We start from the raw sequence: 461,373 nt of genomic DNA on the forward strand, positions 1-461,373 counted from the left end.
TTTCGGCAGAATTTGTTCTAGAGTAGGTTAATAAATCCTGAATTAAATTCTGCATTTTTTTGGCAGAAACTTCGATTCGAGCTAAATAAGTTTTTGCAATTGCCGAAATATTCTGTTCATCTAAATCGGCTAATCGGCTAGCAAAAGTCTGAATTTTTCTAAGCGGTTCCTGAAGATCATGACTAGAAATATAGGCAAAAGACTGTAGTTCAATATTCATATTTACTAAATCTCTATTTTTGATTTCCAATTGTGTGGTACGTTCCAGAATCTGTTCTTCAAGACGATTCGTGAAGTTTTTTTGATCTTCGATATCAGTGCTCGTTCCAACCCACATTTGTATTTTTCCAAATTCATCTATTTGAGCAATGGCGCGGCTCAACTGCCATCTATATTCGCCATCTGAACGCTTAAAACGATGAATAAATAGAAAGTCTTTTCCTGATTTTACAGATTCCATCCAGAGTTTTACATTTTCTTCGCGATCATCTGGATGTACAATTTGCAGCCAACCATTTTTTTCAATTTCATCTTTGGTTATTCCAGAATAATTATAAAACGTTTCATTAAAATAATTTAAATTTCCTAACGTATCACTTGTCCATATAAGATGCGGCATAGAGTCGGCAAGGAGTCTGAATTTTTTTTCGCTTTTAAATAATATTTGCTGAATATCTCTTTCGTCAGTAAAATCCATAACGGTGCCTAACATTTTGGTAGGTTCATTATTTTCGTCAAAAAATACTTTTCCGTGCACTTTTATCCAGCCAATCGTGTTATCTAATTTTAAAATTCGAGCTTCATATTTGTAAATGCTGTTTTTAAGAGCTTCTGTAAGCGCAGCTACAACAATGTGTTCATCTTCAGGAAGAATTCTATCTCGAATATCCTGATGCACGATTTTTTTATTCTTTTGAAAACCAAAAATATCCAGAATATTATCGCTGTAGATTAATTTTCTGGTTCTAAGATCTAAATCCCAAGTTGCGATTTCTCCAATTTCTATGGCTAACCTTGCCCTTTCTTCTGCCGTTTCTACTTTTTTTCTAGCTTTTACTTTCGAAGTTACATCGTAAACTGTGCACATAATGCCAGATGCTTTTCCGTTTTTTTCGTAAAGCGTTGTGTACTCGTAATCGAGATAGAATTTTTTTAGTTTTCCTTTAATATCGACATAAGCGACAGATTCGTTTTCGCGAATTGTTTTTCCATTCGAAAGCACTTCGTTTAGCAATTCCGGATATTTTTGATCTACTAATTCTGGAAAAACTTCTAATAGAGGTTTACCAATACAATCCTTTTCTTCTCGTTGCCAGATGTCGTGCATCATTGTTAAATTGGCCATTTCGATGATATATTCTTTTCCTCTAAAAATAGCCATTGCAATAGGAGATTCCATTACAATATTTCTAAAAGCTTTTTCGCTTTCAGACAAAAGATGTCTAGCTTTAACTTCCTCAGTTACTTCATAAGAAATTACAATAACTCCTGTAATTTCTGCATTTTCTTCTTTTAGAGGATAAAAAACAAGATTAAAATACCCTAATTCTTTCTTGTTGTATCTATTTAATGTTACGGCTAATTCATCTGTATAATAAGGAACTCCTGTTTCAAAAACATTTTTTAATAGTGAATATGTGGTTTCTTTTGCTTCAGGAACCGATTCAAAAATAGGTTTGTTTAAAATGTCTTTTTCTTCTTTGTCGATAATATGCAGATAGGTAGAATTAGCCATTTCTACAATTAAATCTGCACCTTTCAAAATGCAAATTCCCAGCGGTAATTGTTTTACTGTATTTCTGAATCTTTTCTCGCTTTCTTCAAGGTTTTTACGAGTAATGACTTGTTTTGTAGTTTCATTGCAAATTACTAAAACGCCAGCAGTTTTTCCGTTTTCATCATTTACTGGACTATAGCTAAAAGTCCAATATACATCTTCCATTTTGCCATTTCTATAAATAGGCAGCAATTGGTCTTCGTGCCAAGTTGCTTCTCCTTTATTTAGAACTTGATCGATTAAAGGTTTTATGAAATCCCATATTTCGGGCCAGTAATCAGCGCCTTTTTCTCCAAGAATTGCCGGATGTTTTCCGTCATTTCCAAGACTCGGACGATAAGCGTCATTATAAAAACAAATATGATCTGGCCCCCAAAATAAAAACATGGGAAATTTAGAATTTAAGAGAATGCCTATAGTGGTTCTAAGACTTTGTGGCCAAGATTCTACAGCACCAACCGCTGTTTGGCTCCAGTCTTTGGCTCGAGTAAGTTTACCCATTTCTCCTCCATTTGCCAGAAAAGCATAATTATTATTACTCATTAAATTTTTGATTTATATTCTCAGAAACAGCCAAATTTATTTCTATTCTAAAGGTAATAATTCCTGCTTAAAATTTGACTTGTTTAAAATTAATAAAAAATAAATATTCGCTCAAAATTGATTTTTGAATGAGCTAAGATTAAAATCGTTAGAGTTAATTTTATCTGTTTTCAATACGGAAATTTGAATAAAAGATTAAAAACAGAAGCCATGAAAAGAGAAGATTCTAAACACGAAATCGACAATATAAAAAGATATCAGGAAGAAGGATATGAGGTAAGTTATTTGTTTGAAAACAATCATTTAATAAATGCCGAAACCAAAAAAGCATATAAACCAGAAGATGTTTTTATTGTGGCGCATCATCGTTACGAAGGAATGAGCGATCCTGATGATATGTCAATCTTATATGTTATCGAAACAAAAGACGGAGCAAAAGGAACACATTTATTAGGATATGGCCCAACGGCAGATTTAGAAGAAGCCGAATTTTTTAAAGATATTCCAAAAGCCAATTATTCTAAAAATGCAGACATAAACGAATTGACATAAAAGGAATAAAAATAGATTGATATTTTTATTTTGCTGATGAGCAGTTGTTTCAAATTTATTTGGAGCAGCTGCTTTTTTTTGTGGGAGGCACAAAGGAGCAAAGGCACAAAGTCACAAAGGTTTTTGAAAGCGAATACTATTTTTTTTTGTGTTTTTTATGGGTTTGCGGTAAATAAGATTATATAAAAATATGTTTTTACGAATATGGAAAACCTTTGTCCCTTTGTTCCTCTGAACCTTTGAACCTGAACAAAATAATAATTATGAAAATTCTCTCCGAAATTGTATAAAGGTTTGAGAGACAATATAAACGAAATTTGAATTATAGAAATGAAGAGAAAAACCGAAGTTAGTTTTTGTACGTAAATAATTACTAACTGATTTACTAAAACCAAACCAAAATAATGAAAAAACTTTACATAAATACAGGAGGATTTGATGCTGTTTTTAATAATCTTAAAGATAGTTTTGGAGGCGATTTGCAAATTACTGCCAACGAATATATATTAAAAATAAAATCAAAATGGGCGAGCGGAAGCATTTCTGGAGTTCGTTTTGAAAAAGAAATGACTTATCTAAACTTTGATTTGACTTTTAATCAAGATGTTAGTTTAAGTATCGAATCTCATCCAATGGCGCCAGTATTTTTTGCATATTGCGAAAAAGGAAATGTACTTCATAGTTTTGGTGCCAATGGAGAAATCAAATCCCTGAAAAAAGATCAATCCGGTATTATGAGCAATTCGTCAGCCATTAATAGTGTGCTGTATTTTGAAAGTCATAAACAAATTCAGTTTTCATTAATCGGAATGCCAACAAATAGCGACAACAGTAAATCTGATTTTGCAGATCAGGTGCGTACTATTTTTGTGCCTAATTCTGGAAATTATATTTATATCGGAGCTGAAAATCAGAAAATTGGAAATAAATTTAAAGAACTTAAAGCTATTCCGCAGCAAGGAACAGTTCGTTATTTGCTGATGAAAAGTATTTTACGCGAAGTTTTAGAGTTAGAGATAGCGCAACATAGTTATAATTATTTAACGCCATTTGTGCCTATTTTGAATTTTGCAGCAAAGCAGTTATCAGAAATTAAAAAACTTTCCTCTTTAAATTTAAGTGCGATTGCAGCACCTGTAGTTTTTCTGAAAAGAAATTTGCAATCCAAAACTTTGGCTTTAAAACCTTATAATCAAAAATTAGCTAGCTAGTAAGCATCTTATATCTTCACTTTCAAAAAAACAGCTTTGGTCAAGCTGTTTTTTTCATTTAAAGAGTTTTCATTCTTTTTCGTAATGCAGAATAAAATAAACCATAATGAGATTTAAAACCAAAGAAACGCTGTTGGTAATAATTATCGGAAGATCGTTTTTTAGAATGCCATAAACAATCCAAATTGCAATTCCGAAAGTGAGAATTCCAAACATTTTTAGAGAAATCTCTTTTACTTTTTTGGTTTTCCAAACTTTTAAAATCTGCGGAACTGTCGAAATGGTGATGCAAGCTCCTGCAAAAAGACCAAGAATATCTATATAATTCATTTTTTCTAAGGTTCTAAGGTTCTGAGGGACTAAGAGGCTGAGGTTTTATGTTTTAAATCTCGCAAAGGCGCTAAGTCCCAAAGTTTTATTTTTTATGAATCTGCTTGAAGCTAACCTTTGCGACTCTGCGACTTTGCGAGATTTAAAAAAAAACTTTTTGCGAACTTTGCGTTTAAAAAATCAACCAACCAATTCGCCACCATTTATATGAATAAACTGTCCAGTAATATAACTGCTGTCTTCGCAAGCCAAAAACACATATGCAGGCGCCACTTCAGAAGGCTGTCCTGCTCTTTCCATCGGATTATCTTTTCCGAAATCCGATAATTTGTCAAAGCTTGCCACAATAAGCGGTGTCCAAATTGGCCCAGGCGCAACACCGTTTACACGAATTTGTTTTTTCGCTAACATCGTAGAAAGCGATCTCGTAAAACTAACAATCGCGCCTTTTGTACTGGCGTAATCTGCAAGATGTTCGCTTCCGCGAAAAGCCGTCACAGAAGTTGTATTAATAATCGTATCTCCTTTTTCTAAATACGGAAGTGCAGCTTTTGTGATATAGAAATAGGGATAGATATTGGTTTGAAAAGTTTTTTGGAGTTGCGATGACGTTATTTTTTCTAAATCCGTTTGCGGAAATTGTACAGCTGCATTATTCACAATAACATTAATATTCTTAAATGTCGTGTAGCATTTTTTTATTGCAGATTTGCAAAACTTTTCATCTTTCAAGTCGCCGCTAATCAAAAGGCATTGCTGTCCTTCTTTTTCAATCATCGCTTTTGTGTCTAAAGCATCTTTATTTTCTTTTAAATAGATAATGGCAATATTGGCGCCTTCTCTTGCAAAATGCACGGCGACACTTCTGCCGATGCCACTGTCGCCGCCAGTTATAAAAGCAGTTTTTCCTTTTAATTTGCCACTTCCGATATAGTTTTCTCTAATAATTTCTGGTTCAGGATTCATTTTATGTTCATTGCCAGGAAGATTTTGTTTTTGCTCAGGAAAGGTTATTTTCTTTTTCATAATTTTCTCTTTTTAAGCTCTTTCATGCTTTTAAAATTACATGAAAATTGAAATTTTACTTGTCTTAATAGGAATTTTGTTTGCCTCAAAAGATTTAAATCTAGTTTAATTGTACGGAAATACATTCAATTTTGTAAAATGTTAAAATAACAGGAATTTTCTAATAAGTTCATACTCACTCTCGCTTTCAAAATAACCATCTAAAAAGTGGGAATTCTGTAACTATTTTCGATTTAGATAAAAAACCGAGTAGTTATTTTTTTATACATTTGAGATTTTCCATATCATTTTTAATGGTCTAATTTGAGATTAATTAAAAAAATAAGAAAAATTTTACATTCATTTTAAAATTATCATTTTGATTTACAACCGATTTAGTTTCCAGACATGGTATTAATTGTAGACGATATAAGGGCCAATATTATTGCCTTAAAGAAAACATTAGAGCTGCATAATATCGATGTCGATAGTGCCGAATCTGGTGAAGAAGCGCTGAAAAAGATTTTAAAAACTGATTATTGCTTGATAATCATGGACGTTCAAATGCCAGGACTTGATGGATTTGAAGTTGTAAAAATCCTTTCTGGAAATCAGCGTACAAAAGATATTCCTGTTATATTTCTTTCGGCTTTAAATACCGAGAAAAAATACATTTTTAAAGGTTACGAAACGGGTGCTGTAGAATATATTACAAAACCGGTTGATTCTGATTTATTGATTTTAAAAGTCAAAACTTTTATTAAAATCTACGAACAGCAAAACGAATTAAAAGTGATGAAAGATCTTCTTTCTAAGGAAATAAAAATTAGAAAAGAAGCACAGGATAATCTTGAAATTAAAATTGCAGAAAGAACCAAAGAATTGGTTCAAAAAAATGAAGAATTAGAACTTAGAAATCACGAATTACAGCAATTTTCTTGGGTTGTTTCGCACGATTTAAATGAACCTATTCGGAAGATTCAGATTTTTATTAAAATAATAAAAGATCTATACCTAAAAACAGATGACAAAGCGATAGATTATGTAGATCGTACAATAAAATCTGCAGAAAGAATGCAGACTTTAATTACCGATCTTTTGGCTTATTCTAGACTTTCGGCTCAAGTTAAACCTGAAAAAACAGACTTAAATGAGGTTTTGCAAGAAGTTCTTTCTGATTTTGATTATTTAATTGAAAGCAAAAATGCGACAATAAAAACCAATGAACTTCCAACCGTAGACAGTATTCCAAGTCAATTGCGTCAAGTTTTTCAGAATCTAATTGGAAATGCGCTTAAGTTTTCGGGAACTGAAAATAAACCCGAAATAGAAATCACTTCAGAAATAATTGCAGACAAATCTATCGATAGTCCGACATCGCCAGAAGGGCAATTCTGCCGAATTACAGTAAAAGATAACGGAATTGGTTTTGACGAAAAATATCTAGACCGAATTTTTATTATCTTTCAGAGCTTAAATGATCGCCAAACCTACGAAGGAACAGGAATCGGACTTGCAATTGCAAAAAAAATAATAGATAAACATAATGGTTTAATTACCGCTAAAAGTGAAGTAGGAAAGGGCGCAAGCTTTATTATCATACTTCCGTTAAAATACAAATCAAAATAATTTAGACTTATAATTTATGAATGGTAATTTTAAAAGAAATTTACTAATTAGTTCTCTGGTTTCACTATTTGTACTGACCATTAGTTCTGTTGCTTCCTTTATTAGCATCAAAAGTTTATTAAGCAGTAATTATTGGGTAAATCATACTCAAGATGTTATTTACAATCTTAATGAAGGTTCGGCAATTATTACGGAAGCGCAAACAAGTATGCGAGGTTATCTACTTACTGGAGATGAACAATTTGTAGACCGTTTTAATGATTCTGAAACAAAATCAAATAATTATTTTGATAAATTGGATGAACTTACATCCGATAATCCTTCTCAACAAAAAATGCTAGACGAACTAAGATCTAAGCGATCTGGTTTCTTTAAATACCTCAATAATCAAATCGTAAAAAAGCGTTTAAGCAAAGAAACGCTGATTTTTGATTTGAATGAAGGTCGAAACATGATGAATGAAATAAAAACAATCATCAAAAAAGTAGAAAGTACAGAACAAAAACTTCTTGAAGAACGTAACGCCAATTCGGAACGTTATGGAACTTATAGTTTGATTCTTATTGTTGTTGCCTTTTTCATTGCTTTTATTATATCGATTGTTTTCATGATCAGAATTCTGAAAGATTATAATGAAAGAGCATTATTACAGAGTGAACTTGAGAAAAAAGACAAAGATATTGCCGAAAGACTTGAGGTAATTAGTGGTATTGCAACTCAGATTTCTAAAGGAAACTACGACGTTCAGATCGATGATAGAAAAGCAGATACTTTAGGAGCATTAGGAGGTTCTATTCATGAAATGAAAGATTCTCTAAAAACTTCTTTCGACTTATTGTCTCAAAAAGAATGGCTTCAATCTGGTGTTGCTACTTTAAATGATAAAATGTTGGGAGAGAAAACAATTCAGAAATTATCTAAAGATGTAATCGAATTTTTATGCCAATACACAAACAGTAGCGCTGGTGTTTTATATGTTGTTGATGGAGAAGAAATAACTGTTTCTGGCGGATACAGCTATATTCCGAGTAAAAGCCGTGAAAGAATCAGAAAAGGCGAAGGCTTAATTGGGCAAGCAATTGTATCTGGAAAAATGCTGGAGTTAAAAAAACTTTCGCCAGATGATATCCAAATTAATTATGCTTTGGGCGAAATAAAACCAACTCATATTGTGGCACTTCCGTTAATGGATTATAAAATAGAAGGAGCTGTAGAATTAGCGAGTATTTACGGATTTTCTGTTTTGCAGTTGGAGTTTTTAAATATGGTTGCCAATAATATCGGAATCGCTTTAAAAGCAACTCAAAACCGTAAAAAAGTGATGGAGCTTTTAGAAGAAACCAAATCGCAATCTGAAGAACTTCAAGTTCAACACAGCGAATTGGAAGCTATAAATGCAGAATTAGAAGCTCAGACAGAAAAACTTCAAGCTTCGGAAGAAGAACTTCGCGTTCAGCAAGAAGAATTGGAACAAACCAACGAAGAACTTTCAGAAAGAAGTGTTTTATTGGAAGAAAAAAATACTGAAATTCAGAAAAAATCTGAAGCGTTAGAATTAAGCACGCGTTACAAATCGGAATTCTTGGCAAATATGTCACATGAATTAAGAACGCCTTTAAATTCAATCTTATTATTGAGCCGTTTATTGTCTGAAAACAATAACGAAACAATGAACAACGAAGAAATTGAATTTGCAAAAGTGATTCAGAGTTCAGGAAACAGTTTATTAGGATTAATTGATGAAATTTTGGATTTATCTAAAATTGAGGCTGGTAAAATGGAGCTGGAATTTTTAGATGTTTCGACCAAAGAAATTACTGATAATCTTTATAATTTATTCCACATCGTAGCAAAAGAGAAAGGAATAAACTTTGAAATTATTACCAAAGATGCACCAATTGTCATTAAAACAGATAAAATGCGTTTAGAGCAGATCTTGAAAAATCTGATTTCAAATGCTATAAAATTCACAGAAAAAGGAACGGTAAGTCTTGAAATTAAGACAGATCCGAACAATGATAAAATAATTTGCTTTGTTGTAAAAGATACAGGAATCGGAATTCCGTTAGAAAAACAACCTCTAATTTTCGAAGCTTTCCAACAAGCCGACGGTTCTACAAAACGTAAATACGGAGGAACAGGTTTAGGATTATCAATAAGCCGAGAATTGGCTAAATTACTTAGAGGAGAAATTACGCTTTACAGTAAAGTAAATGAAGGAAGTTCGTTTACATTATGCATTCCGGTTTTAGGATTGGCGATAAATAAAATTCTCGTAAACAAAATACAGCCAAAAGAAGTTGTTGAGGACGAAGAAACGCAAACGGAGGCAAGACCTAAATATATCAGCGAAGTTATTCCAAAAGAAATTGAAGACGACAGAGATTCAATTGAAGAAGGCGATAAAGTAATTCTGATTGTCGAAGATGATATTAATTTTGCTAAGTCATTGCTGGCTTTTACTCAGAAAAAAGGTTATAAAGGAGTTGTCGCGGTTAGAGGAGATTACGCTTTAAACTTTGCCTTGATTTATAAACCAATCGGAATTTTATTAGATATTGAATTACCAATAAAAAGCGGTTGGGAAGTTTTGGAAGAACTGAAAAATAATTCTAATACCAAACATATTTCGGTTCACATTATGTCTTCGCATAAATTGAAACAAGAAAGTTTGTTAAAAGGTGCGGTAGATTTCTTAGACAAACCTGTTGCTTTTGATAAGATTCCGGACGTTTTTATGCGTATTGAACACATCATTAATAAAGAATCTCAAAAGGTTTTAATTATTGAAGACAACCCAAAACACGCTAAAGCATTGGCTTATTTCTTAGAAACTTACAATATCAATTCTGAGATAAAAAGTGAAGTTTCAGAAGGATTATCTGTTTTAAGCAACAAAGATGTTGACTGTGTTATTTTAGACATGGGAATTCCAGACAAACAAGCTTACGAAATTTTAGATGGCGTAAAGAAAAGTCCAGGTTTAGAAAATCTTCCAGTAATTGTCTTTACAGGAAAAAGTCTTTCTATTAAAGAAGAATTGAAGATTAGAAAATATGCCGATTCTATTATCGTAAAAACAGCTCATTCGTACCAAAGAATGTTAGATGAAGTTTCACTTTTCCTTCATTTAGTAGAAGAGAAAAAAGAGGGTAAAACGAAGGAAATTCATAAAAAACTGAATTCATTAAATAATATTCTATTTGAGAAAAAAGTATTAATTGTTGATGATGACGTTCGAAATATTTATTCGCTTTCTAAAGCTTTAGAAGCCTTTAAAATGAATGTAATTACAGCATTTGACGGAAAAGAAGCTATTAAAATTTTGGATGAAAATCCAGATACAGATGTGGTATTGTTAGATATGATGATGCCAAATATGGATGGTTATGAAACGGCTGAAAAAATAAGAAGCAATCCTAAATTTCTTAACTTAGCAGTAATCGCCGTAACGGCAAAAGCAATGACGGGAGACCGCGAAAAATGTATAAAAGCGGGAGCTTCAGATTACATCACAAAACCTGTCGATGTAGATCAGCTTTTATCGTTATTACGAGTTTGGTTATATGATAAAATTTAACCTATAAAAAGCTGTAAATGAGAAAAAAAAGAGTGCTGATTGTAGATGATGATACAAGGAATATTTTTGCTTTAGTGAATACTTTAAAAGCGAAATCTTTTGACTGTTTGTCTTGTTTAAGTGCCGAAGAAGCGCTTAGAATATTAAAAGAAGACAACACAATTGATGCAGTTTTGATGGATATGATGATGCCAGAAATGGACGGATACGAAGCAATTCCGCTTATAAAAGCAATTCCATCGCAAGAATCTACCTTTGTAGTGGCTGTAACTGCACAAGCAATGACAGGAGATAAAGAAAAATGTTTAGAGGCTGGGGCAGATGCATACATCTCAAAACCAGTTGATGTTGATAAATTACTTCAGATTTTGGGGGAAATTTAAGTGAATTATGATTGAAGATATTGAGTTAGAAGCCCTAATTAATGATGTTTACGAATATTATGGTTTTGATTTTGGAAGTTATTCCAGAGCTTCACTAAAAAGACGTGTTAGCCGAGTTTATTATTTAGATGGATTTAAGCATTTTCATGAATTTCTTTCAAAGGTTCGCACAGATCCAGATTATTGCAAAAGAATGATTGACGAAATTACGGTCAATGTTACAGAAATGTTTCGCGATCCGTCTTTTTATACCGTACTTCGAAATGACATTCTTCCCTTATTAGGAACAAAACCTTTTATCAGAATTTGGCATGCAGGCTGTTCTACAGGCGAAGAAGTGTATTCGATGGCCATTATGCTTAAAGAATTAGGACTTCTGCATAAATCTATTTTGTATGCAACAGATATTAATGCGGCAGTTCTAGAAACGGCAAAAAGTGGTATTTTTCCACTTCGAATGATAAAAGATTACGCAGATAATTATCGTGATTCTGGCGGAAAACAAGATTTTTCAGATTATTATATTGCCAATTATGGTTTTGCAAAATTTAGCGAAGAGCTTTCAGAAAAGATGGTTTTTTCGCAGCACAATTTAGTTTCGGACAATTCTTTTAATGAGTTCGATTTGATTTTGTGTCGAAATGTTTTAATCTATTTTGATAATAATCTGCAAAAAAGAGTTGTTAATTTATTTGATGACAGTCTTTCTGTTCTAGGATTTCTAGCACTTGGAACAAAAGAAACTATAAAATATTCTATATCTCAAACTAAATACAAACAGTTTGAAAGAGAAAAAATATGGAGGAAAGTAAGAGAGTAATAAAAGATTGTAAAGTAGTCATAATTGGAGGTTCTGCGGGAAGTTTGCAAGCATTATTGCAAATTTTGCCTTTTATAGAAGATCCAATTTCTTTTGCTATTGTGATTGTTGTTCATAGAAAAAATTCTGACGAACAGACTTTGGAGGCTTTACTAGCTTTAAAAGCGAATGTTAAAGTAAAAGAAGTAGAAGACAAAGTTGCTGTAAAAGCAGGTTTTATTTATATCGCGCCATCTAATTATCATTTATTGTTTGAAAAAAACGAAACACTTTCATTGGATACTTCTGAAAAGATAAATTACAGCAGACCAAGTATTGATGTTTCGTTTGAATCTGCGGCAGAAATTTATGGCAGTAATCTAATCGGAATTTTACTTTCTGGTTCTAACTCAGACGGAACAGTCGGAATGAAAGCAATTCAAGCTGCTGGAGGAATCACGGTCGTTCAAAATCCGCTTTCTGCAGAAATGTCTTTTATGCCTAATAATGCGATTTTGCACACAAAACCAGATTATGTTTTAAGTACAGAAGAAATTTTAGATTTTATAAAGGGAATTAATAAGGAGATAGCTTAACAATATTTAAGGTTTAGAGGTTTGCATAACCTTCAACATGATATATGTCGCCCCTCTGGGACTTTACTTATAATTATGTAATTATGCTATAAATATTTAGCTTCTCCGAAGCTTTTTATATTTTGAGTGTAAAATAATTTAATATTAATGTTCTCCGAAACTTTTCCATTGGATGATTAATGATTATGTTTAAGTCCCAGAGGGACGAAATATTTATAGCAAATAATTATTAAAACCCATCAAAAGCTCCACCGGAGCGAAATATTATTATAAATGCTTTTTAATAATATCACAAAAAAAAAATTAATTTTTCTCATCTTCAGGTAAAATAACCTTATTCATTTCAGCATCTTTTTCGGCTCTTCTTTGTGCAGCTTTTCCTTTTCCAATAGGAATTCCGGCTGTTAGATATAAAGATCTGTTATATACATTTGGACCGTCTCCTTTCATTACAGGAACCAATCCGTAGTAATATTGAATGGTAATATTCAATCCGTTGCCCACATTCATGTGATAACCAGTACCTAATGCGATTCCAGCATCAATTACACGAATCTCATCTCTGATTTTTTTCTTGTAAGTAACATCGTTTTTATTAACCTCATTTGTAAATTCATCAAAAGCCGATGCAAGAAGTCCGAGTTGTGGTCCAGCTTTAACGTAAATCCTATTTTTAAATTGATATTTAATCAAAATAGGAACATTAAAATAACGAATTTCACGATTAACAGTTCCGCCTTCAAATGTATTGTCTAAGTTAACATCGTCTAAAGAATAAACAGGAATATGTCTGGCTCCCATTGGCGATTTAACTATTACGCCAGTATTAATCATCCAAGCGGGATTTTTTTTAGATCGAACATCAAAATAAAAACCAAGATTAAAACCAGGATTCATTCCAGAACTTTCAAGGTTCGAAATATCAGAAAGATTGATACCGCCTTCTAGTCCAAATTCCAGAAAAGGCGAATTAAGTTTATCTCCAAAAATTAGCGATATTAAAACCTGCGATTTCGCCTCATTTATAGAAAAGAAAACGAGGAGTATCAATAAACTCTTTTTCATAATCAGAAATTAAAGTCCAAAACGATATTGAATTCCTCCTAAAGCTTGTGTACGACTTCCTAGAAAACCTGCTTCAACTCTAAACATAAGATGTTTATTTAATTGATATTGAGAGCCTACAATAAAATTCCACATATCTTTAGGTCTTTTTTGAAGAGAATATTGCACAGACGATGAACCAGCAGTGCTAAGAGCGCCATCTAAAGTTGCTAGAATATTTCCAGCACTTTCTAATGCTCTGTTTGCTGTATTATGTTTGGCAACATTTACCGGATTTTTTTGTTCTACAGGAGTTAAACTATCCCACCAATTATCTACTTTAGTCTGGTTTTCTGTCACTTTTGCCAAGCCATCATCAACTTTTTGCTGAGCGTTGCTTAAATCAAGAAAATCAGACAAAGGAAGATTTCCATTGGTATCTCCCGAAATGTGAACTCTAAAACCTCCAACCCAAACTGCAATATTTTGTTCTGGTTTACGGAATTTGAATGTTTTTCCTAAACGTGGACCAAAAACATACGAAAAGGCTGGTTTATCAAGCGAACTGATATCCGTCCAAGCCATGTTCATATCCAAAGCCAACCATCCGCCGCCAATTCCAATTGTTGGCGTCATTCCAAGTCCGAATGTTGTAGCGTTAAAATTTGCTTTTGTACTGAAATGTGCAACTTGCGACCAATTATTGTCGGCATCTGGAACATAAATTCCGGCGTTAATTTTAGTTGAAGTATTGGCTTTACCTAAAATTCCATAAATATTTAAAAAGGGCAGAAGCCAAATGTCTGGGCGAATAGTTAATGCGCCAGCTTCTACATGAGATTTATCAAAACGTACAATTTCGTCTAGATTGTATTGCGGTCCATTATTAAAACCTACATTAAGATCATTAATGACAATTTCAGAATCTTGCCAAAAATAATTAATAGAAAGTCCTGCTGAATAAGGAAGTTTGTAACCTTTCTGAGCGACTTTTTGTCCCCAAATTGGCAAAGCGTAAGGATAATCGGCGACTTTGAGGCTGTCTTTAACCTCTTGATTTTTTTCTCCAACAACTTTATCTGTATAAACTTGTCCGAAGATTGAAATACTGCATAATAATAAAAGGGCTGATATTAGTTTTTTACATTTCATTTGTTTGTAGTGTTTTAAATTAATTAAACTGCTTAAATAAATGTGTACTAATGTATTCTGTGGAGGAATCTCGGCTTATCTTTCTTTTACTGGATTATAAAAAATGGGTATGAATTAATTTTTATGTGGTTAATTGTGTTAAAGTTAATTAAAAATTTTTAACATTTTACGTTTTTTTTGATAAACTAATATGCTAAGTTTTTGTAATTCAGTGTTTTTGTAATGTTTAAGTTAGTCTTAAGATGTCAGAAGTTTAAATTAAATTTATAATTCGTAAAAGAATAAATCCTATTTTTGTGATATGAAATGGATAGCAATTATACTGTCAGTTTATTTGATGGCACTTTCAAATATGCCTTGTGCAGATATGGAAGTGAATAGTGCTATGCATAAAACAGCCCAATTTTCTTCAGAAGAGAATCATTCACATGACAAAGAAAATGATTTGTGTTCGCCTTTCTGTGCTTGTAATTGCTGTGGTGTTCAAATTTTAAGTTATCAAACTCCGATAACTTTTGAATTTCCAAAAGCTTGCAATCCAATTTCAATTCAATTACCAAGTTATAATTCTGTTCTAGCTTCTAATTTCTACGGAAGCATTTGGCAACCGCCTCAGTTAGTATAATGAAATCCTTTCCGATAAGTCGGAATTTGGATTAGAGAAGTGTGGATTTTCCACAAAATAAAGATAGACAAGAGATTGTCTCATTTCTCATTTCATTATAATTTAAAATGTTAGATAAAATCATACAATTTAGTATAAAGAATAAGTTCATTATACTACTATTTACTTTGGTATTAATTGCCGTAGGAAGTTATTCCTTAAAAAAACTGCCATTAGATGCACTTCCTGATATTACCAATAATCAGGTGCAGATTATTACAACAGCTCCCACACTTGCCAGTCAAGAAGTGGAGCAGTTAATTACTTATCCTTTAGAACAAGCCGTAAAAACAGTTCCAGATGTGATAGAACTTCGAAGTATTTCTCGTTTCGGATTATCGGTTGTAACCGTTGTTTTTGAAGACGATGTTGATATTTATTGGGCGCGAGAACAAATTTTTCAACGGTTAAAACAAGCAGAAGAAAATATTCCCGAATACGTTGGATCTCCAGAATTAGCTCCGATCAGTACAGGTTTGGGAGAAATTTATCAATATGATGTTTACGCCAAAAAAGGTTATGAAAATAAATACAGCGCTGTCGATTTAAGAACCATTCAAGATTGGATCATTATTCCGCAATTGCAAGGAATTAAAGGCGTTGCCGATGTTAGTTCTTGGGGAGGAAAACTAAAGCAATACGAAATCGCCGTTAATCCAAACACGCTGAATAGTTTAGGAGTTACCATTACCGAAATCTTTGATGCTTTAGAAAAAAATAACCAAAATACGGGAGGAGCTTACATTGAAAAAGATCAATATGCGTATTTCATTCGTGGAGTCGGAATGGCAAAAGGAACGAAAGATTTAGGAAATGTTGTCGTTAAAAACAGAAATGGTTCACCAGTTTTAGTGCGCGATGTGGCTGAGGTTCGCGAAGGTGTTGCGTTACGTTACGGCGCTTCTACCAAAGACGGAAAAGGCGAAATTGTTTCTGGTTTGGTTTTAATGTTAAAAGGAGAAAATTCTAAAGCTGTTGTAGATCGAATTCACGAAAAAATGATTCAGATTAACAAAAGTCTTCCAGAAGGAGTTGTTGCAGAAGCTTTTATTGACCGAGGAAAATTGGTTGATAATGCCATCGGAACCGTGACTAAAAACTTATTAGAAGGAGCTTTAATTGTCATTTTTGTACTGATTCTGTTTTTAGGAAACCTTCGTGCAGGATTGATTGTAGCTTCGGTTATTCCGCTTGCAATGCTTTTTGCCATTATTTTAATGAATCTTTTTGGCGTAAGCGGAAACTTAATGAGTTTAGGCGCAATTGACTTCGGAATTATCGTAGACGGCGCTGTAATTATTGTAGAAGCAACAATGCATCATTTACAGAAATTCAAAGCAAAAAAAGAACTATCGCAAGAAGAAATGGATTTTGAAGTTTACAATTCGGCTTCAAAAATTAGAAATAGTGCGGCTTTTGGTGAAATTATAATCTTGATAGTGTATTTGCCGATTTTAGCCTTGATTGGAACCGAAGGAAAAATGTTTAAACCAATGGCAATGACAGTTGGTTTTGCCATTATTGGCGCTTTTATTTTGTCATTAACCTATGTTCCGATGATGAGTGCTTTGTTTTTATCTAAGAAAACAGAACACAAAGAAAACTTTAGCGACCGTATGATTTTATGGCTCGAAAACCTGTATATGCCTTTGCTGAAAAAAGCTTTAGAATTTAAAAAAGTTGTGCTTGCAATCGCCATCGGATTATTCGCCTTGAGCGTTATTGTTTTTCAAAATATGGGTGGCGAATTTATTCCAACAATCGAAGAAGGTGATTTAGCAATGAATGCCACAATTATGACTGGAAGTTCGCTGACGCAGACTATTGAAACCACGACTAAATACGAACAGATTTTAAAAGCAAAATTTCCCGAAATCAAAACGATTGTGAGCAAAATTGGAAGCGGTGAAATTCCGACAGATCCGATGCCAATTGAAAGCGGCGATTTGATTATTGTTTTGAAAGATAAAAAAGAATGGTCTGGAAAGTATCGCAATTGGGAAGATTTGGCAAATGCGATGAAAGAAGAAATGGAAGTAATTCCAGGAGCAAACATTGAGATTTCGCAACCGATTCAGATGCGTTTTAACGAATTAATGACAGGAAGCCGCTCAGATATTGCCATAAAAATATTTGGCGATGATTTAGAAATTCTAGACGCAAAAGCGACAGAGTTGATTTCTAAAATAAAAAGTATTGAAGGCGTTGGCGATTTAAAAGCCGATAAAGTCACAGGATTGCCTCAGATAACCATTAAATACGATTACAACAAAATCGCCTTATACGGATTGAATATTTCTGATATCAATCAGATTATTCGTTCTTCATTTGCAGGAGAAAGTGCCGGAAAAATTTATGAAGAAAGCAAACGATTTGATGTTGTAGTAAGAATGAACGAAGATAATCGTGCCGATATTACAGATGTTAGCAATTTGTTTATTCCGCTTCCAAACGGTCAGCAAGTGCCGCTTTCTCAAGTCGCTTCGGTGGAATATGAGCAAGGCCCTGTGCAGGTCATTCGCGAAGACGGAAAAAGAAGAATTACGGTTGGATTGAACGTTCGCGGGCGAGATATTCAAAGTGTTGTAGAGGAAATTCAACAGCGTTTAGATAAAAATTACAAACTTCCTTCTGGTTATTTTATCACTTACGGAGGACAATTTGAAAATTTAATCGAAGCGTCACAAAGACTTCTTGTGGCTTTGCCAGTTGCTTTAGGATTAATTTTAGTGCTTCTTTATTTTACTTTTAATAGTATAAAACAAGCAGTTCTAATTTTTACTGCGATTCCGCTTTCTGCAATGGGCGGAGTTTTAGCTTTAGTATTGAGAGGAATGCCATTTAGTATTTCGGCAGGAATTGGATTTATCGCGCTTTTCGGAATTGCCGTTTTAAACGGAATTGTTTTGATTTCCTATTTCAACCAACTAAAAACAGAAGGGATTACAGATCCGTTGCAGCGTGTTTATATCGGAACTAAAACCAGATTAAGACCCGTTTTAATGACTGCTGCCGTAGCTTCTTTAGGATTTTTGCCAATGGCTTTGTCTACAAGCGGCGGAGCAGAAGTGCAGAAACCCTTGGCAACTGTTGTTATTGGAGGTTTATTCTCGGCAACATTATTAACGCTAATCGTTTTGCCGATTTTGTATTTATTGCTGGAACGTGGATTTAAACGCAAAGAGCGCTAAGATTTACCAAAGCACACAAAGAAAAATTTAAAAGAAATCACAATGAATTTAATATATAAAATCAAAGCAATTTCCTTTGCGAACTTTGCGAAAAATCTTTCGCGAACTTTGCGTTTAATTGCGTTCCTTTTGATCACAATTGCTTCACAGGCCCAACAAAAAATATCTTTAGAAAAAGCAATAGAACTCGCCAAATCAAACAATATCGATTTAAAAATTGCTGACAAAGAAATAGAAAAACAAACTGTTCTTAAAAAAGCAGCTTTTCAGCCAGATCCGCTTCAGGTGCAATATCAGGGCGGACAGTTTAATAGCGTCGATTTTGATCATAATGTTTCGGTTCAGCAGTTTTTCCCGTTAGGAAATATTACAAAAGCGAATAGACAATTGCAGGAAGAATTGGCAAAATTGGCAGAAAAACGAAAAGCTTTATCTTCTTATGAAATTGAAAAAGCAGTGACTTTGGCGTATTATCAATATTTGTACGGAATTTCGATTCAGAAATTAAACTCAGAATTAAATGATATTTATACCAAATTTCTAAAGAATGCTGAACTCCGTTTTAAAACTGGAGAAAGCGGAAATATTGAAGTGATTAGCGCCAAAGCGAAAGTCAAAGAAATTGAAACACAAAAACAACAATTACAATACGATTTGGCTATTTACCAGAAACAGTTGCAGTTTTTTATTCAAACCAATGAAAATATTGTTCCTGATCAAAATACAGCATTGCAGTACACTTTTGTTGAGAATCAGCAAAACACAAAAGCAGAAAGTTTATTGACCGATTTTTACCAACAGCAAATTTCAGTTTATCAAAAAGAAGCCGGAACTTTTAAAGCTTTAAGAACGCCAAAAGTTGGTTTAGGTTATTTCGCGCAGACTATAAATACCGAATCTTTATTTCAAGGTTTTACGGCTGGATTACAAATTCCGTTGTTTGGAGGAGTCAATACAACGAAAGCAAGAGCGGCAGAAATTAGCATTTCGCAATCGCAATTGGCTTTAGATAAAAACAAAATGATTTTGAATCTGCAGAAAGAAGAATTGCGAAATAACTTCGAAAAACAGCAAAAAAACTTAGCGTATTTTCAAAATGAAGGTTCGCAATATGCCAATCAGATTATTGAGACTGCACAAAAAAGTTATGCCAGCGGCGATATGAGTTATTGGTCGTATATCAGTTTTTTAAATCAGGCAATTGATATTAAAAAACAATTTGCTGAGGCAACGCACAGTTATAATCAAAGTGCAATTGAACTTCAATTCCCAACTATAAAAAACAATTAATCATGAAAAATATATCTGAAAATAATTTAACCGCAAAGAACGCTAAGGCCACGCAAAGAGCGCAAAGTTCAATTTCCTTGCGTTCCTTGTGCTTTGTCTTTGCGTTCCTTGTGGTTACATTCACAAGCTGCAGTGAAAAGAAAACAGAAGAACCAAAAGAAGAAGAAAAATCGACAACAGAAGTTTCTTTAACTGAAACTCAATATAAAACAGTTGGTATTGAAACTGGATTTGTAGAAAACAGAAACCTTAATAAAATCATTAAAGCAAACGGATATACAACAGTTCCTCCGCAAAATTCTGCCGAAGTTTCTACCTTAATTGGCGGAACCGTAAAAGATATTTATGTTTTAGAAGGCACATTTGTAAACAAAGGAAAAGTTTTAGCAACGATTCAGAATCTGGAAGTAATTGAAATGCAGGAAGAATATCAGTCCGCAACGGCAAATGTGGAATATTTACAGTTAGAATACAATCGCCAGAAAACTTTGAGCGATGAAAATGTGAATCCGAGGAAAACATTTCAGGAGGTAAAAGCCAAATTAGCAGCTGAACGCGCACGTGCTCAAGCAGCAAAAAATAAATTGGATGCTTTGCATGTTTCTACTAAAGGAAGCTCGTCTTTGGTTCCCATTGTTGCGCCGATAAATGGTTATATTGGCAAAATTAATATTGCTAAAGGCGCTTTTGCAAATACGGGAGTTTCATTGTTTGAAGTAGTAGATAATAGTCAGATGCATTTGGATTTAAATGTTTATGAGAAAGATTTAGGTTCGATTTCCATAGGTCAGGTAATAGATTTTGTATTAACAAATCAGTCGAATAAATCGATTAAAGGAAAGATTTTCGGAATCAATAAATCTTTTTCTAATGAAAGTAAAACGGTTGCTGTTCATGCTAAAATTGAACCTGGAGATGCAAAAGATTTAATTCCAGGAATGTATGTTTCGGCTAATATCAACATAACAAATGCAACTGTTCCTGCACTGCCAAAGGACGCAGTTGTTAGAAATGCCGATAAGTATTTTGTGTTTGTGCAAGAAGACGAAAAAGTCGAACAAAAACACGATCATAAAGAAGGTGAAAAAGAAGAAATTCACGAACAGGAAGTCCATTTTAAAGCTGTAGAAGTAATTCCGGGAACAACAGATTTAGGCTTTACAGAAGTTAAGTTTGTAAATCAAATTTCGGCAAATGCTAAAATTGTGACAAAAGGCGCATTTTATCTGCTTTCGGCAATGAAAGGTGGAGGAGAGCATGAGCATTGATTTTTTGAAGGTTCTGAGGAGCTGAGTTCTAAGGGACTGAGATTTTTTCTTAAAGATATAAAGCACTATTTGTCATTTCGACGAAGGAGAAATCTCCGCGAGAAACTCCACAAAGATTGGATTTTAGGAAAGGAGCTACTTGTGAAGATTTCTCCTTCGTCGAAATGACATAAAATGAGAAAAAACTTTGCGACTTAGTGCTTTGCAATAATAGACTTTACCACAAAATGCTTAAATTTAGAGCATTATTTAAACAATAACTTCAGGTATTTGAAACTTTAAAACCTGAAACCTGAAACAAATAATAATGATACATCAAGATAAAGAAGTAAAGAATACAAAAAATAAAGCAAAACCTTCCTGCTGTTGTTCGCACGACGAACCTGTACATTCAGAAAATGACGGGCATGATCACGGACACGAAGGTCACGATCACGAACATAACGTTGAAGGGAATTTGTTTAAAATGTTTCTTCCATCCATAATTTCCTTTATTTTATTAATTATCGGAATTGGTTTTGACAACTATTTTCCGCAAGATTGGTTTACTGGATTTATTAGAATTGCTTGGTATGTAATTGCTTATCTTCCAGTTGGAATTCCTGTTTTAAGAGAAGCTTATGAAAGCATTGTAAAAGGCGATGTTTTCTCCGAATTTTTTCTGATGTGTATTGCTACAATCGGCGCATTTGCAATTGGCGAATATCCAGAAGGAGTTGCTGTTATGCTGTTTTATACGATTGGAGAAACTTTTCAAGGAATGGCAGTTAGCAAAGCAAAATCGAGTATTAAAAGCCTTTTAGATCAGCGTCCAGATGAAGTGAATATTCTTGAAAATAATGTTGCTACAAAAGTAAAAGCCAAGGATGTTCAGATTGGTGCCATTATTCAGCTAAAAGCGGGAGAAAAACTAGGTTTAGATGGCGAATTATTGTCAGATTCGGCTTCATTTAATACTGCAGCTTTAACGGGAGAAAGTAAACCAGATACTAAAAAGAAAGGAGAAACCGTTCTGGCAGGAATGATAAACGGAAATACTATTGCAGAAGTAAAAGTCACAACTGCTTACAATGACAGTAAATTGTCTAAGATTCTAGAATTAGTTCAAAACGCGACAACTAAAAAAGCTCCAGCAGAATTATTCATTAGAAAGTTTGCTAAAATCTACACGCCGATTGTGGTGTATTTAGCAATAGCCATTTGTTTGCTTCCGATGCTTTTTGTAGACAATTATGTTTTTTCAGATTGGTTGTACAGAGCTTTGGTTTTCTTGGTTATATCGTGTCCGTGCGCTTTGGTTATCAGTATTCCGTTGGGGTATTTTGGCGGAATTGGTGCAGCGAGCAAAAACGGAATTCTTTTTAAAGGAAGTAATTTCTTAGACAGTATTTCTACCATTCAGAATGTTGTGGTAGACAAAACGGGAACGATGACCGAAGGCGTTTTTAAAGTTCAAGAAGTCATTATAAAACCAGAATTCGATAAAGAAGAAATCTTGAAATTGGTAAATGTTTTAGAAAGTCGAAGCACACATCCTGTTGCAACGGCGATTCATAATTTTGTTGGAAAAATTGATTCTTCAATTGAATTGAAAGAGATTGAAGAAATTTCTGGACACGGATTAAAAGCTTTTTTTAACGGAAAAGAATTATTTGTGGGGAATTTCAAATTGCTTGATAAGTTTAATATTTCGTATGATATCGATCCTTCTTCAATCGTTTACACCACAATTGCAATTGCTTACGAAGGCAAATTTGCGGGTTATTTAACAATTGCCGATGAAATAAAAGAAGATGCCAAAGAAACCGTTTCGAAATTAAAATCTCTTGGAGTAAAATTAACGATGTTGAGCGGCGATAAAACGAATGTTGTTCAATTTGTTGCAGATAAACTCGGAATTGCAAATGCTTTTGGAGATTTGCTTCCAGAGGATAAAGTGAATAAAGTAAACGAAATTAAAGCTAAAAACGAAACCATCGCTTTTGTTGGAGATGGCGTAAATGACGCGCCCGTAATTGCTTTAAGTACAGTTGGAATTGCGATGGGAGGTTTAGGAAGCGACGCCGCAATTGAAACCGCCGATGTTGTCATTCAAGATGATAAACCGAGTAAAATTGCAATGGCAATTAATATCGGAAAACAAACAAAAAAAATTGTCTGGCAGAATATTACACTAGCTTTTGTCGTAAAAGCTTTTGTCTTGATTCTTGGCGCTGGCGGACTTGCTACCATGTGGGAAGCAGTTTTTGCTGATGTTGGTGTAGCGTTGTTGGCGATTTTAAATGCGGTTAGAATTCAGAAGATGCAGTTTTAATTCGCAGAAAATAATAAACCCCAATTCAAATAAATGGATTGGGGTTTTAATTTATTTAAAACTGCAAATCAGTAAATATTCCATTGTTTTCTAATCGAACTTCGGTTTTGTTTTTTTCAGAAGGTGTTTGCGTCGGATACCAATTTCGATTTGGTTTTACAATAATCAATAAACCTTCATCGTTGCCAATTGCGGCAAAAGCTTCCGTATTTGTGTTCTTAGAAAAGAAGTTTAAGCCGTATTTTTCTATTAGTTTATTTCCTAATTCTAATGGATTTTCATTTACAATGCCGATTTCGCTGATGTTTAAAATAGATTTAGAATTGAATTCTGTTGTTTGTGAATTATTAATATCGTGTCTGGCGATAAATTCTAATAAATTTCCGTTGTTATCATAAAAATAAACAGCTTGGGCATTCCAGTTCTCAAAATTGGTAATAACATTTTGATCTTCGATAAGAATCAAATCTACTTTGTTTTTACACCATTTAATTGCTTCGTCTAGTTTATTTTCTGGAATATTAAAAGCAAAATGATAAATAGATTTGAAACTCGAATTTTCAACGAATTTTAAAATGGAGTTTCCTGCTTGAATACTAACTGAATTTTCGTTTTTTCTTATAATTGAAAGTTCTAAAACATCTTGATAATAAGCAGTTGTTTTTAAAATATTATTTGTTTGGATTTGGATGTGTTCTAACTTCATGATATTAATTTTGTTAGAGAAATATTATTTTACAAATTTAAATAATCATTGCTTTTTGCGGTTTGGAGAATGATTCTATACTTCAATGAAAGGATAGTTAATTGCTATTAAATATATATTTAATTTACCTTATTTTGATAGATATTCAACTTTTATAGACACTAAGATGTTCTTAATTACCATAGTTTTGTAATTAAATTTATTGAATATATTGTGTATATAAATTTAAGAGATAAATGATATTAAGAAAGCAAATAGAACCTCAATTTGATATTGCTGAAAAACATTATCCAGAAGTATTAAAACTAATTTTGGATTATACGGCGTTTTGTGATGAAAACGGGGATGAAGAATTTTTTGAATACAAAAAGCTTGAAGAAAAACTTCATGTTTTAACTGAAAAAGATATTGTTAAATTTAATCTTATAGAATGGTGGGAAGAAGATGGAGTCGAAAATCTTGCATTTGATATTTCTTTACCTGAACCGGAAAAAGTGGATAATTTGACTAGAGAAGAATTGTACGAAATTGTTCAACGTATCAAAACTTTTGATGAAATTAATTATGATAATGTAGATTTTATTTCAACCTTTTATATAAATGTAATTTCTGCAAATGGTTATTTTATAAAATTCTTGGAAAAAAACTTTAAACAATATAATTATAAATTGTTTCAAAGAAATAAAGATAAAAAAGGCAATTATTTTGAATATTCTATTGAGGAAATTGTACAGATTCTTTGGAATAATGGTAATATTTAATAATCAAATAAAAAGCCCTCTTCAAAACGAAAAGGACTTTTAAGATTTGCAAATACTTGGGGCAAAATACAAATCATTTAACTAAATTATTTAGGCATTTCTGGAATTATAATTCTTCTTGTCGGAGTGCTTAAAGTCTCAATAAATGCCAATAAATCGCTGATTTCTTCTTTATTTAAATCTAATTTTCTCAGCATTGGATCTGATTTTGGTATCAAAGAATCTCTTGGTGTTCCTAAGTATTTCTTTTGAACAGGAGAAGGATTTCCTAAATTGTATAATTCGACAACATCCAATAAACTCAGAAAATGTCCGTGATGCATCCAAGGTTTTGTATTTACGACTTCGCGAAGTGTCGGAGTTCTGAACTTTCCAATATCTTTTACATCTTTAGTCACATTATAACGTCCGAAATCTTCGTTTTTTGTTCCGAATAAAGTCTGTCCGTCGTTATGAAACTGATTGTCGCTAAAATAAGGTGTATTATGGCAATTAATGCATTGTGCTTTCGTTCTAAACAAATGCATTCCTTTCACTTGCTGATCGGTATAAATATCTGATTTTCCGCTTATAAACTGGTCAAATTTACTTTTCGGACTATTTATTGATCTTTCGAAAGTCGCAATTGCATATTGAATGCGTTCTAAAGTCACTTTTTTATCTCCAAATGCAGCGGTAAAGAGCGAATTATAACCTTTTATTTTAGCAATTTTATTAACGGCAATCGTCAGCTTTTCATTCATTTCTAAAGGATCAGAAACTGGAAATTGTGCTTGATCTTCTAAACTTGAAGCGCGTCCGTCCCAAAATAGCGAAGTGGCATACGCCGAATTTAAAATCGTCATCGAATTTCGTTTTCCAGTCTGGCGGTCATGTCCAAAAGAACGCGTTAAATTATCTGTCCAACCCAGTTCTGGATTGTGACAAGAAGCACAAGCAATTTGTCCGCTTCGTGATAATCTCGGATCGAAAAACAAAATCTTTCCCAAACTTTCTTTTTCCTTAGAATACGGATTATAAGCAGGATAAGGAACAGCAGGAAGCACACCAATATCCTGAAATTTAGTTTTATCGACATTTTCATGTAATTCAGCAGCAGGCCATTTCGAAGAATCTCCGCTAGAATACAGTTTTCGCAATTCCTGAATATCAATATAATCAGGATTTTCCACGCTTTTATAAGCCGTCAAGCAAAGCAGGAAAAGGAGAGGGAAGATTAGTTTTTTCAATTCTTTGTGTTTTTTTTGATTTGTTTTTTTTGTTTCAAGTTTCAGGTTTCAAGTTGCTGCAAAACGTTAAACCTGAAACTTGAAACTTGAAACCTTTTTTTCACGCCAAAAGCTTTGTCAAAGTTTTAAACTTTGACAAAGCTGAAGACGTTAACCATTAATAATTAACAATTAACAATTATAAAGTGACTTCTTTTGGACACGGAATACTTAAAGCTGCTGGCTTAGTGTAAACTCTATTATTGTACATTCTATATTGCGTCGAAACTGTTCCTCCAAACAGTTTGTCGTTTGTTAATTTTAATTCAAATGAAATTTCATATAAACCATTGCTGATTTCTTTATAAGTTCCTTCCCCAGAAATTGCAATAACATGCGTATTTGTCACGCTAGATCCAATTGTAATATCTTGCGGAATTACGAGAACAGTTCCTTGTGTTTTGCTATTTCCGTTTGCTGGGAAAAATTCTAAAGCTGAGGTAATATTAAATCCTGGAGAAATTGCAGCAGAATTACTTTCGTTAGAAAACCATCTTTTTAAACCAAAAGAATTGACAGTATTTGTTCCGCTGGCAACATTAAACCCGATTTTGAAAGCATCGTGATACACATCATCATTTGGATTTGCAGTTCCTTTATCGCTGTACAAAATAGCATTTTCGTTATCTTTTGTCACTACAACCGGAAAGGTCAAAGCGTTGAAAGTTTGCCAAGAACAAGTTCCATTGTTGTTAAACCAATGTTCTCCGTACGTCAAATAAAAAGCATTTGTTGGATCTGTGAATTTTGATGCTGGATTGGCTTGAATATCTCTTGGCGATTTTATTGGTTTTACAACAGTCAAACTAATACTTCCGGTAGCGTTATAATTTGGCGTATTTACCAATGTTATTTTAGATTCGTAACGAGCATCATCATTCTGAATATCTTCCAGCAATGTTAAATGATAAGTTATTGAATTTCTATTATCTCCAAAATCGTCGTGCGTTAAAGAATATTCAAAACCATTTTGAAATTTAAAAATAGACGCATTTTCTATTTCCGAAGGAAAAAATCCGTTAGGAAAATTTACTTTAAAATCAACAGTTTCGCCAACTTCTCCTTTTATAACAAATTGATTTACTGGAAAAGTGTAATTGGTTGTAATTGCTGCCAAATCAATTTTGAAAGTATCATTAGGATATTCAGTATTTAGATTTCCGATATGAATTTCGGGATCAGAAACCGTTTCTAGTTTTAAAGTAATACTTTGGTTAGCAGTCCATCTTTTGTCAAAAGAAACCGCTATAGTATCCGTTAGTTTATTTCCCTGAAAAGTTAATTGATTCACAGGATTTACTGTAAAACTCTCATTATCATTTGTTGATGAAACCGCACTAAAATTGGCTGTTACACTATTTTTTAAATTTCGGGCAGTTAAAGCAACAGGCACTTTCAGCGTTTTTACAGAAGTATTTACGTAATTTGACTGAGGCACTAAACTTCCGTTTACAATTGGATATTCTACAGGTGTATTATCACTTTTTACCAAGAAATTAAATCTTATAAAAGGATCAATTTCAGAACCTAATTTATAGTCATCTTTTGAACATGAAGTAAATAATATGGCTATAAACAATATGCTAAATATCTTAATACGAGTCATTTTGTTGTAAGTTAGGGTTAAGATTAGTGTTATAGGTTGGTATCGGAAGAACAAATTTTAGAGAAGGATAAGTCAAACTGCAATTTGTTGAAATACAGCCATCATTTCTAGAAATATTTTTATGATTGCGTACAAGATCAAAAAACAAATGACCTTCAAAACAAAGTTCTTTTCTTCTTTCTAAAAGAATATTTTCTTTCAGATTCGTGGTATTTGTTAGTAAAGTAGCATTTGCACGAGCACGAATGATATTTATGTCTGCCATTGCAGCGTCAGATCTGTTGGTTTCTAAAGCAGCTTCGGCACGAATTAAATACATTTCACTTAATCTAAAAGCCACATAACCAGCATTATCTTGATATTTTTTAGTGAAATTATAATTTACATTTGTAAGAACGCCATTTACTAAAGTCTGTAAAGGTTGTGTAAGAAATAATTGTTTTCTTAAGTCGTTGGCTTCGTACAAATTAACCAAGTCATTTGAGGCAACATAACGCTGATAACTTGTAGAGGTTGTATAACCAAATACTTGTGACATAGAAGACATTACTATATCTTCAGAATCTCTTCTGGTAGCAAATTCTAGTAAAATTTCAGATACAGGAAGATCCGGTTGCGTCCATTGCGCAACATAATCTGCAGAAGCTGATAAAGTTACTCCAGAAGTTGTAATTACATCATTTGCTATTGTATACGCATTATTCCAGTCGCCTTTTTGCAAATACACACGCGCTAATAATGCTTTTGTATTATTTGCATTAAATAAAGAATAAGTTTGTCCTGGAAGCAGTGATTGAGACGAATAACTGTCAATTGCTGTCACTAAATCATTTATAATAATCGAATAAGTTTCGGCTACTGTTTTTCTTGCAGGATATTGTATTCCGGCTTTAATAGATTCAGTATTGCAAACAATTCCTAAATGAGAAGCATCTGCAGTATATTTGTAATCTTGGCTATATACAAGAGAAAGCAAAAAATGCGCATAAGCCCTAATTGTTAAAGCCTCTGCCTTTATTTGATTTTTCTCTGCTTGAGTTGCATCGGTAAGGGCAGGAGTATATTCTAAAATTAAGTTCGCCTGATTTATAATATCATAACTTGTATCATAAAATGTTTTAAAATTACTTGTCAGCGCTTGATCATCAAATGAATACGCTTGTTCGATATTTATTGGCGGAGAAATCTGACCTCTGCTGTTTCCAGAAGAAACAGGTGAAAATTTGATGTTTCCTCCTTGAAGATCTGCGTAAACGGCATAACGTTCTCCTCGCATATTAGCTTCTAGTTCATAGTAAAGTCCAGTTAATGCTTGCAAAACTCCTTTTTTGTTTTGCAAAAGCTCGTCTATAGAAGTTTGTGTTCCAGGTTCCTGTTCTAAAAAGTCACTACAGCTTTGCAGTGAGAAAATCAGGAAAAATATAGATAGGTATTTTGAATATTTCATGGTCTTAAAATTTAGCATTAACTCCTAGCGAGATGGTTCTTGCCTGAGGATAAGTAAAACTGTATTCTCTTACTCCGTTCATTCCTTTTGGACTTTTCTCCTTGTACCAATAAGCAACATTTGTCGCATCTGCAAAAACAGAAAGAGTATCTAAGAAGGTATTTTTTAACGGCACATTATAACTTAAATTAACATTGCTGATTCTGATATAAGTTGCATTGTACATGTATTTACTTAAATTAGAAAGCTGCGGAGAAGAAGTTACAGCAGATTGCGAAACAATATCTCCAGGATTTCTCCAATGATCGTATGCATTTACAGAAAGGTTTCTGTTAAAAGTATTCGAGTATTTATCTACCAGTACGTCAGACACTAAGAAGTCACCTCCAATTTGGTAATCTCCTCTAACAGATAAAGTTAAGTTGTTGAAAAAAGTAAAACTATTGTAAAAACCTCCGTAAGCATCTGCTTGTCTGTCTCCAATTGGTTCCCAATCTGCAATGGTGTATAATTCGCCATAGGTTTTGGAATCGTATATTTTACCATTTTTTTCAATAAGATCACGGCCAGTTGCAGGATCAACGCCAGCCCATTTAATTCCCCAAATAGTACTCGTGCTGTAACCAATTTTTTGCGCTAAAGCTATATTTGCTAAAGAATAGTCGCTTCCTAAACCTTTTAAATCGGTTACTTTACTGTCAATTGTAGAAATGTTAAATGCCGTTGTCCATTTAAAAGCATTAGATTTTATCCATTTAATTCTGGTAGTAACTTCAAAACCTTTATTGTACATACTTGCGGCATTTAATTGTACAGAAGAATAACCTGTTTCAGTCGGGACATCTCTTGTTGCAATCAAATTAGTTTTGTTGTCATAATAATATTCTACAGATAATTCAACTCTGTTGAAAATATTAAAATCAAAACCAGCGTTAAATTTGGCGTTTTTTTCCCAAGTTAAATTACCGTTTGGAGCGTCGCCAGTAGTTGCTCCGATTCCGCCATTGTAAGCATTTTGACCAATATTATACAAACCTTTAGAGCGGTAAGAACCAATTCTAGAGTTTCCAGTTGTACCGTAACTTGCTTTTAATTTTAAGAAATCAATCCAAGAAGCAGAATTAAGAAAGTTTTCATTGCTAATAATCCATCCAGCACCGATACCGCCATTATTTGCCACATTCGTATCATCTCCAAAAACAGAGCTTTCATCACGACGATAATTGGCTAATAAAAAGTAACGTTTTTTATAATTATAGTTTAATTGTGAGAATAAAGAAACTCTCGAATTATAACTGATTTCACCTCTGTAAGACTGTCCAGCTTTAGATTCATCCACATTTGGTGTAGCAGGATTATCGTCTCTTATTGCATCTGTAATCTTATTTAGTACGCCTGGATTTACGTATCCAACTCCAGATGAATAATGAAAATCGGTTTTATCTTCACTAAGCTCAAAACCAAGAACACCATCAATACTGTGATTTTCTGTAATATCTTTATTAAATAAAGCTTGTCCTTGCCAATTCCATTTTGTAGAATTTCTTTCGTTTAATAATCTACGTCCCCAAGCTGGATATAAAATTCCTCCAAGTGTAAAAGAACCATTAAACTGACCGCTTTCATTTGCTCCAGAAAAATAGCGATCTTGATCTTTATCACTATAATCCATACCAAAAAGAGTCGCAAATCTGATATTATTATTCAATTTATAAGACAAATTAATGCTTCCTAAAATACCAAATGTTTGCGTTTCATTTTTGTTTTGTTGAATTGCCGCCAACGGATTTCCAGCTGTAGCGCCGCTTACGCCTAAATTTGAAAAAGTTCCGTCTGCATTATATGGAGAAAGAGTTGGAAGATAAGCAAATCCGTAAAAAATATTTGGAGCGTCTTTCTGTACAAAACTCGGATTCAGCATTAAATTAATGTCCCATTTTCCAGAGCTGTAACCTAAATTGATTCCCGCGTTTAACTGTTTTGTATCGTTACCCATCTGAGGCTCATCAATTTTAGTATAGCTAACATTTGTTCGATATGAAAATTTTGAATTAGCACCAGAAACATTAAAATTGTATTTATTGTAAACACCAGCTTGGTTTAATAAACCAAACCAATCGGTATTAATTCCATTGTAAGCAAATGGAACATAGTTCGTTGTCGTATTTTTTAAGTATTGGTTTCTTATTTCAGTATACTGCTCTCCATTTAAGTATTTAATTTGATTAATAGCCGAAGAAACCCCAAGCTGATTAGAAAAACCAAACTGAGTTTTCCCTTTTTTTCCTTTTTTAGTGGTAATCAAAATAACGCCATTTGCACCATCAGCACCGTAAATACCTACTGCCGCAGCATCTTTTAAAACCGAAATAGTTTCTATATTTTCTGGAGCAATTTTCATTAACGGATTAGTCAGATTTTCAGCAAAAGTTCCAGATCCGTCAAAATCTCCACCATCGATAGCATATTCTTCACTCATCACAACGCCATCAACAATAATTAAAGGTTGCGAAGAAGTTCCAGTAATTGCATTGGTTAAAGACGATAATGTTCCTTTACCACGTATATTAATTTTAACAGGACCGCCAACACCAGAAGTATTTTCTACCATAACTCCAGCAATTTGTCCAGTAATCATTTTGTCGAAACTTTCTGAAGCTTGTTCTACCGCAATATCTTTTGCGTTTAATATAGAAATACTCCCAACAATTTCTTCTTTTAATTTTGTTGTTCCATAAGAAGACGTAATAATAACCGGATTTAACTCGTCTGCTGATTCTTGCAAGTAAAAAACAAAATTCTTTTTATCGTCTGCTTTTTGAGATTGAGATTCCATTCCTAAAAAACCTACTTCAAGAACAAGATTCGGAATATCATTTCCTTTTAACTGATAAACAAATTTTCCGTTAAAATCTGTAATAGCGCCCATTCCAGTTCCTTTTACACGAATTGTAGCGCCAGGAAGCGGCTGTTTGTCTTTTGCATTATAAACAGTTCCTGTAATAAAACGCTCTGTTTCTTGATTCGCGCCAGAATCATTAGAAGTGTTTGAGTTGGTCAATAAAACTTGCTTTTTCTGAATGTAAAACGAGATATTTTTTCCGTTAAATAATGTCGTCAAAGTCTTTTCTAAAGAAGCATTATCAACATTAATATCTGCTAATTGTTCGGTATCAATTTTTCGAGCGTTATAAATAATTCTAAAATCTGTTTGCTCTTCAATAGATTTGATAATTAGACTTATAGGTTTATTTTTTACGTGTAATGTAATAGTTTTATTTTGAGAAAAAGCCGAAAAACAGGATAAAAGAAAGCCTAAGAAAAATAGAATTTTTCTTGAATTGGGATGTATCGTAAATGTCATGTTTTATTTAGTTATGGAAAATTGGTGTAATAGTAATTGTGTTTTGTTTAATAGAATAATTAAATGGCGTGTCGCGTTTTAGAAGCTCTAAAATGTTTTCGACACTAGATTCACTAATTTTTATTGAACCTGTAAAACTCTGTTTGGCCAAAACAGCATTTTCGTTGATAATTTCGACGTCGTAGGTACGTTCAATAATCTTAATAATTGTTGAAAATGGGGTATTTTGAAATGCAAGTTCACCTTGAGTCCAAGCTTCATAAAATGAGGTGTCCACTGTTTTGGTGATCATTTTTTTGGACTCGCTTTGCCAAACTGCCATTTGGGTTGGCTTAAGCAAAACGGCATTTAAAGGATTGTCTTTTTCAGACATTTGAATGCTTCCTTCGACCAAAACACTGCTCACGGTTTTGTCTTCAGGATAAGCACTTACATTAAATCTTGTTCCGAGAACTTCTATATCAACTTCTTCAGAATGAACAATAAACGGATGCTGCTTGTCTTTGGCAACTTCAAAAAATGCTTCACCGGATAAATAAACATTCCTTTTTCCGTTAATTCCAAATTGTTCCGGATAACGTAAAGTCGTTCCAGAATTTAAACTCACAAGGGTACCATCTGAAAGTTTAAGTTTGAAAGTTTTTCCGTAAGGAACTGTAAGCGTGTGATATAAAACTTCTGTATCGAGAACTTTTCCGAAATACATAATCTGATCAGGAAATTTTCTGGCAACCAATTCGCCTTTGTCATTAACCAAAGCGTTTAGATTTTTTTCAGAAAAGTATTCTAATCTTCCATCGCCTAATTCGAGAACAATTTCTTTAGAAGTTGTTGTTCTTTCATTAAAATAAAAAGCAAGCCTAGCCAAACCAATACAAACAACAAGAACGGCCGCGTATTTAAAATACTTTCTAATGTTGTTTTTTGGTTTTAAAGTAACAACAGGAACTTCACGTGAAATAGTTCCAGTAAGCGCTGTTAAAGCCCAAGTCTTTTTTAAAGTTATAAATTCCTTCTTGTTTTCTTCTGATGCATCAATCCACTCAAAAAGTTGTGCAACTTCTTGTTCAGATGCTTCATTAGACAAGTATTTATAAATTATTTCCAATGTCATAAATGCGTTTTTAAACTTCTCGCTATAGTTAGTACACTTCAGAAATAAAAAACCCTACCTTTTATTTTTACTTATTACAAATAAGGATAAAAATTAGGAACAAATAATCGGATAATTTGGTTTTTAAAATCTTCAAAGCCTTTGTCATATGGGCTTCTACGGCTTTTAAAGTCACTTCCATTTCTTCTGCGATTTCTGCATTTTTTTTATTCTCAAAACGTTTTTTTATAAAAACTTCGCGAGTTTTGGGTGGTAAATCGTTAATTGATTCCTGAATTATTCGTTCTAATTCGGTTAATTCTAAAGTGTCAAATTGAACTGAATTTAAAACTTCAATATTCAATTCTTTTTCTTTTTGGTTAAGAAGGTCGTTTTTGAATTTATCTTTCACTTTGTTGTGACGAATTAAATTCAAACATTTTGATTTGGCGTAAGTATATAAGAAAGCCTGAATTCCATTAATAGATTCTACGCTTTCTCTATTTTGCCATAAGTGTAGTAGGGCTTCTTGAGCAAGATTTTCAGCTTCATCATGATCATAAATAAACTGAATACTGAAAGATTGAATTCTCCTAAAATATTTGTCGTAGAAAAACTTAAAGGCAGTTTCGTTTCCATCCTTAAAGGAATGGAAAAGTTCTAATTCGAAACTGGTATTGTTATTCATCAAACGAAATTTACTTTGGATAAGCAATATTAAGTAAATTTTAAAAAAAACTCGATTTTGCTTAGAAAGCGGCAAATATAAAAGTTTATTTATATTAATTCTAAATAAAATAAAATTATTGAATATTTGGAGAAATTTTATTCAGAATTGGTTGATTTTAACACAAAGAGTGCTAAGGTTTACGCAAAGTTCGCAAGGTTTTTTGATATGCTGGATTTAATAAAAACGCAAAAGTTCGCAAAGCTTTGAGTAAAAACTTTGCGAACTTATTTTTTTGCCACAGATTAAAGGATTAAAATTTTTAAAATCTTTTTAATCTGTGAAATCTGTGGCTAAATATTGCGTTCCAATGGTTGAAACCATTGGCTATATTTCCCATTTTGGAATCTTTGTGAACTTTTATGGTAAAAAACTACCCGCAAAGCTTAAAAAAACTTAGCGAACTTTGCATAAATCTCAGCGCTCTTTGCGTTAAAATAAAACAGTTAAAAAACTGCTCTAGTATTAAAATTCCTCCATCCTAAACCTATCAAAAATAAAATGAAAAGCAATAAAGGCAAAAATGCTTTTGTAAAACTATTTTTAGATGCATCTTTAAAAGTTTCTACTTTAAATTTATCCCATTTTTCATTATTTACAGCCGCTTCAGAGAATATTTTCGGATAAAAATACAATCTCATTTTTTCATGAAATTTACTGGTTTCTTTCAAAAACAAAAGTTGGTTTTCTAAATCGGAATGCGCGATTTCATTCAATTGTAATTGTGTATGAAGCGTCGGAATAAATTGTGCGATTTTTTGACTAGCAAGGTTTCGCTGTTGAAGTTTAGCTTCCAATTCGCTTGACAAAACTGCCGATTCATCGTCGCCCATTTGTTGCATGGCATAATACCAAAGCCAGCTAAATTCTTTGTCTTTTGGAATTTTATACGATCTAAACTGCGGATAATGTTTGTAAAATTTCTCCATCGTTTCATTTTTATCCGTGTCCCATTTTTCATGATAGGCATTTCGCTGTTTTAAAGTCAATTCTAAAGCTTCGGGAACTTTGTACTGATTTACGATATAAGCATTGATTCCGGCTGGAACAATGATGATTAAAAACAGCCAAATCGTCAATAAAATAACTGCATTAAAATTAGAATGCTTTTGAAGAGAAACAATAAAAAAGCAAACTGCAAACCAAAATAAAATATACAAAACTGCAATTCCGTAGAAAATGAAAAAAGATTGATCTAAAGGAATTTTTAAAAATAAAACAGCAATAAAAAGTAAAATACTCAATAACGCTATTAAACTTAAAATTTTGATATAGAATAGTTTTAAGATATACAGAAATGTGTTTTGACTTTGTGTGGCTACAATTTTCCAAGTTCCGCTTTCTTTTTCTTCAGAAATAATATTGTATGAAAATGATATAATTAAAAGCGGGAAAAGATAAATCAGAACAAAACTAAAATCAATATTTCCTGCTAAAAGATTGTTCGCATTGTTAAGTTCGGCATCGTATTTCTGACCTTCTAAACCACGAATTGTCACACTTTGAATGGACGGATTTACATCGCGCTGTCCGATTGCTAAACTGTTGATTGGTAAGGTTTCATTAACTAAAGAAAACTTTATATAATACAATAAAAGTCCGATTTCGTCTTTATGAAATTCCGCATTTCTGGCAATATGTTCTTTTTGATAAATGGAAGCTTCCTGAATATTATTTTGCTGTTTGCTTTGAAATTGTTTTCCAATTAACAGACTTATAAAACCAATGCACAGCAAGAAAAGCAAACCAATTTTGGTTCCTTTTGACCGAATGAAATTTTTGAATAGTAATGATAACATATTAAATGGCTTTAAGTTTTTGAGCTGCGATTCTAACTAAAATGAAAAGCAACGTAATCCAGAGAACAATCGAAATAATCGAAATGATTTCGTTTCTTAAAACGGTTTCGATTGGTTTGGGTTCATAATGAAAATCTTCCATATCGGCCCAATGTTCTTTGCCAATTGTCAAAGGTTTATCATTTGGTCCAGGTTTTTTATTGCTGATGTATTTAATCTGCAAAGCATTCATTTTTTGAGCCATTTTATAACGATAATCTTCGGCCTGTTTCTGAAAGTCGATATACGATTCGTAATCTGTGTTTGATAATCCCATCGAAAGATTTTTCATCGCGATATACGGATTCAGGAAAGAAACTGTTTTAGAAAAACTATTTTGTTTTTTATAAATCTGAAGTAATTCAGCCAAATGCTCATTATAAATTCTTGAACTTATTTTTTCGCCTTCAGTCATAATAAATCCAGAATAATTGAATGGAAGTTTCTGAACGGAATCGACTTTGTAAGCGTGTAAAAGCGAATCTTTTATCGCTTTATAATGCGGATCATTTGGATTATGACTGTCGCCTTGTTTTAAAATATCTTTCTCAATATCGCTGTTAAATTGGATTTTTGAAGGTGCTTCATAAATATACGCTCCAATTGCCTGAGTCGTTCTTGGTAAAATAATGGTGAAAAGCAACCAAATTCCGATAAGCGTAATTAATGCTTTTTTAGAAGTTTTACTAATCGCCGAAATCAAAACCGCAATAACACAGAAGAATAGGAGATAAGCAAAATGAAAAAGTATAAACAAAATCATTTTGATTGTTTCGTCTGCCGCAATGTTAAAATCTTGAAGAAACAGCCAAACTAAAACCAAAACAATAATGGTTGGAACAAAAAGCATCATAATAACGCTGGCAACACCCAAAATCTTTCCAGTTAAAAGCTGTTTCCAATTGATTTCTTGCGTTAGAAGTATTTTTAAAGTACCATTTTCTCGTTCGTAAGCAATCGAATTAAATCCAAGAAAAAAGATCAATAAAGGCAGTAAAACTTGCAAAACCATTGCAATACTGATTTCTCCAAATCGAAGCATGCTATTTGAAAATCCCGCTTCAGAAAAATTGGCTGTATTTTGTTTGTGAGCTTCAAGGAAAATGGCATTTCCAAAAAATGGTTCCATTCCGAATTCAAAAACGCTCAAAGAAGTACTTTTTCTAAAAGCAAAATTTCCGTAATGCGCCATTCTATGCGGATTCTTGTCTGGATTTTTTAACCAATCTTCTCTTGATTCGTGCTGGTATTTTTCGCTGGTTTCGTTCTGGGTTTTATAATTTTCCCAACCGGAAAATGTAGCGTATAAAAGTAAAATACCAATAAAAATTGTGATAATAAAGACCGCCGAATTTTTAAAAACAGATTGCCTTAAATGTTTGGCAATTAAAAGTTCTGAATGTAATATTTTCATATAAACTAAAATTTATAAGTTACAGTTAAGCTTGCGTTTCTAGGACTTCCAGGAAATAATCTCAAATAATTTTGAGCACCTAACCAATACGTTTTATTTAGAAGATTTCCGGCATTTGCAGCGATTTGTATATTGCTGTTATTAGGTTTGTAATAAAGCGCTGCATCAAAAATGGTAAAATCAGGAAGCGTAAAATCTCTTGTAAACCAAGGCACTTTGCTGCTTTGATATTGCATTCCAAAACCAATTCCGAAATCGTCTAAAGCAGAATCTGAAGCAAAGTTGTAGCGTGTCCACAAATTGGCGCTGTTTTTAGGCGTATTTTGCTTTCTCTGACCAATTAAAGAAGCGTTGGCATCATTTGTAATTTCGGCATCGATATAACTATACGAAGCGTTTATTTGCCAATCTGGCGTAATATATCCAGCTAAATCGCATTCAAAACCACGACTTCTTTCGCCGCCTCTTGTCACCAAAAGATCTGGATTTGCAGGATCATTCGCGTTCATCAAAATATTACGCTGATTGATTTCGTAAACCGCGGCATTAAAACTTACATTATTATTGAAGAAAACGGCTTTCATTCCAAACTCTTTCAAATCACTTTCCAACGGTTTAAAAAGACTTCCGGCAGGTAAACTTCCAGTTTGAGGCATTAAAGTTGTCGTGTTCGATTGCGGCTGATAACCTTCTAAATAAGTGGTATAAACATTTATCGCGCTATTTATGGCATACGTAACACCAATTCTTGGTAATAAAGCGGTTTTCTTAACGGTTAATTCTTTATTAGATTTATAATTGGTAATATCTTCAAACCATTCGTTTCTCAACCCCAATAAAAAAGTAAATTTTTCCCATTGAATTTGATCTTGAATATAAACTGCATTAGTCGTCGTAAGAGCAGAAGGAAGCGCTGTACGCACGTTTATTACGTAATCTTCCGTATTTCTTAAAGCGTAAGAAGGATTATTCAAATCAAAGAAATTGACATTTGGTTTTGGTAAAACAACACCGTTTACCGTTACTGTTTGATAGTTTGAAGCATTTGCGGGAACAAAAGAATTGGCAACACTTCCGTCTTTCAGTAAATAACCTCTCGCCGCATTTTGTCCGCCTCCAATGTTTTTATTCCAACTGCTTAAATCATAGCCCGTCAATAGTTTATGATTTAATTTTCCTGTTTTAAAATCAAAATTAAAATAAGCGCTCAAATTGTCAACATCCCAATATTGCTGGCGTAGTACAAATTGCATCATTGCCAGACTCGTAACAGGCTGATTGTTCATATCGACAGCAAAAGCATTTGTAGTGCGATGTTCTTGAAGGTTTTCTGTCCAAGTTTGTTTCATATACGAAGCATTAAAACCAATTTTTGAAGTGAATTTATGAGCTAAATTCGTCATCAAAATCATTTCTTTAGATTTAAAATAATCTCCTGAAGCGCCTAAATTCAAGCTAATTGGAGTTTGGTTTAAATTAGTCGAACCTGCAACAGCACCAAAAATCGGTTGTCCGCGATCTAAAACTCCTGTCATGTCGCTGAGAATCAATTCGGTATTAATAGCCGTTTTTTCGTTCGGAACATAACTGAAAGAAGGAGAAATCAAATAAGACTTATTATTAACTAAATCACGAAATGATTTTGCTTCTTGATACGCTCCGTTTACACGATATAAAAGTGTTTTTGAATCGTTTAAAGGTCCTGTAAAATCCAAAGTTCCTCGAATTGTACTGAAACTTCCAACAGTAAAGCTCACTTCTTTTCGGTCAATTGCCAAAGGTTTTTTCGTTACCATATTAATACTTCCGCCAGGATCTACAGAAGAAAACGTTGCGCTAGAAGGACCTTTAATAACTTCAACTCGCTCAATATTAGTTGTTAATGGTTGTAGAAAATAATATTGTCTAGTTCGCATTCCATTGATAATCTGACCTTCTTCGTTCTGACTGATGCCTCGAATAGTGTATTGATTGTAATAACTTGCTGGAATAACTCCGCTTGCCATTTTTACAACATCGGCGAGATAAATGGCGCCTTTATCGGCAATTAATTCTTTTGTAATACTCGAAATAGACTGTGGAATATCTTTGTTTAAAGTGGCCGTTTTAGTAGCCGAAAAAGAATAATCGCTATTGTACTTTCGCGTTGAGCGACCAATAATTTCGACAGTTTGCAATTCGTTGCGTTTGCTTTCTAATTCCAGAGAATCTTTAGTAATGCTGTCTTTAACTTTTTTGTTAGTTTGCGCATTTAAAATAGAAAAAGTGCTTACTAAGAATAGTAAGCAAAATAGATGTTTCATTTTTATAGTGATGGAAATCGAGTTTCCTTTTAAACCGTTTGTAAATACAAATTTTCTAATTCGTTGGCAGAAATTTTCTCTGCTTCAATTACTGTAACTAAGTTTCCTTGTTTCATAATTCCGATGTGAGTAGCCACTTCGCGCGCTCTAAAAATATCGTGAGTTGCCATTAAAATTGCTGTTCCGTCTGCCGAAAGTTCTTTTAAAATCTGAGAAAACTCATTAGATGCTTTCGGGTCTAAACCGCTGGTTGGTTCGTCTAGCAAAAGCACTTTCGCTTTTTTAGCAATGGCAATCGCAATTCCCACTTTCTGACGCATTCCTTTAGAATATCCTCCAAGATTTTGATCGTGCGCTTTAGTTTGTAATCCCGCTTTATTTAAAAAGTAAACCAATTCTCCTTTTGAGTATTTAAAACCTGCCAATGAAGAGAAAAATTTCAGGTTTTCTAATCCAGTTAAATTCGGATAAAGCATTACTGTTTCTGGAATGTACGCCACAAATTCTTTTGTCGTTTTAGCATTTAAAACAACAGGTATATCGTTGATGGTTAAAGTTCCTTCAGTTGGTTCGATAAAACCTAAAAACAAGTTTATTGTTGTGGTTTTTCCGGCACCGTTTTGGCCTAAAAGCGCAAATATTTCGCCTTCTTTAATATTTAAATTCAGATCGTTTAAAGCAATATTATCGCCATATTTCTTAGTCAGATTTTCAGCTGTAAGCATAATTATTTATGATTTGGATTTTAATTTTGAGAATTGTAAATAATGTTTCAGGCGAGCTTTAATAAGCCTGCCTAAATAATTTCGATAAAATGAATGATAAAAGTTTACTGCGATTTATTCGCGAAAGCATCACTAAAACAGACAAAGAAATGTCTGAATTAATGTATAATAGATCAAATAGATTTCTTCGCTCAAAAGCGAATTAAAAAGGGGGTAAACTAAAATAAAGCAGGAGGAGCTCTTAAGGAAAACAAACTTCCTTTGAAGAATGTAGAAACTGATTTTGTATAAGCAAATACAGAATTGCTTTCAAATTGTACTTTCTTAAAAATTACAATTTGATGTGAATTTGGAATGAAAGTGCTGAATGTAAAATGACAAACATGACATTTTGAATCGACTTCATGACTATGGGTTATTTCCTTTTGATTGGCACTTGAGTGGTGTACGCAAGGTTTCTCTGAAAGCTGTTTGAAAAAATGCTCGTAAGAATGCACCGTCTGAAACAGCATGGCAAACAATACTGCAAAAGAGGCTAAGAAATTTACTAATACGATTCTTTTTTTCATTCAATTTTTTTCTGTGCAATTTTTAAATATCTAATATTGAAATATATAATCGCAACAGAGTTGCAAATATAGGCATCTTATTTATAAATATTATATCTGCAATGTTTTTTTATCTTTAATTTTGAGTTCAAATCCTTTAATTACAGGCGTTTCACAGGTTGCTGTAAAATAATTTCAAAGTATGGATGCAGGAAAAATCGTCAAAATATTCATCCAAAGCTTCCTCAAAAATTGTTTTTAGTCTTTGGAATACGGTCAAAAAATAATTTAGATTTCAGTTTTTCGATGTCTAGATTTCTAAAAATTGAACTTGCTTTTTCTTAGATTATTAATTTTTTTAAGTGCTTTTTTTTTAGCATCATGAAGTATTAAAGTAAAAAATATTTATAAAATTATTATAAAAAACAAACTAGTTCCTTTGTGATTATAAGTTAGATCATCAATTTCTGATTTCTAATTAACAGAAAAAGTAGTATTAATAAGTAAGTTTTTTGTTATAAAATGCAATTTTAACTCGGATTTCTGTTATAATTTTCCTAGTTTTACTCAAGCAGCAGTTTTAAATCTGTTGAATTAAATTAAAATTTAGATTGATATTTATCACTTTACAATATCAATTTTCTAACGGGCATTCCGCTCATTAAAAATACAAATGCTTATGAAAATAGGATTAATCGGATTCGGGAAGACTGGAAAATCAGTAGCTTCAATATTATTAGAAAATAAAAAATTCTGCTTAGAATGGGTTTTAAGACAAAGTACAGTTTTGGAACATAGATCTGTACCAGAATTTTTTGGAGTGCAGTCAGACGAACCCGGCTTAATCTATTCAAGTTCAAAAACTTCAATTGAAGAATTGCTAGAAAAACATCCGGTAGATGTAATTATTGACTTTTCTTCTCATCAAGGAATTTATACTTATGGTGAAGCTGCTGCGAAAAAGAAAGTCAAAATCATTTCTGCGATTTCACATTATAAAGAAAAAGAGTTGCAATTTTTAAAGAAATTAGGACAGAAAACAACCGTTTTTTGGTCGCCAAATATAACTTTGGGAGTTAACTATTTATTGTTTGCCGCAAAGTTCTTAAAGAAAATAGCACCTTGGGTTGATATTGAAGTAAATGAAGAGCATTTTAAAGCCAAAGAAGGAACTTCTGGAACAGCAATAAAAATTGCTGAAGCGCTAGATGTAGATACTGAGAATATCAATTCTGTTCGGGCGGGCGGAATTGTTGGAAAACATGAAGTTATTTTCGGATTTCCTTTTCAAACGGTACGAATTATTCACGAATCTATTTCTAGAGAAGCCTTTGGAAATGGAGTTATTTTCGTTGCCGAAAACATTAAAGAAAAAGAAGACGGTCTTTACAATTTTGAAGATATATTGACACCGTATTTTACTGTGTAGAATAGTTTAATCTCGCAAAGACGCGAAGTCGCAAAGTTTCTTTTTAGGCCTTTAAAATTTAACGACTTTGCGTCTTTGCGAGAAATTCTCTGTAGTATTTTAAATTACTTTACTTCCTAAAAGCCAAAGCTTTCATATATTCTAAATTCATTTTGGCAATAGAAAGTACTGAGATTCCTTGCGGACATTCGATTTCGCAGGCACGTGTGTCAGAACAAGCTCCAAAACCTTCTTCATCCATTTTTTTTACCATTGTTAGAGCACGTTTAGAAGCTTCTACTTTTCCTTGTGGCAACAACGCTAAATGCGTTATTTTGGCTCCGACAAATAAAGCTGCGCTGGCATTTTTGCAAGAAGCAACACAAGCTCCACATCCAATACAAGCGGCGGCATCAAAAGCTTCTTCTGCAATTTCATAAGAAATCGGAATACTGTTTGCCTCAGGCGCTTGACCAGTTGAAGCACCAATAAAACCTCCAGAAGCAATAATGGAATCAAAAGCTTTTCGGTCAATTTTTAAATCTCGTAAAACAGGAAAAGCTTTGGCGCGAAAAGGTTCAATATAAATAGTATCTCCGTCTTTAAAACTTCTCATATGAAGTTGGCAAGTTGTAGTATTTTTTAAAGGACCATGCGCTCTTCCGTTAATCATTACGCCACATTGACCGCATATTCCTTCTCGGCAATCATGATCAAATTCTATAACGCGTTCGCCTTGCTGAATTAGATTTTCGTTTAAAAGATCCAACATTTCAAGAAAAGACATATGTTCTGAAACTCCATCAATTTCATAATCTGTCATTTCTCCTTTTGTAGAAGAATTAAATTGCCTCCAAATTTTAAGATAAAGCTTCATAGCATATTAATTAATAATTGATAATTATGAATTGATAATTGTTAATTATCAATTATTTATAGCTTCTAACAGCCAATTCTACAGCTTCAAAGACAAGAGGTTCTTTGTGCAGTTTAGGTTCTTCATTATTTCCTTTCCATTGCCAAGCCGAAACGTAGCAGAAATCCTCGTCATTTCGAACGGCTTCACCATCAGGAGTTTGATATTCTTCCCTAAAATGTGCTCCGCATGATTCTTCGCGTTGTAAGGCATCATAACACATTAATTCGGCTAATTCGATATAATCTGCAATTCGTCCAGCTTTTTCCAATTCGCTGTTGAGTGTATTGTCGCCTGTAATTCTGAGATCTTTTTCGAATGAAGCTTTCAATTCTCGAATTTCAATTAAAGCCTCTTCTAAATTTTTTCTGTTTCTAGAAAGACCACATTTTTCATATAATAATCGTCCAATTTTTTTATGAAAATAATCAGCAGAAAGAGTTCCGTTAGTATGTAAAAAACAATCTAATTGTCTTCTTACCGCTTTTTCAGCTTCCTCAAAAGCAGGATGAGAAACATCATATTTTGTTGCATTTAATTCGCCTGATAAATAATTAGGAATGGTATATGGAGCAATAAAATAACCATCGACACAAGCCTGAAGTAGTGAATTTGCTCCCAAACGATTAGCGCCATGATCGGCAAAATTAGCTTCGCCTAAAGCAAATAACCCTGGAATTGTTGTCATTAGTTCATAATCTACCCAAAGTCCGCCCATTGTAAAGTGCGCAGAAGGAGAAATAAGCATAGGTTCTTTATAAGCATTTATTCCTGTAATTTTTTCATACATGGTAAAAAGATTGCTGTATTTTACCTCAATTGCATCTTTTCCCTGCGCTTTTATAGCATCTGAAAAATCTAAATAAATAGCGTTTTTCATTGGACCAACGCCATGTCCGGCATCAATTCTTTCCTTTGCAGCGCGCGACGAAATATCTCTCGGAGCCAAATTTCCAAACGAAGGATAGCGACGTTCTAAATAATAATCTCTTTCTTCCTCGGGAATTAAATTTGCCTTTCTGTCATCATTTGCGGTTTTGGGAACCCAGATTCGTCCATCATTTCGAAGCGATTCAGACATTAAAGTCAACTTAGATTGATTTTCGCCATGTTGTGGAAGTGAAGTAGGATGAAACTGAATCCAACTCACGCCAGCCATAAAAGCACCTTTTTTGTGCGCTCTCCAAACGGCAGAACTATTACACCCCATTGCTAAAGTCGACAAATAATATACTTTTCCGTAACCTCCAGAAGCCAAAACAACAGCATCTGCAGCATAACGTTCGATAGTTCCAGTTTCTAGATTTCTTGCAATTATGCCTTTGGCTTTGCCATCAATAACAACCAATTCGAGCATTTCATGACGTGTGTATAATGCTATCTTTCCTAGAGCGACTTGTCTTTCTAAAGCTTGATAAGCACCCAATAAAAGCTGCTGTCCTGTCTGTCCTCGGGCATAAAAAGTTCTAGAAACCTGAACGCCGCCAAATGATCGATTGTTTAGATATCCAGCGTATTCTCTAGCGAAAGGAACACCTTGAGCCACAGCATGATCGATAAGATGTGCAGAACATTCTGCTAAACGATACACATTGGCTTCTCGAGATCTAAAATCACCACCTTTAATAGTATCGTAAAACATTCTGAAAGTGCTGTCTCCATCATTTTTGTAGTTTTTGGCTGCATTTACTCCGCCTTGAGCGGCAACAGAATGTGCACGTCTAGCAGAATCCTGAAAACAAAAGGATTGAATATTATAGCCTTGTTCTGCGAGTGAAGCTGCACAGGAAGCGCCCGCAAGACCGGTGCCTACAACTATAATATTTAGTTTTTTTCGGTTTGCTGGATTAACTAACTTCGCTTTAGACTTGTAAAGATTCCATTTATCAGCAAGAGGACCTTCGGGTATTTTTGACTCCATATTTTTAGTGGTTTAAAATAAAGTGCAACAAAATTTTAAAAAGAAACTAAATTGTAAGGAAGTCCTAATTTACTATAAATTATTGATTTACAGTTTAAGAAAGTAAGTATTTTATATAGTTTTTTATGATTTTAAATCGAAATGCAATTATTCATTTCGATTTCCGATAATCTCTTTTCGATGTAAAGTTCCCCATTCATTTAACGCACTTATGACGTTATACAAAGTGTGGCTGTGTTCTGTTCTAGCATATTCAACAGTTGGAGGAAATGTATCATAGACAGTTCTGATAACTAATTTATTTACCTCAAGATCTTTAAGTTCTTTGGAAAGCATTTTATCTGTGATGCCATTTATATCTTTAGAAATTTCCTTAAATCGTTTTGGTCTGTTTGACAAAGCTATCAAAATTGGAAGTTTCCATCTTCCGCTTAAAACTTCGAGAGCATCTCTTACCGGTAATAATGAAGCAAGACATTCTTCTGGCTGACAGTCCATTTCTTTCGTTAATTCACTTTTTGTTTTCATGTATATACTGTTACTATCCTCAAGTATAGTGCTATCCTCAAGGATAGTACTATAAAAGAGATAGTAAATGTAAATAAGTTTGTATTGTAAAACAAATGATATACAATTATGAGCCAAAGAATTCTACAAATACTAACAAGTACTAATGGAGAAAATTCATTTAGTAACCAATTATCTAATGCTGTTATCGAAAAACTAAAAGCAGCAAATCCGAGCAGTACAGTACAAACACTTGATCTTTCTAAAACGCCTTTGCCATATTTAACAGGTTCACATATTAGTGCCGTTTATGCGCCTGCTGAAACACATTCGGAAGAACAAAAATTGGCACTCAAATATTCAGATGATGCAATCGAAAATTTATTGGAATCTGATGTTATAGTGATTGGAGTTCCTTTATATAATTTCGGAATTCCTGCAGTTTTGAAAGGATGGATTGATCAGATTGCTAGAGCAGGCAAGACTTTCAGTTATGCTGACGGATCGCCAAAAGGATTGGTAAATAATAAAAAAGTGTATTTATCAATTGCATCAGGTGCAATATTTTCTGAGGGACCGTACAAAAGTTATGATTTCTCTGAATCGTATTTACGAACGGTTTTCGCCTTTTTAGGAATGACCGATGTAACAACATTTCGCGTAGAAGGAACTGCAATTCCTGATTTTGCAGCCAATGCATTGCCTAAAGCTTTATCTTCTGTTGAGGAATTTGCTTTTTAAATTTAAGATAAATTCTTTTTTTATTACCTATAATGAAACCCGACAGATTTTTAAAACCTGTCGGGTTTAGCAGATTTATAAAATCAAATGAATGTTGTTGAAAAAATGTAAAAAATTATTTTTCAATAATCATAGTTACTCCTTGTCCGCCTGCGGCACAAATAGAAATTAATCCTTTTCCAGAACCTTTTTCGTTTAGCAATTTTGCCATTACGCCAATAATTCTTCCGCCAGTTGCTGCAAATGGGTGAGCAGCTGCTAAACTGCTTCCTTTTACATTTAATTTGTTACGATCTATTGCGCCAAGTGTTTTCTTTAAACCAATTTCAGCGCTCAATTCAGGACTTTCCCAAATCTTTAAAGTTGCTAAAGTTTGAGCCGCAAAAGCTTCGTGAATTTCATAATAATCAAAATCTTGTAAATTTAATTCGGCTTTTTCCAGCATTCTTGACGCAGCAAATAATGGCGCTAACAATAAATTCTGCTGGTTTTTTACATATTCGATTGCTGCAATTTCAGCAAAAGTAATATAAGCTAAAATAGGAAGTCCTTGCTCTTTTGCCCATTCTTCGCTAGCCAAAAGAATACAAGATGCTCCATCAGTTAAAGGAGTTGAATTTCCTGCTGTCAAAGTTCCATTTACTTTGTCGAAAGCGGGATTTAATTTGGCCAATTTTTCAATTGTAGAATCTCTTCTTAGATTATTATCTTTTTCTAATCCGTTAAAAGACGTAATCATATCATCAAAAAAACCTTCGTCGTAAGCTTTTGCCATATTCAAATGACTTTTTAAAGCAAATTGATCTTGTTCTTCGCGAGATATTTTATAATATTTAGCCGTAATTTCAGTATGTCCCCCCATTGAAAGTCCTGTTTGAGATTCTTCATTTCTAGGCACAAGCGGACTTAAATCTTTTGGACGAAGTTTTAAAAAGGTCTTAATTTTTGCTCCTAATGATTTTGCATATCGAGCTTCTAACAATATTTTTCGAAGTTTTTCGCTCACTGCAATTGGCATGTCGCTGATAGAATCTACGCCGCCAGCAATCCCAGAATCAATTTGTCCTAGTGCAATTTTATTGGCAATATAAATAGCACTTTCAATTCCAGTGTCACAGGCTTGCTGTAAATCGCAAGCAGGAGTTTCTGGGGCTAGGCTTGTTTTCATAACACATTCGCGAATCAGATTATTGTCGTAAGTATGCTTAATAACAGCACCTCCGGCAACTTCACCTAATAATTTTCCTTTCAAACTGTATTTATCAATTAAACCATCGAGTGCGGCAATCATCATTTCTTTATTGCCAACATTAGAATAGGCTGTATTTGCTCTTGCAAAAGGAATTCTGTTGTAACCTACAATAGCCACTTTTCTTATTGTATTTGATTTCATATCAGGATATTATTAAATGAAAATTTTAAAATTTTTTGATTTATAAAGATAAAAATACAATTCGGGATTATACTTAATGTAGATTAATTTCTAAGGAAATACTTCATAACTAATTTTCAGCTGTGATTCTTACTAATTCATTACAAATTGTTAGATTTATTTAGAATGAATAAAAATAATTTGGAAAAGTTAAGATTTGAAATTACTTTTGTGCCATAAAATTTAAAACCAAACCAAAATGAAAATAATTTTTGATGCAAAAGTTTACTTTTTCGTGTTGTTTTTGAGTTCAATAACTATGATTGGGCAGCAACTTGGAACAATTAATGGAAAAGTTTCTTTAAGTGGAAATAAACCTGCAGGAGATGTTTCTGTAACTTTAAAAGGAACAAAGTATTCAGATGTTACAAGTGTTTCAGGACATTATGAAATTAAAAATATTAAACCGGGTACGTATACTATTCTTTTAAGAGGAGTTGGTATTCAGCCAGTTGAAGAAAGTATTGTGGTAAGTTCAAAACAGGCTACAATTAAAAACTTTGTGCTTTCAGAAAGTCAAGAAGATCTTGAAGAAGTTGTTATTAAAAAGAACAAATACAAGCAAGACAAGCCATCATTGTCATTACGTCTTCAGACTCCAGTTTTAGAAATTCCTCAAAACGTTCAAATTGTAAGTGCGCAAACCTTAAAAGATCAGCAGATTACAAGTATGAGTGATGGAGTTATTCGTAACGTGAGTGGTGCTGTTCGTTTAGAGCACTGGGGAGATTTGTATACTAATATTACGATGAGAGGTTCTCAAATTCAGGCTTTTAGAAACGGATTTAACGTGGTTTCTTCTTTTTGGGGGCCGCTAACAGAAGATATGAGTTTTGTAGATCATATTGAATTCGTAAAAGGACCAGCTGGATTTATGCTTTCAAGCGGTGATCCAAGTGGTTTATATAATGTTGTAACTAAAAAACCAACAGGAGTTACAAAAGCTGAAGTTACGGCAACCGCAGGAAGCTACGATTTTTATAGAGTAAGTCTTGATCTTGATGGAAAATTAGATAAAAAAGGAAAATTATTATACAGATTCAACGGGTCTGCACAAAATAAAGGTTCTCACCGTCAATTCGAGAGAAACAATCGTTATGTAATTGCTCCGGTGCTTTCTTATCAGATTGATGATAAAACAAAAATTACGGCAGAATACAATTTTCAATATGCTAATATGACTGAAGTTGGTTCTTACTATGTTTTCGGACCACAGGCGGGCGGATATGCAACTTTGCCAGTTGGTTTTACAATGACACAGCCAGGGCTTCCTGATACAAATATTCAAGATCACAGTGGATATTTAATGTTCGAACATAAATTTGACGAAAACTGGAAACTTAGCGCTCAAACTTCTTATTTTAAATACATTCAGCAAGGATACAGTTCTTGGCCAGGCGTTGTTGGTCCAGGTCCAGCAGATAGAGATTTTGACGGTGTTCCTGAAGGAAATCTTGCTTACGGAGACATTATTAGAAACGTAGGTATTTGGGATGCAGAAAGTAACATGTATTTAGGGCAAGTATTCGTAAACGGAAAATTCAATACTGGAAATGTTACACATAAAATATTAGCAGGTGTAGATTTAGGAAGCAAAGATTATATGGCAGATTGGGGACAATCTCACGATTTGGATACGCCAGCAAATCCGTTTAATGTATACAATCCTAATTATGGTACGCCATCTAATGGTTTTCCGCAATTTGATCATACAACACCACTTTCTGTAAGAGCAAAAGCAATTGGTGGTTTAATGAGTACAGAATATGCAGCAGGATATATTCAGGATGAATTAGGATTTTTTGAAAATAAAGTAAGATTAACCCTTGCGGGAAGATATACTTGGATTAGTCAGGCAAGTTGGGGAGGAGCTCCAATTTCTGACAGCCACATTACGCCACGTGCAGGTTTAAGTGTTTCTATTGACGAAAATACTTCTGTTTACGGATTGTACGACCAAGCTTTTATTCCACAATCTGGTGTGATTAGAAATGGTGACAAAGTGAAACCGCTTACAGGAAACAATCTTGAGTTTGGTATTAAAAGAGATTGGTTTGATGGTTCATGGAGTACTACATTATCTGCTTATAGCATCTTGAAGAAAAACGAACTTACAGGAGATCCTGCAAATACTCCAGGACAGCAATTTAGTGTTGTATTAGGAGAGAAAAGAGCGCAAGGTGTTGAATTTGATGTAAGAGGAAAAATCTTTGATGGGTTAAATTTAATTGCGAATTATGCTTTCACAGAATCTATTGTAAACGAAGTTGATCCTGCGGTTTCTGCAGCAACAGGAATTAAAAAAGGTGATATCGTACCAGGTTATGCAAAACATACAGCAAATGCATGGTTAAATTATACGCTTCAAAATGGTAAATTGAAAGGATTTGGCGCCTCTATTGGAGGAACTTTCCTTGACGGACGTCAAACAGATACTTGGAGTGTCGGATTAGAAAGATTACCTTCTTACTTTAAATTAGATGGAGGTTTATCTTATGAAACTGGTAAGTTTAAAGTTACTGCAAACGTATTCAATATCTTAGATGAATATATTTATAGTGGTTCATACTACAGCTGGTTAAATGCTTATTACTGGCAGACTGAAGCACCAAGAAACTTTAGAGTTGGTGTTACTTATAAATTGTAGTTTTTTTTTGAGGTTCAAAGGCTCAGAGGTTCAAAGGTACTGAGGTTTTTTGATAAACTGTTTTTTTTGAATTGCCTCCAGTTTTAACTGGAGGTAACAAATTAAGATTAAAAAAGGCTTTAGCCAAACTGTACTAGTTTGGCTAAAGCCTTTTGAATTTCGCTTATATGTACATACAGCTAAAGCTGGACGTTATTCAAAAATCAAAAATCAAGATAAAAAGATAAAAAATCCTTTTTAATCCTTTTAATCTGTGGCATAAAAAAATTATCCCTTTCTAATCAGCGGAATCAATTTTGTTCCAATTAATTCTATTGAATTCATTAATTGTTTGTGGGTTAATCCTGCATTATCCATTTGGAAAGTAAATCGGTCAACACCTCCGAGTGCTTCACTGTGACGAAGAATTTTTTCTGCGGCACGTTCTGGACTTCCTACAATTAGAACTCCTAAATCATCAATTAAGCCATCAAATTTGCCTTTTGTTACAGGAGGCCAGCCTCTTTCATAACCTAATTTGGTCCATAATTCGGCATAACCTGGATAATAATCTTCAATCGCACTTTCCGTAGTTGCACCAATATAACCTGGCGAATGCAATCCGACTTTTAATTCTTCTGGTTTGTAGCCCGCTGCTTTTCCCGCTTGACGGTATAAATCGACCAAAGGTTTAAAACGATGTGTTTGCCCGCCAATGACAGCCACCATTAAAGGAAGTCCTAGTGAACCTGCTCGAATAAAAGATTCTGGTGTTCCGCCAACTCCAAGCCAAATGGGCATTTTTTCCTGTAAAGCTCTGGGATAAACGGGCAAATTGTTAATTTCGGGACGAAATTTTCCTTGCCAAGTCACAAACTCATTATCGCGAATCTTTAGAAGCAATTCTAATTTTTCGCTGAAAAGCGCATCATAATCATTCAAATTATAACCAAAAAGGGGATAAGCTTCAATAGAAGATCCGCGACCGACTACAATTTCTGCTCTTCCTTTCGAAATCAAATCTAAAGTCGCAAAACTTTGATAGACTCTAACAGGATCTGCGGCACTTAAAACAGAAACCGCACTCGCTAATCTTATATTTTTTGTTCTTGCCGCCGCTGCACTCAAAATAACAGCCGTTGCAGAATCTAAAAATTCTTTTTTATGATGTTCTCCAATTCCGAAAACATCAAGACCGACTTGATCTGCAAATTCAATTCTTTGCAGTAATTGTTCCATAGCATCAACATTGCTCAAAGTGTTGTTATCACCATACATTGCCGAAGCAAAACTGTCTATTCCTATTTCCATATTTTTTATTTTTTGCTTTAGGCATTAAGCCGTAAGCTTTAAGCTTTTTTGCAAGCCTATAGCCTAAAGCTTATAGCTTACAGCCAAGTTAATGTGAGAAACCGAATGAAATACTTATAATAATAATCAGAATTACGATCAGCGTAATGCCAACATAGAGATAATCTTTTTCCAGTAAAAACGAAAAAAGCGATAATAAAACACGCAGAACTGGAGTTAAAAATAGGAAAATGATTCCCGTAAAAATTAATGATGCTCCATCTCCCTGAATTGCTCCTTTATAAATGGCAGCGATTACTTCAAATATATTACGGTCATTTTCTTTAAAAACAGAATAATCTTCAATTTGGCTTCCGTGATTTATTAAATAAACGATTCCGCCAATAAAAGCAACTGATAACGAAATCCAAACGCCATAACGAAGTAAGTTTCCGATAATGGTTTGAAAATCTTTTTCTCCAAATTTTTCTTCTTGTACCATATTAGATTTTTCCATTTAGTCCGTTATAAATCATATTTACTGCCAAAACAAAAATCAGGCAGGCAAAAAAGATTCTCAATTTCTTCGGATTTGTTCGCACTAAGATTTTCGCTCCCGCCATTGCTCCAAAAAGAACTCCAATTACAACAGGCATACATATTCCAGGTTCAATATATCCTTTCTGAATATAAATTACAGAACTCGCCATTGCTGTAACGCCCATCATGAAATTACTTGTAGTAGTCGAAACTTTAAACGGAACTCTCATAATGTTGTCCATTGCAATTACTTTAAAAGCGCCAGAACCAATTCCTAGTAAGCCAGACATCATTCCAGCAATTCCCATCATACTGAAACCGCCAATTACGTTTTTAGTTCCATATTTTACTACTTCGCCATCGTGCGTTGGATAAGTTCCTTCTAATTTTAATTTTTTAGCTAATGGACTAGATTCTAATACAATATGTTCTTCTTTCTTTCGAAGTGAATTAATAGCAGAAAAAATCAACGTTAAACCGAATAGAACGGCTATAAAAGAAGTAGGAGCAACGGTAGAAAGTAAGGCACCGCAAACGGCTCCGATAGTAGTGGCGATTTCAAGAAAAATTCCCATTCTCATGTTTGTAATTCCTTCTTTTACATAAGCTGCTGCAGAGCCTGAAGAGGTTGCGATAACGGAGACTAAAGCGGCTCCAATAGCATAATGAATGTCGACACCGAGAATAATCGTAAGAAGCGGAATGATGATAATTCCACCTCCTAAGCCTGATAATGAACCGATAAAGCCAGCTAAAAAAGCGCCCAGAATCATAATCAGCGTAAAGGTAAGTATTGTCATTTAAGATATGTTTTTGTATTTGCTAATTTACGAATACAAATTTGTTCATGAACTTAAATATACCTTAAAAAATAGTTTTTGGTTTTTAGTTGATGGTTGATGGTTTCTTATTGGTAGATTTATTTTTTAGTTTTTAACTAATGTGTTTGATGCGAATAACTTTGTCAAAGTTTTAAACTTTGACAAAGTTTTTGGATGTCGAACAACCATCAACTAACAACCAAAAACTATATGCGATTGTCTACAGCAAAAGAGGATTTACCAATATTAGCCAGCAATAATGCCGCCGCTGCGCTTGTCCATACCGAATAATCTAAAGGTGCTTTTACAGAAACGGAAACTGCCATTGCAAATCCAAAAAAGAACAATAAAAAAGCAGTTCCTAAAGCAGCAAGTCTTGTTTTAAATCCGAATAAGAGCAATAAACTCAGTAAAACTTCTAAAAAAGTAGCGATTGCGCCCAGAATTTCTGCGGTAGATTTATTTGCATAAGGATTTAAAGTATTGGTATAAATAACGAAGTTTTCCCAATTTCCCCAAGCAACGCCGTTTGAGCCAGGCGCTCCCCAAATTCCAAATCGATCAGCTACTGCCGAAAGCATTGTGATTGCTAAAACTATTCTTAAAATTAAACCTGCTTCTAGTATGGTTATGTTTTTCATTCTAAATATTAATTTTTATTTCGATTTATTAAACGAATTCTTTTTGGAAAATAAAGAAAAATCGTCCGGTCATTTTGTAATAACGACAGAATGAACTTCAAATTGTTTAAAATTATCGATAAAATGCTTAAAAAGCCGACAAAAATTATTTAATCTGTTTTTTGAATGCCTTCAAATTATATTTTTATGATTCGTTATTTCGGACTTATTTGAAGATGATCCAGTTTTTTTCCGACCAGAGTTTTTCCTCCTACAACATTAAATCCGAGTTTTAAATAAAGGTTTTTTGCCAACGGATTATCTTCTTCAACCAATAAACCTAAAGTTTCGTTTTTTTGATATACAAAATCATCAATTAAAAATAGAAGTAATTTTGATCCAATTCCTTTTCCTTGATGATTTTGATTTACGCCTAAAGAATCGATATAAAATTCCCCTTCTTTTGTCTCAAATTCAGGATCGAATTCAGGATTATAATTTTCCCTCACAAATTCAATTATTGGATTTCGTAATCTTTCGATATCAGAACCTTTATAGATATTTACAGCCCCAATGATTTCATTATTTTCTTCAGCAACATAACAATTTTGATAAGAATATTGATTGTTTTCTCTTCCGATGAAATGTTCCAGAAACTCTTTCGCGGAAGCGTAATCTTTCTTAGCAATAAATTTATAAATGATTTCTTCCATTGCTAATAATAATATAGGAGCAATATATTTTGAGTCGGATATCGTAGCTTTTCTGATATTCATTTTGAGGTGTTTTTAGCAAATTTAAAGTTTTATTTAAACACATAGAAACATAGTTTTTCTTTACGATGAAAGGCGTTTCACTTATTTGAATGCACATAGTTGTCGGGATTTCTAACACGATAGTTTTGTCATCCTGACGAAGGAAGGATCTTCGTAAGTAGCTCCGCATAGCGAATTGTCAATCTTTGTAGAGTTTCTTGTGGAGATCCTTCCTTCGTCAGGATGACAAACAATGAGGGCTATGTGAGAGAAACTAGTTTCTTTCTATTCTTATTCAAAATAAAAAATCTATGTTTCTATGTGTTTAAAAAAAATGTAGAATTTGTACAAATATAGACTCAATATATACCAATTCTAACATTTAAACAGCTTGTATCTTTGTTAGTATATTTTAAACCCAAAATTTAAAAACATGAAAGCAATAGGATTTAAAACCTCATTACCTATAGAAAACCCAGAAAGTTTTATCGAATTTGAAGCCGTAAAACCAATACCTGGACCTCACGATTTATTAGTAAAAATTGACGCGATTTCGGTAAATCCAGTCGATTTTAAAATTCGTCAGAATAGCGTAAAAGATACCGTTTTAGAAACTCCAAAAATCATTGGTTGGGATGCTGTTGGAATTGTACAAGCGGTCGGAGAAAATGTTACTTTATTTGAAGTTGGAGATCCAGTTTATTATGCTGGAGATATTACCAAACAAGGAAGCAATGCCGAATATCAGATTATTGATGAAAGAATTGTCGGAAGAAAATCTAAATCATTAACTATTGAAGAAGCGGCGGTTATTCCGTTGACAGCTTTAACAGCTTGGGAAATTTTATTTGACAGAATCAGAATTAGTGCTGAAAAAGACAAAGGAAAATCTATTTTAATAATTGGCGGAGCAGGCGGAGTAGGCTCTATTGCAATTCAATTGGCTAAGAAAATAGCCGGCTTAACTGTTATTGCAACAGCGTCGCGTTTAGAAACCAAAGAATGGTGCAAACAGCAAGGCGCTGATTTTATTGTGGATCACAAAGATCTGGTTTCTTCAGTTCACGAAGCTGGTTTTGAGTATGTTGACTTTATTTTAGATTTTGTAGATACCAATGCGTATTGGGATACAATGGTAGAATTGATTAAACCGCAAGGACATATTGCTTCAATTACAGGAAGTAGCGATCCTGTTGCGTTAACAAAACTTAAAAGTAAAAGTGTTTCTTTTTCTTGGGAATTAATGTACACACGTTCTATGTACCAGACAGAAGATATGGTCGAACAGCACAACATTTTAAATATTGTTGCTGATTTGCTTGATGATGGAATTTTGAAAACGACTTTAAACACAACATTAGATGGATTTACAGCCGAAAATCTAAAAAAAGCACACGAACTTTTAGAATCTGGAAGAACAATTGGAAAAATTGCAATAAAATTTTAAGCTGATAAATGCCGATATGATAGCTTAGAAAAGGTTATTTAGAACAATTTTAAATAATATTGTTTTGGGAAAACAAATTTTTGTATTTTAGTCGCCTTACAAGCCAAATTTGTATTTAAATTTTAACCTAAACAAAACATTTATTTATGATTTCAAAAAACACAGACCTCGGATTATTGCTTTTGCGCATCAGTACTGGTGGATTAATGCTTTTTCATGGAGTTTCTAAACTGATTCAAGGAATTTCGTTCCTTGTAGAAAATATGGGCGCATTTGGATATGCCGTTTACATTGGAGAAGTTTTAGCGCCAATCGCCATTCTAATCGGATTTAGAACTAGAATTGCCGCAATTCTTCTTGCTATAACTTGTGTCGTGGCAGTTGCTACAGCTCACGCTCAAGAAATTTTCACAATCAGCGAACACGGAGGTTATGCTTTAGAATTATTAGCACTTTACCTTTTTGGTGCTCTTGCTTTGTTCTTTACTGGAGCTGGTAAATATGCAGTTTCTAATAAAAATCAGTGGGATTAATTTAAGGTGCTATACAAATAACAAAAGCTCTAAGTTTAGATTTAGAGCTTTTTTGTTTGAAGATATTTATCTGTTTCAAGTTTTAAGTTTCAGGTTTCAGGTTTCAAGTTTATTCAAAGTATAATTCTTTGAGAACTTAAAAATAAAATGTAAAGCTTAGAAAAAACTTTAATTCTTTGCGAAAAACCTTCGCGATCTTTGCGTTACAAAAAAAGCTTTATCGGATAAAATCACATTTTCACCGAACAGATTGTTTGTTCTACCGACAACAATTTTAATTTATATACACTCGATATACTTTTGATTCAAATTAAAACTTTAAAAATCAAAAATATGTCATTATTTACGCCACTTCTTTGGATCTTATTAATTGCTCCTTTCATCATTATTGCTCATTTTAAAACTGAAAAAACAAACTTTAAATATTTAGCCTTTTTTATTCTTTATTTTCTTGTCGATGTGTTTTTTCAAGCTTCAGGAAAACAAATTATTAATCTCGATTTTTTAGATTTAAAGTTCAATTGGGCTGGAAAATTTTTAAGTTTAATTCTAGGATTAAGCATTATTTTTTCAGTTTCAAAAGAAGAAAGAATCAAAATTGGATTTACTGCTAAAACCAATTCAAGAAAACAATTAAAATTCGGTTTGCTTGTTTTCTGCGGATTTACTTTGTTTGATATTATTTTCAAATTAATCTTATTTCCAAAAGGCGGAACATTCGATTTAGAAACCTTTCTTTTTCAGGCAACAATGCCAGGTTTAACAGAAGAAATTCTTTTTAGAGGAATCTGTTTATGGCTTTTAGATAAAGCTTTTGCGCCAAAATGGAACTATCGCGGTGTTCAATTTGGTTGGTCTTTTGTAATCGTTACCATTTTATTTGGAGTTTCTCACGGAGCGATTTTAGATCAGGATTTTCATTTAAAATTTGACATTCTAACAATGATTTATTTGACCTTAATATCGTCATTGAGTGTTGGTGTTTTGAGACAGTTTTCGGGAAATCTTATTTATTCTATTCTAGGCCATAACACGATTAATTTGATAAATGCAATTATTAGAATTTTATAAAACCTGCCAAATTAAAGTTATATTTGAAACTGTTTTCACCTTTATTTTACATGCCAAATACCACATCAACTTCGGGATATTTTTTAGATAAAATTGCTTCGCTCAATTTTGATCACTTCTTTACCAAAAGAAATCGAATTTTACTGCATATTTTGATGTGGTCTGGATTTTCAATACTACTTTTCTTAAGTTATGTAATTGGGTATCATTTAATTTATTTTGATGCAGTTTTATTGACCATTCGAATGGCAATGGTAAATATTATTGTCTTTTACATGATTTTTTATCTGTTGCTTCCCAAGATTTTTTCAGGAAATAAAACCAAAAATATCATTCTATTAGTGCTTCTTTTTCCGTTTTCTATTTTTGTTTGGATGGCGGTTACTTATTTTATTTCATTGTTTTATAATGTTTTAGGATTCGAAATTACATTTGGAGAATTAAAAGGCGTAATCAAAATGAGTGCAGAACAAAGCTTTCTTGAAGCAGTTTCGCTAAAAAGAATGCTTTCGCAGAGTATTATAATTATCTCACTTCTTTCACCTTTTTGTTTCGCTAAAATTCTGGTTGAAATTGCAAAACTTTACCATAAAAAATTTCAGATTGAAAAAGAGAAAACGGCTTTAGAAATTCAAAATATTCAGATCGAAAAAGACTTTCTAAAAGCACAATTAAATCCGCATTTTTTATTTAATACCTTGAATAATCTTTACGGATTGACAGTTCGAAAAGACAATTTGGCTCCAGAAATAATCCTGAACCTTTCGGATATTATGAGTTACACGCTTTACGAATCGAATACAGAAATTGTTCGTTTAGAAAAAGAATTAGATTTCATTAAAAATTATATCGCTTTAGAAAGAATGCGTTATGATGAAAAAACAGATATTCAAGTTCATATTGAAGGACAAACAGCCGGACATTTTGTTGCGCCATTACTGACTTTTACTTTCATTGAAAATGCTTTTAAATATGGTTTAAAAAGCAAAAATTCCTTTATAAAACTAAATATTAAAATTGAAAATAATACTTTTTGGTTTAGTTTAGAAAATGATTTGGAAGAAAAAATAAATGAGTCTAGTTTTGGTGGAATAGGAATCGAAAACGCACGTAAACGTTTAGAATTGTTGTATCCAAATCAGTACGAATTAGAAATTAAAAGACTTGAAAACACATTTAAAGTCGATTTAAAAATCGTTTTAAGAAAATAATGGAAAAGTTTAAATGCTTAATCGTTGATGACGAACCAATTGCAAGAGATATTATTGAATCTTTTATTGCCGAAGTTCCGTTTTTAGAATTAAAAGCTTCTTTTGGAGAATCTGCAAAAGCTTTAGTTTATTTGGAAGAAAATGAAATCGATATTGTTTTCAGTGATATCGAAATGCCAAAGTTTACTGGTTTAGAATTGGCTCAATCGCTTACAAAACAGCCTGTTATTATATTTATTACAGCGCATAGAAATTTTGCTTTAGAAGGTTTTGAAACAGGCGCGGCAGATTATCTCTTAAAACCTGTTCGTTTTGACCGTTTTTTAAAAGCTGTTAATCGCGCCAAAGAATATCTTTCGTTAAAGAAAACAACTTCGGTTCATCAAATCAATTCGGATCGTATTTTTATTAAATCAGAAGGAAAACTGATTAAGATTTTATTGAATGAAATTCTTTATGTAGAAGCGCAAGGAGATTATTTGAAATTTGTAATTAATGGCGCTTCGTATACCACTTTAGGAACTTTAAAATCTATGGAAGAAGTGCTGAAATTGCCAATGTTCTTTCGCGTTCAGCGTTCTTTTATCCTAAATCTTGAAGCCGTGAGAAGTTTGAACGGAAATATGATTGAATTGATTGACGGGAAAACTATTTCTGCAGCTCTCAATAAAAAAGATGAATTGTATCAGTTGCTGGGAATTAGATAATTAGGAAATGTGTCAATTAGGAAATTAGATAATTTGTCAACTGTTTACATTATCTAATTTCCTAATTGGCACATTAACACATTACCTGTTTGCCTGAATATATTCCGATGGCGACATATTAAAATGTTTTTGGAAATTTCGCCCAAAGCTGGTTTGCGATTTATAACCAACCATTTCTGCGATTTCGTACATTTTATAGTTTTCGTTTAATAATAATTCGGCAGCTCTTTTAAGTCTCACTATATTAATTAATTCGTTCGGACTCAAATTCGTAATATCTTTAATTTTTCTGTATAAAGTCGAACGGCTCATGTTCATGATTTCTGCCAAAGATTCTACGCTTAAATCTTGATCTGTAATGTTTTTAAGGATTTCATCGTCTAATTTTTTCAAGAATTTTTCGTCAGTTTTATTATGTGCGATGCTTTTAATGTGCGAAAGCGGAGAACTCGCATAATAATTCATGATTTGTCTTCGATTTTCAATCAAATTATTGGCTTGCACTTTCAGATAATCCATAGAAAAAGGTTTTGCTACGTAAGCGTCAGCACCAACTTCAAGTCCGTCAATTTGTGATTTTAAAGAGTTTTTAGCCGTCAATAAAATTACAGGAATATGACTGGTTTCGAGATTCGTTTTAATCTTTTTACACATCGTAATTCCGTCCATAACAGGCATTGTAACATCAGAAATTACGAGTTGAACATTTTCATTATGAATGATTTTTAATGCTTCTTCACCATTTTCTGCTTTTAAAATGGCGTAAGTTGTTGCCAATTCGGTCGTAATAAAACTCAAAAGATCTTCATTGTCTTCAACAACCAAAATCTGAGGTTTTTCATTTTTAATTTCAACAGGTTCTTTTGGCGTTTCGTTTTCCGTTTGTTCTTTTTCAGAATCGGCATAAAACATAAATTCTTCTTCCTGATGAAGCGGAACTACCAATTCAAAAATATTATAAGTAGAATCGGCAACTAATTCTAAACTTCCGTTGTGTAATTGCGCCAAAGAATGCGCAAGTGAAAGCCCAATTCCGGTTCCAGAAGCGGTGCTATTTTCATCAACTCTAAAAAATGGTTCGAAAATTTTATTTTTTAAATGATTAGGAATAATTTTTCCGTCATTTTTTACAATTAAAGTCAGTTTCTTTTCATCTCTAAATAAAGAAATCGAAACTTTTTTGTTCGAATATTTAATGGCATTATTAATCAAATTGCTCAAAATCTTCTTAAAAGCTTCTTTGTCTACAAAAGCGTGAATGTCTTTTTCTCCCAATTCTAAATTAAATTCCAATTCGCGTTCTTCAATTAACTGGCTGAATCTCAAATGGAAATTCCGAACCATAGAAGAAATATTCGCTTCGACGAAAGTCAATTTTAGTCCGCCAATTTCAGATTTTCTAAAATCCAATAATTCATTCACCAATTTCAATAAACGAGAGGTATTTTTTTTCATAATAGAAAGATGTTGTGGCACTTCTTCCAATTCATGATTCAAACCTAAAAGTTTTTCAAGCGGACCTTTAATCAAAGTCAAAGGCGTTCTAATTTCGTGTGCTACATTCGTAAAAAAGTCAATTTTGGCTTGGTAAATTTCCTTCTCTTTTTCGTCATTTAAATGCTTTATTTTACGGTTATTCTTGATCTGAGTAAGATTTTGAGAATAACGAATGATGTAATAAAAACCTGCGCAGATTAACACAAAATAAAGTAAATACGCATAAGTACTGGCATAAAACGGAGGAAGAATTCTAATTTTAAGTTTAACTTCTTTACTCCAAACGCCAAAACTGTTTAGCGATTTTACTTTAAAAACATAATCTCCAGGCGCAAGTTCGGTAAAAAACACTTTGTTGTTTCTGCCCAAATAAACCCAGTCATTATTGACATTTTCTAACTGATACCAATATTCGGTCAATTCTGGAGCGGTAAAGTTTAAAGATGCAAATTCGAGATTAAAAGACGATTGACTGTTATTTAATTCCAGTTCGTCAAGAAAAGAAATAGATTGTTCAATAGGCGAGTCGGGACTATTTACTTCGATATCTTTATTGTTAATCTGAAGATTAGTAATATAAATAAAAGGCGTGTATTTGTTTTTGCTGAAATGTTTCGGATTAAAACTGATCATTCCGTTCAGATTTCCAAAATACATATCTCCATTTGTATCTTCAAAAGCCGAATTGTAATTAAACTGATCGCTCAACAATCCATTTGCCGTTGTAAAAATTTTAATCGTTTTATGATCTGGACCAAATTTTACTAAACCTTTAGAAGTTGTTAGCCAAAGATTTTTAGCATCGTCTTCTAAAATAGAATAGAAAACATTACTTGGCATTCCGTCGTTGGTTGTGATTTTTTTGAAAGCGTGTGTTTTGCGATCTACGAGATTTAAACCATTTTCTGTCGCAATCCACAAATTATTAGAACTATCTTCAAAAATGGTATTAATTGTATTGTTGCTAATGCTTTTCGGATTTTTATAATCATAAATAAAAACCTCTTTTTTCTTTGTTTTCGGATTGTAAAATAAAAGTCCGTCGCGATAACTTCCTGCCCAGAGATTTCCGTCGCTATCTTCTTTAAAATTGGTATAATGATAGGTTTCTGGAAAGAATTTCAGAATCTCAAAATTATCAGCTTGTTCATTATAACGATACAATCCTCTTGTGGTAACGACAATTAGATCTTTATTTTTCATTTCATAAAAAGAAAAAATAAAATTACTCTGAAGTCCGCTTTTTTGGTCATTCGCGCTGTAATGTTTCACAACTGCGCCAGAATTTCTGTCTAAAACATCCAAACCATGTTCAAAAGTTCCAACCCAGATTTTGTCTTTTCTAGGAAGCAAAGCATGAATATTATAGTAAGAAACACCGCTTTTACTTCCGTTTGGCAAATAAGAAGTAAATTTTTTTGTTTTCGGATTAAAACGGTTTACGCCCGCATCTTCAGTTCCGATCCATAAATCGCCTTGTTCGTCTTTATGAATTTCTCTGACAGCGCTTCCGCTAATGGAGTTTTGACCTTTCTGCGGAAAATATTTCTTAAACTGAGTATATTGTTTTTGATGATAATTGATTCCACCAAAATAAGTTCCAATCCAAATTCCGTCTTCTTTATCAATTGTAATAGAATAAGAGGCATTATCTGAAATGGCGTACGGATCATTGTAATTTTTGGTAAGATTAACTGCCGTTTTGGTTTTCAAATTATAAACATAAACGCCAGATTCGCTTGCAATCCAGAGTTCGTCATTTCCTCTCTTCTTAAACTGACGCACAAAAACGGGTTCTCTAACGTCAAATTTTAATTCGCTAGTCACTTTAGTTTTTCGATTATAAACCAGAATTCCGTGATCTTGCGTTCCAATTGCAATATTTTCACTATCGATAACAAAAATGATGGTGATTCTAAAATTAGCTTTATTAGCTGGCGGATTTAAAGGAAAATTCTCGAAAGAAAGGTTTTCTTCAGAATAATGATAGATTTTATTGTATGAAGATGCCCAAATTTCGCCTTTTGGATCGCGTGCTATAGATGTTGTCGGAAAGTATTTATTGGTATTAAACGTAGTTGTTTCTTTCTTTTTTGGTGCATACTTATACAAAATGTTGCCAGAAAGAAACCAAATGTTGCCTTTTTGGTCGTGATTGATGTCATTTATACGATCATTTATGGCTTCGTTTAAAACTGTAAAACGATCTTGTTTTTTATCATAATGATACAAACCTTTATCTGTTCCTACCCAAATCGTATCATCATACTCATGCATAGACTGAATATAATTGCTGCCCAAACTATGTATCGGGTCTCCATTGCTTCTATAAGTTTTAAAGCGATAACCATCAAAACGGTTTAAACCATCTTTAGTTCCAAACCACATAAAGCCGTCATTATCTTGTATTGAGGTTAAAACTGTATTGTTAGAAAGTCCTTCTTCAACCTGAAAATGTTTGAAATAATAATCTTGAGCATTCGAAAAATTTATCGAAAAAATGCTAAGAAATAAAAAAAGAAAGAATTTACGCATAGTTGTCTTTTTTATGATAAAATTATGATTTCTCTAAATCGTGTCAATATTCTACAAAATGTTGCAAGTCTCGCATTTATTGATTGTTTTTATGCAATTTGAATCATTTGAAAGAGATATTGACACAAATGAAGCATTTTATTTTGAATAAAAAGCGTCTACTTTGAATTTTCAAATAAATGATATTGATAAAATTTTAAGGTTAAAAATATACTATCAATAAAATAAAGTTTGAAAAACCAAACCATTAATAATTTTGAAACAAAATGAACAATTTATTATTAGAAGAGAATATTAATTCTTTTTTTGTTCGCATTCCGGATGATTAAAAAATGAATATTCGTAAACCAAACCACAAAAGAAATAAAACTATCTAAAATGCAAATTTCAATGAAAACAAAGCTCACTCACTTTTTAACGAAGAGATATTACCTCTTAGTTTTCTTTAGTTTATTACTGCAGCCGGCTTTTGCCCAACAAATAACCATAACGGGAAAAGTTACAGGCGCAACAGGAGAATCGATTCCTTTTGCCAACGTTTTAATAAAAGGAACACAAAATGGTACCGCTACAGATTTTGACGGAAGTTTTAAAATCGCCGCAGCAGGAAATCAGACATTAGTTTTTAGTTCGCAAGGCTACAAAACGACAGAAATTGCCATAAATAACCAAACCTCTATCAATGTTACTTTGCAGGAAGATGCAATGAAACTAGACGAGATAGTTGTTGTAGGTTATGGTACACAACAGAAAAAAGACCTTACGGGAGCTGTTTCTTTGGTAAAAGCAGACGAAATTCAGAAACGTCAGGTTACTACAGTTGCAGACGGATTACAAGGGTTAGTTACTGGAGTTAAAGTTCGCGGTGGCGGACGTCCAGGGCAAGAAGCAAGCGTGGAAATTCGTGGTCTTAAAAATCTGCAAAACACTAATCCATTATATGTAATTGATGGTTTGGTAACTTCAGCAAACAGAGATTTTAATCCAAATGACATCGAATCTATTCAGGTTTTAAAAGATGCTTCTGCAGCAGCAATCTACGGATCTAGAGCAGCAAATGGTGTAATCATCATTACTACTAAAAAAGGTAAAAAAGGACCGCTTCAGGTTGAAGTTTCAGCAAAAAGCAGTTTTACAGTAATGCCACGTTACGATTTAATGGGAACTGAAGAGTTTGCCAAATTAAACAACATGGCGTATGATAATGCTGGATTTCAAAGACAAAATCTAAACATGGCTGTTAATACAGATTGGCAAGATGCTGTTTTTAGAACTGGAATGATTCAGGATTATAACGCAAGTTTTTCTGGAGGAAATGAAAATTCTACATTCTTTATGTCTGCGAATTATTTCGGAAATGAAGGAACTGTGATCGGAACTGATTTTGACAGAATTTCATTCCGTGTAAACTCAAGCGGAACAAAGGGAATTTTCAGTATCGGAGAAAACTTAGCGATAAGTAATTCGAAAACAGACGAAATGGCTGGAAACCCAATTATTGATGTATATAGAATGACGCCAACAATTCCGCTTTACGATCCTTCAAATCCAGGAGGATACGGATATGGTAAACAAGGTGTTGCAGATACTTTTGGTACAAATCCGCTAGCAATTTCTGATTTTGCAAATACTACAAATCAAAATTTTAGAATTAGAGGAAATATCTGGTCAGAATTAAAATTTGCACCATGGTTGAAATACCGTTTCAATTTTGGATACGAAACTAGTTTTGATTCTTATAAATTCTTAAGAAAAGTTGGAAACTGGACTTTAAATCAGCCAATTGATCCTTCTTTCACAGATCAAAATAAAGGAAGATCGGAAACGACTTTGTTTGAAAATACTTTGACTTTCAAAAAAGAATTTGGAAAACATGATATAACAGTTTTAGTTGGTCAGACTTTTCAAAAAGACAGATACGACCAAATTTACGGACAAAAGAGAAATCTTCCGATAAACTCTGGAACAGGGCAATATTATGATGTTTTAAATCAAGGAAATTCGCCTGTAGTTGGAGGCTTCATCAATGAAGCTGCACTTGCGTCTTATTTAGGAAGAATTGAATACAATTACGATAACCGTTATTTATTGAATGCAGTTTTAAGACGTGACGGCTCTTCAAGATTTAGTGATGCAAACAAATGGGGGAATTTCCCTTCTGTTTCTGCAGGATGGAGAGTAAGTAACGAGCCTTTCTTTAAATCTGAATTTATTAAAGACTTGAAATTGAGAGCAAGTTACGGAGAATTAGGTTCTGGAAACATTGGAAACTACGAATACAAAAGCTTCGTGAATAATTTCGGACAGATTGTTTTAGGTAAAGATCAAACGCTATATCCTTCTGCAACTCAAGTAAAATTATCAAATGAGCAATTACGTTGGGAGAAATTGAAACAAACCAACTTTGGAGTAGATTTTGGTGTTTTGAATAACGATTTACGTCTTACAGCAGATTACTTTATTGCTCGTACAGAAGATGTATTGTTTGGTTTTCCAATTTTATTAACCACAGGAAATGATGGAGGAAATCCAATTTCTAATGCTGCAACTGTAGAAAATAAAGGTTTTGAATTGGAATTGGCTTACAGCAAAAAAATCAACGAATTCTCATTTAATGCTTCTGTCAACTTTACAAAAGTAAACAACAAACTGGTTTCGTTAGGTAACGGTCAAAATGAAAACATTTCTGGAAATACAATCACAAGAGCTGGTTTGCCGGTAGGTATGTGGTATGTTTTACAAACTGATGGATTGTTTCAAAATCAGCAAGAAATTGACAATTACAAAAGCGCTGATGGGAAAGTTATTATGCCAGGTGCAGTTCCGGGAGATATTCGTTTTAAAGATGTTAATGGAGACGGACAAATTTCAAGTACAGACAAAACGATTGTTGGAAGCCCATGGCCAGAATTTGAAATGGGTTTAAATGCTGGAGCAGATTATAAAGGTTTTGATTTTTCTATGAACTGGATTGCTTCTCATGGTGCTACAGTGTACAACGGATTTAGAAGTGTTGTGGATCGTTTTGATGATAACAGTAACTATAGAGCTGGTATTCAGCCTTGGACACCAGAAAATCCAAATACTGATTTTCCTAGAATCACAAAAGGTTCTACTTTAAATTCTAGAGGAGATAGTGACCGTTTCTTAGAAAATGGAGATTTTATCAGACTTAAATACATTGGATTTGGCTACAGTTTACCGCAAAGTATCTTGAAAAATTCAGGAATTTCTAGAGCGAGATTAACGTTATCGGCACAAAACATTATCACAATTACTAAATATAAAGGTTTAGATCCTGAATTTACAAACGGTAATATTTTTGAGAGAGGTGTTGATAATGGTGCTTTCCCGAATCTTAAAACATATTCTTTTGGTGTTGAATTTGGCTTTTAATTTTAAAAAAATAGCGTAATGAAAAAAATAATAATAATAACCGCAGCTTTTTTAGGTCTTGTTTTTACAGCTTGTGAAAACGAATTAGACTTAAATAGCCCAAATGATATAACGACCGACCAGTATTGGAAAACGGAAAGTGATGCGCAAGCAGGTGTTAACTCAATTTATGCCATGTTTTACAAAGATGGTCTTTGGGCAAGATGGATGTATTTCCGTTTAGATTTAACTTCTGATGAAGGTTATAGTGTGAGTCCGTGGACAGAATTAGCAGATTGGACAAGATTCAACTATATCAATTATAACTTTTGGGAAGGAAATTCAGTTACATGGAGAGATACTTACAAAGCCATTTTTAGATGTAATCAGGTTTTAGCAAATGTTCCGAATATCACATTCCAAAACGAAGATGATAAAAAGAAAATTATAGCTCAGGCTAAGTTTTTCAGAGCATTAAATTACTATTATGCTGCTGTAATCTGGGAAGATATTCCGTTGGTTTTAGATCCATCTACACCAGCAGATTTACCAAAACAAGTAAAAGTAGCCGAAATATGGGCTCAAGTTGAAAAAGATTTAAATGAGGCTTATGCCGATTTGCCGCCTAGCTGGTCACAAGACCAATTGGGAAGACCAGACAAAGGTGCAGCACAAGCTTTTTTAGCCAAAACCTATATGCAGCAGCACAAATGGGCAGAAGCAAAAACGGCTTTAGAATATTTAATTTCTGGAGCAGGAGCGAAGTATAGCCTTGTGTCTAACTACAGAGACAATTTTACAGATGTAAATGAAAACAACAGCGAATCTGTTTTTGAAATCCAGTTTGGAGATCAAAGAAAAGGAGGAACTGGAGAAGATCAAAATGCGGCAGTTTCTAGTAACCGTTGTCAGTTTTTTGCACCAAGAGGAATTGGATGGTCTGATGGACAGGCACGTTTTTGGTTAGTTAATGCTTTCAAGCAAGAAAAAAACAAAGACGGAAATCTTGATATTCGTTTGAGATGGACTTTGTATTACCCACAATTATTAGCTGATTTCGGTGATAAAACATACAACAGAAATTGGGAATGGAATAATGATGAGGCTTGGTTTAGAAAAGGAAGTCGTGATTATTACAGAGATAATGAAGATTATTACAGCCAAGTTAACTACAGATTAGTTCGTTACGGAGATATTTTATTGCGTTATGCTGAAGTTTTAAACGAATTAGGAAATACTGCTCAGGCTTATCAATATGTAGATATGGTAAGAGCTCGTGTAAACATGAACACATTGGCTGTTGCGCATCCTGAAATAGGAAACAATCATGATTTATTCTTAGAGCGTTTAAAAACAGAAAGAGTTTTAGAATTGTGCGGCGAAAGTGTTCGTTGGGAAGATTTAAAACGTTGGGGAGACTTAGATTCTCAGGCTTCTGTTGATAAAATTTCGCTTCGTGATCCTGATTTCAAAAACTTTAAAGTTGGTAAAAACCATAGAATGCCAATTCCACAAGTGGATGTAGATAATAACCCAAATCTAGAGCAAAATTCTGGATACTAAAAACTGAATTTTTTGAGGGAATCAGATGTGCTAGTCTGATTCCCTTATCATAAAGAACGATTGTTCATAATAACAAAATTGAAATGAAGAAAGTAAAATTGTGTCTGACATTTATGTTGGCAGGACTAGTATTGCTTAGCTGCAACAACAAAAAAAGTAATCCTGAAGAAAATAAAGCCGAAACGGCTTCAGTTGAAAAAAGAGAAATCTGGACCAAAGAACAGGCTAATGATTGGTACGCAAAACAACCATGGTTAGTTGGAGCAAATTATTCTCCTAGCACAGCTATAAATCAGTTAGAGATGTGGCAGGAAGATACTTTTGATCCAAAAAGAATTGATCAGGAATTGGGTTGGGCAGAAGGTCTTGGTATGAATGTAATGCGTGTATATCTGCACGATTTATTGCATGAGCAAGATCCAGAAGGACTTTACAAACGCATGGATACTTTCTTAGGAATTGCAGATAAACATCATATTAAAACGCTTTTTGTTTTGTTTGATTCTTGTTGGGATCCGTTTCCGGCTTTAGGAAAACAACGTGCTCCAAAACCGCATACACACAATTCTGGATGGGTTCAGAGTCCAGGCCAAAAAGTGCTTCAAGATAAAACACAATATCCTCGTTTAGAGAAATATGTAAAAGAAACAGTAGCAAAATTCAAAGACGATAACCGTATTTTAGGTTGGGATGTTTGGAACGAACCAGATAATATGACTGGACCATCTTACGAAAAAGTAGAAATCAAAAATAAAGTAGATTTGATTTTACCGCTTTTAAAAGACGTTTTTGTATGGGCTAGAGAAAGCAATCCTTCACAGCCATTAACTTCTGGAGTTTGGGTTGGAGATTGGAGCGATGAAGCTAAAATGAAGCCAATGCATAAAATGCAAATTGAACAATCTGATATTGTTTCTTTCCACAATTATGACAAACCGCAAGATTTTGAAAGAGTTGTAAAACAATTACAACGTTATGGAAAACCATTAATCTGTACAGAATATATGGCAAGACCAAACGGAAGTACTTTTGAAGGATTTTTACCTCTTGCAAGAAAATACAATGTTGGTATGATCAACTGGGGATTTGTAGATGGAAAAACTCAAACAAAATATGCTTGGGACAGCTGGACTAAAACCTACACTGCAGAACCGAAATTATGGTTTCACGATGTATTGCACACAGATGGAACTCCTTACATAAAAGCCGAAACAGATTTAATCAAAAAAATGACTTCTGAGGCGAATAAGAAGAATTAGATATGAGAAAATGTGGTAATTAGAAAATAAGATTATTTTTTTTGCCACAGATTAAAAGGACTGAAAAGGATTTTTTTCTAGTTGCAACATTAAAAAATAGCCCAAGGTTTCAACCTTGGGTACGCAATGAATTTCTGCACGCCGTGTTCCCAAGGTTGAAACCTTGAGCTATGTTTGAAAAAAAATCATTTTAATCTGTAAAATCAGTGGCAAAGAAAAATTAGCGAAAATTAGTGGAATTTGAGGCGAAAAAACTTTTAGCAACATGAAAAAAAACACAATAAAAAAACTTCTTTTAATAACGGCAATTGTGATAGGTTTTCCTGCGAAAGCGCAACAGCCAGATCCGCCTGGGCAAGTTTCAGGAAATGAAAAACCGAAAAACGAAGCCTACCTTTTTGCGCACATGACGCACAACGATTATGGCAGATTGTACTATTCTGTAAGTTTAGACGGTCTTCATTGGGAAAATTTATACGGCGGGAAACGAGTTTTTGAAGAATATAAAGGACATCCTGATATCTGCAAAGGTCCAGACGGTAAATATTACATCGCAGGAAATACTGGAGACGATGCAAAAGCAATCAATATTTGGGTTTCGGATGATTTGATTACTTGGAAAAAACATTCGGATTATACGCCAGATTTAAAAAGTACGCCAGATTATTCAAACGCTTTACAGCGAATTGGCGCTCCAAAATTATATTACGACAAGGATTCTCAAAAGTTCATTATGACTTGGCATACGCCACATTTAGAAGGAATTAAAGGAGATGGAGAACGTTATTGGAGAAGTCAGAGAACGCTTTATGTTTTGTCTAAAGATTTAAAAACTTTTGAAGGACCGCCAAATCGCTTATTTGATTGGGATATGGGAACAATCGATGTTTTTATTCGTAAAGTTGGAGATTCTTATTACGCCATTATTAAAGACGAAACTTATCCAACTTTGTATTGGACAACAGGAAAAACAATCCGAATTGCCAAATCAAAATCCCTTTTAGGACCTTATTCTTTGCCCCAGCAATCTATCAGTCCAAACTTCAGAGAAGCTCCAATGTTGATTCCTTCTCCAGATGATAAAATATGGTATATGTATTACGAACAATATCCAGGAGTTTCATACGGATTATCGATTGCAGATAATTTAAACGGACCTTGGTTTCAAGCTTCAGGCTACACTTTTTTCTCCGATTGGGATAAATACAGTCTTCCAGAAAAAGTACGTCACGGCTGCATGATTACAATCTCTAAAAAAGAATACGACAGTTTAGTGAAGAAATTCGGTAAATAATTGTGAATTGTAAATGGTTAATTATTAATGATGGTTTTTGAGGAGAAGCTTATCATAATTAACAATTTACCATTAACAATTCACAATTAAAAATATGGTTAGTTAAGTTAGTTTAGTTTAAGTAGTTACCAGGCTTATGTGGATATGAGCCTGGTAATTCAATTTTGATTTAGAAAAACATCATGGCATTGATTTTAAAAAGAAATGCCTAATAAATATAAAATATGAAAAGAAAAAGTATCCTTTTTTTAGCCTTGTTTTCAATGTTGGCAGTAAATGCACAATGGAAACCGCAAGGAGATAAAATCAAGACAAAATGGGCCGAACAAGTAGATTCTAAGAAACCGCTTCCAGAATATCCTCGTCCGATTATGGAACGCGGACAATGGAAAAATCTAAATGGTTTATGGAATTATAAAATTCAGGAATTCGGAAAAGCGGCGCCTTCAAAATACGATGGACAGATTTTAGTTCCGTTTGCGGTAGAATCAAGTCTTTCTGGAGTTATGAAAGAAGTTGGTTCAAAGAATGAGCTTTGGTACGAAACCAATTTTTCAATTGAATCGGGCTGGAACGGAAAAAACATCTTGCTTCATTTTGGAGCGGTTGATTGGAAAACGGAAATTTTTATTAATGATATAAAAGTAGGTTCGCATACTGGCGGATATACACCTTTTTCATTTGATATTACGCCTTTCATTAAAAAAGGAAACACTCAAAAATTGGTTGTAAAAGTTTGGGATCCTTCAAACGACGGGCCTCAACCAAGAGGGAAACAAGTTAAAAATCCAGAAGGGATTTGGTATACGCCCGTTACTGGAATCTGGCAAACGGTTTGGATTGAGCCTGTAAATGCCAAAAATATTACAGATTTAAGAACAACTCCAAACATCGATCAAAACACAATTAGTATTAAAGCTGATGTAAAAGGAGCAGATACTGGAGATTTAGTTGAAATTTCAGTTTTAGATAACGGAAATGAAATTGCAAAAGAAAAAGCAGTTGTAGGCGAAAGTGCTGATATTGTTTTGAATTCGCCAAAATTATGGTCGCCAGAAAGTCCGTTTTTATATCAGACTAAAATTCGCTTAATCAGCAAAAATAAAGTGGTTGACGAAGTGAAAAGCTATTTTGCTATGCGTAAGATTTCATCAAAAAGAGATGAAAATGGCGTTATGAGAATGCAATTAAATAACAAAGATTATTTCCAATTCGGACCTTTAGATCAAGGTTGGTGGCCAGAAGGACTTTACACAGCGCCAACTGACGAAGCTTTAAAATATGATATTGTTAAAACTAAAGAATTAGGTTTTAATATGATTCGTAAACACGTAAAAGTAGAACCAGAACGTTGGTACACACATTGCGATCAATTAGGAATTTTAGTTTGGCAAGATATGCCAAGTGGTGACGATCAGCCGATTTGGCAAGATAAAAAGTATTTTGAAGGAACAGAATTACAGCGTACTCCAAAATCTCAAGAAATCTACAAAAAAGAATGGAAAGAAATTATGGATCACTTGTATTCTTATCCAAGTATCGTAGTTTGGGTTCCTTTTAATGAAGCTTGGGGACAGTTTAAAACTGTTGAAATTACAGAATGGACTAAAAATTACGATCCGAGCCGTTTGATTAATTCTTCAAGTGGAGGAAATCACTTTCAAACAGGAGATATTTTAGATTTACACAAATATCCAGCGCCAGAATTGTATTTATATGATGCCAGAAGGGTAACTGTTTTAGGCGAATACGGCGGAATCGGTCTTCCTCTTGAAGGTCATTTATGGAGAGCAAATGACAACTGGGGGTATGTGAAATTTAAAAATCAAGCAGAAGTTACTGCTGAATATGTAAAATACGCTGAAATCCTTAAAAACTTAGTAAAAACAGGATTTTCAGCAGCAGTTTACACGCAAACAACCGATGTTGAAGGAGAAGTAAACGGTTTCATGACTTACGACAGAAAAGTAGACAAAATGGATTTTAAAGCGGTAAATAAAATTAACACAGAAGTTATTAATGCTTTGAATCAGAAATAAGATTTTTTAAACACATGGGATCATAGTTTTTTGCTTGAAAAAGGAAGTAAAAGAAACTAGTTCCCATACATAGTTGCCACAATCTTGTCATTCCGAGGAACGAGGAATCTTCACGAGTAACTCCATATAGTGAATCGCCAATCTTTGTAGAGTTTCTTGCAGAGATTCCTCGTTCCTCGGAATGACAAAAAAATGGCGATTTACTTTGCGCTCTTCAGCTGATTGAATTGACAAAGCTGAGAAAAGACCTTAGCGAACTTTGCGAAAAACCTTTGGGTCTTTGCGTTAAAAAAAACAGCCCAACAAAAAAAAAACAAAAATGAAAAAATACATCATCCTTTTGCTGCTCACAACAATAGGTTTTGCACAGCAAAAAACCTTCAAAAATCCAATACTGCCATCTGGCGCAGATCCATACAGCACGTATTACAAAGGGTATTATTATTATACCAATACACTCGGAAATAAATTGGTTTTATGGAAAACAAAAGACCTATCTGATATCAAAAATGCAGAAAGCAAAGTCATTTGGACACCGCCTAAAAACACGAATTATTCGGCAGAAATCTGGGCTCCAGAATTTCATATCATAAACGGAAAATGGTATTGTTATTTCGCCGCCGATAATGGCGACAACAACAATCACAGAATGTATGTTTTAGAAAACAAATCATCAGATCCGTTTAAGGGAAATTTTGAGTTTAAAGGAAAAATCGCTGCTAAAACAGATAAATGGGCAATTGACGGAAATGTATTTGAACATAAAAAACAGCTTTATATGATTTGGGCTGGTTGGGAAGGCGACACCAACGGTCAGCAAAATATTTACATTGCTAAAATGAAAAATCCATTAGAAATTGATGGTGATCGCGTATTGCTTTCTTCACCAACAAACGATTGGGAAACGCACGGAGCTTTGCACGATGATGTAAATCCGCCACAAGTAAATGTAAATGAAGGGCCTCAATTTTTAGAAAGAAACGGTAAAATTTTCATTGTGTTTTCAGCAAGTGGTTGTTGGACAGATTTCTATTCTTTAGGGCTATTATCGTTTAATGGCGATGATAATTTATTAGATCCAAAAGCATGGAAAAAATCTCCTGAACCAATCTTTAAGCAATCAGATAAAAACAAAGTTTACGCACCAGGACATAATTCATTTTTTAAATCTCCAGACGGAAAAGAAGATTGGATTTTATACCACGCCAATTCAAACCCTGGCGAAGGTTGCGGAAATAAAAGATCGCCAAGAATGCAGAAAATTAATTGGGATGCAAACGGATTTCCAGTTTTAGGAGAACCAGTAAGTGAAGACACGCCACTAGCAATTCCATCAAAATAATATAAACATTTTAAAATTTATTAAATGAAAAATATTCAAATCGCTGCCGTTGTGATGCTTGCACTTTTTCAGTTTAGCTGCAAAGACGGTAAAAAAGAAGAAACAGTTTCAAAAGAAAATACAGAAATCAAAACAGATTCTGTAAAAACAGTTTTAGAAACTAAAGATTTTGACACTATTATTGATGGTAAAAAAGTGGCTTTATATTGGATTGAAAACAAAGGAATAAAAGCTGCTTTTACTAATTATGGAGGAAGATTAGTTGGACTTTGGGTTGCTGATAAAAATGGAAAACAAACCGATGTTGTAGTTGGAATGAACAGTGCAAAAGGTTTTAAAAATTCAACAGAACCGTATTTTGGAGCTACCATTGGAAGAGTTGGAAACAGAATTGGTAAAGGAAAATTTACTTTAGAAGGAAAGCAATATCAAGTTCCATTAAATAATGGAAAAAACGCTTTGCATGGAGGAGTAAAAGGTTTTCAGGATGTTGTTTGGAATGCTGAAAAAACAGACGAAAAAACTTTGGTTTTAACGTATACATCTCCAGATGGCGAACAAGGTTTTCCTGGAAATTTGTCAGTAAAAGTAACGTATACGCTTACAGATGATAATTCGATAAAAATGGAATATGAGGCAACTACAGACAAAACAACTGTGGTTAACTTAACAAATCATGCGTTTTTTAATTTGAATGGAGAAGGAAGCGGAACCATTTTAAATCACGAATTACAGATTTTTGCAAACGAATTTACCCCAGTTGATGAAGGTTTGATTCCGAGTGGAGAATTAAAAGCTGTAAAGAATACACCTTTCGATTTTACTTCAAAGCATACAATCGGAGAAAGAATCGAAGCAAAAGACGAACAATTGAAATTTGGTAAAGGTTACGACCATAATTATGTCTTAAACGGAACTAAAAAAGATGGCTTTATTCATGCCGCAACCATAAAAGGAGATGCTTCAGGAATTACTTTAGATGTTTACACAGAAGAACCTGGTCTTCAATTTTATAGTGGAAATTTTATGCAGAGTAAAAACACCTTTAAATCAGGAGCAAAAGACGATTTTAGAACTGCTTTTGCTTTAGAAACGCAACATTTTCCAGATGCTCCAAATCAGCCAAAATTTGCTTCTATAACTTTGAAGAAAGGAGAGAGGTATCACACAGTTTCTTTATATAAATTTTCAGTTCAGAAGTAATTCATTTTAAAGTATTTCAATCTAAAATTTTAAACGAAAAGGGAAATTATAATTCAATTTCTAAAAGAAGAAAAGCACCGATTTAATACCTTTTTTTGGTGTTTTTCTTCTATAAGTTTTATCTATAATGAATATTTAAATTGTTGATTTTTAGTTTTAAATGACAAATTAATTAAATTAAAAGATTAATATTAAAATGAAGCGCTATTTCAATCTGTTTCTGCTTGTTTTTATTCTTAATTGGTGTGATTCTAAAGCTCAAAACTTAAAAGAAACCACTTTTCAGAATCCAGTTTACAAAAGTGATTTTGCAGACCCAACTGTCATTAAAACAGCCGATGGATTTTTTTATGCGTACGGAACAAATACGAATGTATCTGGAAAAGAAATTCACATTCAAATAATAAAATCTCAAAACCTTGTCGATTGGATTTTTGTTGGAGACGCACTTCCAGTAAAACCAAAATGGGCAGACAAAGATTTTTGGGCTCCGCATGTTTTATATGATGCAAAACTGAAAATGTACTTTTTGTATTATTCAGGCGAATCAGATTCTAAAGAAGGAAAATGTTTAGGCGTAGCGGTTTCTAAATCTCCGACCGGGCCTTTTGTTGACAAAGGTCAACCTTTACTTTGTGGAAGTGGTTTTATCAACATAGATCCGATGGCATTTGATGATCCGAAAACAGGCAAAAAATTATTGTATTGGGGTTCTGGTTTTGAAGCTTTAAAAGTGCAGGAACTTTCAGAAGATCGTTTGAGTTTTAAAGCAGGAACTTCAATGAAAATATTGGTTAATCCAATCACGAATAATGATCCAGCGAATTACCAAAATTTAGTAGAAGGAAGCTGGGTTACTTATCATGATGGTTTTTATTATCTGTATTATTCTGGAGATAATTGTTGTGGAGATAAAGCGCATTATGCAGTAATGATTGCAAGATCAAAGAACGCTGAAGGTCCTTTTGAGGCTTTAGCGGAAGCAGAAAAAAAAGAAAATAGTGTCATTCTAAGTAAAAATGAAAAATGGATTGCGCCGGGACACAACTCTGTCGTAACCGATAATAAAGGTCAAGAATGGATTGTTTATCATGCAATTGATGCAGATAATCCAAAAGGAGGTAGAATTGTCTTAATTGATAAAATAATGTATAAAAACGGATGGCCAGTTATAAATTCAGGTTCGCCTTCTGTAGTAAAAATTTCAAAACCCATTGTAAAATGAAAAAAATAGTATGTATAGCGGCTTTGTTTTGCGTTTTTGCAGCATGTTCGCAAGAAAAGAGTACAGATAAACCAAAAGAATCGAAATCGAAAGCTATTTTACTGGCAGATCCGACGATTTTTTATAACAATGGACAATATTATTTGTACGGAACAACTACTGGAGATTTTCCAAACGGAGAAGGTTTTCAAGTTTATACTTCGTCTGATTTAAAAGCATGGAAAGGTCCTTCTGGTGCTCAAAACGGCTTGGCTCTAAAAAAAGGAGATACTTTTGGAGATAAAGGTTTTTGGGCGCCTCAGGTTCTTTCATACAATAATAAATTTTATATGATTTATACGGCAAATGAAAATATTGCAGTTGCGGTGAGTGATAGTCCGCTCGGACCATTTAAAAGTGAATCTAAAGAGCCTATTATCAAAACGGGAAATCAGATTGATCCTTTTATTTTTATTGATGAAGATGGTAAAAAATACCTTTATCATGTTCGTCTAACAAATGGAAACCGAATTTTTGTTGCCGAAATAAATGATGATCTGCAAAGTATTAAACCAGAAACTTTAACGGAATGCATTTCTGGAGTTTTACCTTGGGAAAATACACAAAATGTGAGTTGGCCAGTTACGGAAGGTCCGACGGTTTTAAAACACAATGGTTTGTATTACATGATTTATTCTGCAAACGATTTTAGAAATCCAGATTATGCGGTAGGTTATGCAACGGCTAAAAGTCCGCTTGGTCCTTGGGAAAAAGCTGCTGATAGCCCAATTATAAGTCGTAAAGATGTGGGAATTAATGGAGTTGGGCATGGCGACGTTTTTTATGACAAAAATGGAAAAATGAAATACGTATTGCATGCACATTACAGCAATAATGGGGTTTCACCAAGAAAATCGGCAATTATTGATATTGATTTTGAAGGAAATAAAATCAAAGCAAATGCGAAAAGTTTCTACTTATTGCAGGAGTAAAAATGATTTTAGAGTTAATAACGGGAAAAGAGATGTTTGGACATCTCTTTTTTTTTGCAGTTTTTGAAAAAGCAAATTAACACAGACATAATTTAAAATATTGTCTATGTGAAATCAGATTCGTAAATTGTTGCAAATTATATGCAATGAATCAAAAAATAGAAGATTTAATTCCGCACAGAGCTCCATTTTTATTTGTTGACGAAATTATATCTTACACTACAGAAACAATTATCGGATTGAAAACTTTTACGCAAGAAGACGCTTGGCTTCAGGGAAGTTTTCCTGATTTTAATTTCGTGCCTGGAACAATTTTAATAGAAGCAATGGCGCAATGCGGCGGAGCAGGAGTAAAGCTGTTGGGACTTGCCGATGGTGTTTTCGGTTTGGTAAGTTTAGATAATATTGAATTTTTTGCGGGTGTCGAATTTGGAAAACTAATAAAATTTGTAGTAAAAAATATCCGCGTAAGCGAAAAATTAATCAAACAATCTGGAGAAGCTTTTTCTGATGATAAATTGATTGTAAAAGGCGAATGGTTGTGTGTTAAACTTCAATAATTTAAAACATTATAACTTGAGTACAACAGAATTCTTAACGCGTCTTGTAGTTGCTGCAATTGCCGGACTAATAATTGGCTTTGAAAGACAATGGCATCATAAAGAAACGGGACTAAAAACCAATACGCTCGTTGCAATCGGCGCAGCGGCTTTTGTTTTGCTTTCTATAAAAGTAGGAGAAACTGAGCCGAATATAGACGTTACACGTATTACCGCTCAAGTCGTTATGGGAGTTGGATTTCTAGGCGCGGGCGTTATTTTTAGAGAAGGAGATAATGTACACGGATTAAATTCTGCTGCTACAATTTGGTGCAGCGCAGCGATTGGAAGTATCGCTGCTTCTGGCTATTTTATTGAAGCCATGATTTGCACATTTTTAGTTATTGGAATAAATACAGCTATTGAACCTATAGAAAATTGGTTAAAGAACAGAAAAGGCTAGTTATTTCGTTCGATTAAAGATAGCAACTAGTTTCTCCAAAGCATCTTTAGAATGCAATTGTTCTCCATTTGCCAAAGTATCTTTTGTAGCTTCTGAAGCTCTTTCTAACATTCGTTTTTCAAAGTAAGCAATTGCCGATTTTATATCCTCGAATTTATTCTCTGTTAAAGATTCAGAAAGTTCCAAAGCATCCCACATGGCGAGATTGGCGCCTTTTCCTGCAAACGGAGGCATTCTATGTGCTGCATCGCCAATCATCGTGAGATTTTCTTGTGTTTCCCAAGTTTGATTTAATGGAAAATAATATTGCGGACGCGGAATAAAATACAATTCGTTACTCAATAAAAGTTCGTCCCATTTTGGACTCCATTCTTTGTAAACATCTTTAAACCATTTAAAAACTTCTTGATTATTTTTAAAATCTAAATTACTTTCTGAAATCCAATTTTCTGGAATTTTACTGCTTAAAAGAAACATGAGTGAGCCGTCTCCTTTTGTGCCGTACATAATAGTTTGTTCGTTTCCAAAAGCCATCACTTTTCCTCCTTTAGAAAATTCAAAAAGATTGGGCGCGTTTTCTTTTGCATTATAAATGGTTCCTTCTAACATTGTAATTCCAGAGTAAATCGGTTTTTCGGCATTTAAGTACGAACGAACTTTAGAATTTGCACCATCGGCTGCAATTACTAAATCGGCATAAAAATTAGTTTCATTTCTAAAATGCAATCGCCAGCCACTATTTTCTTTTTCCATAGAAATAAATTGGCTGTCCCAAATAATAGTTTTTGGTAAAAGAGAATGCAATAAAATACTTCGAAGTGCAGAACGATCAATTTCTGGACGAGGTTTTGAAATATCTTGAAGGGTATCTTTATTTGAATTTGATTCCGAATGGCTTTTTTGAATAGAATGTTCATCAAATTTCAATTCAAAATCTTTATTGACAATTCGCGCTTTACTGGCATTTATGCGAACATTAGCGTAAAATTCGTTTAATAAATTGGCTTTTTTAATGGCTTTTAAACCAGAATCATCGTGTAAATCTAAAGGAGAACCTTGAATTCTAACTTCTTCATTTTGATCTCTTTCGTAAACTTTTACATTTACGTTCTGCATTTGCAAAAGGCGAGCAAGAGTTAAACCGCCCATTCCGCCGCCGATAATGGCGATTTGTTTATTTTCTAAAAGCATAGTTTTATTTTTTAAATCTATGCGACAAAATTATTTTGAAGAAAGCGCCGATAATAGTATAAATCGGTCGTTTTTGTTTTTAAATAATTCTTTCGGAAGAGAACCCGAAATTTTTTTGATTTCTTTAATAAAATGCGTTTGATCTGTAAAGTTTTCTTCTGGAAACAATTTTCCTTTTGCAATATGTTCTAATGAAGCGCGAAAACGAAGAATAGAACAGTATTCTTTTAATGAAAGCCCGAAATATTGCTGAAAATAACGATTTATTTGTCGGCTGCTCCAATTTGATTTTTCTGAAAATTCTTTTACTGTTAGCGCTCCGTTTGTTTCGTAAATGAGTTTGAAAAGTTTTTGTTTTCGAGTATGAATTTCTTTTACCAATAAAGATTTAATTTTTAATAAAGCTTTTTCGCAGAACAATTCAAAATTTTCTAAATCGGTTTTATTGAAATTCCAAAAATCATTTTCTAATATTTTTCCTGAGTTTAAAATATCGGCAATACTTTCATGAAAAACATATTCTGCAGCGGGAAGTTTGAAGCTGATAACAAAAGTTAGACTGTTAGTGGGAATTATTCCTTTTTCATATTGTTTTGTGCCTAAACCTAAAAGTCTTATTTCAAAAGGGTTTTCAGGAGTTTGAATTAATGATAAATCGATTCTTCCGTCAGGCAAACCAATTGTTTCTAAATTTTCATTCGATTTATTTTTCATGTACCAAAAACTATCCACAAAATCAGAAAGATCTTGATTTGGTTGGATTGATTTGTATTCTAAGTTTTCGTACATGTTAATAAAAAGAAATTTTGAAACACTTTTCAACGAATTTAAGCCGAAATTTTAAGAGTTGAATCATTTTAAAATAAATTTCGAATGCTTTATAGTAGCTTTAAAAGCTGTCTTTATTTATAAAAAATTACGAAGTAAAAACTTAACATTGGGTAATGTGTTGTTTTTTAGTGTTTTATAAATGATTTTTTGTTGAGATGAAAAACTTAACATTGGCGAATAGGTTTTTCAGTCTATCTTTGTTTATTATTTTTTGATGTTAATTTAATGATTTAATAACATTAAAAATTTGTAATTACTAAAATTAATTTAATCAATTTCTTAAAATTAACACAATAATGGCAGAAGAAGTGCTTACTAATGAAATCGATCAGGAGGTAAATGCAAATCCAGTTATCTCTACTGATGAAAATGAGCAAAATACGGCTCAAAACCAAGAAACGGAATCAGTTGCAACTCCGGAATCTAAACCAAAAACGAGACGGACTCCTAAAAAAACAGTTGAAAAAGAAGCTGTTGTTGTAGAAGAAGTTAAAGAGGAGGAAAAAACTGAAGAAGTTTCTGAGGAAACAGTTTCATCAGAAGAAGTTACTGAGGAAGGAAAAGAAGATAAATCTAAAAACGATAAGAAAAAGAAAAAGATGAAAGAAAAAGTGAAAAAACAGCTAGCTGAGAAAAAAGAAAAATTGAAAAAGAAAAAAGCTGTAGCTAAAAGAAAAGAGAAAGCGAAAGACGCTAAGAAAGAAAAAGCTAAAAAAGCAAAACTAAAAGCTAAAGCAAAAAAGAAAGCTAAAGCGAAAAAAGCGAAAGACAAAGCAAAAGCAAAGAAAATCGCTAAAAAGAAAGCTAAAAGAACTAAAGCAAAAAAGAATAAAAAGAAATAATTATTTAATTGATAATTGATAATTGATAATTGATAATTGATAATTGTTTTTTAATTATATTTAGTTTGTTATATAAAAAGCGCCTCAATCTGAGGCGCTTTTTGTTTTTTTCTGTAATGCGAGTCTGTCTATTTTTTGAAGAAATTCGGGATCAAATTCTGAATAAGCTCTTAGTCGATATTTCTCGTCTCTAATTTTCATAACTAAACGTATTTTTTGCACCATCAACCAAATTGGTTCGTAACGTTTATGTCCTAAAAGATATTGGATTTTGAGAATTGACATTTTTCTATGAGTTAATGTCATTAATTCAATACAAATCATCCAATATCGTATTGGTAAGTTCGAGTTTTCCATTACGGTTCCAGATCGTAAGCTGATTCTGCTTCCGCATTTTCTGCATTGAAACTTTAAATCATTTTGTCTAAAAGAATGCTGATCGTGTCCACATTTTCGGCAAGTGATGCCGTTTTCTAATCGCTTGTTTTTAAGTTCTTCAATACAAGTGGCTTCATTAGGATATTTTTCAAAATAGGCACGTAGTTCCATTTAAACACTCTTTTTTTACTTTCTAAATATATAAATTTTATATAAGTTTGAAACTCTTGTAAAAAATAAAGAGAAACATTCAAGATAGAATATTTCTCTTCACGGGGCAAAAAAATACAGGTATTACAATTTCGTTGCGATTTCTTTCTTGTATTTATTCAAAATCGATTTTGTCATACCTAAATTAGCTCTAGTCGAATCTACTGCTAAATAAATAAAATACTGCTGATTGTCAGATACATCGATGATGTGCATTTGAGAACTTAGCGTAATCATGATGTTGTCTACAACTTGTCCGTGTAGATTTAAAGCCTTAATAGCATTCATTTTTGCTTTAACCACTTCAAGATTATAAGCCGATGCTAATTCAGGATCAAAATCTGCAACAACTGATTGTGAGTAATATGACATTCCGCTAGCGATTTCAGCTACAGATACAGCGATAAAACCTGGGACGTTTTTCTTTAGGTCTTCACCAAATTGAGTTAAAAAATCTGACATAATGTAGGATTTTAATGTGTTGTAATTAAGATTGAATTGTTTTGGATCGCACAAAATTAGTTATAACATATTATATAATTATCCGCTATTAGTACCTATTTTTAGCAAAACTGTTAAAAAATTAATCTTCAATTTTAATCGTTTTTTCTGATTTTATAGAATTGAAATTTATTAGGGTTTAAAAATGAAATATTTAAAACAAAAAAGCTTCTGAAGCCACATTATTTGCGATTTCAAAAGCTTTTTAACAAAGCAAAAAAATATTTTTCTTACTTTATTTCTGTGATAAACTCTTCTTGCGGAGTTCTTACTTTTTTCAAGTTTACTAACCAGTCATTTGCTTCGTCTCTGTAACCAAGGGGTAAAACTAAAACACTTTTTAAACCTAGTTCGTTTAAACCTAATAATTTATCTACTTCTGCAGGAATAAAACCTTCCATTGGAGTTGTGTCAACTTGCTGTTCTGCCGCAGCCGCAATTGCTAAACCAAACGAAATGTAAGCTTGTTTTGCGGCGTGGTTGGCGTGCCATTCTTGTCCAAGAGGTTCGTACATTCCCCAAAGTCTTGCTTTGTATTCGTCCATTGCGCTTGCAGGAATTCCTCTTTCATTTGTAGTTCTTTCAAATACCGAAGAGATTTGTTCAATGCTATATCCGTCCCAAGCTGCCCAAATTAAAACGTGAGAAGCATCTGTAACTTGACTTTGATCAAAACTTACTGCTCTAATTTTTTCTTTTAAATCTTGGTTGGTAACAACAAAAACTTTGTAAGGTTGTAATCCAGATGAAGAAGGCGCAAGTTTAGCAGCTTCAAGAATATAATCTACTTTTTCTTGCGGAACAGCTTGTCCGTTCATTTTTTTTGTAGCGTAACGCCACTTTAGTGCATCTATTAAGGCCATTTTTATTTAATTGATTAAAATTGTATTCAAATGTAAACACTTTAAGTGTATTTTTGTCATCTGATTACCAAAAGTAACTGTAACATCGAGGTAACTAGCTAAAAAATCATGATAAAAGAGCCTAAACACGATCCTAAAAAATGCACGCAACATATTATGGCAGTGCATGATGCTATGTATATTTTAAACGGAAGATGGAAAATCAGCATCATCGCTTCTTTATGTTTCAATACTTTAAGATTTACAGATTTGCTTCGAGAAGTAGAAGGGATTTCTGGAAAAATGCTAAGTAGAGAATTAAAAAATCTCGAAGAAAATCAGTTGGTAACGCGAACTGTTCTGAATACACAGCCTATAACTGTCGAATATCAATTAACAGAATATGGACATACTTTAAAAGAAGTCATTGATTCTTTAGCAAAATGGGGATATAATCACCGAAAAAAGATTACAGGCAAAGAATAGACTCAGTTTTTGATTTCTGAAATTCTTTGTAAAAATCCTTGCGATGCTATTTTTTGTTCGGCTTCTTCTATAGCTTTCAAAAGATTGTTTTGATTGTCTGTGATTTCGTTTAAAGCCTTTTTCATTACATGCCAAACGGGCTGCATTTTTTCGACCAATTCTTTTCCTTTTTGGGTTAAGATGATTAGTCTTTTTCGTTCATCTTGTTTGTCTTTTTTAGAACTGATGAGTTTTTGTTTTTCTAATTCTTTCAGCAAACTTATGGTTGATGGATGGCTATAACCAATTTCATTAGCAATTTCGACCACACTCAGTATTTCTTTTACATGCAAAGTGTAAATTACGGGAAACCATTTCGGTTCAAAATCTATATCAAAAGATTTGTAAATCAAGGCGCCGTCTTTGCGCAATTGTTCGCTAAGACGCTGTAATCTAGTGGATATAGCTAAAATGCCAATTTCATCAATTATATTCATGTCTTTTAGTTTAGCTTTAAATGGCAAAACACATTATCAGGTTTCATTAACGGAAAATCTTCTGGAAGTGCTTCTTTTGCAATTGTAACAAAATTGTTCTTTTCGTAGAAACGTAAAGCAGCTTGCAGAATAGTAACCGTTCCTAAATATAAGTTTTTAATTCCGTTTTCTTTGCTGTATGCGATTAATTGCTCTAATAATTGTTGGGCAATCTGAAACTCTTTTCCTCTATATTCTTTCTTCACAAACATTTTTCTGATGGCTGCGGCTTCATCATTAAATTTTACCAAAGCAATTGTTCCGACTAATTTTCCTTCTATAAAAGCTCCCAGAAAAGTGCCGCCAGGTTTGAAATAAAAGTTCTCAATATCTAATAAATCGGGCTGATCTTCTAAAGTAACAGGAACGTTAAATTCTTTTTGCTGAATGTTTAAAATCAAATCTACAATTTCATTTTCGTATTCGTTTTGTATCGGCTGAATGTTCATTTTAATTTCAAAATTTAATATAGGTACAAAACTACGTAGTTAACTACATATATACAAGAAAAAAACTGCTGAAGTCAGCAGTTTTATGTGTTTTTTATGATTTCAAACGATTTTTCTGTATAGAAATTATTCTTTAACTAATACAATTACAGCTTTATAACCTGTACCAACATTCCATTCGCTGGCAGAAATTACGGCGCCTTTGTCATCAATAACTTTAAATTCGGCTGTATTTGGAGAAGCAAAACCTTCGTTTAAAGCTTCAATATCAATTTTGTTGATTCCTTTTACCAAATTAATCTTAACGCTTTTAAATTCACCATCCAAAGAAACTTCAGGCTCAATAACTTTGTCGTTTAAATATACTTTTACTTTATCTCCGTCTACAAAAGCTGCATCACGATACATAACCGTAGAAGTAACTGCATTGGTATTGAAGTTTCCTAAAAATTGATTTCTTCTGTAGTAGATTCCTTCAACATTAGATTCTTGTTTGTAAAGATTAGTGTCTTTAAAAAGTTCATCTGGATTAACCTGTAATGGCGCAGATTTTTCTACAAGTGCAGGCGGATTTTCTTTTGGCGCTTCTTCTTTCGGCGGAATAACTTCTTTTTTATTCGCATTTTTTGCTGGGATACTTTTGAATTTACTGTTCAATTCTTGTGAAAATCCCTGTAGTGAAAAAGTAGCAACGGCGATTATCAAAAATATTTTTTTCATGTTCTATAATATTAATCTTGAGGGGTATGATTTTTATAAGATTAGATGCATCATAATCTTTTATATATAAACATTTTATAAAACGAATTATTGCATTGTTATGAATTAATTGTCGAAAAATTAACTTCTGTTTTTATAAAAATTGAATGTTTTATTGTGAATGTGGTTTATCTTTATAGATTATTGAAATTATACGAATAAGTTTTTTTTCTAATTATTTATTCGAAAAAAAATAACCAATTATGGAATGGAAAAATGTTCTAACAGATTTATTTAAAGTTGATTATCCGATAATACAAGCGCCGATGTTAGGTGTTACAACTCCAGAAATGACTGCGGCTGCTTCTAACGCTGGCGCTTTAGGATCACTTGCGCTTGGAGATCTTCCGGCAGAAAAATGTATCGAATTAATTAAGCAAACTAAAAAACTTACCAACAAGCCTTTTGCAGTAAATATTTTTGTCAATAAAATTGATTCAATTACGCCAGAACTAGAAAAAAAATATAATCAAACCAAAAAGCATTTAATAGAAATTGCAGAGAAGAACGAAATTATAGCTGATTTTCCGGATATAAATGAAATTCAACTAACAGATTATCATGATCAGATTGAGGCGATTATTCTCGAAAATTGTAGAATTTTAAGCTTTACTTTTGGAAATTTAGATGAAAAAAGTATTGCATTTTTAAAAGAAAACAATGTAATTCTTATTGGAACCTGCACCTCTGTTGAAGAAGCTATAGTTTTGGAGAAGAGCGGCATTGATGTTATTTGCGTTCAAGGAATTGAAGCAGGAGGACATCGTGGAAGTTTTTTAGAAGAAACGATTCCGCAAATTGGAGGATTATCATTGCTTTCGCAAGTAGCAGACAATATAAATGTACCGATTATTTATGCGGGAGGAATTTATAATGCTAAAACTTTGCTGGCATCTAAAACTTTGGGAGCAAATGGTTTTCAAATTGGAAGTTTATTTCTAGGAACGCCCGAAAGTGCTTTAATAGATTTTGAAAAACAACGCCTTAGAAAATTAAAAGAAAATGAAATCGTTTTAACCAAAAGTTTTTCAGGCAGATACGCGCGCGGAATAAAAAATGCTTTTATAGAAGAAATTGAAAATTCTGAATATATTCTTCCTTATCCTTATCAAAATAAATTAACTGCTGATTTGAGAAAAAGTTCTAAATCGCAGAAAAATTCTGATTTTGTAAGTATTTGGGCTGGACAATCTATTAACGGTTATCCAGCAGTTTCAACTGAAATTGTTATTCGAAATTTAATTGAAGAAATTACGCAGAATAAATATCAGCGATGAATAAATGATTTTTAGATAAATGATAAATCATGATTAATTGAATATTTTATTAGCAAAAGCCCCAGCGGGGTAAAATATTTATAGAATTACATGCGGATAAAATAAAAAAAAGCTCCAGAGGAGCGACATATTTTTTTTCAATTTAATATATGTCGCTCCGCTGGAGCTTTAGATTGTATATGTTTATTCTATAAATATTTCGCTTCTCCGAAGCTTACAAAAATAGTTATTATAGCTCTTTTCAGTTTAAATTGTTGTTGGCAAAAGCCTCGCAATACTCTTTTATTAATTGTCTTACGCTTCTAAATTGTTCCATTATTTCAGAATCTGTTCCTGTAGCTTTTGCGGGATCGGGAAAATTGTAATGAAATTTTTTAGCTTTTGTAGGGAAGAAAGGGCATCTTTCTTTCGCGTTATCACAAACAGTAATCACAAAATCAAAATCGATATTTTGGTATCCCTCTATATTATTTGAGGTGTGATTTGAAATGTCAATTCCGTCTTCTTTCATTATCAAAATTGCTTTCGGATTTACGCCATGCGTTTCTACACCAGCGCTGTAAACTTCGGCTTTATTGCCTGAAAAATAACGCATATAACCTTCTGCAATCTGACTTCTGCAACTATTTCCTGTACAAAGTATTAATATTTTCTTTTTCATAGTTTAAACAAATAACCAAATCAGATTTATGATACAGAATTTAGGTTCAAAACCAAAAATAAACTGTAGCACAATTACAGATGTGGTGATAATAATTGGTTTTTTATATTTTATAATTTTAGCTTTCATCAACTTAACAGCATCCTGAATTTGGCGAACAAGAAGAGGTTTTATCTGTAGATTCTCTTAAAATTATTTTTTGTTTTTCAGCTGGAATTCCGCAAGCATCTTGTGCTAAACAGGCTGTTGTTTTGTTTTTAAGAACGAAGTTTTTACCATTAAAAGCTAAATCATATTTTCCGATGGTTTCGTTTTGATATTCAACTTCAATTTCTAAGTCTTGAATATTTAGTTTTTCTTCAGAAAGTGTAATAATGTTTAATAGTTTATTTGGTTTTAAACGATGTTCAAAATCATTTGCATTCCAAAGCTGAAAGTTTGCAACTTCTTCATTTCTAATGACTCCGCCGCAGTCTATAAAGTTCTTTTTGATTATTCCAACTTCTGTAACATGGAAATGTTCGGGAACAAAAGTTCCGTTTTCTAATTGAAATTCAACATTTTCTAATGTTGGTAAAATCTGTTTTACTTCTGATAATTTCATCTCTTTTTATTTTAATTTGTTTATTGCAATATTACGATATAACGAATCAAAAAAAATGTTTTAGCAACATTTTGATTTTGAAAGGTTTTGAGTAATGTTTAGGAAATAATTATTTAAAATTTCAATAGCTTTTTCGTCAATACAGTAACAAATAGAGTTTCCTGAAATATTTCCTTTAATAATTCCTGCATTTTTCAATTCTTTTAAATGCTGAGAAACTGTTGGCTGTGCAAGCGGAAGTTCATTTACAATATCGCCGCAAATGCATTCATTTACTTTTAATAAATATTCTAGAATTGCAATTCTCGCAGGATGCCCCAAAGCTTTTGCTATTTTTGCAATCTGATTTTGTGCGTCTGTAAAATGTTCAGTTTTAGTAGCTCCCATTTTTTATTATTTAATATTGCAATATTACGATATAAAATTAAACCAACAAAATTATCCAATAATTATATGTTTTTTAGTTTGAAAATAATTAAGAATATTCTTGTAAATGAGAAGAAAGTTGCTATTTTTGATCACTCTTTAAACTGTTGAACATAAATACTTTGAAGTTTTAATTTACTAACTAAACCAACCAAAAACCGTATGTCTAATCTCAAAAGTTTTCTTTTATTATTTCTGATTTCAGCTACTTTATTTTCGCAACAAATCACCGTAAAATATGTTGGAAATAGCGAAGGTATCATTAATCTAACTTCAGAATCAAGAGCAAATATTTATGATCGAGCGGTTCTAAGTACAAAGAATAGAGAATTAATAGTCGATAATGATTGTTCAATTTTTTGCAATGATATTTATAGAGGTACTTTTATTTACGCAGCACCAAACGAAACTTTAGAATTTGATATTGATGCAAAAGGGTTGATACATTATTATTGTGCTTCAAATCCGATTCGTAAATCTGAATCTGATTTTTTAAATGAATCTTTTGAAAAATATGGATTAATTAAGAATCTTCCAAATTATAATCAATTGAAGATTATTATGGCATCGCAAAAGATGAATGCTTACTTTGATAAAGATTATATAAAAGAAAAGGAATTATTAGAAACGTATTTTAAAGAGAATAAGCTCTCAAAAGAATTCTACGATTATTTTTCTGCTACTTATTGGAGTTTAACTTTATATAATGAATTAGAAGAAAAAAATATAAATCCAAACACATTTAAGGCGATTGAAGAAAGTTTTGATCAAGCTGATGCATTGCTCGAAGTAGATAAATACCGCGAACTTCTTCAAAATTATGTTCAGAAACGAATGAAGGTTTTGGGTTTGAAAAAAAGCTTTTCTGGCGAAATGGAGTTTATTTCTAAAATCTTCTATAATCAGAATATTGTAGATTATTTATTGTATTCGACTATTTATTATCCGATAAGTATTAGAGATCAGAAAGTTCCTTTTGATCCAAAAGCATTAGAAATATTTAGAAAATACTGCAAAAATCAGACTTTTGTAGCTAATGTTGAAAATGAATTGAAACCTGCTCAAACCCCTTTAGTTTTAAAAGAAATAATTAAAAAACACGAAGGAAAATTGGTTTTGATTGACTTTTGGGCTTCATGGTGTATGCCGTGCCGAGAAGAATTTCCAGACGAAAAAAAATTAATGGATAAATATAAAGACGTTGCTTTTGTATTTATTTCTATTGATAAAAGCGCAAACTCTTGGAAAAAAGCAATGGCTGTTTACAAAGATATTTTGAACAAAGAAAATAGTGTTTTAATCGCTAAATCTGAAAAAGACGAGTTATTAAAACAAATTAATGTAAGTACAATTCCGCGTTATGTTTTAATTGGAAAAGATGGAAAAATTATTCATAAAGACGCGCCAAGGCCTTCTACGCCTGAAATTCAAACTTTGATTGAGAAATATTTGTAGCGCTTTGATCGTCGTTTATTCATCACACTAAATCTTTTATTTTGTAAAAAAGTTCTTTCGAGCTTGCAGAGCCATAATAAGCGTTCTATATTTGCGGCTGATTTTGGTCTGTTTTTTCATCAGAAAAAATAGTTAAAAGGGAATCAGGTGCAAATCCTGAACAGACCCGCTACTGTAAGTTCTACACAAAATCTTTAAACATTACTAATGCCATTGTCCCGCTTTGCAGGGTGAGAAGGCCGTTTAAAGATGGAACAAGTCAGGAGACCTGCCACGATCACATAGTTTAAAACTTTCGTGGTATGAAGTTGATGACAAAGATAATGACCAGCTGTTTTTACAGCGGGGTCAATTCTACGTTTATGTAATTACTACATCACTGAAAGTTTATTTAATTCAATCGTGATGTGTAATTTAAAGAAAACTTTCTTTTCTGCTTTTTTAATAATTGTTCCATTTCTGCTTTATTCACAAGTAGTTACTGATAGTTCTCGGGTTTTAAAAGAAGTAATTTTAAAAGGAAAACCGTATCAGGAAGTTATTCCTGTACAAAGTCTTTCGGGTGTTCTGCTCGAAAAATTGGCAAGCCATAATGTTGCCGATGCACTTCGTTATTTTGCCGGAACTCAAATCAAAGATTATGGTGGTGTTGGCGGTTTAAAAACCGTTGATGTTCGTAATATGGGAACGCATCATGTTGGTGTTTTCTATGACGGAGTTCAACTCGGAAATGCCCAAAACGGCGTTACAGATCTCGGAAAATATTCGCTTGACGATATGGAATCTTTGACGATGTATAATGGACAAAAAAGTGAAATTTTTCAATCGGCTAAAGATTTTGCTTCAGCTTCAGCAATCTATTTACGAACAAAACGTCCTGTTTTTGTGGGTTCAAAAAAGACAAATCTTCTCGTTCGTTACAAAACAATGTCTATCAATTATCATGATCCTTCTTTTAGATGGGAACAAAAATTGAGCGATAAAGTTAGTATGAGCGTCAGTTCAGAGTACATTAAATCGAACGGACAATACAAGTTTAGATACAAAAGAAAAAATCAAGACGGAAGTGTGGCTTACGATACCACCGCAACGCGATGGAACAGCGATATTGAAGCTTTACGATTTGAATCTGGTGTTTACGGAAAAATAAATAAAGGTACTTGGGACGCCAAAGTTTACTATTATGATTCTGAAAGAGGCGCACCAGGTGCAATCGTAGAGAATAAATTTAGAGACGGATTCAGACAATTTGACAAGAATTTTTTCGGACAGGCTTTTTTAACGAAAGATGTTTCTGAGAAGTACAAATTTCAAATTAAAGGAAAATTCGCTTACGATTACACGCATTACATTGCCAGAGATACGACGAACGTGTTAGGAGAAACCGTAACCGAAGGTGCGCAATCTGATGATAGTTATTTTCAGCAAGAAGCCTATTTTTCTGCCGTAAATATGTACAGCATTTTACGCACTTGGGATGTTTCGCTGTCAACCGATTTTCAATACAATAAATTAAATGCAACGAGGAGAGGAATCGAAACGCAATTTTCTTTTCCGCAGCGTTATTCTGCTTTAGTTTCTCTTGCCACTTCTTATCGATATGAAGGTTTTAAAGTTTTAGGAAATGTGCTTGCAACCCGCGTTATCGAAGAAGTGAAATACAATGCCAAAGCGCCCAATAAAACCGAAATGACGCCTGCTTTATTTCTTGGTTATACGCCTTTCAAAAAATACGATTTCAATTTAAGAGCTTTCGCAAAACGAATTTTCAGAATGCCAACTTTCAATGATTTGTATTATACAATGGTTGGTTCTAGTACTTTACGACCAGAATATATGAACCAGTATGATGTTGGTTTTACGTTTAATTTCCCCGTAAGGGAAAGCTTTTTTGACAAATTTTCGATTCAAGCAGATGGTTATTATACCAATACAAAAGACAAAATTGTAGCCGCGCCGACAGCAAATTTATTCCGATGGATGATGACGAATATCGGACAAGTAAAAGGAAAAGGAATTGAAACGGTTGTAAATATGGCAACGCATTTTGATAAAGTATATCTAACAGCAAATCTAACCTATACGTATTCTAAAAGTCAGGATTTCACCAAAATTTCAGGTTTAGAAATGTCTTCTTATGGCGATCAGATTCCTTACACGCCTTGGCACAGCGGTTCTGGAATTTTAAATGCAGGTTATCAATCTTGGAACTTCAACTACAGTTTTATTTATGTTGGAAAACGCTATAACGGAAACGTCAATAATATCAAAGTAAATGAAGTACAACCTTGGTACACGCACGATTTGGCAGTTCAGAAAGCATTCACTTTTAATACTTATAAATTGAATGCAACTGTTGAAGTCAATAATGCATTCAATCAGCAATATGAAGTGATTTACAATTATCCGATGCCCGGAAGAACATTCAAATTTATAATTGGTTTTGAGTTATGAAAAGGAACATTATAAAAATAGTATTTAGCTTATTTATTATCTCTTCTCTAGTTTCTTGCAGAGAAGATGAAACCGTTTTTCTTTCTTCAGATGTGAGTGTCGCCGCACCGAGAAGTGATGGAAATATTGAAGGTTTTTATCTTCTCAACGAAGGGAATATGGGAATGAACCGAGCGAGTATTGACGTTTTTAATTACAGAACAGGAAATTATACAACCGATGTTTATTCTGAAAGAAATCCAAATGTTGTAAAAGATTTGGGCGATGTTGGAAACGATATTCAGATTTATGGAAATAAAGTCTATGCCGTAATTAATGTTTCGAACAAAGTAGAAGTTTTAGATAAATGGACAGCAAAACGAATCACGAAAATTGATATTCCGAATTGCCGTTATGTGACTTTTTATAAAGACAAAGCATATGTGAGTTCGTATTCTGGACCAGTTGCGATTAATCCGAATGCTGAAATTGGTTTTGTTGCCGAAATTGATACGACTTCTTTAGAAATAAAAAGAAAAGTGAATGTTGGTTATCAGCCTGAACAAATGGTCGTTCATAACGGAAAATTATATGTTGCGAATTCTGGCGGTTATCGTGTGCCAAATTATGATAGAACTGTTTCGGTAATTGATTTAGAAACATTCACAGAAATAAAAAAAATAGACGTCGGCATCAATTTGTATAGTATGGAAATTGACAGTCGCGGTGATATTTATGTGAGTTCAAGAGGAGATTATTATAACACGCCATCGAATCTTTTTGTAATTGATACCAAAACAGACGAGAAGAAAATGCAACTCGATATTCCTGCTTTAGGAATGTGTTTGGTTGATGATCTGCTTTATTATTACAGCGTTTCGTGGAGTTATCTAACGAACAGCAATAAGATTACGTACGGAATTTTTGATACCAAAACCAAGAAAATAATCAGCGATAAAATTATTACCGACGGAACCGACAAAAAAATCATGATTCCGTACGGACTTCAGGTAAATCCAGAAACCAAAGAAATCTATATTACCGATGCTCAAAATTATGTCGTAACGGGATATATCTATTGTTTTACGCCCGATGGAAAATTAAAATGGAAAACTACAGCAGGAAATATTCCCGCGCATATTGCTTTTAAAACCAAAAAATAAAAATATGAATCAAAGATTTTTTAAATACTGTCGATTATTAGCATTTGCTTTTTTGACGATAATCCTTGTGAATTGTTCAGGCGGGAATGACGGAAGTGAATCGGGTGGAGAAGAACCGCAAACTAGCGAGTATAAAACAAATCGCTTTTCGATTGTTATTTTGAATGCAAAAACAAATGCCAGTGCAAATGCGGTTTACAATTGGACAATTGAAAGTGTTTCTTCAGAAAATTATTCTTTGGTTAATACAACTTCAAAAGAAGCTTTGTTTGCGGCGTCGGCAGAAGGAACTTACATATTCAATATCGCAATTACAGATAAAGGAACTACGAAGAATCAGAAAGTTACAGTTGTAGTCACTACAGAAACTTCAGAGTTAAAAAGTTATATCTCACAAGTATTCGAATTTAAACCAGCGCCAGGACAATTTGTAAATGATCTTCCCGTGGCAAATGACGGCGATTCGGCTGATCGAATTTTGACGAGAGCGAATTCGTATTTGGCAAAGAAAAACGGTGATCTTATTTCGCTTGGTGCATTTGGTGGTTATGTAGTTTTTGGTTTTGATCATAGCATTGTAAACTTAAAAGGCAGACGTGATTTTAGAGTTTTAGGAAATGCTTTTTGGGCAGATGCCAATCCGAATCCAAATTCGGGATTGAGAGGCGGAAGCAGCGAAGCAGGCGTAATTATGGTTTCGTACGATAAAAACAAAAACGGACTTCCAGATGATGAATGGTACGAAATTGAAGGCGGAGGACATAAAATGGAAAAGACGATTCGCAATTATGAGATTACGTATCATAGACCAGATCCGAATAAAAAACCCGTTCCAGGTGGCGGAACCGGAACTGTACTTTTTACCGATTTAGAATATATCTATTGGAAAGACAATCAAGGAAAAGAAGGTTATCTGGCGCAAAATAATGCGTACAATCATTCGCTTGAATATTGGCCAAAATGGCAAAAAGACCAAGCAACAATTACTTTTAAAGGAACAAGATTACCAGATAATGCTGTGGACGAAAGCGGAAACGGAAGTTATTTTGTTCAATATGCCTTTTTATACGGTTATGCCGATAATGCTCCAAACAACGACGATGAATCTGCAATTGATATTGATTGGGCAATTGACAGTAGTGGGAAAAAAGTACAGCTTCCTGCAATAGATTTTGTAAAAGTTTACAATGGCTTAAATCAGCAAGCGGGATGGCTTGGCGAAACTTCAACCGAAATTATGGGCGCAACCGATCTGCATCTTTTAGGAGAAAATATTCCAACCAGATAAAATTCACAAGTATCAAATCAATTTATTATAATCAGTTTATGAAAAAAAAAGTTACCCAATTTTTATTGCTCGCATTTGCATTTGCCTTTATCGGATGCAGCAGTGATGACAAAGATGAAAATGCGAATGCAATTAACATTACGCTTCAGGAAAAGTATGAAACGCCAACATTTACGGTTTTAGATATTACAGCTTCAGATGCTGGTGCAACGGCAAAATACGAATGGATTATGACTAAAAATCCAGTAAATCAAGTAACAGATTCTGTTGTTGGAAATACGAAAGATTTACGATTTACAGCGATTTATGCGGGTTCTTATGAATTTACATTGAATGTTACAGCCGACAATAAAAAAGGAACAAAAAGTACGATTATTAATGTAAAGAATGAAGTTACCAATTACAGTCCGTATATCACGCGCATTTTTGATTTTGATCCTGCACCAGGAATGTTTGCCAATGATATTTACAAAGACGGAAACACGAAAGAAGATGTAGTAAAAACGGCATTAGGAAGAATTAATGAAACTAATGTTGGCTATTTATTGGATTTAGGTGGTTTTGGAGGTTCTATTGTAGTAGGTTTCGATCATACTGTGGTAAATGTTCCAGGTATAAGTGATTTTAGAGTTTATGGAGGAGATGTTTCAAATCCAACGGGAACAAAGGCAAATCCACCCGCACCAGGATTAATTTTTGTGGCTTACGATAAAAACAAAAACGGAAAACCAGATGCAGATGAATGGTATGAAATTATCGGAAGTCAGCATGCTAAATCTACAACTGTAAAGGATTTTAAAATTACTTATAAGAAAAAAGCAGTAGGAGAACCTTTAGTAACTTCAAGTGCTCTTTGGACAGATTACGAACATGTTTATTGCGAAAATAGTAAAGGAGAGAAATATTATCTGCCAAGACCAAGAGGTAAAAAAGAATTTTATCCTTTATGGGCATCACAAACTTCGGTGAGTTATGAAGGATTAAAACTAGATGTAGATTTTAAAACAGCTCGAGCGGGACAGACAACACTTTGGTATTCAACGCCTCCAGAATGGGGTTATGTAAATGCTATAAATCCAGATATTGATATTGACTGGGCGGTAGATAAAAACGGAAATAAAGCTAATCTTCCAGGAATCGATTTTATAAAGGTAGTCAATTGTGTGAGCGAGCCAATGGGACTTTGCCAGCAACAATCTTCAATGGCAACTGTATTTGCAGGCGCAGGAGATCTTCATATAGTAAAAAAATACAATTTAAAAACACGCAAATAAATAAGACCATGAAAAAGTTTTTAAAATATAGTTTAATCTTAACCACTCTTGCGTCTTTTTATTCTTGCAGTAATGACGATTCAAAACCAGAAGAAATTGTAGAGGTTAAAGATCCTGTAATTGCAATAAAACTAGCTTCGGACTTTGCAGTACAAAAATATAATGTGGCAGAAATAGCACCAGAAGTTACAATCGAAAATGGTGAAGGAAAAACAACAGCATATCAATGGTCAGTTAAAGTTACGGGCAAAGATGGAGTTGCAAAAGATTCGATCATTGGCGACAGCAAAACATTATTATTTATAACACCAAAAGCTGCCGATTATGTTTTGGATTTTAAAGTTACCGTAGATAAAATTGTGAAACAAGCTTCTACAAAAGTTACAGTTTCAGAAACTGGAAAAACTTATACAGCAAAAGCGTTAAAACTTATCGAATTTATACCTGCTCCAAGCTTTCTTATGGATAGTTATACTACAAAAGAGGAAGCTTTACAACAAGCGCAAATTAGTATAAATGAAGGAGGTTCTATCAATTTAGGAACTTTTGGAGGATATATTGTCACAGCTTTTGATCATACCGTCGTAAACACATTCGGTAAACGTGATTTTGTTGTTCAAATGGCAGCAAGTACTGCAACCGTTAAATATTCTCCAGTAAGTATAGCTGTTGCTTATGATGCTAATAAAAATGGTATTGCCGATGAAAATGAATGGTATGAAATTGCCGGAAGTGAACACTATAAATCGACCACGGTTAAAAATTATGAGATAACATACAAAAAGCCTAACACGACCGCGAGTCCGGTAACAGGTACAGCTTCTTGGCAGTACGATACAGCATATCTTCCTTGGACAGATAACAAAAATGGTTCTGGAACAATCACAAGAACAAATAACCGCAGAAGAAATAATTATTATCCTTCGTGGGCAGGAGATTCTTATACTTTAAAAGGAACAAAATTATTTATACCAACAAAAGATGTTAGTGATGGCGCAGGAACGGCGTACAACGTTGGAACTTTTGATTGGGGTTACGGCGGTATAAAAGATTCTTCAATAGATATTTCTTGGGCTGTAGATAAAGACGGTAAAAAAGTGCATTTACCAGGAGTTGATTTTGTAAAAGTTTATGTGCCAACTTTTACAGCATTAGGAGCCAATGATTTACTAACGAGCATTTTTCAGGAGGTTTCAGATTTGAATTTTCCAAAACAGTAAAAAGATTATTAACCCTAAATTTTATAAATAATGAAAAAAGTAGTTTATTTTTTGACCTTAGGTCTAATGCTTGGATTTTCATCCTGTAGTAATGATGATGATGTTTTAAATAATGAAAGCGCTAATTCAGCACTTAAAACAACATCTAAAACTGCAAAAACAGCTGTTACAGATCCTTCAATTGGAAGTACGACAACACTTAATTTAACGAGCGCATTATTGAGCAGCGGCATAACCACAACAGGAGGAAAGTACTGGGAAAATACTTATGTTGCCAATACTAATTTAAATGTAGATATTTTTACTTTTTCGCATACAGGAACGTCGTCAGGTTATAATTATTGGGACGGATTTATTGTTTCTAATGTAAATGATATTACAGATTATGGTTCTGGTACAGGTCCAGGCGGATCAGACGGATGGGTGCCTCATCAATGGGGAAATATGGCAGGAAGCGGTTTCGGATCTTCTTCTACCACTTCAGCAGGAACACCAGGAACGCCTGGAGATCCATATATTGTGGCTTATTGGTCTAGTTACTTAGATCCTGTTTCTCCACAAGGAAGTACTTTTTCTGAGTCAGGATTTTCTAATTGGATTAAAATTGGAAATACTGGAGTGTACAAAGTTGAAGGTTTAAAAATCAACATGCATCCTTGGCCTTATTACGGCTGTTTATATGGAGACGGATTTGCTCAGCCTTTTACTTCAGGAGATCATTTCGAATTATTGATTTATGGTGTTGATGAAAACGGAACAATTACAAACCCTGTAACGCAGACTTTGGCAGATTACACAGGTTCGTCTTTGGTTATGCCAACGGGTTGGGTAAGTGTTGCAGCAAATAAACTTCAAGCTTTAGGAAACGTTCAATATCTTGTTTTTCAAATGGCTTCAACAGATTCAGATCCGATTTATGGGATGAATACGGCGGCTTATTTCTGTTTAGATAAACTTTCGGTTAAACGAATGTATTAATTTAAAATTGCCATAACATATTTAAAAAATCCCTTTTTGCTATTTTAGTAAAAAGGGATTTTTCAATTAAAAAGATTATTATATTTACTCTTAAAAGCGGTAAATATGAAAGCAATGATCATTGGAGCAACTGGCGCAACAGGAAAAGAATTAGTCAATTTATTATTAGAAAATAATGACTATTCTGAAGTCTGCATTTTTGTTAGACGTTCTACAGGTAAATCACATCCAAAATTGACAGAGCATGTTATTGATTTTTCTAAACTCGATTCTTATAAAAATTTGATTAATGGAGATATTCTTTTTTCCTGCTTAGGAACAACTTTAAAAGACGCTGGTTCAAAAGACAATCAATGGAAAATCGATTTTGACATTCCAGCGCAATTTGCTGCTATTGCCAGAGAAAATCATGTAAATTCTTTAGTTTTAGTTTCATCTTACGGAGCTTCATCAAAAAGCAATGTTTTTTATTCTATGATGAAAGGAAAACTGGAAGAAAATATAGAGAGTCTTCATTTTCCGCAATATATTATTTTCAGACCAGGTCCGCTTATTCGTGAAGGTTCAGATCGTTGGGCAGAAAAAGTTTCGATAAAACTCATAAAAATGCTGAATACAATTGGTCTTTTTAAGAATCTGAAACCCATTTCAACCGCATTTTTGGCATCCAAATTAGCAAAAGCACCGAAAGAATTTTCAACAGGAAAAATAATTCTTGAACTTAATAAAATTCTAAAGCTTTAAATTAAAAATCAGTTTTTAACTTATTATAAATCAGCCTCTTTACAAATATGTGAAGAGTTTTTTTTGTATATTTGAATTGTTATTTTGTTGATTATTAATAGTTTAATGATGATTTGTGATGAAAATGAAAACTACTTTTCCAACAGATTCAGCCGAATTGTTTTTAACAGATGGCGGACTCGAAACTACTTTGGTTTTTCTACAAGGTTTTGATCTTCCTTTTTTTGCTGCTTTCGATATTTTGAAACATGAAAAAGGCTACAACGCTATTAAAGATTACTACAGACGATATTTGGAAATTGCCAAGAAATACAAAACCAATTTTATTTTAGAAAGCCCAACTTGGCGTGCAAATCCAGATTGGATAGAAAGAATTGGATATTTTCGGCATCAATTACAAGAGTTAAATGAAAAAACTGTAGTTCTTTTACAAGGTTTAAAAACAGAATTTAAAAATGATATTGAAACCATTTTAATAAGCGGTTGCATTGGTCCGCGTGGCGATGGTTATGTTCCAGAAAATTGTATGACAATTGAAGAATCAGAAAATTATCATGCTGAACAAATAAAAGTTTTAAGTCAAATTTCTGTAGATTTAGTTTCGGCTATAACCATGAATTATGTAGAAGAAGTTATCGGAATTGTAAAAGCCGCTGAAACCTTCAATTTGCCTGTTGTTATTTCGTTTACAGTAGAAACAGACGGAAAACTTCCAACAGGAATGAGCCTAAAAGAAGCTATTGAAACAGTCGATAAAAGCGTAAATATTCCTCCACTGTATTACATGATAAATTGTGCGCATCCAACACATTTTCAAAAAGAGTTAAACGAAAACGAAGATTGGGTTAAACGAATAAAAGGTTTGAGAGCAAATGCTTCGTGTAAAAGTCATGCGGAATTAGACGAATCGACTGTTTTAGATCGCGGCGAACCCGCAGAATTAGGAAAAGAATACAAGAACTTAAAAGGTTTATTTCCTCATTTGAATGTTTTCGGAGGCTGTTGCGGAACCGATGAAGAACATATTTTAGAAATTGTCGGTCAGTTAAAAAGTTAGTTTCATTTTATAAAAACAAAAAATGCTTTTTGATTTGGTGAAAAAATAATACTATTCTGATAATCAAACAGGTTTTAAGCAAAATAAGAGATTTTTGCTGATTTTGCCTTATCTTTGCGCACTTACCTACTTAAGAAATGAGAGATTACCCCATTCCAGAAAATGAGCTGCAGCGTTTAGCAGCTTTAAAACGTTACAATATCCTTGATACACTTCCCGATAATGCTTTTGACGATGCCACAAAACTGGTTTCTTATATCTGTGGCGTGCCAATTGCACATATTTCTTTTATAGACGAGACAAGACAATGGTTTAAATCTGAAATTGGAGTAGGAGTTTCTGAAGTTCCGCGTGAAATCTCATTTTGCAACTACACGATTTTGGATACGAAAATGGTCGAAATTAATGATACTCATTTAAACGACACTTTCAAGGACGATCCTAATGTAACGGGCGGCTTTAATGTTCGTTTCTACGCAGGAGTGCCGCTTACGACTCCAGACGGATACAATATCGGAACTTTGTGCGCAGTAGATCATGTAGTAAAAGAACTAGATGATAATCAGCGAAATGCACTTTCTATTGTGGCAAAACACGTTATGGCGCAATTAGAATTGGGTACAAAAAATTATGAATTATATACGCAAAGACAAATTGCGGAACGTGCAGTTTTGGCAAAAGATAATTTCTTAGCCAATATGAGCCACGAAATCAGAACGCCATTAAATGCTATTATTGGTTTTACAGATCTTTTGGCTCAAACAGATTTAGATGATGTTCAACAAGATTATATTGACAGTGTACAAGTTGCTGGAGAAAATCTGCTTATTATTATCAATGATATTCTGGATCTTTCAAAAATAGAATCTGGAAATCTAACTATAGAATCGGAACCTTTTAATCTGAAAAGAACACTTAAGCATGTCTATAATTTATTGAAAGTTAAAGTTCATAAAGATGTTGAGTTTAATCTTTATTTAGATGCCGATATGCCAGATAATGTTATTGGCGATCAAGGAAGATTGAACCAAATATTGGTTAATTTAGTTGGTAACTCTCTTAAATTTACTCAAGAAGGCGAAGTAACTGTTTCTGTGAAGAAAGTAGAGGAAAGTGATGATAAGTACAAACTTAGATTTTCTGTAAAAGATACTGGAATCGGAATACCAAAAAATAAACTTAAAACTATTTTTGAACGTTTTACGCAAGGTGAAGAAAGTACAACCAGAACGTTTGGAGGCACAGGACTTGGACTAAATATTGTAAAACAATTGGTAGAATTGCATAAAGGAGAAATTCACGTAAAAAGCGAACTCAATCGCGGCTCAGAATTTTTCTTTTTCCTAACTTATAAAAAAGCTGCCACTCCAAAAACAACAGTAAAATCGATATCTAAGAACGATCTTGGAAGTTTAAAAATTTTGCTTTGTGAAGATAATGCTCTAAATCAGAAATTAGTAAAAAGTGTTATTGAAAATTTTGGTTTTGAATTAGATACGGCTTCAAATGGAGATGAAGGCATAGAACTTTTATCTCAAAACAAATATGATTTAGTTTTAATGGATCTTCAAATGCCAGTAAAAGATGGCTACCAAACTACAGATTATATTAGAAATCAGATGAATTCTTCGGTACCGATTATTGCCATGACGGCACATTCTTTGGTTGGAGAACAAGAACGCTGTTATAAAGAAGGAATGAATGGTTACGTGCCAAAACCTTTTAAACAATCTGTACTCTTAAAAGCAATAAAAGCGGCAATGACAGAAGATTTTACAATTGAAAAGAAAAGAAGAATAGATTTTTCTTTTTTAGATGAAATGGCTTGTGGAGACGAACAATTTAAAAAGGAAATGATTCATCTTTTCTTAGAAAAAATTCCGAATCAAGTAGCAGAATTAGAAGAAGCTTTTAAAAACAACAATCACGATAGTGTAAAAAAACTGGCTCACAATATGAAGTCAAGTTTAGATATTTTTATGTTGGAAGATTTAAGCAAATGTGCTTCAATAATTGAAGAAGAAGCTTCAATGAATCAATTTTCTACAGAAATTCTAGATAAGATAAATTATTTAAGCTGTGGAATTGCTGAGGTCGTTAAAATTTTAAAAGAACTATGATAAAAGAGAAATAAGCAATAGCTTTACAATTCTGACGTTATAATTAAATTTTTGCCCCAAGTTTAAAATTTTAAAAAATGAGAATAATTTTAGCCGAAGATAATGACATCCTACGCAAATCATTATCTTTTTTCTTAGAATCTAAAGGATTTAGTGTTGACCAGTTTTCGGATGGCAAAGATGCACTCGAAGCCATTGAAAACAATACCTACAATCTAATTCTTACCGATATTAATATGCCTGGCATTAGCGGAATGGAAATTACGCAATATGTTAGAGAAACACTCAAATCGGATATTCCAGTTATTATATTGACTTCTTCTGGTGTAGAACAAACTGAGCTTGACTCTTTTGATATTGGCGCCAATGAGTTTATTGCTAAACCAGTAAGTCCGGCTGTTCTTTTAGTGAGAATCAATAAATTACTAAATACACGCGCGTAATGAAATCCATATATTATTTTATCTGCCTTTTATTTATTTCTTCCGTTGCCATTGGTCAGGAAATCAATGTTGATGAAACTTTAACTGCCGTAAAACGAGAAGTTGAAAAAGAAAACTACGACAAAGCTTTATCTCTCATAGAACCTTTACGTGCCAAATATCCTCAAGATGAAGATATTCAAACCTATACAGCAAGAATTTATAGCTGGAAAAAAGATTATAAAACGGCAATCAAAATTTTGTTGCCATTGACAGATCGAGTTAATCCGAATCCAGAAGCGCTTCAAGCGATAATCAATGTTTATTTTTGGTCTGAGAATTATGAGAAATGTAATTTATATTGCGATAAATATCTAGCAATAGATCCGAAATCTGTCGAAATCTTAAAAATTAAAGCAACTTGTCTAGAAAAACTAAATCGCGATCAAGAAGCTTTAGAATTGATAGAAAAAGCCTCTTTTGCAGACAACAGCACGCAAGCATTTAAAGGAATTAGAACCTTAATTGGACGTAAAGCAAAAAATGCCGTTTCTGTTTCTTATTTGAATATCTCGACTTCAGATCCTGGTCAATCTCCATTTCATTACGGTTATGCTGAGTATTCGCATAAATTCAGCAAATCTGCTATTGTAGGAAGGGCAAACATCGGAAATGTAAGCAATGAAACGCAAATGCTATTTGAAACCGATTTCTATCAAACCTTTTCGAATAAAAGTTATCTATATGCAAATGCAGGAGTTTCTACAGGAGAAACGATTTTCCCAGTAGCAAAAGCGGGGTTAGAATATTATTTTAAACCCTATAAAAAATTTGAATATTCACTCGGAGCAAGATTTATGCATTTTGATACCGACGATATTACTTTGGTAACGGGTCAGCTTTCTTATAATCCAGGAATTTACTCTTTTGCTTACAGACCATATTACGATACTTCAAACGAATTATTTTCTCATGTTTTAAGTATTCAAAGAACAAATGAAGAAAAAGAACGAATCATTAGATTAGAACTTCAATACGGAAATGTACCTTATTTGTATCTGTATAATAATTTTACGCAGCCTTTAAAAGCGTATCGAATCGGAGTTCAATACCAACATCGAATAGGCGAGTCTTTTTTTGTTCGTCCCATTTTTCTTTATGAAGACGAAGAATATATTCCCGGACAATATAGAAATAGATTTAATGTACAGTTAATTGTAACGAAACGTTTTTAATATGGAAAACCTTTGGGAACTATATAAAAGCGGAGAGTGGGAAATACCTTTTCTCACATTTTCAATATATTTGTTTGTATCGGCTTCATTTATCTTTTACCTTATAATTGTTGCAAGTAGAAATCGAAACATTAAAAGAGAAAAACTCAGACTCGAATACAATGTTTTGATTGAAAAAGTATTGTCTTCTATAATTTTTGAAGATGTACTTTATGCTGAAATCAAAAATGATAAAAATTTCATGGTGCTTTTTGACACCAGTTTTTTCAGAGAAGTTTTAACAGAAACGCTTATCAATCTTCATAAAAATTACGAAGGCGTTTATGCGCAAAAACTAGAACAATTTTATAAAGATTCAGGTTTAATAAAGGATTCATTTAAAAAACTGAAAAGCTTTAATTGGGAAATTAAATGCAAAGGAATTACAGAATTGGCAGAGTTTAATATCAATGAAGCTTTTGATCAGATTATTGCTTGCGCTAAAGCTCGAAACAAAACTTTAAAAATTACTGCTATAAACGCTGGAATTAAATTAGAAGGAACTAAAGGAATTACGCATTTAACAGAACATACCGATATTATTGACGAATGGACGCAGGTAAATATTATAAGCGCCTTTAAAAAACACGATATCGGCGATACAAAAGGTGTTGAACTTTTATTAGAATCACAAAATACAACAGTGGTTTCTCTTGGATTGAAACTTATAAAAGAATTGAAACTGACACAAAAAGTTCCTTTTGTTGCAGAATTAAGTACAAAGGCTCCAAATACAAGTATAAAATATGAAGCGCAAAGTGTTTTACAAGCGTTAACAATATAAATAGTAAAGAATGACTTTTTTTAATACAGACATAACATGGTTTTTAGATGTGTATATTCTTTTCATATTGGGATATGCTATTCTAATTATGTCTTCGTACTTAATATTGGCTTACCTTTCGCAAAAAGAATTAAGAAGTTATCTAAAGAAAAATAGCTTTGTAGATTATGAAGTGCTTCTGACAAGCGAATTTGCTCCAAAACTTTCCCTGATTGCGCCCGCATATAATGAAGGTTTTACGATTGAAGAAAATGTAAAATCTTTACTTTCATTAAATTATAATAATTATCAAGTTATTGTAGTTAATGACGGAAGCAAAGATAATTCGATGGAAATCTTAATTAAAACATACGATCTTGTTTTGACAGATTTAGATATTCATCCTAAAATTGAAACCAAGAAGATAAAAGGAATTTATACTTCAAGAAATGCTGCTTTTAAAAAATTAATTGTGGTAGACAAAGAAAATGGAGGTAAAGCCGACGCTTTAAATGTTGGATTAAACATCGCACAAAATCCTTATGTAGTTTGTATTGATGTGGATTGTATTCTCGATAAAGATTCGCTTTTAAAATTGGCAAAACCGTTTTTAGAATCTCAAGGAAAAAGAATTATTGCAACTGGAGGCGTTGTTAGAATTGCCAATCAATGTGTGATTAAAAATGGTCGTTTGGTTGAGGTAAATATTCCAGATGTAATGTTGCCAAGAATTCAGGTTTTAGAATATTTAAGAGCTTTTCTTTTAGGAAGAATGGCGTGGGGGAGATTAGACGGACTTTTATTAATTAGTGGCGCTTTTGGTGCTTTCGATAAAGAAATTGCCATTTTATCGGGCGGTTACAGCACAAAAACAGTCGGCGAAGATATGGAATTGATTGTGAGAATGCGTCGTTATATGCTTGAAAATAAGTTGCCTTATGCTGTAAGTTATATTCCAGATCCTTTGTGTTGGACAGAAGCTCCAGAAGATTTCAAGATATTCAAAAAACAAAGAAGCCGTTGGATGAGAGGAACAATCGAAACACTTAGTTTTCACAAAAAAATGTTCCTTAATCCAAAATATAAACTTTTAGGAATGTTGAGTGTTCCGTATTGGACATTGTTTGAATTTCTAGCGCCAGGTATCGAATTTATTGGACTTGTAATAACCGTAATTTTTATAATTTTCGGATTATTAAATTGGCATTTCTTTTTTCTTATGTTGCTATTTGTTTATTCTTTTGCCGTTTTCTTTTCTGTTATTGCATTATTTAGCGAAGAAAGAACGTATCATAAATACCCAAAACAAACCGATTTTTTCAAGCTTTTAATGGCCGCGTTTATAGAGCCAATTTATTTTCATCCGCTTACGGTATATTCGGCTTTAATTGGTTATAAAGAAAAAATTATGGGAACTAAAGGCTGGGGCGAAATGACTAGAAAAGGTTTTACTAAGAAGTAAAATTAAAACTTAAATTCTTTTAGGAGAAAGCGCCAATAATAACATACCAAGTCCCATTCCAACAATTAATCCTCTAGATAAATCAGATATATTTACAAAGTGTGGAATAATTAATGAAGCTGCGATAATGAAAATTCCAACGGATAGCAGCATCAGCGATTTTTTGGATGTTATTTTTTCCATTTTTAATAATTTAAGGTGGATAGTTTTGAGCTTTATTTTATAAATATATTAAAAAAAAATGAAAAAAGCCAAATCAATTTTGATTTAGCTTTTTTTTAAGTATTTGATTATCTATTTTTTAATCTAAATCTGTTCTCAATATCGCGCCTGTACTGGCATTTGTTACCAATGCTCTATATTGCAAAAGCCATTTAGAATTTAACGTTTTTTTCAATGGTTTGAAAGCTGCTTTTCGTTTGGTTATTTCTTCATCGGTTAAATTTACAGACAAAATATATTGATCAACGTCAATATGAATTTCGTCTCCATCTTGAACCAAACCAATCATTCCGCCTTCTGCCGCTTCTGGAGAAACATGCCCGATTGAAGCGCCTCTAGTTGCACCGCTGAATCGTCCGTCGGTAATTAAAGCGACAGAACTTCCTAATCCCATTCCCATAATTAAACTGGTTGGAGAAAGCATTTCCTGCATTCCTGGTCCGCCTTTTGGACCTTCATAACGGATTACGACTACATTACCTGCTTTTACTTTCCCCATCATAATTCCGGCAATAGCTTCGGCTTGACCGTCAAAACAAACCGCGCTTCCTGTAAAAACACGATCTCCAGTTAAACCTGCCGTTTTAATTACAGCGCCTTGTTCGGCAAGATTTCCATACAAAATTGCCAAACCGCCAACTTTACTGTACGGATTATCAATAGTATGAATGATGGTTGTGTCTTTGATTTCTGCATTGGCAATTTTCTCCAATAAAGTTTCTCCGCCAATAGTCAGATTATCAATTAAAACGCCAGAACCTCTTTTGTTTATTTCTTTCATTACAGCATTTACACCGCCAGCTCTATTAATATCTTCCATATGAACGGTGCTTAAACTTGGCGAAATTTTAGCAATATGCGCAACATTTCCAGAAATAGTATTAATGTCTTGCAGTTTAAAAGCAACATTTGCTTCATTTGCAATCGCAAGCATGTGTAAAACAGTGTTTGTACTTCCGCCCATTGCCATATCAACTGCAAAAGCATTACGAACTGCATTTTCATTCAAAATATTTTTCAGTTTGAATTTTTCTATCGCTTGCTGATCTTTTGCAATATCGCAGATTCTTTTCGCTGCCTGACGATACAATTGTTCACGTTCTGGAGTTTGAGCCAGAATAGTTCCGTTTCCGGGAAGAGCAATTCCCATTGCTTCCATTAAAGTATTCATAGAATTTGCGGTAAACATTCCAGAACAGCTTCCGCCGCTTGGACAGGCGTTGCATTCAATATCGTATAATTCTTCGTCGGTTATTTTTCCTGCTTCGTGTTTTCCAACTGCCTCAAACGCAGAAGCTAAATCAATTGCAGTTCCGTTTTTGGTGTATCCTTTAGACATTGGTCCGCCGCTTACAAAAATAGTCGGAACATCAACACGTAAAGCACCCATAATCATTCCTGGAACAATTTTATCGCAGTTCGGAATGGCAATCATCGCATCTAGTTTATGAGCATTCATAACACTTTCGATAGAATTAGCTATAATTTCTCGGCTAGGAAGCGAATACAGCATTCCGTCGTGTCCCATTGCAATTCCGTCGTCGATTCCGATGGTATTAAATTCAAACGGAACGCAACCATTGGCACGAATTTCTTCTTTAATTATTTCTGAAACTTTGTTTAGGAAAAAATGTCCCGGAATAATTTCAATAAAAGAATTGGCAACACCAATAAAAGGTTTGCTGAAATCTTCGTTTTTTAAGCCAGTTGCACGCAATAGCGATCTGTGAGGCGTTCTCTGAACGCCTTTTTTTACTTCATCACTTCTCATGATAAAAATGTTTTTTTAAATGTTGTGTTTTTGTTTTTGCAGTATGTTAGATCTGCGATTTTATTCTGCTTAATGTTTCGGGAGAAATATTAAGATAGGAAGCAAGATTGGCATTAGATAATCTCTGAATGAGTTCGGGATTGTTTTTTAAAAGACTTCGATAACGTTCGGCGGCGTTTTGTGTTAGTAAACTGTTGAGTTTAGAAGTGATAACTGTTAAACCGTATTCTAAAATATAAATATACATTTTGTCCCATTGCGGAATAGTTTTTCGAAGTCTAAAAAAATCTTCATAAGAAATAGCCAAAAGTTCGGACGTTTCAACGGCTTCAATATATTCAACACTCGGTTCTCTCGAAATAAAACTGACAATTGAAGTTAGAAATGTTCCCTCAAACGCCATAAAACGAGTTGCAATAGCATGATCTTCTGTGCTGTAATAAAGTCTTAAACAGCCTTTATTTATAAAAAATATTTTGTCTGCAACTGCACCGCTTTTAAGTAATTGTTCATTTTTCTTTGCTTGCACTAATTTAAAGCAGGAAAGAATAGAGTTCAAATCCTCATTTTTCAATTGTAATTTGCTCTGAATTAAAGCTTCAAGTTCACTCATCATCTCTCAAAAATTAATCATTATCAAAATTAAAGTTAATCGATGAAAAAAACATTGACGAATGTCAAAATCGTTTTAAGAATCAATATAAATAACTTTGCGTCTTAGCATCTTTGTGAGATTCTATTTTTAAGATTTTCTAATTCTTACTTTAAAAAATTGCTCGCAAAGTCGTTTAAATAGATTTTTATCCATAATGCTAAAAGCGAAAAAACAACTTTTGAAATTTGTTTGATAGATGAGTATTAAAAATGTTTAAAAAGGGATTTTAAATGCTCAGATTTTTTTTTAAATTTGTGAATAAGGAGTTGATAATTGACTCTTATAAATAAAGAAAAAATCAATAATGAGTACAAATTCAACTTCTTCAATAGCTTCTAATTTTCTTACTGATTTAAAGACACAAACTTCTGATTCTCATAAGAAATTAGAAGAACTTCCAGTTTCAATGTCAATAATGTCACCCGACATGAAAATCGAAGATTATACCTATTATTTAAGTTTAATGCACGATGTTCACAACGATACAGAAGGCTTAATTTTTCCTTTTTTCTCTAATTTAATTGATGATTTAGAGCAAAGAAGAAAGAAACATCTGATAGAGAATGATCTTTTGTATTTAAATTCGAATAAAACCAATTCAGAAAAAGTTTTTCAAACCGAAGGAATTTCAACTCCTTTTGCATTGGGAATTTTATATGTTGTTGAAGGTTCAACACTTGGCGGAAGATTTATTTTGAAAAACGTTTCTAAACTGCCTGAACTTTCAGGAGAAAAAGGTGTTTCATACTTTAACGGTTATGGAGATAAAACAGGAAGTTTTTGGAAATCTTTTCTGAATTTTCTAGCCGAATACGAACAAGAGCATAATTGCGGAGAGGAAATTATAGAAGGAGCAATATTTGCTTTTGATAACATTTATAAGCATTTTGACCGAAAGTAATAAAATGAAGATCAAAGATATAGTTAATCGCGATCTTGTTAACTTAACCAATTGCGAACATGAACCCATACATATTCCAGGTAAAATACAGCCGCATGGCTTTTTGCTTGGTATTACACTAAAATGGAAAATAGATTTCTGTTCAGAAAATGTTGCTTCTTATTTTGGGATTTCTCACACTGAGATGTTAGGCAAAGATTTTTCTGCAGTTTTTGGCATTACAGCCGAAGAAGAAATTTTAGCTTATACCAACGGAGATGAGTTTAGAGATGCTTTTCCTCTGGAAATTGAATTATTGGGGAAATTTTTTCAAATCAACATTCATAAAAGTGACGGAATTTACGTTCTAGAAGCAGAATTGCTTTTTGTTGATAGAGAAAAATTGGCTGATGCTTACAAACAAACGATTCAGTTTGTAAGTCAGATGAATAAAACTACTTCGCTTAAAGATTTGTGCGCACTTGTAGCACAGGGAACGCGAGAAATTACGGGTTATGACCGTGTAATGATTTATCGTTTTGATGAACAATACAACGGAGAAGTTTTTGCCGAAGATTGCCGAGAAGATTTAGAACCTTTTTTAGGCCTACATTATCCGCATACCGATATTCCTGCACAAGCTAGAGAATTATATATCAAAAATCTGTTGAGATTGATTGTTGATATTGATTATGTGCCAGTTCCCATTTATACTGTTGATGATAGAGAAGGAAAAAATCTTGATTTAAGTCTTTCTATTTTAAGAAGCACGTCGCCGATTCACGTAGAATACCTAAAAAATATTGGAGTTGGCGCAACATTGACAATTTCTCTTATTCACCATGGAAAATTATGGGGATTAATTGCTTGCCATCATTATTCAGAGAAAAATATATCTCCTGAAATTAGATTGGCGGCAAAACTTCAGGGACAGTTTATTACTTCTCAAATAGATATCAGACAATCTAATGATGAATATATTAGCGCTCAGAAAACGAATTTGGCATTAGAACAATTGACAAGTCTGGAACTTCCTGTTTTAAAAGAATCTATAGAAAAAATTGTAGAGGCTCGACAATTGTTAGAAATTGCAAATGCTTCTGGCGTATGTATTATTACCAGAGATAAAATTTATAAAAATGGTTTAACGCCATCTGATGAGCAAATTATTAGTTTAATCAGACAACTTAAAACTAAGGATATCGTTGATTTTTTTTCAACCAATAAAATTAGTGACCTTTTTCCGGAATTTGATGAAAACTCCAATTTTGCTGGAATTATTTACCATCCATTAGGAAACAATGGACATGTAGTATGGTTTAGGCCAGAAACAATTTCAGAAATTAAGTGGGGCGGCGATCCAGAAAAGAGAATTTTAAAAGACAGCACCGGACTTCATCCAGGAAACTCATTTAATATCTATAAACAAATTGTAAAAAACCAAAGTAGCAACTGGAAACAGTATGAAATTAATGCTACAATTCAATATACGCATACTTTGCATAATCAGCTTATTTTGATTATGTTAAGCGAGGAAGAAGAGAAATATCGTAACCAAAGCGAAATCTTAAAAGAAACCAATTCTGAACTTGAAAATATCAACTGGATTAGTACGCACGATTTGCAGGAACCTTTGCGTAAAATTCAATTGATAACTTCTAAAATGTTATCAGAAATTGATGTTATTTCTACAGAATCCATTTCAAATTCATTAGAAAGAGTTTCGAAATCTGCCAATAGAATGAGCGGTTTATTGGAAGACATTCTAAAATACACCAGAATAAAAAATACCAGAGAAACTTTGGTAGAAGTAAATCTGAATGAAATTCTAGAATCGACAATCAGAGAAATGAATGAAGTAATTCTAGAAAGTAATGCCGTAATTGAATCTGAAAAGTTACCAGAAGTTCACGCTATTGGATTTTTAATGAGACAGTTATTTGTAAATATTATTCAGAATTCGCTAAAATATTCCTCTCAAGAAAGATCGCCAAAAATTATAATTACGGCTTCTCAAGAACCTGTAATTGTACGTGATTTGTTTAAAGTATATTGCCATTGGGTTCGTTTCTCGGATAATGGAATTGGTTTTGAACCGCATTATGCTGAATCTATTTTTAAAATTTTTACCAGACTTCATACACAAGAACATTATACAGGATCGGGTATAGGTTTGGCATTATGTAAAAAAATTATGCAAGCCGTTGGCGGTGATATTAGGGCAGAAGGAAAACCAGGTAAAGGAACTGATATTATAATATATTTCCCTTGCGATCCTGAGGATACGCTTTTGCCTTTATAAATATTTTTTTCAACACATAGAACATAGATTTTTCTTTTACAAAGAGTTAATCGAAAGAAACTAGTTTCTAAAACATAGTCAACAATGTTTGTTTAAACAAGTGAAGCGCCTTTATTTATAATAGTGAGCTATGTTTCTATGTATTGAATAAATTTTTCGCTTATTGATTTAATCATATTTAATCTTTTTAAATCTGCGAGAAACACTAATATCTAATTTTTATCTGCGACAACTTTTATTTTAGATTTTTTAAAATTGACTTCAGAAATAATTGTGGCTGAAAAGATTAAAGTTCCTCCCAAAAGCAAACGCCACGTAAGATTTTCTCCTAAAATAAAAAAAGCACCGATTGCGCCAAAAACAGGCTCAAACAAATAAATTACAGCAACGCGCTCGGCAGATAAATAACGCTGTGAAATATTAGAAACCGTATACATAAAAGCGGTAGAAAATAAAGCACAATAAATAACACCAAGCCAGAAAGTATCACTTTTTGGAAACCATTCTGCATGCTGATCTGTAAATGCCAAACAAAAAGTAAACAAAGCACAAAACGAAAACATTGGCACAATCGAATACAAAAGATTCTTTGATAATGAATGTTTTTCAACCGAAATTAAATAAACAGCAAAAGCAAATGCGCCAGCAATAGTAAGCAAATCGCCGAAGTTTATAGTAAATTTTTCTTGTACGGCAATTATAAACAAACCAGTTAAAGCGGTCAAAGCCGCAATCCAAATTTTTAATGGCGTATTGGTTTTATAAAAAGCCAATTTCATCAACGGAATAATAATCACGGTTAATCCTGCAATAAAAGAACATTGTGAAGCACTTGTATATTTAAGTGCAACGGTTTGTAATTGAATACCTAAAAACATTGGTACAGCAAGAATAAAACCAGTTTTGATAGCTTCTAGATTCATGTTTTTAACGTATTTCCAAAAGACAATACTCAGAACAATTACAGCTAGAAAAAAGCGATAAAATAAAAAAGTGTTGGGCGAATAATCGCCAATTGCCATTTTGGTAATCGAATAGGAGATTCCCCAAAACGCAGTTCCGAGGATTAGTAAAAGCAGTAAAAGTTGTCTTTTTTTCATTTGTTGAAGCAATTATTGCTTTTTATAATTTGTGAAAAATATTAAAACACATAGAAACATAGGTTTTTCTTTTAAAAAGAGGCAATTGAAAGAAACTAGTTTCTAACACATAGCAAACTATGTTTTTTTAAACAAGTGAAACGCCTTTATTGAATATGTAAAATCTATGTTTCTATGTGTTAAATGATTGTATTTGATTAATTTATAAAACTTTTTTCATCATTAAATCCGTTTGTTCATCATCGCCTAATCTAAAAATATGTGTGTCAAATTGCATAAAACCATTTTTGGTATAAAAACTAATGGCTCTAAAATTCTTTTCCCAAACGCCAAGCCACATATAAGAAGCTTTTACTTCTTTGGCAGTTTGTTCCGCTTGAGTATAAAGTGCTTGCGCGACTTTTTTTCCGTGAAATTCTTTGGCTACATAAATACGTTCAATTTCTAGAGCATTCACATTTTCTTTTTCAGTTTGTGCATCGCCAGTATTTAATTTCAGATAACCAACTACTTTTTCATCTAAAACTGCCAAATAAAAATAAGAATTCGGATTGTTTAGCTCTGAAGTTAATTTATCAGTTGCAAAACTTTCATTTAAATATTTATTCATATTTTCTTCGCTATTCACTTCTGCAAATGTTTCAGAAAAAGTTTGTCTGCCAATTAATTGTAGCGTATTTAAATCTTTTACTGTTGCTTTTTTTATTTCTAATGAATTCATTTTTTTATTCTTTAATGCATTAAAAGCTGTTTTTTGTTTTTAATAAATGCGTAAATTGCATCAATGGATTTACAGCAAATTAAATATTTTTTAGCGTTATCACGCGAACTTCATTTCTGGAATACAGCCGGAAAAATGAATATTACCCAATCTGCATTGAGCCGTCAAATTCAATCTTTAGAAAATCAGCTTGGTATTCAATTGTTTGAAAGAAACAAACGTAATGTCAAACTTACCGCTGCGGGTCAATTTCTAAAAGAAAAATGGGAAGTTGAATTGAACAAACTCGAATTTATTCATCAATCTGCCCGCCAAATTCAGTTGGGCGAAAGCGGTACAATTACCATTTCTCATCCTGATTCTATTTCGGCTTCTATTATGCCTGAGATTTTATCTCGCATTTCTGATGCTTATCCGAAACTTAAAATCAAATTGGTTCAAGTTCTTTATGAGAATCAGCAAGATTTTCTTCGCAATTATAAAATCGATTTAGCGATTACGAGAGATATCAATAACGCAAAAGATATTGAATCTCAAAAAATCCATACCGATCATTTAGCGATTGTTGTTCCCGAAGATCATCCATATCAAACTCCCGAGGATTTGACTAAGGAAACACTTGCTTCTCAAAAGTTTATTTTGCCAACTAATGATGAAGGAAGCAGTTATAGCGATCTAATCAGACGATTATTTAATTCTTTGGAAAACGCTCCAGAAGTATATCTTCATTCTGAATTTGGTTCGGCAATTATTGCTTTGGTTCGAAAAGGACTAGGAATTGCGATTTTGCCCGATTCTTATCTTTTTCATGAAATTCCTGGAATTCGATTTATCAAATTGCCGTTAGAAACCGATTTGTATATCAATTGGCGAACAGAAGATCATAATCCTGTTTTAGCCAATGTTTTAAAATTGATTATTCCTTAAATTTTAGGCACGAAGCATTCCAATATGTGGAATTCCATCTTCATCATAAACTTCACCTTGTTCTGCAAATCCTAAAGATTGATAGAATTTGGATAAATGATATTGCGCACTGATTCGAATTGGCGCTTTTCCAAACTTTTCTTCACAACCTGCAATCGAAGCTTCCATTAATTTTACTCCCAAACCTAATCCGCGATGTGCTCTTGAAATTACAACTCTTCCTATTGAAATTTCGTCATAAGATACTCCGCTAGGAAGTAAACGTGTTACTCCAGCTAGTTCGTTATCCACATGAAATAAAACATGAAAACCTTTTTGGTCTTTATTGTCCAAATCTAAATACGGACAGTTTTGTTCGACTACAAAAACGTCACTTCTTAAACGAAGCATATTGTATAATTCGTGATTGGTTAATTCGTCAAAAGATTTAATGGAATGGCTAAATGTCATTTTTATTTTTGCTTTAATTTTCAACAAAGATAAAAGAGAGAATAATGTTTTAAAATGCTATTTTTTTATCATGTGATGCTAAAAATGCATTAATGTCTTTTGAAACAAAAAAAATTTGACAAAAGTTCAGCTTACAGTTTGTCATTCTGAGGAACGAAGAATCTTCGCAAGAAACTCCCCAAAGTGGATTGCAAATCTGTGTCGAGCTACTTGCGAAGATTCTTCGTTCCTCAGAATGACAAGATTGTGGTTACTAACGAGAAGATTTTGAACAGCAATGCTCTTAAAAACAAAAAAAACTTTGGCAAAGTTCTGAACTTTGCCAAAGTTGTATGTAATCGTAAAATATATTTTTAGTGTGAAACCGCTTTTAAACCCACAATAGAACCAACTAAAGTTGTCAAAAAGAACAATCTCCAGAAAGCGGCAGGTTCTTTAAAAACAAAAATACCGACTAAAACTGTTCCAACGGCACCAATTCCTGTCCAAACTGCGTAAGCCGTTCCTAACGGAAGTGTTTCTGTGGCTTTCATTAATAAAAGCATACTTACGGTTAGCGAAATAAAGAATCCAATATACCAATAATACATTTCAGTTCCAGTTGTTGCTTTTGCTTTTCCAAGACATGATGCAAAGGCTACTTCAAATAGGCCAGCGATGATTAAAATAATCCAGTTCATATAGTTAAAATTTTGTGTTGCAAAGTTCTTTTATCGAATTCGGAAAAAATTTAACAAATGATAAAAAATGAAGTTATTTTAGCTCCGCACGAATTCTGCTTAAACTGACTTGTGTAATTCCTAAATAAGATGCAATATGACCTAATTGAACTCTTTTTATGATTTCAGGATGATCTTTCATCAATTCTAGATAACGTTCTGAAGCATTTTTGAATTGTCTGGAAATCAAACGTTCTTCAGTTTTAATCAATTCTTTTTCTGCAAATTTTCTTCCCCAATTGGCAATATGGACATCTTCGCTGAAAAGCTTTCTTAGGTTTTCTGTTTTAAGTTCGTATAATTCGCAATCTTCTAGAAGTTCTATATTTTCATATCCAGGCTGGTCTTCAACATAGCTTTTCATCGAAATAATGGTTTCGCCTTCTTTTCCAAACCAAAAAGTCACTTCATTGTCTCTTTCTACAAAAGCTCTAACCAATCCTTTCTTTATAAAATAAATATTCGATTCTATTTTGTTGGATTTTAATAAAATATGCCCTTTCGAGAAAGCAATTTCCGAAACATTATTTTGCAATTCCAATCTGGATTGCTCTGGAAGTAAATGTATTTGGTCTAGAATATTCGAAATATCCATTTGTAATTTTTCAATAAAGATAGTTTTTGTTAAGACGAACAGAAAATTTCATTCAAAAAAAATCCCATTTCTATTGAAATGGGATTTAAAATTACCTCTGCGATGAGCTATAAAACAGAGGCAATTTTGACCAATATATAAAAACTAATTAACTCCTCCGCCTAAAGCTTTGTACAACAATACTTGTGAATTGGCATTTCGCAACTGGATATCTACAAAATCTAGTTCTGCCTGCAGTTTATTTTGCTGTGCGCTAATGATTTCCAAATAATTGGCATAACCGCTTAAGTACAAATCATTCGAAACATTTACAGCAATTTCAAGATGATCAATTTCTTTCAGTTTGTATTTCAAAACATCTTCGTAAGCTTCATTTCTGTGCAATAATGCGCTCAATTCGTTAAAAGCCGTTGTTACACTATTTTGATATTGAAGAAAAGAAATTTCTTGTCTTCTATTCGAAACATAAAATTCCTGTTTAATCTGACCTTTGTTGAAAACAGGAGCAGTTAATCCGCCCAAAATCTGCCAAGCGAAAGAACCTGCGTCAAATAAAGTGTTGAATGAAAACGAATTAAAACCTGCATAACCTCCCAAATTTACAGTCGGAAAAAAGGCCGCACGAGCCGATTTCGCATCAGCATTGCTTGCCAATAATTCAAAATAAGCTTCAGAAACATCGGGTCTTTTATGAATGATAGAATCCACACTTATTTTTTGGTTTAAAACCTCTAAATGACCAGCTAAGAAATCGCTGCTTCGGTCTATTTTTCCGCCATATTCTCCCAAAAGCGTCAATAAAGCTTTTTCAGTTTGATCAATGCTTAACTTCAATTCTGAAGCTTCAGCATGAATATTATTGTTTTGTGCATTAAACTGTTGTACAGCTAGTTCTGTAGCTTTTCCCACAGATCTTTGTGCCGAAACAATATCAAGTGCTCTTTCTTGCGTTTTTAAGTTGTCATCATAAATTGTAGCTTGTTTGTCTAAAGCGATAAGTTTGAAATACAAATCGGCAACATCGCCCAAAAGACGCGTTTGCAATAAACGCATTCCTTGTTGTGAAGCAAAAAATCGCTGTTGCGCTGCTTTTTTACGATTGCTTAATTTTCCCCAAATATCAGCTTCCCAAGAAACTTTTCCGCCCAAAAATAGGTTAGGAGTAACATCTTCATTGATTCTTTGTTTTTCGGTAATATTCTGCGAAAAGTTAGTATCGTAATTTCCAACTCCATCCATTGTATACTTTCCGTAATGAGTTCCAGAAGCATCAGCCACAAGATCTAAAGAGGGAAGAAGTGCCAGTTTTGCGACTTTTAAATGCGAATTGGCAATCAGGATTCTTTCCTGCATAATTAAATAATCAGGATTTTTAGCAATCGCCTTTTTAAGTAATTGTTCTAATTTCGGATCTTTAAAAAACGTTTCTGTTTTTAAGGGAATAAAGTCATTAGTTACAGCTTCTTTTCTTTGTGCATCAAAATTTTCTGGAAGTTTTGCAGCGTCTAATTTTGTACTGACTTTTGGTGCAGAACAAGCTGTCAAAAGTGAAATTGCGATTATTACTAAGGCACTTTTGGTTGTCCTTAGAAACTGTACATCAGCATTTTTATATTGATTTAATATCTCTTTCATTGTTTTAGTTTATTTTGTTCAATCTATCGTTTAGTTTTTTTAACACATAGTCCCGATAGCTATCGGGATTCTTTCTCAAAAAAAGGGAATTGAAAGAAACTAGTTTCTAACACATAGCCATACTTATAACTTTTCATTCGCCTAAAGTTTCAACTTTGGTTTTTGAAGATTACCGTTCAGCTATGTTTATTTAAATTAAGTGAAACGCCTTTCGACGCCTTCAAAATCCTATGATTCTATGTGTTTAAAAAACATTAAGATTTACTCACTCGTTTTTCCAATTTTGCAAACAGTATATAAAGTCCAGGAATAATCAAGAGACCAAATACAGTTCCAATCAACATTCCTCCAGCCGCTGCTGTTCCGATTGAACGGTTACCAATTGCACCCGCGCCAGAGGCAATACATAGCGGAATCAATCCTGAAATAAAAGCAAACGAAGTCATCAAAATTGGACGGAAACGAAGTCTGGCACCTTCAATTGCGGCTTCGACAATATCACGTCCGAGTTTGTTTTGCGCCATGGCAAATTCTACAATCAGAATGGCATTTTTGGCGAGCAGACCAATCAGCATGACGAGCGCCACTTGAGCATAAATATTATTGTCTAATCCGACCATTACAAGCGCGATGTAAGAACCGAAAACTCCAACAGGAAGACTTAATAAAACAGGGAAGGGAAGCAGCAAACTTTCGTATTGTGCCGCAAGCAATAAGTATACGAATAGTATACAAAGTGCAAAAATATAGATGGTTTGGTTTCCTGATAAGATCTCTTCACGTGTCATACCAGACCATTCCAATTCAAAACGGCTTGGCAGTTTTTCGGCAGCAATTTTTTCAACAGCGGCAATGGCATCTCCAGAACTATAACCTTCAGCAGGTTCACCGTTAATCATTGCTGACATGTACATATTGTAACGTGTTAAAACCTCTGGACCGTAAACTCTTTCTAATTTGATAAATGTTGAAAAAGGAATCATTTCTCCTTTATCATTTTTCAAATACATATCCAAAATGCTTTCTGGATTTTGACGAAATTGCGGACTAGCTTGAACCATTACTTTATACATTTGAGAAAAACGAATAAAATTAGTCGCGTAAAAAGAACCTAACATAGTCTGTAAAGTACTCATGGCATTGTCTACCGAAATTCCTTTTTTAGCCGCAAGATCATAATCTATGTGAATTAAATACTGAGGAAAAGTGGCATCAAAACTCGAAAATGAATTCTGAATTTCTGGCGAAGCATTCAATTCTTTGATGAATTCTTTAGTTACTTTATCGGTGTTGGTAATACTTCCTCCAGATTTATCTAATAAACGAAGCTCAAAACCACTCGTGTTACCAAAACCTGGAACAGTTGGCGGAGCAAAAATCTCGATTTGAGCATCAGAAATTCCTTTTGTTTTTTCGGTAAGTTCTGCCATAAATTCCGTTACAGAAATATCACGTTCGCTCCAATCTTTTAAGTTGATCATTCCCATTCCGTACGAAGCTCCAGCAATTTCAGTAACAATACTGTATCCAGCAAGGGTAGTAACGTTATCAACACCTTTAATTCCTTTTGCGATTCTTGTTACTTCATCTAAAGCTTTTTCAGTACGTTCTACCGTTGCGCCTTGTGGCGTTGTAACGCTTACATAAACCATTCCTTGATCTTCTGTCGGAATAAATCCAGATGCTAAGAATTTTGTAGTTCCCCAAGTTAAAACACAAAACAGAACCAATAAACCAACTGTAACAGTATTACGATCGGCAAATTTTACTAATACTTTGATGTATTTTGAAGTGATATTATCGAACCAATTATTGAATCTATGGAAGAATCTATCCAATAATGATTTTTTCTCTTTATTAGGATCGTGCGCTTTTAGCATTATAGCACAAAGAGCAGGAGTAAGGGTAAGCGCATTAATACCTGAAATCACAATACTAATTGCCATTGTCAATGAGAACTGCCTGTAGAAAACTCCAACTGGACCACTCAAAAATGCAACTGGAATAAATACGGCTGCCATAACAATCGTAATAGCGATTACAGCTCCCGTAATTTCTTTCATCGCACTAATTGTAGCTTCCATTGGCGACATATGTTCTTCGGAGATTTTTACGTGAACGGCTTCGACGACGACAATGGCGTTATCGACCACAATTCCGATAGAAAGTACTAAAGCGAAGAGCGTCAATAAGTTGATCGAGAATCCCATCATCGACATAAAAGTAAACGAACCGATAAGCGCGACAGGAACTGCTAAAACCGGAATTAAAGTCGATCTCCAATCTTGAAGGAAAAGGAAAACCACAAACGCCACTAAAATAAACGCTTCAACCAAAGTTCTTAATACTTCATGAATCGAAGCATCAAGAAAACGAGAAACGTCATAAGCAATGTTAAATTCCATTCCGGGAGGAAATGAAGAACCTTTCAATTCTGCCATTTTTTCTTTTACACTTGCAATTACTTCTGATGCATTTGAGCCTGGACGCTGTTTTAGCATGATCGATGCAGAAGGTTTCCCGTCGGTTTTAGAAACCATTCCGTAACTCATCGCACCAAATTCGATTTTAGAAATATCTTTTAATCTTAAAATCGTTCCGTCAGCGTTGGCTCTTAAAGGAATTTCTTCGTATTGTTTAGGTTCGAAAAATTTCCCGCCGTATTTAATTACGTATTGTAGCTGATTGTTCATTTGTCCTGAACCTTCACCAACTTTTCCTGGAGCGGCCGAAATGTTCTGCTTTTGAAGCGAATTAATGACTTCATTTGCTGAAATATTATACGAAAGCATTTTCTGCGGATCTAACCAAACACGCATCGAATATTCTTTTTGTCCCATAATTTCGGCACGACCGACACCGTCAATACGCTTTAATTCCTGAAGAATATTAATATCGGTAAAGTTGAAGATAAACTGCTCATCTTGAGTTTTATCGGTACTTGTAATGTTCAAATACATCAACATACTATTTACCTCTTTTTCAGTTGTAACTCCGGCACGAATAACTTCTTCAGGAAGTTCATCCAAAATTGTTGTTACACGATTTTGAACGTTTACGGCAGCCAGATCGGGATCGGTTCCTACTTCAAAGAAAACCTGAATTAAAGTCAAACCATCATTAGAGGTAACGGTAGACATATAAGTCATTCCGGGAACTCCATTTATGGCTCTTTCGAGCGGAAGGGCGACGGCATTGGCAGAAACCTCTGCGTTGGCTCCTGTATATTTTGCTGTAACGGTTACAGACGGTGGTACAATATCGGGGAATTGGGTTATGGGAAGCTGAAACAACGCCAGCATTCCCAAAAGGACTATCATTACCGAGATAATTAACGACAATATTTTCCTTCTGATAAATAACTCTATCATTTTAAATTTTTTAGATCAATAATTAAATAACTGTTTTACAGGTCGATAAACTACATTTGTTTCATGTTGATTTTATCGCCATCTCTCAACGATTGTGTGCCTTCTTCTACAATCAGGTCGTCTCTTTTTAGACCTTCATTTAGAATGTAAACATCATCAAGTGTGCTTTCGATTGTAACATTCGTCATTTTAACTACTCCATCTTTTTTTACCAGAAATACATATTGTTTGTCCTGAATAGAAAAAACTGCTTTTTGCGGAATTAATATTGCATTGGTTTTAGGCTCTGAAATAATTAATTTTCCAGAAGTTCCGTGTTTGATAAAACCCTGCGGATTGTGAAATTTTGCTTTGTATTGAATAGAACCAGTTTCTCTGTCGATTTCTCCGTCGGCGGTTCTTAATTCTCCTTTTTGGTCATAAACTAGTCCGTTTGGTAATATTAATTTGATATCACCATGGGTGTTTAAGGTTTTGTCTTCCATCATCTGGAAATACGTATTCTCAGGAATGGAGAAATACGCATAAACGTCATCTAACTGAGAAACAGTAGTTAACAATGAACCGTTTTCAATTAAACTTCCTTCTTTAAACGGAATTCTATCAACTGTTCCGTCAAATGGCGCGCGGATTGTGGTAAAACTAATTTGTTGGTTTATTGCTTTTTTTTCTGCAACGGCGTGCGCAACTTTCGCGGAAGCGGCTTCGTATTTTGCTTTAGATAATTCTAATTCTTTGTCTGCAATTACTTTTTTATTGAATAATGTTTGCGCTTGTTCCAATTCTACGGTTGCAATTCTTAAATCGGCTTTGGCACTTTTGTAAACGGCCTCGGCTTTTAACAGTTGAATCTGAAGTTCAACATCACTTATTTTAAAAAGGATTTGTCCTTTTTTTACTTTTTGTCCTTCGCTCACGTAAACTTTATCCAGTAAACCTGGAATACGAACGTGAATTTCTACATTGTTTTTTGCATGTACATCGGCAACAAATTTGCTCGAAACTATAGTGTCTTTTAAGGTAACTTTATAAACAGGAACTGTTTTTACGTTGTCGGAATTCTTTTTAGATTTATCTCCGCACGAGACTAAAACAAATAAAGCCAAAGTGCATAAAAGGAATTTATTTTTATAAATGCTCATCATTAGGTTTTTAATTTTTTTGAATAAATAGATCTTCTTCCTGATAAATAATAAAAGGAAGTGAATTTGGATTTTAGATATAAGATGGTTTGCGGATACTTCATGTTCAGAAGTTCCGTTTTTGGGAATATTTTTATATAAATGATTTTCTCAAAATACGAGGTGAGCGTAAATGAGAAGTCATTTCAGAAAACTTCTGAAATTAAATATAAAAACAACAAAATTTTGAGGTCTAGAAAAGTTGGTACAAATGCAGATAAGTATGCCTTTGAACCTGGTATATTTTGGCTATACCATATATTAAGCTTTTTTTGTAAAGCTTGAAGTTGATTAAATTACTGAAATAAGGAGCTTTTATCGTACTTTGTTCTAAAGTCGTCGCTCTTCCTTTTATCTTCTTTTTTGCAACACAATGAAGATCAATTGTTTTAGAAGTTGAAAAATCCGAAGAAAAACTTAATACATCGTCTGTTGCAACGCTGTCGAGAGTAATACAACTGTTGGCATGATGAATCGGCTGATACGTCTCTGTTCCTCTAAAAAAAGAAAGCAGAGAAAGTAAAACGATATATATGAACTTTATAGGTTTCATTTACAGCACAGCAGATTAATTTTGTTCCTTAGAAATAGGCTTATAATTGTTTATAGAGCGCCAAATATAACAAATTGAAAAGCAAGGATTCTTAAAATTTTTGTAAATCCAGTGAGATTTTAAGATTTAATAATAATCGAAGTTGATTTTTAAGGTTTTAATTTTTATTTGGTTTTATATTAAAAAGTTATAATTTGTATCTTACTTTTATGAAACTAATTAAAAATAACATAACATGTCAAATCAATTCGAACACGTAATAGAAAAAGCTTACAATGCTTTTAACGAAAGAAATATCGACAATTGTCTATCAACCATGCAGGAAGATGTACAATGGTCAAAAGCTTGGGAAGGCGGTTATATAAGCGGTCACGATGAAATCCGTCAATATTGGACAAGACAATGGACTGAAATTAATCCGAAAGTAAAGCCTGTTGGTTTTGATGAAAGAGAAAATGGAAGCTTGGAAGTAAAAGTGCATCAAAACGTAAAAGATCTGCAAGGCAATTTGATGTTTGATGGATTCGTAAAACACGTTTATACTTTTGAAAATGGGTTGATTAAAACCATGGATATTGAGTTGATGGAGAATTAAGATTTGAGAATTAAGTAGTAAGAATAATTTCGTAACTCGTGATTTTAGTCTAAACCCTTGAAGTTTTTTATCTTTGCGGTTTAAAAATTAATAGAGAAAACACTTTTGTTTTCTTTTATAAAAGAATACCACGTGAATTACTTAAAGCTTTTAAGCATAAAATTATTGCTGTTACTGCCCTTTATTGGTTTTAGTCAAAATCTAGAAAAAATAGTAAAAGAAAACATCGGAAAAAGAACAGATACTTTAGTTCAATTTAAAATAGATTCGCCTTATAACTATATGCCCGTAACTATTATTTCGGGAAAAGAAAAAGGACCAGTTTTTACCATAATTGCAGGAATTCACGGTTTTGAATATCCACCAATAACAGCTGTTCAGGAATTAATTAAGGAAATTGATCCTAAAAAGTTAAAAGGAACTTTGGTTGTGGTTCCAATTGCGAATGTTGCTTCGTTTTATAAAAGAACACTGTTTGTAAATCCGCTTGACGGAAAAAATCTTAATAATGCTTTTCCAGGTTCAGCATCTGGAACTATTACTGAGCAGATTGCTAATTATATAACTAAGGAAATAATTCCGCTTTCAGATGTTTTTCTGGATATTCATGCGGGAGATGCTAATGAAGATTTGTTGCCTTTTATTTGCTATTACAATAATACTTTAGAAGAAAAGAAAACACTTTTAAGCAGTAAACTTTCTGAGATTTCAGGAATTAATCACATTGTTTCTTATCCGTATACGATTACTAAAACTGAGCCTGCAAAATATGCTTTTAAACAAGCTTCGCAAAACGGAAAAACTGCTTTGAGCATTGAAGCAGGAAAGTTAGGAAATGTGCAGACAGAATCTGTTCATTTAATTAAAAAAGCGGTCTATAATATGTTGAATTATATGGAAATGTACAATAAAGGTGCAGCTCCTGTGAAAAATCCATCAGCCGTTTATTTGAATAATCAAGAATATGTAAAAGCAGACTTTAATGGAATTTTTCACAGTACTTTGAAAAGTGGAGATTACATTCAAAAAGGAGATAAAATCGGATTTATTTCTAATGAATTTGGAAAGGTTTTGAGTGAAATAAAATTTCCGGCAAACGGAGTTATTTTGTATAAAATCGGGACACCACCAGTAAATAAGAATGAAACTGTTTTTTGTATTGGGTATTCAAATTGAGATTTTAATGTGTATTAATAAGACTTTCATCTTATGAAGAGTAAAAATTAAAGTAAATTGGATATATGATTAATTTAAAAAGAATAGAAGATTATATTCTCAATTATAAAAATGAAAATCCTTTTATTTTTTATTTAAAGATAATTTTTTTAAATCTACAACACTTAAAACAATTAACAGTAACAGATTTTTTATTAGAAAATGAGAAGTTTAGTGTTGAATTTGAGTTAGAAGAGGTCTTTTTAAAACTAGAATTAGACAATTTTTTTATAAATATTCAGATTAATGGAATTGAGCAGTATTATATTTTAGAAAATAATTTTCAAATTGAAGAATTGATAAATGATTTTTTTAAAGGAAACTATATTATAAAGCGATTTGTCAATAAAAATGGGAAAGTAAGATTCTTAAAACTAATTTGGATTAATAAAAATTTAAAAAAATATAATATCAAATTCAAAATTGGTTGGTTAAACTGCAAAAATAATATTAAAAATATATACGTAGAAAAAGGTGTAATTTTATTAAAGGTTTAAAATGATATAATTAAAAAAGGTTTATACTTTTCAGCATAAACCTTTAATTCTATAATCATAAAAACAATTTCTTAATTCTGTCCAGCAGCAACTTTATCTACCAAAAACAGCAATTCTCCAGAAACGGGTTTAATCAATTGCATTGGATAAAGTGTTGGATTAAACTCTCCAGTTGTAACTTCTTTCAAAGCATGAACTTTCTTTTCGCCAAAAGCCACAACCACAATTTTTTCTGCTTTATTGATTAATGGGGCAGTCAGCGTAATTCTGTACATTTTCTGCGGAGCTAAATAATAGGCGTCAACCCATTTGGTTTGTTCTTCTAAAACAGCTTCACCAGGGAAAAGAGAAGCCGTGTGTCCGTCGTCTCCCATACCTAATAAAATCAAGTCAAATTTACCTTCTTCTCCTAAAATCTTTTTAATGATTTCTTCGTAAGTAACGGCATATTCTTCAGGTGTAACGCCGTCTTTGTACATTTCAAAAATGTTTTCTTGCGGAATCGGAACGTGGCTTAATAATGTCGAGTAAGACATTTTAGCATTACTCAAATCATCGTTTAATGGAACCCATCTTTCATCTCCCCAAAAAATATAAACTTTACTCCAGTCTATTTTATTTTTATAAGCATCAGAAGCTAATAATTTATAGATTCCTGCTGGAGAAGAACCTCCAGTAAGCACGGCAGTAAATTTGCCATTTGCAGCAATTGCTTTCTGAGCCGATTCTACGAATAAATCTGCCGCAACTGTATTGATTTCTTCGGTGTTATTGTAAATCTGTATCATTTAAAACTTCTTCTTCTTTTTTTGTTTGTGTATTCGGAATCCATTTGTGTCCTTGGCGAGCCAACAATTCGTCAGCTTCTTCAGGTCCCCAGCTTCCTGCTTTGTAATTTGGGAAATTCTTTGGAGCAGTTGTTTTCCAAACTTGCTGAATGGTATCAATTGCGTCCCAAGCTTCTTCCACCTGATCCCAACGCATAAATAGAGTAGGATCGCCTAATAATGCATCTGCAATTAATGTTTCGTATGCTTCTGGTGACATTGTTGAACAGGCAAAATAATCAAAAACCATTTCTGCAGGTCTTAAAGACATTGACAAGCCTGGTTTTTTGGTCATAAACTGCAGTTTAATGTCCATTGAAGGTTGAATGTTGATAATCAATCTATTTGGTGTCATTCCTTCTTTTCCATAAGAAAATGAAGAATGCGGAACTGGTTTAAACTGAATAATGATAGAAGATTGTTTTTCTTCCATTCTTTTTCCAGAACGCAAGTAAAACGGAATTCCCTGCCATCTCCAGTTGTCCAAATAAATCTTCATTGCTACGTAAGTTTCTGTATTAGAATCTGGTGCAATGCCTTTATCTTGACGATATCCTGGAACAGGAACGCCTTTTATTTCTCCAGCATCGTATTGACCTCTAACAATATAATGATCTACTTCATCTGGTTTTATACGACGGATTGATTTTAAAACATCTGCTTTTCGGTTACGGATATCATCTGCATTTAAAGATGCAGGCGCTTCCATAGCTGTCATACATAAAATTTGAAGCAAATGGTTCTGAATCATATCTTTTAATGCTCCAACACCTTCGTAAAATCCGCCTCGTTCTTCAACGCCGACTTCTTCTGCAACGGTAATTTGTACAAAATCAATGAAATTACGACTCCATAAAGGTTCAAACATTGAATTTCCAAAACGGAAAGCCAAAATATTCTGAACTGTCTCTTTACCTAAATAATGGTCGATTCTATAAATCTGCTCTTCTTTGAAAGTCTGCGAAAGCATTTCATTCAATTCAATTGCAGATGTTTTATCGTATCCAAAAGGTTTTTCAATAATAATACGATCTTGTTTCGGGTTTGCCGCAAGTCCGATTTTTTTGATGTTGCTTGAAATCGTTGAAATAAAAGAAGGCGTAATAGAAAGATAGAAAAGACGATTGGCACGTTCGCCAAAAGCCAGATCGAAATTGTTGATTTTTTCATTCAATCCGATATACGATTCTTCTTTGTCAATATCAAGACTATGGTAGGTTATGTGCGAAAGAAATTTTTCAGTTTCTGGATCATCAATTCCTTTTCTTCTTGAAAAAAGATTTAGGTTTTCTGCGACATAACTGCGAAAATCCTCATTGGTTTTTTCTGCTCTTCCAAGAGCAATTATCTGAAACTTTTCAGACATACGTCCGTCAAGGTACAGATTTTGAAATGCGGGAAAGAGCTTTCTCTTTGCCAAATCTCCGGTTCCTCCAAAAATAACAATGATTGTTGGATTCTTTAGTTTATTTTTAGTCATTGTGGTTGTAGTTGTGTTGCTTTAATTGTTATTCAGCCCATTGTGTATGGAAAACGCCTTCTTTGTCGATACGTTCGTAAGTATGCGCTCCAAAATAATCACGTTGTGCCTGAATTAGGTTTGTTGGCAAGTTTGCAGAACGGTAAGCATCAAAATACGCTAACGAATTCATCAATCCAGAAACAGGCAATCCTTGTTGAACGGCGAACTGGATTACAGCTCTCATTCCTGATTGGTTTTCTGTTAATTTTGAAGCAATTCCACCATCTAAAAGTAAGTTTGGCAAATCTGATTTTGCAACGTATGCTTTTCTGAAATCTTCTAAAATTGTAGCACGAATGATACATCCGCCACGCCAGATTTTAGCAACTGTTTCTAGATTTAATCCATAATTGTATTCTTTAGAAGCGGTGTGAAGTTGCGCTAATCCTTGTGCATAAGTTACAACGATAGAGAAAAACAAAGACGATTTTAAAGCTGCAATTGCTTCGCTTTGAGAAACATTAGAATCAGTTGCATTCCAAACTAATTTTTTAGCAGCTTCAATTCTTTCTGGTTTTGTTTTAGACATATCGCGCATGTTAACTGCAGCGTCAATAGTAGGAACTGGCACTTGTAAATCCATCGCATTTTGCGAAGTCCATTTTCCTGTACCTTTAGATCTTGCCCAATCTGAGATTTTGTTGATTAATTGAGTTCCATCTTCATCTTTTTGTCTTAAGATGTTTCCAGTAATTTCAATTAAATATGATCTTAAATCATCCGTTTGATTCCATTCTGCAAAAGTTTTCTGAATCGTTTCATCATCCAATTTATAACCTCTTTTCATTAGGTCATAAATTTCAGAAATCAACTGCATAATTCCGTACTCGATTCCGTTGTGAACCATTTTTACGTAGTTTCCAGCAGAACCGTTTCCTAAATATTCTACACAAGGTTCTCCGTCAACTTTTGCAGCAATTGCTTCAAAAATAGGGCGAAGTCTTTCGTAAGCTTTTTGATCTCCACCTGGCATCATAGCAGGACCGAAGCGTGCGCCTTTTTCACCGCCAGAAATTCCCATTCCGAAGAAATGAATTCCTTTTTCAGATAATTCTAAAAATCTTCTGTCGGTATCAGTGAAATAAGTATTTCCACCGTCGATAATAATATCTCCTTTATCTAAATGAGGAAGTAAGCTTGCAATAGCGCTATCAACAGGTTTTCCTGCAGGAACCAATAACATTATCGCTCTTGGCTGTTGAATAAGTTCTACAAAATGCTTCACATCTGTAGTTGCTTCAATAGTATGATCTGCATCAGCTTCCTGCTGAAGAGAATTGACTTTTTCTGTATCTAAATCTAAACCTGCTGCCGCGAAGTTATGGCTAGCAATATTTAAAAGTAAGTTACGGCCCATTACACCGAGTCCTACAATTCCAAAATCAAATTTGTTCATAGTTTTCAATTAACTAAATTATTAGAAGAATGTTTTTTCTAGCAAAAAGTAAGAGAAAGTTTGGTAATTCTTTTTCAATCAATGTTTTGCAGAAAAACAAAGTTTATTTTAATCTTACATTTAAAAATGTAGAGCGCTAAGTTAGAGAAAAATGATGAAAAATGAGGAGTAAAATAGTTCACTTTTGGCCTTTATTGTGATACTTTTATAGGTGTTAAAAATACACTTATAATGCTGTTTTTGAACTATATCGTTGTAATTGGTAAAGTCGTATTAAACTTTGTCAAAGTTCGAAACTTTGACAAAGTTGACTTCATATACGCAAAGCTATGTGTGAGAAACTAGTTTCTTTTAGTATTCTTTTTTCAAGAAATTAAAATCTATGTTTCTATGTGTTTAAAAAAAATCAAGGGTAAATCATCAAAAACATAAAAGCAAATAAATTAACCAAAAGCACCACGCCATAAACAATATTCGATTTTCCTTTGCTTAAAGAAAGCATAACTGTAAAAACAGATAGTGCTAAAAGTACAATCGATTTAATATCGAGTCCGAGAACAATTGGCATTCCCATTATAATACAAACGGCCGCAACACTCGGAATTGTCAATCCGATACTGGCAAGAGCAGAACCTAAAGCCAAGTTTAAGCTTGTTTGCAATCTGTTTTTTCGCAATTATCGCTGCAATTGCTTCGGGTAATAAAATAATTATAGCGATAATAACTCCAACTAAAGATTTCGGAAGATTGTAGCCTATAATAATAGTCTCAATAGTAGGAGAAAGGGTTTTGGCAAGTAAAACTACAATTCCTAAACTCACCAAAAGAAAAATAAGACTGGTATAAAATGTTTTATTATTGATTTCTATCGGATGAGTTTTAGCATCTTCATCGGTTCCGTTTGTTAGAAAATATTGGCGATAACCCTTTGTTTGTGCAAATAAAAATGAGCCATAAATAACCAAACAGGCAATAGAAGCAAAGATAAGTTGTGGAGTTGAATAATAGGAACCATGAACACTTTCCGTAAAAGTTGGAAAAACTAATGTAAAGACAATAATCGAAATCAGTGAAACTAAACCAATGGTTACAGAAGAAGTAGAGAAATTCTGTTCGTAATGTTTGATGCTTCCAATGAGAAGACACAATCCGATAATACCATTTAAGATCAGCATTGTCGCGGCGTAAACGGTGTCGCGGGCAAGAGAAGCTGCTTCAGAACCTTCAGAAAGCATTAAAGACACGATAATAGAAACTTCAATTACAGTGATTGAAATAGCCAAAATTATGGTTCCATAAGGTTCTCCAACACGTTCTGCAATAATTTCAGAATGATGAACAGCCGACATTACACTAAGAATAAGTAAAATACTAGCAACAATTTGAAAAATACTGCTGTTGTCGACTAATCCGCTAAATAAAAGAACCCAAGATAGAATTGGAATAATGATGGTCCACTGTAATAATTGTTTCATTTGGTAGTTTTTAAAATTAGCTATAATGCCGATAAGACGAACAGAATCGTTTTTTTCTCTTTTCTGTAAGATAGGATTTTTATAGTTAAAAATGATATAGAAACTACATTTTTAAGCACTTTTTAAGCTCAAATTAGATGTTCGAGCTTAAAAAATGATTTATTTATGAAGAATTAAATCTGAAATTTAAGCCTAAATAATACTTAAAATAGTTTTCGGAATTTCGGCGAAAGCTTCAAAAGAATAAGGCTTAATCAAATAAGCTTTAACGCCCATATCATCGCATTTTTCTTTGTAAGATGGGTTAATGCTTGTTGAATAAACAAAACACGGAATATCTTTTAATTCTTTAGTATTTAGAATTTCTTGCAACGCTTCAATACCATCAATAATTGGCATGTTGATATCGGTAAGAATAACGTCGGGATTTTGGTTGGATTCGTTTTTTAAGTAATTCAGCAGTTCTTCGCCATTAGCAACAATGCTTACTTTGCTAAAACTAGGGTTATTATTAAAAGTTTCTGACATAACATCTGCATCATCGATGTCGTCTTCGGCAATTAGAATATGTAAATTATATTTTTCTGGCATTTTATAAAATTGGGAAGTAAAGGTTAAATACTGTTCCTTCGTTCAATGTACTTTCGACTGTAATATTTCCAGAATGGTTTTCCATAATTTTTTTACAAATGGCAAGACCAATACCGTTTCCTGAATATTCGTTTCGGGCGTGCAGTCGCTGAAAGATGACAAAGATTTTAAGCAAATGAGATTCTTCCATTCCAATGCCGTTATCTTTAATCTGAACTTTTACAAATTTAGCATTTTGGTTTGGTATTTCAGCATCTAAATTTTCTTCTTGATAAATTTCTATTACAGGAGAAATGTTAGTTTTACTGTATTTAATCGCGTTCGAAATAAGATTAGAGAAAAGCTGTCGCATTTGTACTCTTGAAGCTTTAATTCTAGGCAGTTTTCCTGTTTTAATACTTGCATTTTTATCAGAAATTATAATTTCAAAATCCTCAAGAACTTCTGAAATTACAGTTTTTAAATCTATTTCGGTTCGTTCTTCTTGTGCCGTGTGCGAGGAATATTGAACTAAATCATCTACAAGCGAATTTAATCGAAGAGCAGATAACTTCATGACATTTATTGCTTTAACGTCCGATTCTTTGAAATAACTTTGGTCAATTCTGCTGGTATTCATGACAATTTTTCGCAGTGGTTCTTTTAAATCGTGCGATATTACATGAATAAATTCCTCCAGATTACGATTTGTTTTATTGAGTTCGTTTATTTTTTCTTCTAATTCTTTTTGGTGTTTAATTAGAGCTTCCTCGTGTTTTTTCTTTTCTGTCAAATCGGTAATTACAATTCCGATGGCTTCTACAGCAGGTTCAAGATCAGTTAAGGCAATATAGGCAGGGAAAATCTTTTTTTCATTTTCCGATTTTAAAAGAATTTCATGAGTTGTAATACCGTAGCGCAACGCTTCTATTATAGATACAAATTGTGTGGGACTAACAAAATACTCGCTTAAGTAATTTCCAATTATTTTCTCTGACGGAATTCCGACTAATTTCGAAAAATATTCATTGCAATAAAGAATGAGCCCTTTTCTAGAAATACTCAGAGCGCCCTGTCCAAATTTTTCAATAAGAAGGCGATAAGTATAATCGGCAGTTTCTAAAGAGTAAAGTTCGGGAACACCATTGCTGCTTACTACAAGTGCATCTACATCTCCTTGTTTTATGGCATTGACAATACTGTTTGACTCATAAAGTTCTTCCTTTAATGATTCAATTTCTGCTAATAATGCGGCTATATTTTTTTTGTTATCCTCCAAGCTTTTCGTTTATATTCAGTATATACAATACTTTTTCTTTATCTGATAAATCACCCAGAATAATTCTTTTTGGTTCTGGGTGAGTCTTTATTAATGTCGGAATCGCTACAATTTGATGAATAACAGCTTGTTCTTTATCTCGACTGATATCGACAATTTCTAATTCATAATTGTTTGTGAGGTAAGTGTCGCAGATTTTGCGTAAATTTTCTATTGCATGTCCTGATTTAACAGACATACCTGAAACAAAAAGCATAAACTTATGTTTGGTTGTACTTGTGCCATCAGATGAATCTTCCATGTCTAAGAGTTTATAGGTTTAATGTTAAGACCTACAAGCACTCTTTCTTCATTAGAAAGATCACCTATAATTTTACGGATAGGTTCAGGAAATTTTCGCACCAAAGTTGGTACAGCCAAAATTTGATCGCCTTCTGCCAATTGCGGGTTTTTCAGTAAATCGATGATCTCGATGCTGTATTTCCCCTTTAAATATTCTTCTGCATACTTTTTTATATTCTCAAGCGCCTTGATTGATTTTGGCGTTTGTCCTGCTATATAAAGTAATAATTGCCATTCGGCTACTTCTTTTTTCATCTGATTTATTTTTTCTTAGAAGATAGTTTTTCCTGCAATTCTTCTGTTGCTTTAAGGATACTTAATTCTTCTTCTGCCGACTCAAATTCGTTTCTTAATGCTTCAATATTGGCTTCGAGTACTTTACGTTTACGCTCAATTTCTCTGTCTTTTCTGCTAATCTCGTTTTGAAGCTTAATATCAGACATGGTTTTCTTGAATTGATAAGATTGTCTTGCTGCGCCTGTTAAAATTCCTTGCGGACCTAATTCTACATCCAATAATTCGATTCCGTTACTTGTTATAACAAATTCTCTTACTTGATTAGAATGCCCCATTCCGCGTGCTTTGATGATAAAAATACCGCGATTTCTTTCGCCAATTCCCTCCATATCGCGAACTGTAATCCAAGTATCTACTAATGAAGAAACTGATTCTTCTGCCAAATCAGGTCTGAAATTATCTGTTTGTTTGTTTAAAGAAGTAAACATTGCCGTAATATTATTGGCTTTCAGCATATCAATTAATCGAACTAGCATCGAACGAACTTCGTGTTCACTTCCTACCGAAATAAGATTACTGATAGGATCAATAATAATTGTCGTTGGAGCAAACTCTTTGATTAATTTTCTGAGCGTGAGCAAATGCAGTTCAAGACCATTTAAAGATGGGCGAGAGGAATGAATTTGCAAAATACCTTTTTTAATGTGTTTTTCAAGATCAATTCCAATAGATCTCATGTTGCGAACCAATTGATGCGGAGATTCTTCAAAAGCAAAATAAATTGTTCTTTCGTTCTTTTCGCATTGTTGGTTGGCAAAATAACAGGCAACAGTAGTTTTTGCCGTTCCAGCTGTTCCAGAAACCAAAATATTACTTCCACGATAAAAACCGCCTCCGTTAAACATTTCGTTTAGTCCGGGAACACCTGTAGAAATAATATCAGACGAAACTTCATTGTCTAATTTTAAAGACGTAATCGGAAGTACCGAAATTCCGTCTTCATCAATTAAAAATGGATATTCGTTTGTTCCATGTGTTGAACCTCTGTATTTTACAATTCGAAGTCTTCTAGTCGAAACCTGTTCAATTACGCGATGATCGAGAACGATAACACAGTCCGAAACATATTCTTCAAGACCTTGACGAGTTAAAGTTGCTTCGCCACGTTCTCCAGTAATAACGGCTGTTACGCCTTTGGTTTTAAGCCAGTGAAATAATCTTCGTAATTCTGCTCTCAATATTGCTTGATTGTCAAGACCAGCAAATAACGATTCTATTGTATCTAGTACAACGCGAGTTGCTTTTATAGAATCGATGGCGTGACCTAAACGAATAAATAAACCGTCCAAATCGTATTCTCCAGCTTCTTCAATTTCTGATCTTTCTACACGAACGTGATCTACTACGAGCTTTTTATCTTTTTTAAGTTGTTCTAAATCAAAACCTAACGATTTAACATTTAGGGTAAGATCATCCGAAGGTTCTTCAAAAGACATGAAAACTCCAGGTTCGTTATATTCTGTAATTCCTTTAATTAGGAATTGCATTGATAATAATGTTTTTCCGCATCCAGCGCCACCGCAGATTAAAGTTGGTCTTCCTTGTGGAAATCCTCCTTCCGTAATCTCGTCTAGCCCGTCAACTCCAGTAGGAGTTTTTGGAAATATAAAACTATGTGATGTTGTTTTTTCTTGCACGATAATAAATTTCTGTATTGACTCAAATATACGTTTTCTTGCAAGATTTTCAATTAATTCTTGTTAAGTTTTAACAGCTGTTTAATGAAGTTTTAAAAATAAATTAAGAAAAATCACTTAAATATAGTAATAAATGAATAAAATTTAACTGAAAAAATGAAAAATAATAAGTGAATATTTAACATATAAAATTGAAATTTAAACAAAATAGATTTTTTGATATGATTTTGATGTTAAAATGCGCATCAGCTCTGGCATAAAAAACAAAAAGCGATCGGTTAGGGGATCGCTTTTTTAATTTCAAGTTTAGTTTACTTTGAAAAAAACATCATTTGGGAATGATAAACACAATATGCTCCAAAAACTACTCCATTTGCATTTACGGCATTCCTTTAATCCGTTTTGTATATGTACGATAAATTGACTATTCTGGATTTATTATATGTGAAAAAGACGATAATTATTTTGATTCTAAATAATTTAGTTTCTTATAAGTCACAACCTTTTCAAAACGCCCATGATTAGAAATAGAGACATCTTTAAAAGTTGCTGATGAAATTTTTAAATAAGGAATACCGAATTCGTCTTTTACAATTCCGTTTCTTTCGATTTCCACCACATTGTTGAGATTTTTTAAGTTATCTACAGCGATAGAATGAATATTTTCTGTAGAAATGACACTTTGGGTATAATAGGTGTTTTTAAGATAAGAAACAGTTCCAAGAGCCTGAAAATCGCTTAGAGAATTCAAGTCGCAAACTAGTTTTTTTGGACTGAATTCTCTTATTTTAGTTTGTCTATTGTAGATTTTATAGGCCGCTTCTTTCATGCTCCAAAGCAGCCAAACCATAATTTCGGGATCATGATAATTTTTTATAAGCTGTTGTTCTTGTGAAGTAAAAAGCTTTTCAATTAAACCTTTACGCGACCATCTGCTTTCGAGCCGAGATTGCGCAAGATCTACAATATCATTGCCTATCATTTTGCTGCAAGTTTGGTTTCGATAATTTCAATAGCGGTTTTTACATCGAGCATACGTTCCATGTCGGCGTTGTCAATTACGACATCAAATTTTTCTTCAATATCCAATACAATGTCAACAAGATTAGCCGAATTGATATTCAAATCTTTGATGAAATCGGTCTCTTCAGTTAGATTTTCGTGTGCCTCTGTATTAGCTGCATACGGTTTTATAATCTCTTTTAGTTTTTCGGTAAGTTCTTTTCTGTTCATCTTAATTTTCGAATTTTTTAAATAATATACAGGCATTTACATCGCCAAAACCAAAACTAGCTTTTGCAATTATTTTCGGTTTATAATCTATTGTTTTTTGGAGAACTTTTTCAGCATCAATAAACGCCGTAATTTCAGGATGAATATCGGAACAATTAAGATTTCCAAACAAAAATCCTTCGTGAAGCTGTAAAACGGAAGCCACACTTTCAATACTTCCTGATGCGCTTAAACAATGTCCAGTTAAGCTTTTTAAAGAATTAATGTACGGAAAATCAAAACCATAACGGTCTAAAGCTTCTGTCCAATTTTCAATCTCCAGACTGTCTTTTGTGGTTGCGGTAAGATGTCCGTTTATGGCATCAATTTCGTTTGGATTTATATTGGCATTCAAAATAGCATCTTTAATACATTTTTGCACGGCAATACTATTTGGAGCTGTCATGCTTCCGCCGTCGCGTTGTCCGCCAGAATTGACGTTTCCGCCTAAAATTTCTGCATAGATTGTAGCATTACGTTCTAAAGCACTTTCCAAATCTTCAATAACCAAAGCGCCTGCGCCACTTCCTGGAACAAAACCGCAAGCTGTTGCGCTCATAGGTCTTGAACCTTCTTCTGGATTTTCATTGTATTTAGAAGAACAAACGCGAAGCGCATCAAAACCAGCCCAAATATACGGACCGCTATCTGAAGTGCTTCCTGTTAAAATTCGTTTTGCTTGTCCAGATTGTATGCGATCGTAAGCCATTAAAATAGCTTCAGTTCCCGTTGTGCAAGCCGATGAATTTGTAGTAACCTGATTTCCAAGTCCAATTTTTCCGCCTAAATACGCGCTTACACCGCTGTTCATGGTTTGCGCAACAACAGTGCTTCCTAATCTTCGGGTTTGTAAATCATCAATTTTATAAATGCTTTCGCGAAATTTCTCGATCCCAGAAGTTCCAGATCCGAAAATGGTTCCGCTGTCCCAATCTGGAGTTTCGTTTATGGGTAAACCTGCATTTTTCCAAGCTTCTAATCCTGCAATTACGCCGTATAGAATTCCTGTGCTGTTAAATCCGCGGAGTTCGAGTTCGGTAAAATAGTGCGATTTAAGTTCGTCAGAAATCTGTGGCTGACCCGCAATCTGGCAAGAGAACTGCAATTCGGCTAACTGCGCATCATGACGAATTCCCGAAATGCCATTTTTAATAGCATTTGTAAATTCGGGAATACCGACGCCGTTTGGTGCAGCAATGCCTAAACCTGTTATTACTACTCGTTTTTTCATAATCTTTTCGTTATCATTCCTGCCAAAATTCCTCTGCAAACTTCTTGTCCTGCTTCATTCTTCATTACCGCACTGCATTTGAGTTTCCCAAAACGGAAAAATAGTTTCTCTGAAGTTACGGTTACTTTTTCATTCGGATAAACAGGTTTTAAAAATTCCATATCGGCTGATGTAAAAGCAATTACGGTATCGATTTTCAAGTCATTATTCAATAAGAAAATCCCCAAACAAACCATTCCGATTTGCGCCATTGTTTCTGTTAAAATAACGCCGGGTGTAACTGGATTATTTTTAAAATGACCTTTATAAAAATCAAGATTTTCGTTAAAAGTATACGTTCCTATAACGCCGTTTTCATCTGCAGACAATAATTCATCCACAAATAAAAAAGGTTCGCCGTACGGAAGCTGTTTTATAATATCGTTTAATTCCATAATTCAAAAATTACCATTGTAATAAAACACGTTGTGCAGAAAATCCAGGTCCAAAACTCAGCATTAAACCTTTTTCTCCTTTTTGAGGTTTTCGATCCATAATTCGCTCTAAAACATATAACACGGTTGCACTCGACATATTTCCATATTGTTTCAGAATTTCTTTAGTATCGTCTATATTTTTATTCAAACCTGAAAAAAGTTCTTCGACCGTATTTACAATTTTTTTTCCTCCCGGATGAAAAATCATGTGGTCAACATCTTTAATTTCAAGATTATTCTGTTTTAAAAAGGGATGAATAATATCGCCAAAATGAGATGCAATCGTATCTGGAACTTCAATATCCAAAACCATTTGAAGTCCGCCATTCGTGAGTTTAAAACCCATCATATGTTCGGCATCATAAAAATGGTACATTTGTTCGTCTAGAATTTCTGGACCTTCGTCTTTTTCATCAGAGGATAATAAACAACAGGCCGCGCCGTCTCCAAAAATGGCTGCGCTGACAATATTCGGCATCGAAAAGTCATTTAACTGAAAAGTAGCCGTTGGTGATTCGACTGCAATGACTGCCGCGCGTTTTCCAGGATTTGATTTCAGGAAGTTTTTCGCATAAATAATTCCAGAGATACCTGCTGCGCAACCCATTTCGGTAACGGGAAGGCGCACAATATCTTGGCGTAATTTCATTTTATTGATGAGATACGCATCTAAAGACGGAATCATAATTCCGGTACAGCTTACTGTGATAATATAATCTAAACTCTGTGGATCCCAATTGGCTTTTTCAAGTGCTTTTTCTAGAACCTGATGTCCTAAAACGATCATTTCTCTGCTGTAAATGTCATTTTTTTCTTCAAAAGAAGTGGCGGTAAAAACTTCCGAAGGTTCCATAATGGAATATCTTTTGTCTACCGATGCACCTTCAAAAATCTTCTTTACTTTTTTGATAAAACGTTCTTCTTGTCCTTCCAGCCAAACATCTACAAGTGGAAGAATATCTTCGGTTGAACGGGAATATTGCGGAAGCTGTTTCGCAGCTGTAATTATCTTTACACTCATATTTTAGAAATTATCCACTGGTAACGAAAAGCCCATTTCCAGTTAATGGAATAGTTATTTAAATTTAATTTTTTAGAAAAATGCACTAATTCGTTCTTTTTGAATCCTCTTAAAATAGAAACCAAACCGTCATTTTTTGACATTTTATTGAGATTGAAAACAAAACAAATTCCTTCAAAAAGTCGGTACGCCAATTTACTGCGATGAAGATCGTTTACTACAATTCCAACTCTTGCATTTTGATGAAGCAGATCTAAAATATTTTCAATTTCTTGGTTTGAAAAATGATGTAAGGTTAAGGTACACAAAGCGATATCGTATTTTACATCACGGAATTCTTCACTAAAAATATCCAAACATAAATATTCGATATTTTTAAATTCTTTAGAAAGTTTCTGAGCGTAATTTACTGTAAAAGCATTTGCATCAATACCGATTAATTTAAAATTGATGTTTTGTTTTTTTCCGTATTCTGCAAGCATTCTTAGCATATCTCCATTTCCGCAACCAACATCAGCAATTGTAGCAGGTTTAGAAACATCAATTTTTTCTAAAAGCTGTTTGATGCCGTGCAAAGTGAGTTTGTTTCCACCCAATAATCGGTTAATCGCCGCAATTTTATCAAGCGCATGAATAAGTTCTTCGCCTTCAAGCGAAAAATCGTCCATTATTTCGGGTTCTTCGGTTCTATATTTCGTATTTATTGCCATTTAGTTTGTGGTAACAGGATTTCCGTGCGTTTGTTTGATTATGGTTGAAAGAAGAGATGGAAAAGATGCCGCGATAATAGTTATGAAAGAAGTCAGTTTTTTGTGCGTTAAAGCTTTAGCTAAAATTCTTCCGAAAAAAAGACGTTTATGAAATTGCTTTTTCCATTCTCTAGCATATTTTTTTTCTAATGCATCACGCGAAACAATGTTGCCATTATAAAAATCAGTGATTAATTCTGATGCTATTTTTGCACTATGAATCGCCATTGCCATTCCGTTGCCGCACATCGGGTGATTAAGTCCAGCAGTATCTCCAATCATTAAAATGTGGTTTTCTACAGGCAGTTTTTTATCAAAAGAAATTTGGCTAATAGTTAAAGGTTTATCAAAAAGGGGAGTGCTGTTTTCAAAAACTGCTTTTAGATTTTTATTCTTATAAAGAACTTCTTTTTGATAGTCTTCTATATTTTTATAATTTTTAAAAGTTTCATAATCTGCCAAATAACAGATATTTATGATATTATTTTCGATAGTAGAAACACCACAATAACCGCCATCAAAATTATGAATCGCGACCAAATTAGGATTAAAATCTCCATAATAATGACCTTTTACAGCCAACCAAGGCGATTTTTTACCAATAAATTCTCGAGCCAATTGCTGATCGATATTAGAGCGTTTTCCGTAAGCTCCCAAAACTATTTTAGCAGAAAAACTTTGTTCTGAAGTTTCTACCGTAAAAGCATCATTTTCAAAAGAAACATCTGTCACATTTTCATTAATAATAATGCATCCATTTTTTATGGCATTTTCAAATAAAAAATGATCTAAAGCGTAACGGCTAATTCCAAATCCGCCTAAAGGAAGTTTAGTTTCGGCGCTTTTGCCATTTTGAGCTGTAAATTCGAAATTGGTAATTTTAGACGGATCGAGAACAGAAACATCTGCGCCAAGCCAGTTTAGATAAGGTAAAATTTCGTTTGAGATATATTCGCCGCAAACTTTATGTTTTGGGTAATTGTTTTTTTCTAAAAGAGTGACTTTCAATCCAGCTCTAGACAAATGAATAGCGCTTGCTAAACCAGCAAGACCGCCGCCAATAATAAGTACATCTGGATTTTTTTCCATACCACCAATTTAGTCATAAAATATGGAATATTGTTTATATAATTTGGCTAAAATTATAGGAGAAAGATTGAAATTATGCAACTTCTTTATGAATATTAAAATGTAATTTTCTTTGTCGAATCACGTTCAATTAGACTCGCTTTTATGATTTTAGTTTCAAATTCTGGTTGGTTTTGCTCTTCATTTTCAATTCGTTCAATTACTTTTTGGACAGCAATCTGGCCCATAAAAACGCCATGCTGACTAATACAAGATATTGATGGTTTGCAATATTTAAACATTTCACTGTTCGTAAAACCAATTATAGAAATATCTTCAGGAATTTTATAACCTCTATTTTGGGCAATCGTCATCGATTCGACTGTAGAATATTCTTCAAGACCGATAATTCCATCTACTTTTTGATAATCTAACATGGTTTTTATTTCGGTTTCAAAATCATATTCTTTTTTAATGAGCGAAATCAGTTTTTTATTTACAGGAATATTATAATCTTCATGTGCTTTCAGATAGCCGTCGATTCTCAGTTTTACAATTCCTAAGTAATCTAAAACTGTTACTATGGCGATGTTTTTACAGCCTGTTTTTATGAGATGTTCTGTTGCTTTGTACGAACAGTTAAAATCGTCTACAATAATTTTGTCTGTTTCTAAAGAATCAAAAACGCGATCGAACATTACAACTGGACCTGCATTTTTTATAAAATTCTCAATATGAGCAATATGCTGTTTAGATTGCGCTTCTTCGCATAAAGAAATTAGCAAACCGTCGATAATTCCATTTTCTAAAAGATTGATGGAGGTGATTTCTTTTTCGAGTTTTCCATTCGAAATAATCGTAATCAAATTATAGCCTTTTTCATTTGCAGCTTGTTCCATTCCGTTAAAAATCTGAACAAAAAAATGATTCAGAATAGTCGGCATAATTACGCCAATTGTTTTGGTTTTTTTATTAAGTAAACTTAATGCAATGCTGTTGGGTTTGTAATTATGAAGTTGTGCGTAATTCTTAATTTTATTTTTTGTAGCTGTGCTTATGTCATGGCTGTCGTTCAGGGCTTTAGATACCGTTGCAATCGAAGTGTTAAACTCTTTTGCGATCTGTTTCAAAGTAATTTTCTTATTCATTTTTGGGACTCTTTGATAATAGAAATCAACAGTATTTTGGGTTTTAGTTTAACGAATATACAATATAAATTATCTTGTTTTATGAATAGTGTTTTGCTTTTCATAAATTTTTTTTCATTGCATAAAATTGTAGTTAATTTCTTTGTTTTTTAATTTTTTGATAAAAATTTACTTAAACCTTTAAGTAAAATTTTGGCAAAATTCCCAACCACTTTAAACGCCTTGTATTTCCTGCTTTTTTTCAATTATAGAATCGATTTTTTAAGAATTGATATTTTTTCGATTTAGAACTTCTTCAAGTTAAAAATTGAATTATTCCTATTTCACGTCTATATATTTGAACTATTAACAAAAAAAAGACCAAAAAAATCCAAAATTAAAAACCAGCATTTATGAAAAATTATTTATTTAAGATGGTATTTTCCGTTTTTCTATTGATTACGGCGAATGCATTTTCTCAAAATGTCTCAGGAATTGTAACCTCCAATACAGGTCCTTTGCCGGGAGTAGATTTAAAAGTTAAAAGCAGTAACATCGGAACCACTACAGATTTTGATGGGAAGTTTTCGATTGCTTTAACTTCAGAAACAGGAACTTTAGTCGTGAATTATTTAGGATACGAAACACAAGAAGTTGTAGTTAAAAGGAATCAGTCGGTTACGATTACTATGATCGAAAGCATGAATACTTTAGATCAGGTTGTAGTTGTAGGGTACGGACAAACTCAAAACAAAAAAGCAGTTTCTACGGCAGTTGGCGTTGTAAATGCCGCGCAGATTACAGAATTAGCTGTGAGTCGTCCAGAAGCGGCTTTGCAGGGAACATCGCCTGGAGTTACTGTAGTGCAGACTTCGGGATCGCCGGGAGCGCCTTTAACAGTTCGATTGAGAGGGGCAGCTTCGGTTGGAGCTTCAGCGCCTTTGTATTTGGTTGACGGACAGCAGGTTCCTAATTTGAACTTTGTAAATCCTGATGATATTAAAAGCATGAATATCTTGAAAGATGCGGCTTCTGCCGCAATTTATGGTGCGCGCGGAGGAAACGGAGTTATTTTAGTAGAAACCAAAACAGGAAGACGCGGTTCTGCAAAACCAAACATTACAATTGATACTTATACTGGTTTTCAGTCTCTTGGAAACAAGCCTGATTTGATGGATAAAAACGCTTACGTTTCTTATTTGAATGATTTTAGAACCAAAAATCCAGGAAATGGAAACGTTTTGACACCTGCCGAAATTGCAAAATTACCAAACACAGATTGGTATGGAGAATTGTTTGAAACCACTCCAGTTTCTAGTTTAAGCAGTTCTATTTCAGGCGGTGGCGAAAATTACTCATACAATATTTCAGGCGGACTTTTTGACCAAAAAGGAATGGTTGGCGGCAACGAAGGAAAATCGCAATACACTAGAAAAAATGTAAAACTGAATTTTGAAACTGATATTACTTCGAAGTTTAATATCAATGTAGGTTTAAATTTGGTGGATGTAGAAAGAGATTATCTTTTTGAAAATCAATCAGGAACAGGGATTTCTATTATGAATTTCGTGAATTCTATTCCAGCGATTTATCCCGCTTTTGCTTCAGATGACAGATCTGTTCCTTTCGGAATGGGAAATCAGCAGGGAGTTGTAGTAAACGGCGTTTCTCTGCCAACGGTTGGAGCGGTTGCGAATCCTTTTTTGGCTTTGATTATTACTAATAATAAATCGGTTTCAGATATTACAACGGCAAATATCAAAGGAACTTGGAAAGTTACCAACGATTTTAAAATTACTGGAACTTATTTTCATTACAAAGACAACACATTCGATAAACAATTTACACCAACTTTTGATTTTTCCGATCAAGGATATGTCAATACGAATGCAACTTTGAGAGAAACGCTTTATTCTAACAAAATGACGCAGTTTGATGGAAACGGCTCATATAAATTCTCCAATTTAGGCAATCATAATTTAGATGTTTTGGCTGGAATGTCGGTTTATCAAACCACTTTCGAAACCAGTTCAAGAAATGGAGTTGGCTTTTTTACGAATGATTTCAAATCAACCAATTTTGCAACAATCCGAAATCCGTCGGGAATAACTTCTGCTGTTCCTTACGCTTTTGATACGGCTTTAGTTGGATATTACGGAAAAGTAAATTACGATTATGCTCATAAATATTTGCTTTCTGGAACGCTGAGAGCCGATTCTTCATCAAACTTTGGATCTAATAATAGAACGGGAATTTTTCCTTCTGTTTCTGGAGGTTGGGTAATTTCTGAAGAAAGTTTTTTAAACAATTCAAAATTCATTAATCTATTAAAACTTCGTGCAAGTTGGGGTATAAATGGAAGCGATAATATCAATCCGTTCCAATATTCTTCGGTGCTGAATTCAGGTTCAGGAACCAATTTTGGCGGAGAAAACGTTTCTGGTTTAACGCCTGCATTTTTACCAAATCCTGACGTAAAATGGGAAGAAGTTGCCCAAACCAACTTTGGTGTAGACATCAACGCTTTCAATAATTCATTCGGATTGACATTTGATTATTACATTAAAAAAACAAGCGATATGCTGATTCCGATTGGAGTTCCTTTATTCTCTGGTTATCCAGCGCCTGCGACCAATATTGCTGATATGGAAAACAAAGGTTTTGAATTGTTGCTTTCGTACAGAAAAAAATATGAAAACGGGTTTTCTTGGGATATTGCAGCAAACCTTGCGCAAAACAAAAACAAAGTAACTAGTTTAGGAAACAACGGACAGCCATTAACAGGCGGAACAGGAACTTTTGTTTTCAACGATCCAATTACTTTGACTACAGAAGGACATTCTATTGCAGGATTTTATGGTTACCAAGTAGAATCTATTGATGCTGCGGGGAATTTAGTTTATAAAGACAACGATGGCGTTCCAGGTATTACAACCGCTGACAAAACGTATATAGGAAGCGCTCTGCCTGATTTTACTTATGGAGTTAATTTGGGAGCAGCTTATAAAAACTTCGATTTCAATGCCTTTTTATACGGATCTGAAGGAAATGATATTTACGATGCCACGATTAGAACCGATGCAGGTTATTCGAACAGAAAAGATTCTTATTCTACAAATGGCTTAAAAAATAGTTTAGGTTTTGGTTTGACCGATTCTCAGGTTTCAGATTTCTATGTAAAAGATGGTTCTTTTTTAAAACTAAAAACGGTGACTTTGGGTTACAGCCTTCCGTCAAGTTTAGTGGATAAGCTTAAAATCGACAAATTCAGAATTTATGTAACGGGCCAGAATTTGTGGGTAAGTACGAAATACGACGGAACAGATCCAGAAATTGGAGAATCTGGTGCAAGCAATTCTTTGGATATGGGAATCGATAGAGGATTTTATCCGCAAGCCCGTACGATTTTAATGGGCGTACAAGCTAAGTTTTAATTCTAAAATAAAAATTTCGTTATGAAAATTAAATATATAAAAGATAGCATTTTAGCATTTTCGATGTTATTGATGCTCAACAGCTGTTCTGAAGATTTCTTGACCATAGAACCAACAACTCAGTTAACAGCAGACGCCATTCAAACCGATTCAGATTTCGAAGCTTTGGTAAATGCAGCTTACGATCCGTTGCGTTGGCAAGTAGACGGTGCCGCAACAAGACATATGTATCCGGTTATGTTTCAGGATATGAGGGCAGATAATGTAGTTTCGCAATGGGCTACATTTTGGGTTGCAGGACAGGCATTTGATAAAAATCCGATTGCGCCAAATAATTCGAGTGTGGAAGGAATGTGGAAAAAATGGTACACCATGATTTCAAGAGCTAATACGGCAATTGGAATAATTACAGAAACTGAAAAAATAAAAGATGAAGCTTTTAAAAATCAGCTTATTGCGCAAGCCAAATTTTTACGTGGATTTGCTTATTTCGAATTGGTGAAACATTTTGGAGGCGTTCCTTTAATTACAGAATATATAAAAGATGCTTCTTATAATTTTAAAAAGCCAAAAGCTACAGCCGCAGAAGTTTATGTGCAGATTGAAAAAGATTTATTAGATGCAGCGCAGACTTTACCAACGGTTGCGGCAAAAAAAGGAAGAGCAACAAAAGGCGCGGCTTATGCTTTTTTAGCGAAAGCCAATTTATATCAGAAAGATTATAATGAAACCGTTAAATATTGCGAAGAAGTAATGAAATTGGGTTATTCGCTAGAAGAAAAATTCGAAGACAATTGGGATTTAAATAACGAATACGGAAAAGAATCGATTTTTGAAATTGGTTACATCAGCGGTTCTTTATACAATAATTTTGAAGGTGGACAGAGTTACTCGAATCAAGGTTCGTCAACACATCAAATGTTCGGATTTTTGTTTAATAGTTCGGTTGGAAACAGTGCTTTCGGAAATAGTGTTCCAAGACAAGAATTGATTGATTTTTATGATAATTCGGACCGAAGAAAAGAATACACTTTTATAACACCGCAAACTATTGTAAGAGGCGGAAGAGGCGCTATTTCTTGTAATTGCAGTACCAATCCAGACGGCTCAATCAATTTTGCTACAGAAGGACAATGGGTTTTCGGGACTGATACTTACAATTATTTCTGGCCAACCGGAACGGCAGCTTTTAAATCTAAAGCAAGTATGTACAAATATTGGATTCCGCCTGCAGTTCAGGACGGTTTGCAAAATTATGCGGATTCTCCATTAAATGAAAAAATCATTCGTTATGCAGACGTGCTTTTAATGCATGCTGAAGCAACTTTAATGGGTGGAACAGGCGTTTTAAGCGGAGCAAGTTCTTATAAATTAGTAACTGAAAGAGCTTACGGAGCAGGAAATCCCAAAATTCCAGCGTACACATTGCAAGGTGTTAAAGATGAAAGAAGAAGAGAATTGGCAACAGAAGGTTGGGACAGATATACTGATTTAGTACGTTGGGGCGATGCAAAAGCTGCGCTAGAAGCGGTTGGAAAAGTTTTTGTTGTAGGAAGAGACGAATTATTGCCAATTCCAGCATCTGAAATTCAACAAGTTGGAGCGACAATTTTAATTCAAAATCCAGGATATTAGGAGGTTTGAGAGCAATTCAGTTTTAACACATAGTCCCGAAGCTTCGGGATAGAATTTGAATCTTTATAAAAGGCGTTTCACTTGTTTAAATAAACATAGTCTCCGCAATCTTGTCATTCCGAGGAACGAGGAATCTTCGTTAGAAACTCTAAAAAGATTGGAAATTCTCTATGCGGAGCTACTTGCGAAGATTCCTCGTTCCTCGGAATGACAAACTATATGAACTATGTGTTAAAACTGAATTGCTCTCAAACAATAAGTAAGTTTAGTTTATAGTTAATTTCATGTTAGTCTGAGTTGGGCTGTTTGATAAAAACAGCTCAACTTTTTAAAAATTTAACTAAATTTCAAACGATTTAGTTCTCATAAGAACAAAATTATGAAATAGTAACAACCATAATTTTAAATGAAAAAATCAATATTTGCCGCTTTTGTAGTTTCTTTAGGAGGATTTTTGTTTGGTTTTGATGCCGGAATTATTTCTGGAGTCATGTCTTACGTTGGTCCCGAATTTAATCTGAACGATTTTCAAACAGGCTGGGTGGTAAGTTCGCCTTCTTTTACGGCAATGTTTGCCATGCTGATTTCAGGACGTTTAAGCGATATAATCGGAAGAAAAAAATTACTGATTCTTGCGTCTTTTTTATATGCTTTATCCATCGTTTTATCTGCTTATAGTTTTTCTTATGAAATGCTTTACATCGCCCGTATGATTGGCGGAATAGCATTTGGAATCGCTTTGGTAATTGCACCAACTTATATTGCCGAAGTTTCTTTGGCAGAAAACAGAGGAAAATTAGTTTCCATTCAGCAACTCAATATTGTATTAGGATTTTTTGCTGCTTTTTTGAGCAATTATTACATCAATTATCTGCATACTTCTGGGCAAACGAGTTTTCTAACAGAAGCAAATGTTTGGCGTTGGATGCTCGGAATTGTGATTGTTCCGTCTATTATCTATTATATTTTCTTGTTTTTTGTGCCTGAAAGTCCGCGTTGGTTATTTACCCAAAAAAGAGATGATGAAGCTAGAAAAGTTTTGGTTTCCATGCATGGAATAGAAAAAGCCAAATTAGAAACTGAAACTATTTTAGAAAGTTTAAAAGTAGACAATCAAAATACGGAAAAACTAAAAATAAAAGACCTTTTTAAACCCGCATTAAAGTTCGTTTTTACGGTCGGATTGGTCATTGGAATTTTACAGCAAATTACCGGAATCAATGCGATTTATTTTTACGCAACATCTATTTTTAAACAAACCGGAATTGGCAATGATGCATCTTTTTCTTCGGGAGTTTTATTGAGTTTTATAACGGTAGCTTTTACGATTGTAGCCATGTTTTTAATTGATAAAATGGGGCGTCGTCCTTTGTTATTAGTTGGTATTGCTGGAATTGCAATTAGTATGGCTTTGTGCGCGTACGGATTTAAAGAAGCAAAATACCAATTGACTTTAGATAAAATAACGCTTTTAGAAGATTCAATTTCAGTAAAATTAAAACCCATTGCAGGCAAAGTTTACGAGAATGATATTGCTTTTAAAAACGAAATGAAAACGCTTTTAGGAGATCAGATTTATGCTAAAAATGAAGGGACAATTTTAGAAATGGCAACTCAAATGAATGCCGTTTTGGTTTTAGTCGGCGTGATGGGTTTTATTGCTTGTTTTGCTTTTTCGCTTGGTCCAGTAATGTGGGTTTTATTATCCGAATTATATCCAAATCGTTACCGCGGTTTGGCAATTGGCGTAATCGGTTTTGTAAACGGATTTGTTAGCTGGATTGTGCAGCAGGTTTTTCCTTGGGAATTATCCAATTTAGGCAACGCATTTACGTTTTCTATTTTTGGCGCAATTGCATTAATCGGTTTCTTCATATTGTATAAAATCTTGCCCGAAACCAAAGGAAAATCATTAGAACAAATAGAAATTGATTTCGTAAAATAAGATATATGATTCAGAACCCAATTTTAAAAGGTTTCAATCCAGATCCTTCAATTTGTAGAGTAGGAGATGACTATTACATCGCAACATCCACATTTGAATGGTTTCCGGGTGTGCAGATTCATCATTCAAAAGATTTAAAAAATTGGAAAGTAGTTGCGCATCCGCTCAATCGAATTTCGCAATTGGATATGAAAGGAGTTCCTGATTCCTGCGGGGTTTGGGCGCCTTGTTTGTCTTATAAAAATGGTGTTTTTTATTTGGTTTACACTAATGTAAAATCGTTTGACGGCGTCTGGAAAGACACACCCAATTATGTTGTAACTACAAATGATATTTTAGGAAATTGGAGCGAACCAGTTTACTTGACATCAGCAGGTTTTGACGGTTCTTTTTTTCATGATAATGATGGAAAAACTTGGTACATTAATATGTTGGTCGATCATCGAAATGGAAAGTTTTTTGGCGGAATCGAACTTCAGGAATATGATACAGAAGTACAAAAATTAGTTGGAGAAATTTTCTATTTAACTTCTGGAACCGATTTAGGTTTTACCGAAGGTCCGCATTTGTATAAACGAAACGACTATTATTACTTAATTCTTGCCGAAGGCGGAACAGAATATGGTCATGCAGAAACCGTTATGCGTTCTAGAAACATTTCAGGACCTTATGAAAATCATCCAGAAAATCCGATTTTAACAGCGAGAAATTCGCCAGAATATGAATTGCAAAAAGCAGGACATGCTTCATTTGTAGAAACTCAAAATGGCGATTGGTATGTTACATTTTTAGTAAGTCGACCGTTAACTGTTCAGGGAAGATGTATTTTAGGAAGAGAAACCGCAATTGAAGAAATCGTTTGGAAAAATGATTGGCCGTATTTGAATTCAGGTTCCAATTTGCCTCGTTTAGAAATTCCTTCTCCAAACTTAAAAGAAGTTGTCTTTGACGAAAGTCCCAAAAGAGAAAATTTTGATGCCGATACATTGCCGATAGATTTTCAAACCTTAAGAATTCCACAATCAGAAGAATGGATTTCTTTAACTGAGCGCCCAGGATTTTTACGTTTAAAAGGAAAAGAATCGCTTACGTCTACACATACGCAAGCTTTGGTAGCGAGAAGATTACAACATTTTAAAGCGGAAATTACGACTTCTATACGTTTTGAACCGACAAAGTTTCAGCATTTAGCGGGATTAGTTTTGTATTATAATACGGGACATTATCATTATTTGCATGTAACAAAAAGTGGAAATCAAAAGATTCTTTCAATTGTAAGTTGTTGTAATTATAAAATAATTGAACAAAAAGAAATTATTATCGTAACGGGAATTCAAGAAATACTTCTGAAAGCAACCATTAACCATGATAAATTGCAATTTCTATTTAGTAAAGATGGAAGCCATTTTGAAAAAATCGGAGAAAAACTAGATATGAGCATTTTGTCAGACGATTATGTACGTGACGAAAGCGAACGTTACCGTCCAGCTTTTACGGGATGTTTGGTCGGATTATGTTGTCAGGATTTGGCAACGAATTCTGTTCATGCCGATTTTGATTGGTTTGAGTACACAATTTTAGATTGTTGATTTTAGATTTCTTTAGATTGAAAAATAGATACAAGAAGCAAAATGTAAGATTTGAAAGAAAACATAATAGACTTAAAAATTGAATTATGAAATTACGATATATAATGATTATTGGTCTTTGTTTTTTCCTAGTGAATTGTAAGCAGCAATCTTCTAATGAAAAAGCAAAAATACTTGAAAAAAAAGAACAAAAACGTGCCAAATTTGAGCCAAAAGATGGCGAAGTGATTCTGTTTATTGGTCAAGAAAATGATGCTTTGGGCGGAACGGAAAAAGATAAAAACGGTTATTTTGACCATTTTCCCGCTCCGGGCGGATTTACAATGTATACCGATATTATGCCAGGCGTAACTGAAGAATTTGATGGACATTCTTTTACGTACTCAGGCTTAAACGGAATTTACGAAACCGCAGATTGGGGAGACGGGCCAGAGAATATGTCTTTACAATTAAATGATGCTGATTTTAAAAACTCCGCTTTGGCAATTGGTTTAGCAATAATAGATACCGAAGTAAAAATTGCAAGCGGCGAATTGGATTCTTACATCAAAAAAATGGGAGAATTTTTTAAGAGTTTAGGAAAAAGACCTGTTTTTCTTAGAATTGGCTTTGAATTTGACGGTCCGTGGAATCGTTATGAAAGAGTGGCTTACATCAATGCTTTTCGACATATTAAAGACAAATTAGACGAACAAGGCGTTAAGAATGTCGCTTACGTTTGGCAGTCAAAAGGGTTTGAAAGCACTTTAGAAGATCTTGAAAAATGGTATCCGGGAGATAATTATGTCGATTGGTGCGGATTTTCATTTTTTAATAATTACAAACAGGAAAATATGATTGCTTTCGCTAAAGCCAAAAACAAACCTGTTTTTATCTGTGAAGCAGCGCCAACATCAACCGATTGGAAAAATGATCCGAAAGGAAATACAGGTTTAACAAAAGAAATGAAACTTTCTAATCCGGAACAAGCAAAAATGGCTTGGGAAGAATGGTTTGTTCCGTTTTTTAAAACCATAAACGATAATCCGAAAACGGTAAAAGCTATAAGTTACATCAATGCCAATTGGAAAGACAAACCAAGATGGAAAGTAAATCCAACTTTTAAAGGAATTGATTCCAGATTGCAATTGAGCGATTTCATTACCAAAAAATGGAATGAAGAAGTTGGCAAAGACAAATATTTAAAAGCTTCGCCAGAACTTTTTGATCAATTATACAATTAAACCATTTTTACTTTTTATTAAAAACATGACAAAAAAAATGCTAAACATTACGTTTGGCATTTTTCTTTTGTTTTAAACTCTAAAATGGATTTTTGCAATCATTTTAACGTTATTGCAATTTTTAAAGTAGTTTTATTAATCACAGTTATAAAATAAGATAAAAATGTCTTTTATTAAATAAAAAATTTACATTTCGTTAAAATAAATACAAAATAGTGTGTACTTTTGTTGCCGAAACATAATTCAAGCAATTGAAAAGATTATTTATCATAGTACTTTCCATTTTAATCTTGTCGCCATCTTTTGGCAGCTTGTTCATTTATGCTTCCTTCAAAATAAATCAAAAAGAAATTGCGCAGACTATTTGTGTGCAGCGTAAATCTGTTTTTAATTCTTGTAACGGTCGATGCGAACTTCAAAAAAGCATTAAAAAATATGCTGATAACGAGAAAAAACAAGACAGTTTAAAAGAAAAACTAGAATTGGTTTATGTTCAAAATTCTCCTGAAGTTAAATTTTCGATTATTTCTTTAGTAGAATCAAAAGAAAACACTTCAATTTTATTCGAAAAGAAACCTATCAAGGCTTCTAATCTTACTTTTCATCCTCCGCTCTGTTTGGTATAGATCAGAGTTTCCAGTTTAATTTGTATCCTATTTGAAATCATTGCAATTAATGCAATGATAAATAATGTAATATAAATGTAATGTGTTTTCGCTTCAAGAATTCGCAACGTTTATTACGGCATTAGTTTTATTTACATTTTTCCTTTACAGTCGAAACTGTTGATCTTATTCTTGTAAGTTCACGGCATTTGTCATGTTTTGATTTTCAAAATTTCATGGCATTCTGCTACAATTTAAACAGTTTTAAAACATTCATTACAAAATGAAATCTTTTAATTTTCTAGTAATTGCATTACTTTTTGCAATCACTTCTTGTACCATTGACAAAACAGATTACGAAGCAGAAACAGGCTCTCAAGTTCCAGAATCTTACGAATTTAAAGAAGCAGTTTCATTTACTAGCGGTAATTACAAAATTACTATCGACGCTTTAAACGGAACATTCTATAAAGGTTATAATGAGCTTCATATCAAAGTTTTAAATGCGCAAACAAATCAAATTTTAAATACTTCTGATGTAACTTTTTTACCAATAATTACGAATGCAGACGGAAGCAAAAGTTCTTGCCCGCATGAATATAAAACAACTTACGATTCTACAAATAAATATTACGCTGGATATTCTGTTTTTACTGGTGAAAGTACCACTACTGCAAGTTGGAAATTGTACATAAGTTTTACTGCTGATAATCAGAAATATGAAATTAATAAAGATATTACGGTTGAAAAACAAAACAATAAAAACCTGAATATGACCGCATTTACAGGAAATGACGGCGAACAATATTTTATTGCATTGGTTTCTCCGCAAAAACCAACGGTTTCAGAAAACAAATTGGTTGCGGGTATTTACAAATACAATAAACCGACCACTACGGCGGGTACTTTTCCAGATCCGACTCAATTTTCATATTCGGAAGTAACGGGTTTTACTTTAAAATTAGATCCAAGAATGCCCGAACCTTCTATGGGAAATCACTCTTCGCCAAACAATAAAGATTTGGTACAGGAAAATGACGGTTTGTATCACGGCGTTGTCAATTATACGATGACTGGAAATTGGACACTGAATTTAATTATGATGAATCAAAATGGATTGATTTTGAAAGGAACCGTTGTGCCAACCGATTTTACGCCTGGAATTGAAGGAGTTAAAAGTGAACTTTATATTGATACTTTATTCTAAAAACATGAAATATATTATAATGCTGCTTTTTTTGGGAATGTCTGTAAACGCTCAAAATTCGCACGCACATCACGACAGCATCAAAAATTTAGAAGAAGTAACTGTAAAAAATGCCACTAAAAAGAAGATCGAAACAGAAATGAAAATGGCAGTTTCGGTTGATGAATTTTTATCTTCTTCAGATAATATAAGTTTCATAAAACGTGGAGCTTACGCTTGGGAACCTTTGCTAAATAATATGAGCACAGAACGCTCAACCGTTACAATTGACGGAATGCATGTTTTTGGCGCTTGTACCGATAAAATGGATCCGATTACGTCTTATGTAGAAAGTAATAATCTTTCGGCAATTGATATCAAATCTGGACAGGAGGGAAGTCTTCACGGTGCAACTGTTGCGGGAAGTATCGATTTAAAAAGAAAAAGCACGCCATTTAGTGCTCAAAGAAAATGGAATGGCGCGTACCAAAGCGGATTTGAATTCAACAATAAACAGTTTTTTAATCTTGGAAATGTCTCGTATTCAAGCAATAAATTTGTTTTCGACGGAAGCATTTCTTACCGAAAAGCAGACAATTATTTTGACGGAAATGATGACGAAGTAAAACATTCTCAATATAAAAAGTTCAATACTTCAATTGGATTGGCTTATAAAACAAGCGAATTGTCTGCCGTAAGAGTCGATGCAATTTTTGATATGGCTAAAGATGTTGGTTTTCCAGCGCTTCCAATGGATTTATCGCTTTCTAGAGCTTTGATCACTTCGGCTGCTTACAAACAATTATTTGAAAATGGCTTGGTAAAAGTGATAGATACAAAAATCTATTTTAATGCAATAGAACATTATATGGATGACACGACGCGTCCTGAAAATTTGGTTCACATGGATATGCCAGGCTGGAGCACGACTTATGGTTTGGTTTCTAAAGCCAATTTGAAAAAGGATAATTATGCTGCTGAAATTCAATTGAATGCATACGATAATTTGTCTATTGCAGAAATGCGAATGTATCCGCAAGATCGAAGCAAAAGAACGATGTTTGCGTACAGCTGGCCGTGGGTAACAACACGTTACGCGGGACTTTCAATGAATAATTCTTGGGATCTTTCAGAGAAAAGCCAAGTGAATTTGGGCGGTTCTTTGGGCGTGAATTACAATTACTCAAAATATGTAGAATTCAACTGGATTTTTCATCCCGGAGCGCCTCAGGAAAAAACGAGATTTTTGCCTAATTTTCATGCGGCTTATCAGCTAAATATTGACCAATTTGATTTTTCTGTCGGAGCTGGCTATGGTCATAGAGCGCCTTCTGTTTCTGAAGGTTACGGCTATTATATTTATAATAGTTTTGACCGTTACGATTATATCGGAGATCCGAATTTGAAAAATGAAATTTCGTATGAAGGAAATGCAAGTGCTGGTTTTAAAAATGAAAAATTCAGCCTTCAAGGAAAAATTAACTATTTCTACATTCAGAATTATATTATAGGTAGAATTTTGAGTATGGGAAGTCCGATGAATTACCAATCGGTTGGTGTAAAAGGATATACGTCATTAGATTATGCCACACTTTTGAATTTTTCTGTAAATGCAGGTTACGATATTTTGGAGCATTTACATTGGAAAGGAACTTTAATGTATGCACGCGGAATGGACAATTTAGGCGGAAATCTTCCTTTTATTCGTCCGTTGAGTTATCAGACTTCGCTTCATTTTATGCATAAGAATTTCGGAATCCAAACTTCTGTAAATGGTGATTTCGAACAAATTAATTACAGTCCAGAATATGGAGAAGATCTGACTTCGGCGTATACAATTTGGAATCTTTCTGCTGATTATTCTTTTAAAATCAATAAAGTAAAAACGACGGTTCAAGTTGGTGCAGAGAATTTATTAAATGAATATTACAGCACTTATGCCGACTGGGGAAATATTCCGAGAATGGGACGTAACATTTTTACTTCTTTAAAATTCACTTTATAAAATGAAAAAAGTTTTTAGTATCACAATGACGATTTTGTTCTTGTTGGTTTCGTTCCAACAGGCGCTTATTGTTGTGCACTTTAAACTGAATCAGCAAGATATAGAAAGTCAATTCTGCGAAAATAGAGCCAAACCAGAATTGCAATGTCACGGAAAATGTCATTTAAAGAAAGAATTAGAAAAGTCTGAAAAAAACGATTTGGAGTTAAATAGTATTTTCAAAAAAATAGACATTCTTCAGAATCAGAATTTTGAGTTTCCAGTTCGCATTCTAAAAATGATAAGTAATAAAGTATTGATTTATAAAGAATTTAATCATTTTGAACCTTGTTTAGAAATTTTTGTACCGCCGCCTATTTGCTGATTAATTTCCCTCAATTAATAAAATAGAAATACAAAAAATTAAATATCACAAAATGCAAAATTTAAAAAAATACCTATTATTATCAGTTGCCGCATTGACTTTCGTATCATGTTCAAGTGATGACGATAATCCAGTTGCGAACAATTTAACGCTAGAATTCACGAATACATTAAAAAACAATACTATTGTTTTAGGAAATGCAACTTCAACTTCGGCAACTTCAAATACTTCGGCATCAGGACAAATTCATCATTTTTCAGAATTGAAGTATGTGATTAGTAATATACGTTTGGTTAAAGACAACGGAACTGAAGTTCCTTATAATGTAAATGATTTAGACAAAGGCGCAACTGTAATTGACCAATCTAAAACGGCTTCTTTGAGCTATGTTTTAAGCAATGTTCCGTCGGCAACTTACAAGCAGATTAAATTCGGTTTGGGAATTAAGCCAGAACAAAACACTTTAGATCAAGTACGTTTTCCAAATTTCTACGCAGCTGCGGGGGCAAACGACACGCAAATGATGTGGGAATGGGGAAGTGGTTACCGTTTTACAAAAGTGGAAGGTTTTTATGATACGGATAATAAAGCGATGTCAATTCATACTGGAAGTACAGTTGAAGGAACTGCTCCAAATTACACACAAGGTGTAAATGCCTATAGAGATATTACGTTGAACTTAACAACAAACGCAATTGTGGGAAGTAAAGCGCCAAAAATTAAAATTAAAGCTGATTTTGATAAATTATTGAGCGGAAAAATCAACACGATTACTCTATCAACAGGAACTGGAATGAATGATAATGCAACTCCAAACGTTCACACTGCTGCGCAGATGGTGAAGTTTGTGGATAATTTAGGAGGAAATGGTTCAAGCGATATTAGCGGAATGTTTTCTGTTAGTAGTGTAGAAAACTAAAAATATTTCAGAGCCGTCTGAGACTAAAAATCAGACGGCTTTTTAAAATTCATTTAAAATGAAAAAAATATTTGTTTTTATAGCAATGCTTTCATTATTAACATCTTGTAATAATGATGATGCCGATATGATTGCTATTGATAATCCTGAAATTGTTTTAAATATTCCAAAAGGTTTTCCAGAGATAAATAGTTTTGCGAGTTTGAACAAACCAACAAAATACGGTGCAGAATTGGGAGAAAAGCTTTTTTCGGATAAAAGATTCAGTGCAGATAATACGATTTCATGCGCAAGTTGTCATATTCAGGCAAATGCGTTTGCAGATCATAATGCGCAAGCAATTGGAATTCAGGATAGAGTGGGACTTCGTAATGCGCCGTCGCTTCAGAATTTATTGTTTCTAAAATTTTACAATTGGGATGGAAGCAAACTGCAATTGGAAACACAGCCGTTAGTTCCTATTATTACTCACGAAGAAATGGATTCTTCTATTTTGGAAGTTATTGGTAAAATTAAAGATGATGCTGATTATAAAGTTTTGTTTAGAAAAGCTTTTGGCGATTCAGAAATTAATCCAGACAGAATCTATAAAAGCATTGCACAATTTGAATATACCTTGATTTCTTCGAATAGTAAATATGATAAAGTAAAACGAAATGAAGGCGAAACTTTTACGGAAAGCGAATTAGAAGGCTATAAAACCTTTCAGCAGAAATGTGCAAGCTGTCATTCGGGCGAATTGTTTACCGATCAGAGTTTTAGAAATATTGGTTTTCCTTTAAATAAAGATACAAATGAAGCGGGACGTGGTCGCGTTACAGGAATTGCTTCTGATTTTATGAGTTTTCGTGTTCCAAGTTTGCGAAATATAGAATATACAGCTCCTTATGGCAGTTTTGGACAGTTTGCTGACTTAAAATCTGTTTTGGATTATTTTGATAAAGGAGTTTTAGATTCAGATAATTTAGATCCGATTTTTAAGAATAATGGTAAGAGAATTCCGCTATCAGAGACGGAAAAAACGAATCTAATTGCCTTTATGAAAACGCTGAGTGATAAACAGTTTGTTGGAAAGTAATTTGCGAAGCCCTTATTTTAGAGCATTTTTAGCTCTTTTTAATAAGAATAAAATGTTTATAAGGTGTTGATAAATAGTGGGTTGTGACCTGTGTTAAAAAAAAGTTTTGATTGATTAATTGTTTTAAATTTATAATTAAATGATAGTTAATTAATTAAAAGAATTTGCATATGGGAAGAGCTATAAAACTACAGGTTCGTAAAGAATTAGATGGCAAACAGCAATTTAATTTAATTAAGTTGAAAGGAAGTTTGATTACTAAAGGGTATACTGAAATTATACACATCAGTGATAAAGATGAAGAATTTCACATCAACTCTTTCGAAACCGAAGCAAAAAATGAAGTAAGAGAATTTATTCTCGATTTTATTGTCAAAGAAAATTTGAGTAATACCATAAGCGTTCTTGTGTAATAGACTTTCGAATAGAATATTACACAGAATTCGCTTGTATTAAAATTTATACAGCTGTAGAAATAGTTGTATTTTCGTCTAGATAATTGTTCTGTTCTTGGAATGTATTACTAGGTTTTTCATCCCAATCTCCCCAATCTCCTACGTAAGTTTTACGAAATATCAATTCGTTATTATCTCCTGCACAAACGCTTAAACGATTGTTGCACACAACTTTATTTTCGCTTTTATTTATTTGTAGATTTTTCATGGCGTTTGTATTTAAAGATTGTTCAAATTTACAAATAGTTGAAATTTAAACTGTTACATCTCAAACCTGTTTTGTTATCAAATTCACATCTTTAAAATAAAAATCTCCCAGTTTCTAAGCATTGAAACTGGGAGATAGTGAAAAAAAATAAACACAAACTTTTTTAGAATGAATATCTAACTCCAAGCTGTCCTTGAAATCTAGACGCTAACTGATCGACAGTGTAAGGCGTTGAAGTTGGGGCTTTGAATGTATAAGTTGGGTCTCCTGTAGCAACTCCGCCAAGGTTTCCTGATTTTGTTAAACCAATATTTGCTGTTGAATTGTACGTGTTTGGAACGAAATAACTTCTTCCCCAATCTTTATTGATTAAGTTTCCAACGTTTGCCACGCTAAATGAAATTTGGAAAGTTCCTACTTTTGTTACTTGAATTTCATCCATCAATTTCAAATCAGTTTGAATGTTCCAAGGTGTTGTATCGCCATTTCTTTGAGTGAAAGTTCCTCTTCTGCTTTTTAGATAATCATTTCCATTAATAAAAGCTTCGTAATCTGCTACTTGCTGTGCAGCCGTTGCAGATGGAACTCCTGCTGAATTTACTCCGATATATTTTGCAGCTTCAGCAGCATCTTTAAAGATGTAAGCCAATCCAGCTGCTTGTCCAGTTCCTGCGATTGTTGAATTTACAAATCCCCAAGAAAATGGATTTCCTGATTGTGCATTAAAATAAACATTAGCAGATAAAGTATTGTTTGATGCTAATTTTACTCCGTAACCAACATTAGAAACAATTCTGTGTTTGATGTTAAAGTTAGAAGTTGCCAATTGCGGATTATTTGGTGTCAATGACTGATTCATTTGGAAGTTACTTTCCATAGAATTACGAATTCCGTTTGTAATATCGCGAGAATTACCATAAGTATATGCCACCATAAAGTTGAAACCGAAATCGTATGTTTTAGAAATCATTTCTGTAATACTATAACGGTATCCTTTATCTGTGTTTGATAATAAGTAAGCATTTGAGAAAGCAGAGTTTATGTTAGCAGCATAAATTGGCATTTCGTGCTTTGTATCATAAGAAAAATAAGTTGGATTATCAGTTTTGTTTACTTGTTGAAATTCTAAATCGCGAATTACTTTTGTGTAAATACCTTCAACAGTAAATTTATACCCATCTACAGTTTTATCAAAAGCCAATGAATTTCTTAAAACGGCTGGCATTTTAAATTTATTGTCTACTAAATCGGCTTGTACTTTTGGAGTTGCATCATGATAGCCATTAAGTCCGCCAGTTGCCAAAGGATCTCCCACAGCCGCAACTTGAGCAGCTGTTAAGTTGTTTTTGTCGTAACTTCCGTAACCAACACCATCATTATAATATGCATAACCTAACCAAGCAAAAGGAATTCTTCCTGTAAATACTCCAGAACCACCGCGAATTACAAATGTTTTATCTTCATCAACATTATAAGTAAAACCAATTCTTGGAGAAACTAGCGCCGTACTGAAGAAATTATTTTTAATTTGACTTAAAGGCGTGTACGTATAAGTAGTTCCGTAATTTGGATCTGCTGGAGAATTTTGAACTTGCGGACTTAATTTTGGTTTGTTTGGAATGTCTGTATAATCTACACGAACACCAGGCGTTACTTTTAATCTGCTTCCAACTCTAATTTCGTCTTGAGCATAAACACTGTATAGATTTACTTTGAATTTTGCATAAGGATTATCAAAGATTTCATCTCTTGTTGAACCGTCAAACGGATAAGTTCCACGAACACGAGTAGGAAGTTTGTTGTAGAAATCTGTAAGAGATTTGTATGAAACTCTTCCGTTTAAAGCATTTACAAAACCGTAATTAATGTCGTAAAATTCGTTGTGCGTACCAAATAATAAAGTATGATTTCCTGTTTTGTAAGTAAGATTATCTGTAAGTTCAGCCGTATTTTGTTTCATGTTGAAAACAGTTGCTTCACGATCATTTCCTAAGAAAATTGTTCCTCCGTTATAACCAATTTCTGTTTGAGGAAACATAATATTATTTGATTTAGGATCACGATAATCTTTAATAGCAGAATAACTAGCAATAAAAGAGTTCGACCATTGGCTGTTAAAATGACTTTTAAGCTCTAAAACCGTACTGATAGATTGGTTTTTCTGAGTAAAATCCATTCCTGAAAATCGGAAGTTTGCTGCATCGCGCTCTAAGTTTGTTGCTTGAGAAACTACCGTATTGTTTCGTAAAGAGATCGAATGTTTATCGTTGATTTTCCAATCTAATTTATTGAAGAATTTCTGGCTTTTTGCAAAATTGTTGTACGAACCGTAAGTTCCTGGATCAAATCCGTAGTTTGTTTTTACAAAGTTCGAAATTTGTTCAGCAGTTGCATTATCAACCAAAGAAGTCAATTTTCCGTTTGCATCTGTTTGTCCTGCATTGTAGAAAATTGGATCTGTTCTTTCAGCATATTCCATATTCGTAAAAAAGAACAATTTATCTTTTACAATTGGCAAACCTAATCTAAATCCGATTTGGTAATCTCCAAACGCTTTTGGCATTTTAGAACCGTCTCCAGCATTGTTTGGACCTGTAAGTGCGGCACTTCTTCCGTAAGAATAAATAGATCCGCTTACATTATTTGTTCCGCTTCTTGTAACAGCATTAACGCTTCCTCCTAAAAAGTTTCCTAATTTAATATCATAAGGAGCAATATAAACTTGAATATCTTGAATGGCATCTAAACTGATTGAGTTAGAACGCGTACTGCTTCCTGGCATTCCAGAAGTTCCCGATTGACCTCCTAAAGACGGACTAAAACCAATCGCATCGTTATTAATAGAACCGTCAATAGTGACGTTGTTGTATCTAAAGTTAGTTCCAGCAAAAGAGTTGTTCGAACTCTGCGGAACCAATTTAGTAACATCTTGAATTCCGCGGTTTATTAATGGAAGTCCGTTTACTTGTTTTTCGTTGATGTTTGTTCCATTATTTTTAGAAGAAGGTTTAGAACTTGTAATGACAACTTCTTCCAAAACATTATTATCTGCTTTTCCAACTACAATTGTTGGTAAATCATTGTCGCCAAGCGCTAAGTGAATTTGAGCATTAGAGTAATCTTTGGTGTCTTTACTTTTAATTTCTAATTCGTAAGGACCGCCGGCATTTAAATTTTCGAAACTGAATCGGCCTTGTTTGTCTGTAGTTGCTCTGTAAACAGCATTTGTAGGCAAATGAGTTAAGGTTACTTCGGCATCGATAACTGCAGTTGTACCATCGTTGACTTTAGCAGACAAAGAAGAAGTAGTAATCTGAGCAAAAATACTTCCCGCAGTAAGAAGCATTAAAGCCGTGAATAAGAGTTTTAGTTTTGTCATGTTATTTTAGTTATTATTTTCGACAAAGAAACTCTCTTTACTTGTTTTCGATTTAAGGCTTTTGTTAACGAAAAATCAAAAAAAATGACAATGTTAATTTATGATAATGAATAGGTTATTTTATAAATAAAGTCTGTAAGTCTTTAAAATCAAGACTTTGCTAAAAATCCCAGAAATAAAGGGATTAGAGGTAGATTTAAACCAGATTAGAGATAGATTAGAGTGTTATGAGAATGTTACCAACTAGAGAAATCGGCATTTTTGAAATTCAAATCAACGCTATTTTATTTTACTTTTTCTAAGGAAATAAAAGCGAAAAACTAGTTCCTTTTTCAAGTTCAGAATCTACGTTTAAAGTAATATGATGGCGTTTTAAAATTTCCATAGTTATAAAAAGTCCTAAACCTTGACCTTTGATATGACGCGTGCGATCACTTCTAAAAAAGAGATCAAAAATAGATTCTTTGTCTTTTTCTGCAATTCCAGAACCTTGATCGATAATTTTTATTAAAAGCTTTTCTTCTTTTTCTAAAGCAAAAATACTTACAGGCGCAGGAAAAGAAAATTTTATAGCATTGTCTACAATATTATACAGCGCCGTAAAAAGCATATGTTTATTGGCTTGAACAGAAAGCAATTCTTCATTTTGAATGGCTTCCAAATTAAGCGATACTTTAGATTCTGGATATTCAATCGCCTTTTTTTCAAGAACATTCCATAAAATTTCATCAATTCTTATGCTTTCCATTTGTTCAGGTTCGCCAACTTGCAATCCAGATAAAACTAAAAGTCCGTCTAAAATAGATTTTAAATGAAAAGTATCTTTTCGAAGCGATTTTAAAACTTCTTCGTATTGCTCGTTAGTTCTGGGTTGTTGCAACGAAACATCAATATCTCCAATAATAATTGTCAACGGCGTTTTTAGTTCGTGTGAGGCATTTTTTAAAAAGTTATTCTGAATAGTAATGCCGCTTTCTAATCTTTCTAAAAGATAATTAAAAGTCGTAATAAGTTCTCGAACTTCATCTTTTCCGCTTGTTGGCATTTCGAGTCTAGAATGCAGATTTTCTGTCGTAATCGTATTTACTTTTGCAATAACATCTTCAAAAGGTCTAAAAGTTTGTTTTGCTAAATATCTTCCAATAAAGAAATTAAGCGGAATTACAAATAAATACGAAAGAATAAAAATTAAACCCAGAACATCTAATTGTTGGTCGCCAACGGTATCAATTCCAGAAACGACAATAATAAAATCGCCCTGATTATCTTTATAAAATAAACCTGTAAACTGTCTATCTTCTTTTGTAAAATGTAAAATTCTATTTTTAGAAATGGTTTTTAATTCCTGATCGCTTAATTTGATATTTATATCGTCACGCAAATACAATTCTTTCGTTTTAGCATTGTAAATTCTGATAGATTGGTTGGTGATTTTTTTATATTCAATTTCTATCGTTTGGTAGCGCGAACTGTCATTTTTTGTGATTTCATCTTTTTCAAAATAAAAAAAAGCCGTTATTAAAGCACTGTCTTCGAGTCTTTCATAATAAAGTTCCTGTCTATGTTTTTTAAAAAGCAAAAAAGAACCAGCCAGTACAAGACCAACTATAAAAGCAAAAAGCAATGTCGAATTGACGGATAATTTGGTTTTAAGATTCATTGATCTTGTTTTTGAGCATATATCCAGTTCCTTTTATGGTATGAATAAGCGGAGTAGGGAAGTTCTTGTCTATTTTATTTCGTAGATAATTAATATAAACATCAACGGTATTGGTATTCATATCAAGATCAAGATTCCAAACGGCTTCTGCAATTGCAATTCTCGAAAGTGCTTTTTCGCGGTTTTTCATGAAAAAAATCAGCAATTTTAATTCTCTCGAAGAAAGATTAAGTTCTTTTCCGTCTCTCGTGGCGCTTTGTTCTTTCATATTAATTTCAATTCCGGCGTAAGATTGAAAATCTATAATTCCGCTGCTAAATTCAGAACGACGAAGCTGCGCATTTATTCTGGCTAAAAGTTCTTCAAACATAAATGGTTTTGCCAAATAATCATCGGCTCCAGCCTGAAGGCCTTTTACTTTTTCGTGAGGCGTATCTAAAGCGCTAAGTATAAGTATAGGAACAATTATTTTTCTGCCTCGCAAGATTTCGCACACTTCAAAACCAGTTAAATCAGGAAGCATAATATCGAGTATAATAATATCATACTCATTTTCCATTACTTCATTAATAGCGTCAAAACCTTTGTTGACATTTTTAACCTGATAAAGCTGTTCTTCGAGCCCTCTAATAATAAAAGAAGCGACTCTCGGATCGTCTTCAACTAATAATACTTTATTCATAGCAGTAATTGCAAATAGATGGACTAAAAGTAATTCTCTAAATTCAAATCAGAATACTTTTTTGTCATTTTTTGAAATAAAAGGAAAATTACAATTTAGAAAGATCGTCAATAGTATAAAATTTCAACCCTTTTTCTTTGGTGTATTTGCAAAGTTCTTCTAAAGCATAAAGAGGCGTTTCGATTTTTTCGTCTGCATTTTCAACCGTTTTATGACCGTAAAAAATCACGATTTTATCATGCGCTTTGGCATAATCCAATAAAGTTTTATAATACGGAATATTGAATTGTTTGTAATCATCATCAATTCCTAATCCGTAAACTAAGCGATTTCCTTCGTAATAACAATATTGTTGTGGAGCAGGAATTTCATCATAAGTTGTGCCTCTTATTATATCAAAATGTTTCAATAATTCTTTGTCTAATTCGGCATCGCGTGCGCCATCAGGATACGCAAAAGAATGAATGTTGAAACCATCTTTTTTCATTGCCGCTTTCAAAGGAATTATATCATCTTCAATATATTTCTGTATTCCAAACTCTTTTGAATATTTCAATGCATTTAAATGATTATAGCCATGTCCAGCAATATCATGTCCCATATCTTGCAAATAATGCAATTTGTCTTTTTGATCTCTGGTTAAACTTCCGTACCAGCAAACAAAAAAGGTTGCTTTCCAACCAAGCGGACGCAATAATTTTTCGGCATTGTACCAATCATCGATATAATCGTCGTCAAAAGTAAAAACAACTCCCGGCGGATAAGTTTTTTTTATTGGTTTTAAAGGAGTTTTTTCTTCAGAATACATTTTAAAAACCACAATCAATGCAATAACAGCTACAAGTAAAATTGCTGCTATTTTTTTAGAAAATAAATTCTTCATAAAGAAAATTAGGTTAGTTCTTAACTATAAATTAGATACAATTTTATCTTTTTCATTTTCCGTTTTCGCACGTATAAAGATATTTCTTTTTAAATGAATTTTAGATGAATGTTCTAAAAATGAATCAGTTTTTCTTCTTCAAGATCCAAATAATACATCTGTTTTCTAATGATAGATTCGTCAATATGCTGATCATCTTTATTTCGATTAATAAGCCACTGTCTTTGCTGATTTAGCAAGTCGAGATAAATTGCTTTTAGTTCATTTCCAATTGATTCGTCCTCGATTCCTTTGCTATGCTGTTCCCATTTTAGAATTAATTGTTGTAAAGAAGCATTACTTTCTAACTGATCATTATAAGTAGTTTTTAAATAATGTAAAGCATGAGCTGCCAAATCTCTTTTTAAAATTACAGAAGCTTCTTCAGGAGAAACGGGATCGTAAATATTATCTAATTTGATTTTTCTAATGAAATACGGAAGTGTCAATCCTTGAATTAGTAAAGTCAAAAGAATCACAATAAAAGTGATAAATAAAATAAGATTTCGTTGCGGAAAACCGTTTCCGTTATCCAAATAAACAGGAATTGATAATGCTGCAGCCAGCGACACAACGCCTCGCATTCCTGTCCAACCCAAAATAAATGGCGTTTTATAACCAGGATGTCTTCGGTCTGCAACGGTAATAAAATTACGGGCAATTAGCGTTACAATTACGGCACCGTAAGCAGACAATATTCTGCTAACTATTAAAACAAATGTAATTAAAACGCCGTATCCGATTGCTGTAGACAGACTAACGCCTTCAAGTCCAGAAGTAATTTGAGGAAGATCTAAACCAATTAGCATAAAAACCAATCCGTTTAAAATGAAAGAAAGACTTTCCCAGACATTTACGCCTTGTATTCTCGATTTACTGCTCAAAAAACGATGTCTATTATTAGACAAAAGCAATCCGCCACTTACTACTGCTAAAACACCAGAACTATGAACTTCTTCGGCTATAAGATACATTATATATGGAGCAAGAAGCGTTAACACGATATCGACATTTGCATTTGTTGGCAGATATTTATGTGCCTTCATAAAAATCCATCCTATTAATAAACCAATTCCAACGCCTCCAAATATCATCCAGCTGAAACTAATTGCCGCTTTATAAAATATAAATTGCTCGGTCGCCACAGCAATCATTGCAAATCTGAAAATGATTAAAGAAGATGCATCATTCAGCAAGCTTTCTCCTTCTAAAATAGACGACATAGTTTTTGGAACTTTAACAAATTTTAAAATCGCGCCCGCACTTACAGCATCTGGAGGAGAGACAATTCCGCCCAATAAAAAGCCCAAAGCAAGAGAAAAACCTGGAATAAAATAATTGGCTACTAAAGCAACAGAAAGCGCCGAAAGAAAAACAACTATAAAAGCAAAACTGGTAATAATACGTCGCCAGCGCCATAATTCTTTCCAAGAAACCGCCCAAGCAGCTTCGTACAATAATGGAGGAAGAAATATAAAAAAGATAAGATCGGGCTCGATTTGTATTACGGGAACTTTCGGAATAAAACTAATCGCCAATCCAGCCAAAACCAATAATACAGGATAAGCTACTTTTATCTTATCAGCTAACATAATCAGCAATAAAATGACTAAAATAATAGCTAAATAGAAAGGAAAGTTTTCGAGCATTCTTTATTTTTTTAATTTAAAAGTCAACAATATTTTAACCTTATAAAGGTATTTCTTTGTTCAAATTTATCAATTTCAGTTGAATATGCTCAAAAAAAATGCTAACCTATTTAGATTAGCATTATCGGGATTAATTTTTTACAATTTATAAGGCTTCGTACCAACTTAAAATATAGTCTGCAACACCTTCCCATCCTGGTTCTCCACAAATAAAATGACTTTTGCCATCGAATATTTTTAGATCTACACGACCAGCATTGTCTCTATATTTTCGAGCAATTGTTTGAGTTAGGTTAGGAGGAAAGATATGATCGTTACCGCCACCGACAAAAAGAATGGGCTGATGTGGTTTTTTGAAATTGATATTAGAAAAAGAATTTAAAACCAATTCTCTACTGACTTTATAACTTTCTGGGACTGCATATTTTTCAAAAGCAATTTTTCTCTGCGTTTCTGGAATAGTATTAAAAAAAGCATAATCGTACCATTCGCGGCTTCCCATAAAAAACTTTTTTATAGAGAAAAAACCAAAAGCAGGCAACACTGTTTTTAAAGTTTGAAACGGCGGGAAAACGTTTTTTGGCGGAGCACCGTCTATACTTACGCCAGCAGCTGCTTTTCCCAATTCGACTAACTTTAAAGCAGCCATGCCAGCCATAGAATGTCCAATAACTAAAGGTTTTTCAGGTAATGAATCTATTAATTTACTAATATTATTTACCACATCTATAAAACCTGTTTTAGCCAAATCTGGATGTACTTTTGCTCTCAATTCGGCAGGATTTCCTTTGTGTCCGGGGTTTGCAGGCGTGTAAACCGTGTAGCCCTTTTTTTCATAATGCTGTTTCCATTCTGCCCAAGTATTGTCGTTTACGAAGTTTCCATGAATAAGCACAATATTTTTTGATTTTGACATGATTTTTTATTTGATTAAAGTTAGAATTTCTTTAAAAATTTCTCGTCTGGAGTCTCTAACAAGTTCATAAAGACACATTTCAATAGTTGTTAATCCAGCTCCTTTATTTTGAAGTTTTTGCAAAGCAATTTGAATACTTTCTTTTGCTCTTGAAGAAACACAATCTGTTACAATTTCTACTTCAAAATTATGTTCTAAAAATCCTATAGCAGTTTGATATACACAAATATGTGCTTCTATGCCACATATTAGCCATTGCGTTTTACCAGAATCTAAAACCGTTTTCTGAAAAGTTTCATTATCCAAAGCATTGAAACTATATTTTTCAATTGGTTTTTGAAGAGCTAATAATTTCTCTAATTGCGGAATCGTTGCCCCGAGTCCTTTCGGATTTTGTTCTGCCCAGATTATCGGAATTGAAAGAAGTTGACAACCACGAATTAATTTTTCTAGATTTAAGGCTAATTTTTCACTTTCGTTTACAGTGCGAGCCAGTTTTCCTTGAACGTCAATTAAAATCAATCCGGTGTTTTCTTGCTTTAGCATAATTTCAATTATTTGAAATTAAATTTACGGATTTATTTTGTAAAGTATTTATTTTTAGTTGGTTATGAGTTTTTTGCACAATAATTTACTTCAAATACTTTTTAAGTTCTGCAGCAGCCTGAAGAAACAAAGCTTTGGTTTGCGGAATTTCGGCAAGACCATTTAACAAACCAAAATCGTGAATTACGTCATTGTAACGGACAGTTGTAACCACAACTCCCGCATCGCTTAATTTGCGTCCGTAAGCTTCACCTTCGTCTCTTAAAATATCATTTTCAGCGACTTGAATTAAAGTTGGAGGCAAACCTTTCAATTGAGCTAAACTCGCTTGTAAAGGCGAAGCATAAATTTCTTTTCTTTTTGAAGGATCAACATATTGATTCCACATCCATTGCATTAAAGTATCGGTTAGAAAACGCTGTTTGCCATATTTTTTATAAGATTCTGTTTCAAAATTGGCATCGGTTACTGGCCAGAAAAGAATTTGAACTTTGTATAAAGGAGTTCCTTTTTCTTTCGCCATCAGAGCGCTTGCTGTGGCAAGATTTCCGCCAGCGCTATTTCCGACGATTCCTAATTTACTTCCATCAACATTAATTTCATTTCCGTGCGCTGCAATCCATTTTGCTGCCGCGTAAACTTCATTTACAGGCTGCGGATATTTGGTTTCTGGTGCTAGAGAATAATTAACAAAAACACCAACATAACCTGTTAAAACGGTTAAATCACGAACCATTCTTTTATGCGTTGGATAATCTCCTAAAACCCAGCCACCACCGTGAATAAACATAAAAACTGGAAGTTTGCCTTTTGCGCCCACAGGACGTACAATATTGAGTTTGATTTTGTAACCGTCTGCTGTAATTTCTTTTTCCGATTCTTCTATTCCAGATAAATCTACTTTAAAAGCGTTTTGCGCGCCAACCAAAACATTACGCGCATCTGGAACTGGAAGTGATTCTAACGGTGCGCCTCCAGCATTTAAAGGTTTTAAAAAAGCTTTTACAGCTGGTGTTAAATGCGGATCTGAAGCATAATCTGTTTGGGCATAACTTTTCATAGTCATATTGGTTAAAATTATATATGGAATTACAATCATTTTTAAAAAGCTTGATATTTTCATAATGTTTAAAACTTAGATTAATTTTTATTTTACAGAATAAGGCAATGAAAGATTACCGCTAGCAACCGTATACACTTTGTAAACGCCGAGCATTGGTTTAGTGCCATCAGAATCGTGAGAACCGCCAGCGCCTGTACTAACTTCCATATAACAGCTTAAAGCATCAAATTTGAAATTGGTTTTATTGTTGATTCTAAAATCTGGTACAATTACTTTTATCGAATTTCCTTTGGCAACGATATTAAAACCCGGACTGTCCATATACATTGCCATTCCAGGATTTGTTGGCGGTAAAACTACATTTGGATCTCCTTTTTTAAATTCTTTCACTGAAAGTCCGCCTGCAACGCGTTTGTCTTCAACAAGTAAAACCCAATGCGCATGCCAGATTAGACCGTCATTAAGATAATTTCCGTCTAGATTTTCATCCCAAAGAGGTGTATCTTCAAAATCAGGATGTGACGTAAGAGCAAGTGCTACAATTCCTTCGGCTTGACCGAAACCAATATCAGAAGATTTTAAAGTAGTCGGAAAAACATAAGCCAAAACCGGCGCACCGTTTAATTGTCCGACTGGTTTAGGCATTGTTTTTCCTGCGGTTCCTTCGACTTTGATATCCCAAACGGTAAGACCTAAATCTGCTTTGTGGGTAATTGTAGCCGATTTAATTTTAAAATCTTCATTGTTATAAGTACTGCATTTATCACAAGCTTTTGCAGTACTATAATTAACAAATAGAATGATTAATAGTAATATTGACTTTTTCATAATAATTGGTTTTGAATGTTAATTCACCTGAGAAACCAATTTATATGCCATGCCAATAAAATGCCTATTAATAGCTATTTAGCGCTTTTTTTGAAGAATAAAAGCGCTATATTTCGCTAAACGGATTTAGATTAGTGAGATTTCGCTATAAAAGAAAAGCAAAATCATTAGCTAATTATTTTCTTTTTTCGATAATTGGAAATTCTTTAGAAAACTCAATTTTTATAATAGTTCCGTTATTATTTTCCATAGAAAAATGCGCATCCAAATCGTCGCTCAAACCTTTAATTAAACTTAATCCGAAAGAATTGATTTTTTTAGAATTGATATCAGTATCAAAACCAACTCCGTTATCTGCAATTGTCAAGAGATATTTATCTTCTGAAGTCGCTTCGATCGTTACGTAAATCATTCCTGTGCGATCTTCTGGAAAAGCGTATTTAATTGAATTTGTGATTGATTCATTCAAAATTAATCCAATCGGAACCGCCTGTGCCACATCTAATTCTAACGGATCTATTTTTATTTCAAAACGAATTCTTTGCCCAAGCGAAAAAGATTCACGTAAATATTCGACCAATTCTTTGATATAAATTGGCATATTGATCGTCGAAATATTTTCAGAATTGTATAATTTCTGATGAATTAATGACATAGAATGTATACGATGTTGACTATTTTTAATGGCCGATAATGCCATATCATTTTCTAAATAAGCAGATTGCGAGTTTAAAAGACTTATTACGGTTTGAAGATTATTTTTTACACGATGATGAATTTCTTTCAAAAGCCATTCTTTTTCATCAAGTAAATGCCTTAAATTGATGTTTTTCTGATTGATTTCTTTTTCTTTCAGTTCTAATTCGGCATTATTTTTTTGTTTCAGTCGATATCTGTTATACAATAAAGCAATCGTAATAAGTAATAAAACCAAGCTCCAAATAGAAAGCGTATTTAATAATTTTGATTTTTTGAGAGCATTTTCTTGAAGAGATGTTTCTTGACTTAAAAGCTTTATTTTTTGTTCTTTATTTACGGTTTCATATTGAATTTTAAGTTCTTCAATTTGTTTGTTTTTTGCATAATCCATAAGCGAATCACTAAATTTTTTGTAGATTTTGTGATTCACTAAAGCAGATTTAAAATCTCCATTTGCAGAATCCAATTTATAAATTGACATATAAAGAGCTTCTGAACCGTAGTTTTTATTATATTTTTTTGATAATTGGTCTATTTTATCAACATAATATTTAGTGTTCTTATAATCAGCGCGATTAGCGTAAAACAGTGCGATAGTAGAATAGCTGTTACAAACGTCTCTGTGAGTTTGAGGAGATTCTAAAGCATCTGCAGCCGCAGCAGTTTTTTCGAAATATTTTTCGGCTGTGCCATAATTTTTAATTCTTGCATAACAATTAGCGTAAGCAAAATTAACCAGCATTTTGTCAAAGTTATTTGGAGGCGAAAATTTACTGGTAACCGTATTCATATATTCAATTGCTTCTTTATTTTTTCCTTTCATAGAAAGAGAAGCTGCCGCCGTAACAAAACTTTTGTACCAACTACCGCTGTTGTAGACATTTTGCCCGTATTGAATACTTTTTTCAGCCATTTTTGAGGCTTCATCATAATGTCCCATGTTTAAATAAATCAATCCTAATCTCATGTAGAAAATATCGGCAAAAGTGTAATCTTTGGTGTTTTCCATAGTTTCTACACTCTTCAAAGCATAATAAAACGCACTTTTTATATTAAACTGAACACCTTCTATATACGAAATTGTTGTTTCTCCAAATTGCTGCTGTCTAAAACCGATTTTTCGCATCGCTGCAATATTTTGATACAGAATTTTTTTAGCGTCATTAATTTTTCCGTGCCAGAAATAAATAGTGCAAATCTTCATTTTTGCTTCAATAACTTTTTCAGGAATGCCTAATTCGTCGTATAAAGTTTGAGCTTCTTTTAAAATTTTTTCTTTTTCTGGATCTAAATCATGTTGATAACTTGCTTGATTTAGTAAAGCATAAGCCAGAGCAGCTTTGTCTCCTTGTTTTCTGCATTGCGCAACAACTTGCGAAAAGTATTTTTTGCTTTCGGGATAATTATTAATTTGGAAATAAAATTTGCCTAAAAGCATTTCGCTTTCGTCTTGCCACTTTTTGATTTTTAATTGCTTGCTTATTTTGACAGCTTCAGAAATGTAAAAATTGGCATTTTTTAAATCATCAGGTTTGGCAAAGGATTGAAACAAGTAGAAGTTTCCTAATTGAAAAGCTAGTTTTAATTTGTTTTCACCTTTAGATTTGGCAAAAAGCTGTTTTGCGGCTTCGATATTTCCTTTTTCTATTAAATCACTTCCGATAAGAAATTTTCCATCATTGTAACCTTCATCATAAGCCAATAACAAAGGAAGTTTATATGCTTTGCATGTTAAAACTACCGAACTATCGGCATCAATTGATCCTTGATTAGAATTGTATAAATAAGTGGAGCAAGTTTGAATTAGCAAACGTTTCTTCTTCAAATCATAATTTGCTGTTGCAGGATGATTTTGTGCTTCAGAATTAATTAGAAAAAAGAATATTAAACAAAAGGAGTAAAATATCTTCATAGTATATTGAATTATATTTTTAGTAAGTTTTTAATTAACAAATATATACACAAATAACTTTTGTTGGATTGTAAATTAATATGAAAATTAATATTAAATGTGATTTTAATTTATCTATTTTTGGAATTCATTTAATTTAATTGTGATAATTAACTATTTTTGTTTCAATTAATTAAGTGCAAGATAATATAAAATTTACTCACTTATGAAAAACTCAGCCGATAACGGAAATGAAGTTGTTTCTTCAGTTTTGAAAAAAAGAATTTTAATTGTAGAAGATCAATTTATTGAAGCGCACGATTTACAGTTAATTCTCGAAAAAGCAAACTACGAAGTAACAGGAATTGCACGTTCGGTTGAGCAGGCTTTGGAGCAGATTGAAATAGAAAAACCAGATCTTGTTTTCTTAGATATTATGCTGAAAGGAACTAGAAATGGTATCGAATTAGCACACTTTTTAAAAGAAAAAAATATTGGTTTTATATTTATTTCTGCTAATTCGAGCAAGAGTATTTTAGATCAGGCAAAAACTACGCATCCTTACGGTTTTATTGTAAAACCTTTTCGCGATCAAGATGTTCTAACAACTTTAGAAATAGCATTTTACCGTCAGCAATATAGTTTAGAATCTCAGTTGATGCAACAATTTCAGTTGCAGAAAGGAATTAGTGAAATCGTGCATTCTAACATTAAAAAAGAAGAAGCTCTTTTGGCTTTAGCAAAAGTTATTCAAACCTATATTCCGTTTGATTATTTAGAAGCTGGTTTTGTAACTTCAACGCATTACGATCAGCTGGGAATTATCCGTAAAAATTTAGATTTATATCAGATCATTGATTTGAAAAAGCTTTCTCAAATTTCGGAAGTTTCTGAAAAAGAGATAAATGAAACCTACAGAAAATCGAAAATTGATAAAGAACCAATAATATATAGCGAAGAGTCTTTAATAAAAAACTTTCAGGAAGCGCCAATAAAAGCATTAATTTCTCATAATTTCGGAATCAAATCTTATTTGGTTTTTCCAGTTTCTATTGCTACTATTCAGAGCTATCATATTACTTTTTATAGCCGAAATTTTAATATTTATACTCAAGAAAATTTAAAACTTTTAAGTTCAATCGAGCCTATTTTTTCTCAGTTTATCAATAAAATTTATTCCAATAAAGATCTTGGTTTGGTAAAGGAAAAAGCAGAGATTAAAAACAATAAGCCAACAAATGTTTCTGAAGGTTTTGAAGGAATTATTGGCAATAGTTCTCAAATGATTTCTGTTTTTAATTATATTCGAAAAGTCGCGCCTTCAGATACTTCTGTTTTGGTTTTAGGCGAAAGCGGAACTGGAAAAGAAAAAATTGCGCAAAGTATTCATGCATTATCTCCAAGAAAAGAGAAACCGTTGGTTATTATTAACTGCGGCGCAATTCCAGAAAATCTGGCAGAATCGTTGCTTTTTGGTCATGAAAAAGGTGCTTTTACTGGCGCAATGGATAGAAGAATCGGTAAATTTGAATTGGCAGATGGCGGAACTATTTTTTTAGACGAAATAGGAGAAATGTCTTTAGAACTTCAAGTGAAATTGCTGCGCGTTTTGCAAGAAAGAGAAATTGAACGTGTTGGCGGAATGTCTTCTATAAAAATTGATGTTCGAATTATTGCCGCAACCAACAAAAATCTCGAAGAAGAAGTTGCCGCTGGAAGATTTAGAATGGACTTATATTATCGTTTGCACGTTTTTCCGATTTTGGTTCCTTCTTTGAAAAAACGAAAAGAAGATATTCCGGATTTGGCGAATCATTTTATAAAAGTCTACAGCGAAAAAATGGGAAGAAAAGCACCAACTCTTTCTGATTTTGTAATGCAGCAAATTATGAATTACAATTGGCCTGGAAACATTAGAGAACTAGAACACGTTATGCAGCGCGCTATTTTGCTAACAGATGGAAATACGATTAAAGAAATTGAACTTTCGATGTCTTCCAAAATGCATCCGGAACAAACGGGAGAACCATTTTCTATCAAAACGATTTTAGAAAACGAAAGAGATTATATTTTGTACATTCTAAAAAAATGCAACGGAAAAATTTCTGGCGCAGGCGGTGCAGCAGAAATTTTAGATATTCATCCTTCGACATTAAATTCTAAGATTAAAAAACTGGAAATAAAAAGAGAAATCAGTTAAGAAAGTTTTTCTAAACAGTTTGCGATAAATTCGGCGATGCATTCCCAATTTTGCTGTTTTAAAACCAAATGATTATTGTCTTTAAATTCTTTGTAACATGTTATAGAGTGAATGTTTTTGTATTTTTTAAAGTTTGAATATTGAATAGAAGCTGTAACAAAATGATCTTCTGAACCTGATAAAAATAAAATTGGAGCGTGTTTTTTCTTAAAATTGATCTTAGCTGAATTGGAAAAAATATCGCAGAAAACGAGTTTTGATTCTGGAATTACCAGTTTTTCATAAGTTGTTTTTTGTTCCTCAAAACACATTTGATTGGTGAAGAAATTTTGCCATTTTTTAAAAGGCAATAAATAGTTTTTTTTTCTTGAATGAAAGAAATTAAAATTGCTCCAGATCTTTCGATAAAAAGAAAAATTGAAACAAATTAAATTACTCGGCGGAATAGAATGCAAACAAATTCCAGCCGAACCCAAATCTTTTTGAAGCAGTAATTGTGTTAAAAGACCTCCGTAAGAATGCCCAATAAGAATTGGTTTTTCAGGAAGTTTTTCGATAATTTCTGTGTAATAATCCAATAAATCGTTTAGCCGAATTGTGGCAATTTTAGAAGAATTAGTTTGTCTTAGTTTTTCTGCATTTTCATTTTTATAAGGCCATGGCGGCGCGACGGTTTTATAACCTTTATTTTCAAAAAAAACAATCCATTCTTCCCAGCAAGAATGACTGATAAATGCCCCCGTAATAAACATAATCGTCTTTTTATTAGATAAATACATACTATTTGATCTTTAAGATTATTTTTCAGAAAAGCGGAAGTGGTTTGCATGTTAAAAACAAAACGAATGCCTTTTTTGTAAAGTATTGATTATAAAAGCATTCTTGCGATTTACGATTTTACAGTTATTAAATATCGTTAAAAACTGGTTTTAATTATTGAAATATCATAATTAGAAATAGTGTAATTGAATGTAAAAGCCTTGTTTTCAGCTGTTTTTTGTTTTGGTTTAATCTTTGCCAATTTCATTGAAAGAATTATTGACTCCAACCTTTAAATTATAATTATGAAAAAAATTTATGATGCAGAGACACGTTTTGCCGATGCAGGCGATCGTAAAATTGCTTATCGTTCTTACGGGAAAGGAAAAGCAGTATTTTTTGTGAACCGTTTTAGAGGAACTCTAGACACTTGGGATCCTTTGTTTATAGCATTGATGGCAAAAAAGTTCAATGTTATCATATTTGATTATTCTGGAATTGGTTCATCTACAGGAAGTTTAACGCCAGATTTAACAGTTGTTGCTAAAGATATTAAAGATCTTGCCGATGTTTTGAAAATAGATTCGATTGTAGTTTTAGGCTGGTCTTACGGCGGATTAGTAGCGCAGGCGGCAACTTTATTATATCCTAATTTGGTAACACATGCAGTTTTAATTGGCACGAATCCTCCTGGTCAAAATGAAATTCCGATTGAGCAAGCTTTTTTTGATGCAGCTTTAAAACCGCTGAATGATTTTGAAGATGAAATTGTTTTGTTTTTTGAACCAAAATCAGAATCTAGTAAATTGGCTGCAAAAGCTTCACACGATAGAATTCATAAAAAAATAGATGTTTCAAAAATTCCTTCAACAATGGATGTTTTTCAATTGTATTTTGGTGGAGGTGATGGTTTTAGAGAAGATGTTTTAAATTTTAGAGAACAAATTAAAAAGACCAAAACACCGATTTTGATTATTTCTGGAGATCACGATATTAGTTTTGCTGTCGAAAATTGGTATTCTTTTTTCAATCAGATGACAAATGCACAAATGGTGGTTTATTCGGGAACTGGACACGCACCGCAGCATCAATTTCCTGAATTAACGGCAAAACATATTATCAATTTTGTAAAGTACACATAATAGCATTTAGAATTTTATTGCGCATAGTAATTTTCTAAAAGAAATATTATGTGTTAAAAGGAATAGTGTCAGCAGCTATTCCTTTTTTTATGATTTTTATTTATATGAATTTCTCTTTTAGTTTTAAGCATAATGATATTTCGCTAAAAGACTTTTTTTAGCGAAATATAACAATGAAAATCATTTAATTATATGTCTATTGTAGTATTTATTTTTGGCAAATAAAGTTCAAGATTTGCATTTTTGAATGCATTTAAAGCTTTTTGATGATCCATTACAATGAAGCCAAAAGTATCGTAATGAACGCCTAAAATTTTATGAACGCCAACCAATTTTGAAGCTTCGATTGCTTCTTCAATTCCCATTGTAAGTCCGTCGCCAATTGGGAAAACAGCAAAATCAAGTTTGATAAATTTTAGAATAATCTGCATGTCTAAAGTTAGCGCTGTATCTCCGCTGTAATAGAAATTTCCTTCAGGAGTTGTAAGCACAAAACCGCAGGCAATTCCGCCATAAGAACCGTCCATAAAACTGCTCGAATGTTGTGCAATGACACATTTTACAGTTCCAAAATCGAAATCAAATTTTCCGCCTGGATTTATTGGATGCGCATTTTCAATACCTTGTTTTAATAGCCAATTGTAGATTTCAAAATTTCCAAGCACTTTAGCGCCAGTATTTTTTGCAATTCTTCCTACATCCAAAATGTGATCGTAATGTGCGTGAGAAATTAAAATATAATCTGCTTTTATGGCATCAATATCAACCTCTTTTGCTAATTCATTTGGACTGATAAAAGGATCAAAAAGAATATGTTTTCCATTGGTAAAAACCGAAAAACAAGAATGTCCGTAATAAGTAACTTTCATGATTATAAGTTTTAATTAGTTAATAATTAGTATTATTTTTCAAGAAATATGCCACTAGATTTACGTTCTTAATTCGAGAACATAAATTACTTAAAATCTTTTTTCTTCAAGCATCGACCTCTCGGTTCATTTGCTTCGTGAAGTACAATTTCAGAATGCAGAAATTCTGCCGCTTTTGCTGAATCTTTTACTTTTACTGCGCTTCGTTTTAGCATTTCGGTTTCAAATTCATTTAAAACACTTTCTCTAATTCCAGCTTTTTTCCAATGTGCTGGTGATTTACAACCTTTAAAAATTTTACGCGCCAAAGAAAGCGCATCTAATAAAGCCTGATTCGCGCCTTGTCCTTTAAAAGGACTCATTGGGTGCGCTGCATCGCCAATTAAAGTAATTTGTTTTCCTTTCGAAAGTAATTCTGCACTCAATAATTCTCTATCATAAACGGGATAACCAGAGATTTTATTTTCTTCGGTTGCCATTAAAATTTGCGGAATTGGATCGTGCCATTGTGTTCTGCGAATTGCCTCTTCTTTTAAAGCTTTTGGTCCTTTAGAACTTAATTCTTTTGCCTCTTCTTCTAACATCGGAAAACTAAGCTGCCACATTACAGAATCTGCATCGTAAGGCATAATGTAAATTCTTTCATGTCCGTTTGCAGTTTGAAAAACGGTTGCAGAATCTAATAAAGAACTATTTAGATTTTCTAAAGAATGCAACGGACAAATTCCTAATGTCACGATGCAATCTAAATATCGCAACGGAGTATTTTCGTCACCAATTAATAATCTTCTAACCGAACTTCGAATTCCATCTGCACCAACTAAAAGATCAGCTTTTGCTGTTTTTATTTCTCCATTTACTTGAAAAGTTAAATCAATACTTTCATTTTCATCTTCTTTAAAATCAATTAATTGATGGTTCCATTTTATAATATTATGATCGCCTAATTGCTCTAATAAAGCTAAACGCAAGTCTTGACGTGCAATATGTATGTTAGTTCGTTTGGTTGCTTTTTTTTCTTCAGATTCCAGCCATTTTCTAATTCCCCATTCTCCAATTACTTTACCTTCAATAGTATGAACCAAATGTCTTGTAGAAACGACACCATTTAAAGAGAAAATTCCCAATCCTTGAATTGCTTTACTTGCTTGTTGTAGCGTTAATCCGTAGCCTTGAGAACGCGATTCGAAGTTTTCATCACGTTCGTAAATTGTAAACGGAATTCCACGATGAAGACAAGCAACGGCCAATGCAACGCCGCCTATTCCAGCACCAATAATAGCAACACGAGGATAAGTTTCTTTGTTTGGAACAGTTGGATGTTCAGAACTAATTAAACCAGATCCAGAACATTTTAAACAGACAATTTTATGCGCTTTCGGACGAATAGGAGCTGGGCCTTCGTTTTTGTTTTTTTCAAATTGTTCTAATGCCGATTGGTATTGAAGCCTTACTTTTTTAGTGAGTCTTTGGCTTTTCTTACCTTGTCCTTGACATTCTGGGCAAATAGTCCACATATTTTCTGGTGTAATTTTTTAGTGATACAAAATTAGAATTATTTTTTAGAAGAAATTTTAAGAGACGTAAGAACTTATATTTCAGTAATATTTTATAATTTTTTGAAATGATTGTATAAGTCAAAAGGCTAGGATTTGAAGTAATTTTATAAAACATTTTAAAACGTAAAGTTATGAAAACGAATAGCCCGATTCCGAACAGCAATAATAAAAACGATTCTAACAATCGAAGTGATACAAGAAAACATCAATACAAAGATCACGATGAAGTTTTGACAAACGATGAAAATTATGATGCAGACAGCAAAAAGTTTAAAGGCGAAGAACCTGACTTTGATGATAAGCTGAACAACGAAGAAAAAAAATAGAATATGAAAACGCCTCCGTCTTTTGAGAGGCGTTTTTCTTTTTATATAAATGTTAAAATTGGCTTTTTTTGATAAAAATGATGAACTGAAAAAAAATATAATTTGATTTTTATAGATTTGTAGAATCTCCCAAAAACAAGTTGGGACACAAAAATAAATTTACAAAGACAATGAAATTCGTTACCTCAATATTTTTTCTGTTCCTATTTGTTTGTTCAAATTCCTATTCGCAATTAAGTTCAGATAAAATATTTGAAAGCTTCAAACAAGGAGAACGCACCAATTGTTCTTCAATTGCTTTTATTAAAGCGGCTTTAAATGTTTACGGATTGGATAATCTTTTTGTAAGCGAAAAATTAAACGACAATTCATACAAAATCACATTAAAAAATAATTCATCCTTTAATTTGAAAAGTGATGAGTTGAATAAAGCCAAAATATCTGCTGATTTTGTTTTCATTAAAGATACCGAAGAAAGCGCAAAAATTGTAGAGTATGCTATTTTGACTTATGCTGTAATGGCTAAATACAAACAAATTATTGATAAACAATCGACTTTTGAAAGTGCATTGGAAGATTTAGAAGATGGCTCAGTTTATACACCAACAATTTATAAATATTTAGGATTCAAAATAGGCAAGCAAGTTGAAAAACTTAAAAGAGAATCTGGAAGCGAATTTTGCGGTGTTGTTGCTTGGTCGACTGCACATGCCGTTTTTGTCTGCGAAGATTTTATGGACTATTATGGAAACAGAAAAAGTATCTACATAAAATATCCAGGACGCTTTAGAATTATAAAATAATATAACAAATATTCCTCTCTTTTGTTATAGAACGACTTAACAGCAATTTAAACTAAAAAAATAAAATAATAAACTTGTATTTTAAGTTAAATTATATACTTTTGCTGTGATCCAATAACCAAATCTACTTAAGACAATGAAAAGTAAAATTTTTTTACTAAGTTTTCTTTGCTTTTTAACGACTGTGGCTGTTTCAGCACAAGCAAAGAATGCACCTAAAAGTATTATCAGTACAACAGCCATAATCCGTAAATACCACGATCAGAAAGAATTAGCTGGTATGCAAAAAGGAGAACTTTTAGAATTGTACATCGAGCGTATCAAGGTTTTAGTAAAAACGTTGCCTTATATTGCTCTGGTTACTAAACCAGGTGTTACAATGGCAGACTTAGGTATTCCAGACGACAATGACCATAAAAAAGTATTAGACGGACAAGCAGTTGGTACAACAACTTTCTTAGAAACAACTGTAGAGTTTCAGAGAAAAATGATGCCTTACTCTGATAAAGGAAATTTAATTGCTGCAATTTTGTTTTACGAAAGCACATTAAAATCTTTACACGAGTTTAATGAATTGAACGAAATGTAATATTCTATAAAAACAAAAAAAACTCCAAAGTAATTTGGAGTTTTTTTTTGTCTACAATTTTCAGAACTAAGACTTCAATAAAATGATGCTTTTTAACTGTTTTTATTTTCAGGATTGTTTTGAAGATAGGTAATAAACGTTAGAGGTGAAACTCCAGTTACTTTTTTAAATGTAATAGTAAATCTGCTATGTGAAGCAAAACCAGCTTGATCGGCAAGATAACTGATTTTATATTTTAAATACGAATCATCATTTTTTAAGCGATCAATAATATAATTTATTCTCAACTCATTGATATAGCTGGCAAAATCTTTTGATTTATGTTTATTAATAACATAAGACAAATAACGATGATTGACATTCAATTCTGCCGCAACAGAGTTTAAAGACAGCGATTTATTTAAGAAAGACAATGATTTTTCGAACTCTTTTATACTTTGCAAAATACTGTTTTCAGTTGCTTCAGACATGTATTCTTTGGCAATTTCTTTCTTTTGCTCAATATCAGTTTCTATGTTTTGAGATGGTTTAGCGTTATGAATAAAATCTCGGATTTTTTTATAATCCTGTTTTCTTTTAAAAATATAAATGGCTAAAGTGCAAATAATAGCGAGAAGACAAATACCAATAATTACAAATTTGGTTTTTTCATATTCAGACTGACTGTCTAAATGCTTTTTTTGAAGCGTTTTTATTAAGTCATCTGCAATAACTTTTTTGTTGACATTTTCAGCCTTTGTTAATTCCAGATTTTTTTCATTGTAAATAATGTATTTTTTAGTATCAGTACCTTTATAAAATTCCATTAAAGAATTGTAAACCTCTTGTTTTAGTGCAGAATAGTCTGATTTCTCAGCAATTTCTTCTGCTTTTTTGTAATTAAGCTTTGCTTTTTTATAATCTTTTAATGAGGTGTAAACATTAGCAATTCCATTATAAATAAAACCTCTCAACGGACTATCATAAGATAGTGATGTTTGAAGTTCTTTTTCTGCCTTTTCATAGTGAAACAAAGCAGAATCGGTTCTTTTTAATTCTAGATAATTTCTAGCAATGAGCTCGTCGTTGATCGCAATTTGGTAGTTTTTGTCGCTTGTGCTTTCTGCTTTTTCAAACAGCTGAATTCCTTTTTTAAGATGTTTAATTGCTTTTGCATAATTAGAATCCAGCAATTCATAACAGGCCAATTCCTGAGATAAATTTCCTTGAAATCGATACATTTCGCTTTTATCTTTTATTTTTCGGCTAATTAAAACTGCTTTGTTGAGATATGTTTTTCCGACATGAAATATTTCGCTTTCACGGTAGAGCGAAGCCATAAAGCCATATATTTTAGATTGAACGACATAATCTTTATCTATTAAGGCAAATTCTTCAGCTTCTTTTAAAGCAGCAATAGCTTCATTATTAAGTCCGTATTGATATAAAATATGAGCTTTAAGCATTCGGGTTTTTATTTTATCAGAATTAATTTTTGCAATTCTGTACAAATAATCGGTATTACTAAGCGCTTTTTTAGGATTTGAACTTAATAAAACTTGATAAGTTTCAGTATAAATTTCATTGAATGATTTCTGCGAATAACCCAAGTAATTGGAAAGAAAAAATAGAATAAAGAGAAAAGTAGTTTTTAAGTGCATGTATTATAGATTATAAAATTGAAGAATCTTCTATAATATAGAAATTCAATTTTTGATGGAATAAGTTTATTTTGGAAAGGTAATGTAGTTAATATTTTTTAAAATAATGCTAACTCTTTTTTTCTTAACAACATTAAATTTTAATGTGTTATATAAAAATCTTTAAAACTAAAAGTAAAGACTATATTTTCTTTTTTTTTCCAGAAAGTGCTCATCAAAACCTGAAATACAACAAATTGATGAAGATTGAGATTTTTCAGTATTTAATTATTGCATTTTTTTTAAAGTATTGTTTAGTAGTGTTTTATGTTTTTTTATTGTTTCGAATATTTTATCTATTACGTAATTTATAAAGAAACGACTCAATTTTAGCTTCTTCTTATTATTAGTTTCGCAATCAAATTTTTTTATTGAAGCAAGAGATTTAATCTTTCGTTTAGTAATTTTTTTTTTGTTGGACTGCTGGTTTCGTAAAAGATGCAAAGTTTACTCAAATAGTTTTGCTGTACTGCCAATCGCTTTAGAGGGGTCCGAAGTTATTTGGTTTGACGAGCATTATATTTTGATAAATAATGTGTCTGAAAGCAGCAGTTTTCAATTAATATATCGAGAATGAAGAGAAAATACACTAAATCAGCATTATTGTTAATTGATATTCAGAACGAATATTTCTATAAAGGAAAAATGGAATTTAAAGGAAGTTATGAAGTAGCTTCTATTGCTAAAAAATTGCTTAACGATTTTAGAAAAAAAAGAAAAACTGTAATTCATGTACAACATATTGCATTATATAAAAATGCCTCTTTTTTTATTTCTGGAAGTTATGGTTCTCAAATATATGAAGAAGTTGCTCCGATAGAAGGGGAAATGATTATTGTAAAAAACGCTGCAAATAGCTTTTCAGGAACTGATTTATTCGATTATTTAAATACAAAACAAATTGAACATTTAACCATTATCGGAATGATGAGTGACATGTCTAATGATCTAACAGTTCGTACAGCGAAAGATTTGGGTTTTAAAGTGGAAGCAATTGGTAATGAATATGTTTTGAAAAAAAATATTTTAAAGAATGAATATATCTCATAATTATTTATACTTTTTTTAGTTTGTGAGTTGGAAACTTTTGTAAATGAAGTTTTCTGAAAAAGACCAGATCAATGTCATATTTGTGATAATGATCTGGTCTTTTTTTTATTTCTAAAAAAGTTTAAGAGTTTAAAAAAAACACTTTTTGATGTTTTTAATAAAATACTTACATGATTTTTGTTTTAAGTGAATGATTTAACTATCATGTTTTTAATGCTTTGCATTTAAGAAAACGTTTTTGTTAACATTTTTTTTGCAAAAAGACTGCAAAAAATTTTCACATTAAAATTTTTAATTTACCTTTGTTCTATCAAATTAGTAGAATTTAAAATAATGAGCACTTTAAGATTACCTATTATCGATTTCACTTCTCATAAAACAACTTTCGGCATGTCTTGCCGAATGCGCCGCTGCTAATATTCCCCACTTAATAATCAAAAATCTATTTTCTCATAGGATGAATCCTTTTACGGAGGTGAAATCGTGTATAAAAGCCAGTTTAAAAAGTATTAACCAAATAAGAAGTAAAAATGAAAAAACGAATGTGTAGATAAAAAAAGAAAACCATTTCTGCTGGAACAGAAATGGCGAAGCTTAAAGAAATTGTACATCTCTAGAAGAAAGCAAAAGTGTAGTAAAACTGTCCTTTTGCACTTCATTTATTAAACTAAAACAAAGTAATGAAAAAAAAATTAGAAAGATATACATGGTTATGTATTTTGTTGATTTCCATAGGAGTTAACGCGCAAGAAACGAAGCCATTGATTCAGTCAAAATTAGAAGGAATCGTAATTGATGCTGTTACAAAGGAGCCCGTTATTGGAGCTTCAATTAACATAAAAGGAACTACACACGGAGTTCAGACAGATTTTGATGGAAAATTTTATTTCCAAACCGGTCAAAAGTTTCCTTATACTTTAATAGTTAGCTTTTTAGGCTACAAAAGAACAGAAGTTGTAGTCGATAAAAATGCTGTAGTTATTGAACTTACAGAAGAACAAAATCAGTTGTCGGAAGTTGTGGTTACGGCTTTAGGTATTTCTAAAGAAAAAAAATCTTTAGGATATACAACTCAAGCACTTAAAAACAGAGATATTGCCGAGACAAAAGAAACGAATTTCTTAAACAGTCTTAGCGGAAAATTAGCTGGTGTTCGTATCACAAATTCTCAAGGAGATATGGGATCTTCTCGTATTATTATTCGTGGAGAAACTTCGATTGCTGGAAATAATCAGCCATTATTTGTGGTAGACGGTGTTCCTGTAGATAACTCGCAGTTAGGAAGTGTTGGTGGAGCAACGCGTGACTTTAAAAATGCAATTGCAGATTTAAACCCGAATGATATTGAAACTTTAACTGTATTGAAAGGACCAAACGCGGCGGCGCTTTACGGATCTCGTGCGGCGCATGGAGTTGTTTTAATTACTACAAAATCAGGAAAAAGCCAGAAAGGTTTAGGAATTACTTTAAATTCTGGTATTACAATTTCTCAGGTTGCTACTTTGCCAAGTTTCCAAAATTCATACGGACAAGGTTCAAACGGAAGATTTAGTTTTGTTGATGGAAAAGGTGGCGGAATAAATGATGGAGTTGACGAAAGCTGGGGACCAAGATTAGACGGAAGACTTATTCCACAATTTTACTCAAATGGAGTAGCAGTTCCTTTTGTTGCACATCCAAACAATGTAAAAGACTTTTTCAATACAGGAGTTACTTACGACAATAGTATTTCTGTTGCTAGATCAGATGAAAAATCAGATTTTCGTTTAGGAGTAAATAATCAAAAACAATTGGGAACGGTTCCAAACAGTGAAGTAAATAAAACAAACTTTACGATTAACACCAATTACCAGATTTCTAAAAATATTAAAGTAGGAGTTACAGGAAATTATATTACAACTAATGCTCCAGCTTTACCAGGTGGACCTTCTGGAAACCGTGCTGCGGGTGTAATGCTTCAGTTTCTTTGGTTTGGTCGCCAGGTTGATATTAATCAGCTTCAAAGCAACCGTGATGTTAACTGGAACAACAGTTACTACAGCAACCCTTATTGGAATGCTTATTATAATACTACAAGTCAGCAGCGTAACCGTTTTATTGGTGATGTGCACTTGGACGCGAAATTGGCTGAAGGTCTTAATTTCAGATTCCGTACAGGAGTTGATTATTATAATGATAGAAGAAAATATACTATTAAATACGGTACAAACGGAACGCCATTCGGATCGTATGCTGAAGATGCTTACACGGTAAACGAACAAAATACAGAAGGTATTTTTACTTATACCAAAAAACTAACGGATGATTTTAGTTTAGACGCTCTTGCCGGATTTAATATTCGTAATCACAGCGATGCAAACAATTATCAAAAAGCACCACGTTTGGCGGTACCAGATTTATACACTTTGACAAACTCTAGAGACCCGTTGACATCTTCGAATGTATTATCGAGATTGAGAGTTTATAGTGCTTATGCATCTGCTCAATTAGGATATAAAAATTATGCTTATTTGAACTTAACAGCGCGTAACGACTGGTCTTCAACATTGCCAAGCAGTAATCGTTCTTATTTTTATCCTTCGGTTAACGGAAGTTTGGTTTTAACGGAAGCATTAAAAATTAAAAGTAATACACTTGATTTCTTGAAATTACGCGGAGGATGGTCTGAAGTAGGAAATGATGCAGATCCGTACCAATTATCGACGATTTATAATTTCCAAACAGCATTTGACGGAAATCCAATTCAAACTTCTTCACAAAAGAAATTGAATGAGAATTTGAAACCAGAAACAACACGTTCTACTGAAGTTGGTTTAGAAGCTACTTTCTGGAAAAACAGATTGCATTTTGATGTTGCTTATTACAACACAAACAGTTTCGATCAGATTTTAGAAATCAAAACAACGGCTTCAAGTGGTTATAATTCACAGTTAATCAATGCAGGAAAAATAAATAATAATGGTATTGAAATTCAGTTAGATGGAAGCCCGATTCAGACAGAAAACTTCAAATGGAATATTGGAGCAAATTATTCTAGAAATAGAAGTAAAGTGGAGATTTTGGATTATGCAAAACAGATTCAGAACTATACAATAGGTTCTTCAGGAGGAGTTGATGTTTTGGCATCTGTTGGACAAGCTTATGGAGCACTTTACGGAACTGCTTATTTACGCGATGCCAGCGGAAATATCGTAGTAGGAGCAAACGGATTGCCAAAAGCAGATCCGACGAAGAGAGTTTTAGGACACTATACCCCAGATTATCTTGCTGGTGTTACGAATACTTTGACTTATAAAAACTTAGAATTATCATTTCTTGTTGACGCAAGTGTTGGTGGAGAAATTTTCTCAGGAACAAATAGAACTGGTACTTATACAGGAGTATTAGCTAATACATTGCCAGGACGTGGAGCCGAAAATGGTGGTTTAAATTATTACTTAAACGGTACAACAAAAACGTTAGTTAATGGATCTGCGCCAGCTGGAGCAACAGTATATGATGATGGTATGATTTTTAATGGAGTGTACGAAAACGGAAGTCCGAACACAACAGTACTTAGCGCTCAGGAATATTATAAAGCTTCATACAACATTAGTGAAGCTTATATATACAGTTCAACTTTTGTAAAAATGAGAGAAATAAAATTGTCATACAATTTCACAAAAACATTTGCTAAAAAACTGGGATTAGAAGGAGCAAGTATTACTGCAGTTGGACGTAACTTATTTTTCATCTATAAAGATGCGCCAAATATCGATCCTGAAACTGCTTTCAATACAGGAAATGCACAAGGTTTGGAAAGTTTGGCTTTACCAACAACGAGAAATTTCAGTCTTAACGTTAATCTTAAATTCTAAAAACACGAAATCATGCTAAAAAAGCTATCATATATAATCTTATTCGGATTGACACTGACGTCATGCAGTGATACTTTGGATGATATTAATAAAAATCCGAACGCTACCGAAACTCCATTAGCGCCTTATTTGCTAACTGGAACATTAAAACAAGGAGCCGATTTATATTGGGGTTCAGACAACAATTTTAACTCGTCTTTGCTATTTGTTCAGCATTGGGCTAAAATTCAATACACAGAACCAGATAGATACGATGTTTCTAATACGTCTTTCACTTCTTTGTGGAATACAGGTTATGCAACCTTAATTACAGATTTAAATACAATAATTAATTTTCCAGATGCACAAGCAAATTCAAACTACAAAGGAATTGCTTTAACGCTTCGTTCTTGGACATTTCTTTTGCTGACAGATGCTTACGGAAGTATTCCTTACAAAGAAGCTGGATTGAAAGTAACGCCTGCTTATAATACTCAAAAAGAAGTTTATACAGGTTTGCTAGAAGATTTAAAACAAGCGCAATCTTTATTAAGCACTTCAAACGGTACTGTAACGGGTGATTTAGTTTATAAAGGAGATATTGCAAAATGGAAAAGATATGTAAATTCACTTCGTTTGAGAATTGCGTTGAGAATTTCTGATAAAGAACCTGCTTTGGCTAAACAAGCTGCAATTGATGCAACTAGTGATGCAGCAGGAGTATTAAGCAGCAATGCTGATACTTTCAAATTTACTTATATCAGTTCACCTCAGCAAAATCCTGCTTCTGCTTGGTTCGAAACTCGTGATGATTTCCGTATTTCCAAAACTATGGTTGATAAGTTAAAAGAATTTTCAGATCCGCGTTTGCCAGTTTATGCACAATTGCCATCAGATGCAAGTGTTGGTACTTACGTTGGAGGAGCAAACGGATTATCTAACAGCGATGCGAATAATCAAGGTTTTGCTAAAACATCGAAACCGGGAACTTATTTCTTGACTTCAACTTCGCCAGCTGTAATTTATTCTTATTCTGAAGTTTTATTTAATCTTGCAGAAGCGGCGGCTCGCGGATATATTTCTGGAGATGCCGAAACACTTTATAAAAATGCGATTACAGCATCATTTAATCAATTTGGTATTACTGATGCAACAGCGATTTCTAATTATCTAAATCAGGCTAGTGTAAAGTACGATGCTTCAAATTATGCTAAATCAATTGGAACTCAAAAATGGATTGCATTTTATGGACAAGGTCTAGATGCTTTTACAGAATGGAGAAGATTAGATTATCCTGTATTAACTGCTGGTCCAGCTACAGTTTTGGACGGAAAAATACCTTCTCGTTTCTTTTATCCTGGAACTGAGCAATCATTAAATGGAAATAGCTATCAAGCGGCAATCGCTGTTCAAGGAAAAGATTTGCTAACAACAAAATTATGGTTTGACGCTAAATAAATTTTAGATAATAATCTCAAAATAGATAGTCCTGCATCAGTAATTGGTGCAGGATTTTTTGTTTGCTAGAATGTTAAAGTCGGCTTTTTAAAGGAAATTTTAACAGTTAAGTATCGCATTTTCAAATATTTATTATATCTTTAACACTTGAATATGGGAATTGTATAAACTTTCCGTATAATTTTGCAGCATTAAAGTATGAATAGACACCCAAATCTTTTTTTAACTTAAACTATTGCCTTCTATATGAGAATATTTTTTATGGCACTGCTTTTTTCTTTAACTTCCTTTACAACCTACAACGTAACGGAGAAGAAAGATATATTAGATGATATTGCATTCGCAAGACTTAACGAGCATGTAAACGAAATTAAAGAGTTTACTAAATCGAACCACAAGTACAATAGCAAAATTGCTTTTCTTGTGGATATGAAAATCAAATCGGGAAAAAATCGCTTTTTTGTTTACGATTTAGAGAACAACCAAATTCTAGATCAAGGATTAGTTGCGCACGGATCTGGTTCAGAAACTGGAATTAAAGGTGATATCCTTCAATTTAGCAATGCTCCAAATTCAAACTGCACTTCTTTAGGAAGATATTCTGTAGAAAAAGCTTATAACGGCGTATTTGGAAAAGCTTTTAGACTTGCTGGTATGGATGAGACCAACAACAACGCCATGAAAAGAGCTATTGTGTTGCACAAATACAGAGAAGTTCCTACAGACGAACAAGGATACTACATTATCAACAGTCACGGCTGTCCAATGGTAAGCGAAGTGTTTTTCAAAAGACTTGAAAAAATTATCGACAGTTCAAATTCAAAAATTTTACTTTCCGTTTATTATTAAAATGCCGAAAGACAAAAAATAAAAAAAGAGCACCCATAAAGTGCTCTTTTTTCATTTCAAAATTCAACTAGAAAAGTTTATCCCAAGGATTATCAGTTCGGAAAGGAACAGCTGGTAATCCTTCTTTATTTATAAAATTAGATTGTGCGGCTTCATTCCACCCGAAACGAGCTGAGACTGGATGAGAAATTTCTGGTGCAGAAAGAATTATTTTATCTCCTTTTATTTCTGCTTGCGCTTTTACAAATTTCCCATCACTTCCTGCAATCGTAAACCAACTAAGAGGTTTTTCGTCGCGACTTGCTAAACCGCTTCCTATTTCAGAAAAAGTAATTTCTATAGTATTATCAATAACTTTCATTTTTTCGTAAACAGGACCAGACCAAACGATATTTTTTTGTCCATAAGTTTTATTTGCAGCAAGAAGACTTAAACGTCTGCCAATTTCCCATTTATATCCAGGATGAAGATCTGCAATGCTATCAACCAAATCGGTAATTGCAATTGTGTTGGTATTCTTTAAATGAAGTGCCAGTTTTTGCGATTCCCAAAATTCCGGAAGCTGTTCAGCACTATGCGGGCGCTCGTCTTTGGTAGTCGAATAGGCGTAAGGGGCAAGCTGTACAAAATAAAAAGGTAAATTTTCATCATTCCAATCATTTCTCCAGCTTTCTATTAACGTTTTAAACTTGTAAGCATAACGAATATTTTCATTCAGAAAGCAATTCGATTCGCCTTGATACCAGAGAAATCCTTTTAATGTGTAAGGAATTAAAGGTTGAATCATGGTATCATAAAACTTTCCAGAATCGCCGCCATCTGCGCTAAGTTTTTCTAATGTTTTGCCATTTTTCAATTTAGGAGTTATTTCCATTTTAGAAGCCTGAATCCAAGGCTCAATTCTGCTTCCTGGAACTGCGGCAGAAATCATTCCGATAGGAACGTGTAATTTGGCATACAAATCTTTAGCAAAATAATATCCTACGGCAGAAAAATCTACTAAAGGTTTTCCCATTGCAGCATCCCAACCTAAATGTTCAGGACTTGGTTCCATATATTTTCTGCGATCTAAAAAAATACGGATATACGTATTGTCTGCTTTATTCAAATCGTCTTCTGGCGGTTTGTATCCTTTCGTGGCTGTTTCAAATTTGCTATATTTTCTCATAGCATATTCCATATTTGACTGTCCAGAACAAAGCCAGACTTCGCCAATTAAAATATTTTTTAGAATAATAGTATTTGTTCCTTTTATCGTCATTTCGCGTGGCGTAAAAGAGGCTTTCATAGGTTTTAGTTTCAGCGACCATTTGCCCGAAGTATCAGCAATCGTTGTTTTGTTTTGTCCAGCAAAATCTACCGATACTTTTTCGCCCGCGCTTGCAGTTCCCCAAATTGATACTTCTTTGTTTTGCTGCAAAACCATATTGTGTCCTAAAATTTTTGGAAGTGTAATTTGGCTGAAAACATTGAAGTTTAAGACAAGAAAAATACTTAAAAACGATAAAGTCAATTTGTTGGAATTCATTTTTTCTTTTTTGAATAGTTTCAAAAATAGCTAAATATAGTTTGGCATGTGTCCTGTTGCATCCTGAAGCTTTTTAATATCAAAGTTTTAATATCTGGACTACTTAATAATATAAAAACTGTATCAGTTTGATATTCCAATGTGATCCTATTTTTGTCTCGCAATAGTGCAAAAACTAAAAAGATAATTATTATGGAAACGAATGAAAAAAAATTCTCATCAAAAGATTTTCATCAGACTTTTGCTAGACCAAGTTTTACAATGCCTGATAAATTAATTCATCGAAATGTTGAAAATGCAGGCGAACACAATCAGTTTTCTACAGAACGAAAACATCCAGTATTTTTTGTAGATCTGCCAAGTAAAAATGTAAGTATGACAATTGGTGGATTATTGCCGGGACAATTGACTAACAGACACAGACATACTTACGAAACGCTTTTGTATGTTATTGAAGGTTCAGGTTTTACTGAAATAGAAGATCAGAAAGTAGAATGGAAAGCTGGCGACGCTGTTTATATTCCAGCATGGACATGGCACAGGCATCAAAATTTAAGCGAAACAGAAAACGCAAAATATATCGCTACTGAAAATGCGCCTCAACTACAGAATTTGGGAGTAGCATTGAGAGAAGAAGAAGGAAGAGATTTATAAAGAAAAAGACATACATGAACGATACAAAATTTAAAGGCATTATTGCTTATCCGATCACACCATTTGATGAAAATGAAAAAGTAGATATTACTTTATACAAAAATCTCTTAGAACGTTTAATAATTTCAGGTTCTCATGTTGTTGCGCCATTAGGAAGTACAGGAGTTATGCCTTATCTAAATGACGAAGAAAAACTAGCTATAACAACAGCCACAGTTGAACAGGTAAAAGGAAGAGTTCCGATTTTAGCTGGCGTATCAAATCTTACTACCGAAAGAACCATTTTTCATGCAAAAGAAGCAGAAAAGGCTGGAGTAGATGCCGTAATGATTATTCCCATGAGTTACTGGAAACTGAGTGATGATGAAATTATAAAACATTATGATGCTGTAGCTAGAGAAATTTCTATTCCTATAATGGCTTACAATAATCCAGCAACAGCTGGAATTGACATGTCTCCGAAATTATTAAAACGCCTTTTGGAAATTCCGAATATTACGATGATTAAAGAAAGTACGGGAGATGTTCAGCGAATGCATTATTTAAAGAAAGAATTAGGAGATGATGTAGCTTTTTTTAATGGATCAAATCCATTGGCGTTGTCTGCTTTTGCAGCGGGAGCTACCGGTTGGTGTACAGCTGCGCCAAATTTAATTCCAGAGTTGAATTTAGCCTTATATGAAGCTGTACAAAAAAATGATTTTAATAAAGCTCAAAAATTATTTTATAAACAAATTAATCTTTTAAAGTTTATTGTTGAGAAGGGATTGCCTAGAGCAATAAAAGCTGGGTTAAATCTTCAAGGTATTGATGGAGGACATTTAAGAAAACCTCTTCAATCATTGGAGAAAGAGGAAATTAATCAGCTAGAAACTATTCTGAATTCTTTTAAATAATGAGAATATAAGCCTGCAAAATAAAACTTTGCAGGCTTTTTATTTAATGAAATTCTATTTAAATCCCTTTCCAGATTTTGCAATCGCAATTCTAGAACTTTCTACAAATTCAACAAGTTCAAATTTTTTAAGTTCTTTTATCAGATTAATACTTTGTATTTCTTGAACCGTAAATTCAAATATGGTATAAGTGCTGGCAACAGAAAGATGTTTCGCATTATATTTTCTAAGAATATCATTCAATTTTTCATTTATAATAATTTGATTGGTAGGAATTTTAAACAAAACCACTTGTGTCCAAACAATCTCTTGATTGGTATGATAAGTACATTTAAAAACTTCTATAATTTTTTCTATTTGAAGCGCAATATTTCTAACTGTATCAGGAGTTTCAGTTATTAAAATCGTGTATTTATAAATATCATCAATTTCACAAAGCGAAATATTGAGACTTTCGATTTTAATATTTCTTCGCGTAAAAACGAGTGAAATTTTATTGATTAAATCAAATCGGTCTTCTGTGTAAATCGTTAAGTTGTGTTGTTCTTTCATTTGTTTTTTTTCAAATCCGTTTAGGTTAATTTTAATTTTGAAGTAAAAAAAAACCTTTCTCGTTTTGACTGAGAAAGGTTGATTATAGACAATATAATTCCGACTCGTCAAAAGAGACAGGTAATAATAATTGCGCTAATAATAATTGAAGTTAAATTTTTCATGTTTTATCAAATAAAAAAACCTCCCGTTTGAGGGAGGTTTTTTATGTATAGTTCGTAAACTTAATTAAAAAAGACACTCCTCACGATTATCGCCGATAATTGTGTTAATGCTAATAATAATTGTAATTAAGTTTTTCATTTCTTTTTTTATTGAATGGCAAATGTAACTATTTTTATTAAACAGAAAACTTTATTTCGAAATTGAGTTCTTATTTTTTTAAACGAAATAAAAAGGTATTAATTGATTTCTTAAATTTGTTATAAGGACAAAAAACTTTTCATCATGCCAATAATTGAACAGTCAGAATATAATTTTCCTTCTTTAATGCATCGAAACAGGCATATTTCTACTATTTATGCGGCTTTGATCAAAAAGTTTGATGTTCCAGAATACACAAGAACAAAACACGAACTAGAAGACGGTGATTTTATTAATATCGATTTTATAATTAATGATTCTAAAAAGGCCGTTATTTTATGTCATGGTTTAGAAGGCGATTCTAGAAGAACTTACAACAATAGCTGTGCAACTTATTTTCAACATAAAGGCTTTTCTGTTTTTGCCTGGAATAACAGGACTTGCGGCGGAGAAATGAATCGTCTTCCTAGACTTTATCATCATGGTGCGGTAGATGATTTGGATGAAGTGGTGCAATTTGTTTTAAATCAAGGTTTTGAAGATGTTTATTTAATCGGTTATTCGATGGGAGGAGTGCAGCTTTTGAATTATTTGGGCTGGACAAAAATCGATCAACGCATAAAAGCTGCCGTTTCGATTTCCGTTCCGACGCATATTGCAACAAGTGCACAAGTTCTTAAACAAGGTTTTAACAAAGTTTATTTAAAGAATTTTACAATAGACATCAAAAAGAAATTAAAATACAAAGCGGCACAGTTTCCAGATTTTATTAATAGCGATCAGATTGATAAAATTACTTCTTTTGATGAAGTAGATCAGTATTTTACGGCGCCGCTTCATGGTTTTGCAAGCCGCGATGATTACTATCAGCGTGTTTCTCCAGAATTTTCTCTAGTTAATATTACTACGCCAGTTTTGATTATAAATTCGCTAGACGATCCTTTTTTAGGAGAAAGATGTTATCCGAGAGCAATTGCTAAAGAAAGCGCTTATGTTTATCTCGAAACTCCAAAATACGGTGGACATTGTGCTTTTCCTTTAAGAGATTCTACTTATTCATATGCAGAAAAAAGAGCTTTTAATTTTTTTGAATCCTGTAAATCTGCTTAGAATTCTACTATTTTCCAGTTTTATTATGCTTTAATTCAACTTTAAATTTGCCATAATAAGGATTTTCAGCCATTAATGAATGTCCAATTACTAAAATAGTTTTTCCTTTTTGATTGAGTTGTGTTTTTAAGTCCATTCCAAAAGGTCCGTCTGAAGTTTTATCAGGAAAAATAATTTGATTGAAACGAATATTAGCTTTTTCAGTATTTGGAATAATTGTCGCATTTAGTTCGCCCAAATCTTCATTATCAAATTTTATGTAAATTTTAGAATGCAGAGAATCTAAAACTCCTTCCGCAGCAAATGTTTCTTTTTCATTTTTAAAATTCATAAAAATAGTATCGCCAATCTGTTTGTTTTCTTCTTTTTTCTGCTCTTTAATTTCTTTTGTAGCAGTAGAATCTGTAGAAGAAACAACAGTGTTTTTATTCTCTTTTTGCTGACAAGAGAAAAAGAAAATAACGATTAGAATTGGCAGAAGATTTTTCATGATAATAATTTTAAAAAACACTCAAATCTACTTTTTATTAAAGCAAAACTGTTATACAATCTTTGTTGTATTTTATATTTTACATCTTCTTAATAATGAGATTGAAAAATGTAGTTTTTTCTTATAGTTATTGAAAATTTAGGTTTTAAAAGTAATATTAGTTTAAATCGTATTTAAAAGACAAATCACCGCTATTGAATAAATTTGACCGAAATGTAAATTGACATTTTGCATTTACAGTATTTCGCCCCAAATATTTTTTAAAATGAAAACAATACAATTTAGAACCGACGATCTCACACAATATACCGTTAACATTTCTCAGATTACCTGTATGTTTACAGCAGAAGAATCTCTTGGAACTTGGATTTATTTAAGCTGCGGAACTCGTTTAAAAACTTTGCTCACGCTTGATCTTGTTTGGGAATTGATTAATAAAAGTTAATGACTTTTAGTTTTTAAAAAGTAATTGCGCTTTAAAATCTGCTTTAGAATACCTATTTTTACCATTATCTAATGGCTCATTTTGTATCAAAAATGACCAAAATCAATTAATTTGGTATGAAGACTAGGAAAAGATTTTTGTCTCATTTGACAATGTTGCTGCTATTATTTTTTGGAACTCTAAATGCACAACAGAAATTTACAATTGTTGCTGCGGCAAATCTTAAAATAGCTTTAGACTCTATAAATACGGTTTTTAAGATTCAAAATCCTGGTATAAATCCGCAGATTACTTACGGAGCTTCAGGAAAGTTTTATGAGCAGATTTCTAGTGGCGCGCCATTTGATTTGTTTTTTTCTGCCGATATGGATTATCCCAATCAATTGGAAAAAAATAAATTTACAGCTTCAAAAGTAAAAATGTATGCCGTTGGAAAATTGGTTATTTGGAGTAAAAAAACAGATCCAAACACTAAAAAGATTAATAGTCTTTTAGAAACTTCTGTTCGTAAAATAGCAATCGGAAATCCTTCAACTGCGCCTTATGGCGAAAAAGCTGTAGAAAGCTTGAAATTTTACAAAATCTATGATAAAGTAAAAAGCAAGTTAGTTTTTGGAGACAATATCACGCAAGCGACTCAGTTTGTAACAACCGGAAATGCAGATATTGGCATCACGGCTTTATCTCTCGTTCTTACGCCAAATATGAAAAAAGAAGCGGGACGATATTATATTATTCCAGAAAAAAGCCATTCTCCTTTAGAACAAGGATGCGTTGTATTGAAACACGGGAAAGACAATGCAAATGCTTTAAAATTTTATAACTTTATATCTTCAAAAAAGGCAACTTCGATTTTAAAATATTACGGATACGACACCAAAACGAAATGAATATATTAAAAGGAAATATATCTGAAATCCAATCTTATGAAGGCATTTCATTAGTAAAAGTCAAATTTCATGATTTTATTTTTTCTTCTATAGTTTTAGATACTCCAGATTCAGCCGAGTATTTAAAAGAAAGTCAAGCGGTTAAAATTATTTTTAAAGAAACAGAAGTAATTATTTCTAAAGATTTAAATCCGCAAACTAGTGTTCAAAATCAAATTCCGTGTATCGTTAAATCTGTAAAAAAAGGAATATTGCTTAGTCAGATTAATTTAATTGCAGATCAGCAAAATATACAATCCATTATTACCAGTAACGCTTGCGAACAACTGAATTTAAAAGAAAATGACAGCGTGATTGCCTTAATAAAAACTAACGAAGTAAGTTTATCTGCCGATGATTAATTTAGATCCTTTATGGCTCACAGCAAAATTGGCTTTATTCACAACAATTATTCTGTTAGTGGTTTCGATTCCGCTTTGTTATTGGTTGTGTTACAGTCGGTTTAAATTAAAAGCTGTGATTGAAGCTCTTATAAGTCTTCCTTTAGTTTTGCCACCATCTGTTTTAGGTTTCTACCTTTTAATTGCTTTTAGTCCAGAAAATGCTTTTGGAAAATTTTTATCTGATTATTTTGATGTAAGATTGGTTTTTACTTTTGAAGGATTAATTCTGGCTTCGGTATTGTACAGTTTGCCTTTTATGGTAAATCCGATTTTATCGGGATTAAAAAATCTGCCGCCTGCTTTACAGGAAGCCTCTTTTACTTTAGGAAAATCTCGATTAACGACCATAACAAAAATATTACTTCCTAATATTCGTGCCTCATTATTTACGGGTATAATTATGACATTTGCCCACACATTAGGAGAATTTGGAGTAGTTTTAATGGTTGGAGGAAGCATTCCAGAGGAAACAAAAGTAGTTTCGATTGCAATTTATGAAGAAGTTGAATCGATGAATTACGATAATGCCAATATTTATGCAGGAATATTATTCGCGTTTTCTTTTTCTATTCTTTTGGCTGTTCATTTAATTCATAATAAATCCCGAAAAACTTCTCTTTATTAATGATACAGATTGATGCCTATAAAATGCTCGAAACAGCAAATGGAAAATTGCCACTGGATATTTCTTTGACTATCGAAAAAGGACAATTTGTTTCTATTTATGGAAATTCGGGAGCAGGAAAAACAACAATACTTCGCATTTTATCAGGTCTGACCAAAGCAGAAAAAGTTACTATAAAAGTGGAAGAATCAATTTGGGACGATTCTAATAAAAAGTTTCATCTTCCTATTCAAAAACGTTCTGTTGGATTTGTATTTCAAGATTTTGCCTTATTTCCAAATTTAACTGTAAAAGAAAATTTGGAGTTTGCTTTATCTAAAAATGATTCAAAAGAGATTGTTTGCGAATTAATAGAATTAATGGAATTGCAATCACTTCAAAACAGCAAACCTCAAAATTTATCTGGCGGACAAAAACAACGTGTCGCTTTGGCGAGAGCAATTGTTCGTAAACCCGAAATTCTTTTGCTCGATGAACCGCTATCAGCTTTAGATGATGAAATGAGATTTAAACTTCAGGATTATATTTTACAAATTCATCAAAAATACAATTTAACTATTTTAATGGTAAGTCATTCCATTTCAGAAATTTTCAAACTTTCGGATAAAGTTATTATTCTTGATCATGGTAAAATTATAAAAGAAGGAACGCCTCAAAATGTCTTTTCAGAACAAAGAATAAGCAGTAAATTTCAAATTACTGGAGAAATAATAAGTATTGCTAAAAGTGATATTATATACGTTGTCCAAGTTTCTTCTGGAAATAATATTATAAAAGTTATTGCGACCGAAGATGAAGCACAAGAATATAAAATCGGACAAAAAGTGTTAGTGGCTTCCAAAGCATTTAATCCTATAATTCAGTTGCTGACATAAAAATCAAAAAAAAATCGAATTACTTATTTATTTTTAAGTATAAATACTTATTTTTACAGAATTGAAACTACGTAACAAACCAAAATAGATTTTTTTTAACCATCAGTATTCATTTTAAAACATACTGAAAATACCATTAATCATGAAACTAAAATTTGCAGTATTTATGCTTCTTCCGCTGATTGGATTTTCGCAACAAAACAAGAAAACCGACACGGATTCTCTAAAAACATCAAATATTTTTATTCTAGGCGAAGTAGTAATAACTCAAAATCAAAACAGAGACACTTTGAATAGAATTACATCAAAAAAAATGGAATCTCAAAACAAAATGGAGGTTTCAAAAGCATTAAATCTGCTTCCTGGCGTAACTTTAACAGCGTCGGGACCAAGAAACGAGTCGATGGTTTCTGTAAGAGGTTTTGATTTAAGGCAAGTGCCAGTTTATATGGATGGAATTCCGGTTTACGTTCCTTATGATGGTTATGTTGATTTAGCCAGATTTACAACTTTTGATTTGGCGGCGGTAGATGTTTCAAAAGGATTTTCGTCTGTGCTTTACGGTCCAAATTCTTTAGGCGGAGCCATTAATCTTATCTCTAGAAAACCTTTAAAGAAGTTAGAATATGATGGTGCTTTGGGGGCAATTAACGATAATGGTTATCGCGGAAACATCAATATTGGATCTAATCTCGGAAAGTTTTATTTGCAAGGAGGTTATTCTTATTTAGATAGAAATTCGACAAGAATGTCTTCTGATTTTGTTCCGATGAAAAATGAAGATGGCGGACAAAGAGATAATTCCTATCGAAAAGATCAGAAAATAACTTTCAAAATAGGATGGACTCCGAATAAAAAAAGCGAATATGCATTGGGTTATATCAATCAGCAAGGAGAAAAAGGAAATCCTGTTTATGCGGGAAGCGATACCAAAAATTCACTTTTAGTAAATCCGCGTTTTTGGCAATGGCCAGTTTGGAATAAAGAAAGCTATTATTTTATTTCGAATTCAAATCTTGACGATAAAAATAGTTTAAAGACTAGAATTTACTATGATAAATTCAAAAACACGTTGAATAGCTATGATGATAAAACATATTCAACAATGACTAAAGGATATGCTTTTCAGAGTCTTTACGACGATTATACTTATGGAGGAAATGTAGAATACAATACGCAAATTATACCAAAAAATGAATTTAAAGCTGCAGTACATTTTAAAGAAGATGTTCACAGAGAACATAATTTGGGAGAACCAGTGCGTCATTTTATTGACAATACCATTTTATTCGGAATTGAAGATGTATTTAAGATTTCAAATAAATTTACTGTAATTCCAGGCGCTAGTTATAATATCAGAAAAAATATTCAGGCTCAAGATTACAATAGTACAACCAAAGTAATTTCAGATTATCCAGCGGCCGCTGCGAGCGATGCTTACAATTTGCAGATCGGACTTTTTTATCAGTTGAACGAAGCTAATAAACTTGGAGCAACAGTTTCGCAGAAAACAAGATTTGCAACCATAAAAGATCGTTATTCTTATAGAATGGGAACCGCTATTCCGAATCCAGTTTTAAAACCAGAAGAAGCATTAAATTATGAAGTTAATTATAGTGCGACTTTCTTAGAAAAAATCACTTTTCAAACAGCATTATTTTATAGTTCTATTACCGATGCAATTTTAAGCGTAAGCAATGTGCAGCCTGGAAAATCGCAAATGCAGAATTTTGGAGAAGCAGAATATCGTGGAGTTGAAGCACAGATTAATTATTCGATTTTGAAGAACTTGTCTTTTAACGCCAATTACACTTATATAGAAAGAAAAAATATTACTAATCCAACGATTCATTTTACAGATGTTCCGAATACAAAAGTTATGGGAACTTTAGAATATGAACCTCTTAAAGTTTTGCGTTTAATTGCCAATGCAGAATTTAATTCGGCTCGATTTAGTACAAGTTACGGTACACGAGTTCCAGATTATACGCTTTTAAATTTTTATGCTTCGGGAAAAATATTGAAAAATTTCAGCCTTGATGCCGGAATAAGCAATATATTCGATAGAAATTACAGTTTGGTTGAAGGATTTCCAGAAGAAGGAAGAAATTTCTTTGTAACGCTTCGTTTCTTTAATCAATAAAAAAATAAAGAGTTAATAGTGAATATAGAATCACATTATAGAAAAATCATTTTATTATTTGTGTTAGTGGCAGCCGGAATTTTTATGGCTGCCATTGATATAAAACCTCTATATGTTGATCCTTATAAATTAGAATATCCAGATTATTTTGGAAATAGAATTAGTATTCCAGAAGATAATCCAACGACTAAACAAGGCGTTTATTTAGGAAGAATGTTGTTTTATGAAACAAAATTATCTTCGAGCAAAACAATTTCTTGCGCAAGCTGTCACCAGCAAAAACTTGCTTTTACAGACGGAAAAGCATTTAGTTCTGGTATTGATAATATGCCAACAAAACGCAGTTCTATGTCATTAGCAAATCTTCTTTGGGTTCGAAATTTTTTTTGGGACGGAAGGGCGAAGGGTTTAGAAGAACAAGCAAAGTTTCCGCTTAATGATCCTCACGAAATGGGAAATTATGTAAACAAAGCGGTAAAAGAACTTCAGAAAACAAAAGAATATCCAATTCTTTTCAGAGAGGCATTTGGTTCTGCGGAAATAACAGGAGACAAGATAACTAAGGCAATTGCGCAATTTGAACGTACTTTAATATCTGCCGATTCTCGTTATGATAAATATTTAAGAAATGAATATAAGCCTTCTGAACAAGAACTAAAAGGCATGGAATTGTTTATGAATTCGCCAATTCCAGAAAAGAATATTAGAGGTGCAAACTGTGCGCAATGCCACGGAACGCCCAAAATGTATATGGAATTATTTCATAACAATGGTCTTGATGAAGAACCAAAAGACATTGGTCGTGAGGAATTTACTGGAGCAGCAAATGACAAAGGAAGATTTCGAGTTGCAACGCTTCGAAACATAGCGCTCACTGCGCCATATATGCATGACGGAAGATTTAAAACTTTAGAAGAAGTATTAGATCATTACAATGAACACATTATTGCCAGTAAAACTTTAAGTATATCTTTAAGGAATAATTCTAACAATATAAATGGAAAAAATCTAGGATTGACAACTGACGAAAAATCAAATATTATAAGTTTTCTTAAAATGCTAACGGATTCAACATTTATTAGTAATCCAAAATTTTCTGATCCGCATTTAAAGCACGCAATCAACAATTAAAAATAGCGAAAATGAAAAACGAACTTTTATCCTTTGTTTTAATAACAACATTATTTTTTTCAAGTTTTCACAACAATGTAGTAGCACAAAATTCTTCTAAAGAAGCGGTTTTAAAAGTAGAAGGAGAGGTTTTAAAACCACTTTCTATTAGCGCTTCAGATTTTGCTAAGATTCCGCATGTACAAGCTAGTATGAAAAATCGTGAAGGAAAACTGCAAGAATATTCAGGAGTTCCAATTATTGAAATATTGAAACAGGCTGGAGTAACGTTAGGAAAAGAACTTAAAGGAGAAAACTTAACTAAATACATGCTTGTAAGAGGAAGCGATGGTTATGAAGTTGTTTTTTCATTAGTAGAACTAGATCCAGCGTTTACAAACAGAATTATCATTTTGGCTGATATGAAAGACGGAAAACCATTAGAAAATGGAGTAGGTCCGTTCCGTTTGGTCGTGCCAGAAGAAAATAGACCTGCGCGCTCGGTTTTAGAGGTATCGCATCTTATCATAAGGTTTGCTAAAGATTAATTAATGTTTCTTTATTATTTTAAAAAGTTTTTGATATTTTTTCTGGTTAAAGAATTAACTCAAATATTTAATTAAATTAGCGAAAGATTTTACAAAAGATAATCTCAAAGCTTATATTTGTTGGCATAGATTAAATTTGTAAAAAATAATATTATCTGCCATACATCCAAAAAACTAATTAATGAAAGAAAAAATTAAAAATTACTCTGTTGCATTTGTTAAAGAAATTATACCAGTAATTGCAGGAATTCTAATCGCATTATTTATTGATAATTGGAATTCTGAACAAAAAGATAAAGCTTATATTAATCAAGTATTTCTAACTATTGACAAAGAATTAAAAGAATCTAAAGAAGATATTGCAGAAATTATTCCGAAGCAGAAATCTTTAATTGATGCATTAGAAATGAATTCTGATAACAAAAGCATTACGGTTTTAGATATTATCAAGAAATCTAAAGGAATTTATATTCCGCAAATTAAAATTAATGGTTGGAAATCTGTTGCAAGCACTAAAATTGATTTAATTGATTATAAAAAAGTAACGTCACTTTCTAATATTGAAGAACTTAAAGGAACATTACATAATAAAAGCGAATTTTTAACGAGCTTTATCTACTCAAACATAAACGCTACGGATAAAAATGTAAAACAGACTTTAAAAATGATTCTTTTGGATATTGTTCAAACCGAAAAAGCGCTTCAGCAAAATATAGAACAACTCGAAAAATAATAAGTAATGTTGTTTCAGATTGTAACATGAAACAATTTTCTTAATTCTCATTTATATGAAAAGCTGAAAATGATATTAAATTTTGCTTTTCTTCTCATATTATTTTTAAATGAACTCCCAAGCACGTATTGAGTTTCTTCATTTCAAGCTTCATTTCCTCTTTTGATTCTCAAATGACCAATATAAAAAAGGTTGCATCTTATAAAATGCAACCTTTTTGCTATGTTTGAGAGTGATTGTTCAAATAAAAAAAATCTAATTTTATAAGTGTCAGTAATCTACGTTTTTATTTAGCTAAAATTATATTCTTTATTGAAATTGAATAAGGTCATCAACTTTTTAAATAATTATTTATGCCACTGCCAGATGAATTATACAATATAAAGTTTGCCGGATATTTCGAATCAATAAGAGAAATGTACGTGGCAGATAAAAAATTTAAAATGATATGCGATGACTATTGTGTAAGCATATCTAAGACTAAAAATTACGATAAAAGAATCGAAAGAAATCTTCAGCATAAATTAGAGTCTGAAAATCTATCTAGAGAATTGGAAGAGGAGATACTTTTCTATATAGTTAGAAATAGGTAATTTGAGATTCTCATTATAATTTTTACTTCTAGAAATTTTCCTCGTTTTTAGAACAGTATTAGAAAAAATAAAAACTTTATTTATACTTTTATTTATAATTATCTAATACTCCAAAACCATGAATTCTCAAAACCAAAAAACCGAAATAAATCGACGTAAGTTTTTGCAAAATAGTGCAAAATTTGTTGCAGCCGGAATGTACTTAGGTATGTTCGGTATGCCCAAATTATTCGCAAATGAGACAACAGATAATGTTGTAGCAAATATTCCTATTCCAGATGTTAAACTGAACAATGGCTTAAAAATGCCAATACTCGGTTTTGGAACATACGGACTCAGCGGAGAAGTATGCCAGCGATCTGTTGTAGAAGCTATATCAGCGGGTTACCGTCTTATCGATACCGCAAAAGTGTATGGAAATGAAGAAGCAATTGGCAAAGCAATAAAGCAAAGCGGGATTGACAGAAAACAGCTTTTTGTAACTTCGAAACTATGGGTTGATGATGCTGGTTACGAAAATGCTAAAAAAGGTTTTGAAGAAACTCTAAGAAAATTACAGCTTGATTATCTTGATTTATATCTGATACATCGTCCGAGAGGCGATGTAAAAGGATCTTGGAAAGCAATGGAAGAATTGTATAAAGCTGGAAAAATTAAAGCAATTGGTATAAGTAATTTCAATCCAGCTCAATTGGCAGATCTTTTGTCTTATGCCAAAGTAAAACCAGTTTTGAATCAGATTGAAACTCATGCTTATTTTCAGCAAAATAATGATTATAATGTCCTTAAAAAACATGATATTCATGTTGAAGCGTGGGCTCCTTTTGCAGAAGGAAGAAATGGTCTTTTTACAAATGAAGTCTTAACTCAGATTGCTAAAAAATACGGTAAAACGACTGCGCAAGTAAGTTTAAGATGGCATTATCAACGTGGTATTATTGCTATTCCGAGATCTTCGCAAAAACTACATATTATAGAAAATCTTAACATTTTTGATTTTAAACTCGATGAAGCTGATATAAAAGCAATTGAAAAACTTGATTTAAATAAAACCCAGTTCCCAGAGTGGAGCTAAACTATAAATCGAAAAGCCCATTTCTTAGGAAATGGGCTTTTTTTTTGCTTTAATAAAACATTATTAGAATCTTTTTCTTAATCAAAAATAAATCAGCTTTACTGGAAATTCTATAACATCTTGTTGAAATTTAATACTTTATAGTTTTTTTGTCATTTGTACCTTTAGTTGAGTATTAAAACTATTATTAAATCAAAAAAAAAAGTTATGGCTGAAATAAAAATTGAAAGAAAGAAAAGAGTATGGCCTTGGGTCGTACTATTATTGATAATAGCTGCAATTGTATACTACATTTACTTTGTAGATCATCAGAGTAATAGTGAAAGCACTATAGAAGTTGAAAACGTTAATTAAAAAAGAAATTATGGAAACTAAACATAGAAATTTATACAAACTAGACGAGTTATCTGATTATAAAGTTGCATCTAATTATTCTGACGTAAGAGGATGGAAAATTGTAGATGCCGACAACCGCACTATTGGTAAAATTGATAATCTTTGGGTAAATAAAGATATGGAACGCGTTGTTTATCTTGATGTTAAAGTAGATAAAGCACTTATAGAAGACAGCCGAAATGAAGTTCACGATGTTATAACCAACGAAAATAATAGAGAGATTGTCTATAAAGACGGAGACAGCCATATTATTATACCAATTGGATCTGTGAGTATAAATAAAGACACAAAGATTGTTATGGCTACCAATATTGGCTACAATACCTTTAGAAACACAAACAGGTATAACAGCGTCGACAATTTTGACAGGGAATATGAAAGAAGAGTAATGAAATCTTATTATCCTGAAAATGATCCAGACTCTGTATATTATAGTGATGATGACGGTTTTTACAACCGCAGAGAATTTGATAACAGATAGCTCTTTTTGTCAGACTTTACATACACTTGTTTATTAATAAATGATGATTGATTATGGAAAAGCAAATTATTGAACTAGAAAAAAAATATTGGAATGGAATGGAAAATCATGAGTATGAAACGGTTAAAAACCTAACGCTCTTTCCTTGTATAATTGCCAGTAAAAACGGTGTACAAAGTGTAGACGAATCTACGTTTAAAAAGATGTTTGAATCTGGTGATGGTGACAAAATCAAAGTAATGAGTATTTCTAATGTTGAAACGAAATTAATTGCCGAAAATACGGCGATTATAGGATATATAATAGAATTAGGAATTAAAGATGATAAGCAAAAACCTCCCATGAAATGTGCCTGCACTTCTACATGGATTAAACAAAACAGTAATTGGTTTTGTGCATTGCATACAGAGGCAGAATTGTCAAAGCAATAGATTCAAAAATATAAAAGATAAAAAAACTCTAAATTGTTGATTTAGAGTTTTTTTTGTGACATTCATGATTTTTCTATGACAAAGAAAGCAGAAGTTTTCAAAAGTTAATGGCAATAAATATTATTCAACTAACGGCTATTTCCATAATTTTGTAAAGCAAAAAATAAATAGCTTTTTTTATAATTATGAACAATACATTTTCTGAAAGCAACCAAATTGGAATTGTATCGACTTTTTCTGATCTTGTAAATACCGATTTCAAGGGAGAAATGAATGCGCTATGCTTGCACAGAAATTTGGATGGCGATTTTAATGAGATTGTAACTAAATTATCTTTAAAAGAAAATATAACAGAAGTTTTTCCAGAAGATTTAATCGCGCTTCCACTCTCAGAAAAGGGAAATAGAGCAAGAGAAATAATCTTAAATGATTTGCAATTATTAACTGATTTTGGAGCTTCGCCATCACTGAATTTATTAAAGTGTTATGAACGTGATGATGAATTTGACTTTATATCTACAGACGTATATTCTTTTCATGTTGATCGTTCGTCAATTGCAACCGATACTTTTTTATGCACCTATCACGGAGCGGCGAGTGATATTGTTTCTAATTCACAGGCAGAGCAAAAAATCCTAATTCCAGAAATTCGCGCGAAGCTAAAAGAACTGCATGATGGGGCAGAGGATGAATTCGGAAACTTTCTAAAGGAGAATTATTTTGATTTGCATTATCAGCTAAATCCTGATGCAAAACCTATTAATTTAGGATTAATGAATCTTTGGCGACTGGCTGTAGATCATCCAAAACAAAAAGTGTTGCCTTGTATTCATAGAGCGCCGTTAGAAAATGAAGGCGAATATCGTTTATTGCTTATTTGTTAAATGAAACTTTTTGCATAATGTATTTAGCGGTGTTTCATATTTTATCTATTGGCAAAAAACTTTGTTTCAAATTATAATTTGAAACCTAAATTTAGAGGTTCAGAATAATTTTAAATTGATTGCGGTATAACTTTGATAACGTTTTGAAGTTTAACTAATTAAATCAATTTATATGAAAAGATTAATTTATATCTCTTTCTTGTTGTTGGTCTTGGCGGGTTGTAAAAAAGAAGCCGAAAATACTTCAACTAGTACTAATTCTTCGGAATCTGTTTCAGATTATGAATTTGTCGGCGGTTATCCAACAGAAGCTACAATCAAAAAATCCTACGATGACGCAGATCTTACCCGCGCTATACAAGCGTATAAATTTTTCTATCCTACTGTTTCTGGTGAAGCATTGGTTAAAGGAAATGACAGTGTTAAAATTATTCCAAACAAATCATTTGGAACTTTAGATACAAAACCAGGACAACTAGGATTTACACTTAATTCAGATACACCTTATGGACCTATCCCAATAGATTTATCAAAAGGGCCAGTGATTATAGATATTCCTAAAGGTCCGCTAATTGTGGTAGCAATGGATGTTAATCAGCGCTGGGTAGCCGATATGGGAATTCCAGGACCTGATGCTGGCAATGGAGGAAAACATCTTCTTTTACCTCCCGATTATAAAGGCGTCGTACCTGCTTCAGGTTACCATGTCTGGAAATCCTCTTCGAATAATCTTACTGTTGGTATAAGATCGCTTCCTGTTGGAGGAGATGTAAAAGCGGCTATGGATAGAATTAAAACAGTAAAAGTGTATCCGCTAAATAAACCTGCTGACTGGAAAGAACCAGATTGGCTTGAACTCACAGACAAACCTCAAAATACAACTCCTGTGTCATGGGAGAATAATATAAAATACTGGGAAAACCTAAACGATGTAATACAGCGAGAACCTGTTTATGAAGGTTACCGCAATTATTATGGAGAACTGGCTATTTTAGGAATTAAAAAAGGACAACCTTTTAAACCAGATGAAAGATTGAAAGCAATTCTCGAAAAAGCTGCTAAAATAGCTAATGCACAAATGAGAGTACAGTCGTTTGCTGATCGTCGTCCAGATCGCATTGTATGGAAAGACCGACAATGGGAATGGGTAGCACTACGATTTGAAGATGGAGATTTTAACACTACAGATTACGTAGATCTTGATGGACGAGAAACTTGGTTTTATCAAGCCATTGGAGCATCTCCTTCTATGTTTAGAAGAAAAGAGGGAGGAGGTTCACTGTATTGGCTGGGACTTAAAGATGCTAAAGGAAAATATGTCGATGGCGGAAAAACTTACAAGCTCACAATTCCGACTCCAGTTCCAGCAAAATTATTCTGGTCGATAACCATTTATGATGCTATTACAAGAAGTCAGGTTGTAACCGATCAAAATAAAGCGGCACTTCGCTCTTTGTTTGAACTTAAAGATAAAATAAGTGGAAATAGCATTGATTTATACTTCGGTCCAAAAGCTCCCGCGGGAAAAGAAGGTCAATGGATAAAAACAATTCCAAACAAAGGATGGTTTGCCTATATCCGCATTTATGGACCTGAAAAAGGCGCTTTTAATAATACATGGAAACCTGGAGATTTTGAAGAAGTAAAATAATTGAGTTATTAAAACAATAAAATATGAAAGCAAAAGATTTTTTTAGTAAAGTTTACTCTATTTCTGAAAGGGTAATGAAAAAAAACTGCATAAATTCATTTTTCTTTATCATTCTAATTTCAAATTTTAGTTTTGGTCAGGAAAATAATAAGCCTGGAACTCCAAAATCATTACCTCAGCCTGATTTTCATTTTCCGGGATATGTAGGAAGAACATATCAGGATTCTGATCCACCGCAATTTCCACAACCGATAAAAGCTCCAAAAGGTGCTCCAAATGTAGTGTTGATTTTGTTAGACGATTCAGGATTTGGACAGTTTAGTACATTTGGAGGAGGCGTTCCTTCTCCAACAATGGACAAATTAGCAGCAGAGGGAATCCGTTATAATAAATTTCATACTACAGCACTGTGTTCACCAACTCGAGCAGCACTTATAACTGGACGTAATCATCACTCTGCTACTTTTGGAGTTATTTCGGAAACAGCAACAGGTTACGATGGTTATACTTGTGTGCTTCCTAGAAGCTGCGGGACAATTGGCGAGGTGCTGAAACAAAACGGCTATATGACCGCATGGATTGGTAAAAATCATAATACACCGCCTTGGGAAACTAGCGATGCAGGACCTTTTGACAGATGGGCAAACGGACTTGGATTTGAATATTTCTACGGATTTAATGCTGGAGATATGAATCACTGGAATCCTGTACTTTATGAAAACAGAAATCTTGTTCCTGCTTCAAAAGATCCAAATTATCATATGACGGTTGATCTTGCAGACCATGCTATTTCTTGGGTTAGAAAAGTAAAATCAATCGCGCCAGATAAACCGTATTTTCTATATTTAGCACCTGGAGCAGCTCATTCGCCACACCATGCGCCTAAAGAATGGATTGATAAATTTAAAGGGAAATTTGATATGGGCTGGGATGCGTATAGAGAACAGGCTTTTGAAAGACAAAAAAAACTGGGCGTGATTCCAGCAGATGCTAAATTGACTGCAAGACCAGAAAGTTTGCCAGCATGGAATTCGCTTAACGCAGATCAGAAACGACTTTATGCTAGAATGATGGAAGTTTTTGCAGGCTACGGAGCACATTGCGACTATGAAATGGGTAGAGTTGTAGATGCCGTAAAACAGCTTCCAGATGCTGATAATACAATAATTATTTATATAGCAGGAGATAACGGAGCGAGTGCAGAAGGAGGTATTGAAGGATCTGTAAATGAAAATCTATTTTTTAACGGAGTATCAGAAAAATGGCAAGACAACATAAAATTTATCGATGAGCTTGGTGGTCCAAAACACTTTAACCATTTTACGGCAGAATGGGCTTGGGCAATGTGTACTCCATTTCAATGGACAAAACAAGTAGCTTCTCATTTTGGAGGAACAAGAAATCCGATGATTATTTCTTGGCCTGCTAAAATTAAAGACAGAGGAGGTTTGCGAAGCCAATTTACGCATACTATAGATATTGTGCCAACATTATACGAACTTATCGGTATCACTGCTCCTGAAACCATAAATGGTATCACGCAAAGTCCTATTGAAGGAGTTAGTTTTGCTTATACTTTTAATGATGCTAAAGCCAAAGAAAAACATACAACTCAATATTTTGAATTGGGAGTAAATCGAGGTATTTATCACAATGGCTGGATGGCATCGGCATTATCTTTTGCTCCTTGGAATCCAAATAGAGGTAATTTTGATCCAGATAAACAAAAATGGGAGCTATATAAAGTAGATGAAGATTTTACTCAATCTAATGATATAGCGTCAAATAACCCGACAAAACTGCGAGAAATGCAAGATTTATGGTGGGTTGAAGCTTCTAAATATAATGTGCTTCCTTTAGATTGGAGAGCTGTAGAAAGACTTAACGGAGAACTTATGGGAAGGCCAACTCTGGCAGGAGATGCCACTACTTTTACTTATTATCCAGGTCAAGTAGGATTGCCAAATGAAGCTTCGCCTCGTATTTTAAATAAATCTTGGTCCATTACTGCCGATGTGGATATTCCTGAAAGCGGCGCAGAAGGTATGATTGTAACTCATGGCGGTCTAGTTGGCGGTTACGGTTTATATGTGCAAAACGGAAAACCAAGTTTTGTTTACAATAATCTGGCTTTAGAACGTCCGACAATTACAGGAAAAGATGTTTTGCCTAAAGGAAAAGTAAAATTGGTAGTTGATTTTAAATATGAAGGAAAAGAAAAAGAATTAGGAAAAGCTGCTACAGTAACAATGCTGGTAAATGGCAAAAAAGTAGCAGAGGAACACCTAGAAAGAACAATTCCTATTCAAATATCTTTAAATGAAGGTTTAGATATTGGAATGGATGCCGGTTCGCCTGTTGATTTCAATTACAAACTTCCTTTTGAGTTTACAGGAAAAATCGAAAAAGTGACTTATAATTTGGGTAATTCAAAAGAGTCAAAATCTTCAAAAAATTCTAAAACGAAGTAGATATTTAAATGGTTAAAAATATTAATTCAAAGAAAATCCCTTTAAGTATTTATTGGGATTTTTTTGAATTATAAACTAATAAAAAGCCGAAATGATGCGTATATTTGAGATAGAAAATAATAATAAAGTTAGGTATGAAAAAAATAGGATTTTTATCTTTTGGACATTGGTCTGATCATCCGTCCTATAAAGCTCGTACAGCAGCAGATACTTTGCTTCAATCTATCGATTTGGCAGTTGCAGCCGAAGAAATTGGAATAGATGGCGCTTATTTTAGAGTGCATCATTTTGCACGACAGCTAGCATCACCTTTTCCTTTACTTTCGGCTATTGGAGCCAAAACCAGTAAAATAGAAATTGGAACAGGAGTTATAGATATGCGCTACGAAAATCCTCTATATATGGTAGAAGATGCCAGCGCTGCGGACTTGATTTCAGGAGGACGTTTACAATTAGGTATCAGTCGAGGATCACCAGAACAAGTTATAGATGGTTGGCGCTCTTTTGGTTATGAGCCTGAGGCAGGAGAAACAGATGCAGACATGGGACGAAAGAAAGCATTAGAGTTTTTAGATAAACTTAGCGTAGAAGGATTTGCTGAACCAAATCCATATCCAATGTTTCCAAATCCTCCTGGTTTACTGCGTCTTGAACCATATTCTGAAGGATTACGCGAGCGAATCTGGTGGGGAGCTGCCTCTAATGCAACAGCAGTTTGGGCTGCAGAAAATGGAATGTATCTTCAAAGTTCTACCTTGAAGTTTGATGAAAATGGAAAGCCTTTTCATATTCAACAAGCGGAACAAATCAGATTATATAAAGAAGCATGGAAAAAAGCGGGACACAATCGTGAACCAAGAGTTTCGGTAAGCCGTTCAATTTTTGCTTTGGTCAACGAACAAGACAAATATTATTTTGGAAATCAAGGTAAAGGAGCGGACAGTTTTGGTTATATCGAAAGTGACAAACGGGCAATTTTTGGAAAAAGTTATGCTGCCGAACCAGATAAGCTAATAGCTGAACTAGCACAGGACGAAGCAATTCAAGAAGCAGATACGCTATTACTCACAATACCAAATACTTTAGGAGTCGATTATAATGTGCATATTTTGTCGGCTATACTAAAATATGTTGCTCCAGAATTAGGCTGGAGATAAAAACTTTAGCTTACACAAATTGTATCTAAAACAATTAATTGCATATATTTGATGCATGAATAAACAAAAGCAATTTTCGGTATGTGGAGAGTCATTATCGGCTCCAATGCACATTTGCGGTTTTTTCGATTCCAGGGAACAGCAATATGAGGTAATCATTCCTTATATTTTGGAAGGTCTAAATGCAAATGATAAAGTTATTAATATACTAGAAGGAAATCGTCATGGAGAACATTGTCGCTGTTTAGCAGAAAATGGTATATCCATTGCAGAAAAACTGTCTAGTGGTCAATTGGAAGTTCTTGCTTCTGAAGACACCTATATAAAAGATGGTGAGTTTGCCGCTGAAAAAATGTACAATATGCTCGAAAAAAATTTGTTATCAGCAGCAAGAGGTGGTTATGATAGCGTTAGAGCTTGTGGAGATATGGTATGGGCTTTAAAAAATCTGCCCGGTACCGACGAGCTTTTAGAATATGAGGCAAGTCTGAATTTTCTAACTCCAAAACATTCTTGTTCACTGATTTGTATGTACGATGTTAGTAGTTTTAGTCAAAGTGCTCTTAGAGATATTTTACTTACTCATCCGTACGTTATTAAGAACGGAAAAATTACAAAAAATCTGAATTATATGGAACCATTGGATTTTATTTCAAGTGTTTCAGATTTTCGATCGAGCTCACTCAAATCCTAAAGTATTCTTTTACTTTTCATGATAGTTCAGATGTGCTATTTTAGTTCAGATTGCTCAATATTAAATCAAAGCCTTTACAAATTTGTAAAGGCTTTTTTTTGTAATAAGATAAAGACTTGATCGCCCAAATAGAATACTAAATAGAGTTTAAAATTTTAGAAAACTTTGTTTCAAATTATAATCTGCAACATCATTAAAAGATTTTGTAATACGCATGTTTGTAATTTAGTGCTTATCACAAAATCTTAGAAATATGAAGCCTTTTACTAGTCCAAAACTGCTCTTAATTTTAGCTGTATTTCTTTTCAGCTGCAATCAATCTCAAAAAACGGATTCTGTAACAGAAAAAACAGATTCTGGAGAATTAGACAGAACTACACTTCCAATTCCTGAACCTCCTTTTGGCGGTAAAATCGGAGAAACTTACAAAGATTCAAAAGAAGAATGGCCAAAATTGGTTACACCTCCGCAGGGAGCACCAAATGTAATTATTATTCTTTTAGATGATGTTGGTTTCGGACAAGTAAGCACTTTCGGAGGCCCTGTTCCTACACCAGAATTGGATAAATTGGCGGCAAATGGTTTAAAATACAACCGCTTTCACACAACTGCAATCTGCGGACCTTCACGTGCTGCTTTGCTGACAGGAAGAAATCATCATAATGCAGGTTCAGGTTTCTTAGCCGAATGGGCAACAGGATATCCGAGTTACAATTGTATGATTCCTAAAACAACTGCAACCTCAGGAAGAATTTTAAAAGGAAATGGATACAGCACAAGTTGGTTCGGGAAAAATCATAATACGCCAGACTGGGAAAGTAGTATCACAGGGCCTTTTGACCGTTGGCCAACAGGTTTAGGTTTCGATTATTTCTACGGATTTATTGGTGGAGAAACACACCAATATTATCCAGTTCTTTTTGAGAATACCAAAGCCGTAGAACCAGATAAAACTCCAGAACAAGGTTATCACTTTATGACGGATATGACGGACAGAGCAATCAATTGGCTGGAATACAGTAAATCTGTTGCACCTCAAAAACCGGTTATGATGTATTTTGCTCCGGGAGCAGCACACGCGCCACATCATGCACCAAAAGAATGGCGCGATAAATTTAAAGGACAGTTTGATAAAGGCTGGGATGTTGTGAGACAAGAAACGTATGAACGTCAGTTAAAAATGGGAATCATACCTAAAGGAACAAAGCTAACTCCAAGACCAGACTGGGTTACACCTTGGGACAAACTTTCGGCAGATCAGAAAAAGCTTTTTGCAAAATTAATGGAAAATTATGCAGGCTATCTTTCGTTTGCTGATCATGAAACGGGAAGACTTTTAGAAGCCATTAGCAAGCTTCCAGACGCTGATAACACTTTGGTATTTTATATAGTTGGTGATAACGGCGCAAGTTCTGAAGGAGGAATGGACGGAACAATTAATGAAGTAAAAGCATTAAGTGGAATCGCTACTCCTTTGGCAGATAACATGAAACATATTGATCAAATTGGAGATCCAGATACAGAACCTCATTATCCCGTAGGCTGGGCGTGGGCAGGAAATGCTCCTTTTCAATGGGTAAAACAAGTGGCGTCTCACTTTGGCGGAAGCCGAAATCCAATGGTAGTAAGTTGGCCAAAAGTGATAAAAGATAAAGGCGGAATGCGCAGCCAATTTGTTCATTTAATTGATGTGCTTCCTACGGTTTTAGATGCTTCTCATTTGCCAGCACCAAAAACGGTTGATGGCGTAGAACAGAAACCTATGGATGGAGTTTCGTTCTTATCAACTTTTAAAGATAAAAATGCGAAACCAGTTAGAACCCGACAATATTTTGAGGTATTTAGTAATCGTGCAATTTATGATAATGGTTGGGTAGCGGCAACACAACATACTTTTCCTTGGAGACAGGATTATGCGCCTGGAAATTGGGATAAAGACAAATGGGAACTTTATAATATTGATGAAGATTACAGCGAATCGGTTGATTTGGCTAAAAAATATCCTGAAAAAGTTAAAGAATTGAAAGCCATTTTTGATGAAGAAGCAAAAAAATACAATGTTTATCCATTAGATGATAGAGGAACTGGTCGATTAATTTCGCCAAAACCAACGCCTTCAGATCCTAAACGAAAACATTTTACTTTTTACGCAGGAGCAACAAGATTGGCTGAAACAGCATCACCAAATACCAAAAATAAATCACATACTATTACAGCTAAAGTTGAACTAAAATCGAAATCAGATAGCGGAATTATTGTTGCTTCTGGCGGAAGTTCTGCGGGATTTGCTTTGTATGTACAAAACGGAAAACTGGTTTATCATTATAATTATTTTGATGATGCACGATATGTCATTACATCAAAAGAATCGCTTCCGATTGGAAAAAGTACCGTACGATTTGATTTTACTTATGATGGTGGCGGAATGGGAAAAGGAGGAACAGGTAAAATATATATCAACGATAAATTAGTTGGCGAAGGACGAATCGATAAAACAGTTGCAGCCCGTTTCGGAATTGATACTTTCGGAATTGGTGAAGATTCAGGATCTCCTGTTGCAAAATCGTATAAACCTCCATTCAAGTTTACGGGAATAATTGATAAAGTGAATATTGACTTGAAATAATTGTGAATGGTGAATTGTGGATTTTAGTTTATGATAATGCATCATGAATTGTGAAAAAATAGAGATTCAAAATAATATACTTTGTATTATGGAAACCAAAAAATATGTAAGGCTGTTTTTCTTTTTTAGTATAAATATTTTGTTCGTGTTTTACGCAAATGCGCAGGATGTTTTACCATTTCCTCCGGCACAGTCTGCTTCTCAAGCGGGAGTTACAATCGAAACTTCTACTTACAAAAAAAGAACAGAACCGAAACATCTTCCGGCAGACGCACCTAATATTTTAATTATATTAATGGATGATGCTGGACCAGGCGCGCCTTCGACATATGGAGGAGAAATAAATACGCCAACATTGTCCAAAGTCGCCAATACAGGAATTTCATATAATCGTTTTCATTCAACAGCTATGTGTTCGCCAACGCGTGCTTCTTTGCTTACAGGACGTAATCATACTCGTGTGGGCAACGGTCAAATCGCCGCTATTGCAAATGATTTTGATGGTTTTAGCGGAACAATTCCAAAGAGTTCCGCAACGATAGCTGAGATATTAAAAGATTACGGTTATAATACCGCAGCATTTGGAAAATGGCACAATACACCCGAAGAACAAATTACTTCAAAAGGACCATTCGATTATTGGCCAACAGGTTACGGATTCGAATATTTTTATGGTTTCCTTGCCGGAGAAGCTTCGCAGTATGAACCAACTTTGGTAAGAAATACAACTTACATAGAACATCCAAAAACTTCAGGCGGGCATGATTATTACCATTTATCAGAAGATTTGGCTGATGATGCAATACTTTGGTTAAACGAACAAAAAGCATACGCACCAGAAAAGCCTTTTTTCGTGTATTGGGCACCTGGAGCAGCTCATGGACCGCACCATGTCATGAAAGAATGGGCAGACAAATATAAAGGCAAATTTAATGACGGATGGGACGCTTACCGCGAAAGAGTATTCAAACGCCAAAAAGAATTGGGATGGATTCCGCAGAATACGTTGCTTACGCCAAGAGCCGAATCGATGACATCGTGGGCAAATATTCCAGAAGCAGAGAAACCTTTTCAGCGCCGTCTTATGGAAATATGGGCAGGTTTTGCAGAACATGCCGATTTTAATGCGGGACGGGTAATTGACGAAATCGAAAAACTGGGAGAACTTGACAATACAATTATCATTTATATCTGGGGCGATAATGGTTCATCTTCAGAAGGCTTAAATGGAACAATCAGCGAGCAATTGGCACAGAATGCAATTCCCACAAAAATTGAACAACATATTGCCGCTTTAAATGAATTAGGAGGTTTAGATGTTCTAGGTGGACCAAAAACTGATAATATGTTCAACGCCGGTTGGGCATGGGCAACCAGTACTCCATATCAAGGAACAAAATTGCAGGGTGCTTATTTTGGAGGAACACGTCAGCCAATGGCAATTTCATGGAAAAAAGGAATTAAACATGATAAAACGCCAAGACCGCAGTTTCATCACGTTATCGATATTGCAGCGACGATATATGAAATCGACAAAATTCCTGTTCCCAAAGTAGTAAATGGTTTTGCTCAAGACGAATTAGACGGAGTGAGTATGGTTTACACCTTTACTGATCCAAAAGCAAAAGGAACACGTCATACACAGTTTTTTGATATTATGGCAAGTCGTGGTATTTATCAGGACGGATGGTTTGCAAGTGCACGTGGACCAAGAGAGCCTTGGGTAGGAGGAATCCCGAAAGGCATTAAACAATGGTCACCATTAACAGATACTTGGCAGTTATATAACTTAGATCAGGATTGGTCGCAGGCAGTTGATTTGGCAGCGAAAGAACCTAAAAAACTAGAAGAGATGAAAGCTTTATTTTTAACAGAATCTGCTAAAAATAAAAACCTGCCAATTGGCGGCGGATTATGGTCAACCGCATTATATCATCCAGAAGATGCGCCTTCTTCTCCTTTAACCGAATGGACTTTTGATTCGCCAATAAAAGGAATGCCAGAATCAGCGGCTCCAAAATTAGGAAAAGTAAGCAGTGTCGTAACGATGGATTTAGAAGTTCCAGATAATGCAAATGGTGTTTTGTATGCACTTGCAGGATTTTCAGGAGGCGTTACTTGTTATGTAAAAGATGGTTATTTAAACTATGAGTTTAATTTGTTTGAAGTACAGCGAACTAAAATTAAATCAAAAGATAAACTGCCAAAAGGCAAAGTAAAAATTGAAGTCGAATCGAAACTCGTTGATAAAATTGGTGGTTCGATGAATGTAACATTAAAAGTAAATGGTGCGGCAGTCGGGCAGGGAACCGTTCCAACAGCAATGTCTCTGCATTTTACTTCAAACGCCACTTTTGATATTGGTACCGATTTAGATTCTCCTGTTTCATTAGACTATTTCGATCAGGCTCCATTTTCATTCAATGGAAAAATAGGAAAGACAAAAATTGTATATACCAAGAAAAGTTGATAAACACTAAGTTTAGAAAATTGTATCAAAACCTTTAAGATCTGGAAATCATGAAAGAATATTATAATTTAAAACAAAACATTAATTTAAGATTTAACTGTTCTTTCCAAAAAAATAGTATCAGTATATTTTTAATGTTTATTTTGATTTTAAGCAATACTATTAAAGTTCATGCACAAGATGTTCTGCCTTTTCCGCCAGTTCCTAGTGCCAGTGTTGCCAACGAAACATTAGCCGAAAGTACACACAAACGAAGAGCTCAGCCAGATCATTTGCCAAAAGATGCGCCAAATATCATTATTATTTTAATGGATGATTTAGGATTTGGAACGCCATCAACTTTTGGAGGCGGAGTCAATACACCGACTTTAACCAAAGTATTCAAAGAAGGAATTGCTTATAATGAATTTCATACCACTTCAATTTGTTCGCCAAGCCGTGCCGCTTTATTAACAGGCAGAAACCATACGCATGTTGGAAACGGAACTATTGCAGAAAGAGCCGTTGACTGGGATGGTTATACCGGAATTATTCCGAAAGAAGCTGCTACGGTTGCTGAGGTTTTAAAGAATTATGGCTACAGCACTTCTGCTTTTGGAAAATGGCACAATACGCCTGCCAACCAAACTACTGTTGCAGGACCATTTGATTACTGGCCAGTCAATTACGGATTTCAGCATTTTTACGGATTTCTGGCTGGAGAAACTTCACAATATGAACCAAGATTAATAAATGATTTCACCCCAGTTGAACCTCCAAAAGACGAAAAATACCATCTTACAACCGATTTGGCAGATCACGCAATTGAATGGATGAATCAGCACAAATCGTATGCTGCAGACAAACCTTTTCTATTGTATTTTGCTCCAGGTGCTGGTCATGCGCCGCATCATATTTTTAAAGAATGGGCAGACAAATACAAAGGAAAATTTGATGACGGCTGGGATGCTTATCGCGAAAAAGTATTCAAACGTCAGAAAGAATTAGGCTGGATTCCTAAAAGCGCCATGCTGACGGCTAGAGATAAAACAATGGCTTCTTGGGAAAGTATTCCGAAATCTGAAAGAGCGTTTCAAATTCGTATGATGGAAGTATTTGCAGGATATGTTGAACATGCCGATCATGAAGTTGGACGTGTTTTGGATGCGCTTGAAGCGAATGGACAAAAAGACAATACAATCGTATTTTTTATCTGGGGAGATAACGGTTCTAGTGCTGAAGGACAAAATGGTTCAATAAGCGAATTATTGGCGCAGAACGGCGTTTCAAATACCATTCAACAGCAATTAGAAGCTTTAGATAAACTTGGCGGACTTGACGCAATTGGTGGACCTCTTTTAGAGAATAATTATCATGCAGCTTGGGCTTGGGCTGGAAATACGCCTTTTAAACATACTAAATTAGTAGCTTCACATTTTGGAGGAACACAGAATGCAATGGTCATTCGCTGGCCGAAAAAAATAAAACCAGATAGCACGCCGCGAAGTCAATTTCATCATATAAACGATGTTGTGCCGACTATTTATGATATTTTGAATATTAAAGCACCAAAAGAGGTCAATGGTTTTGATCAAATGCCTCTGGACGGAGTAAGTTTTAAATATACTTTTAATGATGCCAAAGCAAAAGAAGTATCCAAAGTTCAGTTTTTTGATAATAACGGAAGTCGTGGAGTCTATAAAGACGGTTGGTACGCTTGTACTTTTGGACCATTATATCCGTGGATTCCTGCCCAGAAAGGTTTAGCCGAATGGGATTCTACCAAAGATGTTTGGGAATTGTACAACATAAAAGAAGATTATACGCAGTATTACGATTTAGCATCTAAAAATCCGCAGAAATTAAAAGAACTTCAGGAAGTATTTAACGAAGAAGCCAAAAAGAATAAAGATTACCCGATTGGTGCAGGAATCTGGCTTCGCATTCATCCTGAAGATGTTATCAAAGCGCCTTACACTTCATGGACTTTTGATGAAACAACAAAACGAATGCCTGAATTCAGCGCGCCTGGTTTAGGCAAAAAAAGCAATAAAGTAATTGCCGATGTTGAGGTTAAAGAAAATGCTTCGGGAGTTTTGTATGCGCTTGGAGGTTCTGGTGGAGGTGTGACTTTATTTATGGATAAAGGCAAATTGGTGTACGAATATAATATGCTGATTATAGAACGCTATAACGTTGAATCATCAGCAAAAATTCCGGCAGGAAAACATAAAATTGAAGTTTTAACTACTATTGCAAAACCGGGCGCTCCTGCTGAAATTGTTATTTTGGTTGATGGGAAAGAATATGCCAAAGGCGAAGTAAAACGTACTGTTCCTGTTGCTTTTACTGCCAGCGAAACTTTTGATGTTGGCGAAGATTTAGGCGGTCCAGTTTCCATTCGTTATTATAAAAAAGCACCTTTTAAGTTTGAAGGAAAAATAAATAACGTGAAAGTAGATTTACTTTAAGTAGATTTTTGTGAAGTATAACTATGTTTAAATCATTCTATAAATACCGCTGAAGGGGGCTTTGTACGATTACTTTTTTAACTTATCTTCGCTGTTTATACATTTGTGAGTACATTCTACTCATTTAAAAATCTAATTTGTGAAACAAAAAATACAGGAAGATCAAGAAAACAATCAGCTTAAACGCGGGCTGACTAATCGACACATTCAGTTAATTGCTTTAGGCGGATCTATAGGAACTGGTCTTTTCCTCGGAATTGGTCCAGCAGCCGTATTAGCAGGGCCATCTGTTATTTTAGGATATGCTATTGCCGGAATTATTGCCTTTTTTATTATGAGGCAACTCGGCGAAATGGTTGTTGAAGAACCAGTATCTGGAAGTTTTAGTTACTTTGCTTATAAGTATTGTGGTTCTTTTGCAGGTTTTGCCTCAGGTTGGAATTATTGGATTTTGTATATTCTGGTAAGTATGGCTGAACTTACAGCTATTGGGGTTTATGTGCAGTTTTGGTGGTCTGAAATTCCGTTGTGGGCCTCCAGTTTATTTTTCTTTCTGGTTATTAATGCTTTAAATTTTGCCTCCGTAAAAGTGTACGGAGAAACTGAATTTTGGTTTTCAATTATAAAAGTTGCAGCAATTATTGCAATGATTCTTTTTGGTGCTTATTTACTAATAAGCGGAACAGGAGGAGAACACGCTACAATTCATAATTTGTACAACGATGGAGGTTTTTTTCCAAAAGGAGTTTTTGAGAAAACTGGAACTGGCGATTTTCAAGGTTTATTGTCAGCGATGGCTTTAATTATGTTCTCTTTTGGTGGTTTAGAATTAATTGGAATTACCGCTGCTGAAGCAGAAAATCCAGAGAAAAATATTCCAAAAGCAACCAATCAGGTTATTTATCGAATTCTTATATTTTATGTAGGAGCATTGATTATTTTATTTGCTTTGTCGCCTTGGAGACAAATTACTACAGACAGCAGTCCGTTTGTAATGGTTTTTCAAAATCTAAACGGGATGGAATTTGAGCTTTTTGGCTATAAAATATTTTTTACAAAGCTAATCGCCAATGTTCTTAATTTAATTGTATTAACCGCAGCTTTATCGGTATATAACAGTAGTGTGTATAGCAACTCCAGAATGTTATTTGGTTTAGCAGATCAGGGTAGTGCTCCTAAATTTTTAAAGAAGTTAAACAAACAATCGGTACCGGTTAATGCTATTTTAATTTCTTCATGCTTCGCCGCTATTTGTATTTTAATCAATAAAGTAATTCCAGAAGAAGCTTTTGGTATTTTAATGTCTTTAGTAGTGTCTTGTTTAGTTATCAATTGGGTTATGATTTCGTATACGCATTTACAATTTAGACGTACAAAAGACAAAGAAAACACAAAAACCAAATTTGCTTCCATATTTTATCCAATAAGCAATTACATCTGTTTCGTATTTTTATTGGGTATTTTATCCATCATGTGGATGACGAATATGAAGATATCTGTAGAATTAATTCCTATTTGGCTGGCTATTCTTTTTGTATTTTATAAAGTTTTTAAAAATAAAAAATAGATAGTTTTAAAAATAAATCCCATTTCATTTAGAAATGGGATTTATTTTTATGACGTTTGCGATACAGGTTCAAACTCATTTTATGGAAGACAAGGATTTATCTTAAGACGCTCCTCTATTAAAACCAATAGTATCTCTGTAAAGCTGTGGAGAAATATCTGTTTTTCCTTTAAAAACACGACTAAAATAATATTCGTCGTCATAACCCAGCTCGTAAGCAATTTCCTTTACTGTTTTGTTGGTGAGATATAATTCTCTTTTGGCTTCTACAATAATGCGTTCAGTAATTAAATCTGAAAGTGTCATATTAAAATGATTTTTTGCAGCTCGCGCAAGAACAACTGGTGTTACCATGAAGCATATCAGCATATTCACTTGCAGAATGTTTAATTCTGAAATTATCTTCGATAGCATTTCTTAAGTTCTGAATAATAAGCAATTGTTTGTCGTTGCTATTTTCATTTTTAATAGATTGCTGTTCTAATTTTATTCTCGTAGCAAATACCAAAAATATTTTCAAATAAGAAACCAAAACTTCATCTTTTCTCAAAGCATCCATTTTCAGTTCATTGACAATTTCCCTGACGATATTCATCAAAGTTTGTTTATTATTTTCATCTAAAAGAATAAATGGCTGCTGATAAACATTATTAAATAAAATTCCATTTGCAGCAATCTCTTTATGATGTCTGTAAATACAGAAAAAATCATGATGAAACTGAATAGAAATTCCAGTAAGCGGTCCTTCAGAAGCTAGCATAAAAGGCTGATACGGGTAGAAAGCAAATAAGGTATTTTCTTTAAAAGAATATTCACAAAGATCAACTTTGGCTAATCCTTCTCCTGAAGTAATTATTATTATGGTAAAATAATTATTTCGCTGAATATGATCAAAATAACTGCTGTTATCAAACTCAAAAACTTTGAATGATAAATTGCCATTTTGCTGGTTAACAAGCGTATATACAGATTGAGATAACATACTTATTTAGATTTGCTTAATAATTCTAAAAATTGAGAATTGAGCACATTGCATTCTTCTACACAAACATCGCCAGTTATCTTTGGTTTATTTTCCCATTTTGGAACATCTTCTGTTTCTAGAATATTAAATTGTGAAGTAAAACCGCCTACATAAGGAACAGCTGTACCGTAAATAATTTCAGTTATTTTATGATGGCGAATCATATACGAACACATAATGCAAGGTTCATGTGTGGTGTACATTTGTGACAGATTAAGTTTATCTGAATATCCGTTTTTTATAGCATCTCGAATAGACAATATTTCGGCATGATTTGTAATGTCTCCCGTAGATTTTCCTGATTCAATGCCTTTACCAACTACTTTTCCGTCAAATACAATAAGCGCACCCACAGGCGGATTTCCTGCTTTTAGAGCACTTTTGGCAAGATCTAAACATTTATTCATGTAATATTGAACATCTTCCTGCATAATTTTAAAACTTAAATATTGATTGTAGAGTATCCAGCTATGCTAAATTACTCAAAAAATAAAGGTTTGATCACATTAAATATTTGTAAATAATAAAACTGCCCTTAAAGTGAAAAAGGGCAGTTAAGAGCTGATTTAGAAAATCAAAATATCGTAACCTTCTTTTCTAAGGTTAACAAAACTTGGTAAACCTGGAGTTCCTGGAACTTCGTTGTCATTTAATAATTCATAACCAGAAACTTCGGTGCCAAATACAGCGACACATCCTTTAGAAAGACCGTGAACATGATCTTTTACTTCTTTATAAAGAGCATTAACAGGATGCTCTGGTTTTTCTAGTTGTTCAGGCCATCTTATACCTGCTCCTTGAAAAATAATTTTTACATCTTCGCCTTCGTGTTTGAATTCATATGCCGATGCTAAAGCATTGAATACACGTCCTAATGCTTCTTCTGAACCCGCTTTTGGATCAGATAGAATAATAATTGCTGTTTTTTTCATTTGAATAAATTTTATTAACAAGGCAAAGATCTGACGACAATGCCGGCTAAAGAATGGAGAAAATTTACTTTATAATGGAGAATTTTTTCTCGGATAAAATATCAGAATATTAGGTTCAAAACGTCCATTATAAAGTAAAAATCATCCATTTTTCACGAATGATTATCTCCACAACTTTGCATTCAATAATAATTCACATAAGTAGAACTTTAAAAAAATAAAAATATGTCTGTTTCTGATTTATTTAAACCGCTTACGTTGCTGCACGGTCCAGCAATGAGAAACCGTTTCATGCTCGCACCCTTAACCAGCCAGCAAAGTGAATTTGATGGCACTGCATCTGAATACGATCAATATTGGATGGAGCAACTTTCTCAAGGCGGTTATGGATTAATTCAAACCAGCGCTTCTACCGTAGAAGCAGGAGGAATCGCGTTTGAAAGACAATTAGGAATTCATAGTGATGACCATTTGCCAGGATTGACAAAAATGGCATCGGCGATTCGTGATGGCGGTGCGTTGTCAGCCGTACAATTGCATCACGCAGGACATCGAGCTCAACCTTCAATTGGCGGTATTCCAGCTCCTGCGTCGAGTAAAACTTTAGAAGGAATTAAAGCAATTACTACAGAAGAAGTAGAACGAATTCGAGACAGTTTTATCGCTGCGGCAAAAAGAGCGCAATTGGCAGGATTTGACGGAATTTCTGTTCACGGTGCTTTCGGGTGGATTCTTTCAGAATTCATGTCGCCAAATTTAAATGATCGTACCGATAAATATGGAGGAAGTCTGGAAAATCGTGCACGCTTTACGATTGAAGTTATTGAAGGAATTCGTAAAGCTTGCGGTCCCAATTTTCAAATTGGATGGCGTTTGTCTATTGAAAGATATGGATTGCTTCTAGAGGAATTGCGTGAAGTTACAGCCGAAATTTTCAATCGTGAATTAATTGACTATTTAGACTTAGCACTTTGGGATTCGGCACAAATTGTTCGCGAAGGAACTTTTAAAGGAAAAACCATGTTGAGCGTTTTTACCGAACTTCCGCGTAAAGGAGTTCGTCTTGGAGCAGCAGGGAAAATTATGAGCGCACAACGTGCAGGAGAACTTCTAGACGAGGGTTGTGATTTTGTGCTTATCGCGCGTGCAGCAATTTTACAGCGAGATTTTCCTCTTCAGGTAAAAGCAAACCCAATGTATGATAGTCCACAATTGCCTGTTATGGCAGACTATCTAAGACAAAGAGGATTAAGCGAACGTTTTATTGAAACGATGCGCGGATGGCAGACTTTTGTAAAGGCTGGTTCGTTATAAAAGTTTTGAAATATCTAAAAAGTAAACCGCCAAATTGAGCGGTTTGCTTATTTTAATTTTATGATCTAGAGGAATTAACCCGTCCGTTTGAAGTATTATTTGATTATATGAAGGCAGATTATCAACCTTTTTTTTTCTCACTACGGAAATGACATTTGAGCCATCACAAGAATGGATAGAGAGAAGCATACCATATATCTTGATTTTCTGGAACGATTTAATAGTAAAAGTGATGATGTAAATGTGGCTTAGTTTAAAGCTGAAGAATTTAATAGTATTATAAAGGCAAAAAAAAACTCTAAATCATTGATTTAGAGTTTTTTTTGTGACCCCGACGGGACAAATTTCAACATTTTTTTTGGATGATTTGAAGAAATTGGCTTACTACATGTAATGTTTGTCTTTCATTGGCTTTAGAGTTTTGGTTTAGATGTACTGTTGGGGATTGAAGCAAAAATATATTTAGTTTTATGTATTATTTTACCAAAAATAAAAAGAGACAGCCTTAATCTTTTGCAAAAAAAAGATATCAATTCCTTATATTTAAAGTTTTGAGCTGGCAATAAAATGGTAATCAAAATCTCTAATACAATTGACTATTACTATTTTGTCGCATAGTAATTATATAAAAAGCCCTGAAATTTCAGGGCTTAATTGTAATTTATTTTCAGCAAACTACATTTTTGGAAGCAGTACTGCGTCCACTACATGTATGACACCATTAGATTGATTTACATCTGAAATTGTAACTTTAGCTTTATTGCCACTTTCGTCACTAATGTACAAATCTTTTCCATCCATCCAGGCAGTTAGAGTTCCGCCGCTAACTGTTTTTAAAGAAGCTTTTCCTTTACCAGCTTTTATTGCTTTTGCAATATCAGAACTATTCATTTTACCGGCCACTACATGATATGTCAATATAGTTTGTAATGATTTAATATTCTCAGGTTTCAATAATGTTTCAACAGTTCCAGCCGGCAATTTACTAAATGCTTCATTTGTTGGTGCAAAAACAGTAAATGGGCCTTTACCTTGTAAAGTTTCAACTAATCCTGCTGCTTTTACTGCTGCTACCAAGGTGGTATGATCCTTTGAGTTTACCGCATTTTCTATAATATTTTTATTAGGATACATAGCTGCTCCACCAACCATTACTGTTTTTTGTGCAAATGATGTCAATCCAAATCCTAATGCCAGGATTGCTGCTGCTAAAAATTTTCTAGTTTTCATAATTACTTTTTTTAAGTTATAAAGTCATTTACGCTTTAATATTCTTTTTGGTTTTAAAAGAGGTAAAAAAATAAATTAAAATGAATACAAGAGGCGAATTGATATATTAATAATGAAAGCTCCAATATTCCCTATTGTTATTTTAGCATTATTCAGCCCACTCATTAATCCAGTTGCTAACAGTCTGGCACCACTTCTGGTCGTCATTCAAACAGGGAATAGCCAGGAAATTTTCCCCTCCATTTTTCTCAAAATCTTCTTTGGCGCGCATGGCGATTTCTTCGAGCGTTTCTAAACAATCCGAAACGAAAGCAGGTGTTACAACAGCCAGATTTTTAATTCCTTTTGCCGGCATTTTGTCAATTTCAATATCAGTATAAGGCTCTAACCATTTATCTCCCGCCAAACGCGATTGAAATGTCAGACTGTATTTATCTTCGGGAAGCCCTAATAATTTTACAACTTGCCTTGTTGTTTCGTAACATTGGTGACGATAACAGAAATCGTGTGCCGGAGATGGCGCACTGCAACAAGAACCGTCAATTTTACAATGTGATTTTGTAACGTCGGTTTTGCGAATGTGACGCTCTGGAATTCCGTGATAAGAAAACAACAAATGATCATATTCAAAACCAACTAAATGTTTTTGAATTGAATCTGCCAAATTCTTGATGTAATCCGGTTTGTTATAAAATGCCGGAACATCAGTAAATGTAATGTGCGGGAATTTCTTCTTGCGGATTTCTTCGGCCTTTACCAAAATAGTCAAAGTCGAAGCCATTGCATATTGCGGATACAGCGGAAAAAGCAGTACTTCAGTAACGCCTTTATCATGCAATTGCTGGAGTCCTTTCTCGATTGTCATGCTTCCGTAACGCATTGCAAGTTCAACCGGTACATTTACTAAAGTCTGTACTTTTTTCTGCATTCTTTCTGAAAGAACAACTAATGGAGAACCTTCTTCCCACCAGATTTTCGCATAAGCGTGCGCAGATTCTTCTGGCCTTTTTCTTAAAATAATGCCGCGAACCAATAAAACTCTCAATAAATACGGAACATCGATCACGTATTTATCCATTAAAAATTCATCTAAATACGGTTTAACATCTTTTGGTGCGGGACTTTCGGGAGATCCCAAATTTACTAATAATACGCCTTTCATTATCGTTTTTATTTTAATTTTCCTCAAACTCATTACTTGTTGCTTCTTAAAATTAATCAAATATATTTTTATTTATGCCTTAATCTATAAAAGCGAAACTGTTTTTATGATTGGTATTAATGGACATTATATATCTTTTTGGGGTTGTGGAAAATTTTTTCTTGAATCCCGCAATAAAGTGGCTTCCGGTGCTGTATCCTATTTTCAGCCCGACTTCATTTACATTGTAAGAACCGCTGTCCAATAGTTTTAAGGCGAAATCCATTTTGTAGTCAAACAGAAAACCGTATACCGTATCACCATAAATTTGTTTGAAGCCTGTTTTTAATTTTTTCATATTCAGCCCAATTTCATCTGCCAGCTGCTGCAGTCCTGGCGGTTCGGCCATATTGGCGATAAGTATTTCTCTGGCTTTTTTGATTTTCAGCACGTTATCTTCATCAGTCAAAAATGGACATTGCACTGCGTTTGGATCTTCCATTTTATTGAAATACAGACTCAATAATTCATATGCTTTTCCTTTATAATAAAGGTTCTTTAGGGAAGGATGAAGGCTGTAATGAAACAGCTGGCTCAAAACAACAGCCATAGCAGGACTGATGTACCCTTCGGTATAATACTTTTTTTTCTTCTTATCGGGGCTTAAAATAGAAATATAATCTGCTTGAAGGGAAAATAACGAGTGAAATTTATTAATCGAAACAATAACAGAAATCATCCATGAATTTGGAGAAAGTTCTAACTTAAGCAATGACTGATGCTGCAGATTGCACAAAATCAGTGATTTTTCCTCTTTCAATTCTAATGTGCAATGATCCTGACTGGACAAAAAAAATGCATTACCTTTTAGTGCGAAATGAAACTGTATCAGGCCGGCACCTATTTCGTGCTGTGCAGAAAAAGATTCTGAGCTGTCGTTCTGGAAACGGATAAGGGTAAGGCCGTCCTCAATTTGTATTTCTTCCTCCATTTTTTTGATATAAAAAATTATTGACTTTTCGAGATAGTTTCCAGCTGGTTATTGTCTATTGGCTTCTAAAACTGCGGCAAACTGGATATTTATTTTATTGGAAAGCTTGCTTTTAACCAAATTTGGGATTTCAATATTAAAATCACTGGCATTTACGCTGAAATTACATGAAATGCTGACCCCTGATGGTGATCTGCTTATCTTTGCAGCAGTATTTATATCCCTGGATTTACCGTGGAGTTGTAATTTGCCTTTAATGATAAAATCCTTAGCATCTGCGCTTAGGCTTTGAAGATCAAATCCTTCTATCTTTCCTTTAAATACGGCTTTTGGATATTGGTCACTTTCAATATAATTTTCATTGAAGTGTTCTTCCATTAAGGCAGCCTTAAACTGGAAACCTTTCATCAGGGCTAAACTTGCAATCTCTCCTGTTGCTGGATTCAAAACAAAAGTAACATTCCGATTTACTGCCTTAACTTCTTCAAAAGAAGGAACGGAAGCTTCAAAAATGACTTTTGCCGATTTACTGACCATTTTTTCTTGTGATACGCCAATAGCGTAAACACTCAGCATTGCAATAAGTATTGTTTTTTTCATTTATTTCGCCTTTATTTTTTTTAGATCATTATCTATTTTGTGCAGCTCTTATTTTAAAACTGCAATAATTTGAATTTTGACTTTATTATCCAGTTTATATTTAATAAGCGCTGGAATCGGAATGTTAAAATCACTTGCATTTACTTCAAAATCAGATATAAAGGTGACTCTGGAACCCGATCTTGTAATTTTTGCATCGGCACTTATATCCTTGGATTTTCCATGCATTTCTAATTTTCCTTTTATCGTGTAATCTTTATAATCTTCAGTTAGATTTTTAATGTCGAATCCTTCTATTTGCCCTCTAAAAATAGCTTTTGGATATTTATCGGTTTCCATGTAATTTTCATTAAAATGTTCTTCCATTAATGCCATTTCAAACTGGAATCCTTTCATTAAAGCCAGACTTGCCACTTCTCCAGTTGCGGGATTCAAAACAAAAGTTACCTTGCTGTTAGTTCCTGCAACCGGCTGAAAAGAAGGTACTGAAGCTTCCAGAGTTATTGTTGCAGATTTAGTTACTATTTTTTCCTGTGAAAAAACAATAAAAGAAGCCAATAGCATTGGCATTATTATGATTTTCTTCATGTTGCTGTTATAGATTATTTTTCTAATAATCCATCCTGATTCCATTTTTTTATAATGTCGATAGTAGCTTGAGGCAATCTTGGTCCACCTTGCGGCATTAAGGAACTATCTCCATTTTCTAAAGAAATTCGTGTAAGGAGTCCTCGGTTTAAAACTGCATTTTTCACCTGTTCATAAGTAACTAAAGACATTGGCGCGCCATTTTTAGGAACTGCTGCATGGCATACAACACAGTTATTATCAATAATAGATTTTACATTTTGGTTGTATGTTGCCAAACCATTAATTGGTGCAGTGTCGCTTAGGGTGCTTGGGTCGTCATTGGCACAGCTTACAAAAATTGAAGCTAATGATGAGATGGCCAGAAGGGTTTTTAGATTCATAAGATTGGTTTTTAGTTATAAATAAATGCATGACTTTAAGAATTACCAGGCATTTCAAAATCATATACGATGAAATGAATAATCCAGATTTCGAAGGAGGCATATTTAATGATTTAAATCCAATAGGTATTTTTTAACGTAGATAATTTGAAATACTAAAAACCAGTTATGAGAAAAAAAATACTAATTACAATTTTCCTTTTTATAATAATCGGAATTTCAGCGTACCTCTACATCTACAAAGGGCATAGAAATATAGAATCAGAAACTGCCGATTATGTTGTAACCGTTAATGAACTAGAAAGAGAGTTTACTTCAAACGACAGTCTGGCTTACATCAAATATCAGGACAAAACAATTGAACTATCTGCACGGGTAACAAGTATTGATAAAGCCGGCAATGGAATTGTTATGAGCGAAAAAGTATTTGTGACATTCAAAAACCGTTTGCCGCAAAATATTATATCCGGGAAAACCCTAAAAATTAAAGGGCGTTTTTTAGGATATGACGAACTGCTCCAGGAATTTAAAATAGACCAATCTTCAGTTGTACACTAATACAAATAACAATTTAAAACTAACCTCATGAAAAACTTTATCCTATTATTTTTTTTATTTCCGCTGTTAACCTTCTCCCAAACCGATTTATTGTCCGGGGTAGAAACTCCTTCTGCAAAAGAAAAAGTGACATCTGCATTCAAAGCCTTAAAAATCGTTAATCTCGAATCTACAAAATTGGCAGCAAAAGGCGATTTGTATTTTGTTGTTGCACACCGATTCGGCTCTATTAAAGATGGCTTTGAAGGTTTCTATGGACTGGATAATGCCAATACGCAGATTAAATTTATTTACGGTCTAACAAATGGACTCAACGTAAGTGCCGCCAGAAGTGAATTTGCTTATGACTTTGCAACAAAATATATGCTGTTTCCTCAAATAAAAGACGGCTTTCCTGTTACTATTGCCGGTTTTAATAGTTTATCTATTAATAACACATTAAAAGAAAGTCTGTATCCGAAACTTCAATTTAAAGACAGGCTGACTTATGTTGCGCAGCTGCTGATTTCAAGAAAATTTTCTGAAAAGCTGTCTTTAGAAATTGTGCCGTCATTCTTTCATCAAAATTTTGTTGAAGATGTAGATCAAAGCAATTCCCAATATGCCATAGGATTTGGAGGGAGGTATAAATTCGCTAAGCGCTGGTCCTTAAATATGGATTATGCGGCGCATTTAAACAGAGCGCCAAATTCACTTTATAAAAATCCGCTGTCTATTGGTTTTGATCTGGAAACGGGCGGACATGTTTTCCAGATGCATTTTACCAGTTCACAGGCAATTGATGAGGCTGGATATCTAGGAAGAACCACTGGCGACTGGACAAAAGGAGATATATTTTTTGGATTTAATCTTGCCAGGGTTTTCTAGTATCTACTTTATAATTAAATTATTAGGTAATTTCTGTATTTAAAATGATTCTAAATTAATCGATTTTCTATTATTTCTAAAACCGCAGCTCTAAAGTACACGTAGATAATTTTAAAACCATAAAAAAATTATGAAGACTAATAAAATAATCAAAAAAGGACTTTTAATTCTGAGCGGCATATTTGTACTGTTTGCCGCGATTTTGCTTTTTCACATTATAACGGCCAAACCGCCCGTTTATGACACCCCAAATCTCCAAGTAAGCAGAATCGATTTTAAATCAGATATTGATTCTCTGCAGGCCAGAAAAATTTGTGCCGACCTTAGAAGCATAAAAGGCCTGACATCAGACTCTATCATCGTTAAAAGAAATGTTGTGGTGTATTTCCACAATAATAAAATTACAAACTCGGAGAAAGTTTTCAACGAGTTGATGGCTAAAGGACGTTACGATGCGCAGCGCTATATTTTACCGGCAAATTTAGCAGACAAAGAAGTCTGCCCAATGAATCAAAATAGTTTGAGCTATAAACTGTCTCAAAAGATAAATCGTTTTTTTAATTAACCCTTTAATACTTTAAATTTATGAAAGTTTATTCAAAACTTACACTTAGTGTACTAATTGCTGCATCGGCAGCTATGATTTCCTGCAGCAGTAATGACGACGAAACCCCAGCACCGGTTAAGGCTTCTATCTACGAGCGTTTAGGCGGAACTAAAATGGTTTCTGATCCTGATAATTCCGGCCAGATGATCGAGCAGGGGCGTTTGAGTTTCCGCAAAGTGGTAAATTCAACTATCGGATTGATTGTTGCTGATATCCAATCGAACGCGTCGGGTAATCTGCAGGCACATTTTGCCCCTTTATTAGCAGAAACTGGAACTACCCAGTCTACCAATATTGCTAAATTATCAGATAACCTTACTGATTTCTTTTCGTTTAATACCGGAGGTACCAATGCTGTAAATACATATTCTGGTTTGAGTATGTCGGCTGCGCATGATCCCGCAAAAAATCCTCGTATGGGAACAAAATCAAGCAATGCAGATTATACGAAATTTGAAGGATATGTTGGAGCTGCGGCCAATGCGAATGGCGTTGCTTCGAATACAGAACTTTATACTGATATTGTTGCTGTTTTAGAATCATTGAGAACTCCTATAGTTCAAAAATAAATTTCTTCTCAAAACGCTGCCTGAAAAAGGCAGCGTTTTATATTTCAATACTATTTGAAGTATATAAATATTTTTCAAAACCTGTTAGTTAGCTTTATAATTCCTGGAAATTATCTAAAACCGCAGTTTAGGTCCATTTATTCCATAGTGATCTAAAAAGCATTTCCGGCGCTGTTATATAAATCTGCAGGCAATAATTTTTGAACCTTTTAAGGAAACCATAAATATGGAAAATTTTAATATGTCCAGATCCTCCACTTTTTATGTATTGGGGTTAAGCTACAAGAAAGCAGATGCAGTTATCAGAGGAAAATTTAGTCTAGATGCTAAATCACAATCTGATTTATTGCTGCAGGCCAAGGCAGAAGGGATAGAATCATTGGTAGTTACTTCTACCTGCAATAGAACTGAAATTTATGGTTTTGCCCATCATCCTTATCAACTCATCAAACTGCTTTGCGAGAACAGCAATGGCTCTGTAGAAGAATTTCGGCAGGCTGCTTATATATATAAGAATGAAGAAGCTGTCAGCCATATGTTCCGGGTAGGAACAGGTTTAGACAGTCAGATTCTGGGTGATTTTGAAATCATCAGCCAGATTAAAACCGCCTTTAACAATAGTAAACGGGAAGGTTTGGTCAATACATTTCTGGACCGGCTGGTAAATACAGTTATTCAGGCGAGCAAAAAAGTTAAAACGGAGACGAAAATTTCTTCTGGTGCAACATCGGTTTCTTTTGCATCAGTGCAGTATATTATCCGAAATGTGGCGGATATTGGAAACAAAAATATTTTGCTGTTCGGAACGGGGAAAATAGGAAGAAATACGTGCGAAAACTTAGTAAAACATACTAAAAACAGCCATATTGCCCTTATAAACAGAACAAAAAACAAAGCCGAATTACTGGCTGGCAAGCTGAATGTTATTGTAAAAGATTATGCTGATTTAAAACAGGAACTGCAGCAGGCCGATGTGCTGGTTGTAGCTACAGGAGCACAAAATCCCACTATTGACAAAACATCGCTTGCTTTACAGAAACCCTTATTGATTCTGGATTTATCCATCCCGCGCAATGTAGATGCCAATGTAGAAGAAATCCCCGGTGTAACTTTAATACATCTGGATGATCTGTCTCAAATTACGGATGACACGCTGGAAAAGAGAAAACAGCATATTCCTGCTGCAGAAGCCATTATTGATGATCTGAAATTAGAACTGAATACCTGGGTGAACGGCCGAAAATGTGCTCCGACTATTCATGCCTTAAAATCCAAGCTAAATGATATTGTATCAGCAGAATTTGCTTTTCAAAAAAGGAAAACAACCCATTTTGATGATGCACAGATGGATTTAATCAGTTCAAGAATTATTCAAAAATTAACAAACCATTTTGCCAGCCATTTAAAAAATGAAAACACTTCAGTGGATCAAAGCATTGAATTTATTGAAAAAGTATTTCAGATAGGGCATCTTGCACTGGATAAGGCTTCTTCACCAATAGAAGAAAAATACAAAATCAATCTGTCATAAATGCTTAATCAGCTGCAGTTTCAAAGCTTACCAGAGTACTGAAACAAGACATGCAAAAATAGAACCCGTCAGCTGCGCTGCACGCTGCGACGGGCTTGTCCATAAACATAATCTTCCAAAAAATGTTTACTTAATTCTGCATGGGAGTAATCAATTCCTCATTTTGTAAAGTTAGACTAATTGATTTGGTGATAATTACATAATTATTAATTAATTTTATAATTAGCTTTTCTACTATAAATTACTTCACATCATTGATTCATGTTATAAAAGAGGCGGGCCGTCGCACCAAACGCTTCAGGAGAAAACTAATTTTTTGTCTCAGCTGAGCAATAATTGATAATCGGAGAGTGAGAGCGGAAAATTCAATAAATTATAAATAGTTAACCATTTATAATGGATTTTCATTATTTCAATTAAATAGAAATCTAAATAAAAGGAGTATGGGGCTATTCCATTTTTGGTGTTCGAATCCTGTTGGCTTTTAACTTAGCCTGCGCTTCAGTTTATCTTATTTTTAAAGTGAATTTGGAAGATGATTTTAGCTTTTTTACTATGGCTAAGGGGGTTGTGTAAAGTTCCGCCAGAGTGCAGTATTGAATCCCAAAAAGCGCATATTGAACAGGATCAATATGCGCTTTTTATTTAGGTCTTTTTATGGAATTAGACTTTTCCTAAAGTATAAAGCTGTTCCATTGTAGGTGTGAGGCTTCCCCCTGCAGGTTCCAGCGTGATGCCAAAAGCTTCAGCTGAATCGGTTTGGCTTACAGCGAAGATTTTTTGAGAGTTTTCTTCAAAATTATCCAGCAGACCAATACTTGTCGGGGTAAGCACCGGACTTAGTTTTAAAGACCAAACCTGGTAAACCATTCCTTTTGGAGGGTTTGGCAGACCTGCCGCGTCGATATAAGTCGTTTTTGTTTCTCTGTTCCAATACACTTTTGCAAATGATGCCGGAGATACTGATTGTCCGCCCAGAGTAACGCTTGTATTTTTAATGTCTCTCACAATGCTCAGATTTTTCTCAGTCTGTTTATTCTGCTGGTCTAAAATAGCATATTCTCTTTCAATTTTATTTTTTTCCCCTCCAGCCTCAGAGACTGCCTGTTTGGATTTTGCCAGTTCTAAAGTCTGATATCCAAAACCTAACAATAATAATACTGCAGCCGCCCAGCCCAGGTACTGCGGACGTTTTGATGCTGGTTTTATATCGACAACTTTAGTATGTTTAAGCTCTAAACGCGCTTTTGTTTTCTCGAAATTGGCAGCCGAATGGAAAGGTGAGAAGCTTGATGATAAGGCTGAAACAGCTTTTTCTATAGAAATGATTTCACTTTCAATCTCAGGGTTTTCTCTGGCCAGTTCGGCAATTTCCAGGTTCTCTTTTTCTGTCAGCAGGCCGTAAACGTAAAGTTCTAAAATGCCTGATTCAATATATTGCTTATCTTCCATTATATCTTTAAATAATTTCTTAAATCGTTGATACAGTTTCTGTTTTGTGTCTTTACAGTTCCCAAAGGTATAGCTAATTCTTCTGAAGCTTCCTGCTGGGTATATCCCTTAAAGAATAGCAGATCAATAATCTCGATACATTTTGGTTTCAGTTTTTTAACGAACTCCTGAATGCCAATTGCATCTAGTTTATTAGCTAATTTATTACTGTCATCTAACAGATTTACGAAATTATCCGAAGAAAGGTTTTTTTGGGTGTTGTTGAAATTTTTGGATCGCAGCTTGTCAATAGATGTATTCCTTGCAATATTAAGGATCCAAGTGTAGAACCGGCCCTTGCTTTCGCTGTAGCTATCGATGTTTTTCCAGATTTTTACAAAGACTTCCTGCAGGACATCTTCGGCTTCTTCGCGGTTTTTTACCAGAACATTTATGACCGAAAACAAGCTTTTTGAATACATATCATAGAGATGGGTGAAAGCCCTTTCATCTTTTTTGCGGATTAATACCAATAATTCTTCTTGGCTCATAGGATTGGATTTAAAGCTTAAATAAATTTTGATTTCTTAGAAAGTGGTAATGCCGGATAAAGGTAATTTATTTTTTACGTAACTGGCCCAAAAGCAGAAATAAAGGATATCACTTTCAAAATGCCAATTTTCGTGGGGTTATACTGAAGAATTTTTAGGAGCTCTTCCCGCTATACGTTCCAATCTTTTGCGCCGAACCCCGCCGAAAAAGGATTTCCACTGCTATCGGGGCTAAAAAGTTAAAAAGACAATTCGGAAACAAACCAATTTTTTGCTTTAGTGAAGCAACAGTTATATTTGAAAAAACGAGAGCGGGAAATTCAGTGGCTTTACAAATTTGGTTTAGTTATCCTGTTAAGGATTGATGTAAAATGAAAAAAACAACCTATTTATTGGGTAAGATTGTCGTGACATTGCCACGACAATTGATCTTCAATTATGTCTTGACGGTCGCATTATTATGGTTATGCAATTGTTCTTTATTAGATTAACTTTTTAATGTTAACACCTTGAATTATGTTAAAAAAAACAGGTATGAGAGAACCGTTTTAATCCCAAGTATTATAAATAGACAAAGTGGTGTTTTTGGTAAAGAAAACAAGAACTTTATTTAAGATAAAAACAAAAAAGAGTACTTTTGCGCTCCATAAACAAAACAATAACTTTGAAAAAGTATCTAATCGTATTGCTTGGCTGCATTATTTTAGTGCCATCATTTGGCAGTGTTTTTGTTTATGTATCTTTTAAACTAGAGCAGCAAGAAATTGTAAAAACAATCTGCGTACAGCGAAAAATGGTTTTTAATACCTGTAACGGACGCTGTGAACTTCAAAAAAGTCTAAAGAAATACGACGACAACGAAAAGAAAATGCAGAACAACCTTAAAGAAAAAACAGAGTTGGTTTACATTTTAAACACTTCAAATAAGACTTTCAAATTATTAGAACCTATTGAAATCAAAGCTGGCTTTTCGGCTAGATTCGACAATAAGCCTGTTTCTGTTTTAACAGAGACTTTCCGTCCCCCTTCTCTTTTTATATAAATTATAATTTCCATTGCAATTCCTATTGGAATAATTTTTCATTGTTGTATAACAATGAAAGATTGCTTGCACTTTAATAAAATTAAAATTATATAAAAATTACAAAATGAAAAAAGTACTATTTTTTGCGGCAGCTTTGACGGCTTCACTACAAATCTATGCGCAAAAAAAAGACAGCATATCGGGCAAATATACCTTAATGGACGAGGTGATTATTGAAGGAGTCAGAAAGTCCAAAGATGTTTCCAGTGAACTGGCTTCTAAATTGCCACTCAAGAACCTGGAAAATCCTCAGGTGACCGCTTCGGTCTCACCGCAGCTTATTAAAAACAGAAATTTTTTCACTCAAGGCGAAATGCTCAAAAATGCCACAGGTGTTGCGCCCAGCTGGGCAGGAATTTCACCTTATTATTCCATCCGGGGATTTCGTACCCGATCGAGCTTCAGAAATGGCGTAAACGGTTATGTGGCCTCTGATATGGATCCGGCAAACATCGCCCAGTTAGAAGTAATTAAAGGACCAAGCGCTGTAATTTTTGGCGGAGGCGGCGCAACTATGATTACTTTTGGAGGACTAATTAATCGGGTTACCCTAAAACCACAACAGACCACTTTTGCTGACATTACTGTAATGGGCGGATCTTACAATCTGCAACGTGCAACTCTTGATATCAATACACCTCTTGACAAAGATGGAAAGGTTCTTGCCCGTTTAACCGGCGCTTATAACTACAATGATACTTTTCAGGACCAGGGTTTTTCAAAAACATTTTTTTTAGCTCCAAGTATTTCTTATAAAATCAGCGATGATTTAAATATTCAGCTTGATGCCGAAATTTTAAACAAAACCGCTACCAACAATCCGCTTTACCAGGTGGCTTTGGGGACTGCTAAATCAGCAGATGAACTCCATTTGGATTATTACCGTTCTTTCAATGACAACTCACTTACACTCAATAATAAGGCAGTAAATATTTACGGAAAAGTCATTTACAGGCTTTCAGAGAATTGGAAATCGGAAACCAATTTAATTTCAGTCAATAATAAAACTCCGGGCGATTACATCCGATTAAGATTAGATGATAACAGCCAGAATGTGACGCGAAGAGTGTACAGAATGTATCCGGAAAACATTACCAGCCAGCAGATCCAGCAGGATTTTGTGGGGAATTTCAAAATTGGCAGTGTGAAAAACCGGCTGATTGCGGGGGTTGAATACTATCATTATCTCTATGGGATTGCCAGTAAATCTATGAATTTTACTAAAGTTTCAGCTGCTGGGACAGATCCTGAGAATGCTAATTTTAATAATGAATACATTTCCGGTCAATTGGCCTTAAAACCCTATGGAGAGAATTATAAGGCAATTCAGGATCATTATTCCCTATATATTTCAGACGTTATCAACCCTTTGGAGAATTTAAGTGTAATGCTTAGTGCCCGAATCAATTACATCAATAACAAAGGGACTGAGGATTTATTAACAGCGACAACTACCGGGGATTACACACAAACGGCTGTTTCTCCGAAATTGGGAATCAATTACCAGATTATCCCTGAAAGAATAGCATTATTTGCTAATTATATGAATGGTTTTCAGCCGCAGGCACCGCAGTCGGTAAACGGGCAGATGACCAATTTCCAGCCCGTTTATGGAAACCAGTGGGAATCGGGAGTTAAAGTTTCCCTGAAAAAGAACCTGTTGGATGCCGTTTTGAGCTATTATAATATTGATCTAACCAATGCGGTAAGACAAAATCCAAATGATACGGCTTCCTATCTGCAGGATGGCGAGCAGCGCAGTAAAGGTTTTGAAGCAGATTTAGAATCAAATCCGATGAAAGGACTGTTTTTGCATGCTGGTTTTGCTTATAATGACAGTAAACTTATTGTTTCCGATGCACTTACTCAAGGGCTAAGGCCTGTAGATGCCGGTCCCAAACTTTCCGGAACCTGGTACGTGAATTACGCTCCGCAGTCAAAAGCTTTAAATGGCTTTTCATTAGGTATAGGCGGCAGTCATTATGGTAAAGATCTGATGATCAATAATATCAATGGCTCTTTTTATACGAATCCTTATACGGTAATCAACTCGGTGCTGAGTTTTGAGAAAACCCGTTATGTATTTTCACTTTCTGCCAATAACCTGCTCAACGAACATTATTGGTATGGCGGCCGTGGTATGGTTACTCCGGGAACCCTTCGCCAGGTGATTTTATCTTTGAAATTAAAATTGTAATGCTGTAATTCAGAACTTCCATTGAAAAAAATTACAAAGACCTCATTTAAACTGCACAGCTGCCTCGGATTGTTTTTCGGGGTACTGTATCTGTTTTTTGGAATTTCGGGCGCTTTATTGGTTTTTAAAAAAGAGATTGAGTATTTCAATAATCCGCCAATGCATTGCTGTGTAAAGGGCAGTAAAACCATTTCATTAAACCAGATGTATCATAAAGTCTCTGAGAGGTATCCCCAGGCGCGGCAGATCATGCTGCAGACTTTTCCCAGAAATAGCTGCGACACCTATGAATTTATGATTTTTAATTATCAGGATAATGTCAGCGATAATTATCTCTATTGCTGTATGGTAGACCCTTATTCTGGAAAAATTGTAGCAGAAGGCAGTTTTAGCTCTTTACAATCGCCTTTTTTCCGCTGGCTGTATGCTGCGCATTATTCCCTTTTAATTGATAAACCAGGCAGGCTTATAACGGCCATTGCGGCCATTGCATTAATTTTAAACTTAATTACAGGTGTGATCATTTATCGCAAAAAGATATTTGCTGTACTTGTTTTTAAAGAGAAGTTAAATCGTAAATCTTCCAGAACCCTTTATTCTTCGCTGCACAGGATTATTGGTGTCTGGACCCTGTTGCTTAATTTTATTCTTTTTTTTACAGGTTTCTGGATGAATAAAAGTCTTTTTTTACCTTCTGAATGGGAATTAATTTCTAAGAAAGAACAGAATTATCGGACAAGGGCAAATATTGACCAGGTGATAAAACAGGCACGGGAGATTCCGAATTTTAATCCAATTGCCGTAAAAATAGCTGCTGATAAAAAAACGGATATTATAGTAAGCGGTGAGTTTTCTGATACCCAAAACCCGCTGTATTTTGGGAAAGGCAGTGACGTTTATTATGACAGTAATAATGGAAATTGGATTAAAACAATACGGATTGAAGAAAAATCATTTTCCGACCGGTTTTATTGGATGATGAAACAGCTCCACAGGGGGGATTATGATAGTGTTTGGATAAAAATTCTGTATGTAATTGCCGGATTCAGTCCTGCAGTACTTTCTATTACTGGATTTATTCTTTGGAGAAGAAAAGGCAGAAAAGAAATATCTAAAAAATACAAATAATAAGATATCTGTTTTGTGATTTTAAAACTCGTTCAAATCTATGTCCTGCTCTGGGGCTAAGAAGTTTTTTTGTAACTCATTAAAATGAGTTTAAAATGGGGGACCCTTACTGAACAATTTACAAACCATTTTATGAATGATTTAAAGAAATTAGCCTATTTTCAAGTGAATTTGTAAGATAATTATTTTAATTTTTTGATTTGAAAAGGTTTGTATGTATCGTAAGGGTTAAATGTTAAAAAAGCTAAATATTGTCATGTATTTTTATTTTTTCTAAAATATTTTTTTGGTGGAACATCGTTGCATAAAAACATAAATTGGAGTGATTAAAACTAAAATAATATTTTTAGAAAATTCACATCAAAATTTGTTGTTGATATAATTCTAAACATCAAAAATCATAAACAAAGAGATTTTATTCTTTTGAAATATATTAATTTTTATAATGCTTTAAATTGACAGCATTAAAAGAATATGAAATCATTAAATAACTCCAAATAGCAAGTTTATTTTCATCTTGTATTTTTGGCAGATATTCCATAGCGTTTGTTGATTTATAAAAAGAAAAGGCATAATTAATTTCTAGTTCTTTGACAGGTATGTATTTCAAAGAAAGATCAGATTCATATCCAAGAAACTTTGTCATTCTGGTCCAAATTATTTAGAAGAGGATATTGAGTATAAAAAAGGTGAAAATCAGAACGAAGCGATAGTTTACTATTTAAAGGAATTACAGTAAATAGATAGGGATTTACTAAACCTTTGCCGTTAACGTCGGTTGGAAAACGGGTGAAGACATTCATATTTCCATTGAACTTCCATGTCACGCCATATAAAACATCAAAATCGCCGGAACTGCCATCTGATATATGAGGACTACTGCCACTTATTATTTCAGCGCCTAAACGCCAAGTAGATTTTAGTAAAGACAACTTAACCTCAGGTTGGAAATAGTAAGCGAATAATTTCTGGCCTTTTGCATTACGTCCAAACTGCAAGTATGAATTTAAGGTATAATACCATTGTTTGGTTTTATATTCTATTCTTCCGCCTGCTGTTGCACGGCTGTATAATTTCCCAGAATTTGCATTTTCTAAAAAATCAACAGTATTCAATGAGGAAAATAAAAATCCATGATTGTCATTGTAGGTGAGGTTATTTAACAACAGATATTTATATTTATTCGATGCAACAGGTGAGTAGGTCGGTTCAAACTCAGTTCCATACTTTCGAGTAAATAAAAAGAAAAAGTCATTAGAGAAATATTTTGAGGATTTTATTATCCTAATTCCTTCATGAGCTCTCCCTTGCTGTGCCCAGGGAGCATCGGAGAATAATCTGCCATTGTCCAATAAAACACTCTGCCTTCCCAATCGTATATTTAGGGATTTAAACTTAGTCTCAAAATACAACTGATAAAAATTAATGCTTCCAACTTTGGAAGCTTTGTTGTTTTCATCCCAAAAATGAATTTCTTGTAAATCCGATTTTACAAGCCATTTTTCTCTAGCATATTGCATTGAAATTCTGTTTCTCTGGGTGATGTAAAAGTAAGGATCAATTGAGTCGTTAGGAGGAAGGATATAATTTGAAGTGTATTCGGCTCTTGGCCTGATTTCAATATTCATTAGGAACTGTTGGGATAAGCTGTCTTTTTGCTGTGCACATAATTGAAATACAGATAAAATAATAAAAGGCAATAAGATTCCTTTATTCGCAGGTGTTTTGATTATCATGCTTCTTATATCCTATAGAATTAGTGTATAAAAGTAACAATAGTATGCCTATTTGCAATACTATAATTAAGTTTGATAATTCTTATTTATAATTTTTTTGTTAAATAATTGATATAAAAAATAAGACAACTCAAAAAGTTGTCTTATAATTAATTGATAATTGCAAAAAAAAATTACTTTTTGCAATCTTTCGGAGCACAAGTTGCCGAATCGTCTTTGCAGCAATGGGTTGAACATTTTTCAGTGCAATTTTTCTCCGCATCAGTTTTTGACAAGTTTGCATAAGCGAAGATACTTCCAGCTGACAATACCAATGCTGCAAGAGTAAGGTACATTTTGTTTTTCATAATTTTAATTTTTAATGATTAATACTACTTAAGACGTACTAATCTAAAAATGATGCAGACTTTGCTGATTTTTTTTCTAACAGCCTGAATTTTTATATATGAACCTTCCGTAAATGATCCGGTGATATCAGCATTTTCCTCCGCTGCATGATTTTTTAGAGGTAACATTCATAACATTTCCACGGCGGTCTAATTCAATACTGCAGCAATCCAGAAGCATTTCCTTTAATTTGGATCTGCCTCTTTGCACGCGAGACCGTATGGAAGGATAGGCAAGGCTGTATTTTTCTGTTAAGTCTTTCTGTTTGATTCCATGTATTTCGCTGTCCATGATAATATCCCGATAGTCTTCCGGCAGGCGCTCAATGAATTTTATTAAACAGCAGTCCAGACTTTCCGAAGTATCAAAATCTGTTTCATGCATTACTTTTTGCATCATACATTCGGTCAGCTCCGATTTTTTATGATTTGAATTTTTTCGGTAATAGTCAATAATGGAATTTCTTGTGATTGTGAAAATCCAGCTTTTTAGTTTGCCTTCGTCGGTCAGTGATCCTAAATTCTCGTTTATCTTTATAAAAACTTCCTGCAAAACATCAGATGCATCGTGGGTATCATTTATGCGCGCCTTAATATACTTGCCTAAAATGATATAAAACTGATTGTGAATAGTATTTATTTCCAAACTCATAGTTTTTATGTTCTGCTTATGCAGAAAGCGGGATTAGCAACAATTGATTTTACCTCTGAAATTATTCCAGATAAGGGCTGTTTTTGGCATGCATAAGAAAACATGAAGAAGTGCCATTAGGATAGCTCCCGGCAGTAGATTTACAATTAACAGATTAAAGAATCCCGGAGATTGATTGATATTGGAAATCATTATTTCCCCATTTTGAAAAGTAAACCTGATGGAGAGATAAACCGCAATTGACGCAAAATGAAACCCATTTACGAATAAATGGACAATATATTCCCAGCGCGGAAGCCCTCCCATAAACTGCCTGCTGTCTTTCTCTATAAAAGCGTCATACCCGAGCACCATTATATCCAAAAGAACTATGGTTAAGCCTATTACAAAACTAGTATGATTATCCTGTTTCAAGAACAAAAAATAAAGGATTGCCGGAAAGAAAACAGCTCTCAATGTATGGGTAATGTGCTCGGTTTTACTTTCTTCCCGATTGTGAAGCTGGTATTTGAAAATATGCAGATAAAAGCCATCATACAAGGCCAAGACCGCAAAAAGGACAAGAAAGAAGGATGAAATGATAATTGCTGTTTCCATTTTATTTTTGATTGATTATAAAAGCAAAACTATGGGGAAGCATAATTAAAACGAAGGACAAATGTCCTCTATTTTTGTGCTATCTCATTTCTTATCCTGCTGAGTGTCCTGCGTGTTATTCCAAGATAACTTGCAATATCATTTACTGAAGCCTTGTTTACAACTGCAGGCTGTTCCTTAAGCATGCGCATGTATTTTTCCTTTGCGGTTTCATTGCACAAAACACTGGCATACTGCTCCATAACCATATACTGCCGCTCGGCAATTGTCCTTCCTATATTCTGCCATAGCGGACTCTTCTGATAGAGAATCTGCAGGTCATTGTAACTGATTGTTATAAGCTGGGTATCTTCCACTGCCTGAATGGAAAGTTCCGAAGGCTGCTGCGAAATAAAGCTCTTATATGAAGCCGTGAGATTATTTTCAGCGCAGAAGCAGGAAGTCACTTCTTCGGATTTTTCATTTATGTAATAGGTCCTGAGCAGTCCTTTCTTTATGAAAGCGGCCTCATGAGATGTTTTGCCAATTTCTGCAAAATAACTCCCTCTGCTTATAGTGCGTGTTTTGAAATATTGACCGTAATTTTCAAATTCCTGGTCGCTGACTGCAGCAATACTCCGCAAAAATAATTTAAAGCCTTCCATTCTTATGAATTTTTAAAAACTTACAAACTGTCAGTACGATTTGAATAGAACTTTTTTCTAAACCAGAAAGCAAGATTTACCAAGGCTATAAGAGCAGGCACTTCTACCAGAGGACCTATAACACCTGCGAAGGCTTGTCCGCTGTTTATTCCAAATACTCCGATTGCCACGGCAATGGCAAGTTCAAAATTATTCCCTGTTGCTGTAAATGCAATAGATGTGGCTTTTGAATAGTCTGCCCCAAAATATTTGCCGATAAAGAAACTGATGATAAACATCAAAGTAAAGTAAATCACAAGCGGTATTGCAATGCGCACAACATCCATAGGGATCTGAACAATAAGTTCCCCTTTCAGGCTGAACATTACAATGATTGTAAAGAGCAATGAAATAAGAGTAATAGGTGAGATGAATGGCACGTACTTATTCTCAAACCATTCAGAACCTTTTAAAGCTATCAAAGCATAACGGCTTATAATTCCAAGAGCAAAAGGAATACCTAAATAGATACCGACGCTCTCGGCAATCTGAGCAATGCTGATGTTCACCTCAAAACCGTCATATCCAAAATAGGGAGGGAGGATGGTTATAAAGATGTATGCATATACGCTATAAAGCAGCACCTGAAAAATGCTGTTCAGGGCAATAAGCCCTGCAGCATATTCGCGGTTTCCGTCTGCCAGATCGTTCCATACCACAACCATTGCGATACAGCGAGCCAAACCGATCAGGATCACTCCAATCATGTATTCAGGATATCCGTTCAAAAACAGCAATGCTAATAAAAACATCAAGACAGGGCCTACAATCCAATTTAGGAATAAAGAGGCACCCAAGACTTTTGTGTTTTTGAAAACCTGTCCCATCTGCTCATATTTTACTTTTGCCAGAGGCGGATACATCATCAGGATAAGCCCTATTGCCAATGGAATGTTTGTTGTTCCGCTGGAGAAAGAATTGATGAAATCTCCGCTGGAAGGAATAAAATATCCTATTGCCACTCCTATTGCCATGGCAAGAAAAATCCAAAGGGTCAAGAAGCGGTCAAGGAAGCCTAGTTTTTTGCGTTTGACGGCTGGCGCACAGTTATTTGCTGACATTTTATTTTTTTATTTGCGAGAATACGTAAAACATTTCAGTTCCTATCTGCAGGCTGCGCTCCAGATAAGTTTCCTTCTGCTGAGGCGTTCCGTCAGAAATTTTTGGATCTTCAAAAGTGATCGGAATTCTTTTCTCTGCTCCTGCTATAAAAGGGCATCCGCCGTCAGCCTGTGAGCAGGTCATTATTGCGGCGAATCCGCTTTCAGGATTGAAATCATCATCATAGGTTTTGGAAAAACCAATGACAGGAAGTTCGTCAGCTGAATATTTTATGGAATAAAAAGGGTTCGATCCCTCTGAAAGAGTTTTGATGTTGAATCCTGAATACTTCAAAGTCTCCGCAGCCATCGGGAAAAGAGCAGTGGCCTCAGTTCCTCCTGAATAGCATGAGACATTTTTTACATCATAAAAGGCAGCCGCTGTCTGCGCCCATACCTGCGAGAGATGGCTTCTTCTTGAATTATGAGTACAGATTAAATTTAACCTGGTTTCCAGATTATTGTCAACTTTAGTCTGAATGAAGTCGATTAATGGCTGCAGGACTGCTTTGCGATCTTCGGAGATTTGCTTAAAATCAAATGATTTAACGGTATTCTCAATTTGCGGATATAACATAGTTTTGTGGGCTGTAAAAGGTTTATTAATTATCTCTTTAATGATTAGCAGCATCCTCCGCCTGGAGTGCATGAATTAGCATTGTCCGCATTTAGCTGAGATAATTTTACTTTAGGTTTGTCAGATGGAATACCGCACTGTTCCTGAGCAAGACAGGCTGTCTGTTTATTGAGTAGAGTGAAGTTTTTACCGTTAAAGTCCAAATCGTATTTCCCGATGGTTGTGTTCTGGTATTCTACCTCAATTTCATAATCTTCAATTCCCAATACTTTTTCTGAAAGCTCAATGATATGAATCAGTTTCTGAGGTTTAAGCCTGTGCTCGTAGTCGTTGGCATCCCAAAGCTGGAAATTTACGACAGTCTCTTTTCTTACTGTTCCTCCGCAGTCGATGAAGTTTTTGGTAACCAGACCTACTTCGGTTACATGAAAATATTCTGGTACAAATGTGCCGTCTGGCAGTTCAAAATTTACAGCCTCAACTGTTTTAAGCACTTCTTTAATTTCTGAAAGTTTCATAATTTTTTATATTTAGTTAAACTATATTTTTTATTAATTAATAAGACTGCTTCTTCTTTCAAGAAGCGCAGTATCTCTCCAGATACCATTTTGTTTTCCGATTTTCTCCCTTGTTCCAAGTATCCTGAAGCCTGCTTTTTCATGAATGCGGAGACTTGCCGTGTTCTCAGGAAAGATCCCTGCCTGAAGCGTCCAGATTCCTTCTGTTTCACTCTGTTTTACAAGTTCCTTTAAAAGGGCAAGACCAATTCCTTTTCCTGAATTTGCAGGATCCACGTATACGCTCACTTCTGCAACTCCAGCGTAAACGCAGCGGGAAGAAACAGGGGTAAGGGCAGCCCATCCAATTACTTTGTTATTTTCTTCCATCACAATTCGGCAAGATGCAAGATGAGACTGATCCCAGTCTTCCCACGAAGGGGCGCTGGTCTGGAACGTGGCGTTGCCGGTATCAATTCCTTTTTGATAGATTGATTTTACTTGATTCCAGTCTTCAACTAATAGTTTTCTGATTTCCATATCTCTTAGATTAACAGCATTCGTTTTTCTTTTTTGCTAAATGATCAGATATGTGCTCAAAAAAGCCTTTTATCTTTTCCAGCCCAGGCTCATTGATGCAGTAACAGATAGAATTTCCTTCGATGCTTCCTTTAATCAGTCCTGCATTTTTCAATTCTTTCAGATGCTGTGAAACTGTCGGCTGTGAAAGGGGAAGTTCGTTTACAATATCTCCGCAGATGCAGGCATCCACTTTTAATAAATATTCCATAATAGCAATACGCGCAGGATGGCCCAGCGCCTTGGCTAAAACAGCCAGCTCATTCTGGCTTTCTGTAAAGTGATCTGTTTTTGTTGCTCCCATCGTTTTATATTTATATTGCAATATTACGATATAAAATTGAATAAGCAATGATTTATGTTGTTATTTTTAATTTGTTTAATTGCTTTGAGAGTGATTTAATTTGAAAAATCTCTTAAAATATTGTTAAGGTGCTATTCTGGTCTTTGTGTTTACTAGGTATTTGAGTGGTTTGAATCCTGAATGGTTAACTTGACAGGATTTATAAATAATCTATTTTTTGAAGTAAAAGCTCGTTAAATGGTTTGTAAAAGGCATAAAAAAAACGCTAAATCGAAAGATTTAACGTTTTTTTAAGAGTGACCCTTACTGAACAATTTACAAACCATTTTATGAATGATTTAAAGAAATTAGCCTATTTTCAAGTGAATTTGTGAGATTATTATCTTGTTCTTTCATTTCTGAGCGGTTTGTATGTATCGTAGGGGTAAAACAATTGTTCAATTAATTTTTAATGTGATAAAAGTTTCCTTTATAAATTTTGATTATTTCCTTTAAATAATACGCATAGTTAGAAGCAAATTCAAATTTCCAAAATATCTCTATCATAATTTACCCATGATAAATTTTAAAATGGAGTTGTTGAAAAAAATCAATTTAGGCTTCTATACTCCTTAGGTGTCTTTCCTGTCTTAGTTTTAAATAGTTTGCTAAAATACTGCGGGTATTCAAAACCGAGAGAATAGGCAATTTCTGCAACAGAAGAATCGGTATTCATTAAAATGCTTTTGGCTTCTTCCATGAGAAAATAATGAATATGATCTTGGGCATTCATTCCAGTTTCTTTTTTTAGCAAATCTGTTAAGTAATTTGGAGATAAATGAAGTGCATCTGCAAGATCTTTTACTGTTGGAAGTCCGTTCTTTTTTAAATCACTTTTGTTAAAGTATTCCTTAATAATGTTTTCTGCTTTAGCAACAATATCGCGGTTTGCATTCTTTCTGGTTATAAACTGTCGGCCGTAATAGCGTGAACAGTAATTTAGCAGGAGTTCAATATTAGAAACGATTAAAGTCTGGCTGTGATTGTCGATATTTTCCTGAAGTTCGTTTTGAATCTTTACAACACAGTCATGCAATATCTGTTTTTCTTTTTCAGAAAGGTGTAAGGCTTCGGATGTTTCATAGGAGAAAAACGTGTATTCTTTCATTTTTAATCCCAGAGAAGTATTGCGGATAAGGTCTGGATGAAAAAAAAGTCCCCATCCCATCATGTCGTCTCTTTTTTCAATTTCATTATCCATCGTCATTGTCTGTTTGGGAGCGATGCAGATTAGGCTTCCTTCTTGAAAATCATATGTCTGCTTGCCGTATCGGAGTCCGTTTGCACAATAATTTTTAAACATTATCGAATAAAAATCACAGCAGATGCGCGTGCCTTCTTCGACATATTCGTCTACTTTGCTAAAATCGATAACAGCCACCAGCGGATGATTGATATTGCCCTGCTGCACAAACTTATTTATGTCGGAAATGCTTTTTAGATTGATTATCGGTTTCATATTCTCTTGATCAAAAACAAATTATTAATTTACTTTAACTCTTTAGTTTAAAATTTTTGCATTGCTTAATTCTGCTACTATCATTTCGTAATATGCATTGGCTCTCTCCTGCGAAAAATAATCAACCATTAATCCGGCTAAGGCAAAAAAGGCAAGTCCAAGGCCTAATCCATGAAGAGCTGGATTTTTAGAGAACCAAAAGAGCAGCAGTGAAATAGGAAAAAAAACAACAGCCACAATTTTTGATATTGTATATCCGATTTGAAAATCTTCAACACGTTTTTTTTCGGCTTTTACAAAAGCATGATGGTCTTTTTCAAAATCCTGTTTATAGGATGTTAATCGGTTATTGTTTGAAACAATCATAGAGAAACCAATTGCTGTGTAAACTATTCCCACTACAATTAAAGGAATAACTAATGCTTTGGCATTCAAGGTAGAACCAAATTTTCCAAATAAAATGCCTCCAATGATCGTGATAATACCAAAGTTAGTGATAAAATAGGCTTCAAATAATTCGCCTGTGATCCAATTTAGAGTATGATTGTAAAAATTCATCATTTATATCTATGCCAAGTTACTGTTTTTCCTAATAAGGATATTCCTAAATAGCCTCTTAAATTGAGTTTGCCATCTTCAATCCATGCTTTGCAGGTATAGGTATCGCCGCTTGGAGGATCGTAAATTTTCCCGTTAGTGTACTCTTTACCGTTCCATTCTAATCCTGTTAAGCTGGTTATGCCAAGAATGTTTCTGCTTCTCAATCTTACATCTGGGTTTTTGCTGTCTTTTTTAGAAGTTATGCCATCTTTTTCAACCACAAGATTTCCCCATAAAAGTTTGGCCGAATAATTAGCGCCATCTTTAAAAAACTCCATTCGGACATCCTTTTTATCAGATTCCCACACGCCGACTATCGATTTCTCATTAACTTGAGCCTGCATTTTAGAGGCCACGGCCAATAAAATCAAAAACAAAATTTTAGCTGTCTTCATCGTTTTTATTTTTATGCATAGGTTTTACATTTGGCTCATTACAATTTTATCAAACAGCTTATCTCCCAGATAGGTTCTCATCCAGACCATAGGTTTTGCAAATTTTCCAACCCTGTAACGTGTTTTTGGATTATTGCTGTTCACAATTTTAAGGATAGTGTCAGAAATAACGGATGGATTGGAAGAGCCATTTCCTTCTGCAGACTTTTTGGTTCCTTCAACTATTTTTTCCATCAGATTGGTGTAAGCACTTCTTTTGGAGATTTTTGAGAAGTTGTCCAGCAAAACAGAACCAAATTCAGTTGCAATAAAACCTGGTTCCAAAACCACAACCTTAATGTTGAATGCTTTCAATTCCAATCGCAGACAGTCGCTTAGCCCTTCAACTGCGTGTTTGGAAGCGTGATACCATGCGCCCATTGGAAAGTACATTTTTCCTCCCATTGAAGAGGTATTGATGATTGTCCCTGAATTTGCTTTACGCATATAAGGCACCACTTTTTGGGTTACTGCCGCAATTCCAAAAACATTTACTTCAAATTGTCTTCTGGCTTCATCTAAAGAGACATCTTCTACTGATCCATACAAACCGAAACCGGCGTTATTCCATAAGACATCAATTTTTCCCTCTTTTTGAATAATTGTATTTACGGCAGTTTCTATTTCAGATTCATTTGTAACATCCATTTGAATTGGATATCCTCCCGATGCTTTTAAATCCTGCATCTGATTAATTCGTCTTGCGGCTGTGTAAACTGTATGGCCTTGTCTGATAAGTGCTTTCGCAGTTTCTTTGCCCATACCTGAACTCGCGCCTGTAATTAAGATTATTTTTTTCATTTCTTTCTTCGTTTAAAATTATATGGCAAAATTAGAATGATAATAGAGGTAAGAATTAATACGAATCCATTATAGTTGTATACTTTTCTAATATAAAAGCTTAAGAAGATCCAAGATTTGCATTTTATATTTCTATACTTTGATTTTGGCCTGCAAAATTGTTTTGGGAGGACTGCTGATAAAAGATATAGAATTAATGAAATTGTGATAAGGACGCTATAATTATTTTGGGAATTACTATATTAGTATTAACAAAATTAAGACAAGCTTAAAGAGAAAAAATCCTATATCCTTAGCGGGATTTCGAACCATCGTTCAGCTTCGATTAAATCTCTGATAGCGCCACTTTAAGACTGTTTATTTCAAACAGACTAAGAATTTCTTGTGAAAAAATCGAACCGCAAATATTAGGCTGTTAAGGCTTGAAATATCTACACATTAGGGTATAAAAAAAGAGACAACTATTTACTAGTTGTCTCCTTAAGTGACCTCAAAGATACAATTTACAAACCATTTTATGAATGATTTAAAGAAATTGGCTTACTTTCAAGTAAATTTGTAAGATAATTATTTTAAATTTTTGTTAGGAAGCGGTTTGTATGTATCGTAGAGGTTAAATGTTAAAAAGGCTATTTTTAAAATATAATTGAATCTCTAAAGAATATTTATTAGATTAAAATCTATAAGATTATTTGATTTATTATTGCAAGAATTTGATTCAAATAATATTTAAAATAATATAAAACTTTTTAGAAAATATATAGCAAAATTTGTTTAGGATAGGAATGTACTTGATGCTGGCGTTTTTTAACTTTGACTATTTATATTTTATATTAATGGAGATAATATCAGAAGTCATATTAGTGGTTCTGGTATAATGACCATAGCGTATTTCTAGAGTGTTCCAGTGTTTTAAACCAAATATACCGTTTGGAGGAGTAAATTTCATTCCCATTCCAAAGAAACTGCTGTCAAACTTTGATAAATCATAGTTGCTGGTATAGAATTCATCGGCTGCAGTATGTTCGCCGTAAGGTTTGAAATACTTGGTTCCACTTTGGGTATAATACCTATAAAAAGGGCTCAATGAAAATGCCTGAGTTAATTTTACAGGAATCTCCAGATCAGCAGTATGTGCTTTCAGGCTCCAGTCGTCTGTATAATATCTATAATAAGCGCGGATAATCACATTATCACTAAAGAAATAACTAGCTCTTATTCCCAGTGGAATTTTAAGTCTTGTATCAGGCATTTTCTCCTGATGAACAGAACCGTCAGTAAAATAAACCCTATGAAAAGGAAGGCTTAAATACCCGTTTTGGCTGATAACATCACCTACGATCATCAACTGCAGATTTTTGTTTACCACCTGTGAGTAACTTAAAGTTCCGGCAAAAGTGTTTCTGTTGGCACTATCATACCCTTCGTTTCCTGGTGTACGGAGTTCAATGGGTTCAATTAATTTAAGCTGATCAATATAAGTTTGGAATTTAGCGGTAAATTCCCCGTTTTTGTCTTTTGTTTTTTGCGAGAAAGCAATATTTCCTCCAAAAGACTGATAATCAAACTCGGTTGATGATGAAATCCCAAAGACATAGGTTCTTCCTTTTTCTTCATTTTCTCTTAAATAAGTCAATGAAGGATAAAATCTGTTATCAGATGAAGAAGCAGATGAATTCGCACTCAAATCAATCATATCTGACGACGCGGAGGTATAATGATCAATTCCGGCTTCTATATCAAAAGTATGTTTGATTCCGGTTTCGCCGTACTTTACCAGTTTAACATCGATCGTGTTTGCAATATCGGTTAAATGTTCAGAACCAATTCCGCCCGTAACGGCTGAATTATCTCCATCTTGTTTATAATAGCTCGAAACTAGATTAACTTCTTCCAATTTTAATTTTTTGCTTTTATAACTGGTAGAATCGGTGGGAACATTTTGCGCCCTTGTCTGAAATAATGCCAATAAAGCAAATCCTGTTATGAATATTCTTTTCATTTTTTATAGTATGAAAATTAGTTACAACCGCAGCCACCACCACTTTTTCCTGAATTTGCTCCGGAAGCTCCTTCACGGTAGGATTGAAAACTGAGTTCTGTCTTTTCAATTTTTCTGTTAGAAAGCACCATTTCAGAATCGTTGAGTTTCCCCTTTTGGTATTCCTTAACCGAAGTGCAGGAGGTAAGCAGCAGGCCGGCAAGAGCAGTACTGCATAACAATACGAGAATTTTTTGCTTTGGCTTTTTCATTTTAGACGGATGTTTTTGGATGTGTAAATTTTATTATTGTCATCAATTATTATGCAGTATAAATCAGGAATCTGATCTATTAAAAACAAGCCTGCTTTAATTCCCATAACCGCAATTGGAGTTGCCATTGCATCTGCAAATTCTGCATTTGAGGAGATAATGGTGACGCTTTTTATTCCTGTTATCGGGAGTCCTGTTTTTGGATCAATGGTATGCGAATATTTTTTTCCGTTAATGGTCACGAATTTTTCATAGTTGCCTGATGTTGCCACTGCTTTATTGGATATTTCCATAAACGAAAATGCCGCATTTGGCGCATCAGGATTAGCCACACCTATTGTCCATTTTTTACCGTTCGGTTGCAGTCCCCATGCGCAAAGATCTCCGCTGGCATTAATAATACCGCTTTGTACATTATGTTTTATAAGAATCTGCTTTGCCATTTCTGCGGCATATCCTTTTCCGATACCTCCAAAACCAATACGCATTCCTTTTTCTTTTAAAAAGACGGTTGTGTTTTCTCTATCAAGGATAATATTTCGATAATCAATGAGATATACCATTTTTAATGCTGTTTCGGCATCTGGTAATTTAGTCATGGATTTGTCAAAATTCCATAAATTTTTGTCAATGCTTCCATACGAAATGTCAAATGCTCCCTGTGTAATTTTCGAAATTCCCATAGATCTTTCGATAAGATTAAAAACTTCCAAATCTACTTTGACAGGCTTGATTCCTGCATTTTCGTTAATCAGATTGGTTTGGCTGTCCTCTTTATAGGTAGTTAAAAGTTTTTCAATCCGTCTGATTTCTTCAATAGCCAGATTGATATATTCATTTGCAGCTTTTTCATTTTCAGCAACAACTGTTATAGTAAAGTTGTTCCCCATGAGTTTCAGGGATTGCGAATATTTTTGTTTCTGCAGTATGTTATTTTCGGCTGTCACAGATCGCTTTTATTTCGGCAGTCCATTGTTCAGGAGTAGTTTCTGGTTTTCCATGCCAGGTTTTGATTACTTTGCCATCAGCATCCAAAAGAAGTGTTAAAGGAAAACTTCCGTCTTTATTATAAATTTCTGCTAAATCCTCGTTTCGTTTAACCTGCTCAGGAGTTCCAATGTTTTTCTTTTTTCTTGGAAAATCAGCATTAACCAGCACTAGATTTTCATTGGCCATGGCAGTAAAAACTTCACTTTCAAAATAGTTTCTACGTGTTACTATACATGGACCGCACCAGTCTGAGCCTGAGAAGTTCAATAGAATCAATTCGTGTTTTTCCTTTGCAATTTTTTTAGCATTATTAAAATCAGGTTCCCAGTTTATGGTAATTGCTGTTGTTAATAAAAGGAACAGGCTAATGAGCTTCATTTCAGAGTTTAGTTTTTAGATATTTACGAAATAACGGATTGTTAGTGGTCTTATTTTCTTTTATTGCTTAAGATTGAATTAATTTTTTAATTAGTTAAAAAGCACATTCTATCTTATGAGGTCTGAACACCAAAGATATAACCTACCAATGCTGACATCACCATTGCAAAAGTTCCCCAGATACAAATACGAAGAACTGCGGTAAATATTTTTGAACCTCCTGCCTGTGCAGCTAAAAAGCCGGAAAATGCAAGGAATACAATTGAAAACCCATATTGATAAAAGACCATTTGCTTTATAGGAGCGAAAATGGCTACCAAGAGCGGTAATAATCCTCCGATGGTAAAAGATATTGCTGATGCAAAAGCAGCCATAAGCGGATTGGCCTGCGTTATTTCATTAATGCCGAGTTCATCTCTTGAATGGGTTCCAAGTGCATCATGAGCTGTTAATTCGACGGCAACCTGTCGGGCTAATTCTTTATTTAATCCTCTTTGGATATAAATATCCGTTAGTTCTTTCAGTTCTTCTTCCGGCTGGGTTTCAAGCGCCAGTTTTTCTCTTTTTAAATCTGCTGTCTCAATATCAGATTGAGAACTTACCGATACGTATTCACCAGCAGCCATTGAAAGTGCACCAGCAACCAGCCCTGCGACTGATGCCAGCAAAATTGGTTCTCTGGAAACACTGGCGGCAGCCACGCCGATTGCTAAACTGGTAGTGGATAAAATCCCGTCATTAGCTCCAAGGACCGCTGCCCTTAACCAGCCGCTTCTGTTGATGAAATGGTTTTCTACGTGCATTTTTATTTGAATAACAGTTTAACCCAGTCACGCTTTTCAGCGATTTTTTCGGTACCTCCAAAATTTGTTTTCAGCAATTCCCTAATTTGAAATTTTGTTTTATTCTTGGTGCTTTTTTTCCAATCATTGAAATCATAAATATGAATTTCTACTGCATTTGGATTTGTTATAAAAGAAATCCGTGATATTAAGTCTTTATATTTTATTACTTCATTCAAAATACTGCGGCTGGGAACCACTATCAGTATATTTTCCCAATTCAGATAGTCCTTGCTAATATCATTTCTCTTGTCTAATGCCAGAGATTCAAAAAAAGCTGTTATTTTTTGATTGTTTAGCCGGTCAATTTTTTTATCAATGTTTTTAAATGTGCCTTCTAAGAGCTCTTTATCAATGACATTCATTTCAATCTTTTTTCCAAGTAAATTTAACTCAAAATGCCTTCCGTTTTAGAGCAATTGCATTAGAATGATTCTAAATTTTTATTTTCTATTTTTTGTTTAGCATTCAATTACAGCATGTTGCTTATTAGTATTTTGATCTCTTTGATTATTTTTTAGGTGAATTTCTGCTTTTATAATTCGTTGTGCTAAGATTTTGACTAAAATTTAGAATTTCCAAAAAATTAAAGAACCGTGTTAACTTTTTGTGGTAAAAAAAAAGTAACAATTCCAATAATGATTTAGGTCATTTTTGAGATTGATGTACATCATTTTTTTCCCCGTATTCTTTAATCAATTTTGTTTTATCACAAACAGGAGGTTTGCTGTAGAGGTTTGATCTGCAGCACTGAATTAATTTTTTAAACTAAAAAGCGCCATGAAAAAGAATAATGACATTTTAAGAAAAGAAGTAAAAGAAGCCCTAAAATGGGAGCCTATTTTACATAGTACTGAAATTGATGTGCATGTCAACGAAGGTGCAGTTGATCTGGGAGGGACTGTAGATACCTATGCTCAGAAAAAGGAAGCGGAACATGTTGTTAAAAAAATTCCAGGGGTTAGGGATGTGTTTAATAATGTAAAAGTTGATTTGTTTACATCAGATATTAGAAGTGACAAGGAGATAACAGATTTAGTCATTAAAACCCTAAAGGAAAACTGGGCAGTCCCAAACCATAGATTAACAATTACAGTAAAAGACGGCTGGGTTACTCTTAAAGGAATCCTACACTGGAATTTCCAGAGAAAAACAACTGATGAGGCAATTCGCTATTAATGGAGTGAGGGGCTTATTGATGAGATCAAAATAGAAGCTGAGATCAAAAATGAAATTGAGAAAGAAATTGTTGAAAAGGCACTTCGCCACAGCTGGGTGTCAGATAGCAAAAAAACAGTCAGAAAAAATGAGATCAATTCAATGTTTTGGGCAGTTTTGATTTACCTGCCAAATATCAACAGTCTTAAGGCCAGTTTTATATAAAGGCACTATTTTTTGCGGATGGAATAATGGATATTTTTTGTTTTTCGTCCTGCATACTGATAAAAAATAAAAAAACCAGAGGCAAAGCAGCAAACCTCTGGCTTTTTAAATTATTAGATCCAAGAATATATTCCCTATACTTATCTTCAATAAACAGCTGCTTAATTAAAATTTCTAGTGGCAAATTTACAATTAAATTATGAAATAGAAATTTGATTTAAATCAAGTAAATCTGATCTTTTTGATTTAGACGCATATTTTTGATGTTTTTATAAAAATGGCTATATCTAAAGTTTTGTGTCTCTAAGGATATATTCTTAGTCATATTAATGTTAAAATGGGCATTTGATTTTGATATGCAAACTTTAGAATAGATTTTTTAGCGGGTAATTCTGATGTATTATTTGTGCTCTTACCATTAGGGCCCACCTGAAAAATCAGGGGCATCTTCCCAACGGAAAATATGCCAGTATTTTTTTTTTTTTCAAACTGGCAGACGGCACGTCTGACCTGATGAAGCAGCTTGTTATAATTATCTATTAAAATTATATTTTCTGTCCCTGCTTTTTTTTTTGATTTAAATCAAATTTTAGAAAGATATTAATCAGTTAAATATATTGGGACTCTCCATACTTTTGCTACTTGTTAAATTATTCCATTTAACAGGGAAAATTAAGCCAACTGCAGCAAATGCAAAAGTATTTATAAAATGATTTTTGAACAACTCAAGCAAAATAAATCTATTGATGATAACGAGTTTAACCAAGTGTACCCTATTAGGATAAAGAAGCTGGCGGCCCGTCATTGGACCCCCGTAAAAATAGCCAGAAAAGCTTTTTTGGTGGACAAACCCAATAAAAGGGTATTGGATATAGGCTCGGGGGCTGGGAAATTCTGCCTTGTGGGGGCCGCTTTAACAAGTGGAATTTTTTATGGGGTGGAGCAAAGGGAATCGCTTATAAAATTATCGCGAAAAATTGCCAAAAAATATAAGATTGATAATGCAGAATTCATACACTCAAATATTATGGAGATATCTTTGTTGGATTATGACGCTTTCTATTTTTTCAATTCATTTCAGGAAAATATAGATTTGACGGCCCGTATTGACAAATCAATTGATCCAAGTGAGGAACTATATAATCTATATACAGCTTATCTTAAAGACCAGCTGGAGAAAACTCCCATTGGCACAAAACTGGTTACCTACTGGAGCAATTGCAGAGAGGTTCCAAAAAGTTTCAGCCTAGAATCCGTTTCGCACGGCGGGATATTAAGCTTCTGGAGAAAAACGGCTTAAATTGGAGCATTAAATCTATAAACGCTGCCAAATAAAATCAATTAAAATAGGGACGGTGAAGGATATATGGATTTAGAATATGTTCTGAGAAGTCTTTAAACTTTATTTCCAAATAAAATAAAATAAAATGAAATTAGAGGAATTATTAAAAAAGAGAAGTGGAAATGTATGTGAATTAAGCGGTATCGGTGAAAATCTAGTTGCTTATGAAGTTCCGCCTGCTCAAAATAAAGGTGTGGACAGTTGGATTTTAATCAATGAGAAATGCCTTCGCCAAATTGAAAAGAAAGAGGAATTGGATGATGTTTTCTGGAAAAATTTTCTATCGACATCTATGTGGAGTGAAGTGCCGGCCGTACAGGTGGTTTCTTGGCGTCTGCTTAACCGTTTTCGTAATGAAAGCTGGGCTGCTGATGCGCTGGATATGATGTATTTGGAGGATGAAAATCTGGAATGGGCAAAAGCAACCGGAGACCATACTGGTGACGGATCTATTAATTTCCATAAAGACAGCAATGGTAATATCCTGCAAAACGGCGACACGGTAACGCTTATCAAAGATTTGGATGTAAAAGGCTCGTCTTTAAATGCAAAAGTTGGTACAGCGGTGCGAAATATTCGTTTAGTTCATGACAATCATGAGCAAATTGAAGGAAAAATAGACGGGCAGGCAATTGTAATTCTAACTAAATTTGTGAAGAAATAATATTACTATATGTTTATAGGTTTGCTATAACATAAATGATTATAAACCCTTGTATATTAAAATTGTTCTAGATCAGCCCTTTTTCATAAGATGATATTAGAATTAATATATAGAAATGGAAAAGGTTTAAGATTTGATTAAAGAATTCATCCCTGTATTGATTAGGAATATTTATTATATAGGGATGAATTTATTTTGGAAGTTTTTATCTTTTTTCGTCTGCAATAATCAATGTTGACGGAATATCAGATAACCAGGAACTTTTTGTATTAACCAAATGTCTCCAGCCTTCTGCGCCTATCAGCATAAGGCTTTGCTGAACCAAAAAATCTTTCTCAATTGTTTGTTTCTTCTTAAATGTAAATTGATTTGGAGTACTCTGTTCAATCGAATGTATTTTTTCCATGGCTGGTAAATCTGCCATTATTTGTCCTTCCACATCTAGAACTATTATTACTGCAGGGCTATTATAAATAAACTTCTGAATATAAATTACAATCTGATCCCAGTCTTTGGTATCAAATAGTGGAATAAAAATCCGTGAAGTATCTGTAAAATTTTTATCGATAAAAATACCTACCGGTATTTGCGATTTGGATACTATTTGTCTTGTGCCTTCATCAAAACGTGAGCTGTCAATTATATTTTCTTTTCCTGTAACGGTATTGATCAGTTTTTCAGGATTGATCATTCGGGTTGTAAATCCTAGTACTTTACCCAATAAACTGCCCTCGTATATAGATTGGCCTAAACCAATCAGAAGTAAATCATAATTACTTTTATTAGCTACATTTACAATTTCATTATCAATGTCTGAAGAGGCTTTAAACATAGTAGTGATATGCCTTTTTAGAATTCTTGACTGTTCAATAACATCCTTAAAACTTTCTGTTTCATAAACTTCAGTATCGTAATGATGCAGTTCATCAACAGGCAGCAGGTGCATGGCCGTAATTTCAGAATTATCTTGTCGTTTATGAGTAAGGCTGTCTGCTAATTTTAATAATGCTTTTGCAGATTCTGGTTTATTAAATGATAATAAAATTCTATATTTATGGGTCAGCTGCGCATCATTTTTGACCTTGACCTGATCGGATTTAAAAATCCAGTTTATCAAATCTAAGGCTGGTCCTGTCATAAATGTAGTTGCCAGAGCCATTATTACCATCATAGAAAATAATTCAGGACTCAATACCCCTAAATCGTACCCAATATTTAACGCAACCAATTCGGTCAATCCCCTTGTGTTCATTAATGCTCCTATAGATAAGCTGTCTTTCCAGTTCTGTCCTACAAATTTTGCAGCCAAAGCACTGCTGACAAATTTGCCTGCCACGGCAACCAGAAAAATAAGTCCGGCAATTTTCCATAAATAAGGCTCGTTTAATAAACCTATTTGTGTTCGAAGTCCCGTAAACACAAAAAATAAAGGAAGCAGGAGAACCAAGGCTACATCTTCTACTTTCTCTATAAAAAGATTTCTAAATTTGATGTTCTCAGGCATGATTACCCCAGCTATAAAAGCTCCAAATAAAGCATGAATCCCTATTATTTCTGTTAAGTAAGAGGAAAGGACAAGAGTCAGAAAAAATATAGCAACAATTGGTTTGCCTAATTTTTCTTGGTTTGTATATAGATCACCTATTCGTTTTAAAAATGGGCGAACGACCTTTATCATTAATACAACATATACCAATGCCAAAATAATAGTATAGACAGCACTTGTAAAGGAACCGGCCTTTACGACAGCAATAACCACTGCCAATATACACCAGGCAGTAATATCATCAGCCGCCGCACAAGTAATAACGATAGTACCCAATCTGGTCTTGTGTATACCTCGTTCCTGCACAATTCTTGCCAGGACCGGAAAAGCGGTTATACTCATGGCAATACCGGTAAATAATCCAAAAGAAATAAACTGAACATTCACAGGGGCAAACTCATTATATAAAAAATAAGCAAGTCCCATTCCTAAAACAAACGGAATGATGATACTGGCATGACTAATCACTACGGCATCATGGGCTTTATTTCTTAATATTTTCATGTCAATTTCCATCCCTACAATATACATGAAGAGAATTAATCCAATTTGACTCAAGAATTGAAGATTTCCTAAGGATTCCAAAGGGAATAAAATTGTGGAAAACCCCGGGAAATACATCCCTATCAGGGAAGGCCCCATTACAATCCCTGCAATCATTTCTCCTATTACTGCGGGCTGTTTTATTTTTATACAGATCCAGCCGAAAATACGGGCAGCAAAAATGATGGTAACAATTTGTGCCAGCAGCAGCGCCAAAGGATGCTGCAGGTTGTCCAGAAGTGAACTCATAAATTCGCTCCAATGACTTTTCTCTGACTTCGGAATAGTGATATTTCTTCCTGTTTCAAGTTTTACACCCAATAAAATAATCCAATACATTAAAATAGAAAATACACCAATAATGCCAATGTAAAAGATACTGTTTCTAAATTTTTTCATTTAACTTTTTTGTCTAATCGTCATTTGGCTAAGCTTTAATTTTTAATCTGATTCATAAAATTAAATTAGATAATTGCATTACACTTTGCAAAACTTAGCGTATTTTTTTTAAATTAATCAATACTTTTAGAGTTGGCAGGCTTTAAAAATGATTGGCCTTTCTACTAATTTAGAGCAATTTTTAATTGATTTTATATAACTTAAAGTTCTTTATTTTTTAAATATGATTGCTGCAATATGCCCCCCAAATCCAAATGTATTATTGAGCCCATATTTAATTTTTTTACTGATTGATTTTCCTATGACAATATTTAAGTCATCAGAGATTAAAGGATCCAGATTTTGAACATTTATGGTGCCGGGAACAATATCATTTTTAACAGCTAAAATAGTAATGATACTTTCGATTGCACCTGCGGCACCCAGTAAATGTCCTGTCATTGATTTTGTGGCACTTATCGATACCGGTAAATCGCCAAAAATAGTGTGTATGGCCTTAAGTTCACTAAGATCTCCCTGAGGTGTAGAAGTAGCATGGGCATTAATATAGTCGATATCCGATGTGTCAATATTGGCTTCTGTCAGTGCATTGTTAATTCCTATTGATGCTCCATAGCCATCAGGGTGAGTACCGGTAAGATGGTATGCATCAGCTGCCATTCCGCCTGCAACCATTTCACCGTATATTTTTGCACCACGGTTCACAGCATGATCGTAGTCCTCTAAAATTAGGGCTCCGGCTCCTTCTGCTGCTACAAAACCATCTCTGTCCTTATCAAATGGTCTTGAAGCCTGTTCTGGATTAGCATTATTTTTTGAAAGGGCATGAGAAGCGTTGAACCCGCCAATAGAAGAAGGTGATATTGCGGCTTCGGAACCTCCTGTGATAATGATTTTTGCTTTCCCCAGACGAATAGTGTCAAAAGCACAGATTATTGCAGTGCTTGATGAAGCACATGCTGAAACTGTTGCATAATTTGGCCCATGAAGCTTATGTTTTATGGATATAACGCCAGCAGCAATGTTTACTATGATTTTAGGAATAAAATAAGGATTAAAGTGTGGTGTTCCATCCCCGGAATTAAACTCCGTTAATTCTTTTTCAAAAGTAGTTATTCCACCATATCCCGATGCCCAGATAACACCAATTTCTGAGCGGGTTTCTTCATCCATGACTGAAAAATTCAAGTTTGCATCCGTTATAGCCTGCTCGCTGGCAGCGATGGCATATTGGGTAAACAAATCAAACTTTTTAATTTCTTTTTTATCCATGTAAAGCTCAGGATTGAAATCTTTTACCTCACAAGCGAAGTTTGTCTTAAATTTTGATGCATCAAATTTAGTAATTGGCGCGCTGCCGCTTTCTCCCTGAACTATTTTCCTCCAGAATTCTGCCACTGTATTTCCTAGAGGACTGATAACCCCCATGCCAGTTATGGCTACTCTTTTCATATTTGCAATTTTTAATAATTTATTTAAAAGGTTATTTCTCTTAAAGTCATACAGTAGTTAAATTAGCCAAGAAAACAGTATTTCTTATCATAAATATGTTTTGCTCAGCTAACATGATTGTTTTCTTGAATAGCTGGTTTTTCTATTTATAATCACGCCTTGGGAAGCTAAATACTCTCAAGTATAATTGTTTTGGATTATCTTTAGTAATTAGATTTTTTAAAATAATTGCAGAGGCTCCACCATCTGCGTTTTAGATTTTCTATAACAATTACTGAAGCATCACCATCTGCGCTGCAGATTGCAGCTACTCCATATTTGCCGTCTTCTTGTGTCAAAACAGAAATTAATGTTGTAATGATTCCTGCTCCTGAAGTACAAATAGAATGACCAGCAGCGATACTTCCTCCATAAGCGTTAATTTTTTCAGGATTTAATCCTAATCTTTTTTGTCTGGCAAGTACTCCCGCTGCATAGGGTTCATTGATTTCAAAATAATCAATTTTCCCCAAAGTGAGACCTGCCTGCTGCAGTACTTTATGAATAACAATATCGGGGGTAGTGGTGAGCCATTCTGAAGCCTTCGAGGTATCAGCATAACTAAGTATCTTTGCAATTGGGACTAAATTATGCAGCTCTAAAGCTTTCTTTGATACTAAAATTAAAGCGGCCGCCCCATCATTTAAATTACTTATATCAGGAGCCCTGACGATATTATTTTGCTCAAAAACAGATTGAAATCTATCTATTTTTTCAGGAATTATTTGATTACTATTTTCATCATCTGAAATGGTAACAAATCCTGTTTTTTGTTTAATTTTAATTGGAATAATTTCTTTATTGAATTTGCCAGCCTGAGAAGCAGCCCTTGCTTTTGCGTAACAAGAGTGTACAAATTTGTTCTGATCCTCTAAGGTTAAATTATATTTCCTGGTATATAATTCAGTCAGCTGTCCCATATCGGGATCATTGCAGGTATTAATATGCTGGTCATTGAGCAGCTTGTCAGTAAGATTAGTGTGTTCTGACTTATTTTTATTTCTCTTCAAAGAGGAAGGGGATATATTACTCATGCTTTCTGTACTGCCTGTAATCACGATGTTTTCTATTCCTGATTGAATCTGTTCAATGCCCAGCATTACAGCTTTCATTCCTGAAGTACAGACTTTGTCAATTTTTATGCAGTTTAATTTACTTGAAATCCCTGAGGATTCGGATGTTTGTCCTACAGAGGACTCATCAAGATTGACAGAAAATAAATTCCCCATATAGACAGAGTCAATATCTCTTGATGTTAAACTTGTTTCGTTTAGAGCGCCATTAATAGCAATTTGCCCTAGCTGAAAAGCTGAAAAATCGGACAGATTCCCAAGAAACCCTCCGATAGGGGTTCTTTTAGCAGCTACTATAAATACTTCTTCCATAAATTAAACTGCAGCTTGGATATATTTAAAATAAATCAACTGTTAACTGAAAGAAAAGGCACCATTACACATTGTTAATACATTAGGTTTTTTTAACTCAAAAAAAAAGAAACCACAGGTACAGATTTAACCAATGAGAGAAACATTATGATTTAATAATGCCTTTTTCTTATTATAAATCGGTTACTTTGAGGTCTAAAAATTCCAATAAAGGATATCTGTTTTTTATGTAAATCCTTCGTTTGTCAATTTCAATAATTCCGTCTTCTTTAAATTGTTTAAGGCTTCTTCCCAGACTTTCCTGTGATGTGCCGATAATATTTGCCAAATCATCACGAGTTAAATCAATCCCCTTGGGTTTTTCAGAATTTTGATTGAATCTGTTTTCCAGAAGAAGTAAAAATATTGCTAATCTGGTATTTTGATTTTTTTGTGCCAGTACAGCAATTGTATTGGCAAGAACCCCAAACTCGTGACCAATGTTTTTTATAAAAGTTTGCTGCAGAGAAGGAATATCTTTTAATAATTTTAAAAAATCATCCTTAGCAATGAAGTTCACTTCTAAATCTTCTAATGCCTCACAAGAGTCCTGATATCGCTCTTCACCCAGCAATGCATGGTATCCCAGTACATCACCATCAGTATAGATGTAAAAAATCTGCTCATCTCCGCTAAAGCCGCGTTTGAATTTTTTGGCTTTACCCTTTTTTATTTGGAAAATACCGGTAGGGATTCCCTGTTCGTAAAAAAGCGTATTCCCTTTTTTGATGGTAAGGGGTTCCATAACACTGCATACTGATTTGTTTTCCTCAGGGGTTAATCCTTGGAAAAGCAGGTTGCTCTGAAAATCAAATTGGGTAAAAAAATCTTTCATACGGCAAATGTAACAAATAAGCATAACATATAGTAGTATTATTTATAACAAATGTTATATATTTGTTGAAAATATAAAAAGGCTGATTTTATTGAAATTATGATAGAATTGTTTTTTTTTACTAGAAGAAAAACTAAAAACGGAAATAGATTAAAAAAGTAACTATATAAGTAAATAAAATTATGACAGAAAATAAGATCAGTATTCAAAATGGAAAATTATATGTTCCCTCTTACCCTATAATTCCTTTCATTGAAGGAGACGGCATAGGAGCGGACATTTGGAAAGCCTCAAAATTAGTTTTTGATGCAGCCGTAGAGAAGGCTTATGGCGGCGACAGAAGGATTCAATGGAAAGAAATATATGCAGGGGAAAAAGCTTTTGAAAAAACAGGAAATTGGCTGCCAGATGAAACAATTGAGGATATCAAAGAATATTTAGTAGCTATCAAAGGACCGCTTACAACACCAGTTGGGGGAGGAATGAGATCCCTTAATGTTGCTTTGAGACAAAAACTTGATTTATATGCCTGTGTCAGACCTGTAAGATGGTATCAGGGAGTTCCGTCTCCGGTAAAAGAACCAGAAAAAGTAGATATGATTATTTTCAGGGAAAACACTGAAGATATCTATGCTGGTATAGAATGGATGGCTGGCACACCAGAATTAGAGAAGGTTAAGAATTTTTTAATCAATGAGATGGAGGTTAAAGATATTCGATTCCCTGATACTACTTCAATAGGAATAAAACCAGTTTCAAAAGAAGGTACAGAACGCCTTGTTAGAGAAGCCCTTAAATATGCTGTAGAGAACAAGAAAAACTCTGTAACTATAGTACATAAAGGGAACATCATGAAATTCACTGAAGGTAAATTTAAGGAGTGGGGGTATCAATTGGCCAAAGATGAATTTGGAGCTAAAGATTACGAGGGCGGACCTTGGCAGGTTATTGATAAATATGGGCATCAAGTAATTGTAAAAGATGTAATAGCCGATGCTTTTCTGCAGCAAATTATTTTAAGGCCCGAGCAGTATGATGTAATAGCTACACTAAATCTTAACGGGGACTATATCTCTGATGCTTTGGCTGCTATAGTTGGGGGAATAGGGATCGCTCCGGGAGCGAACATTAATTACACAACCGGGGTTTCCATATTTGAAGCTACACACGGAACTGCTCCTAAATATAAAGATCAGGATAAGGTGAATCCTTCTTCGGAAATTCTTTCAGGAGTTATGATGCTGGAATATCTTGGCTGGCAGGATGCTGCTGATTTAATTGTAAAAGGAATTAATGGTGCAATTAATAAAAAGACGGTAACTTATGATTTTGAACGTTTGATGGATGGGGCTACTTTACTTAAATGCTCTGAATTTGGTCAGGCCATTATAAATAATATGTAATGAATTCAAGAATAGAGTTATATTATATATTTAAACTTAAATGTCCCAGATGTCATAACGGGAATTTATTTACTAATCCGGGACTGTTTGTCATGAGAGGATTTCTTAAAATGCCAGAAAGATGCAAAAAATGTAATCAAGATTTTAGGATAGAACCTGAGTTTTATTCAACTGCCTTATGGATTGGTTTCCCAATAGTACTGATTGTTTTTGTACCTCTGCTATTTTTCGGGTTATATTTAAATGAGAATTATGAAATTTCTTTAAAGGTAATACTGCCGATTTTCCTGATTTTATGTTTTTTATTGCAAATCCCAATAATGCGAATATCTAGGGCAATTTTGCTTCATTTAACTTTTAAATATTTTGGAGGGCACAAAAAAGGGTAATTTTACTCAAAAATTGTAAACTATTATATATTACGGGAAAGAATTCAAAAAGATTATTCAGAAATAAAAGCATCTTTTTGATTAAGAGAGCCTATTAAAAAGGATAGGCAGGCAGAGTTAGTGACGCTCAAAAATAATAGAACAGTTATGTCAGGTAAATATTGGTCAGTTAAACTAAAACGGAGGATTTTATGGTTCTGCTTAAAGTTCCTTCGTCTTTTAAATAGATAAGCCTTGCAGGTTTTTTTAGTATATACATAAGTTTTAAAATTAAACCACAGCTCATGGACCTGAGCTTAAAATCGATTATCATTAGATGAAAAAAGGATCTAAATTAAATAGTATCGTAACAGGGAGCTGCCCTAAATGCCAGAATGAGAATATGTATTTGGATAAAAATCTACTGCATTTAGGTTCCGTTTTAAAAATGCACGAGAAATGCAGCCATTGCGGACTAAGATATCAAATAGAGCCTTCTTTCTTTTTTGGCGCAATGTATGTAAGTTATGGATTGAATGTTGGTGTAGGAATTGCAACTTTCATCATTTCATATCTTATTTTTGAGTCCAGTATAAAAACATCGTTTATTGCAATTATTGTAGTACTGATTATTTTATTTCCAGTATTGCTGAGATTATCCAGAAATATTTACATTAATATGTTTATCTCCTATGATCCAAAAGCAGCTATAAAAGAGAATTAGTTAAAAAAAAAACACCTAACTTAGAAAAGGGAGAGTCTTTAATTACTCTTCCCTTTTAAAAATTAGTCATCAGAACATTGGGGATATTCTTTAGTTTTTCGAATTTATGATAGTGTACTATTGATATTACTCATTGGCAAGTTCTATAACTATAGCACTTGCACCTCCTCCTCCATTGCAGATACTTGCTACACCATATTTGGCATTGTTCTGTTTAAGTACATTTATGAGTGTAACTACTATACGTGCACCTGAGCAGCCTAATGGATGTCCTAAAGAAACGGCGCCTCCATTTACATTTACTTTTTTAGGATCCAATTTTAGTTTTTGAGTGTTCACTAATCCAACTGTGGAAAAAGCTTCGTTTAATTCAAAATAATCAATATCCTCTATTTTGAGTCCTGCTTTATGCAGGGCCTTAGTTATGGCCAAGGCGGGAGACGTAGTGAACCATTCCGGTGCCTGTTCGGCGTCGGCATAAGCGCGGATAATTGCAATTGGTTTAATATTCAATTGTACAGCTTTTTCTTTACTGATCAATAAAAGCGCCGCAGCGCCATCGTTCATTGTAGAGGAATTAACTGCGGTGGCGGTTCCTGTTTGTGAAAATGCAGGTTTTAGATCTGCTATTTTATCAAATTTAACATTTTTATATTCTTGGTCTTCCTTAAAAATAATTGAGCCGCCTTTATGCTGTGGTATTTCTACTGGTACGATCTCATCGTCGAATTTTCCATTTTCCCATGCTATTTGAGATCGTTTGTAAGATTCAATGGCAAAGGCATCCTGTTCTTCTCTTGAAATATTGTATTCTTTGGCACATAAATCGGAAGCATTACCCATAGGGTAATTGTGATAAACATCGGTTAAGCCATCTTTGGCAATACCATCGGTCATAACGACATTTCCATATTTATTTCCCCAGCGGGTATCCGTGGAATAAAAAGGGACTTGGCTCATGTTCTCCATACCGCCGGCAACCACCACATCGGCATCACCACAGAGGATAGTTTGTGTGGCTATTGAAATTGCTTTCATTCCAGAGGCACATACTTTGTTAATCGTTGTACATCGTACTGTATTGGACAAGCCAGCGAAAATTGCTGCCTGACGCGCTGGGGCCTGCCCTAAGTTGGCTTGCAGAACAGATCCCATATACACCTCCTGTATTTCAGTTGCATCTATACCAGCCCTTGAAACAACTTCCTTTATTGCTATTGCCCCTAATTTAGTGGAATGGACGTCTTTTAATGCTCCGCCAAAACTGCCTATGGGAGTACGGGCGGAGGCAGCTATATATATATCTTTCATTTTAATCTCTATTTTTTAATGAATTTGTTCTATTTTGAGTAGTGCTAAAATGACAGGTTATAAAATAAACCAGTTAATTTTCCACTGCCATCCACTCCTGTGTTGGGATACAGGAACAAATCAAATTCCTGTCCCCGTAAGCATTATCTATTTTGCTTACACATGGCCAGAATTTATTATCCTCAACCCATTTTAAAGGAAATGCCGCTTTTTCTCTGCCGTATGGTTTGTTCCACTGATCACTTAAAAGTATTTTGGAAGTGTGTGGGGCATTTTTAATTACATTGTCAGCTTTATCATATTTCCCTGCAGCAATCTCATTTATTTCTTCTCTGATGGCAATCATGGCTTCACAGAAACGATCCATCTCGGCTTTACTCTCGCTTTCGGTTGGTTCCACCATTAGTGTATCGTGCACAGGGAATGCAATGGTCGGGGCATGAAATCCATAATCCATTAATCGTTTGCCAATATCACCTACTTCTACATTTGTTTCTTTTTTAAAGGAAGCACAATCTAAAATCATTTCATGGGCGCAGTATCCATTTTTGCCCGTGTATAAAATTGGATAATGGCCTTCAAGTTTGGTTTTAATATAATTAGCATTTAAGATGGCTGTCTTAGTAGCTTCCGTGAGGCCCCTGGCTCCGAGCATTTTTATATAACCATAAGAGATCAAAAGAATCAACGCGCTTCCATAAGGTGCTGCTGATACTGCTGTTATAGCTTTTTTGTTCTTGATTTTTATTTGGGAATGAGAAGGCAGGTAGGCAGCAAGGTGTTTAGCAACCCCTATTGGTCCTACGCCGGGTCCTCCGCCCCCGTGCGGTATAGCAAATGTTTTATGCAGGTTTAAGTGGCAGACATCAGCTCCGATTTTCCCCGGACTGGTCAGGCCTACCTGTGCATTCATGTTTGCACCATCCATATAGACCTGGCCGCCATTATCATGAATAATTTTAGTAAGGTTTTTTATTCCTTCCTCGTAAACACCGTGAGTTGAAGGATAGGTAACCATAAGACAGGCTAAATTTTGAGCGTGTTCTTCTGCTTTTAACTGCAGGTCGGCGGCGTCTATATTTCCATTTTGATCGCATTTGACAATCACAATTTTCATGCCTGCCATAGCTGCAGATGCGGGGTTAGTCCCGTGGGCAGAAGAAGGGATCAGTACTACATTTCTGTGTTTGTTTCCCATTGCAGCATGATATGCGCGGATAACCATTAGTCCTGCATATTCTCCCGATGCGCCTGAATTTGGCTGAAAAGAAATAGCAGAAAATCCTGTTATTTCACAAAGGTCTTTCTCTAATTGGTCAATTATTTCTGTGTACCCCACAACCTGATCCAATGGAACAAACGGATGAATAGCTGCAAATTCAGGCCAGGTAATTGGCAATAATTCTGATACTGCATTGAGTTTCATTGTGCACGAACCTAGTGAAATCATACTGTGGGTCAGTGAAAGGTCTTTATTTTCAAGACGCTTGATGTAGCGCATCATTTCAGTCTCGCTGTGATACTCATTGAAAACCCGATGGGTTAAGTATGTCGAGGTTCTATCAAAGACTGAGCTAGAAATCAATTTGGAGTCAATTCGATGTATTTTGGTTGTCTGTTTGTCAAATACGAATGTGAAAACATTCAGTATATTGGAAATATCTTTCTCACTAGAGGTTTCATCTAATGAAATGGCTATTTGTTTATCACTTATGTATCTAAAATTCAGCTCATTTTTTTCGGCTATTTTTCGGATAAATTTTGCATCTTCAACCCCGACAACGATGGTATCAAAAAATACATTTGTTTTAATTTTAAAACCTGCTTTTTTTAATTCCTGAGCAAGAGAATAGGTAAGATCATGTATTTGCTGGGCAATTGCTTTTAATCTTTGCGGTCCGTGATAAACGGCATACATACTGGCCATAATTGCAAGCAGGGCCTGTGCGGTGCAAATATTTGAGGTCGCTTTTTCTCTCTTGATATGCTGCTCCCGGGTCTGCAGTGCCATTCGTAATGCTTTGTTTCCTGCTGCATCGAGAGAAACACCAATAATACGCCCGGGAAGTACCCTTTTATATTCCTCCCTGCAGGCAAAGAATGCAGCATGGGGGCCTCCGTAACCCACCGGGACCCCAAAGCGTTGAGAATTCCCAACAACGCAATCCGCACCCCATTCCCCGGGAGGAATTAAAAGGGTTAGTGCCATAAGATCACTTGCTGCACAGACCTGTACTTTATAAGATTTAGCGGCAGCCATGAAAGAGGAATAATCATTTATTTCTCCATTGGCATCAGGGTATTGAATAAGGGCGCCAAAATAACTCTCGTCAAAATTTATTTTGTTGTGACTGCCAATGATTAGTTCAATATTAAAGGGTTCAGCACGTGTTTTCAAAACATCAATAGTTTGAGCAAAGCAGTGCTCTGAAACAAAAAATTTCATTGCCCCATTGGCTTGTTTCTCTTTACTTCTGCTGCCAAAGAACATTAACATCGCTTCAGCTGCTGCAGTTGCTTCATCCAAAAGCGAGGCGTTGGCCAGCGGCATTGCGGTTAAGTCTATTACCATGGTCTGAAAATTAAGCAGGGCTTCCAGACGCCCTTGCGAAATTTCAGCCTGGTAGGGCGTATAGGCAGTATACCATCCTGGATTCTCTAAAATGTTTCGCTGAATTACAGGGGGCAGAATTGTATTGTAATAACCTAATCCAATATAGGACTGAAATAATTTATTTTTGCCAGCAGTACTTCTTAAATGCTTTTGGTATTCGTATTCAGATAGTCCGTCTGCAATGTTCAATGGTCTTGCTAAACGAATGTCAGATGGAACTATTTTATCAATTAATACTTCGAGTGAAGAAACGCCTATAATATCCAGCATTTCTTTTGAGTCTTTTTTGTTAACACCGCTGTGGCGCGTTATAAATTGATTTGTTTTCATATTTTAAGATTTAAACTGTCGCCCCTTCTTGTTCCTCCTCTTTTTTGTATTGTCCTGAATTCAGATTAGACCTGATTTCTTTAAATACAGTTATGGTCCTTTGAACATCCTCTAAGGTGTGCACCGCAGTGGGGATCAATCGTAGAATAATCATCCCTTTTGGCACAACAGGATATACTACTACTGAACAGAAAATATGGTGGTTTTCCCGCAGGTCACTCACCAAAGCGGTTGCTTCACCCAAGGTACCATTGAGGTAAACAGGGGTAACTGGAGAATCGGTATTGCCGATATCAAAACCTGCATCGGTAAGGCCATTTTGCAGGCTGTGGGTAATTTCCCAAAGCTTTTCCCTGAGTTCGGGTCTGGTGCGAATTAATTCCAATCGTTTTAAAGCCCCAAAAACCATTGGCATTGGCAATGCTTTAGCAAAGATTTGTGAGCGCATATTATATTTTAGAAATAATATTGCCTTTTTCGTACTGGCAACAAAAGCGCCGATTCCAGCAAAAGATTTTGCGAATGTTCCAAAATAAAAATCAATACCCTCCTGAATACCTTGTTCTTCACCGGTTCCCGCGCCGGTTTTGCCCATACAGCCAATCCCGTGAGCATCATCAACCAGGAGTGAAAAATTATATTTCTCTTTAAGGGCTACAATTTCTTTTAATTTACCCTGATCACCTCGCATACCAAAAACACCTTCTGTTATGACTAATATTGCGCCTTTAGTTTCTTCCACTATCTTTTTAGCACGCTGCAGCTGTTTTTCACAATCTTCAATATCATTGTGCTTGAAAACAAAACGTTTGCCAAGATGCAATCGCATTCCATCAAGGATGCAGGCATGCGATTCCGCATCATAAACGATAACATCTTTTCGATCTACCAGGCTGTCAATGATTGATACCATTCCCTGATAGCCGTAGTTTAATAAAAAGGCATCTTCTTTTTGAACATAGTCTGCAATTTTCTGTTCAAATTCTTCGTGCAGTTTGGTATTTCCGCTCATCATGCGTGCCCCCATTGGGTAAGCAAGACCATATTGTCTTGTACCTTCATTATCGGCTTGTCTGACTTCAGGATGATTGGCCAATCCTAAATAGTTATTCAGGCTCCATACCAATTTTTTCTCACCATTAAAAAGCATTGTATTGCTAATCTCCCCTTCCAATCTCGGGTAGGCATAATATCCATGTGCATAATGAGCATGATCACCCAATGGACCTAGACGCGTGCTTATTTTATCCAGTATAGTCATATATTTTTTAGATTGAATTGTTATTTTTTAAGATTTAGTTATCTTTCAACTTCTTATCCTTAGTAGTTTATAGTACAATAGCTTTGTTATTAAATAAAATATTTTCTTAAAGGGTTTAGATTTAGAAATCAATATTGCCTTGCTTTTTTAATGTCAGCAAGTTTATGTCGTTATTAGTTAAGATGTCTTCAGCCAAAAAATCAATACACCTCCACAGGCAGCATATTCCAGTTCAAAACTATCTGGGATTTCTTCCCAATTACTCCAATAGGTAACTAACCGCGTGCCGATAGGTGTTTTTTCAAGTTGTTCTTTTACATATTTAGAATAGGAATAAAATAATTCTCTCTCCGGAGCTATTGTTTTATCAATTGAGCACGAAGAATCAATATTTTCATAAAAAGAATTATAAAAATAGAAGGCCTCATAGTCAGAGAAATTAATTTTATTGATGTTGGAATGAATAAATTCTACATTAGTTACATCGTACTTCTCAGCAATTTTTTTTGATAATTTAATAAGCGATGCTCTTTGTTCCACACCATAAAACCTGCCTGTTGTAGAAGCTGCTCCTACCAGGCAGAATTTTCCTGCCCCGGAACCAATATCCAATACTTTTTTATAAGGCCTATCAACCAAATACTCAGCTGCAAATTTGGCTACTGCAACCGGGGTCCAATGACGGGCTGCGAGTCTTTTTATTCTACTGGGATACAGTTCATTGAAGGTGGTATCCTCAACAGCTATATTTAATTTGAGGAATTTAAATATCATTATATAAGTTCTATATATTCTTCATTGGTTAATAATCCATAATTACCCACAACAGTAGAAACTCTTAATAGCCAATGATTGTAAGGATCTCGATTGATACTTGAAGGGTTGGTATCTAAAATGACGTTCGTGGCCATAACCTTGCAATCAATAGGGGCAAGAAGGGAAAAAGTTTGATTAAGCCCATAGATCTTCCCCCATAGTATTTCCTTTTTCATGTGCTCGCCGGTTAGTTCGAATTCAATTAAACTGATTTCGCCTATTTCTTTCTGTGCAAAATCAGTGATACCAATAAAATAATCGTATAATCCAATCTGTCTTAACCACAAGTGATTTTTGGTATAATATAGTCCTTTGGGAATAAACATACTTCTAGAAATTTAAATTTGAATAAAAGGGAGTCTGAACAATAATTGCCTTAACTGGTTTGTTTCTGATATTGATAAAAATCTCACTGCCAACATTTGATTTTTCAGAAGCAACATACCCCATTCCTATGCTTTTTTTTAAAGTAGGCGACATGGTACCCGAGGTCACGGTGCCTATAATTTGATTTTTTTCATCCCAGATTTCATAATCATGACGGGGAATGCCTTTGCCAATCATTTCAAATCCGACTAATTTTTTTGTTAGCCCATTCTCCTTTTGAATTTTGAGAGAATCACTCTGAATAAATTCTTTAGTAAATTTTGTAATCCATTCCAGTCCGGCTTCTAATGGAGAAGTCGTGTCATTGATATCATTGCCATACAAACAGTATCCCATTTCCAATCGCAGTGTATCTCTGGCCGCGAGTCCAATAGGCTCAATGTTATACTCTTTTCCCGCCTCGAAAATGGCATTCCATAATAGTTCTGCATACTTATTCTGTACATATATTTCAAACCCGCCAGCCCCGGTATATCCTGTGGCAGATACTATAGCGTTTGGAATACCTGCAAATTCGCCTATTTCAAACGTATAATATTTCATCTCAGCCAAATTGATACTGGTCAATTTTTGCAGGGATTTTGCAGCCAAAGGACCCTGAACAGCCAGTAGGGAAATTATATCGGAAAGGTTTGTTATGGTAAGATCTAAATAATCAAGGGCTATATTATTGATCCAATCCAAGTCTTTTTGGATATTAGAAGCATTTACAACCAATAAATAATCCTTCTCACTCATCATATATATCAGCAGATCATCTATAATGCCGCCAGTTTTATTTGGCATACAGCTGTATTGCACTTTTCCTGGGAAAAGTTTTGAAGCATCGTTTGAACTTATTTTCTGAATTAATGCCAGGGCATCTTTTCCCTGTATAAGAATCTCCCCCATGTGGGAAACATCAAAAACACCTACAGCATCTCTAACGGTTTGATGTTCAATATTTACACCAGCATATTGGACCGGCATTTCGTAGCCGGCAAAAGGGGTCATTTTTGCTCCAAGGGCGTGATGAATTGCATTAAGTACTGTTTTTTTGATGTTTACGCTTTGATTTTCCATATCATCGACCTATTAATAATGCATAAGCATCGGATTTTAACAGTGCTTCTATCTCAGCATTATTTTCAATTTTTACTTTAATCATCCATCCCTCACCATAAGGATCAGTATTAACCAATTCAGGATTTGTTTCTAGTTTGGGGTTTAATTCAAGGATTTCTCCTGTCAGCGGAAGGAAAAGATCAGATACTGTTTTTACGGCTTCAACTGTACCGAATACCTCATGCTGGTTTAATTTCTCTCCAAGGGTTTCAATTTCAACATAGACAATATCACCTAATTCGTGCTGTGCAAAATCAGTAATTCCGATATAGGCTGTATCATTTTCAATTTTTACCCATTCGTGGTCTTGTGTGTATAAAAGGTTTTTAGGCATTTCCATTTTTTATTGTTTTTTAAGTTTGTTTTGTTTTTCTGGACAAGGCATATTCCCGTAAGCACAATAGATGCAGCATTGATCTGGCTCGGTTATTTCAAAAACAGCACTGCAGAACACGCATCTGCTGCTTAATATTTTACCTTTGAGCGGTATCCTCTCTGTATATTTAGAGCAGCACTCCGGGCACTGCATTATGGCTTTAGTGATGATGATACTATCCAATTTCAGCTTGGTTATAATTTATATTGAAGAACAGGTGCTCCGCCGCAGATTTCTTCATTGGCAAAATCTTCAAAAGCTTTAAAATTCGCTGCAAACTGATCTGCAAGATTCTGCGCCATTGTATCATAGGCTGTTTTATCATGCCAGGTATTTTTCGGGTTTAAAATCTCAGAAGGAACATCGGGGCAGGAAACCGGCATTTGCAGTCCGAATACAGGGTGCTCTGTAAAATCTATGTTCTCTAGCTTATTTTCTAATACTGCGGTAATCATTGCCCTGGTGTAAGAAAGTTTTATACGCTCCCCAACTCCATACGATCCGCCGGACCAGCCAGTGTTGATCAGCCAGACATTTACATTATTTTCTTTTAGTTTGCTTCCCAGTATTTCTGCATATTTTGCCGGATGCAGTGGTAAAAAGGGTTTGCCAAAGCATGCTGAAAAAGTAGTTTGGGGTTCGGTTATCCCTGTTTCGGTACCGGCCACTTTGGCTGTATATCCTGAAATAAAATGATACATCGCTTGGCCGACTGTAAGTTTGGAAATAGGAGGCAAGACCCCAAAAGCATCACAGGTGAGGAAGAAAATATTTTTTGGAATACCTCCAATGGAAGGATTTACAGCGTTATCAATAAAATCAATCGGATAAGCAGCTCTGGTGTTTTCGGTTACTGATACATTATCATAGTCAACAATATCAGTTCCTTCTAAGAATCGTACGTTTTCAAGAAGGGTTCCGAATCGTACTGCAGAAAAGATCTGAGGCTCTTTTTCCTGACTAAGATTCACGCATTTAGCATAACATCCGCCTTCAAAATTAAATACATTTTCATTATCCCAGCCATGTTCATCATCACCAATTAATCCACGGGACGGATCAGCCGAAAGTGTAGTTTTTCCCGTTCCTGACAAACCAAAAAATACCGCAGTGTCTCCTTGCTTGCCAACATTGGCTGAGCAGTGCATGGAAAGCACCTTTTTTTCGTGAGGGAGTATATAATTCAGGACAGTAAAAATCCCCTTTTTTATTTCACCTGTATAGGCGCTGCCGCCGATAAGGATTACTTTTTTGCTAAAATTAATTATTGTAAAATTATGCTGGCGTGTTTTATCAATTATGGGATCAGCTTTAAATTCAGGTGCAGCAAGTATTAACCATTCATGCTCAAAACTTTCCAGTTCTTTTTCGGATGGTCTTAAAAAAAGATTATGGGCAAATAAGCTCTGCCATGGGTTTTGAGTAATTACCCTGGCTTTTAATTGATATTCTTTCTTAGCACAGGCATATACATCCTTTACATACAGTTCTTCATTTGAAAGAAAATCTGTGACACGATTATATAGATTATCAAAATCCTCGGGAGCGAAAGGATGATTTATATCTCCCCACCAAATAGAGTCTGCTGTTTTTTCATCTTTTACAATATATTTATCTTTAGGTGAACGGCCTGTAAATTCCCCTGTGTCACAGGCTAATGCACCTGAACTGGTTATAACTCCCTGCTGCCTGTTTACGGTTTGTGTTACTAATATAAGTTCAGATAAATTCCAATGGATTGTTTTAGAGGCATTAATACCAATACTTTTGAGTTGTTCAATATGTTTCATGATTCTCATTGAGATAAAATTTTATTTTAAATTGTACAAAAGTAGACAGATTTGAAATCGATTTAGTTGATTAAAATAGTACATAAAACTTGATTTAAATCAAGTTTTAAAAAGACATGGGAAAAATATCGTAACTTTGAAATTAGCTATGATTTCAAAATTTATCTTCAATAATCAGTATATTTTAAACGAGTTGCCTCAGTGTGACAAGGATCTGCTTGAAAAGGTGATGCAAAGCAGAAAATATGTTAAAAATCAGACAGTATTTACTGAGGGAACATTGCCAACTGGTATTTTTTATATCCAGACAGGCAAGATCAAAAAGCACAAGGTTGATAATGATGGAAGGGAACAGATTATTTACATCTACAATTCAGGAGAGTTTTTCGGTTATTCAGCTATACTAAGTGAGCAGGCATATGGAGATACTGCCGTGGTTATTGAAAATTCCGTTATTTCATTTATTCCTAAAGACGACTTTTTTAATGTCCTTAATAATTCTGTAGTATTTTCGCGATTGCTTTTAAAATGTCTCAGCCGTGAGTTTAGTGTGATGGCAAATTTGATGGCTGTCTTATCACAGCGTACTGTAAGAGAGCGTGTGGCCCTTAGTTTATTGATTCTGCATGATAAATATAAAATAGGTGATGACCAAAAAGATGTTTTTATTACACTTTCGAGAGGAGATTTGGCAAATATGGTAGGTACTGTAAATGAAACTCTGGCAAGGGTACTGCATGATTTTAAGAATGAAAATCTTATTTGGATGGAGGGACGAAAAATTCAATTGATGAATTTTCAGCAATTGATCCATATAGCCAATTTTTATTGATTATATAGTTTTGATAATTAAAGGACTATACAAACTTAAAAAAGATTGTTAAAATGTTCAAGCACAAGGGAAAAAAAAGAAACTTAAAACATAATTTAAAAATTGCTTCTCTTCTATCGTTTGTTGCAGGAATGGTAAATGTTGCAGGTTTTTTTTCAGTTAAAACCCTTACAACAAATGTTACGGGACATTTTGCATTTTTTGTAGATGAAATTTTTAAACTTGATTTTTTTACAGCATTTATCTACTTTGGTTATATATTTTCCTTTTTTATGGGGTCTTTCACTTCTAGTCTTCTGATGGAGCTAGTAGTCCGCAGAAGAGAAAATATTGTGCATCTCATTCCTGCTTCTATTGAAATTGTAATTTTATTTTTTATTGCCATTTTTGGCGACGATTTAATTGTCAGTTTTCCCAATTTAATCTCTTTTACATTGCTTTATGCAATGGGAATGCAAAATTCATTTGTTACAAGGATCTCAAATTCTATTGTTCGGACCACTCATTTAACAGGTCTGTTTACTGATTTAGGTATTGAACTATCTCAACTTTTCTTTTACAGGGAACAAAATATGAAAGCCGAACTTTTTTCTTCAATTAAGTTACGAATTACAATTATCAGCTATTTTTTTATCGGAGGTATTGTAGGAGCTGTTTTTTATTCAAACATGGGACTACAGGTCTTATTTCTTGCAGGTTTTGTATTACTAGGGGGGCTAATTTATGATAATATAAAACTAAATTTAATCTTATTGAAACGGAAATTAAAAAATAGAAAGTAGAGATTACGACTATCAACTCAAAAAACAGATTGTAATTCTTCCGAGAAGTATTTTAGAGGAATAAATCACTTATTTGCCTCCGTAAAACAGCAAATTAATGAGTGGTTTAGTAAGAAAAGCAATCCATCTATCCTTAAAAAAAATACATGTTTTATGATTTACATGAGGGACGCTATTATAATACATTAACCAATCTTATGCCAATGATTGAAAGTGTAGATAAAAGTTATTTATTCGATAATTCAAGTGAAGAATATAAATTAATTGCCAAGATCGCTGAAAATAAACTGTCATTAGAAATAGACCCTTCTGAACTTCCTAACTGGTTTATTGATTATGTACTTAAGTATTATATGTAATTATTTTGCATATTATAGAAAACTTGATACGCTAAACAAAAGACAGAGAACTTTGTATACAGTTTCGAACCTAAGCTACTTAGAGCCTTATTTTATTGAGTTTGTATTTTTCAAAAATACAATGTGCCACGATTTTGCCACAAAATTTAGACTAGTGAAATATCTTTAAAACAGTCTTAAATTTTTGTGGCAAGATAATATCTACCCAGTTTCAAGCTCCGCGTAATGGGGCAAGTTTTGTGAAGAATAGCTAGAAACCTAGGTACCCAAAAGTAATATACTACTAACTTCTACTTATCTTTTGAAACCTGCGTTCCGATTCTGAAGAATAAACCTTTTTTTGTCTCAGCAGCACATTAAATTGGATGGCAATATTCTGGAGTTCCGTTCAATTTAATAATGCAAATAAAAAAATAAAGGAAAAATAAAAGTTGTAGGAATTTTGTTTACTTTTATGTAATTGTTTGATATGTAGCGTTATAAGTTGTGCATTCAAAGAATTCATATAGCTTAGTATTTTAATTGCCACATCAGATGCATTTTTTTTAAATGGCAATATAAATTATTTAAAAGTTGTCTTTTTTCTTATGAAGGCTGAACATCTAAAGAAGGAGATTTATAACTACTAAAATTTGATATATCATGAAAAAAAATCTCTTTGTTTTTTTATTCATGCTGCTATTGACGGCATGCAACCAAACGCCAGCAACATATTCCGGTGAGAAAGCCGATATTGAGGGTGCTGTTTCGGCAGAATTCAAACCTGCCAACATCAAGGAACAGATTGTTTACCAACGCGCAATCGAAGCTTTAGTATGGGGGATACCTGCCGTTAATTATGATCTTATGCTTCAGGCGATGCTGAGCAGCACCAAAGGAAAACAAAATGAGATCATATTTTGGTCAAAACCCGTAGACTGGCATAATCAAACACTAACGCCAAATCCCGACGCGATTTACTTTATGTTTTTTTTCAACACAAAGGATGCAGGGCCAATAGTTATAGATGTTCCTGCGGCAAAAAATGGCTCCTTTGCCGCCAATATTGACAATATATGGCAGATGCCCCTTGAAGATGCAGGACCTTACGGAGCCGATAAAGGCGCTGGCGGCAAATATCTGATACTGCCGCCTGACTATAAGGAAAATATTCCTAAAGGATACATTATACTGAAAGTCGATACCTATGAGGGGTATGGATTGTTCCGCTCCAACCTGCCCAGCCACAGTGATGCCGATATAGTGAATGCCGTCAATTACGGCAAACAGCTAAAGCTATATCCGCTTGCCAAAGCCAAAAATCCCGGCGAAACAAAATATACAGACGTGAAGGATGTGCTTTACAATTCCGTCATCCCCTACAACAGCCGGTTTTTCATCTCACTTAACCGCATTGTGCAAAGCCAGCCTATGCTGGAGCGCGACAAGGCAATGATTGATAAACTAAAAAGCATAGGCATTGAAAAGGGGAAACCCTATAACCCTGATGCACGAACCACCGAGATTCTGAATGCGGCGGCAAAAAGTGCGCATGACTATTTGGAAGCAATGCTTGAAAAAGGCTTCCCGCCGATAAATCCTGATGCAAAATGGGCTGTTCCCGCAATGCCGGAACTCGTTAAGGCGGGATCTTCGGGATATGCGGAATCTGATATTTATCCTACAGATGCCCGTGCATTAACCTATTCAATCGGTTATGTAGGCATAAAACGCCTGGGTACAGCGCAAATATATCTTATTGCAGGAAAAGACAAGGAAGGCCGCGCGCTTGACGGCGATAAAACCTATATTCTCCACGTACCTGCAAATGTGCCAACCAAGCAATACTGGTCGGCAACAGTCTACGACCGCACAACACATTGCCTTATCAAAAATCTGCCGCGTGCAAGCAGAGCATCGAATGCGACAGAGATCCAAAAGAACACAGATGGCTCGGTCGATATTTTCTTCGGCCCAAAATCCCCTGCAGGCAAGGAATCAAATTGGATCCCAACGGACCCTAAAGGAAAATTTGAAGTATTATTCAGGCTTTATGGCCCGGAAAAGCCCTTTTTTGACAGGGTATGGAAACTTGGAGATATAGAAGAGGTTAAATAATCAATTGCTAAACTTATGGAAAAGAAACTCATCTGCGTGATTTTGATTGCAGCCTTGACGGCATGCAACCAAAATAAAAACAGTGATGCGGAAGCATCAAATTCTAAAGGGATTGACAGCCTAGCGCCAGCCCAGGCAGCACGCGAGCTGCCAACGGGTCCCGACACCAATGTAAAAATCACCAGGGAATATGCCTCTCTGGCGGCTAAAGAGGCCTATTTTTGGGCATGGCCGTTAGTAAATATGTACAACCGCCGAATGGCTTTCAAGGATGTAAAAGAGCTGGCCTTGTCCGGGCCTCTGCTTATGGCTCCGCTCAATCAGTTTACCATGCTTACCGATTATGTGATACCTACGGAACGTGCCATAGCCTGCCCGAACCAGGATGTGGTTTACGGTATTGGATGCCTTGCTTTGGACCAATCGCCCGTTGTGGTGCAAGTGCCTGATTTTGGCAAACGTTTCTGGGTCTACCAGATAGTTGATCTGCGCACCGAAAGTTTCGCAAAATTGGGAAAAATGTACGACAATAAGCCGGGATTTTATTTATTGGCCGGACCGGACTGGAAAGGAGAGGTGCCTAAGGGAATAATAAAAGTTTTCCGCTCGTCAACCAATACTGGACTTGTGGGGCCACGTGTTTTTCTGGATGACACAAAAGAAGACCGAAAAGCAATTCAGGAGGTACTCAAATCAGTGGTTATGTATCCCTTGTCTGATTATGACGGCAAAATGAAAACCATCGATTGGGCCAATATCAAGAAACTTCCCGGAGGCGAAGGAGGAAAAGAAGAAGCGGTATGGGTGAACCCCCAGACATTCTTTGACGAGCTGCCTGTTGTGCTGGCAGATGCAAAGCCATTGCCAGGCGAGGAGGCGAAATACAAGCAGATACTTGCTGTAGTGGAAGCCTCCAAGAAAGACCCAAAACTGAAACAGGCGATGATCGATGCAGCCGTTGAGACAGAGCGTCAGGTAATAAAACCTTTAATGGAATTCCGCAGCTGGGGGATCCAATTGCCTTTTCACTGGTCAGGGGTAACGAACGGCGCATCGTGGGGCACGGATTATTTTACGCGCACTGCGGTAGCCAAATCCAATATCCTGGTCAATGCCCCTAATGAAACACGTTATTTTTATCAGGATCTGGATTCAGAAGGTGCCCGATTGAACAGCTCGAACAAATATAAAATTACTTTTGCCAAAGGGCAGCTGCCTCCTGTTAATGGATTTTGGTCACTTACATTATATAACGAGCATCACTTTTTTGAAATCAACAAGCTCAACAGATATTCATTGGGCACAAAGAACAAGACAATGGCATATAATCCGGACGGTTCGCTGACCATTTATATTCAATCAGTTCCGACTGATGCGAAAACCCAAAACAATTGGCTTCCGGCCGTTGAAAAGGGGGATTTTTCGCTTTATCTTCGCACTTACTGGCCAAAAGAGGAAGTAGTAAATGGAAAATGGACTCCGCCGGCAGTAATAAAAGTTGAATGATGCTTTGAGATTGTAGCTTTACAAGCAGTTTGGGTTTGATATTATATTTATGACTTAAACTTGCCCAGGCTCTTTTTTCTACGTTTTTGTTTTAAGAACAGCATACGCCAATTACTTGCCGCAAATTTAAAAAAGATGAAAAATCTGCTGTATGGGTCTTGCAAGGTTTTCACTTTTCGGACTCCCATTTTTTTGACGCATCAGCAGATCTGCCTACAATCAAAATCACTAAATTTGAATAGAATATGACATAAAAACCAACAGATCTTTCACAATGGAAAAAGCGATACAACTACAGGTGAGAAAAGATTTGGATGCCCGCCAGCAGCATACGATCCTTAGACTCAAAGGCAGCCTGATTTCAAAAGGATATACCGAGATCATCCATATCCTGGACCAGGACGAGGAGTTCCATATCAATACCTTTGAAACGGCCACCGATAAACGAAATGAAGTCCAGCAGTATATTGCGGCTTTCATAGATCAGGAAAACCTGGTGGATACCATCAGCATCAAATAATAATGGCATCTTTAAAATACAGAGCCCGCCGGCAGTCAGGCCGGCGGGCTTTTGAGCATTGTTTTGCTGCATAAAAAAAGCCGATATTTATCGGCTTTGGTCTTTAAGGGACTATTTTCTTCTTCTTTTGCAGGCACTCCTTAATCCTGTAAAGGTTTTGGGAAAGCAGGCTCAGAATCTGTTTGTGGTGTTTGGACGGCTTGTTCTTGAATCCCCTGCACTGCAGGATTTCCATACGGCTGAGAGAGATTTCTACGGTTTCCACGGACTGCTCTGCAACCTTAGCCGATAAGATAAGCGAATCTTTTTTCTCGTAGTATTCGTTCGTGAAGACACAATGTCCCAGATCGTCGCCCTCCTGCATGAAATCCCGAACGTTTTCAATGACCGAGATACACAATTCATCTTTTTGAAAAACGAGCCCGAAAAAGCGCTTTTTATCGCTTGCGTACCTTTTCTGCGCTTTTTCGATTTCAAGGCGCAGGTCATGGAGTTTTTTCTTTCTTATAAGCTCCCTTTTTTTCTGCACCAGATGGTCGTGCGCTTCAATAAGGTTTTCGGGACATACATGCAAAGAACAGGAAAGGTCTTTATTGAAATAACGCAAAAGTTCGAGATAATCTTCCCAAATCTGGACATCAGTTATTTTGTAGCTGTTTCGGATTACCGTTTTGACAGCAGTCCAATTGCGTTTTACCTGCTGTCGGGATGCGCCGAGATAATACTGCAATAAGTTTAACTGTTTTGCCTTTAGCAGGGTTTCTGCTGTGGGATCGGTCAACAGGGATGAAAAGAGCAGGTGGGGTGCAATATCATAGACTGAACTTTTAAAGCCGTTCCTTTTCAAAATTGGGAGCACTTTCATCTTTGGATATACCTTGTAGGGATTGATGTAATATTTGGCATTGCGAAAAAAATCCTTTGCTTTTATTTCAAGGGGGGAATAGAATTTCCAAGCATCTATCGTATTTGAAAATACATTAGTGCTTATTGAAAGACTGCGGACTTCCCCTTTTTGGCTTATCCAATGCTGTATCACTTCTTTACAAAAGTAAGTGGGCGCAAAATTTTTCTTCATGTGTTTGTATGCGATTACTATCCTAACCACCTGATATCCTGCACAAGTTTCTAAAACTGCAAAATATTCTATTTCCCTGAAATGCACCTGATTACAGGACTGCATCTTGAGCTTTCCTTTACAGGCGGTGCAGTTGGTAAATTTAGAGCATGCACTGACATTGTCGGGTTTCCACGAGTGCGCACACTGCAGACAGTAGAATTTTCCTCTTGATAAAACAGCCCAGTTCAGAAAAATACTTTTCTCAGCCCAAGATTCAACTTCGGGCGTTATAGGTGCAAGTGAACTGCTTAACGCCGTGAGCTGTTTTTCGATGTTAGTTTTGGGTATCATAGGTCAAAAAGTGTTAAGGCGGTCTGCACGGGTTTAACTTCCTGTTTTACTTGAGGTATGGTTTCGTTTTTGCTTGACAACGTGGGTATTTCAGGCTGAGAGAACAGGTCTGTTTTGGCAGTAGACTGCACTACAGCCCTGCACGCTACAGGGGCAGGAATACCGATGGAATCATCGGTATAGTACTTAATTGCCATGTCAAAAATTTCCTGATTGTCAAAGGCGCACAATCCTGTTTTTTTGACCTCGCCAAAAATGTAACTGAAACAGCTCTCGATGTTTTTGGTTTCTTTGGCAAGGCTTCGGGCAAAAACAGTATCGCCCTGCGCAGTTGTATTTAGATAATTCTCTATAGCGGTTTTAAAGTCGTCTGATGGTTTCATGATGGAAAAAGTTTGATTAACAGCTATTGTTCAAAGACATCTCTGTAAATGCCGTAGCAGTACTCCTCAAAGCAGAGCCAGCATAAAAAAGTGTAGTGGGGCAGTTTGTAGCGGTTTGCTACAGGCTCTCCGAATGCTTCTTCCAAATCCTCTTTGATGCCTTCCAAATCTTCAAGGTGTTTGATATAAAAAGCTCTGCAGTCGTTGTGATAGATAAATTCCCCTATCATACCGCTGATACAGCCCCCTTTCTGAAGGTCTTCGAGGAAAGACTTCAACTGCTGTTTTTTCTTTCCGTTATAGCCGTCCAAATGGCTTAAAATGATTTCGTTGAATACATGGCTTACATCATAATCCGAGTACTGGTTTTTGTCTAAGGCTTTCATAATGTGATTTTTTGGCGTTTATAAATACAATCCGAGCCCTCCCTTAGAAAGGCAGGTCATCGGGATCGTCGGACTGGTTTTGTTTTTTAGGCGTGATTACAGCGCCCGCAGACCCATCCTCTTTTTTGGCAAAAGCCAAAATCTTAAGGCTGTTGATGTGAAAGGTCAAAGACCCCATAGCCGAACCGTCTTGACCGATGTAGGTACTAATGCCCACACGCCCGAAGAGCTGAACAAGCGCGCCTTTTTTAAGCCACTGGGCAAGTTTTGCATTGAGCCAATAGGAGCAGTCGACAAAGGTTGTAATGTGTTTGTACTCGGTGCTTCCTTTTGGTTTGTAACTGTCATTGATGGCAATGGAGAAGTTAACGACCTGTTTTTCATTTCCCACTTTGCGGGCTAGTGCATCTTTTGTAATACGTCCTGTGATTTCCATGATTTTAAATTTTAGCGTTACTGTTATTTAAAATTTCTTTCTCCCTGCACTCCCAAAAATTGTTTTCAAAAGAAAAAACGGGAAAAAAGAAAGCAAGAACCAAGTGACCGGTTATGAGGATGCGGAGTGCTATAAGTCCCGAAGGGTGGCAAGCGAAAGCGGCGCCATTATGCGCATGCAGCATACGGCGGGCACTATCTTGGCTGCCTTTTTATGCCGTTTCGAATTGGAAATTTTAAGGACCTAATATTTTTTTGTAAAATAAATCTTAGATTGCTGATTGAATTTTTTGTAAAGTTTATACACAGCAAAATGTGTCCTAGTTTAAGTGAATGATAGAGTTAGCAATTGTTAACAGAGAAAAAGAAAATTCTAATATCTATCGCATGAGTGAATAAATATCCTTAATTACGGAAATCCGTAATTTCTTACCAATATAAATTTTATATATTTAGCATTAAAGATTAGTAAACATATTCTAGTTATGTATATAGAAAAACTTACAATTAAAAAATTCAGATCCATTGAGTATCTAGCAGTAGAATTCAATAAAGGGGTAAATATTATTGTCGGAGAAAACAATGTAGGCAAAACTACAATAATTGATGCCATTAGAATTTGTTTAAGCTTAGGTAAGCAATGGAGAGATATTGGAGTAAAAAATCCTGAAGATTTTTATATTGACGGTTCAGTTATTTCAGATATACTTGAGCCAATTGAGTTTACTATAGAATTTAAAATAGAAGAACCTGAAGATAGAAATCTTTTTCACTCTTTACTATGGCAGGATCCAGCAGGTATATTAGAACCGAACCTGAAATTGAACTTTTATTATGATATTGAAAAAGATGTAAGAGGAAATGAGAAGTTAAAATGGAAGGTATGGGGAGGGCATGATACAACAGTAGAGATGCCAGAGTTACAGCAGATTTATTACTCTTATCTTGAGCCATTAAGAAATGCTGAGCAGGAATTAAGGCCTTATGCCATCAATAACAAAGTTACATCGTTATTCAGGGACATGACCTCATATGAAAAAGCTGATCCAGCGGGAGCAGAAACGATCAGTCTTACGCATGAAAAGAAACATGAACTTTCTCAGGCTATTGAAAAAGTGCTACAAAATGATGACTGGACTGGCCTTATAAGTACTGGACAAAGTTTTATAAACGAGCATTTAGAAAAATCAGATATTAAGAAAAAGAGCTCTAAAGTTCATTTAAAACTTCTGGAGTATAAATATGATAATATTGTTAAGGGACTTCTAACAAGGAAGCCAGTCTATTCAGAATCAGTCTTGGGCATGGACCTGCATCTGCAGAAGTACTTTGATATCAGTCAGAATGGGTTAGGAGATAATAATATAATATTGGCATCAACCGTATTAGGCGATTTAAAAAGTAGAAGGGATCAGAAAATTGAGCACTATTATGCTTTATTGATAGAGGAGCCGGAGGCCCATCTTCACCCTCAACGCCAGAATACATTTTTCAACTATCTTAATACCTTACAGGATTTAGGGGTGCAGATATTCATTTCCTCACATTCTCCAACAATTACCGCAAAGTCAAATTTGGATAATCTGCTAATTCTGCAGCGTGATGAGGCGCAAAAAACATCATTTTTTACTACAAGAAAATCTGTGCTTACAGATCGAAATAAAGACTACTTGAGAAAGTTTCTTGACGTGACCAAATCACAACTCTTTTTTGCAAGCGGATGTATATTGGTGGAGGGAATATCAGAAGCTCTGCTGCTTCCAATATTTGCGAAAATAACAGGAAAGGATTATGACTTGGATAAAAATGGTATCGAAATCGTAAATATTAATGGAGTTGCCTTTGAGCCTTTTGCTAATCTCTTTAATGCAACTGATAAAGAAAAGCGACTGGCTACCTATTGTTCGATAATCACTGATGATGATAAAAGTATAATTAAGTCCGGAAATTTCATCAACAAATTGGAGGGGATTAATAAAATTCAGGCAGGTGAAGTTTTTAAAGAACTTAAAATTTTGAAAATAATCGACCAGAGCAATCGTATTGTTGATTTTGATGCAGCAAAGCCACTCAAAATTACAGGCTTTGAAACCAAAGAAGTATTTATTAAATCTATTCTATCTGCCAAGTTCAATAAATTATCTGACCGTGCCTCAAATGCAAAGAAACTTGAAAATAAGAATTTAAGAGTTGAATTGGCAAATCATACATTCGAGTATGAACTGATAACGGCAGATGATTATAATGCCAGACTGATTGCCCGGATTTATAATGATATGCATTCGAAAAAATACGTTGATGTTTTTGCAGATAAGCATGTATTGGCAATGGACATTTTAAAGAAACTGAAATCTAATAAGGATAAATCGGTTCTAGCTGAAAATATTGCATATGTGCTTGAAAAGAAGCCAGGAATGTGGAAGCATTTTATAGTTCCTTCCTATCTTCAAAATTCAATCCGTTGGGTAATTGACAAAAAGGTATAATCATTTAAAGATGAATTATGTATAGTAAGTTATCAGATGGTCAAAGGAAAATTTTAGATTATAACCAAGGTAATGTTGTTGTAAAGGCATGCCCAGGAAGCGGGAAGACTTATTCATTGGCAGCTAGGATATCCCGTCTTCTTAGAGAGCCAGATCTGGGAAAGAAAGGACTTGCTGTAATTTCGTTTACCAATATTGCCTGCCAGGAAATAGAAGACAGGCTTTCGAGCGATTTTTCTACTCCTGTTCCTTTAAGACATCCCCATTTTTTGGGAACTATAGACAGTTTTATCAACACATTTATTTTTCTTCCATTTGGGCACCTGATTATGGGATGTCCTTCCAGACCTGAATTGGTTGGAGAGCCGCATGGTCCATGGAGTGTCAAGAAATTTGATAAGGATTATGACCAATACTTTGATAAGACTACCTTTAATTCCGAAGACATTTTAATTCGTATAGCCCCTTATCAGGCATTTCATTTTAAGTGGAACTATATCACTATAGGCGGTACCGTTAATGGCCATATTACTAATATTATCAATTCCAAATGGGCATTATTTAAGAAAGGGTATGCCAATCAGTCTGATGCCAACTATATTTCTCTTAAGGTGCTTGAAAAATATCCTCTGATAGCAGAAAACGTAGCTAAAAAATTTGTTAACTTTTTAATTGATGAATGTCAAGATACCAATGACATACATATGAAAATTATTGACATATTAAATAATAGGGGCAATAGCAATATTATGCTGATTGGCGATCGCGACCAGTCGATCTTTGAATGGAATGAAGCACGTCCAGAGTTATTTGATGCAAAATATAATATATGGGATAAAATACTTTTATATGAAAATAGGAGAAGTTCACAGCATATTTGTAATTTCATTAGAAATTTGTCTTCATTCTCAGAAATAAAGGCTGTAAATGAACGAGTAAAGGATTCGGTTTTAATTCCTTCGATTTTAGGTTATAAAATGACAAAGAAAGCCAGTAAAAAAGACCCTACCGTGATAACAGCTGAAGAAAGTCATGAAGCTTTTCGTAAAATTCTAGACGATTTTATTAAGGAGTGCGAAAGTAATGGGATAATTATTAATAAAGAAAACGTGGCAGTTTTGTACAGGGGTACTGCGAGTTCGAAGTACTTAGGGCTTAGTTCTGATGTCCATAATTTTGAAACCATTCCATGGCTGAGAAACCATTATCATGTGAAAGGCATGATAAAAGGTAAGCATATGTATGAACACGGAGGATTGAATAAAGGTTATAAATTATTGGAAAAATCATATTTTGAAGCACTTCTGCGTCCAGCGGATCCAAATTTTTACTGTAGTGGACAATTTATAAGTAACAAAATAGAGGCTCTGGGTATCAAGGAGTATAGAAGAGAAATTTTTAAGTTTATCGATGCTTTGCCATTTACAAAAGATAAAACTCTGAATACTTGGATAAAGGAGGCAAATAAATCTTTGTTGGATTTGGGAATTAATATTATTTTAAATATAGAGAGTAGCTTCGGTGATGTAATGATTGATGATTATTTTGGAGAAGACTTAAATAGTGAACGCCTGCATCCATTTTATTTCGGGACGGTTCATTCAGTAAAAGGCAAAACCTTTCAAGCTGTGCTGTTGTTATTAGGAAAAAAATCGGTTCTTAAGAATTATGAAACCATTTTAAAAGCTGACCCAAAATTTTTAAAATCAAGCGATTTGGAAGAGCTCCGGATTGTTTACGTTGCGTTATCAAGACCTGAGTTATTTTTAAAGATGGCAGTTCCTGATTCTGATGTAAAATTATGGACTGATAAATTGCTTCAAAATAGTGAAGAATATACCTAATGATGTGACAAGTTATTTTAAAGATTAATGGGCTTTCGTGTTTTTTAATCAGTTTTTATGATTTTAATATTTTGTAACTATCAGTTAATGAGTGTTTTAATTTTTAAATTCATTCTTGTTTAAAAAATGAACGGTGCGCTTAAAAGGTAAAAAATAAAATTTATAAGGGCAGTGTGACAAATGGAAAAACAACAACAGACAGTACAGGAAAAATATAATACATTTTTAAGCGGACTGCTTGAGCAGAAATTGTTTGAATCTGCTATGGAACTAAATGCAACTTTGGTAAAAACTTTTAATGTTACTCCGCAGTATGCAAGAAAAATTCTTGAAAGGGCCGTGGCGCAAAATGCAATCAAGTCTTCTGCTCCTTACACTTTTGGAAAGGGCCAGTATGTGTATATTTATAATGAACATGATTTTGGCAAAGACGGTATAAAAAGGATAGCAGAAAAATCCCGTCCTCCAATATATAGATTATTGGAACTGATGGATCAGAACAGGGGTATTATATCATATTATGAGGCACTTAAAATTACAGCTGCACCATTAGAAAAGAGCTCAACTAAGGTAAATTCATTAGATGATATACTTACTCTTTTGATGAAGCTTGATATTGTTCATAAAATAAAGGATCGAAATGATCTTGTTTATATCGTTTATAAAATTTACAAAGATAAAGAGGCTACTTTGGAAATAATGATGGCAGATCATTTTGCTGGCATGGTAGCAGACTGTAGCGTTCTTCCAGATGTGCTGCGCTGGCTAAGTAATGCCAACATTATTGATATTGGCAATGTAATATATAGAAATAAGAAGACACCACATATTGGAGCTAAACACAATAACCTAGTCTGGGATGCTTTTGCATATTCAAGGACAACAGGTATTAACCCGATTTTGGGAGCTAAAGCGGATACCGTAGATAAAAAAACTCTAGTCGCACTTGATGTTGCCCTTACTACGGAATACTCAGCAATACATCTTGATGCATTTATTGGCAGAATTCAAATCAACCGAAAATCTGTAAATCAGGAGGATAGAAAAATACTTCCCATTATTATTTACAGATTGTGTTCCACTCATACAATTAATAAAATCAGAAAGAATGGAATTATAGCTTTTGATATAAGCGCTATTTTCGGAACAAAAATTTACGAAGTATTAAATCGTTTCCAGGAACTCTCTGTGCTTCTGAAAGAAAGTGACGGGATAGAACAAACAATAGAAGGTATATTAAAGACAATCAACAATGCAGGTCAGGATGAAGCGTTGAAAGAACTTAGAGGAACTTTGTTTGAGTTTTTGATGTATCCCTTATTAAAAACATTGTATCCGAATGCTTCAATAGAAAGAGGGAAAATATTAACTATAGGAAATAAGGAAGAAAAAGAAAGCTATGAGTATGATTATATTATAGAATCGAGTAATCCTCCAGAAATAATTTTTGTTGAACTAAAGGGATATAATTCTAGTGCGACAATAAATTTGGGTGATACAAACAAAAAAGCAACACTCCGGTGGTTTTTTAGAAAAACGTTGCCTTTCGCAGAAAAGTATTACAAGGAAACAATTGAAAAAGGAAAAAAAGCAAAAGCTGTATTTATCACGTCAGCTAATTTTTTTGATGACGGGAAAGAATTTATCGGGAAGATGAATGCAAGTAAATACAAGTCTAAGCTTTTGGAAACTGGTTATGAAAGACAATCTCTGCTTTTGCTGCTCAAAGAATATGGATTTGAAGCTGAGATAAGAATTATTGATAAATTTTATTCTGGTCCCGTGTATGAGGATGAGGATGATAATGAAGTACGAAATATACTTTCTGATCTCGAAGCAGACCTATTGTAGGTAAATAATCTGTTAAACATCTAACTTTTTATGAATTTCCACATAAGTATGTCACTGTTTTCAATTTACGGCGTCATTTTTTGTCTGGGCAGATTAATCTCATGCTCTTGCGGATAAGGTTTACGATGTGTCATACTTACATCCTCTCGAATCTGTTCATGAACTTTATATTGTCTATCATTGGCATTTGAATATCTAGGATCTGCAATAAAAGGCATTTTGGCCATTTTGGTTACAGTAATAGTTGGGAAGTGATAATCGACCTCAACATTTCCTAATAATAAATAACAGCCTCCTCCCTGAAATGGATATTTCGCAAGACTGTCTGTAAAATGTGCAGTATCGAAAAATTCCCCGTCAGCATCAATCCAGGTTCCGAAATACATAGCACCCATCTTTGTAGGGACGTGCTTGCGTGAGATGAGATACGCCAGCATGCGGACAGTTTTCCTATGATACATCAATAAATCTTTTGCCATTACATCACCTCTGAATTTTGTCTGCAATAAATCAAAAGGGGAGCAGGATACAGGGAAACTTAAGAGTTCTATTTCATCGAAGGCATCTTCAAATTCAGAACGTTCCAGTTGTGGAAGCTCGTATTCCTTGACAGGTTCTTGAATGAGCATCAGGTTTCGGTTTTCGGGTTTAAAGTTGACTAAAATAAGCCGAGCAATTACAAGCAGCTGATTTTTTGATTTACCTGTGAAACGGAATGCACCGATGAAAATAAGGATCTGTATTCCTTCGATGCCAATAGGAATGCGGTTGATAAAATCTTCAAGTGATTTGTATAATCCGTTTTTTTCACGTTCCTGCTGTATGAGAAGAGCGATTCTGGATTCGAGGCTCTGAAGGTGCATGAAGCCCAGATAGACATCTGTGCCGTAAAGTGTGGTTTCAAGTTCACTTTTGTTTACACACGGATTATGAATTGCAGCTCCCGACATTTTTGCTTCATGGACATATACTTCTGTGCGATAGAATCCTCCCTGATTGTTGATAACAGCCACCATAAACTCTACAGGATAATAAACTTTGAGATAAAGGCTCTGATAACTCTCTACCGCATAAGATGCCGAATGCGCCTTGCAGAAAGAATAACCAGCAAAAGACTCGATCTGGCGGTATATTTCCTCACTGAGTTTTAGCGGATGGCCTTGCTGTAGACAAGAAAGAAAGAAATTATCCTTCACTTTCTGCAGTGCTGTTTTTGAACGTCCTTTCCCTGACATGGCACGGCGCAGGATATCTCCATCAGCTGCTGGAAGCCCGCCATAATGCAGTGCAATTTTGATAACGTCTTCCTGATATACCATAATACCGTAAGTTTCGCCCAACTGCTCCTGAAAGACAGGGTGGAAATACTCAAACTTGTCTGGATGGTTATGGCGGAAGATATACTCTTTCATCATTCCTGACTGCGCCACACCGGGACGTATGATAGAGGAGGCTGCTACTAAAGTTTTGTAATTATCACAATTCAAACGGCGAAGCAGTCCACGCATGGCAGGGCTCTCAATGTAAAAACAGCCTATAGTCTTTCCTATTCCGAGAAACTCATTGCACTTAGCCTCATTTTTTGAAATTGTAGTATCACGTATGTTAAGACGAATGCCACGGTTTTTTTCAATAAGCTTTACACTATCATCAATATGCCCGATCCCACGCTGGCTAAGGATATCAAATTTTTCAAGCCCAATATCTTCAGCTATATGCATATCAAAAAGAACAATTGGAAAGCCTTTTGGAGGCATTTCCAGCGGTGTATAATTGGTGATAGGCTCTTCGGAAATGAGTATTCCGCAAGAGTGCATACTACGTTGATTAGGGTATTTTTCTAAGAGCATTCCATACTGCTGTACTTGTCGAACTACTTTATTGGAAGCATGCAGTTCCATAGGATTTTTGGCAAGGGCATCAAGTTCTTCTTTTGGAAGCCCGAAAACTTTGCCAACTTCACGAAAAATAGAACGGTATTTAAATTCAACATTTGTACCGCAGAATGCTACGTGATCATAGCCGTAACGAGAAAATATATATTCAAGAATCGTATCACGTTCCTTCCAGCTCCAATCAATGTCAAAATCGGGCGGACTTTTACGATTCAGGTTTAAAAACCGCTCAAAGTACAGATCAAGTTCCAAGGGACAGATGTCGGTTATGCCCAGACAATAAGCAATGATGCTGTTGGCACCGCTTCCGCGACCGATATGAAGAAATCCCTGAGAATTACTGAATCTTATGATATCCCATGTAATCAAGAAATAACCGCTGAACTCCAGCTGGTCAATCACTTTAAGTTCTTTGAACATACGCGATTTAGCCTCCGCATTATTTTTGCCATAGCGCCACTCCAATCCCTGCTGAGCCAGAGTTGTCAGCAGCAGAATATCATCTTTTTTACTGTTGGTGTAAAATTTCTTGTTTTTAGGAGTTTTAAAATCAAATTCAAAATTACATTCAGCAATAATTTTTTCGGTATTTGAAATAATCTGAGGATACTCGGCATAAAAGGAAATCAAGTATTCCAGAGGCTGCATTACTTCAGTTTCCAGACAGTAATCTTCAGTAGTCAGTTTGGATAATATCAAGTTCATATCAATGGCACGCAGTATCCTGTGCAGGTTGTATTCGGTTCTTGTACGGAAGGTAACAGGCTGGAGGATTACCATTTTTTCCTGCCTCTTTTTCCAATCAGTCAGAACCAGTTTCTGGAGCTGTTCCGGACGAATGCCGATGTATTCATTTTCCTTTAAAAGAAGAGGAGCGTTCTCTAGAGGATAAATAACAAATACATTGTCAAATTCTGGAGCAGATTCAGGCAGAACAGTATTGTCAAAATTATGTTTGGTCAAGAAACGGTTCATTTCTGCAAGACCTGATGCGCTTTTTGCCAGTCCTATAAAACGCAGTTTATGTTCCGAGCGGAATTCTATTCCGACAATAGGCTTAATTCCAATAGCTTTACATCCTTTTATAAAATCATAAATGCCTGTTACGGTATTAATATCAGTCAGAGCCATTGCATTAACACCGCAAACCGTGGCCTGCGAGATCAACTCTTCGAGCGGAATAGTTCCGTGGCGAAGAGAATGAAAAGAATGACAGTTGAGATACATTTAATCTGATTTACGTTTTAAAATTTCATTTTTAGTATTGGGTTTGAAAGATGCCCCAGCGCATCGCATTACTGCATCAAAGCCGTAACGGCTTTTCATTCGATCCATGGCCTGATAAAGTGCCAGCATTTCCTCAGTATCCTGAAAAAGGTCTATTTGGTAAGTTCCCCGCACGAGTCCACTGAATCTTACTCCAATTAGGCGAAGTCGCATACGACGTTGGTATAGTTTTTCAAATAAATCTGTAACAGTTTTCGAAAGGATATGATCAGCTGAGGTATATTGAACCCGGCACTGTTTGGTTTCAGTATCAAAATTTGCATAACGTATTTTGATGGTTACTGTCGAGGTCAGCCATTCTTCCGAGCGCAATTGAAAAGCCAGTTTTTCTACCATACCTAAAATAATCCTTTTGAGTTTTGGAATATCGATGGTATCTTGGGTAAAAGTATGTTCGGTAGATATTGACTTTCTTTCGGTATATGGCTCAACGGGATTGTTATCTATTCCATTGGCTTTCTTCCACAGCTCAGAACCATTCTTTCCTATCATCTGCTGAAGTACTTCGCAGGGCATCTTAGAAAGGGTTTCAATTGTACGAATCCCTATACGTGAGAGAAGCTGAAAAGTTTTATCTCCGACCATGGGTATTTTCTGAACAGACAAGGGATTCAGAAAAGACTGAACTAAATGTTGAGGTATCTCCAGATTCTGTTTTTGTTTGCCTTCGCCTGTACCAATTTTAGAAACTGTCTTGTTGATGGATAGGGCAAATGTCAGGGGTAGGCCAGTTTCTTTTATAATGGTCTGAGCAAGCTCATTTGTCCACTTATAACTGCCATGAAACTTATCCATACCTGTAATGTCCAGATAAAATTCATCAATGCTTGCTTTTTCTACAACAGGCGCTTTTTCTTGAATTATTTCTGTGATCTCATGGGAAAGCCTGGAGTATAATTCCATATCACCTTTCATAATTTTAGCCTGCGGGCATAATTTCATTGCCATATGAATCGGCATTGCTGAACGCACTCCAAAACGGCGTGCTTCGTAAGAACATGATGCTACAACACCTCTATCACCACCTCCAATGATGAGAGGAATCCCGTTAAGTTCAGAATTGGTAAGTCTCTCGCAGGAAACGAAAAACGTATTCATGTCAATATGTACAATGGCCCGGCTCATAATCTATATCATTTTACACAGGTCAAAATTAGTACAGATAATAACATTATTTAAATATTATTATGTTACAAATAGCAACAAAATTTAAAAATCCTTATTTTACAATACTTTATGAAATGCAAAAAAAATCAGAATTTGGGTTTGTTCAGAATTTACGTCGTAATCAATAAAAAGATTTTATTTATGAATAGACCTAATGAAATGTTTTGCCGGTATAAATATTAAGATCAATTAATTTAGTGTAAGAGAAACATAAATATGCTGATCCTTTTTCCAAAAAAGCAAAATCAGCTGTCCTAAATTTAAATTTTAATACACATTTTTTCTTTATCTAAACGATCAAGATTGTGAAAACGTTTTTAATTTTTCTTTTTTTTCACTATCAGATGTTTGCGGTTCACGTCACCTGCAATAATATCAATTTCAGATTCAGAAAGATCCTGAATATCTTTTTTAATCTGCGCGTAATTTCTATTTACAATTCCATTTTCCAAACTGCGAACTGTGGGAAAATCTATATTATTTTCAGTTTCTTTCTGAAGTGCTTTATGATCGTTTAAAATTTCTGAATGGAAACTTTTAAGATCAATCCTGCAATCAGGATTATCTGCCGTCATACCAACAAATTCCCCAGAACTCAGCGATGCAATTTTAGAGGCAGGAACGGCAGATTCAAGCTGGCGGGACCTGCTTATGGACGTATCTGAACTGTTAATGGAAAGGCTTTCACGTTCCTGCATGATCTTTCCAAAACGCTCAGAAAGCTGTTTAGCAGTATCCCCTGTAACTTGTCCTGAGATTATATTTCCCGTTATGTTCATAATCACATCGGCCTGCTCACGGCCATAATCTTTTTTGAGCTGGCTAAAGTCCTGTATTCCCAAACAGGTACTGACTTTATTGCTTCTTGCTGTTGCAATCAAACTATCTATATTGTTTAGATATACGGTTGGAAATTCGTCAAATATCAGACTGCTTTTAAATTTATCCTTCTGGTTTACCTGCTTGACAAGGCGGTTGATATACAAAGAAAGTACGGCTCCATAAGTCTGTATTTTCTGCGGATTATTTCCCATGCATACGATTTTAGGATCTCGTGGATTATTAATATCAAGCGTAAAATCATTGCCGCAAAGCACGTAATAAAGCTGAGGAGAGGAGAGCCTTGACATGGCAATTTTAGCTGAAGCAATTTGTCCCTCAAGCTGCTCTGACGCCTCATTTAAATACGCGCTGACAAAGGGATTAATAAGCACTTCAATTTCTTTTTCAGATCTAAGAAGCGTAAATAGATTATTATATTCCAGCTGCATGAGTTCAATCACATGAGGAAGAGTGCAGAATTCACCATTGTTGTATTTTTTCAAATACCATATGACAGCGGTTAAAAAATTGATCGGGGATTCAACAAAAAAATCGCCTTGTTTTTTGATCCACTCGCGGTTGAGTCCCAAAAGGATAGTACGCGCAGATTCTGCTGCGTCGGTTATGTCTGTCATGGAAGAAGGCTCAAGGGGATTGCATCTGTGGGAGCGGGTGAGATCGTCAAAATTAATGACAAAAAACTTAGGCTCGATTAAATACAAATGTCTGTATTTCAAATAAGCATTATAAGTGATTTTGGTCAGGTCATCGAACTTAAAATCATACACAAACATCGTGAAACCCTTTGCGATATGCTGGGTGATGATATGTCGGATAACAAAATAGGATTTACCTGATCCTGGCGAGCCGCATACCAGAAGACCTCGAAAAGGATTGATGATATTGATCCAGCTTTTTCTCACTTTATCCTTAAGATAATACTTTGCAGGGAGATTAATGGAAAATTCATTTTCCAGAAGCCTTTCTTCCTGCGGAAAGGTTTCATTTTCCCTATTGAAGATGTCACGTCCGTTTAAAGTCCTGCTGATCATTCTGCTGATCAGTGTTCCTCCGGTAATCACCAGAAGGAAACCAAGGCAGGTCAAGCAGATATAGACACCAAAGGCAGATAAATTAGTAAATCTAAGCAACAAAATAAGCTGACTTCCAAAATATAAAAAAAGCCCTGAAGCAATAAAATATACAGCCGTCTTAAGTCTTAATTTTTCATTCTTACGGCCCTTAGCACCCATTAGGGAAATAAATACCAACAGCAGTGCTATAAACTTGGATTTAAGGAAGCTGCTGAAGAGCCCAGTCCTGTAAATATTCTCCAAAATCCGGTTGCTGAATTTCGATGTCAGTCCTAAGTCAGCAAAAAAGCTGTAACCGTAATAATAAAAATGGACCCCCAAAATAATAATGCTAATCAGCCGGGTCATATCCAAAATTTTTCTCAGTGCCTGTTCATTTTCTCCTGTCTGCATAACTGTAATTTTTAGAATTTATTAATTATTTGAAAGACCCTTTCTTTTTCTTCTTTTCTTTTTTTTCTTCAATGCCGCAGGAAGATAAATGCCGGGATATTCCTTTTGAAAGAGACTGCTGATAAATTCCTGCAATGGCTGTGGGGATAGGTTCTTTGACACCAGAATGTCCTGTATTTCCAAAAGGATTTTGACCGCTGGATTTTTTAGAAATTCAGATGTAAAAGCAGTATTTAAAAAATTTGCTTTCGTGTTTCTGCACCCCTGCAGTACAGCCGCTGCAGAGAATTCTTTTCCCAGCTCGCTTCCGTTGCAAACCTGTTTAGAAACATGGTCTATATACGTTAGGCCATACAATGAACCATTTTGGGCAAGCCTTTTAACCAATGTAATTCCGTGGGATTCCAGAGCCAGTGCCAGTTCCTGCAGAGACGGTGTTTCTGATTGAAATAGAGAACGTACCTCATTTTTTATTCTAAGACCGGGTCTGGAATTCTTAATCCTGTTTTCTTCAAATTTTCCCTCAAGGAACCTAAGGGTTGGCTTGTTATAAAAATCACTGGCTTTAATAGGAACACCGATCTGTTTGCCATCTTTATCCACAATGCGGTAAACCAATCCTCCGCCTTTAAAAACACGTGAACTTTCAGAGCCGCGGTCTGCCATTACATTGTAAAGGTTCAGGACAGCATTAAGCTGCGGAAGGCTTTTATACTGATAGGTATTCAGTACAAAATCCAGTACTTTGGCAACTGCTTTTTTGGACTGAATTTTTCCATAACTTACTATTGAGGGGTTTATAGGCTCTAAGCTGTAATCGACCTGCTTTTCCCGGCCCTGCGCTTTTATGAGATTGAAGTCCTTTTCAATTTTTATACGGGCATTCTCAGACTGGTTGCGGCCAATATTCTGCATATCAATTCTTCTGCCGTCTGGTTTTACTTTTATTGAAATTATATGAATGTGCGGATGTGCTGCATCAAAGTGCTGATAAACCAGAAAGGGCTGGTTGCTGAATCCGATTTCAGTCATATAGGTATAGGCGATCTCCATCAATCTATCCGGGTTCAGATCTTTCTCCAAGGGATGAAAATTAAGGGATATATGAACACTTCCACGCTTAACATTTTCATTAAGTTCCAATTGATTGAGGAGTAAATTTATTTTTAGTGAGCTGCTCAGATGGTTGTGATCTGCAGGATAATTTCTCTCACCAATACACAAGGCATCACCAAGAGAAACTTTGTTTTCGTTGTAATGAAATATCCTTCTTACCGACTGTCCTGTTTTAATTACTGCAACCATTTTTCAGCGAGTTTTAATACACAGTTTTTTATTTTTTCAATGGAATTAAAAAGTATTTCTTTCTGCTCCAGAGATGCATAAATCCAATCCCTGAATTCAGGAATCTGCTGCAGGGTATGGAGCTTTTTCACCATCTGGTTATAATTGTTTCCGACCGCATTAAGGTCTGCTCTGAGCCTGCTGATTTCTAGTATAAAATCATCCACAGACTGGTTTCTGTATTTTAGAATTACTGGTTTTCCCAGCATATTTTTTCTGGCAAAATCGCTGAGTTTAGGACATAGGGATTTTTCAAATCTTCTTTGAAGAAGGTTCATTTCTTCTGTCGTAAGCCGAAGGTGGACCCACTTGATACGGTTAGTGTTTTTCTCTTTCATCTTGTTTCATTTTCATTTCTAAAACCATATTTTTCTTAAAATTTCTCTGCCAGCGAGTTTCGAGCCATTGGGCAGCCAGAGAGCGGTTGTGATACAACCGGACATCTGGCCGACTGCAGGAACGATGCAGTCTTTCAGATTCTTTAAAGAATTGCATAGAGAATTATAAGTTATAGGATTTATTATAAATCTACAGAGTGGCTCTTCCTTTATAAATCAATGTACGAATGTAGGAAAGCCACAAATGCCGGGCAATCATCACTAGATTTTGATGTGAATAAACTCAAGGGAGCTTCTTATTTTTACATCAAATAGTATTAATCTAAAAACGTTGAAATTATGATTACAAAAAATGAAGTTTCCAAGGTATATGATACTGTGCTGAGTACACCTGGAATGAGCGAGCTGGTGAAGATTGATTTGAAAATTTCGCGAAAAAATGTATTGCTGCTGAGCCATGTCATCAGTAAAGGGCTGGATCCAAAAACCGAAGATTCAGGACTGCTGGCCGGAATCTCGGAGCAAGGAATCTCGGACCTCAAAAATCTTTCCGAAGATTGCCTGCAGAAAGCAGGACTTGTGGAACTGAATCAAAAGCTGATAACACTCAGCGGAAGTCTCTAAGAAAGAAAGGAGCATTCTAAAAATGATGAGCGCTTAACAAATAAAAACTATTTGTCAAGCGCTTTTCTCGTATCAGTATTTCTGTACGAAATTGGCACGTTTTTTAAAACTTTTGGCACGTTTTTGATAACCTCAGTTCAAAAAAACACCTCTACATTTGCTAATGATCTTTTTTGCTGTTACCGGCATTCTCGAAATAGGAATATTATAAACTTTTTGATTATGAAACTACGATTCAATTTTAAAAGTGTTTTTATAGAAGTAGTAAGCCTATTGTTTATACTATTATTTGTCTATGCCGCTATCACTAAGCTTCTCGATTTTGAAAATTTTCAGGTCCAATTGGGACAGTCCCCGCTACTAAGTGCATACGCTTCGTGGGTATCGTGGCTGGTACCGATAATTGAATTGGTCATTGCAACGGCCTTGATTATTCCAAAGTGTCGTACAGCAGCTCTTATAGCATCTCTGGGTATGATGACTATGTTCTCGGTATATATCATAATCATATTGAATTATAGTTCTTTTGTTCCCTGCTCCTGTGGAGGAATCCTAGAGAAAATGAACTGGAAGGAGCATCTAGTATTTAATTTGTTTTTTGTACTACTTGCTGTAATAACTATTATGATCATGCCTGTAAAAAAAGAATTTAATGCCGAAAACAGGATTTTTAATTTTGAAAAAAAACACAAGTATATTTCATTACTTTCTTCAATTTTTCTAGCTGTAGGAATTATGTTTTTACTCTTTATAAAGTCTGAAAGCACCATGAAATTTGATAATTCTTTTATAAGGAGGTTCGCAGGAGGGACTGAAAAGATTTATGAAAAAAACCTGTATTATAACTCCTTTTATTTTGCAGGTGCAGTTGAAGGGAAGATCTATTTGGGAAATCGAAGCGCACCGCTAATTGCCACAGAATTGGATACCGCTCTTGTTATTGTGAAGTATCACACAATAAAAGTAAATGATACTGCAATTTCAAAAAGTGCACAATTGAGGATTAATCAATCGGGCTTTTATCTTATTGATGGCAGCATATCATCGGTTTTCAGGGGAAAAATGCTTGATTGGAAGGCAAAAATTATTAGGAGAGAAAAACTGAGATTCACACAGCCGCAAGTTGTAGATTCTCTCAATATATCTTTCAGGACTATTGATCAAAGTACTGATCAGAGCGAGCTTGGAAGTCTGTTTTTGGGGTATCATGCAAGAGTTAGTATTCAATCTGATTTGCTGCAGAAACAAGTAGATGGAATGTTTGATGTTGACGGAAAATTATATTATGACTATTACAGCAAGCGGCATGTCTATATTTACACGTACCGAAATGAATTTATAGTATCGGACAGCAAATTAAATTTGATTTATCGAAGCAATACGATTGACACAGTTAGAATGGCCAAAATTAAGGTAGCCTTCATAAAAAGCCGTGGGGTAAAGAAATTGGCGGCTCCACCTTTGGTTGTCAATAAATATGGAGCTGTTTGCCACAATTTATTGTTTATAAATTCTAATATAACCGGAAGATATGAGGATCGGAAAATGTGGAATCAGGCGGCTGTTATAGATGTCTATAATCTTAAAAACAAGTCCTATATTTCAAGCTTTTATGTCTATAATATCAAAGATGAAAAACTGAAAAGCTTTTATGTAAAAAATGATATTTTCTATGCACTGATTGGTACGCATTTGACTGCCTACAGACTTGGGAAAATAATTAAAAACCAATATAATAATTAGCTAATTGAAAACTGCGCAGTGTCAGGGGGAAGATTGAAAACCTGTAAAAGAGTAGATCGTTAACTATATAAACTTTTATTATGAAATCAATTAATTTAAAACAGGCTGTGCCTGTTATGGTTTTTGCCCTTGCAATTGCGGGTGCATTTACAACTAGTGCGATGGAGAGAAGCAGTAGAGCTGCTATCAATGTGGATGCTTATAAAAGACTTAATCCTGCCGGATTGTGTGATGAGGAAAAATTCACATGTTCAACAAACAACTTGAATGATATTTGTCGAGTTGATTACACCAATCCTTCATCCCAGCAACTGTGGGCAAAAAACTCCAACGGATCTTGTGCCGTTCAAGTTTATAGAGAAGAATAATAATTGTAAATGCAGTTCCAAAGAACTGCATTTATTTTTTTTAAATATTATGGTTTAATATGCACAATGGAAGAGTTACTTTGCAAATATTTATCAAACCATTCCATAATTTGCTTACTCAGATGTAATTGCTGGTCTTTGTTTGTAAGAGTGTGACCCTGTTCAGGATAAAGAAGCATCACATGTTTCTTGCCAAGTCTTCTCAAAGCAAGGTAAAACTCTATGGTCTGGTAGTGGTGCACTTGCTTATCTTCAGATCCTGCCCAAGACAGCAGAGGAGTATTTACTTTATCAGCGTAATAAATAGGTGAGTTGGAAAGATAACCCATAAAATTTTTAAAAATAGATTCCCCCATACGAAGCTGTGAGGATTCATATTGAAAGAAATTAGGTCGGGAATAATTTACTGAGAAGTGGAAATAACTGCTTACCATGTCGGTAATCGCGGCGCCAGCCACCGCAGCTGAAAACAGATCGGTTTGGGTGATAATGAAATCTGCTTCATACGCTCCGAAGGAATGACCAATTAGCCCTACAGCTTTAGGATCTATTGGGAAGGATTCTAAAGCCTTTTTTGTACCCGATACAACACAGTCCACAGCAGATTTTCCAGGATTTCCGGATTCATATATGATGTCGGGGAGCAGGACGAAATAGCCATTATTTGTGTAGTTGCTTATATTAAAACCGGTACTGCTGTACAAGGAAGGATTAACATATTCCAATGCTTTTTCAGATTGACGACTGTAAATGTACACTATCATCGGATAATTTTTAGAAGGTGTGTAGTCTGATGGAAAAAAAATGGCAGCGTGGATAATCTGTCCTTTGGAATTACGGTAATTGATTACTTCTGAGCGACCTTGATTAAAATTCTTGCTATGCGGATTACTTTGATATATCAGCGATGAAGTATTATGATTTTTTTGCCAGCGCATCATCTGCGGTGACAAGTCAAAATTTTCCTCCCGGTACACAATAGTCTTTCCATCTTGAGATATTAAGGGTGCTGAAATTTTATTTTTGCCACTGATAACAGCTATCACTGTATTTTTTGGCGTAAGCCAGTATAAACCGTTTACATTTTTATTTTTTGCTTGCAGCAGTAAGTCCTTGTTTTTATAAATAATTAAGGATGTGGTTCCATCAAAATTAGCTACTTGCCTTTTTTTATCCAGCGAGTGAATTATCCTGTATTGAGTATTTATCTCACGACCGAACGTTATTCTTTTGGTCTTTAAATCATGCGGTGAAATTTCCCAGATATCAAATTTATCATACAGTAAGACGGATTGATCATCAGGAGTCCATCCCGGATGACCATAGGGTGTTGCTTCTCCAGGGTAGTCATTCTCTTCGTTTGAGAATGAGTGTTTTAAATTTAATGTAAGATTGCTGTGAAAATGTTCTTCAATATTGTAAAGCCACCAATCCCCATTTTTAAAATAAGTTATATATTTTCCCGCAGGAGATAATGAAATCTTGTCAACACCATAACTAAAATCCCTTAAAAAAATGACTTCTTCTCCCGTTGCCAAGTCAACACTTTTATAGTCTCTTAATGCATATAAATTAGGCTGGGGCTCATTAAGGGAAGGATTCCATAACACCGCATATTTTTGTCCATAACTAAGCATTAATTCAGAATACAAGGTGTCGGTTAGGATTTTGAACAGTTGCTTTTCAGGATACCACACAGCCGTTTTCGGGCGCTGGATAGAACTTCTTGTGCCATTGCTGACTGGAGGCAGATATTTGTCTGCAGCATTCCATACCTGAACGATACTTTTTTTGTTAAGATCAAAATCTATTTCCTGATTCTTGAGTTTAAAAAATATACTCTGGCCATCTTGTGATAGTACTAATTCAGAAATTGCCGGCGCAGGTGTAGGAGATAAATTTGAACCAGTAGATTGTTCAGGCTGGAATGTGTAGAGTTTTTTGATGTTTGGCTTATAGCATATAATTTTTTGGCTTTGGGGCAAGTTTTCCGTTATTGAACTTGCTTTAGAAAGGAAAATGGACGATGCGCCATTTTGCTGCCAGATAAAGTTGTAAAAATTTTCATCTGAACTTTCACAAACCGGGTCAGTATTGTATTTGTCTGTGTTTAAAATAAAAACACGGCAGTTTCCTTCAGAAATAGTGCTATAAATCAGTTGGCTTCCCACTGCATTATATGCATACTCTAAAACATTTTGAATTTTATACGATTCTGTCTTTTCCAATGTCTTAACAAGAAGGGTTTTATTATTACTGTCCGTTTTTAAAACTACAATCACCAGTTTGTTATCAGCTGCAATTTCGTATTGTAAAACATTACTAATAACTTCTTTTTTTCCTGAATCCAAATTGACAATTGATAATTGATCTGTATTGTTTAAACTACAGAACCATTTTTCACCTATAAAGCTACTTTTTCGGTTTTGAGGGTAAAAGTAGAGAATGGGTCTGTGAAGGTCTTTAACAAAAAGCGTATCAGCTCCATCCTCATAGTGCACTTTATAAGAGTACCACTGACCGGAATCAGAAAGTCCTATAGAAACGGTCTGACTCCAGAGTTTATAGTCCGAAGTCACTGCATTTCTCTTTTTCGTTAAATTCTGAGATCTTAAATTAAAGGATATAAATAATACAGTTATTAAGAGCATTATTTTTCCAAGTAATAATCTTGCTGTTTTACAATAATTTTCCATAATTATTAATAACCTGGATTTTGAGGTTGTAAATTTGGATTCAAGATAAGCTCAGATTCAGGAATCGGGAGCAGTCGGTCTGTTGAATTCCAGCCAAATTTTACTCCCGTTAATACGGCATCTAGGTCTCCATTTCTTTTCAAATCAAAAAAGCGATGGCCGGATTCAGTAAACATCTCGTAGCGACGTTCCGTTTTTACAGCTGCAATTATTTCCTGTTGTGAAAGCGCATTTGTATCATTCAAACCTGCATTACGTCTAATTTTATTGAGATCTTCCTTTGCGCCAATTAAATCTCCCTGATAGGCTCTTGCTTCTGCCCTAATCAGGTATTGCTCTGCTAATCTGAATTGAATTGAATACTCAACTGATGCCGAGGTCATGAGCTTCGTCTTATATTTATATGCAAAGGACCAGCTAAGGGAACCTTTGGAGACAGACCCTATCCATTTTTGTTTTCTCAGGTCGCCTGTTTCAAAAGAGTCCACAAACATGGGATTTAATGCAACATCGGAGGGAGGGCCAGCAAGCAAGATCATCGCACCACCTTCAGCGGTATTTTGCCCTTCAAGCGCTGGCTTGTACTGCCAAATAGTAGTGGTACTTCCTTTTAGAAATATCTTGTTGAGATCACTTTCCCACTTATATATATCATTTTTATTTATGATATAAGAAGCCGCATTACTCGCTTCTGCCCAATGTTGCGAGTATAGGTATACTCGCGCGAGAAGGGCCATTGCAACAGCTTTATTAGGACGGGTTCGCTCCGTTGTTAAATATTTTTCCTGCAGCAGGGAATACGAAACAAGCAGATCCTCTATTATTTTTGAATATAAGAACTCTGCAGGACGTCTGACTGCCCTATTGTTTGAAACATAATCTGTACTTGTAATGTAGGGAACATCACCATAGAGGTTCATCAGATAGAAATGTATCAAAGACCTGATAAATAATGATTCGCCTGTAAATTGATCTTTATCTGCTTGGGATAGTTGTTTAGAGTTGGAAATTCCCTCGATTAAAGAGTTTGTGGCATAAATTTGACTATAGGCCGCTTTCCACCAATTATTCACCTGTGGATTTGAGGGAAGTAACGTATTGTTATAAAAATTCAACGTTGTGTTTGAACTTGTCCCGTAAAAATTCAATTCATCTGCATATGCGCCCATTTTTGTTGTTATCGATATATTGCTTCCAGATAAAATGCCCGTATCGCGCATCGAAGAATATACCGCTGTTACTGCTGCTTCGGCAGTTGCCCTGTCTTGAAAGACAGTCTCAGTGGTGAGCTGTCCAGATGGCTGGCTGACCTCCACAAAAGAATCACATCCAGTATTAAAAAGAAGGAGTGCCAAAAAGATTGCAATCTTTTGGCAAGTATTATTTTTTCCGATTGTATATAGGATTGCTGTCATAGTGTTGAAACTTTAAAATGTGAGATTAAGACCGGTTGTGAAAACTGTCAAAGGGGGCAAATACCCTGTAAATTTAAATTCGGGATCCATTCCTTTGTAAGGAGTGAAAGTCAGCAGGTTCTGACCTTCAAATGATATACGGCACTGCACTTTTTTAATCCATTCTTTAGGCAGTGCAAATGATAATGAAACATTTTTCAGACGTACATAAGAAGCGTCAGTTATAACCGCATCACTGCTAAAATATTTTGAAGCCGCATCGAGTGTTTTACCATCTGCACCTGTACTGTACTTTTGTAACTCCGAAGCATCACCAATTTTCTGCCACCTGTTTGTGATCCGGGTTGTCTGATTGTTCATTGTTCCGGGCATTCCCAGTGTATATTCTTCGCTGTAATTTTTCTGCTTGGAAAACTGAAAAAGAAAGTCGAGTCTCCAGTTCTTCCACGTGATCTGGTTCTGAAGTCCGCCGAAAAATTTTGGATTGAGATCTGAAACGAAAATTTTATCTTCTGGTGATGTAATCTTACCGTCATTATTAACATCTTCAAACTGATAATTTCCACTTGACGGATCAACTGCTTTATAGTGATACGTTTTTACAATATTCAGAGGTTCTCCAATAATAAATTTGTTTTCGTAAGTCGATCCTTTAAGCTGGGGAAAGGAAAGCAGTTTATTTTTGGCGATCGATATGTTGAAATTAGTTGTCCAGCTGAAATGTTTTTTTTGAAAGTTTACAGTCCTCAAAGTGATTTCAAGGCCCGTATTTTGAACAGTCGCATTTAGATTGGATTGAATAGAAGCAAAGCCTGTAGTGGCGGCGAGAGGTATTCCCACCAACTGGCTTGATGACCTGTTTAAATACCAAGCCGCAGTTAAAAAGATTCGGTCCTCAAAGAAGCCCGTTTCCAGTGCAGCTTCTAGTTTGTTGTTAATTTCCCATTTAAAATTTGGGTTAAACAGCCGTGTCGGTAAAATTCCTATAACCCCACCGTACTTTACACCAGTCGACGTGTAGGTGTTAATGAATTGGTAATCACCAATCTGATCACTTCCGGTTGTTCCGTAACTGGCTCTTATTTTTCCGTAATTAATAATACTTAAGTTGTTGTTTTTTTCTCTTATAAATATCCATGCCGCGCCAACTGCACCGAAATTAGCAAATTGATTTCCGGGACCAAATCGGCTTGATCCGTCCCGTCTGCCGGTAAGATTGATAATATACTTATCGTCAAAAACAAAGTTCAAACGGCCAAAAAAAGCCTGATACTTATAAATTGATTCGGTGTCTGATACAGCGTTTAGTACCTTTGCAGAAGCCAAATTATAAATCAGAGCGTTGCTTGTATAACCAGTGGCCTCCTGAAGTAATTGGCCTCCTGTAAGTTTTTGAAAGGTACTACCAAAAAGTACCTGTGTTTTGAGTTTTCCATATGTTTCGCTCCATTCAAGCTGAGGTTCAATTATCCATGACTGCCTTTCTGTTGAATTTGCGGTAATTGCGGAGTATTCACTGCCTAACTGATAAACAGGATCAAACATAGTGGAGGGTTGCGTGCGGGTCTCATAATGATTTGTGCTGGTAAATCCCAGACTCGTCTTTATCGTCAGCTGTGGAATTATCGCATAAGACAGCATAGTGCTTGCAGTGAGATCATTTGTGTTAGTCCTGTATTTCCCTTCCAGTGCCGCGAGGGGATTTTCCCATGTACTGTTCTCCCAGTTTAGATTGCCGCTTTCATCGTAAAGAGACGGCGCATTGGGAGCCAGAACTGTTACATATCTAGTCAGGTCGATGGATGGCTGGCTGTTTTTCTGCACTGTGTATCCCGCTGTTGTATTAATTTTAAATTTGCCGTTTTCCGATTCATGGTTAACTGCAATGCGAAAATTTGCTTTGTTATAACCAAAATCTCCGGGAAAAACTGTTGTTTCCCTGTGAAGTGAGGAGCTTGAAAGGAATTGAGTTTGTGCAGAACCGCCTGATAAAGTGCCCTGTAAATCGGTATAGCTGGCCATACCGCCTATAAATTCTTTCTGCCAGTCTGTGTACCGGTTTTGAGCCCAAGTTCCGTTTACATCGTAGTCCGAGGGACCAAATGGAATACCGTCATTTTTAAAAGCTTCAGTACGCATCTGTAAATACTGTTCTGTATGCATCAGATCCATAAATCTGGTGACCATACCAATTCCCTGCCGGTAATCCAGAACAAATCGTGTAACACCTTCTTTACCTTTTTTTGTGGTAATAAGCACAACACCATTTGCCCCCCTAGACCCGTAAATAGCTGTTGCATCTGCATCTTTTAGTACCTCGATACTTTCAATGTCGGAAGGATTTATCGAATTTAAAGGGTCTGATGTAGCAGGAAGAACTACAGTACTGCGGTTGTTTCCTATTGTTTCAGATGAATAGGGAACCCCATCAATGATATACAATGGAGCATTCCCATCCGTACGTATACTATTTCTTCCTCTAATTTGTATGTCAAATCCGCCTCCTGCCACACCAGTTGTCTGGGTAATGTTTACTCCGGCCATACGCCCCTGCATTGCGGCAAGGACATTGGAGACTGGCTGATTTTCGATGTCCTTAGAGGTTATACGTGCAATACTTCCTGTTCTTTCGCTTTCCTTGACAGAATAATATCCAGCATTGACATGTACTTCCTGAAGCGTAGTCGTATCATACTCAAGAACTATATCCATTCTAGTACGGCTCTGAATTGGATAAAATGCCTTCTTAAATCCAATGAAGGAAACAACTAAAGTGTCTCCCGGTGACGCAGATATACTGTAATGACCATTATAATCAGAAATAGCGGCAACATGACTTTTGTTTTTAATGGAGATTGTAACACCTGGCAAGGGATTACTACCGTCGGTAACTGTACCCTGAATCTGCTGCTGCAGGATTGAAGAAAGATTCCGTCTAGGATCTTTGGCTTGAAGTGATGAAAAAGACAATATAAAGCCAAGAAAAATTAGGCAATAAAGAGCTCTTCCATCCTTGTAAAATGAAAAATTATTCATAATATTGGATTGGTTAGTTTAAACGTTAGTTTGATTGGCTACAACCCTCTATACTAGTTTTGTCGCTGTGGTAGGGGGTTGTTTTTTTATTCTTCAAAGAAATCTTTGAATTATCATAAGAGGATTTTTTTTATTTCACATTGATACTGATTAAAGATTCGACATTTAAGAAAATGCGAAGTCTCAAATAACTATTTTGAAATATTTACTTTGAATTTGTCTGAGGTATAAAAAAAGGCGCAGAACTCAGCTTATCGTTTCAGAGGCATTGGCATACCTAACCACAAATAAGTGAGCCCACGCCCATAAGGTCGTGAGCATCTTACTTATCATCTCGTGGTTATAAAAACGCCAATTTTCTGAAACGAGATTCAAAGCGAATGCTTCAATATTGTCTTGAAGAGTCGCAAAGATATTAATTCATTTTTAATTGAATTGTTACAAATATATGTAAAATAATATTTATGGTGATATATCACCATAAATATTTTTAATAAAAGTCAAATATTGTTCTTTTAAATAAAACATTATGGCTAAGGAGGAAATATTAAAAGCATATAAAAAGGCTTTTGGCGAAAATCTAAAAAAGATTAGGGCAGAAAAAATAAAAACTCTTAGTGGAGTAGACAGTACAACTAAGTTTGATTCGAGTAATTACCATAAATATGAGATTGGTACTGGAAATCCAACTCTTGAAACAATAATTAGTATTGCAACAGGGCTTGGGATTCATCCAAAGGAATTACTTGATTTTGATTTCGATTTAAAAAAATTAGATATTCACAGATAAGATGCTTTGAGCATCTTTTTTTATGATCATAAATTTTAAAAACAGGTATAAATACTGTAATGATTTTTATTATAAAGAATTATTTTGCCTGTTTTAAACCGTCAAATAAAATTTATGTCATTTTTCCCTCCATTATCAGTTGCCGATGCAATTGAAAAGATAGATTATAATCAATATTTATTGCCTGCTATTCAAAGAGATTTTGTTTGGTCAAGTTCAAAAATTGAAATGCTTTTTGATTCATTGATGCAAGGTTATCCAATTGGCTCAATGCTTTTATGGCGCGTAAATGGTAAGAATACCGAAAATCAAAGATTTTACGGAATTTTGAAAAAATATCGTGAACGTTATTTAATAAGGTCAGAGGAAGTTTCTACCAAAAACATACCGAGTTTTGAAGTAGTCTTAGATGGGCAACAAAGGTTAACAGCTTTATATTTAGGTTTAAAAGGATCATATGCTTTTAAAGGCTATAACTTGGCATGGAAAGATACTGAGTATTCAATACCAACTAGATATCTATATTTAAATTTAAGATATAAAAAGAATAAACGAAATGACTTAAATGACAGTGATGATGACAGAAGGTATGAATTTACGTTTTTAAAGCCTGAAGAAATATTAAATATTGATGAAGACAACAAATGGTTTAAAGTAGGTGATATTCTTGGAATAAAAGGTACATCTCAATTGAATACATATTTTAAAAATAATAATATAATTTGTGATGAAGCTCAGGAAATATTAAGCAGACTTCATGATATTGTACATTTAGAAAAATTAATTCACTATTATCTTGAGGAAAGTTCTGATTTCACTAGAGCTTTAAATATTTTTATTAGAGTTAATTCAGGAGGCATTTCACTCAGTTACTCTGATTTAGTTATGTCTACGACTATTATGGGATGGCAGAATCTTGATGCAAAAAAAGAAATAAATGGATTAGTGGACGAATTGATAAAGGAATATGGTTATGCTGTAAATAAAGATTTTGTTCTACGCACTTATTTAGTACTTTACAGTGATGATATTAAATTTAGGGTTAAAAACTTTTCTATAAAAAATGCAAAAGAATTTGAAGAATATTGGAAAGAAATAAAAACTACAATTAGAGAAGTTTTTCAACTTGTAACTGACTTTGGTTATGCACCAAGTACTTTGACATCTTTAAATGCGCTGCTACCAATTGTGTACTATTTGTACAAAACAGATAGGGTACAAGGCTTTTGCCAGAAAGTTAAATATAAAAAAGATAGAGAATTAATAAAGAGATGGTTGCATGTCGCTCTATTACATCAAATATTTGGTGGACAAGCAGAAGGCGTCTTAAAGGCAATTAGAGATACCGTGAAAAAAGACATTGAAAAAGGAGCCGAAATTTTCCCTGCACAGTCAATAGCAAGCCGATTGTCCAAAACTAATAAGTCAATTACAGTTGATGAAGAATTTATAGACGGACTTTTATTTACAAGTAAAGATAGTAGGTATGCGTTTCCCATCTTAGCTCTACTATTTCCTCACTTAGATTACAAAAACAGAGATTTCCATTTAGATCATTGTCACCCTATTTCGCATTTTAATGAAAAAAAACTAAAATCAAAAGGTATTTTACTAACTGATAAAAATAAAGAATATTATACTGAAGCGGACTATTTTAACTCTATACTTAATTTGCAAATGCTCGATGGAAATGAGAACAAATCTAAAAATTCGAAAGATTTGAAAATATGGATTGATGAAAATAATATTTCTTTAAAAGCTTACCACTTACCTAAAGAAGTTGATCTGGGTGACTTTCCAATTTTTTTAGAAAAAAGAAGTGAATTATTACGCAAAGTTTTGACTGAAGAATTGACATTTTAAATTTTTATATAAAGTTATAGTTTAAAAAAAAAAATTAAATGAATTCATCAGAAATAATTGAACAAATTAAAATTGGATTAACTAAAGGATATAATCAAAACTTACTTTTATTAAGTTCATCCAGTTATTTTATCGAACAGGTTCGAGAATATTTACTGACAGTTAATGTTGCTCAGCAACTTTTAGAATGGAATAAATATCATAATTATAAAATCCAATTAGAATATCCCATTTTGCAATTTTATAATAATGCGTTTCTTTCTCATGACTTAGACGTTACTGACATATTTAATATGGTGTTACTTCAGCGCCAAACTGGACATTCACCGACTAATAAATTAAATCAAAAAATTGATATTGCGATCACTCGAGAAGAAACAGATTTTCAAGCATTTTCACAGGACCGTACTATTTGTGGAATAGAATTAAAAGCTATTAATAAAACTGACAATGAAATCATAAATGATGCAAAGAGGATGGGTAGTGCAATGACACTTACAGACAATATTTCTTCAAACAGTATTCAATATTGTTTTTGTGGTTTTCTTCGAAGGTTTGATAAGTGTGAGGAATTAGTGACAGACATTTTTATCAAAACTAAAATAATTCAAGAACAAAATCGCTGGGATAGTATCTGTACAAATTTGTCAATAGAATTTTCAACACTTAATTTTTCTGTAGAAAAATTTGATGTAGTTAATACTTCTCTGGAATTAATAGCTGATATTCATAATAAAATGGGTAGCGACTTTTCTGAAGTAGCAAATGCAACAGGAATTATAGTAGGTTATATTTTATCTATCAACCGAAAATAAAAAAGGGGAGGGTAAATTATCTAATACTCTCATCTACAATCTGTAGCTTAATTGATTTAATATAGAAATTGATAATATTTAAAACTTTAATAAAACTATATTTTATAAATCGGAAACAAGTTTCTTTTTTTCGTTATTTTGTATAATTAGAATAAATTCATATTAAATTTAAAATGATTGAAGAAAAACAAACTATAAAATTCACTTTTTCAGGACATGACACATTTCATTGTCGTCATTTGTGGTTAAAGAAAGGATATGATTTTGTTAAGAAAGGGAATAAATTTTCTCAATTAAACGCTGTTTTAGAATTGGGAGTGGGTAAAAATATGGTTTCTGCTATCAGTTTTTGGATGAAAGCATTTGGGTTATTAGACAATGACGGGCATCTAACAGAGTTTGCGAACTATATTTTTGACGATGAAATGGGAAAAGACCCTTACATTGAGGATGAAGGTACTTTATGGCTTTTACATTATATATTAGTAAAGAATGACAATGCATCCATTTATAATTTAATATATAATGATTTTAGACGTGAAAAAATTGAATTTTCAAAGGAACATTTTATTGCATATGTTTCAAGAAAGATTGATGAGAATAACTTAACTCAAATTAGTAAAAATACAATTGCTAGTGATTTTGAAGTATTTGTAAAAATGTATACAATACCGGAAAATATTAAAGATAAGGAGGAGAACCTAACAGGACTATTGGCAGAACTTAATTTGTTGCACAAAGAAAAACTAACCTTTAGTGTAATCAACGATGAAAAAAATAATATTCCTGATGAAATATTACTCTTTTCTATTCTTGATAATGATGATTTTAGTAATTCGATCAATTTATACTCATTAGAGCATGAAAAAAATCAAGTCGGTAGTGTCTTTGCAATTAATAGGGCAGGAATTGTAAATAAAATTGAAGGAATTGCATCGGATACTAATTTTAAAAAGTATGGCATTACTTATAACGATCATGCAGGAATTAAAGAATTGCAATTTAGAGATAAACCAAACAAATACGAAGTATTAAACATATATTATGCTAAATAAATTTACAACATCTGTAAATATTATACGAGATGAGGAGAAGGAAATAAATTATATCCCAACTCATAATGCTATACGTTTAGCATCACAAATCGTAAGTGATTTTAAAAAAGGAATTCGTTCCTTCAATATTATTGGTTCTTACGGGACAGGTAAAAGTTCATTTTTGCTTGCTTTTCAAGAAAGCTTATCAAATAGAAAAAAATATTTTAATGTAGCTTTTTTACCAAATCAGGAATATGGTAAAATCAACATTATTGGAGAATACAGGTCTTTAATAGATGTTTTCATCGACTTATTTGACTTAGAGTCAAAAAATACTACTGCTGAAACTATATTTTCAGAAGTTTTTAATAGATATTATGCTTTAGGGCAAAATCCGTTGTTAATCATAACAATTGATGAGTTTGGTAAGTTTTTAGAATATGCTTCAAAAAACAACCCCGAAAAAGAATTATTTTTCTTGCAGCAGTTTTCAGAATTTGTAAATGATACTTCTCATAATATAGTTTTACTAACATCTGTACATCAAAATTTTGATGCTTATGCTTTTTCATTAGATTACACTCAAAAACAAGAATGGACAAAAGTTAAAGGCCGTTTTAAAGAAATTACTTTTAATGAGCCCATCGAACAATTATTGTTTTTAGCTGCAGAACATCTAAACAAACTGCCATCTTCAGACAGAGAAAATACACAGATTAAGGAAGCTAACAAGCTTTTGTATGATTCAAAAGCATTTAACTTTAATGAAGATTATATTAGCGAAATAGCAGAAAAATTGTATCCATTAGATGCAATTTCTGCGTATGTTATCACTCAATCTCTACAAAAATATGGACAAAATGAGAGGTCTCTTTTTACATTTTTAGAGTCTACCGATTTTGCGGGTTTATTTCAGTTCAAGCAATTAAAAAAAGGTTTTTATTCATTGCCAGAGATTTATGATTATTTAACTTTTAATTTTTACTCTTTTCTTAATTCGAAGTATAATCCAGATTTTAATTCTTGGAAGTCTATAAAGAATGCATTAGAAGTTGTCGAAGCTTCATTCGAGACAAATTTAAGTGAATATTCAAAACTAATTAAAAGTATAGGAGTTTTAAATATTAATACCGGTGCCAGTGCGGTTTTAGACAGCGGTTTTTGGGAAAAATACTCGGAGAAAGTTTTATCAGTTAATAACTCAAAAGAGCTATTAAAGAATCTAGTTGATAAAAAAATAATAGTTTACAGAAATTATTTGAAGAGATTTATTCTTCATGAAGGTACAGATTTAGATATTGAGCTGGCATTGTTGGAGGCAGAAAATAAGGTTGATAATATCACTGATGTTGTTACTATGCTAAACAAGTATTATAACTTGCATCCTGTTTTAGCAAAGAAGGTAATGTTTGAAGTTGGAACTCCAAGATTATTTGAATATAAAATATCACATTTTCCTATTGATGAGATACCTCAAAATGAAATTGACGGATTTATTAATTTAGTTTTTAATGATAAAGATATTTTAGATGAAGTAAAAATAAAATCTGCCGAGAGCCAAGAAGCTATTTTATATTGTTACTATAAAAATGCTAAACAGATAAAAGAGCTTTTGTTTGAAATTGAGAAAACGAGAAAAGTGATTGCAGAAAATGAAAATGATAAAGTTGCAACTAGAGAATTAAATAATATCGTTCAGCATCAAATTAATCTTTTAAATCATAAAATTCTAAATAACTTTTATGGAACAAATTCTGAGGTTGTTTGGTTTTATAAAGGAAGCCAATTAGAAATTAAAAGTAAAAAAGATTTAAACAGTAAGCTCTCTGAAATATCGGATTCAGTTTATTGTAACTCACCAATTTTTAAAAATGAGTTGGTAAATAAACATAAGATTTCGACATCAATACATGTTGCAAAAAAAAATTACTTAAAAGCATTAGTTACTAATTGGAATAAATTACAATTAGGATTTCCAGAAGACAAATTTCCTGCAGAAAAAACAATTTATTTATCTCTGCTTGAAAATAATGATATATATCTATATTCTGATAAAATTAGTGATATAATAAAGCCTAACGAAAGAAATAGGTTCAATTTTTTATGGGACGAATCCCTTAATTTTCTTGAAAGTGCTAAAATCGGAAGAAGAAAAGTAAGTGAATTTGCTGATGTTTTAAGTAAAAGACCTTACAAACTTAAACAAGGTCTTATTGATTTATGGATTCCCACTTTTTTGTTTATTAAGCGTGACGATTTTGCGTTATTTAGCAATAACGGATATATTGCGAATCTTAGTGATGAAGTACTTGAGTTGTTAATAAAAAAACCAGAAGATTTTGAGATAAAAACATTTGCGATTGAAGGCGTTAAATTAGATATTTTTAATAGATACAGAATTTTTTTAGATCAGACAACAAAAGAGAAAATATCAAATGACAGTTTTATAGAAACTATAAAACCGTTTTTAACTTTCTATAGAGATTTACCTGATTATACAAAAAATACTAATCGTTTATCTAAAGAAGCTCTCGGAATTCGTAGCGCAATTTTTTTGGCAAAAGATCCTGAACATACATTTTTTGAATCATTTCCTAATGCACTAAATTTTAAAATTCAACAGATTCAATCCTCTGCAGAGAAGTTACAATCCTTTTCGATCAAGCTACAAGATTCAATTAAAGAAATAAGAAATTGTTACGATGAATTAATTAATAGAGTAGAAGATTTTATAAAAAGTGATGTTGTAGGAGAAGATTTTGATTTTGAAGATTATAAAAACAATTTACAAACTAGATATAAAAAATTGAGACGACACTTATTATTGCCCAGTCAAAAAATATTTGTTCAACGATTGGATTCTCAAATTGATGATAAAAAAGCATGGCTTAATTCATTAGTTCAAGCACTCATTGGTAAGACGTTAGACAAAACTACAGATGAAGATGAGCTTTTAATATATGATAAGTTTAAGTCTATGATTATGGAATTAGATAGTTTAACTTCACTTTCTAAATCTGATTTTAATGAAGAAAAGGAAGATGTTTATGATTTACAAATTAATACCTTTTTTAAAGGTCTAAGTAAAAAAATTATTCGTTTACCAAAAGAAAAGAAAGAAGAAGTTTTTAAAATACAAAAAGAGTTAGAAAATGTTTTGTCTAGAGATAGTTCTTTAAATATTGCAGCATTGACTAATCTTTTAAAAGAAATGCTTAAAAATGAGTAAGGTAAGACATGTGTTAGGAATATCCGGAGGGAAAGATAGTGCTGCTTTGGCAATATATATGAAAAAAAAATATCCTGATTTGGATATAGAATATTATACTTCAGATACAGGGAAAGAATTGCAGGAAACTTATGATTTAATCTCAAATTTGGAGACCTTTCTTGGGAAAAAAATAACTGTTTTAAAAGCAGTAAATGACAGTTCTGAAGATAATCCATTCGATCATTTCATAAAATTATTTAAAGGATATTTACCATCATCAAATGCGAGATGGTGTACCAAAAAATTAAAGTTAGATCCGTTTGAAAATTTTGTTGGTGATGATCCCGTTATTTCGTATGTTGGAATTAGAGGTGATGAGGATAGGGAAGGCTATATTTCAAAGAAAAACAATATTCAATCGATCTTTCCTTTTAGAAAAAGTATATGGAGTGAGGATGTAATTTCAAAAGTTCTTTCTAATAAGAATATATCATTAACAAGTAAAATACTTTCTTCACAGCCAAAAAATGACAAAACCGAAAGAATATTAGAGCTTATAAATACTGAAATTTCGACAAGTTTTTCTCAAAGTCAAAAACTTAATGCATTGTTAGATTTAGGAATTAAAGAATTTAATGCAATTGTTTTTCAATTTTTGAAAACTACTGAATATCCTTTATCAACTGAAGAATTGTTTCCATTAATTGAAAATGAAGATATTCTAGTTCGAGATGATATATTTAAATTACTTGAAGATTCTGGAGTAGGTGTTCCAGCTTATTATAAACAAGTAGAATTTGAAATCAATGGAGAAAAGTCCTCATATGCAAGAAGTCGCTCAGGTTGTTTCTTCTGTTTCTATCAACAAAAGATTGAATGGATATGGTTATATGAACAACACCCGGATTTATTTTATAAAGCATTAGAATATGAGAAAGATGGATATACTTGGATGCAAGACGAAAGTTTAGAGGAAATTATAAAACCAGAGCGTGTAGCTAAAATTAAAGAAGATCACTTAAAAAGAACCAATAAAAAAGCACAAAATAAAAAATCCCCCTATCTTCTAGATTTATTAGATGATGCCGAAGGAGAAGGATGCGCTTCTTGTTTTATATAGATATGAAATACACAATTACTAAATGGACAGTCGAAAAATTACTGTTAATGCAATCGCAAGGGGACATAATTTTAAGTCCACCTTATCAAAGAAATTTTATATGGTCTATTAAAGATCAACAATACTTAATAGATTCTATTATCAAGGGAAGTCCTATACCTAATTTTTTTCTTCTTGAAAAGGCTGATGGAAAATTAGAAATGGTAGATGGACAGCAAAGATCTCGGACGATTTTGAGTTTTATCTCCGGTCAATTTACTGACTTGGAAGGTAAAACTTATTCTGCGCAAGATCATCCTACCTTTTTAAATTATGAGTTTCCGGTAACAATAATAACAGATACAGAAGGTGAACAAATAGAGAAGTTTTATGCATTAGTAAATAAAACAGGAGTACATTTAAATAAACCTGAGGTACGTAAGGCAGATTATTATGACACGAATTTCTTAAATCTTATAAATGAAATATCGACATCAAAAAAAGTAGAAATTTTGAACTTATTTTCTGAGGGGTCACTTAAAAGAATGAATGATACTGATTTTATTTCAGAATTAATCGTTCTTATAAAGATCGGGCATGTTGATAAAAAAAATCATATTGATGAGTATTTTAAGAGTGATATTAGAACCGATGAAGCATCAGAAATTAAAATAACATTCAATAGTATTTTGGATAAGATTAATCTTTTGAATAAAACTTTTGAAGTTAGTAAAACAAGATATAAGCAACGGAATGATTTTTACACTTTATTTAATTTTATTCTGGATAATTCTACAATTGACTTAGATGTGCTAAAATATTTTTATAAAATTTTAGTATTAATTTCAAAAGATATAAAACCCACACAAGATAACTGCGAACCTTTAAAAGAATATGCTAGAAACTGTGTAACCCAATCTAATTCAAAATTAGCAAGAGAAAATAGATTAAACTTTTTTAATGAGCTATTATTAAATAAAAATTTAAAAGCAAATAAAACACAAAAGTTAATTTTAAAATTTTACAATTTAGATGCTAAAAATATAGTTAAAGTTGGAGCATACACAGTTATTGACATCGAAGAATTAAATAAAATTAAAAACATAACCTTTAAAAGATGAAATTTGTAGATGGCAACATAAAACTATCAGATAATCAAGATGAAAATTATATTGAAATTGATAATGAAGATTTCTTTCTTTCTTACTTGAATGCGGATTTTAAATCTAATAAAGGGGCAAGTTCTAATCTATTTATTTTGCATGATCCGAATGGAGATACGGAGGACAGGGTAATTAAAATCTGTAAAACCCCATTAAATCCGGCTGCCAGGACTCAAGATAAACGTATAACTAGATTTAAAAGAGAGATTAAGGCATTTACTCTCGTTAAAAAGTATAATTTATCAGGCGTTGTAATATTTTTCGGAAATGGAGAAGTTGAAATTGCGGACCAAACTTTTTTATTCATAATTTTAGAAAAAGCAGATAATGATTTAGCTAATTATCTAGAAAAAAATAATTTTAAATTTTCATTAAACCAAAAGCTTTCATTTTGTGTTAGTATATTGAATGGTATTAAGCAGCTTCATGATAAAGGAATTTATCATAGAGATATTAAACATGACAATATTTTAATAGTTAACAATGAATTCAAAATCGCAGATTTAGGACTTGTGCAATTTCGAGAAAAGGATTCAGATATAGACTCTGCGAATGAAAAAATTGGACCTATAGGTTGGTTATCTCCGGAAGCAACAAATAAGATGCTCACAAAAAATAAAAAAATTGGAAATATCTATGATTGCGATATTAATTACAAATCAGATATATTTCAGTTAGGTAAATTATTTTGGTATATTTTTCAAGGAAATTTACCCTTGGGGCAATTAATTTTGAATGATAAAAAATCTGGCGAATCTGACATTTTTGAAATTATATTTTTAATGTTGCAATATGATAAGCAAAGACGACCTGAAATAGATCAAATCAATTTACTGTTTGATCCAATAAAAATTAGATTAGCAGTTTAGTTTAAAGTAATTAATCAATTTTTTTATTCTTCTAAAGCTCCCATCAATTGTTCCATTCCAAAGTTCAATAAAAAATCGCTATAATAACTATCGAATACATCCATTATATATTCATCTATAGTTATGTCTACATCAACACCATCCTTTACTCTGGTCATAGTATAGTTTCTTCTTTTTGTTATCATGTATAGAAACAGTGTGTGAAAATAAACGGAAGAAATATATTTTCGCTGTGCTGTGACAATTTGTTCTTCATTCTTCAATTTTGATCGATGACTTAAGAATACATGACTGTCTAGATTTATGAAGATTTCCTCTAATTTATCACCTTCTGAAGAAGGATACATGACAGTTTTTCGATCCATAGTGATTCCCCTTTCTTCTAATACAGCCCAGTCTTTTTCGTATATTTTTTGAAGTTTAGGCAGTCCGATTTGATCAAGATCTTCTTCTTGTTCTAGAACTGGTTCTTTTATAGATTCTTTATCAGTGATTTTAACTAAGACAATTTCCTCAAAAATTTTACCTGGGGAAGTTAAAGAGGCCTTAATTTCAATTTCGTCGCCTATTTGAATATTGTTAGTTGGTTCAAGTGTAACTTTAATTGTTCCTTTATTAGGACTGCTTTTAGTCACATTAAGTAATCCGGATACCTCGGTACTTACTCCTGCTTGGTCACCTCCATCTTTTTTATCTCGTTTAATTTTTAAAAAAGATAATTGTAGCTCTCCAGGTTCATCAGTCCTGTCAAAGTAGTCGTTATCTATATCTGAATCAAATTTAATAATTTTCTCACCATTCTTTGGCAGGCTAATAATATTAATTCCTTCTTTTTTATGGAATAAATCAAATTTTGTTGGAAATCTTTGAGGTAAAAAAGGTCTTTGTTCTAACTTCGGTTTGGACGTACTGGGTGCGTTTTTTTTGAGTTCTTCTTTTTTTTCGTCTAATTTTAAAGTATTCTGAAGTAATTTAAAAAGCTCGCTGTCCTTAGGTAAATTTTTAGCAAAAGATTTAATTAGTTCAGAAGTGTCTTCGCTTTCTAAACCAATAGTTTCTTTTCTTCTTCTGTTAATTTCATCTAGCTGACTTTTTCGTAATTTTTTACCTAAATAATCTCGTAAAGCATTTGCTTCATCACCATGTTTTAGTCTATCACGAGATGCCATAAATAATTCTTCTCTAAAATCCGGATTCATAGACGTACAATCGACATGAATTAATAGATAATCTTTTAACAGATTAAATTTTAGTGTTCTTGTGATAAATTCTGAGGAATAATTTCCATGAACTTGTCCGTTAATAGAAAACATGACAGACATATTATTTTTAAAAAATCTACTCCTAATAATATCTTTACTTTTTTTTAGGTCATGTTTATCTGTTTTAGGTTTAAAAACATAACAGGTAACTTTAGCCTTTCCAAATAACTCATCATCGTAATCTTCTGAAAAATAAGTATCTATGTAGTCACTTTGTGAATCTTCAAGTCTTCTCTTCAACCCAAATAAATCAAGTTCCAAAACTTTATTATTTGGATACCGATCTTTATTGTCAACGGTTAGGATAGGCAATACCGGTTCGAAAAGAAATTCATTTAAACTTTGGTTTAAATCTTGAGCAAATCCTGAATAGCCAACGGGAAATTGGTAAGAATACATTTTAATTATTGTACCGGTCTTAAATTTTCTTCCATTTAACTTTAAATCTAATTCAGTGATTGGAAAATTTGGAATTTCATTTTCGATTTTTAAAAATTCAAAATGACTTGAACGTCTATTTTCACCAGATTCACTGATTCTTCTCTGCCTAATTAGTGTAAATCCAAAATTACCTGAATTATCAAATCGTTTTGATCCTATAAGTTGGTATCTTCTTTTCCCGCAGAAAACTAAAGCACCGCTTCCGCCCATATTGTATTTACCTTGTACAAATTGAATATTAATTTTATTTCCCCTTACCAAAGAAAGAAAGGTATTTTCAAATTGATTCGGATGCTGGCCTTCTCCATTATCATAAATTATAACTGAGGTGTTTTTTGGCGGTCCATCGGCAATAATTTGAATGTCTTCTGATTGTTTTCGTCTATTTTGTTTTAGATCCCAATTTTTATAGTCAGGATAAAACATTTTTATGGCTTGCTCCATTGATTGTGGAGCATCATTTGAAACTGGGGAAATATTTTTTTCTAAGCACTTTTTTGTTAAAATTGCATCAATCGAATTAGTTACCTTCTCAACTAAAGCTGCGATAGGGCTAGATTGTTGGTTTCTAACAATTCCAAACATATTTTCGTTACCACCAAGCGGAGCCCAATTTTTATCAGCAAATTTATCAGGATATTTATGTAATAATTCTTCAACCTTATCTTCAGTAGAACATTGATACAGTTCTTGAAACAATTTCTCTTTACTAATTTCTCCCATAAATTAATTTGCTAATTGGATTAAAGTTTCTTTAATGTTACTAATAACAGTCAATATTTCTTGCTCAGTGTTTTTATTGCTCAGGCTAAATCTGATAGCAGAGAATGCATCTGTATCATTTAGGCCCATTGCTAATAAAACATGTGATGGTTCAAATAATGCAGAGGTACATGCTGAACCGTTACTAACTGCTATTGTTTGATATCTATCTATAAACATGTTGGCATCAAAATTTGGAAAGCAGGCATTAATAGTATTATACAGACGATGCTCTTTACTGCCATTAATAAAGACACCTCTGATGTTAAGTAATTCTGCTTCCAGAATATCTCTCAGCGATTTAATATAAGTGGTATTCTCTTTCATTTCCAAAGATGCAATTTCACATGCTTTAGCAAAACCAACAATTGCTGGAACGTTCAGAGTACCACTCCTAAGCCCGCGCTCATGTCCTCCGCCATGTTGTGTAGGAGATATCTGCCTTGTTGAAACTGTTTCTTGATTAATATATAATGCTCCTATTCCCTTTGGGCCATAAAATTTGTGTGCAGAAAAACATAATAAGTCTATATAATTAAATTCAGTAATGTTAATTGGTAATTTACCAACTGCCTGAGTAGCATCAGTCATTAACAGTACTTTCTTAGAATTAGTAATTGTACTAATTTCCTTAATTGGTTGTATAACACCGGTTTCATTATTTACCCACATGATACAAACTACTAGAGTATCTTGCCTAATTGAAAGAATAAGATTCTCTAAATCTAATAATCCATTAGGATTGACGGGAAGATACTCAATTTCAAACCCAACGGTTTCTAAAAATTTGCAAGTATCTAAAACGGCCTTATGTTCAGTTTGCAAGGTTATTATATGTCTTTTCGAATTATTTGGATTTAACGCGATTCCTTTTAATGCAATATTTATACTTTCTGTGGCACCTGAAGTAAAAATAATTTCTTTCGGATCGCAATTGATCAAAGATGAAACTATTTCTCTAGAATTTTCTACAATTTTTTTTGTTGCAAGTCCAAAATGGTGTGTACTCGATGCATTTCCATAATTATTTTTAAAATAGGGGTACATTGCCTCAATTACACGATCATCAATAGCTGTTGTTGAATTATTATCAAGATATATTAATTCGTTATTCATTTTAAGTGTATAAATTTTGTTTCTAAATTAACTAAATAATTTAGAAAATTCCGAAGTGATTTTATATTTTCTAAAAAAAATATTAGTTTTTTATTTACAATATCTTAGTTTATTTGATAGGCAAATAAAATTCGGAATAATTTTCAATTCATTTTGTTCATTTTGACAAAAATTAGCAACTATTAAAACTCTATACAAAAAATATGAAAAGAGTGATAATGGCTTAATTTTTAGTAAAATGAAATTTTGAGTTTAAACTTATCCCTTTTTTTTAATCTGTTCTATAAAAAAAAATGTAGGCATTCCAGTTTTACTTTTAAAAGCCTTAACAAATCTTTGTGTACTGCTAAAGCCGACTTCGGCGGCTAAAGCTTTATTTGTATAGTTACGTACAAGTTTATCATTATAAAGTAATGACATAATATAATCTATTTTGAGATCATTAATATATTCGGTAAATCCTTTTTCTTTGTAATGACGAATAATTGATGAAAGATAAGTTGGATTGGATTTAAATGCAGCAGACAATTTTGAAAGGCTCCAGTCATTTTCTAAAAATTTCTTATCTATTTCAAATTTTTCCAGCTGATTAAGTATAGTTGAGACAGTTTCAGGATTTATATCTGATAAAACTGGTTTTTCAATTTTTTGCCTGTATTTAGTTTTATTCTCTGAAGCAGAAATCTGTAACATCTGCTCATCAAACTTTTGACGATATATTTTTCGGTTCTTATAATATCTATATGTTAAGACAACAAAAGACAAGAAAAGGAGGGAAGTGAAACCGGTTAAAACTGAATACTTAAAATTTTTACTTACCAGCTCATTTTTCAAACTTTGCTTCTCAAACATTAATTCTTGGGTATTGTATTCCTTGTTGATTTTTCCAACCAAATATTTGAAAGTCTCATTAAGTACTTTATCAGCCTTAAGCAATTGATCAATGTAATATAATTGCAAATCCTGATTTTCTTGATTTTTGTAATATTTAATAAGAATCTCGTACATTTCCCTTTGGTCAGTCCGTAGATACCCTCTCGTATTAAACAGCTGATCAACCTTTTCAAAGTAAGGAAGTGCTTTTTCATATTGTCGGACCTCCCAATAACTTTTACCAATGTAGAAATAACCAACTGATTCATTACCAAAATCTTTCTTTTCTTTTAATTCTTCAATTGAAGATTCTATGCTTTTAATTGCAGATGAATAATTTTTCTGAAAGAAGTCGTTAATACCCTCAGAGTGGATAAAATAAACTTCCATTTCTTTAATATCCAATTTCTGGCACTCAACAAGTCCCAATGCATTTGTATTGGAGCATAATCCATAATTACCGATTCTGTTATAGCACAATCCCAAAGAATGAAGTGAATTTAAGTAGGCTCTGGAATTTTCATTTTTAAAATAGTCGGTACATTCTCTAAGTAATGAAATTGCTTCATCGTAATAACCAAGATAGTATTTAACCAAAGCAATATGATACTTCAGTTTGTAGATAAGGTATTTGTCAGCTGTCTGTGAAATATAACTGTCTGCAGTTATGAAGTTGTCAAGTGCGTTATTTTGCTTTTTAAGTAGATAATACACAATTCCTTTTGATAAGTAAGCTGATCCTATTAAAGCTTTATCATTTGTTTTTTTTGCAGTATATATCATACTGTCGGCATAAATTAACCGCATACTGTGTGGAGATTCATGAAGAAGATTCTGATATCCATTAATAATTTCCTTGTAATTTTTTTCAACTTTAGCCTTGCGAAGATATTCAAACATATATACAGAAGATCGGGCACTATCATTTCGAAGTTCATATATTTTCTCATCAAGATATTCATAACTCTTTCTTTTTAGAGAGTCAGGATATTTTTGAAAATGTTTCTGTGCTTCACACCATGAAAAAACACATATTAGTACTAAGATGAAATGTTTTTTGCTCATATTTAAGGTAGTTTGGGAACTCAATTTCTCAATAAAGTTACCGCAAACTGTCCATCGGTGCTTTACCAATAAATTTACATGAAATTAACTCAAAAATAATATAAACATTTGGATTTTAGTGAGTTGTTTGTGAAAAAAGGAGTGTGGATTTATTGAAAATCCATACCATATTTACGGTAAATCCATACCCATATGGTTGTAGGAAACTTTTCAACGAGATAGTTTTGTTTCGAATTCAAAAGCGAAAATGTTTGGCATGGTGCCGAATTAAAGTTCCGCTTATCCGGATGAAATGAACTGAGAAGAAATTCTCATTCACTCTCATACACCCTTTACGATGAAAAATCTAATATTATGCAGCGTTTTAGTATGTTTCTTTTCTTCATGTTCAACCGATTCAGAAATTAATCAATCTGAACCCTTTTCAAATGCAGACGCCAAATCTATTAACGGTTTAGCGCTACCAATGAATAGTTCTAATCCTTTTGATTACAAAGGAAAAATTTATTATGATGAACTAAGTAGTTATTATCAGGATCATCAAATACCAAATTCGACCTTTGAACTTAATAATCAAATTAAATTTATCTCAATGAAAATGGGCTACGGTAGATTTTCCCATAAAAATATAATTTCATTTAACGATTCGATTGTAGATTTTATAATGTCTGATCCTGATAACATGATGATTACGATTGTACAGAATAGTTTACTCGCTTCAGCATCAAAATCTAGTCTAGCAAACTTCTTACAAGGTCTTCTCTTGAAACGTGAATTAGAATTTGGGGTTAAATATGACTATGTCGTTTCTTACGAGGATAGTATTATTGAAAATAGCAATATCGGCGAAGATGATAAGGATACTATTCTAACTGTAACTTCCATTTCGAGATACTCACTTTACTCAGCATCTGAACGAAAAGATAGGGACTGGGAATCATCTGCTGGCAATAAAAAAGCTAACCCCATTTTTTCTCCTGATGAAATCGCCTTCACTTCCATCATTGTATTACTTAAAAACATTCTGTGACATTGATTCTGATTAATCTTGATCTCTTTAAAATGAAACCTCGAACTATCCTTTATTTATTACTGGTCATTTTTAATCTTGTAAGCCTTTATTTCATCATATCCTTATTCAGCTATGATGAAATAGTTGGCTACATCGTTACAGGGGGAAGAAAAAGCAGTGACCCTAGAAAATTGGCGTATCTACTATTTATAACTTGTCTCCTGAACCTTTATTTTTTGTCATTCATAATGATCGAAAATTCTTTTAAGGATAAGATCTAATTAACATGCAAGATCTATTATTCTTTTCCATAATTAACTTAACTATGATATTATGATGAAGGATTTAATAAATATTGAAATGAAGAATCTGCCTATGTCTGGACTTGATGTACACATTATTAAAAAGTACATAGTCAAAACTGCAGCAGATGATTCCTTTCAAGTGAGCAATTATTCAATTATACTGATAAAGTCTGGACAATTCAAAATACGGCTAAGTGATTTAACACAGGAATTACTTCCGCACGATCTGCTCGTAATTCCTAAAAATTCATTTTGTACTATTATGGAAGTTAAAGGTAGACTGCAGTTGCTGCTCCTTTCTTTTACATCAGATTTCGCTTTTGAAAATTGCCTAAAGAAAGAATTGGTTGATTCATTCAATTTTCTGCTTGGTGAACCGTCATCAAAAATAACACTTAGTGAGAAGGATTTTTTGGTCTTGTCATTAATTTACAAACTAATCTGTTTTGTCAATAAAGATGCAGCAGGAAATGAGCAGGATGTGGAACTGCAACGCATAAGTTTCAACCTTTTATTATATGAGCTTAAATTTATTTTTAATAGATCAGATTTACAAACTCAGAACAGTTTTACCCGGCAGGAGCGGCTTACTATTAAGTTTCTGACTATTTTGACCATTCACTGCAAAAAGCAGCACAGCGCCAAGTTCTATGCAGGTGTGTTATTTGTTACAAGAGGTTATTTAAATCGAACTGTCAAACAGATAACAGGAAAGACCGTTAAAAGCCTCATTGATGTGGCAATCATAAATGAAATAAAGAATCTTCTTGAAAATTCACAATCCTCCATTGCTTTTATTGGACAAGATTTTGAATTTAGTAGTCTGGCGAACTTTAGTGCCTTTTTTAGGAAACACACTTCGCTTTCTCCTTCTGAATATCGTCAAAAGACTGTTGGGAGATTTAAAACGTCAGATTTTCGTTGACTAATTTAAATTAAAACTACTGTCATGATTACTATATATCCTTTAGAATGGATAGATTCATTGATATTGCTTACCCTAAATCCTAATAAATCAAATATCGGTAATCTATCACAGAGTGATTTGGTTTTTATAACTGAGAATCTTTCTAGAGAATCTCATAAAATTCAAATCCAGTTAAAGAACGAAATTTTTGCTCTACAAAAAAAGAGGCAAATTCGACTTTTGGTAAGAAAGTATCATTCAACGTTGGTTTATCTCCTTGATAATATTATTGAAAATCAAAATAATGAAATTCTTAAAGACGGTATTTTTTTGCGCATAACTGAATCGATAATAGACACATTGGATGATTTATTGTATTTTGTTGAAAATCGTTATCCCAATTATTTGAATCTTGATGAGCGTGTTCCTTTACCATATTTATTAGTTTCGAGAAAGGAAATACTTTTAAAGATAGGAAGACTTTCAAAAAAAAAGACAACTATAAGTGATGTCAATCAAGTTATTCAGATCATTGTTGATGCTTTAACTGTATCAAATCAAATTAATGCAGGAAACAAAATTACATACAGAGAAGTACTATATCAAAAAGAACTATTAAAGAAAGTGGAGATGCAACTGGCAATGGAAAGTAAATCAAACTTTTATTCTGTATTAGACGAGTTATTGATAGAAGTAAATTTTAATGACAGTTTTTATATAAGCCATGTTATCGAGAAGGTAGATAATCATCTTAAATCCCAGAAAACATTGGCTGGTAAAATTGGCGAGTTGTTATTCTGTTATAAAGAGTTCAGTCAATTATCCTCTAGTGAAAGAATAGCTTTTGATCCTTCAAAGCAGAATATAAGTTTTATGCTGGAAAATTGGTTTAAACATGAAATAAAATATCTTGAGAGAAAAAAGGAACTTTCTGTAGATTTAGATGAAAACAATGCAGCAACTGAATCCATGCAAATGGGAGAAGATAAAGTTGAATGCACACTTTCAACCGATCAAATGGCACTGATACTAAGAGCTGGTGATGAATCAAGAGTTTTGAAAGCTAGATCAATGAGTTTAGTCTTTAAAACTATTGTGCCATTTCTTTCCACTCCTTTTAAAAAGAATCTTTCTTATCAATCAGTAAGAAGTAAATCGTATAATGCTGAAGACAGGGATAAAGAAATTGCTATTCAAACCTTAAAAAAAATTATAGAAAAGATCAAGTCGTACTAATAGTCATTACGGTTATAGTATTGAACTTGAAAAGAAAATAACTGTGTTTTCGTAACGAAAACACTGAAGAGGTGTCTATTAATGAACAATCACTTAATCAAAATCATCATCAAATATTATAATTATGATAATAATTGCAATATTACTCCCGTGGCTCTCTTTTATATTAAGAGGGAAAATATTTACCGCTGTTATTTGCCTCATTTTGCAGATAACGCTAATTGGCTGGCTGCCAGCAGCAATTTGGGCCGTAGTATCCCTTCAAAATGCTAGAACTGAGAGGCGAACTAATAAACTTATAAAAGCTATGAGGAGATAATTTTCCCCGCGGCACCACATTTTTGAGTGAATCCATGTTAGAAGAATTTAGCCTTCTAGCATGGATTTTTGTTTTAATTCATTTGTAAAACCTAGGGGTACAACGGGGTACAAAAAAGTTGTACTTGTAGAGGCAGTATTGTAGTTGTTCCTTTGGCCTATAAAATAAATCATGTCAAACAATTTGATACTGATTTGCATAGAAGGAGATGAATGTTGAATAATAAATGATGATGCTATGTTTACAAATATTTCATGGAGCAGTTTCTTAACTGTTTTAGGTTTGGTGGTACTGATCTGGTATTTTATATTACTATTAAAGTTTTACTATAAAGATCTGTTGAAGATATTCTCAGGAGAAAAGAAACTCAAGTTTACTTCGTTCAAAAATATGAATGAAAATAAAGTACAAGATTCGGGAGAATATAAATCTTTGTCTTCATCTTTTTCAGAATCGTTCGACACTTTGGAAGATGCTGAAGAACTTTCTGCCCGAATACTTCAGGCAGTGAAAGAGAGTAATGAAAAGAACTTTTCAAAAGAACATTTTCAAAACTATCTAAGAATGGTTCTCGATGAATATCCTTATGTGAAGATTTCCTCACTTAGAGAAAACATCAATAAACTAATGGTAACTGAATCTTCAAAATATCCAAACCTGCTTTTGACTTTAAGTGAGGCTGACAGTCTGTGGGAAGGAAGTGTTTTCTAAAATTCAGCGGAGGAATAATCCCTGTTCTCTCTGGTGCGGTATGGCTTTATGTGACAAGAAAAAAGAGTTGCAACAGTGATATTCCTCTGCTTTTTAAATAAGTGTATTGAAAACTTTAAAAATGATGATTATGAAAAAATGTGGATGGAAATTAAAGCAATTAGATGAGGAAAAAGTATTGTCTTACTGCATACTTGCGTTGCTGCTGGTATATGAAACAAAAATTTATGCCCAAGATGGTGTAGCCGGCATTAATGAAGCGAATCAAAAAGTAAGAAGCTATTTTGATGCAGGTACTGAGTTAATGTACGCTGTAGGCGCAATACTGGGCTTGATAGGAGCAGTAAAAGTTTATCAGAAATGGAATGCTGGTGATCCTGATACCGGCAAGGTTGCGGCGGCTTGGTTTGGAAGTTGTGTCTTTCTGGTTGTAGTGGCTACAGTAATTAAATCCTTCTTCGGGGTTTAAACACAGATCCTTATGAGTAACAGTGTTTACCAGATCAACAAAGGAATTAATCAAAGTATAGAATTTAAAGGCTTAAAAGCTCAGTATATATGGTATTTGGGAGGAGGCGTTGTATCACTTACGATCGTTTTTGCAATCCTTTATATCATTGGGCTTCCTTCGCTATTATGCGTTGGACTCGTTGGGACTGCTGGTGCCTTTTTAGTTTTTAAAATATACAAAATGAGTAATCAATACGGAGAATTCGGCATGATGAAGGCACTAGCCAAGAAGCAGATTCCAAAATGTATTAATGTTTATAGTAGAGGTATTTTTTTTAAAGATATAGCTATAGAACGTTAATAGTAAAAATGAAGAGGAGATGGAGAAGAGGATGGAAGATTTACTGCCCATTATGGCAGTCGAACATGATTGTATTTTGTCAAAGCATGGTGATGTTACGGTAGCATTCAGAGTAGAACTGCCTGAGATTTTTACATTATCGGATCAGGAATATGAGGCTTTTCATCAGTCATGGATCAAGGCACTAAAGGTATTACCTAAGTTCTGTGTTTTTCACAAGCAGGATTGGTTTATAGAAAAGAAATATAAAGCTGATTTCACAAGTGATGACAGTAGTTTTTTGACAAGAAGCAGTGAACGATTTTTTAATGAAAGACCTTTTCTGGAGCATTCCTGTTATATTATGCTTACCAAGAAACCGCAGGGAAGGAAGAATTCAAGTTCTTTATTTTCAAGTCTTATAAGAAATAAAATGGTGCCTGAAGAGACACTCAATATACAGCTGTTGCAGGACTTTATTGACTGCACCGGACAGTTTAAGAGAATATTGGAAGACAGCGGTTTTGTTAAACTTATCCGATTGAAAAACAATTCACTCAGAAGTGAAAGCAGAAAAATTGGTCTTATTGAGCAGTACTGTTTCTTATCTGAACGGGAAGATTCTTTTGTCTATACGGACATTAAATTTGATGAAGGTCTTTCAGTAGGTGATAAACACTGCCAGCTTTTTACTCTTGGTGACGCTGCTGACCTTCCAGGCCTTTGTGGATCTAGAATTAATTTTGACCGCTATTCTACCGATAAAACTAAATTCAGTGTCGGATTTGCATCAACTTTAGGGCAGCTTTTGTCGTGCAACCATATTTACAATCAGTACATTTTTATTGAAGATGCACAGAAAACTATACAAAAACTCGAGAGTAAAAGATTAAGACTTCAATCACTGTCGGCTTACAGCAGGGAGAATATGATGGCCAGAGACGCCACTAATGATTTCCTGAATGAAGCTGTGTCTCAGCAAAGACTTCCCGTTAAGGCACATTTTAATGTTCTTGCTTGGAGTACTGATAAAGAAGAAATGAAAGATATCAAAAACAAGGTATCGTCAGCACTTGCTCAGATGGATTCAGCAGCTAAACAGGAAACGGTAGGAGCTCCACAGATTTATTGGGCTGGAATACCAGGAAATGAAGCAGATTTTCCAATGAATGATACTTTTGACACTTTTACAGAGCAGGCAGTATGTTTTCTAAACATGGAAACAGGTTACAAGTCTTCTTTAAGTCCAACTGGTATCAGACTGGGAGACCGATTAACTGGCAAACCAGTTCATGTGGATATTAGCGATGAACCTGTAAAAATGGGAATATGTACTAACAGGAATAAGTTTATACTCGGACCTTCAGGAAGCGGTAAATCTTTTTTTACTAATCATATGGTAAGAAGTTATTATGAGCAGGGTACACATATAGTTCTTGTAGATGTTGGACACAGCTATAAAGGACTCTGTGATATGGTCGGCGGCTATTATTTTACTTATGATGAAAAGAACCCGATCCGTTTTAATCCTTTCTATATTTCTGAAGGTGATAATTTGGATACTGAGAAAAAGGAAAGTATTAAAACGCTGCTTTTGGCTCTGTGGAAAAAAGATGATGAAACCTTTAACCGAAGTGAGTATGTGGCCCTTTCAAATGCTCTTCAGCTATATTATGAAAAGCTGGATAATGACTCTAGTATTTTTCCCTGTTTTGATAGCTTTTATGATTTTTTGAAAAATGATTTTGTAAAGATACTGGAAGATGATAGAGTCAAAGAAAAGGATTTTGATGTAAATAATTTTCTCTATGTACTCCGCCCATATTATAAAGGCGGTGAGTTTGACTATCTGCTTAATGCCACTGAGAATCTGGAACTTTTGAAAGAGCGTTTTATTGTATTCGAATTGGACAATATCAAAGATCATCCTATTTTATTTCCAGTTGTGACTATCATTATTATGGAAGTATTTATTAGTAAAATGCGCAAACTAAAAGGTGTCCGCAAGATGATTTTGATCGAGGAAGCATGGAAAGCCATTGCCAAAGAAGGAATGTCCGAATATATTAAGTACTTATTTAAAACTGTTAGGAAGTTCTTTGGGGAAGCCATTGTAGTCACGCAGGAGATAGAAGATATCATTTCTTCACCAGTAGTAAAACAAGCCATTATAAATAACAGCGACTGCAAAATCCTATTGGACCAGAGCAAATATCAAAACAAGTTTGATCAGATACAGGAGCTTCTGGGGCTTACAGATAAGGAAAAAGCTCTTGTACTTTCAGTTAATAAAGCCAATGATCCCGATAAAAAGTACAAAGAAGTATTTATTTCTCTGGGCGGAAGGCTTTCGAAGGTCTATAGGACAGAAGTTTCTTTGGAGGAATATCTGGCTTACACGACTGAGGAAAGCGAGAAGGTAAAAATGAACGCCTATGCTAAAAAGTTTGACGGTGACATAAAAAAAGGTATAGCTGCAATGGCGCAAGATATAAGAGATGGAATTTAAATGAAAGAGAAAATGAAAGCAAAATTAATTACCTGCATGATATGTCTGCTACTCATCAGCAATCCTGCAAGATCGGCAAATAATACAGCAGTGTTGCCAATACTGGAGATCGTGAAAGCAGTTACCAAGAAAGTTATTAAAGCAATTGACCTAAGAATTCAAAAACTGCAAAATAAGACAATCTGGCTTCAGAATGCCCAGAAAAAAGTTGAAAATATACTTTCTAAATTAAAGCTGGATGAAATTTCGGATTGGACGAAGAAACAGAAAGACTTATATCAAGGCTATTATGAAGAACTGGCAAAAGTAAAATCTATTATTGCTTACTATCAGAGGATAAAGGATATTACAAAGAAGCAGACAAAACTGGTTGAGGAATATGAAAGAGCATGGAATCTGTTTAAGCAGGATTCTCACTTTAAAGAAAGCGAAATTCAGTATATGGAACGCGTTTATTCCGGGATTCTGGAGGAGAGTGTCAAGAATATTGACCAGATCTTTTTAATTCTAGATTCTTTCTCAACGCAGATGAGTGATTTAAAAAGATTGGAGATTATTAATAAAGCTGCTGATCAAATCGATTCCAATTATGATGACTTGAAACTTTTTAATCAACAGAATGTAATGCTAAGTCTTCAAAGAGCAAAAACTGAAACAGAAATAAATCAGGTCAAACAATTTTACGGAATTCCGTAATAAAGGAAAATATTATGAAAAAAGTAATCGTATTACTCTTTGCTGGGTTTGTTTTAAATCAAGGAATTCACGCACAGGCCAAGCAGAGAAAGGAACTGCTGTTGCAGATCGCTGCACTTCAGGTTTACATGGATTATGCTAAAAAAGGATATTCAGCTGTTTCCAAAGGTCTGAATTTCATTGGTGATGTGAAGAAAGGAGAAGTCAATCTTCATGGTGATTATTTCGCTTCACTTTTGAAAATTAATCCCAAAATAAAGAACTATTATAAAACAGTAGAGATTATCTCCTTGCAGTTTAAGATAGTGAAAATGTATAAAAGCACTTATACTAAACTCAAGACTGATGATTTATTTCAGGGAAATGAGCTCGATTATATTGAGCGTTCTTTTGAAAGACTACTAGAAAGCTGCAATGAAACTTTAGACCAGCTTCTGGTTCTTACTACTGATTCAGAACTGGAACTTAAAGATGACCAAAGGATAGAACGTATAGATGAGCTATACAAAACGATGGTTAGTAATTACGATTTCTGTTTGTCTTTTAGTAATGAAGCAAAGTTATTGTCATTGTCAAAATCTCATGAAAAAAGAAGTGCTGAATCCACACAAATTATTTACGGACTTAAAAATTAACGCCATGAAAAGGATATTGATTTTAGTATTTCTGGTCTTTTTTGGATTTATCCCAAGCAGTATGAATGCACAGTCGGCAGAAATCCAGCAGTTGATCTTAAACATTGAAAAACTCTCGCAGTTCAAAAAGATTCTCAGCGATATGAAAAAGGGGTATGAACTGCTTTCGGGAGGTTACAAAACAGTTAAAGATATGTCCGAAGGCAACTTTAGTCTTCATAAAACATTTTTAGATGCCCTTATGCAGGTAAGCCCAACGGTCAAGAATTACAAAAGGGTAGGAGATATTGTAAACTATCAAATACTGTTGGTAAAAGAAAGTAAAAAAGGATTGAGCAGGTTTTTGAAAAGTGAAAGTTTTAGCCAGCAGGAGATCAATTATTTTGAGAAAGTTTATGCAAACCTTTTGAACCAAAGTTTAAGAAACCTTGATGAACTTACTATGGTAATTACAGCTGATAAGTTGAGAATGTCTGACGATGAAAGGCTTCAAGCAATTGATACTATTTATATGGAGATGCAGGATAAACTTTTGTTTTTGAGAGACTTTAATAAATCATCAAGCATACTGGTACTGCAGAGAGCAAAGGAAAAGAAAGATGTATATGCTTCCAAAGAACTTCTTGATTTAAAAAATTAAAACGATGAACATATATAAATTTTTTAAAACAGTGCTTTTATTAACTGGTGCAATGATAGTACCCTTTGCTGCAAGTGCACAGGGACTCGGCGATAATATGCAGAGTATGCACTCGGTTTTAGATCAGCTTTATGATGAGATGATGCCCTTGTGCAGTAATCTTTTGGCTGTAGGGCAGGGGATAGCTGGTTTTGGGACAATTTGGTATATAGCTTCCAGAGTCTGGCGTCATATTGCAAATGCAGAACCTATTGACTTTTATCCGCTTTTCAGGCCTTTTGTTATTGGATTCTGTATTATGATTTTTCCATCTGTACTGGCACTTATTAATGGGGTAATGAAACCAACTGTTACAGCCACTGCTGCGATGGTGACAGGATCTAATAATGCTGTTGCAGTTCTTTTAAAGGAAAAAGAAAAGGCTATAAAAGAAACCGATCCATGGAAAATGTATGTTGGTTCCACAGGAACAGGAGATCGAGATAAATGGTATAAATATACTCATGATGAGGATCCTTCCGATGAGAGCATGCTTGCAGGTATAGGAAACGACGTAAAGTTTGCCATGGAAAAGGCCTCTTATAATTTCAGAAATTCTGTAAAAGAATGGATGAGTGAAGTACTGAGAGTATTGTTTGAAGCTGCCGCTCTGTGTATTGACACACTTAGGACTTTTCAATTGGTAGTACTCTCCATACTTGGCCCCCTTGTATTTGGCATAGCAGTCTTTGATGGATTTCAGCATACTCTCACCGTTTGGCTGGCAAGATATATTAATATTTATTTATGGCTGCCTGTTGCAAATATCTTTGGAAGCATCATCGGTAAAATTCAGGAGCTAATGCTGAAGCTGGATTTATCACAGGTAGAGTCGACGGGAGATACTTTCTTCAGCAGGACTGATATGTCATATCTCATTTTTATGATTATTGGTATCATCGGATATTTTACTGTCCCATCAGTCGCTAATTACATCGTTCATGCAGGTGGAGGCGGAGCCTTAGGGCAGAAAGTTACTGGCATTCTTAGCAGTACCACTAATTCAGTTATTACAAAAACCTCGCAAGGCGCTGGTATGGTAATGGACTCTATGGGAAATGCTGCAGGTCAAATGTCACAAAGCATGTCCTCATCAGCTGGTAATACTCCGTATTTTAAAGAGAAAGGAAATTACATGAATGATAAGCTTAAAGGAAATTCAGAGTAACCTAAAAAGATAAAATATGTTTACTAAAATGAAAAATATAGATACTGCATTCAGATATGTGAGAGGATTTACAATGCTGGTAATTGCAGGATGTATTATTATCTGCTGTTACACGCTTTATAAGAGCTTTGAGTCTGTAGCTCTGATGCAGGATAAGGTTTATATTCTTGCCAATGGGAAAGCTATGGAAGCATATGCATCAGATAGAAGAGATAATGTACCTGTGGAAGCAAGAGATCATGTAAAGACATTTCATAAATTTTTCTTTACCCTTGATCCTGATGATAAAGTAATTAAAACCAATGTTACAAAAGCTCTTTATCTGGCTGATGACAGTGCAAAGCGAATTTATGATGATCTAAAAGAGAATGGTTTCTACTCTGGAATCATTTCAGGAAATATAAGCCAGACAATCCAGATTGACAGTATAACTATAGATATCAAAGAATACCCGTACCGCTTTCAATGCTACGCCAAACAAAGCATAATAAGAACTACCAGTATCTTGAAAAGAAGCCTTATAACCCAAGGAAGCCTTCGTAATGTATCTAGGAGCGACAACAATCCACATGGTTTTTTAATCGAACGATGGAATACCATCGAAAACAAAGATTTAACTGTTGAAAATAGAAAATAGACAGTTATGAAACCATTAATTAAAAAGCGAGAAGAGCCATTTATTTACAATAAGTATTACTTATATGCACAAGATAAGTGGGTGCAAAAAATGGAAACTTTAACGGGCAGACTTTCTAAAAGAGCCATTATTTATCTGCTGGTTCTGTTTACTGTTTTGGAGGGAGGTTATTTTCTCTATAACATTTACGCAGAATTCTCAAAGAAAAATTCTGAAACAAATAAAAACCCGGCAGCTATTCCAAAAATTAAAACAATCAATTTTAAAAAGTAATGTCATGAAGCAAAAAATAATATCACTCAAAGAATCTAAAAGAAGAAAAATGCTTTTAGTTCTGCCTCTTATAACACTTCCTTTTATAACCATATTATTCTACATTTTAGGTGGTGGAAGAATGGAAGTAGGAACGGCCAAAAGAGAAATCAAAAAGGGATTTAACTTTAATCTTCCCATTCCTAAATTTAAAGAAGATGCATCACTCGATAAAATGAGTTACTACGACCAGGCGGCAGTAGATTCGATCAAATTGCTGGAACAAATAAAAAAAGACCCTAATTACTCAAATCAAAAAATAGTAGAAGGATCAATAAATGATTTTACGGATAATAATTTAGTAAGAGCACATAGTGCATTTAATACATCCTCTTATCAAGATGCAAACGAACAGAAAGTTTATCAAAAACTTAAAGCACTTCAAAAAGTAATCAGCCAGCCTGCTGTCCCTGATAATTATGGTCAGGATATGAGGGAGTTTGAAAACTATGGGTCATCAAAAGGTGAATCAGATGAGATAAAAAACTTAGAGCAAATGATGTCACAAATGGGCACTTCGCAAGAACCTGATCCAGAACTAAAACAACTCGGCGGTATGCTTGAAAACATTCTGGATATTCAGCATCCATCACGTGTACAGGAAAAGTTAAAGCAAGCTTCAGAAATAAACAAAGGTAAAGTTTTCACTGTCAGCCATAAAAAAGAAGTAGTTAATATTACTTCTCTACAGCAAAATACAGTACCTCCAGATCTCTTAAAATCTAACTCATTTTATTCAGTTGATGAAAACTTAGATTCGGAACAGCAGCAGAATTCAATTGAAGCAATAATACACGAGACACAAACTATTGTAAACGGGTCAATTATAAAATTAAGATTAAAAACTGACGTATTTCTCCAGGGGATACTTATTCCTAAGAACACTTTTTTGTATGGAATCGCATCTTTGAAAGGAGAAAGACTGGAGGTTAAAATTAATAATATCCAGTATCGAAATTCAATTTTTCCTGTTGAACTCTCAGTTTACGACTTGGATGGAATTGACGGAATCTATATTCCGGGAGCAATAAGCAGGGACGTAGCTAAAACTTCTGCAGACCGCTCTCTTCAAACTTTAGGATTAAATGGAGTTACCGACTCATGGGGTGCGCAGGCTGCAGAGATGGGAATTGAAGCAGCAAAAAGCCTTATGAGCAAAAAGGTAAAACTTATAAAAGTTGTGATAAAGGCTGGATATCAAGTTTTACTCTACGATGAAAAACAAAAGAATTTGAAATAATTAAAATCTTGAAAAAATGAAAAATAATAATTGGATGAATTTGGTCTGCCTGCTTTTAAGTATACTGTCGGGCAATGCACAATTGATAAATAGAGCTGTTGATTTCAATCAGGATCAGTTTAAAAATGTGCAGATTGCTTATTCTAAAACAACAAGCATAGTGTTTCCTTATGCGATAAAAAGCATAGATAAGGGAAGTTCGGATATTTTAATGCAAAAGGCAAAAGGAGTAGAAAATATTTTACTACTGAAAGCTGCAAAGCAGAATTTTATACAGACCAATATTACTGTAGTTACAGCCGACAGCAGGTTGTATGTTTTTGTTTTGAATTTTGATGAGGTATGCCCGGATTTAAACATTAAGGCTGACAATAGTGCAATTGTAAACAATGATATTTTGTTTTCACTCGATAATGAAAATCAAAAGAAAATTGAGCAGTATTCAAAGCTTGCTTTGTTGAAAAAGAAAAAAATAGGCGGCTTAAAGAGGTCAAGATTTGATATTAATCTTAGTGTGAACGGCATATTTATTCATCAGGATGTTCTTTACTTCAGACTTGTTTTAGGTAATACTTCAAAGATAAATTACGACATAGACCAGCTTCGTTTTTTTATTCGGGATCAGAGAAAATCTAAGCGCACTGCTTCACAGGAAATAGAAATAGTTCCGCTTTTTTCAACTTCCAGCTCCATGCTGATTCCAGATAAATCGGAAGTGAATTTAGTCTATGCTTTATCAAAGTTTACTATCCCTGAGAAAAAATACCTCACGATTCAACTTATTGAAAAGGATGGTGGCAGACAATTAGAAATAGACATCAAGAATAATGATCTAATTGATCTTGATGTTCTTAACAGCTTTTAAAAGAATAATAACTTTAAAATAATTTATCATGAATCAGAAAAATTTAGAATTCCTAAAAGATCAGTTAAAATATACTGGATTTGGAGAAACTTTCGATCAGGATCTGAAAGAAAAGATGCTAAAAGGAGAGACAGAGTTTAAGATTATAAAAGAAGGTGTTTATGGAAAAGATGCAATGACTGCCGAATTGAATTTTAAAAAATCCGACCAAAGTGATCTTTACTTTTTTAATTCTTATCATGTAAATCTTAAAAAAGAAGAATCGAAAGAAGGATTAGAACAGACTTTTTATATTAATAACAACAGCAGTAATATTACCCTTAAAGAAGCCTATAATTTAATGGAAGGACGTTCTGTAAATAAAGATCTTAAAACTAAGGAAGGTGAAGTGTATAATTCCTGGCTCAAAATTGACTTTAAGGAATCCGAGAGCAATGGAAACTTTAAAATAAATCATTACCATCAAAATTATGGGTACGATTTGGAAGCAAGTTTAGCAAAACATTCTATAAAGGAACTTGAAACACCTAAATACAAAGAAGATCTTTTAAATTCACTTAAAAAAGGTAATCTTCAGTCCGTAACTTTTGTTGTTAGTGGAGTAGAAAGCAAACAGTATGTAGAGGCAAATCCACAATTTAAAACTGTAAATGTTTACGACGATAATTTACAAAGGATTAATCATCGCGAGAGCAAGGATCAAAAGCAGGCGGAATCGAAAGAAAAGTCAGCTTCGAAAGAACAATCCCAGAAGCAGGATAGTGATGATGATCCTGATCAGAGGGAAAAGAAAACTGCTGCCCATAAAAGAAAGGCAGGTAAATCTGTATAGAAATTCTTAACCTCTAAAGTTTAAAATTATGAATAATGAGTTTCTTACAAATAGACTGGAGTCAGAGATTGCTGGGTGGAATTCAAAAGAAGACCGACTGAAGAAACTTTTTAAATCAAGTTCATCGTTAGAAAATTCTCTATTAAAAGAGAAATTAAGGTTCTATGAAAGTATTTTATTGAAGTATAAGAATACAAATCAATTAGATGAACGTACTGCATTGCAGATTATAAGAAACGAACGAAACGCTTTAATTAAGAAAATTTATCCGGACAGGTTTCGGCAGTATTTTTATAAACTAATGAGCAAAATTGTTGTAGAAAGAATCAATGCTCAAAAAGAAAGCAGAGAGGAGCTAAAAAGCAATCAGTTGCTTACATATAATCTGGAACGCACTGGCTTTAAAGATGCATACAATAAAGTTGATAGGTATATGAGGTTGGGGCAGGATAAATTTACTGTTCCGATATCTTATTATCTTAATGAGCACGAACAGATGAATCATTCCCTTCATTTTATAAGAAATGAGCAGGGACATTATGATTTTAAAGGTTTTAATTCTAGTCTCCATCATCAGAATGGTAATAATGAGACTAGGCAATATTATTTTGATGTTGATGAGGTAAAAGCTTTTAATTCAGAACAGGCTTACGAATTACTATCAGGTAGAGCAGTTTTAACAGCAGGGACTTGGAAACAATTAGACTTTAATCAAAAAGGAGTTGATAATAATTATCAATTAAAAGAATTTCATGAATCATATGGCTTCAACATTGAGAAAAGTGTATCTGAATTATTCCTGAAGACTTGGGATCAATCGGAAATCAATTCTTTAATAGATTCACTTAAAGATGGCAGAAGAGAAGCAGTGACTTTAACCAAAGAAGGAACGGAATCTAAGGTCTATATCGAAGCTAATCCTCAAAATAAGTGTCTGAATATTTACAATGAAAATTTAAGGAAGGTGACAATTGAAAGTTTGTTTAGAGTTAAAAGGGACATCCCTTTGAAAGTACAATCAAGTTTAAAACTTGAAGATAACAAAGTCAAAAGTAAATGCAGAAAAATATAAAATAAAGGCTATGGAAAATCTGAAAAGCTTACTAGACTTCTTTTCTGCAATTGAAAATGATTTTAGAATAAGTTCCACCCATATTGCAATTTATGCCGCACTTCTAAAGTATAGAGTTGAGAAAGGTTTCGTAAATCCTATACAGGTCTATAGACATGAGATAACTCCTTTGGCAAAAATTTCGTCAGCGTACACTTATCATAAGTGTATTCAGGAATTGAGTACTTATGGTTATATAAAGTACGAGCGGTCGTTTAAGAAAACACAAGGGAGTAAGATTTATTTTTTTGAGTAATGTATTAATAAAATATTAAAGCCCTCACAAGGGCTTTTTTTATATAAAGTATTTTTAGAGATGGAAGATGAAGAGGAAAACACAAGAGGAAAAATAACCCCAGAGAAAGCTATGAATATGTTAAACTCTGAGGGTATGAATGTTACAATCGAAGAAGCAACTGAAATTTTGCTATTTTTACGAAAAATGGCTCATGTAGCCGTATCTAAATTTTTGGAGTCATGAGTATTATAGCAGATTTATACATACGTGTAAGCACGGACGAACAAGCAGAGAAAGGTTATTCGCAAAGAAATCAGGAAGAAGTTTTAAGGAAATATTGCTCAATAAATTATATTGAAGTGCGTAACGTTATTTATGAGGACCATTCCGCTAAAACATTTAATAGACCACAATGGAATAAACTTTTACTGAATCTGAAAAGACAGAAAAACACAACTGATCTGGTCTTATTTACCAAATGGGATCGTTTCAGCAGAAACGCAGGTGATGCCTATCAGATGATAAGCATATTAAGAAAGTTAGGTGTAGAACCGCAAGCGATTGAGCAACCTCTTGATTTGGCAATTCCAGAAAATAAGATGATGCTGGCTTTTTACCTAGCGGCTCCTGAAGTTGAAAACGATCGAAGAGCTTTAAATACCTTTCATGGAATGAGGAGGGCGAAAAAAGAAGGTAGATATATGGGTATTGCACCGTTTGGATATGCTAATAAATCCAAAGAAGACGGAAGTAAATATATTGCACTTGTAGAACCTGCCGCTTCTGTTATGCGCTGGATATTTGAAGAATTGGCTAAAGGAATATTCAATACAGAGCAAATATATCATATGGCTTGCAGAAGAGGATTTAAAAGAACTAAAAATAACATGTGGGGCCTAATAAGAAATCCTGTTTATTGTGGTAAAATATTTATACCGAAATATAAAGATGAAGAAAGCAGATTTGTTACAGGGCAACATGAGCCACTTATTTCTGAGGGCCTTTTTTATAATGTACAGGATATCTTAGATGGAAAATCACGCCTTTACAGACCTAAAATTAAAACTGTCGTTGATTTCCCATTAAGAGGCTTTTTTATCTGTCCAAAGTGCCAAAAGAAGCTGCAAGGAAGTAAATGTAAAGGAAGACACAAATACTATCATTATTACCACTGTGAAGCGCAATGTAAGTTTAGAATTAACTCAGAAATCGCCAATGAACTTTTTATTAAAGATCTTAATAAGTATCAACCTATAGCTGAAGTTAAGAAATTATACAGCTCGATTTTATATGAAACGCATCGTGATCTCGCAAATAATGCCGGCGAACAGAAAAGAAGACTTGTAGAACAGATAAAAGATTATGAACTCAGATTAAGCAATGCAAGAGATCTTCTTCTAACATCAAAGATTGAAGCTGATGATTATAAGCTGATGAAAGATGACTATGGTGCACGAATTGCAAACCTTGAACGTGAGCTATCAACAGTCACTAAAGATAAGCATAGTATTGAAGAGCTACTGATAAAGGGGGTTGACAACCTTATCAAGCTTAGTGATTCATATTTGAAAAGGGATTTATCAGATGCAAGAAGCCTAATTGGTTTAGTTTACCCCGAAAATTTCACAATTCACGAAAATAAAGTACAAACCGCTAGAGTGAACAAAATAGTGGAGTCTATTTATCTGATTAACAAACAGTTAAAGGCAAAAAAAAACGGGACAAAAGATGATTTTTATCTTTTGTCCCGAGAAGTGACCGTTACTTAACAATTTACAAACCATTTTATGAATGATTTAAAGAAATTGGCTTTCTATATGTAGTGTGTGTCTTTTATTGGCTAAGTAAATTTGGTTTAGATAAAAGTATTAGTCCATACTTATTGATTGTTGTTCGACCGGAGCTGAAAATTGGTTTATTTCTTTTTCCGCACAGCTGTTTTGCAGGCTTTTGAGAATGGGAATAAAACCTAGTTTTTGCCTCAGTTGAGCGGCAATAAATAATCAGAGTCATGAGGCTGGAAAATTTAAGTGGTGATCAGATTATCGGCTGTTTACAGACCAATATCAAACGGATAGTTTATCTTTTGCATAGAAACGTATTCTTTGAATAAAAGCCTGTTTAGTTGTATTAATAAAAAAATGGCGCTGATAGAGCTGGTAAAGATGGAAAGTATTTTTTAACGGCATCTGAAAATGGGCAAGAGCTGATAAAATCATAATAGTTGCAGAGGGAGATTGTGGACAGACTCTATCGCTTGGATGGCTTATGCTAAGGAATTATACAGCTGGATTAGATTTAGATTTGATCCTAGACTAAGCGGTAAGCAGAAAAGGAGGCCTGTTATTTAACAGGTCTCCTTTTCAAAAATAAAAATGAAAACTATTAATTCCAGCCGCCTCCGAGTGCTCTGTAAACATTTACAAAGGCGTTCATCTGCTGTTTTTTGGTTTCAATAAGTTCAAACTTAGATTCTAAAGCGTCTTTCTGGGTCAATAAAACTTCCATATAATCTGCCCTGGCAGAACTAAATAGGTTGTTTGATATTTGAATAGACTCATTTAAAGCCTGCACCTGCTTTGACTTTAAGTCATAGCTTTTTGCCGTATTCTGGATTTTAGACAATTGGTTGGCCACTTCAACATAAGCGTTTATCAATGTTCTCTCATAATTGTAAACAGCCTGAATCTGTTTAGCGCCAGCAGTAAAGTATTCTGCTTTAATTGCATTTCTGTTAATCAAAGGAGCTACTAAATCGCCAGCTATAGAATATAATAGAGATTCTGGAGAAGTCAGCAAATATTTAGTGTTAAAAGCCTCGTATCCGATTCCAGCAGAAATGCCCAGCGAAGGATAAAATTTAGCTTTAGCGGCTTTAATATCCAGTTTTGCAGCGATTAGTTCCATTTCGGCTTTTTTAATATCGGGACGATTTTCTAAAAGCTGAGAAGGCACTCCGGCATGAACATCTGCTGGAGTTATAGTGCTGAAAGTATTGCTGCTTCTGGTAATTTTCTGGGGAAAACGTCCCAACAGGAAATTGATTTTATTTTCCGTTTCGGTTATCTGCTGCTGAATATCAAACTGAAGGCTCTGAGTGCTTAAAATCTGCGCTTCAAATCTTCGTACAGCCAGTTCGTTTACTCGGGCAGCCTCCTTCTGTATTTTTACAACTCTTAAAGCATTGGTCTGGATATCAATATTTTGTTTGATAATTTCCAACTGATTATCCAAAGCTAGAAGCTCGTAGTACGAATCGGCTATTTCTGCAATTAAATTGGTAATTACAAAATTCTTTCCTTCGATGGAACCTAAATATCGGTTTAAAGCGGCTTTTTTTGCATTATGCAGTTTGTTCCAAATATCTATTTCCCAGCTTGAAGTAAGGGCAAAACGATAATTGGGAAGCGGATCGGGCGTTTCTCTGCCAGGCATAATCTCGGTTGTTGCCTCGCCTGAACCTGTGCTTGTATACCTTCCGGACTTGGTTAGATCAGCACCAGCGCTAAAGCCAACAAATGGCAGGTATTCACCTTTTCTGGCTTTTACTTCGCTTTTTGCAATTTCGATTTCTTGAAGCGTAATATTCAATTCCTGATTGTTTTTCAGTGCAATATCAATCAGGTTTTCTAGATTTTCATCCGTAAAATAGCTTCTCCACTTTACTTTTCCAGTGTTAAGCGTATCTAAACCATTATCGGCATAGTTTTCGGGTACTGTCCTGTTTTCTGTTTTCTCTGCAATAGAAGCCGTCTTACAGCCCGCTATAGAGAGCATTACGCAGGCAAGACCTGCGTATTTTATATTTCTGTTATTCTTCATTTTCCTGAGTTTGATTGTTTGTTGAAAAATCATCTACATGATGCATGAAATCATCAGACAATGAACTTTCTTCTTCTCCTTTAATTAGTTTTCGGCCCTCGGCCAATGAGCCAAAAATGTAATATAGTCCAGGAACTATGATTACTCCGAAAATGGTTCCGAAAAGCATTCCTCCAAGTGCAGATCCACCGATGGTCCTGTTTCCGATTGCACCGGCTCCAGAAGCAAAGATTAACGGAATCAAACCGGCAATAAAGGCAAAAGATGTCATTAAGATCGGTCTGAAACGAACTTTGGCGCCTTCAATAGCCGCTTCCAGTATTGTGGCGCCCTGCTGGTGCTTGAGGACAGCAAATTCAACTATCAGTACGGCATTTTTACCCAGCAGTCCAACCAGCATGATCAATCCGACCTGGGCATAAATATCGTTTTGCAGGCCCATAATCTGCAGAATGACAAAAGAGCCTAAAATTCCAACAGGAATAGATAAAATTACAGACAATGGAATAATAAAGCTTTCATATTGCGCCGCTAGTACAAAGTAAACGAAAGCCAATACCACTAAAAAGATATAGATCGATTCGTTTCCTCTGCCGGCTTCATCGTAAGAAAGCCCTTCCCATGCAATATCATAACCTTTCGGAAGCGTTTTTGCAGCTGTTTCCTGCACCGCCTTAATCGCGTCTGCTGTGGTATAGCCGCTTGCAGGCTGCCCCTGAATAGCGGCAGAATTGTACATGTTGTAACGCGTGATCTCATTAGGCCCCTGCGTTTTTTTAAGCGTCATAAAGGCAGAATAAGGCACCATTTCTCCATGATCATTTTTCACAAAAAGATTCAACACATCTGATGGCAGCCTTCTGAATTTTGGATCCGATTGCACGTATAGTTTAAAAAATCTTCCAAATTTGATGAATCCCTGTTCGTAGGTGCTTCCGATTAAGATATTCAGGTTTTCCATTGCCTTGCCGATAGAAACGCCTTTCTGCATAGCCAGATCGTTATTGATCTCCAACTCATACTGCGGATAATTGGCGGCGAAGAAAGTAAACAAGCCAGAAAGCTCTTTACGTTTTCTCAGCTCGGCCATAAACTGCTTGTTGATTTTATCAAATTCCTGATAATTGGTACTCGTCGTTTTGTCTAATAGACGCATAGAGAAACCTCCTGAAGAACCAAATCCTGGAATTGCGGGCGGTTCAAAAAACTCCACAACAGCCCCCAGATCTTTTGATTTCTTCTCCAGTTCTTCCATGATTTGGGTTACAGAATGTTTCCTGTCAGACCATGATTTTAAGTTAATCAGACAGGTTCCGGCATTAGAGCCGCGACCTTCGGTCATGATTTCGTAACCCGCCAAAGAAGAAACCGATTCAACTCCTTCAACACTTTCGCAGATTTTCTGCAGTTTCTGAGCGACCTGATTGGTTCTTTCCAAAGTTGCGCCGGGAGGCGTCTGGATGATTCCGTAAATGGTTCCCTGATCTTCGCTCGGAATAAACCCGGATGGAAGCACTTTGTTCTCTATAAAAATGAAAGCGCAGAATGCAATCAGGATTCCAAAAGTCAATACTCTTCGGCTTACGATTGTTTTTAAAACAGCAACATAACGGCCTGTAAGCCTTTCAAACCATCTGTTGAAAGCATCAAGCGATTTTGTCAGGATATTTCCTTTTTTCTCTTTTCCATGGTTGTTTTTCAAAAGAATGGCACAGAGAACAGGGGTAAGGGTCAAAGCTACAATAGCAGAAATGATAATCGAGCTGGACATGGTAACCGAAAACTGTCTGTAGAAGGTTCCCACCGGTCCCGACATAAAGGAAACGGGAATAAAAACGGAAACCATAACAGCTGTAATGGCAATAATGGCGCCTCCAATTTCGCCCAATACTAATTTAACGGCATGATACGGCGTAATATGCGGAAATTCTTCAAACTTGGCATGGACCGCCTCGACGACGACAATCGCATTGTCGACCACAATTCCGATTGCCAATACCAAAGAAAACAGCGTTACCAGGTTGATTGACATTCCAAACATTTGGATTACAAAGAAAGCTCCAACTAAAGATACGGGAACGGCAATAATCGGGATTAAAGTCGAACGCCAGTCTCCTAAAAATATAAATACAACCAAAGCAACCAAAATGAAGGCATCTCTTAGCGTATGGACAACCTGATCAATAGAAGCATCTAAGAACTGCGAAACGTCGTAGCTGATTTTATAATCCATTCCTGGAGGAAAACCCGCTTTCATTTCTTCCAGTTTTGCTTTCACGTCGCGAATTACATCACTCGCGTTACTTCCATAGTTTTGTTTCAGTACAATAGCGGCAGAAGGATGACCGTCCAGGTTCGAATAAATATCAAAGAATTCGCTTCCTAATTCGACTTTTGCAATATCTTTCAGGCGAATGCTTTCTCCTTCTGAATTGGCGCGTACAATTACATTTTCATATTCTTTAGGTTCGTCGTACCTGCCTTTATAAGTCAGTACATATTCTAAAGATTGTGCGGCAATACCGGAACTCTGCCCTAATCGGCCTGGACGGCCGATGATGCTTTGTTCCTGAAGCGCCTGCATCACTTCTTCAACAGAAATTTTATAAGCCCTCATTCTGTCCGGATTAAGCCATACACGCATGGCATATTTGCGGCTTCCTAATATCTGGGTTCTTGCCACACCCTTAACACGGCTGATTTCAGGAATCATTTTCACATCGGCATAGTTGTAGAGAAACTTCTCATCCATGCTTTTGCTTTTCGAATAAAGGTTCACGTACATCAGCATACTGGGCTGAATAGGAGTAATGACAACCCCTTCACGCTGAACCAGTTCAGGTAATAATGGCATTACCTGATCTACCCTTGTTTTTACCCTGATTACAGCTTCATTAGGATCTGTTCCTGGTTCAAATATGATTCTAAGAGTTGCTTCTCCGGCACTCGTTGCATCTGTCGCCATGTAACGCACGCCTTGCGTGCCGTTAAGGGAATTCTCCAAGGTGATTAAAGTCGATTTAACCAGTACATCGGCACTTGCTCCCGGATAAGCGATAAAGATATTTACGGTTGTGGGTGCAATTTCAGGGAATTGCGATATAGGGAGCTGTCTGATGGACAGCGTACCTATAAAGACAATTATAATCGAAATTATAATTGCAAAAACGGGTCTATGTATAAATTTATTAAACATGTGTTCTTTTTTTAGATTCGGTTATTCTGCATACAGTTCTAAATTGGAGATAACCGACTGGGGTTTTACCACTTGGTAATCTATTTTCTGGTTTTCTTTTACAAGACGAAGCCCCTCTAAAAGTATTTTATCATCAACAGACAAGCCTTCTTTTATTGCAAATAGGTGAGGCATCTCGGCAGCAATAACAACCTCTCTGGATTTTACAGCATTGTTTTTGTCAATTACATATACATATTTTTTATCTAAAACCTCAAATGTGGCTTTCTGAGGTATCAGCATAGCATTTTTCAGTTCTATAGGCATCTGGATGCTTCCTGTTTCTCCGTGTCTCAATAATCTTTTTGGGTTAGGGAAAGTAGCTCTAAAAGGGATGTTTCCTGTTTCATTGTCAAAGTCGGCTTCAATGGTTTCTACAACTCCTGGATATTGGAATTTTTTATTATTGGCCATCAAGAGATTGACTTTCATTTTTCCAGTTTTTCCAGTTTTCTCCTGATAGTCCAGATATTCAGATTCAGGAACATTGTAATACACCCACATCGAGCTGTTATCTGCCAGTTCTGTCAGCAGTTCTCCTTCATCGACCAAACTTCCCTGACGTACATGAAACTTATCTATGATTCCGTCAAAAGGCGCTCTGATTTCTGTAAACTGAAGATGGACTTTGCTTAAAGCCATTTCTGCATCTGCTTTTTCCAGTTTTGCTTTGGCCATTGCCAGTTCGTTTGGAGAAACCACTTTTTCATCGGCCAATTTTTTAGCATTCTGGTATTCAATTGAGCTGAAACTTACCTCTGCTTTGGATTTTTTTAATTCGGCTTCATAAAGTGCAGGCATGATTTTAAATAACAGCTGTCCTTTTTTAACCATCTGGCCTTCGTCGACATAAATTTTTTCAAGATAACCGCGTTCTTGGGCTCTTATTTCGATATGCTGGATGGAATGTATCTGAGATACATAATCTTTTGTAATGGTAGTATCCTTTTCGATTGGATTGGTAACCAGAAATTTGGTTTTTTCCTCTTTTTCTTCTTCTTTTTTAGAATTGCAGCCTGCCAAAACTAAGGCGCACAGACTCATGATCATGAAAATTCTCTTCATAATTATTTCAGCGTTAAAACGTAATTTATTTTTGATTTTTAGGTAAAAAGGCCTTTAGAAACAGACCATAGGAGTTCTTGTCCGTCTATTTTCTAATTAAAGCCTACAGCGGATAAAAACAATAAAGCAGTGAGCTATTGAGCAGCAATAGCCTTAAAAATCAAATTCGGAAAACCTGAAACAGCAGATATACTTTATTATCAAGTAAACTGAAGATTTTGCGGCCATTCACTTTTTGGGTAAAAGCAGTCGCTGAATGGACAAAATGATTGGTGCTGTGAAAAATTAAAAAGTAGTTATTTTTTGCAGGCTGTTTTTGAGCTGCAGAAAAATTGTCTTCATTTTCTTCATTATCAAAAAGGCATATTTTTCTTTTAAAAGATTCAAATGAGCGTCCTCGATTTAATTCCGGTTCATTATGAACATTATTTACAAGAGTGCAGAATGAGAACTTTTTGAAAATTACAATATTATGGTGTGCATAAGCGCTGCCATATCCATTTAGAAGAATGACAATTGAAATGAAGAGTTTAGTGCACCAATTTTTCATAATAGCCACAAATTTAAACAAACGGTGCAATAAAAACAATTGCCGGGATTTATTAATTAGTGAAAATATTATTTTCGCATTATCAGGTTCTTGTTTTTACAATATTATTTTTTTTACGGGCGCATAGTTAGAATAGATCAATAAAAAGAAGATGTTCAAATTTTCATCTTTGCTTTATGCGTATTTGCAGGCAGCTCAATTTACTGGACAAGGCAGTTCTGTTTTCAATTTTGCTGTTACTGCACTAATTGAAAAGCCCAATGCTATGCATTGGGCTTTGATTATTGATTTGATAATTAAATGCTATTTGTATTTGATATTGATGCTGATAATATCAGATGTCATATTTGTGGTTCTGGTGTAATGGCCGTAACGGACCTCCAGAGTGTTCCAGTGTTTAAGGCCGAAAATACCATTTGGCGGGGTGAACTTCATTCCCATTCCGAAAAAACTGCTGTCAAACTTCGACAGATCATAGTTGCTGGTGTAGTATTCGTCCGCGCCAGTATGTTCTGCGTAAGGTTTGAAATATTTGGTGCCGGTCTGGGTATAATATCTGTAAAACGGGCTCAGCGAAAAAGCCTGTGTCAGTTTTACGGGAATTTCCAGATCTGCGGTATGCGCCTTAAGGCTCCAGTCATCGGTATAATATCGATAATATGCCCTTATGATCATGTTATCGCCTAAGAAATAGCTGGCCCTGATTCCCAGGGGAATTTTGAGTCTGGTATCAGGCATTTTTTCCTGGTGCACCGACCCGTCTGCGAAATAAACCCTGTGGAAGGGAAGGCTTAAATACCCGTTCTGGCTGATGAGATCACCCACCAGCATCACCTGAAGGTTTTTGTTTATGATCTGCGAATAGCTCAGGGTTCCCGCAAAGGTATTTCGGCCGGCGCTTCCATATCCATCACTTCCCGGAGTACGCAGTTCAACGGGTTCAATCAGTTTGAGCTGGTCTATAAAGGTCTGGAATTTAGCGGTGAATTCCCCATTTCGGTCTTTTGTCTTCTGGGAAAAGCTGATATTGCCCCCAAATGACTGGTAGTCAAACTCTGTAGAGGATGAAACCCCGATTCCGATTGTTCTGCCTTTCTGTTCATTTTCCCTTAGATAGTTCAGCGAAGGGTAGAAGCGGTTGTCTGAAGAAGAGGCCGATGAATTGGCGCTCAAGTCAATCATATCCGAAGAGGCGGAAGTATAATGGTCAATCCCGGCTTCTATATCAAAGGTATGCCTGATTCCGGTCTGTCCGTATTTTACCAGTTTCACATCGATGGTGTTGGCTATATCGGTCAGGTGCTCGGATCCGATGCCCCCGGTAACGGCAGAATTGTTCCCGTCCTGCTTGTAATAGCTGGAGACAAGGTTCACTTCTTCGAGTTTTAATTTCCTGCTCTTATAGGACGTGGAATCAGAAGCAGTATCCTGCGCCCTTGCCTGAAAGAGCATCAGCAGGGTAAATCCGGTAATGAATTTTCTTTTCATTTTTGATTTTTGATTTTGCTGTTAATTGCAGCCGCATCCGCCGCCGCTTTTTCCTGAATTTGCCCCGGAAGCTCCCTCTCGGTAGGATTGAAAACTAAGTTCTGTCTTCTCGATTTTTCTGTTGGAAAGCACCATTTCAGAATCGTTTATTTTTCCCTTCTGGTATTCCTTTACCGGGGAGCAGGAGCATAGCAGAATGCCTGTTAGAGCAATGCTGCAGAGCAGTTTCAGGCTTTTTTGTTTTGGCTTTCTCATTTCAGGTTAATGTTTTTTGAAGTGTAAATTTTGTTGCCTTCGTCTATGATGATACAATATAGATCCGGTATCTGATCTATTAAAAACAGTCCTGCTTTAATGCCCATAACGGCTATAGGCGTGGCCATGGCATCTGCAAATTCCGCGTTCGGAGCTATGATGGTCACGCTTTTTATCCCGGTTATCGGCAGTCCTGTTTTTGGGTCAATGGTATGGGAGTATTTTTTGCCGTCGATTGTTATATATTTTTCATAATTGCCCGAGGTGGCCACAGCCCTGTCGGATATTTCCATATAAGAGAATGCAGCGTTTGGCCATTCGGGATCGGCCACGCCGATGGTCCATTTTTGCCCGTTTGGCTGCAGTCCCCAGGCGCAGAGGTCACCGCTGGCATTGATAATGCCGCTCTGTACATTGTGTCTTAAAAGCACCTGTTTGGCCATTTCTGCAGCATAGCCTTTTCCAATGCCTCCAAAACCGATCCGCATGCCTTTCTCCCTTAGATATACCGCGGTATTTTCCCTGTCCAGGATAATATTGCGGTAATTGATAAGATGCACCATTTTAAGTGCTGTACGGGCATCGGGGAGCTTAGCCATGGATTTGTCAAAATTCCAAAGGCTTTTGTCAATGCTCCCGTAAGAGATATCAAAAGCGCCCTGGGTAATTGCCGAAATCCCGATGCTTCTTTCAATTAAATTAAAAACTTCCAGATCTACACTCACGGGCCTGATTCCGGCATTGTCATTGATCAGATTGGTCTGGCTGTCCTCTTTATAGGTAGTCAGAAGTTTTTCGATCCGCCGTATTTCGTCAACGGCCAGATTGATGTACCCATTACCCGTCCTTTGATTCTCAGCCACAACGGTAATGGTAAAGCTGTTTCCCATCAGTTTTAGGGACTGGGAATACTTCTGTGTTTTTGGAATGTTATTTTCGGCTCTCACAGATCGCTTTTATTTCGGCAGTCCACTCATCGGGTGTTTTTTCGGGTTTTCCATGCCAGGTTTTGATTACCCTGCCCTCAGCATCCAGAAGCAGCGTTAAGGGAAAGCTGCCTTCCTTGTTGTAGATTTCCGCTAAATCTTCATTTCGTTTAATCTGTTGTGCAGATCCCATATTTTTCTTTTTTCTGGGAAAATCAGCATTGACCAGTACTAAATTTTCATTTGCCATAGCTGTAAAGCCGGGACTTTCAAAATAGTCCCTGCGTGTTGCAATGCAGGGGCCGCACCAGTCCGAGCCCGAGAAGTTCAACAGGATTAATTCATGTTTTTCTTTTGCAGTTTTTTTTGCATTAGCAAAGTCAGGTTCCCAATTTATGGGCAGAACCGTCACCAGCAGCAGTAATGTAATGAGCTTCATTTGCAGTTTTTTTTTTTTTGGATATATACGAAATAACGAATTGAGCGGTTTCTTATTTTTTCTAATTGCTTAAGATTGGCTTAAATCTTAAATGAAAAAAAATTATGAAGTCTGCACCCCGAATATATAGCCGACCAGCGCCGATGCGGCCATCGCAAAAGTTCCCCAGATGCAGATGCGGAGCACTGCAGTGAAGATTTTTGACCCTCCGGCCCTTGCGGCCAAAAAGCCGGAAAATGCCAGAAACAGGATAGAGCAGCCATACTGGTAGAAGACCATCTGATTTATAGGGGCAAAAATGGCGACAAGAAGAGGAAATAATCCGCCGATGGTAAAGGAAACTGCTGATGCAAAAGCAGCCATAAATGGATTGGCCTGGGTAATTTCATTGATCCCGAGTTCATCCCTTGCATGGGCTTCAAGGGCATTATGAGCCGTCAGCTGCACAGCGACCGCTCTGGCAAGTTCTTCACTGAGCCCCCTTTGGGTGTAGATCGCCGCAAGTTCTTCAAGCTCTTCTTCAGGGGCGGTCTGAAGTGCTGTTTTTTCTCTTTTCAGGTCTGCCTGCTCAATATCTGCCTGCGAGCTGACAGATACATATTCACCCGCCGCCATAGAAAGCGCGCCTGCAGCAAGTCCGGCTACCGCTGCCAGCAGGATCGGCTCTCTGGAAACACTTGCGGCCGCCACGCCGATTGCTAAGCTGGTGGTGGATAAAATCCCGTCATTAGCCCCAAGGACCGCTGCCCTTAACCAGCCGCTTCTATTGATGTAATGGTTTTCGATGTGCATTTTTTATTTGAATAACAGTTTGACCCAGTCACGCTTTTCAGCGGTTTTTTCGGTGCCTCCAAAATTTGTTTTGAGCAGTTCCCTGATTTGAAATTTTGTTTTGTTCCTGGTGCTTTTATCCCAAAGAGCAAAATCATAGATATGAATCTGGGCTGCATTGGGATTAATGGCCAGTGCAACCCCAGAGATGAGATCTTTATATTTTTTTATTTCATTAAAAATACTCCGGCTTGGAACCACTATGAGCACCGTTTCCCAGTTCAGATATTCTTTGGAAATATCATTTCTTTCAAGCAGGCCAAGCGATTCAATTAAAGCCGTTATTTTTTGTCTGTTCAGCCGGTCAATTTTTTCATCTATGCTTTTAAGAACATCCTGGAGCGACTCTTTATCAATAGCATTCATTTTCATCGGTTTAATTCAAACTAAAATTAATTCAAAATATCTTTCCCTGTTAACGGAAAACCAGTAGAATGATTCTAAATTTTATTAACGTGGAAAAAGCAGCAGAAAAATTCCTCTGTTAAAATTTAAAGAAGCTTTTTTGAAGATCGTATTATTTATATTCAATGGTTTGATCCGGATATGGCTGAGATTTTCTGGATCAGCCTTGATGATATTTTTCATTTTACGATTGGAATAACAGTAATTAAGTTTTAAATTTGTAAATATGACAAAACTGATCAACTTAAAAATATTCGCTCATTTTTTCCGCTCCTCTTCGGCAGGCGGCATTTTTTTGATAATCTCCCTGCTGGTGTCATTGGCCATTGCCAATTCTGGCTGGTCGGAAGCTTTTAAAGGGATGCTTAACTTTGAACTGGGATTCAATACAGCCTGGATTCATTTAAGATATCCTGCAGGGCTTTGGATCAATGACGGGCTGATGGCGGTTTTCTTCCTGATGGTCGGGCTGGAGATAAAAAGAGAAGTTATAGAAGGGGAGCTTTCCTCTTTTTCCCATGCGGTTCTGCCTGTTCTGGCCGCGGCGGGAGGGGTGGCGGTCCCTGCCCTCATTTACGCATTTTTTAATGCCTCGGATCCCCAAACGGCTAAAGGCTGGGGCATTCCTATGGCTACCGATATCGCCTTTGCACTTGGAATTTTATCGCTTTTGGGCAGCAGAGTGCCTTCGGGCCTGAAGATTTTTCTGGCCGCCCTTGCGATTGTCGATGATTTGATTGCAATTTTAGTGATAGCCTTATTCTATTCCTCGGAGCTCAGCTTTATGTATCTGGGTTATGCGGGAGCATTGCTGGTCTTATTGGTCATTTTTAACCGCTCAGGTGTTAAAAACCTGCTGTTTTATCTGCTCCCGGGGATATTGATCTGGTATTTTATACATCATTCCGGCATCCATGCGACCATAGCCGGGGTGCTGGTGGCGATGACCATACCAACCAATGAAGACGATACCGAGTCGCCGCTTGAAAAACTGGAGCATTCCCTTGCACGTCCTGTCAATTTTCTGATCATGCCTGTCTTTGCGCTTGCCAACACCAATATTACTTTTGAATCTGCAATGATAGAAGGGCTTTTCAGCAGTCTGGGGCTTGGCATAGGCCTGGGCCTTTTTTTGGGCAAGCCTGTCGGGATTTTCATCATGTCGTGGCTGTCGGTAAAGCTGAAAATAGCCGCACTGCCCGAATCTGTCACCTGGGTGCATGTGCTCGGACTTGGACTGCTGGGAGGAATAGGCTTTACGATGTCCATATTTATTGCTTTACTGTCTTTTGACGATGCGCTGCTGCAGAATGAAGCCAAATTTGCCATACTGGCCGCCTCCACGGCGGCGGGCATCACAGGCTTCTCCATCCTGAGGCTGTACAGCAGAAAACAGAAAATGGCACTTTAGTGAGCCTAGTGCCTGCGGAAGAGTTCCACATCATTTACCGATAAGCGCTCATTGAGCCATTTCTGCAGTTTTTCGCTGTCGGTTCTGGAAAGGTCTTTTGACGCGTCATAGATAACAGCCGTTATCGAAGTAATGCTGTCTTTAGGGCTTACAAGGGTATTTCTGCTGATCGATAATGAATTGACGGCAGGGTAGAGCGCGCGGGTTTCTTTGAGGATCTGGCGGCTGTCAAATTTCTTTGCGGCCAGTTCTTTCTCCAGCTGCATGATCCTGACATCTTTCAGGTTCATTTCATTTTCGCTGCTTTTGATCTGGCTTAGGATATCTCCCTTCAAGGCATTGAAACGGTCGGTGCTGTCCTGGCGGATCAGCAGCCGTGTGCCGGCAAGGTATTTGTTCCGGCTGAGTCTTTGGGCCAGGTCTTTTATTTCTGCCTCAGAAAAGCGTTTTGAGAGGAAGGCCAGTTCGAGCTTTTTGTTTTTAGGGTTGAAGTCCGTCTTTCTGTAGACGATGGTATATCCTTTGGCGGAAAATTCATTTTCAATAAAAAGATCCGCATTTTTTTTGAACTGCTGTTCCCTGTAAAGCGAATAGGCAAGATAGCTGCTGGGCACCAGCATAACAGTGATCAGAAAGGCGATGATGTATCTGACCCTTTTCTGATGGGTTTCATCTATCTGCTTTACGGGGGGATAGTTCAGATATTTTATAATCAGAAAGGTGGCGATACCTATAAAGACACAGTTGATGCTGTAGAGGTAGAAAGCCCCCAGAAAAAATTTCCACTGTCCGGTTGCCAGTCCGTAACCTGCCGTACAGAGCGGCGGCATAAGCGCTGTTGCAATGGCCACACCGGGAATCGGGTTCCCTTTTTCGGACCTGGTCACGGCAATAACCCCCACGAGTCCTCCAAAGAAGGCTATCAGGATATCGTAAATATTGGGAGCGGTTCTGGCCAGCAGTTCGGACTGCACGTCCTTAAAGGGGCTCATGTAAAAATAAAGGGCGGATACCGCAAGACTTACAGCAGTTGCCGTAAGCAGGTTATTAAGTGATTTCTTAAGCAGAGAGAAGTCATAGATGCCCAAAGCAAACCCGGCGCCTACTATCGGCCCCATTAAAGGGGATATCAGCATGGCTCCGATAATCACCGCGGTGGAGTTTACATTGAGCCCGACCGATGCGACAATTATGGCGCAGGCCAGAATCCAGAGATTGGCACCTTTGAAGGTGATGTTTTTCTTAACGGCTTCGAGTGTTTTTGCCCTGTCGTCCTCCCCTTCATGAAGGTTCAGCAGATCTGTCAGTATTTTCATAATCTTAAAATTCAAAAGTTTTCATTGCTTTTATTGCCCCGCGCATCACTAAGATAAGGCTAATTTTGCTAATTGAAAACAGAATAGGAAAAAGATAGCGCAGGGGCGCCCGATCTGTCATATGAAGTCCCTATTCGAAAATCATTGATTTGAGCCTGTTGCGGTAGGATTCCAGAACGTCTGACTTGGTTATAAAGCCGTAATATTTTCCGTTTTTGAGCACCGGGAGAAAGACCTTGCCGCTTTTCTCAAATTTTTTCATCACCGTTTCCATGCTGTCAAAAAGATGCACGGGCTGCACGGGCTGTGTCATGATATCCCTGACCAGAATATTTTCTGTTTTCAGATTATCGAAAATCACTTCCCTTATGTCATTGAAGTATACCAGTCCCCGAAGCTCATTGCCATTATCGAGGGCTGCAAAAATCACCTGGTCGGAATGTGCCAGAAGCCCGGCGACGTCTGCAAGCGGCTGGCCGGGTTCCACGGTCAGATAATCTTTTTTTATCAGGTCTTCAATCTCAAGGGTGCAGAGGATATTAGCATCCTTATTGCTGGTAAAGGCATTTCCTTTTCTGGCCAGGTTCTTTACATCCAGGGAGTGCTTTTCAAAACGTTTGGAAACGGCAAAACTTACCGAGGCGACAATCATCAGGGGGATCATCAGATCGTATCCTCCGGTTATTTCCGCGATAAGGAAAATGGCGGTCAGAGGCGCGTGAAAAAGACCGCTCAGTATGCCGGCCATGCCCACCAGGGTAAAATTGCCTACAGGCAGATCGGTAAGGCCCGAGAGGTTTAAAAGTTTTGAGAAGAAATATCCGGCATATGAGCCCAGGAAGAGGGAAGGGGCAAAATTCCCCCCGTTGCCGCCGCTTCCCAATGTTATGCCTGAAGCAAAAGCTTTGAGCAGCATGGAAGCCCCGACAAAGCCCAGCAGCATCCAGTCGTTGGAAGCGAAACCTGAAAACAGGGTGTTTTCAAGCAGCCTTCCGGGATCTTTATCTGCAAGGGTTTTGATGCTTTCATAACCTTCTCCGAAAAGGGTGGGGAATATAAAGATCATAAGCCCCAGTATGCAGGCGCCGATAAGGGCTTTTTTATAGGGGCCGTATTTTAAATGCGCAAAGGCATGTTCGGTCCTTAAAAAATTGCGGGCGTAGAACACCGCTGTAAAGCCCGTAAAAAGCCCCATCAAAACATAGAAGGGAATATTATGGTAGTCAAAGGTCTGTTTTTCGCGGAAAGCCAGCAGTATGTTTTCATTCAGTACGATAGCCGAAACCAGCGCACCTGTGGCCGCAGCGATCATTATAGGGGTGAAAGCCGAAATGGTCACATCGACAAGCAGCACCTCGATGGCAAAAAGAACCCCGGCAATCGGTGCATTGAATGCGGCGGCAATGCCGGCTGCCACCCCGCATCCGATCAGCAGCGTGCGCTCCTGATAGCTCAGCCTGAACTGCTGGGCATAATTGGACCCGAATGCGGCCCCTGTGATCACGATAGGGCTTTCCAGCCCGGCAGACCCTCCAAGTCCGACGGTCAGCGAACTGGTCATAATCTGGGCGTACATCTGCTTTTTAGGGATAATGCTGGCTTTTCTGGCCACTATGTACAATATTTGGGAAGTCCCCTTTTCCAGGGTTCCGCCCAATGCTTTTTTCACTACCAGAACAGTAAGCAGGATACCGGCAACAGGCAGAAGGCTGTTTATGAAACTCAATTTTAATGTTGCGTTGATATAGGTTGCAAATGAATATACCCAGTGGGCGAAGGCCTTTAAAAAGATTACCGCAAAGGCCGCCGTAATGCCGATAAGTACGCTTGAGAGAAAAATAAATTGTTTGCGGGAGAGCTGCCGCTGTCCGAGCATTAGTATCTGTTTTGCTTTGATTAGCTGTTTTTTGAACATTGTGCCGAATAAAATAGTGTAGAAATGCAAATATAAACCCCGAAAACGCCTGCTGCTAAAATATAGTGTTAATGTAATGCCAATTTTTCAAAATTTGAGATCAGCAATCCGCATCGGCCGCTGGATTTCTGATTTCGTATTTCAAGTTCCCTGGAAAATGCGGATACAGTTTGGATATTTTAACCCAGAGGATCACTATTTTCACTAAATTTTAAATTTTTCTTTCAAGTCTTGCCCAATAGTTCTTTTGCCCGTGCCGTAAGGATCATATGCCTGTTTCAGCCTGTATAAGATTACTTGGAGATGGGTTTTGTTATTAAAAACAGAAGCATTAGAATGATTCTAAATTTGGTTTTGTATTGTTTTCAGGCATAAAATTATATTAAGTTAGTGCTTGGGATTCAGCTTCTTTTTTACCTGCTTTAGTGCTTTTTTATTTTTAATGCCTGCATAGCAGCAAGAAAGACACGATAGCGGCGAGATCAGATCAATTGTTAAATTTATTTTATAAAGTCAATATGTATACCCTAAATACGCAGCTGGCTTATTTTAAATACAGTTTTAATTTTAAAAGGCTGCTCCTGCATATTAAATGGTTTAAACTTGAAAAAGCAGCTGATTTAAGATTGCAGGGAGTCTGCTTTGACCAGGCAGAACTCCAGAATTTCAAGAGTTTTATTGACCGGAACAAGCTTAATTTTCCCGGTTCGTGTTTTATCGGGCAGGCCGGTGCAGAAGGATTGGATCTCCCTTCAGAGAATCCCGTGTCTCAAAGCGATCTGCCGTTTTATCTTATTTTATCAAAGAATCCAAAACCGGACGCAGAGCATTTGATGGCTCAAGTCCAGATCATCACCCTTACCGATGATAATTATGAATCTATGGCTACATATAATCTTGATTTTGATGTTATCGGGAAGATAGAAATTTATAAGAATGCAGCAGCCTGTAAGGTAAATCTATCTGATAAATTAATTCTATAAAATGTACCAATATTTAATTTTGAATTACAGATCTGCCCTGGCCGGCGAGCAGGGAATACTCAATAGGGCAAGAATGAAACTATTGGCTGTAATATTGATTTTATTCATTTTTCAGCGCATCATTTCACTTTTTCTGCTCCTTGGACAGGCTGAGGGTTTTTATATCTGGCGCAGTGCCTTGCTGCTGCTTTTCTTAACGGCACTGCTTATTTTTCTGTTCTGCGGGTTTTCGTGGAGACTTCTTGGCCATGCATACATATGGATTGTCAGTATTTTGATATGGTCGGCCATTGTAACATTAAGGCAGGGAGTGAATTTAGTGACCCTGCAGTATATTTTGATTATAATCTCGGTTGCCTATTATATTTTAGGCACCCGCTGGGGGCTTATTTATTCCCTTGCCAATATAGTGCCTGTAACGGCAATGGTTTTTCTGGCTCCTTATACAGGCATTGATCTGATGCAGGCTGATCTGAATTTAAACATGAGAGCTTTTAATTTCTTATTTGTCTACAATTTCTTCAGCCTGCTGTTTGTCCATTATTTCTTTTTTGATGCTTTTAAAAAAACAAACCAGAGGGAGCGCCAGCTCAGCCTGAGCCTGAAGCAGTCGCTGAAAGACGCCCAGGATCTTGCATCGGCCAAAACCAACTTTCTTTCCACTATGTCCCATGAACTGCGCACACCTTTAAATGCCGTTGCAGGTATGGCTGAATTATTGGCAATGTCGGATTTGAAACCCGCAGACAGGGAAAACCTGGAAGTGCTGCGTTTCTCTGCCCAGAACCTTATGTTTATCATTAATGACATTTTAGATTTTAATAAAATAGATGCTGATAAGGTAGTGCTTAAAAATGACGGGTTTCGGCTGGATTTGCTTCTGAAAAATATTTACAGGTCATTTGCTGCTGAAACTCAGGCAAAAAATATTGGGTTTGACCTTCAATGCGATCCGGGTCTTGAAAACGTAAAATTACTGGGCGATAAAGACAGGCTTTCACAGATTTTGTTCAATATAGTCGGAAATGCCGTCAAATTCACCATCCAGGGCAGTGTTGCAGTGCAAGCGGCAATCTCTGAAAGGGATAGGGAGAAGCTGACTGTTTTGTTTATCGTCAGAGATACCGGCATAGGAATTTCGCCTGAGGAGCAGCATCAGATTCTTGATCCCTTTGTGCAGAAAAACAGCAAATCAAACAGGCAGTTCTATGGTACAGGTCTGGGGCTCACTATTGCCAGCAGGCTGATCAGCCTTAAAGGCGGTGTTTTGAAAATTTCAAGCAGTGAAGGGCATGGGGCGGAATTGAGTTTTGAGCTGGCTTTTAAAATGATCACCAGCGCGGATTCCGGCGGCGATTTTAAGAGCCTTCCCAGTGAAAAAGATATAAGTTCTTTGAGGGTTTTGGCTGCAGAGGACAATGCAGTGAATATTATGGTCATTAAAAAGCTTCTCAATAAGTGGAATATCCAGCCGGTTATAGCCCGTAATGGAAGAGAAGCACTGGATGCTGTAATTTCCAATGATTATGATCTTGTGCTCATGGATATAAACATGCCCCTGATGGATGGTTTTGAAGCGGCGCAGATGATACGAAATCTCCCTGATAAGGCAAAGGCATCCATTCCGATTATTGCCTTAACCGCATCGGTTGATTTTAGCAGCAGCCAGCAGTCTGGATGCGAATATATAAATGATTATATCCTAAAACCGTTTTCTGCAGCCCTGCTGAAAGAAAAACTGGATCAATTAATGGGGGCGCATTAAATATGCGGCGATAAGCTGTATGTTTTTTATTGCCCTGATTATTTCAAGGCAGCTCATCTAAGGACTTCTCTGCTTTTCTTATGTTTTTATTCCATTTATGCCATCCGGCGAAGTAAAACTGCGCATTAATTTTGTTTAATTATTTTTAAAAAATATTAAACAAAATAACTATCTTTAATGCTGGATACTGCTCTTTATTTAAGCGGCAGTTCTGCGAAATGAGCGTATGAAAGAAAATATGATCCAGCGCCATCCGCTGAAAAATCACCTAAAGCCCCGGGAAGCTGCCCAAATGGCTGGCTATCTTATTTCCCCGGCATCGGCTTCAATATCTGGACAGGTTTTTTCAATGGATTACAAACTGGTGAGTTTTAAATCATAAAAGATAATTATGAAGATTCTCTTGACCGGCGCCACGGGATATATCGGAAAAAGGCTCCTTGTGATCTTAATCGGCCAAGGGCATGAAGCGGTATGCTGCGTGAGGGATAAAAACAGGTTTTATTATCCTGAGGGGGCTGAAAAAAGCATTCAGCTCATCGAAGCTGATTTTCTCGATAAGCAGAGCCTGAAGGCTATACCTGATGATATTGATGCCGCCTATTATCTGATCCATTCCATGTCCGGTTCTGGCTCTGATTATGATAGACTGGAAAGTATTGCCGCGCAGAATTTTACAGACAGGATCGATGCGACGGCTGCCCGTCAGATTATTTACCTCAGCGGTATTGTAAATGGCCGGAATTTATCAAAGCATCTGTCTTCCAGAAAAGCAGTGGAGGATATTTTAAATGCATCAAGGGTTCCGGCGGCAACATTAAGGGCAGGTATTATTGTGGGCTCGGGAAGCGCCTCATTTGAAATCATACGCGGCCTGGTGGATAAACTTCCTGTTATGGTCACCCCAAAATGGCTCAATACCAGGTGCCAGCCCATAGCGGTGTCCGATGTGCTGGAGTTTCTGATCCGCTCACTTCTCAATGAAAAGACCTATCATGAGAGTTTTGATATCGGCGGTCCGGATATATTGACCTATAAAGAAATGCTGCTGGGGTTTGCCCGGGCTAAAAAACTAAAAAGATATATTTTTACCGTGCCGGTGATGACTCCAAAATTATCATCTTACTGGCTTTATTTTGTTACCTCCGTTTCCTTTAGGCTTGCTTCGGCACTGGTCAGCAGCATGAAGGTGGAGGTGGTCTGCAGAGATAACCGCATCAATGCGCTGCTGGGCGTAAACCCAATGCCTTACAAAGAGGCCCTTGAAAAGGCTTTGGTAAAAATCAATGGGGATGCGGTAATTTCAAGCTGGAAAGATTCCCTTATAAGCGGCCGGTTCAAGGGAAATGTTTCCCACTATCTTAAGGTGCCCAAAAAGGGCTGCTTTATTGACAGAAGGAAAAAAGCAGTGCGGAACAGAGATTATACAATCGGCAGAATCTGGGCCATAGGCGGAGAAACGGGATGGTATTATGCGGACTGGCTCTGGGATCTGCGGGGATTTATCGACAAGGTTTTTGGAGGTGTGGGCCTTAGAAGGGGAAGGACCCATAAAAATGAGCTTCATCCCGGGGATGCGCTGGATTTCTGGCGTGTGGTCTATGCGGACAAAGCGGAGGGAAAACTTATTTTATACGCCGAAATGAAACTGCCCGGTGAGGCCTGGCTGGAATTTAAGATCATTAATAATGATTTATATCAGGCCGCAACCTTTAAGCCCAGAGGACTCATAGGCAGGCTCTACTGGTATTGCGTGCTTCCATTTCATGGTTTTATATTCGGGGGAATGCTTAAAAAATTAATCTAGCAAGTATCGAAAATGGCTGCTGCATTGGTTTATAAAAAAAGCACCTGTGATGTACAGATGCTTTTTCAAAGTGGTTTTTATAGTATATTAGGCTTTCACTACATTTACTGCGTTCGGCCCTTTTTGGCCTTCTTTTACCTCGTACCTCACCGGGTCATTCTCACGGATATTTTCCGATAGGCCTGAAACATGGACAAAAATTTCGTTTCCTCCGTTATTTGGCGTTATAAATCCGAATCCTTTTTCTTCATTGAAGAATTTTACTGTACCTTCCTGCATCTTAATTGTTTAATTTGTCCAAATGTAGTCTATTGAAACGCGGTAAAGGGTAAAAAATAAATAAATTGTGCTTTTATTAACTTTTGCAAGCAGGTTTAAAGGCATAATTGGTCTTCTGCGGCCCATATTACATTTAATTAAATATAATATTTTTACTATACATTTGTTTTCTGCCCGCTGAACGCATAAAATAGTGCAGCTTTTCTATCAATTGCCTTTAATAATTTTCGTAATTTTTCCAACAGCAGAGCATCGATTATAAATAATGGACTGCTCATAATCCTGAAAATTCTATTTTTTTGTTTATTTTTCAATAAAAAAAGACAGCTGTTTTTGGCAGCCGGCCTCCAAAAAGAGGCAGCCGGCCCGTATAGCTGTTTTTAGCGCACTGCCGCCGGTGCAGTGTTTTTGGCTCTGGAGCCTGCGGGTCTGTTTTCGGGACAGCTAAAACCCTTTGGGGCATGTACATGGCAAAACAGCCCAAAGGGTCGACATTTGTTATTGCAGGAGAGATTCGTGAATTATTTTTCTGCAGTCATCTCTGATCCTGCATGCCCGACCGGAGACGTGAATCTAACACAGTAAAATCCAAATTTATGTACAGCAGAATAAATGAGAATATAAAAACGCTGAGAGAGCTTAAAAATTACACCCAGCAGTATATGGCCTTAAGGCTTGATATGACCCAGGCGGGCTACAGCAAAATTGAAAAAGGCGCAAGCAGTGTGAGTTTTGAAAAGCTGGAAGAAATTGCGGCAGTCTTTGAAATGGATGTGAGAAACATCATAAGCTTTGACATCAGCGGGTACCTGGACCCCGGATTTAAAAGCAGTGCCGCTGCAGGGCAGCACAGCGCTTTAAACAGGCTCTACGCGGACAAAATTGCCCTTCTGGAGAAACTGCTGGAAAAAACCGACAGGGAGCTCAATGTCTATAAAAATAAATTCGGGGGCCTCTAATACGGTTCTTCGCAGGCTGGCAGCAGGCAGCAGGGGCTTAAAAACCCTGCGGGAAACAGTACTGGCTGCAGTTAGGGGCCCGTTTTTCTTCACAGGCCGGGAAAATTGCGTATATTGAGCTGTTAATAATCTTTTGCATAGTCAGATATTTTTAAAGTTTTAAGTCAATATAGATTTTAGATATGACTTTTTAAATTCGAACATTGCTTAACTGCCCTACCGATAAAATGGGGCGTATTGTGCCAGAAACTATGAAAAATATCTATTTTGCCGATGATGATCCCGATGACAGGGAAATTTTTGCCGAGCTTTTCTATGAGATGTTCCCTGTGGAGGGCCTGAGGCTTTTTGAAAGCGGCAAAGCGCTGACCGATGCCCTCTCTTCGCCGGCCGGCCCGCTCCCGGACCTTATCCTTCTTGATCTGCAGATGCCTTTAAAAGATGGTTTTGAATGCCTTAAAGAAATACGCGGCGGCAGAGAAGATATAAAAGACATCAGGGTTATCATTTTTTCCACCTCGTCAAATCCCCGCCAGGTGGAGCTTGCCCTTGGTATGGGGGCAGATTCTTATGCCGTCAAGCCCGTCTTGTACAGGGATTTGAAATCCCTGATACGCAGGATAGTGGAAATGGACTGGGAAGATCCCCAGGCGGACCGAGGTCTGCTTTTGCGCTGATGCGGCCTGAATTGATCCGGGCGGCGGTTTAAAGCAGCCCGCACTGCATTTAAAAAAAACAGATGGAAGTGTAAAATGGAAGATTACGTTTTTAGGCCGCCGTGCCGCATTTTGCCGCCCTGCATTTTTCCTGGGCTGTTTTTTTATCTGTTTTATTCCCCCTAAAGCCTGCAGTAAAGACAAAGGCAGGCCTCTGCGGTGGAAATTGTGGAATAATCTTAAAGCTGCATGTAACATCCCGGGCATTAAAAACCTGTATATTCGTTTTAAAAATAGACTGCAGCCATGGAAAGAACTTTACAGCTTTTAAGAGATATAGTGGATAATGCCCCGCTGCCCATAGGGGTGTATACCGGCAGCGAATTAAAGATAGAACTGGCCAATCTGGCGATGATAAAAACCTGGGGCAAAGGCGATAAGGTGCTGGGCCGAAGCTATATTGAGGTGCTTCCCGAGCTTGGGAAGCAGCGCATTTTTGAACAGGCCCTTGAGGTTTACAGGACCGGCAGCGCATTTCATGCCAAGGATAAAAGGGTGGATATTGTAATGGACGGGCAGCAGAAGACTTTTTATTTCAATTACTGCTTTATGCCCCTTTTCGATCAGCAGGGACTTGTCTATGGGGTGATGAACACTGGGATGGATATCACCGATCTTCATCTGGCAAAGGAAAAAGTGCAGAGTTCCGAAGAGCAGCTTCGCATGGCCGTTGAGGCATCGGGGATGGGCACCTACGAAATAGACCTGCTGGGCCAGTCCATAGCGACTTCGGGCAACTTCAGTTCTATCTGGGATATAAAAGATACCATTACAAATGAAAAGATCATATCAAAGCTTCATCCCGATGATATAGCAGTGCGTGAGAAAGCCCACCTTGATGCCCAGAAGAGCGGAGTGATTTCCTATCAGGCCAGGATCATAAATGAGGACAAATCGCTGCGATGGACCAATATCACCGGTAAAATAATCAGAGATGAGAACGGGAAGCCGGTTAAAATCACCGGCATTATCGAGGATATAGACCGCCGGAAGACCCTGGAGGAGCAGCTTCGAAAGGAGGCACGCGAAACTACCCAGGAGCTCCAGCGTTCCAATGACGATCTGCAGCATTTTGCCAATCTGGTCAGCCATGACCTCAGGGAGCCGGTGCGCAAGGTCAAAACCTTTATCAGCCGGATGCGCGATGAAATGCAGTCCGATTTCAGCCAGAGGCTGGAATGGTATGTGGGAAAGATCGAACATTCCGCCCACAGGATGCAGAATGTCATTGAAGGCATACTGGCCTATTCCGCCGCAGACAAGAAAAAACAGCCCGTGGAGCGCATTGACCTTAACAGGATCCTGGAAGGGATCAAGACCGACCTTGAACTGGTCATACAGGAGAAAAATGCGGTCCTTATCAGCTCTGAGCTCCCTGAGATTCAAGGGGCAAGGATCCTGATCCAGCAGCTTTTCTACAACCTGGTGCACAATGCCCTTAAGTTTTCAAGGGCGGAAATTCCTCCAAAGGTCATTATCAGCAGCAGTCTGGTTCAGGGCAGCGGCGGGGATCTGGTGCAGGTCTGCATTCAGGACAACGGAATCGGCATTGATAAGGCATACAGCGAGCGGATTTTTACGGCCTTTGAGCGCCTTCATTCCAAGGACCAGTACGAAGGCAGCGGTCTTGGGCTGTCACTCTGCAGAAAGATTGCGGAGCGCCACGGGGGGACCATCACAGCATCAGGGGAAAAGGACAAGGGGGCCGTCTTTACGGTCGTGCTGCCCTTAAAGCAGCAAAGCACTGCGCTTTAGGCCGTGCGGGATATTTTTTAACATTCAGGCATGACCGGGCAGCCTTTTTAATCACTATATTTGATTTATAATCACAGCGGTTTATAAACGGAATTTTTTACAATGCACAAACAAGTACGATTCAGGGTGAAAAAGGATCTGGAGCCCCGCCAGCAGCTCAGGGTAATTAAATTAAAAGGAACCCTCATCTCAAAAGGCTATACCGAGATTATCCACATCATGGACCAGGACCAGCAGTATCATCTCAACACTTTTGAGACCCCGCCAGATAAACAAAATGAAGTGCGGCAGTATATTGCGGCCTTTATCAGCAGTGAGAACCTCTCTGAGGCCATAACAATAGATTAACCGGCTTAACTCAATTTGACCAGGATTATTACCCATGCCCGCCTGCTGTACCCAGGCGGGCATTTTTTTGTTTTGGCGCCAAAGAATCCGAAAAGCCCGTTTTTACTTCATAATGCACAGCTGGGAATGATGATCTGAGGAGCCCTTATGTGCCGGATATCCCGCTGCTTTCAATATTATCGGCCAATGGAAATCTTTTAAGCATTTTTGCCCTACATTTGACAGGTAAAAACCCTCCAATATGATAAGTTCCGATAATTCCAGCACGGCCCCTGAGGGGGAAAATGAAAAAGAGCCTGTAAAGATCCTGCTGGCCGAGGATGACACCGAGGACCAGGAATTGTTCCTGGATGCCCTTCAGGAAGCGCAGATTTCCTCTGAGGTAACGGCCGTGGAAAATGGGCAGGAGCTCCTCGATACCCTCAGGGATGAATCCCAGGGTGATCCGGATATTATTTTTATAGATGTCAATATGCCCGTTAAAGACGGAAAGCAGGCGCTGGAAGAAATAAAGAAAGACGATGAGCTTCGGGACATCCCGGCCGTTATGCTCTCCACCTGGGACCATCCTTCAGACATTGAAGATGCCTTTGGGAAGGGGGCGGACCTTTATGTGCAGAAACCGAGTTCTTTTGCAGGCTTTGTGCTGGTGCTCAAGAAAGTATTCCTTCTGCACTGGGCCAAAGCTTTATTGAGGCCGGTCAGAAAATTATTTTTTGTTTCGGAAAAGAACATATCACAAGGGGACTCCTAAGGAATTCATACCCGAAGCCGGCTGCTTTTTCTACTGTATGGCTTTTATCCATTATAGAATGCTTTATTTTTGGAGCTTTTTCCCGCTATACGTTACAATCTTTGCGGCGAACCCCGCCGCAAAGGATTTTCACTGCTATCGGGGCTGGCCCTTATTATGTGCTGCCTTTAAAAAGCAGGTGTAAGTCTGTATTAGGATCATTGAAAATAAATAGTAATTATAAGTGCTTTTGGATACTTTTGCAGGGTTATAATGCTAACCATTGTCTCAGGCGGAAGCAAAAAAAATAAATTTATATATGCCATACAAGAATATACTTCTCATTGATGATGACAGTGATGATACGCTTTTTTTTATTGAGGCTCTCAGCACGCTAAGCAGCGAAGTCAATTGCCGTACAATGCATAATCCCTTTAAAGCATGGGAAGAGCTGCAGGTTTTAGAAGAGTTGCCTGATATCATATTCTTAGATTATAATATGCCCATGATAAGCGGACTGGAATTTATTAAGCGCATGCAGCAGGCAGAGCGCTTAAAGCATATTGAGGTCATTATGCTTTCGACACCTCCCGAGCAGGTAATGCTGCCATGGCTCTACAGGAACAATATATCGGTAAAATATATATCAAAGCCGGCAGGTATCCAGGAACTTCAAGAGATACTGCCGGGAATCTTATGTCCGTTGATGCAATAAGCTGCAGAATTTAATTTCGAGTGCTCAGCATGGTCAATTGCATATAGTATTCCGGATTGAAACCTTAGTTTACTGAAATATAAACAGGTCTAAAATTCATTAATAAAATGGCCCATTAATAGATACGGCTTACTTTTTTGAATAGGCATATTCATGTCTGAGTATCCATTTATTTTCTCCCGAGAAGAGAACTTCTTTTCGCATGGAAAATGAGGCGCCGCTTATTGTATAGGTTTGTTTGATCAGGGCCTGTTTATTATCATTGCCGTCTTTTCCCTGTCTTTGGGTTACTATCTGTATCCGGCCACCGGCTTGTTCAGTTCTTGAGATTACCTGTTCTTTTCCAATGTATTTCCCATCTTTTGAAATGCTGATAATCTGGGTCGAGTTGGCGCTTTTCTCTTTAGGGTAGGTATTGATGAATTCAAATTCATTGGAATCATTGATCCTTTTAACCTCAATGTCAGCCGCCATTGTATAGGGTGTGCCGGATGAATAATCAAGGTAGGTCAGGCTTCCGGTCCAGCTTCCGGACAATTGCTGGAAGTCCTTTAAAAGCTGCTCTGCATTTTTCTGGGCATCTGCGCAATGTGCGGTGAACAGTGTAATGAGTAATGCTGTAATAGCGGTGATTTTTTTCATTAGCGTTGTTTTTAAATTATACATTTTTGCTTGTGCATTATAAAAATAATCAGAAAAAAGACAAACAGAATTGACTTTGGGTAAGTTTTCAGCGGCCGCTTTTTTTTAAATCTGAGTTATCATTTTTTTTACTTTAAAGACCTTTATATTTTTGATTTGCTGCACTTGATTTATTTTTTATTGTTTTGAGCCCCGACAGCAGTACTGTTTTTTGCATCTTAAGGATGGGCGTGCAAATGGATCAAAAAAGCAAAAAACATTTTCAGCTGATTATATCCAGGATGGATTCTTGCCATATGCATACCCTTTTAGTGAAAGAATCTGGTAATTAATTAGATTTTTTTTGTTTAATGTTATTTGATGAAAGTTAAACAATAGCTATCTTTATAATGAAATACAGCTTCTTGCAAGCTGCTATTGCAAAGCGGCACATTAATTTAAATTTTACGCAATGGAAAAAATAGTGGTTATCGGGGGCAGCAGGGGGATTGGAAGCGCAATACTGCTGCAGCAGTTAGAAAAAAAGCAGGTTTTTAATATCAGCAGGACTCCGCCTGAAGTTTCACATCCTGATTTGATCCATCATAGGGCAGATATTCTCCATGACAGCCTTCCAGAGATTGAAAGTATCGATGCGCTTATTTATTGTCCGGGATCTATAAACCTGAAACCTATTTTAAGTCTGGGTGCCGATGATTTCAGAAGTGACTTTGAAATCAATGTCATCGGCGCGGTAAAAGCCATTCAGCACTATCTGCCGGCTTTAAAAAAAGCAGCAAATCCCTCCATTGTCCTTTTCAGCACCGTAGCGGTAAAACTCGGGATGCCTTATCATGCCCAGTACAGCCGCCGCAAAAGGCGGTGTAGAGGGACTTGTGAAATCATTGGGCGCAGAGCTGGCACCGGCTATCCGCATTAATGCCATTGCGCCGACCATTACAGAAACATCATTATCATCTTCGATACTCAGAAATGACCGCATGAAAGAAAATATGATAGAGCGCCATCCGCTTAAAAATTATTTAAAACCCCAGGAAGTGGCGCAGATGGCAGATTATCTGATCTCTAAAGCGGCTGGATCAATCTCGGGCCAGATTTTTCAGATGGATTATGGCCTGGTGAGTTTTAAAATATAATTGAGCATAGATGAAAATTCTATTGACAGGCGCCACAGGATATATCGGTAAAAGGCTTCTGCCTTTACTGCTGGATCAGGGATACGAAGCGGTCTGCTGCGTGAGAGATAAAAGCACGTTTTTCTATCCCCAAAAACACGCAGAAAACATCCAGCTTCTCGAAGTTGATTTTTTTGGATCCGCTGAGCGTAGAGAAAATTCCCGATGATATCGATGCGGCCTATTATCTCATTCATTCCATGTCCGGAGCGGCTAATTATGATGAGCTGGAAAGTATTTCTGCCCATTATTTCAAGAATAAAATAAACAGAACAAAGGCCGGACAGATCATCTACCTAAGCGGTATTGCCAGCGGCAAATCTTTATCCAGACATTTATCTTCCAGAAAAGCCGTAGAAGAAATTTTAAAAAGCGGAAGAACCCCGGCCACCACACTCAGGGCGGTAATTATTGCAGGGTAGGGAAGCGCTTCGTTTGAAATCATACGTGATCTGGTCCATAAACTCCCGGTGATGATTACCCCGAAATGGCTCAACACCAAATGCCAGCCTATTGCCATTGCCGATGTTTTGGAGTTTTTAATCCGCTCGCTGCTCAATGCTGAAACCTATAACGAAAGCTTTGATATCGGCGGACCCGATATCCTTACCTATAAAGAAATGCTGCTGGGGTTTGCCCATGCGAAAAAACTCAAAAGATATATTTATACCCTGCCGGTTATGACCCCTAAATTGTCATCCTACTGGCTGAAAAATTATTATTTTCTGACAGTTGGAAACGGCTGAATTAATTTCCCTATAATTGAATCCTTTATAATAAGAAGTTATCGTTTTATTTTCTTATGCTGAGATTTTATAAAAATTAAATTATTGTTAATTTTAATTTTTAAAATATACTTTTTGGTATATTTGTGCCCTAATTAATTTACAATGCTTAGTAAGGCTGAAAGAACTAAACAATTTATACTTGAAACCGCGGTGCCGCTTTATAATGAAAAGGGGATATCCGGGGTGAATATAGATGATGTCCTGGAAGCTACAAAACTTACAAAGGGATGTCTTTACGGCCATTTTGAAAATAAAGAAGATTTATCCGAGCAGGTGATTGATTTGTCTTTAAAAATGGTTTCAGATAGAATCAGGGCGGCAGTTTACCAGGCTAAAACAATAAAAGGTAAAGTGTCTGCATTTTTAGATTTCTACAAAAACCCAATCGAAACTTATATTTCCGGAGGCTGTCCGATATTTAATACTGCGGTGGAAGCAGATGACAATTATCCTCTTATAAAAGAAAAAGTAGCCAAAGTAGTCCGTAGCGGCCAGCAGGAATTAACGGCTCTGCTGCAGGAAGGAATCAATACGGGTGAATTTTCAAGTAAACTTGATCCTGCGGTCTTTGCGTTTAAATTGACAGCTTCGGTTGAAGGCGGTATTGTAATGTGCAGAGTTATGGGGACGGCAAAACCAATGCAGGGACTTGTGAAAAGCCTAAAATCTGAATTGGAACAATACGTCTTATAATTTTTTTTTGATTAAAAATATACCAAAAAGTTTATTTTAAAATATACTAAAAAGTCTAAAAATAGAATTGATTAATTTGATAACTAAAGAATAAAAAATAATTTAAATAGAAATAAAAATGAAAACAGCAGGCAATACAATATTCATTAGCGGGGGAAGTGCCGGTATAGGATTGGCAGTTGCAAAAAAATTAAGCAGCTCAGGCAATAAAATAATAATTAACGGGCGCAGTGGAGAACGTCTGCAGAGTGCTTTAAAACAATTGGATAATGCAGCGGCTATACAAGGGGATTTATCTCTGGAAGCCGATAGAATTCGAATTGCGGAACAGTTAAAAGAGCATTACCCGGAAGTAAATCTAATCATTAACAATGCCGGTGCAGCGTTCAGTTATCTTTTAAGTGAAACTTTAAATGCCCACCAGAAAGCCGCAATAGAGATGAATACCAATTATTTGAGCGTAATTCATTTCACGGAGCTTTTACTGCCGCACTTACTGCAGAAAAAAGAATCTGCGGTTGTTAATATTTCTTCTATTGCCGTATTTGCAAGCCATAAATTGCTTCCAACTTATGGAGCCTCTAAAGCGGCACTTCACAGTTATACCGCCGCACTCCGATCCACTTATGAAGAAGAGAAAAATCTTCAAATCTATGAAGTCTATCCCCCGCTGGTCAATACTGAATTTTCAGCTGAGATAGGAGGGGCACAGGGCATTTCGCCGGACCAGGTTGCAGATGAATTGTTTTTGGCTCTTGAAAAAAATCAGTTTGATGTTCCGGTTGGCGATTCTAAACAATTCTTTAAATAAACCATTATGGACATAAAAGGCAAAACGATATTGATCACCGGAGGCGCTTCCGGTATTGGGTTTGAAGCGGCCAAACAGTTCTTGGCACTCGGAGCCAAAGTAATCATTACGGGAAGAAATCAGGCCAAATTGGATGCCGCTAAAAAAGCATATCCAGCCATCACAGCAATTCAAAGCGATGCGGCAGATAAAGAAGATGCAAAATTTCTTTTTAACAAAGTAAGAGAACTCGGAGGTATTGACATTTTATACAATAATGCCGCCGTACTTGCACCGCCGTCAAATTTAGGTATCCCAAGTGACAGACATATTGAAGGTGCCGCTTACGAAATGCAGGTCAATTACATAGGCGTTATAAGGCTTAATAACCTGTTTATGGACATGCTGCAGTCCAGAAAAGAAGCCGCGATAATAAATACAACATCAATACTCAGCCAGGCCCCGTCATTGATTGAAGCCACCTATTCTTCTTCTAAAACCGCGCTGGCTTTCTACACCGTGTCGCTTCGTGAGCATTTGAAGATAATAGGAAGTCACGTAAAAATATTTGAACTGATCCCGCCGCTTGTTGCCACAGAAATGACCGCAGACCGGAAAGATAAAAAAATATCGGTTCAGGAAATGGTAAAAGGACTTATAGACGGGCTTGAGAAGGAAAATTATACCATACGCGTGGGCGATGCGAAACTCTTCAGCCTGGTTAACAGGTTTTTTCCAAAAACAGCCTTTAGACTAATTAACCCTAAGAAAAGCCATCAGCTTTTAAAAAACTAATATGAAAGCATTTATCATAAATAAATATACTAAAGCAGGTCTGCAGCTTGCAGATGTTCCAGATCCAGTTGTGGGCAATAATGATGTTTTAATTGAAGTCTATGCCGCAGGGGTTAATCTTTTGGATTCCAAAATAAAAACAGGAGAGTTTAAATTGATGCTTCCCTATAAAATGCCTATGATTCTGGGGCATGATGTGGCGGGTATTGTGGTCAAAACAGGTAAAAATGCCACAAAATTTAAAGTCGGGGACCACGTATATTCCCGCCCAGCGGATTACCATGCAGGGACTTTTGCCGAGTATATTGCCGTGAATGAAAAAGATGCGGCATTCAAGCCCAAAAACATTTCTATGAACCAGGCGGCTTCTATTCCGCTGGCTGCGCTCACGGCATGGCAGGCATTGGTAGAGCTTTCGGGTTTGAAAAAGGGCCAGAAAGTATTTATCCAGGCAGGTTCAGGAGGTGTTGGAACCATAGCGATACAGCTGGCAAAGCACCTGGGGGCTGTGGTTGCCACTACAGCCAGTGCAAAAAGTTTTGAACTGCTGAAAAACCTCGGTGCTGATATACTTATTGATTATAAAACCAATGATTTTGAGCATATGCTTAAAGATTATGATGTTGTTCTGAACAGCCAGGATCAGAAAACACTTGAAAAATCATTAAACGTTTTAAAACCTCACGGAAAGGCAGTCTCCATTTCAGGACCGCCGACACCTGAGTTTGCAAAAGAGATAGGACTGCCGTGGCATTTGAGCATAATTATGTCCCTGCTTAGTTTTGGTGTAAGAAATAAGGCTAAAAAGAAGCGTGTGAACTTTAGTTTTCTATTTATGAGAGCTGAAGGAAGCCAGCTGCAGGAAATTACAAAACTTATTGAAAATGGAATTATTAGACCAGTAGTAGATAAAGTATTTGTTTTTGAACAGACCAACCAGGCCCTGGAGTATGTAGAAAGCGGGCGCGCTAAAGGTAAGGTTGTAATACAGATAAAAAGTGAGAACCAGCAGATGCACAGTGTAAAACCTCATTGATCAATGCAGGTTTTACCCTCAGGCGGCAATAATTTTTTAATCCACACCAATGCAGAGAATTAACCACAGTCCCAATGATGCCGCTGAGTATCATCTGAATCGGTACCAGCATAATGTGCCGAGGTTTTCCCTTTACCAGATTGAGGCTTATTTAAAAAAATACGATAAGAAAAGAAGGATAGCCCATGCCGCGAACCACTATCAGATCATCTGGTTTAAAAAGGGAAATGGCCGCTATTTTGTCAATTTTAAAGCCTGCGATATTGACCGGAACACTCTTTTTTTTCTAACTGAAAATGATAATCATTATTTTGACAGAAATACCGGTTACAGCGGGGTTTTGATTCAGTTCAATGAAGAGTTTCTGATCCGGGACAGCAGGGATGCCGCGTTTTTTTCGAAACACAGCCTGCCGGATACCCACATTCAGCCTGCTTGTTCACTTACCGCAGAGGATGCCTTTATTTTAGATGAATATTTACAGCTGATCAAAAATGAATTAGAAGATAAAAATCAAAACAGCCATGAAGAACTTTTAAGGTCTTACCTCAAAGCATTTCTTATTCAGCTTCACTACAGATGGAAAAAAACGGCTGCACTTGATGGGCGACGGATTTCACCTAAGGATAAAAAGCAGCAGCAATTAATAAAATTTGTTGATCTGGTAGAAGAAAATTATAAAAAAGACCTTAAAGTTTCTGATTATGCAGCACTAATGCAGATATCATCAAGGACATTATCGGGCCTTACCAGAGAATTGGCAGATAAAAGCCCCTCGGAGATTATCTGCGAAAGGATTATAAAAGAAGCGCAAAGAATGCTCCTTGACACTAATTGGAATATCAGTAAAATTGGATATTTTCTGGGCTTTGATGATGATTCTTATTTTGTAAAATATTTTAAAAGATACGAAGGCATCCCGCCTTTGGATTTCAGAAGGGCTCCCTTGAAGCAAATATCGTAAGGCTCAGTGATGCTGATCCTGCCAGGACCGGTTTATTTGGTCCGGAAAAAAATGTTTTATTTCAGGAAAGTTAATTCCATAATGTCTTATTGTTTATCCGCATAAGACCTTTTATGGTTATCAGGCTATGGTCGTTATCCGGATTAAGAAAGATGCAGCCCTCAGGTACAGACCAGCATGCAGATTACTGCTGTTTCAATCAAAAAACAGGCTGTCCCGATTAATATCAGCAGATGCCGGCATTCTGCCCCGGTTAGCCCCACAGCAGCATTTTGCCCGGCTGGACTTTAGAGGATGACGGCTATTGGTCTGCCTGCCCGGTGGTATTTTCTTCCCCTGCTGGATTCTCTTCTGCAGCCGGCTGCCGGGGCGTTTTTTTCATCAGCAGGTAGAAATCCCTCAGGTGCCAGAAGGCGGGACAGCGGTCAACAGGGCCGCTGAAGTTTCTGATGGTCAAATAGCAGCTTCTCAGAAATACCTGCGTATCGGTGATATTGGCCCACGCGGTCAGTCTTACTTCTTTGGGCGGGGGATTATGCTCAAAATATCTTTTTATCTCTTCAGGGTTCATGGGGCAAATTTAGGCAAAAATCCCTGTCCTGTCAAGGGATGCAGGGGAGCGGAGGCGGATTTTTTTGGGGTGCCGCGGCGCTTTTTTTTTCAAGGGAGGTCTGGCAGTCACTGGACTGGCTGTTTGTTTGTTTGTTTGTTTGTTTGTTTGTTTGTTTGTTTGTTTGTTTGTTTGTTTGTTTGTTGAAGGGGTTATATGATGTTATTTTATAGGGGTGCTTTTAGGGTTTGTTTTTAGGGAGCTTTTTCCCGCTATCCGCTGCAATCTTCTGCGCCGAAACCCGGCGCAGAAGGATTTTCGCTGCTATCGGGGCTAGGGGCAGCTGTATGGTGAGTTTTGTTTTTGGAGAGTTAAATATTGACATCTCTTTGCTTAATTAAAAATTACGAGCTGTTACTTAAAAAAAGAAATGGCACCAATTCTCTTCAATTGGCGCCATTTGGCTTTGTGACCCTTACTGAACAATTTACAAACCATTTTATGAACGATTTAAAGAAATTGGCTTATTTTCAAGTGAATTTGTAAGATAATTTTTTGATTTTTTGTTTTGAAGCGGTTTGCATGTATCGTTAGGGTATGTATTGAAAAACGTTAAATAACTTTATGCTTTTATCTTTTAGCTGTAATAATTATTTGTTGGGTAGATACTTGCATATCTAGATAAAATATAGTGATTAAAAATAAAATATTTATTTAAGAAAATGAATATCAAAATTTGTTGATGATATAATTCAACCTTTCAGATAAAACAAACTTTAGATTTTTTAATTGTGTAAGATTTAATACAGGATATTATTTTATTTAATTTTTATAATGCTTTAAATTGATCGCGTTAAAAGAATATGAAATCATTAAGTAGCTCCAAATAGCAAGTTTATTTTCATCTTGTATTTTTGGCAGATATTGCATTGCGTTTGTTGATTTATAAAAAGAAAAGGCATAATTAATTTCCAGTTCTTTGACAGGTAAGTACTTCAAAGAAAAATCATTTTCATATCCAAGAAACTTTGTCATTTTTTGACCCAAATTATTTAAAAGCGGGTATCGAGTATAAAAAAGGTGAAAATCAGAACGAAGAGATAGTTTACTATTTAAGGGAATTACGGTAAATAGATAAGGATTTACTAAACCTTTTCCGTTAACGTCGGAGGGAAAACGGGTAAAGACATTCATATTTCCATTGAACTTCCATGTCACGCCATATAAGACATCAAAATCTCCCGAACTATTATCTGATAGATTAGGACTGCTGCCACTAATTATTTCTGCACCTAAACGCCAAGTAGATTTCAATAGAGATAATTTAATTTCAGGTTGAAAATAGTAAGCAAATAATTTTTGACCTTTTGAATTACGTCCAAACTGCCAATATGAATTTAAAGTATAATACCATTGTTTCGTTTTAAATTCTATTCTTCCGCCTGCTGTTGCACGAGTATACAATTTCCCTGAACTTGAGTTTTCTAAAAAATCAACAGCATTCAATGAATTAAATGAAAATCCATGATTGTTATTGTAATTGAGACTATTTACCAACAGGTATTTATACCTATTTGATGCAACAGGAGAGTAGGCTGACTCAAATTCAGTGCTGTAGTTTCTGGTAAACAAAAAGAAAAAATCATTAGAGAAATATTTTGAGTATTTCATTATCCGTATTCCTTCATGGGCTCTCCCTTGCTGTGCCCAAGGAGCATCAGAAAATAATCTGCCATTATCTAATAAAACACTTTGCCTTCCCAATCGTACATTTAGAGATTTAATCTTAGTCTCAAAATACAATTGATAAAAATTAATGCTTCCAACTTTGGAAGCTTTGCTGTTTTCATCCCAAAGATGAATTTCCTGTAAATCGGATTTAATAAGCCATTTTTCTCTAGCATACTGCATAGAAATTCTGTTTCTCTGGGTAATAATAAAATAAGGATCAATTGAATCGTTGGGAGGAAGAAAATAATTTGAAGTATATTCGACTCTTGGTCTGATTTCAATATTCATTAGAAACTGTTGGGATAAGCTATTTTTTTGCTGTGCGTATAATTGAAATACACATAAATTAATAAAAAGTAATAAGATTTTTTTACTCGCAAGTATTTTGACTATCATACTTCTAATATCCTATAGAATTAGTGTATAAAAGTAATAATAGTATTCATATTTACAATATTATAATTACGTTTGATAATCCGCATTTATAATTTGTTCTGTTAAATCAGTAATGCGATTAGAGCCGGCACTTCTACCAAAGAATCTATGACAAATGCAAAAGCCTGAACGATGATTATTACCAATACTCCATGCATGCAGCAATGTTAAGCTGGAAAATACTGCCCGTCGCTGTTAAAGAAGATCAAAATCTGTCTCACAATTTGTGTGAAACAGATTTTTTTTGGTTTCTCTATTGGTGCAGCGATAAAAAAAATAATTTTGAAGAACATTCTATACTTTTAAATTACCAAATATCATAACTGTAATATTTTTAATGCTCCTCTAGCGACTATGAAAAACACACAAACACCAATAATAAGATCGGGTACCATTGAATTAGTAAAGTATACTAATATACCAGCAATTATGACTCCCATATTAATTACAATATCATTCGAAGTAAAAATCATACTAGCTTCCATATGTGCCTCTTTACTTTTAGATTTTTGAAGCAGGTAAAGGCATAACGAATTACCTACAAGTGCAAATAATGAAACTATTATCATAGTTCCGTATGCAGGAATATGGTCTGAGTCTACAAATCTTCTTAAAACTTCAATAAGTCCCAAAACTGCAAGACCAATCTGAAAATAACCACTTATTTTTGCTACACTTCCTTTTCTTGAAGCTGTGCTCCCGACAGCAAACAGAGCTAAACCATATACAATGCTATCGGCGAACATATCCAAACTGTCGGCAACCAATCCCATCGAATTGGATATAAAACCTGTAATTATCTCTATTAGAAAGAATGAAAAGTTTACAATGAGAACCTGCCATAATAACTTACTTTGCTGTGAGTCACTGTTTGTCTCTACATGTTCTGATGTATGTTCTGATGCCAGCAGAGTGCTGTCCAGATTAAGAGTATCAATTGCATTTGTTATAAGAGTGTCGTCGTCCGTATGATAGATCTTTAATCTTCTGTTTGCAATGTCAAAATCAAGCTGTTTGATTTGTTCTAAACCAGCGAGCTTCATTCGTATTAATTGTTCCTCACTGGGACAATCCATTTTTCTTATATTATATATACTTTTTTTCATAAGACTATATTTTAATCTTAATACCTGCATTTACAACAAATCCGTCTAACGGTGCATAAATATCTTTGAAAACAGGATTTGAAATTGGTCCTGTGTAGATACTTCCAAATTTTGTCTGTCTGGTATCAGTAAAATTTTCAAAATTGGCAAAAATTGAAAAATTTTCCCAAAGCTTTTCTACCATGAAGCCGAAAATCCAATATTCCCTTCCAGTTGTACCATCACTTAACTTTTGAGGACTGTAATAATAAGCTTCTAAACCAGCTTTCCATTTATCTTCGACTTCATACATCAAAACATTATTTAATCTGTGTTTAGCAGTTAAAGGATTTTGAGATTTTATGCCATTGTTGTCTATCGAAGCATCAGTAAAAGTGTACCCAACAAATAGTTTAAAATCTTTATAGCCTAATTTCACATTTGTTTCTGTTCCTTTTGTATCTAAATATCCATTAATATTTACAAATTGGTAAAGGTCATTAGGAAGCGAAGTTAAAATCAGTGGATTATCAACATTTGTATAAAAGAATAATTGATTCAATGATAATGAAATATCTTCGGTAATTTTAGTTTTATAATTCACATCAAAGTTAAGTCCGTAACTTTTTTCAAGTTTATTGAAATCACTATTAATAGGGAGTACATTTTGATATTGAATACGCTCGCTTTCTTCGGTAAAAATAGTTGGTGTTTTGTAGCCTAAACCGCCACCAAGTCGTGAAGTAAGTTTGGAATTAATTTTAAATAAAGCTGAGATTCTAGGTAATAATGAGAATCCGTAATCAACAACATAATCACCTCGAAGACCAGTCTCGATATCCAGCCATTCTTTAGCTTTGACGGTATTCTGAACAAAAGCACCATAAGTGATCTGATTATAGTTTCTTAATGGAAAAGCTGTCTGGCTGTTTTCAGTAAACTTGTCAGTATATAAATTTCCACCAGCAACCCATTCTGCAATTTCTCCATTTTTAGAATAGCTGATTTCTGAGAAAGTACTGTTCTGCAGGCCATCAAAAATATAGTCAGGAATAGTTATAATGCGGCTGAAATTATTAAAACTGTTTTTAATGGTAATAGATTCCTGATCATTAAATTTATGAGTAAGGGTGAACTGAGTGCTTATTCTCTGCGTTTTATTTTTTTCGAAATAACTGTCAGGGTATTTATTTTCGTCTTTTATATAGTCAATATTCCCGCCGATACGATTTTCAAAAACTGTATTAATGCCAAAATTTAGTTTAGTGTTTTCATTAAAATTGACAAAAAGTTTTGGATTAAAATTAAAGCGTTCGAATTTTGGAATCGCAGTAAGCTGTATATCAGCAGGGTCATAAGGAGCGTTTCGGTCATGAGATGCAAAAACAGTCAATCCAATTTTATCAAACTGCTGGGAATAAAAACCATTAATATTCAAACCAAGAGCGGAAGTCCCATTAATTAGAAATCGCAATTCTCTTTCTTCGGTAGGGGTTTTAGATACAAGATTAACCAAACCTGCAATTGCACCACCTCCGTAAAGGGTAGAGGCAGAACCTTTAATTATCTCAACCTGTTTTAAATCTAACGGAGGAGTCTGCAGCAATCCCAGTCCGCTTGATGCACCTGAGTATACAGGAAAACCATCTTTTAAGATTTGTGTATATCGTCCGTCTAGTCCCTGAATTCTGATTGAAGAATTTCCAGAAGTAGCTGAAGTCTGCTGGGTCTGGATTCCGGTACTTTCATTAAGCATCATACGGATATCCCCCGGTTTCATATTTGCTTTTTCTTCAAGTTCTTCTCCTGCTATAAACTCAACTCTGGTTGGAATATTGCTGATTGTTCTTGTACCTCTTGTAGAAGTTACCACTATTTCTTTCATTTCTTCGGCTTCTTCTTCCATTTCACTTTGCAATGCAATTTCTATAAAATTGACAGCTGCAGGCACTTTAAAAAGTGTTTTATTGGGAGCATAACCCTCTATTGAGATCGATAATGTGTAGTCTCCATTTTTAAGGTTTTCGATAATGATGTTACCATTATTATCTGATGACAAAACTTCATTGGTTTCTTCAATTTTAGCTGAAGCACCTTTTACAGGTTCATTGGTTGATGTATTTTTTATATGGAATGTGATTTTATTCTGTGCCTGTACAGTGCCAATAGATGCTATTGCCACAATCAATAAAATATATTTAAACATTTGTGATTTCTTAATGTTAATAAAGGTGATAAGCCCGCTTAATTGAAGTTAAGCAGGTAAAAGCGGTATTTTATTAAGAAATTTTAGGAGGCTGCCAGATTTTGCAGATGAAAGAAGAATCGACAAATTTATAGTATGATAGTGTCTGTGAAGCTTCTTCAATTGTGAATTCTAATTTTTCGGTAATAATTGAAGAATTAAAGTTTATTGTAAAACCAATACAGGTTCCACAGGAATAAAATGGCGAACATTTTCCATTGCATTCATCACCGCAGTCATGAGACTCACCCTTGCAGTTTTTTTCCACTCTACACTCAGAGTGTTTAGCAAACGCAGAGCAAGGTACTGTCGAAAGAAACAGTACAATGAACGATAATATTGTTACCCATATTTTCACGCGTCAAAATTATAAATATTTTACTTAGTAATTTCATGTAATTGTTTTTCTTTCGGCTAAGTTTTCTGTTTTTTTGTTAATATAAATATAAAATTATTGTGCTAGTCTTATATAACAAGGATTAAAGTGGTTTGTATTCTGTCAAGTCACCTTTTAAAATATTCAAACCATATATATTTATAGGTAAAAGTCTGGTTAAATACAATTTAAAAGCATAAAAAAAACGCTAATTCCTCGGAATTAACGTTTTTTTAAGAAGTGACGTTTAGTTCACAATTTACAAATCATTTTATGAACGATTTAAAGAAATTAGCTTATTTTCAAGTGAATTTGTAAGATAATTATTTTAAAAGTTTGTTGATAAGCGGTTTGTATGTATCGTAAGGGTTAAATGTTAAAAATCGTTAATTCAGTAATAGATGTGATTTCTGTCATAATAACTTATAGATTTAAGTTGAAGAGAGCGAAAAAAAATGTCATCAGTAAATTTAAATTATTATTCTTAAAATTTTATAATCAAAATTTGTATATGATAATCTATTGTCCATTAGAAATTATTCAATTTAGCAACATTTTTTATCTTGCTGAATTGGTGGACATGGCACAGTTCCATAACTGCAATATACACAGCAATCACCTTGATTTGGTTTAAGAGTTTGTTTGCAGTTCTCACATTCGTAAAAAAATTGGCATGCATCAGTTGGCATAGTTTCTTCTTTACTGTGGGAGCAAAGGGGGCAGGTTATTATTGATTGTAGAACGATTTTCATTTTAATTTTTTGTTAGTTACTGTATAGCCTGTTGAATTTATTGCTTTTTCAATTTCATTAATAGTAGTTTTGGAATTATCAAATTCTACAATTGCGTTACCATTAGTATAATTTACATTTGAATTTATTATTCCAATCAATTTATTCACTTCGTGATTCACGTGTTTTTCACAGCTGGCACAAGTCATTCCGCTTATTCTAAACTCAGCTTTTTGAGTGCTGGTCTTTTTCACGACCAAGACTTTCTTTTCTGTATTTGGATAAAAAATGCTTGAGTAGTAAGGAAACGAAAGCATGAGGGCTGCAATTACTGTAATTATTCCTAAAAACATTTTTGAATTAACGAATTTCGGATTTTCTTCTCTATCGCAGTTACAGTCTATCAGTTTTTTAGTTTTCAGCTTTTGATACCAAGATAAACCAATAATTATAACAGTCAGGCCGATGAAATAAGGCCTCATTGGTTCAAGCCATGAAAAAGCAGAAGCAATCCCGCTTGTTCCGGCAACTAATGCTAATATGGGAGTAATGCAGCACAATGAAGCAGCTAATGCTGTGAAAAATCCGGCTCCGATCATTTTATTCTCTGTTTTCATATTTTTTCTAAAATTTCATTTTGTGCTAAAATTTCGAAGAAAGGTTTCAGCATTTTTTCATATTCCTTTGTCAATGAATAGAAAATGGTCTGCGCTTCCCGTTTAGTTTCAATAAGTTTTCTGTCTTTTAGTTTCCGTAAGTGCTGTGAAATTGCAGAAATACTCATTTCAAGAATATCACTTATGTCACAGACACAGAGCTGTTTTTCTTCATAAAGTAAAAAGAGAATTCTTAATCTCACATTATTGCCAGCCAATTCAAGCCCACTTGATAAATAGTCAAATGAGGTATTGAGTTCTGATACTCTGTCTTTACAGCGGATTATTTGTTTAATATCTGCTTGCTGTCGTATACAAATTATATCTTCCATAATGCAAATTTATACTTTTTGCTTATTTAAGCAAATGCTAAAATACAAAATAATTGAATTAAAATTTTGAATGATTCCTGCCCATAAAAAAAGACAACTTTTTGAGTTGTCTTTTAAACAGTAAAGCGAAATATTACTTTTTGCAATCTTTCGGAGCACAAGTTCCCGAATCGTCACTACAGCAATGCGTAGAACATTTTTCAGTGCAGTTTTTCTTTGCATCAGTTTTTGATAAGTTCGCATAAGCGAAGATACTTCCAGCAGACAATACCAATGCTGCAAGAGTAATGTACATTTTGTTTTTCATAATTTTAATTTTAATGATTAATACTACTTAAGACGCACTAATCTAAAAATGATGCAGGCTTTGCTGATTTTTTTTTTTTAACAGCCTGAATTTTCTATATATGAAGTTTTCAAAAATGATTCGGTGTTATCAGCATTTTCCTCCGCTGCATGATTTTTTAGAGGTAACGTTCATAATATTTCCACGGCGGTCTAATTCAATACTGCAGCAATCCAGAAGCATTTCCTTTAATTTGGATCTGCCTCTTTGCACTCTAGAACGGATGGAAGGGTAGGCAAGGCTGTATTTTTCTGTTAAGTCTTTCTGTTTAATTCCATGTATTTCGCTATCCATGATAATGTCCCGATAGTCTTCCGGCAGCCGCTCAATGAATTTTATTAAACAGCAGTCCAGACTTTCCGAAGTATCAAAATCTGTTTCATGCATAATCTTTTGCATCATACATTCGGTCAGCTCTGATTTCTTATGATTGGAATCTTTTCGGTAATAATCAATAATGGAATTTCTTGTGATTGTGAAAATCCAGCTTTTTAGTTTGCCTTCGTCGGTAAGTGATCCTAAATTCTCGTTTATCTTTATAAAAACTTCCTGCAAAACATCGGATGCATCGTCGGTATCATTTATACGAGCCTTTATATATCTGCCCAAGATGATATAAAACTGATTGTGAATAGTATTTATTTCCAAATTCATAAAATTTATCTTCTGCTTATGCAATAAGATGGATTAACAACAATTGATTTTACTTCTGAAATTATTCCATAAGTTGGCCGTTTTTGGAATGCATAAGAAAAGATGAAGAATTGCCATTAGGATAGCTCCCGGCAAAAGATTTACAATTAACAGATTAAAGAATCCTGGAGATTGATTTATATTGTAAATCATAATTTCCCCATTTTGAAAAGTAAACCTGATGGAGAGATAAACTGCAATTGACGCAAAATGAAAACCATTTACAAATAAATGGACAATGTATTCCCAGCGGGGAAGCCCTCCCATAAACTGCCTGCTGTCTTTTTCTATAAAAGCATCGTAACCGAGAACCAGTATATCCAGAATGACAATGGTCAAGCCTATTACAAAACTAGTATGATTATCCTGTTTCAAGAACAGAAAATAAAGGATTGCCGGAAAGAAGACAGCTCTCAAAGTATGGGTAATGTGCTCGGTTTTACTTTCTTCTCGATCGTGAAGCTGGTATTTGAAAATATGCAGATAAAAGCCGTCATATAAGGCCAAGACCGCAAATAGGACAAGAAAGAAGGATGAAATGATAATTGCTGTTTCCATTTTATTTTTGATTGATTATAAAAGCAAAACTATTGGAAAGTATAATTAGCAAAAAGGACAAATGTCCTCGAATTTACAGACTAATTTCTTTTCTGATCCTGCTCAGCGTCCTGCGTGTTATTCCAAGATAGCTTGCAATATCATTTACTGAAGCCTTGTTTACAACAGCAGGCTGTTCCTTAAGCATGCGCATGTATTTTTCCTTTGCAGTTTCATTGCACAAAACACTGGCATACTGTTCCATTACCATATACTGCCGTTCGGCAATTGTCCTTCCGATATTCTGCCAGAGAGGGCTCTTTTGATAGAGATTCTGCAGGTCATTGTAACTGATTGTTATAAGTTCCGTATCTTCCACTGCCTGAATGGAAAGTTCCGAATGCTGCTGCGAAATAAAGCTTTTATATGAAGCTGTCAGATTATTTTCTGCACAGAAGCAGGAAGTCACTTCTTCGGATTTTTCATTTATGTAATATGTCCTTAGCAAACCTTTTTTAATAAAAGCCGCTTCATGAGAGGTTTTGCCGATCTCTGCAAAATAACTGTTTCGGGCTAATGTCCTTGTTTTGAAATACTGACTGTACTTTTCAAATTCCTGATCGCTTAGAGGGACAATGCTCTTTAAAAATAATTTAAAACTTTCCATAGCAGGTTTTATTTCAATACATTAATATGCTTTTCTAAGCATAAAGGCGTAAATGTCCGGAAGAGGACTCTCTTCAATAGCGCGGGCTGCTTTTTCAATATCATACGGAACTCTTATGAATTCTACTTTAATGCCGTCTTTTTTGGAAATATTGCTGCTTTTTTCAATTGTTATCACAGCATAACAGCAGTGTGGATTTCTATCTTTAGGTTTTCCAACCGACCCTGCATTAATGGCGTGAAAATAAGTGCCTTTTTTATTTGGATTTTCCAATATGCGATGATACGGCAGATGAGAATGTCCGCAGATAAGAATGTCCGTATTGGAATCAAGAAAGATGTCGGTAAAATCTTTCTCATTTTTATCCTCAAGCAAATATTCCCTGTTGCTGTAAGGACTCCCATGGACCATCAAAATTTTTATAAGTCTGCTGGCCGTCTGGTATTCAAGTTTAATATGGGCAGGAAGAGCAGAAAGATATTTGATCTGCTCTTTGCCCACAATCTGATATGCGTAGCTTTGAATGTCATTTGAACCGTCATTATGTATCTCGACAGCTTTGACATCGTGATTTCCTGCAAGGGTAGGGATATGCTTTTTACGAATCTCATTGATCACGGCATTGGGGCATAAATTGTAGCCTACTAAATCTCCTAAGCAGTAAACGGCATCAATATTCTGCTCTTCAATACTTTTTAGGGTCTGCTCCAATGCGGGGAAGTTCGCATGTATATCCGATATTATTGCAATTCTCATATTTCTTTTAAGCAGTTTCTGCAGGCAGTTGTTTTGTAAAATACTTTTTTCTAAACCAAAATGCAAGGTTTACCAGTGCTATAAGAGCAGGTACTTCTACCAAAGGACCAATAACACCTGCAAATGCCTGTCCGCTGTTTATTCCGAATACTCCAATTGCCACGGCAATAGCCAATTCAAAATTATTGCCGGTGGCTGTAAACGCAATAGATGTAGCCTTTGAATAGTCAGCCCCAAAATATTTTCCTGTAAAAAAGCTGATGACAAACATTAAAGTAAAGTATATGACAAGCGGTATTGCAATACGCACGACATCCATCGGGATTTGAACAATAAGTTCCCCTTTCAGGCTGAACATTACAATGATCGTAAAGAGCAGTGAAATAAGAGTAATCGGTGAGATAAACGGCACGTACTTATCCTCAAACCATTCAGAGCCTTTTAAAGCTATCAAAGCATAGCGGCTTATGATTCCCAGAGCAAATGGAATACCTAGATAGATACCCACACTCTCGGCAATCTGTGCAATGATGATATTGACTTCAAAACCATCATATCCAAAATAGGGAGGTAGAATGGTTATAAAAATGTAAGCGTATACACTATAAAGCAGTACCTGAAAAATACTGTTTAGGGCAATTAGTCCTGCAGCATATTCGCGGTGTCCGTCTGCCAGATCGTTCCATACCACAACCATTGCGATACAACGTGCCAGGCCAATCAGGATCACCCCGATCATGTATTCAGGATATCCGCTTAAAAACAGGAGCGCCAACAAAAACATCAAGACAGGGCCTACAATCCAGTTCAGGAATAAAGAGGCGCCCAAGACTTTAGTGTTCTTGAAAACCTGTCCCATCTGTTCGTATTTTACTTTTGCCAGTGGCGGGTACATCATCAGGATAAGTCCTATTGCCAATGGAATGTTTGTTGTTCCGCTGGAGAAAGAATTGATGAAATCTCCGCTGGAAGGAATAAAGTATCCTATAGCCACGCCTATAGCCATAGCAAGGAAAATCCAAAGGGTCAAGAAGCGGTCAAGGAAGCTTAACTTTTTGCGTCCGACAGCTGGTGCACAGTTATTTGCTGACATTTTATTTTTTTATTTGTGAGAATATGTAAAACATTTCAGTTCCAATCTGCAGACTGCGCTCCAGATAAGTTTCTTTCTGCTGAGGCGTTCCGTCGGAAATTTTTGGATCTTCAAAAGTGATCGGGATTCTTTTCTCAGCGCCTGCTATAAACGGGCATCCACCGTCAGCCTGCGAACAGGTCATTATTGCGGCAAATCCGCTTTCAGGATTGAAATCATCATCATAGGTTTTGGAAAAACCGATAACAGGAAGTTCGTCAGCTGAATATTTTATTGAATAAACGGGGTTTGAACCCTCTGAAAGGGTTTTGATGTTGAATCCTGAATCCTTCAAAGTCTCCGCTGCCATCGGGAAAAGGGCAGTAGCCTCGGTTCCTCCTGAATAGCATGAAACGTTTTTGATGCCGTAATAGGCGGCGGCAGTCTGCGCCCAAACCTGCGATAAGTGGCTTCTTCTGGAATTATGCGTGCAGATCAGGTTTAGTCTGGTTTCCAGCTTACTGTCCACTTTGGTCTGAATGAAGTCGATTAATGGCTGCAGGACTGCTTTGCGATCTTCAGAGATCTGCTTAAAATCAAATGATTTAACGGTATTCTCAATTTGTGGATATAACATAGTTTTTTGGCTGTAAAGGTTTATTGATTATCTGTTTAATGATTAGCAGCATCCTCCGCCCGGAGTGCATGAAGAAACATTATCAGTATTTAGCTGAGATAATTTTACTTTAGGCTTATCAGATGGAATACCGCACTGCTCCTGAGCTAAGCAGGCTGTCTGTTTATTAAGCAGAGTGAAGTTTTTGCCGTTAAAATCCAAATCGTATTTCCCGATTGTAGTGTTCTGGTACTCCACTTCAATTTCATTGTCTTCAATTCCCAAGACTTTTTCTGAAAGCTCAATGATGTGGATCAGTTTCTGAGGTTTAAGCCTGTGCTCGTAGTCGTTGGCATCCCAAAGCTGGAAGTTTACAACTGTTTCTTTTCTTACTGTTCCTCCGCAGTCGATGAAGTTTTTGGTAACCAAGCCTACTTCAGTTACGTGAAAATATTCTGGTACAAATGTGCCGTCCGGCAATTCAAAATTTACAGCTTCCACTGTTTTAAGCACTTCTTTAATTTCTGAAAGTTTCATAATTTTTTATATTTAGTTAAACTATATTTTTTATTAATTAATAACGGAGCTTCTTCTTTCAAGAAGCGCAGTATTTCTCCAGATACCATTCTGTTTTCCGATTTTTTCTCTTGTTCCAAGTATTCGGAAGCCTGCTTTTTCATGGATGCGGAGACTTGCTGTATTCTCAGGAAAGATTCCTGCCTGAAGCGTCCAGATTCCTTCTGTTTCGCTCTGTCGGACAAGTTCATTTAAAAGGGTAAGCCCGACTCCTTTTCCTGAATGTGCTGGATCCACATATACGCTCACCTCTGCAACCCCCGCATAAACGCAGCGTGAAGAAACAGGTGTAAGGGCAGCCCAGCCAATTACCTTGCCATCTTCCTGCATCACAACCCGGCATGACTTAAGATGTGACTGGTCCCAGTCTTCCCATGAAGGGGCGCTGGTCTGGAAAGTGGCATTGCCGGTATCTATCCCTTTTTGGTAAATTATTTTTACCTGATCCCAGTGTTTATCCGAAAGTTTTCTGATTTCCATATTTTTATAGATTAGCAGCATTCGCTTCTCTTTTTTGCCAAATGATCTGATATGTGCTGAAAGAAGCCTTTTATCTTTTCCAGTCCAGGTTCATTGATGCAGTAGCAGATCGAGTTTCCTTCGATGCTTCCTTTAATCAAACCTGCATTTTTCAATTCTTTCAGATGCTGTGAAACGGTCGGCTGTGAAAGGGGGAGTTCGTTTACAATATCTCCGCAGATGCAGGCATCCACTTTTAATAAATATTCCATAATAGCAATACGCGCAGGATGGCCTAATGCTTTGGCTAAAACAGCCAGCTCGTTCTGGCTTTCTGTAAAGTGATCTGTTTTTGTTGCTCCCATCGTTTTATATTTATATTGCAATATTACGATAATAATTTAAATAAAAAAAAATATAAAGATTTATTTTTATGAAGATGAAGGCATCGGCTAAGAAAAAGATTCGATGCATATGGTTTTATAATATTGTTTGTTACCCGAATGCTAGTTTTATCAAACCAATGTATAAAGCAATAATTACATGGTTTATCGTTAGCTGATATTATATAAATACAATACAAACTGAACAACCCATAATTAGAAAGATGTTCAGCATTTGCAGTTATTTGTTATTAATAATACCAATTTTAAATTTAAAATTGGTATTATTAGATTTTCATACTGGTTCAATTTCGATCATTAATTTGAATGGACTTCCACACCGTTCAAATGAAAGACAATTTAAAAAAATTGATATCCTTCAATATTAACCGATTAATCTTAATTCTAGAATTTGGTCTTACAATAATTTACTATTGTACTTATAAGCTAGTAATTTAAAATAAATCCTGCACCAAAGCCCATATCACTGTCATAGTGTGAAGACAAAGAACCCCATCTGGTAATTATATAGCGTAGTCCTGCCATATATTCCTTGTCTGTATTCCACATCAAATTCATTCTAAGCCGTTTAGAAACGGGAATGTCTTTACGTTCAAATTGTAATCTGACTTTACCATCGGTAAAAACTTCAGCTTGTGCTACTATTAACATAGGTAGGATGTAGTTAACCCCTAGACTTACCACTGCACGTTTATCCTTAGTATTGGTTTGTCCAAAAAGATTATTTTCTTGTATATCTTCTCCCATTCTTCTATATCTCCAGTCAAATCCTATAAAAGGCATTAACCATTGCATTTTTCCAATATATCGACCAATATGTGTTTCTGTTTCATAACCATGCATGTCATTGTATCCTAACCTCCATTCGGTTCCAATGCTCCAGCGTGTACTTTGATACATTGCTTCACCGTCATTTCCATTGGTGGCAAAATCATTTTCTGCCATAAAGTGGAATTTTCTGTCGTCAGCAAACAATTTTCGTTGAGCCAGTTTAGGGTTTGGTATTTCTGGATTTGGAGGTGAATTTTCATAAGAAAAAATTCTGCCCATACCAGCCATCATATGGTAGAGAATATGACAGTGGAAAAACCAGTCGCCGCCATCTTCGCTTGCGGCGAATTCAATAGTATCTGTTTCCATTGGCATGATGTCGATGATATTTTTCAAAGGCGCAAAATCACCTTGCCCATTGATGACCCTGAAATCATGGCCATGCAAATGCATTGGATGGCGCATCATTGAATTATTATGCAGGACGATACGTAAAATTTCTCCTTTCTTGATCAGGATTTTATCAGCTTCGGAAACGACCTTGTTATCCAGGCTCCACACATAGCGATTCATATTTCCGGTAAGCTCGAATTTGAGCTCCCTCACTGGAGCATCTTTTGACAATGCCGTGCTTGTTGGAGATTTTAGCATCGCATAATTTAATGTCACAATATCGGCAAGAGCATTGGCATTGTACTTATTTTCCATATTGTGCATGTCGTGCATTTTATCAGGGGTATCCAATTTGGTTTCTTCTTTGTCCATCTCCATTGGCATGTCTTTACTTCCTTTTGTTTGTGGGCCTGTAATTTCAGGATACATTACCGAGTTCATATCCATCTGATTCAGCGACATCTTCATCCCCATATCATTTAGGTCTCCGTTCATTTTCATCATATCGTTCATCATTTGCATCCCTTCAAAGTATTTCAGTTTGGGTAAAGGGGAGGTGAGCTGTTTGATGCCATTTCCAATGTAGAGGGACGCCGATTTTGTCCGGTCTTCTGGTGTTGCCAAAAACTCATAAGATGTATTTTCTGCCGGAATGCTTAAAACAAGGTCATAAGTTTCAGAAACTGCAATAAGTAGACGGTCTACTTCAACAGGCTCAACATCATTACCATCACTGGCCACTACTGTAATTTTGCCTCCGGCATAGGTAAGCCAAAAATTACTGGATGCACCGCCATTAGAGACGCGTAATCTTACCTTATCACCGGCTTTGAACTGCGAAAGCTGGCTTTCGTTTTTCCCATTAATTAAAAATTTCTCATAATAGACATCGCTTACATCCATAGCGTTCATACGCTTCCACTCATTGAGGACCTTGGTTTTTAAATAGCCTTGTTTTATAGCTTCGCCATAACTTTGGGTCGTGCCTTTTTTTATTGCAAACCAATCGGAGGCATTATGCAGCATTCTATGAACGTTCTCCGGGTCGATATCGGTCCATTCGCTCAGCACAATCGGAATTGTCGGTAGGTCATCTATCCCTGCCCTGAAGTTTGGATCGGAGCTTCGTTTGTTCATCACAAAAGAACCGTACATTCCTATTTGTTCCTGCAAACCAGAATGGCTATGGTACCAATGGGTCCCATGCTGCCTGATGGGAAAAGAATATTTGTAGGTACTGTGTGCTTTTATCGGCATTTGGGTAAGGTTAGGCACACCGTCTTCTTTATTGGGTAGAAACAAACCATGCCAGTGTAATGACGTTTCTTCGTCAAGTTCATTATGAACATAAATTTCTGCGGTATCACCTTCTGTAAAGGTTAATGTAGGCATTGGTATCTGGCCATTTACCGCTATCGCTCTTTTTGATTTCCCTGAGAAATTTACCACCGTATCGCGAACATATAAATCGTACCTTACAACTTTAGGTGGCTCATCATTTACCATCATTTTTTTTACTGGGGGGCTCGCTGTTTTCTTTTCCATGTTTGTCTTATTATGCGCCTGATGCATATTGATCTTATCCGCAGAGGAAGATTTAGCCTTTTTAGGCATTTCCTCTTTAACAGCAGTTACAGTTTTAGGTTTTGCAGCTGCCTTCGGCTTAGTGATTTTAGACTTTTCTTTCACTAATGCCATGCCGCATTTTGGGCATTTTCCTGGTTTGGATTCATGGATATCGGGATGCATTGGACAAGTATAGGTAGCAGGATTCGACTCTTCTTTGACAGACTTTTTATCTATTGCCATTTTCATATCCTGGGCTTGAATCAGGACAGGAAGCATGATAAATACGAGTATTATAAGTATGTTTTTCATATTGCTTTTTTAAAGAATAGTGTTCTATTATTTTTTTTCCATCTCATTTAACTTGGCCTTCATCTGTGCAATTTCAGTTTGTTGTGCTTTTATAATGTCCTTGGCAAGCTGGCTTATTTCAGGATCGTGAAGAGAAGCCTTCTGAGCCATTAGTATTGCTGCTGCATGGTGCGGTATCATTGATTTTAAAAATTGTTTATCTCCAACAGCTGCTTGCTCTCTTATACAGGAAAAAAAAATGATCGCGATAAGGCTGCCTGTTATAAGTAACATTATGTTCCATTTTTTATTAATATACATACGACCCATAACAATAATTTCAATTACGAGCATTGGCATAGTCATTAGTCCTGCCATGTAAAATTGGTTTACATTGGGAATGACATTAGCAAAAATATCGACCATCGAATACATCAATATGTACATAGAAATAAATGACAATACGATCATAATGGCTAATTTTTTGTACATTTTGGAGTCTACCTCTTTTGAATACTGCTGTGTTGCGTGTTCCATTTTCATATTTTTAGCTTTAAAAGTTATTTAGATTTATCTATTTCCCTGAACAAAACAAGTCTAATGCTACTATAACACTGGATCGGTTTAAATGGCAAGGATTTTTATGCTTCTGTAGTTTTCAATGTGATATTGTAATACTTATTATTTATTTACTTTTAAGTAATAATTGTAACTCTTCAATCTGATTTTTTAATTTTTCAGTACCCTTCATTTTTTTCTGTTCTGCAATTGTTAAGGCTTTTTTTGCTGCCTCAATAGCATTGGGATAATCCTTCAGTTCTAAAGATACTTTCTGTCTTAAAGTGGGATAATAAAAATTTTCGGGATCTAATTTTTCAGCTTCAGCTAACCACGATACTGCTTGATTGTTTGCTCTACCCGTGGCTGAATAATAATTTGCTGCCTGAAACAATAAAGTAGCATTTTGACTTTTTTCTTTAATAATATATTTGTCAATTAGAGCTAAAATTTCTTTGTCAGCTTTGCTTTTCATAGGTATTTTAACCATGGTATTTTCCCATTCTATTTTAAGGAAGCCTTCTCCTTTACTGTTGATGTCATTTAATTCAATGGTAAAAGTTTCGTAAAAATCAATCGTTTTTTCTGTAGGAACGGTAAAACGCATAACATCTTTTTTCTCATCATAACCAGTTTCGCCATGTAAAGTAATATCACTATTGATAATGATAGTCCACTCATTTTCTGAAGGAATTGAGAATACAGAATAAGTTCCTGCTTTCAAAATATTATTTCCAAAAGCGATATCTTCATTAGTACTTATGGTCGTACAATCGCTGGCGCCTGTTCGCCAGAGCTTACCAAAAGGCACTAATTCGCCAAATATTTTTCGCCCTCTTACTAAGGGCCTGCTATAGGATATTTTGACTGTTGAGCTTCCGATTTCTTGTTGAAATGATGCCGAAGGGCTTGCAGAAGTAAGTTTAATTTGAACTTTTTCTTGTGCAGAAATTGATAACGATTGTATAATAATGAAGCTTAGCAGAATTATTTTTTTCATATTTTGTTAATTTTAAATTGATTTTGATATTTTTTCCATTATTGAATGGTCGGTTCCAAATTTGCAGATAGCATCACAATTAGCTCTTAATTCAGAAAACAGGATATATTTGATATTCATATTTGAGTTTTTTATAACGGGCCTATTAAGCTGAAGAACCACATCTTTTTCCCGGTTATCCGGAATAATAATGTAAAAAACTTCATGTCCGCTTGAGATACTAAAATATAGGTCAGACAAGCGAAGTATGCCGGAATAAATACTAGTGCTTTTTTCTACTTCAAAGGCACCTATAATCTTGTTTGTGCCTTTTTCGAACCAGAGTACATCAATAAGCTTGATAGTATTTTGTGTGTCCTTGTCTGTAGGGAGTTCGGGAAATTTATTTATTGATATAAATGAAAAATTTTGTCCTCCAAACGATTTGCTTTTGTCGTTACTCGCTGGGGTGACATCAAAACCCAATGAAACTCCAATTTTTAATAAATGGTACTGCATCTCACTATGAAGATTTTCCTCCAGTTTTTCTTCGAGTATTTCTTTTTGGCGCTTGTGTACGTTTTTTTCGAATCTTGAACGTTCTGCCTCGCTTAAATATTCATCATTGCCGATCAGCATTTTCTGAGTTCCAATTTCAAAACACAATCCTGCAATGGCACCCAAATCATTTGAGAGCTGTGATTTATGTAGACTATTAGTTTTCAATAAAGTTTCTCGGATTTTAAGATACTCAGTCCAGCTTCCTAATTTTTTTTTGTCTTTAAAAAGAAAATTAAAACCATTGAGAATAGCGGTGTTAAAAGGTGGGAACCAGGTTGGGTGTATGAAATATAAAATACTGGCAACAGCAGGCCCTAATCCTTTAATTTTTAATTCATCTAGTTTTATAATTTCTTTTACAACCTGTTCTTCATACTTAGCATTGATGCAATTTTCAAGGAACTGACCAAAAGCCAATTTATTGTTTTGATTCTCATAGATGTCAGGAATACGTAATTTGGGTTTCCAATAAAACGGATGGGAAACCCCTGCAAAGACTTGTTTTTGTTCGGCTATGCAGCTCAAAACAAATTCTAAGCTGCTTTCTTTAAAATCATTAGGAAAGTTCTTGTTTTTAATATCCTCAATGACTTGCAGAACACCGCGTCTAATAGTCCGAAATGCTTTTAACCGTTGGTTGTTATCTATAAACCAGGTATTATAGACACTTTCGTTATCGTTTTTATACTGCAGAATAATTTGTCCTAGATTGGTCATTTGTTTGTATAGTAAAATTATTTATTCTTTAGAGTTTTAAACTTCTCAATCGCAATGCATTCACAATAACAGATACCGAACTAAAACTCATTGCCAAGGCAGCAATCATAGGAGAAAGTAATATTCCGAAAAATGGATATAAAACACCCGCAGCAACTGGTACGCCTAAGACATTATATACAAAAGCAAAGAATAGGTTTTGCTTGATGTTGCTCATTACAGCGTGGCTCAGATTTTTTGCTTTTACAATTCCTTGCAGATCTCCTTTTACCAAAGTAATCTTGGCGCTTTCGATCGCAACATCTGTTCCTGTTCCCATCGCAATTCCAATGTCCGATTGAGCCAAAGCTGGCGCATCATTTATTCCATCTCCCGCCATAGCTACAATTTTTCCTTCGGCTTGAAGTTTCTCGATTACTTTTAATTTATCCTCGGGTAAACAACCTGCCTGAAAAGAGGTTAAATGCAATTCGTCTGCAACCGCTTTGGCTGTATTTACATTATCTCCCGTAAGCATGATTACTTCAACCCCTTGGCGCATTAATTCTTTTATAGCTGCAGCACTTGTTTCTTTTATAGCATCGGTTATCGTTACAAATCCCACTACATTTTTATCTACAGCGATATAAGAAACTGTTTTTCCTAATTTTTGTTCTGCAATAATTTTTTCTTCAATTGTGGCAGAAATAGCTGCCCCTGCTTGCTCCATTAATTTTTTATTCCCTAATGCCATCTTTTTATCAATAGCAGTTCCGATAACTCCTTTTCCGGCGATGTTTTCAAAATCATCTACTTTGGTCAAAGAAACATTTTTAGCTTTTGCAAATTTCACTACAGCCTCCGCAAGAGGATGCTCACTGTACTGATTTAAAGACGCTATGTATTGCAGCAGTTCATCTTCTGAATATTGCAGCGCTACGATTTTTTCTACCGAAGGTTTGCCCTCCGTAATTGTTCCTGTTTTATCCGTAATGAGAACATTTACTTTGTCCATTTTTTCCAAAGCTTCGGCATTTTTTATCAGAATTCCCGATTGAGCGCCTTTTCCAACTCCTACCATTACAGACATGGGCGTTGCTAAACCTAATGCACAAGGGCAAGCAATTATTAATACTGCAATAGCATTTATAAATCCATAAACCATTGCTGGTTCCGGACCAAATTTTGCCCAAATGAAAAAGGTAAGAATGGAAATAACGACAACAATGGGCACAAAATATTTAGCGATGCTATCGGCTAGTTTCTGAATTGGTGCTCTGGAACGACTTGCATTATTAACCATTTGTATAATTTGCGAAAGCAAGGTTTCCGAACCAACTTTTTCGGCAACCATAATAAAGGATTTGTTTCCGTTTATAGTCCCTGAAGACACCATATCACCTATTTTTTTATCTACAGGAATTGGTTCGCCGGTAATCATCGATTCGTCTACTGTGCTTTCACCATCAGTAATCTTCCCGTCTACAGGAATTTTGTCTCCGGGTTTTACCCGTAATAAATTACCTTTTTTGATATCATGGATTGAGATTATTTTATCACCGCCATCAATTACCAAAGTAGCTTGGGTAGGAGCCAGTTTTAATAATTCTTTTATAGCACCACTGGTTTGACTATGTGCTCTTGCCTCGAGTAATTGTCCTAACAAAACCAAAGTTAGAATAACCGTTGTGGCCTCAAAGTATAGCAGCACTGTTCCGTGTTCGGTCTTAAATTCACTAGGAAAAACGTCTGGGAAAAACATTCCTGCCAAACTAAATAAAAATGCCACTCCTGTACCAATTCCGATAAGGGTAAACATATTTAAGTTCCATGTAATTATTGACTTCCAAGCCCGTACAAAAAATATCCAACACGCATAAAAGACAACAGGAAGTGATAAGATAAGTTGTACCCAGTTCCATTTAGAGGCATCCATTAATTGTAGTAGAGGATTCTTGTGAGCCATTTCTATCATAGCTATAGCGAAAATGGGAACAGTAAATACTACCGCTATTTTCATTTTCTTAACCAAATCCTTGTAAATTCTTTGGTCTTCGTTTTCACTTGGCTCCAGTGGCACCAGATCCATTCCGCAAATAGGACATGAACCTGGTGAATCGGTTATAACTTCCGGATGCATTGAACAGGTATACTGCTGAACCCGGGCAGCAGCAGGTTCTTGTACCAAATGCATTCCGCATACAGGACAATCTCCTGCTTTATCATACATTTTATCACCTTCACAATGCATCGGGCAATAATATTTCCCACCCGCATCATTGTGAGGTACGGCTGTCGTTTTATGATCATGTTTGTGTCCATGATTCTCAGCAGTGCTACAGCATGATTTCTCCGTTTTTTTTTCGTGCGAATGCGTGGTTTGAGTCATTTCAATGGTGTACTTTCCAACCGCAGTCAATGCTTCTTGGAGCTCTTCGGTCGCAATATGATTTTCCATTGTAATAGTTGCCAATGGAGGATCTAAGGAGACCTTTGCTTTTATTCCCTCTACAGCATTTAACGTTTTTTCTACTTTTGTACGACATCCATCGCAAGTCATTCCCGATATTGTATAGGTGTGTGTCATAAGGTTATTTTTTACAGTTCCGATGCGTTATTTCTTTAATATATAGAAAGTTAGTGATTTTTTTTAAGCCAATCTGCATATTCTAATTATTTAATTATTTCTTTCACCTCGCCGCACTTGAGCATTTTTTCTCCAAAGTACGGATTGCGCACTTCTTTGGTAGAACTAATCCATACGGCCCCTTTATTGTCGAAAGCCATTGGACAATATTCTAAGTAGAGCTCAGCCTCAGCCATTCCTGCTTTTTTTACCAGGCTGACCATTTCATTACTTAGATTAGAATAAGCAGCTCGCTGCTTATCGATATCGGGAGCTGAAACGATTGCCGTAGCACTTGCTGCAAGATTGCTGTTGCTGCTGATTTCCCGTGCTCCCGCTTCAATTGCATTCGCCGCCAGTTTTGCTTCAGCGACATTATCTTGGGCAAGGGCTACTGTTAAATGGGCATAGTGGCTGTATATCGCGTTTAAAATATCATCATTTATCCTGATTGCGGGATCCTTTAAAATTGGGACAGAGGCTTTATTATTCTGCTGAACCTCTTTCTTATTGTTTTCACCGTTACCGCACGCAATAAGCAGGAAGAGTGAGGCTATTGGAATTCCGATTTTGATTAATTTTTTCATTGTCTGTGTGATTGATTATTACATTTTCATTCCTGACATAGGGTTTTTGCCTTTCTTTAATATAAATTCACTGTACAAAAGATAGGCACCGGATGCAACGACGATATCTCCTTTTTTTAAACCGCTAGTAATTTCCACTTCATCGAAGGTTTCAGAACCAATAGCCACCATTTTAGGCTGATACTTGCCTTTTTCAATTTCAATCCACACATGTGTACCGCTGCCGTCTCTTATTACGGCATCTACAGGTATGGTTAATTTCATTTTTTGTTCTGATGAAGGCAGTAAAACAATTGCCTGTTGACCTGCCTGCCATTGCTTGTTTGGATTGGCAATAGCACCTCGCAGCTGTATGAGCTGTTTGCTTGTCTGCAGGGCAGGATTTATAAAATCTACCGTCATTGTTTGGGGCTGATCTTCATAACCCGAGACAATAACTTTTACTTTTTGGCCTATTTTAACTTTACCGGCATCTGCAGGATAGACATCAGCTTCGACCCATAAACGGGTATAATCTTCCAGTTTCATAATAGAGCCTCCTTCTGCTACATATTGGCCTTCTGTTATGGAAAGTTCTGCAACTATTCCTGAATACGGGGCATAATAAACAACATAAGGAGAAGCTTTTTGTTTTTTTAATAATTCATTAAGCTGTGCTTCAGATTGTCCATATAATAATAGTTTTTGTTTTGCAGCATTTTTTATTTGGGCAAATCGTTTATCCTCAGTAAAGCTTGCAGCCTGTGCCGTAGCTAGAAGGTACTCCTGCTGCAGGGCTGAAAGCTGCTCTGAATATATTTTGTACAAAGGCTGGCCTTTTCGAACGGGAACACCAGTTTCTTTTACATACAACTCTTCAATCCTTCCTGCCACGCGACTTGAAATGTAAATAGTTTGCTCAGGGTCAGTAACCAAACGTCCGTTAAGATGAGAAGAATTTGAAAATTCATTTTCCCCAGCAGTTATTGTAGTCAGATTAGCTAGTGCCTGCTGGCTCGGTCCCAAGGTTAGAAAGTCCTGTGCGTTGTTTTTTTCGAAAGGCACTAAATCCATTCCACAGATCGGGCATGAGCCGGGGCCATCTTTTACAATTTGCGGATGCATGGGGCAGGTATAGGTTTGAGCTTTTTCCTGACTGGTTTTTTTTTCTTCTTTTTGGGCACATGCTGTAAATAGAAGTGGAAAAACCATTGCAATGAGCAAAATAGTACGAATTATTAATTTATTGTTCATGGCTTAATTTTTTAATTTATTTTCTGAAGCTGTCTTGATAAAACTCTCACTGTCTATCATATAAGCCGCATTACTGGCGATATTCCAATTACTGATGTCTTGGTCTATTAGCACCATTCCATCACCATTATTTTTCGTTTTAACTTCTCTGGGAACAAACACGTCCTGCTCTTTTTTGAAAACGATGGATTTATTTCCTAAATTAAGAACGGCGCTTTGCGGAAGCCACCAGCCTTTACTGACAATAGGAATGGCTGCAGTTACTAATTTTCCGGTCTGAAATTTATTATCCTGCAAATAAATCCGTGCTATGGTAAAGTTGCTTCCCTCTTTAAAGACGGGTTGAATGAGTCCGATAGTACCAGTATACACGGTTTGCTTATCTGAGGGTTCATAAAACACCAACTTTTGTCCTTTTTTAATCTGGGATGATACCGATGGATCAAAAGCAAACTCAGCGATAAGGTTTTTGTTGGTATAAATTGTAAAAAGAGATTGTCCTGCACCAACATATTGTCCTTCTCTTAGCATAATAGCAGAGGAAGTAGGGGTAGATGCGCTGCTATTTGATGCTGCACTGCTACTTGAACCCATTGCGCCCATGCCATCATCTGACGGTGCGCTTTGAGGCGAAGCCGCAGGAGCTGCTGTAGAAGCATTTGCCGCTGCCGTGTTGTCTAAGATGTACCCGGTGGCATTACTGTAAACAGGAATGCGATAGGAGATTTTACCTGTTTTTAATACCTGTTGAATTTGCCCCTGCTGCATACCCAGGAGAGACAGTCTGTCTTTTGCTTTTTGAAGCATCGGATTGTTTGGGTCAGATTGATAAATAAACAACAACTCTCTTTGCGCGGCAGCCAGATCAGGGGAATAGATTTCCATGATCAACTGTCCTTTTTTTACGGGCTGGTAATTATAATTAATCAGCAGACGCTCAATCCTTCCGCTTACCCTGCTGGAAATGCTGGTCTGGTCACGGGTATCGTAGGTAATAATTCCCTGTACCTGCATGGAGAATATTTTAGTACTCTGGTCAGCTTTTATGACAGATATGTTTGAAACAACTTGTTCGTTAACTGGTTTTAAAAGGTGTTTCAGGCTGCTGTCTATAGCTGTTTCCGTTCCAGGAGTGTGTCTTGCAACCAATTCCATCCCGCATATTGGGCAGCTGCCGGGCTTATCCTGAATAACTTCGGGATGCATTGGACAAGTATATTCCTGATTTGTACTATGCTGATGTGCGGGCTTACTGTTATGCTCTGTTTTCTTGTTACAGGCTGTCAATACTAATATCGAAACGAATAACAATCCGACTAACTTAGCGATAGAGTTCTTTTTCATAATCGACAATCATTTGATATAGTTTTAATTTTTCATCTAATAAGTTATTCTGCAGCATATTTAAAGCTTCCCAGGAGTCAATTACTACAGGAATCTGCAGTTTGTTTTCCTGATAGTTCAGAAAGTTTACATCCAGCGATTTTTGCATTGAAGGGATTATTTTTGTTTCGAGTCCCTGGATTCTTTTTTGCATGGTCAGTATTTCATATTGCATACCATATAACATACCCTGGGTTTCCTGCAGCATGGCGGATTTCTCTTTCTCCATTGCCTGTACATTATATTGCATTGCTTTAACATCTGATTTATACATTTTTGATGACCATGGAGCAATAGGAATAGACATCATTGCCATTACCGAATAGGCTTTGGGCATCATTTTATCGAAAGAATTCATGTGGTCAAACTGGATTTTAAAAGAGGGATTTTTCTCCGCTTTCATCGCCTGAATACTGAGCTGCATCGATTCAATTCCCGCATCCATCTTTTTAATATCTCCCCGCACAGCAGCAAGACTTGTGGTGTCGTGCAAAGCAGGGTTGAAGACAGGAATAATACTTGTGTCGATTGAAAAATCAGCATTGCCAGGCTGGTTCATCAAGCTGTTGAGCCATGCTCTTGCTTTTGCGATTTCACCTTCCTGCATGCGGATCATATTTTTGTTCTCTTCAATCCTTGCGTCAATCTTGTATACATTACCCAATTGCGACTGATTGTAAGGATAGCGTACTTCCTCAATCTTTTTCATGGTCAACATTATCTTTTCGTTCTGATCCAAAACTTTCATTCGCTCTTCGGCTACCATCCAGCTGTAGTAGAGCTGTTTGGCCTGCGCTTTATAGTCGTTAAGGGTAACGGTCCGCGTAGCGTTCTCAATATTTCCTTGGGACTGGATAAATTTTTTCTTCTTGTTTAGCTTTCCTATATTGGGGATATCTTGTTCAACTCTGAACATTAAAGATCCTTTGTCGCGGTCATCCGTAACTTCCTGAAAAGGATAGGGTGTCATAAATGTCCCAACACCCACCATTGGTGCCATCCATGCCGTTGCGGCATCAGCACTATATTTGTACCCTTCAGCCTTTAGGCTATAGCTTTGCAGGAGCACGTTTTTTTTATCAATCCTGTGAAGGATTGTATCAAGAGACAAGACCTGTTGGGTCTGGCTCAATAGCTGTAATGGCAGTAAAAGCAATAGTACTGCCAGTATTTTAATGTTTGACATCATGTACTTCAAGTTTGCCATATTTTCGTAATTCATATTCTTTAGACATTAGGAAAATAAGCGGGGTTACTAATAAGATATGTACGGCAGAGGTAAATACGCCGCCAATCATAGGCAATACGATTGGTTTCATTACATCCATTCCGACACCATTGGACCAAAGGACAGGCACTAATCCAAATAATGAGACACAGACGGTCATTAGTTTTGGGCGTAATCTCTTTGCGGCGCCGTGTACCACATATTCTCTGAGATCGTCTTTAGTAATGGTTTCTCTTGAATTACCTTTGGCCTTGATAAGCTGCTCCATTGCATCATTGAGATAGATAACCATCACAATTCCGGTTTCCACGGCAATACCAAACAAGGCTATAAAACCTACAGCTACTGCCACTGATAGATTGACATCCCAGAAAAAAATTATATAGGCACCTCCAATCAAAGCAAAAGGCACTGTTATAAGACTTAAGAAGGCTTCTCTAAGGGAATTAAAGGCAAAATAGAGGGAGAAGAAAATAATAAGCAATACTATCGGTGCAATGATTTTAAGGGTCTTTTCTCCGCTGATCAGGTTCTCATATTGTCCGCTCCATTCTATAAAGTACCCTTCGGGAAGTATATTTTTGGCACTTTCTAATTTTTTCATAGCTTCCTGTACGGTTCCCCCCATATCACGATCACGTATGTTGAACATGACTGCCCCGCGAAGGAGTGCATTTTCTGAACTAATCATTGGAGGGCCATCTACGAATTTAATATCGGCAACAGAAGATAGGGGCACCTCTCCAAAGGTTGGAGACTGCAGGGGAATGCGTTTAATGCGTTCTACGCTATTTCTATAGTCCTGTGCCATACGAACGCTTATTGAAAATCGTCTTCGTCCTTCAACGGTATTGCCGATGGACGCTCCTCCTAAGGCAAATTCCACGGTTTGGTTTACGTCATCTACAGTGAGTCCATAACGGGCCAGTTCGGAACGATTGACATCAACATCCAGGTATTTGCCACCAGTAATAGGATCCACAAATAAGTCAGACACTCCAGGGGTTCCCTCTAAAGCCATTTTTACTCTTTCTGATACTCGCGCAATGGTATCGAGATTTTGACCGTAGACTTTAATACCCACGTCGGTACGAATTCCTGTAGCGAGCATATTGATACGGTTGATGATAGGCTGTGTCCAACCGTTTACCACACCCGGGATCTGCAGTTTGGTATCGAGTTCCTTAATAATGTCTTTTTTGTCTATTCCTTTACGCCATTCTGATTTTGGTTTTAGCATGATAATGGTCTCAATCATGCTCATTGGGGAATTATCGGTAGCTGTATTAGCCCGTCCGGCTTTGCCTAAAACACTTTCTACTTCGGGAACTGATTTTATTATTTTATCCTGTACCTGCAAGATGCGTTTGATTTCTCCATTGGATACATCAGGCAGGGTAACAGGCATAAATAAAATGCTCTGCTCATCCAGTGGGGGCATGAACTCTGTTCCCAGCCGCATCAATAATGGAATGGAAATCAATAACGCCAAAATATTAACCGTAAGGGTTGTTTTTCTCCATTTTAGGACCCAGCGTATGATAGGCTCATAACCTTTTTCCAAAAAACGATTTACGGGATGTGCATCAGTTGGACGGAATTTCCCTTTCATAAAAAAAGAGATCAGTACCGGAGCTAATGTAAGTACCAACAAGGCATCCACAATCAGTATGAAAGTTTTTGTATAAGCCAAGGGATGGAATAGCTTTCCTTCCTGTCCGGTAAGCATAAATACAGGCAGGAAAGAAGTAATTATAATTATGGTGGCAAAGAATACCCCGCGAGAAACCTGCTTGCTGCTTTTCTCAATTACTTTAAGCCTTTCCTCTTCGGATATCCACTGTGTTTTTTTGCGAAATATATTTTTAATTCTTTTCATCAGAGTTTGTTTCAGTTTTTTGTTCGGATTCCCATTGTGCATACCGTTGTGAGAGATGCTGGTAGGCATTTTCACTCATAATAATACCGTTGTCAACTATTACCCCAATGGCAAGTGCGATACCGGTAAGGGACATGATATTGGAGGATATTCCAAAGGCATTTAGAAGTATGAAACTCGCGGCAATTGTAATTGGGATCTGGATTATGATACTTAATGCGCTGCGCCAATGGAAAAGAAAAATAATAACGATAAGCGAAACCACAATCATCTCTTCAATTAAGGTGCGCTTAACCGAATCAATAGACTCTTTGATCAGATGCCCTCGGTCATATACAATATTGAATTTTACCCCTTTAGGAAGCCCTTTTGCGACTTCTTTCATCTTTTCTTTCACATTATCAATAACGGCATCGGCGTTTTCACCGTAACGCATCACGACGATGCCTCCAACAGCTTCGCCTGTACCATTATGATCAAAGATTCCCAATCGGGTTTCTCCGCTCATCTGGACTGTTCCTATATCGCTGACTTTTATAGGGATACCATTCTGGTTTTTCAGTGGAATATCCTCAATTTCTTTTATGGATTTCAGATAACCGGATGTCTTAATGATATAGCCAATATCACTCATGTCGAATTTTCTTCCGCCGCTTTCGTTATTATTGGCTCGTACGGCGCTTATAACCTCAGGGACAGACAGCTTATAATATAGCAGTTTGTTTGGATCAATGGTAACCTGGTATTCTTTTTGAAATCCTCCAAAAGAAGCAATTTCACTTACTCCGGGGACATTTTGCAAAGCAAATTTGACATACCAGTCCTGCAGTGCCCTTTGTTCGCCAAGGTCAATGCCGGGAGCGTCCAAAGTATACCAGAGTATATGGCCAACTCCGGTTCCATCGGGTCCCAATTGCGGTGCAACTCCTTTGGGCAGGGTGCTGCTAATTGTACTGAGCCTTTCCAGTACTCTTGATCTTGCCCAGTATACATCAACATCATCCTCAAAAATGACATAGATAAAACTCATTCCAAACATGGAAGCAGCCCTTACATATTTAATTTTAGGCAATCCCTGAAGGTTGGTAACCAAGGGATAGGTGATCTGGTCTTCAACGAGCTGTGGAGCACGTCCCATCCATTCTGTAAAAACGATTACCTGATTTTCAGATAGATCTGGAATAGCATCAATAGGATTTTTTTGAATAGAGATAATACCCCAAACAAATATTCCTGCTGATAATAGTAATATGATGAAACGGTTGCGCAGGGACCATTCTATTAATTTGTGTACCATAGATTTAATTTATTTTTGAAAGACTATCACTTACTTTTTCAATCCAATTGAGTAGCTGTTCTTTCTGAACAGTATTCAGTACTGCATCTTTATGGATCAGCGTATAGGAAGCCAAAGGCATTTGATTGGCTTTTATCTGCTTGGCAATTCGGTCTAATTTATTTTCCTGTTTTCGTTTCGAATAACTTCCCCATTGGCTGAAATTCAAATTTTCTTTTCCTTCCTTGATATGTCCTTCCATAAAGGTACGTGCCGGCTGGATGTAGGAGTACCATGGATATTGCGTGTTGCTGCTGTGACAATCGTAACAAGAAGTCTTAAGAATCGTTTGTATATTTTTGGGAATGGGATAGACTTTTGAAATGTGAATTGGTAAAACCTGCCCGTAATCGGAATTGCGGGCAGGCTGATACAATTGCATCAGTAGAAAAATAATTAACCCAATAAAAAGAATCTTTCTGATGAACCGTTTCATTTTACAATTGTTTTTTCATTGAACCGCAGGTAAGCATTTTAGAACCATAGTAAGGGTTTTTTATCTCTTTTGTTTCACTGATCCAGATAGCTCCTTTTCCACCATCATACATAGGGCAAGAATCCTGATATAGTGTTTTTGCAGCTCCAAAAGTTTTGATCAAATCATTTATGTCTTTACTCAATAGAGCGAAATGCTCTCTTTGATGCTCAATATTACCGCCATTGGCCCCAATATGTTCTGCATGCTCTTTGGCATCGTCAGCTATATCAAGATATTCAGCTTTGGATTTTGGATTTATCGATTTTACATTTGTGGTTTTGAAAGCCGAATACAGTGCCTTGCCAGCTTTAGCGGCCCCGTTGCTGTCATCTTTTGCGAGTGCATTTTTTAACGCTAAATAATCTGCAACAATTTGCTGAGTTGAAAATTTTGCTTCTGTTTTTTTGCTTTGCGCATTGCCAGAAACCATTACGCATACCATTAATATGGCTGAAAGAATTGTATTTTTCATTTTAATTATATTTTAAATTGTTTAAAAAATAGGTTGCTATTGATTTTTTTTCTAAATATCTATTGGACTGTCTACACAATAAACACATGGGAAATAAGTGAATATTCAGCAAAGAGTATCGCACGGCGTAGTCTAAAAAAATTAGATACATTTCAATAAATTATGAACATCATTAGTCACGAGAAAATTGAGTGGTCATTATGTAAACAGCCCGATAAATTTATTAGTACTTAGCTGTACTATAGTTCTTTTTTCATAGAACCACAGGTTAACATTTTTTTTCCTTGATATGGGTTTTTGATCTCCTTGGTTTCGCTTATCCAAATAGCTCCTTTTCCGCCATCATACATAGGACAAAAGTCCTGATACAATTTTTGTTCTGATTTGAAAGATTTTATCAAATCATTCATGTCTTTACTTAACACGGCAAAATGCTCTCTCTGGTGTTCAATATTTCCGCCGTTAGCTCCAATATGTTCTGCGTGTTCTTTGGCATCATCAGCAATATCAAGATATTCTGCTTTTAATTTCGCATCTATCGAATTGGGATTTACACTGTTAAAAACTGCATATAATGCCTTGCCTGCATCTGCAGCTCCTTTTGTATCATCTTTGGTTAATGCATTTTTTAGGGACAGATAATTACTCACGATTTCGTTTATAGAAAATGTTCCTTGAGCAGTCTGGGCTGTTTCTACTTCTGCACTTTTTCCGGCCGTTTCCTTTACTGGCTCGGTTAATTCCATTCCGCATTTGGAACATTTGTCTCCTTTTTTTCCTGTAATTTCAGGATGCATGGAACAGGCATACAATTGCGAGTCATTCTGAGCTGTCCCGGAAGCCGCTTCAGGAGCTGCAGTTTCTTTGTTTTTTGAATTACAAGCTGTAAGTACAATTGCCATTACAAGGGTTGAGAAAATTAGTTTTTTCATTTTTTTTAGTTTTTATCTCTAATGAATGTTTTTTTGTCTAACATTCCTTTGTTTGAGTGTTATAAGAATTATTCTTTTTTTGATTGCAAATCCAATCTCTATTTTGCCTTTTAAATGCCTTTATATCAGATTTATATTTTCAGCACCAATCCGTTGGGTTTTCTACCGACATTAATCGTTTTAGAGACCGTATGGTTTGATACATTAACAACAGAGACCGTATTGGCGGTCTGATTGGTCACATAGGCAGTATTTCCATCTGCTGTAAATGTTATAGCATGTGCACCGGCACCAGTAGTGAATACACCTCCATGAACCCACATCATCTTAGTCTGGTCCCAGGTCCAATAATGGACTTTTGCATTGACAGGATCACTTACCCAAAGTTCTTTCTTATTTCCATTGTGAGACGCTATTCCAGGCATAAATCCTAGATCAATGGTTTGGCCTACGGCATCGGTTGCCACATTGATTACCGAGATAGATTGCCCGTCTTCATTATCAACATACATTCTGGCGTCAGTTCCTGTCCAGGCACCCACAGGGTTTTTTCCCACAGCAACTGTGGCTGTAACCTGCTTGGTTGCGGTATTTATAACTGACACAGTATTGTCATCTCCATTAGCAATATAAGCCTTAGTCCCATCAGAAGAAAAGGTAAGCTCAGCGGGCATCATGCCAACTGCAATGGTGCTTTTCAATGCGTATGTTAAGGCGTCATAAACCAGAACTTTTCCATTGATGTCCATTTGCGGCACCCAGATTTCTGAACCATTTGGGCTGTATATTGTGTTGTGGTTCATCATTGGCAGGCTGATATTTTTTACTGTTGCCCCACTGGCTGGGTCAATTACAAGGAGTTTACCTGTCATTCCTCCCATACCTGCGGTATGGCCTGCAGAGAAGTCCATTCCGGGTACACCGATAGCCAGATGATTGGAATGTAAAGAAATGTGGTGCGGCCACATGATCATATCGTTGCCGCTGCCCATTAGGCTTAAGGTTTCTGTAACTTCATTAGTTTCCAATTTGATTACTGAAATTGTGCCGTCCTGACCATTGACCACATAAGCGGCAGGATAGTTTATATTCAGTTTTGGATCGGACATATTCATATCATCCATTTTACTGCAAGAAAACAGCGAAACGGTCCCTAAAATTAAAACTCCAAGCATTGAACTAACGGTTATTATATTTTTCATTTTTTGATTTGGGATTATTTGATTGTTTCTATAGTTGATCCACAGCTTAACATCTGTGAACCGTAATACGGATTCTTGATGCCGCTTTCTTTGCTGAGCCAATTCGCATCAACCATTGGACAATGATTATAATAAACCGGCTGCGGCTGATCAGCAGTTTTTATAAGATCGTACGTGTTTTTGGAAAGGCTTTTAAAGGATTCCCTTTGCTTTTTTACATCTTGGTTTTCAGAAATATTTGTGGCATCTGAAGCTAAACTTTTCATTGCATTCATCCATGCAGTATGTTCTTTTGGCTTTAGGTTCTCCATTTTAATAGCATTGATTGCAGTAAGGAGCTCTTTAGATTTCAATGCGGCAGTTTTAGCATCTGTTTTCACCAAAGCATCTTTTACATCAAAGTAGCTGTCGAAAATTGCTTTAAAAGGACTGTTTTCTTGTGCATCTGCAGGAACTGCGGCTGTATGCTGTGAATGATCCATTTTACCCATATCCATTTCGGATTTTTTTATTGGAGCCGCCATATTTGTTCTTTCATATTGGCAGCATTGTGGAAGTTTTGCATAGGCGTCACCAGGAGCTAAGAACTGGTCGCTGTCATATCCTGCTAAGGCAATTCTTTTCAGGACTTCATCCTGATTTGTTTTCTTCTCATCATAGGTAATAGCCGCTATTTTGGTGTTTTCATTCCAGTTTACCGAAGCGATATTTTTGATGTTTCCTGCTTTTTCAATAGCAGTTTTGCACATTAAACAATTACCATAAATTTTTGCATTTATGTTTTTTGCATTTTTTATAGGTGCGCCAAACACTATGACTGACAGCAATAGAGTGATTGCCATCAATCCTTTTTGAATTGATTTCATTTTAAAATGTATTTGAAGTGAATATTGCTTTTGAGAAATAATTGCATACAAGAACTGTATAGAGAATTATTCTACAAAAAGCGAAAAATAAAAAAATGAAGCAGTTAGGCTTCCTTTTTTGACACACGTATGGCTGTCAAAAAAGGTATTTAGCTTATTTTAGGGATAAGCCAGATAGTATAGAAACCAGAGAGAATGGAGGTTTCTGAACTGTGGAATTTTTGTTTTTTAGAAAAAACACTTATAGTGATGTTTTTAAAGTCAAGTTGGTTAAAGAAAGTAATTCCTCCGTTACAGATTGAGACACAACCGCATGACTTGTGCCCACATTTATGACCGCAGCAGCCATCATTATTTTTTTTGGAATGACTGCCATCTTTCGAGCAGCAATCATTGTCATGATTTTTGGAAGCTTCTTTAGTATAAGAAATCTTTCCAGAAAGTTTTCCACAAGCAAAAGTAGCCATTGGCATCAAGAAGAAACCTAAGGTAATAATTACTATGATGTGGAATCTTTTCATAAGACATGTAAAATCGTAAACAAAGATAATTATAAAAATATCTCTGTTTATAAATGAAATGTTAAAATTGTTATTTTTTCATAGTTTATTTAGAAATGGATTTTTCTTCCCCTGTTTAATAGTCTGCATTGAAGGCAGTACGCTATTGAACAGTAATTATTTTTTTTTGATTTGAACAATCTAAGAGGAAGATTGCTATAAATCAGCAAGGAAAATTTCAGTGTCTGAAATGTTATAAAGCGGAAAAACCGAAAGTTCTTCGGTTTTTCCGCTTTTAGCATTGTTCTGCTTTCTTCTTTTTCATTCGGGAGCGAATCTGATAAAGGTTTTTTTTCATCAAACTGAAAATAGCTTTATGATGTTTTGAATTGTGATTCCTCAAACCACGGCACTGTGCTATTTCCATTTTAGAAAGAGAAACCTCTATAGTTTCGATTGGTTTGTTGTCAATGCGTGCAGAGAAGAGCAGGGAATCTATCTTTTTGAAATACTCATTGGTAAAAACACAGTGTCTCAGGCTGTCGCCTTCGGTCATAAATTCAGAAACATTCTCCAATACTGAAATAGTAATTCCTGCCCCTGAAAAGCATAACCCGAAAAACTGTTTTTTCTCCTCAGCATACAGACCTTGCGCTTTTTCTATTTCCGCACGCATTTTCACAAGATATTTTTTTCTCAGCAACTGCTGTTTTTTCTCCACCAATCTGTCATGCTCCAAGTGTAAATCAGCAGGACAGACGAGCAGGGCGGAGGTTATGTCTTTTTTAAACCAACGCAAAAGTTCGATATAATCCTCCCAAATTCCAAAATCGGAAACTGTATAATTCTTTTTAAGACATATTTTTACGGCCTGCCAGTTACGCAGGACATGCTGATGGGGAGATTCAAGGTAATAGCGGAGCCATGAAATCTGCCTAGTTTTCAGCAGAGTTTCAGCACAGTGGTCTTTTAATAATGATGAAAGCAACACCTGAGGTGCTACCTCATAAAAACTTGTCTTAAAGCCATTTCGTTTCAATACGGGAAGCACTTTCAAGCGTGGATAAAACCTGTAGGGGTTGATTCGATACTTGGGAGAGTTCTGAAAATCCTTTGGGCGGATTTCAAGGGGCGAATAGTACTGCCATGCATCCTGGATACAATCAGCTGGAAATGTTGTTTCCTTTTCTGACCATTTGCGCGCCCATCCTTAGGATAAAAAACAGTAATGCTGCCGGGGCTGTAAAACGATAAAAGATAAATAAAGTGTAAAACTCAGTGATATTGACCACTGTTTTCCAATTTAAAGTGACCACTTCGTTTCGGTTTAAAGTGACCATCTAATTTCGGTGCAAAGTGAGCACCTAAAAAACTACTTTTTTTCGTGTGTTAATTATTGTTTCAAATATAGATAAATAATTATTCCTTGATTATGCTTTTTTTCTTTCTCATTGATTCCCCATGCAGCTCAACCCTGTGGGCCTGATGTATTAATCTATCAAGGATTGCATCTGCTATGGTTTTCTCGCCGATTATGTCATACCATCCCTGAACGGGGATCTGCGAGGTTACTATAATAGAACCATTGTTGTGCCTGTCCTCGATGATCTCTAAAAGTGTGATTCTGTTCTGGCTGTCCAATGCCTGGAGTCCAAAGTCATCTAGTATGATAACATCCTGCCTTTGTATTTTCATCAGTTCTCTCAGGTATGTACCGTCTGCTTTGGCCATTTTCAGCTTTGCAAACAATTTTGCAGTATTAAAATAACTTACTCTATAGCCTTCAATACAGGCCTGATAACCAAGTGCTGTTCCTAAAAAACTTTTGCCGACACCTGTGCTTCCTGTGATTAGTATATTTTCATTCTTTTCTACAAAACTGCATTCTGCAAGCCGGAGTATAAGATTTCTGTCAATGTTCCGGGACTGGTCAAAATTGATGCTTTCAATATTTGATTTGTAATGGAAGAGTGCATTGGTAATACTGCGTTCAATACGCCTGTTGTGGCGTTCATCCCATTCGGCATCTATTATCATTGACATAAACTGGTCAATGGTATAATGATCGGTTTTACCGCTCTCGATAGCTGTCATGAAGGCGTTATGCATTCCATGAAGCTTCATCTGTTTCATTTTTGCTACAGTAGATTCATTCATTGTAAATTGATTTTAGTTATAATAATTTTTTCCTCTGATATTGCCGTGGTCGGGAAGATCCTGATCTTCTTCCTTTTCGTGTTCCATAGGTATCTTATCCAGACTGTTTTCTAAGATGTTCTGTATGGTTTTAAAATTATAAATCTTAAAGTCCAGAGCACGTTTGCAGGCATTTGCTAATCTTTCTGCACCTACTTTCTTTTCAAAAGACAATATGCCTAGACAGCTTTTATAGGCCTGCTCGGGGTGGTTCCTGCTTTCTATTATCTGCATAATATATTCTCCTACTGCCGGATCAATGCTGTTGGCCCATTCAATAAACCTTAAGGCATTCCACTGTGCTACAAACTGATGTGTGCTTGCCATATGTTCTGGATTTGTGGTATAGATGTAGGGCTTTGGATTTCTGATGTGTGTGGCTATACGGTTGTATTTGAAGTATATTTCAACAGTAGAGCTGGTGTAGAGCAGCTTTACTTTTTTCTTTAAATATTGATAGGGCACGCTATAGTAGTTTTTATCCTGGCTTAACTGGACGTGCCCGTTCTGCATTACTGTTGCCAGAGACTGGTATTTAATCTCAAAGCGTTCCAGAGGAAGAGGCTGCAGTTCATGTCTTTCATCTTCCATAAAGAGTTCAAAACGAGAGTATGGTCTTCCGGTAAGTTTCTTGTTATTATGCGCATCGAGCAGATTCCATATTTCCTGGTTCAGTTCTTCTATGCTGAAGTATTTAGAGTCTTTCAGATTTGCATAAATTCTTCTGTAAAGTATCTTGACTGCTCCTTCAACTAAAGATTTGTCTCTGGGCCTGTAGGCTCTTGCGGGCAGAATAGTGGTTTCATAATGTTCAGCTAAATCTGCAAGAGTTTCATTAATGGTGGGTTCGAAGCGGCTGGTTCTGACTACGGCAGATTTTAAGTTGTCAGGCACAATTGCGGCAGGCGTTCCTTGAAAAAAACGCATTGCATTTTCTACCGAAGCTACAAAATCTTCCTTCTGCTGGCTCATTGACGCTTCTGCGTAAGTATACTGGCTGGCACCGAGTATGGCAACAAAAAACTGTACTTCCTGAACCTCGGACGTGTTTTTGTCTATAATTGAGAGTGTCTTTCCAGCATAATCCACATACATTTTATCGCCAGCCTTGTGATTCATATGCATCACAGGGTTTACCTTGTTGCTCCAGTCTCTGAAGCGGTTCCTGAACTGCGTTACTCTAAGACCATCGGGATGGGTTTCAATATACCTTTCCCACATAGTTTGTATGGTGATGCCCACCTTTTTTAATTCCCGTTCCATCTGAGGAAAATAAGCATACAGATCTTCGATTCTTGAGGAAACAACTTCTGTCGGACCCTGAGAAAACAGCTCGTCCAATTCAGTGTCAGTTTTCTTGTTGACAGTTTCCAGGCTTAATCCCAGCACTTCAAATAAAGAGATATATTTTTTCACAGTATTTCTGGAAAGAGATAAATATCGGCTTATAAACAGCTTGCTTTTGCCGTTGCAGTGCAACTTAATGACTTTTCTGATTTTGTTCATGTCTAGTTTGTTATTTGCCATAGTCTGTAGTTTTTATACAGATCCATGGTTTAACAGCATGAAAAGAAGTAGTGTTAGGTGGTCAATTTGAACCGAAACAAGGTGGTCAGTTTAAATTGAAAAGGGGTGGTCAGTTTGACCCGAAATCGGTGGTCACTTTATGCTGAAAAAGTGTGGTCAATTTGACCGCTTTTTCCACAAAGGACGTAAGCTTTTTTGGGTTGATTTTTTAGATATGTAAAAAATGAGGAAGAGAAGATATTTTTTTGAACAATTAAGGGAGGATTTTGCTGAGTTTTTGCAAAATCCTCCCTTAAATATAATGGTATTATCTTAGGCTATTTGGCAGCTAAAATGTCCAATTTTTCAATAGACGGAGGTGTTGCCAATAGGTCTGGTGCATTTTCCATTAATGCTTTTGCGATCTTACCGCCAAGGTGTGCCTCTCTGCCTTCTTCGTTTGAAAAAGTATCGTAAATACCGAAGGTAGAAGCATCAATACGGAATGCATACCACGTAACGGTACCGGCTTCTTCAAGAGCAAGCGGTAATGCTCCTGTAATAAAATCTTCAACGTTTTTTTCTTGGCCGACCTTTGCTTCCAACCGAACTAACAATCCTAATTTTTTCATTGTTTTTATTTTTTAGTTAAACAATTCTTTAATCAGACAAAATTAGAAAAAACCAGCGCTGCTTCGTTTATTAGTTTGGTTCAATAAGTTATGAAAAGAGGTCAATTAGAGTGGATGTGGTTGGGGCTATACCCAAATTCATTTTTAAAGGCTGCACTAAAATTTGACAAGCTGCCATAGCCAAAGTCCATAAAAATTTCGGAAGGTGTGACTTGGTTATTATGTAACAATTCTTTGGCCTTGTTAAGCCGTTTTTGCTGAAACCATTTCCCTGGAGATTTCTGGTATATACTTATAAATTTTCTCTTAAAAGTAGAGGCACTCATATTGCACAGAAAGGCTATTTCGTCAATATTCAAGTTCGTATAAAGGTTCTTTTCAATTACCATTTTAAATGATAATTCTCTTTCATTGATTAGTAAATAATGTAAGTAATCTAAAAATACCGTCCCATATTTATCAGCCAGATAAAGCATTATTTCTTCAAATTTCAGTTCCAAAATCTTTTGAGAGATAGATTGTTGCAAACCAAAAATCTGTTGGAGCGAATGAATATAATGGATGATAAAATTGTCTTTCTCTAAGAGGAAATAAGGTATATCCGTTATCTTTTTATCTGAGGCATTCTGACTGAAAGAATGGGAATGTTTCAAGAAAAAATCGGTGATGTTTTTGTGAGAAAAGAAGAAGAGTAAACAACGGTATGAGCTTACACCTACCAGTTCGGTAACCAAAACATTATTAGATGTGATAAGTAGCGATTGTGTTTCATTGATTGAAATGATATCATTAGAAAAGTGAATGTTTTTTTGACCATCCAATAAGAAACTGAATACATTTTTATTCAGGCCAATCTTGTTTCTAGAACCGTTCTTATACACTTCGTAATTGAAAATTTGCAAATCCGAAGTATGAGTTTCGTTATGTTCCCATAGATCTTCGGGAAGGTTTGTAATGTCCATCGTCAAAATTAAATTGATTTTTTACGGAGTGTTCTTTGGTTGTGTCATTAAAAAATTCGTTCCAAAAGCGATTTTAGCCATTTGAGTTTTTTCTTGCTGTAAGAAGGGTACTTGATAACGCCTTACCACCTGACGAATAGATAAGCTCAAAAAGCTGTTGCTTTCTTTCATCCATCTTTTTCGGGAATATTTCCAAAAGTTTTTCCGAAACCTTTTCTGCAAAGCTATCTAAGCTTGTAAGGTCTTCTTTAGAAATATCCCAAAAACCTGCGGGAAGCCGAATCTCATCTTTTCCAAAATCTGTCCCGTTGTATCCGAGCCGGTATTCGGCACCGAGCAAGGTAAGACATACCATAAAAAGCTTTGTTTGCTTTTTGAAAATATACCGCCTTGCTTTTTTATCCAGATTAAATAATTCGGCTACCAATGGTTCCTGATCTGTACAGCTAAACATAATGTCCACTCTTCCATCGGGAAAAATAATGACTTCTTTATCTTCATCGGTATGATTGGCGCATAGCAGGAAACTCTCCACAAAACCGGAGAGCCGTTTGTCAGGAACAATTTTTATGTACTCAAAATCTTGCATCGTTTTTATGTGCATCTGACCTGGGAAGAAATATTGGATATTCTTAATCAATCTGTCAGATGAATTATATATGCAAAACTAACAAAAAAAAAACAGTCTAAAATACACCACCACACGCGGCAAATGCTGAGTGTGGTGGTGTAAGATTTTACCATTAATGAGGTCGTATGGGCTGTTACAACTCATAGATTTCTTTTAATGCTTCTTTCAATGCCAAAGGTTTTCTTCCCAAAAGGTTTTCCAGATCGTTTGTTACCTCTTCAAACTGGTGGTTTTTCTGATCTTCGGCAAAACCGGCGGTTAGTAAAATGGCAAATTCGGGAACGCCAAACTGCTTTAGTTTTTCGGTAAACTCTGTTGGGGCGGCATTGGTGTAAGAAACCGATTTGCCTGAACGATTTAGTAACCTAACCTTGTCATTTTAAGCCCAAAACTTGTCGGACACCTACTTCCAAATTTTGCCTCACGTTTTATAAACCACTGTATATGAACGGTCTTAACCGTTTTGCTTATTTTTGCTTTCTCCTAATATTTTTAGCTAAAAAATCGACTTTCACCGCTACATATTCGGCATAGCCACGGGCATTTGGTGAAAGTGCAAAAACCGCTTCGCCTACTTCAAAACCATCGGCACCTTCCGTTTTTTCTACAATTTCGCCAGATATATCCCAACCTATGGAAAAGATGAAAGCTGAGAATGCCAGTTTTGAAACTGGAAAGGCTGCTCTGCAAAACTGGTACAACAATGATCGCGGGGAATCGCTTTTTGCGGAACTGTCATTTAATTTTAAAAAAAAGTATGAGGAATAAAATAAAAAAAAGATGGAGTACAGTTTTATTGTTTTCATCTGCCCAAGCTCTTTTTCAGACGGGCTCTATATTGGTTATGGCTTTATCTGGTCTTGTCGGTTTAGAGATTGCGCCAGAGAAAAGTCTGGCTACGCTGCCCATTGCTATGATTTCAGTTGGAACCGTTCTTATGATGATTCTCGCTTCTCTTATTATTAAAAGATGGGCCAGAGAAAAGCATTTCTTATTGGGACAATCATCGGCGTGCTTGCGGGAATGCTTTCATTTTACGCTATTTTAAAAAACTCATTTGTTCTATTTGTTTTAGGAAACACCCTTATAGGAGTCTGCCAGGCTTTTACACAATATTATCGTTTTGCAGCCGCCGATTCGGTTCCTCAGAAGATCAAAGGAAAAGCAATATCATTTGTGATCGGAGGCGGAGTTGTGGCCGCAATTGCGGGACCGGCCTTAGCCAGATCTACCCAGAATATTGGCGCGGTTTCATTTGCCTATTCCTTTTTATCCATCTCTTTTTTGAGTATCATTTCTTTTCTGGTTAATTTTGGTCTAAAAGAGAAAAAACGTATAACGGCGCAGCAGAAGGATTTTCAGTTTAAGCAATCAAGACCGCTGGGGGAAATTATGGGACAGAATAAAACCATTTTGGCTTTATTATCCTCGGCAGTAGGATATTCCGTGATGATAATGATTATGACCGCAACACCTTTGGCAATGCACCACTGCGGCTATTCCGGCGATGATTCGTCTGTTGTGATACAGTGGCATGTGCTTGGAATGTTTGTGCCTTCTTTTTTTACCGGCACTTTGATTGAGAAATTTGGCACGGGCAGAATAATTCTGTCTGGTGTAGGCATACTGTTTTTGCATTTATATCTGGTTCTGACAGGCACTGATTTTCTTCATTTTGTGTCCGGTCTTATCTTTCTTGGAATAGGCTGGAACTTTATGTTTGTAGGCGGCTCAACTTTATTGTCAAAGGTATATCGAGAAGATGAAAAAGAAAAAGTCCAGGCTTTTCATGATTTTTTTGTTTACATTATCATGAGCATTTCGAGCCTTTCAGCAGGAGTCCTTCTGAGCAGGTGGGGATGGAAAGGAGTAAACATAGCTGCAATTCCAATGCTTCTAATTGTTCTCGGGGCTTTTGCAATTATGAAAGCGAAACATAAAAAGAGAAAAAAGAGTGGCTGGTTTTTAACGCCAAGAAAGCGAATCATTTCAAACAAATAAAAAATGGCGCCAAATTGTCTTCAATTGGCGCCATTTGGCTTTGTGACCTCTACGGGACAAATTACAATAAATTTTTTGGAAGATTTGAAGCGATTGGCGTACTACAGGTAGACGCTGTCTTTCATTGGCTTTCTAATTTTGGTTTAGATGTACCGTTGGGGATTGATACAAAAAATATAAAAAACTCAATTGATTTATCGATTTAGCTAATATATAAATTTACATATTTTAGGGCGAATTTGAAAAGATTGCCGTATTTAAGGCAAAAGTGTCTTTGTTTGGCTCTGTGAATTACTGTCTAGGATTTTGGTTTTGTGGAACAAAGTTAATCCCTTTCAATAATGTTTTAAGGGGATTTGTTGTCATGGGAAAATTCTTGTTTGGTTATTTTTTAAAATATTGGTTTAATCCTGAAATGCTGAATTAAGTAAAGAAAGTTCTAAAAAGACAGTAAAGCTTTTAAAAAAAAGTGGATAATCTATTTCTATTTCATTATCATCGATGATTTTCAGTAGATTTCCAGGATAGATATACAAAAGATGAAAAGACGATAAACTTTCCATTTTGCCAATCATGGCATTATAGAGAATAAGTTTTATGTTCTTTCTTATATCTTCTTTAGAAAAAAGTTTAAAAATTTCCGAATCTGCAAGTGCGGAATAATTTTGATTAGCAAAGCCAGCGACATCATACGACTTCAGGGCTTTTTCCTTAATTAGTGCTTTATCTTCCTGTTTCAGGATTCCCTCTTTGAAACGTGAAGCGCTGTCTGACTTCATTCTTGCAGAGTTCTTGTCCTGCGGAAAAGTCACAAAATCAACAGCTTTGTTTTTCAGTATTTTTAGCTCAGGTGATTCTTCTTCAACGTTGATCCTGTATCCAAACATTGCCATAACTGACTTTAGTTCGTTTTCACGAGACGAACCCAGTACATTTGAAACATCTATGTAATCAATCTTCTTATCATAACTGTGAGTTCGTAAAATTCCATTGAGCGCGCGTTGAAAGATATTGTTTGGCAAAAGATTAATATAGTCAGTGGGCAGATCCAGCCATGAAATGGAGAGATCAGCAGCATCAAAATTTTCATTTATAAAATGGATTATGTCCGCCGGATGCTGTTTAATGTATGAAGCTAGCAGCTCACGGTAACCTTTTTCTGAAATATTCTGTATTTGATTAATGAGTTCTATGGAACGCAATGGATTTATAAAATCTTTGTCTTGAAATATTTTTAAGGTTACGTCAAGACTGTACATTGAGTAGTCTTTACGGTTGTAATACTTGCACCAGAAATGGCTGATTTCAGCTATGTTGATTTTTCTTTCCTCATGCAGGGACAGCCTTATGTAATTATGCACCATATCCCTCAGGGCGAAACTTCCCCTGTATTTGTTTTTTTTGATAAAATATTCAAGTGTAAGGCACTTGTAATCATTATGCTGCGGATGTAATCCATAAGCATACAGATATTTTTTTGTGGCTTTCAGCATCCAGAGCGCTTTAAAACTTTCTATATGATATAAAGCAATAAAGTCCTGCAGAATTTTATTGCCAAGGGTAGCATTCCCATTCATATAGTGATCAATTGCACTGAATAGATTTTTATACTTGCCTTGCTTTATCTGGTGTATATACAGATTTTGCAGGATATAAGGAATTACATCCTGTAAATCGAATTCATCACTTTTAGCCAAAAGCTCAGTGATTGCTGGTGCTGTAAGTGCTTTGGCATGTTTGCTGAAAAATGATTTCTCTTCTCTGATGTCCTTATCAAGTTCACGATAAAAATACCTGGTGTCGTAATGCTGAGAAGCCATAAGATTTAAAATTAACGATGCGTTATTGGTCGTGATGTAATACAGCATTGCAAATAGATAGCCGTCGCTTGTAATATCTTCTTCTGTATATCCATTATGGATCAAAGCTTTGAGGTAGGTAAATATAACCTGGTCCTGTGTGGAGATATGGTCCCTTTGAACCATGTTAATAATCAGAGATAGGTCATAAAAGTCTATGATTTCCAGTGCTTCAGGATCTATCGAGCAGAGATTTTCCCTAATCTGAAAATAAAAGGATTGGATGGCTTCAAAATCAATGACATTTTCCATAAGTTGACGGAACTGTGCGATTGAAATGTATTTTTTAGTGATGTTGTTTTTCTTTGTTTCAGAAAGTTCGTAAAAATTTAATCTCGACAGGAACCTTTTTTCGCCTGCCATTATTGAAGTGTAAACCTTGTTGCTTACCTTCTCAAGAGTCTTTGAGTAGTTTATATTTAATTTTCTGAGATAGGTCACAAGACTATCATGAAAGAGCGCTACACGGTTGAGACGGATTTCAAATAGATAGGGGTGTTCCTCTATAAATTCTTTTACGATATCACCTAGATCTGAGTCAAGAAAAAAATCAATTTCAGAATGCATGGTATAGGTGTGGGAACAGAGGAACAGAGCCAGTGCCTGTTTGCCTTTTTCATTGGTAATTATCTGCTGGTAATAATTATCAATGCTTTCTAACTGATCATACTGAGGTAGTTTTTTTTCTTTTTTGTAATGCTCTGCAACGTATTTCACCAAAATGGGATATCCCTGGGTGATAGTGAAAATTTTGCTTGCAATGCTGTATTTCGAAATGTGGTACAGTTCATTTAGCACTTTGGCCGTCTGCTCCAGATTCCAATTTCCTAAAGTATATTTTTCCCAGGATAACACTCGCTGCAAAGGACGGCTGAGAACGATGGTTTTAGTGCCTTTGTGCAGTTTATCAATGAAGGTGATAAATTTTTCTAAGTCACTTCTGTTGTAGTTCTCGACATGATCCAGTCCATCTATTATTATTGTTTTATTATTGGTTATAAGATGGTTTAGGATCACCTTTTCATCGCGTTCGCGATAATCACCGAAGATATTTTTAGATAGTTCACTTAGGAAGTTCTCGTATTTCAACCGTTTGTCATAGTCTTTGTCCTGACTTGAAGTCCAAAAACGGTATAGGATATTATTGGGGTACTGATCTGTAATTGTATTGACAAAATGGCTTTTTCCGACTCCAGGTTTTCCTTCGATAAGCAGGATATTTTCCACTAAAAGACGCTCACGAGCCACATTGACGGTCGTTTCCAGAAGCTCAGTACTGAAGAGTGCTATTGATGGGAGCTGTTCTCTTGATATTTTTAATATTCTCTGGTCAAGTCGGCCATTAAAAAAGTACTCAATGATATTCTTCCTGTTTTCATCCAGTGCATATAGCTCATGAATTTTTTCTATCATTTCTTTACGGCTCATGGAGATTATAAATACTCCTGAAAAATTATAGGCTGGCATGCCAAGTACTTCGCTATCTGGTATAATGTCGATCTCCTTAAAAATGATGATATTGCTGTGACCCGAGAGTTTATGGGATTTTCCTTTTATTGAAATCTCATTTCCGGAAACGGCCAGTTTATCAAGGGTCATTGCATCCATATCCTTGATTTGAAAAAAATAATGCTCAAGACCGCAACGTATTTTTACATCATCAAAATTGTTTTGAATGGCTGCCTCGATTTCCATTTCATCTATATTTCTTTCAGCATCCATTTTAGCTAGCAGCAGTGATGAGGCAAGCCATTGGTAAGAGTATCCGATAAAGGCGTATTTCATATTTTTTAAGTGTAATATTTTCAAAAAGGACAAATAGTTATCCAAACCATTTTTTATTCAATGGATCAACAATTATTTTGGAAGAAATAAAGATGGCAATTTCAACTCTTATTTATTCTGGAAACTCGTTTTCGCTACCTTGGAACAAGGTATGTTTGGTAAACCATCCCATTCTTTTAACATCCTGCCTGATCATTTCCTCATGATCTGGCTCATACTTCTCAATTTTGTCTATATGGGCGAAGAAAAATCTATGGCTTCGGTTGGATGATATTAAGATTAAGGATTTGCTTTTATATCCTGTAAATAGATTAACACTTTCTATTGCCAGAGTATTTAGGGTATTTATCATTTCCATATCCATCTGGTCCGTGTAAAAAGTGAACAGCACACCCACGCCGTCATAATCGCCGAACCGCCTTCCGAAATTTAGTCCAGAAACGTCTTTGTAACGGTTGTGGAACTCGAAATAGCTTTTGGCGATGGATCGTCTGGTAAGCCTGTCGAATGACAGCATTGCTTTGGCAAGGTTTAACCGCATTGGTGTCAGATTTTGAAGATATTCATTTTTTAGGATTTCATTCTGCACAAAATCGTCGATGAAATAGCTGGCTTTATCTGCTTCTGCCTTATTTTTTACTTGCTGAATATCGGAAAACGAATCCCAGTCACCATCGATTTGCAGAAAGATGCCGTTAGAATCATCGTTGAGAAACGGCGGGAAATTTCTAGCATTTTTGAAGAAGTGGGAAAGAAGATCCTTTTCCGTACCCGAGATCAGAATGTAGTTTTGTGTCAGCTGCTTTTGGAGCGCAAAAAATTCCTTCTGCGTTTCGAGAGGAAAGTCGTACTCGTCGCCTGGCATGATTATGGTGATCCTCCCCTTAAATAGTTTCTCCCTTTTTTCAAGATAATCTATAAAATCAGGAATCGTATCAAGCTGGCTGATAATAGTTTCGAAGGAATCTTTATCAAATAAGGTTACATAATCATCGTTTTTCGTGGAATGGTTAAAGGGATAAAATTTTACTCCTTCTCCCAAATTGATTACAATTCGAAATACTTTGGTGATTTGTTCTCTTGGAAAAATCTCCATTTCCCTGTCGGGATGCTTGATCTGCACTTCTGCAGCTCCGAATAAAGTACGGCAGGCACCATGGATCTGTTTTACAGCCTTTTCAATAGTGTTGTTGAAATACCTGAAATGATTTCCCTTAAATTCGTAGTTCTTAACTGAGATGACGATTAGCACCGAATTGAAAATAATCAAGAGGTCGCAGATTTCCTTTTTATCGCCATTTTCATATTTTGGTCCAGGAAAACACCAGTACTTCAAGAACGATCTGTAAGCAAGAGTGTTTACAAAATCTTCACCTAATTTGCCTTTGTCTTCAATTATCATAATTTTTTGCTTTTCGAGAACGAAATTTAGTAAAAAAATTAATGGATTTGAATTTAAGTTTGCGCGGGCTATTCCTATGCTCATGGTAATTCTGATAATTAAAGTAATTCCAATCAACAAGCTAACTGATATTTGGGAAGTATATAGAAACTATACCGTTGTACTTCGTGGGTCTTCTAACCGAAGTTTTAATTAATTTGTATATTTGATAAACTTAAAATCAAGCAGTTATGAAAGGATTTATATTTGTGCTGGATGAAGAAAACGTGCCGCACTTTATTAATGTCAATTCTATTGTCACTATTAACGGAACTAACAAAGGAAGGAATGCAGAACTTCATTTAAGCAATTGCTCCATGTTCACAGCGAAAAAAACGGTAGAGGAAGTAGCCAAATTAATCGAAGCTTCCCTTGAAGACTAGTTATATTTTCCATTTATTTTCTGGTTATAGTTGCTTGGACTTTCTGTTTTGGACATTGTCACTATTTCCTGTATCTATTGTCAGTTTTGCTGACCCTGCTAGCCCTGAATAGATAATTGTCATTCAATAGGTCTTCAAGTTCTTGGTCAAACACCCACTCATGATGGATGTAATTCCAGAAAATCTGAAAATATTCCTTATCATTTGGATCTCTAAACACAACAGCGCCTATGCATCTGCTGGCTTTGGAATCATACTTCAGGGCAAATGCATAATTGTCCAGGGCATTTGCCCAATTAGCCGCATTTTTCGAGTGCAGAGGAATAAAAACAAAAGCGCAGTCGGTTCTTGGAACGTACATTCTATAGGGAGTCGTAAAGTCCTGGTTTTCGGATTCCTGCACACACAATGAGTATTTCTGCTTGAAGGCGGCCAGCTCAAACCTATTCAGCAGGGCAAGTTCGGCCAAAATTGGATAATATTCGGTTTCATAGTTGGCCATTTTAATATTTTTTGCAAAGTTTTCCATTATACCCGAAATATCAAATTCTGAAGTTGTCTGGTCGAAATGCAATAGCGAATTGATGTATTTTGCATTGAAATGGTCAGCGTCGGGCGTCTCGAGAAAATGCGAAAGGAAATATTGTTCGGGAAGGGCTGCAGATGCCCTTTTGTCAAACAGGAACAGGCGTTCCCTGAAGGACAGATATTCATTGATTTCACAAGGTGTTAGGAGCAGTCTGCAGATCCATGTGTAATCCTCTTCATGAAATAGATGAATCAATCCAATTTCAGTGCTTTCGTAAAACTTGATCTGTCGCAGTTGTTCTGAAAAATCCTTTGCCTGATAGATTATGATTTTCCTGCTTGGATTGTCCTTGGCCTGGGCAATGTTAATTTTATGCCCTTTCTCGTTTTCTATGTGGATATCTGAGTATTCGCTGAGATATTTCGTGGTGGCTTTTATCTGTTTTACCGCCTTATTCAAAATCTTGCTTTGGAACCATTTTCTATCGTCGCTTGCATCGAGTTCCTTTTCCTTGATCTGGAAAATAAAAAAAATGTCCTCTATCCAAACCACATTGTCGGCAAACTCCAGCTGCTGTTTGCTGTTTAGCCCCTTGAAATCATTCTTGCTGAATGTGAATTCCCTAAAAAAGATATTTTGATTTATAAATGAAATTTGATTTTCCGACTGCGTTTTCATGTGTAATATTTTTTTTTGATGATGGAATTTTGAACGGGGAAAGCAAGTTTTTCTTTTAATTATTTCAGCAAGATTTGATGGATGGCGTGCCCAGTAATGAGGTTAGTTTAATATATCCTTTTCGCCCTCATTTTCATGGGGCATAATCGAAAAATCAAATGCTGGAAAATCCCTGATGGACCAGCGGGGCCTAAAAGCAAGCTCCTCTCTTGAAAGCATCCTGTAGCAGTCTATTCCCTCTTGCACAGCAAGATCCTGAATTCTGTTCATGTGTGAGGTGTATTTCGCAACGAAGTTTTCATGCGACGTTCCTTGATTGAAAATCGGTTCATATTCTTTTCGCAAACCCTCGAATTCAAATGCGTCTATAACTTCAAGTATTTTTTCTTTTGCATCGCAGGCTGCATTCACATTTCCGGAAAATTGCAGGATTTCATATTTAAGGATCATGCAGCATAGCATGTTTTCCCTGTATTCATTCTGTTCAAATGCTTCTGCAAGCTTGTCGAGATGATCGCAGTTCCTTCTTAGCTTCTCGAGCACTGACGGATCAACAGGCTGGAGCAGATCAAAGCTTCTGTATTTCCAGCATGAGAGATAATGAAGGTGAAACGCTTTCTGGTATTCCCATTTTATGCCCGCCAGGGTCAAGATGCCGATCGAGATGAAATATCCGCAATTCTCGGCATAATCCACTATGCTGTTAAGACGCCAGCGGAATATTTTTTCAAGTTCAAGCCATTGCTTAAAGACAGTGGTGTGAAGAAGATTCTGGACTCGTCCCGCAACGTAGACGGAATTCTTTGCCAGATCGCTGAAAAGGATGCTGGATTCGGCATCAATGATCTTATTGAAGGCAATGATTCGCAGTCCAATTTTTTTTTCATTTTCAATAACCTTCTGCATGGATTCGTAGAACTTCAGTATTGAAGAAGCTGGTTCTCCGCTATTGGAAGACAATTCTTCAAAAGCATTCTCAATCTGGAAAAAGGAGCCTGAATCCTCCAGATGGCCGATCTTTTTTACAGCCCGGTCGTACTGCTCTTTGGATATTATGTCCAAAAGATATCTGGTATTGAGTATAGTATGTTCGATTATCGCCCGACCCTCCGGGTCAAATTCGTCGGAATATTTCTTGGCGCTTTTCAGAAGGTCCATCGCCTTGTAGAGATCCCCGCGCTGAAAATAGGCAATGCCGCAAAAAAGGTAGAATCGGGGAGTTGCTGTGTTTCTTGGCCAGCTCCTTTTCTCCATTTCAATTACGGTGTCAAAACGGTGTGCATTTACAAGATCCGCGCCAAACTTGTCTATATATTCTATATTTTCCGATACGCTGTATACTATGTTGTCGGAATCAATGAGAAGGCTGCTGGAATTTGGGCTGTTTGACGGAAATCTGTAGCTGTTGATCCTTCTGAGAAGAACTCCGCTTGCATACGTTTCCTCGTAGATTTCCTGCACTGCCTGTTCAGAAAGAATTTTGGTGAAATAAATCTTCTGCTTTGCTTTTTGCTGCCATTTCCCATTTCTGCCCTTGATCTGATCCAGAATATTTTTGACGTTTTCGAAGTAGAAACAAGCTGAAGGATGGTGATAAAAAACATAGTAGGCGGGCATGCCGTTATTGAGCAGGTAGCTTATATTGGATGTTGAGATCTGAAGTCCGAAACTTCCATCGGTTCCCTGTTTGATTTTATTTGTCGCCTTCAGCTGGACAGCAAACCTGTAATTGGTGTATACGCTACCTCCTGATGCAGATTCTTTTTTCAGTTCGATATGAAAATCTATCCCTTTGTCACGCATCGTTTCAGATCGTATCTCAAATTTTTGTACAGGGAACCGCTTCCTGAACAAAACACTTGAAATAGTTTCAAGACTTTCATTTGGATTCACTTTTGGAAGATTTTCGTCGTCGAAGTCCTTGACTGCCATTTTAAAAAGCTTTATCTGTAAAATTAAATAAAAACTCTCATAATTTCATTAGGCGTGAAAAATCATGAAAAAAAACATTATCTGTATTTAGTGTGGGGATGTCCGTTAAAATCAAACAAAAAACTCAATCCAGGAATTGGATTGAGTTTGATAATTTGTAGTAGAGTGATTGTCTGGTGGCGATATCAATATAAAAAGCCTGTTGCGGACCAAGCACATTTTTTAATATGCTCTGCGAGAAAGGTATAAGTGCGCACCCTTTTTTAAAGTTTCAGCTATTTTTCTCGTATGTAAGCTGCGCTAATCCCGTTTCAAATGTTTGCGCGGATATAAACTCTAGTCTCTGTTCAGGTCTGCCGTCCTGAAAAAGCCTGGTGCCAGCACCTAAAAGAATAGGAATTACAGATATTACAAACCCGTCTATAAGGCTGTGCATCATCAGTTCATTTATGAGTTCGGCACCGCCGTCGCAATAAATATTTTTACCATTTTCATTTTTTAGATGTTTAATTAATCCGGGGATATCGCCATTATAAAAAATTGTTCTTCCAATTTGGGGCCTTTCGGTTCTTGTAATGACATAAACATCCCGATTCCCATTGTCATAATGTGATGGGCCTATTTCTTTGAGAACATAATCATATGTTTTTCGTCCAACTATCACGGTATCGATTTCAGAAATAAAGTCTGCATAGCCGTAATCCTCGCCCTGCTTTTCCACAAGCTTTAGAAAGCTTAGGTCATCATTTGGCTTTGCAATGTAACCATCTAAACTCATGGCAATGAAAAGTTTTATTTTTCGCATCTGTTTTAAATTTTTGTTGTTCTGCCAAATGTAGCGGCAGAAATTTAACCGCGCTTTGTAAAAATGCGACAAATTAAAGCAATGACGGTGAAAAGCCTGTATATCGCTTGATTTCATTGGTGAGATGGGCATGGTCATAGTAACCGCATTCAAAAGCAATATCTGACAGGCTTCGATTGTGATCTGATTTTCTGATAATATTCAGAGCATTCTGAAAGCGGATTATATTTGAGTATTCTTTCGGGGACAAGCCGATATAATTTTTGAAATTGCGTTCCAGCTGCCTAACTGTTGTGCAGTGCTTCTGGGACAATTCGTGGATGCCCATATATCCCTTAGCAGCATCAATGTCATTGATAACCGGCTGCAGGGGGTTGTAGCTGCTTTTCATCCGATCAGTGAAAAAGCATTCGAAATAATTAAAGGGGTCTGCTATTACCCTGTCGATATCAAATGATTTGGATTTTTCGAATTCGACAGTATTATTACTGAGTGCGCTTTGAGGATCATAGCAGTAGAAGTTGGAAAATGCTGCGGGCTTCAGGCATGCTCCCAATAAATGGGTATCGGTTTCAATTATGCTGTCTTTAAAAGAATTCATTGCTCCGACAACATAAGTTTTTCCACTGTCCATAGAAAGAGAACCGTTGTCTGTCATGCACTTGCTTCCAATATTAATCAGTATTCCCGAACATCCGTCCGGATATACGCGTTCCAATTCTGCTTTGGATTGGCTTCCTCTAAGTTCCCAAAAAAAGCTAATGAAAGGTTCCAGTTCTTTGCTGACTCTAATTATTTTGTATTCCATTTATTGCTGGTTTTAAGTTATAGGAAATGAATATAATAGGAATGCTTTGCGCAATTTTTATGTAAAGTTATGTATAAATCTGAAACACCAAGCATCATTGCACTGCAGGAAAAGAAAAAACGCAATGCTTATAGGACCGGCTGGAATTCCGAAGTGTTTTTCACTGTTCAATCAGGTAATTCTACCTGCGTTTTTTTCTGTTTTATTTTAATAAATTTGGCTAGCTGCATTTTTTATTCTGCGCCTTCTAAACTTAAATAATGCTTTAATTATAATTTGTAATAATGAAAGACTACTTTCAAAATGATGTGCCCATACTGCTAAAGCTGTCAGAGCATAAAGAACTGCTGGACGGCTTTCCTGGTGAAAGCGGAGATTCCCAGTTTGATGCGAGACTGATTTATAACCAGAGAAGACCTGAAGAGGCGCAGCTGATTATTTATTATAAGCCCTCTGATCATCTGTACCAGAAATTCAGAGCACTTGCAGAAGCAGGAACCAGCATCCTGGACTTGGTAAATCCTGCATTATCGCCATATGAATGGGTGAACCCGGAGTTTTTTGAGTTTTCTGAAAGCTCTCTGATAGATTTTCATGAAACTAATTATTTCGATCATGACAAGAAATCCGTCATACTGGTTCTTCGAAATTTCTGTCTTTTCCAGAATGGAAGGTATGCCGCTGCCGCAAGATTCAGCCTGGCAGACAATGCCCTTTCCCATCTCACAGGATATATCCAGTACGGCCAGCTTGGAACTTATGATTCAGATGACAAATTCATTGAACGGAATCATAACAGATGGACCAGGTTTGGTCCTGTCGAATTTATGCTGTCATTAAGCCATTCCTATAAACAGGGCGAACCAAAAAAGGATTTTGTAATAACCAGAGATGCACAGCTGGTTCTAAGGGATGACAGCGAGAAAGTAAAAGATCTGGATCTGCTTTCCCTCGGAGAAGACTTATGCCTGCTGATGTCCCTGTACTGGGAGAAGAACATTGATTTTTTCAATGCCCTGCTCAGGGTGAATGATAGGGATAATTATGGCACCAGGGAAGTCTTTAAGCTTTCCGGCGATAACTTTGATTCCTCGCAGGAATTTCATTTGAAGGACAAATATCAGAATATTTACGATTTTGCAGATTCGGTAAATTTTGAGAAATTCCAAACTTTCAGGGAGCTTATACAGGAGGCTGTTCCCAGACTGTTAAGGATAAAGCACCTTGATGATATTTCAGCTTTCATGGTCCTTTACAACATCGTTGAAAAGTTCAGGAATTATTTTTTAAATGAGCCCTTGGACGGCAGTGCTTTCACTGTAAAGGAAGAATATGTATTTACGGGATCAGAAGGCTCTATTAACAGGTTCATAAAAAAGAAGATAAAAGAAATCGGTGAAATAGTCGCGGACGCAGATAAACAGGAATTTGATTCTAAAGCTTTTGAGAAAGTATCCTTTATTAAAAAGACCGGCCTTATCGATCAGTTTGAGGGTTTTATAAAATATCTCAATCTGGATCCGGACGATTATGATGTGGAATTTGGCCAGCTTATTAAAGCCAGAAACCTCATTTATCATGGAAATCCGCCCGACAGGGATTTATCGCTGTGTAATAAGGAGCTTAAAGCGCTTGTCTATGATATCACACTTGCCATTATTGCCTGATACTTTTTAGCATTCAGCTTGTGGTGTCTTGGGAGCTTATTTTAAAAATCGGAGCATCCAAAATGGACGGGAAAACGATTATTGATCATCAAAACCATTCGCCTGCGCTTTATGTCAGCAGGAAAAGAGACAATTATTAGTTAATTGTCTCTTTAATAAGTGTGAAGATTTTCAGCGAAAGAATATCGCCTAGTATGTTGTTATTTAGTTCCTTGCAACTGAGAATACCGGAAGGCTTTCAATCTGTATGGTCTGCGTTGGATATGCAAGCTCAATTCCTTTTTCTGTAAAGGCACTGAAAATCTCAAGATAGACGGCCTGCTGGGCGTCCATATAGAAATTGTAATCCGGGTCATCGACGTAGTAGACGAATTCAAAGTTAAGGCTGAAATCCCCAAAACCTGAAAAATGCCCCCTGTCATAGCTCAGTTTATCTTTCGAGGCTATTATGTCTCCGACAATACCGGGAATGTCCCTAAGCTGTCTGTCAGTGGTCTGGTAGGTGACACGGATTGCGAAAACAATCCTTCTTCTTTCCATCCGTTTGAAGTTGCGCAGCCTGGAGTTGGTCAGGTCTGTATTGGAACAGACAAGCTGTTCTCCGTTCAGGGTTCTGATTCGGGTGGTCTTTATCCCGATATATTCGATAACGCCGCTGTCTGTGCCCACCGTCACAAAATCTCCGATTTCAAATGGACGGTCAAAGAAGATGACAAAATAGCTGAAGAGATCTCCAAGCACGGTCTGTGCCGCAAGCGCGATAGCAATACCTCCGACACCCAGACCCGCTACAATGGTTGTCACATTGTAGCCCATATTATCAATCAGAAATACGGCGCCTAATAGCCAGATGATGATATTGACGATAGCGATAAGCCCGCCTGCCTGCTTTTCTTTGCTTTCGCTGTCCTGGTCGCGTTTGATAAAGGACAGCACGAATTTTTTGAAAGCGGCAATTATAATTTTGATTATAAAAAAAGTGATGGCAATCATATATGCCGTATGAAGAATATTTTTTGCCCTTAGGCCCAAGGCCAAAGTCTGCAGGGCAAAATAAACGGTGCTTATGTACAGCAGGGGAAGAATGTTCTTCTCAATGACTTCCATTGCGAATTCATCCCAGGATGTGGCGGTTGCAGCCGCCCATTTTTTGAGCCGCTTGAAAATGTACACTTTGAATATTTTTATAATCGCGAAAAGGACAATTATAATTATCAGTGCTGTGAGCCATTTATATATTGTGTTTCCCCAAAGCGGGGTGGTTAAAATCTCATTCATGATCTTTGATTTAATTGTGTTAAAGAAATGGATACAGGCATGCAGTGCGCAGCGTAGTTATCTGTCTTGGCAGAAACTGCTCCAAATCGAAATCCAGCAGCTATTTCTGCTATTGGATCCTGTATCCGATGCAGATTACAGTTTCGTCAGCATTTACAGCATCTGCATCTGTTTTGTAAAGTACGGTGCCCGACTCGGGGGCTCTGAGAGTTTTTTTCCTGTTGCCGAAAATATCGGTCAGATTGCCTATCTTCTGGCTTTCTTTGATTTTATCCCCTGGCTTAATGGAGCTGCAGAATATGCCCTGAAATGGAACCTTTATGCAGGCCTTTCTGTTATACCTGAATTTCTTTGCGCGGGAAGGCTTTGTTGTGCCATTATTGTAGATTTCCAATTCTGCCATAATCCTGTAAAGCGCTTCTTCAGCCGATGGCTGGCTGGAGGATCCCTGTTTTTCATATCCGCCTAATGTCATGCTCAATGACGGAATTCCCAGCCTGACCGCCTGCTTCACGGCGCATTTTGAAGGCTCTCCTGATGAGAGCGGGTACGGATGGCTCAGGATGGTGCCGAGCCCGCTTGCTTCACTCAGGCGGTACGCCAGCATTGTCTGCTGCATGAATTCCGCATTGTCGTAGTAGCACATAAAAGCTATCGGATCACTGCCGGAATCGCAGCCGTTCAGCTCCAGAAATACATCAGTGGCATCAAAGACAGCTGTCGAAATAAAATCGGCGATCAATTCTGCCGCGGTTCCCTTGGCGCTGCCCGGAAAAGCATCGGAAAGATGGGACATTCGTATGTTGTCGGATTGGGAGCTGCGGCCGCTGTAGCGCTGCACATCAGCGTCGGGAATAATAATGAGGTTTCCCTTGAGCTTTTCAGGCATTATCTCACGGCGAAGCTGCAGCAGGGAAGCGGCGGCGGAAAATCCGCCTTCGCGGATTCCGGCGGCTAGGGTAAGGGTTGGACCTTTTTCACGCCCCCTGATTAGGGTCACAGGAAGATCAGCCCAGACCGAATCCGAGGATTTCAAACAGATGACCGTATCGGTTATGGAAGCATCCTGTTTTTCGAGGTATCTCTTAAGCGAGTTTTTTTGTGACTGGGCGCTATGGACTGCCAAAAGCGATATAAAAGAAAGAATTAAATTTTTCATTGCATTAAATGATCGATGATTATTCCGTCTGAATACAGAATAGCCATAGTGATTTGCAGACCGTCGGCGGGTCTGGTTTTAATTGGTTTAAACAGGTTTTCAGCTGTATTGGAAAGCGCCGCGGGAGTGCGGGCTGCCATAGTTTTACAGGGCATATCAGACTCTTGAAGCCGAATGTTAAAAACGGGCTTTTCTCGTAAGCCGTCACTTTTTATGTTTGGTTTTGCATCTGGATAGCGCGCTGTTATACAGGCTGGCAATCGCAGATGGCAGCAGAGAACATAAAAAACGGCCTTCTTTTACGTTATGCTGAGCTGACTATTGATAGTTATGCCATCGAATAGGTAAATTCGGAATTTAATTTTGAGTCTAGAAAAAATGGAGTCTGTGCAGTGAGTTTTTTAAAGCGTCTGCAAATGCAGTGTCCAGCTTAAAATAAGCGGTGCTTTTGCTGTGAGGAAGCGAAAGCGCGTCATCAGTAAATTTTTCTGTTAGGGATTTTAAAAGCGCAGCGGTTTTATGCTTCTCTTTCTTGTCTTGGGAAGAAGCGTTTATGCGGATTTTCTTTTTGCTATGGGGCGCATCAACGGCGCACTGGTGGGCTTTCCTGCCTGAAATATTCTGCATTTCGGCGCAATCGGCAAGCACGGAAGAGACGCTGTGGATTTCAACGCCGTAAAGCATCCGCATGGCAAGGAGCGCCATTATCAATATGCCTTTAAAATGCTTCATGCTAAAGAGAAAATGCTGATTTTATTGTTTGTTCCGGCCAAATATAAGGCATTTTAAACAAAATCAGCCGGCATAAAACAAATATAGCAAAGATTTAACTTCATGCCTTTATGCAGTCTTGCCCATCCAAAAGTGTAAATGCCGGTTCCGCATCAGAGTGCAAAAAATAATGCTGCGAACCGATAAAGGAAAATGCTATTTCGGCCTTTTCTATTCTATGGCTAAAATGGCGCGCTCTTCGGGTTTGCTTGACCATTGCACCTGCCAGACGCGTCCGTCGATCTGGTCCAGCAGAATGAAATTGTATATATTGGTGGTGGGGCTGAGGACAAATCTGTTGTTTTTTTCCTGATCGGGTGCTGCAAGCGCCTTGAGCGAAAGGGGAGACTCGAACCTGTTTTTTCCAGTGTCCCACTGAACCTGCCACATCTGTCCGTTTCGGGTGTTGAGTTTGATATAGGTCCACATATTATTAGTGGGGTATAGCCTGTATCCAGTGTCAATGCAGGGAAATGCATTTGCATTCGAAGCGGACTGGCTCTGGGCGGATGCGCTTATAGACATTGCGAATACCAGAAGAGAAAATAAAGTTTTTTTCATAATTTTCAGATAAGTTAGTTAGCAGTAAATTAATGTTTTATCAAGAAAAGCACCAAATAATGTGCCGTAAATTGCTAGATTTCCACATGTAAAAGATTCATGCACACTTTATTGTCTGAAACGTCAAGTACGGGCACCATATGGCTGGGACAGCAGAGATGCTAAGAAAAATTTCTTAAATTCGCCTTAAGTTGCAGGATATCGTGTCCTGTGGTTCTGCTGGACTAATAGCGAACAAAATTTTAAATAGTAACCTAAAGGACATAATATTGACAACAAAAGAATTCTTAGTGTTTCTACAGCAGGAACATCATTTGATAATAAATCATAAAGACGACTACGGCGAAGCCCAGACAGGCAAAATTATTTCAATTGATGGAGATTCTGTGAGGTTTTATTGGACCTGTGACGATGAAAAGACAAAAGCACGAGGCTTGGTAACTTATAACATGGACGAATTTAAACAGCAGGTCGATCCATTTGTGATTGTAGACAGAACGTGTACTTTTAGCGATGAAAAGTATGGTAGGCTCCAGAGCATGATAAAAAACAACTGGCACAAGGTAATCAATACGATGCATTCCTCCTCCCAGAAAAGGTTAAAGGTTGATGGCTGCATTGATCTATTAGTCAGCGAAATCGGAGTGTCTAAATTACAGGCTTCAGGGATTATAAAATCTCGCTTGGCCGCGGGCACATTTAAATATGTTAAATTAAAATTAGGCACATATATTGCGCTTGGCATTAACGAAATCGCACTAGAAAATAAAAAAAGATATCTTTCTTCGATTTCAAATGAAATCAGAAGCCAGAGCGAGCGTATCAATTATGTCATCAGCCACGGCCAGACTGTCGGAAATTACAGGGAGAGGCTTTTCATTTCCGTCCTGCGGAAATATGTGCCCAAAAAATTTCACGTCGCAACAGGATTTATAGAGGGTAGCAGCAAGCAGATTGATATCATAATTTATGACCAGCACAATTATATTCCAGTTTTTAGGGAAGATGATCTTGTAGTGGTAAAAAAGGAAGCCGTGATTGCCGTAATTGAAATCAAAACGACATTAAGTTCGTCCACACTTAAAGATTCTCTTGAAGGTATTGACAGAATATGCGAAGGCCCGATGAGTTCTGTTCCTTTTTTCAAGGGAATTTTCGCTTTTGAAACAGAATGGAACAATAAAACGGCCGCCGATAACATTGCCATATTTTACGATGAGAATAAAATTGACGCCATTCATGAGCATCTAGATGTGGTATGCGTTCCTGGCAAGATCTGCGCTTTTATAGATTATAATAATCTGGATAATGATGAGTATTCCTGTCCTTCATTGTATACCTTGGAAGATGCTAAGGGCATAAGTATAGGGGAGTCCTTTTTCTTTCAAAGGCTATTTTCCTTCATGGAGGTTGAAGTTTCAGCGCGGAAAATTAATGGATTGTATTTTGACGTATTGCGTGAAACTGCACATAGACCGCTGCATAAGATATTGACCGATGAAGACTGGACACCATTTCATATATTTTTTACGGAACTCGGCAGCACGGCAGATTTCGACGCGGATGAATTTGACCAAGCAATGGAAATCAAAAAAAACAACGTCAAGCAGCGCGTGAAAGATGTCAGGGATTGGATGGCTGGTGAAATGGACAGAAACCAGCTGATAGAAAAGTATAACAGCATATTTTAAAATTTAAATCGTTCTCTTTTCTTTAAAGTGCTAGTCTAAATGGCTTAAGGAATATGAAAGGGAGAAAGCGGCATACCCAAAAAACATTGATATGAATTTAATTTTTAGAACTGCAGCAGCAGATGATCTGCCCGAAATCATCAGGCTTCTTTCTGATGATGCCCTTGGGCAGGGCAGGGAGGATTTCCAGCTTCCTTTGCCACATGCCTACATTAAGGCGTTCGAGAAAATCGATGCCGATCCCTCGCAGGAACTTATCGCCGTGACTAATGAGGCCGGAGATCTGGTGGGAACCATGCAGCTGAGCTTCATCCAGTATCTAACCTATCAGGGCGGAGTAAGGGCGCAGATAGAGGCGGTCAGGATAAGGAGGGAAGACCGCGGAAAGGGATTCGGAAGGCTTATGTTCGAGTGGGCCATAGAGAGGTCAAGACAGCGCGGGGCACATCTGGTCCAGCTTACCACAGACAAAAAAAGGCCTGAGGCTGTGAAGTTTTACGAGAGCCTGGGCTTTATGCCGACCCATGAAGGCATGAAGCTTCATCTATAATTGCTGCATGTGAGGCCTGCGCAGTTATTTCGTCATTAATTGGATGCAGAGAAAAAAAAACATTTTTTTTCAGCTGATCGCGCAAAAATTCAGAATGTCTACAAAATCAGGTTGTTACTTTGCGTAGCATAAAAATAGGAAGGAAGTAACCGCCTGCCTGCAATCCCGCTTTACTGCGGAGGGCAGGTTTCTAATTTTACAATGCAGGATGCCACTTTGCAATCGGATTGCATAAACTATTTTTTACATTTGTCCCATGAGATGGAAAACAACAATATTATTACTTTACATTCTAGGGCTGCTTGCGGTTCCGTGCAGTGACGTATACAATAGCTGTATTTCCTCTAAAACTGCGCAGAAAGAGCTGTCCCATAACCACAGCAGTGATAATGACGACCACTGCTCGCCATTCTGCCAGTGCTCCTGCTGCAGCGTTTCGGTAATAAAGTTCAGCTTTAAGATGCCGGACCTTAATCTTCCCCAGCAGCCTATCAGTTCCAAGAATACTGTCATTAAGGACTGCCAGGTAAATTCAACCTACACGGGCAGCATCTGGCAGCCCCCTAAATTTTTCGTTTAGATTTTTCGGATTGCGCTTATCACGTGAAGTGATTTTTGTCAGGACTTAACGGTCCTGCCCAGCATGCATTTGATTTTCCGTATCCATTCGGGATGCCTGCGCGCGCTTTTCATTGTCCCCATTTCTGCATGGGAGGACAGACTATTTTCTAAACGTTAAAATTAAATGCATAGTGTTAGATAGTATAATTAAATTCAGCATAAAAAACAAAATCATTATTGGGTTAATGACTTTGGTTCTCATATTATGGGGCGCCTGGAGCGCAACGAAACTGCCCATAGATGCCGTTCCTGACATCACAAACAATCAGGTTCAGATTTTTACGACCTGCCCTACGCTTGCAGGACAGGAAGTGGAGCAGCTGGTAACCTTTCCCATTGAACAGAGCATTGCCACTGTGCCGAAGATCCAGGAAATCCGAAGCATATCGCGATTCGGGCTTTCTGTTATCACAGTTGTGTTCGATGAAGAAACGGACATCTATTTTGCCAGACAGCTCATCAGCGAAAGGCTGAAGGAGGCAACAGACCGAATCCCGCAGGGGATCGGAACTCCTGAAATGGCTCCTGTGAGCACCGGTCTTGGCGAGGTGTACCAGTACATTATCCATCCTAAAAAAGGAAGCGAAAATAAATACAATGCCAAAGACCTGCGAACCATGCAGGACTGGATTGTGGCAAGGCAGCTCTACGGAACTCCCGGGATTGCCGAAGTGAACAGTTTTGGAGGGGAGCTCAAGCAGTATGAGGTTGCCGTGAACCCTGACAGGCTGAAAGCTATGGGGGTTAGCATCCCGGACATCTTTACGGCACTTCAGAAAAACAACCAGAATACCGGAGGAGCTTATATTGACAAGAAGCCAAACGCATATTTCATCAGGGGAATCGGTCTTGTGACCTCACTTGATGATGTAAGAAAGATCGTGGTTAAGAATACGGGAGCCGCGCCAATTTATGTAAGCGATGTTGCCGAGGTGCGCTTCGGAAAAGCTGTGAGATACGGTGCCCTGACCTATAACGGGCAGGTAGATGCAGTCGGAGGCGTGGTGATGATGCTTAAGGGTGAAAACAGCAACGAGGTGGTGAAGCGCATCAAAGAGAAGCTGCCGACCATCCAGAAATCGCTTCCAGACGACGTCGTTATCGAGCCATACCTTGACCGTACGGATCTTGTGGGACGCGCCATCAGCACCGTAGAGAAGAACCTTGTAGAAGGTGCATTGATCGTGATATTCGTGCTGGTGCTGTTTCTGGGGAATTTCCGCGCAGGGCTAATTGTGGCATCAGCAATTCCTCTTGCCATGCTTTTCGCGCTTGGACTGATGAATGTCTTTGGCGTAAGCGCCAACCTGATGTCACTGGGTGCCATTGATTTTGGCCTTATTGTCGACGGTGCGGTAATTGTGGTGGAGGCAACGCTCCATCATCTTGCTATGCGCAAGTCGCTCAATAATCTTACCCAGGATGAGATGGACGAGGAAGTTTTCGAGTCGGCATCCAAAATACGTACCAGTGCGGCCTTTGGAGAAATTATCATTTTAATTGTATATATCCCGATTCTTACCCTTGTGGGCGTTGAAGGGAAAATGTTCCGTCCGATGGCGCAGACCGTAGGATTCGCAATCTTTGGAGCCCTGATACTGTCTCTAACCTACATCCCGATGATGTGCGCACTGTTCTTGTCTAAAAAGCCGCAGCACAAGGAGACTTTCAGCGATAAGATGATGAACAGAATACAGAATATCTACCAGCCGCTGCTTGCTAAAGTGATCGAGATCAAGTATGCCGTGGTCGGCGTAACGGTAGCCATATTCCTTATTGCCGTATTCTGCTTTACAAGAATGGGAGGAGAATTCATCCCGCAGCTGCAGGAGGGCGATTATGCTTTCCACTGCATCCTGCCTCAGGGAAGTTCGCTGAACCAGAGCATTGAGACCTCGATGCAGGCCTCAAGAATCATCAAGCAGTTTGACGAGGTTAAAATGGTGGTTGGAAAGACGGGAGCCGCAGAGGTCCCTACAGATCCTATGCCTCCTGAGGCCACCGATCTTATGGTGGTTCTAAAGCCGCAGAAGGAATGGAAGTCGGGAAGGAGCTACACGGAACTTGCAGAGGCCATAATGGAGAAGCTCGAAGTGATTCCAGGAGTGTTCTTTGAGAAGAACCAGCCAATCCAGATGCGTTTCAATGAGCTTATGACAGGAATCAGACAGGACGTTGCCGTGAAAATTTTCGGTGAGAACCTGGACACGCTTTCGCAGTACGCCAAAGAAGTGGGGCAGGTGATCCAGAGCGTTCCCGGAGCGACTTCTCCGCAGATTGAACGAGTGAGCGGCCTTCCGCAGATCAATATCGAATATGACAGGACCAGAATTGCCAATTACGGGCTTACCATAGAGGATGTGAATGACGTTGTCAGCACGGCATTTGCAGGAAAGAGCACCGGACAGGTTTATGAAAATGAGCGACGTTTCGACCTTGTGGTGCGCCTTGACAGCGTTCACAGAAGCAGCATAGACGATGTGAGCAACCTTATGATTCCTACCAGCACAGGGGTTCAGGTGCCTCTGTCCCAGGTGGCAAAAATCGACTATAAGCTTGGACCTGCGCAGATCAGCAGGGAAGCAGGGAAAAGAAGGATTGTAATCGGATTTAATGTGGCTGGACGCGATGTCCAGAGCGTAGTGCAGGACATCCAGAAAAAGCTGGCTGAAAAAGTGAAGCTGCCGCCGGGATACTATTTCACCTATGGAGGACAGTTTGAAAATCTTCAGGCAGCCAGCGCAAGGCTTATGATTGCCGTGCCGGTGTCGCTTCTTCTGATTTTCGGTCTGCTTTATTTTACGTTCCGTTCCTTCAAGCAGGCTACGCTGATCTTCACTGCGATTCCAATGAGCGCCATTGGGGGCATATTTGCCCTTATGCTTAGGGGCATGCCTTTCAGCATCAGTGCCGGAATCGGATTTATCGCATTATTCGGGGTGGCGGTTCTAAATGGAATCGTGCTCATCGGAACATTCAACCAGCTTGAAAAAGAGGGTATGGACAACATTTTTGAAAGGGTGAAAGAAGGAACCATCACAAGGCTTCGTCCGGTGCTTATGACCGCGATGGTGGCTTCATTGGGATTCCTGCCGATGGCCATCAGCAGCAGCGCTGGTGCCGAGGTGCAGAAGCCGCTTGCCACCGTTGTAATCGGAGGTCTTGTAACCGCAACGTTCCTTACGCTTTTCGTTCTTCCCCTTCTTTATATCATTTTTAATACAAAGTTTGACTTTAAAGGAAAATTTAAATTGAGAAATACAACTGCCATCATTGTCCTTTTCATTGCAGGTCTGGGATCAGCAAATGCGCAGCAGCGCATCCCGATCGAGAAGGCTGTGGAAACTGCCCTGCAGAGCAATCAGCAGCTGGATATCAATAAATCCGAAATCCAGGCGGCCGGGCTGAATGTGAAGACAGCCTTAGACATCCCTAAAACGGGAGTCTTCGCGGAGAACGAGGATTTGAGGCCGTCTGACAGGACAGGGATTCTGAAAATCGGTATCTCGCAGAGTTTTGCATGGCCGGGGCTTTATGCCGCAAGAAAAAGCTATTTCAAAAACCAGCTCCAGTACAGCCAGCTCAATACGGTGCTTTTAAACGCCACAATCAAAAGGGATGTGCGAACGGCCTACTACAAGCTGTGGTACCTTCAGGACAAGCAGCTTCTGTACCAGCGTCTGGACAGCATCTATACCCAGCTAGCAAAAACTGCCGAAGTGCGCCTGAAGGCCGGTGATGTGGCGCAGCTGGACAGGATTGCCGCAGAGGCCAAACTTCTGGAATTGAAAGCTTTTTCAGAGCAGAACAAGAAAGACATGACCGTGCAGCAGCAACAGCTGATGATGCTTATGAACCTGAATGAGTGGCTGCTTCCTGTGGAAGCCCCGCTTGGAAAGGCGGAAGTGAGCTTTACCGAAAGCGGCGGGAAGCATCCCCTGCTTACCCTGCAGGAGCAGAATGTGAAGATTGCGTCGTCAAATGTTTCAGTAATGAGAAACAGCAATATGCCTGAGCTGTCCGGAAGGGTTTTCAGCCAGAAGCTTTATGGGCTTAATGATCCATACACGGGGTTTTCTGCCACTGCATCTTTCCCGCTTTTCGGGGCCGTATCGGCGCATAATAAGGTAAAGGCGGCTAAGGCCGAGAAGGAAGTGCAGGAAAAGAATCTTGCCTATCAGACCCAGCTGCTGGCGACCCAGAAGAATTCATCGGCGGCTGAAATTGAGAAAAACCTTTCCCTGCTGAACTTCTATGAGACTTCAGGGCTTAAGCAGGCGGAGGATATCATCAAAGCTTCCACGCTGAGCTACCGCTCAGGGGAAATCAGCTTTGCCGAGCTTGGACAGTTTCTGACCCAGGCGGTAGGCATACGCCAGAATTATCTTGATGTGCTGAACCAGTACAACCTGTCTGCGGTGCAGTTTGATTATTTCAACAATAAATAAATAATATAACAGCCTGCGGGAGCGGCAGAGCCCTTCCGCAGGATAAATCTAAATATAGAGCATTCATGAAAGTCAAAATTCAATTATTAATCGCGGCGGCCGCAATTTTCTCACTGGCAGGCTGCGGACAAAAAAGCGGCGAAAGCGAAAGCGGAGCCAAAACCGAAAAGGCCGAGGGAGCGAAAGAGGAGGGACACAGCGAAGGGGAAGCTGCCACAATTGCGGTGCTGACCCAGGAGCAGATGAAATCGGTGGGGGTTCAGCTCGGAACCATTGAGAACAAGAACCTGACTGCATCGATTAAAGTAAACGGCGCCTTAAGGGTTCCAAACAATAACAAGGCCAATGCAACCTCTCTGTACGGAGGTGTTATCCAGACCCTTAGAGTGCAGCTGGGCGACCAGGTGCGCAAGGGCCAGGTGATCGCAACAATCGAGAATCCCCAGTTCGTGCAGCAGCAGGAGGAGTACATCACCATCAACAGCCGCATCACCAATGCGGAGCAGGAGCTGCAGCGCCAGAAAGACCTTCAGGCGGGTAATGCCGGAGCCCTGAAGAATCTTCAGAATGCCACTGCGGAGGTAAATGCGCTGCGCGCACGCAAGGCCTCGCTTGCCAAACAGATCCAGCTTATGGGAATAAACCCCGGAAGCATCACCCCGGCGAACCTAAGGGCGGCATTAACGGTTACCAGTCCGGTTACCGGCACGGTAAGCGCCGAATTTGCGAAGATCGGAAGCTATGTTGACGTCTCATCTCCTGTTGTGGAGATAGTGGACAACCAGCTGATCCACCTTGACCTTCAGGTTTTCGAGAAGGATCTTCCCAAGGTAAAGGTGGGGCAGAGCGTAAGCTTCACCCTGACCAATAACCCTGAGGCAACCTACACGGCAAAGGTGTTCAATATCGGCTCTTCTTTTGAGAATCAGAGCAAGAGCGTTGCGGTTCACTGTACCGTGACGGGAAATAAGGCAGGACTTATCGACGGAATGAACATTACAGCGCTGGTAGGCGTAGGCACCGCTCTTACGGCTGCAGTGCCAAATGGTGCCATTGCCGAGGCGGACGGGAAGTTCTACATCTTTGTGAAAACGGACAAGAAACCTGAGGAGCATGAGGAGGCGGAAGCTGAGGGAGGCACCGAAGAGGGCGAAAAGCACAGTCCTGCAGAGGAAAAGAAAATCGATGCGGCAAGCATGAACTTTGAAAAAGTGGAAGTGACAAAAGGAGTTTCGGAAGTGGGATATACAGCCGTTACGCCTGTGAAGGAAATACCTGCGGGAAGCAGGATTGTGACCAAGGGAACCTTTTTCGTAAATGCCAAACTGAGCAATTCCGGAGGCCACGAACATTAAGAGACACTAAGGATTTAATGCAGATTCCTGTCCGACAGTAAGTGTTTGCCTGTGATTAAGCCAGGGAATAGGGATTCACCCCCTTTAATCTCTATTTCATGGTCTCGGACAGGAAAACCTGCATTAATTTAAAATATGCCGGCAATAAAGGCCGATTATGAAGTATCTGCCTGCTAAAAAAGTAAGCTGCGAACGCGGAAATTAAGAATAAGCTTCGTAAATTTACTGTAACTGCCTAACAGATAGGTCTTGTTGCCGGTTTTATTTTTAATGTAAAAATTATATGAAGAAAACGACAGAAGAAGCCTTTAACGGCAAAAGCATACGGCCTACCACGATGCGCATTCTGATCTACGAGTATATGGAAACCCTCACGGCGGCATTATCGCTTGCGGAGATCGAGAAGTATTTCCACAAGGCCGATAAGGTGACCATCTACAGGACGCTTCAGACATTTCTGGAAAAAGGGCTCGTGCATAAGATTATGGACGACAGCCAGGCCAGGTACCGCTTATGCGCCGATTCATGCGAAGAGGAAGAGCATAATGACAGGCATCTCCATTTCTACTGCAGGAGGTGCGGGCAGACTACCTGCCGCGAAGAGATCATGCTTCCGGAAAGCCTCTCGGGCAGCCTTCAGATCGATGAGATCCAGATTCTGGCCAAAGGAATCTGCGAGAAATGCCTAACTGCGAAATAATTCAGATCATATAATGGGAATAAAGGATAAATGTAAAATCTTAATTTTAAAATATGCTTCTAAACCGTAAAATATCAGTGCTGTACTTTGTCAGGGAAATCAGATCCCAGATCATTCTCATTGTCATTTTTGCCGCGGCTATCGGGATGCTGGATATGCTTCCGGTGTTCAGGAAAGTCTCGCTTCCCCTGAGCATCCCCGCACTGGTAGGAACCGCAGTTTCGCTGCTGCTGGCCTTCAGGACGGCGCAGTCCTATGAGAGATGGTGGGAAGCCAGAATGGTATGGGGGGCGATCGTAAACGATTCGCGCACCCTTATCAGACAGGTCATGCAGTCCGCTTCGAAAGAAAACAGGCATTTTTCAGAGCAGTTTGCCGAAAGGCAGATCATCTGGGTATATGCCCTTGGGGAGGCGCTGCGCCGCCAGCCCTTCAGCCCAAAGGTGGAAGCCTACCTGAAATTCCATAACGTGGCGGGGGCAAACATTCCCAACGCGCTGCTGGACAGGCACTCGCAGGATGTAGCCGAAATGGAGCATAAGGGCATTATAACGGATTTCAAGACCGTGCAGCTCAATGAGACCATATCGCGCCTCTGCGACCACATGGGAAAATGCGAACGGATCAAAAATACTGTTTTTCCAAAGTCATACAGCCTGCTGGTGCACACGCTGATCTATGTCTTTGCCGCGATACTTCCCTTCGGTCTTGAGGACTCGCAGCTGGCTGTTGAACTGCTGCTGACCATTCTGATTCCGCTGCTGTTCATTGCAATTGAATCAACTGCCATCATCATGCAGGATCCCTTTGAGAACACGCCGGTGGATACCCCTATGACCTCGCTTGCACTGACCATCGAGATCAACCTCCTTGAGATGACCGGTGCGAAGGATATTCCTGAGAAGCCTAAAAATAGGCTGTACTACGAGATGTAGGCCGCTCAGCCGCCAAAAATCTTATCTGATGGATATCCAAGTTGAACTATATATGTCTGCCAAACTGGTTCTGGCCGCTTTCCTGGGCGGGATTATCGGTCTGGAAAGGGAAAGGGAGCAGCAGAACACGGGACTGAGGACCTTTGCCTGCATCTGCGCGGCTTCCTGCCTGTTTGTTTCCATTGCGGGCCATCTTACGGAAGATGTCTCGGCTGTAGCCAGGATGCTTGCCGCCATTGCGACCGGGCTTGGATTCATAGGTGCGGGAATAATCTTCAGGGACCAGCGGAATCTTCCTAAAGGCATCACAACCGCCGCGGGCCTTTGGACCACATCGGCGGTGGGAATGGCCGTAGCACTGGATATGCTGGTAATAGCCGTTTCGGCAACATTCATCATACTGCTGATTTTCAGCATAAACCATTTTTCATGGTACAGAAGACTGGTCGATAGATTAATTAAGAGTAAAAAAAGGACTAACTAAACCAATGGACTGCCTTTTATCGGCACTTGGACGCTGACAGCAGAATGGTGCCGAATTTTTTAACCTTATAAATTATATATCATGGAACACAAACATAAATACGATAAAGACGGTAAACAGATCTGCTGCACGCAGACCGAGAAGGTGTATGTGAACGCGGGCGCAAAGGAGCTCCTGAAGGGGCACGCTCCCGATGACGGCCACAATCATGCGCACAGCAGGGACGACGGGCACAGCCATACCCACAGCGATGATGACGGCCATGACCACAGCACTGCGGAAGGCGGAGCATTCAAGATGTTCCTTCCCTCGATAATTTCCCTGGCGCTGCTGCTGCTTGCCATTTCTTTTGACAACTGGATCAAACTGCCGTGGTTTACCGGCACCCTGCGCTTCGTGTGGTACCTGGTAGCCTATCTGATTGTCGGGTTTCCGGTTATCAGGGATGCCTTTAAAAGCATCACCAAAGGGGAGGTATTTTCCGAATTCCTTCTGATGAGCATAGCCACAGTCGGCGCCTTCATCATTAAGGAATATCCTGAGGGGGTTGCGGTAATGCTTTTTTACGCCGTGGGGGAAGTTTTCCAGACCCTTGCAGTATCAAGGGCACAGCGCAACATCAAAAGCCTTCTGGACCAGAGGCCCGATGAAGTGACGATCATTTCAGACGGAAAGGCGAAAACCATCAAAGCCGAACAGGCCCAGATAGGGGATATCATCCAGCTGAAACCTGGGGAAAAGCTTGGCCTTGACGGCGAGCTTTTAACCGACAGCGCTTCATTCAATACGGCGGCCCTTACAGGAGAAAGCAAGCCGGACACCAAATCCAAAGGCGAGGCGGTCCTGGCGGGAATGATCAATCTCAACGTGGCGGCACAGGTGAAAGTCACCGCGGCCTTTACCGACAGCAAGCTCAGCAGAATACTGGAACTTGTACAGAATGCGACCTCGCAGAAGGCTCCGACAGAACTGTTCATCCGCAGGTTTGCCAAGATCTATACGCCTATTGTGGTTTTTCTGGCTATCGGAATCTGCCTTCTGCCTTATTTCTTTGCGGACAATTATGATTTCAGCAGCTGGCTTTACAGGGCTCTTGTCTTTCTGGTAATTTCCTGTCCGTGCGCGCTTGTCATTTCCATACCGCTGGGCTATTTCGGCGGAATCGGTGCGGCGAGCCGCAACGGGATACTGTTCAAAGGGAGCAATTTCCTTGACGTGATGGCCTCGATCCAGAACGTGGTGATGGACAAGACCGGAACGATGACAGAAGGGGTATTCAAAGTGCAGGAGACTGTCTTCAAGCCTGAGTTTGACAAGGATGAGATCCTGAAAATGGTCAATGCGGTGGAGAGCCAGAGCTCGCATCCTGTTGCTACGGCAATCCATGAATACGTGGGTGAGGTTGACAGCTCGATAAAACTGGAAAGCACCGAGGAAATTGCGGGCCACGGACTGAAGGCGGTGATCGGCGGCAAGGAGCTGCTTGCGGGTAACTTCAAGCTGATGGACAAGTTCGGGATTTCCTATGATGTTGATCCGGCTTCGATAGTATACACGACAATCGCGGTAAGCTACGACAAAAAGTATGTCGGGTATATCACAATTGCGGACACCATCAAGGAAGACTCGCAGCTGACCATAGACCTGCTGCACAAGCTGAATATCAAAGCGACGATGCTCAGCGGGGACAAGGGAAGCGTTGTGAAATTTGTAGCCGACAAACTGGGCATCGATAATGCCTACGGCGACCTTCTGCCGGAAGACAAGGTTAACAAGGTGAAGGAGATCAAGGCGCAGTATGGAACGGTTGCCTTTGTCGGTGACGGGGTGAACGATGCGCCTGTGGTTGCGCTCAGCGATGCGGGCATCGCAATGGGCGGGCTGGGAAGCGATGCGACCATCGAAACGGCCGATGTCGTGATACAGGACGACAAGCCTTCAAAAATTCCCATGGCCATCAATATCGGCAGACAGACCAAGAAAATCGTATGGCAGAACATCACTCTGGCTTTCGTAGTGAAGGGCGTAGTGCTCGTTCTCGGAGCAGGCGGACTGGCCACGATGTGGGAAGCCGTATTTGCCGATGTGGGCGTATCGCTGATTGCGATTCTGAATGCCGTGCGCATCCAGAAAATGAAATTCTAAATTGGATAATGCAGAAATCCTAAAGACTTAAATCCAAAAGATTTAATGCCATCATTCAGCTGCCGGCCAAATGATATCCGCTTACGGATAATCATCTGGCTCTGACGGCAGGGATTCTTTGTGCCCTTATCCAATCGTAATATCCATCAGAAATGCCTGCCGCAAACGCACAGGCAGAAATATCAAACGTGCAGTTTTACCGGCAGTTCATGGTAATGCAATGCCGTATCTGCAGGTATAGCGCATTGAATCGAATTTTATGCGAAATGAAAAAACGAAAGAAGAAATACTATCCAAATATACAGAAGACATCGAGGGGACAGAAGGGCAGGCCGGTTAGAAAGAAGAACAGGTATTCTGCTGTCAATATCGGAAAAACGATCATACTGGCAATTCTGGGAATTGTGATTGTTCTTGGAATTTTTGCCAGGGCAAGACATTTTATCCTGTACCATGTGCAGGACAGGCCGCATGAGCAGGCCAACGGGAAATTGACCAATGAAGGCGCCGGACGCCTGCCCGCGTCCCCGAAATAAAAAATCTGAAAAAAACTTTATAGAAGGTGAATTGTTAATTCAAAACCGCAGGCTTTTTCGAAGGTTCTGCGGTTTATTCTATAAAAAAAAATAAACCGGGCATTAAAACCAAATGATTTGCAGAATATGAAAAAGTATGCCAATATTTCCAATGTAATCCTTACCATTCTAAGGGACAATCCTGATCGTGATTTTGCTCTGGAGGAGCTTTCGGGCTTAATTTTTCCGACAGATCCGATACAAGAGGAGAAGCATAACCAGGCAGCCGTTCTGGATGTGCTGATTTTTCTGGACGACCAGAAAATGATTTTTCTGGATTTTGAGACGGATCGCTCTAGGCTTGCCAAATAAAACTGATAAGATCAAGGGCGGCAGCCCGTATTTCCGGAGAGCCTTCCCCGAAGGGAAGGCAGTTCCGGAAAAGCCTAATTAAGCTTTCAGACCAGCACGCTGAGTACGGCAGGCTCTGCCGAAATTCTGCAGGTGTTGGTCCTTAATTTATAATGCTCCCCGTCGATCTGCGCGTCGGTGAAGATCTTCATGGGCATTTCGATCTGCAGGCTCTTCACCAGATGGTGCTGTGCCTTTTTGAATCTGCTGACCGATCGGGTCAGTATGCGGTATCCAAGGGCTATTTTTTCGAAAAAGGAAAGCTCCGGAATGAGGACCAGGTCAAGCTTTCCGTCGGTCAGCATCGCATCGGGGGTAAGGGTCATATTATATCCCATTTCATTGGAATTGGAAACAAAGACCATAAAGGGCTTTATTGGTATGACCCTGTCATCAAAGGATACGATGGCCGGCTGCGCGCTGTACTCGAAAGTTGAGGCAACCGCGGCCCTGACATAGGAAAAAAGCATCCTTTTTCCCGAATGCTCATACTTTCTGATGATCATTGCGTCGATGCCGATGCCGGTGTTGCTGAAAAAATAATGCTGGTTGATTCTTCCCGCATCGATTCTTATCTTTCTTCCTTCCCTGATCACTTCAAGCGATTTTCCGATATCATGAGGTATGTTGAGATGCGACGCAAGGCCGTTTCCAGACCCCAGCGGGATGATTCCCAGCTTCACATCGGTGCCGATCAGGCAGGAAGCCACCTCATTTATGGTTCCGTCGCCTCCGCAGGCCACGATGATGTCGGGATTCTGCTGCAGCGCCTTCTGGGTGAGGACAAGCGCGTGCTTTCTGCTCATGGTGTAATCAGTGCTGATCTTATACCGGTCAGAGGGAAAAAACTGCCTGATGTAAAAATCGGGCAGGCTGTGGCGTCCTCCGCCGGAGACGGGGTTTATGATGAAATGTATATAGATCATTGCTTATTTTAAAAGTTTGTTTGTAAAAAGGTAATCAGCGGTCTGGTACCAGGCGATGGTCTCTTCAAGAAAGGGCCTGTCCATCGGAAGGGGGCTCAGGCTGTTGTCCGATTTTTTCCAGCTGTAGAAGGCCTGCCTCTTCTGGTCGGAGAGTATCATCACCCGGCTGCCCTTCATGAGCGCGAGCTTGCGGTATGTTCCCAGGAATGCGCGCTGCTCGAAATCGGGGTCAAGGATGTCCCTGCCGAAGAAATCGGATTCGTAGTGCCATTTGAACATCGAAAATACGGTAGGCCAGAGATCGATCTGCGAGCACTGCTTATCCACCTTGCGGCTTGCCGTTTCGGGCATATTCACAATAAAGGCGGGGATATGGTAGTTGGCAATGTCTATCTCATCCTTTCCTGCGCTGCTGGCGCAGTGGTCGGCAACGACAATGAAGACGGTATTCCTGTACCAGGGCTTTTTGGACGCCTGGGCAAAGAGCCTTTTCAGGGCATAGTCGGCATACTTGACAGCCCCCTCGCGTCCCGTTCCGGACGGGATGTCAATGCGGCCCGAAGGATAGGTGTAGGGCCTGTGGTTGGAGGTGGTCATCACGAAATTCAGGAACGGTTTTCCCTGCTTATGCTTCTGGTCGGCAGTGCTGATCATTTTATTGAAAATATCTTCATCGCAGATTCCCCATGCATTTTCAAAGGTGACCTCGCTGTCTGCGATATTATGCCTCACTGTGCTGATGCGGTCGCTGAGCACGCTTCCGCGCCCGCGGTCATAAATGCTGAAGCCGTTGCCTCCGAAATAGGAGTTCATGTTGTCGAAATAGCCGTCGCCGCCGTAAAAAAAGCTGCAGTCATAGTTCTTGGACCTGAAGACATTGCTGATGGTGTACAGGTCTTGGTTTTCCGGCCTTTTGACGATCGACTGGCCCGGAGTGGGAGGAATGCAGAGCGTCAATGCTTCCATGCCCCTTACCGTTCTGGTGCCCGTGGCATACATGCCGGTGAAGAAAACGCTCTTCTGGGCAAGGCTGTCCAGGAAAGGGGTCAGGTTCTGCCTGTTTCCGAATTCGGCCATAAAATCCGCACTGAAGCTTTCCATGAGGATAAAGACCACGTTGCTGCGCTGCAGCGGAGACTGGGCGTCCTTTATGCTGCGGTGGATCGAATACCCTGTGGAGGCAAAGGATACCGTGCTGTCTGCCAGTTTTGATTTGACTATGCTGAACGCGCGGTCATTGCCGATGGAGGTGTAAAACTGCTCATACTTCATCTGGTTATTGCGGAAAGCGGCAAAAAAGGAATAGATCCCCGATTTGGAAATTTCGGAATTGTAGCGGTTTGGCGACCATTCGGCCTGGCTGCTGGAGATAAAAGTGATATAAAATGATGCCGCCGCCGTGAAGAGCAGCAATATGGAAACCCTCTTCACTATGTCCGTGTTGCGGGCGAATGCGGCGGCAAAGGCCTTTGATCTGTGGAAAAACAAAAGCACCATAGCCGTTACTGCCGCCACTGATACAATCAGAAGGGGAAGCGGATAGGACTCCTGTATATTGGCAATGACCTCGTAGGTGTAGATCAGATAGTCCACCGCAATGAAATTGAAGCGGGTCCTGAATTCCTCCCAGAAGGTGATTTCGGCCAGAAAGGTGAAAACCAGTATGAAGACATTCAGCGCCGTAAAGAACCAGATTATAATCCTGTCGGCCAGCGAGCCGGTCCATCTGCCCGCAAAAACGGTATAGTACAGAACGGCAGGGTAAGAAATCAGCGCAATGGTTCCGATATCAAAAAAAAGCCCTGTCAGCAGCGTGCGGATGACATCAAAAATGCTTAGCGAAACCTGGCCATGCTGCCAGATGAAAAGGATGATGCGCAGCAGCTGCGAAAACAGCAGAAACCATAAAATAAAATGAACCAGCAGCGCGTATCTGCCGGTTCTCAAAGACAATTTACCCATAACTCAATAATAACTCAGCAAAGTTTACATTGCAATGTTGTAGTCATTCTGAATTTTTGGTTTTTATTAAGAAATATTAACCCTGTTTATGAAAAAAAGCGCATTGCAGCCTGCAGCGCCGACCTGTTAAGACCCCAGCGGAAACGGCCTGCACAAGCAGATGCAGACTCTAGAACTTGACGCTGAAGCAGTGGAAATCGTTGTAATAGGAGTAGGAGATCTTCCATCCGCTTATCTCGGTTATCTTCCTGATGATGGCCAGACCCAGCCCGCTGCCGTTTGCCGAGGCGCCGCCGCTGAAAAAACGTCCGAAGAGCTTCTCAATGGGAAGCGGTTCGGCTTTTCCGGTGTTGAGGACCATCAGCTCGCGGTCCAGAGTCCTGATTATGATATTTCCCTCGGTGCGGTTATGGCGGATGGCATTAAGCACCAAATTGTTGATCAGGATTTCGGCAAGGACCGGGTTTGCTTCTATTTCGAGCCTCTGGGACAGCTGCACATTGACGGCGACCCATTTCTGGCCGGCCTGCTCCGTAAAGAAGTCCAGATGCTTTTCTATATGCTCATTGACGGAAAGGCTGGTTTTTTCCAAATAGATCTCATGCTCTATTTTGGAGAGCAGCAGCAGATTTTTATTGAGCCTGTTGAGCTTTGCCACATCCCTGCTCAATGCTCCCAGCACGCGTGTCTGGTCCCTGTCGAGCCGCATCTGGAAAAGGGTGTCGATCTTGTTCTGGAACAGCGCCAGGGGAGTCTGCAGCTCATGGGCGGCATTTTCGACAAACTCCCGCTGGCTTTTGTAGATGGCCGTATTTTTTTCGATCAGCGCCTCAAGGCTTCTGTTCAGGCGTTCAAATTCGTCGATGTCAGTCTCCAGGAAATGAGGGGGCTTGTTCTTGTCGATCTCAAATTCATGGATCTGGTCCAGGGTGTCATAGAAGGGCTTCCACCGCTTGGAGGCCGTCTTTTTGGAGAGCCATACAATGCCGAGGAAAAGCACCAGAAGGATAAAGGTGAACATGCCTGCGATGGTGAAAACCATCCTTTCCATTTCCAGAAGGTGGATCTTTTCGGTATACGTGTATTTTTTGCCGGCAATTTCCACAGGGGCGTATATGATTCGGAACGGCTCTTTCTCTTCTGCCGTCGAGTCTTCGATCATGGTGCCCACAATGGAATCTCTGGTGACTCCCATATCGGGCATAATGGTGAAATGCAGGTTGTACCTGTTCCAGGTTTTGATGTCTTCGGGAGTGAAGTTGCGGCTTGACTGGTTAATGAATGCGTTTTTATGCTGCACGAGAACCTCCTCGGTTTCGTAGATGAAAAGCCACTGGCTGACATAGTAGAAGATTGGAGCGCAGATTATCAGAATGACGGCGGCAAGCACGAGAAAATCCCTCGTGGTTTTGCCCAGAAGTTTTTTACGGTTCATTTTTCCCATTTGTATCCTTCTCCGTAAACGGTTTTAATATAGTCGCCCGAGCCGGCTTTGGAGAGTTTCTTTTTGAGGTTTTTGATGTGGGCGTAGATGAAGTCATGGCTGTCGAGCATATCGGCCATGTCGCCTGAAAGGTGTTCGGCGATGGCTGCCTTTGACAGGACCTTGTCATTGTTGCCGATCAGGAACAGAAGAAGGTTGAGCTCCTTTCTGGTCAGTTCTAGCTTTCGGTCATTGACCAGCACGGTTTTGGTGAACACCTCGATCCTGATCTCATGGAACACCACGCTGTTGCTTCCCTTGAAGTTCCTGCGCCGAACCAGCGCCTGCATCCTTACCAGCAGTTCGGCAAGATGGAAGGGTTTGGTGAGGTAGTCGTCGGCGCCCAGACTGAAGCTTTCCAGCCTTGTCTCCAAGGTCTCTTTTGCCGATATGATTATTACCCCGTCGGTCTTGTCTTTGCTTCGAAGCTCCCTGAGGATATCAAAACCATCTCCGTCGGGAAGGCCCAGGTCAAGCAGTATGCAGTCGTAGTCATAATTGTCAATCTTATGGATGGCCTGCGCATAATTGTGCGCCGTTTCGCATTTTACGCCGTTGTCCTTGAAATAGCTCTGTATGCTTTGAGCGATATCCTGTTCGTCTTCTATGATTAAAATTTTCATGATGCCTTTTTCTTACCTCCCCATGACAGTGCATATACCTACTAAATTTAAGAATTTATGGCCAAATATGCGCTGCGGGGGATCATTTTTTTAAATACGGCACTGCCGTGCATATTACAGGATGTAATAATACGGCTCAATTTTGAATTAATTCTGAATTTTTACCTCCAGAGTTTTTTTTTTGCGCAAAAACTTCCTTTAGCTTTCCGGTCTCTGATAAAGATTCCCCCAGCAATGAAAACTGGATGCCGGGAGAATCAAATCAAAAAAAACAGAGTTTGGGTACATGCAAATGTTCCTGTTGGGCTATATTTTTCAGCGCTGGACCATGCTTGAAATTATGTTGATGCTCAATGCCAGTATGGTAGTGTTGAACATAAAGGAGAGCACCCCGTGCACCAGTGCGGTCCTTCTTATCTTCCTGTCCAGTATGGCAACATCGGACACCTGAAAGGTTGTGCCGATCACAAATGAGAAATAGACAAAGTCGAGATAGTCAGGTTCGCCTTTTCCGGGAAAATCAAGGCCATTGAGCGAATAATGCAGATTGGCGTATTTGAAGGCAAATGTGGTATGGACCACCGCCCAGGCCGTTCCCACCGATGAGAGTGTCATCACCACATGCAGCGCCAGCTCGGAGCCTGACTTCTGCTCGGCCGAAACATACAGCAGCACGATCCCCAGAAGGCTGACGGCCGTTGTAAGGAGCATGAACAGGGAAAGCACAGCGCGTCCCGAGTCCTGGTCTTTGGCATTCTTCTTGAGCTCGGCCACACGGCAGGTGAATATGGTGAACCAGGAGAAAAACAGCTGGGTGAGCGAAAAAGCCAGCCATACCGCCATGATGTGCACCGAAGGCCTGCTGGTTCCTATTTCAAGGACAACGGCTGTGAGCAGCCCCGCCGAAGCGGATATTGCCAGCCTTGACCTGTTGCTGAGCCGGTTGATAAATACTGTTCCATTCATATGAAATTATTTTTATGGCTTGTGCCGGTTGTTTGAATCCTATTGGTAAATGTTCATGTTTTCATCGTATACGGGGCTTTCCACATCCAGAAAGTTCAGCACGCTGTGAAAGACATGGTACTGCGACACCGTTTTATTGGTTTTCAGCTTTTTTGAGCCGGGAGATACCCAGACGACAAAGGGTATCTCGAACTGCTCTTTTGGAGCAATGCTCATCGGCAGGCCGTGCATGTAGAGATTATTTTCCCCGAGGGACTCTCCGTGGTCCGATACAAAAATCATCGTGCTGTCAAATTCCTTGAGCTCTTTCAGGTTCTGGATCACGCGGCTCAAAAGGTAATCCGTATAGACTATCGTATTGTCGTAGGCGTTCATCAGCTCCTCCTTTGAGCAGTCGGCAAGCTCGACGCTGGTGCAGACCGGATTGAAATACTGGAACGCCGGAGGATACTTTTTGCTGTAGCTGGGGCCGTGGCTTGTGCTGGTATGCAGCACCAGAAGTATCTTGTCGCTGCTGCTGGCCAGGATCTGCTCCCGGAAAAGGTTCAGCAGGATCTCGTCGTATGCGCATTCGCTGCCCGGACATGCAGCGCCCAGGTATTTCCGGTCCTGGTAATTTTTGATATGAAGCGGCGGCTCTCCCCAGTTGGCGGTCCTCCAGATGACCTCGACACCGTTACGGTACAGGTAGTTGGGCAGAATCTCATAGAGATCGCCGGTCTTTTTATGGTCCAGAATAGCCTTCACGCCGCCGGTGGTATAGGTTGCCGAGGAGACAGCATTGAAGATATGCAGGTTTTCAGTTTTGGAAAGCAGCGGATTGGTGTTCTTCGGATAGCCGTACAGCGAGAAATTGGCCCTTCTTGCCGATTCCCCGATGACCAGCACCACAATGGATTTCTTCCTGTTCCCGATGCGGGCATCGGGAAGCAGGATTTCCTTCTGGTTTTTCTTGTACTGGTGCACGTAAAACAGGGAAGTGTTGACCGCATAGGACCATGGCATTGCCAGCCCTCCCAATTTTTTGGAATTCTTGTCGATCCAAAGCCAGCCTGCCGAATTGATAAATACCAGCGCAAGGGCAATAAACAGGCTGCCTGAGCAGAGCAGCGCGAACCTTTTGAGGGGCTCCTTTATTATCTTTATCCTCAATAGCGCCGCCGCGGGAAGTATCCCGAGCGCGAGCACATAAAGCACCAGCCTGATCGAAAAGTAGGCGCTTGATTCCGCATAATTGGTGTTGAGGATATTCCCGATCATGCTTTCATCTATGATCACGCTGTAGGAATTGATGAAATACAGGGCTGCGGCGCTGAGCGCAAAAAAGAGCGAAATGAGCAGTCTGCCGAAAATTCCGGTAAGGTAAAGCAGCAGGTAAAAGACCAGGAAATCCAGCACCAGCATCAGCGCGATGAGGCTGGCAATGGTCATAATGCCGCTGAATCCCGCGTAATTCAGGTTCCCGAGCACAAAAGAGAAGAAGGGGATATGGAAGAACAGGCAGTTGGCCAGGCTGATTAAGGCTGCCATGCGGGCTGCCGGGAGTTTACCTTTTAACATACGCGGCGGTGATTTTATATAGTGATATGGTCAAAACGAACAAAGACAGGCAGAATATGAAAAGGTGCTCCTGCATGATCCTGAAGGCCAGCGCAAGCCAGCATCCCGTGAAGGCAATGATGAAGAAGGGGTGGTATTTCCTGTTTCCGATCCATTTCCAAATGCGGTACCTTGTTGAGATAAATATGCCGGCAAGGGCGCAGCTGTAGCCTATGATTCCCCCGACAAGAACATCAATGGGGTAATGCGCTCCCAGGGCAACCCTTGTGAGTACAAGCGCGAGACCTGCTGAAACAAAAAGTGCGCACCAGATGATCCTGTTTCGCAGCCTGGCAGGCATAAAGGCAAACATAAGGATGGAAAGCGCCGTAAAAATAGTGATCGAATGCCCAGAAGGCAGGCTGTTGTGCCCTGAGAGGGTCCTTCCGATTATGGTAAAGCTGCCGGTATCATAAAAAGCTGCCGGCCTTGGGACATGAAAGAGCTTTTTCAGCACGCTGGAAAACAGGCAGGAAACCAAAAGGGCAGAGGCAAGAGACTCCCATATCTTAGGCGCGTGCAGCACAAAAATGCTCAGCAGTGATGCCACCACCAGCGTATTTCCGGTTTCGGTGAGATTGTACTGCATTTCAGGATATTGGGACAGGGCGGCATTCAGCATAAAGAAATATTCCCGCTGGATCAGGATATACGATTCGGCGCGCAGCGCATCGAGCATGAAAAGGAATGCGGCGATGAGCAGCAGCAGCACCGCAGGCAGGAAAAAAAGCGAAGGCCGCAGCCTTGAGAAGTTGAATGAAACATAAAGATCCAAAAGGGGATTGGCCTTTTCGGACGTGATTTTTTCGATGGGCCCATCGGCATTTTCGAGGAATAACTGGCGCATTGTCTGGGACTTTGTTAATGATGGCTTTACATTGGCTTAACCAGGGCAAAACATATCGGATTATTTTTGCCGAAAGTTTACAATCCAATTTTGTAATCATCCTGAATTTCCGGACCATCATAAGCGGCGTAAGGAATTTTTTATGCTTCAATGCGCTTACATACAGCGCTTTACGGGTTTCGTTTTTTCTTCAAAATAATCTCCGGAGCGGCGGGAAAGGCGATAGGGGCAATGGAGGGATGGAGGCCAGGAATTTTACAATTGAAAATTAAAATTATATAATGGTGCGCATGTCATAATTTGCTAATTTTAGTCCGTGAAATTCATCTGCATCATACTGGCTCTGATCATAGTTGCCCTTTCCAGCATTCCATGCGAGAGGGGCGCAGGCCCGGCGCGCGGGGCGAACGCCGCTTTGAGCAGCCCTTCGGGCACTTTCCAGCCAGCAGATGCATGCTGTCCGTTCTGCACCTGCGTGTGCTGCCGCAATATCCCGGCTCTTGCGCCTGCTTTTGTGCTGCAGTCCCCTGCGGCGCCTTCAGCCGCTTTCTTATGTCCGGGCTATATGAAGCGCAATGCCTATTCCGCCTTTCGCTGCTCCATCTGGCAGCCTCCCCAGTCAGGCCGCTTTTTTTTCACCTAGGGTTCCGGAGAACCCTTAGGGTCGGATCTGCGCAGACCTGCTGCAGCTTCCGCTTTTCCATTCACGTCCAGACCGCTGCAGACGGGGCCCGGCCAATAGCGCCTGAGCCCCCGGCCGCCATTTCTGCGCTGTCCGCACCCTGCCCGCCGCCATGCTGATGGCGCGGTCCATGGCCGCAGGCTGCGGCGTGCGCGTCCGGCTTTTAAAAAACTACAGAATTACATTATGCAGAAAATATCCAAAGCGCTCTATGCGGCGGCAATGCTGCTGCTGGCGGCTGCGCTGGCTTCGAATGCCGCGCTCTATTTTTCAAAAAGGGGAATCCCGGAAACGGCGAAGGCCCTTAATATCATGACTCCCATTGTAACCCTGGCGTATCTGCTGTCGGTTATGATCATCTATAGAAGATCTAAAAAAAACGGCAGAAATGGGAAGCGCTAAAATAATATCAGCAATAAAAGAAAGGGCCAGAGTGCTTGGTCCGGGCCTCATTACGGGAGCCAGCGATGATGACCCTTCGGGAATCGCAACCTATTCCCAGGCGGGCGCCCAGACGGGTCTTGCCACCTTATGGACCGCGCTTCTGACTTTCCCCCTGATGGCCGCCATCCAGGGAATGTGCGCAAGGATCGGACTGGTCACCGGCAGGGGCCTCACCCTGACCATCAGGGAGCATTATCCCAAGGGGCTGCTGTACGGCGTGCTGCTGATGAGCTTTCCCGCCATTACCCTGAACATCGGAGCCAACATAGAGGGCATGGCTGCGGTTGCAAACATGATTTTCCCCGCTGTGCCGGTTCCGGCCTTCTGCCTATGCATCACGGCGGCGCTGATGTTTGCAATCATCACCTTTCCGTATCGGAAGATCGCCAGCATCCTAAAATGGCTCTGCCTTTCGCTGCTGCTGTACATGGCGGTGCCCTTTATGATGGACCAGGACTGGGCGGCTGTCGCGCGCAATGCCTTTATTCCCACTATTGCCCTGAATAAGGATTTTGTCCTGATACTGGTGGCCATATTCGGCACGACGATTTCGCCCTACCTTTTCTTCTGGCAGGCCACCATGGAAGCGGAGGATGCGGCCCACGGCAGGCAGGATCCCGCTTTGGGCAGACGCAGTCTGGCGGATATGAGAAAGGATGTAAATGCGGGGATGCTGCTTTCCAATCTGGTGATGTTTTTTATCATACTGACTGCGGGAAGCGTCCTTTATCCTGCGGGCATACGCCGGATCGATACTGTGGCCCAGGCGGCTGCGGCTCTGGAGCCCCTGACCGGCAGGCTGACCTATCTTATTTTCGCGGCGGGCGTGCTGGGGACGGGATTTCTGTCCATACCGGTTCTTGCGGGCTCGCAGTCCTATATGCTGGCCGAGACCTTCGGCTGGAAAACGGGCCTTGATAAGAAATTCCATAAGGCCAAGCTGTTTTACATTTCCATAATTTTCTCGCTGGCGGTCAGCGTAGGGCTTGACTTTTTTG

At 35.9% G+C, this 461,373-nt stretch carries 408 protein-coding genes, 3 pseudogenes and 1 riboswitch (2 of these 412 running past the window's edge); of the genes and pseudogenes, 192 read left to right on the plus strand and 219 right to left on the minus strand.

The genetic code is table 11. The annotated features are described in order from the left end of the window. A protein-coding gene (locus NYQ10_RS13575) for a PAS domain-containing protein (protein WP_289876869.1) crosses the window boundary here: on the minus strand, positions 1-2,320 show its 5' portion. Its footprint begins 494 nt before the window's first position; the window shows 2,320 of its 2,814 coding nt (coding positions 1-2,320); the start codon lies at positions 2,318-2,320; the stop codon falls past the left edge of the window. 210 nt (positions 2,321-2,530) lie between these two features. Here NYQ10_RS13575 and NYQ10_RS13580 point away from each other — a divergent pair, with 210 nt between their 5' ends. Both NYQ10_RS13580 and NYQ10_RS13585 read left to right on the plus strand, forming a co-directional pair. After that, positions 2,531-2,872: a hypothetical protein gene (locus NYQ10_RS13580; RefSeq protein WP_289876870.1), complete on the plus strand. Its 342-nt coding sequence runs from the start codon at positions 2,531-2,533 to the stop codon at positions 2,870-2,872. Positions 2,873-3,276: 404 nt separating this feature from the next. After that, complete coding sequence (locus NYQ10_RS13585) at positions 3,277-4,083, plus strand: hypothetical protein (protein ID WP_289876871.1); 807 nt, start codon at positions 3,277-3,279, stop codon at positions 4,081-4,083. Positions 4,084-4,152: 69 nt separating this feature from the next. Here NYQ10_RS13585 and NYQ10_RS13590 read toward each other — a convergent pair whose 3' ends face one another. Both NYQ10_RS13590 and NYQ10_RS13595 read right to left on the minus strand, forming a co-directional pair. Further along, positions 4,153-4,413, minus strand: coding sequence for a SemiSWEET family sugar transporter (locus NYQ10_RS13590; protein ID WP_276174034.1), 261 nt, complete (start codon positions 4,411-4,413; stop codon positions 4,153-4,155). A gap of 180 nt (positions 4,414-4,593) precedes the next feature. Beyond that, complete coding sequence (locus NYQ10_RS13595) at positions 4,594-5,439, minus strand: SDR family oxidoreductase (RefSeq protein WP_289876872.1); 846 nt, start codon at positions 5,437-5,439, stop codon at positions 4,594-4,596. 387 nt (positions 5,440-5,826) lie between these two features. Between NYQ10_RS13595 and NYQ10_RS13600 the strand changes: the two genes are divergently transcribed. Genes NYQ10_RS13600 through NYQ10_RS13620 form a run of 5 tightly spaced genes read left to right on the plus strand, consistent with a single transcriptional unit; the run spans position 5,827 to position 12,405 of the window. Next, positions 5,827-7,047 carry a hybrid sensor histidine kinase/response regulator gene (locus NYQ10_RS13600; protein ID WP_289876873.1) on the plus strand — a complete coding sequence of 407 codons (1,221 nt, stop codon included), beginning with the start codon at positions 5,827-5,829 and terminating at the stop codon, positions 7,045-7,047. Between the two features lie 16 nt (positions 7,048-7,063). Next, on the plus strand, positions 7,064-10,627 hold the full coding sequence (locus NYQ10_RS13605; protein WP_289876875.1) for a response regulator: 3,564 nt from the start codon (positions 7,064-7,066) through the stop codon (positions 10,625-10,627). 17 nt (positions 10,628-10,644) lie between these two features. After that, positions 10,645-11,010: a response regulator gene (locus tag NYQ10_RS13610; RefSeq protein WP_289876876.1), complete on the plus strand. Its 366-nt coding sequence runs from the start codon at positions 10,645-10,647 to the stop codon at positions 11,008-11,010. Between the two features lie 7 nt (positions 11,011-11,017). Then, positions 11,018-11,830, plus strand: coding sequence for a CheR family methyltransferase (locus NYQ10_RS13615; RefSeq protein ID WP_289876877.1), 813 nt, complete (start codon positions 11,018-11,020; stop codon positions 11,828-11,830). Next, on the plus strand, positions 11,809-12,405 hold the full coding sequence (locus NYQ10_RS13620; protein WP_289876879.1) for a chemotaxis protein CheB: 597 nt from the start codon (positions 11,809-11,811) through the stop codon (positions 12,403-12,405). The genes NYQ10_RS13615 and NYQ10_RS13620 overlap by 22 nt, the downstream gene beginning before the upstream one ends. A gap of 303 nt (positions 12,406-12,708) precedes the next feature. On the opposite strand, the gene NYQ10_RS13625 is transcribed toward NYQ10_RS13620, so the two are convergent. Both NYQ10_RS13625 and NYQ10_RS13630 read right to left on the minus strand, forming a co-directional pair. After that, on the minus strand, positions 12,709-13,470 hold the full coding sequence (locus NYQ10_RS13625; protein WP_289876881.1) for a porin family protein: 762 nt from the start codon (positions 13,468-13,470) through the stop codon (positions 12,709-12,711). 9 nt (positions 13,471-13,479) lie between these two features. Continuing rightward, positions 13,480-14,601: a hypothetical protein gene (locus NYQ10_RS13630; RefSeq protein WP_289876883.1), complete on the minus strand. Its 1,122-nt coding sequence runs from the start codon at positions 14,599-14,601 to the stop codon at positions 13,480-13,482. Positions 14,602-14,902: 301 nt separating this feature from the next. Here NYQ10_RS13630 and NYQ10_RS13635 point away from each other — a divergent pair, with 301 nt between their 5' ends. The 4 genes and pseudogenes from NYQ10_RS13635 (at position 14,903) to NYQ10_RS13650 (ending at position 23,328) form a co-directional block, all read left to right on the plus strand. Next, positions 14,903-15,226: a DUF6660 family protein gene (locus NYQ10_RS13635; protein ID WP_289876885.1), complete on the plus strand. Its 324-nt coding sequence runs from the start codon at positions 14,903-14,905 to the stop codon at positions 15,224-15,226. 107 nt (positions 15,227-15,333) lie between these two features. Next, positions 15,334-19,746, plus strand: a pseudogene (locus NYQ10_RS13640) (CusA/CzcA family heavy metal efflux RND transporter). 2 nt (positions 19,747-19,748) lie between these two features. Then, the gene (locus tag NYQ10_RS13645) at positions 19,749-21,014 is read left to right on the plus strand and encodes an efflux RND transporter periplasmic adaptor subunit (protein ID WP_289876886.1); all 1,266 of its coding nucleotides are present in this window, start codon (positions 19,749-19,751) and stop codon (positions 21,012-21,014) included. A 307-nt stretch (positions 21,015-21,321) separates the two neighbouring features. Next, on the plus strand, positions 21,322-23,328 hold the full coding sequence (locus NYQ10_RS13650) for a heavy metal translocating P-type ATPase (RefSeq protein WP_289876888.1): 2,007 nt from the start codon (positions 21,322-21,324) through the stop codon (positions 23,326-23,328). Positions 23,329-23,383: 55 nt separating this feature from the next. Here NYQ10_RS13650 and NYQ10_RS13655 read toward each other — a convergent pair whose 3' ends face one another. After that, a complete protein-coding gene (locus NYQ10_RS13655) occupies positions 23,384-24,034 on the minus strand; it encodes a VOC family protein (RefSeq protein ID WP_289876889.1) in 651 nt (216 codons plus the stop codon). A 236-nt stretch (positions 24,035-24,270) separates the two neighbouring features. On the opposite strand from NYQ10_RS13655, the gene NYQ10_RS13660 reads away from it, so the two are divergent. Then, a complete protein-coding gene (locus NYQ10_RS13660) occupies positions 24,271-24,795 on the plus strand; it encodes a hypothetical protein (RefSeq protein WP_289876891.1) in 525 nt (174 codons plus the stop codon). 86 nt (positions 24,796-24,881) lie between these two features. On the opposite strand, the gene NYQ10_RS13665 is transcribed toward NYQ10_RS13660, so the two are convergent. The 11 genes from NYQ10_RS13665 to NYQ10_RS13715 all read right to left on the minus strand — a co-directional run bounded on the left by NYQ10_RS13665 (position 24,882) and on the right by NYQ10_RS13715 (position 41,149). Further along, a complete protein-coding gene (locus NYQ10_RS13665; RefSeq protein ID WP_289876892.1) occupies positions 24,882-26,024 on the minus strand; it encodes a cytochrome-c peroxidase in 1,143 nt (380 codons plus the stop codon). Positions 26,025-26,202: 178 nt separating this feature from the next. Continuing rightward, positions 26,203-27,669 (minus strand): hypothetical protein, encoded by a 1,467-nt coding sequence (locus NYQ10_RS13670; protein WP_289876893.1) that lies wholly within the window; start codon positions 27,667-27,669, stop codon positions 26,203-26,205. Next, positions 27,656-29,116, minus strand: coding sequence for a RagB/SusD family nutrient uptake outer membrane protein (locus NYQ10_RS13675; RefSeq protein ID WP_289876894.1), 1,461 nt, complete (start codon positions 29,114-29,116; stop codon positions 27,656-27,658). Before NYQ10_RS13675 ends, NYQ10_RS13670 begins: the two co-directional genes overlap by 14 nt. 4 nt (positions 29,117-29,120) lie before the next feature. After that, entirely contained in the window at positions 29,121-32,480 is a 3,360-nt protein-coding gene (locus tag NYQ10_RS13680) for a SusC/RagA family TonB-linked outer membrane protein (RefSeq protein ID WP_289876895.1), read from the minus strand. Between the two features lie 7 nt (positions 32,481-32,487). Continuing rightward, complete coding sequence (locus tag NYQ10_RS13685) at positions 32,488-33,594, minus strand: FecR family protein (RefSeq protein WP_289876896.1); 1,107 nt, start codon at positions 33,592-33,594, stop codon at positions 32,488-32,490. 67 nt (positions 33,595-33,661) lie between these two features. Beyond that, positions 33,662-34,261 carry an RNA polymerase sigma-70 factor gene (locus tag NYQ10_RS13690; protein WP_289876897.1) on the minus strand — a complete coding sequence of 200 codons (600 nt, stop codon included), beginning with the start codon at positions 34,259-34,261 and terminating at the stop codon, positions 33,662-33,664. Between the two features lie 485 nt (positions 34,262-34,746). Continuing rightward, positions 34,747-36,099: a DUF3526 domain-containing protein gene (locus tag NYQ10_RS13695; protein WP_289876898.1), complete on the minus strand. Its 1,353-nt coding sequence runs from the start codon at positions 36,097-36,099 to the stop codon at positions 34,747-34,749. Position 36,100: 1 nt separating this feature from the next. Next, complete coding sequence (locus tag NYQ10_RS13700) at positions 36,101-37,552, minus strand: ABC transporter permease (RefSeq protein WP_289876899.1); 1,452 nt, start codon at positions 37,550-37,552, stop codon at positions 36,101-36,103. A gap of 5 nt (positions 37,553-37,557) precedes the next feature. Then, the gene (locus tag NYQ10_RS13705; protein WP_289876900.1) at positions 37,558-39,855 is read right to left on the minus strand and encodes a TonB-dependent siderophore receptor; all 2,298 of its coding nucleotides are present in this window, start codon (positions 39,853-39,855) and stop codon (positions 37,558-37,560) included. 29 nt (positions 39,856-39,884) lie between these two features. Continuing rightward, positions 39,885-40,580 carry an ABC transporter ATP-binding protein gene (locus tag NYQ10_RS13710; RefSeq protein ID WP_289876901.1) on the minus strand — a complete coding sequence of 232 codons (696 nt, stop codon included), beginning with the start codon at positions 40,578-40,580 and terminating at the stop codon, positions 39,885-39,887. 218 nt (positions 40,581-40,798) lie between these two features. Further along, positions 40,799-41,149, minus strand: a complete 351-nt coding sequence (locus tag NYQ10_RS13715; protein ID WP_289876902.1) for a hypothetical protein — start codon at positions 41,147-41,149, stop codon at positions 40,799-40,801. Positions 41,150-41,807: 658 nt separating this feature from the next. Here NYQ10_RS13715 and NYQ10_RS13720 point away from each other — a divergent pair. Beyond that, the gene (locus tag NYQ10_RS13720; RefSeq protein ID WP_289876903.1) at positions 41,808-42,557 is read left to right on the plus strand and encodes a 4-hydroxy-tetrahydrodipicolinate reductase; all 750 of its coding nucleotides are present in this window, start codon (positions 41,808-41,810) and stop codon (positions 42,555-42,557) included. A 109-nt stretch (positions 42,558-42,666) separates the two neighbouring features. Here the strand turns inward: NYQ10_RS13720 and NYQ10_RS13725 are convergent, their stop codons facing one another. The 3 genes from NYQ10_RS13725 to NYQ10_RS13735 form a co-directional block, all read right to left on the minus strand. Further along, positions 42,667-43,413 carry a succinate dehydrogenase/fumarate reductase iron-sulfur subunit gene (locus tag NYQ10_RS13725; RefSeq protein ID WP_289876904.1) on the minus strand — a complete coding sequence of 249 codons (747 nt, stop codon included), beginning with the start codon at positions 43,411-43,413 and terminating at the stop codon, positions 42,667-42,669. A 52-nt stretch (positions 43,414-43,465) separates the two neighbouring features. Beyond that, entirely contained in the window at positions 43,466-45,373 is a 1,908-nt protein-coding gene (locus NYQ10_RS13730) for a fumarate reductase/succinate dehydrogenase flavoprotein subunit (RefSeq protein WP_289876905.1), read from the minus strand. A 147-nt stretch (positions 45,374-45,520) separates the two neighbouring features. Then, positions 45,521-45,901, minus strand: a complete 381-nt coding sequence (locus NYQ10_RS13735) for a winged helix-turn-helix transcriptional regulator (RefSeq protein WP_289876906.1) — start codon at positions 45,899-45,901, stop codon at positions 45,521-45,523. A gap of 108 nt (positions 45,902-46,009) precedes the next feature. On the opposite strand from NYQ10_RS13735, the gene NYQ10_RS13740 reads away from it, so the two are divergent. Next, positions 46,010-46,621, plus strand: coding sequence for an FMN-dependent NADH-azoreductase (locus tag NYQ10_RS13740; protein ID WP_289876907.1), 612 nt, complete (start codon positions 46,010-46,012; stop codon positions 46,619-46,621). A 115-nt stretch (positions 46,622-46,736) separates the two neighbouring features. Here the strand turns inward: NYQ10_RS13740 and NYQ10_RS13745 are convergent, their stop codons facing one another. Then, complete coding sequence (locus NYQ10_RS13745) at positions 46,737-48,014, minus strand: acetyl-CoA C-acetyltransferase (protein ID WP_289876909.1); 1,278 nt, start codon at positions 48,012-48,014, stop codon at positions 46,737-46,739. 238 nt (positions 48,015-48,252) lie between these two features. On the opposite strand from NYQ10_RS13745, the gene NYQ10_RS13750 reads away from it, so the two are divergent. Beyond that, positions 48,253-50,700 carry a TonB-dependent receptor gene (locus NYQ10_RS13750; RefSeq protein WP_289876910.1) on the plus strand — a complete coding sequence of 816 codons (2,448 nt, stop codon included), beginning with the start codon at positions 48,253-48,255 and terminating at the stop codon, positions 50,698-50,700. A gap of 267 nt (positions 50,701-50,967) precedes the next feature. Here NYQ10_RS13750 and NYQ10_RS13755 read toward each other — a convergent pair whose 3' ends face one another. From NYQ10_RS13755 to NYQ10_RS13775, 5 genes are all read right to left on the minus strand, one after another. After that, positions 50,968-51,990 carry an LLM class flavin-dependent oxidoreductase gene (locus NYQ10_RS13755; RefSeq protein WP_289876912.1) on the minus strand — a complete coding sequence of 341 codons (1,023 nt, stop codon included), beginning with the start codon at positions 51,988-51,990 and terminating at the stop codon, positions 50,968-50,970. Positions 51,991-52,078: 88 nt separating this feature from the next. Beyond that, positions 52,079-52,486: a DUF1634 domain-containing protein gene (locus NYQ10_RS13760; RefSeq protein WP_289876913.1), complete on the minus strand. Its 408-nt coding sequence runs from the start codon at positions 52,484-52,486 to the stop codon at positions 52,079-52,081. Next, on the minus strand, positions 52,473-53,309 hold the full coding sequence (locus tag NYQ10_RS13765; protein ID WP_289876914.1) for a sulfite exporter TauE/SafE family protein: 837 nt from the start codon (positions 53,307-53,309) through the stop codon (positions 52,473-52,475). Before NYQ10_RS13765 ends, NYQ10_RS13760 begins: the two co-directional genes overlap by 14 nt. A 227-nt stretch (positions 53,310-53,536) precedes the next feature. Then, positions 53,537-53,971: a DoxX family membrane protein gene (locus NYQ10_RS13770; RefSeq protein ID WP_289876915.1), complete on the minus strand. Its 435-nt coding sequence runs from the start codon at positions 53,969-53,971 to the stop codon at positions 53,537-53,539. A 194-nt stretch (positions 53,972-54,165) separates the two neighbouring features. Further along, positions 54,166-54,726, minus strand: a complete 561-nt coding sequence (locus tag NYQ10_RS13775; RefSeq protein ID WP_289876916.1) for a GNAT family N-acetyltransferase — start codon at positions 54,724-54,726, stop codon at positions 54,166-54,168. A 412-nt stretch (positions 54,727-55,138) separates the two neighbouring features. Here NYQ10_RS13775 and NYQ10_RS13780 point away from each other — a divergent pair, with 412 nt between their 5' ends. From NYQ10_RS13780 to NYQ10_RS13800, 5 genes are all read left to right on the plus strand, one after another. Beyond that, a complete protein-coding gene (locus NYQ10_RS13780) occupies positions 55,139-56,152 on the plus strand; it encodes a zinc-binding alcohol dehydrogenase family protein (RefSeq protein WP_289876917.1) in 1,014 nt (337 codons plus the stop codon). Positions 56,153-56,298: 146 nt separating this feature from the next. Next, entirely contained in the window at positions 56,299-56,685 is a 387-nt protein-coding gene (locus NYQ10_RS13785; RefSeq protein ID WP_289876918.1) for a DoxX family protein, read from the plus strand. 333 nt (positions 56,686-57,018) lie between these two features. Continuing rightward, a complete protein-coding gene (locus NYQ10_RS13790) occupies positions 57,019-57,756 on the plus strand; it encodes a CPBP family intramembrane glutamic endopeptidase (RefSeq protein ID WP_289876919.1) in 738 nt (245 codons plus the stop codon). 50 nt (positions 57,757-57,806) lie between these two features. Further along, positions 57,807-58,967 (plus strand): sensor histidine kinase, encoded by a 1,161-nt coding sequence (locus tag NYQ10_RS13795; protein ID WP_289876920.1) that lies wholly within the window; start codon positions 57,807-57,809, stop codon positions 58,965-58,967. Further along, positions 58,967-59,674 (plus strand): LytR/AlgR family response regulator transcription factor, encoded by a 708-nt coding sequence (locus NYQ10_RS13800; protein ID WP_289876921.1) that lies wholly within the window; start codon positions 58,967-58,969, stop codon positions 59,672-59,674. Before NYQ10_RS13795 ends, NYQ10_RS13800 begins: the two co-directional genes overlap by 1 nt. Positions 59,675-59,755: 81 nt before the next feature. On the opposite strand, the gene NYQ10_RS13805 is transcribed toward NYQ10_RS13800, so the two are convergent. Further along, entirely contained in the window at positions 59,756-63,706 is a 3,951-nt protein-coding gene (locus NYQ10_RS13805) for a two-component regulator propeller domain-containing protein (RefSeq protein WP_289876922.1), read from the minus strand. A 390-nt stretch (positions 63,707-64,096) separates the two neighbouring features. Between NYQ10_RS13805 and NYQ10_RS13810 the strand changes: the two genes are divergently transcribed. From NYQ10_RS13810 to NYQ10_RS13860, 11 genes are all read left to right on the plus strand, one after another. Then, on the plus strand, positions 64,097-67,102 hold the full coding sequence (locus NYQ10_RS13810) for a SusC/RagA family TonB-linked outer membrane protein (RefSeq protein WP_289876923.1): 3,006 nt from the start codon (positions 64,097-64,099) through the stop codon (positions 67,100-67,102). Positions 67,103-67,120: 18 nt separating this feature from the next. Then, positions 67,121-68,644 (plus strand): RagB/SusD family nutrient uptake outer membrane protein, encoded by a 1,524-nt coding sequence (locus NYQ10_RS13815; protein ID WP_289876924.1) that lies wholly within the window; start codon positions 67,121-67,123, stop codon positions 68,642-68,644. An 83-nt stretch (positions 68,645-68,727) separates the two neighbouring features. After that, positions 68,728-69,903, plus strand: coding sequence for a cellulase family glycosylhydrolase (locus NYQ10_RS13820; RefSeq protein ID WP_289876925.1), 1,176 nt, complete (start codon positions 68,728-68,730; stop codon positions 69,901-69,903). 265 nt (positions 69,904-70,168) lie between these two features. Further along, on the plus strand, positions 70,169-71,197 hold the full coding sequence (locus NYQ10_RS13825; protein ID WP_289876926.1) for a glycoside hydrolase family 43 protein: 1,029 nt from the start codon (positions 70,169-70,171) through the stop codon (positions 71,195-71,197). Between the two features lie 224 nt (positions 71,198-71,421). Beyond that, positions 71,422-73,236, plus strand: coding sequence for a glycoside hydrolase family 2 protein (locus tag NYQ10_RS13830; protein WP_289876927.1), 1,815 nt, complete (start codon positions 71,422-71,424; stop codon positions 73,234-73,236). A gap of 319 nt (positions 73,237-73,555) precedes the next feature. Then, the gene (locus NYQ10_RS13835; protein ID WP_289876928.1) at positions 73,556-74,578 is read left to right on the plus strand and encodes a glycoside hydrolase family 43 protein; all 1,023 of its coding nucleotides are present in this window, start codon (positions 73,556-73,558) and stop codon (positions 74,576-74,578) included. A 24-nt stretch (positions 74,579-74,602) separates the two neighbouring features. After that, positions 74,603-75,781 carry an aldose epimerase family protein gene (locus NYQ10_RS13840; protein ID WP_289876929.1) on the plus strand — a complete coding sequence of 393 codons (1,179 nt, stop codon included), beginning with the start codon at positions 74,603-74,605 and terminating at the stop codon, positions 75,779-75,781. 196 nt (positions 75,782-75,977) lie between these two features. Then, positions 75,978-77,006 carry a glycoside hydrolase family 43 protein gene (locus NYQ10_RS13845; protein WP_289876930.1) on the plus strand — a complete coding sequence of 343 codons (1,029 nt, stop codon included), beginning with the start codon at positions 75,978-75,980 and terminating at the stop codon, positions 77,004-77,006. Beyond that, positions 77,003-77,977, plus strand: coding sequence for a glycoside hydrolase family 43 protein (locus NYQ10_RS13850; protein ID WP_289876931.1), 975 nt, complete (start codon positions 77,003-77,005; stop codon positions 77,975-77,977). Before NYQ10_RS13845 ends, NYQ10_RS13850 begins: the two co-directional genes overlap by 4 nt. 146 nt (positions 77,978-78,123) lie before the next feature. Next, a complete protein-coding gene (locus NYQ10_RS13855; RefSeq protein ID WP_276173981.1) occupies positions 78,124-78,537 on the plus strand; it encodes a 3-hydroxyacyl-ACP dehydratase FabZ family protein in 414 nt (137 codons plus the stop codon). Between the two features lie 16 nt (positions 78,538-78,553). After that, entirely contained in the window at positions 78,554-78,979 is a 426-nt protein-coding gene (locus NYQ10_RS13860; protein ID WP_289876932.1) for an MgtC/SapB family protein, read from the plus strand. On the opposite strand, the gene NYQ10_RS13865 is transcribed toward NYQ10_RS13860, so the two are convergent. Further along, complete coding sequence (locus tag NYQ10_RS13865) at positions 78,980-80,170, minus strand: FAD-dependent oxidoreductase (RefSeq protein WP_289876933.1); 1,191 nt, start codon at positions 80,168-80,170, stop codon at positions 78,980-78,982. 30 nt (positions 80,171-80,200) lie between these two features. Then, complete coding sequence (locus NYQ10_RS13870; RefSeq protein ID WP_289876934.1) at positions 80,201-80,959, minus strand: helix-turn-helix domain-containing protein; 759 nt, start codon at positions 80,957-80,959, stop codon at positions 80,201-80,203. 338 nt (positions 80,960-81,297) lie between these two features. Here NYQ10_RS13870 and NYQ10_RS13875 point away from each other — a divergent pair, with 338 nt between their 5' ends. Further along, positions 81,298-81,843 carry a hypothetical protein gene (locus tag NYQ10_RS13875; protein WP_289876935.1) on the plus strand — a complete coding sequence of 182 codons (546 nt, stop codon included), beginning with the start codon at positions 81,298-81,300 and terminating at the stop codon, positions 81,841-81,843. Positions 81,844-81,939: 96 nt separating this feature from the next. Here NYQ10_RS13875 and NYQ10_RS13880 read toward each other — a convergent pair. The 3 genes and pseudogenes from NYQ10_RS13880 to NYQ10_RS13890 all read right to left on the minus strand — a co-directional run. Then, positions 81,940-82,392 (minus strand): annotated as a pseudogene (locus NYQ10_RS13880) (transposase); the annotation flags it as partial. Positions 82,393-82,515: 123 nt separating this feature from the next. Continuing rightward, positions 82,516-82,893 carry a hypothetical protein gene (locus NYQ10_RS13885; protein WP_276173976.1) on the minus strand — a complete coding sequence of 126 codons (378 nt, stop codon included), beginning with the start codon at positions 82,891-82,893 and terminating at the stop codon, positions 82,516-82,518. 269 nt (positions 82,894-83,162) lie between these two features. After that, positions 83,163-83,795 carry a nitroreductase family protein gene (locus NYQ10_RS13890; protein ID WP_289876937.1) on the minus strand — a complete coding sequence of 211 codons (633 nt, stop codon included), beginning with the start codon at positions 83,793-83,795 and terminating at the stop codon, positions 83,163-83,165. Positions 83,796-83,903: 108 nt separating this feature from the next. Between NYQ10_RS13890 and NYQ10_RS13895 the strand changes: the two genes are divergently transcribed. Continuing rightward, a complete protein-coding gene (locus NYQ10_RS13895; RefSeq protein WP_221433457.1) occupies positions 83,904-84,260 on the plus strand; it encodes a winged helix-turn-helix transcriptional regulator in 357 nt (118 codons plus the stop codon). Positions 84,261-84,262: 2 nt separating this feature from the next. Here the strand turns inward: NYQ10_RS13895 and NYQ10_RS13900 are convergent, their stop codons facing one another. The 3 genes from NYQ10_RS13900 to NYQ10_RS13910 form a co-directional block, all read right to left on the minus strand. After that, on the minus strand, positions 84,263-84,736 hold the full coding sequence (locus tag NYQ10_RS13900) for a MarR family winged helix-turn-helix transcriptional regulator (protein ID WP_289876939.1): 474 nt from the start codon (positions 84,734-84,736) through the stop codon (positions 84,263-84,265). Positions 84,737-84,741: 5 nt separating this feature from the next. Then, positions 84,742-85,224, minus strand: a complete 483-nt coding sequence (locus NYQ10_RS13905) for a GNAT family N-acetyltransferase (protein WP_289876940.1) — start codon at positions 85,222-85,224, stop codon at positions 84,742-84,744. Positions 85,225-85,350: 126 nt separating this feature from the next. Next, a complete protein-coding gene (locus tag NYQ10_RS13910; protein WP_289876941.1) occupies positions 85,351-85,944 on the minus strand; it encodes a hypothetical protein in 594 nt (197 codons plus the stop codon). 242 nt (positions 85,945-86,186) lie between these two features. Between NYQ10_RS13910 and NYQ10_RS13915 the strand changes: the two genes are divergently transcribed. Then, the gene (locus tag NYQ10_RS13915) at positions 86,187-87,260 is read left to right on the plus strand and encodes an NAD(P)H-dependent flavin oxidoreductase (RefSeq protein ID WP_289876942.1); all 1,074 of its coding nucleotides are present in this window, start codon (positions 86,187-86,189) and stop codon (positions 87,258-87,260) included. Positions 87,261-87,501: 241 nt separating this feature from the next. On the opposite strand, the gene NYQ10_RS13920 is transcribed toward NYQ10_RS13915, so the two are convergent. The 3 genes from NYQ10_RS13920 to NYQ10_RS13930 all read right to left on the minus strand — a co-directional run bounded on the left by NYQ10_RS13920 (position 87,502) and on the right by NYQ10_RS13930 (position 88,912). Further along, on the minus strand, positions 87,502-87,921 hold the full coding sequence (locus NYQ10_RS13920; RefSeq protein ID WP_289876943.1) for an arsenate reductase ArsC: 420 nt from the start codon (positions 87,919-87,921) through the stop codon (positions 87,502-87,504). A 133-nt stretch (positions 87,922-88,054) separates the two neighbouring features. Beyond that, positions 88,055-88,525 carry a DUF6428 family protein gene (locus NYQ10_RS13925; protein WP_289876944.1) on the minus strand — a complete coding sequence of 157 codons (471 nt, stop codon included), beginning with the start codon at positions 88,523-88,525 and terminating at the stop codon, positions 88,055-88,057. 60 nt (positions 88,526-88,585) lie between these two features. Beyond that, entirely contained in the window at positions 88,586-88,912 is a 327-nt protein-coding gene (locus tag NYQ10_RS13930; protein WP_289876945.1) for an ArsR/SmtB family transcription factor, read from the minus strand. A 201-nt stretch (positions 88,913-89,113) separates the two neighbouring features. Here NYQ10_RS13930 and NYQ10_RS13935 point away from each other — a divergent pair, with 201 nt between their 5' ends. The 14 genes from NYQ10_RS13935 (at position 89,114) to NYQ10_RS14000 (ending at position 106,604) form a co-directional block, all read left to right on the plus strand. Further along, positions 89,114-90,406 (plus strand): thioredoxin-like domain-containing protein, encoded by a 1,293-nt coding sequence (locus tag NYQ10_RS13935; protein ID WP_289876946.1) that lies wholly within the window; start codon positions 89,114-89,116, stop codon positions 90,404-90,406. A gap of 87 nt (positions 90,407-90,493) precedes the next feature. Further along, positions 90,494-90,696: riboswitch (cobalamin riboswitch) on the plus strand. A gap of 115 nt (positions 90,697-90,811) precedes the next feature. After that, positions 90,812-92,860 (plus strand): TonB-dependent receptor, encoded by a 2,049-nt coding sequence (locus NYQ10_RS13940; RefSeq protein ID WP_289876947.1) that lies wholly within the window; start codon positions 90,812-90,814, stop codon positions 92,858-92,860. Continuing rightward, positions 92,857-94,002 carry a YncE family protein gene (locus tag NYQ10_RS13945; protein ID WP_289876948.1) on the plus strand — a complete coding sequence of 382 codons (1,146 nt, stop codon included), beginning with the start codon at positions 92,857-92,859 and terminating at the stop codon, positions 94,000-94,002. Before NYQ10_RS13940 ends, NYQ10_RS13945 begins: the two co-directional genes overlap by 4 nt. A gap of 4 nt (positions 94,003-94,006) precedes the next feature. Beyond that, positions 94,007-95,290: a cell surface protein gene (locus NYQ10_RS13950; protein ID WP_289876949.1), complete on the plus strand. Its 1,284-nt coding sequence runs from the start codon at positions 94,007-94,009 to the stop codon at positions 95,288-95,290. A 38-nt stretch (positions 95,291-95,328) separates the two neighbouring features. Continuing rightward, entirely contained in the window at positions 95,329-96,564 is a 1,236-nt protein-coding gene (locus tag NYQ10_RS13955) for a PKD domain-containing protein (protein WP_289876950.1), read from the plus strand. 8 nt (positions 96,565-96,572) lie between these two features. Beyond that, positions 96,573-97,784 carry a hypothetical protein gene (locus NYQ10_RS13960; RefSeq protein ID WP_289876951.1) on the plus strand — a complete coding sequence of 404 codons (1,212 nt, stop codon included), beginning with the start codon at positions 96,573-96,575 and terminating at the stop codon, positions 97,782-97,784. Positions 97,785-97,814: 30 nt separating this feature from the next. Then, positions 97,815-98,762 (plus strand): DUF4465 domain-containing protein, encoded by a 948-nt coding sequence (locus tag NYQ10_RS13965; protein WP_289876952.1) that lies wholly within the window; start codon positions 97,815-97,817, stop codon positions 98,760-98,762. 105 nt (positions 98,763-98,867) lie between these two features. Then, positions 98,868-99,506 (plus strand): NAD(P)H-binding protein, encoded by a 639-nt coding sequence (locus NYQ10_RS13970; protein ID WP_289876953.1) that lies wholly within the window; start codon positions 98,868-98,870, stop codon positions 99,504-99,506. Between the two features lie 124 nt (positions 99,507-99,630). Further along, the gene (locus NYQ10_RS13975; protein ID WP_289876955.1) at positions 99,631-100,563 is read left to right on the plus strand and encodes a homocysteine S-methyltransferase family protein; all 933 of its coding nucleotides are present in this window, start codon (positions 99,631-99,633) and stop codon (positions 100,561-100,563) included. A 137-nt stretch (positions 100,564-100,700) separates the two neighbouring features. Continuing rightward, the gene (locus NYQ10_RS13980) at positions 100,701-102,683 is read left to right on the plus strand and encodes a GAF domain-containing hybrid sensor histidine kinase/response regulator (protein ID WP_289876956.1); all 1,983 of its coding nucleotides are present in this window, start codon (positions 100,701-100,703) and stop codon (positions 102,681-102,683) included. Positions 102,684-102,760: 77 nt separating this feature from the next. Further along, positions 102,761-103,126, plus strand: coding sequence for a response regulator transcription factor (locus tag NYQ10_RS13985; RefSeq protein ID WP_289876957.1), 366 nt, complete (start codon positions 102,761-102,763; stop codon positions 103,124-103,126). Then, on the plus strand, positions 103,126-104,340 hold the full coding sequence (locus NYQ10_RS13990) for a YaiO family outer membrane beta-barrel protein (protein ID WP_289876958.1): 1,215 nt from the start codon (positions 103,126-103,128) through the stop codon (positions 104,338-104,340). Before NYQ10_RS13985 ends, NYQ10_RS13990 begins: the two co-directional genes overlap by 1 nt. 1 nt (position 104,341) lies before the next feature. Continuing rightward, a complete protein-coding gene (locus tag NYQ10_RS13995) occupies positions 104,342-105,163 on the plus strand; it encodes a hypothetical protein (RefSeq protein ID WP_289876959.1) in 822 nt (273 codons plus the stop codon). Positions 105,164-105,173: 10 nt separating this feature from the next. Then, on the plus strand, positions 105,174-106,604 hold the full coding sequence (locus NYQ10_RS14000; protein WP_289876960.1) for a glycosyltransferase family 2 protein: 1,431 nt from the start codon (positions 105,174-105,176) through the stop codon (positions 106,602-106,604). Between the two features lie 9 nt (positions 106,605-106,613). Here the strand turns inward: NYQ10_RS14000 and NYQ10_RS14005 are convergent, their stop codons facing one another. The 3 genes from NYQ10_RS14005 to NYQ10_RS14015 all read right to left on the minus strand — a co-directional run bounded on the left by NYQ10_RS14005 (position 106,614) and on the right by NYQ10_RS14015 (position 109,213). Beyond that, positions 106,614-106,757: a hypothetical protein gene (locus tag NYQ10_RS14005; protein WP_289876961.1), complete on the minus strand. Its 144-nt coding sequence runs from the start codon at positions 106,755-106,757 to the stop codon at positions 106,614-106,616. Between the two features lie 148 nt (positions 106,758-106,905). Then, positions 106,906-108,597: a dihydroxy-acid dehydratase gene (ilvD, locus tag NYQ10_RS14010; protein WP_289876962.1), complete on the minus strand. Its 1,692-nt coding sequence runs from the start codon at positions 108,595-108,597 to the stop codon at positions 106,906-106,908. 46 nt (positions 108,598-108,643) lie between these two features. Then, positions 108,644-109,213, minus strand: coding sequence for a Crp/Fnr family transcriptional regulator (locus NYQ10_RS14015; RefSeq protein WP_289876963.1), 570 nt, complete (start codon positions 109,211-109,213; stop codon positions 108,644-108,646). A 343-nt stretch (positions 109,214-109,556) separates the two neighbouring features. On the opposite strand from NYQ10_RS14015, the gene NYQ10_RS14020 reads away from it, so the two are divergent. Together NYQ10_RS14020 and NYQ10_RS14025 are read left to right on the plus strand one after the other, a co-directional pair. Then, the gene (locus tag NYQ10_RS14020) at positions 109,557-110,153 is read left to right on the plus strand and encodes a biliverdin-producing heme oxygenase (protein WP_289876964.1); all 597 of its coding nucleotides are present in this window, start codon (positions 109,557-109,559) and stop codon (positions 110,151-110,153) included. Between the two features lie 4 nt (positions 110,154-110,157). Further along, the gene (locus NYQ10_RS14025; RefSeq protein ID WP_289876965.1) at positions 110,158-112,434 is read left to right on the plus strand and encodes an ATP-binding protein; all 2,277 of its coding nucleotides are present in this window, start codon (positions 110,158-110,160) and stop codon (positions 112,432-112,434) included. Positions 112,435-112,646: 212 nt separating this feature from the next. Here NYQ10_RS14025 and NYQ10_RS14030 read toward each other — a convergent pair whose 3' ends face one another. Together NYQ10_RS14030 and NYQ10_RS14035 are read right to left on the minus strand one after the other, a co-directional pair. Further along, complete coding sequence (locus NYQ10_RS14030; protein WP_289876966.1) at positions 112,647-113,534, minus strand: DMT family transporter; 888 nt, start codon at positions 113,532-113,534, stop codon at positions 112,647-112,649. Positions 113,535-113,736: 202 nt separating this feature from the next. Beyond that, complete coding sequence (locus NYQ10_RS14035; RefSeq protein ID WP_289876967.1) at positions 113,737-114,255, minus strand: GNAT family N-acetyltransferase; 519 nt, start codon at positions 114,253-114,255, stop codon at positions 113,737-113,739. A 63-nt stretch (positions 114,256-114,318) separates the two neighbouring features. On the opposite strand from NYQ10_RS14035, the gene NYQ10_RS14040 reads away from it, so the two are divergent. Beyond that, positions 114,319-115,182: a LysR family transcriptional regulator gene (locus NYQ10_RS14040; RefSeq protein ID WP_289876968.1), complete on the plus strand. Its 864-nt coding sequence runs from the start codon at positions 114,319-114,321 to the stop codon at positions 115,180-115,182. Positions 115,183-115,185: 3 nt separating this feature from the next. Here the strand turns inward: NYQ10_RS14040 and NYQ10_RS14045 are convergent, their stop codons facing one another. The 7 genes from NYQ10_RS14045 to NYQ10_RS14075 form a co-directional block, all read right to left on the minus strand. Continuing rightward, positions 115,186-115,632, minus strand: a complete 447-nt coding sequence (locus NYQ10_RS14045) for a GNAT family N-acetyltransferase (protein ID WP_289876970.1) — start codon at positions 115,630-115,632, stop codon at positions 115,186-115,188. A 353-nt stretch (positions 115,633-115,985) separates the two neighbouring features. After that, positions 115,986-116,312 carry a DMT family transporter gene (locus NYQ10_RS14050; protein WP_289876972.1) on the minus strand — a complete coding sequence of 109 codons (327 nt, stop codon included), beginning with the start codon at positions 116,310-116,312 and terminating at the stop codon, positions 115,986-115,988. A gap of 73 nt (positions 116,313-116,385) precedes the next feature. Continuing rightward, a complete protein-coding gene (locus NYQ10_RS14055) occupies positions 116,386-116,946 on the minus strand; it encodes a Crp/Fnr family transcriptional regulator (protein WP_289876973.1) in 561 nt (186 codons plus the stop codon). 144 nt (positions 116,947-117,090) lie between these two features. After that, positions 117,091-118,581: a TolC family protein gene (locus NYQ10_RS14060; RefSeq protein WP_289876974.1), complete on the minus strand. Its 1,491-nt coding sequence runs from the start codon at positions 118,579-118,581 to the stop codon at positions 117,091-117,093. 254 nt (positions 118,582-118,835) lie between these two features. Further along, positions 118,836-121,952 carry an efflux RND transporter permease subunit gene (locus tag NYQ10_RS14065; protein ID WP_289876975.1) on the minus strand — a complete coding sequence of 1,039 codons (3,117 nt, stop codon included), beginning with the start codon at positions 121,950-121,952 and terminating at the stop codon, positions 118,836-118,838. Between the two features lie 50 nt (positions 121,953-122,002). Further along, positions 122,003-123,094 carry an efflux RND transporter periplasmic adaptor subunit gene (locus tag NYQ10_RS14070; protein WP_289876976.1) on the minus strand — a complete coding sequence of 364 codons (1,092 nt, stop codon included), beginning with the start codon at positions 123,092-123,094 and terminating at the stop codon, positions 122,003-122,005. Positions 123,095-123,326: 232 nt separating this feature from the next. Further along, the gene (locus NYQ10_RS14075) at positions 123,327-123,686 is read right to left on the minus strand and encodes a hypothetical protein (RefSeq protein WP_289876977.1); all 360 of its coding nucleotides are present in this window, start codon (positions 123,684-123,686) and stop codon (positions 123,327-123,329) included. 235 nt (positions 123,687-123,921) lie between these two features. Between NYQ10_RS14075 and NYQ10_RS14080 the strand changes: the two genes are divergently transcribed. From NYQ10_RS14080 to NYQ10_RS14090, 3 genes are all read left to right on the plus strand, one after another. Beyond that, positions 123,922-124,281 (plus strand): nuclear transport factor 2 family protein, encoded by a 360-nt coding sequence (locus NYQ10_RS14080; RefSeq protein WP_289876978.1) that lies wholly within the window; start codon positions 123,922-123,924, stop codon positions 124,279-124,281. Between the two features lie 132 nt (positions 124,282-124,413). Beyond that, on the plus strand, positions 124,414-125,457 hold the full coding sequence (locus NYQ10_RS14085; protein WP_289876979.1) for a succinylglutamate desuccinylase/aspartoacylase family protein: 1,044 nt from the start codon (positions 124,414-124,416) through the stop codon (positions 125,455-125,457). 65 nt (positions 125,458-125,522) lie between these two features. After that, positions 125,523-125,993, plus strand: a complete 471-nt coding sequence (locus tag NYQ10_RS14090) for a hypothetical protein (protein WP_289876980.1) — start codon at positions 125,523-125,525, stop codon at positions 125,991-125,993. A 71-nt stretch (positions 125,994-126,064) separates the two neighbouring features. Here the strand turns inward: NYQ10_RS14090 and pgl are convergent, their stop codons facing one another. The 17 genes from pgl to NYQ10_RS14175 form a co-directional block, all read right to left on the minus strand. Further along, positions 126,065-126,781 carry a 6-phosphogluconolactonase gene (pgl, locus tag NYQ10_RS14095; protein ID WP_289876981.1) on the minus strand — a complete coding sequence of 239 codons (717 nt, stop codon included), beginning with the start codon at positions 126,779-126,781 and terminating at the stop codon, positions 126,065-126,067. Beyond that, positions 126,762-128,300 carry a glucose-6-phosphate dehydrogenase gene (gene zwf, locus NYQ10_RS14100; RefSeq protein WP_289876982.1) on the minus strand — a complete coding sequence of 513 codons (1,539 nt, stop codon included), beginning with the start codon at positions 128,298-128,300 and terminating at the stop codon, positions 126,762-126,764. Before zwf ends, pgl begins: the two co-directional genes overlap by 20 nt. 28 nt (positions 128,301-128,328) lie before the next feature. Further along, complete coding sequence (gene gndA / locus NYQ10_RS14105; protein WP_289876984.1) at positions 128,329-129,738, minus strand: NADP-dependent phosphogluconate dehydrogenase; 1,410 nt, start codon at positions 129,736-129,738, stop codon at positions 128,329-128,331. Between the two features lie 539 nt (positions 129,739-130,277). Continuing rightward, complete coding sequence (locus NYQ10_RS14110; protein ID WP_354669340.1) at positions 130,278-131,213, minus strand: calcium:proton antiporter; 936 nt, start codon at positions 131,211-131,213, stop codon at positions 130,278-130,280. A gap of 192 nt (positions 131,214-131,405) precedes the next feature. Further along, positions 131,406-131,804 carry a response regulator gene (locus NYQ10_RS14115; protein WP_289876985.1) on the minus strand — a complete coding sequence of 133 codons (399 nt, stop codon included), beginning with the start codon at positions 131,802-131,804 and terminating at the stop codon, positions 131,406-131,408. A gap of 1 nt (position 131,805) precedes the next feature. Further along, complete coding sequence (locus NYQ10_RS14120) at positions 131,806-133,062, minus strand: sensor histidine kinase (RefSeq protein WP_289876986.1); 1,257 nt, start codon at positions 133,060-133,062, stop codon at positions 131,806-131,808. Beyond that, positions 133,052-133,363 carry a circadian clock KaiB family protein gene (locus NYQ10_RS14125; RefSeq protein WP_276173904.1) on the minus strand — a complete coding sequence of 104 codons (312 nt, stop codon included), beginning with the start codon at positions 133,361-133,363 and terminating at the stop codon, positions 133,052-133,054. The genes NYQ10_RS14120 and NYQ10_RS14125 overlap by 11 nt, the downstream gene beginning before the upstream one ends. A 2-nt stretch (positions 133,364-133,365) precedes the next feature. Further along, positions 133,366-133,659, minus strand: a complete 294-nt coding sequence (locus NYQ10_RS14130; protein ID WP_248726578.1) for a circadian clock KaiB family protein — start codon at positions 133,657-133,659, stop codon at positions 133,366-133,368. Between the two features lie 5 nt (positions 133,660-133,664). Further along, positions 133,665-135,338, minus strand: coding sequence for a circadian clock protein KaiC (gene kaiC, locus NYQ10_RS14135; RefSeq protein ID WP_289876987.1), 1,674 nt, complete (start codon positions 135,336-135,338; stop codon positions 133,665-133,667). A 460-nt stretch (positions 135,339-135,798) separates the two neighbouring features. Further along, the gene (locus NYQ10_RS14140) at positions 135,799-136,320 is read right to left on the minus strand and encodes a 4'-phosphopantetheinyl transferase family protein (protein WP_289876988.1); all 522 of its coding nucleotides are present in this window, start codon (positions 136,318-136,320) and stop codon (positions 135,799-135,801) included. Beyond that, positions 136,317-136,571 carry an acyl carrier protein gene (locus tag NYQ10_RS14145; protein WP_289876989.1) on the minus strand — a complete coding sequence of 85 codons (255 nt, stop codon included), beginning with the start codon at positions 136,569-136,571 and terminating at the stop codon, positions 136,317-136,319. The genes NYQ10_RS14140 and NYQ10_RS14145 overlap by 4 nt, the downstream gene beginning before the upstream one ends. Position 136,572: 1 nt before the next feature. Further along, positions 136,573-137,841, minus strand: a complete 1,269-nt coding sequence (locus tag NYQ10_RS14150) for a beta-ketoacyl-[acyl-carrier-protein] synthase family protein (RefSeq protein WP_289876990.1) — start codon at positions 137,839-137,841, stop codon at positions 136,573-136,575. Further along, positions 137,838-138,275, minus strand: a complete 438-nt coding sequence (locus tag NYQ10_RS14155) for a 3-hydroxyacyl-ACP dehydratase FabZ family protein (RefSeq protein WP_289876991.1) — start codon at positions 138,273-138,275, stop codon at positions 137,838-137,840. Before NYQ10_RS14155 ends, NYQ10_RS14150 begins: the two co-directional genes overlap by 4 nt. A 10-nt stretch (positions 138,276-138,285) precedes the next feature. Continuing rightward, on the minus strand, positions 138,286-139,338 hold the full coding sequence (locus NYQ10_RS14160; protein WP_289876992.1) for a type III polyketide synthase: 1,053 nt from the start codon (positions 139,336-139,338) through the stop codon (positions 138,286-138,288). Next, entirely contained in the window at positions 139,335-140,048 is a 714-nt protein-coding gene (locus tag NYQ10_RS14165) for a methyltransferase domain-containing protein (protein WP_289876993.1), read from the minus strand. Before NYQ10_RS14165 ends, NYQ10_RS14160 begins: the two co-directional genes overlap by 4 nt. Next, entirely contained in the window at positions 140,049-141,176 is a 1,128-nt protein-coding gene (locus tag NYQ10_RS14170; protein WP_289876994.1) for an NAD(P)/FAD-dependent oxidoreductase, read from the minus strand. Positions 141,177-141,271: 95 nt separating this feature from the next. Further along, positions 141,272-142,303 carry a LacI family DNA-binding transcriptional regulator gene (locus tag NYQ10_RS14175; RefSeq protein ID WP_289876995.1) on the minus strand — a complete coding sequence of 344 codons (1,032 nt, stop codon included), beginning with the start codon at positions 142,301-142,303 and terminating at the stop codon, positions 141,272-141,274. Positions 142,304-142,695: 392 nt separating this feature from the next. Between NYQ10_RS14175 and NYQ10_RS14180 the strand changes: the two genes are divergently transcribed. The 12 genes from NYQ10_RS14180 (at position 142,696) to NYQ10_RS14235 (ending at position 158,678) form a co-directional block, all read left to right on the plus strand. Beyond that, positions 142,696-145,716, plus strand: coding sequence for a SusC/RagA family TonB-linked outer membrane protein (locus NYQ10_RS14180; RefSeq protein WP_289876997.1), 3,021 nt, complete (start codon positions 142,696-142,698; stop codon positions 145,714-145,716). 21 nt (positions 145,717-145,737) lie between these two features. Continuing rightward, a complete protein-coding gene (locus NYQ10_RS14185) occupies positions 145,738-147,351 on the plus strand; it encodes a RagB/SusD family nutrient uptake outer membrane protein (RefSeq protein WP_289876998.1) in 1,614 nt (537 codons plus the stop codon). A 406-nt stretch (positions 147,352-147,757) separates the two neighbouring features. Further along, positions 147,758-149,296, plus strand: a complete 1,539-nt coding sequence (locus tag NYQ10_RS14190; RefSeq protein WP_289877000.1) for a sugar porter family MFS transporter — start codon at positions 147,758-147,760, stop codon at positions 149,294-149,296. A gap of 5 nt (positions 149,297-149,301) precedes the next feature. After that, positions 149,302-150,885, plus strand: coding sequence for a glycoside hydrolase family 43 protein (locus NYQ10_RS14195; protein ID WP_289877001.1), 1,584 nt, complete (start codon positions 149,302-149,304; stop codon positions 150,883-150,885). Positions 150,886-150,971: 86 nt separating this feature from the next. Beyond that, positions 150,972-152,108 (plus strand): glycoside hydrolase family 26 protein, encoded by a 1,137-nt coding sequence (locus tag NYQ10_RS14200; RefSeq protein ID WP_289877002.1) that lies wholly within the window; start codon positions 150,972-150,974, stop codon positions 152,106-152,108. Positions 152,109-152,359: 251 nt separating this feature from the next. Continuing rightward, the gene (locus NYQ10_RS14205) at positions 152,360-152,734 is read left to right on the plus strand and encodes a hypothetical protein (RefSeq protein WP_289877003.1); all 375 of its coding nucleotides are present in this window, start codon (positions 152,360-152,362) and stop codon (positions 152,732-152,734) included. Positions 152,735-152,996: 262 nt separating this feature from the next. After that, the gene (locus NYQ10_RS14210) at positions 152,997-153,920 is read left to right on the plus strand and encodes a hypothetical protein (protein WP_289877004.1); all 924 of its coding nucleotides are present in this window, start codon (positions 152,997-152,999) and stop codon (positions 153,918-153,920) included. A 4-nt stretch (positions 153,921-153,924) separates the two neighbouring features. Beyond that, positions 153,925-155,904, plus strand: coding sequence for a TonB-dependent receptor plug domain-containing protein (locus NYQ10_RS14215; protein ID WP_289877005.1), 1,980 nt, complete (start codon positions 153,925-153,927; stop codon positions 155,902-155,904). Between the two features lies 1 nt (position 155,905). Next, a complete protein-coding gene (locus NYQ10_RS14220; protein WP_289877006.1) occupies positions 155,906-156,268 on the plus strand; it encodes a hypothetical protein in 363 nt (120 codons plus the stop codon). A 52-nt stretch (positions 156,269-156,320) separates the two neighbouring features. Next, positions 156,321-157,187 (plus strand): MbnP family protein, encoded by an 867-nt coding sequence (locus NYQ10_RS14225; protein ID WP_289877007.1) that lies wholly within the window; start codon positions 156,321-156,323, stop codon positions 157,185-157,187. Positions 157,188-157,245: 58 nt separating this feature from the next. Next, positions 157,246-158,265, plus strand: coding sequence for a cytochrome-c peroxidase (locus NYQ10_RS14230; RefSeq protein ID WP_289877008.1), 1,020 nt, complete (start codon positions 157,246-157,248; stop codon positions 158,263-158,265). Positions 158,266-158,435: 170 nt separating this feature from the next. Next, positions 158,436-158,678, plus strand: coding sequence for a hypothetical protein (locus NYQ10_RS14235; protein ID WP_276173863.1), 243 nt, complete (start codon positions 158,436-158,438; stop codon positions 158,676-158,678). 46 nt (positions 158,679-158,724) lie between these two features. On the opposite strand, the gene NYQ10_RS14240 is transcribed toward NYQ10_RS14235, so the two are convergent. From NYQ10_RS14240 to NYQ10_RS14290, 11 genes are all read right to left on the minus strand, one after another. Then, the gene (locus tag NYQ10_RS14240; protein ID WP_289877009.1) at positions 158,725-158,928 is read right to left on the minus strand and encodes a hypothetical protein; all 204 of its coding nucleotides are present in this window, start codon (positions 158,926-158,928) and stop codon (positions 158,725-158,727) included. Between the two features lie 163 nt (positions 158,929-159,091). Next, positions 159,092-162,307: a TonB-dependent receptor gene (locus NYQ10_RS14245; RefSeq protein ID WP_289877010.1), complete on the minus strand. Its 3,216-nt coding sequence runs from the start codon at positions 162,305-162,307 to the stop codon at positions 159,092-159,094. 298 nt (positions 162,308-162,605) lie between these two features. Continuing rightward, positions 162,606-163,967 (minus strand): sensor histidine kinase, encoded by a 1,362-nt coding sequence (locus tag NYQ10_RS14250; RefSeq protein ID WP_289877011.1) that lies wholly within the window; start codon positions 163,965-163,967, stop codon positions 162,606-162,608. Then, a complete protein-coding gene (locus NYQ10_RS14255) occupies positions 163,957-164,649 on the minus strand; it encodes a response regulator transcription factor (RefSeq protein ID WP_289877012.1) in 693 nt (230 codons plus the stop codon). The genes NYQ10_RS14250 and NYQ10_RS14255 overlap by 11 nt, the downstream gene beginning before the upstream one ends. Before the next feature lie 88 nt (positions 164,650-164,737). Next, positions 164,738-165,532 (minus strand): polysaccharide deacetylase family protein, encoded by a 795-nt coding sequence (locus tag NYQ10_RS14260; RefSeq protein WP_289877013.1) that lies wholly within the window; start codon positions 165,530-165,532, stop codon positions 164,738-164,740. Between the two features lie 113 nt (positions 165,533-165,645). Further along, entirely contained in the window at positions 165,646-167,220 is a 1,575-nt protein-coding gene (locus NYQ10_RS14265) for a Na+/H+ antiporter (protein WP_289877014.1), read from the minus strand. A gap of 145 nt (positions 167,221-167,365) precedes the next feature. Continuing rightward, positions 167,366-168,136 carry an alpha/beta hydrolase gene (locus NYQ10_RS14270; RefSeq protein ID WP_289877015.1) on the minus strand — a complete coding sequence of 257 codons (771 nt, stop codon included), beginning with the start codon at positions 168,134-168,136 and terminating at the stop codon, positions 167,366-167,368. A gap of 6 nt (positions 168,137-168,142) precedes the next feature. Continuing rightward, a complete protein-coding gene (locus NYQ10_RS14275) occupies positions 168,143-168,682 on the minus strand; it encodes a hydrolase (RefSeq protein ID WP_289877016.1) in 540 nt (179 codons plus the stop codon). Positions 168,683-168,767: 85 nt separating this feature from the next. Further along, positions 168,768-169,805 carry an alpha/beta hydrolase gene (locus NYQ10_RS14280; RefSeq protein ID WP_289877017.1) on the minus strand — a complete coding sequence of 346 codons (1,038 nt, stop codon included), beginning with the start codon at positions 169,803-169,805 and terminating at the stop codon, positions 168,768-168,770. Between the two features lie 24 nt (positions 169,806-169,829). After that, the gene (locus NYQ10_RS14285; RefSeq protein ID WP_289877018.1) at positions 169,830-170,573 is read right to left on the minus strand and encodes a hypothetical protein; all 744 of its coding nucleotides are present in this window, start codon (positions 170,571-170,573) and stop codon (positions 169,830-169,832) included. Between the two features lie 175 nt (positions 170,574-170,748). Further along, a complete protein-coding gene (locus tag NYQ10_RS14290) occupies positions 170,749-173,184 on the minus strand; it encodes a histidine kinase dimerization/phosphoacceptor domain -containing protein (RefSeq protein ID WP_289877019.1) in 2,436 nt (811 codons plus the stop codon). 205 nt (positions 173,185-173,389) lie between these two features. On the opposite strand from NYQ10_RS14290, the gene NYQ10_RS14295 reads away from it, so the two are divergent. After that, positions 173,390-175,363, plus strand: coding sequence for a sigma 54-interacting transcriptional regulator (locus NYQ10_RS14295; RefSeq protein WP_289877020.1), 1,974 nt, complete (start codon positions 173,390-173,392; stop codon positions 175,361-175,363). On the opposite strand, the gene NYQ10_RS14300 is transcribed toward NYQ10_RS14295, so the two are convergent. Then, on the minus strand, positions 175,360-176,142 hold the full coding sequence (locus NYQ10_RS14300) for an alpha/beta fold hydrolase (RefSeq protein ID WP_289877021.1): 783 nt from the start codon (positions 176,140-176,142) through the stop codon (positions 175,360-175,362). The two genes, NYQ10_RS14295 and NYQ10_RS14300, sit on opposite strands and share 4 nt — an antisense overlap. Positions 176,143-176,427: 285 nt before the next feature. Between NYQ10_RS14300 and NYQ10_RS14305 the strand changes: the two genes are divergently transcribed. Continuing rightward, complete coding sequence (locus NYQ10_RS14305) at positions 176,428-177,264, plus strand: alpha/beta fold hydrolase (RefSeq protein ID WP_289877022.1); 837 nt, start codon at positions 176,428-176,430, stop codon at positions 177,262-177,264. Between the two features lie 188 nt (positions 177,265-177,452). On the opposite strand, the gene NYQ10_RS14310 is transcribed toward NYQ10_RS14305, so the two are convergent. Both NYQ10_RS14310 and NYQ10_RS14315 read right to left on the minus strand, forming a co-directional pair. Continuing rightward, entirely contained in the window at positions 177,453-178,133 is a 681-nt protein-coding gene (locus NYQ10_RS14310; RefSeq protein WP_289877023.1) for a metal-dependent hydrolase, read from the minus strand. An 86-nt stretch (positions 178,134-178,219) separates the two neighbouring features. Continuing rightward, on the minus strand, positions 178,220-179,650 hold the full coding sequence (locus NYQ10_RS14315) for an FAD-dependent oxidoreductase (protein WP_289877024.1): 1,431 nt from the start codon (positions 179,648-179,650) through the stop codon (positions 178,220-178,222). A gap of 173 nt (positions 179,651-179,823) precedes the next feature. Between NYQ10_RS14315 and NYQ10_RS14320 the strand changes: the two genes are divergently transcribed. From NYQ10_RS14320 to NYQ10_RS14330, 3 genes are all read left to right on the plus strand, one after another. Further along, entirely contained in the window at positions 179,824-180,018 is a 195-nt protein-coding gene (locus tag NYQ10_RS14320) for a hypothetical protein (RefSeq protein WP_276173835.1), read from the plus strand. Positions 180,019-180,188: 170 nt separating this feature from the next. Beyond that, the gene (locus NYQ10_RS14325; RefSeq protein ID WP_289877025.1) at positions 180,189-180,821 is read left to right on the plus strand and encodes a hypothetical protein; all 633 of its coding nucleotides are present in this window, start codon (positions 180,189-180,191) and stop codon (positions 180,819-180,821) included. Positions 180,822-180,957: 136 nt separating this feature from the next. Further along, positions 180,958-181,410: a hypothetical protein gene (locus NYQ10_RS14330; protein WP_229351163.1), complete on the plus strand. Its 453-nt coding sequence runs from the start codon at positions 180,958-180,960 to the stop codon at positions 181,408-181,410. Between the two features lie 92 nt (positions 181,411-181,502). On the opposite strand, the gene NYQ10_RS14335 is transcribed toward NYQ10_RS14330, so the two are convergent. Then, positions 181,503-183,050: a helix-turn-helix domain-containing protein gene (locus tag NYQ10_RS14335; RefSeq protein ID WP_289877026.1), complete on the minus strand. Its 1,548-nt coding sequence runs from the start codon at positions 183,048-183,050 to the stop codon at positions 181,503-181,505. 612 nt (positions 183,051-183,662) lie between these two features. On the opposite strand from NYQ10_RS14335, the gene NYQ10_RS14340 reads away from it, so the two are divergent. From NYQ10_RS14340 to NYQ10_RS14355, 4 genes are all read left to right on the plus strand, one after another. After that, a complete protein-coding gene (locus NYQ10_RS14340) occupies positions 183,663-184,139 on the plus strand; it encodes an isochorismatase family protein (protein WP_289877027.1) in 477 nt (158 codons plus the stop codon). Between the two features lie 680 nt (positions 184,140-184,819). Continuing rightward, positions 184,820-187,996 carry a SusC/RagA family TonB-linked outer membrane protein gene (locus NYQ10_RS14345; protein WP_289877028.1) on the plus strand — a complete coding sequence of 1,059 codons (3,177 nt, stop codon included), beginning with the start codon at positions 184,820-184,822 and terminating at the stop codon, positions 187,994-187,996. Positions 187,997-188,008: 12 nt separating this feature from the next. After that, on the plus strand, positions 188,009-189,433 hold the full coding sequence (locus NYQ10_RS14350) for a SusD/RagB family nutrient-binding outer membrane lipoprotein (protein WP_289877029.1): 1,425 nt from the start codon (positions 188,009-188,011) through the stop codon (positions 189,431-189,433). Positions 189,434-189,679: 246 nt separating this feature from the next. Beyond that, the gene (locus NYQ10_RS14355) at positions 189,680-190,282 is read left to right on the plus strand and encodes a murein L,D-transpeptidase catalytic domain-containing protein (RefSeq protein WP_276173820.1); all 603 of its coding nucleotides are present in this window, start codon (positions 189,680-189,682) and stop codon (positions 190,280-190,282) included. 67 nt (positions 190,283-190,349) lie between these two features. Here the strand turns inward: NYQ10_RS14355 and NYQ10_RS14360 are convergent, their stop codons facing one another. After that, a complete protein-coding gene (locus NYQ10_RS14360; RefSeq protein ID WP_289877030.1) occupies positions 190,350-191,810 on the minus strand; it encodes a sialate O-acetylesterase in 1,461 nt (486 codons plus the stop codon). A gap of 192 nt (positions 191,811-192,002) precedes the next feature. Between NYQ10_RS14360 and NYQ10_RS14365 the strand changes: the two genes are divergently transcribed. Together NYQ10_RS14365 and NYQ10_RS14370 are read left to right on the plus strand one after the other, a co-directional pair. Beyond that, positions 192,003-192,464: a cupin domain-containing protein gene (locus NYQ10_RS14365; protein WP_289877031.1), complete on the plus strand. Its 462-nt coding sequence runs from the start codon at positions 192,003-192,005 to the stop codon at positions 192,462-192,464. 14 nt (positions 192,465-192,478) lie between these two features. Further along, entirely contained in the window at positions 192,479-193,360 is an 882-nt protein-coding gene (locus NYQ10_RS14370) for a dihydrodipicolinate synthase family protein (protein WP_289877032.1), read from the plus strand. A 54-nt stretch (positions 193,361-193,414) separates the two neighbouring features. Here NYQ10_RS14370 and ilvN read toward each other — a convergent pair whose 3' ends face one another. After that, complete coding sequence (ilvN, locus tag NYQ10_RS14375) at positions 193,415-193,912, minus strand: acetolactate synthase small subunit (protein WP_289877033.1); 498 nt, start codon at positions 193,910-193,912, stop codon at positions 193,415-193,417. A gap of 447 nt (positions 193,913-194,359) precedes the next feature. Here ilvN and NYQ10_RS14380 point away from each other — a divergent pair, with 447 nt between their 5' ends. After that, a complete protein-coding gene (locus NYQ10_RS14380) occupies positions 194,360-195,325 on the plus strand; it encodes a YheT family hydrolase (protein WP_289877034.1) in 966 nt (321 codons plus the stop codon). Positions 195,326-195,332: 7 nt separating this feature from the next. Here the strand turns inward: NYQ10_RS14380 and NYQ10_RS14385 are convergent, their stop codons facing one another. Then, complete coding sequence (locus NYQ10_RS14385; protein ID WP_289877035.1) at positions 195,333-195,815, minus strand: hypothetical protein; 483 nt, start codon at positions 195,813-195,815, stop codon at positions 195,333-195,335. Between the two features lie 265 nt (positions 195,816-196,080). On the opposite strand from NYQ10_RS14385, the gene NYQ10_RS14390 reads away from it, so the two are divergent. The 22 genes from NYQ10_RS14390 (at position 196,081) to NYQ10_RS14495 (ending at position 222,573) form a co-directional block, all read left to right on the plus strand. Further along, positions 196,081-196,260, plus strand: coding sequence for a hypothetical protein (locus tag NYQ10_RS14390; protein ID WP_289877036.1), 180 nt, complete (start codon positions 196,081-196,083; stop codon positions 196,258-196,260). Positions 196,261-196,376: 116 nt separating this feature from the next. Beyond that, positions 196,377-197,150, plus strand: a complete 774-nt coding sequence (gene modA, locus NYQ10_RS14395) for a molybdate ABC transporter substrate-binding protein (protein ID WP_289877037.1) — start codon at positions 196,377-196,379, stop codon at positions 197,148-197,150. Beyond that, the gene (locus NYQ10_RS14400) at positions 197,147-197,551 is read left to right on the plus strand and encodes a TOBE domain-containing protein (RefSeq protein ID WP_289877038.1); all 405 of its coding nucleotides are present in this window, start codon (positions 197,147-197,149) and stop codon (positions 197,549-197,551) included. Before modA ends, NYQ10_RS14400 begins: the two co-directional genes overlap by 4 nt. After that, entirely contained in the window at positions 197,544-198,218 is a 675-nt protein-coding gene (gene modB, locus NYQ10_RS14405) for a molybdate ABC transporter permease subunit (protein WP_289877039.1), read from the plus strand. The genes NYQ10_RS14400 and modB overlap by 8 nt, the downstream gene beginning before the upstream one ends. Beyond that, entirely contained in the window at positions 198,218-199,093 is an 876-nt protein-coding gene (locus tag NYQ10_RS14410; RefSeq protein WP_289877040.1) for an ABC transporter ATP-binding protein, read from the plus strand. The genes modB and NYQ10_RS14410 overlap by 1 nt, the downstream gene beginning before the upstream one ends. A gap of 142 nt (positions 199,094-199,235) precedes the next feature. Next, positions 199,236-201,236, plus strand: coding sequence for a TonB-dependent receptor plug domain-containing protein (locus NYQ10_RS14415; RefSeq protein WP_289877041.1), 2,001 nt, complete (start codon positions 199,236-199,238; stop codon positions 201,234-201,236). An 18-nt stretch (positions 201,237-201,254) separates the two neighbouring features. Continuing rightward, positions 201,255-202,367, plus strand: a complete 1,113-nt coding sequence (locus NYQ10_RS14420) for a cytochrome-c peroxidase (RefSeq protein WP_289877042.1) — start codon at positions 201,255-201,257, stop codon at positions 202,365-202,367. An 11-nt stretch (positions 202,368-202,378) separates the two neighbouring features. Beyond that, a complete protein-coding gene (locus NYQ10_RS14425; RefSeq protein ID WP_289877043.1) occupies positions 202,379-202,894 on the plus strand; it encodes a molybdopterin-dependent oxidoreductase in 516 nt (171 codons plus the stop codon). Between the two features lie 181 nt (positions 202,895-203,075). After that, the gene (locus NYQ10_RS14430; RefSeq protein ID WP_289877044.1) at positions 203,076-203,627 is read left to right on the plus strand and encodes a hypothetical protein; all 552 of its coding nucleotides are present in this window, start codon (positions 203,076-203,078) and stop codon (positions 203,625-203,627) included. A 353-nt stretch (positions 203,628-203,980) separates the two neighbouring features. After that, the gene (locus NYQ10_RS14435; protein WP_289877045.1) at positions 203,981-204,220 is read left to right on the plus strand and encodes a hypothetical protein; all 240 of its coding nucleotides are present in this window, start codon (positions 203,981-203,983) and stop codon (positions 204,218-204,220) included. Between the two features lie 118 nt (positions 204,221-204,338). Next, positions 204,339-205,295, plus strand: coding sequence for an aldo/keto reductase (locus NYQ10_RS14440; RefSeq protein ID WP_289877047.1), 957 nt, complete (start codon positions 204,339-204,341; stop codon positions 205,293-205,295). 364 nt (positions 205,296-205,659) lie between these two features. Beyond that, positions 205,660-206,172, plus strand: a complete 513-nt coding sequence (locus NYQ10_RS14445) for a PRC-barrel domain-containing protein (RefSeq protein ID WP_289877048.1) — start codon at positions 205,660-205,662, stop codon at positions 206,170-206,172. Between the two features lie 53 nt (positions 206,173-206,225). Then, positions 206,226-206,603 (plus strand): DUF4440 domain-containing protein, encoded by a 378-nt coding sequence (locus tag NYQ10_RS14450; RefSeq protein ID WP_289877050.1) that lies wholly within the window; start codon positions 206,226-206,228, stop codon positions 206,601-206,603. Positions 206,604-206,788: 185 nt separating this feature from the next. Further along, positions 206,789-207,487 (plus strand): DUF1826 domain-containing protein, encoded by a 699-nt coding sequence (locus NYQ10_RS14455; protein WP_289877051.1) that lies wholly within the window; start codon positions 206,789-206,791, stop codon positions 207,485-207,487. Between the two features lie 172 nt (positions 207,488-207,659). Then, on the plus strand, positions 207,660-209,138 hold the full coding sequence (locus NYQ10_RS14460) for a DUF1254 domain-containing protein (protein ID WP_289877052.1): 1,479 nt from the start codon (positions 207,660-207,662) through the stop codon (positions 209,136-209,138). Positions 209,139-209,161: 23 nt separating this feature from the next. Beyond that, positions 209,162-211,609, plus strand: coding sequence for an arylsulfatase (locus NYQ10_RS14465; RefSeq protein ID WP_289877053.1), 2,448 nt, complete (start codon positions 209,162-209,164; stop codon positions 211,607-211,609). Between the two features lie 134 nt (positions 211,610-211,743). Then, positions 211,744-212,766, plus strand: a complete 1,023-nt coding sequence (locus tag NYQ10_RS14470) for an LLM class flavin-dependent oxidoreductase (protein ID WP_289877054.1) — start codon at positions 211,744-211,746, stop codon at positions 212,764-212,766. A gap of 55 nt (positions 212,767-212,821) precedes the next feature. After that, positions 212,822-213,460, plus strand: coding sequence for an MEDS domain-containing protein (locus NYQ10_RS14475; RefSeq protein WP_289877055.1), 639 nt, complete (start codon positions 212,822-212,824; stop codon positions 213,458-213,460). 253 nt (positions 213,461-213,713) lie between these two features. Next, on the plus strand, positions 213,714-216,086 hold the full coding sequence (locus NYQ10_RS14480) for an arylsulfatase (RefSeq protein ID WP_289877057.1): 2,373 nt from the start codon (positions 213,714-213,716) through the stop codon (positions 216,084-216,086). 88 nt (positions 216,087-216,174) lie between these two features. Beyond that, positions 216,175-218,556: an arylsulfatase gene (locus NYQ10_RS14485; protein WP_289877058.1), complete on the plus strand. Its 2,382-nt coding sequence runs from the start codon at positions 216,175-216,177 to the stop codon at positions 218,554-218,556. Positions 218,557-218,606: 50 nt separating this feature from the next. Beyond that, positions 218,607-221,006: an arylsulfatase gene (locus NYQ10_RS14490; protein ID WP_289877060.1), complete on the plus strand. Its 2,400-nt coding sequence runs from the start codon at positions 218,607-218,609 to the stop codon at positions 221,004-221,006. A 139-nt stretch (positions 221,007-221,145) separates the two neighbouring features. Continuing rightward, the gene (locus tag NYQ10_RS14495) at positions 221,146-222,573 is read left to right on the plus strand and encodes an amino acid permease (RefSeq protein ID WP_289877061.1); all 1,428 of its coding nucleotides are present in this window, start codon (positions 221,146-221,148) and stop codon (positions 222,571-222,573) included. A gap of 102 nt (positions 222,574-222,675) precedes the next feature. On the opposite strand, the gene NYQ10_RS14500 is transcribed toward NYQ10_RS14495, so the two are convergent. From NYQ10_RS14500 to NYQ10_RS14515, 4 genes are all read right to left on the minus strand, one after another. Continuing rightward, a complete protein-coding gene (locus tag NYQ10_RS14500) occupies positions 222,676-222,879 on the minus strand; it encodes a helix-turn-helix domain-containing protein (protein ID WP_289877063.1) in 204 nt (67 codons plus the stop codon). A gap of 1 nt (position 222,880) precedes the next feature. Beyond that, on the minus strand, positions 222,881-223,555 hold the full coding sequence (locus NYQ10_RS14505) for an AraC family ligand binding domain-containing protein (protein ID WP_289877066.1): 675 nt from the start codon (positions 223,553-223,555) through the stop codon (positions 222,881-222,883). Positions 223,556-223,557: 2 nt separating this feature from the next. Continuing rightward, a complete protein-coding gene (locus NYQ10_RS14510; RefSeq protein ID WP_289877068.1) occupies positions 223,558-224,028 on the minus strand; it encodes a nucleoside deaminase in 471 nt (156 codons plus the stop codon). Positions 224,029-224,163: 135 nt separating this feature from the next. Beyond that, entirely contained in the window at positions 224,164-224,529 is a 366-nt protein-coding gene (locus tag NYQ10_RS14515; protein ID WP_289877069.1) for a DsrE family protein, read from the minus strand. A gap of 225 nt (positions 224,530-224,754) precedes the next feature. Between NYQ10_RS14515 and NYQ10_RS14520 the strand changes: the two genes are divergently transcribed. Beyond that, a complete protein-coding gene (locus NYQ10_RS14520) occupies positions 224,755-225,843 on the plus strand; it encodes an NADH:flavin oxidoreductase (RefSeq protein WP_289877070.1) in 1,089 nt (362 codons plus the stop codon). 675 nt (positions 225,844-226,518) lie between these two features. Here NYQ10_RS14520 and NYQ10_RS14525 read toward each other — a convergent pair. From NYQ10_RS14525 to NYQ10_RS14550, 6 genes are all read right to left on the minus strand, one after another. Continuing rightward, the gene (locus NYQ10_RS14525; RefSeq protein WP_109193286.1) at positions 226,519-227,073 is read right to left on the minus strand and encodes a fasciclin domain-containing protein; all 555 of its coding nucleotides are present in this window, start codon (positions 227,071-227,073) and stop codon (positions 226,519-226,521) included. Between the two features lie 148 nt (positions 227,074-227,221). Next, on the minus strand, positions 227,222-228,235 hold the full coding sequence (hemH, locus tag NYQ10_RS14530) for a ferrochelatase (RefSeq protein ID WP_109193287.1): 1,014 nt from the start codon (positions 228,233-228,235) through the stop codon (positions 227,222-227,224). Between the two features lie 79 nt (positions 228,236-228,314). Continuing rightward, positions 228,315-229,205 (minus strand): AraC family transcriptional regulator, encoded by an 891-nt coding sequence (locus NYQ10_RS14535; RefSeq protein ID WP_289877072.1) that lies wholly within the window; start codon positions 229,203-229,205, stop codon positions 228,315-228,317. 48 nt (positions 229,206-229,253) lie between these two features. Then, the gene (locus NYQ10_RS14540) at positions 229,254-229,805 is read right to left on the minus strand and encodes a YceI family protein (protein ID WP_289877074.1); all 552 of its coding nucleotides are present in this window, start codon (positions 229,803-229,805) and stop codon (positions 229,254-229,256) included. A gap of 48 nt (positions 229,806-229,853) precedes the next feature. Next, positions 229,854-230,393 carry a YceI family protein gene (locus tag NYQ10_RS14545; protein ID WP_289877076.1) on the minus strand — a complete coding sequence of 180 codons (540 nt, stop codon included), beginning with the start codon at positions 230,391-230,393 and terminating at the stop codon, positions 229,854-229,856. 14 nt (positions 230,394-230,407) lie between these two features. After that, entirely contained in the window at positions 230,408-230,776 is a 369-nt protein-coding gene (locus NYQ10_RS14550) for a hypothetical protein (protein ID WP_202002379.1), read from the minus strand. A gap of 168 nt (positions 230,777-230,944) precedes the next feature. Between NYQ10_RS14550 and NYQ10_RS14555 the strand changes: the two genes are divergently transcribed. The 5 genes from NYQ10_RS14555 to hemA all read left to right on the plus strand — a co-directional run bounded on the left by NYQ10_RS14555 (position 230,945) and on the right by hemA (position 234,908). Next, positions 230,945-231,334: an OB-fold protein gene (locus tag NYQ10_RS14555; RefSeq protein WP_202002382.1), complete on the plus strand. Its 390-nt coding sequence runs from the start codon at positions 230,945-230,947 to the stop codon at positions 231,332-231,334. Positions 231,335-231,361: 27 nt separating this feature from the next. Next, on the plus strand, positions 231,362-232,201 hold the full coding sequence (locus tag NYQ10_RS14560) for a DUF5777 family beta-barrel protein (protein ID WP_109193292.1): 840 nt from the start codon (positions 231,362-231,364) through the stop codon (positions 232,199-232,201). A 130-nt stretch (positions 232,202-232,331) separates the two neighbouring features. Continuing rightward, entirely contained in the window at positions 232,332-232,766 is a 435-nt protein-coding gene (locus NYQ10_RS14565) for a hypothetical protein (RefSeq protein WP_109193293.1), read from the plus strand. A gap of 20 nt (positions 232,767-232,786) precedes the next feature. Then, positions 232,787-233,377 carry a hypothetical protein gene (locus tag NYQ10_RS14570; RefSeq protein ID WP_091490987.1) on the plus strand — a complete coding sequence of 197 codons (591 nt, stop codon included), beginning with the start codon at positions 232,787-232,789 and terminating at the stop codon, positions 233,375-233,377. Positions 233,378-233,603: 226 nt separating this feature from the next. Beyond that, positions 233,604-234,908 carry a glutamyl-tRNA reductase gene (gene hemA / locus NYQ10_RS14575; protein WP_289877078.1) on the plus strand — a complete coding sequence of 435 codons (1,305 nt, stop codon included), beginning with the start codon at positions 233,604-233,606 and terminating at the stop codon, positions 234,906-234,908. 663 nt (positions 234,909-235,571) lie between these two features. On the opposite strand, the gene NYQ10_RS14580 is transcribed toward hemA, so the two are convergent. Then, positions 235,572-236,360, minus strand: coding sequence for an anti-sigma factor (locus NYQ10_RS14580; RefSeq protein ID WP_278021741.1), 789 nt, complete (start codon positions 236,358-236,360; stop codon positions 235,572-235,574). Then, positions 236,360-236,890, minus strand: coding sequence for an RNA polymerase sigma factor (locus NYQ10_RS14585; protein WP_109193296.1), 531 nt, complete (start codon positions 236,888-236,890; stop codon positions 236,360-236,362). The genes NYQ10_RS14580 and NYQ10_RS14585 overlap by 1 nt, the downstream gene beginning before the upstream one ends. A 664-nt stretch (positions 236,891-237,554) precedes the next feature. Between NYQ10_RS14585 and NYQ10_RS14590 the strand changes: the two genes are divergently transcribed. From NYQ10_RS14590 to NYQ10_RS14600, 3 genes are all read left to right on the plus strand, one after another. Then, positions 237,555-237,932, plus strand: coding sequence for a hypothetical protein (locus tag NYQ10_RS14590; protein WP_236673041.1), 378 nt, complete (start codon positions 237,555-237,557; stop codon positions 237,930-237,932). Positions 237,933-238,038: 106 nt separating this feature from the next. Further along, the gene (locus NYQ10_RS14595) at positions 238,039-240,171 is read left to right on the plus strand and encodes a TonB-dependent siderophore receptor (RefSeq protein WP_278021739.1); all 2,133 of its coding nucleotides are present in this window, start codon (positions 238,039-238,041) and stop codon (positions 240,169-240,171) included. A gap of 21 nt (positions 240,172-240,192) precedes the next feature. Then, positions 240,193-241,299 carry a PepSY-associated TM helix domain-containing protein gene (locus NYQ10_RS14600; RefSeq protein ID WP_289877079.1) on the plus strand — a complete coding sequence of 369 codons (1,107 nt, stop codon included), beginning with the start codon at positions 240,193-240,195 and terminating at the stop codon, positions 241,297-241,299. A 433-nt stretch (positions 241,300-241,732) separates the two neighbouring features. Here NYQ10_RS14600 and NYQ10_RS14605 read toward each other — a convergent pair whose 3' ends face one another. The 20 genes from NYQ10_RS14605 to NYQ10_RS14700 form a co-directional block, all read right to left on the minus strand. Next, the gene (locus NYQ10_RS14605; protein WP_289877080.1) at positions 241,733-241,945 is read right to left on the minus strand and encodes a hypothetical protein; all 213 of its coding nucleotides are present in this window, start codon (positions 241,943-241,945) and stop codon (positions 241,733-241,735) included. Beyond that, positions 241,923-243,035, minus strand: coding sequence for a hypothetical protein (locus NYQ10_RS14610; RefSeq protein WP_289877081.1), 1,113 nt, complete (start codon positions 243,033-243,035; stop codon positions 241,923-241,925). Before NYQ10_RS14610 ends, NYQ10_RS14605 begins: the two co-directional genes overlap by 23 nt. A 474-nt stretch (positions 243,036-243,509) precedes the next feature. After that, positions 243,510-244,073 carry an RNA polymerase sigma factor SigZ gene (sigZ, locus tag NYQ10_RS14615; protein ID WP_281233740.1) on the minus strand — a complete coding sequence of 188 codons (564 nt, stop codon included), beginning with the start codon at positions 244,071-244,073 and terminating at the stop codon, positions 243,510-243,512. A gap of 33 nt (positions 244,074-244,106) precedes the next feature. After that, positions 244,107-244,670: a hypothetical protein gene (locus NYQ10_RS14620; RefSeq protein ID WP_281233739.1), complete on the minus strand. Its 564-nt coding sequence runs from the start codon at positions 244,668-244,670 to the stop codon at positions 244,107-244,109. 68 nt (positions 244,671-244,738) lie between these two features. Then, entirely contained in the window at positions 244,739-245,314 is a 576-nt protein-coding gene (locus tag NYQ10_RS14625) for a Crp/Fnr family transcriptional regulator (RefSeq protein WP_281233738.1), read from the minus strand. 20 nt (positions 245,315-245,334) lie between these two features. Further along, complete coding sequence (gene arsB, locus NYQ10_RS14630; RefSeq protein ID WP_281233737.1) at positions 245,335-246,414, minus strand: ACR3 family arsenite efflux transporter; 1,080 nt, start codon at positions 246,412-246,414, stop codon at positions 245,335-245,337. Between the two features lies 1 nt (position 246,415). Then, positions 246,416-247,030 carry a low molecular weight phosphatase family protein gene (locus tag NYQ10_RS14635; RefSeq protein WP_281233736.1) on the minus strand — a complete coding sequence of 205 codons (615 nt, stop codon included), beginning with the start codon at positions 247,028-247,030 and terminating at the stop codon, positions 246,416-246,418. A 44-nt stretch (positions 247,031-247,074) separates the two neighbouring features. Continuing rightward, complete coding sequence (locus NYQ10_RS14640; protein WP_281233735.1) at positions 247,075-247,548, minus strand: DUF6428 family protein; 474 nt, start codon at positions 247,546-247,548, stop codon at positions 247,075-247,077. Between the two features lie 33 nt (positions 247,549-247,581). Continuing rightward, positions 247,582-248,067, minus strand: coding sequence for a GNAT family N-acetyltransferase (locus NYQ10_RS14645; RefSeq protein WP_281233734.1), 486 nt, complete (start codon positions 248,065-248,067; stop codon positions 247,582-247,584). A gap of 10 nt (positions 248,068-248,077) precedes the next feature. After that, positions 248,078-248,410, minus strand: coding sequence for an ArsR/SmtB family transcription factor (locus NYQ10_RS14650; RefSeq protein ID WP_281233733.1), 333 nt, complete (start codon positions 248,408-248,410; stop codon positions 248,078-248,080). A gap of 589 nt (positions 248,411-248,999) precedes the next feature. After that, on the minus strand, positions 249,000-249,908 hold the full coding sequence (locus NYQ10_RS14655; RefSeq protein ID WP_289877082.1) for a helix-turn-helix domain-containing protein: 909 nt from the start codon (positions 249,906-249,908) through the stop codon (positions 249,000-249,002). A 42-nt stretch (positions 249,909-249,950) separates the two neighbouring features. Beyond that, positions 249,951-250,466, minus strand: coding sequence for a hypothetical protein (locus NYQ10_RS14660; RefSeq protein WP_289877083.1), 516 nt, complete (start codon positions 250,464-250,466; stop codon positions 249,951-249,953). Continuing rightward, on the minus strand, positions 250,466-250,903 hold the full coding sequence (locus tag NYQ10_RS14665) for a DUF2147 domain-containing protein (protein ID WP_289877084.1): 438 nt from the start codon (positions 250,901-250,903) through the stop codon (positions 250,466-250,468). Before NYQ10_RS14665 ends, NYQ10_RS14660 begins: the two co-directional genes overlap by 1 nt. A gap of 24 nt (positions 250,904-250,927) precedes the next feature. Further along, on the minus strand, positions 250,928-251,743 hold the full coding sequence (locus NYQ10_RS14670) for an oxidoreductase (RefSeq protein WP_160781456.1): 816 nt from the start codon (positions 251,741-251,743) through the stop codon (positions 250,928-250,930). Between the two features lie 817 nt (positions 251,744-252,560). Further along, positions 252,561-253,745 (minus strand): DUF3570 domain-containing protein, encoded by a 1,185-nt coding sequence (locus NYQ10_RS14675; protein ID WP_289877085.1) that lies wholly within the window; start codon positions 253,743-253,745, stop codon positions 252,561-252,563. A 17-nt stretch (positions 253,746-253,762) separates the two neighbouring features. Next, complete coding sequence (locus tag NYQ10_RS14680; protein WP_223705957.1) at positions 253,763-253,996, minus strand: DUF4266 domain-containing protein; 234 nt, start codon at positions 253,994-253,996, stop codon at positions 253,763-253,765. Continuing rightward, positions 253,993-254,886, minus strand: a complete 894-nt coding sequence (locus tag NYQ10_RS14685; protein WP_289877086.1) for an FAD:protein FMN transferase — start codon at positions 254,884-254,886, stop codon at positions 253,993-253,995. The genes NYQ10_RS14680 and NYQ10_RS14685 overlap by 4 nt, the downstream gene beginning before the upstream one ends. A 40-nt stretch (positions 254,887-254,926) precedes the next feature. Beyond that, on the minus strand, positions 254,927-255,364 hold the full coding sequence (locus NYQ10_RS14690) for a thioredoxin family protein (protein ID WP_289877087.1): 438 nt from the start codon (positions 255,362-255,364) through the stop codon (positions 254,927-254,929). Positions 255,365-255,477: 113 nt separating this feature from the next. Continuing rightward, the gene (locus tag NYQ10_RS14695; protein WP_289877088.1) at positions 255,478-256,167 is read right to left on the minus strand and encodes a VIT1/CCC1 transporter family protein; all 690 of its coding nucleotides are present in this window, start codon (positions 256,165-256,167) and stop codon (positions 255,478-255,480) included. Positions 256,168-256,169: 2 nt separating this feature from the next. Then, the gene (locus tag NYQ10_RS14700; RefSeq protein ID WP_289877089.1) at positions 256,170-256,571 is read right to left on the minus strand and encodes a hypothetical protein; all 402 of its coding nucleotides are present in this window, start codon (positions 256,569-256,571) and stop codon (positions 256,170-256,172) included. Between the two features lie 415 nt (positions 256,572-256,986). Here NYQ10_RS14700 and NYQ10_RS14705 point away from each other — a divergent pair, with 415 nt between their 5' ends. The 3 genes from NYQ10_RS14705 (at position 256,987) to NYQ10_RS14715 (ending at position 259,595) form a co-directional block, all read left to right on the plus strand. Further along, a complete protein-coding gene (locus tag NYQ10_RS14705) occupies positions 256,987-257,385 on the plus strand; it encodes a BON domain-containing protein (protein ID WP_289877090.1) in 399 nt (132 codons plus the stop codon). A gap of 913 nt (positions 257,386-258,298) precedes the next feature. Continuing rightward, on the plus strand, positions 258,299-258,889 hold the full coding sequence (locus tag NYQ10_RS14710; RefSeq protein ID WP_289877091.1) for a class I SAM-dependent methyltransferase: 591 nt from the start codon (positions 258,299-258,301) through the stop codon (positions 258,887-258,889). 127 nt (positions 258,890-259,016) lie between these two features. Further along, entirely contained in the window at positions 259,017-259,595 is a 579-nt protein-coding gene (locus NYQ10_RS14715; RefSeq protein ID WP_289877092.1) for a PhnA domain-containing protein, read from the plus strand. 205 nt (positions 259,596-259,800) lie between these two features. Here NYQ10_RS14715 and NYQ10_RS14720 read toward each other — a convergent pair whose 3' ends face one another. From NYQ10_RS14720 to NYQ10_RS14735, 4 genes are all read right to left on the minus strand, one after another. Beyond that, positions 259,801-262,083, minus strand: a complete 2,283-nt coding sequence (locus tag NYQ10_RS14720; protein ID WP_286970884.1) for a cation:proton antiporter — start codon at positions 262,081-262,083, stop codon at positions 259,801-259,803. Between the two features lie 210 nt (positions 262,084-262,293). Then, the gene (gene fabF / locus NYQ10_RS14725) at positions 262,294-263,535 is read right to left on the minus strand and encodes a beta-ketoacyl-ACP synthase II (protein ID WP_131424576.1); all 1,242 of its coding nucleotides are present in this window, start codon (positions 263,533-263,535) and stop codon (positions 262,294-262,296) included. Positions 263,536-263,738: 203 nt separating this feature from the next. Further along, complete coding sequence (locus NYQ10_RS14730) at positions 263,739-264,959, minus strand: acetyl-CoA C-acyltransferase (protein WP_289877093.1); 1,221 nt, start codon at positions 264,957-264,959, stop codon at positions 263,739-263,741. A gap of 172 nt (positions 264,960-265,131) precedes the next feature. Beyond that, complete coding sequence (locus NYQ10_RS14735) at positions 265,132-265,833, minus strand: Crp/Fnr family transcriptional regulator (RefSeq protein WP_289877094.1); 702 nt, start codon at positions 265,831-265,833, stop codon at positions 265,132-265,134. 182 nt (positions 265,834-266,015) lie between these two features. On the opposite strand from NYQ10_RS14735, the gene icd reads away from it, so the two are divergent. The 3 genes from icd (at position 266,016) to NYQ10_RS14750 (ending at position 268,328) form a co-directional block, all read left to right on the plus strand. Continuing rightward, the gene (icd, locus tag NYQ10_RS14740) at positions 266,016-267,236 is read left to right on the plus strand and encodes an NADP-dependent isocitrate dehydrogenase (RefSeq protein ID WP_289877095.1); all 1,221 of its coding nucleotides are present in this window, start codon (positions 266,016-266,018) and stop codon (positions 267,234-267,236) included. After that, positions 267,236-267,625: a DUF983 domain-containing protein gene (locus NYQ10_RS14745; RefSeq protein ID WP_289877096.1), complete on the plus strand. Its 390-nt coding sequence runs from the start codon at positions 267,236-267,238 to the stop codon at positions 267,623-267,625. Before icd ends, NYQ10_RS14745 begins: the two co-directional genes overlap by 1 nt. Before the next feature lie 316 nt (positions 267,626-267,941). Next, positions 267,942-268,328, plus strand: a complete 387-nt coding sequence (locus NYQ10_RS14750; RefSeq protein ID WP_056205531.1) for a DUF983 domain-containing protein — start codon at positions 267,942-267,944, stop codon at positions 268,326-268,328. A 126-nt stretch (positions 268,329-268,454) separates the two neighbouring features. Here the strand turns inward: NYQ10_RS14750 and NYQ10_RS14755 are convergent, their stop codons facing one another. The 9 genes from NYQ10_RS14755 to pckA all read right to left on the minus strand — a co-directional run bounded on the left by NYQ10_RS14755 (position 268,455) and on the right by pckA (position 278,317). After that, the gene (locus NYQ10_RS14755; protein ID WP_289877097.1) at positions 268,455-269,639 is read right to left on the minus strand and encodes an acetyl-CoA C-acyltransferase; all 1,185 of its coding nucleotides are present in this window, start codon (positions 269,637-269,639) and stop codon (positions 268,455-268,457) included. 73 nt (positions 269,640-269,712) lie between these two features. Next, the gene (gene gcvP / locus NYQ10_RS14760; RefSeq protein ID WP_289877098.1) at positions 269,713-272,583 is read right to left on the minus strand and encodes an aminomethyl-transferring glycine dehydrogenase; all 2,871 of its coding nucleotides are present in this window, start codon (positions 272,581-272,583) and stop codon (positions 269,713-269,715) included. A gap of 10 nt (positions 272,584-272,593) precedes the next feature. After that, positions 272,594-273,844 carry an aminotransferase class I/II-fold pyridoxal phosphate-dependent enzyme gene (locus NYQ10_RS14765; protein WP_286965938.1) on the minus strand — a complete coding sequence of 417 codons (1,251 nt, stop codon included), beginning with the start codon at positions 273,842-273,844 and terminating at the stop codon, positions 272,594-272,596. Between the two features lie 177 nt (positions 273,845-274,021). Continuing rightward, positions 274,022-274,618 (minus strand): methyltransferase domain-containing protein, encoded by a 597-nt coding sequence (locus tag NYQ10_RS14770; protein WP_286965936.1) that lies wholly within the window; start codon positions 274,616-274,618, stop codon positions 274,022-274,024. After that, positions 274,618-274,986 (minus strand): glycine cleavage system protein H, encoded by a 369-nt coding sequence (locus NYQ10_RS14775; protein WP_286965934.1) that lies wholly within the window; start codon positions 274,984-274,986, stop codon positions 274,618-274,620. The genes NYQ10_RS14770 and NYQ10_RS14775 overlap by 1 nt, the downstream gene beginning before the upstream one ends. Before the next feature lie 4 nt (positions 274,987-274,990). Continuing rightward, positions 274,991-276,088 (minus strand): glycine cleavage system aminomethyltransferase GcvT, encoded by a 1,098-nt coding sequence (gene gcvT / locus NYQ10_RS14780; protein WP_286965945.1) that lies wholly within the window; start codon positions 276,086-276,088, stop codon positions 274,991-274,993. A 22-nt stretch (positions 276,089-276,110) separates the two neighbouring features. Continuing rightward, positions 276,111-276,491 carry a glycine cleavage system protein GcvH gene (gene gcvH / locus NYQ10_RS14785; protein ID WP_289877099.1) on the minus strand — a complete coding sequence of 127 codons (381 nt, stop codon included), beginning with the start codon at positions 276,489-276,491 and terminating at the stop codon, positions 276,111-276,113. A gap of 3 nt (positions 276,492-276,494) precedes the next feature. Next, on the minus strand, positions 276,495-276,680 hold the full coding sequence (locus NYQ10_RS22525) for a hypothetical protein (RefSeq protein ID WP_354669353.1): 186 nt from the start codon (positions 276,678-276,680) through the stop codon (positions 276,495-276,497). A 41-nt stretch (positions 276,681-276,721) separates the two neighbouring features. Beyond that, complete coding sequence (gene pckA, locus NYQ10_RS14790; RefSeq protein ID WP_289877100.1) at positions 276,722-278,317, minus strand: phosphoenolpyruvate carboxykinase (ATP); 1,596 nt, start codon at positions 278,315-278,317, stop codon at positions 276,722-276,724. A gap of 136 nt (positions 278,318-278,453) precedes the next feature. Here pckA and NYQ10_RS14795 point away from each other — a divergent pair, with 136 nt between their 5' ends. The 6 genes from NYQ10_RS14795 to NYQ10_RS14820 all read left to right on the plus strand — a co-directional run bounded on the left by NYQ10_RS14795 (position 278,454) and on the right by NYQ10_RS14820 (position 284,413). Next, complete coding sequence (locus NYQ10_RS14795; RefSeq protein ID WP_289877101.1) at positions 278,454-279,149, plus strand: Crp/Fnr family transcriptional regulator; 696 nt, start codon at positions 278,454-278,456, stop codon at positions 279,147-279,149. Between the two features lie 53 nt (positions 279,150-279,202). After that, a complete protein-coding gene (locus NYQ10_RS14800) occupies positions 279,203-279,931 on the plus strand; it encodes a YoaK family protein (protein ID WP_289877102.1) in 729 nt (242 codons plus the stop codon). 146 nt (positions 279,932-280,077) lie between these two features. Beyond that, positions 280,078-280,290, plus strand: a complete 213-nt coding sequence (locus NYQ10_RS14805; protein ID WP_289877103.1) for a hypothetical protein — start codon at positions 280,078-280,080, stop codon at positions 280,288-280,290. Between the two features lie 642 nt (positions 280,291-280,932). Continuing rightward, the gene (locus tag NYQ10_RS14810) at positions 280,933-282,387 is read left to right on the plus strand and encodes a DUF1254 domain-containing protein (protein WP_289877104.1); all 1,455 of its coding nucleotides are present in this window, start codon (positions 280,933-280,935) and stop codon (positions 282,385-282,387) included. A gap of 15 nt (positions 282,388-282,402) precedes the next feature. After that, complete coding sequence (locus NYQ10_RS14815; RefSeq protein ID WP_289877105.1) at positions 282,403-283,893, plus strand: DUF1254 domain-containing protein; 1,491 nt, start codon at positions 282,403-282,405, stop codon at positions 283,891-283,893. 274 nt (positions 283,894-284,167) lie between these two features. Further along, on the plus strand, positions 284,168-284,413 hold the full coding sequence (locus tag NYQ10_RS14820; protein ID WP_113678652.1) for a hypothetical protein: 246 nt from the start codon (positions 284,168-284,170) through the stop codon (positions 284,411-284,413). Positions 284,414-284,516: 103 nt separating this feature from the next. On the opposite strand, the gene NYQ10_RS14825 is transcribed toward NYQ10_RS14820, so the two are convergent. The 4 genes from NYQ10_RS14825 to NYQ10_RS14840 are packed head-to-tail and all read right to left on the minus strand — an operon-like array spanning position 284,517 to position 287,029. After that, positions 284,517-285,824 carry a PcfJ domain-containing protein gene (locus tag NYQ10_RS14825; protein WP_289877106.1) on the minus strand — a complete coding sequence of 436 codons (1,308 nt, stop codon included), beginning with the start codon at positions 285,822-285,824 and terminating at the stop codon, positions 284,517-284,519. Continuing rightward, positions 285,821-286,207 carry a PcfK-like family protein gene (locus tag NYQ10_RS14830; RefSeq protein ID WP_289877107.1) on the minus strand — a complete coding sequence of 129 codons (387 nt, stop codon included), beginning with the start codon at positions 286,205-286,207 and terminating at the stop codon, positions 285,821-285,823. Before NYQ10_RS14830 ends, NYQ10_RS14825 begins: the two co-directional genes overlap by 4 nt. Before the next feature lie 23 nt (positions 286,208-286,230). Then, positions 286,231-286,593, minus strand: coding sequence for a DUF7222 domain-containing protein (locus tag NYQ10_RS14835; RefSeq protein WP_289877108.1), 363 nt, complete (start codon positions 286,591-286,593; stop codon positions 286,231-286,233). Positions 286,594-286,636: 43 nt separating this feature from the next. After that, positions 286,637-287,029 (minus strand): single-stranded DNA-binding protein, encoded by a 393-nt coding sequence (locus NYQ10_RS14840; RefSeq protein WP_289877109.1) that lies wholly within the window; start codon positions 287,027-287,029, stop codon positions 286,637-286,639. Positions 287,030-287,513: 484 nt separating this feature from the next. Here NYQ10_RS14840 and NYQ10_RS14845 point away from each other — a divergent pair, with 484 nt between their 5' ends. The 3 genes from NYQ10_RS14845 (at position 287,514) to NYQ10_RS14855 (ending at position 293,209) form a co-directional block, all read left to right on the plus strand. After that, complete coding sequence (locus tag NYQ10_RS14845; protein ID WP_289877110.1) at positions 287,514-289,514, plus strand: ATP-dependent nuclease; 2,001 nt, start codon at positions 287,514-287,516, stop codon at positions 289,512-289,514. A gap of 17 nt (positions 289,515-289,531) precedes the next feature. Beyond that, complete coding sequence (locus NYQ10_RS14850) at positions 289,532-291,358, plus strand: UvrD-helicase domain-containing protein (RefSeq protein WP_289877111.1); 1,827 nt, start codon at positions 289,532-289,534, stop codon at positions 291,356-291,358. Positions 291,359-291,538: 180 nt separating this feature from the next. Continuing rightward, positions 291,539-293,209, plus strand: a complete 1,671-nt coding sequence (locus NYQ10_RS14855; protein ID WP_289877112.1) for a hypothetical protein — start codon at positions 291,539-291,541, stop codon at positions 293,207-293,209. Positions 293,210-293,274: 65 nt separating this feature from the next. Here the strand turns inward: NYQ10_RS14855 and NYQ10_RS14860 are convergent, their stop codons facing one another. From NYQ10_RS14860 to NYQ10_RS14880, 5 genes are all read right to left on the minus strand, one after another. Then, entirely contained in the window at positions 293,275-296,331 is a 3,057-nt protein-coding gene (locus NYQ10_RS14860; RefSeq protein ID WP_289877113.1) for a DNA polymerase III subunit alpha, read from the minus strand. Continuing rightward, entirely contained in the window at positions 296,332-297,516 is a 1,185-nt protein-coding gene (gene dinB / locus NYQ10_RS14865; protein WP_289877114.1) for a DNA polymerase IV, read from the minus strand. A 359-nt stretch (positions 297,517-297,875) separates the two neighbouring features. Then, on the minus strand, positions 297,876-299,867 hold the full coding sequence (gene mobC, locus NYQ10_RS14870) for a conjugal transfer protein MobC (RefSeq protein ID WP_289877115.1): 1,992 nt from the start codon (positions 299,865-299,867) through the stop codon (positions 297,876-297,878). A gap of 21 nt (positions 299,868-299,888) precedes the next feature. Then, complete coding sequence (locus tag NYQ10_RS14875) at positions 299,889-301,172, minus strand: relaxase/mobilization nuclease domain-containing protein (RefSeq protein WP_289877116.1); 1,284 nt, start codon at positions 301,170-301,172, stop codon at positions 299,889-299,891. Further along, positions 301,160-301,549: a plasmid mobilization protein gene (locus NYQ10_RS14880; protein ID WP_289877117.1), complete on the minus strand. Its 390-nt coding sequence runs from the start codon at positions 301,547-301,549 to the stop codon at positions 301,160-301,162. The genes NYQ10_RS14875 and NYQ10_RS14880 overlap by 13 nt, the downstream gene beginning before the upstream one ends. Positions 301,550-301,888: 339 nt before the next feature. Here NYQ10_RS14880 and NYQ10_RS14885 point away from each other — a divergent pair, with 339 nt between their 5' ends. From NYQ10_RS14885 to NYQ10_RS14895, 3 genes are all read left to right on the plus strand, one after another. Then, entirely contained in the window at positions 301,889-302,173 is a 285-nt protein-coding gene (locus NYQ10_RS14885) for a hypothetical protein (RefSeq protein ID WP_289877118.1), read from the plus strand. A 222-nt stretch (positions 302,174-302,395) separates the two neighbouring features. Next, positions 302,396-303,916: a MauE/DoxX family redox-associated membrane protein gene (locus NYQ10_RS14890; protein WP_289877119.1), complete on the plus strand. Its 1,521-nt coding sequence runs from the start codon at positions 302,396-302,398 to the stop codon at positions 303,914-303,916. An 80-nt stretch (positions 303,917-303,996) separates the two neighbouring features. Then, entirely contained in the window at positions 303,997-304,284 is a 288-nt protein-coding gene (locus tag NYQ10_RS14895; protein WP_289877120.1) for a DUF6520 family protein, read from the plus strand. 47 nt (positions 304,285-304,331) lie between these two features. Here NYQ10_RS14895 and NYQ10_RS14900 read toward each other — a convergent pair whose 3' ends face one another. Genes NYQ10_RS14900 through NYQ10_RS14910 form a run of 3 tightly spaced genes read right to left on the minus strand, consistent with a single transcriptional unit; the run spans position 304,332 to position 311,431 of the window. Then, on the minus strand, positions 304,332-306,980 hold the full coding sequence (locus NYQ10_RS14900; protein ID WP_289877121.1) for an alpha/beta hydrolase family protein: 2,649 nt from the start codon (positions 306,978-306,980) through the stop codon (positions 304,332-304,334). Positions 306,981-306,985: 5 nt separating this feature from the next. Beyond that, positions 306,986-308,395: a RagB/SusD family nutrient uptake outer membrane protein gene (locus NYQ10_RS14905; RefSeq protein ID WP_289877122.1), complete on the minus strand. Its 1,410-nt coding sequence runs from the start codon at positions 308,393-308,395 to the stop codon at positions 306,986-306,988. Positions 308,396-308,407: 12 nt separating this feature from the next. Then, on the minus strand, positions 308,408-311,431 hold the full coding sequence (locus tag NYQ10_RS14910) for a SusC/RagA family TonB-linked outer membrane protein (protein WP_289877123.1): 3,024 nt from the start codon (positions 311,429-311,431) through the stop codon (positions 308,408-308,410). Positions 311,432-311,960: 529 nt separating this feature from the next. On the opposite strand from NYQ10_RS14910, the gene NYQ10_RS14915 reads away from it, so the two are divergent. The 8 genes from NYQ10_RS14915 to NYQ10_RS14950 all read left to right on the plus strand — a co-directional run bounded on the left by NYQ10_RS14915 (position 311,961) and on the right by NYQ10_RS14950 (position 322,278). Then, the gene (locus NYQ10_RS14915) at positions 311,961-312,221 is read left to right on the plus strand and encodes a helix-turn-helix domain-containing protein (RefSeq protein ID WP_289877124.1); all 261 of its coding nucleotides are present in this window, start codon (positions 311,961-311,963) and stop codon (positions 312,219-312,221) included. Between the two features lie 114 nt (positions 312,222-312,335). Then, positions 312,336-314,084, plus strand: a complete 1,749-nt coding sequence (locus NYQ10_RS14920) for a DUF262 domain-containing protein (protein ID WP_289877125.1) — start codon at positions 312,336-312,338, stop codon at positions 314,082-314,084. A 38-nt stretch (positions 314,085-314,122) separates the two neighbouring features. Continuing rightward, positions 314,123-314,899 (plus strand): hypothetical protein, encoded by a 777-nt coding sequence (locus NYQ10_RS14925; protein ID WP_289877126.1) that lies wholly within the window; start codon positions 314,123-314,125, stop codon positions 314,897-314,899. Positions 314,900-315,072: 173 nt separating this feature from the next. Then, the gene (locus NYQ10_RS14930; RefSeq protein ID WP_289877127.1) at positions 315,073-315,954 is read left to right on the plus strand and encodes a DUF4007 family protein; all 882 of its coding nucleotides are present in this window, start codon (positions 315,073-315,075) and stop codon (positions 315,952-315,954) included. After that, positions 315,944-319,165: a hypothetical protein gene (locus NYQ10_RS14935; RefSeq protein WP_289877128.1), complete on the plus strand. Its 3,222-nt coding sequence runs from the start codon at positions 315,944-315,946 to the stop codon at positions 319,163-319,165. Before NYQ10_RS14930 ends, NYQ10_RS14935 begins: the two co-directional genes overlap by 11 nt. Continuing rightward, positions 319,158-320,267, plus strand: a complete 1,110-nt coding sequence (locus tag NYQ10_RS14940) for a phosphoadenosine phosphosulfate reductase family protein (RefSeq protein WP_289877129.1) — start codon at positions 319,158-319,160, stop codon at positions 320,265-320,267. The genes NYQ10_RS14935 and NYQ10_RS14940 overlap by 8 nt, the downstream gene beginning before the upstream one ends. Before the next feature lie 2 nt (positions 320,268-320,269). Beyond that, complete coding sequence (locus tag NYQ10_RS14945; protein ID WP_289877130.1) at positions 320,270-321,367, plus strand: DUF262 domain-containing protein; 1,098 nt, start codon at positions 320,270-320,272, stop codon at positions 321,365-321,367. Then, positions 321,364-322,278, plus strand: coding sequence for a protein kinase family protein (locus NYQ10_RS14950; protein WP_289877131.1), 915 nt, complete (start codon positions 321,364-321,366; stop codon positions 322,276-322,278). Before NYQ10_RS14945 ends, NYQ10_RS14950 begins: the two co-directional genes overlap by 4 nt. Before the next feature lie 23 nt (positions 322,279-322,301). Here NYQ10_RS14950 and NYQ10_RS14955 read toward each other — a convergent pair whose 3' ends face one another. From NYQ10_RS14955 to NYQ10_RS14965, 3 genes are all read right to left on the minus strand, one after another. After that, positions 322,302-324,704, minus strand: coding sequence for a hypothetical protein (locus NYQ10_RS14955; protein WP_289877132.1), 2,403 nt, complete (start codon positions 324,702-324,704; stop codon positions 322,302-322,304). Positions 324,705-324,707: 3 nt separating this feature from the next. Next, positions 324,708-325,859, minus strand: a complete 1,152-nt coding sequence (locus NYQ10_RS14960) for a cysteine desulfurase family protein (protein WP_289877133.1) — start codon at positions 325,857-325,859, stop codon at positions 324,708-324,710. Positions 325,860-326,117: 258 nt separating this feature from the next. Beyond that, the gene (locus NYQ10_RS14965) at positions 326,118-327,797 is read right to left on the minus strand and encodes a helix-turn-helix domain-containing protein (RefSeq protein ID WP_289877134.1); all 1,680 of its coding nucleotides are present in this window, start codon (positions 327,795-327,797) and stop codon (positions 326,118-326,120) included. A gap of 337 nt (positions 327,798-328,134) precedes the next feature. On the opposite strand from NYQ10_RS14965, the gene NYQ10_RS14970 reads away from it, so the two are divergent. From NYQ10_RS14970 to NYQ10_RS15070, 21 genes are all read left to right on the plus strand, one after another. Next, positions 328,135-328,827: a hypothetical protein gene (locus tag NYQ10_RS14970; protein WP_289877135.1), complete on the plus strand. Its 693-nt coding sequence runs from the start codon at positions 328,135-328,137 to the stop codon at positions 328,825-328,827. Between the two features lie 315 nt (positions 328,828-329,142). Next, positions 329,143-330,039: a helix-turn-helix domain-containing protein gene (locus NYQ10_RS14975; RefSeq protein WP_289877136.1), complete on the plus strand. Its 897-nt coding sequence runs from the start codon at positions 329,143-329,145 to the stop codon at positions 330,037-330,039. A gap of 24 nt (positions 330,040-330,063) precedes the next feature. Then, positions 330,064-331,257, plus strand: a complete 1,194-nt coding sequence (locus tag NYQ10_RS14980; RefSeq protein WP_289877137.1) for a hypothetical protein — start codon at positions 330,064-330,066, stop codon at positions 331,255-331,257. A gap of 124 nt (positions 331,258-331,381) precedes the next feature. Then, on the plus strand, positions 331,382-331,576 hold the full coding sequence (locus NYQ10_RS14985) for a YqaE/Pmp3 family membrane protein (protein WP_289877138.1): 195 nt from the start codon (positions 331,382-331,384) through the stop codon (positions 331,574-331,576). 237 nt (positions 331,577-331,813) lie between these two features. Continuing rightward, positions 331,814-332,287 carry a hypothetical protein gene (locus NYQ10_RS14990; protein WP_289877139.1) on the plus strand — a complete coding sequence of 158 codons (474 nt, stop codon included), beginning with the start codon at positions 331,814-331,816 and terminating at the stop codon, positions 332,285-332,287. Between the two features lie 130 nt (positions 332,288-332,417). Continuing rightward, complete coding sequence (locus NYQ10_RS14995; RefSeq protein ID WP_289877140.1) at positions 332,418-332,756, plus strand: DUF4134 domain-containing protein; 339 nt, start codon at positions 332,418-332,420, stop codon at positions 332,754-332,756. Positions 332,757-332,768: 12 nt separating this feature from the next. Then, positions 332,769-333,098 carry a DUF4133 domain-containing protein gene (locus NYQ10_RS15000; RefSeq protein WP_289877141.1) on the plus strand — a complete coding sequence of 110 codons (330 nt, stop codon included), beginning with the start codon at positions 332,769-332,771 and terminating at the stop codon, positions 333,096-333,098. Positions 333,099-333,117: 19 nt separating this feature from the next. Next, on the plus strand, positions 333,118-335,586 hold the full coding sequence (locus NYQ10_RS15005; protein WP_289877142.1) for a TraG family conjugative transposon ATPase: 2,469 nt from the start codon (positions 333,118-333,120) through the stop codon (positions 335,584-335,586). Positions 335,587-335,598: 12 nt separating this feature from the next. Continuing rightward, positions 335,599-336,282: a conjugal transfer protein TraI gene (locus NYQ10_RS15010; protein WP_289877143.1), complete on the plus strand. Its 684-nt coding sequence runs from the start codon at positions 335,599-335,601 to the stop codon at positions 336,280-336,282. A gap of 14 nt (positions 336,283-336,296) precedes the next feature. Further along, the gene (locus NYQ10_RS15015) at positions 336,297-336,917 is read left to right on the plus strand and encodes a hypothetical protein (protein ID WP_289877144.1); all 621 of its coding nucleotides are present in this window, start codon (positions 336,297-336,299) and stop codon (positions 336,915-336,917) included. Between the two features lie 4 nt (positions 336,918-336,921). Continuing rightward, positions 336,922-337,557: a TerB family tellurite resistance protein gene (locus NYQ10_RS15020; RefSeq protein WP_289881042.1), complete on the plus strand. Its 636-nt coding sequence runs from the start codon at positions 336,922-336,924 to the stop codon at positions 337,555-337,557. Between the two features lie 4 nt (positions 337,558-337,561). Then, the gene (gene traJ / locus NYQ10_RS15025; protein ID WP_262511884.1) at positions 337,562-338,764 is read left to right on the plus strand and encodes a conjugative transposon protein TraJ; all 1,203 of its coding nucleotides are present in this window, start codon (positions 337,562-337,564) and stop codon (positions 338,762-338,764) included. Between the two features lie 28 nt (positions 338,765-338,792). Beyond that, positions 338,793-339,401 carry a conjugative transposon protein TraK gene (gene traK, locus NYQ10_RS15030; RefSeq protein ID WP_289877145.1) on the plus strand — a complete coding sequence of 203 codons (609 nt, stop codon included), beginning with the start codon at positions 338,793-338,795 and terminating at the stop codon, positions 339,399-339,401. Between the two features lie 6 nt (positions 339,402-339,407). Then, positions 339,408-339,674 carry a hypothetical protein gene (locus NYQ10_RS15035; RefSeq protein ID WP_289877146.1) on the plus strand — a complete coding sequence of 89 codons (267 nt, stop codon included), beginning with the start codon at positions 339,408-339,410 and terminating at the stop codon, positions 339,672-339,674. A gap of 4 nt (positions 339,675-339,678) precedes the next feature. After that, positions 339,679-340,953, plus strand: coding sequence for a conjugative transposon protein TraM (gene traM / locus NYQ10_RS15040; RefSeq protein WP_289877147.1), 1,275 nt, complete (start codon positions 339,679-339,681; stop codon positions 340,951-340,953). Between the two features lie 16 nt (positions 340,954-340,969). After that, on the plus strand, positions 340,970-341,818 hold the full coding sequence (gene traN / locus NYQ10_RS15045) for a conjugative transposon protein TraN (protein WP_289877148.1): 849 nt from the start codon (positions 340,970-340,972) through the stop codon (positions 341,816-341,818). A gap of 28 nt (positions 341,819-341,846) precedes the next feature. Further along, positions 341,847-342,650 (plus strand): hypothetical protein, encoded by an 804-nt coding sequence (locus tag NYQ10_RS15050; RefSeq protein WP_289877149.1) that lies wholly within the window; start codon positions 341,847-341,849, stop codon positions 342,648-342,650. A gap of 28 nt (positions 342,651-342,678) precedes the next feature. After that, positions 342,679-343,722, plus strand: coding sequence for a hypothetical protein (locus NYQ10_RS15055; protein ID WP_289877150.1), 1,044 nt, complete (start codon positions 342,679-342,681; stop codon positions 343,720-343,722). A gap of 10 nt (positions 343,723-343,732) precedes the next feature. Next, positions 343,733-344,017, plus strand: coding sequence for a hypothetical protein (locus NYQ10_RS15060; protein ID WP_289877151.1), 285 nt, complete (start codon positions 343,733-343,735; stop codon positions 344,015-344,017). 60 nt (positions 344,018-344,077) lie between these two features. Beyond that, positions 344,078-344,242 carry a hypothetical protein gene (locus NYQ10_RS15065; RefSeq protein ID WP_167443804.1) on the plus strand — a complete coding sequence of 55 codons (165 nt, stop codon included), beginning with the start codon at positions 344,078-344,080 and terminating at the stop codon, positions 344,240-344,242. Then, positions 344,239-345,768 (plus strand): recombinase family protein, encoded by a 1,530-nt coding sequence (locus NYQ10_RS15070; protein WP_289877152.1) that lies wholly within the window; start codon positions 344,239-344,241, stop codon positions 345,766-345,768. The genes NYQ10_RS15065 and NYQ10_RS15070 overlap by 4 nt, the downstream gene beginning before the upstream one ends. 616 nt (positions 345,769-346,384) lie before the next feature. Here NYQ10_RS15070 and NYQ10_RS15075 read toward each other — a convergent pair. The 10 genes from NYQ10_RS15075 to NYQ10_RS15120 form a co-directional block, all read right to left on the minus strand. Then, entirely contained in the window at positions 346,385-347,821 is a 1,437-nt protein-coding gene (locus NYQ10_RS15075) for a TolC family protein (protein ID WP_202002423.1), read from the minus strand. Beyond that, the gene (locus NYQ10_RS15080; RefSeq protein ID WP_289877153.1) at positions 347,811-351,017 is read right to left on the minus strand and encodes an efflux RND transporter permease subunit; all 3,207 of its coding nucleotides are present in this window, start codon (positions 351,015-351,017) and stop codon (positions 347,811-347,813) included. Before NYQ10_RS15080 ends, NYQ10_RS15075 begins: the two co-directional genes overlap by 11 nt. A gap of 21 nt (positions 351,018-351,038) precedes the next feature. After that, entirely contained in the window at positions 351,039-352,121 is a 1,083-nt protein-coding gene (locus NYQ10_RS15085; protein ID WP_281865501.1) for an efflux RND transporter periplasmic adaptor subunit, read from the minus strand. A 160-nt stretch (positions 352,122-352,281) separates the two neighbouring features. Beyond that, positions 352,282-352,671: a hypothetical protein gene (locus tag NYQ10_RS15090; RefSeq protein WP_202002432.1), complete on the minus strand. Its 390-nt coding sequence runs from the start codon at positions 352,669-352,671 to the stop codon at positions 352,282-352,284. 303 nt (positions 352,672-352,974) lie between these two features. Further along, positions 352,975-354,159 (minus strand): DUF3570 domain-containing protein, encoded by a 1,185-nt coding sequence (locus NYQ10_RS15095; RefSeq protein WP_202002435.1) that lies wholly within the window; start codon positions 354,157-354,159, stop codon positions 352,975-352,977. A gap of 21 nt (positions 354,160-354,180) precedes the next feature. Further along, complete coding sequence (locus NYQ10_RS15100; protein ID WP_202002438.1) at positions 354,181-354,414, minus strand: DUF4266 domain-containing protein; 234 nt, start codon at positions 354,412-354,414, stop codon at positions 354,181-354,183. Continuing rightward, positions 354,411-355,304, minus strand: a complete 894-nt coding sequence (locus tag NYQ10_RS15105; RefSeq protein ID WP_202002441.1) for an FAD:protein FMN transferase — start codon at positions 355,302-355,304, stop codon at positions 354,411-354,413. Before NYQ10_RS15105 ends, NYQ10_RS15100 begins: the two co-directional genes overlap by 4 nt. Positions 355,305-355,344: 40 nt before the next feature. Then, on the minus strand, positions 355,345-355,779 hold the full coding sequence (locus NYQ10_RS15110; RefSeq protein WP_202002444.1) for a thioredoxin family protein: 435 nt from the start codon (positions 355,777-355,779) through the stop codon (positions 355,345-355,347). A gap of 102 nt (positions 355,780-355,881) precedes the next feature. Then, entirely contained in the window at positions 355,882-356,571 is a 690-nt protein-coding gene (locus NYQ10_RS15115; protein ID WP_289877154.1) for a VIT1/CCC1 transporter family protein, read from the minus strand. A 3-nt stretch (positions 356,572-356,574) separates the two neighbouring features. Continuing rightward, complete coding sequence (locus NYQ10_RS15120) at positions 356,575-356,976, minus strand: hypothetical protein (protein ID WP_281865508.1); 402 nt, start codon at positions 356,974-356,976, stop codon at positions 356,575-356,577. 265 nt (positions 356,977-357,241) lie between these two features. Here NYQ10_RS15120 and nhaA point away from each other — a divergent pair, with 265 nt between their 5' ends. Then, positions 357,242-358,426, plus strand: coding sequence for a Na+/H+ antiporter NhaA (gene nhaA, locus NYQ10_RS15125; RefSeq protein WP_289877155.1), 1,185 nt, complete (start codon positions 357,242-357,244; stop codon positions 358,424-358,426). Positions 358,427-358,431: 5 nt separating this feature from the next. On the opposite strand, the gene NYQ10_RS15130 is transcribed toward nhaA, so the two are convergent. Then, a complete protein-coding gene (locus NYQ10_RS15130; RefSeq protein ID WP_281865510.1) occupies positions 358,432-359,742 on the minus strand; it encodes a DUF389 domain-containing protein in 1,311 nt (436 codons plus the stop codon). Between the two features lie 130 nt (positions 359,743-359,872). Then, the gene (locus tag NYQ10_RS15135) at positions 359,873-361,657 is read right to left on the minus strand and encodes a chloride channel protein (RefSeq protein WP_281865511.1); all 1,785 of its coding nucleotides are present in this window, start codon (positions 361,655-361,657) and stop codon (positions 359,873-359,875) included. A gap of 518 nt (positions 361,658-362,175) precedes the next feature. On the opposite strand from NYQ10_RS15135, the gene NYQ10_RS15140 reads away from it, so the two are divergent. From NYQ10_RS15140 to NYQ10_RS15155, 4 genes are all read left to right on the plus strand, one after another. Then, the gene (locus NYQ10_RS15140) at positions 362,176-362,640 is read left to right on the plus strand and encodes a hypothetical protein (protein WP_289877156.1); all 465 of its coding nucleotides are present in this window, start codon (positions 362,176-362,178) and stop codon (positions 362,638-362,640) included. A gap of 73 nt (positions 362,641-362,713) precedes the next feature. Then, positions 362,714-364,405 (plus strand): ATP-binding protein, encoded by a 1,692-nt coding sequence (locus NYQ10_RS15145; RefSeq protein ID WP_289877157.1) that lies wholly within the window; start codon positions 362,714-362,716, stop codon positions 364,403-364,405. 226 nt (positions 364,406-364,631) lie between these two features. Then, entirely contained in the window at positions 364,632-364,787 is a 156-nt protein-coding gene (locus NYQ10_RS15150) for a hypothetical protein (RefSeq protein ID WP_289877158.1), read from the plus strand. A 9-nt stretch (positions 364,788-364,796) separates the two neighbouring features. Then, entirely contained in the window at positions 364,797-366,212 is a 1,416-nt protein-coding gene (locus tag NYQ10_RS15155) for an SDR family oxidoreductase (protein ID WP_289877159.1), read from the plus strand. Positions 366,213-366,299: 87 nt separating this feature from the next. On the opposite strand, the gene NYQ10_RS15160 is transcribed toward NYQ10_RS15155, so the two are convergent. Then, positions 366,300-366,491: a cold-shock protein gene (locus NYQ10_RS15160; protein ID WP_281865516.1), complete on the minus strand. Its 192-nt coding sequence runs from the start codon at positions 366,489-366,491 to the stop codon at positions 366,300-366,302. A gap of 596 nt (positions 366,492-367,087) precedes the next feature. Between NYQ10_RS15160 and NYQ10_RS15165 the strand changes: the two genes are divergently transcribed. The 6 genes from NYQ10_RS15165 (at position 367,088) to NYQ10_RS15190 (ending at position 371,717) form a co-directional block, all read left to right on the plus strand. Continuing rightward, positions 367,088-367,450: a helix-turn-helix transcriptional regulator gene (locus NYQ10_RS15165; protein WP_289877160.1), complete on the plus strand. Its 363-nt coding sequence runs from the start codon at positions 367,088-367,090 to the stop codon at positions 367,448-367,450. Between the two features lie 251 nt (positions 367,451-367,701). Then, positions 367,702-368,127 (plus strand): response regulator, encoded by a 426-nt coding sequence (locus NYQ10_RS15170; RefSeq protein ID WP_289877161.1) that lies wholly within the window; start codon positions 367,702-367,704, stop codon positions 368,125-368,127. Positions 368,128-368,412: 285 nt separating this feature from the next. Next, complete coding sequence (locus NYQ10_RS15175) at positions 368,413-369,921, plus strand: PAS domain-containing sensor histidine kinase (protein WP_289877162.1); 1,509 nt, start codon at positions 368,413-368,415, stop codon at positions 369,919-369,921. Positions 369,922-370,023: 102 nt separating this feature from the next. Then, on the plus strand, positions 370,024-370,269 hold the full coding sequence (locus NYQ10_RS15180; RefSeq protein ID WP_289877163.1) for a hypothetical protein: 246 nt from the start codon (positions 370,024-370,026) through the stop codon (positions 370,267-370,269). 241 nt (positions 370,270-370,510) lie between these two features. Next, complete coding sequence (locus NYQ10_RS15185) at positions 370,511-371,023, plus strand: response regulator (protein WP_289877164.1); 513 nt, start codon at positions 370,511-370,513, stop codon at positions 371,021-371,023. Between the two features lie 262 nt (positions 371,024-371,285). Beyond that, positions 371,286-371,717, plus strand: a complete 432-nt coding sequence (locus NYQ10_RS15190) for a response regulator (RefSeq protein ID WP_289877165.1) — start codon at positions 371,286-371,288, stop codon at positions 371,715-371,717. A 129-nt stretch (positions 371,718-371,846) separates the two neighbouring features. Here NYQ10_RS15190 and NYQ10_RS15195 read toward each other — a convergent pair whose 3' ends face one another. Continuing rightward, a complete protein-coding gene (locus tag NYQ10_RS15195) occupies positions 371,847-372,359 on the minus strand; it encodes a hypothetical protein (RefSeq protein ID WP_289877166.1) in 513 nt (170 codons plus the stop codon). Positions 372,360-372,810: 451 nt separating this feature from the next. Between NYQ10_RS15195 and NYQ10_RS15200 the strand changes: the two are divergent. From NYQ10_RS15200 to NYQ10_RS15230, 9 genes and pseudogenes are all read left to right on the plus strand, one after another. Next, positions 372,811-373,495 (plus strand): annotated as a pseudogene (locus NYQ10_RS15200) (SDR family NAD(P)-dependent oxidoreductase). 10 nt (positions 373,496-373,505) lie between these two features. Further along, a complete protein-coding gene (locus NYQ10_RS22530) occupies positions 373,506-373,703 on the plus strand; it encodes an NAD-dependent epimerase/dehydratase family protein (RefSeq protein WP_354669342.1) in 198 nt (65 codons plus the stop codon). Next, on the plus strand, positions 373,669-373,956 hold the full coding sequence (locus tag NYQ10_RS22535; protein ID WP_348773899.1) for a hypothetical protein: 288 nt from the start codon (positions 373,669-373,671) through the stop codon (positions 373,954-373,956). The genes NYQ10_RS22530 and NYQ10_RS22535 overlap by 35 nt, the downstream gene beginning before the upstream one ends. Before the next feature lie 51 nt (positions 373,957-374,007). Continuing rightward, positions 374,008-374,280, plus strand: coding sequence for a hypothetical protein (locus NYQ10_RS22540; RefSeq protein WP_348773900.1), 273 nt, complete (start codon positions 374,008-374,010; stop codon positions 374,278-374,280). Positions 374,281-374,424: 144 nt separating this feature from the next. Beyond that, the gene (locus NYQ10_RS15210) at positions 374,425-375,015 is read left to right on the plus strand and encodes a TetR/AcrR family transcriptional regulator (RefSeq protein WP_281865525.1); all 591 of its coding nucleotides are present in this window, start codon (positions 374,425-374,427) and stop codon (positions 375,013-375,015) included. Between the two features lie 118 nt (positions 375,016-375,133). Next, positions 375,134-375,826 carry an SDR family oxidoreductase gene (locus tag NYQ10_RS15215; RefSeq protein WP_281865526.1) on the plus strand — a complete coding sequence of 231 codons (693 nt, stop codon included), beginning with the start codon at positions 375,134-375,136 and terminating at the stop codon, positions 375,824-375,826. Positions 375,827-375,832: 6 nt separating this feature from the next. Next, on the plus strand, positions 375,833-376,600 hold the full coding sequence (locus tag NYQ10_RS15220) for an SDR family oxidoreductase (RefSeq protein ID WP_281865527.1): 768 nt from the start codon (positions 375,833-375,835) through the stop codon (positions 376,598-376,600). Position 376,601: 1 nt separating this feature from the next. After that, on the plus strand, positions 376,602-377,636 hold the full coding sequence (locus NYQ10_RS15225) for an NADP-dependent oxidoreductase (protein ID WP_289877167.1): 1,035 nt from the start codon (positions 376,602-376,604) through the stop codon (positions 377,634-377,636). A 49-nt stretch (positions 377,637-377,685) separates the two neighbouring features. Next, complete coding sequence (locus NYQ10_RS15230) at positions 377,686-378,600, plus strand: AraC family transcriptional regulator (RefSeq protein WP_289877168.1); 915 nt, start codon at positions 377,686-377,688, stop codon at positions 378,598-378,600. Positions 378,601-378,901: 301 nt separating this feature from the next. Here the strand turns inward: NYQ10_RS15230 and NYQ10_RS15235 are convergent, their stop codons facing one another. From NYQ10_RS15235 to NYQ10_RS15435, 42 genes are all read right to left on the minus strand, one after another. Next, a complete protein-coding gene (locus NYQ10_RS15235; RefSeq protein ID WP_281865530.1) occupies positions 378,902-379,171 on the minus strand; it encodes a DUF6965 family protein in 270 nt (89 codons plus the stop codon). A gap of 801 nt (positions 379,172-379,972) precedes the next feature. After that, a complete protein-coding gene (locus NYQ10_RS15240) occupies positions 379,973-381,169 on the minus strand; it encodes an alginate export family protein (protein ID WP_289877169.1) in 1,197 nt (398 codons plus the stop codon). Between the two features lie 464 nt (positions 381,170-381,633). Further along, entirely contained in the window at positions 381,634-382,422 is a 789-nt protein-coding gene (locus tag NYQ10_RS15245) for a cation transporter (protein ID WP_035691042.1), read from the minus strand. A gap of 4 nt (positions 382,423-382,426) precedes the next feature. After that, positions 382,427-384,607, minus strand: a complete 2,181-nt coding sequence (locus NYQ10_RS15250; protein ID WP_008463705.1) for a TonB-dependent receptor — start codon at positions 384,605-384,607, stop codon at positions 382,427-382,429. 73 nt (positions 384,608-384,680) lie between these two features. Continuing rightward, a complete protein-coding gene (locus NYQ10_RS22545; protein WP_012025079.1) occupies positions 384,681-385,004 on the minus strand; it encodes a DUF6660 family protein in 324 nt (107 codons plus the stop codon). A gap of 563 nt (positions 385,005-385,567) precedes the next feature. Then, positions 385,568-385,774, minus strand: a complete 207-nt coding sequence (locus NYQ10_RS15255; protein WP_012025078.1) for a GDCCVxC domain-containing (seleno)protein — start codon at positions 385,772-385,774, stop codon at positions 385,568-385,570. Next, entirely contained in the window at positions 385,771-386,370 is a 600-nt protein-coding gene (gene merTP, locus NYQ10_RS15260; RefSeq protein ID WP_072953533.1) for a mercuric transport protein MerTP, read from the minus strand. Before merTP ends, NYQ10_RS15255 begins: the two co-directional genes overlap by 4 nt. Next, positions 386,367-386,741 (minus strand): ArsR/SmtB family transcription factor, encoded by a 375-nt coding sequence (locus NYQ10_RS15265; protein ID WP_008463711.1) that lies wholly within the window; start codon positions 386,739-386,741, stop codon positions 386,367-386,369. The genes merTP and NYQ10_RS15265 overlap by 4 nt, the downstream gene beginning before the upstream one ends. Before the next feature lie 133 nt (positions 386,742-386,874). Continuing rightward, positions 386,875-387,048, minus strand: coding sequence for a hypothetical protein (locus tag NYQ10_RS15270; protein WP_157498527.1), 174 nt, complete (start codon positions 387,046-387,048; stop codon positions 386,875-386,877). A gap of 129 nt (positions 387,049-387,177) precedes the next feature. Then, on the minus strand, positions 387,178-387,741 hold the full coding sequence (sigZ, locus tag NYQ10_RS15275) for an RNA polymerase sigma factor SigZ (RefSeq protein ID WP_072953532.1): 564 nt from the start codon (positions 387,739-387,741) through the stop codon (positions 387,178-387,180). Positions 387,742-387,774: 33 nt separating this feature from the next. Then, on the minus strand, positions 387,775-388,338 hold the full coding sequence (locus tag NYQ10_RS15280) for a hypothetical protein (protein WP_072953530.1): 564 nt from the start codon (positions 388,336-388,338) through the stop codon (positions 387,775-387,777). A 73-nt stretch (positions 388,339-388,411) separates the two neighbouring features. After that, a complete protein-coding gene (locus NYQ10_RS15285; protein ID WP_072953528.1) occupies positions 388,412-388,984 on the minus strand; it encodes a Crp/Fnr family transcriptional regulator in 573 nt (190 codons plus the stop codon). A gap of 21 nt (positions 388,985-389,005) precedes the next feature. Next, positions 389,006-389,740 (minus strand): metallophosphoesterase family protein, encoded by a 735-nt coding sequence (locus NYQ10_RS15290; RefSeq protein ID WP_129053267.1) that lies wholly within the window; start codon positions 389,738-389,740, stop codon positions 389,006-389,008. 7 nt (positions 389,741-389,747) lie between these two features. Next, positions 389,748-390,833: an ACR3 family arsenite efflux transporter gene (arsB, locus tag NYQ10_RS15295; RefSeq protein ID WP_289877171.1), complete on the minus strand. Its 1,086-nt coding sequence runs from the start codon at positions 390,831-390,833 to the stop codon at positions 389,748-389,750. 1 nt (position 390,834) lies between these two features. Further along, a complete protein-coding gene (locus tag NYQ10_RS15300; RefSeq protein ID WP_223705942.1) occupies positions 390,835-391,449 on the minus strand; it encodes a low molecular weight phosphatase family protein in 615 nt (204 codons plus the stop codon). Positions 391,450-391,491: 42 nt separating this feature from the next. Continuing rightward, positions 391,492-391,965 carry a DUF6428 family protein gene (locus NYQ10_RS15305; RefSeq protein WP_041515704.1) on the minus strand — a complete coding sequence of 158 codons (474 nt, stop codon included), beginning with the start codon at positions 391,963-391,965 and terminating at the stop codon, positions 391,492-391,494. A 33-nt stretch (positions 391,966-391,998) separates the two neighbouring features. Further along, positions 391,999-392,505, minus strand: a complete 507-nt coding sequence (locus NYQ10_RS15310) for a GNAT family N-acetyltransferase (protein ID WP_041515705.1) — start codon at positions 392,503-392,505, stop codon at positions 391,999-392,001. After that, the gene (locus NYQ10_RS15315; RefSeq protein ID WP_008463735.1) at positions 392,496-392,828 is read right to left on the minus strand and encodes an ArsR/SmtB family transcription factor; all 333 of its coding nucleotides are present in this window, start codon (positions 392,826-392,828) and stop codon (positions 392,496-392,498) included. Before NYQ10_RS15315 ends, NYQ10_RS15310 begins: the two co-directional genes overlap by 10 nt. A gap of 465 nt (positions 392,829-393,293) precedes the next feature. Then, on the minus strand, positions 393,294-395,909 hold the full coding sequence (locus tag NYQ10_RS15320) for a multicopper oxidase domain-containing protein (protein ID WP_008463737.1): 2,616 nt from the start codon (positions 395,907-395,909) through the stop codon (positions 393,294-393,296). Between the two features lie 27 nt (positions 395,910-395,936). Then, the gene (locus NYQ10_RS15325; protein WP_235023018.1) at positions 395,937-396,425 is read right to left on the minus strand and encodes a DUF305 domain-containing protein; all 489 of its coding nucleotides are present in this window, start codon (positions 396,423-396,425) and stop codon (positions 395,937-395,939) included. Between the two features lie 148 nt (positions 396,426-396,573). Next, positions 396,574-397,446, minus strand: coding sequence for a DUF2911 domain-containing protein (locus NYQ10_RS15330; RefSeq protein ID WP_008463742.1), 873 nt, complete (start codon positions 397,444-397,446; stop codon positions 396,574-396,576). Between the two features lie 12 nt (positions 397,447-397,458). Next, on the minus strand, positions 397,459-398,703 hold the full coding sequence (locus NYQ10_RS15335; RefSeq protein WP_008463743.1) for a hypothetical protein: 1,245 nt from the start codon (positions 398,701-398,703) through the stop codon (positions 397,459-397,461). Positions 398,704-398,731: 28 nt separating this feature from the next. Beyond that, a complete protein-coding gene (locus NYQ10_RS15340; RefSeq protein ID WP_008463744.1) occupies positions 398,732-401,269 on the minus strand; it encodes a heavy metal translocating P-type ATPase in 2,538 nt (845 codons plus the stop codon). An 86-nt stretch (positions 401,270-401,355) separates the two neighbouring features. After that, positions 401,356-401,895: a DUF3347 domain-containing protein gene (locus NYQ10_RS15345; protein WP_008463745.1), complete on the minus strand. Its 540-nt coding sequence runs from the start codon at positions 401,893-401,895 to the stop codon at positions 401,356-401,358. Between the two features lie 18 nt (positions 401,896-401,913). After that, entirely contained in the window at positions 401,914-403,128 is a 1,215-nt protein-coding gene (locus NYQ10_RS15350) for an efflux RND transporter periplasmic adaptor subunit (protein WP_008463746.1), read from the minus strand. A 3-nt stretch (positions 403,129-403,131) separates the two neighbouring features. After that, complete coding sequence (locus NYQ10_RS15355; RefSeq protein ID WP_289877172.1) at positions 403,132-404,472, minus strand: efflux RND transporter periplasmic adaptor subunit; 1,341 nt, start codon at positions 404,470-404,472, stop codon at positions 403,132-403,134. After that, on the minus strand, positions 404,450-405,733 hold the full coding sequence (locus tag NYQ10_RS15360) for a TolC family protein (protein ID WP_289877173.1): 1,284 nt from the start codon (positions 405,731-405,733) through the stop codon (positions 404,450-404,452). Before NYQ10_RS15360 ends, NYQ10_RS15355 begins: the two co-directional genes overlap by 23 nt. Next, a complete protein-coding gene (locus tag NYQ10_RS15365; RefSeq protein ID WP_008463755.1) occupies positions 405,684-407,618 on the minus strand; it encodes an efflux RND transporter permease subunit in 1,935 nt (644 codons plus the stop codon). Before NYQ10_RS15365 ends, NYQ10_RS15360 begins: the two co-directional genes overlap by 50 nt. Then, entirely contained in the window at positions 407,605-408,915 is a 1,311-nt protein-coding gene (locus NYQ10_RS15370) for an efflux RND transporter permease subunit (protein WP_008463756.1), read from the minus strand. Before NYQ10_RS15370 ends, NYQ10_RS15365 begins: the two co-directional genes overlap by 14 nt. A 4-nt stretch (positions 408,916-408,919) precedes the next feature. Then, on the minus strand, positions 408,920-409,390 hold the full coding sequence (locus NYQ10_RS15375; RefSeq protein WP_008463760.1) for a heme-binding domain-containing protein: 471 nt from the start codon (positions 409,388-409,390) through the stop codon (positions 408,920-408,922). Between the two features lies 1 nt (position 409,391). Continuing rightward, positions 409,392-409,904, minus strand: coding sequence for a DUF3347 domain-containing protein (locus tag NYQ10_RS15380; protein ID WP_008463761.1), 513 nt, complete (start codon positions 409,902-409,904; stop codon positions 409,392-409,394). A 239-nt stretch (positions 409,905-410,143) separates the two neighbouring features. After that, positions 410,144-410,836, minus strand: coding sequence for a DUF3347 domain-containing protein (locus NYQ10_RS15385; RefSeq protein WP_008463762.1), 693 nt, complete (start codon positions 410,834-410,836; stop codon positions 410,144-410,146). A gap of 131 nt (positions 410,837-410,967) precedes the next feature. Then, complete coding sequence (locus NYQ10_RS15390) at positions 410,968-412,038, minus strand: hypothetical protein (protein WP_008463763.1); 1,071 nt, start codon at positions 412,036-412,038, stop codon at positions 410,968-410,970. A 14-nt stretch (positions 412,039-412,052) separates the two neighbouring features. Then, complete coding sequence (locus tag NYQ10_RS15395) at positions 412,053-412,904, minus strand: DUF3347 domain-containing protein (protein WP_008463764.1); 852 nt, start codon at positions 412,902-412,904, stop codon at positions 412,053-412,055. A 149-nt stretch (positions 412,905-413,053) separates the two neighbouring features. Next, entirely contained in the window at positions 413,054-413,425 is a 372-nt protein-coding gene (locus NYQ10_RS15400; RefSeq protein ID WP_035690951.1) for a hypothetical protein, read from the minus strand. Positions 413,426-413,699: 274 nt separating this feature from the next. Next, complete coding sequence (locus NYQ10_RS15405) at positions 413,700-414,443, minus strand: PcfJ domain-containing protein (protein ID WP_241686427.1); 744 nt, start codon at positions 414,441-414,443, stop codon at positions 413,700-413,702. Positions 414,444-414,823: 380 nt separating this feature from the next. Next, on the minus strand, positions 414,824-415,561 hold the full coding sequence (istB, locus tag NYQ10_RS15410; protein ID WP_073411995.1) for an IS21-like element helper ATPase IstB: 738 nt from the start codon (positions 415,559-415,561) through the stop codon (positions 414,824-414,826). 12 nt (positions 415,562-415,573) lie between these two features. Then, positions 415,574-417,127, minus strand: a complete 1,554-nt coding sequence (gene istA / locus NYQ10_RS15415; protein WP_073414698.1) for an IS21 family transposase — start codon at positions 417,125-417,127, stop codon at positions 415,574-415,576. Positions 417,128-417,444: 317 nt separating this feature from the next. Then, positions 417,445-417,738 (minus strand): putative quinol monooxygenase, encoded by a 294-nt coding sequence (locus NYQ10_RS15420; protein WP_073411759.1) that lies wholly within the window; start codon positions 417,736-417,738, stop codon positions 417,445-417,447. A gap of 101 nt (positions 417,739-417,839) precedes the next feature. Beyond that, the gene (locus NYQ10_RS15425) at positions 417,840-418,700 is read right to left on the minus strand and encodes a helix-turn-helix domain-containing protein (RefSeq protein WP_073414700.1); all 861 of its coding nucleotides are present in this window, start codon (positions 418,698-418,700) and stop codon (positions 417,840-417,842) included. 73 nt (positions 418,701-418,773) lie between these two features. After that, the gene (locus tag NYQ10_RS15430) at positions 418,774-419,340 is read right to left on the minus strand and encodes a hypothetical protein (RefSeq protein ID WP_073411755.1); all 567 of its coding nucleotides are present in this window, start codon (positions 419,338-419,340) and stop codon (positions 418,774-418,776) included. Positions 419,341-419,798: 458 nt separating this feature from the next. Continuing rightward, a complete protein-coding gene (locus NYQ10_RS15435; protein WP_129022524.1) occupies positions 419,799-420,137 on the minus strand; it encodes a hypothetical protein in 339 nt (112 codons plus the stop codon). Between the two features lie 163 nt (positions 420,138-420,300). Here NYQ10_RS15435 and NYQ10_RS15440 point away from each other — a divergent pair, with 163 nt between their 5' ends. Further along, positions 420,301-421,332, plus strand: coding sequence for an MFS transporter (locus tag NYQ10_RS15440; RefSeq protein WP_289877174.1), 1,032 nt, complete (start codon positions 420,301-420,303; stop codon positions 421,330-421,332). A gap of 404 nt (positions 421,333-421,736) precedes the next feature. Here the strand turns inward: NYQ10_RS15440 and NYQ10_RS15445 are convergent, their stop codons facing one another. Further along, on the minus strand, positions 421,737-424,976 hold the full coding sequence (locus NYQ10_RS15445) for a hypothetical protein (RefSeq protein WP_073414703.1): 3,240 nt from the start codon (positions 424,974-424,976) through the stop codon (positions 421,737-421,739). A gap of 112 nt (positions 424,977-425,088) precedes the next feature. Next, positions 425,089-426,462, minus strand: coding sequence for a hypothetical protein (locus tag NYQ10_RS15450; protein WP_289877175.1), 1,374 nt, complete (start codon positions 426,460-426,462; stop codon positions 425,089-425,091). A gap of 146 nt (positions 426,463-426,608) precedes the next feature. On the opposite strand from NYQ10_RS15450, the gene NYQ10_RS15455 reads away from it, so the two are divergent. Further along, the gene (locus NYQ10_RS15455; RefSeq protein WP_073411748.1) at positions 426,609-426,800 is read left to right on the plus strand and encodes a hypothetical protein; all 192 of its coding nucleotides are present in this window, start codon (positions 426,609-426,611) and stop codon (positions 426,798-426,800) included. Positions 426,801-426,861: 61 nt separating this feature from the next. Here the strand turns inward: NYQ10_RS15455 and NYQ10_RS15460 are convergent, their stop codons facing one another. The 4 genes from NYQ10_RS15460 to NYQ10_RS15475 all read right to left on the minus strand — a co-directional run bounded on the left by NYQ10_RS15460 (position 426,862) and on the right by NYQ10_RS15475 (position 431,552). Continuing rightward, positions 426,862-428,007: a hypothetical protein gene (locus NYQ10_RS15460; RefSeq protein WP_073414708.1), complete on the minus strand. Its 1,146-nt coding sequence runs from the start codon at positions 428,005-428,007 to the stop codon at positions 426,862-426,864. 102 nt (positions 428,008-428,109) lie between these two features. After that, on the minus strand, positions 428,110-429,939 hold the full coding sequence (locus tag NYQ10_RS15465) for a DUF4365 domain-containing protein (protein ID WP_289877176.1): 1,830 nt from the start codon (positions 429,937-429,939) through the stop codon (positions 428,110-428,112). Positions 429,940-430,210: 271 nt separating this feature from the next. Continuing rightward, complete coding sequence (locus NYQ10_RS15470) at positions 430,211-430,744, minus strand: dihydrofolate reductase family protein (RefSeq protein ID WP_073414712.1); 534 nt, start codon at positions 430,742-430,744, stop codon at positions 430,211-430,213. A 73-nt stretch (positions 430,745-430,817) separates the two neighbouring features. Then, positions 430,818-431,552, minus strand: coding sequence for a helix-turn-helix transcriptional regulator (locus tag NYQ10_RS15475; RefSeq protein ID WP_073414714.1), 735 nt, complete (start codon positions 431,550-431,552; stop codon positions 430,818-430,820). A 284-nt stretch (positions 431,553-431,836) separates the two neighbouring features. On the opposite strand from NYQ10_RS15475, the gene NYQ10_RS15480 reads away from it, so the two are divergent. Beyond that, a complete protein-coding gene (locus tag NYQ10_RS15480) occupies positions 431,837-433,219 on the plus strand; it encodes a hypothetical protein (protein ID WP_289877177.1) in 1,383 nt (460 codons plus the stop codon). A 204-nt stretch (positions 433,220-433,423) separates the two neighbouring features. On the opposite strand, the gene NYQ10_RS15485 is transcribed toward NYQ10_RS15480, so the two are convergent. The 5 genes from NYQ10_RS15485 to NYQ10_RS15505 form a co-directional block, all read right to left on the minus strand. Next, a complete protein-coding gene (locus NYQ10_RS15485) occupies positions 433,424-434,497 on the minus strand; it encodes a mechanosensitive ion channel family protein (RefSeq protein ID WP_073414721.1) in 1,074 nt (357 codons plus the stop codon). A 109-nt stretch (positions 434,498-434,606) separates the two neighbouring features. Then, on the minus strand, positions 434,607-435,656 hold the full coding sequence (locus NYQ10_RS15490; RefSeq protein WP_073414724.1) for a succinylglutamate desuccinylase/aspartoacylase family protein: 1,050 nt from the start codon (positions 435,654-435,656) through the stop codon (positions 434,607-434,609). Then, positions 435,653-435,796, minus strand: a complete 144-nt coding sequence (locus NYQ10_RS15495; protein WP_167369524.1) for a hypothetical protein — start codon at positions 435,794-435,796, stop codon at positions 435,653-435,655. The genes NYQ10_RS15490 and NYQ10_RS15495 overlap by 4 nt, the downstream gene beginning before the upstream one ends. A 229-nt stretch (positions 435,797-436,025) precedes the next feature. Beyond that, complete coding sequence (locus NYQ10_RS15500) at positions 436,026-436,361, minus strand: hypothetical protein (RefSeq protein ID WP_139260427.1); 336 nt, start codon at positions 436,359-436,361, stop codon at positions 436,026-436,028. A gap of 237 nt (positions 436,362-436,598) precedes the next feature. Continuing rightward, a complete protein-coding gene (locus tag NYQ10_RS15505) occupies positions 436,599-436,988 on the minus strand; it encodes a hypothetical protein (RefSeq protein WP_289877178.1) in 390 nt (129 codons plus the stop codon). 269 nt (positions 436,989-437,257) lie between these two features. On the opposite strand from NYQ10_RS15505, the gene NYQ10_RS15510 reads away from it, so the two are divergent. From NYQ10_RS15510 to NYQ10_RS15555, 11 genes are all read left to right on the plus strand, one after another. Continuing rightward, positions 437,258-438,679, plus strand: a complete 1,422-nt coding sequence (locus tag NYQ10_RS15510; RefSeq protein ID WP_139260429.1) for a DUF6602 domain-containing protein — start codon at positions 437,258-437,260, stop codon at positions 438,677-438,679. 91 nt (positions 438,680-438,770) lie between these two features. Continuing rightward, a complete protein-coding gene (locus tag NYQ10_RS15515) occupies positions 438,771-439,229 on the plus strand; it encodes a GNAT family N-acetyltransferase (RefSeq protein WP_073414736.1) in 459 nt (152 codons plus the stop codon). Positions 439,230-439,485: 256 nt separating this feature from the next. Beyond that, entirely contained in the window at positions 439,486-439,809 is a 324-nt protein-coding gene (locus NYQ10_RS22550; RefSeq protein ID WP_354669343.1) for a DUF6660 family protein, read from the plus strand. A 172-nt stretch (positions 439,810-439,981) separates the two neighbouring features. Beyond that, the gene (locus NYQ10_RS15520) at positions 439,982-444,298 is read left to right on the plus strand and encodes a CusA/CzcA family heavy metal efflux RND transporter (protein ID WP_289877179.1); all 4,317 of its coding nucleotides are present in this window, start codon (positions 439,982-439,984) and stop codon (positions 444,296-444,298) included. Between the two features lie 65 nt (positions 444,299-444,363). Continuing rightward, positions 444,364-445,653 carry an efflux RND transporter periplasmic adaptor subunit gene (locus NYQ10_RS15525; RefSeq protein ID WP_289877180.1) on the plus strand — a complete coding sequence of 430 codons (1,290 nt, stop codon included), beginning with the start codon at positions 444,364-444,366 and terminating at the stop codon, positions 445,651-445,653. 283 nt (positions 445,654-445,936) lie between these two features. Continuing rightward, the gene (locus NYQ10_RS15530) at positions 445,937-446,353 is read left to right on the plus strand and encodes a Fur family transcriptional regulator (RefSeq protein ID WP_008463790.1); all 417 of its coding nucleotides are present in this window, start codon (positions 445,937-445,939) and stop codon (positions 446,351-446,353) included. A gap of 53 nt (positions 446,354-446,406) precedes the next feature. Continuing rightward, positions 446,407-447,288, plus strand: coding sequence for a bestrophin family protein (locus tag NYQ10_RS15535; protein ID WP_289877181.1), 882 nt, complete (start codon positions 446,407-446,409; stop codon positions 447,286-447,288). Between the two features lie 28 nt (positions 447,289-447,316). Then, positions 447,317-447,772 carry an MgtC/SapB family protein gene (locus NYQ10_RS15540; protein ID WP_073414745.1) on the plus strand — a complete coding sequence of 152 codons (456 nt, stop codon included), beginning with the start codon at positions 447,317-447,319 and terminating at the stop codon, positions 447,770-447,772. Between the two features lie 81 nt (positions 447,773-447,853). Then, complete coding sequence (locus tag NYQ10_RS15545; RefSeq protein WP_289877182.1) at positions 447,854-449,917, plus strand: heavy metal translocating P-type ATPase; 2,064 nt, start codon at positions 447,854-447,856, stop codon at positions 449,915-449,917. A 266-nt stretch (positions 449,918-450,183) separates the two neighbouring features. Then, entirely contained in the window at positions 450,184-450,453 is a 270-nt protein-coding gene (locus tag NYQ10_RS15550) for a hypothetical protein (protein ID WP_073414750.1), read from the plus strand. A gap of 126 nt (positions 450,454-450,579) precedes the next feature. Beyond that, positions 450,580-450,804, plus strand: coding sequence for a hypothetical protein (locus tag NYQ10_RS15555; RefSeq protein WP_073411712.1), 225 nt, complete (start codon positions 450,580-450,582; stop codon positions 450,802-450,804). A gap of 86 nt (positions 450,805-450,890) precedes the next feature. Here the strand turns inward: NYQ10_RS15555 and NYQ10_RS15560 are convergent, their stop codons facing one another. The 7 genes from NYQ10_RS15560 to NYQ10_RS15590 all read right to left on the minus strand — a co-directional run bounded on the left by NYQ10_RS15560 (position 450,891) and on the right by NYQ10_RS15590 (position 459,249). Next, positions 450,891-451,769 (minus strand): diacylglycerol/lipid kinase family protein, encoded by an 879-nt coding sequence (locus tag NYQ10_RS15560; RefSeq protein WP_073411710.1) that lies wholly within the window; start codon positions 451,767-451,769, stop codon positions 450,891-450,893. 3 nt (positions 451,770-451,772) lie between these two features. Beyond that, positions 451,773-453,731 (minus strand): LTA synthase family protein, encoded by a 1,959-nt coding sequence (locus tag NYQ10_RS15565; protein WP_073411708.1) that lies wholly within the window; start codon positions 453,729-453,731, stop codon positions 451,773-451,775. Between the two features lie 169 nt (positions 453,732-453,900). Next, complete coding sequence (locus NYQ10_RS15570) at positions 453,901-455,166, minus strand: sensor histidine kinase (protein ID WP_289877183.1); 1,266 nt, start codon at positions 455,164-455,166, stop codon at positions 453,901-453,903. Next, positions 455,163-455,837 carry a response regulator transcription factor gene (locus NYQ10_RS15575; protein ID WP_073411704.1) on the minus strand — a complete coding sequence of 225 codons (675 nt, stop codon included), beginning with the start codon at positions 455,835-455,837 and terminating at the stop codon, positions 455,163-455,165. The genes NYQ10_RS15570 and NYQ10_RS15575 overlap by 4 nt, the downstream gene beginning before the upstream one ends. A 315-nt stretch (positions 455,838-456,152) precedes the next feature. Continuing rightward, the gene (locus NYQ10_RS15580; RefSeq protein ID WP_073411702.1) at positions 456,153-456,803 is read right to left on the minus strand and encodes a DUF1345 domain-containing protein; all 651 of its coding nucleotides are present in this window, start codon (positions 456,801-456,803) and stop codon (positions 456,153-456,155) included. Between the two features lie 39 nt (positions 456,804-456,842). Next, positions 456,843-458,363, minus strand: coding sequence for a phosphoethanolamine--lipid A transferase EptA (eptA, locus tag NYQ10_RS15585; RefSeq protein WP_073411701.1), 1,521 nt, complete (start codon positions 458,361-458,363; stop codon positions 456,843-456,845). Next, positions 458,350-459,249 (minus strand): phosphatase PAP2 family protein, encoded by a 900-nt coding sequence (locus tag NYQ10_RS15590; protein ID WP_073411699.1) that lies wholly within the window; start codon positions 459,247-459,249, stop codon positions 458,350-458,352. Before NYQ10_RS15590 ends, eptA begins: the two co-directional genes overlap by 14 nt. Positions 459,250-460,117: 868 nt before the next feature. On the opposite strand from NYQ10_RS15590, the gene NYQ10_RS15595 reads away from it, so the two are divergent. Together NYQ10_RS15595 and NYQ10_RS15600 are read left to right on the plus strand one after the other, a co-directional pair. Then, positions 460,118-460,333: a hypothetical protein gene (locus tag NYQ10_RS15595; protein WP_073411697.1), complete on the plus strand. Its 216-nt coding sequence runs from the start codon at positions 460,118-460,120 to the stop codon at positions 460,331-460,333. Beyond that, a protein-coding gene (locus NYQ10_RS15600; protein WP_073411695.1) for an NRAMP family divalent metal transporter crosses the window boundary here: on the plus strand, positions 460,320-461,373 show its 5' portion. 209 nt of this gene lie beyond the right edge of the window; the window shows 1,054 of its 1,263 coding nt (coding positions 1-1,054); the start codon lies at positions 460,320-460,322; the stop codon falls past the right edge of the window. Before NYQ10_RS15595 ends, NYQ10_RS15600 begins: the two co-directional genes overlap by 14 nt.

The sequence above is a fragment of the Flavobacterium johnsoniae genome, from assembly GCF_030388325.1.
Classification (GTDB): domain Bacteria; phylum Bacteroidota; class Bacteroidia; order Flavobacteriales; family Flavobacteriaceae; genus Flavobacterium; species Flavobacterium johnsoniae_C.

What these genes read in the sequence shown, in the direction of transcription:
- NYQ10_RS13580 (WP_289876870.1), top strand. Translation starts at nt 2,531, where the DNA reads ATGAAAAGAGAAGATTCTAAACACGAAATCGACAATATAAAAAGATAT.
- NYQ10_RS13585 (WP_289876871.1), top strand. Translation starts at nt 3,277, where the DNA reads ATGAAAAAACTTTACATAAATACAGGAGGATTTGATGCTGTTTTTAAT.
- NYQ10_RS13590 (WP_276174034.1), bottom strand. Translation starts at nt 4,413, where the DNA reads ATGAATTATATAGATATTCTTGGTCTTTTTGCAGGAGCTTGCATCACC.
- NYQ10_RS13595 (WP_289876872.1), bottom strand. Translation starts at nt 5,439, where the DNA reads ATGAAAAAGAAAATAACCTTTCCTGAGCAAAAACAAAATCTTCCTGGC.
- NYQ10_RS13600 (WP_289876873.1), top strand. Translation starts at nt 5,827, where the DNA reads ATGGTATTAATTGTAGACGATATAAGGGCCAATATTATTGCCTTAAAG.
- NYQ10_RS13605 (WP_289876875.1), top strand. Translation starts at nt 7,064, where the DNA reads ATGAATGGTAATTTTAAAAGAAATTTACTAATTAGTTCTCTGGTTTCA.
- NYQ10_RS13610 (WP_289876876.1), top strand. Translation starts at nt 10,645, where the DNA reads ATGAGAAAAAAAAGAGTGCTGATTGTAGATGATGATACAAGGAATATT.
- NYQ10_RS13615 (WP_289876877.1), top strand. Translation starts at nt 11,018, where the DNA reads ATGATTGAAGATATTGAGTTAGAAGCCCTAATTAATGATGTTTACGAA.
- NYQ10_RS13620 (WP_289876879.1), top strand. Translation starts at nt 11,809, where the DNA reads ATGGAGGAAAGTAAGAGAGTAATAAAAGATTGTAAAGTAGTCATAATT.
- NYQ10_RS13625 (WP_289876881.1), bottom strand. Translation starts at nt 13,470, where the DNA reads ATGAAAAAGAGTTTATTGATACTCCTCGTTTTCTTTTCTATAAATGAG.
- NYQ10_RS13630 (WP_289876883.1), bottom strand. Translation starts at nt 14,601, where the DNA reads ATGAAATGTAAAAAACTAATATCAGCCCTTTTATTATTATGCAGTATT.
- NYQ10_RS13635 (WP_289876885.1), top strand. Translation starts at nt 14,903, where the DNA reads ATGAAATGGATAGCAATTATACTGTCAGTTTATTTGATGGCACTTTCA.
- NYQ10_RS13645 (WP_289876886.1), top strand. Translation starts at nt 19,749, where the DNA reads ATGAAAAATATATCTGAAAATAATTTAACCGCAAAGAACGCTAAGGCC.
- NYQ10_RS13650 (WP_289876888.1), top strand. Translation starts at nt 21,322, where the DNA reads ATGATACATCAAGATAAAGAAGTAAAGAATACAAAAAATAAAGCAAAA.
- NYQ10_RS13655 (WP_289876889.1), bottom strand. Translation starts at nt 24,034, where the DNA reads ATGAAGTTAGAACACATCCAAATCCAAACAAATAATATTTTAAAAACA.
- NYQ10_RS13660 (WP_289876891.1), top strand. Translation starts at nt 24,271, where the DNA reads ATGATATTAAGAAAGCAAATAGAACCTCAATTTGATATTGCTGAAAAA.
- NYQ10_RS13670 (WP_289876893.1), bottom strand. Translation starts at nt 27,669, where the DNA reads ATGACTCGTATTAAGATATTTAGCATATTGTTTATAGCCATATTATTT.
- NYQ10_RS13675 (WP_289876894.1), bottom strand. Translation starts at nt 29,116, where the DNA reads ATGAAATATTCAAAATACCTATCTATATTTTTCCTGATTTTCTCACTG.
- NYQ10_RS13680 (WP_289876895.1), bottom strand. Translation starts at nt 32,480, where the DNA reads ATGACATTTACGATACATCCCAATTCAAGAAAAATTCTATTTTTCTTA.
- NYQ10_RS13685 (WP_289876896.1), bottom strand. Translation starts at nt 33,594, where the DNA reads ATGACATTGGAAATAATTTATAAATACTTGTCTAATGAAGCATCTGAA.
- NYQ10_RS13690 (WP_289876897.1), bottom strand. Translation starts at nt 34,261, where the DNA reads ATGAATAACAATACCAGTTTCGAATTAGAACTTTTCCATTCCTTTAAG.
- NYQ10_RS13695 (WP_289876898.1), bottom strand. Translation starts at nt 36,099, where the DNA reads ATGTTATCATTACTATTCAAAAATTTCATTCGGTCAAAAGGAACCAAA.
- NYQ10_RS13700 (WP_289876899.1), bottom strand. Translation starts at nt 37,552, where the DNA reads ATGAAAATATTACATTCAGAACTTTTAATTGCCAAACATTTAAGGCAA.
- NYQ10_RS13705 (WP_289876900.1), bottom strand. Translation starts at nt 39,855, where the DNA reads ATGAAACATCTATTTTGCTTACTATTCTTAGTAAGCACTTTTTCTATT.
- NYQ10_RS13710 (WP_289876901.1), bottom strand. Translation starts at nt 40,580, where the DNA reads ATGCTTACAGCTGAAAATCTGACTAAGAAATATGGCGATAATATTGCT.
- NYQ10_RS13715 (WP_289876902.1), bottom strand. Translation starts at nt 41,149, where the DNA reads ATGAAAAAAAGAATCGTATTAGTAAATTTCTTAGCCTCTTTTGCAGTA.
- NYQ10_RS13720 (WP_289876903.1), top strand. Translation starts at nt 41,808, where the DNA reads ATGAAAATAGGATTAATCGGATTCGGGAAGACTGGAAAATCAGTAGCT.
- NYQ10_RS13725 (WP_289876904.1), bottom strand. Translation starts at nt 43,413, where the DNA reads ATGAAGCTTTATCTTAAAATTTGGAGGCAATTTAATTCTTCTACAAAA.
- NYQ10_RS13730 (WP_289876905.1), bottom strand. Translation starts at nt 45,373, where the DNA reads ATGGAGTCAAAAATACCCGAAGGTCCTCTTGCTGATAAATGGAATCTT.
- NYQ10_RS13735 (WP_289876906.1), bottom strand. Translation starts at nt 45,901, where the DNA reads ATGAAAACAAAAAGTGAATTAACGAAAGAAATGGACTGTCAGCCAGAA.
- NYQ10_RS13740 (WP_289876907.1), top strand. Translation starts at nt 46,010, where the DNA reads ATGAGCCAAAGAATTCTACAAATACTAACAAGTACTAATGGAGAAAAT.
- NYQ10_RS13745 (WP_289876909.1), bottom strand. Translation starts at nt 48,014, where the DNA reads ATGAAATCAAATACAATAAGAAAAGTGGCTATTGTAGGTTACAACAGA.
- NYQ10_RS13750 (WP_289876910.1), top strand. Translation starts at nt 48,253, where the DNA reads ATGAAAATAATTTTTGATGCAAAAGTTTACTTTTTCGTGTTGTTTTTG.
- NYQ10_RS13755 (WP_289876912.1), bottom strand. Translation starts at nt 51,990, where the DNA reads ATGGAAATAGGAATAGACAGTTTTGCTTCGGCAATGTATGGTGATAAC.
- NYQ10_RS13760 (WP_289876913.1), bottom strand. Translation starts at nt 52,486, where the DNA reads ATGGAAAAATCTAATATGGTACAAGAAGAAAAATTTGGAGAAAAAGAT.
- NYQ10_RS13765 (WP_289876914.1), bottom strand. Translation starts at nt 53,309, where the DNA reads ATGACAATACTTACCTTTACGCTGATTATGATTCTGGGCGCTTTTTTA.
- NYQ10_RS13770 (WP_289876915.1), bottom strand. Translation starts at nt 53,971, where the DNA reads ATGAAAAACATAACCATACTAGAAGCAGGTTTAATTTTAAGAATAGTT.
- NYQ10_RS13775 (WP_289876916.1), bottom strand. Translation starts at nt 54,726, where the DNA reads ATGAATATCAGAAAAGCTACGATATCCGACTCAAAATATATTGCTCCT.
- NYQ10_RS13780 (WP_289876917.1), top strand. Translation starts at nt 55,139, where the DNA reads ATGAAAGCAATAGGATTTAAAACCTCATTACCTATAGAAAACCCAGAA.
- NYQ10_RS13785 (WP_289876918.1), top strand. Translation starts at nt 56,299, where the DNA reads ATGATTTCAAAAAACACAGACCTCGGATTATTGCTTTTGCGCATCAGT.
- NYQ10_RS13790 (WP_289876919.1), top strand. Translation starts at nt 57,019, where the DNA reads ATGTCATTATTTACGCCACTTCTTTGGATCTTATTAATTGCTCCTTTC.
- NYQ10_RS13795 (WP_289876920.1), top strand. Translation starts at nt 57,807, where the DNA reads ATGCCAAATACCACATCAACTTCGGGATATTTTTTAGATAAAATTGCT.
- NYQ10_RS13800 (WP_289876921.1), top strand. Translation starts at nt 58,967, where the DNA reads ATGGAAAAGTTTAAATGCTTAATCGTTGATGACGAACCAATTGCAAGA.
- NYQ10_RS13805 (WP_289876922.1), bottom strand. Translation starts at nt 63,706, where the DNA reads ATGCGTAAATTCTTTCTTTTTTTATTTCTTAGCATTTTTTCGATAAAT.
- NYQ10_RS13810 (WP_289876923.1), top strand. Translation starts at nt 64,097, where the DNA reads ATGAAAACAAAGCTCACTCACTTTTTAACGAAGAGATATTACCTCTTA.
- NYQ10_RS13815 (WP_289876924.1), top strand. Translation starts at nt 67,121, where the DNA reads ATGAAAAAAATAATAATAATAACCGCAGCTTTTTTAGGTCTTGTTTTT.
- NYQ10_RS13820 (WP_289876925.1), top strand. Translation starts at nt 68,728, where the DNA reads ATGAAGAAAGTAAAATTGTGTCTGACATTTATGTTGGCAGGACTAGTA.
- NYQ10_RS13825 (WP_289876926.1), top strand. Translation starts at nt 70,169, where the DNA reads ATGAAAAAAAACACAATAAAAAAACTTCTTTTAATAACGGCAATTGTG.
- NYQ10_RS13830 (WP_289876927.1), top strand. Translation starts at nt 71,422, where the DNA reads ATGAAAAGAAAAAGTATCCTTTTTTTAGCCTTGTTTTCAATGTTGGCA.
- NYQ10_RS13835 (WP_289876928.1), top strand. Translation starts at nt 73,556, where the DNA reads ATGAAAAAATACATCATCCTTTTGCTGCTCACAACAATAGGTTTTGCA.
- NYQ10_RS13840 (WP_289876929.1), top strand. Translation starts at nt 74,603, where the DNA reads ATGAAAAATATTCAAATCGCTGCCGTTGTGATGCTTGCACTTTTTCAG.
- NYQ10_RS13845 (WP_289876930.1), top strand. Translation starts at nt 75,978, where the DNA reads ATGAAGCGCTATTTCAATCTGTTTCTGCTTGTTTTTATTCTTAATTGG.
- NYQ10_RS13850 (WP_289876931.1), top strand. Translation starts at nt 77,003, where the DNA reads ATGAAAAAAATAGTATGTATAGCGGCTTTGTTTTGCGTTTTTGCAGCA.
- NYQ10_RS13855 (WP_276173981.1), top strand. Translation starts at nt 78,124, where the DNA reads ATGAATCAAAAAATAGAAGATTTAATTCCGCACAGAGCTCCATTTTTA.
- NYQ10_RS13865 (WP_289876933.1), bottom strand. Translation starts at nt 80,170, where the DNA reads ATGCTTTTAGAAAATAAACAAATCGCCATTATCGGCGGCGGAATGGGC.
- NYQ10_RS13870 (WP_289876934.1), bottom strand. Translation starts at nt 80,959, where the DNA reads ATGTACGAAAACTTAGAATACAAATCAATCCAACCAAATCAAGATCTT.
- NYQ10_RS13875 (WP_289876935.1), top strand. Translation starts at nt 81,298, where the DNA reads ATGGCAGAAGAAGTGCTTACTAATGAAATCGATCAGGAGGTAAATGCA.
- NYQ10_RS13885 (WP_276173976.1), bottom strand. Translation starts at nt 82,893, where the DNA reads ATGTCAGATTTTTTAACTCAATTTGGTGAAGACCTAAAGAAAAACGTC.
- NYQ10_RS13890 (WP_289876937.1), bottom strand. Translation starts at nt 83,795, where the DNA reads ATGGCCTTAATAGATGCACTAAAGTGGCGTTACGCTACAAAAAAAATG.
- NYQ10_RS13895 (WP_221433457.1), top strand. Translation starts at nt 83,904, where the DNA reads ATGATAAAAGAGCCTAAACACGATCCTAAAAAATGCACGCAACATATT.
- NYQ10_RS13900 (WP_289876939.1), bottom strand. Translation starts at nt 84,736, where the DNA reads ATGAATATAATTGATGAAATTGGCATTTTAGCTATATCCACTAGATTA.
- NYQ10_RS13905 (WP_289876940.1), bottom strand. Translation starts at nt 85,224, where the DNA reads ATGAACATTCAGCCGATACAAAACGAATACGAAAATGAAATTGTAGAT.
- NYQ10_RS13910 (WP_289876941.1), bottom strand. Translation starts at nt 85,944, where the DNA reads ATGAAAAAAATATTTTTGATAATCGCCGTTGCTACTTTTTCACTACAG.
- NYQ10_RS13915 (WP_289876942.1), top strand. Translation starts at nt 86,187, where the DNA reads ATGGAATGGAAAAATGTTCTAACAGATTTATTTAAAGTTGATTATCCG.
- NYQ10_RS13920 (WP_289876943.1), bottom strand. Translation starts at nt 87,921, where the DNA reads ATGAAAAAGAAAATATTAATACTTTGTACAGGAAATAGTTGCAGAAGT.
- NYQ10_RS13925 (WP_289876944.1), bottom strand. Translation starts at nt 88,525, where the DNA reads ATGAAATTATCAGAAGTAAAACAGATTTTACCAACATTAGAAAATGTT.
- NYQ10_RS13930 (WP_289876945.1), bottom strand. Translation starts at nt 88,912, where the DNA reads ATGGGAGCTACTAAAACTGAACATTTTACAGACGCACAAAATCAGATT.
- NYQ10_RS13935 (WP_289876946.1), top strand. Translation starts at nt 89,114, where the DNA reads ATGTCTAATCTCAAAAGTTTTCTTTTATTATTTCTGATTTCAGCTACT.
- NYQ10_RS13940 (WP_289876947.1), top strand. Translation starts at nt 90,812, where the DNA reads ATGTGTAATTTAAAGAAAACTTTCTTTTCTGCTTTTTTAATAATTGTT.
- NYQ10_RS13945 (WP_289876948.1), top strand. Translation starts at nt 92,857, where the DNA reads ATGAAAAGGAACATTATAAAAATAGTATTTAGCTTATTTATTATCTCT.
- NYQ10_RS13950 (WP_289876949.1), top strand. Translation starts at nt 94,007, where the DNA reads ATGAATCAAAGATTTTTTAAATACTGTCGATTATTAGCATTTGCTTTT.
- NYQ10_RS13955 (WP_289876950.1), top strand. Translation starts at nt 95,329, where the DNA reads ATGAAAAAAAAAGTTACCCAATTTTTATTGCTCGCATTTGCATTTGCC.
- NYQ10_RS13960 (WP_289876951.1), top strand. Translation starts at nt 96,573, where the DNA reads ATGAAAAAGTTTTTAAAATATAGTTTAATCTTAACCACTCTTGCGTCT.
- NYQ10_RS13965 (WP_289876952.1), top strand. Translation starts at nt 97,815, where the DNA reads ATGAAAAAAGTAGTTTATTTTTTGACCTTAGGTCTAATGCTTGGATTT.
- NYQ10_RS13970 (WP_289876953.1), top strand. Translation starts at nt 98,868, where the DNA reads ATGAAAGCAATGATCATTGGAGCAACTGGCGCAACAGGAAAAGAATTA.
- NYQ10_RS13975 (WP_289876955.1), top strand. Translation starts at nt 99,631, where the DNA reads ATGAAAACTACTTTTCCAACAGATTCAGCCGAATTGTTTTTAACAGAT.
- NYQ10_RS13980 (WP_289876956.1), top strand. Translation starts at nt 100,701, where the DNA reads ATGAGAGATTACCCCATTCCAGAAAATGAGCTGCAGCGTTTAGCAGCT.
- NYQ10_RS13985 (WP_289876957.1), top strand. Translation starts at nt 102,761, where the DNA reads ATGAGAATAATTTTAGCCGAAGATAATGACATCCTACGCAAATCATTA.
- NYQ10_RS13990 (WP_289876958.1), top strand. Translation starts at nt 103,126, where the DNA reads ATGAAATCCATATATTATTTTATCTGCCTTTTATTTATTTCTTCCGTT.
- NYQ10_RS13995 (WP_289876959.1), top strand. Translation starts at nt 104,342, where the DNA reads ATGGAAAACCTTTGGGAACTATATAAAAGCGGAGAGTGGGAAATACCT.
- NYQ10_RS14000 (WP_289876960.1), top strand. Translation starts at nt 105,174, where the DNA reads ATGACTTTTTTTAATACAGACATAACATGGTTTTTAGATGTGTATATT.
- NYQ10_RS14005 (WP_289876961.1), bottom strand. Translation starts at nt 106,757, where the DNA reads ATGCTGCTATCCGTTGGAATTTTCATTATCGCAGCTTCATTAATTATT.
- ilvD (WP_289876962.1), bottom strand. Translation starts at nt 108,597, where the DNA reads ATGAGAAGTGATGAAGTAAAAAAAGGCGTTCAGAGAACGCCTCACAGA.
- NYQ10_RS14015 (WP_289876963.1), bottom strand. Translation starts at nt 109,213, where the DNA reads ATGATGAGTGAACTTGAAGCTTTAATTCAGAGCAAATTACAATTGAAA.
- NYQ10_RS14020 (WP_289876964.1), top strand. Translation starts at nt 109,557, where the DNA reads ATGAGTACAAATTCAACTTCTTCAATAGCTTCTAATTTTCTTACTGAT.
- NYQ10_RS14025 (WP_289876965.1), top strand. Translation starts at nt 110,158, where the DNA reads ATGAAGATCAAAGATATAGTTAATCGCGATCTTGTTAACTTAACCAAT.
- NYQ10_RS14030 (WP_289876966.1), bottom strand. Translation starts at nt 113,534, where the DNA reads ATGAAAAAAAGACAACTTTTACTGCTTTTACTAATCCTCGGAACTGCG.
- NYQ10_RS14035 (WP_289876967.1), bottom strand. Translation starts at nt 114,255, where the DNA reads ATGAATTCATTAGAAATAAAAAAAGCAACAGTAAAAGATTTAAATACG.
- NYQ10_RS14040 (WP_289876968.1), top strand. Translation starts at nt 114,319, where the DNA reads ATGGATTTACAGCAAATTAAATATTTTTTAGCGTTATCACGCGAACTT.
- NYQ10_RS14045 (WP_289876970.1), bottom strand. Translation starts at nt 115,632, where the DNA reads ATGACATTTAGCCATTCCATTAAATCTTTTGACGAATTAACCAATCAC.
- NYQ10_RS14050 (WP_289876972.1), bottom strand. Translation starts at nt 116,312, where the DNA reads ATGAACTGGATTATTTTAATCATCGCTGGCCTATTTGAAGTAGCCTTT.
- NYQ10_RS14055 (WP_289876973.1), bottom strand. Translation starts at nt 116,946, where the DNA reads ATGGATATTTCGAATATTCTAGACCAAATACATTTACTTCCAGAGCAA.
- NYQ10_RS14060 (WP_289876974.1), bottom strand. Translation starts at nt 118,581, where the DNA reads ATGAAAGAGATATTAAATCAATATAAAAATGCTGATGTACAGTTTCTA.
- NYQ10_RS14065 (WP_289876975.1), bottom strand. Translation starts at nt 121,952, where the DNA reads ATGATAGAGTTATTTATCAGAAGGAAAATATTGTCGTTAATTATCTCG.
- NYQ10_RS14070 (WP_289876976.1), bottom strand. Translation starts at nt 123,094, where the DNA reads ATGAGCATTTATAAAAATAAATTCCTTTTATGCACTTTGGCTTTATTT.
- NYQ10_RS14075 (WP_289876977.1), bottom strand. Translation starts at nt 123,686, where the DNA reads ATGAAACCTATAAAGTTCATATATATCGTTTTACTTTCTCTGCTTTCT.
- NYQ10_RS14080 (WP_289876978.1), top strand. Translation starts at nt 123,922, where the DNA reads ATGTCAAATCAATTCGAACACGTAATAGAAAAAGCTTACAATGCTTTT.
- NYQ10_RS14090 (WP_289876980.1), top strand. Translation starts at nt 125,523, where the DNA reads ATGATTAATTTAAAAAGAATAGAAGATTATATTCTCAATTATAAAAAT.
- pgl (WP_289876981.1), bottom strand. Translation starts at nt 126,781, where the DNA reads ATGATACAGATTTACAATAACACCGAAGAAATCAATACAGTTGCGGCA.
- zwf (WP_289876982.1), bottom strand. Translation starts at nt 128,300, where the DNA reads ATGACTAAAAATAAACTAAAGAATCCAACAATCATTGTTATTTTTGGA.
- gndA (WP_289876984.1), bottom strand. Translation starts at nt 129,738, where the DNA reads ATGAACAAATTTGATTTTGGAATTGTAGGACTCGGTGTAATGGGCCGT.
- NYQ10_RS14110 (WP_354669340.1), bottom strand. Translation starts at nt 131,213, where the DNA reads ATGAAACAATTATTACAGTGGACCATCATTATTCCAATTCTATCTTGG.
- NYQ10_RS14115 (WP_289876985.1), bottom strand. Translation starts at nt 131,804, where the DNA reads ATGCCAGAAAAATATAATTTACATATTCTAATTGCCGAAGACGACATC.
- NYQ10_RS14125 (WP_276173904.1), bottom strand. Translation starts at nt 133,363, where the DNA reads ATGGAAGATTCATCTGATGGCACAAGTACAACCAAACATAAGTTTATG.
- NYQ10_RS14130 (WP_248726578.1), bottom strand. Translation starts at nt 133,659, where the DNA reads ATGAAAAAAGAAGTAGCCGAATGGCAATTATTACTTTATATAGCAGGA.
- NYQ10_RS14140 (WP_289876988.1), bottom strand. Translation starts at nt 136,320, where the DNA reads ATGATAGGCAATGATATTGTAGATCTTGCGCAATCTCGGCTCGAAAGC.
- NYQ10_RS14145 (WP_289876989.1), bottom strand. Translation starts at nt 136,571, where the DNA reads ATGAACAGAAAAGAACTTACCGAAAAACTAAAAGAGATTATAAAACCG.
- NYQ10_RS14150 (WP_289876990.1), bottom strand. Translation starts at nt 137,841, where the DNA reads ATGAAAAAACGAGTAGTAATAACAGGTTTAGGCATTGCTGCACCAAAC.
- NYQ10_RS14155 (WP_289876991.1), bottom strand. Translation starts at nt 138,275, where the DNA reads ATGGAATTAAACGATATTATAAAACAGCTTCCGTACGGCGAACCTTTT.
- NYQ10_RS14160 (WP_289876992.1), bottom strand. Translation starts at nt 139,338, where the DNA reads ATGAGTGTAAAGATAATTACAGCTGCGAAACAGCTTCCGCAATATTCC.
- NYQ10_RS14165 (WP_289876993.1), bottom strand. Translation starts at nt 140,048, where the DNA reads ATGGCAATAAATACGAAATATAGAACCGAAGAACCCGAAATAATGGAC.
- NYQ10_RS14170 (WP_289876994.1), bottom strand. Translation starts at nt 141,176, where the DNA reads ATGGAAAAAAATCCAGATGTACTTATTATTGGCGGCGGTCTTGCTGGT.
- NYQ10_RS14175 (WP_289876995.1), bottom strand. Translation starts at nt 142,303, where the DNA reads ATGAATAAGAAAATTACTTTGAAACAGATCGCAAAAGAGTTTAACACT.
- NYQ10_RS14180 (WP_289876997.1), top strand. Translation starts at nt 142,696, where the DNA reads ATGAAAAATTATTTATTTAAGATGGTATTTTCCGTTTTTCTATTGATT.
- NYQ10_RS14185 (WP_289876998.1), top strand. Translation starts at nt 145,738, where the DNA reads ATGAAAATTAAATATATAAAAGATAGCATTTTAGCATTTTCGATGTTA.
- NYQ10_RS14190 (WP_289877000.1), top strand. Translation starts at nt 147,758, where the DNA reads ATGAAAAAATCAATATTTGCCGCTTTTGTAGTTTCTTTAGGAGGATTT.
- NYQ10_RS14195 (WP_289877001.1), top strand. Translation starts at nt 149,302, where the DNA reads ATGATTCAGAACCCAATTTTAAAAGGTTTCAATCCAGATCCTTCAATT.
- NYQ10_RS14200 (WP_289877002.1), top strand. Translation starts at nt 150,972, where the DNA reads ATGAAATTACGATATATAATGATTATTGGTCTTTGTTTTTTCCTAGTG.
- NYQ10_RS14210 (WP_289877004.1), top strand. Translation starts at nt 152,997, where the DNA reads ATGAAATCTTTTAATTTTCTAGTAATTGCATTACTTTTTGCAATCACT.
- NYQ10_RS14215 (WP_289877005.1), top strand. Translation starts at nt 153,925, where the DNA reads ATGAAATATATTATAATGCTGCTTTTTTTGGGAATGTCTGTAAACGCT.
- NYQ10_RS14220 (WP_289877006.1), top strand. Translation starts at nt 155,906, where the DNA reads ATGAAAAAAGTTTTTAGTATCACAATGACGATTTTGTTCTTGTTGGTT.
- NYQ10_RS14225 (WP_289877007.1), top strand. Translation starts at nt 156,321, where the DNA reads ATGCAAAATTTAAAAAAATACCTATTATTATCAGTTGCCGCATTGACT.
- NYQ10_RS14230 (WP_289877008.1), top strand. Translation starts at nt 157,246, where the DNA reads ATGAAAAAAATATTTGTTTTTATAGCAATGCTTTCATTATTAACATCT.
- NYQ10_RS14235 (WP_276173863.1), top strand. Translation starts at nt 158,436, where the DNA reads ATGGGAAGAGCTATAAAACTACAGGTTCGTAAAGAATTAGATGGCAAA.
- NYQ10_RS14240 (WP_289877009.1), bottom strand. Translation starts at nt 158,928, where the DNA reads ATGAAAAATCTACAAATAAATAAAAGCGAAAATAAAGTTGTGTGCAAC.
- NYQ10_RS14245 (WP_289877010.1), bottom strand. Translation starts at nt 162,307, where the DNA reads ATGACAAAACTAAAACTCTTATTCACGGCTTTAATGCTTCTTACTGCG.
- NYQ10_RS14250 (WP_289877011.1), bottom strand. Translation starts at nt 163,967, where the DNA reads ATGAATCTTAAAACCAAATTATCCGTCAATTCGACATTGCTTTTTGCT.
- NYQ10_RS14255 (WP_289877012.1), bottom strand. Translation starts at nt 164,649, where the DNA reads ATGAATAAAGTATTATTAGTTGAAGACGATCCGAGAGTCGCTTCTTTT.
- NYQ10_RS14260 (WP_289877013.1), bottom strand. Translation starts at nt 165,532, where the DNA reads ATGAAGAATTTATTTTCTAAAAAAATAGCAGCAATTTTACTTGTAGCT.
- NYQ10_RS14265 (WP_289877014.1), bottom strand. Translation starts at nt 167,220, where the DNA reads ATGCTCGAAAACTTTCCTTTCTATTTAGCTATTATTTTAGTCATTTTA.
- NYQ10_RS14270 (WP_289877015.1), bottom strand. Translation starts at nt 168,136, where the DNA reads ATGTCAAAATCAAAAAATATTGTGCTTATTCATGGAAACTTCGTAAAC.
- NYQ10_RS14275 (WP_289877016.1), bottom strand. Translation starts at nt 168,682, where the DNA reads ATGCTAAAGCAAGAAAACACCGGATTGATTTTAATTGACGTTCAAGGA.
- NYQ10_RS14280 (WP_289877017.1), bottom strand. Translation starts at nt 169,805, where the DNA reads ATGAAAATATCAAGCTTTTTAAAAATGATTGTAATTCCATATATAATT.
- NYQ10_RS14285 (WP_289877018.1), bottom strand. Translation starts at nt 170,573, where the DNA reads ATGAAAAAGTCAATATTACTATTAATCATTCTATTTGTTAATTATAGT.
- NYQ10_RS14290 (WP_289877019.1), bottom strand. Translation starts at nt 173,184, where the DNA reads ATGAAGATATTTTACTCCTTTTGTTTAATATTCTTTTTTCTAATTAAT.
- NYQ10_RS14295 (WP_289877020.1), top strand. Translation starts at nt 173,390, where the DNA reads ATGAAAAACTCAGCCGATAACGGAAATGAAGTTGTTTCTTCAGTTTTG.
- NYQ10_RS14300 (WP_289877021.1), bottom strand. Translation starts at nt 176,142, where the DNA reads ATGTATTTATCTAATAAAAAGACGATTATGTTTATTACGGGGGCATTT.
- NYQ10_RS14305 (WP_289877022.1), top strand. Translation starts at nt 176,428, where the DNA reads ATGAAAAAAATTTATGATGCAGAGACACGTTTTGCCGATGCAGGCGAT.
- NYQ10_RS14310 (WP_289877023.1), bottom strand. Translation starts at nt 178,133, where the DNA reads ATGAAAGTTACTTATTACGGACATTCTTGTTTTTCGGTTTTTACCAAT.
- NYQ10_RS14315 (WP_289877024.1), bottom strand. Translation starts at nt 179,650, where the DNA reads ATGTGGACTATTTGCCCAGAATGTCAAGGACAAGGTAAGAAAAGCCAA.
- NYQ10_RS14320 (WP_276173835.1), top strand. Translation starts at nt 179,824, where the DNA reads ATGAAAACGAATAGCCCGATTCCGAACAGCAATAATAAAAACGATTCT.
- NYQ10_RS14325 (WP_289877025.1), top strand. Translation starts at nt 180,189, where the DNA reads ATGAAATTCGTTACCTCAATATTTTTTCTGTTCCTATTTGTTTGTTCA.
- NYQ10_RS14330 (WP_229351163.1), top strand. Translation starts at nt 180,958, where the DNA reads ATGAAAAGTAAAATTTTTTTACTAAGTTTTCTTTGCTTTTTAACGACT.
- NYQ10_RS14335 (WP_289877026.1), bottom strand. Translation starts at nt 183,050, where the DNA reads ATGCACTTAAAAACTACTTTTCTCTTTATTCTATTTTTTCTTTCCAAT.
- NYQ10_RS14340 (WP_289877027.1), top strand. Translation starts at nt 183,663, where the DNA reads ATGAAGAGAAAATACACTAAATCAGCATTATTGTTAATTGATATTCAG.
- NYQ10_RS14345 (WP_289877028.1), top strand. Translation starts at nt 184,820, where the DNA reads ATGAAAAAAAAATTAGAAAGATATACATGGTTATGTATTTTGTTGATT.
- NYQ10_RS14350 (WP_289877029.1), top strand. Translation starts at nt 188,009, where the DNA reads ATGCTAAAAAAGCTATCATATATAATCTTATTCGGATTGACACTGACG.
- NYQ10_RS14355 (WP_276173820.1), top strand. Translation starts at nt 189,680, where the DNA reads ATGAGAATATTTTTTATGGCACTGCTTTTTTCTTTAACTTCCTTTACA.
- NYQ10_RS14360 (WP_289877030.1), bottom strand. Translation starts at nt 191,810, where the DNA reads ATGAATTCCAACAAATTGACTTTATCGTTTTTAAGTATTTTTCTTGTC.
- NYQ10_RS14365 (WP_289877031.1), top strand. Translation starts at nt 192,003, where the DNA reads ATGGAAACGAATGAAAAAAAATTCTCATCAAAAGATTTTCATCAGACT.
- NYQ10_RS14370 (WP_289877032.1), top strand. Translation starts at nt 192,479, where the DNA reads ATGAACGATACAAAATTTAAAGGCATTATTGCTTATCCGATCACACCA.
- ilvN (WP_289877033.1), bottom strand. Translation starts at nt 193,912, where the DNA reads ATGAAAGAACAACACAACTTAACGATTTACACAGAAGACCGATTTGAT.
- NYQ10_RS14380 (WP_289877034.1), top strand. Translation starts at nt 194,360, where the DNA reads ATGCCAATAATTGAACAGTCAGAATATAATTTTCCTTCTTTAATGCAT.
- NYQ10_RS14385 (WP_289877035.1), bottom strand. Translation starts at nt 195,815, where the DNA reads ATGAAAAATCTTCTGCCAATTCTAATCGTTATTTTCTTTTTCTCTTGT.
- NYQ10_RS14390 (WP_289877036.1), top strand. Translation starts at nt 196,081, where the DNA reads ATGAAAACAATACAATTTAGAACCGACGATCTCACACAATATACCGTT.
- modA (WP_289877037.1), top strand. Translation starts at nt 196,377, where the DNA reads ATGAAGACTAGGAAAAGATTTTTGTCTCATTTGACAATGTTGCTGCTA.
- NYQ10_RS14400 (WP_289877038.1), top strand. Translation starts at nt 197,147, where the DNA reads ATGAATATATTAAAAGGAAATATATCTGAAATCCAATCTTATGAAGGC.
- modB (WP_289877039.1), top strand. Translation starts at nt 197,544, where the DNA reads ATGATTAATTTAGATCCTTTATGGCTCACAGCAAAATTGGCTTTATTC.
- NYQ10_RS14410 (WP_289877040.1), top strand. Translation starts at nt 198,218, where the DNA reads ATGATACAGATTGATGCCTATAAAATGCTCGAAACAGCAAATGGAAAA.
- NYQ10_RS14415 (WP_289877041.1), top strand. Translation starts at nt 199,236, where the DNA reads ATGAAACTAAAATTTGCAGTATTTATGCTTCTTCCGCTGATTGGATTT.
- NYQ10_RS14425 (WP_289877043.1), top strand. Translation starts at nt 202,379, where the DNA reads ATGAAAAACGAACTTTTATCCTTTGTTTTAATAACAACATTATTTTTT.
- NYQ10_RS14430 (WP_289877044.1), top strand. Translation starts at nt 203,076, where the DNA reads ATGAAAGAAAAAATTAAAAATTACTCTGTTGCATTTGTTAAAGAAATT.
- NYQ10_RS14435 (WP_289877045.1), top strand. Translation starts at nt 203,981, where the DNA reads ATGCCACTGCCAGATGAATTATACAATATAAAGTTTGCCGGATATTTC.
- NYQ10_RS14440 (WP_289877047.1), top strand. Translation starts at nt 204,339, where the DNA reads ATGAATTCTCAAAACCAAAAAACCGAAATAAATCGACGTAAGTTTTTG.
- NYQ10_RS14445 (WP_289877048.1), top strand. Translation starts at nt 205,660, where the DNA reads ATGGAAACTAAACATAGAAATTTATACAAACTAGACGAGTTATCTGAT.
- NYQ10_RS14450 (WP_289877050.1), top strand. Translation starts at nt 206,226, where the DNA reads ATGGAAAAGCAAATTATTGAACTAGAAAAAAAATATTGGAATGGAATG.
- NYQ10_RS14455 (WP_289877051.1), top strand. Translation starts at nt 206,789, where the DNA reads ATGAACAATACATTTTCTGAAAGCAACCAAATTGGAATTGTATCGACT.
- NYQ10_RS14460 (WP_289877052.1), top strand. Translation starts at nt 207,660, where the DNA reads ATGAAAAGATTAATTTATATCTCTTTCTTGTTGTTGGTCTTGGCGGGT.
- NYQ10_RS14465 (WP_289877053.1), top strand. Translation starts at nt 209,162, where the DNA reads ATGAAAGCAAAAGATTTTTTTAGTAAAGTTTACTCTATTTCTGAAAGG.
- NYQ10_RS14470 (WP_289877054.1), top strand. Translation starts at nt 211,744, where the DNA reads ATGAAAAAAATAGGATTTTTATCTTTTGGACATTGGTCTGATCATCCG.
- NYQ10_RS14475 (WP_289877055.1), top strand. Translation starts at nt 212,822, where the DNA reads ATGAATAAACAAAAGCAATTTTCGGTATGTGGAGAGTCATTATCGGCT.
- NYQ10_RS14480 (WP_289877057.1), top strand. Translation starts at nt 213,714, where the DNA reads ATGAAGCCTTTTACTAGTCCAAAACTGCTCTTAATTTTAGCTGTATTT.
- NYQ10_RS14485 (WP_289877058.1), top strand. Translation starts at nt 216,175, where the DNA reads ATGGAAACCAAAAAATATGTAAGGCTGTTTTTCTTTTTTAGTATAAAT.
- NYQ10_RS14490 (WP_289877060.1), top strand. Translation starts at nt 218,607, where the DNA reads ATGAAAGAATATTATAATTTAAAACAAAACATTAATTTAAGATTTAAC.
- NYQ10_RS14500 (WP_289877063.1), bottom strand. Translation starts at nt 222,879, where the DNA reads ATGACACTTTCAGATTTAATTACTGAACGCATTATTGTAGAAGCCAAA.
- NYQ10_RS14505 (WP_289877066.1), bottom strand. Translation starts at nt 223,555, where the DNA reads ATGTTATCTCAATCTGTATATACGCTTGTTAACCAGCAAAATGGCAAT.
- NYQ10_RS14510 (WP_289877068.1), bottom strand. Translation starts at nt 224,028, where the DNA reads ATGCAGGAAGATGTTCAATATTACATGAATAAATGTTTAGATCTTGCC.
- NYQ10_RS14515 (WP_289877069.1), bottom strand. Translation starts at nt 224,529, where the DNA reads ATGAAAAAAACAGCAATTATTATTCTATCTGATCCAAAAGCGGGTTCA.
- NYQ10_RS14520 (WP_289877070.1), top strand. Translation starts at nt 224,755, where the DNA reads ATGTCTGTTTCTGATTTATTTAAACCGCTTACGTTGCTGCACGGTCCA.
- NYQ10_RS14525 (WP_109193286.1), bottom strand. Translation starts at nt 227,073, where the DNA reads ATGAAAACTAGAAAATTTTTAGCAGCAGCAATCCTGGCATTAGGATTT.
- hemH (WP_109193287.1), bottom strand. Translation starts at nt 228,235, where the DNA reads ATGAAAGGCGTATTATTAGTAAATTTGGGATCTCCCGAAAGTCCCGCA.
- NYQ10_RS14535 (WP_289877072.1), bottom strand. Translation starts at nt 229,205, where the DNA reads ATGGAGGAAGAAATACAAATTGAGGACGGCCTTACCCTTATCCGTTTC.
- NYQ10_RS14540 (WP_289877074.1), bottom strand. Translation starts at nt 229,805, where the DNA reads ATGAAAAAAACAATACTTATTGCAATGCTGAGTGTTTACGCTATTGGC.
- NYQ10_RS14545 (WP_289877076.1), bottom strand. Translation starts at nt 230,393, where the DNA reads ATGAAGAAAATCATAATAATGCCAATGCTATTGGCTTCTTTTATTGTT.
- NYQ10_RS14550 (WP_202002379.1), bottom strand. Translation starts at nt 230,776, where the DNA reads ATGAATCTAAAAACCCTTCTGGCCATCTCATCATTAGCTTCAATTTTT.
- NYQ10_RS14555 (WP_202002382.1), top strand. Translation starts at nt 230,945, where the DNA reads ATGAGAAAAAAAATACTAATTACAATTTTCCTTTTTATAATAATCGGA.
- NYQ10_RS14560 (WP_109193292.1), top strand. Translation starts at nt 231,362, where the DNA reads ATGAAAAACTTTATCCTATTATTTTTTTTATTTCCGCTGTTAACCTTC.
- NYQ10_RS14565 (WP_109193293.1), top strand. Translation starts at nt 232,332, where the DNA reads ATGAAGACTAATAAAATAATCAAAAAAGGACTTTTAATTCTGAGCGGC.
- NYQ10_RS14570 (WP_091490987.1), top strand. Translation starts at nt 232,787, where the DNA reads ATGAAAGTTTATTCAAAACTTACACTTAGTGTACTAATTGCTGCATCG.
- hemA (WP_289877078.1), top strand. Translation starts at nt 233,604, where the DNA reads ATGGAAAATTTTAATATGTCCAGATCCTCCACTTTTTATGTATTGGGG.
- NYQ10_RS14580 (WP_278021741.1), bottom strand. Translation starts at nt 236,360, where the DNA reads ATGGAAGATAAGCAATATATTGAATCAGGCATTTTAGAACTTTACGTT.
- NYQ10_RS14585 (WP_109193296.1), bottom strand. Translation starts at nt 236,890, where the DNA reads ATGAGCCAAGAAGAATTATTGGTATTAATCCGCAAAAAAGATGAAAGG.
- NYQ10_RS14595 (WP_278021739.1), top strand. Translation starts at nt 238,039, where the DNA reads ATGAAAAAAGTACTATTTTTTGCGGCAGCTTTGACGGCTTCACTACAA.
- NYQ10_RS14605 (WP_289877080.1), bottom strand. Translation starts at nt 241,945, where the DNA reads ATGACAAAGTTTCTTGGATATGAATCTGATCTTTCTTTGAAATACATA.
- NYQ10_RS14610 (WP_289877081.1), bottom strand. Translation starts at nt 243,035, where the DNA reads ATGATAATCAAAACACCTGCGAATAAAGGAATCTTATTGCCTTTTATT.
- sigZ (WP_281233740.1), bottom strand. Translation starts at nt 244,073, where the DNA reads ATGAGTTTGGAAATAAATACTATTCACAATCAGTTTTATATCATTTTA.
- NYQ10_RS14620 (WP_281233739.1), bottom strand. Translation starts at nt 244,670, where the DNA reads ATGGAAACAGCAATTATCATTTCATCCTTCTTTCTTGTCCTTTTTGCG.
- NYQ10_RS14625 (WP_281233738.1), bottom strand. Translation starts at nt 245,314, where the DNA reads ATGGAAGGCTTTAAATTATTTTTGCGGAGTATTGCTGCAGTCAGCGAC.
- arsB (WP_281233737.1), bottom strand. Translation starts at nt 246,414, where the DNA reads ATGTCAGCAAATAACTGTGCGCCAGCCGTCAAACGCAAAAAACTAGGC.
- NYQ10_RS14635 (WP_281233736.1), bottom strand. Translation starts at nt 247,030, where the DNA reads ATGTTATATCCGCAAATTGAGAATACCGTTAAATCATTTGATTTTAAG.
- NYQ10_RS14640 (WP_281233735.1), bottom strand. Translation starts at nt 247,548, where the DNA reads ATGAAACTTTCAGAAATTAAAGAAGTGCTTAAAACAGTTGAGGCTGTA.
- NYQ10_RS14645 (WP_281233734.1), bottom strand. Translation starts at nt 248,067, where the DNA reads ATGGAAATCAGAAAACTATTAGTTGAAGACTGGAATCAAGTAAAATCA.
- NYQ10_RS14650 (WP_281233733.1), bottom strand. Translation starts at nt 248,410, where the DNA reads ATGGGAGCAACAAAAACAGATCACTTTACAGAAAGCCAGAATGAGCTG.
- NYQ10_RS14655 (WP_289877082.1), bottom strand. Translation starts at nt 249,908, where the DNA reads ATGAAACCGATAATCAATCTAAAAAGCATTTCCGACATAAATAAGTTT.
- NYQ10_RS14660 (WP_289877083.1), bottom strand. Translation starts at nt 250,466, where the DNA reads ATGAATTTTTACAATCATACTCTAAATTGGATCACAGGCGAATTATTT.
- NYQ10_RS14665 (WP_289877084.1), bottom strand. Translation starts at nt 250,903, where the DNA reads ATGAAGACAGCTAAAATTTTGTTTTTGATTTTATTGGCCGTGGCCTCT.
- NYQ10_RS14670 (WP_160781456.1), bottom strand. Translation starts at nt 251,743, where the DNA reads ATGAAAAAAATAATCTTAATTACAGGCGCGAGTTCAGGTATGGGCAAA.
- NYQ10_RS14675 (WP_289877085.1), bottom strand. Translation starts at nt 253,745, where the DNA reads ATGAAAAGAATATTCATAACAGGATTTGCTTTATTGGCATTATTTCAG.
- NYQ10_RS14680 (WP_223705957.1), bottom strand. Translation starts at nt 253,996, where the DNA reads ATGAAAAAGCCAAAGCAAAAAATTCTCGTATTGTTATGCAGTACTGCT.
- NYQ10_RS14685 (WP_289877086.1), bottom strand. Translation starts at nt 254,886, where the DNA reads ATGGGGAACAACTTTACTATAACAGTTGTTGCTGAAAATGAAAAAGCT.
- NYQ10_RS14690 (WP_289877087.1), bottom strand. Translation starts at nt 255,364, where the DNA reads ATGAAGCTCATTAGCCTGTTCCTTTTATTAACAACAGCAATTACCATA.
- NYQ10_RS14695 (WP_289877088.1), bottom strand. Translation starts at nt 256,167, where the DNA reads ATGCACGTAGAAAACCATTTCATCAACAGAAGCGGCTGGTTAAGGGCA.
- NYQ10_RS14700 (WP_289877089.1), bottom strand. Translation starts at nt 256,571, where the DNA reads ATGAATGTCATTGATAAAGAGCTCTTAGAAGGCACATTTAAAAACATT.
- NYQ10_RS14705 (WP_289877090.1), top strand. Translation starts at nt 256,987, where the DNA reads ATGAAAAAGAATAATGACATTTTAAGAAAAGAAGTAAAAGAAGCCCTA.
- NYQ10_RS14710 (WP_289877091.1), top strand. Translation starts at nt 258,299, where the DNA reads ATGATTTTTGAACAACTCAAGCAAAATAAATCTATTGATGATAACGAG.
- NYQ10_RS14715 (WP_289877092.1), top strand. Translation starts at nt 259,017, where the DNA reads ATGAAATTAGAGGAATTATTAAAAAAGAGAAGTGGAAATGTATGTGAA.
- NYQ10_RS14720 (WP_286970884.1), bottom strand. Translation starts at nt 262,083, where the DNA reads ATGAAAAAATTTAGAAACAGTATCTTTTACATTGGCATTATTGGTGTA.
- fabF (WP_131424576.1), bottom strand. Translation starts at nt 263,535, where the DNA reads ATGAAAAGAGTAGCCATAACTGGCATGGGGGTTATCAGTCCTCTAGGA.
- NYQ10_RS14730 (WP_289877093.1), bottom strand. Translation starts at nt 264,959, where the DNA reads ATGGAAGAAGTATTTATAGTAGCTGCTAAAAGAACCCCTATCGGAGGG.
- NYQ10_RS14735 (WP_289877094.1), bottom strand. Translation starts at nt 265,833, where the DNA reads ATGAAAGATTTTTTTACCCAATTTGATTTTCAGAGCAACCTGCTTTTC.
- icd (WP_289877095.1), top strand. Translation starts at nt 266,016, where the DNA reads ATGACAGAAAATAAGATCAGTATTCAAAATGGAAAATTATATGTTCCC.
- NYQ10_RS14745 (WP_289877096.1), top strand. Translation starts at nt 267,236, where the DNA reads ATGAATTCAAGAATAGAGTTATATTATATATTTAAACTTAAATGTCCC.
- NYQ10_RS14750 (WP_056205531.1), top strand. Translation starts at nt 267,942, where the DNA reads ATGAAAAAAGGATCTAAATTAAATAGTATCGTAACAGGGAGCTGCCCT.
- NYQ10_RS14755 (WP_289877097.1), bottom strand. Translation starts at nt 269,639, where the DNA reads ATGAAAGATATATATATAGCTGCCTCCGCCCGTACTCCCATAGGCAGT.
- gcvP (WP_289877098.1), bottom strand. Translation starts at nt 272,583, where the DNA reads ATGAAAACAAATCAATTTATAACGCGCCACAGCGGTGTTAACAAAAAA.
- NYQ10_RS14765 (WP_286965938.1), bottom strand. Translation starts at nt 273,844, where the DNA reads ATGACTATACTGGATAAAATAAGCACGCGTCTAGGTCCATTGGGTGAT.
- NYQ10_RS14770 (WP_286965936.1), bottom strand. Translation starts at nt 274,618, where the DNA reads ATGATATTTAAATTCCTCAAATTAAATATAGCTGTTGAGGATACCACC.
- NYQ10_RS14775 (WP_286965934.1), bottom strand. Translation starts at nt 274,986, where the DNA reads ATGTTTATTCCCAAAGGACTATATTATACCAAAAATCACTTGTGGTTA.
- gcvH (WP_289877099.1), bottom strand. Translation starts at nt 276,491, where the DNA reads ATGGAAATGCCTAAAAACCTTTTATACACACAAGACCACGAATGGGTA.
- NYQ10_RS22525 (WP_354669353.1), bottom strand. Translation starts at nt 276,680, where the DNA reads ATGCAGTGCCCGGAGTGCTGCTCTAAATATACAGAGAGGATACCGCTC.
- pckA (WP_289877100.1), bottom strand. Translation starts at nt 278,317, where the DNA reads ATGAAACATATTGAACAACTCAAAAGTATTGGTATTAATGCCTCTAAA.
- NYQ10_RS14800 (WP_289877102.1), top strand. Translation starts at nt 279,203, where the DNA reads ATGTTCAAGCACAAGGGAAAAAAAAGAAACTTAAAACATAATTTAAAA.
- NYQ10_RS14805 (WP_289877103.1), top strand. Translation starts at nt 280,078, where the DNA reads ATGTTTTATGATTTACATGAGGGACGCTATTATAATACATTAACCAAT.
- NYQ10_RS14810 (WP_289877104.1), top strand. Translation starts at nt 280,933, where the DNA reads ATGAAAAAAAATCTCTTTGTTTTTTTATTCATGCTGCTATTGACGGCA.
- NYQ10_RS14815 (WP_289877105.1), top strand. Translation starts at nt 282,403, where the DNA reads ATGGAAAAGAAACTCATCTGCGTGATTTTGATTGCAGCCTTGACGGCA.
- NYQ10_RS14820 (WP_113678652.1), top strand. Translation starts at nt 284,168, where the DNA reads ATGGAAAAAGCGATACAACTACAGGTGAGAAAAGATTTGGATGCCCGC.
- NYQ10_RS14825 (WP_289877106.1), bottom strand. Translation starts at nt 285,824, where the DNA reads ATGATACCCAAAACTAACATCGAAAAACAGCTCACGGCGTTAAGCAGT.
- NYQ10_RS14830 (WP_289877107.1), bottom strand. Translation starts at nt 286,207, where the DNA reads ATGAAACCATCAGACGACTTTAAAACCGCTATAGAGAATTATCTAAAT.
- NYQ10_RS14835 (WP_289877108.1), bottom strand. Translation starts at nt 286,593, where the DNA reads ATGAAAGCCTTAGACAAAAACCAGTACTCGGATTATGATGTAAGCCAT.
- NYQ10_RS14840 (WP_289877109.1), bottom strand. Translation starts at nt 287,029, where the DNA reads ATGGAAATCACAGGACGTATTACAAAAGATGCACTAGCCCGCAAAGTG.
- NYQ10_RS14845 (WP_289877110.1), top strand. Translation starts at nt 287,514, where the DNA reads ATGTATATAGAAAAACTTACAATTAAAAAATTCAGATCCATTGAGTAT.
- NYQ10_RS14850 (WP_289877111.1), top strand. Translation starts at nt 289,532, where the DNA reads ATGTATAGTAAGTTATCAGATGGTCAAAGGAAAATTTTAGATTATAAC.
- NYQ10_RS14855 (WP_289877112.1), top strand. Translation starts at nt 291,539, where the DNA reads ATGGAAAAACAACAACAGACAGTACAGGAAAAATATAATACATTTTTA.
- NYQ10_RS14860 (WP_289877113.1), bottom strand. Translation starts at nt 296,331, where the DNA reads ATGTATCTCAACTGTCATTCTTTTCATTCTCTTCGCCACGGAACTATT.
- dinB (WP_289877114.1), bottom strand. Translation starts at nt 297,516, where the DNA reads ATGAGCCGGGCCATTGTACATATTGACATGAATACGTTTTTCGTTTCC.
- mobC (WP_289877115.1), bottom strand. Translation starts at nt 299,867, where the DNA reads ATGCAGACAGGAGAAAATGAACAGGCACTGAGAAAAATTTTGGATATG.
- NYQ10_RS14875 (WP_289877116.1), bottom strand. Translation starts at nt 301,172, where the DNA reads ATGGTTGCAGTAATTAAAACAGGACAGTCGGTAAGAAGGATATTTCAT.
- NYQ10_RS14880 (WP_289877117.1), bottom strand. Translation starts at nt 301,549, where the DNA reads ATGAAAGAGAAAAACACTAACCGTATCAAGTGGGTCCACCTTCGGCTT.
- NYQ10_RS14885 (WP_289877118.1), top strand. Translation starts at nt 301,889, where the DNA reads ATGATTACAAAAAATGAAGTTTCCAAGGTATATGATACTGTGCTGAGT.
- NYQ10_RS14890 (WP_289877119.1), top strand. Translation starts at nt 302,396, where the DNA reads ATGAAACTACGATTCAATTTTAAAAGTGTTTTTATAGAAGTAGTAAGC.
- NYQ10_RS14895 (WP_289877120.1), top strand. Translation starts at nt 303,997, where the DNA reads ATGAAATCAATTAATTTAAAACAGGCTGTGCCTGTTATGGTTTTTGCC.
- NYQ10_RS14900 (WP_289877121.1), bottom strand. Translation starts at nt 306,980, where the DNA reads ATGGAAAATTATTGTAAAACAGCAAGATTATTACTTGGAAAAATAATG.
- NYQ10_RS14905 (WP_289877122.1), bottom strand. Translation starts at nt 308,395, where the DNA reads ATGACAGCAATCCTATATACAATCGGAAAAAATAATACTTGCCAAAAG.
- NYQ10_RS14910 (WP_289877123.1), bottom strand. Translation starts at nt 311,431, where the DNA reads ATGAATAATTTTTCATTTTACAAGGATGGAAGAGCTCTTTATTGCCTA.
- NYQ10_RS14915 (WP_289877124.1), top strand. Translation starts at nt 311,961, where the DNA reads ATGGCTAAGGAGGAAATATTAAAAGCATATAAAAAGGCTTTTGGCGAA.
- NYQ10_RS14920 (WP_289877125.1), top strand. Translation starts at nt 312,336, where the DNA reads ATGTCATTTTTCCCTCCATTATCAGTTGCCGATGCAATTGAAAAGATA.
- NYQ10_RS14925 (WP_289877126.1), top strand. Translation starts at nt 314,123, where the DNA reads ATGAATTCATCAGAAATAATTGAACAAATTAAAATTGGATTAACTAAA.
- NYQ10_RS14930 (WP_289877127.1), top strand. Translation starts at nt 315,073, where the DNA reads ATGATTGAAGAAAAACAAACTATAAAATTCACTTTTTCAGGACATGAC.
- NYQ10_RS14935 (WP_289877128.1), top strand. Translation starts at nt 315,944, where the DNA reads ATGCTAAATAAATTTACAACATCTGTAAATATTATACGAGATGAGGAG.
- NYQ10_RS14940 (WP_289877129.1), top strand. Translation starts at nt 319,158, where the DNA reads ATGAGTAAGGTAAGACATGTGTTAGGAATATCCGGAGGGAAAGATAGT.
- NYQ10_RS14945 (WP_289877130.1), top strand. Translation starts at nt 320,270, where the DNA reads ATGAAATACACAATTACTAAATGGACAGTCGAAAAATTACTGTTAATG.
- NYQ10_RS14950 (WP_289877131.1), top strand. Translation starts at nt 321,364, where the DNA reads ATGAAATTTGTAGATGGCAACATAAAACTATCAGATAATCAAGATGAA.
- NYQ10_RS14955 (WP_289877132.1), bottom strand. Translation starts at nt 324,704, where the DNA reads ATGGGAGAAATTAGTAAAGAGAAATTGTTTCAAGAACTGTATCAATGT.
- NYQ10_RS14960 (WP_289877133.1), bottom strand. Translation starts at nt 325,859, where the DNA reads ATGAATAACGAATTAATATATCTTGATAATAATTCAACAACAGCTATT.
- NYQ10_RS14965 (WP_289877134.1), bottom strand. Translation starts at nt 327,797, where the DNA reads ATGAGCAAAAAACATTTCATCTTAGTACTAATATGTGTTTTTTCATGG.
- NYQ10_RS14970 (WP_289877135.1), top strand. Translation starts at nt 328,135, where the DNA reads ATGAAAAATCTAATATTATGCAGCGTTTTAGTATGTTTCTTTTCTTCA.
- NYQ10_RS14975 (WP_289877136.1), top strand. Translation starts at nt 329,143, where the DNA reads ATGATGAAGGATTTAATAAATATTGAAATGAAGAATCTGCCTATGTCT.
- NYQ10_RS14980 (WP_289877137.1), top strand. Translation starts at nt 330,064, where the DNA reads ATGATTACTATATATCCTTTAGAATGGATAGATTCATTGATATTGCTT.
- NYQ10_RS14985 (WP_289877138.1), top strand. Translation starts at nt 331,382, where the DNA reads ATGATAATAATTGCAATATTACTCCCGTGGCTCTCTTTTATATTAAGA.
- NYQ10_RS14990 (WP_289877139.1), top strand. Translation starts at nt 331,814, where the DNA reads ATGTTTACAAATATTTCATGGAGCAGTTTCTTAACTGTTTTAGGTTTG.
- NYQ10_RS14995 (WP_289877140.1), top strand. Translation starts at nt 332,418, where the DNA reads ATGAAAAAATGTGGATGGAAATTAAAGCAATTAGATGAGGAAAAAGTA.
- NYQ10_RS15000 (WP_289877141.1), top strand. Translation starts at nt 332,769, where the DNA reads ATGAGTAACAGTGTTTACCAGATCAACAAAGGAATTAATCAAAGTATA.
- NYQ10_RS15005 (WP_289877142.1), top strand. Translation starts at nt 333,118, where the DNA reads ATGGAGAAGAGGATGGAAGATTTACTGCCCATTATGGCAGTCGAACAT.
- NYQ10_RS15010 (WP_289877143.1), top strand. Translation starts at nt 335,599, where the DNA reads ATGAAAGCAAAATTAATTACCTGCATGATATGTCTGCTACTCATCAGC.
- NYQ10_RS15015 (WP_289877144.1), top strand. Translation starts at nt 336,297, where the DNA reads ATGAAAAAAGTAATCGTATTACTCTTTGCTGGGTTTGTTTTAAATCAA.
- NYQ10_RS15020 (WP_289881042.1), top strand. Translation starts at nt 336,922, where the DNA reads ATGAAAAGGATATTGATTTTAGTATTTCTGGTCTTTTTTGGATTTATC.
- traJ (WP_262511884.1), top strand. Translation starts at nt 337,562, where the DNA reads ATGAACATATATAAATTTTTTAAAACAGTGCTTTTATTAACTGGTGCA.
- traK (WP_289877145.1), top strand. Translation starts at nt 338,793, where the DNA reads ATGAAAAATATAGATACTGCATTCAGATATGTGAGAGGATTTACAATG.
- NYQ10_RS15035 (WP_289877146.1), top strand. Translation starts at nt 339,408, where the DNA reads ATGAAACCATTAATTAAAAAGCGAGAAGAGCCATTTATTTACAATAAG.
- traM (WP_289877147.1), top strand. Translation starts at nt 339,679, where the DNA reads ATGAAGCAAAAAATAATATCACTCAAAGAATCTAAAAGAAGAAAAATG.
- traN (WP_289877148.1), top strand. Translation starts at nt 340,970, where the DNA reads ATGAAAAATAATAATTGGATGAATTTGGTCTGCCTGCTTTTAAGTATA.
- NYQ10_RS15050 (WP_289877149.1), top strand. Translation starts at nt 341,847, where the DNA reads ATGAATCAGAAAAATTTAGAATTCCTAAAAGATCAGTTAAAATATACT.
- NYQ10_RS15055 (WP_289877150.1), top strand. Translation starts at nt 342,679, where the DNA reads ATGAATAATGAGTTTCTTACAAATAGACTGGAGTCAGAGATTGCTGGG.
- NYQ10_RS15060 (WP_289877151.1), top strand. Translation starts at nt 343,733, where the DNA reads ATGGAAAATCTGAAAAGCTTACTAGACTTCTTTTCTGCAATTGAAAAT.
- NYQ10_RS15065 (WP_167443804.1), top strand. Translation starts at nt 344,078, where the DNA reads ATGGAAGATGAAGAGGAAAACACAAGAGGAAAAATAACCCCAGAGAAA.
- NYQ10_RS15070 (WP_289877152.1), top strand. Translation starts at nt 344,239, where the DNA reads ATGAGTATTATAGCAGATTTATACATACGTGTAAGCACGGACGAACAA.
- NYQ10_RS15075 (WP_202002423.1), bottom strand. Translation starts at nt 347,821, where the DNA reads ATGAAGAATAACAGAAATATAAAATACGCAGGTCTTGCCTGCGTAATG.
- NYQ10_RS15080 (WP_289877153.1), bottom strand. Translation starts at nt 351,017, where the DNA reads ATGTTTAATAAATTTATACATAGACCCGTTTTTGCAATTATAATTTCG.
- NYQ10_RS15085 (WP_281865501.1), bottom strand. Translation starts at nt 352,121, where the DNA reads ATGAAGAGAATTTTCATGATCATGAGTCTGTGCGCCTTAGTTTTGGCA.
- NYQ10_RS15090 (WP_202002432.1), bottom strand. Translation starts at nt 352,671, where the DNA reads ATGAAAAATTGGTGCACTAAACTCTTCATTTCAATTGTCATTCTTCTA.
- NYQ10_RS15095 (WP_202002435.1), bottom strand. Translation starts at nt 354,159, where the DNA reads ATGAAAAGAAAATTCATTACCGGATTTACCCTGCTGATGCTCTTTCAG.
- NYQ10_RS15100 (WP_202002438.1), bottom strand. Translation starts at nt 354,414, where the DNA reads ATGAGAAAGCCAAAACAAAAAAGCCTGAAACTGCTCTGCAGCATTGCT.
- NYQ10_RS15105 (WP_202002441.1), bottom strand. Translation starts at nt 355,304, where the DNA reads ATGGGAAACAGCTTTACCATTACCGTTGTGGCTGAGAATCAAAGGACG.
- NYQ10_RS15110 (WP_202002444.1), bottom strand. Translation starts at nt 355,779, where the DNA reads ATGAAGCTCATTACATTACTGCTGCTGGTGACGGTTCTGCCCATAAAT.
- NYQ10_RS15115 (WP_289877154.1), bottom strand. Translation starts at nt 356,571, where the DNA reads ATGCACATCGAAAACCATTACATCAATAGAAGCGGCTGGTTAAGGGCA.
- NYQ10_RS15120 (WP_281865508.1), bottom strand. Translation starts at nt 356,976, where the DNA reads ATGAATGCTATTGATAAAGAGTCGCTCCAGGATGTTCTTAAAAGCATA.
- nhaA (WP_289877155.1), top strand. Translation starts at nt 357,242, where the DNA reads ATGACAAAACTGATCAACTTAAAAATATTCGCTCATTTTTTCCGCTCC.
- NYQ10_RS15130 (WP_281865510.1), bottom strand. Translation starts at nt 359,742, where the DNA reads ATGAAAATACTGACAGATCTGCTGAACCTTCATGAAGGGGAGGACGAC.
- NYQ10_RS15135 (WP_281865511.1), bottom strand. Translation starts at nt 361,657, where the DNA reads ATGTTCAAAAAACAGCTAATCAAAGCAAAACAGATACTAATGCTCGGA.
- NYQ10_RS15140 (WP_289877156.1), top strand. Translation starts at nt 362,176, where the DNA reads ATGTATACCCTAAATACGCAGCTGGCTTATTTTAAATACAGTTTTAAT.
- NYQ10_RS15145 (WP_289877157.1), top strand. Translation starts at nt 362,714, where the DNA reads ATGAAACTATTGGCTGTAATATTGATTTTATTCATTTTTCAGCGCATC.
- NYQ10_RS15150 (WP_289877158.1), top strand. Translation starts at nt 364,632, where the DNA reads ATGAAAGAAAATATGATCCAGCGCCATCCGCTGAAAAATCACCTAAAG.
- NYQ10_RS15155 (WP_289877159.1), top strand. Translation starts at nt 364,797, where the DNA reads ATGAAGATTCTCTTGACCGGCGCCACGGGATATATCGGAAAAAGGCTC.
- NYQ10_RS15160 (WP_281865516.1), bottom strand. Translation starts at nt 366,491, where the DNA reads ATGCAGGAAGGTACAGTAAAATTCTTCAATGAAGAAAAAGGATTCGGA.
- NYQ10_RS15165 (WP_289877160.1), top strand. Translation starts at nt 367,088, where the DNA reads ATGTACAGCAGAATAAATGAGAATATAAAAACGCTGAGAGAGCTTAAA.
- NYQ10_RS15170 (WP_289877161.1), top strand. Translation starts at nt 367,702, where the DNA reads ATGAAAAATATCTATTTTGCCGATGATGATCCCGATGACAGGGAAATT.
- NYQ10_RS15175 (WP_289877162.1), top strand. Translation starts at nt 368,413, where the DNA reads ATGGAAAGAACTTTACAGCTTTTAAGAGATATAGTGGATAATGCCCCG.
- NYQ10_RS15180 (WP_289877163.1), top strand. Translation starts at nt 370,024, where the DNA reads ATGCACAAACAAGTACGATTCAGGGTGAAAAAGGATCTGGAGCCCCGC.
- NYQ10_RS15185 (WP_289877164.1), top strand. Translation starts at nt 370,511, where the DNA reads ATGATAAGTTCCGATAATTCCAGCACGGCCCCTGAGGGGGAAAATGAA.
- NYQ10_RS15195 (WP_289877166.1), bottom strand. Translation starts at nt 372,359, where the DNA reads ATGAAAAAAATCACCGCTATTACAGCATTACTCATTACACTGTTCACC.
- NYQ10_RS22530 (WP_354669342.1), top strand. Translation starts at nt 373,506, where the DNA reads ATGAAAATTCTATTGACAGGCGCCACAGGATATATCGGTAAAAGGCTT.
- NYQ10_RS22540 (WP_348773900.1), top strand. Translation starts at nt 374,008, where the DNA reads ATGATTACCCCGAAATGGCTCAACACCAAATGCCAGCCTATTGCCATT.
- NYQ10_RS15210 (WP_281865525.1), top strand. Translation starts at nt 374,425, where the DNA reads ATGCTTAGTAAGGCTGAAAGAACTAAACAATTTATACTTGAAACCGCG.
- NYQ10_RS15215 (WP_281865526.1), top strand. Translation starts at nt 375,134, where the DNA reads ATGAAAACAGCAGGCAATACAATATTCATTAGCGGGGGAAGTGCCGGT.
- NYQ10_RS15220 (WP_281865527.1), top strand. Translation starts at nt 375,833, where the DNA reads ATGGACATAAAAGGCAAAACGATATTGATCACCGGAGGCGCTTCCGGT.
- NYQ10_RS15225 (WP_289877167.1), top strand. Translation starts at nt 376,602, where the DNA reads ATGAAAGCATTTATCATAAATAAATATACTAAAGCAGGTCTGCAGCTT.
- NYQ10_RS15230 (WP_289877168.1), top strand. Translation starts at nt 377,686, where the DNA reads ATGCAGAGAATTAACCACAGTCCCAATGATGCCGCTGAGTATCATCTG.
- NYQ10_RS15235 (WP_281865530.1), bottom strand. Translation starts at nt 379,171, where the DNA reads ATGAACCCTGAAGAGATAAAAAGATATTTTGAGCATAATCCCCCGCCC.
- NYQ10_RS15240 (WP_289877169.1), bottom strand. Translation starts at nt 381,169, where the DNA reads ATGAATATTGAAATCAGACCAAGAGTCGAATATACTTCAAATTATTTT.
- NYQ10_RS15245 (WP_035691042.1), bottom strand. Translation starts at nt 382,422, where the DNA reads ATGAAAAAAAGTATATATAATATAAGAAAAATGGATTGTCCCAGTGAG.
- NYQ10_RS15250 (WP_008463705.1), bottom strand. Translation starts at nt 384,607, where the DNA reads ATGTTTAAATATATTTTATTGATTGTGGCAATAGCATCTATTGGCACT.
- NYQ10_RS15255 (WP_012025078.1), bottom strand. Translation starts at nt 385,774, where the DNA reads ATGAAAATCGTTCTACAATCAATAATAACCTGCCCCCTTTGCTCCCAC.
- merTP (WP_072953533.1), bottom strand. Translation starts at nt 386,370, where the DNA reads ATGAAAACAGAGAATAAAATGATCGGAGCCGGATTTTTCACAGCATTA.
- NYQ10_RS15265 (WP_008463711.1), bottom strand. Translation starts at nt 386,741, where the DNA reads ATGGAAGATATAATTTGTATACGACAGCAAGCAGATATTAAACAAATA.
- NYQ10_RS15270 (WP_157498527.1), bottom strand. Translation starts at nt 387,048, where the DNA reads ATGAAAAACAAAATGTACATTACTCTTGCAGCATTGGTATTGTCTGCT.
- sigZ (WP_072953532.1), bottom strand. Translation starts at nt 387,741, where the DNA reads ATGAATTTGGAAATAAATACTATTCACAATCAGTTTTATATCATCTTG.
- NYQ10_RS15280 (WP_072953530.1), bottom strand. Translation starts at nt 388,338, where the DNA reads ATGGAAACAGCAATTATCATTTCATCCTTCTTTCTTGTCCTATTTGCG.
- NYQ10_RS15285 (WP_072953528.1), bottom strand. Translation starts at nt 388,984, where the DNA reads ATGGAAAGTTTTAAATTATTTTTAAAGAGCATTGTCCCTCTAAGCGAT.
- NYQ10_RS15290 (WP_129053267.1), bottom strand. Translation starts at nt 389,740, where the DNA reads ATGAGAATTGCAATAATATCGGATATACATGCGAACTTCCCCGCATTG.
- arsB (WP_289877171.1), bottom strand. Translation starts at nt 390,833, where the DNA reads ATGTCAGCAAATAACTGTGCACCAGCTGTCGGACGCAAAAAGTTAAGC.
- NYQ10_RS15300 (WP_223705942.1), bottom strand. Translation starts at nt 391,449, where the DNA reads ATGTTATATCCACAAATTGAGAATACCGTTAAATCATTTGATTTTAAG.
- NYQ10_RS15305 (WP_041515704.1), bottom strand. Translation starts at nt 391,965, where the DNA reads ATGAAACTTTCAGAAATTAAAGAAGTGCTTAAAACAGTGGAAGCTGTA.
- NYQ10_RS15310 (WP_041515705.1), bottom strand. Translation starts at nt 392,505, where the DNA reads ATGCTGCTAATCTATAAAAATATGGAAATCAGAAAACTTTCGGATAAA.
- NYQ10_RS15315 (WP_008463735.1), bottom strand. Translation starts at nt 392,828, where the DNA reads ATGGGAGCAACAAAAACAGATCACTTTACAGAAAGCCAGAACGAGCTG.
- NYQ10_RS15320 (WP_008463737.1), bottom strand. Translation starts at nt 395,909, where the DNA reads ATGAAAAACATACTTATAATACTCGTATTTATCATGCTTCCTGTCCTG.
- NYQ10_RS15325 (WP_235023018.1), bottom strand. Translation starts at nt 396,425, where the DNA reads ATGGAACACGCAACACAGCAGTATTCAAAAGAGGTAGACTCCAAAATG.
- NYQ10_RS15330 (WP_008463742.1), bottom strand. Translation starts at nt 397,446, where the DNA reads ATGAAAAAAATAATTCTGCTAAGCTTCATTATTATACAATCGTTATCA.
- NYQ10_RS15335 (WP_008463743.1), bottom strand. Translation starts at nt 398,703, where the DNA reads ATGACCAATCTAGGACAAATTATTCTGCAGTATAAAAACGATAACGAA.
- NYQ10_RS15340 (WP_008463744.1), bottom strand. Translation starts at nt 401,269, where the DNA reads ATGACACACACCTATACAATATCGGGAATGACTTGCGATGGATGTCGT.
- NYQ10_RS15345 (WP_008463745.1), bottom strand. Translation starts at nt 401,895, where the DNA reads ATGAAAAAATTAATCAAAATCGGAATTCCAATAGCCTCACTCTTCCTG.
- NYQ10_RS15350 (WP_008463746.1), bottom strand. Translation starts at nt 403,128, where the DNA reads ATGAACAATAAATTAATAATTCGTACTATTTTGCTCATTGCAATGGTT.
- NYQ10_RS15355 (WP_289877172.1), bottom strand. Translation starts at nt 404,472, where the DNA reads ATGAAAAAGAACTCTATCGCTAAGTTAGTCGGATTGTTATTCGTTTCG.
- NYQ10_RS15360 (WP_289877173.1), bottom strand. Translation starts at nt 405,733, where the DNA reads ATGAATTACGAAAATATGGCAAACTTGAAGTACATGATGTCAAACATT.
- NYQ10_RS15365 (WP_008463755.1), bottom strand. Translation starts at nt 407,618, where the DNA reads ATGAAAAGAATTAAAAATATATTTCGCAAAAAAACACAGTGGATATCC.
- NYQ10_RS15370 (WP_008463756.1), bottom strand. Translation starts at nt 408,915, where the DNA reads ATGGTACACAAATTAATAGAATGGTCCCTGCGCAACCGTTTCATCATA.
- NYQ10_RS15375 (WP_008463760.1), bottom strand. Translation starts at nt 409,390, where the DNA reads ATGAAACGGTTCATCAGAAAGATTCTTTTTATTGGGTTAATTATTTTT.
- NYQ10_RS15380 (WP_008463761.1), bottom strand. Translation starts at nt 409,904, where the DNA reads ATGAAAAATACAATTCTTTCAGCCATATTAATGGTATGCGTAATGGTT.
- NYQ10_RS15385 (WP_008463762.1), bottom strand. Translation starts at nt 410,836, where the DNA reads ATGAAAAAACTAATTTTCTCAACCCTTGTAATGGCAATTGTACTTACA.
- NYQ10_RS15390 (WP_008463763.1), bottom strand. Translation starts at nt 412,038, where the DNA reads ATGAAAAATATAATAACCGTTAGTTCAATGCTTGGAGTTTTAATTTTA.
- NYQ10_RS15395 (WP_008463764.1), bottom strand. Translation starts at nt 412,904, where the DNA reads ATGAAATCAATTCAAAAAGGATTGATGGCAATCACTCTATTGCTGTCA.
- NYQ10_RS15400 (WP_035690951.1), bottom strand. Translation starts at nt 413,425, where the DNA reads ATGAAAAGATTCCACATCATAGTAATTATTACCTTAGGTTTCTTCTTG.
- istB (WP_073411995.1), bottom strand. Translation starts at nt 415,561, where the DNA reads ATGAATGAATCTACTGTAGCAAAAATGAAACAGATGAAGCTTCATGGA.
- istA (WP_073414698.1), bottom strand. Translation starts at nt 417,127, where the DNA reads ATGGCAAATAACAAACTAGACATGAACAAAATCAGAAAAGTCATTAAG.
- NYQ10_RS15420 (WP_073411759.1), bottom strand. Translation starts at nt 417,738, where the DNA reads ATGAAAAAATTAGGATTGTTAGTTCGGTTGGAAGCAAAGGTCGGCCAA.
- NYQ10_RS15425 (WP_073414700.1), bottom strand. Translation starts at nt 418,700, where the DNA reads ATGGACATTACAAACCTTCCCGAAGATCTATGGGAACATAACGAAACT.
- NYQ10_RS15435 (WP_129022524.1), bottom strand. Translation starts at nt 420,137, where the DNA reads ATGAAAACAATAAAACTGTACTCCATCTTTTTTTTATTTTATTCCTCA.
- NYQ10_RS15440 (WP_289877174.1), top strand. Translation starts at nt 420,301, where the DNA reads ATGGGCCAGAGAAAAGCATTTCTTATTGGGACAATCATCGGCGTGCTT.
- NYQ10_RS15445 (WP_073414703.1), bottom strand. Translation starts at nt 424,976, where the DNA reads ATGAAATACGCCTTTATCGGATACTCTTACCAATGGCTTGCCTCATCA.
- NYQ10_RS15450 (WP_289877175.1), bottom strand. Translation starts at nt 426,462, where the DNA reads ATGAGCATAGGAATAGCCCGCGCAAACTTAAATTCAAATCCATTAATT.
- NYQ10_RS15455 (WP_073411748.1), top strand. Translation starts at nt 426,609, where the DNA reads ATGAAAGGATTTATATTTGTGCTGGATGAAGAAAACGTGCCGCACTTT.
- NYQ10_RS15460 (WP_073414708.1), bottom strand. Translation starts at nt 428,007, where the DNA reads ATGAAAACGCAGTCGGAAAATCAAATTTCATTTATAAATCAAAATATC.
- NYQ10_RS15465 (WP_289877176.1), bottom strand. Translation starts at nt 429,939, where the DNA reads ATGGCAGTCAAGGACTTCGACGACGAAAATCTTCCAAAAGTGAATCCA.
- NYQ10_RS15470 (WP_073414712.1), bottom strand. Translation starts at nt 430,744, where the DNA reads ATGCGAAAAATAAAACTTTTCATTGCCATGAGTTTAGATGGTTACATT.
- NYQ10_RS15475 (WP_073414714.1), bottom strand. Translation starts at nt 431,552, where the DNA reads ATGGAATACAAAATAATTAGAGTCAGCAAAGAACTGGAACCTTTCATT.
- NYQ10_RS15480 (WP_289877177.1), top strand. Translation starts at nt 431,837, where the DNA reads ATGAAAGACTACTTTCAAAATGATGTGCCCATACTGCTAAAGCTGTCA.
- NYQ10_RS15485 (WP_073414721.1), bottom strand. Translation starts at nt 434,497, where the DNA reads ATGAATGAGATTTTAACCACCCCGCTTTGGGGAAACACAATATATAAA.
- NYQ10_RS15490 (WP_073414724.1), bottom strand. Translation starts at nt 435,656, where the DNA reads ATGAAAAATTTAATTCTTTCTTTTATATCGCTTTTGGCAGTCCATAGC.
- NYQ10_RS15495 (WP_167369524.1), bottom strand. Translation starts at nt 435,796, where the DNA reads ATGGCAGCCCGCACTCCCGCGGCGCTTTCCAATACAGCTGAAAACCTG.
- NYQ10_RS15500 (WP_139260427.1), bottom strand. Translation starts at nt 436,361, where the DNA reads ATGGCGCTCCTTGCCATGCGGATGCTTTACGGCGTTGAAATCCACAGC.
- NYQ10_RS15505 (WP_289877178.1), bottom strand. Translation starts at nt 436,988, where the DNA reads ATGAAAAAAACTTTATTTTCTCTTCTGGTATTCGCAATGTCTATAAGC.
- NYQ10_RS15515 (WP_073414736.1), top strand. Translation starts at nt 438,771, where the DNA reads ATGAATTTAATTTTTAGAACTGCAGCAGCAGATGATCTGCCCGAAATC.
- NYQ10_RS22550 (WP_354669343.1), top strand. Translation starts at nt 439,486, where the DNA reads ATGAGATGGAAAACAACAATATTATTACTTTACATTCTAGGGCTGCTT.
- NYQ10_RS15525 (WP_289877180.1), top strand. Translation starts at nt 444,364, where the DNA reads ATGAAAGTCAAAATTCAATTATTAATCGCGGCGGCCGCAATTTTCTCA.
- NYQ10_RS15530 (WP_008463790.1), top strand. Translation starts at nt 445,937, where the DNA reads ATGAAGAAAACGACAGAAGAAGCCTTTAACGGCAAAAGCATACGGCCT.
- NYQ10_RS15535 (WP_289877181.1), top strand. Translation starts at nt 446,407, where the DNA reads ATGCTTCTAAACCGTAAAATATCAGTGCTGTACTTTGTCAGGGAAATC.
- NYQ10_RS15540 (WP_073414745.1), top strand. Translation starts at nt 447,317, where the DNA reads ATGGATATCCAAGTTGAACTATATATGTCTGCCAAACTGGTTCTGGCC.
- NYQ10_RS15545 (WP_289877182.1), top strand. Translation starts at nt 447,854, where the DNA reads ATGGAACACAAACATAAATACGATAAAGACGGTAAACAGATCTGCTGC.
- NYQ10_RS15550 (WP_073414750.1), top strand. Translation starts at nt 450,184, where the DNA reads ATGAAAAAACGAAAGAAGAAATACTATCCAAATATACAGAAGACATCG.
- NYQ10_RS15555 (WP_073411712.1), top strand. Translation starts at nt 450,580, where the DNA reads ATGAAAAAGTATGCCAATATTTCCAATGTAATCCTTACCATTCTAAGG.
- NYQ10_RS15560 (WP_073411710.1), bottom strand. Translation starts at nt 451,769, where the DNA reads ATGATCTATATACATTTCATCATAAACCCCGTCTCCGGCGGAGGACGC.
- NYQ10_RS15565 (WP_073411708.1), bottom strand. Translation starts at nt 453,731, where the DNA reads ATGGGTAAATTGTCTTTGAGAACCGGCAGATACGCGCTGCTGGTTCAT.
- NYQ10_RS15570 (WP_289877183.1), bottom strand. Translation starts at nt 455,166, where the DNA reads ATGAACCGTAAAAAACTTCTGGGCAAAACCACGAGGGATTTTCTCGTG.
- NYQ10_RS15575 (WP_073411704.1), bottom strand. Translation starts at nt 455,837, where the DNA reads ATGAAAATTTTAATCATAGAAGACGAACAGGATATCGCTCAAAGCATA.
- NYQ10_RS15580 (WP_073411702.1), bottom strand. Translation starts at nt 456,803, where the DNA reads ATGAATGGAACAGTATTTATCAACCGGCTCAGCAACAGGTCAAGGCTG.
- eptA (WP_073411701.1), bottom strand. Translation starts at nt 458,363, where the DNA reads ATGTTAAAAGGTAAACTCCCGGCAGCCCGCATGGCAGCCTTAATCAGC.
- NYQ10_RS15590 (WP_073411699.1), bottom strand. Translation starts at nt 459,249, where the DNA reads ATGCGCCAGTTATTCCTCGAAAATGCCGATGGGCCCATCGAAAAAATC.
- NYQ10_RS15595 (WP_073411697.1), top strand. Translation starts at nt 460,118, where the DNA reads ATGCAGAAAATATCCAAAGCGCTCTATGCGGCGGCAATGCTGCTGCTG.